The organism is Neisseria zalophi (genome assembly GCF_008807015.1).
Classification (GTDB): Bacteria; Pseudomonadota; Gammaproteobacteria; order Burkholderiales; family Neisseriaceae; genus Neisseria; species Neisseria zalophi.
Map to the genome: position 1 here is coordinate 921,961 of NZ_CP031700.1, position 461,373 is coordinate 1,383,333.

General features: G+C 44.0%; 393 protein-coding genes, 7 tRNA genes, 1 other RNA gene, 14 pseudogenes and 1 riboswitch (2 of these 416 cut by a window edge). Of the genes and pseudogenes, 253 read left to right on the forward strand and 162 right to left on the reverse strand.

The features are described from left to right. Together D0T92_RS04255 and D0T92_RS04260 are read left to right on the forward strand one after the other, a co-directional pair. Nucleotides 1-115: the end of a c-type cytochrome gene (locus D0T92_RS04255; RefSeq protein WP_151050534.1), read on the forward strand. Its footprint begins 341 nt before the window's first position; 115 of the gene's 456 nt are visible here — the last part of the coding sequence; its start codon lies beyond the left edge, outside the window; its stop codon occupies nt 113-115. A gap of 234 nt (nt 116-349) precedes the next feature. Next, nucleotides 350-2,128 carry a monovalent cation:proton antiporter-2 (CPA2) family protein gene (locus D0T92_RS04260; RefSeq protein WP_151050536.1) on the forward strand — a complete coding sequence of 593 codons (1,779 nt, stop codon included), beginning with the start codon at nt 350-352 and terminating at the stop codon, nt 2,126-2,128. A gap of 92 nt (nt 2,129-2,220) precedes the next feature. Here D0T92_RS04260 and glnE read toward each other — a convergent pair whose 3' ends face one another. Continuing rightward, nucleotides 2,221-4,914 (reverse strand): bifunctional [glutamate--ammonia ligase]-adenylyl-L-tyrosine phosphorylase/[glutamate--ammonia-ligase] adenylyltransferase, encoded by a 2,694-nt coding sequence (glnE, locus tag D0T92_RS04265; protein WP_151050538.1) that lies wholly within the window; start codon nt 4,912-4,914, stop codon nt 2,221-2,223. 119 nt (nt 4,915-5,033) lie between these two features. Further along, a complete protein-coding gene (locus D0T92_RS04270) occupies nt 5,034-5,576 on the reverse strand; it encodes an isochorismatase family protein (protein WP_404821668.1) in 543 nt (180 codons plus the stop codon). A 550-nt stretch (nt 5,577-6,126) separates the two neighbouring features. On the opposite strand from D0T92_RS04270, the gene pgaA reads away from it, so the two are divergent. The 5 genes from pgaA to acnB all read left to right on the forward strand — a co-directional run bounded on the left by pgaA (nt 6,127) and on the right by acnB (nt 15,163). Then, nucleotides 6,127-8,535 carry a poly-beta-1,6 N-acetyl-D-glucosamine export porin PgaA gene (gene pgaA / locus D0T92_RS04275; protein ID WP_151050540.1) on the forward strand — a complete coding sequence of 803 codons (2,409 nt, stop codon included), beginning with the start codon at nt 6,127-6,129 and terminating at the stop codon, nt 8,533-8,535. Between the two features lie 101 nt (nt 8,536-8,636). Further along, nucleotides 8,637-10,559, forward strand: coding sequence for a poly-beta-1,6-N-acetyl-D-glucosamine N-deacetylase PgaB (gene pgaB / locus D0T92_RS04280; RefSeq protein WP_151050543.1), 1,923 nt, complete (start codon nt 8,637-8,639; stop codon nt 10,557-10,559). Nucleotides 10,560-10,781: 222 nt separating this feature from the next. Further along, nucleotides 10,782-12,008, forward strand: a complete 1,227-nt coding sequence (gene pgaC / locus D0T92_RS04285) for a poly-beta-1,6-N-acetyl-D-glucosamine synthase (RefSeq protein ID WP_151050545.1) — start codon at nt 10,782-10,784, stop codon at nt 12,006-12,008. A gap of 39 nt (nt 12,009-12,047) precedes the next feature. Then, nucleotides 12,048-12,335 (forward strand): hypothetical protein, encoded by a 288-nt coding sequence (locus D0T92_RS04290; protein ID WP_151050547.1) that lies wholly within the window; start codon nt 12,048-12,050, stop codon nt 12,333-12,335. Nucleotides 12,336-12,577: 242 nt separating this feature from the next. Next, nucleotides 12,578-15,163: a bifunctional aconitate hydratase 2/2-methylisocitrate dehydratase gene (gene acnB / locus D0T92_RS04295; RefSeq protein WP_151050549.1), complete on the forward strand. Its 2,586-nt coding sequence runs from the start codon at nt 12,578-12,580 to the stop codon at nt 15,161-15,163. A 189-nt stretch (nt 15,164-15,352) separates the two neighbouring features. Here the strand turns inward: acnB and D0T92_RS04300 are convergent, their stop codons facing one another. The 8 genes from D0T92_RS04300 to cysG form a co-directional block, all read right to left on the reverse strand. Next, the gene (locus tag D0T92_RS04300; protein WP_151050551.1) at nt 15,353-15,886 is read right to left on the reverse strand and encodes an alpha/beta hydrolase; all 534 of its coding nucleotides are present in this window, start codon (nt 15,884-15,886) and stop codon (nt 15,353-15,355) included. A 23-nt stretch (nt 15,887-15,909) separates the two neighbouring features. Beyond that, nucleotides 15,910-16,686, reverse strand: coding sequence for an exodeoxyribonuclease III (locus tag D0T92_RS04305; RefSeq protein WP_151050554.1), 777 nt, complete (start codon nt 16,684-16,686; stop codon nt 15,910-15,912). A 206-nt stretch (nt 16,687-16,892) separates the two neighbouring features. Continuing rightward, nucleotides 16,893-17,390, reverse strand: a complete 498-nt coding sequence (gene greB, locus D0T92_RS04310; RefSeq protein ID WP_151050556.1) for a transcription elongation factor GreB — start codon at nt 17,388-17,390, stop codon at nt 16,893-16,895. Between the two features lie 168 nt (nt 17,391-17,558). Then, entirely contained in the window at nt 17,559-19,322 is a 1,764-nt protein-coding gene (gene cysI / locus D0T92_RS04315; protein WP_151050558.1) for an assimilatory sulfite reductase (NADPH) hemoprotein subunit, read from the reverse strand. Nucleotides 19,323-19,410: 88 nt separating this feature from the next. Continuing rightward, a complete protein-coding gene (locus D0T92_RS04320) occupies nt 19,411-20,766 on the reverse strand; it encodes an APC family permease (RefSeq protein ID WP_151050560.1) in 1,356 nt (451 codons plus the stop codon). 86 nt (nt 20,767-20,852) lie between these two features. Next, a complete protein-coding gene (gene tauD, locus D0T92_RS04325) occupies nt 20,853-21,716 on the reverse strand; it encodes a taurine dioxygenase (protein ID WP_151050562.1) in 864 nt (287 codons plus the stop codon). 127 nt (nt 21,717-21,843) lie between these two features. Beyond that, nucleotides 21,844-23,628: an assimilatory sulfite reductase (NADPH) flavoprotein subunit gene (locus D0T92_RS04330; RefSeq protein WP_151050564.1), complete on the reverse strand. Its 1,785-nt coding sequence runs from the start codon at nt 23,626-23,628 to the stop codon at nt 21,844-21,846. A gap of 75 nt (nt 23,629-23,703) precedes the next feature. After that, nucleotides 23,704-25,128 carry a siroheme synthase CysG gene (cysG, locus tag D0T92_RS04335; RefSeq protein ID WP_151050566.1) on the reverse strand — a complete coding sequence of 475 codons (1,425 nt, stop codon included), beginning with the start codon at nt 25,126-25,128 and terminating at the stop codon, nt 23,704-23,706. A gap of 278 nt (nt 25,129-25,406) precedes the next feature. On the opposite strand from cysG, the gene prmB reads away from it, so the two are divergent. After that, complete coding sequence (prmB, locus tag D0T92_RS04340; protein WP_151050568.1) at nt 25,407-26,321, forward strand: 50S ribosomal protein L3 N(5)-glutamine methyltransferase; 915 nt, start codon at nt 25,407-25,409, stop codon at nt 26,319-26,321. Between the two features lie 96 nt (nt 26,322-26,417). Here prmB and D0T92_RS04345 read toward each other — a convergent pair whose 3' ends face one another. Then, complete coding sequence (locus D0T92_RS04345) at nt 26,418-27,053, reverse strand: NUDIX hydrolase (RefSeq protein ID WP_225315142.1); 636 nt, start codon at nt 27,051-27,053, stop codon at nt 26,418-26,420. Between the two features lie 185 nt (nt 27,054-27,238). On the opposite strand from D0T92_RS04345, the gene D0T92_RS04350 reads away from it, so the two are divergent. The 20 genes and pseudogenes from D0T92_RS04350 to D0T92_RS04445 all read left to right on the forward strand — a co-directional run bounded on the left by D0T92_RS04350 (nt 27,239) and on the right by D0T92_RS04445 (nt 50,863). Then, nucleotides 27,239-29,098: a tetratricopeptide repeat protein gene (locus D0T92_RS04350; protein WP_151050570.1), complete on the forward strand. Its 1,860-nt coding sequence runs from the start codon at nt 27,239-27,241 to the stop codon at nt 29,096-29,098. A gap of 96 nt (nt 29,099-29,194) precedes the next feature. After that, a complete protein-coding gene (gene lolB, locus D0T92_RS04355) occupies nt 29,195-29,788 on the forward strand; it encodes a lipoprotein insertase outer membrane protein LolB (protein WP_151050572.1) in 594 nt (197 codons plus the stop codon). Nucleotides 29,789-29,801: 13 nt separating this feature from the next. Next, on the forward strand, nt 29,802-30,656 hold the full coding sequence (gene ispE / locus D0T92_RS04360) for a 4-(cytidine 5'-diphospho)-2-C-methyl-D-erythritol kinase (RefSeq protein WP_151050574.1): 855 nt from the start codon (nt 29,802-29,804) through the stop codon (nt 30,654-30,656). Between the two features lie 15 nt (nt 30,657-30,671). After that, nucleotides 30,672-30,747 (forward strand) — tRNA-Gln (locus D0T92_RS04365). Between the two features lie 9 nt (nt 30,748-30,756). Further along, nucleotides 30,757-30,832: transfer RNA gene (locus D0T92_RS04370), tRNA-Gln, on the forward strand. 325 nt (nt 30,833-31,157) lie between these two features. Further along, nucleotides 31,158-32,144, forward strand: coding sequence for a ribose-phosphate pyrophosphokinase (locus D0T92_RS04375; RefSeq protein ID WP_151052971.1), 987 nt, complete (start codon nt 31,158-31,160; stop codon nt 32,142-32,144). Nucleotides 32,145-32,211: 67 nt separating this feature from the next. Next, entirely contained in the window at nt 32,212-32,784 is a 573-nt protein-coding gene (locus D0T92_RS04380) for a 50S ribosomal protein L25/general stress protein Ctc (protein ID WP_151050576.1), read from the forward strand. 509 nt (nt 32,785-33,293) lie between these two features. Beyond that, complete coding sequence (locus tag D0T92_RS04385) at nt 33,294-34,499, forward strand: TolC family protein (RefSeq protein ID WP_225315161.1); 1,206 nt, start codon at nt 33,294-33,296, stop codon at nt 34,497-34,499. 42 nt (nt 34,500-34,541) lie between these two features. Next, nucleotides 34,542-36,692, forward strand: a complete 2,151-nt coding sequence (locus D0T92_RS04390) for a type I secretion system permease/ATPase (RefSeq protein ID WP_151050580.1) — start codon at nt 34,542-34,544, stop codon at nt 36,690-36,692. A gap of 101 nt (nt 36,693-36,793) precedes the next feature. Beyond that, nucleotides 36,794-38,023 (forward strand): HlyD family type I secretion periplasmic adaptor subunit, encoded by a 1,230-nt coding sequence (locus D0T92_RS04395; protein ID WP_151050582.1) that lies wholly within the window; start codon nt 36,794-36,796, stop codon nt 38,021-38,023. Between the two features lie 214 nt (nt 38,024-38,237). Next, nucleotides 38,238-39,923, forward strand: a complete 1,686-nt coding sequence (locus D0T92_RS04400) for a glutamine--tRNA ligase/YqeY domain fusion protein (protein ID WP_151050584.1) — start codon at nt 38,238-38,240, stop codon at nt 39,921-39,923. Between the two features lie 164 nt (nt 39,924-40,087). Further along, nucleotides 40,088-40,291: pseudogene (locus tag D0T92_RS04405) on the forward strand (IS5/IS1182 family transposase); the annotation flags it as partial. A 443-nt stretch (nt 40,292-40,734) separates the two neighbouring features. Further along, complete coding sequence (locus tag D0T92_RS04410) at nt 40,735-41,499, forward strand: (S)-acetoin forming diacetyl reductase (RefSeq protein ID WP_151050586.1); 765 nt, start codon at nt 40,735-40,737, stop codon at nt 41,497-41,499. A 632-nt stretch (nt 41,500-42,131) separates the two neighbouring features. Then, the gene (gene rho / locus D0T92_RS04415) at nt 42,132-43,391 is read left to right on the forward strand and encodes a transcription termination factor Rho (protein ID WP_151050588.1); all 1,260 of its coding nucleotides are present in this window, start codon (nt 42,132-42,134) and stop codon (nt 43,389-43,391) included. 135 nt (nt 43,392-43,526) lie between these two features. Next, nucleotides 43,527-44,876, forward strand: a complete 1,350-nt coding sequence (locus tag D0T92_RS04420) for a deoxyguanosinetriphosphate triphosphohydrolase (RefSeq protein ID WP_151052972.1) — start codon at nt 43,527-43,529, stop codon at nt 44,874-44,876. Nucleotides 44,877-45,288: 412 nt separating this feature from the next. Then, nucleotides 45,289-46,746: an aldehyde dehydrogenase family protein gene (locus tag D0T92_RS04425; protein ID WP_151050590.1), complete on the forward strand. Its 1,458-nt coding sequence runs from the start codon at nt 45,289-45,291 to the stop codon at nt 46,744-46,746. Between the two features lie 256 nt (nt 46,747-47,002). Next, the gene (locus D0T92_RS04430; protein ID WP_151050592.1) at nt 47,003-48,337 is read left to right on the forward strand and encodes a hemolysin family protein; all 1,335 of its coding nucleotides are present in this window, start codon (nt 47,003-47,005) and stop codon (nt 48,335-48,337) included. Nucleotides 48,338-48,668: 331 nt separating this feature from the next. Then, nucleotides 48,669-49,772 carry a phosphoserine transaminase gene (gene serC / locus D0T92_RS04435; RefSeq protein WP_151050594.1) on the forward strand — a complete coding sequence of 368 codons (1,104 nt, stop codon included), beginning with the start codon at nt 48,669-48,671 and terminating at the stop codon, nt 49,770-49,772. An 84-nt stretch (nt 49,773-49,856) separates the two neighbouring features. Beyond that, nucleotides 49,857-50,567, forward strand: a complete 711-nt coding sequence (locus tag D0T92_RS04440) for an AzlC family ABC transporter permease (RefSeq protein ID WP_151050596.1) — start codon at nt 49,857-49,859, stop codon at nt 50,565-50,567. Beyond that, nucleotides 50,564-50,863 (forward strand): AzlD family protein, encoded by a 300-nt coding sequence (locus tag D0T92_RS04445; protein WP_151050598.1) that lies wholly within the window; start codon nt 50,564-50,566, stop codon nt 50,861-50,863. The genes D0T92_RS04440 and D0T92_RS04445 overlap by 4 nt, the downstream gene beginning before the upstream one ends. A 60-nt stretch (nt 50,864-50,923) precedes the next feature. Here the strand turns inward: D0T92_RS04445 and D0T92_RS04450 are convergent, their stop codons facing one another. Beyond that, entirely contained in the window at nt 50,924-51,412 is a 489-nt protein-coding gene (locus D0T92_RS04450) for a DUF456 domain-containing protein (RefSeq protein ID WP_151050600.1), read from the reverse strand. A 277-nt stretch (nt 51,413-51,689) separates the two neighbouring features. On the opposite strand from D0T92_RS04450, the gene rep reads away from it, so the two are divergent. Further along, entirely contained in the window at nt 51,690-53,702 is a 2,013-nt protein-coding gene (rep, locus tag D0T92_RS04455) for a DNA helicase Rep (RefSeq protein ID WP_151050602.1), read from the forward strand. A gap of 66 nt (nt 53,703-53,768) precedes the next feature. On the opposite strand, the gene recA is transcribed toward rep, so the two are convergent. After that, on the reverse strand, nt 53,769-54,815 hold the full coding sequence (gene recA, locus D0T92_RS04460; RefSeq protein ID WP_151050604.1) for a recombinase RecA: 1,047 nt from the start codon (nt 54,813-54,815) through the stop codon (nt 53,769-53,771). Between the two features lie 381 nt (nt 54,816-55,196). Between recA and D0T92_RS04465 the strand changes: the two genes are divergently transcribed. Continuing rightward, nucleotides 55,197-55,808 (forward strand): TetR/AcrR family transcriptional regulator, encoded by a 612-nt coding sequence (locus D0T92_RS04465; protein WP_151050606.1) that lies wholly within the window; start codon nt 55,197-55,199, stop codon nt 55,806-55,808. A 301-nt stretch (nt 55,809-56,109) separates the two neighbouring features. Then, nucleotides 56,110-57,771 (forward strand): alpha-keto acid decarboxylase family protein, encoded by a 1,662-nt coding sequence (locus D0T92_RS04470; protein ID WP_151050608.1) that lies wholly within the window; start codon nt 56,110-56,112, stop codon nt 57,769-57,771. Between the two features lie 224 nt (nt 57,772-57,995). On the opposite strand, the gene D0T92_RS04475 is transcribed toward D0T92_RS04470, so the two are convergent. The 11 genes from D0T92_RS04475 to hemL form a co-directional block, all read right to left on the reverse strand. Continuing rightward, nucleotides 57,996-60,032, reverse strand: coding sequence for an OPT family oligopeptide transporter (locus D0T92_RS04475; RefSeq protein ID WP_151050610.1), 2,037 nt, complete (start codon nt 60,030-60,032; stop codon nt 57,996-57,998). A gap of 862 nt (nt 60,033-60,894) precedes the next feature. Then, nucleotides 60,895-61,578 (reverse strand): pseudouridine synthase, encoded by a 684-nt coding sequence (locus D0T92_RS04480; protein ID WP_151050612.1) that lies wholly within the window; start codon nt 61,576-61,578, stop codon nt 60,895-60,897. Nucleotides 61,579-61,793: 215 nt separating this feature from the next. Then, complete coding sequence (rpsO, locus tag D0T92_RS04485; protein ID WP_151050614.1) at nt 61,794-62,063, reverse strand: 30S ribosomal protein S15; 270 nt, start codon at nt 62,061-62,063, stop codon at nt 61,794-61,796. A 248-nt stretch (nt 62,064-62,311) separates the two neighbouring features. Continuing rightward, nucleotides 62,312-63,553, reverse strand: a complete 1,242-nt coding sequence (locus D0T92_RS04490; RefSeq protein ID WP_151050616.1) for an aromatic amino acid transporter — start codon at nt 63,551-63,553, stop codon at nt 62,312-62,314. A 311-nt stretch (nt 63,554-63,864) separates the two neighbouring features. After that, nucleotides 63,865-64,251 (reverse strand): hypothetical protein, encoded by a 387-nt coding sequence (locus tag D0T92_RS04495; protein ID WP_151050618.1) that lies wholly within the window; start codon nt 64,249-64,251, stop codon nt 63,865-63,867. 207 nt (nt 64,252-64,458) lie between these two features. Next, nucleotides 64,459-65,334, reverse strand: a complete 876-nt coding sequence (locus D0T92_RS04500; protein WP_151050621.1) for a DUF1853 family protein — start codon at nt 65,332-65,334, stop codon at nt 64,459-64,461. A 78-nt stretch (nt 65,335-65,412) separates the two neighbouring features. After that, complete coding sequence (locus D0T92_RS04505) at nt 65,413-65,991, reverse strand: PH domain-containing protein (RefSeq protein ID WP_225315143.1); 579 nt, start codon at nt 65,989-65,991, stop codon at nt 65,413-65,415. Nucleotides 65,992-66,134: 143 nt separating this feature from the next. After that, nucleotides 66,135-67,268: a M14 family metallopeptidase gene (locus D0T92_RS04510; RefSeq protein WP_151050623.1), complete on the reverse strand. Its 1,134-nt coding sequence runs from the start codon at nt 67,266-67,268 to the stop codon at nt 66,135-66,137. Nucleotides 67,269-67,423: 155 nt separating this feature from the next. After that, nucleotides 67,424-68,476, reverse strand: a complete 1,053-nt coding sequence (locus tag D0T92_RS04515) for an NADP(H)-dependent aldo-keto reductase (protein WP_151050625.1) — start codon at nt 68,474-68,476, stop codon at nt 67,424-67,426. A gap of 33 nt (nt 68,477-68,509) precedes the next feature. Then, nucleotides 68,510-69,046, reverse strand: a complete 537-nt coding sequence (locus tag D0T92_RS04520) for a glutathione peroxidase (protein WP_151050627.1) — start codon at nt 69,044-69,046, stop codon at nt 68,510-68,512. A gap of 159 nt (nt 69,047-69,205) precedes the next feature. Next, nucleotides 69,206-70,489: a glutamate-1-semialdehyde 2,1-aminomutase gene (gene hemL / locus D0T92_RS04525; RefSeq protein WP_151050629.1), complete on the reverse strand. Its 1,284-nt coding sequence runs from the start codon at nt 70,487-70,489 to the stop codon at nt 69,206-69,208. Nucleotides 70,490-70,723: 234 nt separating this feature from the next. Between hemL and D0T92_RS04530 the strand changes: the two genes are divergently transcribed. Both D0T92_RS04530 and D0T92_RS04535 read left to right on the forward strand, forming a co-directional pair. Further along, nucleotides 70,724-71,551: a mechanosensitive ion channel family protein gene (locus D0T92_RS04530; RefSeq protein ID WP_151050631.1), complete on the forward strand. Its 828-nt coding sequence runs from the start codon at nt 70,724-70,726 to the stop codon at nt 71,549-71,551. Nucleotides 71,552-71,562: 11 nt separating this feature from the next. Beyond that, nucleotides 71,563-72,072, forward strand: coding sequence for a protein disulfide oxidoreductase (locus tag D0T92_RS04535; RefSeq protein WP_151050633.1), 510 nt, complete (start codon nt 71,563-71,565; stop codon nt 72,070-72,072). Between the two features lie 176 nt (nt 72,073-72,248). On the opposite strand, the gene D0T92_RS04540 is transcribed toward D0T92_RS04535, so the two are convergent. The 3 genes from D0T92_RS04540 to D0T92_RS04550 form a co-directional block, all read right to left on the reverse strand. Further along, the gene (locus tag D0T92_RS04540) at nt 72,249-73,256 is read right to left on the reverse strand and encodes an IS5 family transposase (protein ID WP_151049983.1); all 1,008 of its coding nucleotides are present in this window, start codon (nt 73,254-73,256) and stop codon (nt 72,249-72,251) included. A 297-nt stretch (nt 73,257-73,553) separates the two neighbouring features. Then, nucleotides 73,554-77,024, reverse strand: a complete 3,471-nt coding sequence (locus tag D0T92_RS04545; protein WP_151050635.1) for a DEAD/DEAH box helicase — start codon at nt 77,022-77,024, stop codon at nt 73,554-73,556. Between the two features lie 96 nt (nt 77,025-77,120). Continuing rightward, nucleotides 77,121-77,465, reverse strand: a complete 345-nt coding sequence (locus D0T92_RS04550; RefSeq protein ID WP_151050637.1) for a hypothetical protein — start codon at nt 77,463-77,465, stop codon at nt 77,121-77,123. Between the two features lie 319 nt (nt 77,466-77,784). Here D0T92_RS04550 and D0T92_RS04555 point away from each other — a divergent pair, with 319 nt between their 5' ends. Continuing rightward, nucleotides 77,785-78,132, forward strand: coding sequence for a helix-turn-helix domain-containing protein (locus tag D0T92_RS04555; RefSeq protein WP_151049971.1), 348 nt, complete (start codon nt 77,785-77,787; stop codon nt 78,130-78,132). Nucleotides 78,133-78,158: 26 nt separating this feature from the next. Beyond that, nucleotides 78,159-78,932 (forward strand): IS3 family transposase, encoded by a 774-nt coding sequence (locus D0T92_RS04560; RefSeq protein ID WP_263641705.1) that lies wholly within the window; start codon nt 78,159-78,161, stop codon nt 78,930-78,932. A gap of 84 nt (nt 78,933-79,016) precedes the next feature. On the opposite strand, the gene D0T92_RS04565 is transcribed toward D0T92_RS04560, so the two are convergent. Together D0T92_RS04565 and D0T92_RS04570 are read right to left on the reverse strand one after the other, a co-directional pair. After that, on the reverse strand, nt 79,017-79,442 hold the full coding sequence (locus tag D0T92_RS04565) for a hypothetical protein (protein ID WP_151050641.1): 426 nt from the start codon (nt 79,440-79,442) through the stop codon (nt 79,017-79,019). Beyond that, nucleotides 79,426-80,742 carry a homoserine dehydrogenase gene (locus D0T92_RS04570; RefSeq protein ID WP_151050643.1) on the reverse strand — a complete coding sequence of 439 codons (1,317 nt, stop codon included), beginning with the start codon at nt 80,740-80,742 and terminating at the stop codon, nt 79,426-79,428. Before D0T92_RS04570 ends, D0T92_RS04565 begins: the two co-directional genes overlap by 17 nt. Nucleotides 80,743-80,880: 138 nt before the next feature. Here D0T92_RS04570 and D0T92_RS04575 point away from each other — a divergent pair, with 138 nt between their 5' ends. From D0T92_RS04575 to D0T92_RS04590, 4 genes are all read left to right on the forward strand, one after another. After that, the gene (locus tag D0T92_RS04575; RefSeq protein WP_151050645.1) at nt 80,881-81,252 is read left to right on the forward strand and encodes an Mth938-like domain-containing protein; all 372 of its coding nucleotides are present in this window, start codon (nt 80,881-80,883) and stop codon (nt 81,250-81,252) included. 191 nt (nt 81,253-81,443) lie between these two features. Then, the gene (locus tag D0T92_RS04580; protein WP_151050647.1) at nt 81,444-82,694 is read left to right on the forward strand and encodes a lipoprotein-releasing ABC transporter permease subunit; all 1,251 of its coding nucleotides are present in this window, start codon (nt 81,444-81,446) and stop codon (nt 82,692-82,694) included. Next, nucleotides 82,687-83,382, forward strand: coding sequence for a lipoprotein-releasing ABC transporter ATP-binding protein LolD (lolD, locus tag D0T92_RS04585; protein ID WP_151050650.1), 696 nt, complete (start codon nt 82,687-82,689; stop codon nt 83,380-83,382). Before D0T92_RS04580 ends, lolD begins: the two co-directional genes overlap by 8 nt. Nucleotides 83,383-83,498: 116 nt before the next feature. Further along, nucleotides 83,499-84,104, forward strand: coding sequence for a CDP-alcohol phosphatidyltransferase family protein (locus tag D0T92_RS04590; protein ID WP_151052974.1), 606 nt, complete (start codon nt 83,499-83,501; stop codon nt 84,102-84,104). Nucleotides 84,105-84,153: 49 nt separating this feature from the next. On the opposite strand, the gene D0T92_RS04595 is transcribed toward D0T92_RS04590, so the two are convergent. After that, nucleotides 84,154-84,816 carry a hypothetical protein gene (locus D0T92_RS04595; RefSeq protein ID WP_151050652.1) on the reverse strand — a complete coding sequence of 221 codons (663 nt, stop codon included), beginning with the start codon at nt 84,814-84,816 and terminating at the stop codon, nt 84,154-84,156. A 193-nt stretch (nt 84,817-85,009) separates the two neighbouring features. Between D0T92_RS04595 and D0T92_RS04600 the strand changes: the two genes are divergently transcribed. The 8 genes from D0T92_RS04600 (at nt 85,010) to D0T92_RS04635 (ending at nt 92,160) form a co-directional block, all read left to right on the forward strand. Then, nucleotides 85,010-85,702, forward strand: coding sequence for a lysophospholipid acyltransferase family protein (locus D0T92_RS04600; RefSeq protein ID WP_151050654.1), 693 nt, complete (start codon nt 85,010-85,012; stop codon nt 85,700-85,702). Further along, nucleotides 85,699-86,664, forward strand: coding sequence for a phosphatidate cytidylyltransferase (locus tag D0T92_RS04605; protein ID WP_225315144.1), 966 nt, complete (start codon nt 85,699-85,701; stop codon nt 86,662-86,664). The genes D0T92_RS04600 and D0T92_RS04605 overlap by 4 nt, the downstream gene beginning before the upstream one ends. Before the next feature lie 257 nt (nt 86,665-86,921). Beyond that, nucleotides 86,922-87,323, forward strand: coding sequence for a D-ribose pyranase (gene rbsD, locus D0T92_RS04610; protein ID WP_151050656.1), 402 nt, complete (start codon nt 86,922-86,924; stop codon nt 87,321-87,323). Continuing rightward, complete coding sequence (locus D0T92_RS04615) at nt 87,320-88,816, forward strand: sugar ABC transporter ATP-binding protein (RefSeq protein WP_318527729.1); 1,497 nt, start codon at nt 87,320-87,322, stop codon at nt 88,814-88,816. Before rbsD ends, D0T92_RS04615 begins: the two co-directional genes overlap by 4 nt. Further along, on the forward strand, nt 88,813-89,751 hold the full coding sequence (locus D0T92_RS04620) for an ABC transporter permease (RefSeq protein WP_151050658.1): 939 nt from the start codon (nt 88,813-88,815) through the stop codon (nt 89,749-89,751). The genes D0T92_RS04615 and D0T92_RS04620 overlap by 4 nt, the downstream gene beginning before the upstream one ends. Nucleotides 89,752-89,783: 32 nt before the next feature. Beyond that, complete coding sequence (gene rbsB, locus D0T92_RS04625; RefSeq protein ID WP_151050660.1) at nt 89,784-90,701, forward strand: ribose ABC transporter substrate-binding protein RbsB; 918 nt, start codon at nt 89,784-89,786, stop codon at nt 90,699-90,701. Nucleotides 90,702-90,872: 171 nt separating this feature from the next. After that, entirely contained in the window at nt 90,873-91,478 is a 606-nt protein-coding gene (gene recR, locus D0T92_RS04630; RefSeq protein ID WP_151050662.1) for a recombination mediator RecR, read from the forward strand. A 199-nt stretch (nt 91,479-91,677) separates the two neighbouring features. Next, nucleotides 91,678-92,160 (forward strand): GNAT family N-acetyltransferase, encoded by a 483-nt coding sequence (locus tag D0T92_RS04635; RefSeq protein WP_151050664.1) that lies wholly within the window; start codon nt 91,678-91,680, stop codon nt 92,158-92,160. A 110-nt stretch (nt 92,161-92,270) separates the two neighbouring features. On the opposite strand, the gene D0T92_RS04640 is transcribed toward D0T92_RS04635, so the two are convergent. From D0T92_RS04640 to D0T92_RS04655, 4 genes are read right to left on the reverse strand one after another with little or no spacing between them, the layout of a single operon-like run. After that, nucleotides 92,271-93,329, reverse strand: a complete 1,059-nt coding sequence (locus D0T92_RS04640) for a Csu type fimbrial protein (protein WP_191963670.1) — start codon at nt 93,327-93,329, stop codon at nt 92,271-92,273. 8 nt (nt 93,330-93,337) lie between these two features. Next, nucleotides 93,338-95,944, reverse strand: a complete 2,607-nt coding sequence (locus tag D0T92_RS04645; RefSeq protein ID WP_151050668.1) for a fimbria/pilus outer membrane usher protein — start codon at nt 95,942-95,944, stop codon at nt 93,338-93,340. Then, a complete protein-coding gene (locus D0T92_RS04650) occupies nt 95,931-96,656 on the reverse strand; it encodes a fimbrial biogenesis chaperone (protein ID WP_151050670.1) in 726 nt (241 codons plus the stop codon). Before D0T92_RS04650 ends, D0T92_RS04645 begins: the two co-directional genes overlap by 14 nt. A gap of 27 nt (nt 96,657-96,683) precedes the next feature. Next, nucleotides 96,684-97,265, reverse strand: a complete 582-nt coding sequence (locus tag D0T92_RS04655; protein WP_151050672.1) for a Csu type fimbrial protein — start codon at nt 97,263-97,265, stop codon at nt 96,684-96,686. A 538-nt stretch (nt 97,266-97,803) separates the two neighbouring features. Here D0T92_RS04655 and D0T92_RS04660 point away from each other — a divergent pair. Continuing rightward, entirely contained in the window at nt 97,804-99,519 is a 1,716-nt protein-coding gene (locus D0T92_RS04660; protein ID WP_151050674.1) for a proline--tRNA ligase, read from the forward strand. A 177-nt stretch (nt 99,520-99,696) separates the two neighbouring features. On the opposite strand, the gene prpF is transcribed toward D0T92_RS04660, so the two are convergent. Continuing rightward, complete coding sequence (gene prpF, locus D0T92_RS04665) at nt 99,697-100,875, reverse strand: 2-methylaconitate cis-trans isomerase PrpF (protein ID WP_151050676.1); 1,179 nt, start codon at nt 100,873-100,875, stop codon at nt 99,697-99,699. A 238-nt stretch (nt 100,876-101,113) separates the two neighbouring features. Between prpF and D0T92_RS04670 the strand changes: the two genes are divergently transcribed. Then, the gene (locus D0T92_RS04670) at nt 101,114-101,674 is read left to right on the forward strand and encodes a hypothetical protein (protein ID WP_151050678.1); all 561 of its coding nucleotides are present in this window, start codon (nt 101,114-101,116) and stop codon (nt 101,672-101,674) included. 104 nt (nt 101,675-101,778) lie between these two features. On the opposite strand, the gene drt2 is transcribed toward D0T92_RS04670, so the two are convergent. The 4 genes from drt2 to D0T92_RS04690 all read right to left on the reverse strand — a co-directional run bounded on the left by drt2 (nt 101,779) and on the right by D0T92_RS04690 (nt 107,037). Then, nucleotides 101,779-103,101, reverse strand: coding sequence for an antiviral reverse transcriptase Drt2 (drt2, locus tag D0T92_RS04675; protein WP_151050680.1), 1,323 nt, complete (start codon nt 103,099-103,101; stop codon nt 101,779-101,781). A 915-nt stretch (nt 103,102-104,016) separates the two neighbouring features. Beyond that, nucleotides 104,017-104,649, reverse strand: coding sequence for a glutathione S-transferase family protein (locus tag D0T92_RS04680; RefSeq protein WP_151050682.1), 633 nt, complete (start codon nt 104,647-104,649; stop codon nt 104,017-104,019). 65 nt (nt 104,650-104,714) lie between these two features. Continuing rightward, nucleotides 104,715-105,764, reverse strand: a complete 1,050-nt coding sequence (locus D0T92_RS04685; RefSeq protein ID WP_151050684.1) for an NADP-dependent oxidoreductase — start codon at nt 105,762-105,764, stop codon at nt 104,715-104,717. A gap of 58 nt (nt 105,765-105,822) precedes the next feature. Further along, on the reverse strand, nt 105,823-107,037 hold the full coding sequence (locus D0T92_RS04690; protein WP_151050686.1) for an iron-containing alcohol dehydrogenase: 1,215 nt from the start codon (nt 107,035-107,037) through the stop codon (nt 105,823-105,825). A gap of 323 nt (nt 107,038-107,360) precedes the next feature. Between D0T92_RS04690 and D0T92_RS04695 the strand changes: the two genes are divergently transcribed. Then, nucleotides 107,361-108,218 (forward strand): AraC family transcriptional regulator, encoded by an 858-nt coding sequence (locus tag D0T92_RS04695; RefSeq protein ID WP_225315145.1) that lies wholly within the window; start codon nt 107,361-107,363, stop codon nt 108,216-108,218. Between the two features lie 40 nt (nt 108,219-108,258). Here D0T92_RS04695 and D0T92_RS04700 read toward each other — a convergent pair whose 3' ends face one another. The 3 genes from D0T92_RS04700 to D0T92_RS04710 form a co-directional block, all read right to left on the reverse strand. Then, nucleotides 108,259-110,124: a tetratricopeptide repeat protein gene (locus D0T92_RS04700; protein ID WP_151050688.1), complete on the reverse strand. Its 1,866-nt coding sequence runs from the start codon at nt 110,122-110,124 to the stop codon at nt 108,259-108,261. Further along, on the reverse strand, nt 110,117-110,422 hold the full coding sequence (locus D0T92_RS04705; RefSeq protein WP_151050690.1) for a hypothetical protein: 306 nt from the start codon (nt 110,420-110,422) through the stop codon (nt 110,117-110,119). The genes D0T92_RS04700 and D0T92_RS04705 overlap by 8 nt, the downstream gene beginning before the upstream one ends. Nucleotides 110,423-110,627: 205 nt before the next feature. Then, nucleotides 110,628-113,402 (reverse strand): DUF3418 domain-containing protein, encoded by a 2,775-nt coding sequence (locus D0T92_RS04710; RefSeq protein WP_151052978.1) that lies wholly within the window; start codon nt 113,400-113,402, stop codon nt 110,628-110,630. A gap of 222 nt (nt 113,403-113,624) precedes the next feature. Here D0T92_RS04710 and D0T92_RS04715 point away from each other — a divergent pair, with 222 nt between their 5' ends. The 3 genes from D0T92_RS04715 to D0T92_RS04725 are packed head-to-tail and all read left to right on the forward strand — an operon-like array spanning nt 113,625 to nt 117,321. Beyond that, nucleotides 113,625-114,917: an ATP-binding protein gene (locus D0T92_RS04715; RefSeq protein WP_151050692.1), complete on the forward strand. Its 1,293-nt coding sequence runs from the start codon at nt 113,625-113,627 to the stop codon at nt 114,915-114,917. 9 nt (nt 114,918-114,926) lie between these two features. Further along, complete coding sequence (locus D0T92_RS04720) at nt 114,927-116,459, forward strand: AAA family ATPase (RefSeq protein WP_151050694.1); 1,533 nt, start codon at nt 114,927-114,929, stop codon at nt 116,457-116,459. A gap of 7 nt (nt 116,460-116,466) precedes the next feature. Next, entirely contained in the window at nt 116,467-117,321 is an 855-nt protein-coding gene (locus D0T92_RS04725; RefSeq protein ID WP_151050696.1) for an HNH endonuclease, read from the forward strand. An 85-nt stretch (nt 117,322-117,406) separates the two neighbouring features. On the opposite strand, the gene hrpA is transcribed toward D0T92_RS04725, so the two are convergent. Continuing rightward, nucleotides 117,407-118,807: an ATP-dependent RNA helicase HrpA gene (gene hrpA / locus D0T92_RS04730; RefSeq protein WP_151052979.1), complete on the reverse strand. Its 1,401-nt coding sequence runs from the start codon at nt 118,805-118,807 to the stop codon at nt 117,407-117,409. Between the two features lie 53 nt (nt 118,808-118,860). Beyond that, on the reverse strand, nt 118,861-119,316 hold the full coding sequence (locus D0T92_RS04735) for an acyl-CoA thioesterase (protein ID WP_151050705.1): 456 nt from the start codon (nt 119,314-119,316) through the stop codon (nt 118,861-118,863). A gap of 99 nt (nt 119,317-119,415) precedes the next feature. Here D0T92_RS04735 and D0T92_RS11355 point away from each other — a divergent pair, with 99 nt between their 5' ends. The 5 genes from D0T92_RS11355 (at nt 119,416) to D0T92_RS04755 (ending at nt 123,486) form a co-directional block, all read left to right on the forward strand. Further along, nucleotides 119,416-119,556, forward strand: a complete 141-nt coding sequence (locus D0T92_RS11355; protein ID WP_191963671.1) for a hypothetical protein — start codon at nt 119,416-119,418, stop codon at nt 119,554-119,556. A gap of 91 nt (nt 119,557-119,647) precedes the next feature. Continuing rightward, nucleotides 119,648-120,712, forward strand: coding sequence for a class II fructose-bisphosphate aldolase (gene fba, locus D0T92_RS04740; protein ID WP_151050707.1), 1,065 nt, complete (start codon nt 119,648-119,650; stop codon nt 120,710-120,712). 136 nt (nt 120,713-120,848) lie between these two features. Then, nucleotides 120,849-121,568: an S-methyl-5'-thioinosine phosphorylase gene (locus D0T92_RS04745; RefSeq protein WP_151050709.1), complete on the forward strand. Its 720-nt coding sequence runs from the start codon at nt 120,849-120,851 to the stop codon at nt 121,566-121,568. Between the two features lie 37 nt (nt 121,569-121,605). Further along, entirely contained in the window at nt 121,606-122,187 is a 582-nt protein-coding gene (gene mog / locus D0T92_RS04750; RefSeq protein ID WP_151052980.1) for a molybdopterin adenylyltransferase, read from the forward strand. Nucleotides 122,188-122,436: 249 nt separating this feature from the next. Beyond that, a complete protein-coding gene (locus D0T92_RS04755) occupies nt 122,437-123,486 on the forward strand; it encodes a pseudouridine synthase (protein WP_151050711.1) in 1,050 nt (349 codons plus the stop codon). A gap of 67 nt (nt 123,487-123,553) precedes the next feature. On the opposite strand, the gene D0T92_RS04760 is transcribed toward D0T92_RS04755, so the two are convergent. The 8 genes from D0T92_RS04760 to D0T92_RS04795 form a co-directional block, all read right to left on the reverse strand. After that, on the reverse strand, nt 123,554-124,945 hold the full coding sequence (locus tag D0T92_RS04760; RefSeq protein ID WP_151050713.1) for a HAMP domain-containing sensor histidine kinase: 1,392 nt from the start codon (nt 124,943-124,945) through the stop codon (nt 123,554-123,556). Nucleotides 124,946-124,970: 25 nt separating this feature from the next. Then, complete coding sequence (misR, locus tag D0T92_RS04765) at nt 124,971-125,648, reverse strand: two-component system response regulator MisR (RefSeq protein ID WP_151050715.1); 678 nt, start codon at nt 125,646-125,648, stop codon at nt 124,971-124,973. A 189-nt stretch (nt 125,649-125,837) separates the two neighbouring features. After that, on the reverse strand, nt 125,838-127,661 hold the full coding sequence (locus D0T92_RS04770) for a PglL family O-oligosaccharyltransferase (protein WP_151050717.1): 1,824 nt from the start codon (nt 127,659-127,661) through the stop codon (nt 125,838-125,840). After that, nucleotides 127,654-128,028, reverse strand: a complete 375-nt coding sequence (locus tag D0T92_RS04775) for a DUF2069 domain-containing protein (protein ID WP_151050719.1) — start codon at nt 128,026-128,028, stop codon at nt 127,654-127,656. Before D0T92_RS04775 ends, D0T92_RS04770 begins: the two co-directional genes overlap by 8 nt. A gap of 415 nt (nt 128,029-128,443) precedes the next feature. Further along, the gene (locus D0T92_RS04780; RefSeq protein WP_151050721.1) at nt 128,444-130,657 is read right to left on the reverse strand and encodes a RelA/SpoT family protein; all 2,214 of its coding nucleotides are present in this window, start codon (nt 130,655-130,657) and stop codon (nt 128,444-128,446) included. Between the two features lie 169 nt (nt 130,658-130,826). Then, nucleotides 130,827-132,239, reverse strand: coding sequence for a TolC family protein (locus tag D0T92_RS04785; protein WP_151050723.1), 1,413 nt, complete (start codon nt 132,237-132,239; stop codon nt 130,827-130,829). Nucleotides 132,240-132,288: 49 nt separating this feature from the next. Further along, nucleotides 132,289-134,226 carry a MacB family efflux pump subunit gene (locus D0T92_RS04790; protein WP_151050725.1) on the reverse strand — a complete coding sequence of 646 codons (1,938 nt, stop codon included), beginning with the start codon at nt 134,224-134,226 and terminating at the stop codon, nt 132,289-132,291. Nucleotides 134,227-134,245: 19 nt separating this feature from the next. After that, nucleotides 134,246-135,406: an efflux RND transporter periplasmic adaptor subunit gene (locus D0T92_RS04795; RefSeq protein WP_151050727.1), complete on the reverse strand. Its 1,161-nt coding sequence runs from the start codon at nt 135,404-135,406 to the stop codon at nt 134,246-134,248. 500 nt (nt 135,407-135,906) lie between these two features. Here D0T92_RS04795 and D0T92_RS04800 point away from each other — a divergent pair, with 500 nt between their 5' ends. After that, nucleotides 135,907-136,314 carry a type IV pilin protein gene (locus tag D0T92_RS04800; RefSeq protein WP_318527730.1) on the forward strand — a complete coding sequence of 136 codons (408 nt, stop codon included), beginning with the start codon at nt 135,907-135,909 and terminating at the stop codon, nt 136,312-136,314. A 95-nt stretch (nt 136,315-136,409) separates the two neighbouring features. Continuing rightward, nucleotides 136,410-136,871, forward strand: a complete 462-nt coding sequence (locus tag D0T92_RS04805) for a type IV pilin protein (RefSeq protein ID WP_151050729.1) — start codon at nt 136,410-136,412, stop codon at nt 136,869-136,871. A 138-nt stretch (nt 136,872-137,009) separates the two neighbouring features. Here the strand turns inward: D0T92_RS04805 and grxB are convergent, their stop codons facing one another. The 3 genes from grxB to D0T92_RS04820 all read right to left on the reverse strand — a co-directional run bounded on the left by grxB (nt 137,010) and on the right by D0T92_RS04820 (nt 139,248). After that, entirely contained in the window at nt 137,010-137,657 is a 648-nt protein-coding gene (grxB, locus tag D0T92_RS04810; RefSeq protein WP_151050731.1) for a glutaredoxin 2, read from the reverse strand. 133 nt (nt 137,658-137,790) lie between these two features. Beyond that, nucleotides 137,791-138,399 carry a Maf family protein gene (locus D0T92_RS04815; RefSeq protein ID WP_151050734.1) on the reverse strand — a complete coding sequence of 203 codons (609 nt, stop codon included), beginning with the start codon at nt 138,397-138,399 and terminating at the stop codon, nt 137,791-137,793. Then, entirely contained in the window at nt 138,400-139,248 is an 849-nt protein-coding gene (locus tag D0T92_RS04820) for an SDR family NAD(P)-dependent oxidoreductase (RefSeq protein ID WP_151050736.1), read from the reverse strand. A gap of 491 nt (nt 139,249-139,739) precedes the next feature. On the opposite strand from D0T92_RS04820, the gene D0T92_RS04825 reads away from it, so the two are divergent. The 3 genes from D0T92_RS04825 (at nt 139,740) to D0T92_RS04835 (ending at nt 142,891) form a co-directional block, all read left to right on the forward strand. Then, nucleotides 139,740-141,935, forward strand: a complete 2,196-nt coding sequence (locus D0T92_RS04825; RefSeq protein WP_151050738.1) for an ATP-binding protein — start codon at nt 139,740-139,742, stop codon at nt 141,933-141,935. Nucleotides 141,936-142,029: 94 nt separating this feature from the next. Beyond that, nucleotides 142,030-142,413 carry a response regulator gene (locus D0T92_RS04830; RefSeq protein ID WP_151050740.1) on the forward strand — a complete coding sequence of 128 codons (384 nt, stop codon included), beginning with the start codon at nt 142,030-142,032 and terminating at the stop codon, nt 142,411-142,413. Then, nucleotides 142,400-142,891, forward strand: coding sequence for a chemotaxis protein CheX (locus tag D0T92_RS04835; protein ID WP_151050742.1), 492 nt, complete (start codon nt 142,400-142,402; stop codon nt 142,889-142,891). Before D0T92_RS04830 ends, D0T92_RS04835 begins: the two co-directional genes overlap by 14 nt. A 109-nt stretch (nt 142,892-143,000) precedes the next feature. Here D0T92_RS04835 and ubiM read toward each other — a convergent pair whose 3' ends face one another. From ubiM to rplU, 3 genes are all read right to left on the reverse strand, one after another. Next, nucleotides 143,001-144,185, reverse strand: a complete 1,185-nt coding sequence (ubiM, locus tag D0T92_RS04840) for a 5-demethoxyubiquinol-8 5-hydroxylase UbiM (protein WP_151050744.1) — start codon at nt 144,183-144,185, stop codon at nt 143,001-143,003. A 202-nt stretch (nt 144,186-144,387) separates the two neighbouring features. After that, on the reverse strand, nt 144,388-144,660 hold the full coding sequence (gene rpmA, locus D0T92_RS04845; RefSeq protein ID WP_151050746.1) for a 50S ribosomal protein L27: 273 nt from the start codon (nt 144,658-144,660) through the stop codon (nt 144,388-144,390). Nucleotides 144,661-144,679: 19 nt separating this feature from the next. Then, the gene (gene rplU / locus D0T92_RS04850) at nt 144,680-144,988 is read right to left on the reverse strand and encodes a 50S ribosomal protein L21 (protein WP_151050748.1); all 309 of its coding nucleotides are present in this window, start codon (nt 144,986-144,988) and stop codon (nt 144,680-144,682) included. Between the two features lie 229 nt (nt 144,989-145,217). Between rplU and D0T92_RS04855 the strand changes: the two genes are divergently transcribed. Both D0T92_RS04855 and D0T92_RS04860 read left to right on the forward strand, forming a co-directional pair. Continuing rightward, on the forward strand, nt 145,218-146,192 hold the full coding sequence (locus D0T92_RS04855) for a polyprenyl synthetase family protein (RefSeq protein ID WP_151050750.1): 975 nt from the start codon (nt 145,218-145,220) through the stop codon (nt 146,190-146,192). Nucleotides 146,193-146,216: 24 nt separating this feature from the next. Next, nucleotides 146,217-146,291, forward strand: a tRNA-Arg gene (locus D0T92_RS04860). A gap of 60 nt (nt 146,292-146,351) precedes the next feature. Here the strand turns inward: D0T92_RS04860 and D0T92_RS04865 are convergent. From D0T92_RS04865 to D0T92_RS04875, 3 genes are all read right to left on the reverse strand, one after another. Further along, nucleotides 146,352-147,032 (reverse strand): 7-cyano-7-deazaguanine/7-aminomethyl-7-deazaguanine transporter, encoded by a 681-nt coding sequence (locus D0T92_RS04865; RefSeq protein WP_151050752.1) that lies wholly within the window; start codon nt 147,030-147,032, stop codon nt 146,352-146,354. Nucleotides 147,033-147,157: 125 nt separating this feature from the next. Next, nucleotides 147,158-147,634, reverse strand: coding sequence for a preQ(1) synthase (queF, locus tag D0T92_RS04870; RefSeq protein WP_151050754.1), 477 nt, complete (start codon nt 147,632-147,634; stop codon nt 147,158-147,160). A 3-nt stretch (nt 147,635-147,637) separates the two neighbouring features. Beyond that, nucleotides 147,638-147,682: riboswitch (PreQ1 riboswitch) on the reverse strand. Nucleotides 147,683-147,777: 95 nt separating this feature from the next. Continuing rightward, the gene (locus tag D0T92_RS04875) at nt 147,778-148,194 is read right to left on the reverse strand and encodes a YfhO family protein (protein ID WP_151050756.1); all 417 of its coding nucleotides are present in this window, start codon (nt 148,192-148,194) and stop codon (nt 147,778-147,780) included. A gap of 238 nt (nt 148,195-148,432) precedes the next feature. On the opposite strand from D0T92_RS04875, the gene D0T92_RS04880 reads away from it, so the two are divergent. Continuing rightward, complete coding sequence (locus tag D0T92_RS04880; protein ID WP_151050758.1) at nt 148,433-149,170, forward strand: SDR family NAD(P)-dependent oxidoreductase; 738 nt, start codon at nt 148,433-148,435, stop codon at nt 149,168-149,170. 26 nt (nt 149,171-149,196) lie between these two features. Next, complete coding sequence (locus tag D0T92_RS04885) at nt 149,197-149,811, forward strand: Smr/MutS family protein (RefSeq protein ID WP_151050760.1); 615 nt, start codon at nt 149,197-149,199, stop codon at nt 149,809-149,811. A gap of 85 nt (nt 149,812-149,896) precedes the next feature. On the opposite strand, the gene D0T92_RS04890 is transcribed toward D0T92_RS04885, so the two are convergent. After that, nucleotides 149,897-151,693 (reverse strand): cation:proton antiporter, encoded by a 1,797-nt coding sequence (locus tag D0T92_RS04890; RefSeq protein WP_151050762.1) that lies wholly within the window; start codon nt 151,691-151,693, stop codon nt 149,897-149,899. A 456-nt stretch (nt 151,694-152,149) separates the two neighbouring features. Between D0T92_RS04890 and D0T92_RS04895 the strand changes: the two genes are divergently transcribed. After that, nucleotides 152,150-152,392: a hypothetical protein gene (locus D0T92_RS04895; protein WP_151050764.1), complete on the forward strand. Its 243-nt coding sequence runs from the start codon at nt 152,150-152,152 to the stop codon at nt 152,390-152,392. Nucleotides 152,393-152,472: 80 nt separating this feature from the next. Here D0T92_RS04895 and tgt read toward each other — a convergent pair whose 3' ends face one another. Next, nucleotides 152,473-153,591, reverse strand: a complete 1,119-nt coding sequence (tgt, locus tag D0T92_RS04900) for a tRNA guanosine(34) transglycosylase Tgt (RefSeq protein WP_151050766.1) — start codon at nt 153,589-153,591, stop codon at nt 152,473-152,475. Nucleotides 153,592-153,763: 172 nt separating this feature from the next. Between tgt and ung the strand changes: the two genes are divergently transcribed. The 3 genes from ung (at nt 153,764) to D0T92_RS04915 (ending at nt 155,859) form a co-directional block, all read left to right on the forward strand. Further along, the gene (gene ung, locus D0T92_RS04905) at nt 153,764-154,423 is read left to right on the forward strand and encodes a uracil-DNA glycosylase (RefSeq protein ID WP_151050768.1); all 660 of its coding nucleotides are present in this window, start codon (nt 153,764-153,766) and stop codon (nt 154,421-154,423) included. Between the two features lie 70 nt (nt 154,424-154,493). Then, entirely contained in the window at nt 154,494-155,453 is a 960-nt protein-coding gene (gene gshB, locus D0T92_RS04910) for a glutathione synthase (RefSeq protein ID WP_151050770.1), read from the forward strand. A gap of 4 nt (nt 155,454-155,457) precedes the next feature. Next, on the forward strand, nt 155,458-155,859 hold the full coding sequence (locus tag D0T92_RS04915) for a diacylglycerol kinase (RefSeq protein ID WP_151050772.1): 402 nt from the start codon (nt 155,458-155,460) through the stop codon (nt 155,857-155,859). A gap of 82 nt (nt 155,860-155,941) precedes the next feature. Here D0T92_RS04915 and spxB read toward each other — a convergent pair whose 3' ends face one another. Beyond that, on the reverse strand, nt 155,942-157,738 hold the full coding sequence (spxB, locus tag D0T92_RS04920) for a pyruvate oxidase (protein WP_151050774.1): 1,797 nt from the start codon (nt 157,736-157,738) through the stop codon (nt 155,942-155,944). A 411-nt stretch (nt 157,739-158,149) separates the two neighbouring features. Here spxB and D0T92_RS04925 point away from each other — a divergent pair, with 411 nt between their 5' ends. Together D0T92_RS04925 and D0T92_RS04930 are read left to right on the forward strand one after the other, a co-directional pair. After that, nucleotides 158,150-158,554 carry a diacylglycerol kinase gene (locus D0T92_RS04925; protein ID WP_151050776.1) on the forward strand — a complete coding sequence of 135 codons (405 nt, stop codon included), beginning with the start codon at nt 158,150-158,152 and terminating at the stop codon, nt 158,552-158,554. Between the two features lie 69 nt (nt 158,555-158,623). Next, on the forward strand, nt 158,624-159,055 hold the full coding sequence (locus D0T92_RS04930) for a copper chaperone PCu(A)C (RefSeq protein ID WP_151050778.1): 432 nt from the start codon (nt 158,624-158,626) through the stop codon (nt 159,053-159,055). A 76-nt stretch (nt 159,056-159,131) separates the two neighbouring features. Here D0T92_RS04930 and mpl read toward each other — a convergent pair whose 3' ends face one another. The 4 genes from mpl to D0T92_RS04950 form a co-directional block, all read right to left on the reverse strand. After that, complete coding sequence (gene mpl, locus D0T92_RS04935) at nt 159,132-160,514, reverse strand: UDP-N-acetylmuramate:L-alanyl-gamma-D-glutamyl-meso-diaminopimelate ligase (protein ID WP_151050780.1); 1,383 nt, start codon at nt 160,512-160,514, stop codon at nt 159,132-159,134. Nucleotides 160,515-160,653: 139 nt separating this feature from the next. Beyond that, nucleotides 160,654-162,006, reverse strand: coding sequence for a sodium-dependent transporter (locus D0T92_RS04940; protein ID WP_151050783.1), 1,353 nt, complete (start codon nt 162,004-162,006; stop codon nt 160,654-160,656). A 367-nt stretch (nt 162,007-162,373) separates the two neighbouring features. Further along, nucleotides 162,374-164,365 (reverse strand): ATP-dependent zinc metalloprotease FtsH, encoded by a 1,992-nt coding sequence (ftsH, locus tag D0T92_RS04945; RefSeq protein ID WP_151050785.1) that lies wholly within the window; start codon nt 164,363-164,365, stop codon nt 162,374-162,376. A gap of 61 nt (nt 164,366-164,426) precedes the next feature. Then, nucleotides 164,427-165,047, reverse strand: coding sequence for an RlmE family RNA methyltransferase (locus D0T92_RS04950; RefSeq protein WP_151050787.1), 621 nt, complete (start codon nt 165,045-165,047; stop codon nt 164,427-164,429). 110 nt (nt 165,048-165,157) lie between these two features. Here D0T92_RS04950 and yhbY point away from each other — a divergent pair, with 110 nt between their 5' ends. Continuing rightward, nucleotides 165,158-165,439 carry a ribosome assembly RNA-binding protein YhbY gene (gene yhbY, locus D0T92_RS04955; protein WP_151050789.1) on the forward strand — a complete coding sequence of 94 codons (282 nt, stop codon included), beginning with the start codon at nt 165,158-165,160 and terminating at the stop codon, nt 165,437-165,439. 72 nt (nt 165,440-165,511) lie between these two features. On the opposite strand, the gene D0T92_RS04960 is transcribed toward yhbY, so the two are convergent. After that, on the reverse strand, nt 165,512-165,955 hold the full coding sequence (locus D0T92_RS04960) for a DUF4149 domain-containing protein (RefSeq protein ID WP_151050791.1): 444 nt from the start codon (nt 165,953-165,955) through the stop codon (nt 165,512-165,514). 171 nt (nt 165,956-166,126) lie between these two features. On the opposite strand from D0T92_RS04960, the gene D0T92_RS04965 reads away from it, so the two are divergent. Next, nucleotides 166,127-167,689 carry a YdgA family protein gene (locus D0T92_RS04965; protein WP_151050793.1) on the forward strand — a complete coding sequence of 521 codons (1,563 nt, stop codon included), beginning with the start codon at nt 166,127-166,129 and terminating at the stop codon, nt 167,687-167,689. A gap of 250 nt (nt 167,690-167,939) precedes the next feature. Here the strand turns inward: D0T92_RS04965 and ypfJ are convergent, their stop codons facing one another. From ypfJ to D0T92_RS04990, 5 genes are all read right to left on the reverse strand, one after another. Beyond that, nucleotides 167,940-168,770 carry a KPN_02809 family neutral zinc metallopeptidase gene (gene ypfJ / locus D0T92_RS04970; RefSeq protein WP_151050795.1) on the reverse strand — a complete coding sequence of 277 codons (831 nt, stop codon included), beginning with the start codon at nt 168,768-168,770 and terminating at the stop codon, nt 167,940-167,942. Nucleotides 168,771-168,882: 112 nt separating this feature from the next. Continuing rightward, the gene (locus tag D0T92_RS04975) at nt 168,883-170,193 is read right to left on the reverse strand and encodes an MFS transporter (RefSeq protein WP_151050797.1); all 1,311 of its coding nucleotides are present in this window, start codon (nt 170,191-170,193) and stop codon (nt 168,883-168,885) included. Continuing rightward, entirely contained in the window at nt 170,177-170,386 is a 210-nt protein-coding gene (ccoS, locus tag D0T92_RS04980) for a cbb3-type cytochrome oxidase assembly protein CcoS (protein ID WP_151050799.1), read from the reverse strand. The genes D0T92_RS04975 and ccoS overlap by 17 nt, the downstream gene beginning before the upstream one ends. Then, nucleotides 170,386-170,703, reverse strand: coding sequence for an HLGFF motif protein (locus tag D0T92_RS04985; RefSeq protein ID WP_151050802.1), 318 nt, complete (start codon nt 170,701-170,703; stop codon nt 170,386-170,388). Before D0T92_RS04985 ends, ccoS begins: the two co-directional genes overlap by 1 nt. 67 nt (nt 170,704-170,770) lie before the next feature. Further along, nucleotides 170,771-171,274 carry a DUF1841 family protein gene (locus D0T92_RS04990; RefSeq protein WP_151050804.1) on the reverse strand — a complete coding sequence of 168 codons (504 nt, stop codon included), beginning with the start codon at nt 171,272-171,274 and terminating at the stop codon, nt 170,771-170,773. A gap of 119 nt (nt 171,275-171,393) precedes the next feature. Between D0T92_RS04990 and ssrA the strand changes: the two genes are divergently transcribed. From ssrA to D0T92_RS05000, 3 genes are all read left to right on the forward strand, one after another. Beyond that, nucleotides 171,394-171,757: a transfer-messenger RNA gene (gene ssrA, locus D0T92_RS04995) on the forward strand. Nucleotides 171,758-172,050: 293 nt separating this feature from the next. Continuing rightward, a complete protein-coding gene (locus D0T92_RS11705; RefSeq protein WP_263641697.1) occupies nt 172,051-172,182 on the forward strand; it encodes a hypothetical protein in 132 nt (43 codons plus the stop codon). Between the two features lie 21 nt (nt 172,183-172,203). Then, entirely contained in the window at nt 172,204-173,187 is a 984-nt protein-coding gene (locus tag D0T92_RS05000; RefSeq protein ID WP_151050806.1) for a glutathione S-transferase family protein, read from the forward strand. Between the two features lie 198 nt (nt 173,188-173,385). On the opposite strand, the gene aroA is transcribed toward D0T92_RS05000, so the two are convergent. After that, entirely contained in the window at nt 173,386-174,678 is a 1,293-nt protein-coding gene (gene aroA, locus D0T92_RS05005; protein ID WP_151050808.1) for a 3-phosphoshikimate 1-carboxyvinyltransferase, read from the reverse strand. Nucleotides 174,679-174,794: 116 nt separating this feature from the next. Further along, nucleotides 174,795-175,745, reverse strand: coding sequence for a tRNA 2-thiocytidine(32) synthetase TtcA (gene ttcA, locus D0T92_RS05010; RefSeq protein WP_151050810.1), 951 nt, complete (start codon nt 175,743-175,745; stop codon nt 174,795-174,797). A 175-nt stretch (nt 175,746-175,920) separates the two neighbouring features. Between ttcA and D0T92_RS05015 the strand changes: the two genes are divergently transcribed. Next, on the forward strand, nt 175,921-176,406 hold the full coding sequence (locus D0T92_RS05015; protein WP_151050812.1) for a prokaryotic membrane lipolipid attachment site family protein: 486 nt from the start codon (nt 175,921-175,923) through the stop codon (nt 176,404-176,406). A gap of 104 nt (nt 176,407-176,510) precedes the next feature. Here D0T92_RS05015 and D0T92_RS05020 read toward each other — a convergent pair whose 3' ends face one another. Further along, nucleotides 176,511-176,876, reverse strand: coding sequence for a YkvA family protein (locus tag D0T92_RS05020; protein WP_151052982.1), 366 nt, complete (start codon nt 176,874-176,876; stop codon nt 176,511-176,513). A 196-nt stretch (nt 176,877-177,072) separates the two neighbouring features. Further along, a complete protein-coding gene (locus D0T92_RS05025) occupies nt 177,073-177,495 on the reverse strand; it encodes a DciA family protein (RefSeq protein ID WP_151050814.1) in 423 nt (140 codons plus the stop codon). 192 nt (nt 177,496-177,687) lie between these two features. Between D0T92_RS05025 and secA the strand changes: the two genes are divergently transcribed. Further along, nucleotides 177,688-180,444: a preprotein translocase subunit SecA gene (gene secA / locus D0T92_RS05030; protein ID WP_151050816.1), complete on the forward strand. Its 2,757-nt coding sequence runs from the start codon at nt 177,688-177,690 to the stop codon at nt 180,442-180,444. Between the two features lie 104 nt (nt 180,445-180,548). Here secA and D0T92_RS05035 read toward each other — a convergent pair whose 3' ends face one another. The 4 genes from D0T92_RS05035 to glmM form a co-directional block, all read right to left on the reverse strand. Then, a complete protein-coding gene (locus tag D0T92_RS05035) occupies nt 180,549-180,776 on the reverse strand; it encodes a DUF2798 domain-containing protein (RefSeq protein ID WP_151050818.1) in 228 nt (75 codons plus the stop codon). 166 nt (nt 180,777-180,942) lie between these two features. Continuing rightward, nucleotides 180,943-181,911, reverse strand: a complete 969-nt coding sequence (gene speB / locus D0T92_RS05040) for an agmatinase (RefSeq protein WP_151050820.1) — start codon at nt 181,909-181,911, stop codon at nt 180,943-180,945. Nucleotides 181,912-182,139: 228 nt separating this feature from the next. Next, a complete protein-coding gene (locus tag D0T92_RS05045) occupies nt 182,140-182,805 on the reverse strand; it encodes a DedA family protein (RefSeq protein ID WP_151050822.1) in 666 nt (221 codons plus the stop codon). Nucleotides 182,806-183,035: 230 nt separating this feature from the next. After that, nucleotides 183,036-184,388 (reverse strand): phosphoglucosamine mutase, encoded by a 1,353-nt coding sequence (gene glmM, locus D0T92_RS05050; RefSeq protein ID WP_151050824.1) that lies wholly within the window; start codon nt 184,386-184,388, stop codon nt 183,036-183,038. Between the two features lie 249 nt (nt 184,389-184,637). On the opposite strand from glmM, the gene D0T92_RS05055 reads away from it, so the two are divergent. After that, nucleotides 184,638-185,072 carry a hypothetical protein gene (locus D0T92_RS05055; RefSeq protein WP_151050826.1) on the forward strand — a complete coding sequence of 145 codons (435 nt, stop codon included), beginning with the start codon at nt 184,638-184,640 and terminating at the stop codon, nt 185,070-185,072. Nucleotides 185,073-185,253: 181 nt separating this feature from the next. On the opposite strand, the gene D0T92_RS05060 is transcribed toward D0T92_RS05055, so the two are convergent. Further along, nucleotides 185,254-186,795 (reverse strand): L-lactate MFS transporter, encoded by a 1,542-nt coding sequence (locus D0T92_RS05060; RefSeq protein WP_151050828.1) that lies wholly within the window; start codon nt 186,793-186,795, stop codon nt 185,254-185,256. 408 nt (nt 186,796-187,203) lie between these two features. On the opposite strand from D0T92_RS05060, the gene nadE reads away from it, so the two are divergent. Further along, a complete protein-coding gene (gene nadE, locus D0T92_RS05065) occupies nt 187,204-188,001 on the forward strand; it encodes an NAD(+) synthase (protein WP_151050830.1) in 798 nt (265 codons plus the stop codon). A gap of 77 nt (nt 188,002-188,078) precedes the next feature. On the opposite strand, the gene D0T92_RS05070 is transcribed toward nadE, so the two are convergent. Then, nucleotides 188,079-188,615: an NUDIX hydrolase gene (locus tag D0T92_RS05070; RefSeq protein WP_151052983.1), complete on the reverse strand. Its 537-nt coding sequence runs from the start codon at nt 188,613-188,615 to the stop codon at nt 188,079-188,081. Nucleotides 188,616-188,643: 28 nt separating this feature from the next. Then, on the reverse strand, nt 188,644-189,933 hold the full coding sequence (gene bioA, locus D0T92_RS05075) for an adenosylmethionine--8-amino-7-oxononanoate transaminase (protein WP_151050833.1): 1,290 nt from the start codon (nt 189,931-189,933) through the stop codon (nt 188,644-188,646). Nucleotides 189,934-190,142: 209 nt separating this feature from the next. On the opposite strand from bioA, the gene metZ reads away from it, so the two are divergent. From metZ to D0T92_RS05135, 12 genes are all read left to right on the forward strand, one after another. Then, nucleotides 190,143-191,315, forward strand: coding sequence for an O-succinylhomoserine sulfhydrylase (gene metZ, locus D0T92_RS05080; RefSeq protein ID WP_151050835.1), 1,173 nt, complete (start codon nt 190,143-190,145; stop codon nt 191,313-191,315). 81 nt (nt 191,316-191,396) lie between these two features. After that, the gene (locus D0T92_RS05085; protein ID WP_151050837.1) at nt 191,397-191,603 is read left to right on the forward strand and encodes a DUF2788 domain-containing protein; all 207 of its coding nucleotides are present in this window, start codon (nt 191,397-191,399) and stop codon (nt 191,601-191,603) included. 69 nt (nt 191,604-191,672) lie between these two features. After that, nucleotides 191,673-192,518 (forward strand): dihydropteroate synthase, encoded by an 846-nt coding sequence (gene folP, locus D0T92_RS05090; RefSeq protein WP_151050839.1) that lies wholly within the window; start codon nt 191,673-191,675, stop codon nt 192,516-192,518. A gap of 315 nt (nt 192,519-192,833) precedes the next feature. Continuing rightward, on the forward strand, nt 192,834-194,621 hold the full coding sequence (locus tag D0T92_RS05095) for a 2-isopropylmalate synthase (RefSeq protein WP_151050841.1): 1,788 nt from the start codon (nt 192,834-192,836) through the stop codon (nt 194,619-194,621). A gap of 142 nt (nt 194,622-194,763) precedes the next feature. Next, on the forward strand, nt 194,764-195,516 hold the full coding sequence (surE, locus tag D0T92_RS05100; protein WP_151050843.1) for a 5'/3'-nucleotidase SurE: 753 nt from the start codon (nt 194,764-194,766) through the stop codon (nt 195,514-195,516). Next, nucleotides 195,516-196,175, forward strand: coding sequence for a protein-L-isoaspartate(D-aspartate) O-methyltransferase (locus D0T92_RS05105; RefSeq protein WP_151050845.1), 660 nt, complete (start codon nt 195,516-195,518; stop codon nt 196,173-196,175). Before surE ends, D0T92_RS05105 begins: the two co-directional genes overlap by 1 nt. Nucleotides 196,176-196,257: 82 nt before the next feature. Then, a complete protein-coding gene (locus D0T92_RS05110; RefSeq protein WP_151050847.1) occupies nt 196,258-197,169 on the forward strand; it encodes a peptidoglycan DD-metalloendopeptidase family protein in 912 nt (303 codons plus the stop codon). 321 nt (nt 197,170-197,490) lie between these two features. Beyond that, complete coding sequence (locus D0T92_RS05115; RefSeq protein WP_151050849.1) at nt 197,491-199,269, forward strand: Na/Pi cotransporter family protein; 1,779 nt, start codon at nt 197,491-197,493, stop codon at nt 199,267-199,269. Nucleotides 199,270-199,343: 74 nt separating this feature from the next. Then, a complete protein-coding gene (gene tilS / locus D0T92_RS05120; protein WP_225315146.1) occupies nt 199,344-200,699 on the forward strand; it encodes a tRNA lysidine(34) synthetase TilS in 1,356 nt (451 codons plus the stop codon). Between the two features lie 80 nt (nt 200,700-200,779). Then, on the forward strand, nt 200,780-201,379 hold the full coding sequence (rpoE, locus tag D0T92_RS05125) for an RNA polymerase sigma factor RpoE (protein WP_151050850.1): 600 nt from the start codon (nt 200,780-200,782) through the stop codon (nt 201,377-201,379). Nucleotides 201,380-201,383: 4 nt separating this feature from the next. Continuing rightward, a complete protein-coding gene (locus tag D0T92_RS05130) occupies nt 201,384-201,989 on the forward strand; it encodes a sigma-E factor negative regulatory protein (RefSeq protein WP_151050852.1) in 606 nt (201 codons plus the stop codon). Nucleotides 201,990-202,695: 706 nt separating this feature from the next. Beyond that, nucleotides 202,696-204,852, forward strand: coding sequence for a TonB-dependent receptor (locus D0T92_RS05135; RefSeq protein WP_151050854.1), 2,157 nt, complete (start codon nt 202,696-202,698; stop codon nt 204,850-204,852). Here the strand turns inward: D0T92_RS05135 and D0T92_RS05140 are convergent. Beyond that, entirely contained in the window at nt 204,849-205,046 is a 198-nt protein-coding gene (locus D0T92_RS05140; protein ID WP_151050856.1) for a hypothetical protein, read from the reverse strand. The two genes, D0T92_RS05135 and D0T92_RS05140, sit on opposite strands and share 4 nt — an antisense overlap. 1 nt (nt 205,047) lies before the next feature. Between D0T92_RS05140 and D0T92_RS05145 the strand changes: the two genes are divergently transcribed. Beyond that, nucleotides 205,048-205,728 carry a Fe2+-dependent dioxygenase gene (locus D0T92_RS05145; RefSeq protein WP_151050858.1) on the forward strand — a complete coding sequence of 227 codons (681 nt, stop codon included), beginning with the start codon at nt 205,048-205,050 and terminating at the stop codon, nt 205,726-205,728. Between the two features lie 227 nt (nt 205,729-205,955). Here the strand turns inward: D0T92_RS05145 and hemB are convergent, their stop codons facing one another. The 4 genes from hemB to tsaE form a co-directional block, all read right to left on the reverse strand. Next, nucleotides 205,956-206,969, reverse strand: coding sequence for a porphobilinogen synthase (hemB, locus tag D0T92_RS05150; protein ID WP_151050860.1), 1,014 nt, complete (start codon nt 206,967-206,969; stop codon nt 205,956-205,958). A gap of 188 nt (nt 206,970-207,157) precedes the next feature. Next, nucleotides 207,158-208,093: a TraB/GumN family protein gene (locus D0T92_RS05155; RefSeq protein ID WP_191963672.1), complete on the reverse strand. Its 936-nt coding sequence runs from the start codon at nt 208,091-208,093 to the stop codon at nt 207,158-207,160. A 70-nt stretch (nt 208,094-208,163) separates the two neighbouring features. Further along, on the reverse strand, nt 208,164-209,453 hold the full coding sequence (locus D0T92_RS05160) for an N-acetylmuramoyl-L-alanine amidase (protein WP_151050864.1): 1,290 nt from the start codon (nt 209,451-209,453) through the stop codon (nt 208,164-208,166). Further along, nucleotides 209,441-209,911: a tRNA (adenosine(37)-N6)-threonylcarbamoyltransferase complex ATPase subunit type 1 TsaE gene (tsaE, locus tag D0T92_RS05165; RefSeq protein ID WP_151050866.1), complete on the reverse strand. Its 471-nt coding sequence runs from the start codon at nt 209,909-209,911 to the stop codon at nt 209,441-209,443. Before tsaE ends, D0T92_RS05160 begins: the two co-directional genes overlap by 13 nt. A 235-nt stretch (nt 209,912-210,146) precedes the next feature. Here tsaE and murI point away from each other — a divergent pair, with 235 nt between their 5' ends. The 4 genes from murI to D0T92_RS05185 all read left to right on the forward strand — a co-directional run bounded on the left by murI (nt 210,147) and on the right by D0T92_RS05185 (nt 213,938). Next, nucleotides 210,147-210,956: a glutamate racemase gene (gene murI, locus D0T92_RS05170; protein WP_151052985.1), complete on the forward strand. Its 810-nt coding sequence runs from the start codon at nt 210,147-210,149 to the stop codon at nt 210,954-210,956. A 459-nt stretch (nt 210,957-211,415) separates the two neighbouring features. Continuing rightward, complete coding sequence (locus D0T92_RS05175) at nt 211,416-213,488, forward strand: carbon starvation CstA family protein (protein ID WP_151050868.1); 2,073 nt, start codon at nt 211,416-211,418, stop codon at nt 213,486-213,488. A 13-nt stretch (nt 213,489-213,501) separates the two neighbouring features. Beyond that, nucleotides 213,502-213,684 carry a YbdD/YjiX family protein gene (locus D0T92_RS05180; RefSeq protein WP_151052986.1) on the forward strand — a complete coding sequence of 61 codons (183 nt, stop codon included), beginning with the start codon at nt 213,502-213,504 and terminating at the stop codon, nt 213,682-213,684. Between the two features lie 178 nt (nt 213,685-213,862). After that, nucleotides 213,863-213,938 (forward strand) — tRNA-Asn (locus tag D0T92_RS05185). A 263-nt stretch (nt 213,939-214,201) separates the two neighbouring features. On the opposite strand, the gene D0T92_RS05190 is transcribed toward D0T92_RS05185, so the two are convergent. Next, the gene (locus D0T92_RS05190) at nt 214,202-214,882 is read right to left on the reverse strand and encodes a Fe2+-dependent dioxygenase (RefSeq protein WP_151050858.1); all 681 of its coding nucleotides are present in this window, start codon (nt 214,880-214,882) and stop codon (nt 214,202-214,204) included. A gap of 1 nt (nt 214,883) precedes the next feature. Here D0T92_RS05190 and D0T92_RS05195 point away from each other — a divergent pair, with 1 nt between their 5' ends. Beyond that, nucleotides 214,884-215,081 (forward strand): hypothetical protein, encoded by a 198-nt coding sequence (locus tag D0T92_RS05195; RefSeq protein WP_151050856.1) that lies wholly within the window; start codon nt 214,884-214,886, stop codon nt 215,079-215,081. On the opposite strand, the gene D0T92_RS05200 is transcribed toward D0T92_RS05195, so the two are convergent. After that, the gene (locus D0T92_RS05200; protein ID WP_151050870.1) at nt 215,078-217,249 is read right to left on the reverse strand and encodes a TonB-dependent receptor; all 2,172 of its coding nucleotides are present in this window, start codon (nt 217,247-217,249) and stop codon (nt 215,078-215,080) included. The two genes, D0T92_RS05195 and D0T92_RS05200, sit on opposite strands and share 4 nt — an antisense overlap. A gap of 522 nt (nt 217,250-217,771) precedes the next feature. Here D0T92_RS05200 and D0T92_RS05205 point away from each other — a divergent pair. Then, nucleotides 217,772-218,662, forward strand: a complete 891-nt coding sequence (locus D0T92_RS05205) for a pirin family protein (protein ID WP_151050872.1) — start codon at nt 217,772-217,774, stop codon at nt 218,660-218,662. Between the two features lie 188 nt (nt 218,663-218,850). Here the strand turns inward: D0T92_RS05205 and D0T92_RS05210 are convergent, their stop codons facing one another. Then, nucleotides 218,851-219,810 (reverse strand): PhoH family protein, encoded by a 960-nt coding sequence (locus tag D0T92_RS05210; protein WP_151050874.1) that lies wholly within the window; start codon nt 219,808-219,810, stop codon nt 218,851-218,853. Between D0T92_RS05210 and D0T92_RS11515 the strand changes: the two genes are divergently transcribed. The 13 genes and pseudogenes from D0T92_RS11515 to hisB all read left to right on the forward strand — a co-directional run bounded on the left by D0T92_RS11515 (nt 219,802) and on the right by hisB (nt 230,732). Then, nucleotides 219,802-220,182 carry a hypothetical protein gene (locus tag D0T92_RS11515; RefSeq protein ID WP_225315147.1) on the forward strand — a complete coding sequence of 127 codons (381 nt, stop codon included), beginning with the start codon at nt 219,802-219,804 and terminating at the stop codon, nt 220,180-220,182. The two genes, D0T92_RS05210 and D0T92_RS11515, sit on opposite strands and share 9 nt — an antisense overlap. After that, the gene (locus D0T92_RS05215) at nt 220,163-220,687 is read left to right on the forward strand and encodes a S24 family peptidase (protein ID WP_225315148.1); all 525 of its coding nucleotides are present in this window, start codon (nt 220,163-220,165) and stop codon (nt 220,685-220,687) included. The genes D0T92_RS11515 and D0T92_RS05215 overlap by 20 nt, the downstream gene beginning before the upstream one ends. 101 nt (nt 220,688-220,788) lie before the next feature. Further along, nucleotides 220,789-220,974, forward strand: a complete 186-nt coding sequence (locus D0T92_RS05220) for a hypothetical protein (RefSeq protein ID WP_151050876.1) — start codon at nt 220,789-220,791, stop codon at nt 220,972-220,974. 85 nt (nt 220,975-221,059) lie between these two features. Continuing rightward, nucleotides 221,060-222,004, forward strand: a complete 945-nt coding sequence (locus D0T92_RS05225; RefSeq protein WP_191963673.1) for a hypothetical protein — start codon at nt 221,060-221,062, stop codon at nt 222,002-222,004. Between the two features lie 81 nt (nt 222,005-222,085). Beyond that, a pseudogene (locus D0T92_RS11830) lies at nt 222,086-222,275 on the forward strand (glycosyl hydrolase 108 family protein); the annotation flags it as partial. Between the two features lie 86 nt (nt 222,276-222,361). Then, entirely contained in the window at nt 222,362-223,369 is a 1,008-nt protein-coding gene (locus tag D0T92_RS05230) for an IS5 family transposase (RefSeq protein ID WP_151049983.1), read from the forward strand. A 124-nt stretch (nt 223,370-223,493) separates the two neighbouring features. After that, nucleotides 223,494-223,742 (forward strand): annotated as a pseudogene (locus tag D0T92_RS05235) (putative peptidoglycan-binding domain-containing protein); the annotation flags it as partial. A gap of 766 nt (nt 223,743-224,508) precedes the next feature. Next, complete coding sequence (locus tag D0T92_RS05240) at nt 224,509-225,570, forward strand: ChuX/HutX family heme-like substrate-binding protein (RefSeq protein ID WP_151050882.1); 1,062 nt, start codon at nt 224,509-224,511, stop codon at nt 225,568-225,570. Nucleotides 225,571-225,590: 20 nt separating this feature from the next. Next, nucleotides 225,591-226,382: a heme/hemin ABC transporter substrate-binding protein gene (locus D0T92_RS05245; RefSeq protein ID WP_151050885.1), complete on the forward strand. Its 792-nt coding sequence runs from the start codon at nt 225,591-225,593 to the stop codon at nt 226,380-226,382. A 71-nt stretch (nt 226,383-226,453) separates the two neighbouring features. Beyond that, the gene (locus tag D0T92_RS05250) at nt 226,454-227,398 is read left to right on the forward strand and encodes a FecCD family ABC transporter permease (RefSeq protein WP_151050887.1); all 945 of its coding nucleotides are present in this window, start codon (nt 226,454-226,456) and stop codon (nt 227,396-227,398) included. A gap of 55 nt (nt 227,399-227,453) precedes the next feature. Then, complete coding sequence (locus tag D0T92_RS05255; RefSeq protein ID WP_151050889.1) at nt 227,454-228,200, forward strand: ABC transporter ATP-binding protein; 747 nt, start codon at nt 227,454-227,456, stop codon at nt 228,198-228,200. Between the two features lie 443 nt (nt 228,201-228,643). Continuing rightward, nucleotides 228,644-229,729, forward strand: a complete 1,086-nt coding sequence (gene hisC, locus D0T92_RS05260; protein ID WP_151050891.1) for a histidinol-phosphate transaminase — start codon at nt 228,644-228,646, stop codon at nt 229,727-229,729. 79 nt (nt 229,730-229,808) lie between these two features. After that, the gene (gene hisB, locus D0T92_RS05265) at nt 229,809-230,732 is read left to right on the forward strand and encodes an imidazoleglycerol-phosphate dehydratase HisB (protein WP_151050893.1); all 924 of its coding nucleotides are present in this window, start codon (nt 229,809-229,811) and stop codon (nt 230,730-230,732) included. Nucleotides 230,733-230,966: 234 nt separating this feature from the next. Here the strand turns inward: hisB and D0T92_RS05270 are convergent. Continuing rightward, a pseudogene (locus tag D0T92_RS05270) lies at nt 230,967-231,369 on the reverse strand (transposase); the annotation flags it as partial. A 357-nt stretch (nt 231,370-231,726) separates the two neighbouring features. On the opposite strand from D0T92_RS05270, the gene D0T92_RS05280 reads away from it, so the two are divergent. Further along, complete coding sequence (locus tag D0T92_RS05280; protein ID WP_151050895.1) at nt 231,727-232,095, forward strand: Imm8 family immunity protein; 369 nt, start codon at nt 231,727-231,729, stop codon at nt 232,093-232,095. Nucleotides 232,096-232,246: 151 nt separating this feature from the next. Here the strand turns inward: D0T92_RS05280 and D0T92_RS11525 are convergent, their stop codons facing one another. Beyond that, a complete protein-coding gene (locus D0T92_RS11525; RefSeq protein ID WP_225315149.1) occupies nt 232,247-232,417 on the reverse strand; it encodes a hypothetical protein in 171 nt (56 codons plus the stop codon). Between the two features lie 108 nt (nt 232,418-232,525). Here D0T92_RS11525 and D0T92_RS11530 point away from each other — a divergent pair, with 108 nt between their 5' ends. The 6 genes from D0T92_RS11530 to D0T92_RS05315 all read left to right on the forward strand — a co-directional run bounded on the left by D0T92_RS11530 (nt 232,526) and on the right by D0T92_RS05315 (nt 235,745). Then, nucleotides 232,526-232,666, forward strand: a complete 141-nt coding sequence (locus tag D0T92_RS11530; RefSeq protein WP_225315164.1) for a colicin E3/pyocin S6 family cytotoxin — start codon at nt 232,526-232,528, stop codon at nt 232,664-232,666. After that, nucleotides 232,632-232,880, forward strand: a complete 249-nt coding sequence (locus D0T92_RS05290; protein WP_151050897.1) for a DUF7683 domain-containing protein — start codon at nt 232,632-232,634, stop codon at nt 232,878-232,880. The genes D0T92_RS11530 and D0T92_RS05290 overlap by 35 nt, the downstream gene beginning before the upstream one ends. Before the next feature lie 36 nt (nt 232,881-232,916). Then, nucleotides 232,917-233,156, forward strand: coding sequence for a hypothetical protein (locus D0T92_RS05295; protein ID WP_151050899.1), 240 nt, complete (start codon nt 232,917-232,919; stop codon nt 233,154-233,156). 64 nt (nt 233,157-233,220) lie between these two features. Further along, nucleotides 233,221-233,442 carry a hypothetical protein gene (locus tag D0T92_RS05300; protein ID WP_151050901.1) on the forward strand — a complete coding sequence of 74 codons (222 nt, stop codon included), beginning with the start codon at nt 233,221-233,223 and terminating at the stop codon, nt 233,440-233,442. Between the two features lie 170 nt (nt 233,443-233,612). Beyond that, on the forward strand, nt 233,613-233,867 hold the full coding sequence (locus D0T92_RS05305; RefSeq protein WP_151050903.1) for a hypothetical protein: 255 nt from the start codon (nt 233,613-233,615) through the stop codon (nt 233,865-233,867). A 1,362-nt stretch (nt 233,868-235,229) separates the two neighbouring features. Further along, nucleotides 235,230-235,745 carry a hypothetical protein gene (locus tag D0T92_RS05315; protein ID WP_151050905.1) on the forward strand — a complete coding sequence of 172 codons (516 nt, stop codon included), beginning with the start codon at nt 235,230-235,232 and terminating at the stop codon, nt 235,743-235,745. Nucleotides 235,746-235,911: 166 nt separating this feature from the next. On the opposite strand, the gene D0T92_RS05320 is transcribed toward D0T92_RS05315, so the two are convergent. Next, nucleotides 235,912-237,036 carry an aminotransferase class V-fold PLP-dependent enzyme gene (locus tag D0T92_RS05320; protein WP_151050907.1) on the reverse strand — a complete coding sequence of 375 codons (1,125 nt, stop codon included), beginning with the start codon at nt 237,034-237,036 and terminating at the stop codon, nt 235,912-235,914. 213 nt (nt 237,037-237,249) lie between these two features. Continuing rightward, nucleotides 237,250-238,470 (reverse strand): D-alanyl-D-alanine carboxypeptidase family protein, encoded by a 1,221-nt coding sequence (locus D0T92_RS05325; protein WP_151050909.1) that lies wholly within the window; start codon nt 238,468-238,470, stop codon nt 237,250-237,252. 358 nt (nt 238,471-238,828) lie between these two features. On the opposite strand from D0T92_RS05325, the gene ilvA reads away from it, so the two are divergent. Next, nucleotides 238,829-240,352, forward strand: coding sequence for a threonine ammonia-lyase, biosynthetic (gene ilvA / locus D0T92_RS05335; protein ID WP_151050913.1), 1,524 nt, complete (start codon nt 238,829-238,831; stop codon nt 240,350-240,352). A gap of 24 nt (nt 240,353-240,376) precedes the next feature. Here the strand turns inward: ilvA and radC are convergent, their stop codons facing one another. After that, nucleotides 240,377-241,060, reverse strand: a complete 684-nt coding sequence (gene radC / locus D0T92_RS05340; RefSeq protein ID WP_151050915.1) for a RadC family protein — start codon at nt 241,058-241,060, stop codon at nt 240,377-240,379. Nucleotides 241,061-241,327: 267 nt separating this feature from the next. Here radC and D0T92_RS05345 point away from each other — a divergent pair, with 267 nt between their 5' ends. After that, nucleotides 241,328-242,218 carry an NAD(+) kinase gene (locus D0T92_RS05345; protein ID WP_151050917.1) on the forward strand — a complete coding sequence of 297 codons (891 nt, stop codon included), beginning with the start codon at nt 241,328-241,330 and terminating at the stop codon, nt 242,216-242,218. A gap of 136 nt (nt 242,219-242,354) precedes the next feature. On the opposite strand, the gene D0T92_RS05350 is transcribed toward D0T92_RS05345, so the two are convergent. After that, a complete protein-coding gene (locus D0T92_RS05350) occupies nt 242,355-243,188 on the reverse strand; it encodes an HlyC/CorC family transporter (RefSeq protein WP_151050919.1) in 834 nt (277 codons plus the stop codon). Between the two features lie 8 nt (nt 243,189-243,196). Then, complete coding sequence (gene ybeY, locus D0T92_RS05355; RefSeq protein WP_151052990.1) at nt 243,197-243,706, reverse strand: rRNA maturation RNase YbeY; 510 nt, start codon at nt 243,704-243,706, stop codon at nt 243,197-243,199. 101 nt (nt 243,707-243,807) lie between these two features. Between ybeY and hemC the strand changes: the two genes are divergently transcribed. The 3 genes from hemC to D0T92_RS05370 all read left to right on the forward strand — a co-directional run bounded on the left by hemC (nt 243,808) and on the right by D0T92_RS05370 (nt 246,585). After that, complete coding sequence (gene hemC / locus D0T92_RS05360; protein WP_151050921.1) at nt 243,808-244,758, forward strand: hydroxymethylbilane synthase; 951 nt, start codon at nt 243,808-243,810, stop codon at nt 244,756-244,758. 122 nt (nt 244,759-244,880) lie between these two features. Continuing rightward, nucleotides 244,881-245,840: a cation diffusion facilitator family transporter gene (locus tag D0T92_RS05365; RefSeq protein WP_151050923.1), complete on the forward strand. Its 960-nt coding sequence runs from the start codon at nt 244,881-244,883 to the stop codon at nt 245,838-245,840. Between the two features lie 97 nt (nt 245,841-245,937). Next, entirely contained in the window at nt 245,938-246,585 is a 648-nt protein-coding gene (locus D0T92_RS05370) for an HAD family hydrolase (RefSeq protein WP_151050925.1), read from the forward strand. Between the two features lie 74 nt (nt 246,586-246,659). On the opposite strand, the gene D0T92_RS05375 is transcribed toward D0T92_RS05370, so the two are convergent. The 3 genes from D0T92_RS05375 to rlmB form a co-directional block, all read right to left on the reverse strand. After that, complete coding sequence (locus tag D0T92_RS05375) at nt 246,660-247,628, reverse strand: SPFH domain-containing protein (protein ID WP_151050927.1); 969 nt, start codon at nt 247,626-247,628, stop codon at nt 246,660-246,662. 9 nt (nt 247,629-247,637) lie between these two features. Next, entirely contained in the window at nt 247,638-248,060 is a 423-nt protein-coding gene (locus D0T92_RS05380) for an NfeD family protein (RefSeq protein WP_151050929.1), read from the reverse strand. 132 nt (nt 248,061-248,192) lie between these two features. After that, nucleotides 248,193-248,942, reverse strand: a complete 750-nt coding sequence (gene rlmB, locus D0T92_RS05385) for a 23S rRNA (guanosine(2251)-2'-O)-methyltransferase RlmB (protein ID WP_151050931.1) — start codon at nt 248,940-248,942, stop codon at nt 248,193-248,195. Between the two features lie 184 nt (nt 248,943-249,126). On the opposite strand from rlmB, the gene D0T92_RS05390 reads away from it, so the two are divergent. Further along, entirely contained in the window at nt 249,127-250,371 is a 1,245-nt protein-coding gene (locus D0T92_RS05390; RefSeq protein WP_151052991.1) for a multifunctional CCA addition/repair protein, read from the forward strand. A gap of 77 nt (nt 250,372-250,448) precedes the next feature. Here D0T92_RS05390 and D0T92_RS05395 read toward each other — a convergent pair whose 3' ends face one another. From D0T92_RS05395 to D0T92_RS05410, 4 genes are all read right to left on the reverse strand, one after another. Beyond that, the gene (locus D0T92_RS05395) at nt 250,449-253,538 is read right to left on the reverse strand and encodes a type I restriction endonuclease subunit R (protein WP_151050933.1); all 3,090 of its coding nucleotides are present in this window, start codon (nt 253,536-253,538) and stop codon (nt 250,449-250,451) included. Nucleotides 253,539-253,591: 53 nt separating this feature from the next. Next, nucleotides 253,592-254,734 carry a restriction endonuclease subunit S gene (locus D0T92_RS05400; RefSeq protein ID WP_191963675.1) on the reverse strand — a complete coding sequence of 381 codons (1,143 nt, stop codon included), beginning with the start codon at nt 254,732-254,734 and terminating at the stop codon, nt 253,592-253,594. Next, the gene (locus D0T92_RS05405) at nt 254,731-256,272 is read right to left on the reverse strand and encodes a type I restriction-modification system subunit M (RefSeq protein WP_151050935.1); all 1,542 of its coding nucleotides are present in this window, start codon (nt 256,270-256,272) and stop codon (nt 254,731-254,733) included. The genes D0T92_RS05400 and D0T92_RS05405 overlap by 4 nt, the downstream gene beginning before the upstream one ends. Before the next feature lie 417 nt (nt 256,273-256,689). Further along, on the reverse strand, nt 256,690-257,472 hold the full coding sequence (locus D0T92_RS05410; protein WP_151050937.1) for a TrmH family RNA methyltransferase: 783 nt from the start codon (nt 257,470-257,472) through the stop codon (nt 256,690-256,692). A gap of 168 nt (nt 257,473-257,640) precedes the next feature. Between D0T92_RS05410 and leuB the strand changes: the two genes are divergently transcribed. From leuB to D0T92_RS05425, 3 genes are all read left to right on the forward strand, one after another. Next, entirely contained in the window at nt 257,641-258,711 is a 1,071-nt protein-coding gene (leuB, locus tag D0T92_RS05415) for a 3-isopropylmalate dehydrogenase (RefSeq protein ID WP_151050939.1), read from the forward strand. 111 nt (nt 258,712-258,822) lie between these two features. Beyond that, nucleotides 258,823-259,161 (forward strand): carboxymuconolactone decarboxylase family protein, encoded by a 339-nt coding sequence (locus tag D0T92_RS05420; RefSeq protein WP_151050941.1) that lies wholly within the window; start codon nt 258,823-258,825, stop codon nt 259,159-259,161. Nucleotides 259,162-259,379: 218 nt separating this feature from the next. Then, nucleotides 259,380-259,946 (forward strand): peptidylprolyl isomerase, encoded by a 567-nt coding sequence (locus D0T92_RS05425; protein ID WP_151050943.1) that lies wholly within the window; start codon nt 259,380-259,382, stop codon nt 259,944-259,946. A 74-nt stretch (nt 259,947-260,020) separates the two neighbouring features. On the opposite strand, the gene D0T92_RS05430 is transcribed toward D0T92_RS05425, so the two are convergent. Next, nucleotides 260,021-260,272 (reverse strand): NGO1151 family protein, encoded by a 252-nt coding sequence (locus D0T92_RS05430; protein ID WP_151050945.1) that lies wholly within the window; start codon nt 260,270-260,272, stop codon nt 260,021-260,023. 183 nt (nt 260,273-260,455) lie between these two features. Between D0T92_RS05430 and D0T92_RS05435 the strand changes: the two genes are divergently transcribed. From D0T92_RS05435 to D0T92_RS05445, 4 genes are all read left to right on the forward strand, one after another. Then, nucleotides 260,456-261,250, forward strand: coding sequence for a hypothetical protein (locus D0T92_RS05435; protein ID WP_151050947.1), 795 nt, complete (start codon nt 260,456-260,458; stop codon nt 261,248-261,250). A 78-nt stretch (nt 261,251-261,328) separates the two neighbouring features. Continuing rightward, on the forward strand, nt 261,329-261,490 hold the full coding sequence (locus tag D0T92_RS11360; protein ID WP_191963676.1) for a hypothetical protein: 162 nt from the start codon (nt 261,329-261,331) through the stop codon (nt 261,488-261,490). Beyond that, nucleotides 261,483-261,953: a DUF3465 domain-containing protein gene (locus D0T92_RS05440; protein ID WP_151050949.1), complete on the forward strand. Its 471-nt coding sequence runs from the start codon at nt 261,483-261,485 to the stop codon at nt 261,951-261,953. The genes D0T92_RS11360 and D0T92_RS05440 overlap by 8 nt, the downstream gene beginning before the upstream one ends. A gap of 143 nt (nt 261,954-262,096) precedes the next feature. After that, on the forward strand, nt 262,097-262,321 hold the full coding sequence (locus D0T92_RS05445; RefSeq protein ID WP_151050951.1) for a YdcH family protein: 225 nt from the start codon (nt 262,097-262,099) through the stop codon (nt 262,319-262,321). A 118-nt stretch (nt 262,322-262,439) separates the two neighbouring features. Here D0T92_RS05445 and D0T92_RS05450 read toward each other — a convergent pair. Next, a pseudogene (locus tag D0T92_RS05450) lies at nt 262,440-262,939 on the reverse strand (transposase). Nucleotides 262,940-262,978: 39 nt separating this feature from the next. Between D0T92_RS05450 and D0T92_RS05455 the strand changes: the two are divergent. Continuing rightward, a complete protein-coding gene (locus D0T92_RS05455; protein WP_151049983.1) occupies nt 262,979-263,986 on the forward strand; it encodes an IS5 family transposase in 1,008 nt (335 codons plus the stop codon). A gap of 278 nt (nt 263,987-264,264) precedes the next feature. Here the strand turns inward: D0T92_RS05455 and D0T92_RS05460 are convergent, their stop codons facing one another. Both D0T92_RS05460 and D0T92_RS05465 read right to left on the reverse strand, forming a co-directional pair. Next, nucleotides 264,265-264,918 carry a response regulator gene (locus tag D0T92_RS05460; RefSeq protein ID WP_151050953.1) on the reverse strand — a complete coding sequence of 218 codons (654 nt, stop codon included), beginning with the start codon at nt 264,916-264,918 and terminating at the stop codon, nt 264,265-264,267. Then, complete coding sequence (locus D0T92_RS05465) at nt 264,915-266,741, reverse strand: type IV pili methyl-accepting chemotaxis transducer N-terminal domain-containing protein (protein ID WP_151050955.1); 1,827 nt, start codon at nt 266,739-266,741, stop codon at nt 264,915-264,917. Before D0T92_RS05465 ends, D0T92_RS05460 begins: the two co-directional genes overlap by 4 nt. A gap of 488 nt (nt 266,742-267,229) precedes the next feature. Here D0T92_RS05465 and queC point away from each other — a divergent pair, with 488 nt between their 5' ends. The 13 genes from queC (at nt 267,230) to azu (ending at nt 279,150) form a co-directional block, all read left to right on the forward strand. Then, a complete protein-coding gene (gene queC, locus D0T92_RS05470) occupies nt 267,230-267,895 on the forward strand; it encodes a 7-cyano-7-deazaguanine synthase QueC (protein WP_151050958.1) in 666 nt (221 codons plus the stop codon). A gap of 170 nt (nt 267,896-268,065) precedes the next feature. Further along, nucleotides 268,066-268,491, forward strand: coding sequence for a 6-carboxytetrahydropterin synthase QueD (queD, locus tag D0T92_RS05475; RefSeq protein WP_151050960.1), 426 nt, complete (start codon nt 268,066-268,068; stop codon nt 268,489-268,491). Nucleotides 268,492-268,623: 132 nt separating this feature from the next. Then, nucleotides 268,624-269,784: a cell division protein ZapE gene (gene zapE / locus D0T92_RS05480; protein ID WP_151052993.1), complete on the forward strand. Its 1,161-nt coding sequence runs from the start codon at nt 268,624-268,626 to the stop codon at nt 269,782-269,784. A 75-nt stretch (nt 269,785-269,859) separates the two neighbouring features. After that, entirely contained in the window at nt 269,860-270,285 is a 426-nt protein-coding gene (ndk, locus tag D0T92_RS05485) for a nucleoside-diphosphate kinase (protein WP_151050962.1), read from the forward strand. Between the two features lie 127 nt (nt 270,286-270,412). Beyond that, nucleotides 270,413-271,513, forward strand: coding sequence for a 23S rRNA (adenine(2503)-C(2))-methyltransferase RlmN (gene rlmN, locus D0T92_RS05490; RefSeq protein ID WP_151050964.1), 1,101 nt, complete (start codon nt 270,413-270,415; stop codon nt 271,511-271,513). Next, entirely contained in the window at nt 271,510-272,277 is a 768-nt protein-coding gene (gene pilW / locus D0T92_RS05495) for a type IV pilus biogenesis/stability protein PilW (RefSeq protein WP_225315150.1), read from the forward strand. Before rlmN ends, pilW begins: the two co-directional genes overlap by 4 nt. After that, the gene (locus D0T92_RS05500; RefSeq protein WP_151050966.1) at nt 272,277-273,170 is read left to right on the forward strand and encodes a helix-turn-helix domain-containing protein; all 894 of its coding nucleotides are present in this window, start codon (nt 272,277-272,279) and stop codon (nt 273,168-273,170) included. The genes pilW and D0T92_RS05500 overlap by 1 nt, the downstream gene beginning before the upstream one ends. Beyond that, nucleotides 273,170-274,441, forward strand: a complete 1,272-nt coding sequence (ispG, locus tag D0T92_RS05505; RefSeq protein ID WP_151050968.1) for a flavodoxin-dependent (E)-4-hydroxy-3-methylbut-2-enyl-diphosphate synthase — start codon at nt 273,170-273,172, stop codon at nt 274,439-274,441. The genes D0T92_RS05500 and ispG overlap by 1 nt, the downstream gene beginning before the upstream one ends. An 87-nt stretch (nt 274,442-274,528) precedes the next feature. Beyond that, a complete protein-coding gene (locus tag D0T92_RS05510; RefSeq protein ID WP_151050970.1) occupies nt 274,529-274,930 on the forward strand; it encodes a hypothetical protein in 402 nt (133 codons plus the stop codon). A gap of 34 nt (nt 274,931-274,964) precedes the next feature. Further along, nucleotides 274,965-276,260, forward strand: coding sequence for a histidine--tRNA ligase (gene hisS / locus D0T92_RS05515; RefSeq protein WP_151050972.1), 1,296 nt, complete (start codon nt 274,965-274,967; stop codon nt 276,258-276,260). Next, nucleotides 276,261-276,887: a YfgM family protein gene (locus D0T92_RS05520; protein ID WP_151050973.1), complete on the forward strand. Its 627-nt coding sequence runs from the start codon at nt 276,261-276,263 to the stop codon at nt 276,885-276,887. It begins immediately after the preceding gene. 103 nt (nt 276,888-276,990) lie between these two features. Then, on the forward strand, nt 276,991-278,448 hold the full coding sequence (der, locus tag D0T92_RS05525) for a ribosome biogenesis GTPase Der (RefSeq protein ID WP_151050976.1): 1,458 nt from the start codon (nt 276,991-276,993) through the stop codon (nt 278,446-278,448). Nucleotides 278,449-278,598: 150 nt separating this feature from the next. Continuing rightward, complete coding sequence (gene azu, locus D0T92_RS05530) at nt 278,599-279,150, forward strand: azurin (protein ID WP_151050978.1); 552 nt, start codon at nt 278,599-278,601, stop codon at nt 279,148-279,150. A 123-nt stretch (nt 279,151-279,273) separates the two neighbouring features. On the opposite strand, the gene D0T92_RS05535 is transcribed toward azu, so the two are convergent. The 3 genes from D0T92_RS05535 to ppsR all read right to left on the reverse strand — a co-directional run bounded on the left by D0T92_RS05535 (nt 279,274) and on the right by ppsR (nt 283,605). After that, on the reverse strand, nt 279,274-281,550 hold the full coding sequence (locus D0T92_RS05535) for an NADP-dependent malic enzyme (RefSeq protein ID WP_151050980.1): 2,277 nt from the start codon (nt 281,548-281,550) through the stop codon (nt 279,274-279,276). Between the two features lie 294 nt (nt 281,551-281,844). Continuing rightward, entirely contained in the window at nt 281,845-282,642 is a 798-nt protein-coding gene (locus tag D0T92_RS05540) for a basic amino acid ABC transporter substrate-binding protein (protein ID WP_151050983.1), read from the reverse strand. Nucleotides 282,643-282,786: 144 nt separating this feature from the next. Beyond that, nucleotides 282,787-283,605, reverse strand: coding sequence for a posphoenolpyruvate synthetase regulatory kinase/phosphorylase PpsR (gene ppsR / locus D0T92_RS05545; RefSeq protein WP_151050985.1), 819 nt, complete (start codon nt 283,603-283,605; stop codon nt 282,787-282,789). Between the two features lie 584 nt (nt 283,606-284,189). On the opposite strand from ppsR, the gene ppsA reads away from it, so the two are divergent. Then, nucleotides 284,190-286,577: a phosphoenolpyruvate synthase gene (gene ppsA, locus D0T92_RS05550; protein ID WP_151050987.1), complete on the forward strand. Its 2,388-nt coding sequence runs from the start codon at nt 284,190-284,192 to the stop codon at nt 286,575-286,577. Between the two features lie 200 nt (nt 286,578-286,777). Here ppsA and D0T92_RS05555 read toward each other — a convergent pair whose 3' ends face one another. From D0T92_RS05555 to D0T92_RS05570, 4 genes are all read right to left on the reverse strand, one after another. Continuing rightward, a complete protein-coding gene (locus D0T92_RS05555) occupies nt 286,778-287,407 on the reverse strand; it encodes a TPM domain-containing protein (RefSeq protein ID WP_225315165.1) in 630 nt (209 codons plus the stop codon). Further along, the gene (locus tag D0T92_RS05560) at nt 287,295-288,173 is read right to left on the reverse strand and encodes a TPM domain-containing protein (RefSeq protein ID WP_191963678.1); all 879 of its coding nucleotides are present in this window, start codon (nt 288,171-288,173) and stop codon (nt 287,295-287,297) included. The genes D0T92_RS05555 and D0T92_RS05560 overlap by 113 nt, the downstream gene beginning before the upstream one ends. Before the next feature lie 100 nt (nt 288,174-288,273). Next, a complete protein-coding gene (locus D0T92_RS05565) occupies nt 288,274-288,597 on the reverse strand; it encodes a YnfA family protein (protein ID WP_151050991.1) in 324 nt (107 codons plus the stop codon). Between the two features lie 82 nt (nt 288,598-288,679). After that, nucleotides 288,680-289,270, reverse strand: a complete 591-nt coding sequence (locus D0T92_RS05570; RefSeq protein ID WP_151050993.1) for a LemA family protein — start codon at nt 289,268-289,270, stop codon at nt 288,680-288,682. A 326-nt stretch (nt 289,271-289,596) separates the two neighbouring features. Between D0T92_RS05570 and rfbD the strand changes: the two genes are divergently transcribed. The 5 genes from rfbD to leuD all read left to right on the forward strand — a co-directional run bounded on the left by rfbD (nt 289,597) and on the right by leuD (nt 293,589). After that, a complete protein-coding gene (gene rfbD / locus D0T92_RS05575) occupies nt 289,597-290,466 on the forward strand; it encodes a dTDP-4-dehydrorhamnose reductase (RefSeq protein WP_151050995.1) in 870 nt (289 codons plus the stop codon). A 436-nt stretch (nt 290,467-290,902) separates the two neighbouring features. Then, entirely contained in the window at nt 290,903-292,309 is a 1,407-nt protein-coding gene (gene leuC / locus D0T92_RS05580) for a 3-isopropylmalate dehydratase large subunit (protein WP_151050997.1), read from the forward strand. Between the two features lie 130 nt (nt 292,310-292,439). Beyond that, nucleotides 292,440-292,577: an entericidin A/B family lipoprotein gene (locus D0T92_RS05585; RefSeq protein WP_151050999.1), complete on the forward strand. Its 138-nt coding sequence runs from the start codon at nt 292,440-292,442 to the stop codon at nt 292,575-292,577. A gap of 61 nt (nt 292,578-292,638) precedes the next feature. Further along, nucleotides 292,639-292,776, forward strand: coding sequence for an entericidin A/B family lipoprotein (locus D0T92_RS05590; RefSeq protein ID WP_151051001.1), 138 nt, complete (start codon nt 292,639-292,641; stop codon nt 292,774-292,776). A 171-nt stretch (nt 292,777-292,947) separates the two neighbouring features. Continuing rightward, nucleotides 292,948-293,589 carry a 3-isopropylmalate dehydratase small subunit gene (gene leuD, locus D0T92_RS05595; protein WP_151051003.1) on the forward strand — a complete coding sequence of 214 codons (642 nt, stop codon included), beginning with the start codon at nt 292,948-292,950 and terminating at the stop codon, nt 293,587-293,589. 90 nt (nt 293,590-293,679) lie between these two features. Here the strand turns inward: leuD and D0T92_RS05600 are convergent, their stop codons facing one another. Further along, nucleotides 293,680-294,660, reverse strand: coding sequence for a tRNA dihydrouridine synthase (locus D0T92_RS05600; protein WP_151051005.1), 981 nt, complete (start codon nt 294,658-294,660; stop codon nt 293,680-293,682). Nucleotides 294,661-294,976: 316 nt separating this feature from the next. On the opposite strand from D0T92_RS05600, the gene D0T92_RS05605 reads away from it, so the two are divergent. The 6 genes from D0T92_RS05605 (at nt 294,977) to D0T92_RS05630 (ending at nt 303,632) form a co-directional block, all read left to right on the forward strand. Continuing rightward, on the forward strand, nt 294,977-296,338 hold the full coding sequence (locus D0T92_RS05605) for a cytochrome ubiquinol oxidase subunit I (protein WP_151051007.1): 1,362 nt from the start codon (nt 294,977-294,979) through the stop codon (nt 296,336-296,338). After that, nucleotides 296,339-297,334 carry a cytochrome d ubiquinol oxidase subunit II gene (locus D0T92_RS05610; protein ID WP_151051009.1) on the forward strand — a complete coding sequence of 332 codons (996 nt, stop codon included), beginning with the start codon at nt 296,339-296,341 and terminating at the stop codon, nt 297,332-297,334. It begins immediately after the preceding gene. A gap of 356 nt (nt 297,335-297,690) precedes the next feature. After that, nucleotides 297,691-299,772: a calcium-binding protein gene (locus D0T92_RS05615; RefSeq protein ID WP_151051011.1), complete on the forward strand. Its 2,082-nt coding sequence runs from the start codon at nt 297,691-297,693 to the stop codon at nt 299,770-299,772. A gap of 489 nt (nt 299,773-300,261) precedes the next feature. Then, nucleotides 300,262-302,001, forward strand: coding sequence for an arylsulfatase (locus tag D0T92_RS05620; protein ID WP_151051013.1), 1,740 nt, complete (start codon nt 300,262-300,264; stop codon nt 301,999-302,001). Nucleotides 302,002-302,077: 76 nt separating this feature from the next. Next, nucleotides 302,078-302,494 carry a hypothetical protein gene (locus D0T92_RS05625; RefSeq protein ID WP_151051015.1) on the forward strand — a complete coding sequence of 139 codons (417 nt, stop codon included), beginning with the start codon at nt 302,078-302,080 and terminating at the stop codon, nt 302,492-302,494. Nucleotides 302,495-302,597: 103 nt separating this feature from the next. Continuing rightward, a complete protein-coding gene (locus D0T92_RS05630; protein WP_151051017.1) occupies nt 302,598-303,632 on the forward strand; it encodes a formylglycine-generating enzyme family protein in 1,035 nt (344 codons plus the stop codon). Nucleotides 303,633-303,739: 107 nt separating this feature from the next. Here the strand turns inward: D0T92_RS05630 and D0T92_RS05635 are convergent, their stop codons facing one another. Continuing rightward, nucleotides 303,740-304,216: an SgcJ/EcaC family oxidoreductase gene (locus D0T92_RS05635; RefSeq protein ID WP_151051019.1), complete on the reverse strand. Its 477-nt coding sequence runs from the start codon at nt 304,214-304,216 to the stop codon at nt 303,740-303,742. Between the two features lie 408 nt (nt 304,217-304,624). Between D0T92_RS05635 and D0T92_RS05640 the strand changes: the two genes are divergently transcribed. Beyond that, nucleotides 304,625-304,972: a helix-turn-helix domain-containing protein gene (locus D0T92_RS05640; protein ID WP_151049971.1), complete on the forward strand. Its 348-nt coding sequence runs from the start codon at nt 304,625-304,627 to the stop codon at nt 304,970-304,972. Nucleotides 304,973-304,998: 26 nt separating this feature from the next. Continuing rightward, nucleotides 304,999-305,772: an IS3 family transposase gene (locus D0T92_RS05645; protein ID WP_263641707.1), complete on the forward strand. Its 774-nt coding sequence runs from the start codon at nt 304,999-305,001 to the stop codon at nt 305,770-305,772. Nucleotides 305,773-305,851: 79 nt separating this feature from the next. Here the strand turns inward: D0T92_RS05645 and D0T92_RS05650 are convergent, their stop codons facing one another. Next, nucleotides 305,852-308,089 (reverse strand): nitric-oxide reductase large subunit, encoded by a 2,238-nt coding sequence (locus D0T92_RS05650; protein WP_151051023.1) that lies wholly within the window; start codon nt 308,087-308,089, stop codon nt 305,852-305,854. Between the two features lie 397 nt (nt 308,090-308,486). Between D0T92_RS05650 and nirK the strand changes: the two genes are divergently transcribed. After that, nucleotides 308,487-309,980, forward strand: coding sequence for a copper-containing nitrite reductase (gene nirK / locus D0T92_RS05655; protein ID WP_151051026.1), 1,494 nt, complete (start codon nt 308,487-308,489; stop codon nt 309,978-309,980). Between the two features lie 87 nt (nt 309,981-310,067). Continuing rightward, nucleotides 310,068-310,823: a formylglycine-generating enzyme family protein gene (locus D0T92_RS05660; protein ID WP_151051028.1), complete on the forward strand. Its 756-nt coding sequence runs from the start codon at nt 310,068-310,070 to the stop codon at nt 310,821-310,823. 199 nt (nt 310,824-311,022) lie between these two features. Here the strand turns inward: D0T92_RS05660 and dapB are convergent, their stop codons facing one another. Continuing rightward, nucleotides 311,023-311,844, reverse strand: coding sequence for a 4-hydroxy-tetrahydrodipicolinate reductase (gene dapB, locus D0T92_RS05665; protein ID WP_151051030.1), 822 nt, complete (start codon nt 311,842-311,844; stop codon nt 311,023-311,025). Nucleotides 311,845-311,867: 23 nt separating this feature from the next. Then, nucleotides 311,868-312,257 (reverse strand): outer membrane protein assembly factor BamE, encoded by a 390-nt coding sequence (locus tag D0T92_RS05670; protein WP_151051032.1) that lies wholly within the window; start codon nt 312,255-312,257, stop codon nt 311,868-311,870. Between the two features lie 180 nt (nt 312,258-312,437). Between D0T92_RS05670 and fur the strand changes: the two are divergent. Together fur and aat are read left to right on the forward strand one after the other, a co-directional pair. Then, nucleotides 312,438-312,945: pseudogene (fur, locus tag D0T92_RS05675) on the forward strand (ferric iron uptake transcriptional regulator). Nucleotides 312,946-313,031: 86 nt separating this feature from the next. Then, a complete protein-coding gene (gene aat, locus D0T92_RS05680) occupies nt 313,032-313,778 on the forward strand; it encodes a leucyl/phenylalanyl-tRNA--protein transferase (RefSeq protein ID WP_151051037.1) in 747 nt (248 codons plus the stop codon). An 82-nt stretch (nt 313,779-313,860) separates the two neighbouring features. Here aat and D0T92_RS05685 read toward each other — a convergent pair whose 3' ends face one another. From D0T92_RS05685 to mnmA, 3 genes are all read right to left on the reverse strand, one after another. After that, nucleotides 313,861-315,507: a CTP synthase gene (locus D0T92_RS05685; protein ID WP_151051039.1), complete on the reverse strand. Its 1,647-nt coding sequence runs from the start codon at nt 315,505-315,507 to the stop codon at nt 313,861-313,863. Between the two features lie 98 nt (nt 315,508-315,605). Further along, nucleotides 315,606-317,276, reverse strand: a complete 1,671-nt coding sequence (locus D0T92_RS05690; protein WP_151051041.1) for an AMP-binding protein — start codon at nt 317,274-317,276, stop codon at nt 315,606-315,608. A gap of 115 nt (nt 317,277-317,391) precedes the next feature. Beyond that, the gene (gene mnmA / locus D0T92_RS05695; RefSeq protein WP_151051043.1) at nt 317,392-318,492 is read right to left on the reverse strand and encodes a tRNA 2-thiouridine(34) synthase MnmA; all 1,101 of its coding nucleotides are present in this window, start codon (nt 318,490-318,492) and stop codon (nt 317,392-317,394) included. 267 nt (nt 318,493-318,759) lie between these two features. Between mnmA and panD the strand changes: the two genes are divergently transcribed. Together panD and kdsA are read left to right on the forward strand one after the other, a co-directional pair. Next, on the forward strand, nt 318,760-319,143 hold the full coding sequence (gene panD / locus D0T92_RS05700; RefSeq protein WP_151051045.1) for an aspartate 1-decarboxylase: 384 nt from the start codon (nt 318,760-318,762) through the stop codon (nt 319,141-319,143). Between the two features lie 92 nt (nt 319,144-319,235). Further along, complete coding sequence (gene kdsA / locus D0T92_RS05705) at nt 319,236-320,078, forward strand: 3-deoxy-8-phosphooctulonate synthase (protein WP_151051047.1); 843 nt, start codon at nt 319,236-319,238, stop codon at nt 320,076-320,078. Between the two features lie 149 nt (nt 320,079-320,227). On the opposite strand, the gene recB is transcribed toward kdsA, so the two are convergent. The 4 genes from recB to D0T92_RS05725 all read right to left on the reverse strand — a co-directional run bounded on the left by recB (nt 320,228) and on the right by D0T92_RS05725 (nt 328,336). Further along, nucleotides 320,228-323,863 (reverse strand): exodeoxyribonuclease V subunit beta, encoded by a 3,636-nt coding sequence (gene recB / locus D0T92_RS05710; protein ID WP_151051049.1) that lies wholly within the window; start codon nt 323,861-323,863, stop codon nt 320,228-320,230. A 210-nt stretch (nt 323,864-324,073) separates the two neighbouring features. Continuing rightward, complete coding sequence (locus tag D0T92_RS05715) at nt 324,074-324,676, reverse strand: biliverdin-producing heme oxygenase (protein WP_151051051.1); 603 nt, start codon at nt 324,674-324,676, stop codon at nt 324,074-324,076. Nucleotides 324,677-324,760: 84 nt separating this feature from the next. Beyond that, nucleotides 324,761-327,241: a TonB-dependent hemoglobin/transferrin/lactoferrin family receptor gene (locus D0T92_RS05720; RefSeq protein WP_151051053.1), complete on the reverse strand. Its 2,481-nt coding sequence runs from the start codon at nt 327,239-327,241 to the stop codon at nt 324,761-324,763. An 81-nt stretch (nt 327,242-327,322) separates the two neighbouring features. Continuing rightward, on the reverse strand, nt 327,323-328,336 hold the full coding sequence (locus D0T92_RS05725) for a Slam-dependent surface lipoprotein (protein WP_151051055.1): 1,014 nt from the start codon (nt 328,334-328,336) through the stop codon (nt 327,323-327,325). Nucleotides 328,337-328,651: 315 nt separating this feature from the next. Here D0T92_RS05725 and D0T92_RS05730 point away from each other — a divergent pair, with 315 nt between their 5' ends. From D0T92_RS05730 to D0T92_RS05745, 4 genes are all read left to right on the forward strand, one after another. Then, nucleotides 328,652-330,199 (forward strand): surface lipoprotein assembly modifier, encoded by a 1,548-nt coding sequence (locus tag D0T92_RS05730; RefSeq protein WP_151051056.1) that lies wholly within the window; start codon nt 328,652-328,654, stop codon nt 330,197-330,199. Between the two features lie 389 nt (nt 330,200-330,588). Next, nucleotides 330,589-331,491 (forward strand): Dyp-type peroxidase, encoded by a 903-nt coding sequence (locus D0T92_RS05735; protein WP_151051058.1) that lies wholly within the window; start codon nt 330,589-330,591, stop codon nt 331,489-331,491. Nucleotides 331,492-331,694: 203 nt separating this feature from the next. Continuing rightward, nucleotides 331,695-332,321, forward strand: a complete 627-nt coding sequence (gene purN, locus D0T92_RS05740; protein ID WP_151051060.1) for a phosphoribosylglycinamide formyltransferase — start codon at nt 331,695-331,697, stop codon at nt 332,319-332,321. A 21-nt stretch (nt 332,322-332,342) separates the two neighbouring features. Beyond that, nucleotides 332,343-333,005, forward strand: a complete 663-nt coding sequence (locus D0T92_RS05745) for a DUF3108 domain-containing protein (RefSeq protein ID WP_151051062.1) — start codon at nt 332,343-332,345, stop codon at nt 333,003-333,005. A gap of 82 nt (nt 333,006-333,087) precedes the next feature. Here D0T92_RS05745 and D0T92_RS05750 read toward each other — a convergent pair whose 3' ends face one another. After that, nucleotides 333,088-333,642, reverse strand: a complete 555-nt coding sequence (locus D0T92_RS05750) for a hypothetical protein (protein ID WP_151051065.1) — start codon at nt 333,640-333,642, stop codon at nt 333,088-333,090. Nucleotides 333,643-333,914: 272 nt separating this feature from the next. Further along, a complete protein-coding gene (gene clpX / locus D0T92_RS05755) occupies nt 333,915-335,207 on the reverse strand; it encodes an ATP-dependent Clp protease ATP-binding subunit ClpX (protein WP_151051067.1) in 1,293 nt (430 codons plus the stop codon). Nucleotides 335,208-335,600: 393 nt separating this feature from the next. Here clpX and D0T92_RS05760 point away from each other — a divergent pair, with 393 nt between their 5' ends. Together D0T92_RS05760 and D0T92_RS05765 are read left to right on the forward strand one after the other, a co-directional pair. Beyond that, entirely contained in the window at nt 335,601-336,539 is a 939-nt protein-coding gene (locus D0T92_RS05760) for a serine hydrolase (protein ID WP_404821644.1), read from the forward strand. A 305-nt stretch (nt 336,540-336,844) separates the two neighbouring features. Continuing rightward, nucleotides 336,845-338,026, forward strand: a complete 1,182-nt coding sequence (locus tag D0T92_RS05765; RefSeq protein ID WP_151051069.1) for an NAD(P)H-dependent flavin oxidoreductase — start codon at nt 336,845-336,847, stop codon at nt 338,024-338,026. A gap of 83 nt (nt 338,027-338,109) precedes the next feature. Here the strand turns inward: D0T92_RS05765 and D0T92_RS05770 are convergent, their stop codons facing one another. The 8 genes from D0T92_RS05770 to D0T92_RS05805 all read right to left on the reverse strand — a co-directional run bounded on the left by D0T92_RS05770 (nt 338,110) and on the right by D0T92_RS05805 (nt 348,317). Further along, a complete protein-coding gene (locus tag D0T92_RS05770; protein WP_151051071.1) occupies nt 338,110-339,492 on the reverse strand; it encodes a NarK family nitrate/nitrite MFS transporter in 1,383 nt (460 codons plus the stop codon). A gap of 72 nt (nt 339,493-339,564) precedes the next feature. Next, nucleotides 339,565-340,824 (reverse strand): MFS transporter, encoded by a 1,260-nt coding sequence (locus tag D0T92_RS05775; RefSeq protein ID WP_151051073.1) that lies wholly within the window; start codon nt 340,822-340,824, stop codon nt 339,565-339,567. Nucleotides 340,825-341,206: 382 nt separating this feature from the next. Next, a complete protein-coding gene (locus tag D0T92_RS05780; protein WP_191963606.1) occupies nt 341,207-343,045 on the reverse strand; it encodes an AIPR family protein in 1,839 nt (612 codons plus the stop codon). 16 nt (nt 343,046-343,061) lie between these two features. Continuing rightward, a complete protein-coding gene (gene uvrA, locus D0T92_RS05785; RefSeq protein WP_151051078.1) occupies nt 343,062-345,908 on the reverse strand; it encodes an excinuclease ABC subunit UvrA in 2,847 nt (948 codons plus the stop codon). A gap of 230 nt (nt 345,909-346,138) precedes the next feature. Next, on the reverse strand, nt 346,139-347,170 hold the full coding sequence (gene ruvB, locus D0T92_RS05790) for a Holliday junction branch migration DNA helicase RuvB (protein ID WP_151051080.1): 1,032 nt from the start codon (nt 347,168-347,170) through the stop codon (nt 346,139-346,141). Beyond that, nucleotides 347,154-347,375, reverse strand: coding sequence for a hypothetical protein (locus tag D0T92_RS05795; RefSeq protein ID WP_151051083.1), 222 nt, complete (start codon nt 347,373-347,375; stop codon nt 347,154-347,156). Before D0T92_RS05795 ends, ruvB begins: the two co-directional genes overlap by 17 nt. After that, complete coding sequence (locus tag D0T92_RS05800; RefSeq protein ID WP_151051085.1) at nt 347,294-347,608, reverse strand: hypothetical protein; 315 nt, start codon at nt 347,606-347,608, stop codon at nt 347,294-347,296. The genes D0T92_RS05795 and D0T92_RS05800 overlap by 82 nt, the downstream gene beginning before the upstream one ends. Nucleotides 347,609-347,687: 79 nt before the next feature. Further along, on the reverse strand, nt 347,688-348,317 hold the full coding sequence (locus tag D0T92_RS05805; protein WP_151051087.1) for a hypothetical protein: 630 nt from the start codon (nt 348,315-348,317) through the stop codon (nt 347,688-347,690). A gap of 255 nt (nt 348,318-348,572) precedes the next feature. On the opposite strand from D0T92_RS05805, the gene D0T92_RS05810 reads away from it, so the two are divergent. Beyond that, nucleotides 348,573-349,532 (forward strand): bile acid:sodium symporter family protein, encoded by a 960-nt coding sequence (locus tag D0T92_RS05810; RefSeq protein WP_151051089.1) that lies wholly within the window; start codon nt 348,573-348,575, stop codon nt 349,530-349,532. Between the two features lie 176 nt (nt 349,533-349,708). Here the strand turns inward: D0T92_RS05810 and D0T92_RS05815 are convergent, their stop codons facing one another. After that, entirely contained in the window at nt 349,709-350,146 is a 438-nt protein-coding gene (locus D0T92_RS05815) for a Spy/CpxP family protein refolding chaperone (protein WP_225315079.1), read from the reverse strand. Nucleotides 350,147-350,340: 194 nt separating this feature from the next. On the opposite strand from D0T92_RS05815, the gene rpe reads away from it, so the two are divergent. After that, nucleotides 350,341-351,027: a ribulose-phosphate 3-epimerase gene (gene rpe / locus D0T92_RS05820; RefSeq protein WP_151051091.1), complete on the forward strand. Its 687-nt coding sequence runs from the start codon at nt 350,341-350,343 to the stop codon at nt 351,025-351,027. Between the two features lie 105 nt (nt 351,028-351,132). Here the strand turns inward: rpe and D0T92_RS05825 are convergent, their stop codons facing one another. Then, a complete protein-coding gene (locus tag D0T92_RS05825; RefSeq protein WP_151051095.1) occupies nt 351,133-353,307 on the reverse strand; it encodes a malate synthase G in 2,175 nt (724 codons plus the stop codon). A gap of 322 nt (nt 353,308-353,629) precedes the next feature. Between D0T92_RS05825 and dnaQ the strand changes: the two genes are divergently transcribed. Next, a complete protein-coding gene (dnaQ, locus tag D0T92_RS05830) occupies nt 353,630-354,349 on the forward strand; it encodes a DNA polymerase III subunit epsilon (protein ID WP_151051097.1) in 720 nt (239 codons plus the stop codon). Next, a complete protein-coding gene (ispD, locus tag D0T92_RS05835; RefSeq protein ID WP_151051099.1) occupies nt 354,346-355,023 on the forward strand; it encodes a 2-C-methyl-D-erythritol 4-phosphate cytidylyltransferase in 678 nt (225 codons plus the stop codon). The genes dnaQ and ispD overlap by 4 nt, the downstream gene beginning before the upstream one ends. 66 nt (nt 355,024-355,089) lie before the next feature. On the opposite strand, the gene D0T92_RS05840 is transcribed toward ispD, so the two are convergent. Together D0T92_RS05840 and D0T92_RS05845 are read right to left on the reverse strand one after the other, a co-directional pair. Then, entirely contained in the window at nt 355,090-356,166 is a 1,077-nt protein-coding gene (locus D0T92_RS05840) for an ATP-binding protein (protein ID WP_151051101.1), read from the reverse strand. Between the two features lie 338 nt (nt 356,167-356,504). After that, nucleotides 356,505-356,589: transfer RNA gene (locus tag D0T92_RS05845), tRNA-Leu, on the reverse strand. Nucleotides 356,590-356,747: 158 nt separating this feature from the next. Here D0T92_RS05845 and D0T92_RS05850 point away from each other — a divergent pair. From D0T92_RS05850 to D0T92_RS05870, 5 genes are all read left to right on the forward strand, one after another. Further along, a complete protein-coding gene (locus D0T92_RS05850) occupies nt 356,748-357,440 on the forward strand; it encodes a hypothetical protein (protein ID WP_151051103.1) in 693 nt (230 codons plus the stop codon). Continuing rightward, nucleotides 357,433-358,020, forward strand: a complete 588-nt coding sequence (ribA, locus tag D0T92_RS05855; protein ID WP_151051105.1) for a GTP cyclohydrolase II — start codon at nt 357,433-357,435, stop codon at nt 358,018-358,020. The genes D0T92_RS05850 and ribA overlap by 8 nt, the downstream gene beginning before the upstream one ends. Before the next feature lie 133 nt (nt 358,021-358,153). Next, nucleotides 358,154-358,229: transfer RNA gene (locus tag D0T92_RS05860), tRNA-Val, on the forward strand. A 12-nt stretch (nt 358,230-358,241) separates the two neighbouring features. After that, a tRNA-Asp gene (locus D0T92_RS05865) sits at nt 358,242-358,318 on the forward strand. Between the two features lie 348 nt (nt 358,319-358,666). After that, a complete protein-coding gene (locus D0T92_RS05870) occupies nt 358,667-359,998 on the forward strand; it encodes a transferrin-binding protein-like solute binding protein (RefSeq protein WP_191963607.1) in 1,332 nt (443 codons plus the stop codon). Between the two features lie 263 nt (nt 359,999-360,261). Here the strand turns inward: D0T92_RS05870 and D0T92_RS05875 are convergent, their stop codons facing one another. Next, the gene (locus D0T92_RS05875; protein ID WP_151051109.1) at nt 360,262-361,326 is read right to left on the reverse strand and encodes a 2,3-butanediol dehydrogenase; all 1,065 of its coding nucleotides are present in this window, start codon (nt 361,324-361,326) and stop codon (nt 360,262-360,264) included. A gap of 480 nt (nt 361,327-361,806) precedes the next feature. Here D0T92_RS05875 and ptsN point away from each other — a divergent pair, with 480 nt between their 5' ends. The 5 genes from ptsN to scpB all read left to right on the forward strand — a co-directional run bounded on the left by ptsN (nt 361,807) and on the right by scpB (nt 365,852). After that, complete coding sequence (gene ptsN, locus D0T92_RS05880; RefSeq protein WP_151052998.1) at nt 361,807-362,256, forward strand: PTS IIA-like nitrogen regulatory protein PtsN; 450 nt, start codon at nt 361,807-361,809, stop codon at nt 362,254-362,256. Between the two features lie 2 nt (nt 362,257-362,258). Then, nucleotides 362,259-363,221, forward strand: coding sequence for an HPr(Ser) kinase/phosphatase (gene hprK, locus D0T92_RS05885; protein WP_151051111.1), 963 nt, complete (start codon nt 362,259-362,261; stop codon nt 363,219-363,221). After that, a complete protein-coding gene (rapZ, locus tag D0T92_RS05890) occupies nt 363,202-364,047 on the forward strand; it encodes an RNase adapter RapZ (protein WP_151051113.1) in 846 nt (281 codons plus the stop codon). Before hprK ends, rapZ begins: the two co-directional genes overlap by 20 nt. A 205-nt stretch (nt 364,048-364,252) precedes the next feature. Then, a complete protein-coding gene (ylqF, locus tag D0T92_RS05895; RefSeq protein ID WP_151051115.1) occupies nt 364,253-365,200 on the forward strand; it encodes a ribosome biogenesis GTPase YlqF in 948 nt (315 codons plus the stop codon). A gap of 34 nt (nt 365,201-365,234) precedes the next feature. Then, the gene (gene scpB / locus D0T92_RS05900) at nt 365,235-365,852 is read left to right on the forward strand and encodes an SMC-Scp complex subunit ScpB (RefSeq protein ID WP_151051117.1); all 618 of its coding nucleotides are present in this window, start codon (nt 365,235-365,237) and stop codon (nt 365,850-365,852) included. 39 nt (nt 365,853-365,891) lie between these two features. Here scpB and D0T92_RS05905 read toward each other — a convergent pair whose 3' ends face one another. Beyond that, a complete protein-coding gene (locus D0T92_RS05905) occupies nt 365,892-366,575 on the reverse strand; it encodes an energy-coupling factor ABC transporter permease (protein ID WP_151051119.1) in 684 nt (227 codons plus the stop codon). Nucleotides 366,576-366,772: 197 nt separating this feature from the next. Here D0T92_RS05905 and gloB point away from each other — a divergent pair, with 197 nt between their 5' ends. The 5 genes from gloB (at nt 366,773) to D0T92_RS05930 (ending at nt 371,349) form a co-directional block, all read left to right on the forward strand. Then, the gene (gene gloB / locus D0T92_RS05910) at nt 366,773-367,522 is read left to right on the forward strand and encodes a hydroxyacylglutathione hydrolase (protein ID WP_151052999.1); all 750 of its coding nucleotides are present in this window, start codon (nt 366,773-366,775) and stop codon (nt 367,520-367,522) included. 151 nt (nt 367,523-367,673) lie between these two features. Beyond that, nucleotides 367,674-368,435: a CDP-diacylglycerol--serine O-phosphatidyltransferase gene (gene pssA, locus D0T92_RS05915; RefSeq protein WP_151051121.1), complete on the forward strand. Its 762-nt coding sequence runs from the start codon at nt 367,674-367,676 to the stop codon at nt 368,433-368,435. Nucleotides 368,436-368,496: 61 nt separating this feature from the next. Then, on the forward strand, nt 368,497-369,321 hold the full coding sequence (locus D0T92_RS05920; RefSeq protein ID WP_151051123.1) for a sulfite exporter TauE/SafE family protein: 825 nt from the start codon (nt 368,497-368,499) through the stop codon (nt 369,319-369,321). Between the two features lie 343 nt (nt 369,322-369,664). Further along, complete coding sequence (thiD, locus tag D0T92_RS05925) at nt 369,665-370,486, forward strand: bifunctional hydroxymethylpyrimidine kinase/phosphomethylpyrimidine kinase (protein WP_151051125.1); 822 nt, start codon at nt 369,665-369,667, stop codon at nt 370,484-370,486. A gap of 605 nt (nt 370,487-371,091) precedes the next feature. After that, a complete protein-coding gene (locus tag D0T92_RS05930) occupies nt 371,092-371,349 on the forward strand; it encodes a hypothetical protein (RefSeq protein ID WP_151051127.1) in 258 nt (85 codons plus the stop codon). A gap of 106 nt (nt 371,350-371,455) precedes the next feature. On the opposite strand, the gene cutA is transcribed toward D0T92_RS05930, so the two are convergent. Genes cutA through hda form a run of 3 tightly spaced genes read right to left on the reverse strand, consistent with a single transcriptional unit; the run spans nt 371,456 to nt 373,129 of the window. Continuing rightward, nucleotides 371,456-371,779: a divalent-cation tolerance protein CutA gene (gene cutA, locus D0T92_RS05935; protein ID WP_151051129.1), complete on the reverse strand. Its 324-nt coding sequence runs from the start codon at nt 371,777-371,779 to the stop codon at nt 371,456-371,458. Nucleotides 371,780-371,795: 16 nt separating this feature from the next. Beyond that, the gene (locus tag D0T92_RS05940; RefSeq protein WP_151051131.1) at nt 371,796-372,464 is read right to left on the reverse strand and encodes a histidinol-phosphatase; all 669 of its coding nucleotides are present in this window, start codon (nt 372,462-372,464) and stop codon (nt 371,796-371,798) included. After that, complete coding sequence (hda, locus tag D0T92_RS05945) at nt 372,461-373,129, reverse strand: DnaA regulatory inactivator Hda (RefSeq protein ID WP_151051133.1); 669 nt, start codon at nt 373,127-373,129, stop codon at nt 372,461-372,463. Before hda ends, D0T92_RS05940 begins: the two co-directional genes overlap by 4 nt. A 233-nt stretch (nt 373,130-373,362) precedes the next feature. Between hda and D0T92_RS05950 the strand changes: the two genes are divergently transcribed. After that, nucleotides 373,363-374,019 (forward strand): DedA family protein, encoded by a 657-nt coding sequence (locus D0T92_RS05950; RefSeq protein WP_151051135.1) that lies wholly within the window; start codon nt 373,363-373,365, stop codon nt 374,017-374,019. Between the two features lie 69 nt (nt 374,020-374,088). Here D0T92_RS05950 and D0T92_RS05955 read toward each other — a convergent pair whose 3' ends face one another. Next, complete coding sequence (locus tag D0T92_RS05955) at nt 374,089-375,138, reverse strand: histone deacetylase family protein (protein ID WP_151051137.1); 1,050 nt, start codon at nt 375,136-375,138, stop codon at nt 374,089-374,091. A gap of 184 nt (nt 375,139-375,322) precedes the next feature. Here D0T92_RS05955 and yajC point away from each other — a divergent pair, with 184 nt between their 5' ends. The 3 genes from yajC (at nt 375,323) to secF (ending at nt 378,484) form a co-directional block, all read left to right on the forward strand. After that, nucleotides 375,323-375,619, forward strand: a complete 297-nt coding sequence (gene yajC, locus D0T92_RS05960; RefSeq protein ID WP_151051139.1) for a preprotein translocase subunit YajC — start codon at nt 375,323-375,325, stop codon at nt 375,617-375,619. 73 nt (nt 375,620-375,692) lie between these two features. Further along, nucleotides 375,693-377,543 carry a protein translocase subunit SecD gene (secD, locus tag D0T92_RS05965; RefSeq protein WP_151051141.1) on the forward strand — a complete coding sequence of 617 codons (1,851 nt, stop codon included), beginning with the start codon at nt 375,693-375,695 and terminating at the stop codon, nt 377,541-377,543. A gap of 5 nt (nt 377,544-377,548) precedes the next feature. Next, entirely contained in the window at nt 377,549-378,484 is a 936-nt protein-coding gene (secF, locus tag D0T92_RS05970; RefSeq protein ID WP_151051143.1) for a protein translocase subunit SecF, read from the forward strand. Between the two features lie 93 nt (nt 378,485-378,577). On the opposite strand, the gene ubiB is transcribed toward secF, so the two are convergent. From ubiB to smc, 3 genes are all read right to left on the reverse strand, one after another. After that, a complete protein-coding gene (gene ubiB / locus D0T92_RS05975; protein WP_151051145.1) occupies nt 378,578-380,089 on the reverse strand; it encodes a ubiquinone biosynthesis regulatory protein kinase UbiB in 1,512 nt (503 codons plus the stop codon). A 280-nt stretch (nt 380,090-380,369) separates the two neighbouring features. Next, the gene (locus tag D0T92_RS05980) at nt 380,370-380,906 is read right to left on the reverse strand and encodes a DUF2059 domain-containing protein (RefSeq protein ID WP_151051147.1); all 537 of its coding nucleotides are present in this window, start codon (nt 380,904-380,906) and stop codon (nt 380,370-380,372) included. A gap of 136 nt (nt 380,907-381,042) precedes the next feature. Further along, nucleotides 381,043-384,537 (reverse strand): chromosome segregation protein SMC, encoded by a 3,495-nt coding sequence (smc, locus tag D0T92_RS05985; RefSeq protein ID WP_151051149.1) that lies wholly within the window; start codon nt 384,535-384,537, stop codon nt 381,043-381,045. 450 nt (nt 384,538-384,987) lie between these two features. Here smc and D0T92_RS05990 point away from each other — a divergent pair, with 450 nt between their 5' ends. The 6 genes from D0T92_RS05990 to D0T92_RS06015 all read left to right on the forward strand — a co-directional run bounded on the left by D0T92_RS05990 (nt 384,988) and on the right by D0T92_RS06015 (nt 397,645). Next, the gene (locus D0T92_RS05990; protein ID WP_151051150.1) at nt 384,988-385,884 is read left to right on the forward strand and encodes an OmpA family protein; all 897 of its coding nucleotides are present in this window, start codon (nt 384,988-384,990) and stop codon (nt 385,882-385,884) included. A gap of 29 nt (nt 385,885-385,913) precedes the next feature. Then, nucleotides 385,914-393,287, forward strand: a complete 7,374-nt coding sequence (locus tag D0T92_RS11545; protein WP_225315080.1) for an Ig-like domain-containing protein — start codon at nt 385,914-385,916, stop codon at nt 393,285-393,287. A gap of 181 nt (nt 393,288-393,468) precedes the next feature. Then, on the forward strand, nt 393,469-393,621 hold the full coding sequence (locus D0T92_RS11365; RefSeq protein ID WP_191963608.1) for a hypothetical protein: 153 nt from the start codon (nt 393,469-393,471) through the stop codon (nt 393,619-393,621). A 133-nt stretch (nt 393,622-393,754) separates the two neighbouring features. Continuing rightward, nucleotides 393,755-395,431 (forward strand): energy-dependent translational throttle protein EttA, encoded by a 1,677-nt coding sequence (gene ettA, locus D0T92_RS06005; RefSeq protein WP_151051152.1) that lies wholly within the window; start codon nt 393,755-393,757, stop codon nt 395,429-395,431. Between the two features lie 257 nt (nt 395,432-395,688). Beyond that, the gene (gene tmk, locus D0T92_RS06010; protein ID WP_151051154.1) at nt 395,689-396,315 is read left to right on the forward strand and encodes a dTMP kinase; all 627 of its coding nucleotides are present in this window, start codon (nt 395,689-395,691) and stop codon (nt 396,313-396,315) included. 61 nt (nt 396,316-396,376) lie between these two features. After that, nucleotides 396,377-397,645, forward strand: a complete 1,269-nt coding sequence (locus D0T92_RS06015) for a DUF2254 domain-containing protein (protein ID WP_225315081.1) — start codon at nt 396,377-396,379, stop codon at nt 397,643-397,645. Between the two features lie 61 nt (nt 397,646-397,706). On the opposite strand, the gene D0T92_RS06020 is transcribed toward D0T92_RS06015, so the two are convergent. After that, nucleotides 397,707-399,203: a SulP family inorganic anion transporter gene (locus tag D0T92_RS06020; protein WP_151051157.1), complete on the reverse strand. Its 1,497-nt coding sequence runs from the start codon at nt 399,201-399,203 to the stop codon at nt 397,707-397,709. Between the two features lie 582 nt (nt 399,204-399,785). Here D0T92_RS06020 and D0T92_RS11550 point away from each other — a divergent pair. Beyond that, nucleotides 399,786-399,968: pseudogene (locus D0T92_RS11550) on the forward strand (IS3 family transposase). A gap of 134 nt (nt 399,969-400,102) precedes the next feature. Here D0T92_RS11550 and D0T92_RS06035 read toward each other — a convergent pair. From D0T92_RS06035 to D0T92_RS06065, 8 genes and pseudogenes are all read right to left on the reverse strand, one after another. After that, the gene (locus tag D0T92_RS06035) at nt 400,103-400,327 is read right to left on the reverse strand and encodes a hypothetical protein (RefSeq protein ID WP_151051161.1); all 225 of its coding nucleotides are present in this window, start codon (nt 400,325-400,327) and stop codon (nt 400,103-400,105) included. 402 nt (nt 400,328-400,729) lie between these two features. Next, nucleotides 400,730-401,539, reverse strand: a pseudogene (locus tag D0T92_RS06040) (RHS repeat-associated core domain-containing protein); the annotation flags it as partial. A gap of 39 nt (nt 401,540-401,578) precedes the next feature. Next, a complete protein-coding gene (locus D0T92_RS06045) occupies nt 401,579-401,971 on the reverse strand; it encodes a hypothetical protein (protein ID WP_151051164.1) in 393 nt (130 codons plus the stop codon). A gap of 16 nt (nt 401,972-401,987) precedes the next feature. Then, nucleotides 401,988-402,152, reverse strand: a complete 165-nt coding sequence (locus tag D0T92_RS11370; RefSeq protein WP_191963610.1) for a hypothetical protein — start codon at nt 402,150-402,152, stop codon at nt 401,988-401,990. 249 nt (nt 402,153-402,401) lie between these two features. Then, on the reverse strand, nt 402,402-402,677 hold the full coding sequence (locus D0T92_RS06050; protein WP_151051167.1) for a hypothetical protein: 276 nt from the start codon (nt 402,675-402,677) through the stop codon (nt 402,402-402,404). 401 nt (nt 402,678-403,078) lie between these two features. After that, nucleotides 403,079-403,810, reverse strand: a pseudogene (locus D0T92_RS06055) (RHS repeat-associated core domain-containing protein); the annotation flags it as partial. Nucleotides 403,811-403,884: 74 nt separating this feature from the next. Beyond that, entirely contained in the window at nt 403,885-404,376 is a 492-nt protein-coding gene (locus D0T92_RS06060; RefSeq protein WP_151051169.1) for a hypothetical protein, read from the reverse strand. Next, nucleotides 404,370-408,593 carry an RHS repeat-associated core domain-containing protein gene (locus D0T92_RS06065; RefSeq protein WP_151051171.1) on the reverse strand — a complete coding sequence of 1,408 codons (4,224 nt, stop codon included), beginning with the start codon at nt 408,591-408,593 and terminating at the stop codon, nt 404,370-404,372. Before D0T92_RS06065 ends, D0T92_RS06060 begins: the two co-directional genes overlap by 7 nt. 279 nt (nt 408,594-408,872) lie before the next feature. Here D0T92_RS06065 and tagF point away from each other — a divergent pair, with 279 nt between their 5' ends. The 49 genes and pseudogenes from tagF to D0T92_RS06305 all read left to right on the forward strand — a co-directional run. Further along, nucleotides 408,873-409,460 (forward strand): type VI secretion system-associated protein TagF, encoded by a 588-nt coding sequence (gene tagF / locus D0T92_RS06070; protein WP_151051173.1) that lies wholly within the window; start codon nt 408,873-408,875, stop codon nt 409,458-409,460. Between the two features lie 8 nt (nt 409,461-409,468). Then, on the forward strand, nt 409,469-410,536 hold the full coding sequence (tssA, locus tag D0T92_RS06075; protein WP_151051175.1) for a type VI secretion system protein TssA: 1,068 nt from the start codon (nt 409,469-409,471) through the stop codon (nt 410,534-410,536). Between the two features lie 60 nt (nt 410,537-410,596). Further along, nucleotides 410,597-411,115, forward strand: a complete 519-nt coding sequence (gene tssB / locus D0T92_RS06080; protein WP_151051177.1) for a type VI secretion system contractile sheath small subunit — start codon at nt 410,597-410,599, stop codon at nt 411,113-411,115. A 41-nt stretch (nt 411,116-411,156) separates the two neighbouring features. Next, a complete protein-coding gene (gene tssC / locus D0T92_RS06085; protein WP_151051179.1) occupies nt 411,157-412,653 on the forward strand; it encodes a type VI secretion system contractile sheath large subunit in 1,497 nt (498 codons plus the stop codon). A gap of 75 nt (nt 412,654-412,728) precedes the next feature. Beyond that, on the forward strand, nt 412,729-413,211 hold the full coding sequence (locus D0T92_RS06090) for an Hcp family type VI secretion system effector (RefSeq protein ID WP_151051181.1): 483 nt from the start codon (nt 412,729-412,731) through the stop codon (nt 413,209-413,211). Nucleotides 413,212-413,342: 131 nt separating this feature from the next. Continuing rightward, entirely contained in the window at nt 413,343-414,158 is an 816-nt protein-coding gene (locus D0T92_RS06095; protein ID WP_151051183.1) for a type VI secretion system accessory protein TagJ, read from the forward strand. A 28-nt stretch (nt 414,159-414,186) separates the two neighbouring features. Next, a complete protein-coding gene (tssE, locus tag D0T92_RS06100; RefSeq protein WP_151051185.1) occupies nt 414,187-414,699 on the forward strand; it encodes a type VI secretion system baseplate subunit TssE in 513 nt (170 codons plus the stop codon). After that, nucleotides 414,692-416,665 (forward strand): type VI secretion system baseplate subunit TssF, encoded by a 1,974-nt coding sequence (tssF, locus tag D0T92_RS06105; protein WP_151051187.1) that lies wholly within the window; start codon nt 414,692-414,694, stop codon nt 416,663-416,665. Before tssE ends, tssF begins: the two co-directional genes overlap by 8 nt. Further along, nucleotides 416,662-417,699 carry a type VI secretion system baseplate subunit TssG gene (gene tssG / locus D0T92_RS06110; protein WP_151051189.1) on the forward strand — a complete coding sequence of 346 codons (1,038 nt, stop codon included), beginning with the start codon at nt 416,662-416,664 and terminating at the stop codon, nt 417,697-417,699. The genes tssF and tssG overlap by 4 nt, the downstream gene beginning before the upstream one ends. An 85-nt stretch (nt 417,700-417,784) precedes the next feature. Further along, nucleotides 417,785-420,421, forward strand: a complete 2,637-nt coding sequence (gene tssH / locus D0T92_RS06115) for a type VI secretion system ATPase TssH (RefSeq protein WP_151051191.1) — start codon at nt 417,785-417,787, stop codon at nt 420,419-420,421. Nucleotides 420,422-420,559: 138 nt separating this feature from the next. Beyond that, nucleotides 420,560-421,186 carry a type VI secretion system lipoprotein TssJ gene (gene tssJ / locus D0T92_RS06120; protein ID WP_151051193.1) on the forward strand — a complete coding sequence of 209 codons (627 nt, stop codon included), beginning with the start codon at nt 420,560-420,562 and terminating at the stop codon, nt 421,184-421,186. Between the two features lie 32 nt (nt 421,187-421,218). After that, nucleotides 421,219-422,562 (forward strand): type VI secretion system baseplate subunit TssK, encoded by a 1,344-nt coding sequence (gene tssK / locus D0T92_RS06125; protein WP_151051195.1) that lies wholly within the window; start codon nt 421,219-421,221, stop codon nt 422,560-422,562. A 23-nt stretch (nt 422,563-422,585) separates the two neighbouring features. After that, nucleotides 422,586-423,839, forward strand: coding sequence for a type VI secretion system protein TssL, long form (gene tssL, locus D0T92_RS06130; RefSeq protein WP_151051197.1), 1,254 nt, complete (start codon nt 422,586-422,588; stop codon nt 423,837-423,839). A 52-nt stretch (nt 423,840-423,891) separates the two neighbouring features. Beyond that, complete coding sequence (gene tssM, locus D0T92_RS06135) at nt 423,892-427,449, forward strand: type VI secretion system membrane subunit TssM (RefSeq protein ID WP_151051199.1); 3,558 nt, start codon at nt 423,892-423,894, stop codon at nt 427,447-427,449. Nucleotides 427,450-427,548: 99 nt separating this feature from the next. Next, complete coding sequence (locus D0T92_RS06140) at nt 427,549-429,822, forward strand: type VI secretion system Vgr family protein (RefSeq protein ID WP_151051201.1); 2,274 nt, start codon at nt 427,549-427,551, stop codon at nt 429,820-429,822. 18 nt (nt 429,823-429,840) lie between these two features. Further along, the gene (locus D0T92_RS06145) at nt 429,841-431,007 is read left to right on the forward strand and encodes a DUF2169 family type VI secretion system accessory protein (RefSeq protein WP_151051203.1); all 1,167 of its coding nucleotides are present in this window, start codon (nt 429,841-429,843) and stop codon (nt 431,005-431,007) included. Nucleotides 431,008-431,058: 51 nt separating this feature from the next. Further along, nucleotides 431,059-435,351: an RHS repeat-associated core domain-containing protein gene (locus tag D0T92_RS06150; RefSeq protein WP_151051205.1), complete on the forward strand. Its 4,293-nt coding sequence runs from the start codon at nt 431,059-431,061 to the stop codon at nt 435,349-435,351. Between the two features lie 4 nt (nt 435,352-435,355). Continuing rightward, on the forward strand, nt 435,356-435,583 hold the full coding sequence (locus tag D0T92_RS11560; RefSeq protein WP_225315082.1) for a hypothetical protein: 228 nt from the start codon (nt 435,356-435,358) through the stop codon (nt 435,581-435,583). Between the two features lie 410 nt (nt 435,584-435,993). Beyond that, complete coding sequence (locus D0T92_RS06160; RefSeq protein WP_151051206.1) at nt 435,994-440,145, forward strand: DUF6531 domain-containing protein; 4,152 nt, start codon at nt 435,994-435,996, stop codon at nt 440,143-440,145. Nucleotides 440,146-440,161: 16 nt separating this feature from the next. Beyond that, nucleotides 440,162-440,602 (forward strand): SMI1/KNR4 family protein, encoded by a 441-nt coding sequence (locus D0T92_RS06165; protein ID WP_151051208.1) that lies wholly within the window; start codon nt 440,162-440,164, stop codon nt 440,600-440,602. 180 nt (nt 440,603-440,782) lie between these two features. Further along, a complete protein-coding gene (locus D0T92_RS06170) occupies nt 440,783-441,646 on the forward strand; it encodes an RHS repeat domain-containing protein (protein WP_263641672.1) in 864 nt (287 codons plus the stop codon). Nucleotides 441,647-441,666: 20 nt separating this feature from the next. Continuing rightward, the gene (locus D0T92_RS06175) at nt 441,667-441,990 is read left to right on the forward strand and encodes a hypothetical protein (protein WP_151051212.1); all 324 of its coding nucleotides are present in this window, start codon (nt 441,667-441,669) and stop codon (nt 441,988-441,990) included. A gap of 58 nt (nt 441,991-442,048) precedes the next feature. Further along, a complete protein-coding gene (locus tag D0T92_RS06180; RefSeq protein WP_225315083.1) occupies nt 442,049-443,428 on the forward strand; it encodes an RHS repeat domain-containing protein in 1,380 nt (459 codons plus the stop codon). A gap of 703 nt (nt 443,429-444,131) precedes the next feature. Next, nucleotides 444,132-445,250, forward strand: coding sequence for an RHS repeat domain-containing protein (locus D0T92_RS06185; protein ID WP_151051214.1), 1,119 nt, complete (start codon nt 444,132-444,134; stop codon nt 445,248-445,250). Nucleotides 445,251-445,316: 66 nt separating this feature from the next. Then, nucleotides 445,317-445,490, forward strand: a complete 174-nt coding sequence (locus D0T92_RS11835; protein ID WP_151053003.1) for a hypothetical protein — start codon at nt 445,317-445,319, stop codon at nt 445,488-445,490. Between the two features lie 22 nt (nt 445,491-445,512). Then, entirely contained in the window at nt 445,513-446,007 is a 495-nt protein-coding gene (locus D0T92_RS06195) for a tetratricopeptide repeat protein (protein WP_151053004.1), read from the forward strand. Between the two features lie 167 nt (nt 446,008-446,174). Beyond that, complete coding sequence (locus D0T92_RS06200; protein ID WP_225315084.1) at nt 446,175-446,636, forward strand: hypothetical protein; 462 nt, start codon at nt 446,175-446,177, stop codon at nt 446,634-446,636. A 43-nt stretch (nt 446,637-446,679) separates the two neighbouring features. Next, nucleotides 446,680-447,687 carry an IS5 family transposase gene (locus D0T92_RS06205; RefSeq protein WP_151049983.1) on the forward strand — a complete coding sequence of 336 codons (1,008 nt, stop codon included), beginning with the start codon at nt 446,680-446,682 and terminating at the stop codon, nt 447,685-447,687. 126 nt (nt 447,688-447,813) lie between these two features. Beyond that, nucleotides 447,814-448,245 (forward strand): annotated as a pseudogene (locus D0T92_RS06210) (RHS repeat-associated core domain-containing protein); the annotation flags it as partial. Nucleotides 448,246-448,698: 453 nt separating this feature from the next. Further along, a complete protein-coding gene (locus D0T92_RS06215) occupies nt 448,699-449,112 on the forward strand; it encodes a hypothetical protein (protein ID WP_151051216.1) in 414 nt (137 codons plus the stop codon). A gap of 264 nt (nt 449,113-449,376) precedes the next feature. Then, nucleotides 449,377-449,955 carry an RHS repeat-associated core domain-containing protein gene (locus D0T92_RS11840; RefSeq protein ID WP_404821645.1) on the forward strand — a complete coding sequence of 193 codons (579 nt, stop codon included), beginning with the start codon at nt 449,377-449,379 and terminating at the stop codon, nt 449,953-449,955. 63 nt (nt 449,956-450,018) lie between these two features. Then, nucleotides 450,019-451,026: an IS5 family transposase gene (locus tag D0T92_RS06225; RefSeq protein ID WP_151051218.1), complete on the forward strand. Its 1,008-nt coding sequence runs from the start codon at nt 450,019-450,021 to the stop codon at nt 451,024-451,026. A 78-nt stretch (nt 451,027-451,104) separates the two neighbouring features. Further along, nucleotides 451,105-452,490 carry an RHS repeat domain-containing protein gene (locus D0T92_RS06230; protein WP_318527719.1) on the forward strand — a complete coding sequence of 462 codons (1,386 nt, stop codon included), beginning with the start codon at nt 451,105-451,107 and terminating at the stop codon, nt 452,488-452,490. Nucleotides 452,491-452,494: 4 nt separating this feature from the next. After that, nucleotides 452,495-452,812, forward strand: a complete 318-nt coding sequence (locus D0T92_RS06235) for a hypothetical protein (protein ID WP_151051222.1) — start codon at nt 452,495-452,497, stop codon at nt 452,810-452,812. A gap of 327 nt (nt 452,813-453,139) precedes the next feature. Further along, nucleotides 453,140-453,475 (forward strand): hypothetical protein, encoded by a 336-nt coding sequence (locus tag D0T92_RS06240; RefSeq protein ID WP_151051224.1) that lies wholly within the window; start codon nt 453,140-453,142, stop codon nt 453,473-453,475. Between the two features lie 148 nt (nt 453,476-453,623). Beyond that, nucleotides 453,624-453,818 (forward strand): DUF4926 domain-containing protein, encoded by a 195-nt coding sequence (locus D0T92_RS06245; RefSeq protein WP_151051226.1) that lies wholly within the window; start codon nt 453,624-453,626, stop codon nt 453,816-453,818. 72 nt (nt 453,819-453,890) lie between these two features. Beyond that, nucleotides 453,891-454,025, forward strand: a pseudogene (locus tag D0T92_RS11715) (DUF6531 domain-containing protein); the annotation flags it as partial. A gap of 265 nt (nt 454,026-454,290) precedes the next feature. Next, a complete protein-coding gene (locus D0T92_RS06255; RefSeq protein WP_151051228.1) occupies nt 454,291-454,761 on the forward strand; it encodes a hypothetical protein in 471 nt (156 codons plus the stop codon). Nucleotides 454,762-454,870: 109 nt separating this feature from the next. After that, nucleotides 454,871-455,932: pseudogene (locus tag D0T92_RS06260) on the forward strand (RHS repeat-associated core domain-containing protein); the annotation flags it as partial. 120 nt (nt 455,933-456,052) lie between these two features. Continuing rightward, nucleotides 456,053-456,280 (forward strand): annotated as a pseudogene (locus D0T92_RS11845) (papain fold toxin domain-containing protein); the annotation flags it as partial. 12 nt (nt 456,281-456,292) lie between these two features. Next, nucleotides 456,293-456,598 carry a hypothetical protein gene (locus D0T92_RS06265; protein WP_151051232.1) on the forward strand — a complete coding sequence of 102 codons (306 nt, stop codon included), beginning with the start codon at nt 456,293-456,295 and terminating at the stop codon, nt 456,596-456,598. Nucleotides 456,599-456,661: 63 nt separating this feature from the next. After that, complete coding sequence (locus D0T92_RS06270) at nt 456,662-456,844, forward strand: hypothetical protein (protein WP_151051234.1); 183 nt, start codon at nt 456,662-456,664, stop codon at nt 456,842-456,844. A gap of 95 nt (nt 456,845-456,939) precedes the next feature. Next, the gene (locus D0T92_RS06275) at nt 456,940-457,257 is read left to right on the forward strand and encodes an SEL1-like repeat protein (protein WP_151051236.1); all 318 of its coding nucleotides are present in this window, start codon (nt 456,940-456,942) and stop codon (nt 457,255-457,257) included. Between the two features lie 322 nt (nt 457,258-457,579). After that, the gene (locus tag D0T92_RS06280; RefSeq protein WP_151051238.1) at nt 457,580-457,861 is read left to right on the forward strand and encodes a DUF7710 domain-containing protein; all 282 of its coding nucleotides are present in this window, start codon (nt 457,580-457,582) and stop codon (nt 457,859-457,861) included. 216 nt (nt 457,862-458,077) lie between these two features. Then, nucleotides 458,078-458,311: a hypothetical protein gene (locus D0T92_RS06285; RefSeq protein WP_151051240.1), complete on the forward strand. Its 234-nt coding sequence runs from the start codon at nt 458,078-458,080 to the stop codon at nt 458,309-458,311. Between the two features lie 208 nt (nt 458,312-458,519). After that, nucleotides 458,520-459,836: pseudogene (locus tag D0T92_RS06290) on the forward strand (RHS repeat-associated core domain-containing protein); the annotation flags it as partial. 14 nt (nt 459,837-459,850) lie between these two features. Next, nucleotides 459,851-460,669: a hypothetical protein gene (locus tag D0T92_RS06295; protein ID WP_151051242.1), complete on the forward strand. Its 819-nt coding sequence runs from the start codon at nt 459,851-459,853 to the stop codon at nt 460,667-460,669. Nucleotides 460,670-460,814: 145 nt separating this feature from the next. After that, on the forward strand, nt 460,815-461,177 hold the full coding sequence (locus D0T92_RS06300) for an RHS repeat domain-containing protein (RefSeq protein WP_151051244.1): 363 nt from the start codon (nt 460,815-460,817) through the stop codon (nt 461,175-461,177). Nucleotides 461,178-461,227: 50 nt separating this feature from the next. Then, a protein-coding gene (locus tag D0T92_RS06305) for a hypothetical protein (RefSeq protein ID WP_151051246.1) crosses the window boundary here: on the forward strand, nt 461,228-461,373 show its 5' portion. Its footprint extends 37 nt past the window's final position; only the first 146 of its 183 coding nucleotides appear in the window; it begins with the start codon at nt 461,228-461,230; its stop codon lies beyond the right edge, outside the window.

The following is a 461,373-nucleotide window of genomic DNA, read 5'->3' on the forward strand; positions in this document are numbered from 1 at the left end:
AGTGGCTGAGCTCAATAATAAAGCTCAAGCTGGTAATCTTGAAGAAATTAAAGTGGCTTATGGTGAGGTAGGAGCGAGTTGTAAAGCTTGCCATGATAGTTTCCGCCGCCCTTAAATGGGATTACAGGGCAGGTATGGTTGTTGATGGATTAACAGGCCGTCTGAACGCATTCAGACGGCCTGTTTGGATAAAGACGGGAAGATGCCGGAAGCTTATCTTGTATGGTTTGGTGTACAAAACTAATTGATTATGCTGCTTGGGCCGCAATCCAGTATGCGGATCAGGCATTCTTTTTTTCTTTGTGATATTTTTTATTGTTACGTCTTACATTTCAAAGGAGTATCGGATATGGCGGCAGAAGGTTCGGATCAGTTGTTGCAAGTGGTCACCCTGCTTGGCGCGGCAGTGGTGGCTGTGCCACTGTTCAAACGTTTGGGGCTGGGTTCGGTGCTGGGCTATTTGGCTGCCGGTTTGGTGATTGGTCCGTTTGGATTGAAATTTTTTAATGATCCCGAATCGGTGATTCACATTGCCGAATTGGGCGTGGTGATGTTTTTGTTTGTTATCGGTTTGGAAATGAAGCCCTCGCATCTGTGGAACCTGCGCCGTCAGATTTTCGGATTGGGCAGTATGCAGGTGGTGCTGGCGGCTTCTATGCTCACGTTTGTGGGCATTACCGTATTGGGTATGCCTTGGCAAGTAGCATTTGTGAGCGCTTCGGGTTTTGTGTTGACTTCTACCGCCGTGGTGATGCAGTTGCTTTCAGAGCGGCACGAGTCGGCCTCGCCGGAAGGGCAGCGCATTGTTTCTATTCTTTTGTTTCAAGATTTATTGATTGTGCCTTTGCTGGCAGCTGTCGCTTTTCTGGCGCCAACGGAAGCCGTCGAACTGGCAGATCAAACGCCTATTTGGATGAAGATTGGCAAATCGGCACTTTCTTTGGGTATTTTGGTGGCGGCCGGATTGTGGTTGCTCAATCCCTTATTCCGGATATTGGCTAAATCCAAAGCGCGTGAAGTGATGACGGCAGCGGCGTTGTTGGTGGTGCTGGGGGCGGCTTTTTTGATGGAAATTGGCGGTTTATCCATGGCGATGGGGGCGTTTATCGCCGGCGTATTGCTTTCCGAATCCAGTTTCCGCCATCAGCTTGAAGCCGATATCGAACCGTTTCGCGGCTTATTATTGGGGTTGTTTTTCCTCGGTGTGGGGATGAGCTTGAACTTGGAAGTGGTTTGGCACAATGCACTAATGGTTATTTCCAGTGTGTTGGCGCTGATGGCGGGTAATGCTTCTATGATTTATTTGGTGGCGCGTTTAACCAAAAGCAAACACCGTGATGCTTTAAACCGTGCCATGATGATGGCGCAGGGCGGTGAGTTTGCTTTTGTGATTTACTCTGCTGCCGCATCACAAGGTGTGATGAGTGCTGCAACGCATGCGAATATGACTGCTATTGTTGTATTGTCTATGGCATTAACGCCGTTGGTATTGATTTTGGGGCAGCGTTTTCTTAAAAACAGCAGCCCAACGGATATGCAGGGTGTGGATGAGGTGCAAGATGAAGAATTACGCGGCAATGTATTGATTATCGGTTTCGGTCGGGTCGGGCAGATTGCCAGCCAGGCACCGATTGCCTACGGTGCTGAAATTTCAATTATCGATATGGATCCTGATGTAATACGCCGTTCTGAACAATACGGCTTTAAAGTTTATTATGGTGACGGTGCTCGTGAAGACGTATTGCATGCCGCAGGCGCACAAAATGCCGATTGTATTTTGATTTGTATTGATAAAATAGAAACCACAACCCGGATTGTTGAAAACGTACGCCGTCTATGCCCTAATGTGAAGACTATTGTCCGCGCTTATGACCGCGAACATGCGTTGGCATTGTTGAAAGCGGAAGCTGATTACTTTATCCGCGAAACATTCGATGCTGCTATCAATATGGGCGAGGCTGCCGTAAAAATTTTGGGTGCAGACGATAGCGAGGTTGAAGAAATCAGTGCCCGTGTCCGCCATTTGGATAGTGAGCGTTTTGCCTTGGAAGCTGCGGGTGATGACTTTGCCGGGCAGGCGTTGTTGCTGGGGAATCAAACTAAAGGTATTGATGTAGAGGGGCAATAAACTCCCTAATATTGCTTGTTATTATGATTAAGGCCGTCTGAAAGCGTTCAGACGGCCATTTTATTTAATGGAATAAAACCTTATTAAAGTTTTCAGACGGCCTCGAAGCGGACTTCTTCGCCGAATACCTGATGCCAAAGTTTTCTAACGCTGTCGTAGTAAGCGAGGACTTCTTCGGTTTCTTCGACTTTCTCGGCGTCGCGCAGTTTGGTGTTGTGCTGTTGTTGGCGGTAGAAGCGGTAGGCGGCGCGGGATTGTTCGGCCAGTTGTTTGTCGATCAGCCCGACATCGGCGGCGATGCTGAGTAGGGCGATATTGCCGTAGTTGTCGAGCAGTTGCGGGTATTGGTGGGCGTGGGCGAGGATAAGGTATTGAACGATAAATTCGACATCGACCACGCCGCCGCGTGCGTATTTGACATCACTGTCTTCGGGCGGATGGGTGGCAAACATTTTTTCGCGCATCTCGGTGATTTCGTGTGCGAGGGCGGTTTGGTTACGGTTGCGGGTGAGAATTTCGCTGCGTAGCTTGTCGAAGGCGGCACCGATTGCGGGGCTGCCGCAGATAAAACGGGCGCGGGTGAGGGATTGGTGTTCCCATGTCCATGCGTTTTCGCGTTGGTATTTTTCAAAGGCGGCAAAGCTGTGGGTGAGAAAGCCGCTGTCGCCGTTGGGACGCAGACGTAGATCGACTTCGTAGAGCTGGCCGGCGTTGGTGGCGGCGGAAAGCCAATTGGTAAGGCGGCGGGCGAAGCTGGCGTAAATTTCGGGAGCGGCGGGGTTGGGATCATCGTAGATATAGACTAAATCAAGGTCGGAGGTGTAGCCCAGTTCTTTGCCGCCGAGTTTGCCATAGCCGATGATGCCGATATTGGGGATGTCGGTATGGGTTTTTGGGGTGTCGGCCCATACGGCAGGTATGGCGGCGGTGAGGATGGTGTCGGCCAGCGCGGAAAGTTCGTCGGAAAGGGCTTCGACTGTCCAAAGCCCGGCCAAGTCTTGTACGGCAAGGCGGAAGATTTGAGCGTGTTGGAAATGGCGCAAAATGTCCATTTGTGCTTCGGTGTCGCCTGCATTGCGCTTGAGGCCGTCTGAAAGCTCGGCGGCCAGTTTCGGCCAGTCGTTGCCGGTTTCCATGAGTTGTGCGCTGAGCAGTTCGTCGAGCAGGGCGGGGTGGCGCACCAGATATTCGGATATCCATGAGCTTTGTCCCATAATGCCGGCAAAGATATCGAGTGCCTGCGGATGCTCGTAGAGGAAGGCGAGGTAGGATGAACGGCGGCTGATGCTTTCTAGGAAACCGAGTAGGCGTTGCAGGGTAACGGTCGGGTTGGGCTGGGTGGCCGCTGCTTGGGCGAGCAGGGGGATAACGGCATCGAAGCAGAGTTGTGCCTGTGCGGAAAGGTGGCGGTATTTGCTGCTTTGCTGAAGCTGGTTGAGCTGGCGCGAAATCAGGGAAGCGTTAAAACCGTGTTCGGCCAGCCGGTTGAAGCGGGCTTCTTCGTCGGTGTTTTGCTGCCAAATACATTGCCAGCCGTTGCTTTGTGAGGTGTTTTGTTCTTCGGGTTCGGATAGGATTTCGTTAAAGACGGCGTTGACTTGGTTGCGGTGTCGGTTGAGGCCGTCTGAAAAGGCTTGGTAGTCGGCAAAGCCCATGCTTTCGGCCAGTAATTGTTGTTGTTCGGGCTGTTCGGGCAGGGTTTGGGTTTGTTGGTCGTCCCAGTATTGCAGGCGGTGTTCGACGTCGCGTAGGAAACGGTAGGCGGTCAGTAGGGTTTCTACGGTGTTGTGGTCGAGGATTTCGAGCGTGTCGAGAACGCGCAGGGTTTCTTGTGTGCCTTTGAGTTGTAGGGCATGGATTTGACCGCCGCGTATCAGTTGGAAAATCTGGGCGATAAATTCGACTTCACGAATGCCGCCGGCACCGAGTTTGATATTGTCGGCCATGCCTTTGCGGTTGACTTCGCTGCGTATCTGGCGGTGTAGCCGGCGCATGCCTTCATAGGCGTTGAAATCGAGGTATTTTCTGAACACGAAAGGGCGTACTAATGCAGCAATGCTGTTGGGGTAGGGGGTAACGACACGGCCTTTGCACCATGCGTAGCGTTCCCATTCCCGTCCTTGTTGGATGAGGTATTGTTCCAGCGCGGTTTCGCTTAATGCCAGTGCGCCGCTGTCGCCGTCGGGGCGTAAGCGCATATCGACGCGGAAGACTTGGCCGTCGGCGGTGATGTCGTTGAGCAGGGTAATCAGCTTTTGGCCGACTTTGGTGAAAAATTCCTGATTGCTGCGTTCGCGCCTGCCGTTGGTGTCGCCGGATTCTGGGTAGATAAAAATCAGGTCGATGTCGGAAGATACGTTTAATTCGTAGCCGCCGGCTTTGCCCATGGCAACCACGCTTAAAAATTGCGGCTCGCCGCTGTTGCGGCCGATTGGGGTGCCGTACATATCTTGATAATAGGCATGGGCGAAGCGTAGGGCGGTATTGATGGCAAAGTCGGCCAATAGGGTGATGGTGCGGGTCACTTCGGCCAAGTCACTGATGCGGTTGATGTCGCGTACGATAATTTGTGCAACGACATAGCGGCGCAGCAGGCGCAATTGGCGGGCGAGTTCTTCTTCGTTTTCATCGGTTTGGATGGCGGCCCAGTCGGCAAAGTTTTCAAAATCCGTTTCGGATAATGCTTTTTCGAGCATCGGGTTCAGTATTTCGGGCTTGAGATTGCCGTTGTCGAGGTGGCGGGCGAGAAAAAGAGAATGGCGGCGGGCGTTTTCAATCGGGTTCATAAGGCATAGGCGTGAAAAGATTCAGACGGCCTATCATAACAATGTTTGCGGCCGTCTGAAAATGAAAGTGGGTGGATACGGCATATTTATCGCGGGCTGCCTGCCTGTGATTTGCCGTTTTATTGAATCAGTTTGGATACGGTTTTGAATACGGGATGTTTAGCGTTACCCAGAAGCTGGAACAGCAGGCTTTCAACATTGGATACCACGACACCGGCGGCCTGCATTTGCTCTAAGGCATTGGCTTTGTTGGCCGGTGCGCGTGATGTGGTGCATTCAAACGGTATATAAACGTTCAGGCCGGCAGAGCGCATATCCAATGCGGTTTGCAGCATACAAACATGGGCTTCGGCACCAATCAGAATCACATTTTCGGCATGGTGTTTTTCCAATGCTTCTTTGATTTCGGGCAGGAAAGCGGAAAACAGGGTTTTTTCAAATATCGGTACACCGTCGAGCAGCAGGCGGATGGCGGGAACGGTATGTCCCAAGCCTTTCGGATATTGTTCCGTAGCCAGCAGCGGGATACCGATGGCCTGTAAACCTTGCAGCAATATCCTGCTGCGTTCGACCATAGTTTCGGCATCGGCCAATACGGGGTTCAGGCGTTCTTGGATATCGATCACGATACAGACGGTGTTGTCTTGATGAAGAGACATCATTTTTTCTCCTTGTTTATTGCTAGAGTATTTCGGTCATTTGTTTTCAGATGGCTAATTACCTTATCCGAATTATTTTTAATGACAAATGATTATTATGCTGATATAAAAATAATATTTCATTGGCATAAATATTATTTTTATATCTTAAAATGGAGTATTGCCAATCTTGATTAACTGCGAATAGCTATTGTCCGCTTAAGCAGTAGTGTGGACAAGTGATATTGTTAATATTTTGATTGAAACTATTTTTTATAATTATATTGTGAAAAATGAATATATATATGAGTAATTTATTTTAGTGCAATTATACCAAAATTAGTCATGATTCCGCCAAGTCAGTAATTCGACCGTTTGAGTGTTACTCAAGCAATCTTTATTTAAATTGATATAAGCTTTCTAATAATTAATCCCCAGTCAATTTATTTGTTTTGGGTATTTTCGTGTGATTGAAATATTCTATTTTTAATCTTTTTAATATAACTGCCTGTATGATAAAAGCATATTCCGTGCAGATTATTAAAATATAAACGTTTTAGAAGCCCCTTATATTATGAGCCGAATTTATCCAATATCATTTTGTGTGGCCGCTGTTTTAGCGTCCGTGCCTTATGCTGTTTCACAAGATATCCAAGCCGAACGTGAGCGTTGGGCTTTACATGCGCGTAATGGAGCCCCTCAATTGGCTGAAGCCACCGCGCAGATGGAAAAACTGTATGCACAAAGCGGTGATGCGAAAGTTAGGGCTGATTTAATTGCTTTATTGTTGCGCCAGAATAAATCGGCCGAAGCATTGGCAGTTTGCCCGACATGCACCGTAACGGATTATACGCCGGACGAATTGGAAAACCTTGGTAAGGCTGCACGAAATGTCCGCCAACCCCGTTTTGCTTATGATTTATACCGAGAGCTTCAAGTAAAAATGCCTGAAGGTAAGGTTGGCTATTTGGGTGCTGCATTGGCAGCAACCGATGCAGCTGAGTATGCAGCGGCTAAAAATCAAATTGAAGTTTATAAAAAACATTTCGGCACGGATGCGGATATACGGCAGGTTGAAAGTTATCTGAATCAATTTATTTTGCCGCTTTCGGCACAGTTGGTACAACAGCAGAAACAAGTTGAAGCCGAGCCTGATAACCGTGACAACGTGTTGGCGTTATACCGTACAGCATCGCGGCTGCAACTCTTCCCACTCCAAAAGCGGCTGATGGAGCGTTATCCGGATTATTTTAATGGCCAAGATAAATTATGGCTGGAGGCTACAGAAGCCACTGTTTTACTGCGTACATCCCGTGAGACTACTAATTCCCGACAAATACGGGAAGCTTATCAACGGTTAAGTGCTGTTGTCGAAAAAACTAAGGAGGGCACAGGGCTGCATACCCAAGCTTTGCGTGACCGTATGGCAGCAGCCATTGTGATGGGCAAAGTAAAACAGGCTTTGGCCGATTACCGTGTTTTAGAGAAACAAGGAACGCAACCGCCTTATGTTCAGGAACAGTATGCCCGCGCTTTATTGATGTCAGGAAGCCCTAATAAAGCAGGGCGGGTATTGGAAGCAGAAAGAAAACGGCAGGAAGGTACGAAAAACGGCAAAGTTAACCCGGAGTTGATTGAGCTGTTAGTCCGTAAGAATTCCGATTTAATGTATTTCGATGAGGCAAGAAAAAATGTCAATCTATGGAATGCAAATAAATATATTCCTGATTTTACACATAATGTTCAAATTGAAAACCCGTATTATGACACCGTGTATTTTTGGAAGGCGCGTCTGAAAGCGTGGGAAGGTGATGTTAAAGGTGCCCAAGCATTGATGGACACTTGGCTTGATGAACATCCCGCCGATCCGTGGGCCATGATATTGCAAGGTGAATTGATGCAGGCGAGCCATCAAGAAGAAAAGGCTGTGGCCTATTTTGATCGGGCACGCGATTATTTGCCTGAACGTGAGCAACAATTTATAGATGCCAAATCTGCTAGAGCTTATATGGCTGCAGGCAATTGGTCTGCTGTTAATGATTTGGCTTCGGGCTTATCGCGTGAGGAAATCGGCCACAATGAGTTTTGGCGTTTATATGATTCGGAACGTGCGGCTCAGCTCAGTATTTCCGGCACGGGAATGAAAGCGACTTCCCCTGAAGACGGTACGGAGTGGAGTGAGACAACGCAATTACACAGCCCGTATAGCCGCGAAGGGCATCGTGCTTATGTGATTCAACAGCGCACCCATGTACCTAATCATGGCGACCAATTGGAAAGCGGCCGTGTCGGTGCCGGTGTAGAAGTGAATCTATATCCGTTTATGGTTCAAGCAGAGGCAGGTCGGGGAACCCAGCTCAATGATAAGGGATACGGTTCTTTAGGTGTGGACTATCGTGTGAATGATGCTTTGAGCCTGAATGCCCGTGCAGCTGTTAATAGTGAAAATACGCCGGTAAAAGCCTTGAAACAGGATGTGCATGCAGATGAATATACGTTGGGTGCAAGGTATAAACATTCACCTAAAACAACAGTGGGTGCAAGTGTCGGCATATTGAAATTTGATGATGGCAATACCCGTAAGAGTGCCGGCGTTTGGCTGAATCATGACATTTTCCAATATAACCGTTGGAAACTTGATGGTTCTTTGTCTGCCGGCTATGGCAGTAATAAAGATATTCCCCAAGCATTTTATTACAACCCTGAAAAAAATAAGAGTGTTGATGGTGTTTTGGCGTTGACTTATACGATTCCTATGGATAACCAAATTATCTTCCGGCAAACCTTGAGTGGCGGTGCAGGGCGTTACAGTCAAACGGGACGGAAAACCGAAAACACTTGGCAGCTTAAATACGGACACGGCTGGAGTTTCGGCCGCCGTGCAACATTAGGTTATGAGTTCGGCCGTCGTCAGGCTGTATACGATGGTGCGCCCGAATATCAAAACTTTGGCAGTTTAAACCTTAAGCTGAAATTATATTGATAACCGGATAATCAAAAGTTTTCAGACGGCCTATATGGTTGTCAGGCCGTCTGAAAACCAATCCATAATGTCAACTGATTAAATATAGAAAAGCAAACAAAATGAAATATACCAATCTGCTTGTCGGCATACTCTTCGCTTGTGGTCTGCAAACTGTTTATGCTGCCGATGTACGCTATGGTGTGATGTGTTATCACGATGTGATTGATGGCGAGTCAGCTGCTAAAGATGTGAATTTATCAAGTAATGTGGCAGATATGCGGGGCGAACTGAAACGCCAATATTTCCCGCAAACGATTACTGTTGAACGGCTGGTAGCACATTTTAACTGGCTGCGCGACAACGGCTACACACCAGTGAGTTTCAAGCAAATTGAAGATGCGCGTGCAGGTAAAGCTGAGTTGCCGCCAAAGCCTGTGTTGCTGACTTTCGATGACGGATATATCAGTTTTTATACCAAAATTTATCCCCTATTGAAAGCTTATAACTATCCTGCCGTTTTTGCTTTAGTAACTTCTTGGTTGGAACAGCCGGAAGGCAGCATGATCGTTTATGGTAAGAAAAAGTTACCGCGCTCGGCTTTTATTACTTGGGCACAAATGCGCGAAATGATGCAAAGCGGCTTGATTGAAGTAGCTTCGCATACACACGATTTGCATCACAGTGTTATCGGCAACCCTTATGGTTCGCAGTTTGCCGCTATGTTCCCCGCTTATGAAAACGGCCGCTATGAAACAAAAGCCGAATATGAAAAACGCATCCGTGATGATTTACAAAAGTCAGTAGATATCATTGCCAAGCGTACCGGTGTGCGTCCGAATGTATTGGTGTGGCCTTATGGACAGTTTAGCCAAGAAGCTCAAGCTATTGCCCGTAGTGTGGGGCTGACGAATGACTTTACTTTGTTTGATAACAAGCTGAATACGGTTGAGCAGCAAAGTATCGGCAGGGCTTTGATTGATAATGAAACCGGCTATGCCTTAATGAGAGATTATTTGGATCAAGCCATATATATGCCACCACACCAGCGGGCTATCTCTATCGATTTGGACTCACTTTATGACACTGATCCGAAAAAGCTTGAAAGTAAGTTTGATAAGTTGATCGAGCATGTCTACAAAATGGGTGTGACCACTGTTTATTTGCAAGCCTTCTCCGATGAAAATGGTGACGGACTGGTTGATTCTGCTTATTTCCCCAATCGGCACTTAAAAATGAAGGCTGATTTATTCAGCCGTGTTGCATGGCAGATGATGACGCGCTCCAATGTGAAAGTATATGCACAGATGCCAATGGCTGCATTTGATTTGGGTGATGGTTATGAATACGTAACTAATAACGGCCAAACAACTGCCCAGAAAAAATTATACCTATCACCTTTCGGTACCAAAAATCGTCAGGCTGTTATTGATATTTATGAAGATTTGGCATTCTCCAGCCGGTTTAACGGGTTGGTTTTCAATGAAGATGGCCTGATGGCTGCTGATGAAAGAAATATTGCGGCCATAAGCTCTATGCCTGATAGCGCTTCTGAAGCACAACCAGACAATAACTTAATCGGTTATTCAAATCTACTGAAAGATGCAGCACTGAAATACAGTTATAACGGTGTCGAGGAATTGAAGACTGTCCGAAATCTATATGCAGGTGAAACAAATACATTCTTGAAACAAAGATTTGCCAAATACCTGCCATTGTTTACTAAAAATTATAACTATACCGCCATTATGGCCATGCCTTATACGGCCAATGGGCCTACCCTCAGCCGTCAGGCTGCTGCCGATTGGCTGAAAGGACTGGTTACAGATGTTAAAAACAGTGGTGTGCCGTTGGATAAAACCGTGTTTGAACTTCAATCTATAGATTGGCATACCAAGCGACCAATTGATACTAAAGAAATGGTTACTTGGGTTGAATTGTTGAAAAAAGAAGGGGTAAGAAATCTGGCCTATTATCCGGATGACTATCTTAATGATAAGCCCTTGATGGAAAATATCAGACCAGTTATTTCAGTGAAGCAATAATTTGTAGCGTTTCAGATAGACTTTCATATCATTTGTTTTTGGCAATAAAGGCTGTCTGAAAGAGTATATTGCCTGAGTTCCGATTAAGCCCATTGTAGGGTTGGGCGCAATCGGAAGCTTATGGCTGAAATAATAGTATCTGACTTTATAAAACGGAAGATTAAAGAAAATGATAATTCCGAATACTCCCGATACAAACAACACCAATAAAGGCCTTACTAAATGGACTGGTATGAATATTTAGCTGTTTTCGTAATGTTATACCCGGGCATTATGGCCGTGTATTGGACGTTGTCCGGCCTATTTTATTTTCTCTTTTGGGAAAATCGTACGGAAGAACCGGAATATGTATTTCAAGAAGCTGCCCCGATGGTCAGTGTACTGATTCCTTGTTACAACGAAGCAGATAACCTTGATGTTTCTATTCCACATTTGCTGAATTTGACTTATCCAAACTATGAGTTGATTTTTATTAACGACGGAAGTACCGACGATACTTTAGAAATTATTCGTCGTTGGGCATTGGAAGCTGAAAAAATCGTTGTAATCGACCAGCCGAACAATGGTAAGGCTGTTGCTATGAATACGGGTGCGCGCCATGCGCAAGGTGAATATATCGTCGGTATCGACGGTGATGCCATTTTAGATTATAGCGCCATCGAATATATGATTCAGAATCTGGAGAATAACCCCGGTTTGGGTGCGGTAACGGGTAATCCGCGTGTCCGCAACCGCAGTACGGTTTTGGGCAAACTTCAAGTAGCGGAATTTAGCTCTATTATCGGGTTGATTAAACGTTCGCAAAGTGTGGTCGGTACCTTGTTTACCGTATCCGGCGTAATTATGTGTATCCGCAAAGATGTGCTTAATGAAATTGGCGGTTGGAGCGACAACATGATTACTGATGATATTGATGTTAGTTGGAAAACCCAGATAGCGGGCTACAACATTGCTTACGAACCACGCGCCTTGTGTTGGGTGCTGATGCCGGAAACCATCCGCGGCTTATACCGCCAGCGGCTCCGTTGGGCGCAGGGTGGGGCAGAAGTCATTATGAAATATTTGAAACAGATATGGAGGTTACAAAATATCCGACTGTGGCCGCTTTATATTGAATATTTTTTAACGCTATTTTGGGCTTATACCTTATTTATTATTACTTTGTTTGGTATTTGCGGGTGGATATTCGGTTATCAGCACGACTTTACCCCGTTTAAAGTAGCCAGCTTGATTACATTCATGATGTTTATTTTGCAGTTTTCAGTAAGCATATTTATCGATAGCCGCTATGAACGGGATTTGTTCCGCTATTTCATCAGTTGTATTTGGTATCCATACGCATTTTGGTTGATGAACAGCATTACATTGATTCACGGTTTCCCGAAAGCTCTATTACGTGATAAGCATCGTAAAGCTACCTGGGTGAGCCCTGATAGGGGTGTGCAATAAAAGTTGTTGCTAATTGAAATAATAAGAAAGGAGAATCTTATGACGGAACGGATGCAAGATCTACGCGAATTAATGGTGATCCACAAAGCGCGCAATCCGAATCGGGTTATTAGTACCCAAAGCATGTTGATTTTTATTATTACATGGTCTTTGTGGCTGTTGACGGCATATCTGATTATCCGTGAACACCAAACATTATTGTATAACCCTGTTGTTGGTGATTGGACATTGGAAGAATTGTCCAAAGCAGCAGCTGTTGTTGTGTTAGGACAATTGAACATATTGTTGCTATGGTCGATTTTCACAGCAGGTAAGTCACGGGATTGATAAAGATTTTTATTACTTAGCATCAGGCCGTCTGAAAGATATTTTTCAGACGGCCTTCTTTATATAAAAAGTTTCAAAGAAGTTCCTATTTATACAATTTTGGTTTATTATCTATAGACTACGGTATACAACATATTATGCCATTGTTGCGGATATATCGAAATGACTGTCTGTATCAATGCCGTATTACTTGTGTTATATGCCACCCCTGAGAAGAAAAATCACTAAAAAGGAACCACGAGATGTTAGAAGCTTATCGCAAAGCTGCCGCAGAGCGCGAAGCTCTGGGCATTCCCGCCCTCCCACTCACCGCGCAACAGACTGCTGAATTAGTCGAACTGTTGAAAAATCCGCCGGAAGGCGAAGGTGAGTTTTTAGTCGAACTGATTGCCCACCGCGTACCACCCGGTGTGGACGATGCTTCCAAAGTGAAAGCGTCTTTTCTTGCCGCCGTTGCGGAAGGTAGCGCCAGCACTCCGTTGATTACACCTGAATATGCAACCGAATTATTAGGCACGATGCTTGGCGGTTACAATATCCACCCACTGATCGAATTACTTGACAATGAAAAATTGGCCCCCATTGCTGCTGAAGCACTGAAACATACATTATTAATGTTTGATGCATTTCATGATGTTCAGGAAAAAGCTGAAAAAGGCAATGAATATGCCAAAGCTGTTATGGAATCTTGGGCCAATGCCGAATGGTTCACAGCACGCGAAAAAGTACCTGAAAAAATTACTGTAACCGTTTTCAAAGTTGACGGTGAAACCAATACTGATGACCTGTCTCCTGCACCTGATGCATGGTCACGCCCCGATATTCCGTTGCATGCTTTGGCTATGCTGAAAAACCCGCGCGACGGTATTACACCCGATAAGTCTGGTGAAATCGGCCCTATTAAATTGTTGGAAGAATTGAAAGCCAAAGGCCATCCGGTTGCCTATGTCGGTGATGTGGTTGGTACCGGTTCTTCACGTAAATCCGCTACCAACTCAGTGATTTGGCATACCGGCTTGGATATTCCTTATGTGCCGAACAAACGCTATGGCGGTATCTGCTTGGGCGGTAAAATCGCACCGATTTTCTTCAATACTCAAGAAGACTCAGGTGCATTGCCGATTGAAGTAGACGTATCAGCATTGAAAATGGGTGATGTTGTCGACATTCTGCCTTATGAAGGCAAAATCGTAAAAGACGGCGAAACCGTAGCCGAATTCGAATTGAAATCAGAAGTATTGCTGGACGAGGTTCAAGCCGGCGGTCGTATTAATTTGATTATCGGTCGTGGTTTGACTGCCAAAGCCCGCGAAGCTTTAGGCTTGCCTGCTTCTACCGAATTCCGTCTGCCGCAAGCGCCTGCTGAAAGTAATGCCGGTTTCTCTTTGGCACAAAAAATGGTTGGCCGTGCTTGTGGTCTGCCTGAAGGTAAGGGTGTTCGTCCGGGTACTTATTGCGAACCGCGTATGACCACTGTCGGCTCACAAGATACTACTGGCCCGATGACCCGCGACGAGTTGAAAGATTTGGCTTGTTTGGGCTTCTCCGCCGATTTGGTGATGCAGTCTTTCTGTCACACCGCTGCCTATCCGAAACCTATCGACGTGAAAACCCATAAAGAGCTGCCTGAGTTTATCTCTACCCGCGGTGGTGTATCTCTGAACCCCGGTGACGGTGTGATTCACTCATGGTTAAACCGTTTGCTGCTACCTGATACCGTAGGTACCGGCGGTGACTCGCATACCCGTTTCCCATTGGGCATTTCATTCCCGGCCGGTTCAGGTCTGGTGGCTTTTGCTGCTGCAACCGGTGTGATGCCGTTGGATATGCCTGAGTCTGTATTGGTACGTTTTAGTGGCAAATTACAACCGGGTGTGACCTTGCGTGACTTGGTAAATGCCATTCCGTTGTATGCGATTAAAGACGGCTTGCTGACTGTAGCTAAAGCCGGTAAGAAAAATATCTTCTCCGGCCGTATCTTGGAAATCGAAGGCTTGCCTGATTTGAAAGTAGAACAAGCATTTGAATTGTCTGATGCTTCTGCCGAACGCTCTGCTGCCGGTTGTACCGTGAAGCTGAACAAAGAGCCAATCATCGAATACATGAAATCTAACGTTGTATTGATGAAAAACATGATTGCCAACGGCTATAAAGATCCGCGCACTTTAGAGCGCCGTATCAAAGCTATGGAAGCATGGTTGGCTGATCCGCAGTTGCTGGAAGCCGATAAAGATGCAGAATATGCTGCGGTTATCGAAATCAATATGGACGACATCAAAGAGCCGATCGTGGCTTGCCCGAACGACCCTGATGATGTGAAATTCATGTCTGAAGTATCCGGTACGAAAATCGATGAAGTATTTATCGGTTCTTGTATGACCAATATCGGCCACTTCCGTGCTGCTTCCAAATTATTGGAAGGTAAGAATGATATTCCGGTACGTTTATGGGTTGCTCCGCCGACCAAGATGGATGCTCAAGAATTGACCAACGAGGGTCATTATGGCGTATTGGGCCGTGCCGGTGCACGTATGGAAATGCCGGGTTGTTCGCTGTGTATGGGTAACCAAGCACAAGTACGTGAAGGTGCGACTGTAATGTCCACTTCAACCCGTAACTTCCCGAACCGTTTGGGTAAAAACTCCAATGTGTTCTTGGGTTCTGCCGAGCTGGCGGCGATTTGTTCGAAATTGGGTAAAATCCCAACACTTGAAGAATATCAAGCCAATATCGGTATTATCAACGAGCAAGGTGATGAAATTTACCGTTATATGAACTTTAATGAAATCGACACTTATAACGAAGTGGCCGAAAAAGTAAACGTATAATGGCAGAAATTCAGACGGCCTTTGAATGGATTTAAAGCAGCCGTCTGAAAAAAAGAAACCGGATAGTCAGGCTATCCGGTTTTTTATATTTAAGAAAATAGAATAGGCATATTTTTAAAGTTTGATTCGGCTGTTTTTGATTATTGATTTCTGGATATCAAGATTGCGATAAATAAAGCCCTGTTAGATTTAGGCTAACAACATTTCCTGCAGCAGTTTCGCCCCCCATTGCCAACCATTTAAACCTTGATTCAGACGGCCTTCCTGTGGAGCTATCAATAGCCGTGCACTCCATAATGCGGCATGTTGCTGTGCCCATTCTTCAGAGCAAACAGTATCTTGGTTGCCGATAACCAGTGCGGTCGGGCAGTGGCAGCGTACCCTCATTAGCGTATGTTGCTCGTCATCAGGAAAAACAGCCGGATTGGGTGATACCAACATCATGGTGCAGATACGTTTTTGTGTATGAACCCCGGCCAGATAGAGCCATGCCAGCCAGCCTGATACGCCCGAACCATGTGCGACCACGGCGATATTTTTACTGTATATCGTGGCAAAGACTGCCTGAATAGTAGTTTGCCATTCTTGAATATTTTGATAGCGGGATACTTCAGCCATCCGGGTAGTTGGATAGCTGACGGCCCAACGGTCTATCCACATTTTGGGTTCGTCGGCATCGCGTACCAACAGTAAGGTTAAATCTTCGAGGTCTTGGCTGTGCATAATCAATTAAGTTTTTGTTATCTTTAAGTAGAGTAGTTGTATTCCACCACCAGCGGTGCATGGTCGGAAAACTTTTCATCTTTATAAACATAAGCCTGAGTGGCTTTGGCGGCCAGTTCGGGTGTAACCATGTGATAATCGATGCGCCACCCTACATCTTTGGCATATGCTTGGCCGCGGTTGCTCCACCAAGTATAGCCCGGTACGTCGGGATAAAGAGTACGCCACATATCGACCCAACCTAAGTCGGAGATCACTTTGCCGATCCACTCGCGCTCTTCGGGCAGAAAGCCGGAATTCTTCTGATTGCCTTTCCAGTTTTTCAAATCAATATTTTGGTGGGCGATATTCCAGTCGCCGCAAACCACAATATCGCGTCCGCCTGCTTTCATTTCGGCCAACATCGGATAAAACGCATCAAGAAAACGGTATTTCAATTCTTGTCGTTCCGGTGCGCTGGTGCCTGAAGGCAGGTATAACGAAATGACGCTCAGATTGCCAAAATCGGCACGGACAAAACGGCCTTCGCGGTCAAATTCTTCAATACCCATACCGGTTTGAACATGATCGGGACGTTGTTTGCTGTATATAGCCACACCGCTGTAACCGCGTTTTTCGGCACAATGCCACACGCCATGCATACCGTGCGGGTTTTTCATATCATCGGATAAATCGGCTTCTTGTGCTTTTAATTCTTGAACGCACACAATATCCGCCCCCGAAGCAGCGATATATTCGTGAAAACCTTTTCGGTAGGCGGAACGAATGCCGTTGACATTGGCTGAAATGATTTTAAGCATGGTATGAAAATATCCGGATAAAAGCAGCATTGTACCTGAAATATTTTTCGGACAACTGAGTCTAAAGCAAAATCTACGGCTGTTTTGTGTATGGCATGGGTGGGAACACGGTTATGGCTACGGAAGATTGAGGCCGTCTGAAAAACTTTCAGACGGCCTCGGCCTATAACAATATTTGCTTGATAAACGATATTGCTTGATTCAATTTAATCAATACGGATATATTCAACCGACAATATTTCAATAATTTCTTTGCCTTCCGGCCCTGCCAATACGACTTCGTCGCCTTCGTGGGCTTTCAGCAGGCTGCGTGCGAGCGGGGAAATCCATGAAATTTTATTCTTGCCCGTATCGATTTCATCAATACCGACAATTTTTACCGTTTGTTCGCTGCCGTCGCCGCGTAACAGGCCAACGGTGGCGCCGAAGAAAACCTGATCGGTGGCTTCCCGTGTTTCGGGGTCAACCACTTGCGCGGCTTCCAGCCGTTTGGTGAGGAAGCGGATACGGCGGTCGATTTCGCGCATGCGGCGTTTGCCGTAGAGGTAATCGCCGTTTTCGCTGCGGTCGCCGTTGCTGGCTGCCCAGTTGACGATTTGTACGATTTCAGGACGCTCTTTATTCACGAGCTGATACAGTTCGTCTTTTAACGCTTGCCAGCCGGTGGGGGTGATATAGTTTTTGGGCGTATCGTCGTTACTCATAGCTGAGGCCGTCTGAAAAATCATAAAGCGTTATTTTAGTCTATCAATACGTTTTTAGGCGTGTTTTTTTATGGCGAACTTTATTATTAAAGAGTGTTTTTACACAATAATGCTGCCGTTGTTGTAGTCAACGGCAGCATGTAGGTTTGTGGCGCAACGATTAGATTTTTAAGCAGGCAGAGATTCTTCTGTCGCCCAGAAATCCACCGGTGCATTCACAACGGGTTTGATAATGCCCGTGCGTACGGCAAAGTCGCCGAATCCTTCGTCTTTCAGACGGCCTGCCGCCCAGGCAGCCAGCCAACCGTCGATAATTTCCAGAATTTCCGGCTCGGTAATATTTTCTTTAAACAGACGCGGGATGCGTGTGCCTTCGCGATTACCGCCGACGTGCAGGTTATAGCGGCCGGGCGCTTTGCCGACCATACCGATTTCGGCAAGCATGGCGCGGCCGCAGCCGTTGGGGCAGCCGGTAACGCGTAATACAATATGCTCTTCAGACAAACCGTGATGGGCAAACAATTCATCGATTTTGTCGATAAATTTCGGCAGAAAACGCTCGGCTTCGGCCATAGCCAACGGGCAGGTTGGCAGTGAAACGCAGGCCATGCTGTGTTCGCGTTGCGGCGTGGTGGAATCGTTTATCAGTTTGTGTTCGCGGGCAATGCGTTCGATGGTTTCTTTATCTTCTTCGGATACGTTGGCCACAATCAGATTTTGATTGGCGGTCAGACGGAAATCACCCTTATGGATTTTGGCGATTTCGCGCACACCGCTTTTCAGGGGGCGATCCGGATAGTCGAGCAGGCGGCCGTTTTCGATAAATAAGGTCAAATGCCATTTTTTATCTTCACCCTGTACCCAACCGATACGGTCGCCGCGTGATGTGAATTCATAAGGTCGAATCGGTTGGAATTTGGCTTCCATCCGTTTTTCCACTTCGGCAATAAAGTTGTCGATACCTTTGTTTTGCAGCGTATAGCGGGTTTTGGCGTTTTTACGGTTGCTGCGGTTGCCCCAGTCGCGCTGTACCGATACGACGGCGGCGGCGCAGTCCAGTGTTTTTTCTAATGGGATAAAACCGAATTCTTGTGCGGTATTGGGGTAGGTTTGGTGGTTGCCGTGTTCCATAGAAAGACCGCCGCCGACCAATACATTAAAGCCGATCAGGTTGCCGTTTTCACCGATGGCGACAAAGTTCAAATCGTTGGCGTGTAAATCAACATCGTTATGCGGCGGAATGACAACGGTGGTTTTGAATTTACGTGGCAGATAGTTTTTGCCGAGCACCGGCTCGGTTTGGTCGCCGCTTTTCACGCCGTCTTTAAGCGGTGTGGGCGGCATGGTTTCGGTGGATTCCACTTTTTCGCCGTCCAGCCAGATTTCGGCATAGGCACGGGTTTTGGGCAGCAGGTGTTCGCTGATTTTTTTCGCCCATTCATAGGCTTGGCGGTGCAATTTGCTTTCTACCGGATTGGATGTGCACAATACATTGCGGTTAACGTCGCCGGCGGTTGCGATGGAATCCAAGCCGAGGTGGTGCAGCCATTGGTGCATGGGTTTGATGTCGCTTTTCAATACGCCGTGGTATTGGAAGGTTTGGCGGTTGGTCAGCCGGATACTGCCGTAAAGTGTGTGCTCGTCGGCAAATTGGTCGATACCGAGCCATTGTTTGGGCTGGATAATACCGCCGGGCAAGCGGCAGCGCAGCATCACGTTTTTATTCGGCTCCAGTTTTTGTTCGAGGCGCTCGGCACGGATATCGCGGTCGTCTTGCTCATACATGCCGTGAAAGCGGATAAGCTGAAAGTTGTCGCCTTTGAAGCCGCCGGTGAGCTGTTCTTGTAAGTCTTCTTTGATGGTGCCTTTCAAATAATCGCTTTGCCCTTTTAGGCGTTCGTTATCGGAAAGTTTTGGGGTTTTATCATTCATTATGGTGTTCCTTTAATGGTAGTCGGCAACAACAGATAAGGATGCCGGTATATATGGTTGTTGGTATGGGCAAGGTGTGTGGTTTGGGTTAGCAAGATATCCGGCGGCATCGTAAGGCAAGGTATGCGAAACATAAACCGAGTATGGTAATGATGATGCCGATGCCACTTATCGATAAGTGGTCGAGTGCGTCGGGCATCAACAGCAAAACAATAAAGACGATACTGGTAATCACGGCCAAATAAGCGGAAATAGGATGTTGGGCATTTTTCCTTAAACGAACCAAATCGGCAAAGGCGACATAAAAGAAGCCGATAGCAATACCGAAAGAGGCGGTATTCACCATATCCGATAGGTGGTTTCTACCCAGCCACGGGGCAAACAAACACAAAATTAAAATCAGCAAACCGGTTCGTTTTTGAGAAAAACGACGGTCGGGGGCGGTCAACCATGTGGGCAACGCACCTAAATCATGCATGGATTCGAACAACTTGCCGGTGGCCAACATAAAGCCGTTGATACCACTGAGAATCGAGCACACCATCGCTGTTGCCAAAATAGCCATGCCCCATGTGCCCGCTATATGGCGGATGCCTTCGCCGGTTGCCCATGGCGAATGGGCAATGGCTGCATAATCGAAATTCAGATTCAAGGCGGTTAGATAATTAATGGCCAAATAAAAAAAGCAGCCGGCAGCGATGGAAAATAAAATAATAAATTTAGTCTGCGTTTTTGAACGGCTGATTACTTTGGAAAGCTGGGGGGTGGTTTCAAAACCGATATAGGCCCAAGGCATCACGGCAAGCACGGCCAACCATGAACCGTTTTCGGAAACCGCATGGTTGGTTTCGGCGGAAACGGAGGGCAGGATATGGTTCGGTGTGGCATATAAAGAGGCGGCCAATAATGCAAACAGCGACAAGACCATCAGCAGGGCGATATACAGCTGGGTTCTTGCTCCGGCCCGAAGGCCTTTATAGTTAGTGTAGGAAAACAGGCAGACAACCGCCATACAAACGGCGGCTTCGCTGGCATAAACATCCCAACCCGAAATCGTATAAAGGTAGCCGATTTGCCATGACGCGGGTAGAAAGTAGCGCATCAGTAAGGTGATGGCGGAAATATTCAGGGCAATGATGGCGATATAGCCTGCCAATATACACCAGCTATATATGAGGGCGTGTGTGCGGTTGAGGTGTGTGGCGATCCAGCCGATACTGCCCAAACGGCGGTCGGATTCCATTGATGAAAGGTTGATATAAGGCTTGGCGATAAGAACAATCAAGAACGTACCAATAAGAATCGCAGCCGATGAACCGTATAATTTTGCGTTTAGAAACAAATCGCCGGGCATGACATAAGCACCCCAGCCGATAATGGCGCCGAGGCTGATGGCGATGGCTTCATAAAAAGAGATATTTTGTTGCTTGGTAGGTTGGGCCATAATTATCCTCTTGGCCGTCTGAAACTATTTATTATTTATATTGAAAGCCGAAGCCTGTTCAGACGGCATGCTATTTCTCTATGGTATCAAGCTGCTAAAGCCGTTTCTTTAAAATACGGCTCGCCGCCGTTTACGGTGGCGCGGTGCATAATGCGGTGTGCGTCGCCATAATCGAATAAGGCTTTATGTTGGGTGCAGCGGTTGTCCCAAATGGCAACGTCACCCTCCTGCCATTGCCAGCGCAGATGGAATTCGGGTTTGATGGCATGTTGTGTCAGGAAATTCAGCAGGTCGCGGCCTTCCTCTTCGGGCAAACCGTTAATGCGTGAGGTAAAGCCTTCGCTGACAAACAAAGCCTGCTTGCCGGTTTCGGGATGGGTTCTGACTACGGGATGGGTTACCGGCGGGTTTTTGGCGATAACCGCTTCCAGTTTTTGTTTTTCTTCTTCACTCCGCGCAAAACGTTCGGCAGGGAAAGATAAGCGGATATCGTGTTCGGCCGTGAGTGTTTTCAGTTTTTCCTGCAACTCCGGCTCCAGCGCATCGAATGCCGCCGTTCCGCTGGCCCATAAGGTATCGCCGCCGTGTTCGGGTATTTTGACGGCTTTTAATACGCAGCCCATCGGCGGGGTTTTGCTGAAAGTAACATCGGTATGCCATAGTTCGTTGTCGCGTAGGTCCAAAAGATGGCTGTCTAATACGATAATTTCCGGAACATCAGACAGGTGCGGGAAAACCGGATGAATATGCAGGCTGCCGAATTGCCGTGCCAAAGCCGTTTGTGCAGTAGGCTGAAGTTGTTGGTTACGGAAGAAGATTACTTGGTAATCCAATAATGCCTGTTTGATGGCGGCACGGGTGTCTTCATCAATCCGGTTTAAGTCGATATCTTGAATAATGGCGCCGATAGTAGGTTTTATCGGGGTGATGTTTAATAGCGATTTCGTCATTATTGTACTTTCATCATATTGGTTTATAGATGGGTTTAATCATAAATTATTGATAAATTAAAAAGAAATAATTTATGATTCATTGCTTATTGCTATCGGTTATAACCATTCGGCAAGGGTGTGCGTATTAATATACATCGCGACGGTAGCGTTTTTCTTGTCTGAGGTTGTCGAGATACTCTTCTGCATCTTCCTCATTAAAGCCGCCCTCGCGGCTGATAACCTCTAATAATGCGGCTTCCACATCTTTCGCCATGCGTGCGGCATCACCGCAAACATAGAGGTAGGCGCCGTCTTGCAGCCACTGCCATACATCGGCGGCGTTTTCCCTGATTTTGTCTTGCACATAGATTTTTTCTTTCTGATCGCGCGACCATGCAAAGCTGTATTTGTGCAGATAGCCGTCTTTCGCCAAGGTTTGCCATTCGGTTTGGTAAAGGAAATCTTCGGAAAAATGCGGATTACCGAAAATCAGCCAGTTTTTACCTTCAGCCTCGGTGGCGGCGCGTTGCTGCATAAAGGCACGGAAAGGGGCGATGCCTGTTCCGGCGCCAATCATAATAATCGGGGTGTTCGGGTTTTCAGGCAGTCTGAATGAAGGGTTGTGCTCGATAAACACACGTACCGAGCCATCTTCTTCCAAACGCTCGGTCAGATAGCCGGATGCGCCGCCGGTATAGGTTTTGTCGTTATAGTTATAGCGAAGTGTGCCGACGGTAAGATGAACTTCTTCGCCGGCTTCCTCCGGTGCTGAGGCAATGGAATACAAACGCGGTGAAATAGGGCGTAATAAGCCGCTTAATTCGGTGGCCGTGAGTTTGGCCGGATATTTTTCTACCAATCCGGCAATCGGGTTGGTGGCAATAAAGCCGTGTAAGTCTGCGGCTACGGCAGCGGAAAGCTCACCGTTACCGGCCAGTTCGGCATAGCCTTTGGTGAATTGCGGTGTGTTTTGTGTGATTTCCAAATCGTGAATCAGGGCATCACGGATGGTTTTGGTTTGGGTGTTGAGTTCGATGGTTTCCGAACCGTCAAGTTGTACGGCAGCCAAAATACTGTCGACCAAGGCCGTATCATTATCAAACCATATGCCCAAAGTATCGCCTGCGCGGTATTGCAAGCCGGAGCCGGTTAAATCCAATTCGATATGGCGGACATCTTTATCTGAATAGCGGCCGGTAATTTTTTGGCGAACCAATAATGGGGCGGGGAAAGGGTTTTCTTTATGGAATAAGCTTGGGGTGTGTATCTCGTTTGATGCATCAATGGCAACACTATTGTTGGCGGTTGCGCTGCCGGCTTGTTCTTCGACAATCGGTACGATTTTTTCCAGCCAGGCGGCGGCGGTTGCTTGGAAGTCCAAATCACAATCCGTACGCTCGGCTAGGCGTGTGCCGCCTAATTCGGCTAAGCGAGCATCAAAGATATTGCCGGCCGCACAAAATTGCGGATAACTGGAATCGCCCAAGCCGAGCACGGCAAACTTGAGGCCGTTTAAATTCGGGGCTTTTTTGCCGGTTAGGAATTTGTGCAGGCTAACGGCTTCTTCGGGCGGTTCGCCTTCGCCTTGTGTGGAGGTAACCAATAAGAGCAATTTTTCATCGGCCAATTGTTTGGTTTTGTAGTCACCTGCGTGAATATGCGATACCGATAAACCGGCGGCTTTTAAGCGTGCGGTTAAGTCGTCGGCGATTTGGCGGGCATTGCCTGTTTGGGAGGCAGATAAAACGGTGATTTTTAAGGCTTCGGCAGTGGGTGCGGCAGCCGTGGCTGGTGTTTGGGTTGCGGTATTTACGGCAGCAGGCAAGGCAGTGCCGTCTGATTTTGCCCAACACCAACCTGAAAGCCAAGCCAGTTGTTGCGGGGTTAGGTTTTGTAGGGCTTGCATCAATTCCGTAGGAATGGCATTCATGGCGTTTCCTTGTATTTTTATATTGAATTAAAGTTTTAGAATATCGAGGGATAATGCGCCTGTTGTTATTATTTTTCAGGCGGCCAAAATAGTGGCGTTAGAACGACTTGCCGGTTGTTCCGCCTGCGCGGTGCCAAACCAAGCCAACTCTTGTCGGAGTGCGGCGGTTTCCCCGATAACCATCAAAGCAGGGCTTTCGGCTTGGGCGGCAAGCTCGGGTAAATCTTTCAGACGGCCTGAGTAAACTTTTTGCTCGGGTAGGGTGCCTTTGCTGATAACGGCAGCCGGAGTGTCGCCGCTGCGACCGTTTGCCATCAGTCCGGCGGCCAGTTCGGCAGCTTTGATGGTGCCCATATACACCACTAAAGTTTGATTGCCTTGCGCTAATGTCGACCAAGACAATGTTTTGCCGTCGACACGGCAGTGTCCCGTGATGAACATGGCGGTTTGTGCGTGGTCGCGGTGGGTGAGCGGAATACCGGCATAAGCGGTTGCGCCTAAGGCCGCAGTAATGCCCGGTACGACTTCAAAGGTGATACCGGCGGCTTTCAAGGTTTCCAATTCTTCGCCGCCACGTCCGAATACGAACGGATCGCCGCCTTTTAAGCGCACCACACGTTTACCTTGCCGAGCCAGTTCGACCAGCATACGGTTGGTTTCTTCTTGGCGAACGTGATGATTGCCCGCCCGTTTGCCGACAAAAATCTTTTCGGCATCGCGTCGAACCAATTCCAATACTTGTTCGGATACCAGTGCGTCATACAACACCACATCGGCAGCTTGGATTTTTTGCAAGCCTTTGAGTGTCAACAATCCGGCATCACCCGGCCCAGCGCCGACCAAAGTGACTTCGCCCTGATTGGGTTGGGGGGCACTGAGTTGCTCTGCTAGAAAAGCATCCGCTTCGTCTGGCTGATGGGTGGCGGTTAGATGTTGGAAAGTCGGGGCGGCGAATAGGCGTTCCCAAAAGCGGCGGCGTTGGCTGATAGAAGGTAGGGCTTCTTTAACCCGTTGCCGCCATCTTGCTGCGGTTTGTGCCATTTGGCCGAGATTTTGCGGCAGCAGGGCTTCGAGTTTTTCTCGGAGCAGTCTGGCCAACACGGGGGCGGTGCCGCCGCTGGAAATGGCGAGCTGTATCGGGCTGCGGTCGATAATGGCCGGAAAGATAAAATTGCAATGGGCTTGGTCGTCTACCGTATTGCACAACCGTTGTTTGGCTTCGGCAGCATCGAAAACGCGGCGGTTGAGTGCGGCATCGTCGGTAGCGGCAATCACGAGATAAACGTTATCTAATTGGCTTTCGCTGAAATCCCGCCCCAGCCATTGCACGTTGCCTGATGTGTGTTGTGTTTGGAGTGTTGTGCTCAGTTGTTTGGCAACGATGCTGACTCGGGCACCGGCTTTCAGCAGCATATCGACTTTGCGTTGGGCGACAGTGCCGCCGCCGACGACCAATACGGGGCGGTTTTTCAGACTGGTAAAAATCGGTAGGTAGTCCATGTGTGCTTTCTTATTTTTTGAGATGGTTTTTATTAAGTGTTTGGGGGCAGATATTAAGTAAAGAAATAAAATTCTGGAAATAATGTTTTTTTTTATAGATAGAATTAAAAGATATAAGGCCGTCTGAAAGGCGGTGCCCCGCTTGTTTGAGGATGTATGGTTTTGGGTATTGTTTCGCTGAGTATTAACGGGGAAATGGCTGTTGATTGAAACTTTGTAGAATCATTAAGTTGTTTGGCGATATAATCGCGTTTTTCTAAATAGAACAGAGATTTTTTATGTTTGCCGAAGCAGCCAAACAGTTTTCGACAGTGCGCGATTTATTGCGTTTTGCCGTCAGCCGATTTAATGAAGCGGGTTTGTATTTCGGGCATGGTAGCGATAATGCCCATGATGAAGCGGCTTATTTGATTTTGCACACCCTGCATTTGCCTTTGGATATATTAGATCCGTATTTGGATGCGGTATTGCTGCAAAGTGAAAAAGAACAGGTGCTGGCGTTGATTGAGCAACGGGTGAAAACCCGTGTTCCTGTCGCTTATCTGACCCATCAGGCATGGCAGGGTGATTTTGATTTTTATGTGGATGAACGGGTGATTGTGCCGCGTTCGTTTATTTACGAACTGTTGGGCGAGCGTTTGCAACCGTGGATAGAGCATGAAGAATTAGTTCACCGTGCACTTGATTTGTGTACCGGCAGCGGTTGTTTGGCGGTTCAGATGGCCTATCATTATCCGGCTGCCGAAATTGATGCGGTGGATTTGAGTCTGGATGCATTGGAAGTGGCGGCTATTAATGTTGAAGATTATGATTTAAAAGACAGAATTAACCTGATTCATACGGATTTATTTGAGGGTTTGGAAGATACATACGATTTAATCGTATCCAATCCGCCTTATGTGGATGAAGAATCGGTTGAGGCATTGCCGCCGGAATATCTGCATGAACCTGAATTGGCATTGGGCAGCGGTTCGGACGGTTTGGACGCGACCCGTGAAATTCTTTTACAAGCAGCAAAATTCCTGAACCCGAAAGGTGTGCTATTGGTTGAAATCGGGCATAACCGCGATGTGTTGGAAGCCGCTTATCCCGAACTGCCGTTTACTTGGATGGAAACCAGCGGTGGCGACGGTTTTGTATTCCTTTTGACCCGCGAGCAGTTATTGGGGCAAAACGATCAGGGCGAATGGTAGATGGGAGTATTGAATACAAAGCATTAAGCCGTCTGAAAAGTTTCAGACGGCCTATGGTTTGTTTCGATAATTTAAAATCGGCTATAAAGTATTTGTTTAAGCGGTTTGGCGGTATTGGCTGTAACGGTCTGCCAAATCGTAAAGAATCATGGCGGTCAGCCCCCAGATATCGTAATTTAAATAGGGCAGTGCCGGAGTATTGATGTGTGTGCCGCTATATTGAAGTTTGCGTTTGGCGTAGGCGGATTTATCGAGTGCCAATGTGAGGGGTAGGTAAAAAATTTCTTCTACTTCATCGCTGTTCGGCGTGGTTTGCGGGCTGGTCGTACAGAGGGCGGGTATCGGCGAAACGGCATAACCGGACGGGGTGTAATAAGCCGGAAAGGGTGCAAACGTTTCCCAGTATTGTGTTTGAATGCCGGTTTCTTCCCATGTTTCGCGCAGTGCGGTATCGGTGATGCTGTTATCTTCTTGATCACGGCTGCCGCCGGCTAGAGCAATCTGCCCAGCATGGTTTGAAAGGGCTGCGGAACGTTTGGTTAACAGAACCTGCCATTGTTGTTCGCGGAAAACCACAGCCAACAAAACGGCCGCTTCGCGCATCGGTATGTTGTTAAGTAATGTATTCCTACGGCGGCCGGTTTCGGCCGGATAGTGCGCGGCTTGTGTAAAAAAATGAGTTAATTCGTTATAAGTCATTATGCTGGTGTTGCCAATGGTTTCAGACGGCATGTATGTTTAAATTTTTTGTCTGGTGGTTGTTTATCATTATGATAGTCGCAATATCAACAAAGCCGGCAGCTTGTGATAAAGTATCACTCATGTTTATCAATAAAAGTATCGCACATCTTTATATCGGAATACAGGCCGTCTGAAAAATGGCCTGTTTATCCACATACAACATTGAAGGAAGTATTATGTTTTTTGGAAATATCCGAATCCGTTCTTCTGTTGCAGCGGTATTGGTGTTGTTTGCAGCTCATGCTCATGCATTGGGTGAAGCAGCAAAACATCCGCAACAGTATGTGAGGTCAGTCACTCCTGTGACAGCAGGTTCTAACCTGGATCGCTCGAATGAACAGCTTTCGGAGTATGAACGCCGTATTGGCATTGTCGATAGGGCTAATGGATTATTCACGCTTTTGGGCGGGGAAATGGCGCTTCAAAAGGGAGAAACGGGCACGGCGTTGGCGACTTATATCGTGATGCTCGACCGTACCAAAGATGCAGCCGTTGCAGAGCGTGCTATGGAGATGGCGATATCATTGCGTGCTTATCGGCAGGCAGAACAGATTTTTCAAAAATGGCGGGAAATCGAACCCGAGCCGGGCGAAGCGCAAAGACGTATGGCATGGATGCGCAATTTAGTTACCGGTCAAAACGATTCAACAGGCCGCGAATTGAAAGATATCTTGGATCATGCCGGTGAAGAAAGGGTGCGACGTATATTTTTAATGTTGGCGCAGTTGAGTCTGCAACAATCAGATTTAGCGCAAAAAGCCGGTAAAGATATTCATAAGGCAGCACAAAAATACAAATCTATGCCGGAAGCAGCCATTGCCGATGTGATTTTTAGTGCGCAAAGGGATAGGGAGCGGGATGCAGTAGCTGCTTTGCAGAGATTGTCTAAATTAGATACCCGAATTCTACCGCCCACTGAAGTTACTTTGCGCTTAGTTGCCCGCCACAACCCGAAAATTTTAAGCCGGTTTTTCGATGAAACCGATACGGTTAAACTTTCCCCTGTATGGCAGGAGCTGGAAATCAGCAGCTTGCTTGCACAAGGTCAGCCGGATAAAGCCTACCAACGTTTGCAAACCTTATTAAATGAAAACCCTAATGCAGATTTATATATTCAGGCTGCCATTTTATCCGTTACTCGGCAGGAAGATATTTCTGTTGTCGGTAATTATTTAGAGAAAGCCTATCGGGTCGGAACCAGTGAGCAGAAAAGCCGTGCTGCCGTTATTGGTGCGATGCGTTATGCAGAAGCCAAAAAATTCAAAGAAGCCAAAGCATGGGTGGAAAAAATTATTTCACCTGAATATGCTTTCGATAAAATTGTTTTGAATGCATCTATAGAGGCAGAGCGGGGTAACGGCCGCAATGCTTTGGATGAGGTGCGACGTGCTCGCCAACTCCCTGATAAAGAAGGTCGTTTCTTTAATATGGGTGATATCCAAAGAGTATATTTGTTTGCGTTGAGCAAACATGGTAATCCAAAGGAAGTATTGGAGGAATTAAATTCATTAGCCACGACGGTCGAACAGCAGCCTAATGGTCGGGAATATTTGCCTGATATCCTTTATCAACGTGCCATGCTATATGCTGATCAGCTCAAAAGTCCGGAAAAAGCGATAGTGGATTTACGCCGCTATTTGGCGCTGAGCCCCAATAGTGCTGCAGGTTTGAATGCTTTGGGTTATACGATGTTGTCTTTGCCTAATTACAATATCAATGAGGCGTTCAGATTGATTCAGGCGGCTTATCAGCAAGAGCCGGAATCTGCTGCTATCAACGACAGTCTGGGTTGGGTGTATTATCTGAAAGGTGATGCGGAAGCCGCTTTGCCTTATTTGGAATATGCGTTTGAACAGTATCCTGATGCTGAAGTTTCTGCCCACTTGGGTGAAGTATTATGGAAATTAGGACAAAAAGATAAAGCTCGGAAAGTATGGCAGGAGGGCTTAACTAAAGAAGGTGATACTGCGTTGCTTAAGAAAACGTTGCAGCGTTTAGGGGTAACATTACCTAAAACAACGGTAAGAAAAAAATAAACTCATTAAAGGCCGTCTGAAAACCATCGATAAGGTTTGATTTTTCAGGCGGCCTTTTCAATAATTATTTTCAAATAAAATAGGTGTGATTAAATTATGAAACAAAAAAAATCCACATTGATTTTATATGCTGTCTCCGCAGTGATATTGGCAGCATGTGCACAACCACAAATGACAGCTAAAGAAAGTTGGCGAGCTCAAAGCGATATTGCAGATTTTACTGCCGACGGTCGTTTGGCAGTTAAAGCTGACGGCAAAGGTTCTTATGCTAATTTTGATTGGAGCTATCAAAATCCGGTACAAACCATTAGCATTAATACACCACTGGGTAGCACGTTAGGCCAGCTTTGTCAGGATAGTTTGGGTGTGCTGGCTGTAGACAGAGACGGTAAGATATATCAGGCGGATACACCACAAGCATTAAGTAGACAGCTGTTAGGGTTTGAGTTGCCAGTTCAATATCTGCATGTTTGGGCGAACGGACAATGGGTAAAAAATGCCCCATACCAATTATTAGATGATGGACGGCTGCAACAATTTGAGTGGACAGTTTCCCGTTTGTTAAACGAAGACGGCAGCCCGCGTATTTTATTATTAGAAAGCCCCAAACTAACCTTGCGTCTGGTGTTTGATCAAATGCGGCAGTTGAAAGTTGCCAACCCATCTCAACAATGTGCAGCACGGGGGTGAGGATATTTAATCTATGAAAATCGTTGTGCCTGAAAATGTTCCTGCTTATCCCGCACCGGCCAAACTAAATTTAGATTTGAGAATTACCGGTCGGCGTTCAGACGGCTATCATAATTTGGAAAGTATTTTTTGTCTGATTGATTTACAGGATACTGTTTATTTAGCTTTACGAAATGACAGTAAAATAATATTGCATACTCCGGTAGCGGGTGTATTGGCAGAAGATGATTTAACTTATCGCGCTGCTGCTGTTCTACAACCTTATGCGAATATCGAATTTGCCGGTGTTGATATATGGTTGGAAAAACGGATACCGATGGGTGGTGGTTTAGGTGGTGGCAGTTCTGATGCAGCAACGGTTTTAATGGTATTGAACCGGCTATGGAAATGCGAATTATCATTCAGTGATTTAATGGGCTTAGGTCTTAAGCTTGGTGCGGACGTACCGTTTTTTATCTTTGGAAAAAATGCGTTTGCAAGAGGAGTTGGAGAACAATTACAAGCAATTAGTTTACCTAAACAATGGTTTGTTGTAGCAAGGCCACCGGTAGAGGTGAGTACTGCCGTTATTTTTTCACATGAAGGCTTGACACGTGATTCCGAACCCAGCATAATGCCGTCTTTCGAATCATTGCAGCCGTTTAGAAATGATATGCAGGCGGTGGTATTTCAGAAATACCCCGAAGTTTTAAAAGTATATAAACAGCTCGAGCCATTCGGTAAACCTTTAATGACAGGCTCAGGTTCTTGTTTATTTATATCTTTTGAAAATAAAAAAGATGCATTGGCTGCGTATCATCAGATTTCGAATATTTGTGAAGCATATTGTGTAGAAAGTCTTATTCGACATCCATTGCTTCAAAAATAAAAGTTTAAGATGTGTTGGGGAGTCGTCAAGTGGTTAAGACACTGGATTTTGATTCCAGCATGCGAAGGTTCGAATCCTTCCTCCCCAGCCAACTCCTTATTGGGGAGTCGTCAAGTGGTTAAGACACTGGATTTTGATTCCAGCATGCGAAGGTTCGAATCCTTCCTCCCCAGCCATATAAAAAGCGTGTAAGGTTTCTTACACGCTTTTTATTATTGTTGGCGGTTTAAAGCGTTGAGGCCGTCTGAAAAAATAGTTGTCCTTAATGAATTTAACGCAATAGTTTTATCCGGCTTTAATGATCTTAAAGCCTTGTATATTTTTGATTTGGTTATTTGTTATTGTTAGGTTTTATTGTAATTACGTTAACATAAATATACGTTGGGCTTTAAATACAGCCTAATGATGGGTATAATGGCGCGTTCCGGCAGAGTTGCCAAAAAAGCATAAGGAAGCATTATGTTTTCCGAGCACAACCCCAACATTGATCCAGGTGATAATATGGCTGCGTATGACAGTTTGATGGTTTTTACCGGTAATGCCAATCCTGATTTGGCTGAAAAAGTAGTCAAGCATTTAGATATTTCTTTAGGCAATGCCTCTGTAAGCAAGTTTTCAGATGGAGAGGTCGCCATAGAGCTTTTGGAAAATGTACGCGGGCGTGATGTGTTTATTTTGCAACCGACTTGCGCGCCGACAAATGATAATTTGATGGAAATTCTCACGATGGCTGACGCACTCAAGCGTGCATCAGCAGGTCGTATTACTGCGGCAATTCCATATTTTGGATATGCCCGTCAGGATCGCCGCCCACGTTCGGTGCGGGTTCCGATTTCTGCTAAATTGGTTGCTAATATGTTGTATTCGGCAGGTATCGACCGCGTTTTAACTGTTGATTTGCATGCCGACCAAATTCAAGGTTTTTTTGACATCCCTGTTGATAATATTTATGCAACACCGATTTTAATTAACGATATTCAGCGCCAGCGCCATGAAAATCTAACTGTAGTCAGCCCCGATATCGGTGGTGTGGTGCGTGCTCGTGCAGTTGCTAAAATGCTAAATTCAGATTTAGCTATTATCGATAAGCGCCGGCCTAAGGCCAATGTTGCAGAAGTGATGAATATTATTGGTGATATTCAAGATCGTACTTGTCTTATTGTTGATGATATGATCGATACGGCTAATACTTTGTGCAAAGCTGCATCAGCTTTGAAAGAGCGGGGTGCTTCACGCGTTTTGGCTTATGCCACTCATCCGGTATTTTCCGGTGAGGCTGTTTCACGTATTGCTTCTTCTGATATTGATCAGATTGTGGTTACCGATACAATACCACTATCTGAAGCTGCTCAGAATTGTGAACGTATCCGTCAGGTTACTATTGCAGGATTGTTGGCTGAAACTGTACGTCGTATCAGCAATGAAGAATCTGTCTCATATCTTTTCAATGAAGATGTGTTGACAACAGGCAGTGTTTTTCTGCCTTAATACCATGCTGTCTTGAGCTGGTCGCGGCAAAGACAGCGCTTTTTCTTTATATTTGGAGTATTTTATTATGTCATACGAAATTCAAGCTACTTCCCGTGATGCACAGGGCACTGGTGCGAGCCGCCGCCTGCGTCGGGAAGGACAAATTCCGGCAGTATTGTATGGTGAAGGCCAAGAGCCCACTACAATTGCTGTTGATCACAAAACCATGTATTACGCATTGGAAAAAGAATCTTTCCACACTGCATTGATTAAACTGACTTTAAATGGCAAAACACAAGATGTGATTGTACGCGATTTTCAAATGCATCCATACCGCCAACAAGTTCAGCATATTGATTTTCAAGTAGTTGATGCCAATAAACCATTGCGCATTAAAGTGCCTCTTCATATTGTTAATGCAGAGACTTCACAAGCTGTTAAATTACAAGGCGGTCGAGTTTCTTTGTTGAATACAACAGTTGAGGTTGTTGCATTGCCTAAAGATATTCCTGCAGCTTTGCAGTTGGATTGTGGTAATGTTGTAGCCGGCGATATTTTGCATTTGTCTGATATCAAATTCCCAGAAGGTGTGCAAAGTGTTGCTTTGAAACGTCAATCAGATTTGGCCGTTGCTACTGTTACCGGCAAAAAACGTTAATGTTTAAATGTATTTAAAAAACTAAACCGCATCTTATTTGGGTGCGGTTTAGTTTTTTTCAAAATATTATTTAATGATGAAATAAGTTAAAAAAATATAAATATAATGAAAATGGTTTTTACTTGATATTTTTTAAGTAATTGTTTAAAATAAAAAAATATCTATTTGGCAAGTAAATTAAGTATTTTTGTGTGAAAATATTTGTGATTTTAAATTTAGCTTAGAGATGCATTATATTGAGTACTGTGGTTATTATTTTTATGGTAATCAATGCTCTATTCTTTTGGTTTCTTATATCTACCTTTTGTCACTGAATTGTACTGAGATATTATAGATAATGTTATGCTGCTAGAATTAGTAAGGAAATTTAAAATTAAAACTTATATAATTAATAAGCTGCTGCAAATACATAATATATTCATAAACATTACGATTAAACTGTGAAAATGAACAATAGTTTCCCTAATTCTTTTTTGAGCAACCGATTGAAAATATATTCGATCGGTTTGATGTTGTTTTCTTTAAATATACATCCTGTTCATGCTCAAAGTCTAAAAGAAATTCTGAGGCAGTCTTTGGTTAATGATCCTGTTTTAAGGGAAGCAAAAGCAACGGAAAATGCTGCTAAAAGTACAACTAAAGCGACACGTGCCGGACATTACCCTGTTTTAGCGTTAACGGGTACACAGTTTCTTTCTCAAAGTCATAAGTATGACAGTAATGATAGAGATAATGGTTTTGGGGTTCGAGGAAGTTTAAATGTTTATTCTTGGGGCGGCATTAATGCGGCTATTAGAAGGGATAAAAATAAAGAAATATATTATGGTCACAAATATTTTGAAACGCAAGAGCAGTTGGGCGGTGATATTGGTAAGCTGTATTTAACTGCGTTACGTGCGAAAGAATCCATAGAAGTTAGTCGGGAAAGTTTTGAAAGACATAATAACCTATTGAAAGACTTAACTGTTATTGTTAAATATGATGGCGGTCGCCGCTCAGAGCTAATTGAGGCGCGATCCCGTCAATTACAAGTTGCAACTGCTATGGCACAGTTTCAAAGAACAATGGAACTGGCGCTCAGCCGCTTATCAAAATATACAGGTAAGCCTGTATCCCCCAAAGATTTAGAAGACCCTTTCCCCTCTGATTCATCTATATCATTAATTGAAAAGTATAAATTACAAAACAAAGGGCTAAATCCTTCTTATTTAGCACAAAAAGCGGAAAGAGAAAGTGTTAAAGCTGAGCTTGATGTAACAAAAGCGGCAAGGTTACCTGCTATTAATTTGGAGGGTGTTGCAACCAAGGATACTAAAGAGCTTTATTTAAATCTTTCCTGGAATGTATTAGATATGGCTTCGCGGCATAATGTGGAAAAAAATGCCCAAGCTTTAATTGCAGCTGATTCTAAATCCGAACAGATTTTGCGTGAGGTCGAAGAGAAAGCACGTACAGCTGAAATAGATATGGCTCGTAGTAAACAACGTATAGAGATTACGGCTCAACATATTGCAGCACAAAAAGAAGTCGTTAAAAACTATGAGCTACAATTCAAAATAGCCAGACGTACATTAACCGATGTATTAGGTTCATACAATGAATTGGCGGGAATAGAGCAAGAAAATATTAATGCTCGTAATGACTTTAGAGATGCTGCTTTGGAATATTTAGTTTCACAATCGCAAATTGCCAATTGGGCAGGTGTGAATCATTAAGAACAAAAAAATCAATAAATTACTTTACTTGAAAACATTATTATGAAATCTATTATAGAACACATTGCGTTAGCAACCCGCCTACTTGGCGTGCCTGTTTCTGAGGCGGCGCTTTCTGCTGAAGTTGTACGGGATAAAAAGCTAAACGTTAATTTTCATTCACTATCCGAAGTTTTGAAAAGCCATGGTTTTGAAAATACGCTTTCGAAACGTAGCTTGCAGGATATTCCTTCATTAGCTGTTCCTGTTGTGGTGATATTGCATAATGAAGAAGCTGCTGTAGTGACTAAAATAGAAGGCAGTGGTTTAGAGAGAAAATATCATGTACGTCAAGCTGATGGCCTGTCTCAAGTATTGGATCATGAACAATTAATGATTTTGTACTTGGGTTATTGTTGGTTTATTAAACCGAAAATGGTTTCAGATATGCGTTCAGAGTTGCCTGAATACCATTTGCCGAAATCATGGTTTTGGAAAGTTATCTGGCGTTTTAGAAGTTATTATTATCAAGTTATCTTAGCTACCTTTATTATCAACTTCTTGGCATTGGTTAGTTCATTATATGTCATGAATGTTTATGACAGAGTTATCCCTAATCAGGCTTATGAAACTTTGTGGGTGTTGAGTATCGGCGTGATATTAGCCATTTCTTTTGAATTTGCTGCTAAATTGATTCGTGGTCATTTAACTGATATTGCAGGTAAAAAAGCCGATTTGATTATTAGCTCTGCCTTGTTTCGTCGTGTGATGGCATTGCGTTTGGCTGATCGTCCTGCATCTGCCGGTTCGTATGCTAATAATTTACGTGAATTCGAATCGGTGCGCGAGTTTATGACGAGCGCAAGTTTATTAACGTTGGTTGATTTACCTTTCCTATTATTATTTATTACCGTTATTGCTATTGTTGGTGGAAAGTTGGCATTGGTTCCATTAACGATTATTCCCATTGTCGCCATCGTCGGATTATTGGTTCAACGCCCTTTATCACGGCATATTAATGAGTCAATGAAAGAGTCTTCCCAACGTTCCGGTTTGGCAGTAGAGGCGATTGAAGGGATTGAAACGTTAAAAACCAATAATGCGACTTCTTGGGCACAACAACGTTGGGATGAATATACTGCTAAAACTTCTGCATCTTCTATTAAAGTGAAAGATACCAGTAACTTTATGGTGAATTTCGCAACAGGTATGCAACAGCTTAATACGGTATTTTTGGTTTTGTTGGGCACTTATTTAATTCATGCAGACAATCCTGCAGAACGTATTACTATGGGTGCGCTGATTGCATCGGTCATTCTATCAGGTAGGGCATTAGCACCGTTGGCTCAGATAGCTGGGTTGGCAACGCGCTTTCAACAAGCCAAATTGGCTTTGGAAGGTGTCAATAATATTGTGGAACGACCCATCGAAAGAAGCCCTGAACGTCAATATATTACGTTAGATCATGTTCAAGGCAATATTACCTTTGAAAATGTATCTTTCAAATATCAAGAAGAGGGTAATGCTGCTGTTACCGATTTACGTTTGAATATTCGACCCGGGGAAAAAATAGGTATTTTAGGACGTATCGGCAGTGGTAAAAGCACCATGTTGAAACTGGCTAGCGGTTTATATGATACCGCCAAAGGCAGCGTGATGTTGGATGGCGTCGATATGAGACAGATTGATCCGAATTTCCTGCGTAATCAAGTTGTATTGTTAAGCCAGTCACCACGTTTATTTTTGGGAACGCTGCGTGAAAATATGGATTTGGCGCGTACTGATGGTTATTCTACCGATCAGGATTTATTGGTAGCCTTAAGACGTTTCGGGCTTGACCGTATTATCCGCAGCCATCCGCGTGGTTTGGATATGCCCTTAGGGGAAGATGGTTTGGGATTGTCCGGCGGACAAAAACAGATTATCGCATTGGCTCGTATGACCTTAAGAGATCCGAAAGTTGTCTTGTTGGATGAGCCGACTACAGGGTTAGATCAGGCAACTGAACGTATGGCATTAAATTCTGTAGCAGAATGGGCGAAAGACCGCACCATGGTTGTTGTTACTCACCGTCCGCAAGTACTTCAGATTGTTAATCGGATTATTGTTATGGATAACGGCAAAGTTGTGATGGATGGCCCACGTGATTTGGTATTGCAAAAATTAATGCAGAGTGAGAAAAAAGACAGCCCTCAGCTTGAGACTGCCGCATAAAGTAGTATAAAACCAATAAAGGCGTATTTATTAGCCGTATAACATGATAAAGCCGAGCTGTTTCAGACGGCCTATAACAAACCGTAAAGGTAATTATCATTATGAGTAGCGAAAACAATATCAAGTCTAAAGATTTGGCATTAGTCAATGATTTGAATGCCGCTTTACAAAAAGAAAAGCATAGTGGGCAGTTTTGGGTCATTATTTTGTTTTTTATATTTTTGGTTGTCTTTGTGATTTGGGCGTATAACAGCCCGATTGAAGAAGTGACCCGTGGACAGGGTAATGTGATTCCTAGTAGCAGAGAGCAGGTTGTACAAAGTCTTGATCCTGGTATCATTACCGAAATGTTGGTAAAAGAAGGGGATGTGGTTGAAAAAGATCAGGTTTTATTAAGACTGGATGATACAAGAAGCTCGGCAATTTTGCGTGAAAGTGAAGCAAAAGTACAAAACCTTGAAGCAATGATTGCCCGTTTGAAAGCTGAAGCATTAGGCGCCCCGTTAAATTTCCCTGATGGGATCAGTGATGAATTAAGGCAACGGGAACGTGCTGCTTTTGTTGCTCGCCGCCGCTCTGTAACGGATGCTATCCATAATTTAAGCGTTAGCAAGGCAACATTGGATAAAGAAATCAGTATTACTGCACCGATGGTGGCTCAAGGTGTGGTTTCAGAAGTAGAGTTGTTACGTATGCAACGTGAGTCAAGTGATTTGGCATTGCAAATTTCCGAACGGAAAAATCGTTATATGGCAGATGCCAATAACGAGTTAGTGCAGGCTGAATCGGAGCTTGCTCAAGCCAAAGAGAATATGGCGATGCGTGCCGACCCTGTTGAGCGTTCACAAATTCGAGCACCGATGCGTGGTATTGTGAAAAATATTCAAATCAATACGGTTGGTGGTGTTGTGAATGTCGGTCAAGATATTCTGCAAATAGTACCGTTGGATGATAAATTATTGGTTGAGGCTTATATCCGTCCTCAAGATGTAGCATTTATGCGCCCGGGATTGCCTGCCGTCGTAAAGGTGAGTGCTTATGATTATTCGATTTATGGTGGTTTGGATGGTAAGGTTACATTAATTAGCCCTGATACAGTGAGTAATACTAATCAGGCAAGGGCAAATGATTTGAAATTGGATCCTAATCAGGTTTATTACCGGATTTTGGTTCAAACGGATTCCAACAGTTTAAAAGACCGTAATGGACAAGAAATGCCGATTATTCCAGGTATGGTAGCAACAGTAGATGTGAAAACTGGAGAAAAAACTGTTTTCCAATATCTCATCAAACCGATTACCCGTATGAAACAAGCATTGAGAGAGCGTTAAATGAAGGAATGAAAAATATCCCAGTCTTACTGGGATATTTTTTTAATTTAGCCATTTGGTGTCGTGAAAAAATATAAAATAATCACAATATATAAAGGCCGTCTGAAAAGCACTTAGAAATAATGTACAATACCTCCTTTATCTAATTCTTTTTCAGACGGCCTTAATATAATTAAAAGGCCGTCTGAAAACCATTGAAATAAGCTTATATATTATGATGAATAAAGACCAATTTGCAGACCACCACTTTATCCGAAATATTATTGAGGAAGATTTGGAAAGTGGTAAAACACATGCTATTCAAACCCGTTTCCCTCCTGAACCCAATGGTTATTTGCATATCGGCCATGCTAAATCTATTTGCTTGAATTTCGGATTGGCCTATGTGTATGACGGTTTATGTAATTTGCGGTTTGATGATACGAATCCTGAAAAAGAAAACCAAGAATACGTTGATGCCATTAAAGAAGATGTTCAATGGCTGGGCTTCCAGTGGGCGGGCGAACCGAGATATGCTTCCGACTACTTTGATCAATTGTTTGATTATGCCGTTGGTTTGATTCGTGACGGTAAAGCTTATGTAGATGATTTAACGCCGGAAGAAATGCGTGCATATCGTGGTACATTGACCGAACCCGGTAAAAACAGCCCGTATCGTGACCGCAGTGTCGAAGAAAATCTCGATTTGTTTATGCGCATGAAAAACGGTGAGTTTCCGGATGGCAGCAAAACTTTGCGCTTAAAAATTGATATGGCTGCCGGTAATGTTAATCTTCGCGACCCTGTGATTTATCGGATTCGCCGGGCACATCATCATAATACCGGTGATAAGTGGTGTATCTATCCGATGTATGATTATACCCATGCTATTTCGGATGCGATTGAACACGTTACTCATTCGTTGTGTACGCTTGAGTTTGAAGCGCATCGTCCGCTTTATGACTGGGTGTTAGATAATATTCCTATCGATAATCATCCGCATCAATATGAATTTTCCCGTTTGGAATTGCTGTATTCGATTACATCCAAACGGAAACTCAATCAGTTGGTTTCAGACGGCCATGTTAAAGGCTGGGATGATCCGCGTATGCCGACTATTTCCGGTATGCGTCGTCGCGGTTATACACCGGAAGGCTTGCGCTTATTTGCCAAACGAGTGGGGATTTCCAAATCAGAAAATGTGGTGGATATGAGCGTGCTTGAGGGTGCTATTCGTGAAGAATTGGAAGACTCTTCGCCACGAATGATGGCGGTTTTGAATCCGATTAAAGTCACATTGACTAATTTTGAAGCAGGTAAAACCCAAAGCCGTAGTGCACCTTATCATCCGCATCATGAAGAAATGGGTGAGAGGGAAGTACCAATTTCTTCCACCATTTATATTGAAGCCGACGATTTTAGTGAAAATCCGCCTAAAGGTTGGCAACGGTTGACGCCTGGCGGCGAAGTTCGTTTGCGTTACAGCTATGTCATTAAATGTGATGAAGTGGTAAAAGATGACAGCGGTAAAGTGATTGAACTCAAATGTAGCATTGATCATGATACTTTGGGTAAAAAACCGGAAGGTCGTAAAGTGAAAGGTGTGATTCATTGGCTTTCGGCCGAGCATGCGGTTACGGCTACCGTTCGTTTATATGATCGTTTATTTACCGAACCGAGACCCGATGCGATTCGTGGCGAAGATGGCGAATACCGACCGTTTACCGATTTTCTGAATCCTGATTCGGTGCAAGAGGTGACTGCTTATGTCGAGCCCGTCGCGGCTACGCTGGCTCCGGAAAGCCGTTGGCAATTCGAACGGTTGGGTTATTTTGTGACCGATCGTTTTGACCACAGTAAAGAACAACTGGTGTTTAACCGTACGGTGAGCTTAAAAGATACCTGGCAAAAAACATCTTGAGCCCAAGTCAAGCTAGTTTGGTTATTAGGTTATGGCATTGAGTTGAAAAGCACTAATAAAAGTATTGCCTCTATGTGAATGTTATTATAGGCAGAGACCTTTGCAAAAAAAAACTAAACATCCCATCCCTTAAATTCTTTACCAAGATATTTAAGGGATTTCTTATGAGTGCTTTCTTTCAGCAAACCGCACAAGCCATGATTGCCAAACATATCGACCGCTTTCCTTTATTAAAGCTTGGGCAGGGGATTGATTGGCAGCCGGTAAAATAGTACCTAAACCGCCAGACAACCTGTTATATTCGAGACCGCCGCCGCGGTCGTCCCGCCTATCCTTTATTGGCTATGTTTAAAGCCTTTTTACTCGGCTAATGGCATAGTCTTTCGCTTCCGAACTCGAGTACATTCTTATCCCGAAAATATAGCAGATTGACTGAATTGAAGGTCGATACAAAGGTACACTATAGCAAGGTATTACTTTGGATTACGGTTTTCCAAATCAAAATAGTTAAAGAGTTAATAATGGGAGAATATTTTGCTCCATTATTTCAGAAAAATAGATAGAGAGAGAGGTTGAGTCTCAGACTTAATCATTATTTCAAAGAGAAGGGATTTTATTTTTATATATTAAAATCATGAGTTTGATTTTGATTTGTAAATGAATAATCATCTAATAAAATTACTTATAAATTAACCTGTTTTTATTTGAATTAACCCATTTTTATTTTAATAATCTATTAATATTTATTTGAATAGCCTATTAAAAAGTGCTACACTTAAAATGAACAAACAAGGACAAAAGAGGTGTTCATATGGTTAAAGTAGCTATTGTAACTGGCGCTGGCCAAGGAATTGGCCTTGCTATCGCAAAACGACTGCATAAAGATGGTTTTAAAATTGGTATTATTGATTATGATAAAAAAACAGCTGACGCAGCTGCTAAGAATTTTCCTGAAAATGATGCCTTTGTCGCTATAGCAGACGTTTCAAAGAGAGATCAATTATTTGAAGCATTTGATAAAATTGTATCGAATTTTGGTGATCTACATGTTGTTGTCAACAATGCCGGTATAGCACCGACAACACCACTAGATACAATTACAGAAGAAGTGTTTCAAAAAACTTTTGCAATCAATGTTGGTGGTGTTATTTGGGGAAGTCAAGCTGCTTATAAATACTTTAAAAAATTTAATCATGGCGGCAAAATTATCAATGCTTCTTCTCAAGCAGGTTGCGTGGGTAATCCCAACTTAACTGTTTATGGTGGCACCAAGTTTGCTATTCGCGGTATCACTCAAACACTTGCTCGTGACCTAGCTCCTGAGGGTATTACTGTAACAGCGTATGCGCCTGGTATTGTTAAAACACCAATGATGTTTGATATTGCTCATCAAGTTGGAAAAAATGCAGGTAAAGACGACGAATGGGGCATGGAGTCATTTGCTAAAGATATTACTTTAAAACGACTCTCAGAACCTGAAGATGTTGCTAATGCCGTTTCATTTTTAGCTGGAGAAGATTCTAATTATATTACTGGTCAAACAATTGTTGTTGATGGTGGTATGGTCTTCCATTAAATTCTGAGAATAATAAAAACGCTGTGCTTTGTCACAGCGTTTTTATTATTCTCAAATATTTCAAGCATAAAATATGCTATTGAAATTTAATGTCTAAATAATTTCAAGATGGTTTTTAACAAGGAATAAAAATTTGAGGCTGACGTAGATTGGCAAAAAAGTTAGATTCAATTAGATTCAAAAAGTAAAAACGGCATTATGAATCAATTCTATCGTAATCGTCCGCTTCGGGCTGGATCTGAAAGCAATATGAACCTGTTGAAGACAACTAAATGCTTAATTATTAGGCATCTAATAAGAAATAAAGAGGATATTACAATCAAAAAACAGCAGAAATCCTGTGTTTGGAATTCGGCTGTTTGGTAAAAGACTGTTTCGCAAAGGTCTCAGGCCGTCTGAAAAAATTTAAAAAATTTCAGACGGCCTTAATCTTAATAAAAATAGTTTATTAAGTATTGATTGTTAGCATACAAATTCATTTGACACACTACAAGCAATTACCTACAATTCAAACCTGACAAGCATTTTGTCGTTCTTTATCCCGTCACTCTTGTTCCCGAAATTTCTAACATCATTATTTTTTCGGCATAATTGTCGGCATCAGATTTATCTATTCAACTAAATTATTCATTATGCACGTTTCCGAATTACAAACCCAACATATATCCAAACTTCTGGAAATGGCCGAACAGAACGGTATTGAAAATGGTAACCGTCTGCGCAAACAAGATCTTGTTTTTGCCATTGTCCGTCAACTGATGAAACAGGGGCAGTCTTTCACCTGTTCCGGTACTTTGGAAATCCTACCCGACGGTTTCGGATTTCTACGCAGCTCAGATACTTCTTATTTGGCAGGGCCGGATGATATTTATGTTTCGCCAAGTCAAATCCGCCGTTTTAATCTGCATACAGGCGATACGATTGAAGGCAGCGTGCGTGTTCCCAAAGACAACGAACGTTATTTTGCCCTTGTCCGCCTTGATACGATTAATGGTGACAACCCCGAAGTTTGCAAACATAAAATTCTTTTTGAAAATCTCACTCCACTTTTCCCAACAAAGCAACTCAAGCTCGAACGCGATATTAAAGCAGAAGAAAATTTAACCAGTCGCGCTATTGATTTGGTTTCGCCTATCGGTCGCGGTCAGCGTGCTTTATTGGTTGCCCCTCCGAAAACCGGTAAAACCGTAATGCTGCAAAATATTGCCCATGCGATTACAGCAAATTATCCCGAAGTTGAATTGATTGTTCTGCTGATTGATGAGCGCCCTGAGGAAGTTACCGAAATGGCACGCAGCGTGCGTGGTGAAGTGGTGTCTTCTACGTTTGACGAACCGGCTTCGCGCCATGTTCAGGTGGCCGAAATGGTTTTGGAAAAAGCCAAACGCATGGTAGAGCATAAGAAAGACGTGGTGATTTTGCTTGATTCGATTACCCGTTTGGCTCGTGCTTATAATACGGTTGTCCCGGCATCCGGAAAAATCTTGACCGGTGGTGTCGATGCCAATGCATTGCATCGTCCGAAGCGGTTTTTCGGTGCGGCACGAAATGTGGAAGAGGGTGGCTCTCTAACCATTATTGCAACGGCATTAGTAGAAACCGGCAGCCGTATGGACGATGTGATTTATGAAGAGTTTAAAGGTACGGGTAATATGGAATTGCATCTCGACCGCCGTATGGCTGAAAAACGCATGTTCCCGGCCATTAATATCAATAAATCGGGTACCCGTCGCGAAGAATTATTGGTACCGAATGACCAATTGCAACGTATGTGGCTGTTGCGGAAATTCCTGCACCCCATGGATGAAATCGAAGCAACCGAGTTTTTAATCGGTAAGCTGAAAGATTCCAAAAACAACAATGATTTTTTTGAGTTAATGCGTGGCAAGTAAACCATAAGGCCGTCTGAAACATTTCAGACGGCCTTATTATTCAATATGATTGTCATCCCGATAAAATAACAAAATTCAATAGAATATTTTGTATTCGTTATGAAATTATAGAAGGCCGGATAAACAATGAGTGTGATGAATTGGCAGCAATTGCTTTCTACCCGTCGGTTCCGTTTGAAAGATGGAGAAATCGTTCCGACTATTACGCCGTCAACCCAAGAGGGTGCCGATGCGTTACGCACGGATTTTCATATTGATTATGATAGGGTTGTGTTTTCCGGCGCATTTCGCCGCTTGGGGCGCAAAACACAAGTTCATCCGTTTGCCGAGCACGACCATACCCATAACCGCTTAACGCATAGTGTTGAAGTGGCCAGTGTCGGGCGTAGTTTGGGAAACCGTGTCGGTGTTATGCTTCAGGCCGGTGGCTTTTTACCGCAAGGCAATACCCCGAGCGATATCGGTGCGGTGGTGCAGGTGGCTTGTTTGGCACATGACTTAGGCAATCCGCCTTTCGGTCATACCGGTGAAGATGCGTTGCGCGATTGGTTTCGCAATCCGGCAAACAGTCATTATTTAAATACCTTATCAACGGCCGAGCGCAATGATATTCAGACCTATGAAGGAAATGCACATAGTTTGCGGATTTTGGCCAGCTTGGAAATGTATCGCAATAAAGGCGGCATGCGTTTAACGGCAGCAACGATTGGTGCTTTATTGAAATATCCGTGGACAACACTTGACCCTGCCGGCGTGAAAAAATTTAATATTTATCAGACCGAATTGCCTTTTATCCGTAGAGTGGCGGAAGAGTTAGGATTACTAGAGCAGGGTGGTGATCGTTGGGCACGGCATCCTTTGTCTTATTTAATGGAAGCCGCAGATGATATTTGTTATGCCTTGCTGGATTTGGAAGACGCGGTAGAAATCGGGCTGTTGGGTGACGCGGAAGTGGAAAGCATTTTATCGGAATTAACGTTCACCGAAACCGCAGGTGCATGGCAGGCACAAAGCAGCCGCCAACGTTGCGCTATGTTGCGCGGTATGGCTATCGGACGTGCGATTGACGATGTGGCACAAACGTTTATGACACATCAACAAGATTTACTTGGCGGCACGTTTAAAGGAAAAGATTTATTGGCCTTGTGTAGCCCTGAGGTTCAAAATACGCTTGAAAAAGCCAAAGAATTGGCACGTACGCGTATTTTCCGTCATCAAAGCAAATTGATTACTGAGATTGCGGCTTTCCCATGCTTGGGTTCGGTATTGGATTTATTGGTTCCGGCAGTGTATGCTTTGATTGTGGAAGGCCAAGTGAGTACTCGGCAATCTTTGGCTTTGGAATTATTGAAACAAGATGATCCGGTCACACTTGAAAATTCACTCTATCAGGCATATATGAAAATTCTAGACTTTGTCGGCGGTATGACGGATAACGCAGCGGCTAAGATGGCGCGAGAAGTTTCCGGTATCGGAATGGTTTAGTTGATTTAGAATAAATATTATCACCTTGAGTATATTTTTAATGTGATTTACCTAAATACAGATATATTGAGTGATATAGCTATTATTTATATAAGTGTAGTGAACAATAATAAATAAAAAAGTTAACGTAGATTTAAAGATAAATAACGCATTATTGTTATGAAAAATTATTTTTTTACCTATATTTTTTTAGCAAAATATTGTAATTCACCATTATTTGTATAGAAAATATACTGAGTTTATTAAATGCACCTTTCTTTATTTTAAGGAAGGAATATCACCATAGCGGATAAAATTTAATTTTATGAAAATTTAGAAATATGATTTCTTAGTTTTTTAATCATTTTGATTTTTTTAAATTTATTTGGCCGTTTATGGTAAATTTGAAGTAAGTTAAATAGGAAGAGAAAAAATGGCATCAAAAAATCATACACAACATTGGATAAATGGCGAATGGGTTAATACCGGCAGCAACCGGGAAACCATTAACCCTTCTACCGGTGAAGTCATTGGCACCTACGTTAAGGGTGGCAAAGAAGAAGCGGAACAGGCTATCAAAGCCGCTCAAGAAGCATTTGCTAATACGGATTGGAGAACCAATCGTGAATTGCGTCATAAAGTTCTGTTGGAAATGGCAGAGGCTTTTGAAGCGCGCAAAGAAGATTTGGCTACTATGATTGCCACTGAAAACGGTAAATTATTTGCTGAAGCCAGCTTTGAAGCAGAATTTGTCAAACCCGGTTTGCACTTCGCCGCCGCTACGGTTTATACAGACTATGGTCGTGCCGCAGAATGGGGTGCTGGTAAATATTCTATGTTGGTGAAAGAGCCTGTTGGTGTGGTGGGTATCAGCACACCTTGGAATTCACCGCTTGCTTTGTTAATCCGTTCTTTGGCACCTGCTTTGGCTGTTGGTTGTACAACTGTATTGAAAATGCCGGATCAAACTGCATTAACCAACGGTTTGATCGCTGAAGTTTTAGCCAGCGTAAAATCATTGCCCAAAGGTGTGATTAATATGGTGACCGGCGGCCATGAAGTATTGGAGCCTCTGATTTCCAATCCAGCCGTTCCCGTTATCAGCTTTACCGGCAGCACCAGCACCGGACGCGCTTTGCAAGTGGAAGGTGCGAAATACCTCAAGCGCTTAAGCTTGGAGCTTGGCGGTAAAACACCGTTAATCGTGTTTGATGATGCCGATTTGGATGCCCTGATTCCTAAAGCAGTTAAAGCACTGACTGTATTCTCAGGACAATTCTGTATGACCGGTAGCCGTATTTTGGTACAAAAAGGTATTGCCGACGAAGTACGCAAACGCCTGTCTGAAGCATTGTCTCAAGTGAAAGTCGGCCCGGCAATGGATCCGCAATACGATATGGGTGCCTTGATTGACATGAAAAATGTTCAACGTGTGAACGGCATGGTGGAAGATGCGATTGCCAAAGGTGCGAAAGCATTGGTTCGCGGCGGTCCTTACACTGAAGGTGAATTGGCTAAAGGTGCGTTCTACCGTCCTACTTTGTTGGAAGTGAATGACAGTCAAGCCGATATCGTTCAATTAGAAGTTTTCGGCCCCGTGTTGACTTTGGAAGTATTCGAAACAGAGCGTGAAGCCGTTGAGAAAGCCAATGCAACCGAATACGGCTTGGCAGCAAGTATTTGGACCAGAGACGTTGACCGTCCTTTACGCGTTGGTCGTGAAATCGAAGCCGGTACCGTTTGGATTAACGACTGGGTTGTTATGCGTGACGAATTTGAAGAAGGTGGTTACAAACAAAGTGGTGTCGGCCGTCTGCGCGGTATGACCAGCGTTAGCGAATTCGTAGAAGTGAAACACATTGTGTTACAACCGGGTACTATTGATAAATAAATCGGTAATATTTGTTAGAAAAAACCGCCGGATTACGGCGGTTTTTTGTGTTATTAGGATAAGCAGTCAAATAAAAAAGATTGGTTGATGATATCTACTTATTGGGTTTTAATAAATTTTAATGTGTTTAATGTGTTAAGTTCATATTCAAGCAATAAACAAATCATTTTATGGTGATTATTATTTTATAAAGCTTAGAACGAGTAGCGGATTAAATGCTACAATTCCAACTATCTAAAACAAATTATTATTTTTTATGAGTATTCTCGAAGCCGGTTTTGTTTTATTCTTATTGATTCTAATGAGTGGGTTTGTTTCCGCCGCCGAGTTAGCACTTGCATCTTCGCGCAAAATCAAATTACAGGTGATGGGTAAAGAAGGGGATGTGCGTGCATTGGAAGTGTTGGCGATGCAGGAGCAGCCGGGCAGCTTTATTACGATTGTTCAAATCGGCCTGAATGCGGTTGCGGTTTTGGGCGGTATTATCGGTGAAGCGGCTATCCGTCCTTTTTTCAGTCAATTATTCAGCCGTTACGGCATATCTTCAGGGTGGGAATCTGCGGCATCTTTATTGTCTTTTTTATTGGTTACGGCGGTGTTTATTTTATTCGCTGATCTGATGCCCAAGCGCTTCGCCATGATTAACCCCGAACGCGTGGCAGTGCGCGTGGTGCGTCCGGTGATGTTGTTGATTTTTATTTTGAAGCCGTTGGTATTTTTATTCGACGGTATGGCTAATCTGCTATTCCGGTCATTGAGAATTTCAACGGTACGCACGGATCAACTGACTTCAGAAGATATTTATGCGGTAGTGGATGCTGGCGCGCAGGCGGGGGTATTAAAGCAGCAGGAACATTATCTGATTGAAAATATTTTCGATATGCAAACGCGCACGGTAACTTCAACCATGAACACGCGCGAACATATTGTTTATGTCGATAAAGACGATAATATGGACAGCGTGTTGGCCAAAATGGATGAAATGCCGCACGCCAAAATTCTGGTGTGCGACGGCGAATTGGAAAAAGTGCTTGGTTATATCGAATCGCATACGTTTCTAACGCTTTATCTGAAAGAAAAAAATATCCGCCCGATTGATCGTAGGGTATTGCGCAAAGCCTTGTTTATTCCCGACACCTTGTCTTTATACGAAGTATTGGAAACATTTAAAAATGCCGGTGAAGATTTTGCGGTGATTATTAATGAATACGCTTTGGTAGTGGGTGTGGTGACGTTGAAAGACGTGATGAATATTGTGATGGGCGAATTGGTGGCGACAGAAGAAGAACCGCAGATTATCCGGCGTGATGAAACTTCTTGGCTGATAGACGGTGCCACGCCTATGGAAGATGTGATGCGGGCATTGGATATTCCTATATTTCCAGATGCGGAAAATTATGAAACCTTAAGCGGTTTTATGATGTATTCGTTGCGGAAGATTCCAAAGAAAACCGATTTTGTGATTTTCGATAAATATAAATTTGAAATTATCGATACGGAGAATTTTAAAATCGATCAGTTGTTGGTATCGGTTAATCAAGATGCACCGGAATCTGACAATAGCAATCTATCCGTTAAAGAAGCGGGATAGTACTTGGAATCTTATAAAACAGGCTGTCTGAAAAGCTTTCAGACGGCCTGTTTTATTATTATCGATATATCTTGTGTTAATCTATTTATTTAGTGGATAAATATAAAAATAAATATATTTTTAGTGATATAAACTGTTTAATATCTTTAAAATATATATTTTTAATAAAATTCACTAAATAAAAAAATTGAGTTTTCAGTACAAAATACCGTTTACCATCTTGCGGAAAGCCCTTTCAGCGTCTAGAATCCAGCGTCAACCGTATATTTTCCGTGATATTGCCGGAGTATGCCGGCTTGCAACCCAATCAGAAGAAAAAGGCACAACCAATATGTTACCCCCGATTTATAACTTTTCCGCCGGCCCGGCCATTTTGCCGGATTCCGTATTGAGCACGGCTCAAAATGAAATGTTTGACTACAACGGCACGGGTTTCTCGGTGATGACCATGAGTCACCGTTCCGAAGTGTTTATGAGCATTTTGTATCATGCCGAACAAGACTTGCGCCAATTGTTAAATATTCCCGATAACTATAAGGTATTGTTTTTACAAGGTGGTGCCAGCGCGCAATTTAATATGGTGGTGATGAATTTTGCGAATGGTTTTAAGCGTGTGGATTCTGTGGTAACGGGCAATTGGTCTGCTATCGCCCATTCTCAAATGGGTAAATTGTCCGATGCGGAAATTCACCTGGCGGCCGATGGTGGGAAGATGTTTAACTACACCAACCTGCCGCCGGTGAACTCTTGGGATATTGATAAAAATTCTGCGTTCGTACATTTTGTGATTAACGAAACCGTACACGGTGTGCAGTATCGGGAAGTGCCCAAACTGGGCGACGATATGCCGCCGCTGGTTTGCGATATGTCGAGCGAAATTTTGTCGCGCCCGATTAATGTTTCTGATTTCGGTGTGATTTATGCCGGTGCTCAGAAAAATATCGGCCCGTCTGGAGCGACGATTGTAATTATTCGCGAAGATTTATTAGACAGATGTTCCGACCGCATTCCCGATGTATGGAACTACAAATCTCATATTCAAAAACAAGGTATGTATAACACGCCGGCTACTTATCCGATTTATATTTCCGGCTTGGTGTTCCGCTGGTTGCAGTCGCAAGGCGGGGTGGCGCATATGGAAACCATCAATACGCTGAAAGCCAAAACATTATATGAAGCAATTGATAACAGCGGCGGTTTCTATATCAATAATGTTCATCCGGGTGCGCGTTCTAAAATGAATGTGATTTTTACCACCGGCGACAAACGTTTGGATGAATTGTTTGCACAAGAATCGACTACCCGCGGTTTGCAGTTGCTGCGCGGTTATAAAACCATGGGCGGTATGCGTGCCAGCATTTACAATGCCATGACCTTGCAAGGCGTGGAAGCTTTGATTGCGTTTATGGAAGAATTCCAACGCCGCTACGGTTAAGCGGTTTAAGGGTGTATAGGCCGTCTGAAAATATTTCAGACGGCCTTATTATCATGTTGTTCTTTATTTTTCCGAGTATTGATTATGAATGTTTCCGATTCCCCTGTGGCGGAGTTTAAGCGCGGTATAAAAGAATGCCTGCCTGTTACCATCGGATTATTGCCGTTTGCTTTAATTTTGGGCGTACAGGGCAGTCAGCAGGGAATAAGCTGGCTGGAAATGATGCTGATGACGGGATTGAATTTTGCCGGCGGATCGGAATTTGCCGCCGTCGGTTTGTGGGCGGATCCGTTGCCGGTGCTGTTGATTATTGCGGTAACGCTCATGATTAATACCCGCCATATTCTGATGGGGGCGGCCTTAACGCCTTATTTAAAAGGACTGCCGCTGAAGAAAGTTTTGCCGGCCTTGTTTTTTATGACCGATGAAAGCTGGGCGTTGAGTTTGGCCGATATCAATAAGCGTAAAAAATCGGGGGAGCAGCCGTTTAGTTTGGCTTATTACATAGGCGTGAGCCTAACGGTTTATTTTGTCTGGTTTCCGTTTGCCGGCATTGGTGCGGCGGTGGGGCCGCAATTCGGCGATGTGGCGGCATGGGGCTTCGGCATGGCGTTTCCGGCGGTGTTTTTGGTGTTGCTGCGCAGTTTGTGGAAAGGTTTTTCTGCTGCCTTGCCGTGGCTGGTGAGTTTTCTTACCGCGATTGTGGTGTATGTGAATATAGACGGGGCTTGGTATGTGCCCGCAGGTGCACTGGCGGGGCTGTTGGCAACCTATATTCAGGTGGGTAAATCATGATTTCATGGGCTTCGCTGCTCACGATTTTGGGCATGATGGCGGTGACCTACTTCACCCGTTTAATCGGCTTTTTTGCCTTGCGCAACCGAACCTTAAGCAAGCGTGCGGCAGCGGTTGCTGATGCGGCGCCGGGTTGTGTATTGATTGCCGTGATTGCACCGTATTTTGTGTCCGACAAACCGAGTGAGTTGATTGCGCTGGCGTTAACAGTTTTTGCTGCCAGCCGCTGGGGGATGCTGCCGACGGTATTGGTCGGTGTGGTTTCGGCGGGTGTGTTGGGGCACTTAATGAAATAAAGTATGTTATAGCCAAAGGCCGTCTGAAAATTTTTCAGACGGCCTTTGGCTATATTGATATTAAAACAGGCTGATAATACCCAATACGATAAGTGTCATCAAAATAGTGAGTGCACAGCCAACCTTAGCGATAACGCCGATAATAAAGCCGATAAACGTACCAATGCTGACTTTGCCCGCCGACCATAAATCTTTGCGCGCCCAAAATTCACCAATGCCTGCACCAAGCAAGGGGCCTAATAACAGGCCGGGCAGTGAAAAAAATGCCCCGATAATACCGCCGATGAGCGCACCCCAGATGGCTGTTTTGCTGGCACCGGTAAATTTGGCCCCCAGCATCCCCGCCACATAATCGGTTGCTGTGCCTAGTATGGTGACGACGGCGAGAAAAATCAGCGTATTGGTGCCGATAATATGATAGCCGTCCGCATAGGCCAGCAGCCATGCCCCGCCAAACATCAAACCCAAGCCGGGAATGGCGGGATAAATTGTACCAAGCAGGCCGACGATGAGGGCAATCAGGCCGAGTGCAACCAGAATAGCAGTCATTTAATATCCTTTGGAAATAGTAGGCCGTCTGAATGCCGATTGTTTTCAGACGGCCTTAACAGTATGGGGAAACCGCAGCATATATCCGTTTATGAATACGGTATAGCACGCCGCAAAGCCCGTATTTTAACCCGAAGCCTTGCGCTTAAGTAGCGCCGCTGTGCAAAAATAAATAAAGCCAATCGGGAAAACCTATGCTCAGCGTTTGCTATGGCAGTGGGGCAGAGTGCAAAATGTTATAATCAAGTCCGCATTTTTTCAGACGGCCTTATTCTTCATGAAACTCAATCCGCAACAACAGCAAGCCGTGCAATATCTCGGCGGTCCTTTGCTGGTTTTAGCCGGTGCCGGCAGCGGCAAAACCGGTGTGATTACGCAGAAAATCAAATATTTGATTACCAGCGTCGGCTATCCTGCCCATCAAATCGCCGCCATCACTTTTACCAATAAAGCCGCCAAAGAAATGCAGGAGCGGGTGGGGAAAATGTTGCCGAAAAACCAGACCCGCGGCTTGACTATCTGTACCTTTCACTCGCTCGGTATGCGGATTTTGCGTGAAGAAGCGGCCAATATCGGCTACAAAAAAAACTTTTCCATTCTCGATAGCACCGATAGCGCCAAAATTATCAGCGAGCTGTTGGGCAGTGCGGGCAAAGAAGCCGTTTATAAAGCCCGCCATCAGATTTCTTTGTGGAAAAACGATTTGCAAACCCCCGAAGAAGCTTTTCAGACGGCCGAAAATGAATGGGAAAGCCAAACAGCCAAACTATATGCCGGTTATCAGGCGACTTTGGAAAGTTATCAGGCGGTGGATTTCGACGATTTAATCCGCCTGCCGGCCGTTTTATTGCAGCAAAACAGCGATATCCGCCATAAGTGGCAGTTGCGGCTGCGCTATCTGTTGGTGGATGAGTGCCAAGATACCAATGCCTGCCAATATACGTTGATGAAGCTGTTAACCGGGGCAGAGGGCATGTTTACCGCCGTGGGCGACGACGACCAATCTATTTACGCTTGGCGCGGTGCCGATATTGAAAACCTGCGCCGTATGCAGGAAGACTATCCGCAAATGAAGGTGATTAAGTTGGAGCAGAATTATCGTTCCACGGCGCGGATTTTAAAAGTGGCCAATAAGGTGATTGAAAACAACCCCAAATTGTTTAAAAAAACCTTGTGGTCGCAATTCGGCATGGGCGAGCACGTTAAAGTAGTGGCGTGTCAGCATGAGCAGCATGAAGCCGAATGGGTGGTCAGTCAGATTGTGAAACAAAAGCTGGTAGGCGGCGATAAAACCAAATATGCCGATTTTGCCGTGCTTTACCGTGGCAATCATCAGGCGCGGATTTTTGAAGAAGTGCTACGCAGTGCGCGCATTCCCTACCAGCTTTCAGGCGGCCAGAGTTTTTTCGATAAGGCGGAAATCAAAGACGTTTTGGCCTATATCCGTTTATTGGCCAATCCTAACGACGACCCTGCTTTTTTACGCGCAGTAACCACACCCAAGCGCGGTATCGGCGAGGTGACGCTGGGTAAACTGAACGCCTATGCTCATGATCACGAATGCAGCCTCTATGAAGCAGCTTTAAAACCGGAAGCCTTATCGACACTCAACACGCAAAACCGCGAACATTTGCAGCAGTTTATGGCATTGATGGAGCAATACCGCGCCCGTGCCGAACGTGATGAGGCTGGTGTATTGGTGAACGATTTGCTTAGCGATATTGCCTATGAAGCCCATTTGCTCAACAGCGAAGAGGGCAAGGCAGGCGAAATCAAATGGCGCAATGTAACCGACTTAACCGACTGGTTGGCGCGCAAAGGCAGTCAAGACGATAAAAATATTATTGAAATCGCCCAAACCATTGCCTTGATGACCTTATTGGAAGGAAAAAACGAAGACGAAGTAGATGCGGTGAAACTCTCTACACTACATGCTTCCAAAGGGCTGGAATATCCTTATGTGTTTTTAGTCGGTTGCGAAGAAGGGATGTTGCCGCATGCCGACAGTATCGAAGAATCCAATGTAGAGGAAGAGCGGCGTTTGATGTATGTCGGCATTACCCGCGCCAAACGTCAATTAACGCTGACCCACTGTGTGAAAAGAAAACGGCAGGGCACTTGGCAGTTTCCCGATCCCAGCCGCTTTATCGACGAAATGCCGCAAGACGATTTGAAGATTTTAGGTAGAAAAGGCGGCGAACCGATTGTGAGCAAAGAAGAGGGTAAAAGCAATCTGGCCGGTTTGAGGGCAATGTTGGCTTCAAAAGCGAAAAGCAGCCAAACGCCGTAATAGGCATATAAACAGAGGCCGTCTGAAAAGTTTTCAGACGGCCTCTGTTTATATATGGAAAATCTTTTATTCTTCAGGCTGTTCGCCGTCGGTATCGTCTAGCGTACCTTCGGTGATTTGAACATTGATGCCTGCTTTGGCACGGATTTTCGCATCGATTTCATTGGCAATTTCGGGGTTTTCTTTCAGCCATACGCGCACATTGTCTTTGCCTTGGCCGATTTTGGCGCCATTATAGCTATACCAAGCACCTGATTTTTCAACGATATCGAATTTAACGCCTAAATCAATCAGTTCGCCTTCCCAGCTCACACCTTCACCGTAGAGGATATCAAATTCGGCTTGGCGGAACGGTGGCGCCACTTTGTTTTTAATCACTTTGACTTTGGTTTCATTACCTAAAACATCATCGCCTTTTTTAATCGCACCGGTGCGGCGGATATCCAAGCGGACGGAAGCATAGAATTTCAAGGCATTACCGCCGGTTGTGGTTTCGGGGCTGCCGAACATCACGCCGATTTTCATACGGATTTGGTTAATGAAAATCACCAGTGTGTTGGTTTTTTTGATATGGCCGGTGAGTTTGCGCAAGGCTTGGCTCATCAGGCGCGCTTGCAGGCCGACATGGCTATCACCCATTTCGCCTTCGATTTCGGCTTTCGGCACCAGTGCAGCCACGGAATCGACCACAACCATATCCACGCCGCCGGAACGAACCAACATATCGCAAATTTCCAGTGCTTGCTCACCGGTATCGGGTTGGGAAACCAGTAAATCTTCTACTTTCACGCCCAATTTACGGGCATAAATAGGATCGAAGGCATTTTCGGCATCGATAAAGGCACAAGTACCGCCGTTTTTCTGGCATTGGGCAACGGCTTCCAAACATAAAGTGGTTTTACCTGAAGATTCGGGGCCGAAAATTTCAACCACGCGGCCGCGCGGTAAACCACCGACACCGAGTGCCAAATCCAAACCGAGCGAACCGGTGGAAATCACTTCTAAATTTTCATCTTTATGGCTGCCGTCCATTTTCATAATGGAGCCTTTGCCAAAGTTTTTTTCAATTTGTGCAAGTGCTGCTGCTAATGCTTTGCTTTTTTCGTCTGACATGAATGTTCCTGTGTGGAATATTAAGGGTTTAGATAAAGATTATCGCATAATTTGCCGTATTCCGAAAAAGTTTTCATCGGTTGGAAAACAGTTTGAACCTGCCTATTGGCTAGGAATATCTGATGAGGCCGTCTGAAATTTAGTGCCATTTAAAAACAGACTGACGAAGGAGGGTAGATAACGAAAGGAATATAGCTGGTTATACTTGCCGAATATGGAAGCTTATGTTGGGTTGTGTGCTAGAATATTTCAAGCATTAGCTTGTCAGTATGATTGGCTTAGATTGCGGATAGTAGCCAAATCAGTCTCATCGAAATATCGGCTCTTTTTTATAGAAAATTATCATATATAAATAAGATTGGCCGGAAGAAAGTATTAAAAATGAGTGAAGTTCAATTGCCGGAAAAAACATATTCGGATACTAAAACACATATTTTAGATGTCGGTTATCAATTAATTGCCCGCAAGGGTTTTACCGCGGTTGGTTTGAAGGAAATACTGGATACCGCAGGTATACCGAAAGGCTCTTTTTATCATTATTTCGAGTCAAAAGAAGCTTTTGGTGAGGAAATAATCGAATATTATTTGTTTAATCATCAAAAACATATTGATACTATTTCCAAAAAACAGATTACTACCCGACAAAAACTTTATGAATATTTCCAATATTGGTATGACTCTCAGAAAAATGTATCTTCGCGAGAAAAATGTTTAATTGTTAAATTGAGCGGTGAAGTAGCAGACAGTTCGGATGTGATGCGGAAGGCTTTGGCGAAAACATATCAAGTCATTATCGATTGGCTCTGTGAACAAATTAAAGCAGGCTGGGAAGATGGCTCGCTAACGCCTAAAACCGACATTTCGGCAGAAAGCCTTGCCAGTCGTTGGTACTACACTTGGTTAGGAGCAAGTTTGGTCACCAAGATTAGCCAATCAGATAATCCGCTTTCGGAAGTATGGCAGATGATGTTATCCGAACTAGGGTATGATTGAATTCTGATAGTGAAATAGTGGTGGATAAGTCAATAAACTTCACAATCAAAAATATGATATGAGGCTTGGATCTGTTTCATATCAGCAACTTTTGTATAGTGATTACAAAAAATTTCAATAGTTTTTTTCTGTATATTCGGTTCCCATTTTATTAAATTTTTGTTTTATAAATAATGATATATTTAATTTAATATGGATTAATAAATATTATAGACGACCGGTCTATTTTGGTGTAATGTTTAACCTCATTCATCAATATCTATTTCAATATGTGTCATACATCAAAATAGGAGACAGCAATATGGAAAATAAAACATACACCATTGCAGACTATTTATTCGATCGCGTAGCGGAAGCTGGGGCAACCGAGATTTTTGGTGTGCCCGGGGATTACAACCTTCCCTTTCTAGATAATATCCTTGATTCGGATAAATTACGTTGGGTGGGCAATACCAATGAGCTGAATGCGGGTTATGCTGCCGATGGTTATGCTCGCGAGCGTAGATTTGCGGCCATGGTTACCACTTTTGGTGTGGGGGAATTGTCGGCCATTAATGCTACGGCCGGTTCTTTTGCGGAGTATGCACCTGTTTTGCATATTGTCGGCGCACCCAATACAAAACTACAAGACGGAAAATATATTATTCACCATAGTTTGGGTGACGGTATGTTCAACCATTTTATGAAAATGGTAGAGCCTGTGAGCGTTGCACAAGCAAATATTACACCGGAGAATGCGGCATCGGAAATCGACCGAGTGATTCGTATGATTATGAAGAAACAACGCCCGGGTTATTTATTACTGTCTCCCGATGTAGCTAAAATGGCGATTTATCCGCCAACCACCAGACTTACCGATTTTGAAGAAGATATTACCAGTCAAGTGGCTTTGGCGGATTTCAAACAAACCCTCAGCCAATTTATCGAAGGTAAAACGACTGCCTTAATTGCAGATTTAATGGTACACCGTTTGGGTTTGCAATCTCAGTTGAAAGCGCTGGTTGCTGATACGGATATTCCTTATGCCACTTTAACGTGGGGCAAAACATTATTAAATGAAAACAATAAACGTTGGGCCGGGGTGTATGTCGGTAATGTTTCACATCCTGTGGTGAAGGATGCCGTTGAAAACAGCGAGTGTTTGATTAAATTGGGTGTTGCATTCACAGACACCACATCTGCTGGGTTTTCTCAACGTATTGATAAAGAAAAAGCCGTCGATATTCAAGAAGAACGGGTAACGTTGGCCGGCAAAACTTTTGCTCCGATTGCGATGAAAGACGCATTAAAAGCATTACATGAAGTGCTGGTTTCAGGTATTAATATTGTTCCCAAACCGCTTATTGGAGAAGTTAGCGAATATCAGCAAGAGGGCGGAGAGGATGCTGCGCTATTACAACAAGATATATGGCATATTATTGCTGAAAATTTAGATAGTAACAGTGTAATTTTTGCCGAACAGGGCACGTCTTATTTCGGTATTACCGATGTTCGTTTAAAAGAAGGTACAACATTTTATGGGCAACCATTGTGGGGTTCTATCGGTTACACTCTGCCGGCAAGTTTAGGAGCAGGTATTGCTTCGCCACATAAACGTGCAGTACTGTTAATCGGTGACGGTTCGGCATTATTAACCGTACAAGATTTGGCCGTTATGATTCGTGAAAAACTGAATCCGATTATTATTTTAATTAATAATGATGGTTATACTGTTGAAAGAGTAATTCATGGCGAAACGGCTTTATATAACGACATTCCTAAATGTGATTGGCAGGTAATGCCGAGGGCGTTTGGTGCGAATGAAGATAACAGTTTAATAGTGAAAGTGAATACTCCTGCAACACTGAAATCGGCATTAACTGCGGCAAGGGAAGCCGAAGATAAAATGGTCTTTATCGAAGTGATGATGGATACACTGGATGTGCCACCTTTGTTGGCAGAGGTTGCAAAAATATTGAAATAATATAAATTTGATTGCTTGAAAGAGCAATCAAGGGTTCTTCCCCGTATAAGGCTTACCAAATTGGTAAGCCTTTTTATATATTTTTAGATGGTTAAGCCATTTATTTTTTTATAAAAAATAAAGTTTGTGCTAAATAGTAAGGGGATTCAACATGACTTGAAATCCCCTGTTCGGTATAAACTTATCTACTGTTTAAGGTAGTCCGATATTCTGCTGTTATACAGTTAACGTATAGAAGCCAATACCCGTTTCGCCACAATCAGCATGCCGACAATAAATACCGCCAAGCCTAACCATGAAGCGGTGGTATGCCAGTTTTCCAAATTGAGTGCCAGTGGCGCATCAGAACCGCCGCTGGTAACGGAGGCGGCAATAATAAACGCCATAATCACACCAATCAGGCTCTCGCCGACAATCAAACCGGCAGCAAGCAGCGTACCTGTGCGGTCGGCTTGTTTCAGACGGCGTTCGGTATCCGAAGGGTAGCGTTTGCGTACGATAGATTTTAAAACAGCCGCTAAAACCGCTCCAATAATAATCGGCATATTAATGGAAGGAGGCAGATAGATACCCATACCCACTGCCAAAACAGGCAGGCTGAATTTGGATGCCGAACTTTTCTTCAACAGCCAATCTACAATAATCAATGCAATGCCGATAGCCACACCAGTGAAGATATAAGTCCATTGCAGATTATGTGCAAAAATACCTTGTGCGATTGTGGTCATCAGTGTGGCTTGCGGTGCGGCCAGTGCTTGAGCGGCATCCATACCTTCGCGTGGCATAGCACCGGTGAAACCATAAGCCTGATAAAGAATTTCCAATACAGGTGCAATCACAACGGCACCGACCACACAACCGATAATCAGTGCAACCTGTTGCCGCCACGGTGTTGCATGAACCAAATAACCGGTTTTCAAATCTTGCAGGTTGTCATTGGAAATAGACGCTACCGAAATAACGGCAGAACCGCAGAATAGCGCCAATGCCAGCATAAACTGGCGGCTGCCTTCATCGGCAAACAAGCCGGAAGATTCGCCAATTAGCAGTAATACAATGGAAATGGTTAGAATAGACACAATGCCGATACCTGAAATCGGGCTGGAGGAAGAACCCACTAAACCGGCCATATAACCGCAGGCAGCAGCCACCAAAAAGCCGATAATGGAAGTTAGTAAAGTACAGACAATTACCAACAACCAAGCCAATCCAGAGGAAATGCCGGCATTTTCAATAAAATGATAAAACGAAAACGCCAAAATCAGCATCATACCCAAAACCCACAGAATCATGGATTTGGGTGAAAGGTCTTGTTCGACACGGTGTTCGGAAGCTTCAGCTTTGCCGCTAAACGTTTGGAAAGAGAGGCGCATCCCTTCCATCATCGGTTTAAAGAGCAAAATAAGCGTCCATACAGCGGCGATACCAATGGTACCTGCACCGATAAAGCGTACTTTCGTTTGCCAAAGATCCATGGCATAGGCCACCATTTCCATATCGGCCGGTTGGGGCGCAGTAGCGGAAAAGTAGGGTACTGCTACACCCCATGCAATAAAAATACCGATCAAAATAGCAATACCGCCTGTTAATCCGACCAGATAGCCCGCACCGAGTAGAGCCAGTGAAAAGCCCATCGGTAATTGGAAGATGGCATTGCCGGATTTAAACCAATAACTCGCACTATCGGCGATCACGCGTAAACCGTTACTGAAAAAACTCATTAAGCCGGCGAGAATACCGCCTGCGGCAATTTCTTTAATACCGCTTTCATGATTACCAATGGTTTCATCATCATGCTCGCCGCTACCGACTTTTAAAATTTCTGCCGCAGCCACCCCTTCCGGGTAGGGCAAATCACTTTTCACCACCATCGCATAGCGTAGGGGGATAGTAAAAATCACCCCTAGAATACCGCCGGCCATGCACAGCAGCGTTGTTTGCCAAAACGGGAATCCGCTCCAATAGCCCGCCATTAATAAACCGGGTAAAACAAAAATAATGGTAGAAAGCGTACCCGCCGCAGAAGCTTGGGTTTGCACCATATTGTTTTCCAGAATATTGCTGTCTTTGGCAAATTTCAAAACTGCCATGGAAATCACGGCAGCAGGAATGGAAGAGGCAAAAGTCAGACCGACTTTTAAACCGAGATAAACATTGGATGCCGTGAAAATAACGGTAATCAACGCACCCAAAATCATACCGCGTAAGGTTAATTCACGGTATCCGGCATAAGGATCATGATGTTTTGATGTTATCGACATATTTTTCTCCGTTTGGCAAAATTGAATATTATTGTGTGAAACGAAGGATATCAAGATGATTTTAAGTTGAATAAGCAGTTTTATTTTTTGATGGAGGTCATTATTAACTATTTATATAGAATATTTTCTGATATATTTGCTATCTTGCTGGTTGTTTATATCGAAATGAAAATAGTGTTTTTATTTTATAGGTCTTGATTGAAGTGCTTTGTATAAATATTTTTTAAAGAAAATTAATGATTTTGAATAACTGGTAGATTGATGTATTGGCTATACATCGGTCTTGTTCAGTTGATTATTTGTTATTTTGTAAATAATTTTATTTTAATTAAAAGGCCGTCTGAAAAATACAATGGATGAGAAGCTCTAATTGTATTTATAAGTAAATTTTATTTGACATTGTCATTTTATCTATTATTACTTTTATAGATATTACTATCAGTTTTTTATAAGATTAATGTGAAAAAAGTTTATAAGGCTGTATTAAAGATAATAAAAATGAAGACAATATTAGCTTGTTTGTAATAACAAATATAAGTATGACGATAAAATATATAAAACTTATGATAATATTTTATTATAAATAATAAATATGTTTAATATATATTGAATAATTAATTTTTTATAAACAAAAAAAACCATCTACACTAAGGGGAAAAGTATAGATGGCCAAACACATTACGGGGAAAACGTCTTACTCACTTACTTACTCCTTTCGGAGCAAGTGTTACTCAGACACAAGAATTATATATTAGTTCATAAGTTTTTGTATTAATTTTTGTAAACATAATAATTTTTTTTATATTTTATTGTTTTAAAAAATAAAAATAATACATTTTGATTTATTTTTTCTGTATTATCTTTACATATCTATAAACTTCCAACCACCTTCCGGAATATTTTCTATATGCCATTCACCAAAATGGCTGCGATGTAGGTATTCCACACGGTTTCCGGCTGCGGCAATCATACGTTTTACTTGATGATATTTTCCTTCGGTTATCGTCAGTATCAGTATGTGTGGTGATTCTAGTACAGCATCGGCAGCGGCAATGGTTTCGTTTTCATCATGGAGCAACACCCCTTGTTTTAATTGGTTGCATAAGGTTTCATCGGCTGGGTGTTTTAAGGTTACCCGATAGACTTTGGGGACTTTGTGTTTGGGAGAGGTTTGCTTATGGTTAAAGCGGCCGTCGTTGGTAATCAGCAGAACACCGGTTGTATCGGCATCCAAACGGCCGACTGCCTGCATATCGATATTGCGCATATTGGCGGGAAACAAACTGAATATGCTGGGGTAGTGTTGAGGCTTGTGCGAAGTTTCATAGCCTGTGGGTTTATTGAGCAGGATATAAAAATAGGGCAGCGGGATAACGGTAAACGATTTGCCGTCTACTTCAAGCGTTTTGACCTCATCGGGGCTGATTGTATCGCGTGCTTGGGCGCGTACTTCGCCATTAATGGCGATACAGCCGTTTTCAATGAGCCATAGGCATTCTTTGCGGCTGCCTAATCCTTGCGCTTGTAGGTATTTAAAGAGTTGCATAATGGAGATATGGTTTTCAGACGGCCTTTAAGCCATCATACGGTGATGGAAAGCTGATGATTGTACCGTATTGTCGAGTATTATCGGGAATCGTATTAAAGAAGCATGGCAATCATTATATTGATAGTGGGTGAGACAGGGTTGCGTGTTGGCAAGCCAAACAAAAACGCTGCTTTATATAAAGCAGCGTTTTAAAGCAACTTAAAACAGCAAGATTATTTACGCAGACCCAAGCGGGTAATCAGATTGCGATAAGTATCAGGCTGAGTGCGGCGCAAGTAGGCCAGCAAACGGCGGCGTTGGCTCACCATTTTCAACAAGCCGCGACGGCTGTGGTGATCTTTAGGGTTGGCTTTGAAGTGGGGGGTCAAATCGTTGATGCGGAAAGTCAACAAAGCAACTTGTACTTCAGAAGAGCCGGTATCGCCTTCTTTGCGTTGGAAATCTTTAACGATTTCGGCTTTTTGTTCTACGCTTAATGCCATAATGGATAACTCCGAAAAAATAAAGAACCTTGCGGTTCGGACAAGTTTGCCAAGCCTTAACCTGTACAAACTCCTGAAATCCGTTGGTAACGGAATGGGCGATTATGCCATAAACGGCCGCCGTTTGCACGATTTTTGCCGTGCTTGCCGGTGTTGTTGTGGTATAGCCGCTGATTCTATTGTAAGATTTTGAATAGCTGTTAGATTTTCTAACTTCCTAAGGCCGTCTGAAAGATTTCAGACGGCTTTCAACCTTTAAATACCGGCACGATTTCGAGTTGGCTGAATATTTGTGCGGCAATATTAATCATGCCGAACGCAAACACCCATACGATTAACCACAGGCCACCATAAACGCGGTAGCCCTCGTTGTCCGGAAATTTTTTGCGTGCTTTAAACAGCAGCATGGCCGGAATCAATGCCGTCCAAACCGTAGCCGCCAGTCCGACATAGCCGATAACGGTTACGAATCCTGTGGGGAAAAGCAGGCAGCAGATTAAAGGCGGTAGAAAAGTGAGCGCGGCGGTTTTTGTGCGCCCTGCCGTGCTGTCGTCCCATTTGAAGAGATCGGCCAGATAATCGAATAAGCCTAAAGTAACCCCTAAAAACGAAGTGGCAATCGCCATATAGGCAAAGAACGACAAAACGGTATTCATGCTGCCGGTAGGCACATATTTAGATAGCGTATCAATCAACACCGATACCTGTCCGCCTGCTTCAATTACAGGGGCGAAGCTGCTGCGCGGCAGGTTGCCCTGAATAGCCAATTGCCACACGATATAAATAGTTAGGGCAATCAGTGTGCCGAGTTGCAGAGCGCGGGCGACTTTTCGGGCATTGCCGTTAAAATATTTCAACAGGCTGGAAACATTGCCGTGAAAGCCGAATGAAGCAAGGCAGACGGGTAGGGCGGATGCGGTATAAATCCAGTATTGCGTACCGGCTTGGGCTTGGCTGTCGAATAAAACGGGCAGTTTCACTTCGGATAATAATCCGCCGGTTGCCCAGAAAAAAGCAATGACCATGCCGCCGATTAAAATACTGGTGAGCCGGTCGACCAGATAAGTTGATGCCCAAACGCAGAACGCCAGCACGGTAAAAAAGATTAACTGCCCCGCAGGCAGTCCGACTTGGCCGTTCAGCAGGTTGCCCAAGCCTTGTGCCGTTAAATCGCCGCCGACAAAAATATAAGCATAAGTGAGCAGATAGAGCACGAAAGCGACGGCAATGCCATTGATAATATTCCAGCTTTTGCCGAGTAAGTCTTTCACCATCGTGTCGAAACTGGCACCGTGCGGATAATGGGTATTCACCTCCAGTAGCATCAAACCGCTGGATAACATAGAAAACCAAGTATAGAGGAGTACAACCAGCGAGCCGGTAAACCATATGCCTGAAGTGGCGGTAGGATTGGCAAACATACCGGCACCGATAACGGTTCCGGCGATAATCAATGCGCCACCGATAAGTGACGGATTTTGGGCAGACATATATTTCCTTTATCCTAACAGCTAGTGTTTGTTTTTGTTTTGCCGCGAAATAATTAAAAGCAGTTTGAACTGTAAGAAAAACGGGCAGATAGAAAAGTGTGTATTATGCCTGAATGATTGTTTGAAATGCAGAGGAAATTGATGATTGTCTGATAAAAAATATGAATATCATCATAGTAAATAATGACATGTATTGTTAAAAATGGGTTACATGGGCGTTTTGAATATTAAGGCATATTGTAATGATGCGGTGATATGATAATTTTTAAGGTAGATAAACATTCAGACGGCCTTGAGGCCGTCTGAAAAATTTACCAACAGTAGTAGCAGTAGCGTCTATGGAAGGGATAATAAAAGTCGTCCCAATCGTGGTAATAGCGCATACGCTCAAGCCGTTGTTGGGCAATATGGTTTTGCCATGCTAATTTGTAACAGGCTTGGAAGAGCGGATCGGATATTTTATCGACATAGCGTGCACGAAATTCTTTTTGCTCTTTTTCGCTTCGTGGCCGGTTGCTAAATTGTTCGCGCATCAGGTTTGCAGCGTCTCTGTCGCATTGGGCGGCAAGAGAAACTTGCAAGTCTTGCTCATATCGTATGCGGGCAGCTTCACGGGCGGCTTTTTGTTCGGGCGTAATGGCACAGGCGGCAAGTGATAAGGCGGCAGATAAAATAACGGTTGTTTGAATGATATTCATCTTGCACTCCTTGTTGATAAAGGTTATCGATCTCTATTGGTTAATGTACGCCTTTTTATAACGAATTGCACGGCTGCCTACTTTAAAATTTATGTAAAGAGTGTTATGAAATATAAATTTTATAGACAGTTGATAACCATCACGAATTCGGCCGGTGTGCGATAGAAAATTTTCCTGCATGGATACTGTTTTCAGACGGCCTGAGCTTTATGATACATCGGTATCCGTCTTCATAATGCGTTGGCTCTCATGCCAGTAGCCGTCCGGCCGTTGTGTCAATACTGCAACGATACCGCTTTTTACCGCACAGATTTCGGCCTGCCCGACAGTATCCTGACTGCGTACTCTGGCCGGCGCGAGCAGGTTCATACGTGGGAAAACATAATATCGGTGCTCGTGGCCGTCTGAAAATATATCGTCTGTCCAGTGTTCCACATACTGGCCGTGCCAGCCGTAGGCGTTTAACGGTTCGGTTGGTACGGGTTGTGCTTTGGCGGAAAAGCCGACGCCGCGTACAATCGAAGCGGTTTTCATTTTTTGCGGATCTACACGCAGGCCGGATAAGATTTTTCTGCCGGATTCGCTATTGAGCAAACCCAATTGGTGTTTTAGCTTGGCTGCTTTTTGTAGCAGGCTGTCGTTCGGATTGAGTCCTACCATTTCAGACGGCCTGCCGGAAAGGCAGCCGTAATATTTGCAGGTAAGTTCGAGATGATAAGGTTCGCCATTGAATAAGGCGATAAAGTCGGCCTCGCCTTCGGTTTGCCCTTCGGCATTTTTTAAAACAACATTGTGGCCGAGTAATTCGGTGTGCGGTGCGTTTTCTAGCCAAAATGCCAATAAATGTTCCGCATAAAATCCCAAACGTCCGGCAAACGGTTGTTTGTTGTTCACCGATTGTTGCAGTTGTTCGGGATAGTCGTTTAAATCCAGCAGATAGCGAAAGCCCGTTTCCCCCAATAAAGCGCGTACCGATAATTCGAAACCGCTGTGCCATAGCGGCGGGGCGGTCAGAATAGCGGCCAAATCGCGTACATAAGGATCGGTCAGCCGCCACCATAAGGCATCAAGGGCGTAATTCATAGTTGTTTTATTTCTTTGATAGTAAGTCATTCTTTATAGCATCATGCCGCATCTTAGATGCGGCATGATGATTCTATACTATGCTTTATAGCGTGTGTTATAACCGGGGTTTTCTGCTGGGCGGAATTCATTGGGGAAGGTACGGTCGCTACTGATATCTACAGCCATATCTTTAATTCTCTTATACAAATCATATGGATTTTCTACACCCATTAACTTATATCCGGATACCGATATTGTGCCGCGTTGCATCATGTTTTCCAAAAAGCCGACATTAACCGAAAGATCTTTAACTTCCGGCCATTCTATACTTTTTATATCGTTGCCTACTAAGCCTGAAGTGAGATAAATACGTCGGTCGGTTAGTGCGTAAATTACTCTATACCAGTTAAAAAAACGGTAAATAAGTGAGAATATTGCATACCACACCGGAGCAAGATGAATCAGCATAAATAGGTTGATAGGGAAAATGGGGTCTTGATGAATGGCAGTACCAAAGCTGTTAAAAGCACGAAAAAACTGCCAATCAAAAAGACCCCATAATATGGCAAAAACGTAGAACAAAGGTCTTGTACCGATGGTATAGAGCAAATGGCTGGGTTTCCCTTGCCAAATAATGGTTTCCCTACTATCCAATAAAGCATTTAATGGCGTCATTACTGTCTCCATTACGATTAAAGTCGTTATAAACTTTTGTATGGATGGTAATTGAGTTATACACAAATACCATTGTTGCACTACAAGGATGGATTATACCGTTTCTCTTTAATATCTTTTTTTAAGATTATTTGGCTGTACCGTTAGGCGCGTAAATCGGGCAATACGTTTAAGATGGCCGATAAAATGGATTCGCCCAAACGCAAAGAACGTTGGCCGTTCCAGCCGAAGTCACTATCGGGCAGGTTGTCGTTGTCTTTAAACGGCATTTCCAACGTATAGGCCAAACAGCGGAAATGTTCGCCGACCCAAGCGGTGGCCATGCTCAGATTGGCTTCGCCGGGTTTGTCTTTATCGTAGCCGTGAACATCTTGAAAATCGGGGCTGGCGGCGAGAAAAGCGGTTTTGAATTGTGTTTCTAACGCGGCCATACGTTCGTTATAAGAGGGTACACCTTCGGTGCCGGCGGCAAACACAAAAGGAATGGCTTCGTCGCCGTGGATATCGAGAAATAAATCCACGCCGGTTTCCTGCATTTTTTCACGCACATAATATACTTCGGGGCTGCGTTCTACTGTCGGTTCCAGCCATTCGCGGTTGAGGTTGGCGCCGGCGGCATTGGTGCGCAGATTGCCTAATACCGCGCCGTCGGGATTCATATTGGGGACGATATAAAAGGTTGCGCCGTCTAATAATGCGCGGGCGGTCGGGTCTTGCGGGTCGAGCAGGCGGCCGAGCAAGCCTTCGATAAACCATTCGGCCATGGTTTCGCCGGGGTGTTGGCGGGCGATAATCCAAACTTTAAGGTCACTGGCCACTTGATTGCCGATGGTCAGCAGATTGATGTCGCGGCCTTGAACGGTGCTGCCCAAGTCGTCAATCTGGCATAAACCGCTGCCTTGGGCGTCGCCGAGCAGGTTTAAATGTTGTTCGTGGGAATAGGGTTCGAAATAGGCATAATAAACACTATTGGCCAATGGGGTGTGATCAATGGTGAACACGCCGTTTTCATAACGGGATGGCACACGGAACCAGTTTTGACGATCGTAAGAAGCAACGGCCTGATAATCTTCCCAACCGGCGGGGTAGGCCGATGAAGCGGCGTTTTCAAAATGCATCACACAATTTTGATAGGCGGCGCCCTGTAAACGGAAATAAAACCATTGGGCAAAATCGGAGGCATTGTCGGGGCGGAGTTTCAGGCGGATATTGGCCGGATTGCTTAAATCGGTAACGATAACGGAACCGGCATCAAATTGGGTCGTGATTTTCATGATGTATTGTCCTATTCAGACTTTGAGTAAGCACCTTTTAATATTGTAAACGGTTTGGCTGCATGTGTCTTTACCGGCGGGTCATTCGGCTATATAAAATAAGGCCGTCTGAAAGCAGGTAAGGCTTTTCAGACGGCCGGAATATTAACAGTGGTCGCTTAAGGGCAGGGATTCATAATTTCTTCATGTACCGCATTAATGGCGGCAACCACTTCGTCTTTTAATACCAAATCGGCGGAAGCAATATTTTCACGCAACTGTTCCATTGTGGTCGCGCCGATAATATTGCTGGCTACAAAAGAACGGTTGCTCACAAAAGCAAGCGACATTTGGGCTAGGCTTAATCCGTATCGTTCGGCAATTTCGGCATAACGATCGACAGCGGTAAACGCCAGCGGCTTGTTATAACGTTGGAAACGTTTGTATAAGGTGAGGCGGGCTTTTTCGGGCATGGCGCCGTTGCGGTATTTACCGGTGAGCATACCGAATGCCAGCGGCGAATAAGCCAATAGCGGCACCTGTTCGCGTAGGGAAATCTCACTCATACCGGTTTCGTAGCTGCGGTTGAGTAGGTTATAAGGGTTTTGTATGGTCGCCACTCTCGGCAATTCGTTATTGCGTTCATATTCGTTTAAATAGCGCATCGTACCCCACGGGGTTTCGTTCGACAGCCCGAACGCTCTGATTTTTCCTTGTCGAACCAATAGCGATAAAGCATCCAACACTTCGTCAAACGGCGTAAATTGCTCGGTATCGGGCAGTGCGGAAACACCGGATTTACCGAAAAAATTAACTTGGCGTTCCGGCCAGTGAAGCTGATACAAATCCAGATAATCGGTGTTCAAACGCTTCAGGCTCGCTTCGCATGCTTCGATAATCTGCGCGCGTGAAAAATCATTGCCGTTTCTAATATAGCTGGGCGCATTATTCGAACGCATCGGCCCCGCGATTTTACTGGCCAACACAAAATCATCGCGCTTGCCGCGCCGTTTGATCCAATTGCCGATATATTGCTCGGTGCGGGTATAGGTTTCCTTGCTCGGCGGCACCGGATACATTTCGGCCGTGTCGATAAAATTCACACCGTTGGCCAATGCATAGTCTAATTGCTCGTGCGCTTCGGCTTCCGTATTCTGTTCGCCCCAAGTCATCGTGCCCAAGCATATTTTCGTTACCTGAATACCGGTTCTGCCCAGTTCGCGTTTTTCCATTTTATTCCTTTCCCAATCGTATCCGTTTACCATTCAAAGCAATTCGCGGATAGCCTTTTCAATAGCAAGCGGTGCAATCGACGGCGCAAAACGTGCCGTCACCAACCCCTCGCGGTTAACCAAAAACTTGGTGAAATTCCATTGAATATCACCGTGTGCCCGTTTGCTGCCCAAAGAGGCCAGCTTTAACAGCCCGTCCGTTATCAGGCGGCCGCCTTCGTCTTTCGGCTGTTGCGTTTTCAAATAAACATAAAGCGGATGGGCATCGGCACCGTTGACGTCGATTTTTTCAAACGTTGTAAATTGTGTGCCGAAACGGGTTTCGCATATTTGCGCGATTTCACTGCCGCTTTCCGGCGCCTGCCCACGGAATTGGTTGCACGGAAAATCCAAGATTTCAAAACCTTCGGCGGCATAGCGGCTGTATAAAGTTTGTAATTCCCGATATTGCGGTGTGAAACCGCAGTGCGTAGCCGTATTCACAATCAATACGACCTTGCCCGCATAATCCGACAACGGAATATCCGCACCTTGTGTATTTTTAACCGTAAAGCCGTAAATATTGTTCATTAACCATTCCTTTTTAGGCATCGCAAACGTTGCCATTGTAGCGCAAATTAATTTAGGCGATATGGTAAGCGGCCAGCTGATATTTGTATTAAAGGCCGTCTGAAGTTTATCTTTCAGACGGCCTTTAATCATATCAACACATGCTTGCTGATAATGAATTTAAGCTGCCATATTTTGGAAAACTTGCCGTGCGGTAGCGATGGTTTCGTCGATCAGTTCGGGTGTGTGGGCGGCAGACATAAAGCAGGCTTCGTAGGCGGAGGGGCCGAAAGCAACGCCGCGTTCGAGCATGCCGTGGAAGAAGCGTTTGAAGTTTTCGGTGTCGGAACGGGTCATATCGGCATAGCTTTGCGGTTTGCTGTCGGCAAAATATAGGCCGAACATGCCGCCGACCGAATCGGCGCTGAAGGTAACGCCGGCTTCTTGGGCAGCTGCTTGGAAGCCGTTTGTCAGCCTTTGGGTGTGTTCGGTGAGTTGTTCGTAAAAACCTTTACGGCGGATGATTTCGAGGGTTTTTAATCCGGCGGCGACGGCCACGGGGTTGCCGGAAAGGGTGCCGGCCTGATAAACGCCGCCGAGCGGGGAAATGCAGGCCATAATGTCTTTGCGCCCGCCGAAAGCGGCTAAGGGCATGCCGCCGCCGATAACTTTACCCATTGTGGTGAGGTCGGGGCGGATGCCGTGTAGGGATTGTGCGCCGCCGAGGGCAACGCGGAATCCGGTCATCACTTCGTCGTAAATCAATACTGCGCCGTGTTGTTCGGTGAGGCTGCGTAAGGCGCGGATAAATGCTTCGGAAGGTTTTACCAGATTCATATTGCCGGCAAAAGGCTCGACAATCACGCAGGCGATTTCGCTGCCGATTCGGACGAAAGTTTCTTCAAGTTGGTCGACATGGTTGTATTCCAAAACCAGCGTGTGTTTGGTGAAATCTTCGGGCACGCCGGCGGAGCTGGGGTTGCCGAATGTGAGCAGGCCGCTGCCGGCTTTGACCAACAGGCTGTCGGAATGGCCGTGATAGCAGCCTTCGAATTTAATGATTTTGTCGCGCTTGGTAAAGCCGCGTGCTAAGCGGATGGCGCTCATGGTGGCTTCGGTGCCGGAGCTGACTAGGCGCAGTTGTTCGACGCTGGGCACGATTTCGGCAATGGTTTCGGCAATAATGATTTCGCCTTCGGTAGGCGCACCGAACGACAGCCCGCCCAAAGCGGCTTCGCGCACGGCTTCGACCACTTCGGGGTGGGCATGGCCGACAATGGCGGGGCCCCATGAGCCGACGTAGTCGATATAGCGGGTGTCGTTTTCATCCCACACATACGCGCCTTGGGCTTTTTTGATAAAACGTGGCACGCCGCCGACGCTGCCGAATGCGCGTACGGGCGAGTTAACCCCGCCGGGAATGATGTTTTTGGCTCGGTTGAATAATGTTTCGTTGCGGTTCATGGCAGGGAACTCCTTGATTGGATAAACAGCGGCGGTGTGTGCCGTCGGCAAAGATAAAGGGGTATTTTAACAGCTTTATCGGTTGCCGTTCCAAAGCCGGGCAATATGGTATATATTGCCGTTTTTTATGCGGCCGGGTTGCCGTTGCCGCCGGAATGGGGAAGCGTACGGGTATGTGTTTTCAGACGGCCTCTTTGCGCTTTTGGATGATAAAAATCAAATCGATTATAGATTATGGATACAGAGCAAGTAATTGAACAAACGGTAAATCATGTACCTTATGGCGTGATGACGGCAGGGGTGCAGAGTATGGTCGCGGCTTTTTGGGCGCGGGTGCCTTATATGATGACGGCGCTGGTTGTGTTTATTATTTTTTGGTTTATTTCGCGCTTGTTTAAATTGGCGGTACGCAAACTGTTGGCCAACCGCTTGGCTAAACGCATGAACCTATTGCTGGTATTGCAACGCATCGGCGCATCCTTGATTGTATTTGCCGGTTTCTTGGCTGCCATGATGATTGCACTGCCTGATTTTACGCCGACCAAGCTGATTAGTACCTTAGGCATCGGATCGGTGGCTATCGGCTTCGCTTTTAAAGATATTTTTCAAAATATGTTGTCGGGCATTCTGCTATTGTTGAGCGAGCCTTTTCAAATCGGCGACCGTATTGTTTCGGGTGATTTTGAGGGAACAGTGGAAAATATCGAAATCCGTGCCACCACACTGCGTACGAGCAACGGGCGGCGGATTGTGATTCCAAATTCACAATTGTTTACTTCGCCGGTAACCGTGAACACCAGCGGCCGCCGATATCGCCAAAGCACCACGTTAACCCTACCGGCAGGGCGCGACCCCGAACAGGTGAAACAAGATATTTTGAAAGTTTTGGCGGAAGGCTGCCAAAATATTGAAGACCCCGAAGTAGTGATGACCGCACTTTCCGATACGGCGGCGACTTTAGAGCTGTATTGGTGGTCGCACGGCTATGGTGATGATCATCATATTGCCGACCAAGTATTATCGTGTGTCCGGCCGTTGCTGATGCCGACTGCCGAAGTATGAGCGGCTTGTCGATGCGTATTAAACTTATTTATTGGCTGAAACAAGCGGTTCAGACGGCCTTAATCATTGCGGCGGTTTCGTTGGCTGTCGATTGGTGGCGTAAACCTATTCAACCGCTTGGTTTTGCCGAACAGCAGTTTCAAACTGTCGGGCAACAGGCAGTTTCTTTAGCGGAATTGAGCCACAACCGTACCATTGTGGTTTATTTTTGGGGCAGCTGGTGCGGTATTTGTAAATATACTTCGCCTGTTATCCAAGAATTGCACGCAGCAGGCGTGCCCGTATTGGGGGTTGCCCTGAAGTCGGGTGCGGAACAAGACGTACGCGCCTATATGGACGAACAGCATTTATATTTCGCAACTTTAAACGACCCGCAGGGCGATATTTCCAACCGTTGGCAGGTTGCGGTAACGCCGACGATTGTTATGGTGAAAAATGGGCAGGCTGTACACACCACAACCGGATTGAGCAGTTATTGGGGCTTACGCGGCCGACTTTGGCTGGCGGACTGGTTTGCTTAAAGAATGGGCAGATAGTTGTAGCTATTCAGTATCTTTAAAATAAAAAGGCTGAGACCTTTGCGAAATAGTCCTTCACCCGACAGCCGAACTCCAAACACAGGATTTCGGCTGTTTTTGACCGCAATATCCCCTTTATTACTCCTCAGATGCCTAATTAATAGGCATCCGGCTGCCTTTTAGGCAGCAATAGGCGCACGTAGCCTGTTGGCCGCCTTCAACAGGTTCAAACATATCGCTTTCAGATGACTTTGCGCCGCTACTTTCTCCAGCCCGAAGTAGGCTGCCCGGGCATAGCGGAATTTACGGTGCAGCGTACCGAAACTCTGTTCCACTACATAACGGGTTTTCGATAAATATTTGTTGCGGCGGGTTTGCGCTTCCGTCAGCGGACGGTTGCGATGGGATTTACTCATAATGCCGTCTTTCAGTTTATATTCTTCCAGATACTTTCTGTTTTCCGCACTGTCATAACCTTTATCCGCATAGACCGTTGTCTCTTTGGCAATGCCTGCCAATAAAGGCAACAGATGTTTGCACTCATGGGCATTGCCCGCTGTAATATGCAGCTTCTCAATGTAACCTTCCGCATCGGTACGGGTGTGCTGCTTATAGCCTAATTGATGATGACCGTTCTTCTTCACCCAACGGGCATCTTTATCTTTGCTCGGTGTGGTTTGACCGGTTATCTCTCCTTCGCTATCAACCTCTATGGACTGACGTTGTTTACTGCCGGCCGTCTGAATAATCGTCGCATCAATAACGGCAGCCTGTGCCTTCTCTACCTTTAAGCCTTTCTCAGTCAGTTGGCGGTTAATCAAATCCAACAGTTCGGCCAAGGTATTATCTTGTGCTAACCAGTTGCGGTAACGGCAAAGGGTACTGTGATCGGGAATATTCATCTCGTCAAAATGACAAAACAGGTTGAAATCAATACGGGTAATGAGACTGTGTTCGAGTTCGGGGTCGGAAAGGCTATGCCATTGGCCGAGTAAAACGGCTTTAAACATAGCCAATAAGGGATAGGCGGGACGGCCGCGGTGATCTCTGATATAACGGGTTTTCTGACGATTCAGATACTGCTCTACCGGCTGCCAATCAATTACCTGTTCGAGCTTTAATAAAGGAAAGCGGTCAATGTGTTTGGCAATCATGGCTTGGGCGGTTTGCTGAAAGAACGTACTCATGAGAAATCCCTTAAATATCTTTGGTGAAGAATTTAAGGGATTTTTAGGGTTTTTGCAAAGGTCTCAGGCTGTCTGAAACCTTTCAGACAGCCTTTGGTTAGTGCGAGTTATATATCCGCTCGTGTCTATCTGTTCGACAATGCCATCTTTTACTGCACATATCAAAGCCACGCAATCGCGGCTATATTGTACCGATAGCGCAATGCTAAATGGCAGGCGGATATGTAATCCGCACCTACTAACAGTAGGTTAGATTCTCGAATCCGACATTAACACATTCTGACTCGTAAAAAACGCTTAATGATTGGGAAGATATCGATCTAATACGGCAAAAACACCTGCAGATTTCCAAAGATGTCTATTGCCAATAACATAAAGAGACTCTTTGGCACGGGTGATGGCCACGTTGACAAGATTCGGCTTTCCTCCGGCCCAAGCGCGGGCACCATTTTGTGAGGTCATTTGGGCACCGAGTACGAAAAATACAATTTTTGCTTCGCGTCCCTGCACTGTATGCACTGTTCCTACATGTTCCCGAACCCAAGCATCCGGTTTGTCTACCCAATCATTTAGGACATGGCTTTTTAAGATTTCCTGTCGCAAGTTATCTTGCACGATGACAAAAGGCGTTACGATATATAAATCGGCATCCATGCCGCCACGCCGCAATTGGTATAGTTTGTCAATGAGTACATCCGCCTCATCTGCACACCATTTATCCGGGCCCGGATTGCCTTGTACATTGATCCAAGCAGAAGGGCCGAGAATAGTATTTACCGGAGAAGGTTTTTTGGCTTGTACCATTAGGTTTGAATAAGCAATCTCATTTGAAATTTCAAACATTGGACTGTTACAGCGTCGGTGTACAAGCAGGGGAGCGCCTACATCTCTATAACCGCTACCGATAGGAAAGCGCGCGTAATACATGCTGGCCATATCGGCTAGGGTTTGTACCGAGGCTTCAGGCGGGTTGTATTTAATTGGATCAACACCAAAGAAAGTACATATTTTTTCGGTCAAACTATTTGGTAAGGTTACGACGGGCTCGATTTGGAGTGGATCGCCAACAATGACCGCACGTTTTGTACGCAGCATGGCGCCTACGGCAGCCTGTGGAGCAGCCTGACCTGCCTCGTCTACCAATAACCATCCGAGCGACTCCAGAGGGAGACGGGAAAACATTCTATTGACTGAAGCAAAGGTTGTGGAAACTATAGGTATTACAAGAAAAAATGAGGCCCATAGATCAGTGATTAATGCATCTTTTTGTGCCGTTCCAAGCGATCGGGTACCGAATGATTCAATGAAAATGGATAAATTCTGACGCAGCGGATCGGCTGCGGCATCAATAAAAGCGCGATGCAAGTGAATAGCGGCTTCAAACAAATCGTCTCTGAGTTTGTTGGCAGTCTGATTAAACCACACACTGGCTTTTTGAATGTCTTCATGTGTATTGGTGAAAAAGGCGTTATCCAATACCGGAACTTCAAAATCTTCACGTATTTTCTTTGTCTGAGTGCCCAAATGATTCTTTTCTTCTTTTAATTTTTCAATCTCTTTTGCAGACTCATTGCTTAAAGATTGTTGTTTTATGAGCTTGTTGTGAAGCGTATTAACCTGTTCTCGGCAAGTATCATGAATTTTATCGGATGCACGCACTTCTTCTTCCAGCTCGTTAATCTCGGCTGACCATTCTCGAAAACGACGTGTCTGAAGCAGACGCGCAAAAAATCCTGGGCGTGCGGAAAGATGTGTTTCTTTGAGGTTTTGTTTTTGCGTTTTATCGGCTTCTGCCATTTTAAGTTGTTGCTGAGCTTCTGATAACGCTGATTGAAATGAGGCTATCTTATCAATTAATTCTGATTGCGTTGATTCGATATCCTTTATTTTAGCAGCGATAGCAAGCAAACGTTGCAGTTGGGTATGCAGTTTTTGCAGTATTTTTTGGCTATCCTGAGACACTTTCAGTGCTTGTTTAAAATGTGTGCAGGCTTCTTTCCAACGCGCGCCAGCTTCTTTAGGGTTTGCAGGCGGGCATTCATGGTTCACAATATCTCGATAACGTTTTATTGATGTGCCATCATCTTGAAATTCTAAGGCTATCTGAGGAATGCCACAGGCATGATTTAAATAGGTTGATAAACCATTTTCATCATCTCGCCAGAATTTTTGCGAAAATATATAGCGGTTGCTGGCGTTTCCCAGCACGGCAGAGATGGTTCCCCAAGTATCACATTCCAAAAGGTTATCAGAAATCGTTTTAAAATAACGCAATTCAGGCGCATCGCTGGCAATCGCCCCAATAACAGGGAGTTCGGCACTAACATTTTCCACCGCCTTATTGTTGGAAGATGTAACGACCATCTCAAAACCTTTCAACTTCTCATCAAGCTTATGGAGCGTGATTTTTGCTCCGTTTCTTTGCAAAGTTTGAGATGTGGGGGAGAAGGCATCTGCCGGATTGGTGTAGGTGGACATCACTTCTGCGCGCTCGATAATCCTTGCAGCCACAACATCTCGTAACAATGTTGTTTTACCGGTACCGGGTGGGCCGTTAACTCCCAGTATCCCTGTTTCCATTAATGCAGGTGTTGCTGCGTTTACGGCAGCCTGTTGCAATAGAGCGAGAGGAAAGCGACCGTTACCCGGCCATTTGCCTAATGGTGTTTGAGATGGCTGAAGCAGTTGCTGTAATTTTAAAGTGTCTTGAAGAAGATTGATTTTATGTGTGGGCTTTTCTATCCCTAAATAATGGCGCAAGGCATGCGGCAGCGTACCATTTTTAATATGGTTTCGTGCAATAGAGAGATCATCCAGAAAAAATGAGTTAAGCAAGCTCGGCTCAGGTGATGTTTTACTGTAGAAATGCTCATAGCGCCGCAATGCAAAATAGGGTTGCTTCAATTCCAATACATCAAGATTCATCTTATTAACTAAAAAGTTGAAAAGTTGGGAAATATGCTCCTTAGTGAGAGGTAATACATTTTCTTGAGCATCGCGTTGAAATAGAAGTTTTTGGAATGCGCTTTTCAGATTCTTTTCATGATCAGGCCATTCTGCTAGCGCTTGTAGATCGCCTTGAAGTGCAATCGGCACACCCCAAGCAAAGCTGGAAATGGCAAAACTATTGTCTTCTGTAAGCGGGCACCCTTCTTTGTCAAGAAGGATACTGGCAATGGGGCAATATCCCTGCATACTCGGTTGATCGGGGCGCTTGTCGGCGTAGACTTTGAGCAAGCTTTCTACAGCCGGGCCTAAGGCAACCGAGCCAAGAATGAGTTCATAATAAAGCCTTTTTTTGGGTAGGGATTTTTCACTTTTTTGCCATGGAAGGTCGGATTTTTCAAATCGCGCAATACGAGAATGATTGCCTGCCACTAAATCTGTTTCTCTGCGGTAACTTTGCGGGGAAAGTACTTCAAGGGCAGTCCAAGTGCGCAGAATATTTTGAGGATCATTGGTAATAGGTATTTGAGGATTTATATCTAATTCTGGTGCTATTTCTTTAGCAATAGTACTGTAGTTTTTAGTGTCTAAATCCTCATTTTTTTCTTGAGATTGATCTATGACCTGAGGTGCGCGGGTGGTGTTAGTAATTTCTGTGAGCTTAACAGCTTCTATTTTAAAAAGAAGTGAGTTAGCACGTTTTGTATGACGATGTTGTAGTTCATGTTCCAAAAGAGACAAAGTATTTGGGTTGTTATTAGATGTTGCAAACAGTGCCTCAAGTTCATCGATTGATTTTTTAAAATAAGGTCTTTTTGTCATTGTATTTTTACTGGTTAATTTTTTATATCATATAAACATTTAAAATAATATCTATTCAAGATATATGAGGTATAAATAATATTATGCGTTTGCTTGCTATTGTTCTTCTTTTTTAAAGGTTACACCGATATTGGTACCACCATCGCCGCTTTGACGTAAACTCACCTGGTAGGTGTGTGTTTGACCGCAAGCTTGTACCTGCCATGATTCCAATGCTTGAACCAGCCCTCGTACCTCTTTTAAATCTAACACTTGGGCATTAACCGACTGAATGCTGTTACAAGAATAAACCCCTCTTTCAAACTGTTTGATATTATTCATTACATCGTTGCGTAATGTGCGGCTGCCATAGGCTGTACTATTGCCCTGATATATCCTGCCTCCTAAACCTGCACAAGCACCTAACAAAAACACTAAACCTAGCATAGATAAGTAACGCATATTTCACTCCTATTACAAATGATACGACCCAAAATATTACCTTTTCGATTAATGGGCAAGCTTATATATTCATCAGTATTAATCGACGGATATATAGTAACATTTAAATGTAAGCGATTGTATAAATAGTAAAAAAATTAAATTGTCATAAGCATATGAAAATTTTAATGCTCTAGAATCTGAACTGTTTTAGTTAATATGAGCGAGGCTCTTCGGAAGTAGTTGCATCACTATGTTTTATATAAAAAGGCCGTCTGAAACCTTGAACTGCACCCCAAAAGTTGGACACTCCTCCAACCCATTAAGGTGCAGTTTTCTTATGAGCAAATATACATTAGACTTTAAATACCAAGCCGTGCAATATTATCAGCGCGTACGCAGCCAACAGCGTACTGCCGATCACTTTAATATTTCCCGTACCCATTTACGCCGTTGGATAGCCGCATACAACCAAGGCGGCATCCGCGCACTTGAGCATCCGCAGGCCATTATGATCATCAAACGCAAAAACCCCTTTATCGTCGATAAACCCGACCACGAAAAAACACAGGCGGAACTAATCGAAGAGTTGCGCTATATGCGGGCGGAGAACGACTATCTAAAGGAATTAAAAGCCCTCAGGCAGAAAGAAGCGGTCGCCAAAAAAGCGAAGCCGTCCAAGCACTGAGGGCAAAACATCCGCTTAAATACCTGCTGCACAGTGCTGCACTGCCCAAAAGCAGCTTTTATTACCACCACGGCCGTCCCGACCCGGACGAACAGGACAAAGCCGCCGTTGCCGAAGTTTATGCCCGCCATCAAGGGCGTTACGGATACAGGCGGATTGCCGCCACTTTGTCATGGAATAAGAAAAAGGTTATCCGTTTGATGAAACTGTTGCAATTGAAAGCCAAAGTGCGTCCGAAAAAAGCCTACCGCCATCCGGCAATGGGCGAACCGTCGGATAATATTCTGAACCGCCGCTTTGAGGCGCAAAAGCCCAATGAGAAATGGCTGACGGATGCCACCGAATTCAAGTGCAGCAATGGCAAACTGTATCTGTCACCGATATTGGATGTATTTAACCGCGAAATCGTCGCTTATGCGATGAGCCGCCGCCCGAACAGCGAGATGGTGGAAAGAATGCTGAATGATGCGGTCTGCAAACTGACAAAGGCAGATAAAGTGCTGCTGCATTCCGATCAAGGTGTGCTGTACCGTACGGAAGCCTACCGCCGCACGTTGGCAGAACACGGCATAGTGAAAAGTATGTCGCGTAAAGGCAATTGTTGGGACAATGCACCGATGGAAAGCTTCTTTGCGATACTGAAGACGGAATGCTTTTATCAGGAAGGCAAAGTTTCGACAACAGAGCTGATGCAGACAATAGATGACTATATACGATACTACAATCATGACAGATGTAGTTTGAAATTGAAAAAGCTGAGTCCTGTGGCATACAGAACCCAGCTCGAAAAGGCAGCCTGAAAAGGCTTTTATGTTTGTCCAAGATTTGGGGGTCAGATCAACCTTTCAGACGGCCTTTTGCTTGATTATACATAAAGCTGGTTTTTAGGGTTTTAACGAAGCGATACACTGTTTGTCGCGTGCTTCGAAGGCTTCCGCGCCGCCGAGTAGGTTGAGTTGCTCCTGTGGACCGAGCGAGCTGAGTGATTGGATTTGCTCTTCGCTTAGTTTTTCCAATGGCTCATCCCACATACAAATGCAGTAGTCTTGAATCACTTGGTCTGATTTATCCGCCAAGCCGGCTGTTTGTAAATCGTTTTGCCATTTTTCAGAAAATGGTACGTTTTTAATGCACGAATCCACGATTGCCTGCTTGGCTTTTGGTTTGGAAAGCGCCCAATTAGACAATAAACCGAACACGGCCAGCAAGCCTAAAACCACAAATCCCCAAATGCGGACAGTGCGGATTTTAGCGCGGGCTTTTTTCCGTTGTGCCTGCGGCGTGTCTTCGGGCTTATCCGTTTTGTCCATTCAGACTCTCCATGCGTATCATCACAATAGGGGATTTTACTTCTTTGAGTGCCTGGATGGCATTCATGGCGGTTTTGACGTTTTTCTCAATGGTGCTATGGGTGAGGATAACGATTTCTGCCAAAGTGCCATCGATAACGCCTTTTTGAATTAGGGCTTCGATGGAAACGCCTTCTTGAGCTAAAAGGTTGGCAATCCTGCCCAATACACCCGGTTCGTCTTGTGCCTGTACGCGCAGATAATAGCTACTGGTGATGTCGTCCATCGGCAGCATGGGTTGGGCTTTAACTTGGCTGGGTTGGAATGCCAGGTGCGGTACACGGTTGCCGGTGCCGGCGGTAATCAGGCGACCGATATCGATAATGTCAGCCACTACGGCACTGGCGGTCGGTAGGGCGCCTGCGCCGGCACCATAATAAAGCGTTTCGCCTACCATATCGGCATCGACGCGCACGGCATTCATGACACCGTTTACATTAGCCAATAGGCGGCATTCGGGAATCAGGGTCGGGTGAACGCGCAATTCGATGCCTTTATCGGTTTTGCGGGTGATGCCGAGCAGTTTCACGCGGTAGCCGAGTTCTTCGGCATATTTGATATCGCGGCTTTCAAGTTTGCTGATGCCTTCGAGATAGCAGGATTCAAAGCTTACGGGGGTGCCGAATGCCAATGCGCTCATAATGGTGATTTTATGTCCGGCATCATGGCCTTCGATATCGAAAGTCGGATCGGCTTCGGCATAGCCCAACTCTTGGGCTTTTTGCAAAACGTCGGCAAAATTGCTGCCTTTTTCGCGCATTTCGGTCAGAATGAAATTGCTGGTGCCGTTGATAATGCCGGCAATAGAGCGGATATTGTTGGCGGCCAAGCCTTCGCGTAGGGCTTTAATAATCGGAATGCCGCCGGCAACGGCCGCTTCAAATTGAACCATCACGTTTTTTTGTTCGGCCAAAGGGAAGATTTCGTTGCCGTATTCGGCCAATAGTTTTTTGTTGGCGGTAACCACATGTTTGCCGTGTTCGATGGCTTTGATTACGGCTTCTTTGGCAACGCCGGTGCCGCCAAACAATTCGACCACCACATCCACATCATCACGCGCTACCAATGCAAACGGATCTTGTACGAAAACCGCATCGGGGCAGATTTGGCGGGCTTTTTCTTCACTTCTATGGCAAACGGCGGCAATGTGTATATCCCGCCCGAGACGGCGGCTGATTTCTTGTGCATTATCCTGTAAAACGCGGGCGGTACCGCTGCCTACGGTGCCCAACCCTAAGATTCCGATATTCACGGGCTTCATTCTGTCTCCTTAAGCCGTTGTATGTTAGTATTCTGCAAGCACTGTTATTCGGTGCAAAGGCTGTTATCCTACCTGAATTCGGCTGCTTCTGCATCTGAATTTCAGACGGCCTGTATCGATAAAAAAAGAGGAATATTTATGCTGATTGAAGAAACCCCGTCGGGCGGGCAAAATGAGATTAACGGCTACACTCCCGGCCAAATCGAAATCAATAGTCGGGCTTATACCGAAGCCGTTGTTTTAAAAGATACTGGTATCGAAAAACCGACTCAGGCAGAGCCTGCGGCGTTATCGGCGCAAGATTTTATTGAGGCCGTATCCGAAGGGGTGCCGCCCGAAGTGATTTTGGTGGGCACGGGTGAAAAGCAGGTATTTCTGCATCCGAAAATAGCGGCTGCTTTGGCTGCAAAAGGCATCGGCTTGGAATGTATGTCTACCGCCGCCGCCTGCCGTACGTTTATGATTTTGCAAAGCGAAGGCCGTCGCGTTTGGGCTTGGCTGTGGCCTTAACCGGCGGTCGCATATTGCTATTTTAAAACTTTAAACGCCGCTGCTTTTTTCATAACGCCGCCTGTTCTTGCCGACAGGCGGTTATGTTTATTGAATTTCTTAACAAAGCAATGGTATACCTTAAAGCGGTTTAGCTTGAAATACGGTACAATGCGCGTTTATTTTGATTGAATATAAGGGTGCTTCCGCACATGGCTTCATTAGAAACTTGGATCGGCCTGCGCTATCTGCGGGCAAAAAAACGCAACGGATTCATGTCGTTTATTACCGTCATCTCGATTTTGGGCATTGCATTAGGCGTTTGGGCGCTGATTGTGGTGCTGTCGGTGATGAACGGGTTTCAAAAAGAAATCCGCGGCCAGCTGCTCAATGTGGCGCCGCATGCCGAAATCGGTTATTACACGGCTGAAAACGGCGAAACATGGCAAGATTTACGCGCCATGGTTCAAGGCAAAAAAGGCGTGTTGGCTACCGCACCTTATGTGGCCGATCAGGCTTTGTTGGCCAATTCCGGTGAAGTGCGCGGCGTTCAGATTCGCGGTGTGTTGCCCGAAGAAGAAAAAAATGTGGTCGATTATGGCAACGATATGCCGCAGGGCAGCTTCGATGATTTAAAACCGGGTGAGTTCGATATTATTCTCGGTGAAGGCTTGGCCGAAGTTTTAGGTGCGGAAGTAGGCGGTAAAGTTACCGTGATTACGCCTGAGGGCAATGTGACCCCCGCCGGCGTGGTACCGCGTTTGAAACAGTTTAATGTGGTCGGGGTGGTGAAAACAGGGGTTTACGAAGTCGACAACAGCTTGGCGATGATTCACATGCAAGATGCCCAAGTGCTGTACCGTTTGGGCGGCAATGTCGGCGGTTTGCGTATCAAGCTGGCCGATCCGCAAAATGCGCCCGACTTTATCCGCAACCTGATACCGCTCGCCGATCAGGATAACATCTGGGCGCGCGACTGGACCTTTTCTAACCGCAGTTATTTTGAAGCGGTGGAACTGGAAAAACGCATGATGTTTATTATCTTAACGCTCATTATTGCCGTAGCGGCGTTTAATCTGGTGTCTTCTTTGGTGATGGCGGTAACCGAGAAACAGGCCGATATTGCTATTTTGCGTACTTTGGGGCTATCACCGGGCGGGGTGATGAAAATCTTTATGGTTCAGGGGGCGTTTGCCGGATTTATGGGTACTTTGGTCGGCGTGGTAACCGGGGTGTTTACCGGCGTGAATATCGGCCATTGGATTGCGTTTTTCGAGCGCCTTTCCGGTACGCACCTGATTAATTCCCAAGTTTATTTTATTGATTATGTGCCCAGCGATGTAAATGCCGGCGATGTGGCGGTGATTGCCTGCATCTCGCTGGCATTGGCCTTTATCGCAACGCTGTATCCGAGCTGGCGGGCATCGAAAACCCAACCTGCGGAGGCATTGCGTTATGAATAATCAGATTATTTTGAAATGCGATAACCTTTATCGCAGTTATCAAGACGGCGCCTTAAACGTTCAGGTGCTCAACGGCTTGAATTTGGAGGTGGCCGCAGGGCAGAGCGTGAGTATTATCGGTGCTTCGGGCAGCGGTAAATCCACTTTGCTGCATATTTTGGGCGGCTTGGATATGCCGACTTCAGGCAGTGTGAACCTGATGGGACACAATCTGGGCGAAATGAATCAGAAGCAATTGGGCGAATTGCGCAACCGCTATCTGGGTTTTGTTTACCAGTTTCATCATTTATTGCCTGAGTTTTCGGCATTGGAAAATGTGATGATGCCGTTGTTAATCGGTAAAAAACCGAAAGCGGAAGCGGAAGAACGTGCCACGGCGATGTTGGATAAAGTCGGCCTGAAAGCGCGTATGCTGCACCGGCCGAGCGAGCTTTCCGGCGGCGAACGCCAGCGTGCGGCTATTGCCCGTGCATTGGTGACCCAACCCAAATGCCTGCTGGCCGACGAACCGACGGGTAATCTAGATCGTAAAAACGCCCAAAACGTACTCGATATGATGCTGGATTTGAAAAACGAATTGGGCACCAGTTTGATTGTGGTGACGCATGATGACGAACTGGCCTACCGCTTCGACCGTGTACTGACGATGCATGACGGTTGTTTGTCGTTGTCGGATAAAGATAAGTAAGTTAAAAAGCCGCAAGGTTTAAAAGGCCGTCTGAAAATGTTTTCAGACGGCCTTTACAAATGGGTTTGGCTATATGCGGTATAATCCGAATCGTTATTTTTTCAGACGGCCTAATGATGAGCATCTACGCACTCAAACCTAAATTTCAAAATCTGCTGCGCCCGCTGGTACGCAAGTTACATAATCGCGGGGTAACCGCCAATCAGGTAACGCTTGCCGCCTGCGGTATTTCTATTTTTATCGGTGTGTTATTGGCCGGATTTGCCGATGTTCCCGCTTTATTCTGGCTATTGCCGATATGGTTGTTTGTACGCATGGCGCTGAATGCGGCTGACGGTATGTTGGCGCGCGAATTCGGTCATCAGTCGAAACTCGGCGGCTATTTGAATGAAATCACCGATGTGGTTGCCGATGCGGCTTTGTATCTGCCGTTTGCTTTTGTACTGCCTTTTAACAGCTTTCAAATCGCTTTGTTTATCTGGTTGGCAGCGATAAGTGAGTTTTGTGGGGTGTTGGGGCAGGTACACGGTCAGAACGGGCGGCGCTATGACGGCCCGGCTGGTAAAAGCGACCGTGCCTTTTTATTCGGCGCTTTGGGTTTGTGGTATGCGCTGGCAGGTGTGTTGCCGGGTTGGACGGTATGGGTGATGTGGTTGTTGGTGGCGGTATTGATCTATACCTGTGTGCGTCGCGTACGTAACGGTTTGAAAACGGCCGTCTGAAAGCTTATGGCTGTTCAGACGGCCTATAAAGTTGTGATGTGAAAAAATATTATGCGATATCAGTCGCATCAAGATCTAAGGTGGCTGCGTATTTTTGCAAGACGGCTGCTAAAAGTGCGCCGTCGGTCAAACTTAAATCACTGCGTTTTATGGTGTGTTCGTGTCGCGGTGTTTTCAGAGTAAAGCGTTGCCGTCTAATTTTTACGCATAATTCGGCATAGGGCAGGCGGCTGATTTTGCCGTCGGTTTGAATCACCGTGCAGCCTTTTTCATCAAGCATTATGCCAATATAGCGTTTTTGATCGGTAAAGCTGATGTGTAGCGGAAATTCGCTTTTTTCGTATGCCTGAAAATAAACGGCATAGCCGAATTGGGGTTGTTGCCTGTCGTCGAGGGTCAGATATTTTTTTACGCGGGAAATTAAATAGCTCTCGCCGCCGTAGGCTAATGTCCGGCCTATTGGGTATTGCGTTAGAAAATGTTTGTCTTGATGGTTGTTTTGCTGGGTAAAGATGTTCAGGCTGTGGCGAGTATCGGCAAAAACCTGCGGGGCGAGCGGATGGCTGCTGCTATGAAAAGACAATTGGTAAGTGGGTTGGTTTGCCCGCTGTGTGTTACGGTAAACCACGATACCCAAATATATCAGCAGGAGCGCGGCAGGAATCACCGCCGCTATGCTCAAAAATTGGAGATTGTTTAAAATACTGCCCATATAGATTGTGTTACCATTTTTAAAAAATGCTATTTTAATGATTAAAATGTCATAAAACAATCGTAAAGGAATATTTTCTTGTTGATTTTAAAGAGTAATTTTAATTAAGATAACTATACCTAATGTAATATTTAAAAATTATTTGTTTTAATGTGGGTGCCGATAGTTGGATATTCGGCAAGGAGGGAGAAAAATGGAGTGGATAAAGCAGCGGTTGGCATGGCTGACCGATCAAGCACTTTGTCTGTTTGTTTCGTTTTTAACGGGCGTGCGTCCGAAAGCGGCCAAAAGTTTGGGCTTTACGCCGGAGCGTAAAGTTTATTATGCCAACCATGGCAGCCATGGTGATTTCGTATTGGTATGGATTTCCCTGCCCAAACGCTGGCGTGCCTGTGTGCGGCCGGTGGCCGGGTCCGATTATTGGCTCACCAACCGCTTAAAACGTTTCATTATTCAAAGAGTATTCAATGCGTTGCTGATTCCGCGCAACAGTGGTAATCCGCAAGCGATTACCGAGCAGATGACCGAAGCATTGCAAAACGGTGATTCACTGATTATTTTCCCTGAAGGTACCCGCAATACGGACGACCAAGTGACACTGCTGTCTTTCAAGAGCGGTATTTATCATCTGGCGAGGGAAAATCCTGATGTTGGTTTTGTACCGATGTGGATTGATAATATCAACCGCGTACTGCCGAAAGGTACTTTTCTGCCGGTGCCGCTGTTGTGCGATGTGAATATCGGCGAGGTGGTGTATTTACAGAAAAACGAAGATAAAGACGCTTTTCTAAAGCGCAGCCGCAATGCTTTGTTGGCATTGGCACCGCCTGAAAAACAACAACAAGCTGCTGAAAATAGTGAGCATGATGGGGAGGCTTTATTATGAATCCGGTTGTTTCTAATGCACCCGATATGCCGCTTCAGGCCGGCTGGGTGTTTGTGGCTATTTTTAGCGTGTTGATTGTGGCCGGCGTAATCGGGCAGTGGTTGGAATATAAAAAAGGCAGTGATAATACAACCGTTGCCAATCTTAATGCCCGTGTTTATGCTTGGTGGGTGATGACGCTGGTGTTGCTGCTGGCGTTTTGGTTTGGCAAAACGGGCACGATAATTTTATTTCTCCTGATTTCTTTTGCTGCCTTGCGCGAGTTTCTCACGTTGGTTTATAAATACCGCAGCGATTACAGCGTGATGTTGGTGTGTTTCTATATTCTCTTGCCGGTTCAGTATTATTTTGTGTTCACCGAATGGTATGGCATGTTTTCCATCTTTATTCCGGTGTATGGCTTTTTAATCCTGCCGATTATCGGCAGCTTGAGTGGCAGAGCCGAGCATTTTCTCGAGCGGGCGGCCAAAACCCAATGGGCGGCGATGGTGTCTGTTTTCTGCCTGTCGCATGTGCCCGCTTTACTGACATTGAATTTAGACGGTTTCCCGCAAGAGCAGAATATTTTATTGCTGATTTTTATGATCGGCGTGGTTCAGGCCAGCGATGTTTTACAATATATCTGGGGCAAAACCTTAGGCAAACGCAAGATTATGCCATCTTTATCGCCTAGTAAAACCGTAGCTGGAACGGTAGGCGGCATTGCTTCGGCTGTTTTGGTTGCCGTGCTGATGGCACCGCTAACGCCGTTTTCGGCTTGGCAGGCCGGTTTGATCGGTTTGATTATCTGCCTGATGGGCTTCTTCGGTGGTTTGGTGATGTCGGCCATTAAGCGTGATTATGGTGTGAAAGATTGGGGCAATATGATTCAGGGACATGGTGGTATGCTTGACCGTGTCGATTCGATTTGTTTTGCCGCTCCGGTGTTTTTCCATATCGTGCGCTACTTTTGGCATGGTTAAGCCATATTTTTTGATGCAATGATATTTAGGCCGTCTGAAAATGTTTCAGACGGCCTGTCTCTATATTTATATATTATTTTTTAAAGGATTTGCCTGTTTTTTTAGCGGCTGTTTGATAGCGGTTAAATTCTTTTATCGTTAAACCTTGTAATGAATACCCTACATTTGGCACAATCTGCTTTACCGTTGCTGCAATGTTTTATTCGGCGGTATGAAGGCAAGGCTTTTTAGTATGAAACAGATGTAAAGGATAGGGTATGAAGAAGACGGGCGTATTAAATGCGGAATTGTCCAAACTGATTGCTTCGCTGGGGCATGGCGATATGTTGGTGATTGGTGATGCAGGGTTGCCGGTGCCGCCGCAAGTGCCATGTATTGATTTGGCCGTATCGCTCGGCGTGCCGACTTTACAACAGGTTTTAGAAGCGGTTTTGGATGAAGTGTGTTTGGAAAAAATCACGCTGGCGGAAGAAACCGAAACCCATAGTCAGGCATTATGGCGCTTTACCGATGATTATGCCCGTATGAACAGCCTGTCGCTGAATAAAATTTCACATGAGCAGCTCAAGCAGTTGTCGCAAGATGCCCGTGCGGTAGTACGCACCGGTGATAACACGCCTTATACCAATATTATTCTTCATTCCGGAGTACCGTTTTGACTACCGAACCCCGCTTATTGGTGGAAATGCGGCAAATCAATAAAGCATTCGGCCCTGTTCAAGTGCTGAGTGGAGTCGATTTTGATTTGCGTGCCGGCGAAGTGCATGCCTTGATGGGTGAGAACGGCGCCGGAAAATCCACATTAATGAAAATCCTTACCGGTATCTATCAGGCCGACAGCGGCAGCGTGCGGATAGAAGGGCGCGAAGAGATTATTAAAACGCCGGTAGATGCACAAAAACTCGGTATTGCCATTATTCATCAGGAATTAAACCTGCTGCCGGAAATGACGGTGGCGGAAAATTTCTTTTTAGGCCGTGAGATTGTCCGCTACGGTATTTTGCAAAAGCAGGAAATGAAGCGGATAGTCGCCGACCAATTGGCCGCATTACAGGCCAATTTCGGACCGGATACTTTAGTGAAATCGCTTTCGGTCGGCCAACAGCAATTGGTGGAAATTGCGCGTGCGCTTTCCGTTCATGCCAAAATCATTATTATGGACGAGCCGACCGCTGCCTTAACCGAGCCTGAAATCCAACAATTGTTTGCGATTGTGCGCCAGTTGGCGGAGCAGGGCGTGGGCTTGGTTTATGTGTCGCACCGGATGGAAGAAATTTTCCAAATCTGCCAACGCATCACCGTATTGCGCGACGGCGTATCCGTCGGCACCAAAGATATTGCCGATACGCATTTTGACGATGTAGTGAGCATGATGGTGGGAAGGGCGTTGGACGAGCGCTTCCCCGAACGGGACCGCCGTATCGGCGAAGTGAAGCTTCAGGTGTCCGGTCTTTCAGACGGCCATACTGTTCGCGATATCAGTTTTGATATACGTGCCGGTGAAATTCTGGCGTTTGCCGGATTGATTGGTTCGGGACGTACCGAAATTGCCAATGCCTTGTTTGGGCTTTCGCCGATAACGGCGGGAACGGTTGCGATTAACGGCCAACCGGTGCGGATTAAACGGCCTGCCGATGCCATCGGCCACCGCATGGCTTATGTAACCGAAGACCGCAAAGCCAAAGGGCTGATTTTAGATATGAGCGTGCGCGAAAACGGCACATTGGTTTATCTGCCGACCCGCAACGGTATGATTGATCATGCTGCCGAGCAAAAACACATTCGTGAAGCCATTGAAAAATTAAATATCAAAGTGGCCGATTCTGAAGAGGCGGTTCGGCGGCTTTCCGGTGGTAATCAGCAAAAAGTCGTGTTGGCAAAATGGCTGGTCGAATTACCCGAAGTGCTGATTTTGGACGAACCCACGCGCGGGGTCGATGTTGGTGGTAAAGCGGAAATTTATCGGATTATCAACGAATTGAGCCGACAAGGTGTTGCCATTATGATGATTTCTTCTGAATTGCCGGAAGTACTCGGTGTGTCCGATAGGATTGCCGTGATGAATGAGGGCCGTCTGAACGGCATTTTGAATACCAAAGAAGCTGACCAAGAAAAAATTATGGCATTGGCAGCCGGAGGAAGTGCAGTATGAAACCATTGGCAATCGGCGCAACCATGAAAAAAATGGGGCCGTTATTGGGGTTGATTGTTTTATCGGCCGTTTTAAGTGTGGCGACCCCCAACTTTTTAACATCCAGTAATTTATTCAGCGTGTTGCGGCAGGTAACTTATAGCGGATTGCTGGCGTTCGGCATGACTTTTGTGATTTTAATCGGCGGCATTGATTTATCGGTGGGCGCGATTTTGGCTTTGGTGGGGATTATTACCGCCAGCCTGATTCAGAGCGGCATGGATCCTATCTTGGCTTCGTTTGCCGGCGTATTGCTCGGTGCGCTTTGCGGTGCGGCAAACGGTTTATTGGTGTCTATCGGCCGTATCGCCCCGTTTATCGCCACGTTGGCAACCATGATTCTGTTTCGCGGCATGGCGCAGGAATATTCGCAATCCCGACCGATTACCATTAATGTAGACGGCTTTTTTAACGAAATAGGTTCGGGCTATTTGTTTGGCACGGTGCCGACACCGGTGGTGTTGATGTTGGTGGTTTATGCGGTATTATGGTTTGTATTAAGAAAAACCCGCTTCGGCCGCTACGTTTATGCTTTGGGCGGCAGCGAAGAGGTGGCGCGGATTTCCGGTTTGAAAGTGAAAAGCCTGAAATTATGGGTCTATACCTTATCCGGCCTGCTTTCCGGTATGGCGGCTTTGGTGGTGACCAGCCGTCTTTCTTCGGCCAGCCCCAATGCGGGGGTAATGTATGAATTGGATGCGATTGCCGCCGTTGTGTTGGGCGGCACAAGCCTTTCCGGCGGGCGCGGCTGGTTGTTCGGCACTTTGGTCGGCGTGGTGTTGCTCGGTGTATTGGGCAACGGCCTGAACCTGCTTAATGTGTCGGCCAATTATCAATTGATTATCAAGGGTGCGGTGATTCTGTTTGCCGTGCTGTTAGACCGCAAAAATACTTAAGTTTTAACCCAACCGTTTCTATGGAGAACATAATGAAATTTTTACGTAAAGCTTCCGGTTTGCTGATTGCCGGTCTTATCTTGTCTGCCTGCGGCCAGCAACAGGCAGAAAACCAAACGCCGGCAGCTGCCAACGGCGATACCGTAGGGTTGGCGATTTCCACGCAAAACAATCCGTTTTTTGTCACCTTAAAAGACGGTGCGCAGGCAGAGGCTGATAAGTTGGGTTTGAAACTGGTTGTGGTGGATGCCAATGACGATTCCGGCAAGCAGGCCGCCGGTGTAGACGATTTATTACAACAAAATATCAAAGTGTTGCTGATTAATCCGACCGATTCCGAAGCGGTTGCGGCATCGGTGAAACGTGCCAATGAGGCGGGTGTGCCGGTGATTTCTATCGACCGTTCCGTACAAGGTGCGGAAGTGGTTTCCCATGTGGCTTCGGATAACGTAGCCGGCGGTAAAATGGCGGCCGAATTTATCGTATCGAAACTGCCTTCCGGCGGTGAGATGGTTGAATTGGAAGGGATTCCCGGTTCTTCGGCCGCACGTGAACGCGGCGAAGGTTTCCATCAGGTGATGGATGCGCAGCAAAACATTAAAATCGTTGCCAAGCAGCCGGCCGATTTCGACCGTACCAAAGGCCTGACGGTAATGGAAAATATTTTGCAAAGCCATCCGAATGTCAAAGCCGTTTTTGCCCATAATGATGAGATGGCATTGGGTGCAGTAAAAGCATTGGAAGCGGCGCAGAAAAACGATGTGATTGTGGTCGGCTTTGATGCGACGGACGATGCCCAAGCGGCAGTGAAAGCGGGCAAAATGGCGGCGACAATTGCTCAAAAACCGGCTGAAATCGGCCAAATCGGTGTGGATACCGCGCAAAAAGTGATTGCCGGTGAAACCGTTGAATCTTCTATTCCGGTTGAATTGGAATTGATACAGCAATAATTTTGCTAATGGCGGGCTGTCGGATAGATGGCCGCCCTTATAAAAACCATGTTCGGGCTGTTTGGCTTGAGCGCGGTTTTTTTGCAGGTGTTGCGTGCATCAAGCCAATGTTTTTGATATGGGCTATAATTCCGCTTTCTATTGAATTATTCCTTTAGGCCGTCTGAAACCATGTCTAAAAATCCGGATGCGTTTACCCGTTTGATTAATGCTTTGAAAATTCTGCCCAATGTCGGGCCGAAGTCGGCACAGCGTATGGCTTACCAGCTTTTGCAGCATAATCGGGACGGCGCGCAGGAATTATCCGAAGCGTTACAACACGCCTTAAAACAAGTGCACCATTGCGCCCGCTGCAATACCTTTTGCGAAGGCACTTTATGCGATATTTGCGCCGACAGCAGCCGTGATCCGCGCCGCCTGATGATTGTGCACATGCCGGCCGATGTGTCGGGTATGGAAGCGGCCAATTGCCACGACGGCTTGTATTTTGTGTTGATGGGGCAGGTGAATCCGGTGCAGGGCATGGATTTGAGCCATATTGCCTTGGATAAACTGGTGGCGCGTTTGCAAGACAGCGAAGTGGAAGAAATCATTATTGCCACCAATTTTACCGCCGAAGGCGATGCTACGGCTTATGTGTTGGCCGAATTATTTAAAAATCTGCCTTATAAAGTCAGCCGTTTGGCGCGCGGCATTCCGTTGGGCGGCGAATTGGAATATGTGGATGCCGGCACATTGGCGCAAGCGGTATATGAACGGCGCATGTTAAAAGAATAAAAACAGCATCTTGGCCGATTAAAATGGCTATGACAATATCAATCCGCTTGCCTTAAAAAATGCGCGTTTGTTTACAGGCACTTTTCAGTTTGTGCTAAATAACGTATCTTATAAACTATAGCGATATCGCTAAATATCTGCTTGCCGTTTTTTTCAGACGGCCTCCCATATTCCAAAACCCTACCGAAGACTATGCACTATGAGCCTGATTACCGTACTCCGCCCGGCTGTACCGCAAGATTGCGAGCATATTTATAATGCCCATCGATATTCGGTGCAATATACCTGTACCCGCAGCTATAACCAACAGATATTGGAAGCATGGAGCAAACTGCTTAATCCGTCGGGCTATCTTGATACCATGACAGACCCCGGTAAGGCTTTATGGGTGGCGGAATATCGCGGTCATATTCAGGGCTTTTTCCAGTTGGATTTGAAAGACGGCCAGTTAGATGCGCTTTATGTACACCCTTTTGTACACAATCACGGCTTAGGTACGGCATTGCTGCAACGGGCGGAAGAATTGGCACTGAACGCAGGGCTGAGTTTGGTAAAACTTTATGCCTCGCTCAATTCGGTAACATTTTACCAACTCAACGGCTATGAATCGCTCGGCAGTGCCGAATTACCCTTAAACCGTGATGTGACGGTGGAATGCGAATTAATGAGGAAATACCTTTGATAGGATATAAATTTTTTAATCTCTAAGCGATTAATAAAACAAGGGCGGATATATATCCGCCCTTGTTTTGTTCGGGTGATGAAATATTCAGACGGCCATTTGTAAAACGGTTAATAATCCACCTTAACCGTGACCGTATCGCGATAATCACCGGCACGGTAGTCGGTAGAAGGAACGGTAGCATAAATCTTATGTTCGGTTGCCGAGCCGTGGCCATTACCGCTAATGGTATTGCTAGAAGCACCAAGTGCAATATTCCCCCAAATCTTACCGTTCATGCCGCTGCCTGAACGGAGTTGGTAGGGGACTTTATCGGGATTGCCGGCGCGGGTTGATGCCATTTCACCGCTGCCATTTGTATTTTTATTAGACGGTTCCAATTTAACGTTGTAGGGCACACCTTGGGTACAGGTAACATTAACCGCAGTCTGCCCTTGAAGATTGGTAGCAGAAGAATTAACCGTGCCGAAAGCAATATCTTGCGGCTTGTTGATAATGCAGTTTTTTTCTACTTCTGCTAAGACGTTGAAAGTAAAGCGGATAGGTTGTAGGTTGGTAGTGCAGTCTTTGGGTGTATCGCTATTGGTTGTCTCGTATACCAACGCGGTAGAACCTTCGGAAAACAAATTATTATATATGCCAGGGTGCACTTTTGATAAAGGCTCAGTTAATTTAGCATATACGGTAACTTCAGTTTCTTTGGTTTGATATCTTGGTACGGAGACAATTGTATTGATTGTATTTTTGATAGCATAGTTGGGCGAACCCCAAATATTGTTGTAATTAGGATCGGTATATAGGTTGAAAGCTAAGCGGTTATTGTTAGTATTACACGAACCGTTTTCGCACAGGAAACGCGGATTAATTTGTGATTTTTGTTGTACGGCACTGCCACTGTCAATCGCCAAACAAACGTTGGCTTTAGTTGTGCCAAATTCAAACCAGCTATCGCTGGTACAACTAACTGTTATAGTGCTTGAAATTACTGCTGATTGATTGGGGTCTATAACATTCACTTTACCAAAATTGATATCGGACATTGAAGCTTTGCATGCTAGAGCCCATGTTTCTTGTGCTGAGAATAAGCTTAATGCACATGCTAAAGACATAATGATATGACGTTGCGAAAAAGTTTTACGCAAATGTTGGCGTATTTTTTGTTTGTTCATTTGTTGCTTTATTGTCTGATACATAAGATTTCACCTAAATCGGGCAGGCTGCCGAGATGGCTTTTTGCCTGATAGTCAATATTAAAACGGCATATTCCACCTTCTTCCGGCAGCGATACTTCGAAAGTATTGTTGCCGGATATCAAATGTTCGATGAAGGTTTGGCCGTCGAAACCTACCACGGCAACAGGGGTGCCGTCCGTATGAAAAACGGTGCTGTTGGCGGGCAACACACTGCCGTTTTCATCTTTTAAAATCATAGATGCGGCCTGCATCCGGTTGAGCTTGAAGTCTACCGCCATACCGGAACGTTCCGACGGAACCGCTTCGATACGGGCGCGTTCGGTTTGGATATCTTGCGGTAAATCGGTAATGTCGATACTCAGCATATTTTTTTGGTAGGCCGATAAACTAGGCACCAGCAATAAACCGTTGCGGTTGGTTTTGCCGATATAGTTATTTGAAAGCGATACCGGTATATTCGCCATGCCTGCCGTGCTGACAACGGCAAAACTGTCGTAAATGTTGCGGGTGGGGAACAGTCCGCCCCGCATCCAGACCAAGCCGCCGCGCCAACCGGCATCCCAGTGGGTGGATTGAGGTGTATGGTAAAGGCCGGCACGGGCATCGCCGTATTGGGTTTCATGGCGGATAAAACCATTCAGACGGCCTCTATTGCTGCCATTGGTATTATTTTGTTGTTCCCAACCGATATTCCATGAAGTACTGCCGACCCCGCTGCCTGATTTATTTAAAGCCACGCGGTAGCTGTTGCCGTGATCGCTCTCTTTGCGTGCGTTGATGGAAGCTGAGTAACCTTTATCGAAGCTCAGTGAAATACCGCCGTAAACACTGTGATGGTTTCTGTTTTCACCGGAATATTTGGAAGCGCTCATAAAAATACTGGCACGGCGGCCGATATTGCGGCTCCAACTGAATGTGCCGGTTTTATCGATTTGATCGTGGTCGGATTTGAGGCGCAGATAGGAAAGATTAAACGATCCTAAAGATTCATTGTGCCAGCCGACGGATACGGAAGCGGTGTGTCTTTTCAGCGGTTTGGGGCGGTATTCCGAGGGGGCGAGCAATGCGTTGAATCCGGTAAAAGCATCGTCGGTGCTGCTCCAGCCGGAACCAAACGTCCAATTGCCGTATTGGGTGCTGAAGAAAATACTGCTTTGTTTGCCTTTGTGTTGCTTGAAAAAGCTTTGTGCATGGCTGAGATTCAGTTGCCCTAATGAGCCCAATACCGTGTTGGCTTCGAGCCCGAAACGGCGGTAGCCGCCACCGCCTTCGGCATGAAGTTGGGTAGTAACAAAATTAGTGAGGCCGTAGCGTAATGTGCCGCTGCCGACAAGTTGTTTATCATAATCAAAAGACTTCAGGCCATAGTTTTTGCGCAGATAGCCGGCTTCTAGCGACCATTCGTTCAAACCTTTGGCCAACATGCCGCTGCCGCCGTATAAGGGCATATCCACCACAACGGTGCGCCCCAGTATATCGGTAGCGACAACTTGGGCGTTTCCCCGGCCGCTGATAGAGGGCGGCAGGGTAATTTCATATTCTCCGGCAGCTACATCTTGTCTGTATTGTCTGACACCGTTTAAATATAAATCGACCGTGCCGGGCAGTGTGCTTTCTCCGACATAAGCGCGTAACGGCGTTGTATTGCGCCAAGGTTGTGTTCTGTAGGAGTGTTCCAGTTTGAAACCGCCGATACGGGCGCTGCCGGAAATGCCTGTTTGGCCGGTGGTTAGGTCGCCCGCAGTCATAATCAAACCCCGTTCCGGCCACACGCTACGCCAAAAAGTATCCAAACGGACATTACGGTTTTGGGTGTTGGTGCGTTCCGCTGAAAAGCGGGTACGGCTCCAGATTTGTTGATGGCTTAAATAGCCGGCAGGTGTGGTAAAACGTGCTTCGGCCAATATACCTTGAGTTGTGCCGCCGTTGCTGTTGCGGGTGATATTGGCATCATAATTAAGAATGCCGGCAAAGCCGGGCTTGGCAATATCATAAGCCCGTTCTGGTTTTTGGCCGATAACGGTGGTGGGCAGGTTTAGCCAGTCAAGCGGTGCGGTTAGGGCAAGGGTTTGTTGGGCGGCATTATATTTAACATCCAACCCTGTAAGCGTATTTAATTCTGCCCATGTTTCTATATCATGGGATTGGGTATCGGATGCGGCCGTGTTGCTTTTCGGTATGGTTTGGGTGGGTTCGGATGCGGCAGATGTTGCTGCCTCTTCAGTTTGGCCTTGGGTTTCAGACGGTGCTGCCGATAGAACAGGCTCGTTTGCTGTGGTGGTTTCGGTATTGCTGTTTAGGCTTTTTTTACGCGTAACTGCTTGTTGTAAAACAGTTTCAGGAATGTTTATGCCTAATGCGTATAATGTGTCGGTTTGTACAAAAATCCGTCCGTTATCCGACATAAAAGGAAACAGGCCGTCTGAAACACGACCGTTTACCGATACTTGTGGATAGACGGGTAGCCACTCTTCAGAGTATGCAGCTGTTTGCGGCAGATTTTGTTGTGTGGCGAATGCCGATGTACAGAAACACAACAAAATGCCGTAAACAGTTTGCTTTAAAGGAAAGGCAGCATTAAGGGGCTGCAAACCGAACCTCCGGTCGGGTAGGGCGGCCGTTAACGGTAACGGATAATTGACCTTGGCGCAGAGCGGCGGGTGATATATCTAAGGTGTATTGTCCGGTTTTACCCGGCAATATATAGCCTGCCAGCCCGGCAACCAGATTTTTATCGGTATTGTCGGCCGCACGGTTGAAAACAATATGGCTGAGTTGGGCATGGGCGGCACCGATATTTTTGGCTTTCAGAATAACTTTGCCGCCGGATGCCTCAGCCTCCCATTGAAGCTGTGTGTTTGGGTCTTCAGATTGGTTTAAAAACAATGGTACGGAATAACGCAATACAAACTGCAAACCTTTTTGAGGCTGTTTATCCGGTGCGGGCAGCTCATCAACTACCAAACGGTAGGCTTCTTCTGCCGCTTTCGCCGGTTGTGCACGGATAACCCTGAATTGCTGTACGCCGCCTGCGGCCAACTTCACCATAGGCGGACTGGCAATCACATCACGGGTAGGCGTGAGCACGTCTTGACCGTTTTCGTCTTGAGTCCAACGGTAAACACGCACTTGCGCGGTTAAAGGTGCACTGTCCGTATTGGTTAGGGTGAAAATACCCGCCCGCTGTTTGGCGGGCAGGGAAAGCCCGGTCGGGCTGATTTGCAGCCCGGCGGCATGGCTACCGAATGCGAAAGCACTTAGCGCGATGCCGGTGAGAACGGGTTTGAGTTTAGACCATTGCATATTTTTGCTTGTATTAAGTATTTTTTATTAATATTTAACCGTTACGGTTACTTTATCCGCATAACGGCCGACAGGTTTGTCAAACTGATCGCCTGCTACACGACCATAAACGATATGATTAACCGCTGTTTTGAAACCTTGTCCTTGAGCGGATAACATATTGGTAGGTTGATTCCCCCAAGCCTGATTTCTTTCGGTATTTTGAAATAATTTATAGGCGATTTTTTCAGAGTTTGTCGTAGGCGTTATTGAAACCATTTTCCCGCCTCCTGATGTGTCATCTTCAGTTTCAGGGGTCAGTGCGATGTTATATGGCAAACCTTGGCTACATTTAACTTGAATTGCTGAAGTGCTGTTGCCTTTACTTTGTTTGTCTACATTGTTTGTGTGATTAGATGGATATTCTCCAAAATCAATGTCTGCGCCTGCCGACGGTGCGGTTGCTTCTTGAGTTGGTTTACTGCCTGTGCTTGTGACAACTTCACAAACCGGAGTGATTCGAATCGTGACATAGAAATCTGCTGTTTTTTCTTCAGCCGCAACATTACCAGAAGCCAGTAAAGCAGCCATTGTAGAAGTGAGTACAAAAATGTTTTTTACCGTTTTCATGTGTTAAGTCCTTTTATGGTGCTTTTGATATCTTTGGGATATAAAAGCTTGTTTTATTAATATAAACAAAAAAGAAAATAATCTTGAAGCCGTCTGAAACCGATATTCCCCAATAGTGCGGATTCAGTATATTTATTAAGCATATAAACTTAGAAATAATAACTATCAAGATATTGTTATTATCTTATTGTTTGCATTAAAAAGCAATTCTTAACCAAAATTAAATATGTAAAGATATTTGTAAGCAAAAAAAAGATATTTCGAGGATTTGAAATTTTATTTTTATAAGTATTTCTTATTGAAATTTTTTTTATAGAAATTATTTTTTGTAACATTAAATATTAATGGCAGCATAGATTTTATAATGTCTAAAAAAACAACATTAGGCCGTCTGAAAATTTCAGACGGCCTGATAAGTAATCGGTTTTGGAATATGCGGATGAATTGTGTTTGGCAATAAAAATCCGCTGTAAATCCCCCGCCGCATAGACACTTTGCGGTACAATCCCTCTTTTATTTTTCTATCTGTAAAGCCAAAATGAAAGCCAGCCAATTTTTTATTTCCACCTTAAAAGAAGCACCTGCCGAAGCCACGCTTGCCAGCCATAAACTGATGTTGCGTGCCGGCCTGATTAAAGCCAACGCATCGGGTTTATACACATGGATGCCGATGGGTTTGCGCGTATTGCGTAAAGTTGAAAATATTGTGCGCGAAGAAATGAACCGCGCCGGTGCGGTGGAATTGCTAATGCCCGTGGTGCAACCTGCCGAGCTGTGGCAGGAAAGCGGCCGTTGGGAGTTTTACGGTAAAGAGCTGCTGCGCCTGAAAGACCGCCACGACCGCGATTTCTGTATGGGGCCGACTTGCGAAGAAGTGATTACCGATATTGTGCGCAAGGAAATCACCAGCTACAAACAACTGCCGAAAAATTTCTACCATATTCAAACCAAATTCCGCGACGAAGTGCGCCCGCGTTTCGGCGTGATGCGTGCCCGTGAATTTGTGATGAAAGATGCTTATTCATTCCATACCGATTATGAATCTTTGGTGAAAGACGGCTATCAGCCGATGTATGACGCCTATTGCCGCGTGTTCAACCGCTTGGGCTTAAACTACCGCCCGGTTGCGGCCGATACCGGCAGTATCGGCGGCACCGGTTCGCATGAATTCCAAGTGTTGGCCGAAAGCGGTGAGGACGTGATTGCATACAGCGACGAATCGGATTTTGCCGCTAATGTTGAATTGGCACCGACGCTGCCGCTTCAAGGCGACCGTGCTGCCGCAGCCGAAACACTCACCAAAGTGAACACTCCGAACACCAAAACCATTGCCGATTTGGCCGCCTTTTTAAATATTCCTGCCGAAAAAACACTGAAATCCATTGTGGTGGCGGGTGAAGAAGAGGGTGATTTGGTTCTGTTGCTATTGCGCGGCGATCATGAGTTTAACGATATCAAAGCCGAAAAACTCGAAGGCGTAAAATCACCGCTAACGATGGCATCGCCCGAAGCCATTCGCAATGCGTTCGGCGCCAACGGCGGCTCACTCGGCCCGGTTGGCTTTAAAGGCAGAGTTTATGCCGATTATGCCGTTGAAAAAGCAGCGGATTGGGTAACCGGTGCCAATGAAGACGACTATCACTATACCGGCTTTAATTTCGGGCGCGATGCGGCCGAGCCGGTGTTTGTCGATTTACGCAATGTGGTTGAGGGCGACCCCAGCCCCGATGGCAAAGGCCGTCTGAAACTGGCGCGCGGTATCGAAGTCGGCCATGTGTTCCAATTACGCGATAAATATTCGCAAGCCATGAATGCCACGGTTTTAGACAATAACGGCAAATCGCAAGTAATGGAAATGGGCTGCTACGGCATCGGCATCACCCGCATTGTGGCCGCCGCCATCGAGCAAAACAATGACGAGCGCGGCATTATTTGGACGCAAGCTATGGCGCCGTTTGCTGTGGTGATTGTGCCGATGAACTATAAAAAATCCGAAGCGGTAAAAGCAGCGGCTGATAAGATTTATGCCGAACTTTCCGAACAAGGTATTGATGTGTTGCTAGACGACCGCGACGAACGCGCCGGTGTATTGCTCAACGACAGCGAATTATTGGGCATTCCACACCGTATCGTTATCGGCGACCGCGCCTTAAAAGAGGGCAATGTAGAATATGCCGACCGCCGTGAAAATCAAGCGCAAGCCGTAGCTTTGAATGAAATTATCCGCAAAATCAGCGCAGTATTGAAAGCTTAAATATTAGTTGATTGAATGATTGCAAAGGCCGTCTGAAACATTATCTTTCAGACGGCCTTTTTTGTAGGGTTATTTATCCGGCACTCCAACCATACAAAAAATAGGGCATGGGGCGGGCAATGCCGGATAGGCTATAAAAGCAAGGGTATGAACCTTCATATTGCTCACTTAAGCAGTTTAAAAACTGTCGCCCGGTATGCGGACATAACCTTCCATAATCACGCGCGCGCTGCGGCTCATAATGGCTTTGGTGGCCGTCCATTTGCCGTTTTGCTGTTCGGCGGCTGCGCCGACGCGTAATGTGCCGGAAGGGTGGCCGAAGCGTATTTCGCTGCGTTCGCCGCCGCCTGCGGCCAGATTCACTAACGTGCCGGGAATGGCGGCAGCGGTGGCAATGGCGACGGAAGCGGTGCCCATCATGGCATGATGCAGTTTGCCCATGCTCATGGCGCGTACTAAAACATCAATATCGGCCGCGCGCACGGCTTTGCCGCTTGAGGCGGTATAGTCTTTCGGCTCGGCAACCCAAGCGATTTTGGGGGTGTGTTGGCGGGTGGCCGCTTCGGCAGGGTCGCTGATTAAGCCCATTTTTAATGCGCCGTAAGTGCGGATGGTTTCCAGCTTTTCCAAAGCGGCGGCATCATTATTGATATCATCCTGCAATTCCGTGCCGGTATAGCCGATATCGGCGGCGCGGACAAAAATGGTGGGAATGCCCGAATTAATCATAGTGGCTTTCAGACGGCCTATACCCGGCACATCCAATTCATCCACAATCTGCCCGGTGGGGAACATATCGCCCTCGCCGTCGGCCGGATCCAAAAACTCAATTTTGATTTCGGCAGCGGGAAAGGTGACGCCGTCCAGCTCGAAATCTCCCGTTTCCTGAACTTGGCCGTTGGTGATGGGAATATGGGCGATAATGGTTTTGCTGATGTTTTTCTGCCAGATACGCACCGTACAAACGCCGTTTTCAGGAATTTTGGCCGTATCGACCAAACCGTTTTCAATCGCAAACGCGCCAACGGCGGCGGTAAGGTTGCCGCAATTGCCGCTCCAATCGACAAACGGCTTATCAATAGACACTTGGCCGAACAGATAATCGACATCATGATCCGGCCGCGTGCTTTTATCTAAGATAACCGCCTTGCTGGTGGAAGAGCTGGCATTGCCCAAACCGTCGATCTGCTTGCCATAAGGATCGGGGCTGCCCAATACGCGCAATAAAATTTTATCGCGCGCCTCGCCCGGCTGTTGCGCCGCTTCGGGCAAGTCGCCCAGTTTGAAGAAAACACCTTTAGACGTACCACCACGGTAATACACCGCAGCGATTTTAATTTGCGGGGAGTAGTTCATGGAAAGTTTCTCCTTTGTATTTTGTTTTTAATAGGGTATGAAAAATATGCTTGTTATTATAAGGTATCCGACCATATATACCATACCGTTAGGCCGTCTGAAACAGATTCCGGTGTAATTTCTCTTTCAGACGGCCTCAGCCAGATAAAATGATTTATCTATCTGCAAAGCCGTATAAGCAGCCGTTTTTAGGCTACAATGCGCATTCTATCTTCACTCTATATAGAACGACCTGATTATGCTGTATCAACTTTTGCGGGATATGTTGGATTTACTGCGCCTGCGCTATAAAGCCCCGACCGAATACCGTTACACCCTAATTGTTTATATCGCCGTATTGCTGCTGCTCGGCTTTGTTAACGCCGCCTCTATGGCGCCCATCTTCGGAAAAAGCAGCGCCGCCGTTGTTTTTGCCGTTTTACTGACCGTATTAAAATACCTGATACTCACCCGCGCGATGGGCGGTGTACTGCATTATTACGGTGCCCCTCAAATCTCATGGCGGGGTTTTATATTAGCTACGGAAGCCCTCACCGCACCGCTGCTGATTCTGTTTTATATCCCCGCACTGGCAACATTCGGCCTATTTTGGCAGATATGGGTATTCTGGGTACAAGTGATCGGCCTGATAAAACTCAGCGGCAGAACCGGCTGGCAGACGTTGCTCGGTTATATTGTTTATTTTATCGCGACAATATTGATTGGCGGATTGCTAATGGGCGCATTTGTCGGCACAGGATTGTTTGACTTGGATACTATTTCTCAGCAGGCGCAAACGATTTTGGAAGCTAATCCTTGATTTAGTATTGGGATAATGGCAAAGGCCGTCTGAAAGGGTTTCAGACGGCCTTGTAGTATTTAATATGCATCGCTTAAAAAATTGTAATGATATGTTTTATAGATTTATTCTGATTCAATTTTGGATTGAAGTTTTTTCCATAATGGTTTTAATTGCTTTCTAATTTGTGGTGAGTTCATAGTTTTAGCAGCTTTTTTTCCATAAGAAATAAAATTTCTCTTTCCAAAATGGGAATAGGTTGTGTATAACTTTTTCTTAAATAATTCTTTATTATCTTGATTATTTTTTTGACGGATTCTATTATATTTCCTTTGAGTCTGCTTTGCTAAACTTACCCCTCTTTTCATTTTTCTTGAGTATTTTGTAAATGCAGCTGGGCGAATAGTAATAGATTCATTATGAAGAATAAAGCCTAAATATTGTAACCTTTTCTCGTTGATGATTTTTTGCTTATTAAGATCATACTCAAAAGATATAATTTCTGTTTTTTTGGAATTGATTTTCAAATTTAGATTATCAATTTCTTTCTCAATAAATTCTTTTTCTTTCTCAATAAATTCTTTGATATTATGTATTTCTGATGTTGGTACTATACATAAAATATCATCACAATATCTTAAATATAAACCTTGTAATTCCATGATTTTTTTATTTAATTTGATATCAAAATCAATCATATAAATATTAGATAGTAATGCACTGATTGGAGAGCCTTGAGGAATTCCTTTATTTTTATTTGAAATAAATAATTTATTTTCAAATAAAGTGCGATTTTTATTTCGCAATTCCCGAAATTCTTTTGGTGAGCAAATTTTCTTTCTATTGTTGCTTCGAGGTGTATGAAGAGAAATGTTGAATTCTTCATATATTTTATCTCTAGAGATAGTAGTATATTGAGTAATTGCTTTGAATACAGAAAAATGATCATCGGGTAATCTTTCCTTACCTAACACTTTACACCATTTTTCCTTTAATATTTTATGATCTAAGTTACCAAAAAAATTAGATATATCAAGAGCAATAGCAGTACAATTCTTCACTTCTTTAATATATTTAAATGCTTGAAAAGCAAAATCGATATTATTTTTCCCTAATTTTCTGAAAGCTAATACAGAATTATTGATGCTTTTAAACTCATTCTTTAGTAATTCTTCGTATTTTTCATTCAGTAAATATGCATAGTAGCTAAATATGTGGCTATCTTTATGAGAGGCATAGGATATTTCTCTTGGTTTAGGATCACGAGTTAATTTTCCATCTTCGTCTTTTTTTAATTTTGGAATTGATAACTTATGTGAAATAAATGGATAAAAACTATTTGTTATAACATTTCGAGGAGATGAAACAAGCTTATACGCTTGTTCTTCATTCATAGGGGAATCGAAATGTAGATACCCACGTTTTTTAAACCAAGGATAGTCATTCATATTTTCTATTATGTTTGAAATTAGATTAGCAAAACTAAGAGGCGGGATTGCGGTGATCCTAACTGTTTTCAGTTTAGCCTCTTAGTATAGCCGACACTCTCTTTTTTGAGAAAGAAGCGCCATTTTACATATCACCGTGTTAATACGGCTTTATGCGGACCGCTACATACTAGAGATGATTTATTATCAGTCAACCAGAGAGGTCACTATGACAAATTATGCCATTCGTTTCCTGTTGATAGTCGTGTCATTGCTTTACGCGGGTCTAGAGGCCTGCGTAGAACTTGACAGTTTACTGAATTCCTTATTCCCAAAATCAGAATAAGCATGTAAATTATATCATTAATTAGAGGGATATTTTCATATTAAAATTAATTTATGCTTCATTTTTATTTTTCTAACTATTCAAAACAATACCGATAGAACATACTTTACGAATTTAACCATTCAAACATCAGAAAACAACAAAGGCCGTCTGAAAACTTTTCAGACGGCCTTTGTTGTTTGTATTTTCAATAAGGCTTTGTTGAAGTAGATACTATATTAATCATAGTGCAAGTTTAGGAAATTACTTGTAAACACGGAATATTGGCCTTGAATAAATATGTGTTTGGTTTTAACGTTGAGGGGCGATACGGCGGGCAATGCTTTGCCGGCTGAGTTGGGCATTTAGGGATAATCTGCTTCATATTTCTTTAAATATTCAAAGAAATATCATTATTGGACGTCATCTTTCCTTTGATGAGTTTACAACTTACCAATGGGTATCGGTGCAAACCAAGCAGCGTCCTTACCCTTTATAAGAGCAGGTTCAACTAGGTTGGATGGCATTAACCCGATATTCATAAGCAGGGCGGCTAAAGATATTTTTAGCCGCCCTTTTGTTTATTCAAAACGGTATATTAAGCCGTACCGTTATTGCTTCGATGTATCCAGTTTGGCTTCGATTTGCATAGCGCGTTGATAGCTTTCGAGCTGGGATAAATGCTGAACATATTGTTTGATATGGGGATAGTCTTCCAATTGCCCTTTGCTTTCCAGAATAACCAGATCGAAACTGAGCATAAAATCAGCTCCGCTGAGGCGGTCGCCGACAATATAGCGTTTGCCTGCCAGCGAATCGTTGAGATAGCTGAGCAGTTTTTGCTTTTCGCCGCCGATATATTGGCTGAGGAAAGGATTATCGCCCACGCCTGCGGCATGGGTAAACAATTCCAATAGCAGCGGCAGCATCAATGAGCTTTCGGAAAATGCGATCCATTGCAGATAATAGCCGTATTCGGGGCTATCTATGGCAGGGCGCAGGCGGTCGGGGGCGAAGCGTTCGATAAGCAGCTGGGTAATGGCTTCGGATTCGGCAAATACCTTGCCGTCGATTTCAATCACCGGAGATTTGCCAAGAGGGTGAACGGCTTTTAGGCGGTCGGGGGCAAGGTGGGTTTCGGCGTTGCGCTGATAAGGAACGGCTTCATAGGGCACGCCCAATTCTTCTAAAAGCCATAAGATTCTGAGTGAACGCGATTGATTTAAATGATGTAAACGAATCATGATGTTTCCTTTTCGATATTTATTCGGGCATATTAATGCTGAATTTTTTAGTAATGGTTGAGCGGTTAATCTATATCCGCTACTTTAACCACTGTTTTGCCGAAGTTTTGGCCGTAAAGCATATCAACAAAGCCTTGCGGGGCGTGTTCCAAACCGTTGATGATGTGTTCTTTGGTTTTGATTTTGCCCTCTGCCAGCCAGTTGCCCATGGTTTCTAAAAACGGTGTGAAATGTTGGGGATAGGCTTCAAAAATAATAAAACCTTTCACCGTTAGCTGTTTAACGAGAATCAGCCCCATTAATGCGCTTAGGCGGTCTTTGCCGTCGGGCAGTTCGGTTCGGTTGTATTGTGAGGCCAAGCCGCAAACGGGAATGCGGGCGTGGGTGTTTAGCAGCGGCATCACGGCATCGAATACTTTGCCGCCAACGTTTTCATAATAAATATCAATACCTTTCGGGCAGGCTTTGGCCAGCTGCCGGGCAAAATCATCGGCATAATGGTCGAGGCATTGATCAAAGCCCAATTCTTCAACGGCAAAGCGGCATTTCTCGGCGCCGCCGGCCACACCGATAACATTCAAGCCTTTCAGTTTGCCGATTTGGCCGACGGTTGCGCCCACCGGGCCGGTCGCCGCTGCCACAACCAAAGTTTCCCCCGCTTGCGGTTTGCCGATATCAGTAAGCCCCATATAGGCGGTGAAGCCCGGCATACCCAATACGCCCAAGGCATAGGAAAGATGCGGCATATCTTTGGGCAGTTTATACACGCCCTCGCCATTGCTGAGGCTGTAATCCTGCCAGCCTGATTGGGCGACCACAATATCGCCTGCCTGAAAACTCTCAATATTCGAGCGGACAACTTGCGAAACCGTGCCGCCTATCATCACATCGCCGATATTCAAAGGCGGGGCATAGCTCGGCGCATCACTCATACGGCCGCGCATATAGGGGTCGAGCGATAAATAAAGGGTTCGCAACAACATTTGCCCTTGATTGGGCTGGGGGATATCAGTGCTGGCCCATTCGAAATTGCTATCCGTCGGCTTGCCGTGCGGACGGCTGGCGAGCCTGATTTGGCGGTTTTGCTGATTGTTTTGGGTGAGGTTGAAAGTCATGGCTTCCTCCTTTTAAGAATGCGGATGTTCGGATGGTGAACGGCTTGGGCGGCTAGGCTTAGCTGGCGCGGTCGGCGGCACGTTCCAATATACGTTGGGATACGGTCAAATCGTTTTGCTTATGTTCGCCCAATGCAACCATGCCGTGTTCTTCTAATTGTTTTAAAACAGCGGATATAGCCGATTCGTCTAGCCCTGCGTCTGCCAAACGGATAGGCAGGCCCAATGATTTAAAGAAGTTTTCCGTTTCAACAATGGCCGCTTCAATGATTTCGTCTTCGCTCATATTGCCCTGAGGGTTGGTTATCGCCCAAACATTGCGGGCATATTGCAATAATTTTTCTTTTTTGCTGTCTTTCAATTCACGCATGAGCGAGGGCAATACAATGGTGAGGGTGCGGGCATGGTCGATGCCGTAAAGTGAGGTGAGCTCGTGGCCGATCATATGCGTGGTCCAATCTTGCGGCACGCCCGCACCAATCAGGCCGTTTAATGCCATGGTGGCCGTCCACATAATATTCTTGCGTATTTCAATATTGTCTGGCTGCTGTTTCACCGCAGGGCCTTCTTCGATTAAGATTTTCAGCAGGCTTTCCGAAAAAGCATCTTGCACTTTGGCATTCACGGGATAGGTGAGATATTGTTCCATCACGTGAACATAAGCATCGGCAATGCCGTTCATCACCTGTTGTTCCGGCAGGGTGAGGGTTTTGGCCGGGTCTAAAATAGAAAATTTCGGATAAGCCAACGGGCTGCGGAAAGGCAGCTTCGCGTGGCGTTCGCTATAATTCACCACGCCGCCCGGATTCATTTCCGAACCGGTGGCCGGAATGGTTAGCACTGCGCCCAAATCAACCGCATGATCCACTTTCACGGCATAGCTGGTTAACGCCGCCCAAGCCCGATCGCGCGATACCGTACCGTCGGCTTCCGTTAACGAAGACACCAACGCCACAAATTTACTGCCGTCAATCACCGAACCGCCGCCCACGGCCAAAATAAAATTAATGCGCTCCCGATTCACCATATCGGCGGCTTTTAATAAGGTGGTAAATTCGGGATTGGGCTCGATGCCGCCGAATTCAAAAACCGTACGCGCGCCATTGGCCGTTAAAGCCGCTTTCACTTCGTCTAAGGTGCCGGTGCGTTTGGCCGAGCCGCCGCCATAAGTAATCAATACCCGCGCTTTTTCAGGCACCAATTCCGACAGCTTTTTAATCTGCCCTTCGCCAAAAATAATCCGCACCGGATTGTAGTATTCAAAATTATTCATAAAAAAACTCCTTATTAAAAACAACCGTGATTGCCTACTTTTTTCTGCTCGGACGAAATTGCCGGAAAACAGCGCAACAACCAATAACGCTTTTGAAGAATTTATTATAGGCCTTTCATTGCCAAAGCATTAGAACAAACCTATTTTTCTCTTGCCTATTTCTACACAATTCAACTGCACCTTAATTGCAAACCGCAGATAGCTAAACCATAAGTCTTAATCCGATTAGGCCGTCTGAAAACCCGATTCCGGCTAATGGCATTCGGGCATAAAGCAGGGTATAGTCGGGCTTCGTTTTGTTTTATTTGGGTATGAAACCGGATATGATCAAACCAAGTATGATTGCACAATTGAAAGCGATGTTGCCGAAAAATCAAACAGTTGAATCCGCGATTCCCGGCCTGTATTTTTATTGCGCCGACAGGCCGAGCGAAATACTCGGCTATATTCAAGAGCCGAGTATTTGTATTGTGTTGCAAGGCGAGCGCAAGATTTATTTAGGCTCCGACTGCCAATATTTTAATGGCAGCCATTTAATGTTTTGCCCCGTTAACCTGCCCCTGCGCATGCATATCGAACAGGCCACGGCCGAGCAGCCCGTGATTGTTATGTCTATGAAATTGGAAATAGAGATGATTCGGGATATGTTGGCCAAAATCCCCCCGAAACCAAAAGAAAACCATGCCCACAAAGGTATTCAGTGGACATTAGACGATCAATTGCTGGCCGTATTCGAACGGCTGATTGATTTATTAAACCGGCCCGAAGACATTACCGTTTTATCAAACCTCATTAAGCAAGAAATATACTACCGCCTGCTCACCGCCGAGCAGGGCGGGAAGTTGCAACAATTGGCGGCAAACAGCAGCCATACCCGACAGATAGCCCAGGCAACCGAATGGCTAAAAAACCATCTCGACCAGCCCATTATGGTGGAAGACCTAGCCAAAACCTGCGGCATGAGTGTTTCGATGTTTTATCAGCAGTTTAAAGAAATCACCCGACTCAGCCCCCTGCAATACCACAAACACCTACGCCTCACCGAAGCCCGCAAACTCAATAAAGCCGGCAATATATCCATTGCCCAAATCGCCATGCAGGTGGGCTATGAAAGCCCGAGCCAGTTTAGCAGGGAATATAAACGGCAGTTTGGGGTGGCGCCTAGTGGGGATAGGGGGTGAATTCATTTGGTTGGTTTAAAGGCCGTCTGAAAGGGTGGGTTCAGATAGCTTTTTTAGTATTTATACTTTTTGTTAATAAGTTAATAGCTTGTTTATGTTTCTTTATAAATTGATTATCTATTTCTATATTTTGTTGTTTTGATAGCTTAAGAAATAGATCTATATTTTTAATTAAAAAGAATAATGTTTCTAAAGGATAAGTAGATGATTTTTGCGTTAAGATTATCTGAATGTCTAAAGCTCTTTCATAAAAATCTTTAGCTTTCAGGTATCCATTATCAGTTTTAGATCTATATAGATTTCCTAAGTTAGTTAGTGTTAAGGTAATAAGATCTTGAATTCCAATGTTATTTTCTTTAGAGATGTTTTTGTTAATTTCTTCAAGAATCTCTAAAGATTTTTTGTAAAGATTTTCTGCATCAACTATTTTATTTAGTGCGGACTTAAAAGTCCCATAATTTTGGAGTATTAATCCAAAGTGTTGCTTATCTACATTAGGGTTTAATATATTTAAATATTGATAGGATGAAATTGCTTTTTTATAATATTTTTCTATTTGTTGTATGTCGCCTTTAGTTCTATCTTTTTCCCATATATCATTGAGAAATGTTGCATAGCTAGCATATATTTCCATCTCTAATTTCTTGTGTATGCTTCCATCTCTTTTGATTAAAGTATTTAAATTTTCTAAGGATTCTTGATAATATTTTTGAGCTTCTTTACTATCTGATTCTTTTTTGATGTTTGAGCACAATAAATTTCCTAAGATATTAAGGGTAGAAATTAAATGAATTAGTATTTTTGAATCTTCTTTTACAAATATTTTTTGTATTTTTAATGATTTTAGAAGAAAATATTTAGATTCTTCAAATTGACCTATATTTTTAAGCATAAGTCCTAAATCAGAGTAAACACTTGCTCTTAAAATATTGTCTGGCATATGGATTTCATCCATTTTTATTAAGCATTTATCATATAAAGATTTTGCCTCACTATGCCGATAGCACAGATCTAACAAGTTTGCAAAGCTTACTAATAATTGAATATATATGTAAATGTGTTTTTTCGTTTTATTTTCAATTTGGTTAAATGCCTCTATTGCTCTACGGTAATAATGTTCTGCGTCATTCCATCTATGAGCATATTTGTTAAGTAAAATTGCAAAACCTCCTAAGCAGAGTGTTAAGTACATTAGATTGTCTTTTTGATTTTCTGAAACTAATATTTCACACTTTTTTAGAGTGTTGGTATAAATTTCTTCTGCTTTTTGAAGGTCATTGTTGTGTGATAAAAACTGAGCATATTCAATTGAAGATGCTGGGGTGCTATCTACTTCCATTGCTCGTTCAAACAATTTTTTCGCATTGTTGATTCTTTCATCGCCTTTTGAATAATCAATTGCATTAAGATGGGCTGATAATACCCATTCTTTAGCTTTCTTTTTTGATAATTCATTATGTTTTGCGGTTTCTTGCTGTAATTTAGTACGTTGTTCTAGTAAATTATTATGTTCTTGTAAGCTTTCTTCTGTATCTAATATTGTTCTTGCTTTTGAATATTCACCATTTTGAAAAGCCTCATATGCCTTTTTTAGCCGTTCATTGTCTATTTTAATTTGACGAAATTTTTCAGCAAGCTGGGTAACTTCATTTTGAAACTGCTGTATTTCATCCAAGCAAGCATGATACTCTTGCTCACGTTTTGCCGATTCCTTTCTAAAATCATCATCTTCAGGATATTTTTCAATATTTTTTCGACAAGTATTTATTTGTTCTTGAATCTTTTTTCTTTTATTTTCTAAATCTTTCCATTCAATTGATTTATAGAAATTATTTTGAGTTGTATTTCCAATGGATACATATCCGCCGCTATTGATGTCACCCGTTTGAATAGATGTATTACGCATTATTAATATTTCCTATAGATACATTACCTCCTGCATTAATATTTCCTGTTTGAATATTGGTGGTAATGTTTGTGTTAGATAATAGATTTTCTAATTGGCTTTTTATTTGGGGGGTATCTTGAAATAGGTTTATTAATTCTTCTGTAAATTTATTTTTGTCATTATTCTCTTTATGTACCTCTAGCTTGTCCCAAACATTTCCTAATAGGTTTTTAATTCCATCATATGCAGCACTTCCGGCTACACCAGTTGCCAAAGGGTTATTCCAAATATAATCAATTAAAATGGGTAGATCCATTATATATTCTCCTAATTTATTTATTGTAAACAACTAAATTAATATAAGAATGATAATAAAATTTTCAAGAATGTTGGGATGGGTTTATCAAAATAATTACTATTAAATTTATATCAATTAGCGGTAGTATAAAAGCCGTCTGAAAGAAAAGTTTTTCAGATGGCTTTAAATATTATTTATAATAAATATCAGTATTTGATTATATTTATTTAAACTTATCCCACTCCTTCAACAACCTTTTAACCGAAACCGGATAAGGCGTCTTCAATTCTTGCGCAAATAGCGACACGCGCAATTCTTCTATCTGCCATCTAAACCCTTTCAGGCCGTCTGAAAGGGGTTGGTTGTGTTTGAGCAGGCTGTCTGTTTTTTCCCGCCACATTTGCTCTAATTCCTGAATATCGGCTTCGCGCGCGGCATCGCGGGCGGGGTTGGCGCTGTATTTTTCCATGCGTAGGGTCATGGCTTTGAGGTAAACGGGCAGGCGCGGCCATTGTGCCCATGGGGTGCGGCTGGCGAAACCGGCGGACAGCAGTGCCTGCACGCGTTCGCGCAGCAGCGGGGTGAGGGGGTGTTTGCCCAATTTGCCGTTGAGTTCGGCATAAGCGGCGGCGGTGTCTTGCAAATAGCGGCTCATGGCTTCTTTTACGGCGGGCAGGCGGCTGCGGGCGCGTTTGATTTGTTCTTTAAAGGCTTTTTCGCTGCGCGGCGGTTCGTCTTCGCCGATAAAGGCGCGGTCGCAGATGGCGGCGGTGAGGTCGTCGCGCAGGGTGTCGGCGGGAATGTGTTTGAGCAGCATGGCGGCTTGGGTGAAGCCGGGTATGCCTTTATTGAGGTCTTTCATGTGCTCTTTAAGCTGGCGTTGCATGAGTGCGATTACACCTTGTCGGTGGGCTTGTTCGGCGGCTTCGGGGGTGTCGAACAGGCGCAGGGCGATGTGGCCGTCTTTTTCTTTTTGCAGGCCGAGATAGCCGGTGAGCTGCTGTTTGCCGCGTGCGAATTTGATGGATTCGGGCAGGGTGCCGATGTCCCATGTGGTGACATTATCACGCTCGAATTCTTGGGTGTTGTCGCGAAAGGTGACGGCGGCGGCTTGGCCGAGTTCGTGTTGGAGTTTGGCGAGGTCGCGGCCGGTAGCGAGCTCTTGGCCGCCGTCGTCGATAATGCGCAGGTTGAAATAGTTGTGCGGGGGCAGGGGGGTGTTGGCCCATTGTTCGAGGTCGATTTGTTCGAGCAGGCGCATGTCGCCGGCGGTTTTGGCGATGAATTGCGCCAGTTGGGGCATTATCGGCGCTTGTTGGTCGGGATGGCTTTCTAAAAAGCGGGTAATAAAATCGGGCACGGGCACGCAGATGCGGCGGATTTGTTTGGGCAGGGCTTTAATCAGCAGTTGCAGTTTTTCGCGCAACATGCCGGGCACCAGCCATTCGAGCGCGGGGGCGTGCAGGCGGTTGAGCACGGTGAGCGGCAGGGTGAGGGTAACGCCGTCGAGGGGGTGGTTCGGCTCGAAGCGGTAGCTGAGTTTGAATTTGCCGTCTTCGGTTTTCCAGAATTTGGGAAACTGCTCTTCGGTGATGTGCGCGGCGGCGTGTTGCATCAGGTCTTCTTTGCTGAGGAAGAGCAGGCGCGGGTTTTCTTGCTCGGCGGTTTTCAGCCATGCTTCAAAGGTGCGGATATCGGCAAAGGGCAATTCTTTCAGACGGCCTTGTGAGGTTTGTTGTTTATTGAGGCCGTCTGAAACGGTTTCGGCGTTTGCGGCTTTTTTTTCAGACGGCCTGTAAAACTGCGGCAGCCTTTGGTTGTAAAACTCGTATAAGGCTTCTTCATCAACCAATACATCTTGCTTGCGCGATTTGTGTTCGAGCTCGCTGATTTCTTTAATCAGCTTTTTATTGTGCTGGAAAAAGGCAGCCTGAATATGGCTTTCTTGGGCAACCAATGCGCCACGGATAAACAGTTCGCGCGCTTCTTCGGGGGCAACCCTGCCATAGGCCACGGGGCGGCGGGGGATAACGGTGAGGCCGTAGAAGGTAACGCGTTCGCTGGCCACGACTTCGCCGCGTTTTTGCGACCAATGGGGCTCGAAATAATGATAGCGCACCAGATGCGGGGCTTCGGCTTCTATCCATTCGGGGTCGATTTGGGCGACATCGCGGGCATAGAGGCGGGTGGTTTCGGTGAGCTCGGCAGCCATCACCCATTTGGGTTTGCTTTTAAACAGCGCGGAAGCGGGAAATAAATGGAAATGGCTGCCGCGGGCGCCGATATAGTCGTGCCCTTCGGGGGATTTGAGGCCGACATTGGCAATCAGGCCGGTGAGTAGGGCGCGGTGGATTTGCTCATAGCCGGCTTCTTTGGCGGCGCGGATTTGGGCGCGGTGCTGCTTTTTATCAAGCTGCTTTTGCTTGAGTTTGGCCGATAAATCTTGATCGGCGGTGTTTTCAGACGGGGCAAGCTGGGCTTGCTGCGGAGGCCGTCTGAAAGCGTTTTCTTTGCTGACCAATCCCATTTCCACGGCAATATCGGCCAGTTGTTTGTGCAATTCGCGCCATTCGCGCATGCGCAGGTGGGAAAGAAAATATTGGTGGCACCATTGCACCAACTGGCGGTTGCTCAAGCCCTTGTCGCGCTCGCGCTGGAAGCTGTCCCAAATATTCAGATAGGCGGCAAAGTCGGATTGTTTGTCGGTAAAGCGTTCATGGGCTTTTTGGGCCGCTTCGCGCGCTTCCAAAGGCCGCTCGCGCGGGTCTTGGATGGAAAGGGCGGATACGATAATGAGTATTTCCGCCATACAGTCGTGCTTTTGTGCCGCCAGCAGGATGCGTGCAACTTTCGGGTCGATGGGTAGGCGCGCCATCTGTTCGCCGAGTTTGGTTAGGCGGTAACGCGGTTTATTAGGCATAGACGTTTTCAGGCCGTCTGAAAAGTTTTCAGACGGCCTATTTGTATTTTCCGGTTGATTATTTTTGATGTTTTGCATGATGGCTTTTAATGAGGAAGGAACGCCACGCGCACCGTTGGTTTTTAGAGGTATTGTCTTATATTTTTGGATTTTACCGAAATATTTTATCGCATACAAAAGCAGCCTGAAAGCAGGGTTTCTTGTTTTCCTTTGAAAAAATGTATATGAATAACTATTTTTCGTTTGAAAAAATGTTTAATCCGGCTAAAATAACAAGTAAATTCTTGTGAGGCTCTTCTTATGCAACGCAATATTATCCAATCCCTAGATAAATGGAAAAACCAGCATAAGCGTAAACCATTGATTATTCAAGGGGCTAGGCAAGTCGGCAAAACGTGGGCAATGAGGCACTTCGGTGAGCAGCGTTTCGCCCAAGTTGCCTATATTAATTTTGACAACAACCCACGAATGAAAACATTGTTTGCAGGCGATTACGACATCAACCGACTGATACTCGGCTTAAAAATTGAAAGCGGAGTGGATATCCAGGCAGAAAATACCCTATTGATTTTTGATGAAGTTCAAGAAGTGCCGCAAGCTTTGTCATCACTCAAATATTTTTATGAAAATGCGCCGCAGTTTTATATCGTGGCGGCAGGCTCGCTGCTGGGCGTGTCGATGCATCATCAGGTTTCGTTTCCCGTAGGCAAGGTGGATTTTCTGCCGATGTATCCGATGGATTTTCAGGAATTTCTAACCGCACTGGGCAAACAGGATTTGAGGCAGCTACTCGAAACGCAGGATTGGGCGTTGATAGCCGCCATGAAAACAACCTACATCGATTTATTGCGCCAATATTATTTTATCGGCGGAATGCCTGAAGCGGTGCAAACGTTTATTGATACGCAAAATTTTGATGCGGTTCGCCAAGTGCAGCGCAATTTGTTGTTGGCCTACGAACAAGATTTTTCCAAGCATATTAAAGACGGACAAACCATACAAAAAGTGCGGTCGATTTGGTCGTCCGTTCCCGAGCAGCTTGCGAAAGAAAACAAAAAATTTATCTACTCGCAACTGCAAAAAGGCGCCCGAAGCAAAGATTATGAAATTGCCCTGCAATGGCTCAAAGACAGCGGTTTGGTGTATTGCGTGCCGCGTATTAAAAAACCGCATCTGCCACTTTCCGCATATCAGGACAACGCTTTTAAACTGTATGGCTTAGATGTTGGCCTGCTTGCTGCGCAAAGCCATTTAGACGCCGGCGTTTTGCTGGAAGGCAGCCGTATATTCACCGAATTTAAAGGCGCATTAACTGAGCAATATGTTTTGCAGCAATTGGTTGCCACGCAGGAAAACCCCGTGTTTTATTGGGCTGCCGAACGCGGCACGGCAGAAGTGGATTTTGTGTTGCAACGCAGGCAGTCGGTTATTCCGATTGAAGTGAAAGCGGAAGAAAACCTGAAAGCCAAAAGTTTAAAAGTGTATGTGGAACAGTTTCAGCCTGAAAAGGCAGTTCGCTTTTCAATGGCGGATTATCGGGAACAGGATTGGTTGGTGAATGTTCCGTTGTATGGGGTTGATTCATCAATTTAAGGAATGGATATGCAATTTATATTATTGGATAGGGGAGAAAAATTACCTATTGATGCTAAAAATTTAGTATGCTTGGCAATTGATCGCTGGAATGATTATTCTTTTGTAACAATGTTTTATATGACCGTATTTGATGAAGAAGGTCAAGAGAGTCATATAGGGAATATTAAAATAGGCTTTGAGAAGCAAACAATTGATATATCTACTTATCAAAAAATACAAGAAATTTTCAGTGGAAAAATATTTGATAGATTACCAGAAACATTTTTTTCTCTTGGTCAAGATGTTGATTTTTATATTGAGATATGGAAATTACCTAATCATATCAAAAGATTTATCTTAGAAAATTTAAATGATGTTGTTTATAAACCTGAGCTTGTAAATAAATTTAATAACGAACCTGTATTTGAAACTTCTCTAATGAGAGATCTAAGAGAACAAACAATAAAAGATCAATTTAGCCGCATTTTAGAAGATAAATCTCCATTAAGTGAGTTTCACTTTTATTTTATTCGTACCGAACAAGAAGAAAATATGGGCAAAATAAATCTTGAATTTAATGTTGTTCCAAATTCTATGCCAAGTTCAAATATACATGCCATTATTGGTAGAAATGGTGTTGGTAAAACAACATTATTAAATGGAATGATTAAATCATTTATAGATAAATCTGATGATAAAGAAGGGGCGTTCTATCAAAAGCATTTTGGTTTTTCTAAAGGGGTTAAAAAAATTAGTGACGATTATTTTAGTTATCTAATTGCTGTATCTTTTAGCATATTTGACCCATTTATTCCTAACCAAGAAAATCTCCAATATTATTGGTATATTGGTTTGAAGGAATCAAATGAAAAACTAAAAGAGCCACAAGCATATTTTAAAGATGATTTTTGGCAATCATTTAGTAAATGTAAAAGCTTTTCAGCCAAAAAAGAACGCTGGCTTAATGCAATTAGAGCTCTAGAATCTGATAATAATTTTGCTGAAATGCAATTAAGTAACTTGATGAATAATGATTTTAATGAAGAGAAAATTTTAAAATCTATCAAGCGCATGAGTTCTGGGCATGCTTCTGTTTTATTAATCATTACACAATTAGTTGCAAGAGTTGAAGAAAAAACACTCGTTTTACTTGATGAGCCTGAAATCCATCTACATCCTCCTCTTCTATCGGCTTTCATTCGGGCCTTGTCAGAATTACTGGATAACAGAAATGGAATTGCAATTATTGCGACACACTCTCCTGTTGTTTTACAAGAAATACCTAAATCATGCGTATGGAAAATTGAGCGGACAGGAAGACGAACAGATCCTTTTAGACCAAAGATTGAAACTTTTGGGGAAAATGTGGGGGTTCTGACACGAGAAGTATTTGGTTTGGAAGTAATGAAATCGGGATTTCATAGGATATTAACCAAAAAAGTAGAAGAAGGAGGTAGCTATGATGAGATTGTTTCTGAGTTTCAGGAACAACTGGGTTCTGAAGCAAAAATTCTCCTACGAACATTAATTAAATTACGAGATAATCAAAATAATGGATAGATTATAAATGATTCGATTGACTTTACCAGAAAACATACAGGATCATGAAAAAATCATTGATTTATGTTGTGAAAAAAATATTCGATATAAGTCAGATATATTGACTAATAAAAATTTTTTACTGGCAGCGGGAAATTGTTACAACGATCTTTCTGCTACCAATGATTTGTACCTGCTAAATGATAAATTGCCTGAAGGAGAAAATATAAATGGAAATTTAAAAAATGAATATATGGTTCAGCTATATAATTATTGCTTACGAGATTGTAGGTGTGGGAATATATATGACACAATTATTAACCTAGCAAAATCTCCAGAAATACAGTGCCCTTTTTGTGGCGGCATTAGTATTCCATCTCAATTAGACCATTTTTTACCTAAAGTAAGATATGGGCATTTTGCTGTCTTCCCTTATAACTTAATTCCAATATGCAAGGATTGTAATACCGAGTATAAGAAAGAATTCCTTCCAACGACAAAAGGTAAGCAGTTAATCCATCCTTATTTGGATGATAATTGCTTTTTCAATCAGCAATGGTTATATGCTAAATATATTAATAGCACTATAGAATATAGCGTTGAACCTCCTAATGATTGGTCAAATGATAAAAAAGAAAAAGTACTTTTTCATTTTGAAATATTTAAGCTTAAAGAAAGATTTGCTCAAAATGCAGTAGGCACTTTATCGGATTTGTTAGTTCAAATAGAAAATTCTAAACTTTATGGTATGGATATGGATATTTTTGAAAAAAGCATTTTAGATTCTGTTATTCAAAAGGAAAGTAGAATAAATCATTGGAAAAGAGTTTTGTATTCAGCAGTCAAAAGTGAACTTCAAAATATTTGGCAGGAATCTAGTTAGGGAATTAGGTAATTAAATGCCGTCTGAAAAATAAGTTTCAGACGGCATTTTATTTTCCAGACAAACATTTCAGGCCGTCTGAAAACTACCTAAAATTCTCTTCCACTGCCCCGAGCTCAAGCAACACCTGAAAGCCGTCGTTGATATAGCGTTGGTCGGGCGCTTCTAAAAAAGGGAAGGCGGCGACGTCGCCGAGTTTTAAGGCAGCCATGCGCAGGATGACGGCGGCTAGATTGCTGCGGATGATTTCGGGGTCGGTAAATTCGGGGCGGCTTTCAAAGTCTTCTTCGGAATAGAGGCGGATGGCTACGCCGGCGGATACGCGGCCGCAACGGCCGGAGCGCTGGCGTGCGGCGGCTTGGGAAATTTTTTCTACATGAAGCTGCTCGACTTTGGCGCGGGCTGAATAGCGTTTTACCCTTGCCAAGCCGGTATCGATTACGTATTTGATGCCGGGCACGGTAAGCGAGGTTTCGGCGACGTTGGTGGCCAAAACAATGCGGCGGTTGTTGCCGCTCGGGTGAAAAATTTTATGCTGTTCGGCCGCCGATAAGCGGGCGAACAGGGGCAGGATTTCGTCGTTGCGGCGCAGGGGCGATTTGCGCAGGGCTTCGGCAGCTTCGCGGATTTCGCGCTCGCCGGGTAGGAATACCAGAATATCGCCTTTGCCCAAGCGCACCAGTTCGTCGGCGGCATCGACTATGGCATCGGCGATTTCGATTTCCGCTTCGTCTTCATCTTGCGAATGCAGAGGGCGGTAAACAATGTCGACCGGAAAGGTGCGCCCGCTCACTTCCAATACGGGGGCGTTGTTGAAATGGCGGGAAAAGCGTTCGGCATCAATGGTGGCCGAGGTGATGATCACTTTTAAATCGGGGCGGCGCGGCAGTAGCTGCTTGAGGTAGCCGAGCAGAAAATCAATATTGAGGCTGCGTTCGTGCGCTTCGTCGATAATAATGGTGTCGTAGGCGGTGAGGTAGCGGTCGGTTTGGGTTTCGGCAAGCAGAATGCCGTCGGTCATCAGTTTGATATAGGCATCGCGCGATGTGTTGTCGTTGAAGCGCACTTTATAGCCGACGGTTTGGCCGATGGGGCTGCCGAGTTCTTCGGCAATCCGCTCGGCAACCGAGCGCGCCGCCAGCCGCCGCGGTTGGGTGTGGCCGATGAGCCCGGCGGTGCCGCGCCCGAGTTCCAAGCAGATTTTCGGCAGCTGGGTGGTTTTGCCCGAGCCGGTTTCGCCGCAGATAATGGTGACCTGATTGGCGGCGATGGCGGCTTTGATGTCGTCTAAACGTTCGTGTACGGGCAGGGTGCCGTCGTATTGCGGTGTGGGCAGCGCGGCTTGGCGTTTCAGAAAAATGTCGTGTGATTTTTGGTATTTTTTCTCAACGGAGGCCATACCGCCGAAACGCTTGGGATTTTTAAAGGCGTTGCGTAGAAAATGGCGGTCTTTAGAGAGGGTTTGCGATAAATCGGGTTGGGGCATGGCGGCGGTAATTTTTAGGGAAAACAAAGGGTGTCATTATAACTGATAACCACTTATAAAAGCGGGCCGTCTGAAAGCAGTTCGGCTTGATTTAATATGTCGGCCAGTCGGGTTGGCAGGCGGGTGATTTTTTGGGCGGTGTAGTCGAAGCAGACCATGCCGGTTTGTATTTTGGCAATGCTTTTGCCGTCGTTTTGGCGGCGGATGTGGTAGCGCAATTCAAAACCGCTGCGGCCGATGTCGCCGCAACCCATTTCGATTTCTAGGATATCGCCGTAATGCGCCTGCGCCAGATATTGCACGGCGGCATCGCCCATAATCAGGCCGGCGCCGCCGGCGTCTAATTCGGTGAAACCGTGTGCCGCCAGCCAGCGCATACGGCTTTCATGGCATAAGCCCAGCACGGCATCGTTGGCAAGGTGGTTGCCGTAATTGATATCGCCAACGCGCACGCGGATTTGGGTGCGGAGTAAAACGGCGGCGGGTAGGGGCACTTGGATTCTGGCCATAATCAGGCTTTCTTTAATAAGGGGGTGGGTTATTGTAGCGGATTTTGTGTTTCCGGTTTTATTGAATCGGCTGCTTAAGAGGCCGTCTGAAAAAAATAAGTGTTTGAAATAAGGGTGTTATGGTGCGGTGTTGTTTCGGTTGGTTGGGCGGTGGGCGGCGGTGGTTTTCAGACGGCCTCTTGGGCAGGCTGGGGGATGTTTGTCATCTATATGGAACAACACGGCTTTGCGAATGTCTGATTTCTGTTGCTGCATGTAGTTTTGGCGGCGAAACTGCTATAATTCATGCTTAACGTTTATTTCTTTTTTATCAATTCGGAGGATTCACCTTATGGCTCTCGTTTCCATGCGCCAATTGCTCGACCATGCTGCCGAAAACAGCTACGGCCTGCCTGCTTTTAATGTAAACAATCTTGAACAGATGCGGGCGATTATGGAAGCCGCCGATCAGGTGAATGCGCCTGTGATTGTTCAGGCCAGTGCGGGTGCGCGTAAATATGCGGGCGCACCTTTTTTACGCCATTTGATTTTGGCAGCCGTTGAAGAGTTTCCCCATATTCCGGTGGTGATGCACCAAGACCACGGCGCGTCGCCCGATGTGTGCCAGCGTTCTATCCAGCTCGGTTTCAGCTCGGTGATGATGGACGGTTCGTTATTGGCCGACGGTAAAACCCCTTCTACTTATGAATACAATGTAGAAGTGACCCGTAAAGTGGTTGAGTTTTCCCATGCTTGCGGCGTGTCGGTAGAGGGTGAAATCGGCGTTTTGGGCAATTTGGAAACCGGTGAAGCCGGTGAGGAAGACGGCGTCGGCGCGGTCGGCAAACTTTCTCATGACCAAATGTTAACCAGCGTGGAAGATGCTACCCGCTTTGTGCGCGATACCGGTGTGGACGCATTGGCTATTGCGATTGGTACCAGCCACGGTGCGTATAAATTTACCCGTCCGCCTACAGGCGATGTATTGCGTATCGACCGCATTAAAGAAATTCACGAAGCCCTGCCGAATACCCATATTGTGATGCACGGCTCCAGCTCGGTGCCGCAAGAATGGTTGAAAGTGATTAACGAACACGGCGGTGCGATTGGCGAAACTTATGGCGTACCGGTTGAGGAAATCGTAGAGGGTATTAAACACGGTGTGCGCAAGGTGAATATCGATACCGACTTACGTTTGGCTTCCACCGGCGCCATCCGCCGCTTTATGGCGGAAAATCCGGCCGAGTTCGACCCGCGCAAATATCTGGCTAAAACCGTAGAAGCCATGAAACAAATCTGTATCGACCGCTATTTGGCTTTCGGTTGCGAAGGCCAAGCCGGCAAAATTAAACCGGTTTCGCTGGAAGTGATGGCGAATAAATACGCTAAAGGCGAATTGGCGCAAATTGTGAAATAAAATCGGATTAAGCCTAAAAAACACCCGCTTATTCAAGCCGGGTGTTTTTTATCGCCTGCAATAATTGCCGCAAGCCATACACATCTTAGAACGAATACCTTACAATAGCCCCGTTTTAACCTAATGAAAGCAGCCCATGATTGCCGTTATCGGTGGCAGCGGCCTAACCCGTTTGCCGGAACTACACATCACTCAGCGCCGTATTGTGCGCACCCCGTACGGATTAACCAGCAGCCCGTTATTGTTTGGCAAACTGGGCAGCCGGGATATTGTTTTCCTTGCCCGCCACGGGCTGAATCATTCATTGGCGCCGCATGAAATCAACTATCGCGCCAATATTTGGGCTTTGGATTCTGTTGGCGCGGAAAATATTGTGGCCGTGTCTTCCGTTGCCGCGTTGAGCGAATCTTTCGAGCCGGGCGCTTTGGTGATGCCCGATGATTTGATTGACTACACATTTAACCGTGCCAGCACATTTTTTGAAGGCAAATCGCAAGAAGTGGTGCATACCGATTTTTCTTATCCTTATGATAGTGAATTGCGAAATGCATTATTGGAACATGCGGCTTCACACGGCACGCCGATATATAACCAAGCGGTTTACGGCTGTATTCAAGGGCCGCGCCTACCGACCCGCGCCGAAGCGCGCCGCTACCGCCAAGACGGTGTGGACATTATCGGTATGACCGGTATGCCCGAAGCAGTATTGGCACGGGAATTATCACTGCCTTATGCACATATTTGCGGTGTGACCGGTATGGCTTGTGTGGCGACAGGTAATGGTAATGCGGATAGCTGTAGTTTGGATGCGCTCGGTGCGATTGAGAAAATCCGCCGTCTGTTGGTGGATTTATAGGCCGTCTGAAAAAGGCCGTCTGAAAGTGGGGGATAAAATGAATGCAAACTTGGAAACCGTAACCATCGGCCTGCTTTCGGCCAGCGACCGTGCCAGTAGCGGCGTATATCGTGATGAGGGAATTCCCGCTTTGAAAACATGGCTGGCGTCGGCTGTTTGCAATCCGATTCGTTTTGTTGAGGCACTGGTGCCGGATGAGCGCGATACCATCGAAGCGGCGCTATGCAAAATGGCCGATAGAGATGGCTGCCATCTTGTTTTTACTACAGGGGGTACCGGCCCGGCTGTCCGCGATATTACTCCGGAAGCAACCTTAGCCGTAGTCGATAAGGAAATGCCCGGTTTTGGCGAGCAAATGCGTCAAATCAGCCTTTATTATGTGCCGACGGCAATTCTTTCGCGGCAAACGGCGGGTATTCGGGGCAAATGCCTGATTGTCAACCTGCCCGGCCGCCCGAAAGCGATAGCCGAAACACTCGGCGGTGTGCGTGACGAGGGCGGCAATATGAAGGTGCACGGGCTGTTTAGCGCGATTCCGTATTGTATTGATTTAATCGGCGGCGCGTTTATCGAAACAGATGAGGCAGTTTGCAAAGCATTTCGCCCGAAAAGTTCATAAGCTGTTATGATAGGGAATAATATTACCCGATAGACCTGCGATTAGGGTTTATCTTGTTTTTCATTAATGGATTCCTGCCGCAAGATTGGCAACAAGCCGGATACATGGGTTTATAGAAATGATGAATATATGAGGCCGTCTGAAATGTTTCAGACGGCCTGTCATCGCTAATAAACGTTGTATTCGGTTTGGTAAACATGAGCCGCAGAAGAACCGTTGCCTGTTGGGGCGGCGTGTTAGGAGAGTTTGATGAGTAGTAAAAAAAATACCGGTAGTAAACGCGAATGGCGTGACGGCGGCAGCGCGAAAAAGGTTACCCGTCGTAAACCTGAAACCCGTTTTTCAGACGGCCTTAAACATTCGGATGGCCGTAAAGGTAAGGCGGAAAAAAGCGACCGTAAAGCGGCGGCTGCCGCAACAAGCGCGGCGCCTAAAACTCAGGCAACCCGTGCGAAAAAATTGGTTGTGCGCAGCCCCAATCAGAAAATTGTCGAGCGTGCCCGCGATTTAAAAGAAAAGCGCTCCGATTTAGACAGCTTCGAGCCCGTGCGCCTGCAAAAAGCCTTGGCCGCTTCCGGTGTCGGTTCGCGGCGTGAAATGGAAGAATGGATTGCACAAGGCTTGGTTACGGTGAACGGTAAAAAAGCGCAGCTTGGCGATAAAGTTTCCCCCGATGATCATGTGTTGGTAAAAGGCAATGTGATTAAGTTGAAATGGCCCGACCGCCTGCCGCGCATTATTTTGTATTATAAGCAGGAAGGTGAAATCGTATCGCGTGATGATCCGCAGGGGCGAGTGAGTATTTTCGACCGCTTGCCGCAGGCGGCCAGCAGCCGTTGGGTGGCTATCGGCCGTTTGGATATCAATACCAGCGGCTTGCTGATTCTGACTACTTCGGGCGAATTGGTAAACCGTTTTGCCCATCCCAGCTTTGAAGTCGAGCGCGAATACGCCGTGCGCGTGTTGGGCGGCCTGACCACCGAACAGATGAAAATGCTCACCGAAGAAGGTGTCATGCTGGAAGACGGTTTAGCCAAAGTAGAGCGCATCTACGAGCAAGGCGGGGAAGGGGCGAACAAGTGGTATAACGTGGTGATTAAAGAAGGCCGTAACCGCGAAGTGCGGCGCATTTTTGAAAGCCAAGGTTTAACCGTGAGCCGGCTAGTGCGCGTCGGGTTTGGCCCGATTGGATTGCCGAATCGTTTAAAACGCGGGCAGTTTTATGAATTGAACCCTGCCGAGGTTGCCAATATTATGAAGTGGGCGGATATGCCGCTGCCGGGAAGCCGCCGCCGTTAAGCGTGTCTATCTCAAAACAAGACCGTCTGAAATGTTTCAGACGGTCTTGTTTTTAATCGGCACAAACTTATTTTGATTCGGCTAATTTTTTCTGTTTCGGCAGAATAAAGCGAATCCGCAAACCGTTGGGCTTCACGTTTTCGGCAATAATTTTGCCTGAATGTTGGTTGATAATATGCTTGGTAATTGCCAAGCCTAAGCCTGTGCCGGGTTTGTGGGCGCTGCTGTCGGCACGGTAGAAAGCGGTGAAAATATGCGGCAGCTGCATTTCATCCACGCCGGAGCCGTTGTCGGTAACATCAATTAGCCAGTTTTTGGCATCTTGATACAGTTTTACTGTAATGGTGCTGCCTTCGGGGCTGTATGCCATGGCATTGCGGATGACATTATCGAATGCACGATATAGAAAGCCTTCGTTGGCGGGCAAAGAGGCGGTGTCGGCCACTTTTTCGATTTGCAGCAATAACTTCTGATGATTTTGCAGAGCAACAGCTTGGCTGTCTTCCACAAGTTGGGTAAAAAACGGCACCAGAGCCAGATTATCTTTTTCCAACGGCACATTAGAGGTTTCCAAACGCGACAGCGTGAGCAACTCACCGACCAATGTATCCATCCGGGTCAGTTCGCCTTCAAGGCGTTTGAGATATTGCTCTTGTTTGTGCGGCTGTGCCTGTATCAGGCCGACAATGGCCTGCATCCGTGCCAGCGGCGAGCGCATCTCATGGGATACGTGGTGCAGAAGGTGACGTTCTTTGGAAACCAGCTGTTGCAGTTGCGCAGCCATTTTGTCGAACTGGGCGGCCAGATGGGAAAGCTCGTCATCACGATCATTCATTTGCTGAACAATACGGGTTTCCAAATCGCCTGAAGCCAAACGGTTCATACCGGATCCGAGAATTTTAATGGGCTTGGTAATATTGTTGGTCAGAATATAAGCCAACAGCAGGCCGACTAAAATAATGAAAGAAAGAATAATAAATTCGTGCCAGATAGGTGCCAGTTCCAAGCCGGGAATAAACAGCGGGCTGGGTAGGCGTTGAATCTGTTGGCTGTCCCAATTGCGGATAAAGAACAGATATTCTTCACCCCAACGGTCGAATTCGATATGAGCTAAGTGCGAATCGGGATTTTCTAAAGCAAATTCACGAGCGGTATGTATGGTTTGCTCATCAATCGGACGTTCGAGAATATCTTGAACCAAGTCGCCGGAAATCACAAATACGTTTTCGGAGACGGGGTTGTCCCGCCATTCGTTGAGAATCTCACGCGCCCCTTGTTCGCCGCGCACTTTAAATGCAGAAATGGCGCTGCCCATTAGGGTGGTTTCAATGGTGCGGCGTTGCTGGAATTGATTTTCAGCAATAGTATTTTGCACCAGCCAGAAAGAAAAACTCGCCACAAAGATGGCACAGATAATCACTGCGCAAAATGTGGCGAATATACGTTGAAACAGTTTCATTTAGCTGTTTTATCTTTATAAGAAATCAGTTTTTAACAAACAGGTAGCCCAAGCCGCGCACGGTTTGGATCAGCGAAGCATCACCGAGTTTGTGGCGGATACTTGAAATATGCACGTCAATGCTGCGGTCGAACTTAGCCAGTTTGCGGTCGAGCGCTTCTACCGATAAGGTTTCTTTGCTCACTACCTGACCGGCATGGCGCATCAGCACTTCAAGCAGGTTGAATTCGGTGCTGGTCAGCTCAAGCGGAACATCTTTAATGGCTGCTTGGCGTTTGGCCGGATAAAGCACCACATCGCTAACGGAAATGCTGTTGGGGCTGGCACTTTGCTCGCCTGATTGTTGTGCGCGGCGCAAGATGGCGTTGATACGTGCCAATAGCTCGCGTGGTGTGCAGGGCTTTGGTACATAATCGTCGGCACCCATTTCCAAGCCGATAATACGGTCGATATCATCGCCTTTGGCGGTTAGCATGATGATGGGCACCTTGCTTTGGTTGCGGACGTTTTTCAATACGTCCAAGCCGTTCATTTTCGGCATCATGGAGTCCAATACGACCACATCGTATTGGCCGGAAAGAATTTCCTGAACACCGGCTTCACCGTCGGGTACGCTGTTGACGTTTAAACCTTCGGCCGTTAGGTATTCGGTTAATAATTCGGTTAACAAAGCATCATCATCTACCAATAATACGCGACTCATGGTTTGTCCTTTACCTTTTCTGGTTATGGCTGCTTAATAAAAAAATATGCAGCCGAAATGATTGTTAATCTTAACATGCAAATCAGCTTTCTTGATAGCATGTACTTCTATGCTTTTGCGCTTTTTTGCAATGCATCGGGCGGCCTTTACATTTCAGACGGCCTGTTTACTGTTGTAATCGGCGGTATTTTATTCTTCACATGTTTTGGCTTCAGGATATTGCCGACGAAAGGTTGTGCAATCGGCAGCAATTTGTGTTTCCAATGGCTTCAATACCGCGTTGCTGCGGATTTTGTCGGCATAATGGGGCATCATATAAGGATAATAACGGTAGGTATGATGCAGCCATTGTTCGGCCTGTTGCGTTTCTCCTGATCGGTAGCGGTACAAACCGACCTGATAAGTGCTGGAATAGGGGCGGTACATCAAGGCTTGTTGCGCCGCTTCTGCCGCCCATGAATAAATAGCGCTGTCGGCGGGGTTCACCTTTCTGGTTAACGACAGCTGCGCATAATAGCGAAGCATCGGTTCGTTTGCGGCAATTTCTCTCAAGCCGTTTATTTTGTCTGCCGCTTGTGCGGCCGTTTCATTTTTTAAACGGCGGTCGAATGCGGTTAAATCGGTATAGGCAAAGCCAAGCCGCACAATCGCCGCCAGTATCAATACGGCCAATACCGAGCCACCGATATTGTATCGGCGTGCAACGGCATGGGTATCGGCCACATCATTTTCTTGCGCCGGTGAAAGGCTGGCCATAACTGCAAACGGCACCAAAAAGTAGATATACCAAAGCGGATATTCGAGCATGCTATGACAAAGCGATACTGCCATTAAAGATAATAGTAGCAGTGATGCCATATTGGCAGGCCGTCTGAACATACGCTTGATAACGGCCAAAAAGCCCAATACCACCACTAAGGTGCCGACCAAACCCATTTCAGACAATAATTGCAATATTAAATTATGCGAATGTGTAAACAGAACATTCAATAGATTATTGCTGAAGCCGTCTGCCTGACCGTCTATTAAGAAGCCTTGCTGTGCATAGCTGCCCCAACCGTGTCCCCAAACAGGTGCGGATAAGAATATTGTCCATGCCTTATGCCATTCGATATCGCGGGCGGAGCCGCCGAAGCTGCCGCCTTCCACCCGTGCTAACGCCGTGTCGTATTGCACTCCGGATAACCAATCCAGCAAATAGCTCATGCCGAATTGAACCGCCACCGTACACATAAGGGCAAAAGCGATAATCACAACAATACGGTTGGCGGCACGTCCGGCATATAAACGCCATAACGGCAGCAGCAAACCCACACCGACCACATAAGTGAAAATTGTGCGCGAGTTCACCAACCCTAAAGCAAATGTCAGTGCTAGTACCCAAATTAATCCCAACCAACCCGGCATTCGGCGTTGCGACCACAAATAAGAAGCCGCCAACACACCCCACATCAGATAATGCCCTAAATGATTACGCTGGCCGAGCTGGCCGTTGACTTCACGCAAACCGCGGTAGGCAATAATGCCGCGGAACATGCTATCCGACGCCCAACCTGTAAACTGCATGAGGGCGACGGCGGCCTGTATCAGTGCGCCGATAGCCAATGCCCAAGCGAATACCGAGACCACGCGCTCTTGTCCGACATCCGCTATCCAACCGCGGCATGCCCATGCGGTCAGTGCAAGAGTAATAAAAGCCGATACGGCCATATCGCTCATGCCCGGATAAACCAGATTCATCACCCTTGCCTGAAGCCACCAAAATGCGGCCAATACCAAAAAATAGACCGAAGCGGCAGGCAGCTTCACATTCAGACGTCCTGTTAGGGCAGTGAGCAACAGCAACACCGCCGCACCCGATAAAGAAGCGGCCTCCAAATAAAAGCTGGACAGCGGGCCGACCCGGTAAAGCGAGAGAAAAGGCCCCGCACCTATCCATAGAAAACAAAGCCATAGCGGCCATAAGCACCATGCCCATACCGTTTCACGGCCGTCTGAAAAGCGGCTATACATGTTCGGCCGCCTTTCTTTGTCGGCGTACATACATCAGGCAGGCGCTAAAAAAAACAAGCGAGCAAATCAAAGCAAATGCAGCACAAGCTTTGCTGACGGTAGAAGCATCAAACAACCTGACCACTGCTTCGGCAAAATAAGGTAAAACCAACAGGCTGCTGTATTGAAAAGTATAAATCCGGCCTTTTAATATTCCGCTTAACGGCAGGCATAAAGGCAGAGCCTTCAATGCTAACCACGAACCGCCCGGGCGCAGGGGCGCAAGCCATAGTTCCCATGCCAGACTGATGGCGATGAGTGCACACAGGCTGATAACGGCTGCCCGATAAGCTGTGTTGGTTTCGGTATTGTTTGGGTGTGTATTCATAATTTATGTGTGAAGTTTTATAGGCCGTCTGAATAAAATATATTAAAAAAAATAAGCCATTTGACCGATGCGGTTTATTTGTCAGGTCGGTTTGCGTTATAGCTCGTTTATTGCTGCCACACCTTTTCAGACGGCTTGAAAAGAAAATAGTTTACTCATTGTTATTATCTTTATGCACACGTGAGAAATATTTTAGATGAAAGCATTGTTTTATTCGTTAAGCATTTTTCGCTATGTATGGGCGAATGGTTTAAAAACAATAAAAAAATAGGTTCGATACAATACTGCCTGATTATTTGATTTTTTTGAAATTGTTTTTAAGGTTATTTAATAGTATGGCTGTTTTTAAGAAGTGGGCAAAATGATGAATAAGGCCGTCTGAATGCTTTCAGACGGCCTATTGGCAGATTTAGAGTTAAAGGCGGGTAACACTCAATACGCCGTTAATTTCCATAATATTGGCCAATACGCGCGGCAGATCATCCACCTGCCTCACTTCCAGCGTAAAACGCAAACTGGCTTCCAAATTGCGGCTTTGTGTTTGTACCGCGGTTACATTGAGTTTGTGGCGGGCAAAGGCATCGGAAATGTCGCGTAACAAACCGTTGCGGTCTTGAGCGCGGACTTCTACATCCACCGCAAAAACTTGCCCCTCTTGTGCTTGCGCCCAAGTGGCGCTCAATACCTTATCGGGAGATTGTTCGGCCAAGTGTTGGAATGACGGGCAGTTGCTGCGGTGTATCGAAATACCGCGCCCGCGGGTGACAAAGCCGACAATATTATCGGGCGGCGCCGGTTTGCAGCATTTGGCTAAGGTTGTCAGCAAGCCGTCTTCGCCGTCTACCAATACGCCGTTTTTACCGCCTTTTTTGATTTTCGATTGTTTGATAATGGTGGTTTCATCTACCGGCACAGGCGGTGGTTCGACCAATTTTCCGCAGGCTTTTTGAATGGCACGCGGTGAGATTTCACCCTGACCGACGGCGGTGTATAAATCTTCGATTTTTTTAAAGCCGAGTTTTTCGGATAAGTCTTGCAAATTAGGCTTCGGCACAACTTTTGTCAGTTGTTTTTCAAGCTGGGTACGACCATTTTCACGCACGGAATCGGCATTTTGCTGGCGGATAAACGCTCGGATTTTGCTGATGGCTTTGCTGGATTTTACCCAGCCCTCATAGAGCCAGTTCACCGACGGCGAGCCTTCTTTGGCAGTAATGATTTCCACCCGTTGGCCGTTTTCGAGTTGGGTAGACAGCGGCACAATTTGTCCGTCTACTTTCGCACCGCGGCAGCGGTCGCCGATGCTGCTGTGCAATGCATAGGCAAAGTCGATGGGGGTCGAGCCGGTGGGCAGTGATAAAACCTTACCGTGCGGTGTGAGCACATAAATCGTATCGTTGAACAATTCGGTACGGAATGCGCCGGCCAAGTCTTCACTATCGTGGTCGGCCATGTTTTCACGCCACTCGAGTAGTTGGCGCAGCCATGCGATTTTTTGTTCGTAGGCACTGTCGCCCTTGCCGCCTTCTTTATAGCGCCAGTGTGCCGCTACCCCGAATTCATTGAATTGGTGCATATCGAAGGTGCGGATTTGCACTTCCACACCTTTGTCTTGCGGCCCGATGACTACGGTATGCAGGCTTTTATAGCCGTTGCCTTTGGGTTGGGCGATATAGTCGTCAAACTCGCCGGGTACAGGTTGCCAAAGGCTGTGGACGATGCCCAATGTGGTATAGCACTCGGCAACGGTATCAACGAGAATACGCACGGCACGGATATCGTAAAGCCCTTCAAAGCCAATTTTTTTCTTCACCATTTTTTTATAAATGGAATAGATATGTTTGGGGCGGCCGGCTACGTCGTAATGAATATGGTATTTATCCAATTCGGTACGTAAATTACCGAGAAAGTTCTTGATATATTCGAGCCGTTCGGTACGCTTTTCATCTAATAGTGTGGCGATTTCTTTGTATTTCTCAGGGTTTTGATGACGAAAACCCAAGTCTTCGAGTTGCCATTTAAGCTGCCAAACCCCCAAACGGTTGGCCAACGGGGCGAAAATATCGAGTGTTTCTTTTGCTAGGGCGCGTTTTTCTTCGCTATCGGGCAGGGTGCCGATAAATTGCATGGTGCGGGTACGCAGTGCCAGTTTAATCAGCACTACACGGATATCGCTTACCATCGCCAACAGCATTTTGCGCATGGTTTCGGCTTGTTGCGCCCGCTCTTCGGGTGTTGCCAAGCTGTCAACGCGGGCAAAATGAGTCAGCTTTTGTACTTCGTCGATGCCTTTAACGAGATTGCATACCGACGCACCGCATTTTTCGGTCACCGTTTCCTGCCATTCAGGATAAAAAGATGGAATTTGGGTGAGTATGGTGGCGGCGACGGCGTCCGGCAGCAAATCCATTTCGGCAACCATTTGTGCGGCGCCGAGAAAATGGCTCATCAAAGGTTCGCCGTCTACGGTGAGGCCGTCAACGGGATAATATTCTTGAACCAGTTTGCGTGCGTTAAGCAATAGCTGTGCATCTTTGTCGCCGAGTTTGGCAACATAGCCGTTGAACCATTGGTGATAGTCGTCAAGATTCGGTGCAATGCTGCTGGGGGCTTGTGCGATATTGGTCATGGCGTTTCCCGAGACAACGAATGTGGAACAGTTATTGTAGCGTTAAATTTCTTTTAAACCAATCAGGTGTAGATAAGGCCGTCTGAAAATTTTTCAGACGGCCTGGCGATGATAATCAACTGTTTGTTTTATTTGGTTTTCAATAGAATGGTGTTTTGGGGGGAGACACTTATTTTGCCATCGTATTGCTCACACTATTGCTGCTGCTGTAACGGCCGGCCATGGCTTTATAGATCATGTTTTCGTATTGCAGGCTTTCATAGCGCTGGTTTAATAGATTGCGGGCGGCGCCGTATTCATCGTTTAATGCTTCCAGCCAGACTCTTAATTCGTTTTTACCGTTTTCATAGCGTATTTGATAATAGCGGCTGTTTTTTTGCCGTAGGGCATATTGTTGTTGGCTGTCGGCATAGGTTTGCAGGGCATTGCGGTATTTTTGGTAATTCGCGGCGACTTCGTTTAATGCGGAGGTCACGGCTTGTTCAAAATCTAGATTGGCCGCTTGAAAATCGGCTTCGGCATTTTTATTCGTCCATTTCAGCGTTTTCCAATCCAAAAAAGGCAGGTTGATTCTCACCGAACTGCCTAGGAACGGCACATCAAATAAGGTGCCGGCCGTGTCGGAAGCGGTGCTGAGGCTGGCACCGATGGTGATACTCGGATAATAGCTGCGTTTTTGCGCATCAACATTTTTCAAGGCCGATTGCAACCGGTATTCGGCCGCGCGCAGATCGGGGCGGTTGGCCAGTGTGGCAACGGGAACGTTTAAATCTACGCCGATGACATCATGCAGGCGGAAATCGGCGGGGTCGGCGGCGGGTGATTCGCCGGGTTTGAGGTTTAATAGATTTCTAAGCACTTCTTCGGCGGTTTCTTTTTGCGTGGCCAATTGCGTCAGACTGCTTTGTGCGGCTAAGAGCGATTGCTCGGCCTGCCGCGGGCTGGCGGCATCTACTTTGCCATAGCGGTATTTGGCCGACATAATGCGGCTGATTTCTTGATATTGCTGAATGGTTTTTTCAGTTAGGTTGATGGCTTCGTTGAGATAGGCAATATTGAAATAGGCATCGGCAATATTGTTGGCCAGGGTTAATCGGGTGGCGGCCATATCTTGGGCGGTTGCCTGATATTCCCACACTTGCGCATCGGCTCTGGCATTGAGTCTGTGCCATAAATCAAGCTCGTAGCTCAAACCGAGTTGGCTGCTGTATGAGGTATTGCTGTTGCCGGTGTCGAGATTTTTATTATTGGTGGCGCCCAAGGAAGCGTTGAAGTCGGGCACTAAGTCCGCCCCTAAAATATTGGCCTGATAAAGGGCTTTGTTAATGCGGATGGCGGCTTTCTTTAAATCGATATTGCGCTCGAATGCTTGTTGAATAAGGGCATTGAGTTGGTCGTCTTGGTAGCCTTCCCACCAATTGGGCTGGATATGGTAGCGTTGGGCGGTTTCGGTGGCGGAAATCACGTTGCCTGTTGCCGCCAGAGTCAGGTTTTGATCGGCACTATGCTGAATAGCGCAGCCGCCAAGTAGGAAAACCGCTCCTAAGGTAAAGGCCGTCTGAAAAGAGGTGTGTGGTTTCATAAAACGGTTCCGATGGTTTTCGGACAGCTTGTTTCGCCGTCCGAATGGTTTAATCGTGTGCCAACGCATCAATCGGGTTTAAACGTGAAGCGCGTCTGGCCGGCATAAAACCGAATATCACGCCGATAATGGTGGAGCAGGAAACGGCGGCAACAATCGACATGGTTGAAAATGCCATTGCAAAATCGGTTACAAAATGATTAAACAATACGCTGATGGCAAAAGAAAACAGTACGCCGGTCAGCCCGCCTATCAGGCAGATTAAAACGGCTTCGATCAGAAACTGCTGCAAGATATTTGATTGGCGGGCGCCGATGGCCATGCGTATACCGATTTCTTTGGTACGCTCGGTAACGGATACCAACATAATATTCATTACGCCGATGCCGCCGACTATCAGGGAAATCAGGGCGATACTGGAAATCAGTAAGGTCATGGTTTCGGTGGTGCTTTCTACGGTTTGCTTAATGCTATCGCTGTTTTGCATAAAGAAATCGCGGGTGCCGTGTCTGGCAGTTAGCAGTTCGGTCAGGCTGTTTTCTGCAGCTTGCGCATTGGCATTGTCTTTTAATTTAACGGTGATAGAACTTATGTATCGCTGGCCGGTTATCTGGTTAAGTACTGTTGTGTAGGGCGCCCACATCTGTAAGCTTTCGTTGTCGCCGAAAGGGCTGTCATCTTGTTCTGTTACTCCGATAATCCGCAGTGGGCGTTTACGGAAAAAAATGATTTTACCCAATGGATCGGTGCCGTCTGCAAACAGTTTATTTTCGGTATTGTAGTCAATCACCACCACTTGATTGTTTTGCTTCACGTCGTCGGCATCATAAAAACGGCCTTTGGCCAGTTTAATCCCACGGACATCGAAATATTGTTCGCCTGCACCATAAAGTTGGGCGGAAAGATTCATATTGCGGTAAGTCAGTGTGCCGCCGGAAGCGGTCATCGGTGTGGTGCTGTCAATATAACTTTGTCTACCGATGGCTGTGGCATCTTGAATGGTAAGGGTACGTATCCGCCTTGCTCTGCGGTCGCCAAAACCGCTCCCTGGGTAAATGCTGATGGTATTGGTGCCGATCGCATTGATTTCTTCGAGAATTTTTTCTTGCGAGCCTTTACCGAGTGCCACTATCGATACTACCGAGGCAATGCCGATAATGATGCCGAGCATGGTCAGCAGCGAGCGCATTTTGTGCGCCATAATGGCTTGTACCGACATCCGAAAAGATTCTAAAAATTGATCTTTAAAAAACAGCCATGAAGTTTTTTCTGCAATACTGTTTACATTACCGCTTGGAATATCAGTGTTTTTGCTGGTGTCGTTAATAATTTTGCCGTCGCTGATTTCGATAATACGGTTGGCACGGGCGGCAATTTTAGGGTCATGGGTAACCAAAATTACGGTATGACCTTGTTCGTGTAGGTTATGAATGATTTCCATCACGTTTTCGCCCGATTCGGTATCTAAAGCACCGGTCGGTTCGTCGGCAAGAATAATTTCACCACCGTTCATCAGGGCGCGGGCAATGCTTACACGTTGCTGTTGGCCGCCTGAAAGTTCGCTGGGTTTATTATTTTCTTTTCCCTTTAAACCCAAATCGCTCAAAATGTTGTCTGCGCGCCGGCTGCGTTCGGCAGGCCCTGTTCCTGCATAAACGGAAGGCAGGGCTACATTATCACGGGCACTCATCGCACCAAGTAGGTTGTACTTTTGGAAAATAAAGCCAAACCGTTTACGGCGTAAAGCGGCCAATTCGTCGGCAGACATTTGTGCAGTTTCGATGCCGTCTATGGTGTACGAACCCGAGCTGGCTGTATCCAAACACCCTAAAATATTCATCAGCGTGGATTTTCCCGAACCGGATTGGCCGATAATGGCAACAAAATCCCCTTTTTCGATAGAAAGGCTGACGTCTTTCAATACGTGAACACGGTTGTTGCCTTCACCGAAATAACGATTGATATTCTTACATTCGATTAAACTCATAACCCGCTCCGTTACCCTGCTAGAACCGGGGGCGGTTGTTATTAGGGGCAGAAGGATCCGACTCTGAAAGAATCACTTGTTCTCCTTCTTTCAGACCCTCTGTTATTTCGATATTGGTGCCGTCACTCAAACCGGTTTTGACAATACGTTCTTGGGGTTGGTTTTTATCGTCGAGAATACGCACAATTTTTTTACCTTCTCTGGTTTTAACGGCTAGATTCGGGATGCTTAATACGTTTTTAACGTCGTTGATAATAATGCTGTTTTCCGTGGTCATGCCAATGTGTAACATATTGTCTTCATTGGGGACCAACGAGCGGGCATAGTAATAAACGGCGGTATCGGTTGTGTCGGTTTTGGCTGAATAAGCACCTTGTGAAAGAATTGTCAGACCCGGATCAATCGAATCGATAACGGCTTCACGTGGTGTTTCTTCGGTATCACCCAATATAGAAAATATCAGTTTTTGGCCGGCCTGTACTTTATTGGCGTCGCCTTCGGCAATCTGCATTTTATTCAGCATTTTGCTTAGATCTGCAACTTGTACGATAGTGGGTGTGGTTTGATTGGCGTTAACTGTTTGCCCTTCTTCTACAGGTACAGATACCACCGTACCGTTGATGGGGGAAACAATACGTGTGTAGCCAACATCTGCTTCAGCGGTATTGATGGAAATGCGGGTTTGTTTAATTAGGGATTGTAGCTCTGCCACCGAAGCACGGGCAGCAGCACGAGCATCTTCGGCATCTTCCAATTCTGCTTTGGAAGTTGCCTGCTCAGCCCATAATGCTTGTTCGCGCCGATATTTCCGTTCGGCTGTATTGCGTCTGATTTCGGCCGAGCGCAATTGTGCTTGATAGGTTTCTAATCTGGCTCTGAATGTATTTAAAGAGTTTAATTGGGTGGTGGCATCAATTTCAGCGATCAAATCACCTTTAGTTATCTGTTGCCCTAATTTGACATGAAGTTTTTTGATCTGGCCGGAAGCCTGCGCACCGACATCGACCAATTGGGCAGCCGATATTTCACCAGTGGCGCTGACTGTTTTACGGATATCCATACGGCTAACCGTTTGTGTCAGATAATTAATTTTTTGTTCAGGCTTGAAGTATAACCAAGCCGCTACCCCTACAATTAATATAGCTGCCGATATGGCAATCCATTTTTTTGCTTTTGCCATTGTTTTCCACTTACTTTAAAAATTTTAATCGTTTATTTGATAATACTGAGAAAAAGGATACCTGAGATACCCGATGAAATCGAAAGGAGCAGTTTACTGTAAAAGTAATTGTGCTCCAAGTGGAATGAAGAGTATTGTTTTATTTAATATATTGTTATTTAACAGATTTTATAAAAATATTTTACTCATTAAACATTATTTCTTCACAAAACTTTCCACCGGCTTTGATTTTTATGAAATAAATTACAACAGTTTTATCAGAAAACTATTCCGTTTATCATATTTATGATGCCAAATATCTTTTTATATAATATGTAGCACATGAAACAATTATACTTCTAAGTTGAATAAGTATAGTTGGAAAAGTTGATAATCAGGCAGTAAATAAAAAATAATATGATTGTCTGAATAGCTGCTTTATTTTAAATCCGGCACTTTAAAAATATTGTCTGATAAAGACACATTCGGCTAACACGCTTACTTTCTTTTAACGAACGAATATGATGAAACAACAACAAAAAGGTTTTACATTGGTTGAGCTGATGATTGTGGTTTTAACATTGGCACTTTTGGCAACTATTGCCTATCCTTCCTATCAAACCTATATCCGCCGAACGCGCTTGGAAAACGTGCGTGCAAGTTTATTGTTAAATGCTCAGAAAATGGAGCGGTATTATAGCCAGCAACATCATTTTCCGAGCACGATTGCCGCTGCCGATTTGGAGCAGAATACCTATTTTGACATTAGCTATGAAGCAGTAAGTGGCGATAATTTCAGACTAATTGCCAAGCCGAATAAAAGTAATAATCCCAATGAAAATCGTTATATGCAGATTAATGGCGATGGGATTGTCAGCGTTTGCGAACAGTCAGCAGGTACAGATGAAAATTGTTATGTGTATAAATAAAGACACATAGCAAGATTTATTGATAACTTAATTTACAATTTCTTGAAAAATAAACATACTCTTTCTATTCATTATGGATAATAGAAGGAGAAAGTATGTTGAAACAATATAAAGGCTTTACGCTGCTTGAGTTAATGATAACTTTGGCAGTATTTGCTATCTTGGCGGTTGTTGCAATTGAGGGTTATCAAACTTATATCCGCCATGCACGCTTGTCACAAGTACACGCGGCTTTATTGCAAAATGCGAATTTTATGGAGCGCTTCTATCAGCAAAACCGAAGTTTTAAACAAACATCAACAACTTGGCCGATATTGCCTGAGCGCAGTACCGGCCATTTTTGTATCCTTCCGCAGGGCAATGCCAGAGGTGCGCACGATGATCAATTTACTTTGAAAGCGGTAGCATTCGATAAAAACAATGAGCCGAGAAGTTTAAAAATTGATGAATCTTTGATCGTCACGATTTGCGAGAAAACTTCGAGTAGTTGTAATGATAAAAGGGATTTTTTTAGAGGGGGTAGTAGGGTAGATAAAAAATGTACGGTTTTCCAATAAGGGAAAACAATATTTTTTGTTATGAATTTTTAATTTTAAAAAGTTTTTTGTGCTTTGGTATAAAGTATGTGATCAATGTTTTCAGACGGCCTCAAGTATTGAAATGTATTCATTAGGGCCGTCTGAAAAGCAATTGGATTAAATGGCTTTATCGGTAAATAAAGGAACATTGGTCATTTTGCTGATGCGGTCAATATAGGCTTGGGTCTTGGTAGGGAATGTCAGCCCGCGCACAATGGTCAGAATACATAATATTGGAAATATAAGAATATCTTCCATGCTGAATGTGCCATTTAATCCTTCTGGGGAAACGATCCATTTTTCCAGTTCGGCTAGATCAGCATTGATTTTTTGCATATATTCATCAGTGTTATCAAGGTTTTCTTGAAAACTACCGATATTTTTTTCTTTCTTGCGAACAAAATAATCAATAGCAGATTGTGTCGCAAATTCAGGCATATCAACCAGTACATCACGAGGATGAACAAGTCGGGTTACATATTTACTTACATTATCAAACCATGTTTGTATTTCAGGCCGGATATCTTCGTTCAGACGGCCTTTGCCTGCTTGTTCGTCTAGGTATCGGACAATATCTAGGCTTTCACCCATATAGCTTCCGTCATCTTTTTGCAAAATAGGAACTTGTTTGGCACCTATCATGCTGATAGGGGTGGCTTCGTCATCGTTTTGCAGAATAATATTTTCTATATTCATATGATGAAAGCCGGCAACCATGCGGGCGCGTATGCAAAACGGGCAATGATCGTAAATATAAAGTTTCATTGTCTAAGTCCTCCTTATAAAAATTATAAATTGCTGCAGTTTGATATACAGCTGGGCACATTAAAGATAGGTGGCTTTAGAGTCGCACTGTCACTGTTCTGCTGAGTCTCTATCTTTATATTTTATTTGGGGGTTATGTGGGCCGTCTGAAAGGGGGTATCTCTATATTTAGTGTCTTTAATAAAGAGATGGTTTCAAAAACCGGCAGCCCCATCACGCCGGTAAAACTGCCTTTTAAGTTTTCAACGAAGATACCGCCTGTACCTTGGATACCGTAGGCACCTGCCTTATCCATCGGCTCGCCGCTGGCAATATAGGCGGAAATTTCCGCATCATTTAATATTTTGAAATCCACATCACTTTGTTGCACAAGATGATAGGTACGACCTTGCCAATAAATACATACGGCGGTCAGCACCTGATGGGTCGTGCCTGAAAGTTGGCTTAGGATTTCAAAAGCATGATCGGCGGATTCGGGTTTGCCCAGAATATGGTTGCGGAGGGCGACAACCGTATCTGCGCTGAGCAAAGGATATTCGGGTTCGTTTGAATATTCCGTTTGCCAACGCCTAACCGCATCTGCATTTTTTTCGTAAGCCATGCGCAATACATAATCTGCTGCTGTTTCGTTTGGCAAAGGGCTTTCGTCAATACCGGCAGGCAGTTTTAAGACGGTATAGCCTAAGTTTTCTAAGATTTCCCGTCTTCTCGGGCTGCCGGATGCCAAATAAATCTTGTGCATTTATTTTTTACCCTGTCCCTTAACCGCTCCGCGCTGCATACGGTCAAGCAGCCAAATCGGCAGCAGGCGGCGTAAATACCAAAATAAAACCGTGGGGAAAGTAACCAAATAGCGTGGCTTGGGTTTGTCGGCTGTTAATGCTTTCACACAAATTGCCGCACAATCATGAGACGACATGGTAAAGGGTGCGGCAGCACCTTCCATCTTCAAACGGTTCAACTGGCGCTGGTAGCTGTCTGCATGAACACTAGCCGACATATCAATATATTGAAGAAATTTTTTCAACGCATTCGGGCGGAAACGGGTAGCAATCGGCCCGGGTTCGACCAAGCTGACAAAAATACCGCTGCCGTAGGTTTCATGCCTTAAAGTGTCGCACATGCCTTCTAAGGCAAATTTAGTACTGTTGTAAGCACCCCGCCAAGGCATGGCGGAAAATCCCAAAATACTGCTGTTGACTAAAATACGCCCGCTTTGCTGTTTACGGAATACTTTCATTGCCAAACGGATACATTCCCATGCACCGAATACATTGGTTGCAAATTGTTCGCGTAATGCTTCGTTTGGAATATCTTCTACCGCGCCGACTTGACCATAACCGGCATTGCAAAACAAAGCATCTAAAGATCCGCCGGTTTGTGCCAAGATGCTTTCAAAGGCCGTCTGAATATTACCGATATCGGTGACATCCAAGCGGAGCGCATCGGATAGTCCCTCACGTTGTAAACGGTCAACATCTTCCTGATTACGGCAGGATGCAAAGACACGCCAACCGGCCTGATGTAATTGTTTGGCGGTGTCATACCCGATTCCGCTCGAGCACCCTGTAATTAAAATGGTTTTTTTCATTGTTTAAGCATACCTGATAAATGGATGGAAGTACCATTAATTTCATCATCTTGAGATAGTTGGTCTATGAATTCAATATATTTTTAACCTTTTTCTATTATTGCATAATAGTCAGTAAAACACCCGTAAGCTCAACTTTAAGCTGTATAAGTCAATGGCTGATTATTATATTTATTATGTAGTTTGAATGGTCTGCTAAATATTTTCTTCCAGATTATTTTTTATTTGTTAAATAATTTTAATTTGTGTTAGTTTTGCAACATGCTATATAAATAGTTAAGTATTTATAAATAGAAAGAAAATATATAAACAGCATGTTTGAATAATATGTTGCTTAATACACATATTCAGTAAATTAATGTAATTGGGAAATTTATTTGGTATATTATTTCTTTATTGAAAGTTTTTTGGGAAAACATACCTAAAGAAGCATTTTTAAAGCTTCTGATAATTAAAAATATTTAACATACTTTATTAAAAAGGGGCTGTTTATGGGTAATGCCACATGTAATGTTGCTCAACCGTCATGTGAACAGAGTTTCTCGCTTAGAAAACGATACCGTAATGTAACAATTTCCATAGCTATATTCTTGGCTTTAGTTTCCGGGTTGATGTATTACAGTTACAGTATCTCGGTCAAAATTCAAAGAAATCAAGTCCAAATTGATGCAGCTGGCACGCTGAGCGATACTTTCTACGATATTTTGACAGCCACCCAAGCATTGCAAATTTCAAGTTTGGAGCAGAATGCGGCAAAAATGGCATCGGCAACTAACCCTGCTGAAATGCAGCTTGAAGATGCTCATTATGTCACTCGGCAAATAGAAAAACAAAAATGGTTGGAAGAACGCCATAAAACGGCGGAAAGTTTGCTTCACATCTTAGATAAAGGTGGTGCATATGATGTGGTGGAAGGTGTCGAACACATCATGCCTTTAGAAATTGAAGAAACCAGACGTTCCTTGGATGTTGTTGAGCGTATTTGGGGGCAGTACCAATCATTATTGAGCAAGGCAACTGCTTATCCGGCTGGTTCAGGCGCTAATGCCGACTTTGCGAAAGAAGTATCGGAGTTCGCAGCACAAAATCAAGAAGAAATTTATGATCAGATTGATGAGATTATTGTCGTTCTGAATGAAAATATTATCGAATATGCGACCTTACAAAGAAATATTCAGATAGCAGGTATCACTTTATCTCTATTGTATTTTTTATTTTTTATAGGGTTCTTCATGCGGCGGCTGACAAAATCCGACCGAGAAGCGGCTATGGTTCGCCGTGAGAATCTAGAAATTTTACAAACTGTAAACAGTGGTTTGTTTTTATTAGATAAAAATTTAAATATTGGTTCACAATATTCTCAGGAATTAGAGCATCTGTGGGGTAAAAAAAACTTTGGTGGACAAAATATGCTCAGTGTTTTGTCTGACATGGTGAGCAATCCCGATGATTTGGAAGTTGCCGGTAGTTTTGTGCGTCAGCTGTACAATCCGAGAACTAAGGAAAAATTAATCGGTAGTTTGAACCCATTAAACCGTACCCCTATGCTCGTGACCAATCAGAAAGGGGTAAAGGAAACCCGTTATTTAGACTTTAAATTTAATAGGGTATATCACGATAATGAGATTGCCCGTGTATTGGTTAGCGTAACAGATGAAACTAATTCGGTATTATTGGCCGATAAAATTACCAAAGAACGTAAGCAAAATGATTTACAGATGGAAATGTTGTCTTTCATTTTAAATGCGGATGCCAAATTGCTGACTGACTTTATTGATACAGCTAAAAAGCGTAATAACAGCATTAACGAGGTTTTAAAGCGACCGGTAAAAGTTCAAACAGATTTCTTTGATAAATTACGTATGATTTTTAGAGAAGTGCATGGTTTGAAAGGGGATGCCAGTTCTTTAAGTTTACATGGGTTTGTGACTATTGCGGAAAGACTAGAAGAGAATCTTAAAGATTTACAGCAAAGAAACACTTTAAACGGAGAGGATTTCCTCATGTTGACTGTGTCGCTGGAAGAATTGTTCAACCTCACTCAAACCATTGAAGATTTACATAACCGGATTAATAAAGCTACCGAAAATGGGGGACGTTCGTCACTTGCCGCACGTCATATTAAAAAGTCCGATCCAATGAAAACACAGCTCAATAAGTATGTACAGGAACTGGCTGAACGAAATGGTAAAAAAGTAGATTTTAATTGTGAAGGTATGGACAACCCACGTATCAGTATGATGGTAAGAAGTCAATTTAAGGAGTTGGCGGTACAGTTGTTAAGAAATGCTGTTGTGCACGGTATTGAAGTGCCTCAGGTTCGCAAACAAAAGCATAAATTGGAGTCGGGTCATATACGTTTGGTTTTAGAAGAAACAGAAAATACTTTCCGTCTTGATATACAAGATGACGGTAGCGGCATTGATACCGAGCTAATCCGTGCGGCCTTGGTGAAACAAGATATGTATTCTGAGGAAGAGGCTGCCAAGTTGGATAAACAGGCATTGATTCAAAAAATCTTTATGCCCGGATTTTCTACTATGGCTGATAAAAATGAAGATGCGGGGCGAGGTGTCGGTATGGATCTGGTAAACGATAGAATCAAAAAGTTGAAGGGTAAAATATCTATTTCTACTCGGGTAGGTGCTTATACATGTATTACCTTAAGCATACCGAATAAATTTTAATATTCTATTGGGGCGATAAAAGCCATATATGATATTTTTTACTATATCGGATATGGCTTTAAGAATTAATCACAACACATTATAAAAAGGGAAAATGATGATTACTATTATGGTAGTGGATGATTCTAATGTTATCCGAAACCGTATTACACGCAGCTCTGAAAGCAAGGGGTTTGAGGTGGTGGCTACGGCAGCCAACGGGGTGGATGCCGTACAGTTGTATGAAATATTGAAGCCGGATTTAGTCACGATGGATCTGACGATGCCGAAAATGGACGGTTTGGCTTGTATCCGTAATATTATCAACTTAGATGAAAATGCCAATATTCTGGTGATTTCCGCATTGGCAGATAAGGCCACAGGTATTAAGGCGTTGGAATATGGTGCACGCGGGTTTATTTATAAACCTTTTACCGATGAGGATTTATTTGAAGCGTTTCGTGAAATGGCGGCAGAGGTTGTAAATGAAAGAAGATAAAATACAAGTTTTTTTAGAAGGCGTACGCAAATATTTTACCCAAGTGGCAGGGGAAGAAGTATTTATCGGAACCCCTTATTTGGTGGAAAACAAGATGCCTGCCGCACAGCATTATTCAGGTGTGATTGCAGTATCTGGATGTACCAGAGGTATTGTATATTTTACTTGCCCTCAACAAATGGCAAGACGTTTACTGGTGTTAATGGGTGAAACAGACACTTCGGAAGAAAATATTATGGATTTGATTGGTGAGGTTGCCAACACAATTGCCGGTAATGCACGAAGTCAATTTGGTGAAAAATTCGAAATTTCTGTACCTGTTGTGATAAGGGGAGCTCCAGATGAAATTATGTTGCCTCGGGAGGGACGGTCTTTTGTGATTCCTTTGGAATGGGAAAAACTACAGGCAGCAATTATTGTTGCTTTATATAAGGCAACGGGTTGTGTGCAGGCAGTAAGCAAACCTGTTGCACAATAAATCAAGTAGAGGTATGTTTTTTTATTTTGTTATAGTGACTCGGTATCTGATCAACATATATAAAGGCTGTCTGAATCATTCAGACGGCCTTTATTCTTTGCTTATTTGTTTAACCGGTAAGCTGACGGGTAATCAGTTTTTTCAACGGCGGCAGGTTATTGCTGACACGTAATACCAAGCCACGGAGCAGTTTTGCCGGTGGCGCTTCGTTGGTAAAGAGCTTCAGCAGCATATTGGTGCCGTAATAAAGTGATCGGGCATGTAGCGCATGTTTACTGTCATATTGGGAAAGTAAATCTCGTGAGGCAATATCTTTGCCTTGTTTGACTGCTTCGGAAACTAAGCCTGCCAGAATATCTGCGCTAGCAAGTCCTAAATTGAAACCATGTGCTGTTACAGGGTGCATGCCGACAGCAGCATCACCAATTAAGGCACTACGTACGCCGTAAAAACGCTCGGCTAGCACACCGACTAAGGGATAGGCATGACGGGTGCTGACCAGCTCCATATCACCTAAACGATTACCCAATTGCTGTTGCACTGTAGCAGCCAATTCTTGATCAGACAGATTCTGTATGGAGGAAACCCGGTCGCTATCAACAGTGATAACGGTATTGGTGAGATTTTCTTCTAAAGGTAGCAGGGCGATGGTGCGTCCATAGTGGAAGCATTCATAGGCAGTATGCTGGTTGGAAAGTGTGTGTTTCATCCGGCATAAAAACATGGTTCGGCCGTAGTCGTGCATATCGGAGGCAATGCCGAGTTGCCGACGGGTTTGTGAAAAACGGCTGTCGGCTGCGACGAGTAGTTTGGCGGTTAGCGTACGGCCGCTTTCTAGTGTTACCTGTGCTTCTTCGGTATCGGTTTTCACATGTTTAACGCCTTCGCCGCAGATAAATGTAATATTTTCGGCTTCCGCTACGGCTTCATAGCTGGCTTTGCGTATATTGTGGTTTGAAATCAAATAGCCTAAGCAGTCGGCAGGCTCTCCACGTGCATAAGCAGGTTGCGGAAAGTGTAATTGGTAATCGGATCGTCCGTTTAGCACTTTGGCATCACGTAAAGGATAGATTTCATGTTCGGGAATGCGTTGCCAAATGCCCAACCGTTGCATAATTTCTTTGGAAAGGTGAGTGAGGGCGATTTCACGACCATCATAAGGCGGGTTTTGCAGGACTTCCAACGGGCTTTTTTCAATAAGGGTGATATTCAAACCGCTGTCGGCAAGTGCTCCGGCAAGACTTAATCCTGAAGGGCCGGCACCAATAATGATAATGTCGCTGTCAGGTGTCATGACAACTCCTTTAATGACAAATTAGAGAAAATAAAACAGCCATAAGGATAACCGAAATATCGTTATAGTGTGTGGGTTTTTAACATGCTTTTAATATCGGTCAATGAAGGTTTCAGACGGCCTAATATTAAAAAAAACCGCATATCAAAGCAGTTGCTTTTAATATGCGGTTTTTGTATGTCGATAAACTGTTGCAAACAGATTATTCGTCAGCGCCTGTAAAAGGGCGGATGCTTACTGTTTTACGGTTTAAAGCACCTTTGGTTTTGAATTCTACATAACCGTCTACTTTTGCAAACAGGGTATGATCTTTACCCATGCCTACATTATCGCCGGCGTGGAATTTGGTACCACGTTGACGAACGATAATAGAACCTGCCGGAATCAATTCGTTACCGAATGCTTTTACACCCAAGCGTTTGGCTTCTGAATCGCGGCCGTTTTTAGAGCTACCACCAGCTTTTTTGGTTGCCATTTGAATTACTCCTAATTAATTAAGCGATTGCCACGATTTCAATTTGGGTGAAATTTTGGCGGTGACCTTGACGTTTTTGGTAGTGTTTACGGCGGCGCATTTTGAAAATGCGTACTTTTTCGCCGCGCCCGTGGGCGACCACTTTGGCTGTTACTTTTGCGCCCTCAACAAGAGGGGTGCCTACTTTTACAGATTCACCGTCAGCAATCATCAAAACTTCGTTTAGTTCGATTTGGCTGTCGAGTTCGGCTGGTATCTGTTCTACTTTCAATTTTTGGCCAACGGTAACTTTATATTGTTTACCGCCGGTTTTTATGACCGCGTACATACTCAACTCCATTAAATTTTTAGGGTTATTTCCGCGCACCATGCGCGAAACGATGAATTTTAATTTTATTGTTTTGTTTTGTCAAAGTTTTTATGTGTAATAACATCATGCTGTTTGAAATACGCTTTAGAGCAGTGCAGTTGTCGGCTATTAACTGCTATAATCGCCTGTCGTTGTTCAAATTCATTCTTTTTCCGTTTTTTTGTTTTTTATACGAAAACCAAACGTCATGCTCGAAAATCTGCCTTATTTCCAACGCCATCTTAATGACGACCTTGCACGGGTCAATGTAGTGATTAATCGTGCGGTACAGTCTGAAGTGGCTTTGATTTCGCAAATCGGTACTTACATCATCAGCGCGGGCGGTAAGCGGTTGCGCCCGATTATCACGATTTTAGCCGGCAAGGCTTTGGATTATGATGATGATAAGCTTTATTCGCTTGCCGCGATGGTGGAGTTTATCCATACTTCCACGCTTTTGCATGATGATGTGGTCGATGAGAGCGAATTGCGCCGAGGCCGTAAAACTGCCAATAATTTATTCGGTAATGCGGCGGCCGTATTAGTTGGCGACTTTCTATATACCCGAGCGTTCCAATTAATGGTGGGTTCGGGCAGCATGAAGATTTTGGAAGTGATGGCCGATGCGACCAATATTATTGCCGAAGGTGAGGTGATGCAGCTGATGAATATCGGCAATACCGATATCACCGAGGCAGAATATGTGCGTGTGATTCAATATAAAACGGCCAAATTATTTGAAGCTGCCGCTCAAGTGGGGGCAATTTTGGCCGGTGCTTCGCCCGAGCAGGAACAGGCATTGAAAGATTACGGCATGTATGTCGGCACGGCTTTCCAAATTATTGATGATGTGTTGGATTATTCCGGCCATGCCGATGAAATCGGTAAAAATGTGGGCGATGACTTGGCAGAGGGTAAACCTACTTTACCGCTGATTTATCTGATGAGGCAGGGCAGCCAAGAAGTGGCGGATGATGTACGTACGGCATTACAAAATGCGGATAGAAGCTATTTTGATAAAATTTATCAATATGTGATGAACTCGGATGCGCTGTCTTATTCGGTTTCGGAAGCGGCAAAAGCCGTAGAAAAAGCGGTGGCGTGTTTGGATAAACTGCCGGATAACGAGGTAACGCAGGCGATGCGTTCTTTGGCTGAAGAGTCGTTGGCACGTGTGTCTTAAGGTTTCAATATCAGATATAGATTTCCCGCTGTAGTTCAACGGATAGAACGTATGCCTCCTAAGCGTAAAATACAGGTTCGATTCCTGTCGGCGGGGCCAATATAAGAAAGGCCGTCTGAAATATTTCAGACGGCTTTGTTTATATTGGTGTGAGGGGAATTACGATTCGTAAACCGCGGTTTGTTGATTGGGTGTGCCCTGATTTAAAGCGGTTAGTTTTTTGGTTAGGATATTCAATAGAATGCCGTAGGCAGGCAGGAAGAAAAGGGTACAGATAATCAGTTTGAACAGATAGTCTACCAAAGCGATTTCAGGCCAGTTTGCCGCCATAAAGGCATCACTGCTGGCATAAAAAGCAATACCGAAAAAGATTAGCGTATCTAGAGCATTGCCTAGGATAGTGGAAGCGGTAGGGGCAATCCACCAAGATTTAAGCTTGCGTAATCGGTTAAATACAAGAATATCCAGCAGTTGGCCGAACACATATGCGGCAAAGCTGGCCAAAGCGATGCGACCGGTGAAAGTGTTAAATGACGAGAGTGAAGCCCAGCCAGTCCAGTGGCCTTCGTGAAATAAAACCGATAATACATAAGACAACAACAGTGCGGGAAACATCACGCGGAAAATAATACGGCGGGCAGGGGTTTGGCCAAAAATACGCACGGTTAAATCGGTGGCCAGAAAAATAAACGGAAAGGTAAAAGCACCCCAAGTGGTATGAAAGCCGAAAATTTCAAAGGGGAACTGAACCAGATAGTTGCTGGATGCAATAATCAGAATATGGAAAAAAGACAGTCGGATTAAGGCTTTTTTCAATTGTGCATCGGTAAAGTGGAACACGAGTTATCTTTCATTCAATAATTGTCGGATATATATTTCAGACGGCCTGAGTACCGGATATAGTCAATATTGCCTATATTTTATAGGTGGCCTGATTACACTGCTTTGTTTGGTTTTGATATGCCTTAGGAACGCATCTCGTGCGCAAATAGGCGGGTTTTGGCGAGTTGTTCGTATTCCGAATCCGGTTTGCCATAGTTGGCGAAAGGATGGATGGCAATACCGCCGCGTGGGGTGAATTCACCGAAAACCTCGATATATTTAGGCTGCATCAGTTTAATGAGGTCTTTCATAATAATATTGACACAGTCTTCATGGAAATCGCCATGATTGCGGAAACTGAATAGATACAGTTTCAGCGATTTGCTTTCTACCATTTTAATATGGGGGATATAGCGGATATAAATGGTTGCAAAATCCGGTTGTCCGGTAATGGGGCATAGACTGGTGAATTCGGGGCAGGTGAAGGTAACGAAATAATCGTTATCGGGGTGTTTGTTGTCGAATGCTTCTAAAATTTCGGGAGCATATTCGGTTTGATAGACAACGTTTTGATTGCCGAGCAAGGTGATATCTTGCAGCTCTTGGGTGCTTCTGGTCATTGATTTTCCTTAGTTTTTTTATGTGGGAGGTTTTCGAACCACAGTGTTAGCGCGCTATTGTAATACAAACCCGACAGCTTTGCATGAAGAGGTTTGGTTTGAATAAAGCCGTCTAAATATTTCAGACGGCCTATTAAGTAAGATTAAGCGGTAATTTGTTGTTTTTTATATTTATTGTGTAGTTTCCATTTGACGGCATAACCTAAAATCACCGGAATGATGGCGATAATCCATTTGAAAGTCCATGTTGCATACCAAGGTTTGGCAATTACGATCGTGTTGGAAACATTGCCATTGGAAACCAAAATATCGCGAACAGCCACCCAATCGAGATAAGGCCACCAACAGGCAACGAGCAGTCCGAAGAAAAACGGCCAAATAGCACGGCTGAGATGGCGTTGCCATAAAATAAAACAAACGGCTGCGCAAATAAGTGTTAAGGCGCTAATCAGTAATTTGGTTTGGGTCGGTGCGCCGAAATAATCGGTTATCAGATAGGTTAGAACCACCCAGAGCGCAGCAAGTATGGCGACAATTAATTCTTCGGGGCGTTTAAACATTCGGAAATTCCTTTTAAAACATAACTGATGATGTTGATGTATCGTCTCGGGGCCGTCTGAAAGTAGGCGGCAAATAGGTTTTTAATATACCGCAAAATAAAGAAACTGGATACGGGCTAAGTTATTTGGTCGGCAAACAGGTGGTTTAATAAATGTGAAAAACGGTATTAATTTGAGATAGCCGCGCGTGTTTGCGATAAAATCAATACATATTTTTAAGCACAAAAAAGAGAGGTATATGATGAATAAAAAAGTCATTATCAGCGGATACAGCAGCGGTTTAGGCTTTGCTTTGGCCGAGTATTATTTGAAACAAGGTTATGCAGTTTTGGGCTTGGCCAGAAGGCAGGCAGAGCCTCAGCCGTCTGAAAATCTGAAGCAATACCGTATTGATTTGAGTGATGGCGATGCGGTAGCCAAATTGCTTTCAGACGGCCTTTTAAAAGATTTTGTGGCAGATGCCAAAGAAATCATCTTGATTAATAATGCCGGCACAACCATGCCAAATGCGGTGGCCGGCAAACAGAATCCGGCGGAAATCGCAACGGCGGTATCGCTGAATATTGCCACGCCGTTTTTATTGTCGAACCATTTGATTTCTATTAAGCCGTCTGAAACCTTATTGAAAATTATCCATATCAGCAGTGGTGCCGGTCGTGAAAACTATGCAGGTTGGAGCGTATATGGTGGTACAAAAGCTGCTTTAGATCATCACGCCCGTTGTATCGTGGCTGAGCAGCATCCGGGTGTGGCGATTGCCAGTATCGCACCGGGTGTGGTGGATACACCAATGCAGGATTTACTCCGTGCTGCCAAAGCTGAGGACTTCCCGATGTTGCAAAACCTTAGAGCTTTGGAAGAGAAAGGCCTGTTGAGCAGCCCGAGTGAAACCGCTGCCCGTATTGCTAAAATTATTGATGATAAAGATTTTGGCAAGATAACCATTGATGATGTCCGCCGCTTTGATAATGCTTAAAGGCCTGAACCGGATAAGGTAGTAAGATGAGCGATAATTTTCAAAACACTCTTAAAGCTTTAGGTAAGCAGGCCAAGCAAGAAAGGTTGGCAGCCGAGGAAGCAGCAGCACGTAAAAAACAAACTGCCGAACCGGATTTCGCCAAAGAAATGGCCGGTGTGGTGCCTTTAAAACAGGATAACCGTTATATACCACCACGTGATAATACGCCGCTTAAACCGCGCCGGCAGCAGGAAGAAGCGTTAGGCGAGGGAAATTATTTTTATGTCGGCGATTCTATTTTGGATGAGCCGCCTTCTTCGTTTAGCAAAAACGGACAGGGTAAAAACGATATCCGCCGTTTGCAAAGCGGGCATTGGCCGGTGGTTGCCGATGTGGATTTACATGGTTATACGCAGGAGCAGGCGCAGCAGGTCCTGAATGAGTTTATTGTATTTACCCGCAAGCGCGGGGTGTGCGGTGAAATCATACACGGCAGCGGCTTAGGTTCGTCCGGCTATAAACCGGTGTTGAAAACATTGGTACGCCGTTGGTTAATGGAGCATCCTGATGTCTTGGCTTATGCCGAACCGCGTGCCGGTAATGACGGTGCGGTACGGATTTTGTTGAAGCGGAATAAGTATAGCGGTGAAGATGAATAGCTTATAGCGCATAATTAGAAAAAGCCGTCTGAATAATGCTTCAGACGGCTTTTTTATAAGATTGCTAAAATTACGATAGGGGTGGTTAAGCTTTCGCCATTTCAGTCTCTTCGTTGTCGGTTACTAAAGCAACCAGTTTATACCCAGTTTGGCTTTTTGAATTAAAGTCTGTGGTAATCACGCGCATTACACCGTTTTTATCAATAACCAGCAAAGGAATCGCATTTTTATTGTCTTGTTGATATTGGGTGTAATTATAGGTGGCAGTAATGTTGGTTGTTTTTGTACGCGCATTTTTAGACACCATACTGGCCAGTTTGCTGTATGTCATGTCTTTACCAAACAGATAGTTGGAGGAAAAGCTCTGTTGGCTGCGGTGGCGCTCCGGCCGAGATTTTTCATCAGGAAGCTGTAAACGGTAAACATTACGTTCGCCAAATTCGTGGCGGTAGTGCATTTCGCATAAAGTATTTAATTCACGGTCGGTACTCATGGCAAACATATGGCCGATGCCGATTAAGTCCATATGCAGTTCGGCGTGTTCCGATACCGGATTGCCATAATAAGTGCGCAAACCGATCATGCGTGCTTTGGATATATTGGTATAGCTGGCATCGGCAACCAATACTTCAAAACCTTGTTCTTTAATGGCTTTGGCAACCGTCAATGCAGCTTGGTTGGCACCGACAATCAATACGCCGTTATTACCCGGTTCGCGGACTTGTAAAATGGTACCAACCAATTTCGCACCCAAGCCCTGAATCAATACCGTGCCGATAATAATCAGAAATACCAACGGTACTAAAAGCTCGACACCTTGTAGGTTTTGATCTTCCAAGCGGATGGCAAACAAAGAAGAAATGGCAGCAGCAACAATACCGCGCGGGCCAATCCAGCTGATCATCAGTTTTTCATTGGTGGTGAGGGATGTGCCTTTGGCAGAGACCCAAACAGCCAACGGCCGCGCCACAAACATCACGATCAACAGCAATACAATGCCGCTGAAGCCGACGGTTGCCAATGCGGCCAAATCCATGCGGGCAGCCAGAATAATAAACAGCATGGAAATAAGCAAAACCGTGAGCGATTCGTTGAATTCCAAAATATGGTCGCGTGGGAAACCTTTCCAGTTGGCCAATGCAACGCCGAGCACGGTAACCGTCAGTAAGCCCGACTCATGTTCCAAATGGTTTGAGAATGAGAATAGAAATAAAACATAAGCGAGGGTAAAGACATTGCGCAGATATTCCGGAATCCAATACCGTTTAATCAGAAACGCTAAAACTGCTGCACCAACCATACCGATCACAAAGGCCAACAGCACAATTTCACCAAATAATAATAAAGAACTGTTATGGCCGCCTGAAATAATATATTCATACACCAACACCACTGCAATGGCACCGATGGGATCGATAATAATCCCTTCCCATTTCAAGATGTTGCTGATGTTTTTTTTCGGACGCACACTGCGTAATAAAGGCGTAATCACCGTCGGTCCGGTGACACAAACCAGCGAACCGAATAAAAGTGCGACTTGCGGATCAATATCAAACAGCAGGTAGGCTGTCAGTGAGATAACGATAATGGTAATGAAGGCACCGATGGTAACCAGATTTTGTACCATACGGCCGTGTTGCTTGACTTCATGAAATTCAAGTGTGAGCGACCCTTCAAACAGAATCACGGCCACGCCGAGTGAAATAAAGGGGAAGAGTAATTCACCCAGTACCGCATCAGGTTGGAAATAGCCTAAAACAGGGCCGATGATAATGCCGATTAAGAGTAAGAATAAAATCGACGGCTGTTTCAGATACCAAGCCAACCATTGTGCACCGATACCTAAAGCCAATACACCGGATAGTAAAAGTGCCGTGTCCATAAACGCACTACTCCGAAAAAAAGATGACATTGTGCCATATCTGCCCGATATTTAAACCATTTTTTATAAAAAAACGTGTGATTGGGCAGAGATAACAGATTGAAAATGTTTTTTTACAACTTGCCAGTATTTTGAATAAAAATACGGAAACGGCAGGCTGCAAAAGAAACAAACGGATATTTTCTCAGATAATCGGTATTGAATTTGTCAATTTTATAAAATGATTTCGGCATTTTATAATTTAAAAATAATTTTTGTTAAAATAAATTTTATTTTTAATATAAATATTAGCATACCCTTGCGTTTCTTGAGAAACTTATCAGGTGGCAGATACTCTTATTACACAATGTGGCTATGTCTGCATCTATCGGTTTGAGGCCGAAACGGCTGCGGTTCTTAATACGGCAGCCATTGAGAAAATGTAAGAAATCCAATTGAGAGAAAGGATACTATTTTATGAAGAAATTATTAATCACTGCCGCTTTTTCAGGTTTGATGTTGAGTGCTTGTTCCAGCAATACGGAAACAACGCCCGAAGTGGCTCCTATGACTGTTGATCAAGCGCTTCAAGAATGTCAGGCCAGCGTGGGTGATAACCAAGACCGTGCTGTTTTTGATGCCTGCATGAGAGACAAAGGTTTTGACCGTGCAGCACCTGCAGCAGATGCGGCAACCGATGCTTCTGCTCCCGCCATGTAATGATTGACGGCATGTAGCATACAGATAGAAAACGGCAGCCTTAAGTGGCTGCCGTTTTCTATTATGTCGGTGCTTATGGTTTAAGCATCTGCTTTTCGGGCACGGTTTTCATGAAATTCTGCCTGCCAATCGCTGAATCTGCCTTGTTCGATGGCTTCGCGCATTTCGGCCATAATGGTTTGGTAAAAATGCAGATTGTGAATAGTGTTGAGTTGTGCACCGAGAATTTCACCGGCTTTGTGCAGATGGTGGAGATAAGCGCGGCTGAAATTTTGACAAGTATAGCAGGTACAGCTTTCATCTAGCGGACGGTTGTCGAGTTTGTGTTTGGCATTTTTGATTTTAATATCGCCGAAACGGGTAAACAGCCAGCCGTTGCGGGCGTTGCGGGTCGGCATCACGCAGTCGAACATATCAATGCCGTGTGCCACACCGTATACCAAATCTTCAGGCGTACCGACGCCCATTAAATAATGCGGCTTATGGGCGGGCAGCATGGGGCCGACGGCGCGCATCATACGGTACATTTCCGGCTTTGGTTCGCCAACCGACAAGCCGCCGATGGCCAAGCCGGGGAAATCGAATTCTTCCAAGCCTTTTAAAGACTCTTCGCGCAAGTCTTCAAACATGGCACCTTGTACAATGCCGAATAAGGCATTAGGGTTTTTTAAATCTTCAAAGGCTTTTTTCGAACGATCCGCCCAGCGCAGGCTCATTTGTAGGGATTTTTGTGCCTGTTTGTGGTCGGCTTCGCCCGGCGTGCATTCGTCTAACTGCATGGCAATGTCGGAATTGAGCACGGTTTGGATTTTCATGGAAATTTCAGGCGAAAGAAACAGCTTGTCGCCATTTATCGGGCTTCTGAAAGTACAGCCTTCTTCCGTGAGTTTGCGCATTTCTGCCAAAGAAAAAACTTGGAAGCCGCCCGAATCGGTGAGAATCGGTTTGTTCCAACCGATAAAATCGTGCAGGCCGCCGAATTGTTCGATGACTTCAAGCCCGGGGCGTAGCCACAAATGGTAGGTATTGCCCAAAATAATCTGTGCTTGAATGTCGTGCAGGTTTTGCGGTGTCATGGCTTTCACCGAGCCATAAGTGCCGACCGGCATAAAAACCGGGGTTTCGATGGTGCCGTGATTCAATTCCAGCGTGCCGCGGCGTGCGTGTCCGTCGGTTTTGTGTAGGGTAAATTTGAGCATAGTGGTGGTGCGGGATAAAAGAAACGTATGATTATAACAAATAAAGCAAGCGGTTTTTACTGTTTGACCGTATCCGCCTATGCGATATTAGGGAAGCCGTCTGAAACTTTTCAGACGGCCTTTTTTATCTCTTATATAATGCGGATCATGAAAACCCAACGGAGTGCGGTTTATGCATACTTGGCATGAGGCCATCGGCTCGGAAAAAGAGCAGCCTTATTTTCAACATATTTTAAAAAGCGTGCGCGCGGAGCGTGAAACCGGACAGATTATTTATCCGCCGGCCGCCGATGTGTTTAATGCTTTTAAGGCCACCGAATTTGATCAGGTGAAAGTGGTGATTTTAGGGCAGGATCCTTATCACGGCGCAGGGCAGGCGCATGGTTTGGCTTTTTCGGTTCGCCCCGATATTGTGATTCCGCGTTCGCTGGTGAATATCTATAAAGAATTGGCCGACGATATTGCCGGTTTCCAAATCCCTCATCATGGTTATCTGCAATCTTGGGCGGATCAGGGGGTATTGCTGTTGAATACCGTGCTGACTGTTCGTGCCGGACAGGCGCATTCTCATGCGGCTTTGGGTTGGGAGCAGTTTACCGACCGTGTGATTGCCCAATTGAATAACCACCGCGAACATATTGTATTTCTGTTATGGGGCAGTCATGCCCAGAAAAAAGGTGCGTTTATCGATCGCAACCGTCATTTGGTGCTTGCTGCACCGCATCCTTCACCCTTATCCGCCCATCGCGGATTTTTTGGGTGTAAGCATTTTTCACGCACGAATCAGTATCTGCAAGAACACGGCATTATGCCAATCAATTGGCAGGTTTAAAGGCCGTCTGAAACTTTCAGACGGCCTGAAGACGGCGTATGATAATGACGTTTGATAATAAGGAAAACTTATGAATATTTTGTTTATTGCCGACCCGATGGCAACTTTTAAAACCTATAAAGATACCACTTATGTGATGATGCGCGAAATGGCCAAACGGGGCTGGCGTTTGTCGCATACCTTGAGCAGCAGCTTATCGGTGAAAGACGGCGATGTGGTGGCACAAGCATCGGCTTTTGTATTCAACGGGGTGAAAAGTGATGACGATAAACAATGGTTTCAAACCGAATCGGCGGTTCAGACGGCCTTAAAAGACTACGATGCCGTGATTATGCGTACTGATCCGCCTTTCGATATGCAATATCTGTATGCTACCCAATTGCTGACTTTAGCCGAAGCGCAAGGTGCGAAAGTGTTTAACAGCGGTCAGGCCATGCGCGATTTTAATGAAAAACTGGCGATTTTAAACTTCAGCCGGTTTACTGCACCTACTTTGGTTTCTACCCATTCGGCAGATGTGCGTGCTTTTTTAAAAACGCATGGCGATATTATTGTGAAGCCGCTCGACGGTATGGGCGGCATGGGTATTTTCCGCCTAACCGAATCTGATCCGAATATCGGCAGTATATTGGAAACCCTGATGAAGTTGGATACGCGCACGATTATGGCGCAAAAATATATTCCCGAAATCGTTCACGGTGATAAACGGATTTTGGTGATTGGCGGCGAAGTGGTGCCGTTTGCATTAGCCCGCATTCCGCAAAAAGGCGAAACAAGGGGAAATCTGGCGGCCGGCGGACGGGGTGTGGCGCAGGAATTGTCTGCCCGCGACCGCGAAATTGCCGAATCGCTTGCACCGGAATTAAAACGACGCGGTATTTTATTGGCGGGTTTGGATGTGATTGGCGATTATCTGACTGAGGTGAATGTGACCAGCCCGACCGGTTTCCAAGAAATCATGAAACAGAAAGATTATGATGTTGCGGCGGTGTTTGCCGATACCGTAGCTGAATGGTCTGAGGCCGTCTGAAAAGATGCCGTCTGAAAAGATAAAGGATAAACCGCAAAGCTATGCCGCAACGATGAAAGGCGGGCAGGGTGTCCACCGAATCATCAAAGCCTTGGGTTATTCTGCCGACGGTATCCGTTCAGCTTGTGCAGAGCAGGGGTTCCGTCAGCTTTTATGGATACATGCGGTATTGCTTATCGGCATAGTGGTATTAGATTTCACTTTGCCGGTGCGTATGATTTTATTGTTGGCATCACTGCTTTCCATTGTGGTGGAATTGATTAATACCGGATTGGAAGCGGCGGTTGACCATACTTCGGAAGAAATGCATGTATTGGCCAAAAAAGCCAAAGATGTCGGCTCGGCAGCACAATACCTTACTTTAGCCGGGGTGATTGTATTGTGGATTATGGCTTTAGTGGGATAAGCAACCATACTTGAATGATTGGTATCAGATAAAAACCGGCAGTGCAATCACACTGCCGGTTTTTTGTGGGGATTCGCTTTGATTAGAAGTTTTCGACACCGTGGCGGTCGAGAATTTCGCCGAACGGTTCAAGTGCTTCTGCTTGGAAGTGTTTGATAAACTCATCAAAATCTCCAATCACGGCAGGATGACCGGAACGACGGTGCGGGAATTGCTCAACCGGCAATAAGCGTTCGTTGGAAATTTTGATATCCACAAGTACCGGCTTGCCCTCACGGGTTACCTGCTGGGCTTTTTGCAAGGTCGGCTCTAATTCGCTTTCGGTGCGCACGGTAAATCCGGTGACTTGAAAGCCTTCCGCCACTTTAGCAAAATCAACGTCTTGTAGTTTTACGCCCGAATGCGGCTGATGGGTATCATCTTGTTCCGCCTCAATATAGCCGAGGGATTGATTGGTAAACACAAGATTCATCACCGGCAATTTGTGCTCGGCTTGGGTAATCAAATCCTGTACCACCATCGCCAGCCCGCCGTCGCCGGATAAGCTCCAAACTTCACGATCCGGATATTCCAATGCAGCGGCAATGGAAGCGGGCATACCGAAGCCCATAGTGGCATACAGCGGCGAAGTAACCTGACGGCGTCCGCCGCCTAAATCCAACAGGCGGGCCACGGCGATATTCACATTGCCGACATCAACGCCGAAAATGGCATCTTTCGCAGCGATGGCATTAATCGCTTTATAAATCCGCTCGAAGCCGACCGGATTGGCGGTGCTGGCTGCGCGTTTATCTAGCCATGCGTTCCATTGTTCTTTATCTTCTACTGCTGCCGCATACCAAGCATCGTGGTTGACGCCTTTATTATTGTAACCTGCGCCGTCTTCACCATAGCGTTTTTTCGCTGCGGCAATAAGCTGGCGCAAGAAAGTCGGAGCGTCGGCGATAATGCCCAATTTGGTTTGGTGTCTCGCCCCGATAACCGATGGCCTTAGGTTAACATCGACAAACGTCGCTTCCGGTGAGAACATCGGAAACTCAAAATTGGTACCGACAAACAATACAAAATCCGCCGCGCGCGCAACATCCACACCCGGTTTGGTGGCAACGCGTCCGGTCGAGAGCATATAAAATTCTTCATCGCCCTCTAAAATCCCTTTGGCCAGATAAGTGGCGGGCATGGGCAATTTCAATAATTTCGCCAGCTCGCGCAATTCGTCTGCCGCGCCTTTGGCGCCTTGTCCGAAATAGACAATCGGACGTTTGGCTTTTTCAAGCAGATTGAGCACTTGTTCGACATCTTCTTCTTTTGCCGGCAACTGCCATTGCGGCGTACCGTATTTTTGTGCGGAAGAAACATAATTATCGTCGATTTCAGTCCAACCGAAATCTTTCGGAATCACCACCACGGCAGGGCCTTTTTTCTCATACGCCTTACGAATGGCGGTATCGACAACTTGCGGCAATTGCTCCGCCGTCATCACCGTGCGGTTATAAACCGCCGCATCGGCAAACATCGGGTTTTCCGGCATTTCCTGAAAATAATCGGTATTCATGCGTGAGCTGGGCACCTGACCGACCAGCACCAACACCGGAATATTGTCAGTAGCCGCATCATAAATCGGGTTGAGCAAATGCGCTGCACCCGGGCCGGCCGAGCCGAACATCACGGAAATTTTGCCGGTGAGTTTTGCCTCGGCAACAGCAGCCAAACCGCCGACTTCTTCATGGCGAACGCCGATATATTGAATTTTATCGCGCCAGTTATAAATCGCATTCATTGTCGAATCGAAAGAACCGCCAGGTAAACCGTAAATCCGTTTGATTCCCCATTCGTGTAAGACTTTCATCATGGCATCAGAGCCGCTGATTTTATTCATTATGACCTCCTGATTTGTGTTATGGTAAAAACTGATTTGGCTGGGTAAAAGTTATAATTTACTCTTGCTACATGCAGCAAACAAGGTATAGGCAGTAGCCGATTTTTACAGTGCCTTTTTGTAGATAAATTGATTGTTTATATATAAACAATTGTTTTTATTGGTTAGTAGAGATTATTTAGATAGAAGTAAATTCAAATTATGTTTAAATCTTTTACGCATAATTTATAAGAAAATTTACAATTTTCTGTCTGTCATTTTCTATCGTTATTTCCATTTTTAAAGCGAAGACCGGTGTTTAACAGGCCGAATAAATTATCATATAATTTAATCGCTAATTGTAAGGTGATGGATGAAGGTCGTAATGAAATATGTGGCTTAACGGCGGAAATGGTTTTGATAGGATAAATTATGTCGGATAAACAATACGCGCAAAAAGTAAAAGGGAAAAGCGGCTTCGGCCGCCTCCGGAAGGCCGTCGGTTATTCGAAAGACGGGTTACGTGCCGCATACCGACATGAACGTGCATTCCGCCAGCTTATTTGGTTAAATGTGGTTTTGTTGACGGTGGCAGTGATATTGGATTTTGGCCCGGCAACCCGCATGATGTTGATTATTGCCTCGTTTTTATCGCTGATTGTCGAGTTATTCAATACCGCTATTGAAGCAGCAGTTGATCATACTTCTACCGCGCATCATGAGCTGGCCAAGCGTGCGAAAGATGCCGGCTCGGCTGCGCAAATGCTGGCGCTGGTCTTGTTGGCGGTTTTGTGGTTTATGGCACTTTGGCGGGAGTACGGCTTGAATATTTGGTAGTCGGTCGATTGGCCGATATGGTTTTTCTATATTTAAATTGAAAATAAATCAATTAGGAGCATAAAGAATATGAAAAAATGGTTAGGTGCATGTGTATTGGCCGGTTTTTGCCAAGTGGCCGCAGCGGCCGGTATGGATATCGATGATGCTTGGGCGCGTGCAACGGTTGCCGGCATGAGTATGGGTGGTGCGTTTATGGAAATTACCAATGAAACCGGTAGCGATGATGTTTTGGTAGGTGCTTCCAGCCCGGTGGCTGAAAAGGTCGAATTGCACACGCATATTAATGATAACGGTGTGATGCGGATGCGTGAGGTTCAAGGCGGCGTCGCTCTGCCTAGAAATAAAGAAGTCGAACTGAAGCCGGGTAGCTACCATATTATGTTTATGGGCTTGAAAGCCCCGTTGAAAGCAGGCGAGACATTCCCGTTAACATTAAGATTTAAAAAAGCCCAACCGCAAACGGTTCAAGTTGAGGTTAAAGCGGCAGCCAGCCGATAATATTGTTATGCATAATGCTCATAGATAAAAAACGGTTCGGATAAAATTATCCGAACCGTTTTTATATGGATGGTGATTACACAGCCAGTGCGGCCAATAGCTTATCGTGTATGCCGCCGAAGCCGCCATTACTCATTACTAAAATATGGTCGCCGCTACGTGCTTTGGCAACGATAGCTGCAACAAAGGCATCAAAGTCTTTATTGGTATGGAGTTTGCCGTCTAAAGGGGACAGGGCGGCGGCAACATCCCAATCCACGCCGCCTGTGTAGCAGAACACATAATCGGCATCTTGCAGGCTTTCCGGTAGGGCGGCTTTCATGGTGCCGAGTTTCATGGTATTGGAACGTGGCTCCAAAACGGCAAGAATCCGTCCGTTAGTGCCGATTTTCTGACGCAGCCCGGCAACGGTTGTAGCAATGGCGGTAGGATGGTGGGCAAAGTCATCATATACGGTAATATTATTCACCGTGCCTTTGGTTTCCATACGGCGTTTGACATTTTTAAATTCGCCCAATGCTTCGCAGGCCGTCTGAATATCTACGCCCACATGACGGGCTGCGGCAATCACGGCTAAGGCGTTCATGCGGTTGTGTTCGCCGATAATATCCCAAGCGACATGGCCGACTTTTTGGCCGGAAAGCACAACATCAAAAGAGCCGTCGCTGGCCACTTGGCCTGTTTGCCAACCGCTTTCTATGCCGAATTTTTCTACCGGTGTCCAACAGCCTTTTTCTAAAGTATCGTTTAGATTTTGTTCGCTGCCGTTGGAAACAATCAGGCCGTCTGAAGGAATGGTGCGGACAAGATGGTGGAATTGGGTTTGAATGGCAGCCAAATCGGCAAAAATATCGGCATGATCAAACTCAAGGTTATTTAAGATGGCGGTACGTGGTCGATAATGAACAAATTTCGAACGTTTGTCGAAAAAGGCGGTATCGTATTCGTCGGCTTCAATCACGAAAAAAGGTGATTGGCCGGCAGGATCTTGGCGGGGGGCTTGCGGCAAACGCGCGGATACGCTGAAGTTTTGCGGTACGCCGCCAATGAGAAAGCCGGGCGCCAAACCAGCAAATTCCAACACCCATGCCAACATGGAAGCCGTTGTGGTTTTGCCATGTGTTCCGGCCACGGCGAGCACCCAGCGGCTTTGTAATACATTTTCCGACAGCCATTGCGGGCCGGAAATATAGGGAAGGCCGCGGTTTAAAATGGCTTCGATTACATCCATACCCCGTTTGGCCACATTACCGATAACGTAAACATCCGCAGGAAACGCGTCTAATTGGGCAGCATCGAAGCCTTCATGCACGTCAATACCTAAAGCTTCAAGCTGTGTACTCATCGGCGGATACATTTTGGCATCGCAACCCGTTACTTTAAATCCGGCTTCTTTTGCAATCGCGGCCAAACCGCCCATGAAAGTGCCGCCGATACCGATAATGTGGATATGTTTCATAATAAATTCTGAGTCAAAAATGGCTATTATATAGCGAATAACCGATAACGGATAATTTACCTAATTAACAGGCCGTCTGAAATATTATCAGACGGCCTGCTTGTCTATGCCATATAGTGGTTAATAGTCTATGCTTTAATTAGCCGATAAGTTGCTGCACAAATACAATAATCACACCGACAGGGGCAATCACACGGTAAATAAACTGCCAGATCTTAAAAGCACCGCCCAAACGCAGCTCATCGCGAATACTGTCTTGCTTCATAAACCAGCCCATAAAGACCACAATGGCAAAGCCGCTTAAGGGTAGAGTGAATTTGCTGGTAAAGACATCTAACAAGTCAAAAATATTCAAATCCATAATCTTAACGTCGCTCCATACATTGAATGACAATGCGGAAGCTACCCCCAACAGCCAAACCACGATACCGGCAACCAATGTACTACCGACACGGTTCATGCGTGTACGTTCTTCAAGAAATTCAACAGACGATTCCAATAGGGAAATAGATGATGTTAATGCAGCAAAGCTTAATAGAAGGAAGAAAATCAAACCTAAAACCGTACCGCCGCTCATATTACCAAATGCAATTGGTAGGGTAACAAAAACAAGGCCGGGACCTGCTTCGGTATCCAAACCGTTGGCAAATACAATTGGGAAAATTGCCAAGCCTGCCAAGACGGCAATCGCCGTATCCAAAATCACCACAATAGCAGCAGAGCGCAACAGATTGACTTCTTTACCAAGATAAGAACCGTAGGCCAACATAATACCCATACCCAAAGATAGGGTGAAGAAAGCGTGGCCTAGCGCAGACAGTAAAACATCGGCATTAATTGCACCCCAATCGGGTTTGAACAAGAAGCTGAGTGCTTCGCCAAAATGGCCGGTATTCGCACCATATATAACCAAAACACCTAAAAATGCGGCCAGTAGCGGCATCATGATTTTAGAACCTCTTTCCAAACCACCTGTAACGCCTGCCGCTACAATAAAAATTGTTACAGCCATAAAAATAGTATGCCATATCAGTAAGCCGGTGGGGTTGGCGAGCATAGATGTGAAAACAGCTCCGGTTTGCTCACCCGTCATACCGGAAAACAAGCCTGAACCTGCTTTAACAATGTAGTTCATCGACCAACCGCCGATAACACTATAAAAAGACAAAATCAGATAGCCGCCCAAAGTGCCGGAAGCACCGATAATCGCCCATGCTTTGCTACGGCCTTCTTGTTGAGCAACTGTTTTCATGGCATCAATCGGGTTACGCTGCCCGCGCCGGCCGATTAGCCATTCGGCCGATAAAATCGGCAAGCCGATTAAAACGATACAGGCCAAATAGGTAAACATAAAAGCAGAACCCCCGCTTTTACCCAACATATAAGGGAATTTCCAAATATTACCCAAGCCGACGGCGGAACCTACCGCCGCTAAAATAAAGCCCAAACGGGAACCCCACTGGGCATGCGTATGTTTATGATTGCTAGTCATTTTTTTGTATCCTGTTTTTCTGATTTGAAACAGCTTCGGTTGAATATCGCAAAGATGATGCCGACAAAACCGGAGGTTGTTGTTACGCATCATGCCAGTAGGTGGAAAAATTTACAAGTATCAATCTTTAATAACGCCAATTAACATTTATGATATTGGAAATAGAAAGTAATGGAAATACGGAGGATATTCTGCTAGAAACAGATAATACGTTTAAGTGTTATTGGCTTAGTGGCTAGTTAATGAAGAACAATATATGTTTGTTTTTCTTTTAAAATAAAGGCCGTCTGAATATTGTTCAGACGGCCTTTATTGAGAAACCGAGACAGAATAATTGAAGATTTATGCAGCCCCGGTGGCAAGCGACTTATTGGGTTTGGCTATCAGATGGAATATCGTTATTTCGTTGGATACTGCCCGAAGCCGGTAATTCATGTGTAGGCTCGATAATATTATCCGTATTTTTTTCTTCATCTTCCGAAGAAGTCGGTTGGGACGGAGTATTATCTTCCGGACGGATATTATGGCTGTAATCTTTAGGCGGGCTGGGTTGCTTGCCGGCCATAATTTCCAAAACTTGATCACGGTCGATGGTTTCCCATTCCATCAGTGCTTTACACATGGTTTCCATTTTATCGCGATTTTCATCCAGAATTTTATAAGCAACGGCATATTGCTCATCTAAAATTCTGCGTACTTCTGCATCCACTTCCTGCTGGGTTTTTTCGGAAATGTGTTGCGAGCGGGTTACGGAGCGGCCTAAGAAGACTTCGCCTTCGTTTTCCGCATAGACCATAGCGCCCATTTTATCGCTCATGCCGAAGCGGGTCACCATTTCACGGGCAATTTGTGTTGCGCGTTCAAAGTCGTTGGAGGCGCCGGTAGATACACGGCCGACAAAAATATCTTCGGCAATACGTCCACCATATAAAATCGAAATTTGGCTCAGCATTTGATCTTTATACATACTGATTCTGTCGCGTTCCGGCAGCTGCCAAGTCAAACCTAATGCGCGTCCACGCGGCATAATGGTAACCTTATGAACAGGATCGGTGAAATCCAAGCTCTCGGCCACAATGGCATGGCCTGACTCATGGTATGCGGTTGCACGTTTTTCATCTTCGTGCATTACCATGGAACGGCGTTCGGGACCCATATAGATTTTATCTTTGGCATCTTCAAAATCGCTTTGGTCGACTTTGATTTTATTGCGGCGGCCGGCAAATAGAGCGGCTTCGTTTACCAAGTTGGCCAAGTCGGCACCGGAAAAGCCTGGTGTACCGCGTGCCAGGGAAACCAAATCTACCGATTCATCTAACGGCACTTTTTTGGCGTGTACTTTTAAAATCTGCTCACGGCCGCGGATGTCCGGCAGTGGTACGACCACTTGGCGGTCGAAACGTCCGGGGCGTTGTAAAGCAGGATCAAGTACGTCTGGGCGGTTGGTTGCGGCAATCACAATCACGGTTTGATTGCTTTCAAAACCGTCCATTTCCACCAAAAGTTGGTTTAATGTTTGTTCGCGTTCGTCATTACCGCCACCCAAGCCGGCACCGCGTTGGCGGCCGACAGCGTCAATCTCGTCGATAAAGATAATACAGGGGGCATTTTTCTTGGCCTGTTCGAACATATCGCGAACACGGCTTGCACCTACGCCGACAAACATTTCAACGAAGTCCGAACCGGAAATACTGAAAAACGGCACTTGTGCTTCGCCGGCAATGGCCTTAGCGAGCAAAGTTTTACCGGTACCCGGGCTACCTGCCAGCAGGATGCCGCGCGGCACACGTCCGCCCAAGCTTTGATAGCGGTTAGGGGCTTTCAGATAGTCGACAATTTCCTGAACTTCTTCTTTGGCTTCGTCGCAACCAGCTACGTCGGCAAAGGTTACTTTGTTTGTATCCTTATCCAGAAGCTTGGCGCGGCTCTTGCCGAAAGAGAAAGCGCCGCCTTTCCCGCCGCCGCCGGCCTGCATACGCATAAAGTAAAACCATGCGCCTATCAGCAAGATAACGGGCAACAGGCTGAAGAAAACGCTAGCCAGCATGCTGGGTTTCTCTTCAGGAATGACTTTAACGCGTACTTTATGATCCAACAACGTCGGAACAAGGTTGTCGTCTAACGGTGCGTTAGTGAAAAATTGACTTTTATCGGTGCGCTCGCCTTTAATCAGGTAGCCTGCCAAACCGGAACCTTCAATGTTCACATTGGCGACTTCACCTTTATTGACTTGCTCGATAAATTGCGAATATTCGATTTGTTGGTTGCTTTCTTGTTTGTCACTAATGGCATTGAATGCTGCCATCAGGGCGACACCAAGTACCAGCCAAACCAAAACGTTTTTAAAAATATTCCCCACAGAAACAGGCTCCATAAAAGGGTAAAAGACAAATAAATTGTAAATCAGGCGGTATGTGTTGTCAGCGTTTATTTTTGCCCAATAAATAAATCTCACTGGAACGATTGCGAGAGGCTTGCGGTTTTCGGGTTTGCACGGATGTAAAAATTTCGCGCATGGCCGCCATATATTCTTGATAACCGCTGCCCTGAAAAACTTTGACTAGAAAATTCCCGCCTTGTTTCAAATGGTTGGCGGCAAAATCCAAAGCCAGTTCGCATAAATAAAAACTGCGCGCCTGATCGGTTACGGCGTTTCCTGACATATTGGGTGCCATATCGCAAATTACAAGATCCAGCGGCCGGTTATCTAATAATGATTCGAATTCGGCCAAGACGCTGTCTTCGCGAAAATCACCCTGAATAAACGACACACCTTCAACGGGTTCCATTGGCAAGATATCTAATGCAAATACATGGCCGCTCGAACCGACTAATTGTGCGGCGGCTTGAGACCAGCTTCCCGGGGCGCTGCCTAGGTCGGCTAAAACTGTACCGGAGTTAATGAGTTTGTCTTTTTCATTGATTTCTAAAAGCTTATAGGCTGCGCGGGCGCGATAACCGTCTTTTTGGGCTTTATGCACATAATGATCGTTGACATGCTCGTTTAACCAAGCTTTAGAAGATTTTGAACGGACAGACATGAAATAACCACACAAATAAAAAATAGGATTGTACGTGATTTTTCCCCGTAAGGTGGTTGTTTCGCGTAGAATACGCTGCTTAATCTATTTATAGTTTTATGTGTAAGAAAATGACCGATAAATTAACTACTCAAGAAATTGCCGCGCTCAAAGCGCGCGCGCATCATTTACATCCTGTTGTTATGGTAGGGCAGCAAGGCCTAACCGATGCCGTTATTCAGGAAACAGATACCGCGTTGACAGCTCATGAATTGATTAAAGTAAAAGTTGCCGGAGACGACCGTGCCGAACGTGTTGCCATCAGTGATGCTTTATGCGAAGCGGTCGGGGCGCAGTTGGTACAACATATCGGTAAGCTTTTGGTATTGTGGCGCCCTAATAAGGAAGTTTGATAGATACTTGCTTTAAAAATCATAGGCCGTCTGAAAATATTTCAGACGGCCTATTGTTATACATAAAATTGATTAACGCTCTTCTAATGCAGTTAGGCGGAATACCAGGATTAAGGCAAGCAGACTGCATGCCATATAAATAATGCTGGAAGTGCCATGCCATAGACCAAATGAACCGCCTACCAATGATAGCAGCCAATTTGATGTATTGGTTTTATACGCTTCGATAACAGGGGTGACCAAAAATTGATTGGCAATAATCAAAAGCAACAAGAGCATAATGGCTTTACCGCTGAATGAACGGCCATAATTGTGTCGAGTGTTTTTCCTATTGGCGATATAGGCCAGTAGCCAAACCACAATGCCGATATAAGATGTGATATTAAATGAAATTCCGGCGATATTGCCGGCTTGCATTTTATCTAAATGTTGGAATAACAGGGGAGCAAACAAATAGCCCGCAGACAATTGCAACCCCAACCATGCGCCAATCAATACTGCAATCCATTTTTTCATGGGTGATTCCCTTTATTTTTATTCACTTAAAATTAAATTTTTTGAAAGATAGCATGCAATAATCTTTTCAGGCAAGCGGCACTAACGGGTGTCGTTATTGTTGCTGTATGGCAAAGACAAAAAAGTTAAATAATGTTATGCTTCAAACTTTATATTTATTGTGTGAAAGCAATGAAAAAGCTCCTCATTTCTTTACTTGTCATCATTGTGTTGGTGTTTGCGGGTATGCCTTATTATCTTGGCCTGAAGGCCGAAGAAAGTCTGAATGCCCAACAGCAGATGCTTTCACAATCCGGTGTTTTAACAGTTGAATCCTATCAATATGAACGCGGTTGGTTTGGTGCTACGGAAACCATGGTGGTTCGTTTGAATCCGACATTGTTTCATAACACCCAAAAATATCTGCCGGATAATATCAAAACATTATTAAAAGAGCCGGTAACCATTGTTAACCATATTAAGCACGGCCCGTTTGCTTCAGGTATTTCCCCCGTTCGTGCTTATGTGGAGACCGAATTTCGATATCACCCCGATACTGAAAAAGTATTAACCCGATTTTTTGGTAAACAACAGCCGGTGCGGATGAACAATACTGTGTATTTGAACGGCAGCGGCAAGCTGGATATGACTGTTCCTGCTTTTGATTACGAAGAATTGTCGGGTATCAAGCTGAATTGGCAAGGTTTAACCGGAACGGTGGATTATCAAGCTGATTTTGCATCTTATATTCAAGATTATCTAATACCTGCCATCAATATTAAGTTGGCCGATAAAGGCGATATTGCAATGGAAAACCTGCATGTTCGGGCAGATACGGCTGACAGCAGCAACCAACTTGCCTTGGGCAGCAGCAGTTTGACACTGGATAAATTTTCTATGCAGTGGCAGGAAGGCTTTGACTACAATGTTAAAGCGAATGAGTTGGTGAATTTGGTTACCGATTTGCAAATCGGTGCCTTTATCAACCCGACCGGCACGGTGCCGCCTTCTAAAGTCGAAGTGGAAAAACTGAGCTTTAATACCGACACGCAAGAAGTGGAAGGGTGGGTCAACAGCAAGGGGCGTTTCCAATTCCAAACCTTAGTTTATGGCGAAGACCGCTACGGCCCGCTGGATATTAATGTTGCTGCCGAGCATCTTGATGCCCAAGGATTGTTGGCTATTAAAAATAAAATGGCCGAACTGGCAACTCAGGAAATGACTGAAGAGCAAGTTCAAAACGAAGTATTAAAAACGGTGAAAAACGAAGCGGCCGGTTTGTTTACCAAAAACCCTGTTCTCAAAGTGGAAACTTTCCATTTCACCATGCCGCAGGGCGATGTGGATGTAAAAGGCGAAGTTCGTTTTAACGGGCTGACTCAGGCGGATATGGACGATATCACTGCATTGGTGAAAAAAATCGATGCCGAATTTGATATGAAAGTACCGCAAAAACTATTGGAAGATTTGGCTGTGAATCAGGCCAGCAGTCTGTTTAGTGTGAATCCGGAAGACTTGGCGGCAGGGCGCGCCAGTATGGATGATATTAACGAAACACTGCAATTGATGGTTGAAAGCACCATCAGATCCATGGCAGGTGAACAGTATCTGAGTTTAGATCAAGGCAATATCCAAACCAAAATCGAATTGGAACAAGGGCAGTTAAAACTGAACGGCAAGGTTTTTAAAACCGAGCCAGAGCCTGAGTTTACCGATGCGGATATGGTGCCGGAAGTTGCTGCTTCGGCGCCATAGAAATGGGATTGTGAAGCATAAACCATGATTTCAGACGGCCTACGATATAGAGAGGCCGTCTGAAATATTTGAAAAGTGAGTGAATGATTATCTTAGCGGATATGTAAGCCATCAAACAGGTTGTGCTGTATTCCGAACTACTTTGAATGAATAAGCATAAGGCCGTCTGAAATATTATTTTTCAGACGGCCTTATGCTTATATTGGTTATATTTGGAATATCTTCTTATATATAAAAAGTAAAAAAACAATCAATTGGCGGCAAAAGTATTGCACTGGTTTACATCGCCGCTGTTCAAGCCGCGCCTGAACCATGTCATCCTTTGTTCGGAAGAGCCGTGGGTGAAACTATCGGGCACAACATAGCCTTGGGCTTGTTGTTGCAAATGGTCGTCGCCCACGGCTTCGGCAGCGCGAACGGCTTCTTCAATATCGCCGGTTTCCAAGATATTTTGATTGACGGCATAGTGTGCCCAAATACCGGCAAAGCAGTCTGCCTGTAATTCCAGTTTAACGGAAAGCGCATTGGCTTGCGTTTGGTTGACTTCTCTTTGTGCCTGATGCACTTGCGGCAAAATACCGAGTAGGTTTTGAACATGATGGCCGACTTCATGCGCGATAACGTAAGCAAAAGCAGCATCGCCTGAAGCGCCGAGTTTTTGGCGCATATCTTCATAGAATGATAAATCCAAATAAACCTTACGGTCGGCCGGGCAGTAAAAAGGCCCCATTGCCGCTTGGCCGGTGCCGCAGGCGGTTTGGGTGCCGGCGGTGTAGAGCGTCAGCGTTGCCGGCGTGTATTGGCTGCCGTGTTGGGCGAAATAATTGCCCCAAACGGTTTCGGTATCGGCCAAAACCACTCTGGAGAGCTCGTTAAGTTGTGCTTCCAATTGGCTGTCTATCGGCGTCTGTTGAGCAGGCGATACGGTTGGCGCGCCGGTAATGCCGGATAAATCGACCCCGTAATATGCGCCTACCAATACAATAATAATGCCGAGAATGCCGGTACTTTTTCCGCCTATACGGCTTTTGCCGCGGCGGTCTTCCACATTGGTGCTTTGTCGTCTTCCTTGCCAACGCATGGCGGGTTCCTTTGGGTATTTGCGATATGATAGCCGCTATTATACCGCCGGCTACATAATTGGGCATATTCAGAGATAGGCCGTCTGAAAACGTTCAGACGGCATGTTCGGTTTATTTTATACCGATATATATTTTTAAGTCTTGTAGAAAGCGCGGATCCAGTTTGAGCAGATAGGCAATCAGAATAAGGTTGCCTAGCGCCACGACCAAATAGAGTAGGGTGATACTGTCAAACAGCCATAATAAAGCAGCGCTGATAAGTGCGGCGGAAACCATAAACAAACCGTTCACAATATTATTAGCAGCAATGGCATGGGCGCGAAACGCTTCATGGCTGGCTGTTTGCAACCATGTATATAAAGGCACGGAGAAAAAGCCGCCGAAGAAGCCGATGGCAATCATGGTCAGCATAACCGGATAGGTGGTGCTTTGGGTAAGAAACCAACCGATACCTTGCAGTTGCTCGAAAAAGCGACCGTGTGTCAGCCATACCAACAATAAGCCCGATACTGTGAGGCCGAATGCGCCGACGGCAACCAAACCCAAATGTAGGCGGTGATGGCTGATTTTGGCGCAGATAACCGAACCTGTGGCAATGCCGATGGAAAACAGCGCGAGCATGAGGTTAAAAACATTATCGTCACCGCCGAGGTGGATTTGGGTAAAGGTAGGCAGTTGGGTGGTGTAAACCGAGCCGATAAACCAAAACCATGAAATACCGATAATGGCCGCATAAAGTTCGCGCTGGGCAAAGGTTTCCTTTAATAACAATCGGGTGCTGCGAACAATATTCGGGTCTAGTCGGGTGTTGGGGTTTTTAGCGGGAACGGGCGGCATAAACAGGCTGGTAGCCGTTCCGGCAGCCGCGACGGCCAATACTAAGATGCCGACAATATAAGGGGGAATACCGGCAACGACCGTGCCGAGTATCTGGCCGAATAAAATGGCGATAAACGTACCCGATTCAATCAGGCTGTTGCCCATAATCAGTTCTTTATCATTGAGATAGTCGGGCAGAATGGCATATTTCAACGGGCCGAATAAGGTGGATTGCGTGCCCATACAAAATAGGCAAAATAGCAATAAAGGCGCAGATTGGATATAAAAACCGACCGCCGCCACCGCCATCACCACGATTTCCAATACTTTGATAACGCTTGCCAGTTTGGCCTTATCGAATTTGGTACTCAATTGCCCTGAAAGGGCGGAAAAAAGGAAATAGGGCAGAATAAACAGCAACGCGCCTAAGTTGAGCATCTGGCTGGCAGGAATCGTATTATTTTGACCCAAACCATAAAAACTGATCATCACAAACAGCGCGGTTTTAAACAGATTGTCGTTAAACGCGCCGAGAAACTGGGTGCCGAAAAGCGGCATAAAACGGCGGCGGGTGGCAAAGTTCAGATTATCTTTTACGCTCATCTTGCGGCTTTTCCGGGTCGGTGGTTGTGTTGTTGTCGTTGGTGTTTTCGGTGGAATCATCATCCATAATAATGCGGTGCGCCGGGCCTTCCAAGTCATCAAATTGCCCGTTTTTGCCTGACCACCAAAAAAAATAAGCAATCAGAAAGGCCAAAATAATGCTGATCGGTATCAGGATAAATACACTTTCCATTATATGATTCCCGTTAAATCGGTTAAAACCAAAGTTTGGCCGTTAACCGTTAAATATTCGTTACGCAAGCGGCCGATAACGGCATTATCGTCTGATAAGATCACATAATCTTTTTCAATCTGCCAATATAAAGGCGTATCGCTATCTTGAAGCGGTGCCAATGCGTTGACGGCGGCTTTGTCTTGCGGCGTTGTTTCACTTTGCAGCTTCACCGCAAACCGTCCGCTTTGCGGTTGTGCTTCGGATTCATCATCGGGCAGCATAATAAAAAAGCCCAAATGTTCGCCTTGTTGCGTATGGATACTGAAATAATGCATGGTTTCAGACGGCCTTTAAAGTAGATAAGCAAGCGGAGTGAATATTCAATCGGTTTTGATAGCGTTATTATTCCCGCCCGCTGATTTTATCGGAAACTTCCACTTCATGCGGATTAATACGGGCATTGTCTTCCTGTCCCAAACCGACCAATTTGCGCAAACGGGTCATATAAGCATTCACATCCAAGCCGCGCCCGAAACGTTGCGCTTCCCAAACCGTTTCCGCCAACGCATCGGCCATATCATGCTCGGCTTTCACCCAATCACCACTGTATTTCCCGCACAAATTTTCATGAACGGCACGGATGCCGGGCGGTTGGTCGATAGCCACTTGCTCTTGGATGGAAAGGTGTAGCGACATATGTAGAAACGGGTTGCTTTCCCCTTCTTCGGGCGTCCAGTTTTTATCCAGATAGTTTTCGATGTGTTCTAAATAGTGGTGGTATTCAGGATGCGCTTCAATAATGCGCAAAGCTTTTTGTTGCAGGGCGTCCAATTGCAACGGCAGCATACGTTGTTGCCAGACACCGGCAAAAAAGCGGCGCACGTCGTGGGTATTGACGTCATACATAGTTTTCAAATCCCGATATGGTTTCAGACGGCCATTATAACCGATAAGGCCGTCTGAAAACGTTTTAAGCAGATATGGTAATTTATAAATAACCTGCGTATAATCGAATATTCCTATCTGGGGGCGATCTTGGTTTCGACGGGGGTTGCGAAGCAGATGCGGGCATACCGGGGTCTCAGATTCCCGTAAAACACTGAAACAAAATAGTCGCAAACGACGAAACTTACGCTTTAGCCGCTTAAGGCTAGCCGTTGCAGCAGTTGGCCGATGGGCTGCGTAGGGTCAAACCTACAGCAACGTCATTTTACATTGGCTGGTTTTCTGTCGGGTTACTTGGCAGGAAATAAGATTTAAGGTAACTGGTTTCCAAACAGCCCGTCTGCCGGCGGAATGGGAATAAGATTTTAAGTAGGCAAGACTAAGTATGTAGAACGCTTTGTAGAGGGCTTTCGGACGGGGGTTCAATTCCCCCCGCCTCCACCAGTATCACAAATAATGCAATCGTCAGGTTGCATTATTTTTTTTATCGGTTGGAAATAATTTAATGTCAGTTGATTGACTTTAAATGTATGATTGTTTGTTTAATGAAATAGTAATGGTAAAGTAGAACACTCATTACTGTTTTAGGCAATTAGACCAAATTGATTCTGACTAATTGTTTTAAAATAGAAATCTGACATTTTGTTGTGCAATTGTTAAAATGCCGTTCTCATTCTTTTAAATAAAGCTTGAAATGCGCTGTTAAAAATACTGTTAAATAGATATTAAATGGCTCTTTGGTTCAAGATGATTGTTTCCATTTTATAGATGCGGGGCTGAGACTTGGCAAAATGTTTATGGATATTGATGTAGAAACCGCAGAAACCGCCCACGCTATCGATGTGGTATGGTGCGAAAGATTAGAATAACTTAATGTAAGGAAATTAAATATGGGATTGTTGGTTGATGGTAAATGGCATACCGATTGGTATGATACTGAATCTACCGGCGGAAAATTCGTCCGCAGTAAAGCTGCTTTTCGTAATTGGGTCACTGCCGATGGCTCTGCCGGCCCCAGTGGTAAAGATGGCTTTAAAGCCGAACCGGATCGCTATCATTTGTATGTTTCTTTAGCGTGCCCTTGGGCACACCGTACCTTAATATTCAGACATCTCAAAGGTTTGGAAGAGATGATTCCGATTTCTGTTGTCAATGCTTTTATGCTTGATGATGGCTGGACTTTTGAAGAGGGTGACGGGGTGATTCCCGATATGGTGAACCATAAAAACAAACTTCATGAGATTTATACTCAGGCCATGCCGGATTATTCAGGCCGTGTAACGGTGCCGGTATTGTGGGATAAAAAAACCAATACCATCGTTAGCAACGAATCATCAGAAATTATTCGCATGTTTAATAGCGCGTTTGACGGTATTGGTGCGAAACCGGGAGATTATTATCCGGTTGAATTGCGTGAAGAGATTGATTCACTCAACGAATGGATTTATGACACTGTAAATAACGGCGTATATAAAGCAGGGTTTGCTACAACACAATCTGCTTATAACGAAGCGGTTGGCGCTTTATTTGAATCATTAGACAGGCTGGAAGGCATTTTGAGCAAACAACGTTATTTAACCGGTGATCGCTTAACCGAAGCCGATTGGCGTTTGTTTACCACTCTGCTCCGCTTCGATGCGGTTTATTACGGGCATTTTAAATGCAATATCAGGCAAATAGAAGATTATCCGGCATTATCAAATTATGTTCGCGATTTATATCAATATCAGGATGTTGCTAAAACCGTGGATATTCCTTATACCAAAGCACACTATTATGGTTCGCATACCAGCATCAACCCGACAAGGATTATTCCGGTAGGCCCGGTGCAAGACTTTAGCAAACCACATGATCGCGACCGTTTTCCTAGATAAATCGGTTTAATTTATCAACCTTATCAGGTGGGCCGTACGAACGGGACATCCTGCCGAAGTGATTAACCGTGACAGCATATCGGCGCTGTATGGTATTAATGTTACGGTATTGGATTACAATGGCAGGCCGGTTATTGTCGATACTAGATAATTGAAATGGATACATTATCGGGGCTTTGCTACCAGGCAAAGCCCTTTTTATTTTTGCAGCGATGCAAAAACATCAAAATAAGTCGGGAATGTTTTATAGGTACATTTGGGGTCGTTAATAATCACCGGTACACCCAATAATGACACCAATGAAAAACACATAGCCATACGGTGGTCGTCGTAGGTGTCGATTTCGGCACCAGGGGTTAGTGATGCCGGTGGTGTGATATGGATGGCTTCGGGTTCTTCGACCACGGTGGCGCCGACTTTACGCAGCTCGTTTGCCATAGCGGCAATGCGGTCGGTTTCTTTGACGCGCCAGCTACCGATATTGCGCAATGTACAAGTGCCGCCGCTTGCCAAGGCAACAATGGCCAAGGTCATAGCGGCATCGGGAATATGGTTGGCATCTAAATCAAACGGCAAAACCGCTTGGTTTGCGGCGCGGGAAACTTCGATAAAGTTTCCCCCCCACACAACGGTCGCCCCGATTTTCTCCAATTCGCGGGCAAAAGCCACATCGCCTTGAATACTGTCGGCACCGATACCGGTCACACGGATGGGCTCACCGGACAGCAAGCCGGCGGCTAAGAAATAAGAGGCGCTTGAAGCATCACCTTCCACATACAACCGATCTGGGGCATGGTATTGCGATCCGGCCGGAATTTTAAAAACACGGTAATCTTCGTTAACAACCGCTACACCGAATTGTGCCATCAATTTCAACGTAATGTCGATATAGGGTTTGGATATCAATTCGCCAATCACACGAATTTCAAACGCTTGTTTGGTGAGGGGCAGAGCCATCAGCAGGGCGGTGAGAAATTGGCTGGAAACATTGCCCTTAATCGGAATCACCCGTTCGCCGTTGTCTGTACGTTTGCTAATGTGTAGCGGCGGATAATGTTCATTGCCGAAATATTGGATATCGGCACCGGCTATCCGTAAGGCATCTACTAAGTCACCGATGGGGCGCTCGTGCATACGCGGTACGCCGTGAAGACGATAATCTCCGCCTAAAATAGCCAGTGCGGCGGTGAGTGGACGGAATGCCGTACCCGCATTGCCGAGAAAGAGATCTGCTTCACGGTTGGGAAATTGTCCGCCGCTGCCGTGTACTTTCAGACGGCCGTCTGAAAAAAACTCTAGTTGAATTCCCAGTTTTTCTAATGCTTCAAGCATTCGTTCGGTATCGTCGGATTGCAGCAAAGAGTGAATTTCGCACACATTGTCGGATAAAGCCGCCAATAAGAGTGTACGGTTGCTGATACTTTTAGAGCCGGGTAAGGCGATAGAGGAAGGCTTGAGCGTAACGGCAGGTAGGCGGATGAATTCGGTCATGGTTATCTTTTAATCAATAAAATATCAATATGGTATCGATATTGCTGAATATGATGTTTCAGACGGCCTCAGCTTTTATATTGGGCTGATTGGTATTTTTTTAGTAAGCCGGCGTGTTATGCGGTTTTGGGTTTGCTGGCTAGAATATTAATCACCTTTTTAGGGGTGGGCGGGGATAGTGTGATTTCACTATCATTTTCGGATAGGCCGTCTGAAAAACGGGCGGGTACGGTTTCCGAATCAAAAGCGGTATCGCCACCGTGTTTTAAGGTTTGGCCGCGTACTAAGCCGGTAAAGTCAAATAGTTCGGTGTCGGCAAGATGTGAGGGTACAACGTTTTGTAACGCTGAAAACATTGATTCAATACGGCCTGGGAAGCGTTTGTCCCAATCTTGTAGCATTTCCTTAATTACCTGACGTTGCAGGTTGGGCTGTGAACCACAAAGGTTGCAGGGAATAATGGGAAACTGTTTCAATTCGGCATAGCGTTCCAAGTCTTTTTCTTTCACATAAGCCAAAGGCCGGATCACAATATGTTCGCCATTGTCGGAAACCAGTTTGGGCGGCATGGCTTTGAGTTTGCCACCATAAAACATATTGAGGAACATGGTTTGCAGAATATCGTCGCGATGGTGGCCGAGTGCGATTTTAGTGCAGCCTAATTCTTTCGCCACACGGTATAGCACGCCACGGCGCAGGCGGCTGCATAGCGAGCAGGTGGTTTTGCCTTCTTCTATTACACGCTTAACAATAGAATAAGTATCTTCTTCTACAATACGGTAGGGCACGCCGATACTTTCGAGGTATTCGGGCAGGATGTGTTCGGGGAAACCGGGTTGTTTCTGATCAAGGTTAACGGCAACCAATTCGAAATCAATAGGCGCGCTGGCTTGTAATTGACGCAAGATGTCGAGCAGGGCGTAGCTGTCTTTGCCACCTGAAAGGCAAACCATAATTTTATCGCCGTTTTCAATCATATTGAAATCGTTGATGGCATCGCCGACTGCATGGCGCAATCGTTTGTTTAATTTATTGTTTTCTAATTGTTGTTTGCTTTTTTTAGACATGGTGTGCGTAACTGAAAAAGAGGCGGGAAAGAAAAAAGATTGTACCTGAAAATCGGCTTATTCGGTAATGGTTGCCTGCAAATGCCGTGTTTATAAGTTATTTATTTAAAAAATATGAAAAATTATGGTGCAATTCATTGTTGGATTATCTGTTAAATCTGATTATAATGGAAATATGAAAAAACATATTCCCCTCTTATTATTATCGGTTGCATTGGCAGGTTGTGAAACAATTTATCTTCCTTCTTTGAAAGAAGTACCGCTGAAACCTACTAATGTTAAGAATGAACCTGCGAAAGCGCCTTATAAACTGGCGGCTAGCCATTGGACGGATGTTTCTAAAATTCGTGAAGAGGCTACGCGGCTGAGTTATCAGGTTAGTGGCGGACAGATTACCAAAGTTCAAGCTGCGCAATACCTTAATCGCTTCCGTATCCGCCAGGTCGGTCGCAATCAGGTAGACGACAGTATGTATGAGGTTTATCTGCGTTCTGCTGTGGATAGCCAACGTGGTGCGATTACAACCGAACAGTCTAAACTGTATATCCAAAATGCTTTACGCGGCTGGCATCAGCGTTGGCCGAATATGAGCAATAAACCGTCTAATCCCGCGTTTACCAACTTCCTGATGGAAGTCATGGGTATGGATCCTTTAAAATAATTGATTAAAATTTAAAGATTAAGTTTGAGATAAATAAAGGCCGTCTGAAAATAGATTCAGACGGCCTTTATTTATCTGGTTTGTTTTATAAAACAATAAATGGGTTAGCCGAAAATTTTATCCACGGCAATCCGTGCTTTTTCACGTATTTCATCGGTCAGGTGGCTTTTCATTTGTGCATAGACCAAGGTAATCACGGCAATATCATCGCTAAAGCCTAATGGGCCGAGTAAGTCCGGAATGCTGTCGATAGGGCTGAAAAAATAAATCAATGCACCCAAAATAATCATTTTGGAACGTTTGGGTGTGGCCGGATCTTTAAATAAAAAATACAAAGCATAGAGTTGTTTCACAACCGGTTTGCCCAATTTGCCGGAGAAACGTATGATTTTTTTCAGAAAACCCGGTTCGTCCAGATTTCTTTGGCGAAATTTAGGGATAAATTCTTCAGGAGAAGTTTTATTCTTCATCATTTTCAGCTAATCCTTTCTGTTTATCAGATGTGTGGTTTTCTATTGCCGTCAATAAAATTTATTTTGTCTCTGTATGACAACTCTTTATAAAATAATGATGATTTTTCAAAATGCAAGTTTCAAAAAGGGGAGGAGATATGCAAAAAAATGTTATGGAATCAAATATGGTATTGATAATCTGATAACTACTCAATTATTTTTTATCGTGTTTTTCCGCTAGTTTCTGCAAAGCTTCGGCTAATTTGGGGTGGTGTTGTAGTTGCTCAGCTGAATGACGAAAGCTTTGCACTGCTGTTTTGCTCAGTTTTAAATGATTCTCACGGGGCGGTAACGGGCGGGTGGGAATGGTTTTAATGCGCACGCTAACGATATCCGGATGCAGATTTTGTAGTTTCGGCAGCAGACTCGGGGTAATCATACGCAAACGGGAGGCGGCCATATTGTTGTTTGCCAATAAAACCAACGTTCCTTCTTCTATACAGGCCGTCTGAAAGTGTTCGCGCAGATTGGCCGGCAAAACCTGCTTGATTTGCCGGTCTAATTTTTGCCATTGTTGTGACTGTTGCAATAATGTCAGTAGCCCTCCGTTGCGCCAGGCTAATTTTTCCAAATTCATATTATTGTCAATGCTAGTGTTGTTTTCATAAGTAAAGAAAGGCGTAATCAGTTGAAATCCGATAAAACTGCCGCTATTTCAAACGGCATTGTAACCCTGATAAGCGGCTTGTGTTAAAATTCACATTATTTTATACCGACTCTATCGAATCTATTACGGAGTGTGTGGAAACACTTCGTCACAGGAAATTTCATGCTTACTAATTTAGCTAAAAAAGTTTTTGGCAGCCGTAATGACCGCCTACTGAAACAATATCGGAAAACCGTATCAAAAATCAATGACCTGGAACCTAAAATAAAAGCTTTGAGCGATGATGAGCTTAAAGCCAAAACACCGGAATTCAAGCAACGTATTGCCAACGGCGAAAGCTTGGATAGCATCCTTCCAGAAGCGTTTGCTGTTTGTCGTGAAGCCAGCCGTCGGGTGTTGGGTATGCGTCATTTTGATGTACAACTTATCGGCGGTATGGTGTTACACAACGGTAAAATTGCCGAAATGCGTACCGGCGAGGGTAAAACACTGGTTGCCACACTTCCCGTTTATTTGAATGCGTTAACAGGACGTGGCGTACACGTTGTGACCGTGAACGATTATTTGGCTTCGCGTGACGCGGGTATTATGGAGCCGCTGTATAACTTTCTTGGGCTGACGGTGGGTGTGATTGTCAGCGATATGCAGCCGTTTTTCCGACAAACTGCCTATAATTCAGATATTACATACGGTACCAATAACGAATTCGGTTTCGATTATCTGCGTGACAATATGGTGACCGACCAATACGATAAAGTACAACGTGATTTGGCATTCGCCGTTGTGGACGAAGTGGATTCAATTCTGATTGATGAAGCGCGCACGCCGTTGATTATTTCCGGACAAGCCGATGATAATGTTCAGCTTTATCAAGTTATTGATCAGGTTCCGGGGAAATTGCACCGCCAAGAAACAGAAGAGGGTGAAGGCGATTACTGGGTAGATGAAAAAGCCCATCAGGTTATTTTGAGTGAAGCGGGCCACGAACATGCCGAGCAGGTTTTAACCGACATGGGTTTGCTGCAAGAGGGTGATTCGCTTTACTCTGCCGGTAATATTATGCTGATGCACCATTTAATGGCAGCATTACGTGCCCACACCTTATTCCATAAAGATCAACATTATGTGATTCAAGATGGTGAAATTGTGATTGTCGACGAATTTACTGGCCGCTTGATGGCCGGTCGTCGTTGGTCAGAAGGTTTACACCAAGCAGTTGAAGCGAAAGAGGGCGTGGAAATCAAACGTGAAAACCAAACTTTGGCTTCAATTACGTTCCAAAACTATTTCCGTTTATACGACAAATTATCCGGTATGACCGGTACGGCCGATACTGAAGCATTTGAGTTCCAAAGTATTTATGGCCTTGAAACTGTGATTATCCCAACCAACCGTCCGATGCAGCGGAAAGACTACAACGATCAGATTTTCCGTACCGCCGAAGAAAAATACGAGGCGGTAGTAAACGATATTCAAGCTTGCTTTGATAAAGGCCAACCCGTATTGGTTGGTACAACCAGCATTGAAAATTCTGAGTTGGTATCCCGACTATTGACCGAAGCCGGTTTGCCGCACAATGTTTTGAATGCGAAAGAGCATGAGCGTGAAGCCTTGATTGTGGCACAAGCCGGTAAAACCAGTATGATTACTGTGGCTACCAATATGGCCGGACGGGGTACGGATATTGTGTTGGGCGGTAATGTTAAGCACTTAAGCGATGCCATTATGGCAGATGAAACCTTAAGCGATGAAGAAAAACAAGCGCGTATTTCATCGCTGGAAAATAACTGGGAGACCGAGCACCGACGTGTTTTAGAAGCGGGCGGTTTACATATTATCGGTACAGAACGGCACGAAAGCCGCCGTATCGACAACCAACTGCGTGGCCGTGCCGGTCGTCAGGGTGATCCGGGTTCCAGCCGTTTCTATCTTTCGTTTGAAGATCCATTGTTGCGTTTATTTGCTTTAGACCGTGCCGCTGCCATTTTGAACCGCTTAGCCCCTGAGCGCGGGGTAGCGATTGAGCACAGCCTGCTGACCCGACAAATTGAAGGAGCGCAGCGCAAAGTGGAGGGGCGCAACTTTGATATGCGTAAACAGGTTTTGGAATACGATGATGTGGCAAATGATCAACGTAAAGTCATTTATCATTATCGTAATGAAATTCTCACCAATAAAGATGTCGGCGATTTGGCTCAAAGTATTCGTGATGAAGTCGTGGCAGATTTGGTAAATATTTATATGCCGCCGGATACCATGGAAGAAGAGTGGGATATTCCGTCTCTTGAGGCGCAATTGGCTGGAGAATTTAGAATTCAGGCCGATATCCAAGGATGGTTAAAGCAAGACAATACTTTGGATAATCAGGATGTTAAGGAGCGCTTGGTTCAGCAGGTAGAGAAAGAGTATGCAGCTAAAGTTGAATTGGTCGGTAAGCAAAATATGAGTGGTTTTGAGCGCAATGTCTTGTTGCAGGTGATTGACAGCAATTGGCGTGAACATCTTGCTGCGATGGACTATTTGCGTCAGGGTATTCATTTGCGTAGTTATGCTCAAAAAAACCCCAAGCAGGAATACAAACGTGAAGCATTTATTATGTTTGAAAACCTGTGGGCAGGCATCAAACAAAGTGCTGCTTCTTTGATGACCAGTGTTGAGGTTGAGCAGTCTGACAATATTGTTGCCGAAAGCGAGCCGCAGGAACCGGCTATGATGCAAACGATTCATTCCGGTGCGCCGACTATGGAAGATGTATTGGGTGAGTCACGCCAAGAGTTGGCAACCGAAGCGTTTGACCCTACCGGCAATGATTTCAGCCCTGAGGCATTGGCGGCACAAGGATTGAATGTGCATCGAAATGATCCTTGCCCTTGTGGAAGCGGTAAAAAATACAAACATTGTCATGGTAAGTTAAATTAATTGGATAACCGCAAAAAAGCCTGCTTCAACTAAAGCAGGCTTTTTATTATTCAAGAAAAGGCCGTCTGAAAAATAGATGGTAGAAGGCAAGTATCCTTTAAATTTTAGCTTTCAACAGTTAAATTGACTAATTTTAAAACCAATGGCTTGATAGCCAATAGGCTGAAAAAGGCAATTGGCCAAGCCACAATATAAGCGTGGAAAAGCCGGTAAGGAAAATTTGTTAATCCATTGTTTAATATAATTAATATGCTGCTGACGATAAATACCATAATTGCAGAGGTATAAAATGAAAAAGCGATGCCTGTGTATTTTTTAGAAAGTTTTTTCATGGGTATTTTTTGTATACTAAAATTTGAATATTGAAAGAGGAGTAGTTTCTAAACTTATGATGTACGGTGTCTATAATTGGTTATCAATAAGGGATATTTTTATCAAGAAACAAGGCATCGGTTGCTAGAATCAAACAGCTGATGCCTTTTATTGAGCTAGAATAGTTTAAAGATTACCGGCTACTTTTTTATTCCTCATTAGGCAAAGCATATCAGCAGCCACGTGGGCGGCAGCAATAGCTGTGATTTCGGCATTGTCATAAGCCGGAGAAACTTCCACAACATCCATACCGACAATATTTAAATCACCCAAACTGCGGATAATGCCCAAGGCGGTATGGGAGTTTAAGCCGCCGGGAACGGGGGTGCCGGTGCCGGGGGCAAAGGCGGGATCCAAGCAGTCGATATCGAAAGTGATATAGACAGGGTTGTCGCCGATAATATCGTAAATACGTTTTACCGTTGCCTCTATGCCATTTTCGTTTACCCACGGTGCAAACAGCATATTCATGCCCATGAAATCGCTATTCCATGTGCGGATGCCGACTTGTGCCGAAGTTTCAGGTTGAATCAAGCCCTCTTTAATGGCTTTATAGAACATGGTGCCGTGATTGAGCGATTCGGGCGCATCATCCGGCCATGTATCGCAATGGGCATCGAAATGCAGCAGGCTCAAAGGTTTGCCGTATTTTTCGGCATGGGCTTGCAACAGGGGATAGGTAATAAAATGGTCACCGCCGAATGTGAGCATTTTGGCAGAACTATTGTTGATAATGTCGCGGGCGTGTTGCACGATGGTTTCGCGGATTGTCCACGGTTGGTGCGCATCAAACCAACAGTCACCGTAGTCGATAACGGCCAAGTCGTCGAAAGGATCAAAGCCCCAAGGGAATAGGTTTAACTCGGCAAGCTGTACGCTGGCGGCGCGGATGGCGGCGGGGCCCAAACGTGCGCCGGGGCGGAAAGTGGTCGCTAAATCCAACGGTACGCCTGACACAACCACGTCAACGCCGTTTAAATCACGGGTGTAGCGTCGGCGCATAAAGGATAATGCACCGGCGTAAGTATTTTCTATGGTAGAGCCTTGTAGGGATGTGCGTCGGAATGCGCCATCGCCGTAGATATGTTCAGTCATATTGGTGTCCCTGATTATTTTTTCAGACGGCCTTATTGATTCAGATATACGGCCGTCTGAAAAATAGAGCCTGTGATGTGATTTTAGATTATCAATAATTTTATATGGGGATAAAATTATATTTATAAAGCAATATATTACTTAGATTGTTGTAATACTCGGTTTTGTTTTGCGAAGAGAGATAAATTATCTTCGACCAATCCGAGGTTGGCCGAAAGCTATCAGGTTTTATTTGGGCGGGATTTTAGATTCTTTCCGTTTGCGGCGTATGATGCGGATATTTTCACGATAAAAGTTCAGACGGCGGCGTTTTTTCCACCAAAAATACAATAACACCAGAAGACCAATACCGATAACCACAAATAAACCGTATTGGAATTGGTGGATTTTTTGCATAAGCCATTCCCGGTTTTCTGCACCGTAGGAGCCGAGATAGACCCATATTGGTACGGAAATTAAGGCGGCCAAGCCATCCATCATAATAAAACGCAATACGGAAACTTTTCCACTGATACCGGCACTAATAAAAATAGGGGTACGTAAACCGGGTAGAAAGCGGGCGACAAATAATACTCGGTTTCCGTATTTATCAAATTTTTCCTGTACTTGGGCATAACGCTTCGGTGTCATCACGCGGGCGATAAAACGTACTTTTAAAATTTTATGGCCATACCAACGGCCGGCCATAAACATTAAGCCGTCGCCTGCCAATACACCGAGTAAGCCGACTAAAACCATCAGATGGACATTGGTATATCCTAATCCGGATATGACACCGCCTGCTGCGAGGGTAATATCTTCGGGGATGGGTATGCCCAGCCCGCAAGCGAGTAGTACAGAAAATACCGCTGCATAACCGTATTGAATGAAAAAAGCTTCTAAAATCGCAAGCATATAGCTTGTGTTCCTTATTGGTTTGATTATATGGAATATAGTAGGGTTCTATCCGAATCAGGCCGTCTGAATCATATTGATATACTGACTTAACATTTCCCTTGAGTTCTTCATTATTTATAAAATAAATTTTCAGACGGCTCTATTAGTAGTTTGCTGATAACAGGCCGTCTGAAATAGGGTGGATACCAATTATATACTTTGATGATATCTTGCCTTATTTTTATTTTTTACGCCTTGTCGGCAGAAGCAGCGCTTTGGATGGCTTTGGCAATACGTTCAGCGCCTTTTTTCGCCCATTCGGCATCAGCGGCTTCCACCATAACACGCACTACGGGCTCGGTGCCGGAAGCGCGCAAGACTACGCGACCTTTGCCTTCCAATTCTTTTTCAACTTCTGCTAAAACCGTTTTGGAAGCACTTTCCCAGTCCAAACCTTTACGTATGCGCACATTGATCATGGTTTGCGGAAAAGCTCGCCAGTCGGCACATACAGTCGGCAGGTCTTGTTTAAGGATGCGTAAAGCCGCCAAGACTTGCAGCGCGGAAATAATACCGTCGCCGGTATTGTGTTTATCCATACACAAAATATGGCCGCTGGCTTCACCACCGATTAACCAGCCGCGTTGTTGAAGCTGTTCGAGCACATAACGGTCACCGACTTTGGCACGGCAGAACGCAATATTTTGCTCTTTGAGCGCCAATTCCATTCCCATATTGGTCATAACAGTGCCGACCACACCGCCGATTTCTATGCCTTCGGCGGCACGGGCTTTGGCAATCACATAAATCAGGCGGTCGCCGTCGTAAACCTTGCCGTTTTTATCCACCATCATCAGGCGGTCGCCGTCGCCGTCGAGCGCGATGCCGTAGTCGGCTTCATTTTGCAAAACCGCCGCTTGCAGGGCTTTTGGGTGGGTTGCACCGCATTTTTCATTAATATTATAGCCGTTCGGTTCGTCGCCGATGGTTACGACTTTAGCACCCAATTCATGGAAAACTTTCGGTGCCACATGATAACCCGCACCATTGGCGGTATCGACAACCAGTGTTAACCCGCGCAGATCAAGATTGGCAGGGAAGGTTGATTTGCAAAATTCGATATAACGGTCGTCGGCACCACTGATACGGCGGGCACGGCCGAGTTTGTCGGAGGGCAGGGTTTTTAACTCTTCATCGAGCTTGGCTTCTATTTCCAATTCGATTTCGTCGCTGAGTTTCACGCCGCCTTCGGCAAAAAATTTGATACCGTTATCCGAATAAACATTATGTGAAGCCGAAATCATGACGCCGGCCGACAAACGTAGGGCTCGGGTCAGGTAGGCAACGCCCGGTGTCGGCAGGGGGCCGGTTTGAATCACATTTACGCCGGCAGCGGTAAAGCCCGCTACCAAGGCAGCTTCAAGCATATAACCTGAAATGCGGGTGTCTTTGCCGATTAATACCGTCGGCTTGTGTTCGCTGTCATGCTGAACCAATACTTGGCCTGCCGCATAACCGAGTTTCAATACAAAATCAGGGGTAATCGGAAAAGTACCCACTTCACCGCGCACACCGTCGGTACCAAAATATTTTTTTGCCATAAATACACTCCGTTTCTCACTTGAAACAGTATTGTAAAGCAGCGCCGCGCCGCTATCCAGCGGTTTACAAGGTTTTTCGGTTGTGGTTTTTTAGCCTGCTAATTATACGGCATAAACCGCTTGAATGGGATATTTATAGTCGCTAAAAAACAAAGGGAATATAATATGACAATTGGTCGGTAATGCCGGCTCTTGCCAATATATATTGATGCAATAAGACATGGTTTTTAAGGTAGATTAACAATCAAAATGAATTTCGATTTAAAAGATGATGCCGTTTATCAACGGGAGCTGCAATATGCTTTACTGTATCGTAAAAAAAGCTTTTTGGGACGTGCTTCTTTTGTGAGTATTTATGTTTTATTTATCATTATATGGTCATTAGACAGATGGTATAGCGTATGGATTATCAATTACAGTAAAGTAAGATCAGGCCTATTTGTATTATTATTTATCGTGGCATTCTTTTGTCCTATCCATATTTTAATCTTTGGCCGTTGCCCTAAATGCAGAAAAGTCCAGCCTGGTGGTTATCGAGGAGCAGAGGTGGGCGGTGAAGGGGTTGGCCTGTCTCGTGGCAATGGCTTTACACCTTTTAGGAAACGCTGTTATTTCTGCGGAACATATTTATCAGTGAAGCAGTTGGAAAAAGATAAATTAAAGCAGCAGACTAACGCCGAGTAATATATGATTATTTAAGGCCGTCTGAAAGCCGTCTGTTTGTTTGGAATGGTTTTCAGGCGGCTTTTTTATAACCATAATCAATCGACAATGGCAACACAATAAGCGCTTACTGGGTCGGGTGCTGTCCATAAAAAGGGGATTTCAGACGGCCTGAAATCCCCTTGTATAAACTTTTGTTGGTTTATCGGAATAAATCCACCACTTTCACAAATACCATAATCACACCGTAGGCCAACGGAATAGCTACGACCGCCCAACGCCACCATACGCTGATACCGCCGTGTGACACTTCTTCGGCCGCCAGATAAGCATCGGAAAGCGTGGTTTCATCTTTGGGGTTATGACTTTGTGCTGCATCGTGGATACTTTTATCGTGATGTTTTTCATGTACGGATTTCACCAGCATATTACATACCAAGCCGGCGATTAATAATGCCGCCATAATATACATGGTGATGCTGTACGCCTGTGCCGCTGGTACGCCGCTGTTGATCTGCCCTTGACGGATATAATTCACCAATACCGGCCCTAAAACCGCAGCGGTCGACCAAGCCAACAGCAGGCGGCCGTGAATCGCGCCGACTTGGAATGTGCCGAACAAGTCGCGTAAGTAGGCCGGAATGGTGGCGAAACCGCCGCCATACATCGACATAATCACACAGAATCCAATCACAAACAGCGCTTTATTGCCGCTTTCGCCGATGGTGGGAATGGCAAAATACAAAATCGCACCGAGTACAAAAAACAGCATATAAGTGGTTTTGCGGCCGATTTTGTCGGAAATGCTCGACCAGAAAAACCGCCCGCCCATATTAAACAGACTGAGCAGACCGACGAATCCTGCGGCGGCGGCAGCGCCGACAGCCGCATCTGCGCCGACTGATGTGGTAGAAAACAACTCCTGAATCATCACCGATGCCTGCCCGAGTACGCCGATACCGGCGGTCACGTTCAAACACAAGATGCCGAATAACAGCCAAAATTGCGGTGTTTTCATCGCCTGTTTCACATTCACATGATTTTGGCTGACTAATTTTTTGCTTTTAACAGGGGCGACAAATCCGGCCGGTTTCCAATTCGGGGCGGGGATTTTGATGGTGAACACACCAAACATCATAAAAATAAAATAAAAAATGCCCAATACCACAAACGTAGCGGCAACGCCGGTAGATGAGGTACTGGAAAAAGCATTCATTAACGTTACTGATAACGGCGAAGCCAACATAGCGCCGCCGCCGAACCCCATAATTGCCAATCCCGTCGCCATACCGGGTTTGTCGGGAAACCATTTCATCAATGTCGATACCGGCCCGATATAGCCTAAACCCAAGCCCACGCCGCCTAAAACACCGTTGCCCAGATAGAGCAGCCATAAGTTATGCAGCGATACGCCAAGTGCCGACACCAAAAAACCCAAACCAAAACAACATGCCGCCACAAACATGGCTTTACGCGGGCCGACACGTTCCATCCAAGTGCCGAATAAAGCCGCCGACGCACCCAATACGGCCAAGGCGATGCTGAATATCCAGCCGACGGTGGTCAGTTGCCAATCGTCCGGCGCAGATTCGGTGATGCCGATGATTTTGGTGAGCGGGGCGTTAAATACGGAATAAGCGTAAATTTGTCCGATAGAAAGGTGGACGGCCAGAGCGGCAGGTGGAACAAGCCAACGGTTGAATCCCGGTTCGGCTATGGTTTTAGATTTATCTAAAAAAGACATGAACTTCCTTTAAGTATAAAAGCAGGAGGTGCGCACTGGTAAACACATTTTCTCTACTTGCGTTGCCGGTGTGTACAGGACTTCTGTGCCGGCATTCAAGGTAATGGTTGGTAGTGCGCACGACTGTAAAAAAAAGATATAAAACGTACCCGTCTGAAACTTATTAGATTCTAACCGTGTCGAATTTTGTGCAGTAGATGCAACATTTTTTCATGTATTCCAGCCATAAACAAGGCCGTCTGAAAACTTTACTTTCAGGTGGCCTTAAATCAAGTTATATTGCATTTTTAGAAATTATTTATTTATCGTAAAAATCAATGCCGGATAAACTTTAGAAAATGTAAATTGCCGGCCTGATATTTCGAATAACAAACCTTTATTATTTAAAAATACAGCAAAGGACACACCATGCAAGCACACGCCGTTATCGACCATATTACCGGTTGGCTGAAAGATTATCATGCCACAGCCCATTCTAAAGGTTTTGTTGTCGGTGTGTCGGGTGGGGTTGATTCTGCTGTGGTTTCTATTTTGGCCGCCCGTACAGGATTGCCGACTCTTTTGTTGGAAATGCCTATCCGCCAGAAAGAAGACCAACGCGAGCGGGCGCTGGCGCATATTGAAGACCTGAAGCAGCGTTTTCCTAATGTAAAAGCCATCAGTGTGGATTTAACGCCGTCGTTTAATACCTTTGCCGAAACGGTTGAGGTCGACGAAAGCGAATATCCGGCCAAACAGCTTGCCTTAGCCAACGCCCGTTCACGCCTGCGTATGATGACGCTTTATTATTACGGGCAACTCAACGGCTTTTTGGTTACCGGTACCGGCAATAAGGTTGAGGATTTCGGGGTCGGCTTTTTTACCAAATATGGCGACGGCGGTGTGGACATCAGCCCGATTGGCGATTTATTGAAAACACAGGTATATGAATTGGCGGCCGAATTGGAAGTGATTGAGTCTATTCAAAAAGCCCAGCCGACCGACGGCTTGTGGGATACCGACCGCACCGACGAACAACAAATGGGTGCGACTTATCCGGAATTGGAATGGGCGATGAGCGTACACGGCTGGAACCGCCCTGAAGATTTTGAAGGCCGCCAGCGTGAAGTATTGGAAATTTATACACGCCTTAATCAGGCTATGCAGCATAAGATTAATCCAATCCCTGTTTGTGAAATTCCGCTTAAATTATTGAACGGGTCGTAATCGCCTTTTAAATTACAAGCAGAGGCCGTCTGAAACTTTCAGACGGCCTTTGTGTTATTAATTCCATTGCAGAGGGATTAACTGTTCAGTAGCCAATATTGCAAGCCGATAAGGGTTTTGGCATCTTGGATTTCATTGTTTTTTAATGCGGCTTTCACTTCGTCGCGGGTCAGTAGCACAGTTTCGGTAAACTCGTCTTCATCATTTTCCAAAATACTGCCTTCTTTCACCCCTTCGGCCTGATAAAGATACATCAACTCGTCGCAGAAACCGGGGGCGGTGTAGAAGGTGTGGAGCAGTTTAACGCGCTCGGCATTGTAATGCGTTTCTTCTGCCAGTTCGCGCAGGGCGCATTCGGCAGGGTCTTCGCCGTCCACATCCAGTTTGCCGGCGGGCAATTCGAGCAGAGCTTGGTCGCAGGCGTAGCGCCATTGCCGTACCAAAACGATTTCGTCTTTATCGGTTACGGCCAATACGCAGGCGGCTCCGGGATGGCGGATAACAATCCGTGTACCTTCGTTGCCGTTGGGCAGGCGGACGGCATCGCGGGCAATGGTAACAAAAGTGCCTTGAAAAATCGGCTCGGAGCTTAATTGCGTTTCTTTTAAATCCATCATTTTTCCTTTATCCGTTCAATATGATTTAGAGAAATAAGTCGTTATGGCCGACCGCTTCACCAATGGTGTCGGTCAGCCGTGTTAATTCAGCCGGCGTGCTAATAAACGGCGGCATCAGATAAATCAATTTGCCGAAAGGCCGAATCCATACGCCGTGTTCGACAAAAAAGCGCTGTATGGCGGCCATATCGACAGGGCGTCGGGCTTCGACTACGCCGATGGCACCGATAAAGCGGATGTCGGCCACATTTTCCTGTTGCCGCAATGGGGTAAGGGCCGTCTGAAAATGTTGTTCGATAGCGGCAACTTGTTGCGGCCATTCGTTGCGCTGCAAAATCTGCATATTGGCTTCGGCAACGGCGCAGGCAAGCGGGTTGCCCATAAAAGTGGGGCCGTGCATAAAAACCCCTGCTTTGCCGCTGCAAACGGTTTCGGCTATATGGCGGGAAGTGGCTGTTGCCGAAAGTGTCATCATACCGCCGGTTAAGGCTTTGCCGATACACATAATATCGGGCTGAATACCGGCATGTTCGCAGGCAAACAGTTTGCCGGTGCGGCCGAAGCCGGTGGCGATTTCATCGAGAATCAACAGGATGCCGTATTCGTCGCACAACGAACGCACCTGTTTTAAATATTCGGGATGATAAATGCGCATCCCGCCCGCACCTTGCACCACCGGCTCTAAAATCACGGCGGCAATCTCGGTATGGTGTTGTGCCAAGGCCGTCTGAAAAGGCAGGATGTCTTCGGCCTGCCATTCGCCGTCAAAGCGGCTTTGCGGCGGGGAAACAAAAATATGTTCGGGCAGAAAATGGCGGTATAAGCTGTGCATCGAGTTAACCGGATCGCATACGCTCATCGCACCGAAAGTGTCGCCATGATAACCGCGCGCTATGGTGAGGAATTTGCTGCGCGGTTTGCCGCGTGCATGCCAGTATTGCAAGGCCATTTTCAATGAAACTTCTACCGCCACCGAGCCTGAATCCGCGAGAAAAATGCAGTCGAGGTTGTCGGGCAACATGGTTTTCAGGTTTTGGCACAAACGAATGGCCGGTTCGTGAGTGATGCCGCCGAACATCACATGCGGCATGGTATCCAACTGCCGTTTGGCCGCCGCCACTAATTCGGGATGGTTGTAGCCGTGTTGGGCGCACCACCAAGACGACATACCGTCTATCAAACGGCGGCCGTCTGAAAGTTCGAGGTAGACCCCTTCGGTGCGGGCAACGGGGTAAACAGGTAAGGGGGTGCTTATCGATGTATAAGGATGCCAGATATGGCGGCGGTCGAAATCTAAAGCATGGGAATCAAGCATAATAATGAAAAGGCCGTCTGAAAGTATTCGGATGATTATATAGCAAAGCAGCCGGTATTTTTGAAAATGGGTGAGGGCGATATCGGTTTGCAATCACTTAAGAAGGTTGAAAGCCAAGATAAATAGGCGCAAAATGTTGACAATTTTTGGGCCGTACTTTTTTCAGACGGCCTTTGTTGTTGACAGTATTTGAGTGTAGAGAAGGAATCATGAGCGATAATAAACTTCATCCGGAAACACTGGCTATTCGCGGTGCAAAAAGCCAAACCGAATATCGGGAACACAATCAGGCAGTATTTTTAACCAGCAGTTTTATGTTTGACGATGCTGCACAAGGTGCGGCTTTGTTTGCCAAAGAAATCGAGGGCTTTACCTATTCACGCACGGCCAATCCGACCGTAGCAGCTTTCGAACAGCGCATAGCCTGTTTGGAGGGCGCTGAAAAAGGGGTGGCCGTTGCCACCGGTATGGCGGCGATTCAGGCCGCATTGCTTACCTTTTTGAAAGCAGGCGACCATTTGGTGGCAGGGCAGAGTTTGTTTGGCACGACGGCAGGATTTATCAACGGCATCGTATCGAAATTCGGTATTGAAATTACCTTGGTGCCGCAAACCGATTTGGCGGCATGGAAAGCGGCGGTAAAAGAAAACACCAAAATGCTGTTTGTCGAAACGCCGTCGAACCCGTTGAGCGAGATTGCCGATATTCAGGCGTTGGCCGATATTGCGCACAGTGTGGGCGCATTGTTGGCGGTGGATAATAGTTTTTGTTCGCCGGCGATACAGCAGCCGCTGAAGTTCGGGGCGGATTTGGCGGTCGAATCGGCTACGAAAGCGATTGACGGCCAAGGCCGCGTATTGGGCGGTGTGGTATGCGGTCGCGCCGATTTAATCAAAGAGATAGCGATGTATGTCAATTCTTCCGGGCTGGCGTTGTCGCCGTTTAGCGCATGGGTATTGCTCAGCGGCGTGGAAACTTTGTTTGTGCGCATGGAACGGCAGTCGGCCAATGCTTTGCAGGTGGCACAGTGGCTGCGCGGCCATGAGCGGGTAAAAGCGGTTTACTATGCGGGGTTTGACGACCATCCGCAAGCCGATTTGGTGCGCAAACAGCAGGTATCGGGTGGTATTGTGATCGGCTTTGAAGTAGCGGGCGGCAAAGAAGCGGCATGGAAAGTGATTGATACGCTGAAGCTGTTTTCGAAAACGGCCAACTTGGGCGATGTGCGCTCGACCATTACCCACCCTTGGACAACCACGCACGGTAGAATGACCCCCGAAGCTAAAGAAGCGGTCGGTATTGAGGCAGGGTTGCTGCGTTTGTCGATCGGTTTGGAAAACGTACAAGATTTGATTGCCGATTTGCAACAGGCGCTGGCTTAAGTTTCAGATGATTTCAGACGGCCTGATAGTCAATACATATTATCAAGGCCGTCTGAACGACACACTATTGAGGATAAGAAAATGGATGAAGCGGTTTTCTCTGAGTGGGCATTGAAAATCCTGTTAACAGGGTTGGTGATTTTTCTCGGCTTTATCGTATGGGATCTCGGTAAAAAATCGAAAGCTGGAAAATTCGGTATGTTTGTATTGTTTTTGGTATTGGGGCTGGGCGTGTTCGGCTTTATATTCAAAAATATATTGATAGAATTTTTTGTTTTGCAAAAATAACGGCAACAAAAAGGCCGTCTGAAAAGCCCGTATTGCTTTCAGACGGCCTGATATTTTTAAGGATGGGTAATGGTAGCGACATATTGGCAGGCAGGTCGTTTTCAAGTGGATTTGACCGAGCCGAAAGTCATGGGAATTGTGAATGTGACGCCGGATTCGTTTTCAGACGGCGGTGTGTATTCCAAAGATGTTCAGACGGCCTTGAAACATGCCGAGCAGTTGGTTCGCGAGGGTGCCGATATACTTGATATCGGCGGCGAATCGACCCGGCCGGGTGCGGCGGAAGTCTCACCTGAAAACGAATGGGCGCGGGTGTCGCCGATATTGAAAGAGGTGGCAACGTGGAATATCCCCGTGAGCTTGGATACGCGCCGTACGGTGGTGATGCGGCAGGCGTTGGAACAAGGCGGTGTGGATATTGTTAATGATGTTTCGGCGTTGAGTGATGAGGGTGCGGTGGCATTGTTGGCCGAACAGCCCGATATCGGCATCTGCCTGATGCACATGCTGGGCATGCCGGCGACCATGCAGGAAAACCCGCAATATCAGGATGTGGTTAAAGAAGTGGCCGACTATTTGAGTGAGCGTACCGCCGTGTGCGAAGTGGCGGGTATTGAGCGCCGCCGTATTGTGTTGGATCCCGGTTTCGGTTTCGGTAAAAACCTGCAACATAATATTGCCCTGATGCGGCATTTGGATTTGTTGCTGAAACAAACAGATATGCCGTTGTTAATAGGTATTTCCCGCAAACGTATGATTGGCGAATTAAGTGGTGAAGCTAATGCTGCAGATAGGGTATACGGCAGCGTGGCCGGTGCGATTGCGGCAGTGGCACGCGGCGGGCAGATTGTCCGCGTGCATGATGTGAAAGCTACGGTCGATGCCTTGAGGGTGTGGCAGGTGTTGGGCGTTTGATTCGGATAAAATGATAGGAGGCCGTCTGAAAACCTATTTATCGGTTTATAAAATAGATAAATAGGTTTTCAGACGGCCTTGTTATTGAATACATTATTTTCTTTAATTTTCAATCGGATGGTTTGATTTTATTCCGTTTCTCTTTGGCCTTTATCGGCTATTCTCATGATTTATTTTAGACAAAATGTATATATTTTTACTTTATAAATAACCTATATTCAATTTTTTTAATAATTTATTGCCATTTTGTCTGATTTGAGTATAATTGGCAGCATCTTTACCACTGCTTTAATAAAAATTAGACAAAGGTTTGACATGCAATTAGACATTGATCGTTTGATCGCCTATTTCGGCGGTGTGAACGCCTTAGCCGAAGCCCTTAAAGAACACGACCCCGAAAATGCCGCCAGTACGGCAGCGATTTATAAGTGGCGTACCCGTGGTTCTCTGCCGTTGGCGCAGTTGCAAAAACTAACTGCGTTGGCCGAATCACAAGGCCGTCCGTTGGATTTAAATGCTTTTCTACAACAACAAAATACCCTGGAGAAACAAACCATGCCCCAAAATAACCGCGTTATTATTTTCGATACCACCCTGCGTGATGGCGAGCAGTCGCCCGGTGCTGCTATGACCAAAGAAGAAAAAATCCGTGTTGCCCGCCAGTTGGAAAAATTGGGCGTGGATGTGATTGAAGCGGGCTTTGCCGCGGCCAGCCCGGGTGATTTTGAAGCTGTGAATGAAATTGCAAAAACACTGACCCGCGCCACCGTTTGCTCATTGGCGCGCGCTATTGAGCGTGATATCCGTGCGGCCGGTGAAGCAGTGAAACCGGCTAAAAACCGCCGTATCCACACCTTTATCGCCACCAGCCCTATTCACATGGAACACAAGCTGAAAATGAAGCCCAAACAGGTGATTGAAGCGGCGGTTAAGGCAGTAAAAATCGCGAAAGAATATACCGATGATGTCGAATTCTCCTGCGAAGATGCGTTGCGTTCTGAAATTGATTTTCTAGCGGAAGTGTGTGGCGCCGTTATTGCAGCAGGTGCCACTACGATTAATATTCCCGATACCGTCGGCTATTCGATTCCGCACCGTACCGAAGCCTTTTTCAGTGAATTGATTGCTAAAACACCGGGCGGAGACAAAGTGGTTTGGTCGGCACACTGCCATAACGACTTGGGCTTGGCTGTTGCCAATTCGTTGGCTGCCTTGCGCGGCGGTGCGCGACAGGTGGAGTGTACCGTAAACGGTCTGGGGGAGCGTGCCGGTAATGCCTCGATTGAAGAAATCGTGATGGCTTTGAAAGTACGCCATGATGTATTCGGTTTCGAAACCGGTATCGACCCTACCCAAATTGTGTCGGCATCCAAATTGGTTTCCACCATTACCGGTTATCCGGTGCAGCCGAACAAGGCCATTGTCGGCGCCAATGCGTTTGCCCATGAATCAGGTATTCACCAAGACGGCGTATTGAAACACCGTGAAACTTATGAAATTATGTCGGCCGAGTCTGTCGGCTGGGCGGCTAACCGTCTAACTTTGGGCAAACTTTCCGGCCGCAATGCCTTTAAAACCAAACTGGCCGATCTCGGCATTGATTTAGGCAGCGAAGAAGCGCTGAATGCCGCTTTTGCTCGCTTTAAAGAGTTAGCAGACAAAAAGCGTGAAATTTTCGATGAAGATCTGCATGCTTTGGTATCGGATGAAATGGTTCATTTGTCGCACGACCATTACAAATTTGTTTCCCAAAAAATTACCACCGAAACCGGCGAACAGCCGGCTGCCGAAGTGGTGTTTACCGCCAACGGTTCGGAACATCGGGCTATTGCAACCGGTTCCGGCCCTGTTGATGCTATTTTCAAAGCAATTGAAAGCGTGGCGAAAAGCGGTGCGGTTTTGCAGCTTTATTCGGTGAATGCGGTTACGGAAGGAACCGAAAGCCAAGGTGAAACTTCAGTACGCTTGGCACGCGGCAGCCGTATTGTAAACGGGCAGGGGGCGGATACCGATGTATTGGCCGCAACCGCTAAGGCTTATTTGTCGGCTTTGAGTAAATTGGAGTTTGGCGGTGAAAGAATGAAAGCCCAAGGCGATATATAATTGCGATTAATTTCACTGTAATAGCGGTTTATGTTGGCACAGGCCGTCTGAAAATTGTTCAGACGGCCTGAATATCTTGATTGGCAAAATAGACACTTCAGGCCGCTATCGGTAAAATCCATGCCATCTGAAAAGGGAAAGCATGAATATTCTGATTTGTAACGACGATGGTTATCTGGCACCCGGCATTGCCGTGTTGGCGCGGGTGGCCGGTGAATTTGCCAATGTGCGGGTTGTCGCCCCCGAGCGCGACCGTAGCGGCGTCAGCAATTCGCTGACCTTAGACCGCCCGCTGCAATTGAAAGAAGCCGACAACGGTTTTTACTATGTAAACGGTACGCCCACAGACTGTATTCATCTGGCTTTGCATGCTTTACCTGATTTTAAACCCGATTTAGTGCTTTCAGGGATTAACAACGGCGCCAATATGGGCGATGATACGCTCTATTCGGGTACGGTTGCGGCCGCAACGGAAGCCTATCTGCTCGGTATTCCCGCCATTGCGTTTTCGCTCAACGATTTTAGCGGGCGTTATTGGGAAACGGCCGAAAAAGCAGCGTGGATGCTGTTGGCGCATCTGTTGAAAAATCCTCCGAATCATCCTGTTTTGTGGAATATCAATATTCCTGCCGTTGCCCCTGAAGATATTCAGGGCTGCCGGATTACCCGTTTGGGTCGCCGCCATCATGTTCAAAGTATCGTGCCCGCCCGTAATCCGCGTGGCGAGTCGGTATATTGGATAGGCCCGGTCGGCGATATTTCCGACCGTGAAGGCGGTACCGATTTTGCCGAAAGCGAAGCGGGGTATATTACGGTAACACCGTTGCAGATTGATTTGACCGATTATGGCAATATGGCTCATGTGGCCGGATTTTGGCAGGAGGTCGCGCCGTAATGCATGGGAATTGGACAGGCTTTGAAAACCGCCGCCGCCGTATGATTGAGCGCTTGGCACGGATGGGTATCGGAGATTATGTTTTACAGGCGATGAGCCGTGTGCCGCGCCATCTTTTTGTCGAAGAAGCGCTCCAATCCCGTGCCTATGATGAAATGTCGCTGCCGCTCGGATTGGGGCAGACCATATCCCAACCCTATACCGTTGCGAAAATGACGGAACTATTATTGGGTAATGCCCCACAAAATATGCGGCGGGTACTGGAAATCGGTACGGGTTGCGGTTATCAGACCGCTGTTTTGTTGGCACTCGAATTGCCGGAAATTTATTCGGTAGAACGTTTGCGCCCGCTGCACGAACGTGCCAAACACCATCTGCGCTCGGCAGGCTTATTGGCCAAAGCGCGCACAGTATGCGGCGACGGCTATTTGGGTTTGCCGGAAGTGGCACCTTTCGATGGCATTTTGGTAACGGCGGCGCCGGCAGAAATACCGATTGCACTCTTGCAACAGCTCGCTATCGGCGGCAGAATGGTGTTGCCGCTGGATGAAGGCGGCATACAATATTTGTGGTTGATTGAAAAAACACCACAGGGGTATCGCGAAACCTGCGTACAGGAAGCCAACTTCGTACCGTTGGTCAGCGGTATGGATACTTAAATTCCTAAAGACTTGAGAATGCGATATATTTTGATTATGATATATCGCGATTGAAACTTCAAACCAAACAGAAGGTAATAATATGTTGAAAAACACCGCATTCCGCACCAGCTCGGCTGCACTTGTTTTCATGCTGGGCGCATGCTCATGGTTACAGCAGCCTGCCGCACCCGTTGTGGCGGGAACCGCCGGTTCGTCTGCTCCGACAACCGCGCCGACAAGCCAAACCAATCCTTACGGTGCTGCACCTTACGAACCGAATGCGGCCGGTAACGCCGCTTCATCAAACGTTTACACCCCGCCCGCCTCTGCTTCAACCTCTTCTTCGGGCGGTGCTTATATTCCGTCTAATGCACCGGTGGATATCAATGCGGAAACCCATACGGTTGTGCGCGGTGATACGGTTTACAATATTGCCAAACGCTACAATATCCAACAAGACGATCTGCGCCAATGGAATAATTTAGCCGATAACACCATCGGTGTCGGTCAAGTTCTGCGTGTGAAGCCGACGGGCTATACCGCTCCGGCAGCGACGGCATCTAATAATACGTCTGCGCCCACTCCGGCTCCGACAGCCAGCGGCCCCGCTACTACGCCGACCGTATCCACCGGCAGCGTGCGTACCGTTTCAGGGATTGCTTGGCAGCGTCCGACTGCGGGTAATATTATTTCTTCGTTCGGCGGTAGCAATAAAGGCGTAGATATCGGCGGTACTGCCGGTCAGGCTGTGGTTGCAGCGGCGAACGGTAAAGTAGTTTATGCCGGATCAGGCTTACGCGGCTATGGTAACTTAGTGATTGTTCAGCATAACGACACGTTCCTGACTGCTTACGGACACAACCAAAATATATTGGTGAAACAAGGTCAAACCGTTAAACGCGGCCAAACCATTGCCCGTATGGGTAGTAGTGATGCCGACCGCACTAAATTGCATTTCGAAGTGCGTGAAAAAGGTAAACCGGTTAATCCGACCCGATTTGTTGCATTCTAATAACTATTCGGTTATTTAAATGTAAATCAGGCCGTCTGAATATTTTTTCAGGCGGCCTGATTTATAGCTACCAATCAGAATAAGTAATATAAAACTCAACAGTAGTTTTTTTGTATTGGTAGATATGGATTTGTATATAGTGTATGTTCTATTCAGGCAGTTTCAGACGGCCTGCAATACAATATAATAAAAAATCGTACACTTACTTTTTAACGTTGTGGATGAGTATAGAACCGTTGCCAATCATGATTGTTTGGATTGTTCATGAAGTGTTTGCGGAAAAGATAAGAAAAACATAAGAAGGTTGTTTTCGGGGCGGATATGAATAAAAACATGATAAAACCCATTCTGATGATCGGTATCGCCGCTGTATTGGGATATAGTTTCTGGTATAGCGGATCATGGTTGAAGCTGTGTTACGGTTTGGCATTATTTCTATTCGGTATGCAATGTATCGAAGAAGGTTTGCGTAATGCTGCCGGCGGTACGCTGGAACGGATGATGGCCAAAAGCACATCAACTCCTGCAAAAGGGTTGTTTTTCGGCTTGGGGGCAACGTTTATTTTGCAATCCAGTACGCTGGTGTCATTGTTAACCATTGCTTTTTTAAGTACCGGACTGATTACCCTTGCCGGTGGTATTGCGGTTATTTTAGGTACCAATCTGGGTGCAACCAGCGGTATTTGGTTGTTGGCTCTGGCCGGGCAGAGTATCAGCCTGAGCCCGATTGCCGTGCCTATGCTGGTGTTTGGCATTTTGGTGGGCTTTACCGGCAGTAAAACCAAAGCAATTGGTAGGGTTTTGGTTGGTATTGCTTTGATTTTTATCGGTATCGATGCAATTAAAGACGGTTTTCAAGCTTTGGGCGGGCAGTTTGATTTTACATCCGTTCATGCGGGTGGGGTCACCGAAATAGCGATTTTCGCTATTATCGGTTTATTACTGACAATTGTTTTGCAATCTTCTCATGCTACATTGATTTTAACCTTGGCGGCATTGTCCGCCGGACAGATTACCGTGCTACAAGGCTTTGCTATTGCGGTTGGCTCGAATGTGGGCAGTAGTATATCGACTGCTTTTGTGGGCATGTTGGGGAGTGACCGAGGTGGTAAGCGTTTGGCATTGGCGCATTTATTGTTTAATGTGGTGACTGCGGCACTGTCTTTTTTATTTTGGCTACCGCTTACCAAGTTGGTAACATGGCTGGCATCGGTGACCGGTATGGGTAGTTTGTTGCAGTTGGCATTATTCCATACATTATTCAACGGTTTGGGATTATTGGTATTCTGGCGGTTGCAAGATCGCCTTGCGGTTTCGTTATTGAAATGGCTGCCGGAAAAAGCTGAAGCAGGACAGTTGTTGCCCGAAGGCCATAAACCGGTACGGTCGCTTTACCTGAGTAATAATATGTTGCGTGCGGGTGATACGGCGCTGAGGGCGGTGTTTAAAGAAGTTGGTCACTTGAATGCAGTGAGTTTGGAAGTGATTTGCCACACTCTATTTATTCCTGTCGATGAACTGTATCAAACTCAAGAAGATGATAAAGAGCTGCCGCCGCCGGCATTACCTTTGCAATTGGATGCCCAAGCCTATTATGAAAGTCAGCTAAAGCCGCTATACAGTGATATCCTAGATTTCACGAGTAAAATCGATATTGATGGCGAAGTACTACAGAAAAAATTGGCTACTGCCCACATGGCGGCTTTTCAAATGATTGAGATTGTGAAAGAAAGCAAACACCTGCAAAAAAATATGCAGCTTTATTTGGCAAAACCGGATTCTCCCATGTTTCAAGATTATATGCGTTTGCGCCGCCATCTTTTTAAAACCTTGTTGTTGTTCCGTAAAATGACCGTATCGGGTTTGACGGAAGAGGAAAGAAACCAACAAAGCGAAGCGTTTGCCAATCATGTTGATTCATTAGAAACTTTTCGTGGGCGTGCATTGGTGAAGTTGCGTAGTAAACAAATCAGCGGATGGGAGGCTTCTTCGCTGATGAATGATATTAATTATGCCCGTCGGATTGGTTGGGGTTTGCAGGAAATTGTCCATACGGAAGGCTTGGAGTTTTCAGTAGAACAACAGCCCGAAGCAGCCTAAAAAGAATAGGGCGGATGCAGAGGCCGTCTGAAAAGTGTTTCAGACGGCCTTTCTTATGAGTATGTTTTAACGATATGAAAAATAAAATGAATAAAGGCACGTCATCGGAATACCTGCCGGACGATATTCGTCGGAATTGGCCGGATTGGGTTGCGGGTGCACGGATTGAGATAGGGTTGAGCGGCGGCTTGGATTCGGTGGTTTTGCTGCACCTGCTGGCTGCTTTGCGGGGAGAGTTTGATTTTACTTTGCAAGCAGTGCATGTGCATCACGGTTTAAATGAAAAAGCAGATGAATGGGTGTTTTTTTGTACGGCGTTATGCAGCCGTTTGTCGGTGCCGTTGCGGGTAGAATATGTGGATATTGATCGGCAGAGTCAATTGGGTATTGAGGCAGCTGCCCGTAAAGCGCGTTATCGGATATTTTCAGACGGCCTTTGCGATATCGTAGCCTTAGCACATCATCAGGATGATCAGGTGGAAACATTTATGTTGGCTGCGTTGCGTGGTGGCGGTTTGAGGGCATTGGCTGCTATGCCTGAAACACGGCCGTTAACACCTAAAATCACCATTTGGCGGCCTTTGCTGCATTATTCGCGCGAACAGTTGGAAGGTTATGCCAATAAGCACGGATTGGATTATATGGAAGATTCAAGCAATCAAGATTCCGCATTTTTACGCAATTGGTTGCGTCATCAAGGATTGCCGGTATGGCGGAAACGTTTGCCGCATCTGGATAAACATATTATCGGTAGTGTGCGGGCGTTGCAGGATGAGCTGGCTTTATTAGACGAAGTTGTACAGCAAGATTTTGAGATGATTTGTGAAGGTGGTTTTTTTGACCTGACACGTTGGAAGCACTTGAGTGTACCGCGGCGGCGGCAGCAACTTTTGCATTATAGTAAACTAAATGGCTTGGGTGTGCCGACGCCGGCAGGATTGGCCGATTTTACTAGAGTGTTGGAAACCAAGCGATCGGTATCGGCAGAATGGCCGTTGCCGAAGGGTAAAATTTATGCTTATCGAGACCGTTTGTTTGCATTGGAAAATGGTTGGGATAAAGCTTGTTTGTGGTTGGATAAAAGCGAAAACCAAAGTGGTCAACTGAAAAATCTTTTAAAAAAAAATAATTTTACCCTTGAGCGGTATTCGTTAGGTATAAGTGAAGAAGTGTTAAATAATGAGTGTATTATTCGAGCGGTAAGTACCGAAGATGTTATTGAAACGGCCGTTGGTCATAAAAATGTTTGGAAAGTTTTACAAGAACACAAGGTTCCGACTTTTATGAGAAAACATTGGCCGGTGGTTATCAACACCCAAAACCAGTGTATAGCTATTGCCAATATTATGGTAAGCGTTCATTATGCCAGTTTAAATGGATTTATTCCGTATTTTGATAAATTTAATCGGTTTGTTTTGGAACCAAAGTAAGGGTGAAGTGTCAGACTACTATCTGCACGCTTTACCTTTTCTGTGTTTGTAATCTGGTTAATGAGAAATAAAGGTTGATTATGAATGATCGTAAGATCGATCAGGCACTGGTAGAGCGGGCGCAAAAAGGTGAACACAGAGCATTCGAACTCTTGGTATCCAAGTATCAGCGCCGTTTGATTAGGCTGCTGTCCCGGTTTATTAAAGATGAGCATGAAGTTAATGATGTCGCACAAGAAGCTTTGATAAAAGCCTATCGCGCATTACCAAACTTTCGAGGAGAAAGTGCATTTTATACTTGGCTTTATCGAATCGGTATTAATACTGCGAAGAATTTTTTAGCAACATCCGGCAAACGGCCTTTTGTAAGTGCAGATGTTGCCAATGATGAAGGGGATATTCTCGATTTAGCAGATCAGCTTGCGGATGATCATACGCCGGAAGCAGAAATGATGAATCGGGAAATACTAGAAACGGTGGAGGCTGCTATAGCCAAACTACCGGAAGACTTACGGAAAGCCATTTCTCTTAGGGAAATAGAAGGCTTGTCTTACGAGGAAATTGCTCAGATTATGGACTGTCCTATCGGTACCGTACGCTCGCGAATTTTTAGAGCACGCGAGGTAATCGCCAAAGATTTACGGCCGTTGTTGGATACGTCTGAAAACCAAAGGTGGTAATAAAATGAACCAAAACAAAGACTTTGAATTTGTCTCTGCCGCCATGGACGATGATGATTTATCAGACGAAATGCTTGATAAATTGTTGTCCGACAGTGAAGCACAGAAAAAATGGCATGAATATCATGTTATCCGAGACTATATGCGATATGCGAAATCAGTTTCTGATGCCGGTGTGAACACAAACGACATGGCAACTGAAAAAAATATAGTGGTTAACGATATTGATAATGACAAATCACAACACATACACAAACCTGAAATCATCGAAAATAAAGCAGCTGCAAATCAGGCATTTTACGGATTTGCTGTTGCAGCCAGTGTTTTGGCAGTAGCTGTCGGATTGTGGCAATTCTGGCCGCATAGCCATACTGGTGGGGCCTCGTCAGTTGTACAAAAAAATATGCCTGCAGATAATGTCGAGGAGGGTATTGTGCCTGTGGGTAGCCAAACCGACTCGGTTCAAACAGATCCGGTGGCTAATGCTGAAGCGCAAGGTGCAGTTGTTCCAAATGCGGCACGTGAAAATCAAACCAATACTATAGAGAAACATTCTGCTGTCAGAGTGGAAAAAATACTTGGGCAGAATGCATCAGATAATGTTCAGTAGTCTGTTATAGATAGCAGTTGTTTGCTTTGATAGTTGAATAAGCATCAATAGTAAACAAATAAATTGGTTTGGTAACTAAATAATTGGCAGAACCCTTTGTAAAAAATCCCTTAAATTCTTTATTTAAGATATTTAAGGGATTTTTTTATGCCTATTTTTTAGTAAACAGTACAGCTATTTAAAATATCCATCATTTTCTCTTATTTATTAAAATGGAAGTGGATTGTTGATTGGCTTATTGATTAGAGTGAGTGTCTAATAAAAGTTTTAATTATTAAACACCTTCCTTGTTTATTGGGAATTACCCGTTGTTTATTGAAATCATCAAAATTCTTACATACTTTCAAAAAAATTTTCATTAACTTATTTATATTAAACTAGCGTTGAATATAAATTTATCTAGCCAATAAATTATTCAAAATATATAGATGGTATCCAAAATTATAGAGTGCCGATGTAATGTAAAGAAATAATTAAAATAATCATTTGGTTGAAAAAATATTTTTTATGGTAGTCATTGACTACTTTTTTTATCTTTCTTAAAATGATAAAGATTTTCATTTTTATTTAAGTTTTATTATGATAATAATAATTCAAATAATAACAATGATAATCATAATTATTAAATTAATTTTCTATTGATTTTTTATTCTATATGTTGTTGTCAATGTATTTTTTACCCCTTACACATCAGGAGCTTATCTCTATGAAGAAGAAAAATAATGCAATATTGACCAGCACTCGAAAAAGCTCTATGGCTTTAGGTGTCGGCTTGCTGGCAGCTGCCATGAATCCAGCCTTAGCAGCAGACTCTACAACAGAACTTGATACGGTTGATGTACGCAGCAACAGACCCATCCGCAGCGGTTATAAAGCACCGGATACTACTATCGGCAAACGCTTGCAAGATATACAAAATATTCCGCAAAGTGCAACAGTTATCAATCGTCAGGTCATGAAAGACCAGGCAACTTCCGATCTGAAAGATGCATTAAAAAATGCAGGTATTACCTTCCAAGCGGGTGAGGGCGGTCAAAAAGAAGTACCGATTATCCGCGGCTTTTATGCCGGCGGTGATGTGTACGAAGACGGTATCCGCGGTTCTTCTACCGAATTCAATAGTGATACATTCAACACTGACCATATCGAAGTACTCAAAGGCAGTGCCGGTATCTTATTCGGTCGTGGTGCTGCAGGAGGTGTAATTAATCAAGCAAGCAAAATGCCTTATTTAGGTACAGGTGGTGATATTGCTGTCGGCTTTGGTAACCGCAAATATAAACGTATTACAGGTGACTTCAATCATGCGTTTAATGACAACGTAGCCGTTCGTTTGAATGTGATGGGTGAAGATAAAGACTCTTTCCGTAAACCTGCCGATGCTAAAAAATTCGGTATTGCGCCTGCTATTTCTATCGGTTTAGGTGGCAATACCCAGCTTGATTTAAGCTATAAATACACTAAAGATGACAACTTCCCTGATTTAGGTGTCACTTACCGAAGCACTGGGCCGACAACTGCCGTCGCCGATGATCGTTACTTTGATAAAAATATTGGTTATCCCGGTATTGATTTCGAGAAAAGCCGTAACCACGTGGCGACAGCTAAATTAACACACAAATTTAGCGAGAATGCCAATATCGACAATACGTTGCGCTACAATAAAACAAAATATGATTATTTAGCATTGGCTCCGCGTTTGAATGCTGATGGAAGCGAAGTACGCCGTAATTTCGGGGACTACAAAAATGTTAGATATGATGCCGACACATGGAGCAACCTGACGAATTTTAACTATAAATTTGATACGGGTGGCATTAAACATGACTTGTTAACCACTCTTGAATTGGTTCAAGAAAAACGTGATAGTTACAGACCCAGCACTACTTTTTCTATCAATGGTACCCCCGCATCACGTAATGACGGCCTACCTTATAATATCGCCACAGGCACTTTTGCACCGGGTAATGTGACTTATGTACGTGATCCGTTATCTGCAACTGTCGTCAAAACCAATACCGTTGGTGTTGGCTTAAACGATATTATCGAGCTAACGCCGACTGTGAAAGCCATTGCCGGTGTACGCTATAACCATATCAAAACGAAAAGTCAGACACCTAATGCTGCGCAAGTTTCCCGTTCAGACGGCCTATGGACTTATACCGGCAGTTTGATCTGGGATTACCAACCCGGTCATAATGTTTACGCTACTTATGCCACATCTGCCACACCGGTTACTTTCCGTGTCACAGGTGCCGCTGCCACTTTAGATGCATCCCAACTGGTTGCCGCTCCGGAAAAAACCCGTACAGTGGAAGTTGGTACCAAAAACTCTTTCTTTGATGATACGCTGACTGTAAATGCAGCGCTGTTCCATACCCGTAAAACCCAACAATATGTTCGTAATGATGGCTTTATTGATGAAGTGAAAGTCTATGGCTTGGATACTGAAGTGGCCGGCCGTATTACCGACCGCCTCAATTTGATCGGTAATGTTGTACTGAGCAACGGTAAAATGAAGGCAAATGATCCATCAACATCCCAATTGAACGGTCATTTCCCAGAAGCAGCCGCTAAAGTAACCGCCAATGCATGGGCAAACTATCGTGTAACCAATGAGATCAATGCTGGTTTGGGTGTACGCTATGTTGGCAAACGTTACACTTATGGGTCGAATTTATTGCAAAAACTGCCTGCTTATACTGTGGTTGATGCGATGGCCAGCTACGAAAACCGAAATTACCGCGCACAGTTAAATGTCAATAATCTGTTTGATAAAAAATACTTCTCATCAGGTTTGCGTCCGCATGTATTCACCGGTGACCGCCGCACTATCTTGGCTACATTCGGTTATAAATTCTAAGCATCAGGTATAACCTTATGAAAACCGGTTCGGCATAAGTTTGGCGGTATCGAACCGGTTTGTTTCATCAGGAATAGGCCGTCTGAAAACAACCGGATAACGGCAACTTTTTCAGACGGCCTAAAATAAACAAAACACTCTTTCAAGCGAAATCTTTTAAACAATTGGCAACCCAAACCAGTAAGGAATACCATTATGTTGCTGCATATTGAAAACGTATTGACTGCCGAAGAATTGGCATACGCACAAAACCTGTTGGCAGATGCTCCGTGGAGCGATGGCAAAATCACCGCCGGCAAACAATCCGGACAGGTGAAGAACAACCTGCAACTGCCTCAAACCAGTGAGATTGGAATGGCTATGGCCGAACTGGTGAAAAGCGCTGTATTACGCAATGCCGAATTTTTTGCTGCAGCACTGCCCCATACGGTTTTCCCGCCCTTAGTGAATTGTTACCGTGAAGGCCAAAATTTTGGCAACCATATTGATAATGCTATCCGCCAAGACCCTTATACCCAACGATGGGTTCGGACCGATGTTTCCAGCACTCTGTTTCTCAATGATCCCGATGAATACGATGGCGGAGAGTTGGTGATTGAAGACAATTACGGCAGCCACAGCGTCAAACTGGCTGCCGGCGATATGATTGTTTATCCTGCCACCAGCCTGCACTATGTCACTCCGGTAACACGGGGGCAACGCGTTGCCAGCTTTTTTTGGACACAATCTATGATTGCCAGTGATGAAAAACGCACGATGTTGTTCGATATGGATCGCGCCATTACTTCGATACGTGCCCAATACGGCGAAACCGATGAATCAGTATTATTGACCGGGGTGTATCACAACCTGCTCAGACAATGGGCTGATATGTAACAAAATAGCTAACTATTTAAAAACCGATACGATTGGCTGAGATCTTTGTAAAATTTGCTTAAATTTCCTATCAAGATATTTAGGACATTTCTCATGAATATCTTTCAGTCATCCGTATTAATCATGATTACCAAACATAATTTGCTATGTTAAAAGTAGATTTACAAAAATAATTAGGCCGTCTGAAAGGTTTCGGACGGCCTAATTATTTTGCTGATTGTATGATGCTAGAACCGACCGGATGCGTGCAATTGTTTGGCGGCTTCAATGGCATAATAGGTCAGGATACCATCGGCACCGGCTCGCTTAAATGCCAGCAGGCTTTCTAAAATCACTTTATTGCCGTCTAACCAGCCGTTTTGAATGGCTGCTTGGAGCATGGCGTATTCACCCGATACCTGATAAGCGTAGGTCGGTACGCCGAATTCGTCTTTTACACGTCGGATAACATCCAGATAGGGTAATCCCGGCTTCACCATCACCATATCCGCGCCTTCCTGAATATCCATCGCCACTTCTTGAAGTGCTTCGTTGGTATTGGCCGGATCCATTTGATAGTTATATTTGTCGGCTTTGCCTAAATTGGCGGCACTGCCGACGGCATCGCGAAACGGGCCGTAAAATGCGGAAGCATATTTGGCGGAGTAGGCCATAATTCGGGTATGGATGTGGCCATTATTTTCTAAAGCTTGGCGGATGGCACCGATGCGGCCGTCCATCATATCGGAAGGGGCGATGACCTGTGCGCCTGCTTCGGCATGGCATAGCGCTTGTTTGACCAGCACTTCCACGGTTTCATCATTTAATACATAACCGTCGGCATCGGTTAATCCGTCTTGGCCGTGAATGGTGTAGGGGTCGAGCGCGACATCGGTCATAATCCCCAATTTGGGAAAGGTTTCCCGCAGTTTTCTAACCACATTCGGTATCAGCCCATCCGGATTGTAGGCTTCTTCTGCCTTTTCGGTTTTGTTTTGTGTGATAACGGGGAAAAGTGCCAACATGGGAATACCGAGTTTTAAGGCTTCTTCGGCCGTGTTTAGAAGTTTGTCCAGACTTTGCCGTTTGACACCGGGCATAGAGTGAACGGCCTCTTCGGCATTGCTGCCTTCCAAAACAAAAACCGGATAAATCAGGTCGTTGGTGGTGAGGGTATGCTCGCGCATCAGCCGGCGTGAAAAATCGTCTTTACGCATACGGCGCATACGGGAATGGGGCATGGAACGATGGGGGAATTTCATGATAAGCACCTGTTTGGTTTTAAACTTTTATCATTATACGTTTTTTATCTTTGGGATATAAGTGGGCAGGGGTGTGGCAGATAAGATGAGCCGGTATGGCGGCCGTCTGAAATAGCGGCATAACCGTTATCGGTTTTTTCAGACGGCCTGAAGTTTATCTTCAAATCATTTCGCTTGGGAAAAACGGCTTATTGTGTTGCTGAAATCAGAATCGGTTCGACCTGGTAGCCGCGCAGGCGCAATTGTTGAATCAGGCCTTGTTCGCCGAATAAGTGGCCTGAACCGACGGCAACCAAAGAGGGGGCTGCGGGTAATAAATCATCCAGTTTTTTCAACCATTGCTGATTTCGCTCGTTTAATAATTGTTCATGGAGGAAATATTTCCAAACGGCGTAATCTTGCGGTGGGAGAAATTTCAATAGTTCTTGGTCGTCGTTGATTTTCATCCATATTTTTGTGGCTTGTTGCTGCTCATATAAGCTGACCAGCATTTCTTGTTCTTTATCGGCATGGTTTTGATGGGTGATCATCATATCCAAACTGCGCATGAGAACATCATCCGGAATATTGCTCAGATAATAGATAGGTTCCATGCGTTCGAGGGAAAGAATGGTTTTGTTACGTTCTTTCGCTTGCTGAATCAGTAAGTTGTCTATGCCGTAATGAAAAGAATAGCCTTTGGGTGAATACAGGGTTTGTAGGGTAATCCAAAGCATCCAGGGGCGGATGTGGCTGTCGCCGTTGATGTGAAACGGCGGTTCGTTTTGCCGTGTCATCTCGGCGATGGCGTCCATTCTCTTTTTACCTAGTGTTTCATTAAGGGTTTGTTGGCTGTATGCCAATAATTGAAGCCGTTGGGCATCATCGCTATATTGGGGTTGTAATAAATCGTCGGGGTTGGATTCGATAATGAGTTGCCGGCTTTTTTTCAAAGCTTCGAGATAGGGCGGCGGCAGTGTGCTGTTGATTTTGCCGATATGCAGTGTACCGAGCAGATAGGTATCCGGCTGCCCTTGTTTGGTGGCTTTCCAAAGAAATGTTTCGGCGTCCGGTTTGTCTTGTGCAATTCCGACGGCACTGAAAACAATGAAAAGAATAAAGGTAAAGAGTGTTCTAAATATCATTATGTATCTGCCATCAGACTTAAAAAGCCCTGAGTACATCAGGGCTGGTTGGATTGAGGCCGTCTGAAAGTTATCTGCGTGCCAATACGGCATTGTTGAGATAGCTTTTCACACCGTTGGCAATGGCTTGCGCACTTTTTTGTCGGAAAGACGAACTGGCCAGTAGACGTGCTTCGGTCGGATTGGAAAGAAATGCGGTTTCAACCAAAATAGAAGGAATATCGGGAGCACGTAATACGGCAAAATTGGCTTGGTCGACATGGCCTTTATGGAGTTTGTTTAATTTGCCTAATTCCGATAATACATTTTTCCCAAGCGACATACTGTCTTTAATAGTAACAGTTTGGGTCATATCCAAAATAGCATTATCAATACTGCGGTTACCTACTTTTTTTACACCGCCGACCAAATCGGCATTATTTTGTGTTTGTGCCAGAAATTTTGCCGCAGAGCTGGTGGCGCCACGGGTACTGAGGGCATAAACACCGGTTCCGCGCGCACTTGGGCTGGTAAAAGAATCGGCATGAATGGAAACAAATACATCAGCTTTCAATTGTCGTGCTTTGGCAACGCGTACACCTAATGGAATAAATACATCTTCATTGCGGGTCATATAGGTTTTATAACCAAGCGCTTCCAAACGTTTCTTCGTTTCGCGTGCAATGGAAAGTACCACATCTTTTTCACGAAGACCGCCTTTGCTGATAGCCCCGGGATCTTCACCGCCATGTCCGGGATCCAATACAATAATTGGGCGGCGATTACGGTGATTGGGCGTACTTGGCGGCGGTGTATTGACAATGGCCGGATTGCGGTTGCGAACCGGCGGTGTCGAACCGGTACCGTCGTTTTGGATTTTTCCTTGTGAATAATCGTTGAGCAGAGCCATGAGTGGATCATTAGCTTCTGCTGCCAGTGCGGAAGCGGCTGACGGGTACAAATCAACAACTAAACGGTTGCGGAAATTAGCAATCGGGGCAAGAGCAAATACCTGTGGATTGGCAGCTTGTTTTAAATCAATAACTACCCGTACAGTAGTAGCTGTATTCTGTCCGACCCGGATATTTCTGATATAAGGATCGTTGCTGCGTACTTTAGAAGACATGCTCTGAAGCACATTGTTGAGTGATGCGCCTTCAATATCAATCACCAAACGTGATGGGTTGTCTAAAGTGAAATGATTGTATTTCAAAGCCTTCGAGGATTCTAAAGTAATACGGGTATAAGCGCTGGCCGGCCAAATACGCACGGCAACAAACTGGGGCGGTGCCGCTTTGGCAAACGCCGCTATCGGGGTTAAAGTAAACAATAAGCCTGCGGAGGCTTGGCGGACAATTTGGCGACGTGTTAATTTAACCATATTTCTAAACTTTTCTGGCCTTGTTCGGTATGTGCAAAGATTGTGCATTGGCGGCCTGTGCCTTCATTAGATAATGTAATGGTAAGGTCGGCAGATGGAACAAAAGTTCCACCTTGTTGCGGCCACTCAATCAACGAAATACTGTTAGCGGTAAACATATCATCCAAGCCGGCATCTTCCCATTCCTCAGGTGTGGTGAAACGGTAGAGGTCAAAATGATTTAGGGATACAGCATTTGGCAAAGGATAGGTTTCGACTATGTTGTAAGTAGGGCTTTTCACCGCGCCATCATAACCCATACCGCGTAGCAAGCCGCGGACAAAAGTCGTTTTGCCTGCGCCTAAGTTACCTTGCAGATAAACGACTAAAGGCGGTTTAATACTTTTGCTCCAGTCAGCCCCCAATTGTAGGGTAGCATTTTCATCAGGCAGTAATCGGGTAATCGGTGCGGTTTGCATGGTTTATACGCGCTTGGTTCGGATATGTTAAGTCCGTATTATGCTGGAATTCAAGAGGCTTGGAAACCTTATTGCTTGAGAAATCAGGTTAAAATAATCGGATTTTGGCTTTTACACTATATGATAATGCATTCGTTTGTGTTGAAACAGTGTACAATTATCAGTTCTATTAAAGAATAATATTAGGCCGTCTGAAAGGTTTTCAGACGGCCTGAACAGTTAATTAAAATATATGATGAAAGATAATAAACAACGCCCTATCGGGGTTTTCGATTCAGGTATCGGCGGCCTGACCAATGTACGTGCATTAATGGAACGTTTGCCGATGGAAAATATTGTGTATTTCGGCGATACCGCCAGGGTACCTTATGGTGTGAAATCCCGTGCAACCATTGAAACATTTACGGCACAAATTGTTGAATTTCTGCTTCAGCATGAAGTAAAAGCCTTGGTTGTAGCGTGTAATACGATTGCGGCTGTGGCCGTGAATAAGGTTCGTGCTATGGCGGGCAATATGCCGGTATTAGATGTGATTACCGCAGGTGCCGAAGCGGCATGGCAAACCACCCGTAATGGCCGTATCGGTATTATGGCCACCAGTACAACGGTGAACAGTAATGCTTATGCGCGTGCGATACACAGCCGTAATCCGGCTGCAAGAGTACAGTCTCAGGCTTGCCCGTTGTTGGTGCCTCTGGTTGAAGAGGGTTGGCTGGATCATGAAGTGACCCGTTTAACTGCACGTGAATATTTACGTCCGTTGCTGGCTGAAGATATTGATACGTTGGTGTTAGGATGTACTCATTACCCACTATTGAAGCCTTTGCTTAAAGAGGAAGCACCGGGTATTTCATTGGTGGATTCCGCTATCACCACCGCGGAGGCAACTGCTCAATCCCTTATGGCAGCCGGGTTGCTGAATACCGATAATCCGTCGGCAGATTACCGCTTTTATGTGAGCGATATTCCTTTGCGTTTCCGAACCATTGGCGAGCGTTTTTTAGGGCGTAGTATGGATCAGATTGAAATGGTTTCATTGGGGTGAAAAAACAGATAAATTAAATATTTGATTAATATAATATTGTTTGATAGGCCGTCTGAGGAATTTCAGACGGCTTTTTTGTTAAAAATATTTGATTTTTTTATCATTTTTTATTCTGGCAGTGTTGCTTTTCCAATATAATATTAATGAGTTTTTACCAATAATTTTTTATGTTTCACAAAGGTATTTGACTTTTCTCAATGCTATTTGAATTTAAGGTGCTTGGCAGATACTCTTGCAGGCATAACTGTGCTAATCTTCAACATGATTGCTTATGTCGCATCATATATAATTTACATAGGTATTTTGGTATGTAATCTTTATATTTTGCTTTCATACTGTCAGGTTGTTTTAAATTTAAATATCTACTGTTTAGAAAAATTAAATGTCTTTTACTTGCTTATACTCTCAGGAGTAACTTAATCAGTCTTTTTCTATTTTTAATAATCTTACGAGGTCTCTATGAAACAGTTAAAAACGTTTCTGATATGGGGCATTGTGGTATTGGTTGGATTAGCATCATTTACCACGCTTGCCATGAGCCGCGGTGAACAGATAAGTGCAGTATGGATGGTTGTTGCCGCCGTTGCTGTTTACTGTATCGCTTACCGCTTTTATAGCTTGTATATTGCCAAACAGGTTATGGAGTTGGATCCCAATCGTCTGACACCGGCTGAGCGCCATAACGACGGCTTGGACTATGTACCGACCAGCAAAGGTGTTTTGTTTGGTCACCATTTCGCTGCAATTGCAGGTGCCGGCCCGTTGGTCGGCCCAGTATTGGCTGCACAAATGGGTTATCTGCCCGGCACGCTATGGATTATTTTCGGTGTGGTATTTGCCGGTGCCGTTCAAGATATGATGGTTTTGTTTGTTTCCATGCGCCGTGACGGTAAATCACTTGGCGATATTGTGAAACAAGAGCTCGGTACAACCGCCGGTTTGATTGCCTCTATCGGTATTTTGATGATTATGGTCATCATTATGGCTGTATTGGCGCTGATTGTGGTTAAAGCTTTGGTACACAGCCCATGGGGTACGTTCACCATTGCCGCCACAATGCCTATTGCCTTGTTTATGGGTATCTATACGCGCTATATCCGTCCGGGCAAAATCGGCGAGATTTCCATTGTCGGCTTTATCTTATTGATGTTGGCGGTTATCTATGGCGAAGATGTTGCTCATAGTTCCTTCGGCCATTTCTTTGACTTAGACGGTGTTCAATTGACATGGGCCATTATGATTTACGGCTTTGTGGCTTCTGTTTTGCCCGTATGGTTATTGCTTACACCGCGCGACTATCTGTCTACCTTCTTAAAAATTGGTACTATTATGGCGTTGGCAATCGGTATTTTGATTGTGAGCCCGTCTTTGCAAATGCCTGCCGTAACCAAATTTATTGATGGTACCGGCCCGGTTTTCTCCGGTGCATTATTCCCGTTCTTATTTATTACCATTGCCTGTGGTGCAGTTTCAGGTTTCCATGCGCTGATTTCTTCCGGTACGACGCCAAAAATGTTGGAAAACGAAACCCATGTACGCATGATCGGTTATGGCGGTATGTTGATGGAAAGCTTTGTGGCTATTATGGCTTTGGCTGCTGCTACTTCGCTTGAACCAGGTGTTTATTTTGCTATGAACAGCCCTGCTGCTTTAATTGGTACAGATGCCACACAAGCTGCGCAAGTGATTACCAACCAACTTGGTTTCCCCGTAACTGCCGATACATTGCTGCATACGGCCAAAGAGGTGGGCGAGAATACTATTCTTTCTAGAGCAGGTGGTGCGCCAACTTTAGCTGTCGGTATGGCACATATTATGAGCCAATTGATTCCGGGTGAAGCCATGATGGCATTCTGGTATCACTTCGCGCTCTTATTTGAAGCATTGTTTATTCTGACTGCCGTTGATGCGGGTACCCGTGTTTCCCGTTTTATGATTCAAGATCTAGGCGGTATTTTCTATAAGCCTTTCAGCAATACAGATTCTATACCTGCTAACTTGATTGCAACTTTCTTAGCGGTAGCGTTCTGGGGTTATTTCCTGTATACCGGTGTAACAGACCCTCTTGGCGGCATTAACTCTCTGTGGCCATTATTCGGTATCGCCAACCAAATGTTGGCGGGAGTCGCATTAATTATGTGTTCGGTTGTATTAGTGAAGATGAAGCGCGAACGGTATATATGGGTTCCTTTGGTTCCTGCTGTTCTAGTATTGTTTGTCACTTGTTATGCAGGGTTGCAAAAATTATTCCATGATGATCCAAGAATCAGCTTCTTGGCACATGCTGCCAAATTCAATGATGCGGCAAATCGAGGTGAAGTTTTAGCACCTGCTAAAGATCTGGAGCAAATGGGTCGTATTGCATTCAATGACTATGTGAACTCCAGCTTAACTGTACTCTTCCTTTCTGTAGTTGTGATCGTAGCAATATATGGCTTGAAAATGGCACTAAGTGCGCGTAAAGTAGGTTGGCCTACAGCTAAAGAAGTACCGCCTGTTTACCGCAACGAGGTTCAACAAAATGAGTCGTAATAGATTAAGCCGCATGAAGGATATTTGGAAAACCGTACGATTGACTACCAGTTTGATGGTCGGGGTGCCCGATTATGATAACTATGTAGCACGCCAACGTAAAAATAATCCTAATGCACCTGTAATGACTAAATTACAATTTCAGGATTATTGCAGTAAACGGCGCTGCGGTTCTTCTGGTGGACGTTGCTGTTAATATCCTGCGGTCAGAAGCTGCCTGCTTTCAAACAGGCAGCTTTTTTTGTAAGCTCGAAAACTTACAAATAAAAAATTAAAATAAATATAATTTAAATTCAATATACTATAAATTATCTAAAAAATATTATCACAAAAGCGTTGACACAAATTATTCTGCAGCTATAATAGCGACTTCTTCCCCGATAGCTCAGTCGGTAGAGCGACGGACTGTTAATCCGCAGGTCCCTGGTTCGAGCCCAGGTCGGGGAGCCAAATTCTAAAGCCTAAACAACTGTTTAGGCTTTTTTCTTTATGGAAAACAATCAAATAATGTATACGATTTTGTCGTTTCAAATCATTGAATGATTTGATGGATGGCTTTTTTATTTATGCATAAATTATAATTTATTTATTGTTGTAGATTAAGAAAATAAAACCCCTTGCTTTTATTATGAATAAGCAGGGGGTTTATCGATTAGGTGTTACTTAGGCGATATTCAATTTGTTAATATTTTCATCTGGATGGCTGTATGTCATTACATATCAGCCCATTGTCTGAGCAGGTTGTGATACACCCCGGTCAATAATACTGATTCATCGGTTTCGCCGTATTGGGCACGTATCGAAGTAATGGCGCGATCCATATCGAACAACATCGTGCGTTTTTCATCACTGGCAATCATAGATTGTGTCCAAAAAAAGCTGGCAACGCGTTGCCCCCGTGTTACCGGAGTGACATAGTGCAGGCTGGTGGCAGGATAAACAATCATATCGCCGGCAGCCAGTTTGACGCTGTGGCTGCCGTAATTGTCTTCAATCACCAACTCTCCGCCATCGTATTCATCGGGATCATTGAGAAACAGAGTGCTGGAAACATCGGTCCGAACCCATCGTTGGGTATAAGGGTCTTGGCGGATAGCATTATCAATATGGTTGCCAAAATTTTGGCCTTCACGGTAACAATTCACTAAGGGCGGGAAAACCGTATGGGGCAGTGCTGCAGCAAAAAATTCGGCATTGCGTAATACAGCGCTTTTCACCAGTTCGGCCATAGCCATTCCAATCTCACTGGTTTGAGGCAGTTGCAGGTTGTTCTTCACCTGTCCGGATTGTTTGCCGGCGGTGATTTTGCCATCGCTCCACGGAGCATCTGCCAACAGGTTTTGTGCGTATGCCAATTCTTCGGCAGTCAATACGTTTTCAATATGCAGCAACATAATGGTATTCCTTACTGGTTTGGGTTGCCAATTGTTTAAAAGATTTCGCTTGAAAGAGTGTTTTGTTTATTTTAGGCCGTCTGAAAAAGTTGCCGTTATCCGGTTGTTTTCAGACGGCCTATTCCTGATGAAACAAACCGGTTCGATACCGCCAAACTTATGCCGAACCGGTTTTCATAAGGTTATACCTGATGCTTAGAATTTATAACCGAATGTAGCCAAGATGGTGCGGCGATCACCCGGGATAGCCTGACGGCGGTGGCCTGTTGTGAAATGTTTTTTATCAAACAGATTATTGACATTTAACTGTGCACGGTAATTTCGGTTTTCGTAGCTGGCCATCGCATCAACTACGGTATAAGCAGGTAGTTTTTGTACAATACCACCGTTTGCAGAAGGTGAATGGGTATAACGGTTACCGATATGGCGTATACCTAAGCCGGTATTAATGTCGTCGGTTATACGATAATTTGCCCATGCATTGGCGGTGAATTTGGCGGCTGTTTCAGGGAAATGGCCGTCTAACTGCACAGTTGCGGGGTCTGATGCTTTCATTTTACCGTTACTGATTACGACATTACCGATCAAGTTGAGGCGGTCGGTAATACGGCCGGCCACTTCAGTATCCAAACCATAAACTTTTGCTTCATCAATGAAGCCGGCATCACGGTAATATTGCTGTGTTTTACGGGTGTGGAATAGGGCGGCGTTCACAGTCAGTGTATCGTTGAAGAATGCATTTTTGGTACCAACCTCTACTGTACGGGTTTTTTCCGGAGCAGCAACCAATTGTGAAGCATCTATAGCAGCGGGTTGGCCCGTTACACGGTAAGTAACCGGTGTGGCGGCGGTGGCATAAGTGGCATAAACATTATGGCCGGGTTTGTAGTCCCAGATTAAACTACCGGTGTAAGTCCACAGGCCGTCTGAACGGGAAGTGATTTTGCCGCTAGGAATAGGTTTATGTTCGGTTTTAATATGGTTGTAGCGTACACCGGCAATGGCTTTCACCGTTGGGGTCAATTCTATAATATCGTTCAGGCCGATACCGATAGTGCGGGTTTCTAAATCAGAAGACCGTTGCGGGTTACGTGTAAAGCCAACATTACCTTGCGCAAAGGTACCTGTAGCTACGTTGTATGGTAAACCTTCGTTACCTGTTACTTGATTGCCATTTAAATAGAAAGTGGTATTGGCGCTATAGTTTTTACGTTTTTCTTGTGTTAACTCTAAGCTTGCCAATAAGTCATGTTTAATATTACCTGTATCAAATTTATAGTTGAAATCTGTTAAGTTACTCCATGCGTCTGAATCATAACGAGAGTGCTTATAATCTCTAAAGCGGCGGCGTACTTGCGTTTCATTGCTATTCCAGCGTGGTGCCATCACCAAATAATCATATTTTGTTTTAGCATAGTGTAAGGTGTTGCTGATATTAGCATTGTCATTGAATTTATGACTTAGTTTGGCTGTTGCTGAATGGTTGCGGCGTTTTTCATAATCAACATTTGGGTGACCGAAGTTTTTATCAATTAGGCGCTCATCGGCTTCAGCTGTTCTATCTCCGGTACGGCGATATGGAATCCCTAAGTCGGGGAAGCCGTCTACTTTTTCATATTTATAATTGAAATCAAATTGGGTATCTTCACTTAAACCGATAGAAATGGCAGGCGCAATGCCGAATTTTTTAGTATCGGCGGGTTTTCGGAAAGAGTCTTTATCTTCACCCATCACATTCAAACGAACGGCAACATTGTCATTAAACGCATGATTGAAGTCACCTGTAATACGTTTATATTTGCGGTTGCCAAAGCCGACAGCAATATCACCACCAGTACCTAAATAAGGCATTTTGCTGACTTGATTAATTACACCGCCTGAAGCACCGCGGCCAAATAATACAGCAGCACTACCTTTGAGTACTTCAATATGATCGGTATTGAAAGTGTCATTATTAAATTCAGTAGAAGAACCGCGTATACCGTCTTCGTATACATCGCCACCGGCATGAAAGCCACGGATAATCGGTACTTCTGTTTGTCCGCCTTCGCCTGCTTGGAAGGTAATACCTGCATTTTTTAATGCATCTTTCAGATCGGAAGTTGCCTGGTCTTTCATGACCTGACGATTGATAACTGTTGCACTTTGCGGAATATTTTGTATATCTTGCAAGCGTTTGCCGATAGTAGTATCCGGTGCTTTATAACCGCTGCGGATGGGTCTGTTGCTGCGTACATCAACCGTATCAAGTTCTGTTGTAGAGTCTGCTGCTAAGGCTGGATTCATGGCAGCTGCCAGCAAGCCGACACCTAAAGCCATAGAGCCTTTGCGGGTACTGGTTAGTATTACATTGGTTTTTTTCTTCATAGAGGTAAACTCCTGATGCATAGAGGAAAGTAATAGTGACAACAACATACAAAGTGAAAAATCAATAGATGATTGATTTTTATTTTAATATTTTCATTATTATTGTAATGATTATACTTGTTGATAATAAAGCATTAAATACAAATGAAAATCTTTATCATCTTATGTAAAGTAAAAATTATAGTCAATATTTTATGTATGGTATTTTTTTAAGTTATTGATTAGTTTATTATTTGTGAATAAGTAAAAATGCTATATGCAATAATTTTTACTTTGGTAGATGTATCTATTTATTTTTAATAAAGATTTTTTATTGAAGTATATTGAAACTTACTTGTCTTTTTTAAATAAATGTTATTTTTAATATTTATATCAGTATCTTATCGTTAATTTTTGTGATTTTGCTTTCTCAGCCTCTTGTTTAATAAGATTCCGGATATATGTTATACGCAATACTAGAGAGCCATTTAAAGAGGCTTATAATTAATCAGTAATGAATACATACCATTTTAGGAGATAATTATGACAAATGTAGTGAAAAATGATGTGGTTGTGAATCAATCCCGTCAAATTGAATTCTTATATGCCGGTGTAGAAACTCAAGATGGTGCAGGTGTAAAACTCACCCGTGTATTAACCCATCAATTACAAAAACGTTTAGACCCGTATTTGATGTTGGACAACTTCAAAAGCGATAACCCTGACGATTATATTGCCGGTTTCCCCAGCCATCCGCACCGTGGATTTGAAACCATCACTTATATGATAACCGGACGTATGCGTCATAAAGACAGTGCCGGTCATGAAGGTTTATTGGAAAATGGCGGTGTTCAATGGATGACCGCGGCAAGAGGTGTTATTCACTCAGAACTGCCGGAACAAGAAGATGGCGAAATGGACGGTTTCCAACTTTGGTTAAATCTGCCCGCCAAAGATAAAATGAAAGATCCTTGGTACAGAGATTTCCAAAGTGCGGATCTGCCTAAATTCGAAACTGAAAATGGTACTAAAGTGACTGTAATTGCCGGTGAGTCAAATGGTGTCCAAGGTGCGGTAACGCGCGAAACGACAGAACCTAACTATTTGGATATTCATTTGCCGGCAGGTGCAACGTTTAAACATAACATTCCGGCAAACCACAATGGCTTTCTCTTTATATATGAAGGCAGTGCGACTGTTGCAGGTCAAAATTTACCGATCAAACATATGGCCGTCTTAAAAAATGATGATAATGCCGATGGTATCGTTATCGAGGCGGATAAAAATCAGGCGACTAAATTGATTCTTGTTACTGGTCGTCCGTTAAACGAACCTATTGTTCAATACGGCCCGTTTGTGATGAACAAAGAGCAAGAAATTGTTCAAGCAATGCGAGACTATCAAAGTGGTCAGTTTGGTGAAACTGCCGCTTAATCGGATAACACACTGATATAAATTTATCCCTTTGAATTCGATTGGATTCAAAGGGATAAATTAAAAAAAGAGAGTAAAACGCATCGGCGTGTTTTACTCTCTTTTATTGTTGAATATACGATAAATTCTTATCAATAAAATTTTACGCAAGCAGTCAGCCTGCTTTGAAAACAGATAGGTTAGGAATGTTATGCTTCCGCTTCATCCGCCGCATCGTAAGCTTCGACAATTTTTTGTACCAACGGATGTCGCACAACGTCTTCACTGGTGAAGGTGTGGAAATACAAGCCTTCGATTCCGGCCAGTTTTTCTTTGGCATCTTTTAAACCGGATTTGATATTGCGCGGTAAGTCGATTTGACTGATATCACCGGTAATCACGGCTTTGGCACCGAATCCGATACGGGTTAGGAACATTTTCATTTGTTCGGGCGTGGTGTTTTGTGCTTCGTCGAGAATCACATAAGCGCCGTTGAGTGTACGGCCGCGCATATAGGCAAGCGGGGCGATTTCGATTAGGCCTTTTTCAAGCAGTTTGCCGACACGGTCGAAGCCCATTAAATCATAAAGTGCGTCGTAAAGCGGGCGCAGGTAGGGATCGACTTTTTGCGCCAAGTCTCCCGGCAGAAAGCCGAGTTTTTCACCGGCTTCAACGGCGGGGCGGACGAGGATAATACGTTCGATTTGGTGTTTTTCCATCGCATCGACGGCGGCGGCAACGGCCAGATAGGTTTTGCCCGTACCGGCAGGCCCTAAACCGAACACAATATCATGGTTGAGCAGGGCACGGATATAGCCGTTTTGACGGGGCGTCCGCCCGCCGATACTGCCGCGTTTGGTACGCAAATAATATTGTTGATCGTGGTGTTTTTCCTGATATTGTTCGTCGGCGGTTTTGGCTTCGACGGCGGCAAGCCGGATATCGTTGTCTTCCAAGTCGCGTTTTTCGGCAAGTCCGGCCAGTGAAACGAGGGCACGGCGGCCTGCATGTGCCAGTTCGCCTAAAAAAGTAAAGTTGGAAAAGCGTCGGCTGATTTCAATATCCAGCGCTTGGGCAAGGGTGTTGAGGTTGTGGTCGAGTGCGCCGCATAAGCGTTGCAATACGGTATTGTCGATATCGTCGAATTGAAGGTGAACGGTGTGGGTCATGCGGTTTTTATATTTCTCATAAAATTAAAAATAGATATAGGTTATAAGGTTAAAATGCCGAAAAATCAAGGCCGTCTGAAAAATTTCCTAATGGCCTATGATAATCTGCGTTTAAATTTAAACCTAACCCAATGGCTACTATCCAATACTTTACATCTCTATATTTGCGTCCATGTGTGTATTTTATATGACAGACTATACATAATTAATAGGTTTTTTGAGCAAATGAGCATTTCCGAAAGAGTAAATTTAGTTCTAAAAAATATAAATTTGAAAATAAAAGAATTTTCAGATAGATCAGGTGTTGCTTATAGAGGCTTTCAAAACTATTTGAGTGGTGAAAGGGAACCTAATGCAGAAAGTTTTAGTTAAATTAAGCACTCAAGTAGGTATAAATTTAAACTGGCTGCTTACAGGCGATAGAAATATGTATTTCGTAGATGATAGAGAATCGGGTGAATATGCTTATATTCCTGTGTATGATGTGGAAGTATCAGCAGGTCATGGCTCCACCGCTTACGGAGTATCTGAGCCGGAAAGCCGTTTGGCCTTCAGAAAAGATTGGTTAACCTCAAGAGGGTTAAAGTCTTTATTTCTACATGCGGTTATCGCCCGTGACGATAGTATGGAACCTACCATCGGCAATAAAGATACGTTATTGGTAGATACTGCTCGTAGTGCCCCCCGTGACGGCCATATCTATGTGATACGTTTCGGTGATACCTTATGGGTTAAAAGAGTTCAGCAGCAACCTGATAACAGCTTATTATTAATTTCAGATAACCACACTTATCCTCCGATGCAACTACGTTTAGAAGACCATCCTGATATAGAAATAATAGGCAGAGTGGTTAATGTCTCAAAAGAGCTAAATTAAAAAATACCCGATAGTAATGTCGGGTATTTTTTCAGTTGAATATGTGATAATTTGTGATATATTTTTATCTTTTACTAAACATTTAAAATAAAGGGGAGCGTATGAAAAAAAATTCATTACTCATTGCCGCTATCATCTTATCGGCCTGCACACCCAATACTTCATCTACACAGGCAGATAATGCTTCAGAAGCAACCTATACAAATTCATCTCAAGCAGTTTTGGATAAATACAAACAGCATTATCAAGTTTCGGCGTCTATAAAGACAATAACAGAAAGCAGCTAATTGAGGCATTGAAATAAACAGCATACTCAGGCCGTCTGAAAGATTCAGACGATTTAATTAATAATTAAAGATAGAAAGGGAAATAATGATTACTAAAAGTTTCTCTGTTGTTGATGAGAAAGAATATTCCGTTTTTTCTGTTAAACACGAATTTCGCTACACCTTTGATGAACCTGTATTAGTGGCAGATTTAATTACTTCGCTAAAAGCCTATGAGACACTAACGAGTAGCTATCTTCCTGCTATTTTGAATAACTTACTTGAAGTCAAAATCCAGAAAATCCAAGTAGCGGTCTCTGAAATAGAAAGAGGCTCTTTTCTTGAAAAACTGATTTTCAATTTATTTTTTAAAGATGAAGCTGCTTTTAATGAATTCTGTCTTAAAATACGAAAATTCCTAGGGACTGAAAACCAAGATGGAAACATTAATATGTCTAGAATTATTATGCTTGCAATGGGTACACTTTTAGGGGTAGGCGCAGGTTACCTTTTATTCCAAAGCCCACAGGAGAAACAGCAAGCTGTGACTAACAATATCATTACTGTAATCAATGCAGATGATTCTATTAGGTTGGATGGTGAGCATTTGGTTCAAGTTGTAAAAGAAGTAACCGGCGGCAGCAAACAAAAAACTGCAGATAATGTGGCGAAGGTATATGCACCAGCAAATAAAAATAATGGCAACGTTATTCTTGGTGCAGACGATACCCGAATTGAGCCGGTTGCTCAAGAAACTGTGGTAACTTTGCCTAAGGAAGTTGATTTAAGAAATACACCGCTTACGGAAGATTACGATGATATAGATGTTCAAATTCGTGCTACTGACCGTGATAAAAATACAGGATGGTATGCAGTCATAGACCAAATCGTTCCATCACGTGTACGCTTAGAATTACCTGATGATATTGATTTAAATATGCTAGCGAATAATGCAACTATTAGAGCAAATGTAACTATTGAATACGACTTAAAGAAAAATGGATCTCGTAAACCTAAAAAAGTAATTTTAACATCATTTCCAAGCAATTAATTTTTTAAACCCGTTTAAAAGTCCAAAAGCATAAACTGCTTCAAAATCCCTGTAACGACATCAGTTACAGGGATTTTTCGTATGGATAGGTTTAACCAATTTATCAATCGGGTACTGTCGCATGAGGACGGTTATGTTAACAATCCCAAAGACCCTGGCGGAGAGACTAATTGGAGCATCACCAAACGTACGGCCTTGGCTAATGGTTATACAGGCTCTATGCGCAGTATGACCCGTAATCCAAGCTATCAATATCTACCGCAAGGCATTTGGGGGTGTTATCACGCCGACCGAGACCTTTGCAAAAACCCTAAAAATCCCTTAAATTCTTCACCAAAGATATTTAAGGGATTTCTCATGAGTACGTTCTTTCAGCAAACCGCCCAAGCCATGATTGCCAAACACATTGACCGCTTTCCTTTATTAAAGCTCGAACAGGTAATTGATTGGCAGCCGGTAGAGCAGTATCTGAATCGTCAGAAAACCCGTTATATCAGAGATCACCGCGGCCGTCCCGCCTATCCCTTATTGGCTATGTTTAAAGCCGTTTTACTCGGCCAATGGCATAGCCTTTCCGACCCCGAACTCGAACACAGTCTCATTACCCGTATTGATTTCAACCTGTTTTGTCATTTTGACGAGATGAATATTCCCGATCACAGTACCCTTTGCCGTTACCGCAACTGGCTGGCACAAGACAATACCTTGGCCGAACTGTTGGATTTGATTAACCGCCAACTGACTGAGAAAGGCTTAAAGGTAGAGAAGGCACAGGCTGCCGTTATTGATGCGACGATTATTCAGACGGCCGGCAGTAAACAACGTCAGTCCATAGAGGTTGATAGCGAAGGAGAGATAACCGGTCAAACCACACCGAGCAAAGATAAAGATGCCCGTTGGGTGAAGAAGAACGGTCATCATCAATTAGGCTATAAGCAGCACACCCGTACCGATGCGGAAGGTTACATTGAGAAGCTGCATATTACAGCGGGCAATGCCCATGAGTGCAAACATCTGTTGCCTTTATTGGCAGGCATTGCCAAAGAGACAACGGTCTATGCGGATAAAGGTTATGACAGTGCGGAAAACAGAAAGTATCTGGAAGAATATAAACTGAAAGACGGCATTATGAGTAAATCCCATCGCAACCGTCCGCTGACGGAAGCGCAAACCCGCCGCAACAAATATTTATCGAAAACCCGTTATGTAGTGGAACAGAGTTTCGGTACGCTGCACCGTAAATTCCGCTATGCCCGGGCAGCCTACTTCGGGCTGGAGAAAGTAGCGGCGCAAAGTCATCTGAAAGCGATATGTTTGAACCTGTTGAAGGCGGCCAACAGGCTACGTGCGCCTATTGCTGCCTAAAAGGCAGCCGGATGCCTATTAATTAGGCATCTGAGGAGTAATAAAGGGGATATTGCGGTCAAAAACAGCCGAAATCCTGTGTTTGGAGTTCGGCTGTCGGGTGAAGGACTATTTCGCAAAGGTCTCCGACCAAATGTTCGGTGCGGTGGTCTATCAATTTTTTGATACCTGCATCAATCACGGCTCCGGCAATGCCGCCCGTATGCTGCAGCGTGCAGTAGGCGTAGCAGACGACGGCATTATCGGCAATCTCAGTCTGGCGGCCATTAAGGCGATGCCAGAAAACGACGTATTACTGCGGTTTAACGTCCAGCGGTTAATTTTTTACACCCAATTGAGCACGTTTTCCACTTTCGGGCGGCTGGTCGCGTAAAACCTTATCCACACATTAGTAGATAATGGGGGCTAAAAAATGAAAAAAGGTATTAATTACACTGACCTTAGATGTATTATTACCAATCCATGGGTGGTTTCTAAGTAATCATGGAAAAGCACATACTATTTGGAAATGTCTCTTGGGAAGGGGGCAAAAAAGGTCATTTTGGTAGGTTTATTTCTATCCATAAGCGGAGATGACTAATATCAGCCGAGTGCTAAGTCGGCATTATTAGATATCGCTATTAAATCCCTTGGCAGATAATTATGACGACAAAGAAACAGGCTAACCCCTCCCCGTTTATTTTGCTGTACTGTGTACATTAAGTTTCTAAATTTACCATCTCATATTATTCAGCCAAATCTAACTTTGCCCCATTTATCGAACTTCTTCCTATACATTTATCTCATATGGTTTTCATAATCGGAAAGGTTGTTGATATGTTGGTTAACAGTGTATAAATGTACATGACAAATAATTTAGGAAAATTTTTATGTAATCCTGCCATATAGGATGGGATTTTGTGCTATAAATACCTACTGTTAAATACAAATCATTATCAAAGGCTGTTTGTTCTATTTTAAAGTTTCAGAATAGTGATGATAATGAGGCAATGATTTTTTATAGCAGTTGGTTTGATATCGGCAAAGATAAAGATAATGTGTTTCAGACGGCCTGTTCGATCATGTTTAATACTATATAGTGGTTGTGCAGTATAAAAGGCCGTCTGAAAATATAGATGAGAAAAGAAAAGGAAAAAATAATGGCAAATCTTTGGCAACAATACCAAGAGAATAAGGCAAATAAACAAGGTATGTATTTCCCGCGTGAGGCTGCGGCTGATTTAGGTGTGAGCGAGGGCGAATTAATGGCCGATGCCCCTAAAACGGTTTATTTGGGCGGCAAGTCCAATGTGCGTGGTATTGTGTTGAAATTGCATACGTTGGGGCAGATACAGAGTATTGTCCGCAACAGTGTTTGCGTGCATGAAAAGCAGGGTTTATATGAAAATGTGAGCATATCTGAAAGTTCGGGTATTGCAGTAAACCCGGGGGGTATCGATCTGCGTATTTTCGCCGGCCGTTGGCATCATGTGTTGGCGGTGGAAAGTGTGGGCGAACATGGCAAAGTAAGCCGTTCGATTCAATTTTATGATGAGTTCGGCACGGCGCTTCAAAAGGTTTTCTTAATTGAAGAAAATAAGGATGCCGAGTGGCATGCTTTTATCGAAGCGTTTAAAACGGCTGATAAACCGGTATTCCAAAAGGGTGAATTGCCTGAGGTATCCGTGCCCAGATTAGCTGAGGGGCATGAAAAAGCTTTTCAGGAGCGTTGGAACGAACTAAAAGATGTACATCATTTTAACGGTATTCTGGAAACATTCGGTATCGACCGTCAGGAATCTTATCGTCATGCCCCGTCCGGCGGAGCCAAGCAGGTCGGCGTGGAAGTTTGGCAGGCCGCACTGGAGGCAGCGCGGGATAAAGGCATGGAAATTATGATTTTTTCGGGCAACCGCGGTATCGTACAGATTCAAACCGGCAAAGTGCATAATATTGTCCGTGCCCGTGGTTATTTGAATGTGCTCGACGGTAAAGAAGAAGGCTTCAGTATGCATTTGAAAGATGATGAAATCGTTGAAAGCTGGATTGTGCGCCGTCCGACACGCGATGGCTTTATTACTTGTATCGAGGGCTTCGACAGCCGCCGTAAAACCGTCATTCAGCTATTTGGCAAGCGCAAAGAAGGTGAAGAGGAACAAGCGGTATGGCGTGAAATAACCGATACGTTATGGCAGAGGCCGTCTGAAACCGATTCAAATTAAAAGTTAAAGGATATAAAGAGATGAAAAAAACCATATTTGCCGCTGCCGTTTTGTGCGCGGCGCTTCAAACTGCCTATGCGCAACGCATTGTGGTGATGTCGCCGGATGTGACCGATATTGTGGTGGCTTTGGGCGGTACCAATGAGATTGTCGGCCGTGATCAAACGACTCAAAATCCGGCGGTAAAAAATAAGCCGGTTATCGGTATTTACCGCCAATTGAATGTAGAACCGATTATTGCGGCCAAACCGGATTTGGCTATTGGCTCGTGGATGGTTCAGCCTACGAGTGTTTTCGACCGTTTGAAAGGCGCCGGTATCAATGCGGTTAATGTGGCGCCCAAAGACGACTTGGCTTCTTATCCGCAAGCTATTCGTACCGTAGGCCGGTTAATGAATAAAACGGCGCAAGCCAACGCGTTAGCCGGTAAATGGCAGGCTCAGATGAAGCAACAGCCGAAAAACGGCAAACGTTATTTATTTAGTTATGACGGCCGTATTGTTGCAGGCAAAAATACCGCAGCCGATGAAATTATTAAAAGTGCGGGTGGTATTAATGCGGCATCCAATCTCGACGGTATGAAACCGTTAACACGCGAAGCGTGGATTGCAGCTAAGCCGGATGTGATTATTATCGCCGACCATAATATGAAGATGGTCGGCAGTGCCAAACAGTTTGCCGCCCGTCCTGAAATAGCAGGAAGCAATGCGGCTAAAAACGGCAAAATCTATTTCTGGAAAGCCAACGATATGTTCCGTTATGGTTTGGATACGCCGGAAATCGTACGCAAATTAAACGCTTTGGCAAAATAATACGGCCATCCGAATCGGAGGCCGTCTGAAATTATTTCAGACGGCCTTATTGAATTCGGTGGGGATAAATAATGAAAGCTCGAACACTTATTCTTTTATTGATGGTTTCCGTTGCGGTTGTCTGGTTTTGTGCCGGTATCGGCTTCGGCGATTGGCAGATGCCGCATGAAATGGATGAAACCATCCGTGCCATCCGTTTGCCGCGGGTGATATCTGCTTTATTGGTCGGGGCGGCTTTGGCGGCGGCGGGTGCGGCGTTGCAGGCATTATTTGAAAACCCTTTGGCTGATCCCAGTCTGATCGGTACTTCGGGCGGTGCGGCTTTGGGCGTGATTGCGGTATTGGCATTAGGCGGCGGTGCTATTGGTGTACCATTGGCGGCTTTTTTGGGGGCTTTGGCGGTTTGCTTATTGATTTTGGGGGTACACCGCTTTATCGGCGGCGGCACATTGGGCTTGTTGGTTTTAGGTTTTGTGTTGAGTGCTTTTTCCGCCGCCATTGTGAGCCTGATTTTGTTTTTGTCGGATGATATGGTGTTGCGTAGTGCGACGGTATGGCTCTCCGGCAGTTTGTCTGAGGCAGGGTTTACTTCGCAATGGTATGCTTTTGCCGTGATGTTGGCCGGCTTGCTGTTATTGGTATTGGTGGGTAAAAAACTGGATATTTTGATGCTGGGCGAAGAAACAGCGGTGAGTATGGGCATTTCGGTAAACAGCGTACGCGTGCAAACGGTGGTGGGTGCGGCTTTGTTAACCGGTGCGGCGGTCTCGCTATCGGGCATTATCGGCTTTCTCGGCATGATGATTCCGAACGTGGTTGCTCAGGCAGTCGGCGGGCGGCGCAGTAAGCTGATTTTGCTTTCGGGCTGGCTCGGTGCGGTCTTCTTGTTGGTAGTGGATAGTGCGGCCAGATGGTTTGCCTATCCGGTTGATCTACCGGTGGGTATTGTGATTGCTCTATTGGGCGGTCCGTTTTTTATGTGGCTGTTTTTAAAGCCGTTGCGCAACCGTGTATAAGGTCTGTTGAATAAAAAAATCAGGCAATGCCTGTTTTAATTATGAGGAAATGACTATGCAGACTGCTTTCAGTATCCGTAACCTGCTTGTCGAAACCAAAAATAAAACCCTGTTGGCTATTGATAAGTTGGATATTCCGGCCGGTTGCCATACTGCTGTTATCGGCCCGAATGGTGCGGGTAAATCTACTTTATTGAAGGCATTAATCGGCTTGGCGGGCAAAGGTGAAATCACTTTATTCGATCATGCCGTACCGCCCCAATTAAAGCAGGGTAAAGTGGCGTGGGTAGGGCAGCATGGTCAATATCAAATGCCGCTGACTTTGGAAGAATATGTACGGCTGGGTGTTCAAAATGGCGCGGCATGGCCGTTTCAGACGGCCTCGAAATCTTCGGAAGATATCACTGAATTATTAGCCTATTTTGATTTACAGGATTTGGCCGGCAAACGGATTCAAACGCTTTCTGGCGGTGAACGGCAGCGTGCCAATATTGTTCGCGCGTTATTGCAGAAAGCGCCTGTCGTACTACTAGACGAGCCGTGTAACCATCTCGATATCCGTCATCAGCATGGTTTAATGCATTATTTGAATACTCGGCAGAATGAGTTTAGTGCAGTTATGGTTTTGCATGATTTAAACCTTGCCGCCCGTTATGCCCAATATGTCGTACTGTTGGATAAAGGCGGCATCGTTGCTGCCGGTACGCCGGAGGAAGTGATGCAGCCGGAGCGCTTGGAAGCGGTATATCATTGGCAGATACGCCGTATTGATGATGGTGATACGGTGTATTTTGGCACTTGAGTTATTGAGGCCGTCTGAAAAATTGTGTATGGCTATATTCTTAAATATTAAATATAGCAGTTTGATACGGGGCAGATGATATTCTGTCCCGTTTGTTTACTGGTATTCGCTAACTGAAAAACTTTAATAGCAATAAATTTTTAGATTAAATGTGGTGTTTTCTACAATAAATTTAATGATGCATATTGATTTTTTATTTATCGATTATTTATTTTTATTATTTTTCACTATTTTTAGCATAAAGAACATAATAAATATAAAGTGATGCTTTTGTTTTATATAGGTTTAGTAAAAAAATGTGAATTATTTAAGATAATCTATAATAAATATAGCAATAGAAGTAATTTTTTCTATATAATAACGAAATTACTTTTCGGGTATGTTTATTTTAGGTGCCTGTATAAGTATTTTATAAAGATAATTATGGAAAGAATAATGCAGATATGACAATATTATCTGACTTTATACGTGCCGATATTCAAGCATTAACGGCGTATCAGGTTGCCGAATTGCCGGAAGGCTTTATGAAATTGGATGCAATGGAAAGCCCTTATCATCCGTTTTCAGGTGACGAGACACTTAAAAAAAAATGGTTGGAATTATTGTCTCAAGCGCCTATCCACCTTTATCCCAATCCGGCTACTAGCGGATTGCAAGAAGCGCTTCGGCAGGCCTTTAATATTCCGGATGCTGCTCAAATTGCATTGGGCAACGGTTCTGATGAATTAATTCAGTTGCTTACCATGTTGGTTGCCAAGCCTGATGCAACGGTTTTGGCGGTGGAGCCGAGTTTTGTGATGTATAAACATAATGCCGCATTGTATGGCATGAATTATGTCGGTGTTCCGTTGAATGATGATTTCACCTTGAATTTACCCGCAGTTTTGGCAGCAATTGAAAAGCATAATCCGGCTTTGATCTTTATTGCGTATCCGAATAACCCGACAGGTGTGTGTTTTCAGCGTGAAGAAGTGGAACAAATTATCCGTGCTGCCAAGGGTATTGTGGTGGTCGATGAGGCATATGGTGCCTTTAGTCGTGATAGTTTTCTTTCTCAGGCGGGGAGTATTGAAAATTTAATTGTGATGCGAACTATCAGCAAAATCGGCTTTGCCGGTTTGCGTATCGGATATGCTTCTGGCGCTGCTACGGTGATTAATGAGTTAGCAAAAATTACGCCGCCTTACAATATGAATCAATTAAGTCTGGCAACAGCTAAGTTTGCATTGCAGCATGCTGAAAAAATTGCGGAGACTATTGAAAAACTAAAAAAAGAGCGGGAAAGGTTGTTTGCGGCATTATCTGCCATAGGCCGTCTGAACGTTTTTCCCAGCGATGCTAATTTTCTTACGGTAAGAGTACCTAATGCCGCGTTGCTGTATGAAACCTTAAAACAAAATAAAATTTTGATTAAAAAACTGCACGGCGTACATCCGCTTTTGGATGAATGTGTGCGTATTACCGTAGGCTCACCTGAGGAAAATAATGCCGTAATCAATGTTTTTAATAAACTATATGACGAAAGATAAAAGTTAATTTCAAATTATAGTTTGAAAAATAACATTGCTGATTTTTTATTAATTTAATGAAACATATTTGGAAACAGTTATGAACAAAACACAACTTCATTTGCAAAATTTATTATTGCTGATTAAAGAAGCCGGCTCTATGGCCGAATTAGCCCGCCGTTGCGGTTATGATAATTCGGCATCGCTATCGCAAATCAAACGTCGCTTGGAAATACAAAGTGATGATGAAAACGGACGGGGGATTAGAGCCTCATTATTGGCAAAACTTGAAAGCGGTATGGGTAAACGTAAAGGCTGGATGAATCGCGAACATGATTTGGAAGCCGAACAGCGTAAAAAAGAAGCGGCCGCATCTGCCGCCATACCGCAGCATACCAATAAGCCTGTATTGGATTTCCAATCTGCCGAAGGGCGTGTGGCAATGGTTAGCCGCAATACAAGCGAAACACAAATTTCGGTTGCCATTAATTTGGATGGAACAGGACAGAGTCATTTTGATACCGGTGTACCATTTTTAGAACATATGATGGATCAGATTGCACGTCATAGTTTGATTGATATTGATATTACATGCAAAGGTGATGTGCATATTGATGATCACCATACAGTAGAAGACATTGGTATTACTTTGGGGCAGGCGTTGAAGCAGGCTTTGGGTGATAAAGCCGGAATCCGCCGTTATGGTCATGCTTATGTGCCGCTGGATGAGGCTTTGAGCCGCGTGGTGATTGATTTATCCGGTCGTCCGGGTTTGTCTTATAACGTGGAATATACCCGTGCAATAATCGGTAGATTTGATGTGGATCTGTTTGGTGAGTTTTTTGCCGGTTTGGTCAATCACAGTATGATGACCTTGCATATTGATAACTTGCAGGGTAAGAATGCCCATCATCAGGCTGAAACTATATTTAAAGCATTTGGCCGTGCTTTGCGTATGGCCGTTGAGTTTGATGATCGTATGGCTGGGCGTATGCCTTCAACGAAAGGTACGTTATCTGCTTAATAATTGATTGACTTTAATTATTTTAATAACGGCTTAATATGATAAAAATAAGGCTGTCTGATTTTTCAGACGGCCTAAGGTCTTTTTAATAAAATAAATTATTAAAAATTTATGCTCAATAAAATTTTCAAAATAAAATTTTTTCCGATTTTATCTACTTTTCATTTAAATTTAGAAAATTTTTAGTTAGTTGAAATATTTCAACGTATTTTTATGCGTCAAATTTCGTGAATAATATATTTTGCAAAAATCTCCGGCTGTATAAACAATGCTGTCAAGCTTAACCTGTTTTTGAATAATAGGTAGTAGAGTAATCGTTTGGGTATTCGCAACGGCTACGGTATAAACCTTGCCATTTCGCTTTAACAGCCCGAATACCAGTACTTTCCGGCTGCACCGCGACCGTGTTTACCTTTTCTGTGGCCGCTAAATAGCTTTCATCAGCTTTGATTTCACCATCGAACTTTTCCAAATGCAGACTGTTTTGATAAATCAGCAAACGTAGTCGGTAAAAATAATAAACGGCAGTATTTCTATAAATGCTTGCTAATTGTGCTGCTATTTTAGCTATTACGCCTGCAACAAACAGCTCGATTAGCTTGTGTTGTTTATACTGATTTAAATGGCTTTTCTTTATAAGGGTTATTTTATATGTTTTTGAATAATTCTAGTTATCTAGGAAAGTATAAATATTTTCCTTGAGAGATCTGATAAGAATTGGGTGTCAATAGAAGCCAATCGCAATCAATTTGTAGCCCATGGAGGGATTAATAATTTAGATGAAATGTTACATCATGCTTTGAGATGGATTAAAAATAAAAGATTGCCTTAGATGACTAGTAAACCATAGCTTGTATTGAATACTTATGCAAGAGATAGGGTTATATACCCGCCCGCAGCCAATTTTGAATGGAGAAATGTAAATAAAGAGCCATAGCAAGGAAATAGACATTTAGATATTATTCCATAATTTAATTTTTAGAAAAGGTGAGAGATGAAAGCTATTTTAAAAGATATTTATAGTTATGATATTGATGAAAAATTAGAAGATTACACCCCTTTAATAGCAGATAATTTTGGATTTAATATTCGATTAATAGTAGGAGAAAAAGACTTGGGCGGTGAAGAAAGTATAGATATTTTTCTTTGTACACCACTTTGGTTGCAAGATAATTACTCTAAATCTGATATTATCATTGGTAGGTCGTATATTATTGTTTTTGAGTTTAATTATAAAAGGATTCTTAGTAGGTTAAAGAATATTATAGAAAATATTACTGGAGATGACTGGGAAGAAATAGGAATAAAACTTAGCCAATTAGGGTTGTGGGAATTTGAAGATTATCAAGATTGCAGTCAATGATTGGCTCAAGTAAAAAGTAAGCTGTAGCCTACATAAAATATCTATTCAAATCGTAGAGTGCGTACCTTTGGGGGGGTGCACGCTTTTCTTTATCATCACCGACATCAAAAGCGACAAACTGACCGTAAAATCGAACGGATACAGGGTAAACTCACCAGCCGCTACGGGTTAGACTGCCGTAAAACGTAGCTAAGGCTACGATAAAATTGGTAATCTGATTCACAGCAGCGACCAAAGATGTGGTGTAACAAAATTTGAATACGACACACTCTGCAAAATCACCAAAGCTGACAAAGAAATTTTTGCCTTCGACCCCGCCCACAATAACCTTTCAGACAACCTTAAAGATAAGATTGCCGACAATCGTTTAAAAACCTATAACGGCATCAGCTATTATTATGATGATTTAGATAACCTGATTCACCGTGAACTGGCTGACGGCGAAAAATATAATAAAAAAGGAAAGCACTTAGGGGCTTTTGATCCAATAACTGGGAATCAAATAAAGGGCCTATTAAAACTAGGAGAGTTCAACCATGAAAAAATCCATAAGATTTATATCAAAATATGAAAAGAATGGAGAGTTATTTATTGGGGTTTTAAATTTTAAAAACCAACCTTCTCTTGGTTTTTTACAAAAAATTTTTAATGAAACCGGCCTAATGTATTATGAGTATTGGATAACAGAAGAAATAGCAGAAAAAATAAAAGGATGTGTGGATGGGGAGTTAGAAATAAATAATTATGCTTATTTCTTATCTTGTGAGGCCGATATATTAAATTAAGTAGAAGAAATTTCTTAAAAATAAAGGTTTTGGGATATGAAAAAATTTGTAGCTTATGGAAATGAAGTTGGTAAGCCAGTTGATTTAAAGCTAGATGAAGTAAAAATCTTGGCAAATCCAGAAACTTTTTTAGAAATTGGATTGTTTATGATAAAAACAGCCTATGCAATGCAAGATTATGGTTTAGAACATAAACATTTACAAGATGAAATTAATGATTTTAGCCATAAACGTCATGTTGATTTAATCTTATTAAATAAAAAAATAGTTAAATAAAAGTAAAACCAAAAAAGCAAAAAAATAGAATTAGCTCATTAACTAACTAGTAGGAATTTTAAATATGAACATTCTAGAAAAACAAAAAAATGATGAAATTGAAGATACTTTTTGTTATGAGCTTTTTGAAAATTCATTTTTCAATCTTAAACTATGCCAAGATTTATTATTCGAATTACCCAATATTCCTAAAACACAACAATCATTAGAGATAATAAAATGGATTATATCTAGTGTAGATATGTGTTTTTCTAGCCATCATGATAAAATGATTTATATAAAATAACAAACTATACAAAAAAATTGAAAATGATTGGAAAGAATATAAATTAATTTTAGCTAGTTATATTAGCTAACCATTTAATTTTAAATCCAGATATTTATTTTTTGCTTTGACCAAATTTGGCATATTGTCTAAAACCAAGTATATCAAAATAACTAAGGTGGAAAGGGTAAATGCTAGAACTTTTTTATAATGAAAAAAATATTTTTATAAATACAGATGATGAAAATATTAATAAGATGATTGAGGTTATTCAAAAGAAAACCGGTATATATATTGATCCTTATTCGGATACCAAATTATACCCATCACATCAAAAGTTGATTATTGTATTTTTGGAAAACTATCCGAATCAATATTTAAACTTAGTTAATTTTTTTCAAAAAGCAATCGAATTAGATGAAATTGTTTATTGTATAGGATATTAGTGTCTAGACAGTAAGTTTTAGCTTAAATAAAGTGCTTATTTAAAGCATATGGTCTGTGCGATCACATGACCACTCGTCTCTTTCTTCCAATCCCGCTCACAATGTCCTTTCAGACGGCCTGTATACCTATATCTATACCGATAGCACAAATCTGCAGTTGGACAAAATAAAGAAGGGAAAAGCTACCAATATATTAATTATTTCCACTGCGACCAAATTGGTACCCCGTGAAAGATGACTGATAGAGATGGGAATTTATTGTGGTTTAGAAAATATAAAGGTTTGGGAAAGTTAGACCAAGAGAGCAGTATTGTGACCAAGAAACAGGCTTGCATTATAACTTCTTTAGGTATTACGAGTCGGATTATGGTCGGTTTGTGAATTAGGATCCGATTGGGTTATGGGGAAGTCTGAATTTATATCAGTTTGTGCCAAATACACAAAAGTAGATAGACTCTTTAGAGCTTTATGCTTATTTGTTTCTTGCCGCTATAGAGGTTGGTAAGATTATACAAGGTTTTTTTAATTGCAGGATCTGTAGTAGGTGCAGGGTATGTTAGTAGTAAAGTAATAGAAGCTACTCAGTTTAAATCACGCTCTGAATCAACTACCGGTGCGACTGCTTCATCGGCAAGCGATATCTGTATTGGAAAATGTGAGTAAGAGAAAGAACGAAAAAGACGTTGTAAAAAGTGGGAGCAGGGAGGACCTCGGCAAGCATTTAATATAGTTAATATTAAAGGGGGCAAAAGGAATTAGAGGAAGTCCCATTGATCACTAGAACTGGAAGAGAAAGTCCTTTTTTGGAAATATTACCTAAGGGAAAATTAAATTCTTTTTTTGAATACGACTATATTTTATTTAAATAAAATTAACTGCAAAAAATATATTGAACAATAATGAATTTGATAATTTGTTTTTTTGTATAACATATCCGGGATTATAATTATTTGAATTATATGGATTTTATATACCAAATTTATGTATTTCCAAATCAAAATATAAAGAGTCTTTTGAGCAAAAAAATTATTAAATTTAGATGATGTACCGTGGCTCAATGAATCTTTAACTGAGTTAGGCTATAAAAATACTTTTAAAATAGTTTATTCGAAATTTGATGACGACTTTGGTTGTGAAATAGTTAGGATATTTTTATTAGATAAGTAAATATATTTAAAAAATATTGTTTGTAAGAAACTTTAGATGTTCTTAATATATATTTCCTATTTTAACTAATAAATATTCTTTATGATAAAATAATATAATTAAGTTAATGCTATATTGGATAAGATGATTCTTTATTTTATCATTGATAGAATAGTATCCTTTATAGGTTGAGTGGAAATATATAGGATATTGATCATGTTATTTAAACCTGATTTAGAACAATGTAAATTAAATCAACATCGGATTCTAAAATTATGGGAAATAGATGATGAAATGAAAAAAGCACTAGATAGTACTATTGATGTTTTTCTTATACCTGAATCTATTGAAATATATAATCATTTTTCGTCTAAAAAAGATGAATCTTATCTGTCAAAAGATAAATTTTATGATGAGTTTATAGAACTTATGAGAAAGTATTATCGTAAAGATGAAGTTTTTTATATTCTTTATTGTGGTAATACATCAGCGTTAAATAAATTTGGATTTTCAGAACAATCATACCCTATTTTTTCGGTAACCTATAAAAATTTAATAGATTATTGGTCGAGTTTAATAAAAAAGAAAGATTTTTTCACTTTAATCATATCTGATATTAGCTTTAATACAGTAATAGATATTTCTGATATAGATAATCATGCAGAAAATCCAGATCACACAAATGATTATACGGTATTTTTAAAAACAAATAACAAATTGTCATCTATATAAAATGTTTATTCAAAGTGTAGAGTGTGTGCCCTTTTAGGCACACACATTCTTTATTGTAATCAATACGAAAGCGACAAACTGCACCGCGAAATCGAACAGACACAGGGTAAACCTACCAGCTGCTACAAACTTAGCCTGTTTTAATAAGATAATGGCTTAGATTGACTTATACCTTATCTAAAGCATCGGCAAATGATGAGACGGCCTGATTGATATTTTGCAGCTTATCTAAGCCGAATAGGCCGATGCGGAAGGTTTGGAAGTCGCTGCGTTCGCCGCATTGTAGCGGTACGCCGGAAGCGATTTGTACACCTTTATCCAGAAAGGCCTTGCCGCTTTGAATATCGGCACGGGTAGTATAGGAAACCACGACGCCGGGCGCTTCAAAACCTTTTGCAGCCACACTCGGGTAGCCTTTTTCAGCCAACAGTGAACGGATTTTATTGCCCAAATCGGTTTGGGCAGCTTTGAGTTTGTCGAACCCGATGGCTTCGGCTTCTTTCATCACATCATGCAGTTTTAGCAAGGCGTCGGTCGGCGGGGTGGCATGATAGGCATGGCCGCCGTTTTCAAAGGCTTCCATAATTTGCAGCCATTTTTTTAAATCAAGATCGAAACTATCTGATTCAGTGCTTTGTACTTTCTGATAGGCTGTTTCGTTCAACATCACCAAGCCACAGCAGGGCGAGCCGCTCCAGCCTTTTTGCGGCGCAGAAATCAGAATATCAATGCCGAGCTGTTCCATATCCAGCCAGATACAGCCGGAGGCGATACAGTCAATCACTAATAAACCGCCTACTTTATGCACGGCATCGGCCAGTTTACGGATATAGCTTTCGGGCAACATAATGCCGGAAGCGGTTTCAACGTGCGGAGCGAATACGAGGGCAGGGCGGTAGGCGGCGATTTCAGCGCATACTTCGTCTATCGGCGCAGGGGCAAACGGTGCTTGGGCGGCATCTTCCTGGCGGGCGGTTAAGACTTTTGTGTCGGCGGCAATCCGGCCTTTTTCCAAAATTTGCGACCAGCGGAAACTGAAAAAGCCGTTGCGGATAATCAGGCATTTTTCATCACGGGCCAATTGGCGGGCTACGGCTTCCATGCCCGAAGTGCCGCTGCCGGGAATCATGGCGGTATGGGGGGCGTTGTAAACTTTTTTCAGCGTGGCGGAAATATAGCGTAAGGCCGTCTGAAATTTTTGCGACATGTGGTTGAGAGCGCGGTCGGTATAGACGACGGAATATTCGAGTAAACCGTTTTCATCAACTTCGGGGCGGGGTAAAACAGTCATAGATTTCTCCTTGTAGAGTGACGGCCGTAATATAATTTAAGTTTGTTTAAGCGGTACGGCGTATTTTAATGTGAACGGTGCTTATTTTAAGATTGTTTGCCGATAAAGCAAAGTGTCTGCTTTTGGGTTGTTATATCTGCGTAATAAAAGCCGTCTGAAATATTTCAGACGGCTTTTATATATAGCATAAAGCACGTTGTGTATCAAAAACGGTTATTCATCGGCAAATAAGTTTTTAAACCATAAAACGATGCTGTCGTAAACGCGGCCAAACCAGCCGGCTTCTTCCACTTCGTTCAGGGCAACCACTTCTTTTTCCGCCAACACGGTACTGCCGTTCATGATTTTGAGTTTACCCAAAACCTGACCCTTTTCAATCGGCGCCAATACGGGTTGGACGGTTTCGAGTATCGGCTTGATATTTTGGCCTTCGCCGTGCGGAATGGTGACATAGGCGGCATTGAGGAAACCGACGTTCACCGCATTGCTGCTGCCTTTATAAACCTTTACTTGGGAAATGGTTTGATTGGCATCGTATAATTTGGGAGTGTCATACGATTGCAGTGCCCAGTTTAATAATTTGCTGCTTTCCGAAGCACGGGCTTCGGTGCTTTCGGTACCGACTACGACAGATAAAACACGGCGGCCGTTGCGTTTGCTGGAGGCGACCAAATTATAGCCGGCGCTGCTGGTGTGGCCGGTTTTCAGGCCGTCTACGCTGGAATCGCGATAGAGCAGCAGATTGCGGTTGGGTTGTTCGATGTTATTGTATTTAAACGATTTCATAGAGTAAATCGGATAATACTTGGGGAAATCTTGAATAATGGCACCGGCTAAAATTGCCAAATCATTTACGCTGGTTAAATGGCCTTCGCCGGGTAAACCGGTACTGTTGAGGTAAAAAGTTTGGGTGAGCCCTAAGCGTTTGGCTTCGGCATTCATCATATTGGCAAAGCCTTCCTCGCTTCCACCCATGGCTTCGGCCAAGGTGATAGCGGCATCATTGCCGGATTGTACGATTAAGCCTTTAATCAAATCGCTGACGCTGGCGGGCACTTTCGGATCAAGAAACATGCGTGAACCTTCCGCACGCCAGCCTTTATCCGATACGGTCAGCATTTGATTCGGTTTTAAAGTACCGTTGTCGAGTGCTTTGAAAGCTAGATAGGCTGTCATCAGTTTGGTGAGTGATGCCGGCTCGATTTGTTCGTTCAAGCCTTTTTCTGCAAGAATCTGACCGCTTTGCAAATCCTTAATAATATAGGCTGTGGCCGCAATATCGGGAACGGGAACGGCAGGCGTGTCCGGTGTTAATGCAGCAGCAGGGGTGGCAGCCGGTGCGGTGACTACCGCAGAAGCAGCTTGTTCAGGTGCAGCAAGCGCGCTGCTTGAAATAAAAGCGGCCGCTATCAGGCCGAGTAAAGTTTTCTTCATGTGCATATTTTATCTTTGTGAATAGATGAATAGATTGTAAAAAGTATAACAGCTTTGTTTTTCAGACGGCCTATTTGGTATTTAATATCCTGTTGCTGATAGGCGGTGGTGCTTAATATTTTGAGCAGGCATTATACCTATTAATGTGTTCATTTGCTAAGATTTTTCTTGCTTTCAGACGGCCTGAGGGGTATGGTTTTGCCTTTATCCTTGTTGCTTTGCGCTACATCGCGATCGCGCTTTATCCGGCTTTGGAAGCAGGTAAAATTCGGCTTTCCAAGGCTTTACCGACCGGGCGCAAGAATGCTACAAGGCTTTTTTTGATTGTTATCTTTCTGTTTCCAATAAAAATTAACTTATGAATACGCCATCTTATTCCGACTACCTTATCCGCATCCTAACCGCTTCCGTTTATGACGTTGCCGTAGAAACCCCTTTGGAAAAAGCACGCAGCTTATCGCAGCGCGCCAATAATAATATTTTACTGAAGCGCGAAGATTTACAACCCGTATTTTCATTCAAAATACGCGGCGCCTACAACAAAATGATCAAGCTGCCCAAAGATGCGCTGGCACGCGGTATTATTACCGCCAGTGCGGGCAATCATGCACAGGGTGTGGCTTTATCCGCTCAGCGTTTGGGCTGTCGTGCCGTGATTGTGATGCCGGAAACTACGCCGCAGATCAAAATTGATGCAGTGAAAAACCGTGGTGGCGAAGTGGTGCTCAAAGGTGTATCTTTTAACGATGCTTATGATCATGCGGTCGAACTGGTAGAAAAAGAGGGTTTGACTTATATCGCCCCATTTGATGACCCCGATGTGATTGCCGGACAAGGCACCATCGGTATGGAAATTTTGCGTCAGACTTCCGATGATATTAATGCCATTTTCGTGCCGATTGGCGGCGGCGGCTTGGCAGCGGGTGTGGCTGCGTTTATCAAACAAATCCGCCCCGAAATTAAAATTATCGGTGTGCAAACCAATGATTCCTGCGCTATGAAAGTTTCCATTGCCAAAGGTGAACGGGTTGCTTTAAAAGACGTGGGGCTATTTTCAGACGGCACTGCTGTTAAATTGGTAGGTGAGGAAACCTTCCGCATTTGCCGCGATTTGCTCGACGATATTATTACGGTGGATACCGATGCCATTTGTAGCGCGATTAAAGATATTTTCGACGACACCCGCTCGATTATGGAACCGGCAGGCGCCTTGGCATTGGCCGGCTTGAAAGCCTACATTAACCGCACCAAAGCCGAAGGCGAAAATCTGGTGGCGATTACCAGCGGTGCCAATATTAACTTCCACCGCCTGCGCCATGTATCCGAACGCAGCGAATTGGGCGAGGGCAACGAAGGGATTTTCGCCGTATCCATTCCCGAAAAACCGGGCAGCTTCCGCCAGTTTGTGAACATTATCGGCAACCGCAATATTACCGAATTCAACTACCGCTACGGCGACGACAAAACCGCGCATATTTTTGTCGGTATCCAGACGGCCGGCGTGCAGGACTTGACCAAAATCAGTGAAGAGCTGAATGCGGCAGGATTACCCAGCACGGATCTGACCCATAACGAAATCGCAAAAATCCATACCCGCTATATGGTGGGCGGGCGTACGCATAAAGTGGCTGATGAGCGGGTGGTCAGTTTTGAATTCCCCGAACGCCCGGGTGCGTTGGCACGCTTTTTGAACCATATGCAAACCGATTGGAACATTACCTTATTCCATTACCGCAATCACGGCGCGGATTATGGTCGGGTATTGGTCGGTGTGGATGTACCGCCGCAAGACAATGATGCGTTTACTGCTTTCTTAGACGGTTTGGGCTACGTTTATGAAGAAGAAACCCATAATGTGGCCTATAAACTGTTTTTAAGCTAATGGTTTCACCGTAGGGTAAAGGCTTCAGACGGGCATCATCAGGCCGCGTTGTTGAAATGAAGTCACCTGCCTTGCGGTGACGATAAAATGATCCAATAAAGTAATATCAACCAGATTAAGCGCTTGCGAGAGTTTACGGGTAAATGCAATATCCGCTTGGGAAGGTTCGGGTGAGCCGCCCGGATGATTGTGGGCGAGAATAATACTGCTGGCGTATTCGTCAAGCGCCAGCTTCACGATTTCGCGCGTATAAACGGTATTTTCTGAAACCGTTCCGCGCGCCAACTCATGTAGGGCGATTAATTGGTTTTGGCGGTTGAGCAGGAGGGCAAAACTGACTTCAACCCGTTCGTGCGCCAGATGAAGCCTGAGAAAATCAGCCACATCCTCCGGGTGATTCATTAATACCGATTCCTGCAATTCTTCACGCAACAGGCGCCGTCCGATTTCGCGCACCACGGCAAATTGGGTATAACTGGCTTGCCCCATGCCCTTATAAGCCGAAAGCTGTTTTTCTTCCGCACTCATTAATTTGCCCAAGCTGCCGAATTCACCCAATAGATAGCGTGCCAAATCCACCGCACTCATTCCCCTTGTGCCAACCCTTAGCAAAATAGCCAATAATTCGGCATCGCTTAATGCACCCGCACCCCTAGCCATTAATTTTTCACGCGGGCGTTCGCCTTCCGGCCATTGTTTGATGCTCATGATTCAAATATTTTTCTGATTTATATAAAATAATCATATCATTTATAATAAACTAAGAAAATGATGATATATGATTTATTAGTCATAAAATAGGAAACAGCTGTTTTTCAGACGGCCTTGACGATAAACAGACAGGACTGGTGTATAAAACTATATGATATTAAAAAACAAATGGATGCTAAGGAAGTTTTGGGTAAATCTCTTTCGGCAACAGTATAAAAAAAGCTATAATCAATCATTCTTATTTAGCGTGCCCAATATTGCGACATGAACAGCCAGTTTAAACACATCGGAATCGTACCCCGACCGGAAACGCCGCACATTCAGGAAACCATCCATACTTTGGTGACTTTTCTAAAAGAAAAGCAGCTTGATATTTATCTTGACGAATCTGCAGTTAAAGACGGTTCGGCTTGCGACGAAGATATCGAAGTATGCCATATCAGTGATAAAAGCAATATGGGCAAGCAATGCGATTTGGTGATTGTGCTGGGTGGGGACGGTACCTTTCTTTCCGTTGCCCGTATTATCGCGCCTTTCCGTGTGCCGATTATCGGTGTTAACCAAGGCCATTTGGGCTTTTTAACGCAGGTTCAGCGTGAAAAAATGGTGGTAACCCTAAACGGTATGCTTACCGGAAAATATTTGCCGGAAGAGCGGATTTTGTTGGAAACTTCATTAATACGTAACGGTGAGGTGGCAACCACTTCTTTTGCATTAAATGATGTTGTGGTTTCGCGCGGCGGTGCGGGGCAGATGATTGAATTTGAGGTTTTTATCGATAGGGAATTTGTGTATACGCAGCGATCAGACGGCTTGATTGTTTCCACACCGACAGGTTCTACCGCGTATGCTCTGGCAGCCGGCGGGCCGATTATGCAGGCCAGTCTGCGTGCGTTTACATTGGTGCCGATTTGCCCGCAATCAATGACAAACAGACCGATTGCGATTGCCGACACTTGTGAAATTGAAATTCTTATCACTAAAAGTGGCGATGCCCGAGTACATTTCGATGGTCAGTCTTTTGTTGATGTACAAAATTTCGACCGCATTAAAATCCACCGCTACCGCCATCCGCTCAGGGTTTTACACCCGACCGACTATCAGTATTACAAAACCCTGCGCCAGAAACTACATTGGGGCGAGCAGTTGGTTTAAGTATGATTCTGCTGCCGGGTTGTGATGGCAAACGACCAATCGGGGTAGAGTCGAAACAAAACAAAAACCGAATGATTCAAATTTTAAGTATTTGAATCATTCGGTTTGACTATTTTAATTGGCTGTCGGTCGCGGGTTACTCTTTATCTTTAACCCGGATAGCCATTAGGGTGTGCAGGCGGCGGCTGTCGGCGCGGGCAACGGTAAATTGCAACGGCCCGATAACCACTTTCTCACCGCGAACGGGCAGGTGGCCGATTTCCTGAATCACCAAGCCGCCGATGGTATCGACTTCGTCGTCGCTGTAATCGGTACCGAAATATTCGTTGATGTCTTCGATTTCGGTAACGGCATGGATACGGTAGCGTTCGGCAGATACGGGGGCGATATTGTCGCCTTCTTCTTCGTCGAACTCGTCTTCGATGTCGCCGAGAATCTGTTCGATAATATCTTCAAAGGTGACCAAGCCGGACACGCCGCCATATTCATCCACGACAACCGCCATGTGATTGCGCTGTTCGCGGAACTCTTTTAAAAGCGTGTTGAGTGATTTGCCTTCGGGCACGAAAACTGCGGGGCGGATAATGCTTTGCAGATTGAAATGATCGGGATTGAGGGCATACTTGAGCAAGTCTTTAGTGTGCAGGATGCCTAAAACATGGTCTTTATCTTCGCCGATAACGGGAAAGCGCGAACGGGGCGTTTCGATCACATAGGAAATAATGCGCTCCATACTTTCTTCGGCTTTGACTACGTCCATCTGGCTGCGCGTTATCATGGCGTCGCGCACTTCGAGTTCGGCAAAATCCAATACTTTTTCAAGTCGCAGCAGGGTGTCGCTGTCGAATACTTCTTGTTCGTGCGCCTGTCTCAGTACGTTGAGTACTTCTTCGGCAGATTCGGGAGCGTCGCCGGAGATGCGGGCGACCAAACGTTCAAAAAATGAGGGTTTCGACTGGCTGTCGTCCATTTTCGTATTTAATCCTGTAAATAGGGGTTGGTATATCCTAACTGATTCAGCAGGCGGATTTCAAGTGTTTCCATGATTTCGGCGTCGTCTGTTTCAATGTGGTCGTAGCCCATCAAATGCAGGATGCCGTGTATGGTTAGGTGGGCAAAGTGTTGTATCGGTGTCTTGTTTTGTTCGTGGGCTTCTTTGAGCACAACCGGCGGGCAGATAATTAAATCGCCGTAGAGGCAGTTTGAAAAGCTGCCGGGCATCATATCGCCTTCGTTTAGGGCAAAACTCAATACATTGGTGGCATAGTCTTTACCGCGGTAGTCGGCGTTATAGGCGCGGGCGTCTTCTTCATCAAGCAGGATAATGCTGATATCGGCGCGGCGGTAGTCGTTTTTCAAAGCATGCCAGACCCAACGGTAGAAATCGTGTTCCGTCGGTAGGCCGTTTAAGCTGCTTTGATTGTCGAAATGTAGATGAAAACGTTGTTTTTGTAGTTTGAGAAAAGGAAATTTTTTAGCGCGTTTCATAAATTCAGGTAGGAAAGTGTTCAGGCTGAAATATAGCATAAGGCCGTCTGAAAAACATGATAGACTTGTGTTGTTTTGACAACGTTTTTCAATATATTTCTATGACTCCTACAAAACTTGTAATCGCCAGCCGTGAAAGCGCGTTGGCCATGTGGCAGGCCGAACATATTCAAGGCCGTCTGAAACAGCTTTATCCCGATTGCGAAGTCAGCATTTTGGGGATGACTACGCGCGGTGACCAGATTCTCGATAAAACGCTGTCAAAAATTGGCGGCAAGGGTTTGTTTATTAAAGAGTTGGAGCAGGCATTGCAAGACGGCCGCGCCGATTTGGCGGTACACTCGATTAAAGATGTGCCGATGGTATTGCCGGAGGGTTTTGCTTTGGCGGCTATTTGTGAGCGCGCCAATCCTTTTGATGCGTTTGTTTCTTCAAACTACGGGCGCTTGGAAGAGCTGCCGGAAGGTGCGGTAGTCGGCACGGCAAGTTTGCGCCGCGAAGCGCAGATAAGGGCGCGTTATCCGCATTTGAATGTGAAGCCGTTGCGCGGCAATTTGCAAACCCGTTTGGCCAAGCTGGATAAGGGCGAATACGATGCCGTTATTCTGGCGGCTGCCGGTTTGCAACGTTTGGGTTTGGACGACCGTATCCGTATGATATTGCCGCCGACCGACAGCCTGCCATCTGCCGGGCAGGGCGCGCTGGGGATTGAAATCGCCGCCCACCGTTATGATTTATTGGAAGCCTTAAACCCGCTCAATCACGCGCTGACCAATGCCTGTGTGACCGCAGAGCGTGCGCTGGCGCGGGCGTTGGACGGCAGTTGCCAGATACCGTTGGCGGCGTATTGTACCGAAGAAAACGGTTTATTAACCTTGCGCGGCTTGGTCGGCCACCCCGACGGTTCGGTGATTTTGCAGGCCGAAGCCGAAGCACCGGTAGCTTATGCCGATGCTTTGGGCCGTGCCGTTGCCAAAAAATTGGCGGACGATGGCGCGGAAGATCTGATTCGCGCGGTATTGGCCGAACAGGATACGGCGGAACGTTCTTAACCGATTAAGGAAGGTATATGTTTTATCCGCATTACCCAACCGCTTGAGTTCGAGGCCGTCTGAAACACTATTGCCGTATATTTTTCAGACGGCCTTATTAATGATAGTAAGGAAGCACGTTTATGGCACACGATCATTCACATCACGCCCATGCTCATACCGCCAATAAACGGGTATTGGCGGTATCGTTTGCCGTGATTGCTGCGTTTATGTTGGTCGAGGCCATCGGCGGTTGGCTGACGCACTCGCTGGCGTTGTTGTCGGATGCGGGGCATATGTTTAGCGATGCTTTTTCGCTTGGCGTGGCTTTGTTGGCGTTTAAACTCGGCGAAAAAGCCACCACCCTGCAAAAAACATTCGGCTACAAACGCTTTGAAATCCTAACGGCGGCATTTAACGGCATTTCGCTGATGGTGATTGCGGCCTTGATTTTTTATGAAGCGGCCGACCGTTTCCGCCATCCGCCGGAAATCGCCACTACCGGCATGTTGGTGATTAGTTTGGTCGGGCTGTTGGTGAATGTTTTTGTGGCATGGTATATGCTGCGCGGCAGCGATACCGACGGCAATATCAATATGCGCGGGGCGTATCTGCATGTGTTGAGTGATTTATTCGGGTCGCTCGGTGCCGTTGCTGCGGCTATTTTGATGATGGCGTTCGGCTGGCAGTGGGCGGATCCGTTGGCGAGTATCCTCGTGGCAGCTTTGGTGGGGCGCAGCGGTTGGCAGGTATTCAAGAAAACCCTGAATATTCTGATGGAGGGTGCGCCGGAAAATATCGATACCGGCGAATTGCTGGCGATTATCCAAAAAACCGACGGCGTATTATCGGTGCATGATTTGCATGTGTGGACGATTACCAGCAATGTGCATGTATTGTCATGCCATATTGTAGTGGACGGCCGTTTGAGCGTAGCCGAGGCCGAGCAGATTGTGTACCGCATCGAACATACTTTGGCACACGAAAATATCCGCCATACCACCATACAAACCGAAAGCAGCAAACACCCGCATGAAGACAGCGTGTTGTGTTCGATTAGTGAGCCAAGTGCCGAAAGCCACGACCATCAACACCATCACTAAATCTGTTAGAATTCAGGCCGTCTGAAAACCATTCAGACGGCCTAATCCGTTGATAGTGCAGACAACCCTTGAGGCTGTTTGATAAGAAGGAAAATTTATGACCGAAGCCGTATTATTCGATTTGGACGGCACCCTTGCCGATACCGCGCTAGACTTGGGCGGTGCACTCAACACCTTGTTGCGCCGTCACGGCCTGCCTGAAAAAAGTATGGACGAAATCCGCCCCGTTGCCAGCCATGGTGCCAGCGGCCTGATTTTGTTGGGGGCAGGCATCACCAAAGAGCATCCCGAACATGCCGATTGGCGGCGGGAATATCTGGACGAATATGAGCGTTGTTTCGATAAAGAAACCGTATTATTCAAGGGTATTAATCCATTGATTAGCGAGTTGGCGGCACGCGGCATCAAGTGGGGGATTATTACCAATAAGCCGAAAACGTTTACCGACCGGTTGGTGCCCAAGCTGGGACTCGTTCATCCGCCCGCCGTGGTGGTGAGCGGCGATACATGCAGCCGACCCAAACCGAGCACCGAGCCGATGTTTTATGCCTGCGAACAAATCGGCGTAGTGCCTGAAAAATGTATTTATGTCGGCGATGCCGAGCGGGATATGGAAGCCGGAAAAAATGCCGGTATGAAAACCGTGTTGGTGGATTGGGGCTATATTGCGCCGACCGATAAAACCGAAGAATGGCTATATGACCGGCGTATTGCTACGCCTGCGGCATTATTGGAATATGTGTAGCACAAAGGTTTGTTTTTAATGATAAAAGGCCGTCTGAAAAGATTTCAGACGGCCTTTTATATAAGCAATATCGCTTATTGGGCAGGTTTGTTGTTGCCTTCTACGATTTTCAATCCGGCAGAAACCAAGCTGCCGATATCGGCGACATTGGCCGGCATAATCAAGGTATTGCTTTCTTTCGCCAGTTTGCTGAAGGCTTCTACATATTGCTCGGCGATTTTTAGGTTCACGGCCTGATTGCCACCGGGGTTTTGCAGGGCTTCGGCAATTTTGCGGATGGCGTCGGCATTGGCTTCGGCCACCAGACGCAGGGCTTCGGCTTCACCTTGGGCATGGTTGATGCGGGCGATTTTTTCACCGTTGGACGCATTGATAGCCGCTTGCGCTTCACCTTCGGATTGTTGGATTTCCGCTTCACGTTGACCGCTGGCCAAGTTGATTTGTTCGATTTTGCGGCCTTCCGATTCGGCAATACGGGCACGTTTTTCACGTTCGGCGGTAATTTGCGCCTGCATAGAACGCAGAATTTCTTGCGGCGGAATCAAGTCTTTGATTTCGTAGCGCAATACTTTTACACCCCACGATATGGCGGCTTCATCCAAAGCCGATACGACAATACTGTTGATTTCATCGCGCTCTTCAAAGGTTTTATCCAATTCCATACGGCCGATAACCGAACGCAAAGTGGTTTGCGCCAGTTGGGTGATGGCCATAATGTAGTTGCTCGAACCATAAGAAGCCAGTTTGGGATCGGTTACTTGGAAATAAATAATGCCGTCCACCGTTAATTGGGTGTTGTCACGGGTGATACACACCTGACTGGGCACATCAAGCGGGATTTCTTTTAGGGTATGTTTATAGGCGATACGGTCGATAAACGGAATCAGAATATTCAAACCGGGGTTCAATACCTTATAAAAACGCCCCAAACGCTCGACAACATAGGCTTCCTGTTGTGGCACAACGGTAAACGATTTGAAGCCGAATACCACCACGACAATTAAAATCAACAAGGGAAAATTTAATAAAAAGCCAAGATCCATAATGATTCCTTAATGTAGTTGGATAAGAAGGGTATTGCCGTTTTTCCCGACAATAACGGCAGTTTGCGAAACCGGTGCATCGGAAGAAGCGGCATTTTGCGCCTGAGCCTGCCAGAGTGTGCCGCGGTAATGCACTTCATAGTTTGCACCGTGCAGGTGGCGGGTAATCTTTACCGTTTGACCGATGTCCAAATCATTGCGGGCGGATTCTTCGTTATCGGAATGGCGGCGGCGTTTAATCCAACCGTGTGTCCACCAAATACCGACGGCGGAAAGTATTGCAGCCACCAAGATGCTGATGCTGAGACTGTTAAATAAAAGTGCGGCAATACCGGCACCGAATAGGGCGGCACTGACCACTAACAGATAAATGGTACCGATGAATAATTCGAGAATTAAAATCAGTGCGGCAGCAATAAACCATAGCATCATTGTCTTTCCCTTTTATGTTTTATTTTGGATATAAGCATAACGAAGGTTCCAAAAAATTCAACCGGTTTGCCTGAAACGGTTAATAGGCCGTCTGAACGCATGGCAAACTTATTATTAGACGGTCTTAAAGCCTTATTGTTCAGTGGCTAACACGCGGCGGCGGCGTGTTTCGCTCAAAACCATACCGGCGGTAACCGATACGTTCATGCTTTCCACCGTGCCAAACATTGGCACTGAAACCAGCAAATCGCAATGTTCGCGGGTAAGGCGGCGCATACCTTCGCCCTCATTGCCCATTACCCACGCCACGCTTTCGGGCAGGTCGCAGTGGTATAGGTCGCTGCTGCCTTCCATATCGGTGCCGACCACCCAAATGCCGTATTCTTTCAACTCGCGCAGGGTACGGGCAAGGTTGGTGACGGTAATATAGGGCACGGTTTCCGCCGCGCCGCAGGCTACTTTGCTAACGGTGGCGTTCAGCCCCGCACTTTTGTCTTTCGGCGCGATAACGGCGTGTACGCCCATTGCGTCGGCGGTACGCAGGCAGGCACCGAGGTTGTGCGGGTCGGTAATGCCGTCTAATACCAATAATAGGGCCGGTTCGCTTAGGTTTTCCAAAACGTCTTCCAGATGCACATGGTTTTTAGAAGCGTCGATAAAGCCGACCACGCCCTGATGGCGTGCCCCTTTGCTGATGGTGTTTAATCTATCCGCCGCTGCGAAATGAACGCGCACTTTTTCGGTAGCCGCTTTTTCGAGCACGTCGCGGGTGCGGGCATCGTTGCGGCCTTCTTGGATATAAAGCTCGGTAATGCTTTTCGGGTTTTGCCACAAGCGGGCGTTTACAGCGTGAAAGCCGTATATAAGTCTTTGGTTTGCCATGTTTTTACTTTGTATTAATATTTAAGGCGACATTATACAGGGTTTATCCGGAGGCCGTCTGAAAAAGCATGGCGATTCGGATTGCTATACAATGTGCATCGTATATTGGGCATAATGGTTAGAACGGCTTTATGCCCGTGAATAAGCATCGGGTTTATTTTGAAACGTTTGATGGAAAGCTATGATGAAAACTTATCTGGTCGGCGGCGCCGTGCGCGACCGTTTATTGAATCTGCCGGTTACCGATCGCGATTGGGTGGTGGTGGGGGCGGATGCGGCAGAAATGATGGCGGCGGGTTTTCGGCCGGTCGGCAAGGATTTTCCGGTTTTTCTGCATCCGCAAAGTCAGGAAGAATATGCTTTGGCGCGCACCGAACGCAAAACGGCCAAAGGCTATGCCGGCTTTGATTTTTATGCCGAAAAAGACGTCACCTTAGAGCAGGATTTAATGCGCCGCGATTTAACCATCAATGCGATGGCGCAGGATTCAGACGGCCTGATTATCGACCCTTTCGGCGGACAGCACGATTTACAGCATAAGGTGTTGCGCCACGTTTCCCCCGCCTTTGCCGAAGATCCGGTACGGATTTTGCGCACTGCCCGTTTTGCCGCCCGCTATGATTTTGAAGTGGCCCCCGAAACCATGATATTGATGCGGCAGATGGTGGAAAACGGCGAAGTCGATGCGTTGGTGGCGGAACGGGTGTGGCAGGAATTGGCGAAAGGGTTGATGGAGCCGAAGCCGGTTCGTATGTTTGAAGTGTTGCGTGCGTGCGGCGCTTTAAAGGTATTGCTGCCGGAGGTGGATGCCTTGTTCGGCGTGCCGCAACGTGCCGACTATCACCCCGAAATCGATTGCGGTATCCACACCATGATGGTGTTGCAATATGCGGCAGACAGCGGTTTGACCCTGCCCGAACGCTATGCCGCGCTGTTGCACGATTTGGGCAAGGCGTTGACCCCGGCCGATATTCTGCCGCGCCATCACGGCCACGATATGGCAGGAGTAGAACCCGTCCGCACGGTAAACGCGCGTTGGAAAGTGCCGAAAGCCTGCGCTGAGTTGGCGGAATTGGTGTGCCGTTGGCATATTATTTTTCATAGCGTGGGCGAATTAAAGCCGGCGACGGTGTTGAAAACATTAAAAAAAGTAGATGCTTTCCGCCGTCCGCAGCGTTTTGAAGCGGCTTTGAATGTGTGTGTCGCCGATACGCGCGGCCGCTTGCATCGTGAAAATGCCCCGTATCCGCAACGTGCCCACTGGCTCGAACTGCTGCATGCGGCTAATAATATCGACACGGCAGCGATTGCCGCGGCTTATGCGGAAACGCCGCAGAAAATCGCCGAAGCCATTGATAAGGCGCGTTTGGCGGAAATTAATCCGGTTCAGACGGCCTATAAAGCACAATATGCGGGCAAAGGGCATTAATGTGGTTTGTGTTTGTTTGAGTATGGATAAGGCCGTCTGAAAGGTTTCAGACGGCCAACAGGCTACGTGCATCTGTGTTATGAAATATCGCCGCCTACACCTTTAAATTTTTCAACCAGTGCGGAAACTTTTTCAAAAACGCTTTGTTTTTTCGTATGGTATGCCGGATTGAGCGGGCTCATTTTCGGCAGCATATCATTCAGCGCGGTGCCGTGTTCGCTGGCATATTCACGTTTTAACGAAGCGGAAATATAACGTTTGGCGGCATCAATATTGAGTGCTTCTTCATCAATCAATGCTTGAACTTCGTGTTGTTGTACATCGCGGGCAAAAGCATAAAAAGATTCAATAATGCCTGCTTTATCGACAATCTTATCCAGATCGGTTCGATTGATAAAATCAACAATCATGCTTTCTTTCGCCGCGTTGCCACTGGCGCGGATAGTGCGGCGGATTTCTTCTGCCAATGCCGATTTATTCTTGGTTTTCTGATTGTGTTCCCAAATCAATTCTAAAATATAATCCAGATTGATTTCTTGCGATTTGAGCAAGTCCACATCAAAATCTACATCATTCCAATCAAGCTCGGTTTGTTCGGGGTTTTCACTTTCTTTCTTACGGCGTAGCCAATCGCGGATATCGCGGTAGGTAGAAAGATAATCTTGGATAGTCCGTTCACTAGGTATTTCAACTGCGGGAATCGCTGCAATATCGGCATCATTCAAATAGAATTTATCTTTAAATTCGGCTACTGCATCGGCATCGGTTTGATCAATCTGTTGCCATGTTTGCAAAACAGTAAATTCATCATAGTTTTGCAAGATATTTTCTACTTTAAGATATTTGCCAAACAATTTGGCAAAATCTTTTTTGTCTTTTTCCGTGTCAATAGCATCGGGAGTAGGGAAGCGTTCTTGCAATTCTTTCACAATATCCGCATAGCCCGGATGTTCTTTACCGTTGGTATCGGTATAGCCGTTCATATATTCCTGATAGCTTCTTTCCAGCACCACATTGGCAGTATTTTGATTGCCAAATAGGGTAATGGCATCAATGGTGTCTTGCTCCAAATCGCGGAAGGTAACAATATTGCCGAAGCTTTTTGTTGAATCATAAATGCGGTTGGTACGTGAATAAGCTTGTATGAGACCGTGATAGCGCAGGTTTTTATCGACAAATAAAGTGTTTAATGTTGGCGCATCGAAGCCGGTGAGGAACATGCCGACCACAATCAGCAGATCCACTTTCCGATATTTAACTTTCGAAGATAAATCGCGGTAATAATTTTCAAATGATTTGCTGTCTACGCTGAAATTGGTTTTAAACAGAGCGTTATAATCTTGAATCGCCGCATTGAGAAACTCTTTGGCACTGGCGTCCATTGCTGTCGGGTCGGTATTTTCATCGGGAATATCGCCGACGGCACTTTGCTCTTCATTGGCGGCAAATGAGAAAATAGTGGCGATTTTCAGTGGGTTGGGGCTGTCTGCTTGAAGCTTTTTAAAAGATTCATAATAGAGTTTGGCCGCATCAACGCTGCTCACGGCAAACATAGCATTAAAGCCTTGGTTGCCATTGCGGCGGTGTGTTTTCTTATTAAAATTATCTAAAATATATTGCGAAATTTCTTCAATACGTTTGGGGTGCAATAAAGCCTGTTTCGTTTCCAAAGCAGAAAGTTTATGCTCGTCTTTCTCGCTTTCCATCTGCTGAAAGTTTGGCCGAACATTGTTGTAGTCCACTTTAAATTTCAATACTTTTTCATCGCGAATAGCATCGGTGATCACATAAGTATGTAGCAGCTCGCCGAATACATCTTGCGTAGTTTTATTGCCTAAAGCATTGTCTTTGAGAATCGGCGTGCCGGTGAAGCCAAACTGATAATAGCGTTTGAATTTTTGCTTGATATTTTTTTGCGCTTCGCCAAATTGCGAACGGTGGCATTCATCAAAAATAAACACAACCTGCTTATTATAAATCGGTAGGTCTTCTTCACTTTTTATCAGATTGTTTAGTTTTTGAATCGTGGTAACAATGATTCTATTGTCTTGTTTTTCAATATTGCGCTTCAGCCCGGCGGTGTTGGTCGAGCCGTTTACACTGTCGGGTGAAAAGCGTTGATATTCTTTCATGGTTTGATAGTCAAGGTCTTTGCGGTCAACCACAAAAAATACTTTATCAATAAAATCCAATTCCGTGGCCAGCCGTGCTGTTTTAAAACTGGTTAAGGTTTTGCCCGATCCTGTGGTATGCCAAATATAGCCGCCGCTTTCGACATTCCGCCAATTTTTTGCCTGATAAGCACTTTTGATTTTCCAGAGAATGCGCTCGGTGGCTGCAATTTGATAAGGGCGCATAATTAGCAGGGTATCGTTTGAGTCAAACACCGAATAATGAAGCAATACGCTCAACAACGATTTTTTTTCAAAAAACGTTGCCGTAAAGTCTTTTAAATCTTTAATCAGCGAATTATCTTTTTTCGCCCAATTCATGGTGAAATCAAAGCTGTTTTTATTGCGCTGGGTGGTATTGGCAAAATAGCGCGTATCGGTGCCGTTGGAAATCACAAACATCTGCACATATTGAAACAGCGAATGTTTATCGTTTAAGCTCTCTTTGCTATAACGGTGTACCTGATTAAACGCCTCGCGAATAGACACCCCGCGCTTTTTCAATTCGACATGCACCAAAGGCAGGCCGTTGATTAAAATGGTGACATCATAGCGGTTGGCATGGCTGCCTTTTTGCTCAAACTGATTAATCACCTGCACATGGTTGCGGGTGATATTTTTCTTATCTAAGAGCGCGATATTTTTAATATGGCCATCATCAAATATAAAGTCATAAATATGGTTATCGTGGATTTTACGGGTTCGCTCAATCAGGTTTTCAGACGGCCTATGGAGGTATTCTTCTAAAAAACGCTGCCATTCATTATCGCTGAAAGTAATATGGTTGAGTTTTTGCACCTGTTCGCGCAGATTGGCCAATAGTTTTTCCGTGCTATTTAAATCTTTGCGGTATTCATAGCCTTGGTTTTGCAAATCGCTAATCAGCTCTTGCTCCAATTGGCTTTCGGTTTGATAAGACCCGCTTTGTTCGATTTTGGTATATTTATCTAGAATAATAAAATGATTGGTTTCGGCGATAGGTTGGGTTTCGGTCATAGCGTTTTCTTTCTCTAAATCTTGAATATTGTATCGGGCAATGTTTAGACGGCCTATTGTGGGTGTGGAAAATCAAGCAATAAATTGCGGTAGTATTCATATTGCTTTTGACGCAATTCGATTTCACGCGGCAAGCCCTCGCTAATGGAGTGGGCGAGGGTGTCGAATTTGTCGAGAATGGCGACAATACGGGCTTGTTCTTCAAGTGGTGGAATGGGGATTTTTATTTTTCTTAAATTATTATTATAAAGACGTTTAATAGTTCCACCTTCAGCAATATTCCAGTTAACAACTTGATAAATATAGTATAAAAATTTATTTAATATTTCATCTTCATTGTTTCCAATCCATACAATATTACTATCTTGAAAATATGCATCTTCTCCATCAAATATTACAGTTCTGCCTATAGTGCCACTTGCGGAAATTAAAACTTCTCCGAGTTTAGGATAACTATATTTATTTTTATACTCATCAAATAATTCTTTTGATATATAAGCATCTGGTTTTTTTCCAAAAGTACCTATTTTATAGAATGGTATATCTCCAGAGTTTGAAGTTTGATGCTTTAAGATTCGTTTGCACATACGAATTTCACCAATTTCTCCTAATTCTTTCCATTTAACTTCTTGATTTGTAAAATTAAGTAATTTGTTGCGATAATAATGGTATTGCTTTTTCCGCATGGTAAGCTCGGCTGTAAGCTCGGCTGTAAGGGAGGTTAGTGTGTCTAAAATTTGTACGATTTTAGTTTGGACTGATAAAGGGGGAATAGGAATAGGAATTTGTAACATTTTTGCTTTTGTTAATTTTGCTCTAGTTCCACCTGTTAAATAGGGAATAAAATTAATATTTCGTAAATAGTGATATAAAAAACGATTTTGTAATATGGGTTTGCTGCGAATAACGTGCACATGATTATTAGCCCAAAATTTTCCTGTTGCCCATTGAATGGAATAGTTTTCAAGGCTGGATGATCCATCTTCTGCAATTAATATAAATTCTCCATCATGTGTATGCCCTTCTACATAATCTTGAATATTATTAGCACCGTAGTAAGGTATTTTGCCATTGACTCGAAAAGATGCTTTAACTGGTTTTCTTGCATTATTGGCAATATCAGCTATCTCTTCTAAAATTTTCCATTTTACTTCAGCCCCCTGAAGCAATTTCTCCATTATCCGATTAGTATTCATTGCTCTATCTCCGTAATAATGGCATCAATTTCGCTGCGTAAACGGGTAATATTGGCAACAGTGCTTTGAATCTCGGCATTTAATTCGGCAATATTGATCACTTCGCTCGTGTCTTCCGCTTCCACATAAGCACTTACCGACAAATTGTAGTCATTATCGGCCACGGTATCGTAATTAACCGATTGGGCAAAATGGGGAACGTCGGCTTTATCGGCAAACACCTGCATGATTTTTTCAATGTGCTCTTCGGTGAGCACATTATTATTGGTTTCTTTTTTAAATAAACCGCCGGCATCAATAAATTGAATATCGGTATTGGTTTTGTGCTTAGACAAAACCACAATATTCACGGCAATGCTGGTGCCGAAGAAGAGATTGGGCGCGAGTGCAATCACGGTTTCAATATAATTATTGTCTATCAGATATTGGCGGATTTTTTGCTCTGCGCCGCCACGGTAAAAAATACCGGGAAAGGCAACAATAGCGGCGCGGCCTTTGGCGGAAAGGTAGCTGAGCGAATGCATAATAAAGGCAAAATCGGCTTTGGATTTCGGCGCCAATACGCCGGCCGGGGCAAAGCGGTCGTCATTAATCAGGGTCGGGTTGTCGCTGCCTATCCATTTGAGCGAATAGGGTGGGTTGGAAACGATGGCATCAAAGGGCTTTTGTTCCTGAAATTGAGGGGTTAGGAGCGTATCGCCTAAAGCAATTTCAAATTTATCGTAATTGATATTGTGTAGAAACATATTCATACGGGCGAGGTTGTAGGTGGTATGGTTGATTTCCTGCCCGTAAAAACCTTCTTCTATCAGATGTTCGTCAAATTGTTTTTTGGCTTGCAATAATAATGAGCCGGAGCCGGCGGCGGGGTCGTAGATTTTATTGATTTTTTGCTGCCCGTGTGTGGCTAGGCGGGCAATGAGTTTGGAAACGTTTTGTGGGGTGAAAAATTCGCCACCGGATTTGCCGGCATTGGCGGCATAATTGGAAATCAGAAATTCATAGGCATCGCCGAATAAATCAATCTGATTGTTTTGGAAGTCACCAAAGTTGAGGTCTGCCACGCCTTTTAATACTTTGCTCAAACGTTGGTTTTTATCTTTAACGGAATTGCCCAAGCGGTTGCTGGTGGTGTCGAAATCGCCAAACAGCCCTTTAATATCGCGCTCGGAAGGGTAGCCATTAGCGGAGTTTTCAATATCGTTAAAAATATTTTTTAAATCGGTGTTTAAATTTTCGTTTGCTTCTGCGTTGGCAACGATATTTTGAAACAGTTGGCTGGGGTAAATAAAATAGCCTTTGGTTTTGATAGCGTCTGCTTTGATTTCGGGGGTAATCACATCATCTGGCAGGGCGGCATAATTGACACTGTCATCACCGGCTTCGATATAGTGGGTGAAGTTTTCGCTGATAAAGCGGTAAAACAAAGTGCCGAGAACGTATTGTTTGAAGTCCCAGCCGTCTACCGAGCCGCGAACATCATTGGCGATTTGCCAGATGCGGCGTTGTAGTTCGGCGCGTTGTTGTTGGCTTGTCATATCGGATAAATCCTTCAAATAAAAATCGGTTGGGCGGAAAGCGGTGGTGTGGTTGTTTTTAGTGGGTCGCTTTCCGGCGGTTTATAGTGAATGTGAATTGCTTTTCACAAATTCACTTATTTTATCGTTATTATTAAGTTTCGGTATGGTTTTTCAATAAATATCGTTTGATATTTTAAGAGACCGAGACCTTTGCGAAAATCCCTTAAATTCTCTATCAAGATATTTAAGGGGGATTTCTCATGAATACTTTCTTTCAGCAAACCGTACAAGCCATGATTGCCAAATACATTGACCGCTTTCCTTTTCTAAAGCCGGAGCAGCCGCTTGAATAGTATCAGAACCACCGGAAAACCCGTTGTATCCGAAACCGCTGAGGTTGTTGCCACGCCTATCCCTTATTGTGATGGGATTGGTTTAGGGCAGGCGCTGGCGCAGTTGTTCGAATAGGCAGACGGTTGCCGCCATTGCCACATTCAAGGATTCGGTTTGCCCGGCCATCGGGATTCTGACGCAACCGTCGACTTTATCGAGAATATCGGGGCGGATGCCGCTGCCTTCGTTGCCGAACACCCATGCGGCCGGTTCGGTTAGCGTCATGTCATAGAGGTGGTGTTCGTTGTGTTGCGAAAGGGCGGTTGCCCAAATCGGGTTTTGATAGCTTGGGCACCATGCGGATAAATCGACTCGTTCGCAGATGGTCAGCAGAAAATGCGCTCCCATGCCGGCGCGTAATACTTTCGGCGACCATGCGTCGGCACAATCGTTGCTCAATATCAATTGCTTTATTCCTGCCGCTGCGGTGCTACGCATCACCGTGCCGACATTGCCGGGATCTTGTACGCGGTCGAGCACCACGCAATCGCCGTGTTCTGGCAATGGCGGGGCGGTAGGAATATCAATTAAAGTGAGGATTTCTTCGGCATCGGTTAGGCCGCTGATTTTGGCCAATATCCCCGAAGCAACGGGAATTTGTTGGTTTTCAGACAGCTTGGCGAGTAAGGCGCTGATTTCGGGTGTCTGCCGTTTGTGTTCGGGTATATAAACCCGAATAGGCATGCCGCCTGCTTGCAGATAGGCTTGCAGAAGATGCACGCCTTCTAAGACGGTTTGCTTGTGCAAGCGGCGTGCTTTGGCTTGCGAAAGCAGCTTCGATAAGTGTTTGAGTTGCTCGTTTTTGGCAGAGGTAATCGTTTCCATAGGCGGCATTATAATGTTTTCAGACGGCCTTGTATCCGCCTGAATAAACAGGCCGTCTGAAAAAAATAGTGAGCGGTTGTGATTGCGCGATATTTATATTAACCGTATAGGGGAAAAAAGGTACAATCGAAACCGTTTTAGTCTGTTTTGTCTACAAGGAACTCATCAATGTCTAAAAAAATCGTGATTCTGCCCGGCGACGGTATCGGCCCGGAAATTACCGCACAAGCTGTTCGTGTATTGGATAAATTGATTTCAGACGGCCTGGATGCTGAATATTTGTATGCCCCGCTCGGTGGTGCCGCTTATGACGAATACGGCCATCCTTATCCCGAATATACCCAAAAACTCTGCCGCCAAGCCGATGCGGTGTTGCTCGGTGCCGTCGGCGGCCCGCAATATGACGAACTCGACCGCCCGTTGCGCCCCGAACGCGGTTTATTGGCTATCCGCAAGGATTTGAATTTGTTTGCCAATCTGCGCCCGGCTGTTCTTTATCCCGAATTGGCCAATGCTTCGACGCTTAAACCCGAAGTGGTGGCAGGCTTGAATATTTTGATTGTCCGCGAGCTGACCGGTGATATTTATTTCGGCGAACCGCGCGGTATCCGCACTTTGGAAAACGGCGAGCGCGAAGGCTTCAATACCATGAGATACAATGAAAGCGAAATCCGCCGTATTGCCAAAGTATCGTTTGAAGCGGCGCAAAAGCGTAATAAAAAATTGTGTTCGGTCGATAAAGCCAATGTGCTGGAAACCACCGAGCTATGGAAAGAAATCTTTACCGAAATGAGCAAAGATTATCCCGATGTCGAACTCAGCCATATGTATGTGGATAATGCCGCCATGCAGCTGGTGCGTGCGCCCAAGCAGTTTGATGTGATCGCTACCGGCAATATCTTCGGCGATATACTCAGCGATCAGGCCTCTATGCTCACCGGCTCAATCGGCATGTTGCCGTCTGCTTCTCTGAATGAAACCGGCAAAGGTTTATACGAACCGTCGCACGGCTCCGCCCCTGATATTGCCGGACAAAACAAAGCCAATCCGTTGGCGACGATTTTGTCGTTAGCGATGTTGTTGCGCTACAGTCTCAATGATGAAGCACGCGCCAGCCGTGTTGAAAAAGCGGTAGAAAAGGTGTTGGCACAAGGTTATCGTACTGCAGATATCTTTGAAGAAGGCAGCAAATTAGTTTCCTGTATGGAAATGGGTGATGCTGTGTTGGATGCGATATAGTATAAAATATGTTAAAATCATAAAGATTATTGGTTTTAATCAATAGATTCTGCTTTTCGTTATATAATGCAGGATCTTACTTATTGATAAAACGGATAAAAGGACAATATCATGTTTAAAGATTGGCCCGAACATACCGCCTTGTTGAAAAAGTCTTTCGCCAAATTGGGTAAAGAACACCCGAAAATGATTCAAGCTTATGTTTCATTGGAGCAGGCGGAAGCAGCGGAAGCGTTAGACGAAAAAACCAGAGAGCTGATTGCCATTGCCGTAGCGATTACCACCCGTTGCGAAAGCTGTATCAGTATTCATGCTGAAAGAGCGATTAAAGCGGGGGCAACCGATGGTGAAATCGCCGGTGCATTGGCTACCGCAATTTCTTTGAACGCCGGTGCCGCCTATACTTACGCTCTGCGTGCAATGGAAGCTGTTGAAACACAACGTAAATAACAGCAAACCGTTAGGTTTTGGTGATTCGGTATGGTAATATCGGATACTGTAAAATAGGCCGTCTGAATAATATTGTTTATTTTTCAGACGGCCTTATATGCTGGTTAGCCGTTGAAGATTATAAGTATTCAAAAACATATTAATCTTGATGCTAATAACCATAAGGCATCGTAATATGCCTTTCCCCAACATTAAAGGTAATCATTAATTAAAAAATTATGAAACATATCAATAAAATAATATTCACAGGTATAGCACTTGCCGCTGCTTTTCACACACATGCAGAAACCCGTGCTGTGATCGACACCAATATGGGTAAAATCGAGTTGTCGCTGGATGAAAAAAAAGCCCCTAAAACCGTGGCCAATTTTGCCAACTATGCCCATAAAGGCTTTTATAACGGCACTATTTTCCACCGCGTTATCGATGGCTTTATGATTCAGGGTGGTGGTTTTACCGCGGATATGAAAGAAAAATCAACCGATAAAGCCATTGTGAACGAAGCAGACAATGGTTTGAAAAATACCGTCGGTACCATTGCCATGGCCAGAAGAGCCGGTCCGCATTCGGCAACCAGCCAGTTTTTTATCAATGTGGCAGATAATCATTTCTTGAATTTTAAAAATAAAACCATACAGGGCTATGGCTATACCGTATTCGGTAAAGTGGTTTCCGGTATGGATGTGGTGAATAAAATCGCTAAAGTCGGCACCACGAATTATTCTTTTTACCAAAATGTTCCGGTAGAGCCGGTAGTAATACGGAGTGTTACCGTTGTCGAGTAAAATATCTGTAAAAAACAGAGTATAAAAAACGCCCTTAAAGGGCGTTTTTTACTGTGAATACGGGAAAAGACTGCTTAACGTTCTTTTTCACGGAAAAAAGCATAAGTCACATCGTGAAACAAATCTACGTGCGGACTGTCTTCATAAGTCAGTTCGGCCAATGCATCTTCAAATGCCAATTGCACCGATTCGACCACGTCTTGCGCGATATCGGCGGGCAGTGCGCGAATCATGCCTTTTAAGGCGGTAGCCAATACATGATTTTGCATTCGGACGGCCTCATAGGCTTCTTCAAGGTATTCTAGTCGCTGTTCCATACCGTTCATGATTTTCCCTTTCATAATCTGATAAAATGCAGCATTATACCGCATACTTTTTAAGAAGCCCGCAGCCTTTACCGGTGCTTCTTTGTGGTTTTTGTGTGCTTGCTAATTATTTTAGGCACACGCTGAAAAAAGACAATCCGAAACGGCGGGAGTAGGCCGTATTATCATAGAGAGAAAATAATAATGAAACACCAACGTCATACCAATTCCGATAACAGTAAAGACGAGTTCGATTGGGAACGCGGCTTAGAGCAATTACGCGAACAGCGCAATGCAGGCCATAATAAACCGGCTAAGGTTTCGGCAACCGCTTCGACACCGAAACCGGAGGCTAAAACTTCATCATTATCCGAAGAAGTCCAACTCAATCATACCGCTGCCGAAAAATTGCTGCGCGAATATTTGCAACAGTGGCAGAAAGAACATAATGATCCGTTGGCAGACACCATGACGGCGGAAACAGATGCAACCGTATTATTGCAGGAAGATTGGTTGGCTGCTCAAACAGCGTTGCAAAGTGCGCGTATTGACGACAGTAAAATACAAAGTACCCGCACGGTATGGTTGAATCCGAAGCGGCAAAATGTGGCATTTGAAAATCCGATACCCGAACAGCCGAAGCAGAGTAGTGAAGAAAACGGCGAACAAGAAAACCAGCTTGAAGAAGCGGTACAACCGGAAGAATGGCTGCCGGTAACCGTGAAAGTTATCAATCCTCAGGCTGATCCGCGTAAACCCGTGTTGTTTCTTTCCGAACAGGAATTGCTCGAACACCTAACCCGCCGTCTGCGCCCACATTTAACCGATGCCGTTGCCGGAATGGTGCGCGTAGCTATCCAAAAACAGGCGGCTACACTGACTTATCAGCTTCAGCAAACATTACACGAACAAACCCCCGCGTTGGTGGATGAAATATTAGAATATAACCTTAAAGCTGTGATGTCTGATATCAAATACAGTTTAAAATACAAGCGTTAAATGTATGATTAGGGCCGTCTGAAATATTGAAATTTCTAGGGCGGTTTTTATATGGCATATATAATGGAGATTTATGATATGAATAAACGTTCTTGGATTGTCATCGTTATCGCTCTGATTGCCGGTGGCTATAAAATATGGAATAAGTACCAACGCCATGTGGAAAAGAGTGATTATCAAGCTAAAATAGAGCAAAGTATAGAGACAGTCAAAGATATTAAGTTTAAATCAAATGAATAAACGTGCTTGGATCGGTATCGCCATTGCTCTGATTGCCGGTGGCTATAAAATATGGAATAAGTCACAACCCTATATAAACAAAAGCGATCATAGCGTTGAAATACAGCAACCCGGTATAATACCAAGTTCGGCAGAAGACATTCTTCAGGCAGCGTTTGAACGGCAACAAAGCGATATTCAAATCGAAGGCAGCGGCCAAGTGACTAAAACGTTGCCTGATGATAATAAAGGCTCGAGGCACCAGCGTTTTATTTTAAAGCTGGCTAGCGGTCAAACTTTATTGGTGGCACACAATATCGATTTAGCTCCTAAGATTAAAGGACTGAAAAAAGGCGATACCGTGTCGTTTTACGGCGAATACGAATGGTCGAAACAGGGTGGTGTGATCCATTGGACGCATCACGATCCGCAAGGAAGGCATGCCGACGGATGGCTTAAACATAAGGGCATAGTTTATCAATAATTTCGCCAGTATAGGAAAGCAACACAGGCCGTCTGAAAGCTGAAAAAACTGGATAAATCTGCCTAATTTGTTATAGAATGCATCCGACTCAGGTAAGCAGATAATTGCTTAATTTTTAATTTGTATTGTAAGAGGAAAACGAAATGTTCCCAGAATACCGTGATTTAATTTCTAAATTAAAACAAGAAGATACGCACTTTGCCCGTTTGTTTGAAGAACACAATCAGTTGGATGACAAAATCACCGGTTTGACCAACAATCCTGTTACTGAAGGTTTAGATGAAATTGAAGAATTAAAAAAACAAAAATTGCATTTAAAAGATCAATTATATGATATTTTGGTGAAAGCCGATAAAGAAGCCAAATAATTGCTTTAATGTCGGAAAATGATATGGAAAGGCCGTCTGAAATTTATTCAGACGGCCTTTTTGTTAGCTTTGTTTAGAATCGGTGATGAAAGTATTTGGGGATGCTCTGGTAACTAGATCAATTGTCTCTTACCAATTGTTTTAAAAGGACAATTAAAACTTTATTTTACTGTCGTTAAATGCTATTCGTACTCCTTCAAATACAGCTAAAATTGGCTTTAGGAATGCCATTGAACTTACGTAAATGACGTTTCGCCTGATTCCAAAAGTTCTCAATACCGTTTATATGGTTCTGCTTATCAGTAAAATGCGTACTGTGATTGATACAAAAATGGTTAAATTCGCTGACATCCAGTACATCATAGTTTTTGTAGCAATCCGTATAAACAATACTGTCAGGCTTAACCTGCTCTCGAATAAATCGAATATTTCCAAATGCGGGCTATTTTGATAAATCAGCTAACGTAGTCGGTAAAAATAATAAACGGCAGTATTTCTATGAATAACTGTTAATTGTGCTGCTGTTCTGGTTGTTACCCGTGCAACAAACAGCTCGATTAACTTGTGTTGTTTATACTGATTTAAACGGCTTGAGACCTTTGCAAAAACCCTAAAAATCCCTTAAATTCTTCACCAAAGATATTTAAGGGATTTCTCATGAGTACGTTCTTTCAGCAAACCGCCCAAGCCATGATTGCCAAACACATTGACCGCTTTCCTTTATTAAAGCTCGAACAGGTAATTGATTGGCAGCCGGTAGAGCAGTATCTGAATCGTCAGAAAACCCGTTATATCAGAGATCACCGCGGCCGTCCCGCCTATCCCTTATTGGCTATGTTTAAAGCCGTTTTACTCGGCCAATGGCATAGCCTTTCCGACCCCGAACTCGAACACAGTCTCATTACCCGTATTGATTTCAACCTGTTTTGTCATTTTGACGAGATGAATATTCCCGATCACAGTACCCTTTGCCGTTACCGCAACTGGCTGGCACAAGACAATACCTTGGCCGAACTGTTGGATTTGATTAACCGCCAACTGACTGAGAAAGGCTTAAAGGTAGAGAAGGCACAGGCTGCCGTTATTGATGCGACGATTATTCAGACGGCCGGCAGTAAACAACGTCAGTCCATAGAGGTTGATAGCGAAGGAGAGATAACCGGTCAAACCACACCGAGCAAAGATAAAGATGCCCGTTGGGTGAAGAAGAACGGTCATCATCAATTAGGCTATAAGCAGCACACCCGTACCGATGCGGAAGGTTACATTGAGAAGCTGCATATTACAGCGGGCAATGCCCATGAGTGCAAACATCTGTTGCCTTTATTGGCAGGCATTGCCAAAGAGACAACGGTCTATGCGGATAAAGGTTATGACAGTGCGGAAAACAGAAAGTATCTGGAAGAATATAAACTGAAAGACGGCATTATGAGTAAATCCCATCGCAACCGTCCGCTGACGGAAGCGCAAACCCGCCGCAACAAATATTTATCGAAAACCCGTTATGTAGTGGAACAGAGTTTCGGTACGCTGCACCGTAAATTCCGCTATGCCCGGGCAGCCTACTTCGGGCTGGAGAAAGTAGCGGCGCAAAGTCATCTGAAAGCGATATGTTTGAACCTGTTGAAGGCGGCCAACAGGCTACGTGCGCCTATTGCTGCCTAAAAGGCAGCCGGATGCCTATTAATTAGGCATCTGAGGAGTAATAAAGGGGATATTGCGGTCAAAAACAGCCGAAATCCTGTGTTTGGAGTTCGGCTGTCGGGTGAAGGACTATTTCGCAAAGGTCTCAACTTTTCTTTATAAAAGTTATTTTATATGTTTTGAATAACTCTAGTTATCTAGGATAGCTTCAATATATTAATCTAATTCGGTAATATGAATTCTAAGATAATAATTAGATTTTTAATAAATTAATTATAAAATATTGATAATATAGAATTTTATGGCAAAGGGATGTTGTGTTGTACTGCATAAACTGCAGCTTGAACCCGGCTGGTTAATTCTAATTTACGTAAAATACTTTGTACATGTACTTTAATGGTAGATTCGGCCAAATCAAGTTTTCGGGCAATAATTTTATTACTGTGACCTGCTGCTAAATGACCGAGAATTTCCATTTCACGAGGGGTTAGCGTGTCTAATGTATTGGTTACAGGTGGTTTGTTGGGGCGGATTAATGATTGAACTAAGCGAGCTGTCATTTCAGGAGAAAAAACATTATCACCATTGGCAGCTTTTTTAATAGCATCTATTAAAAATTCAGCATTAATGTTTTTTAATAGGAAACCGCGTGCACCTAAACGCATACATTCGGTTAAATCTTCTCCGTCTTCAGACACTGTTAACATAATAACAATTTGTTCGGGATTGCTACTAAAAATCTGTTCTAATGCTTCACGGCCATCCATGGTTGGCATATCCAGATCTAGAAGTACGACATCAGGATGTAATTGTTCAACCAGCTTTACTCCACTTAAGCCGTCTGCGGCTTCACCAATCACTTTAAATTCGTCTTGACGTGCCAGTAGGGCTTTGATGCCACTTCTGAACAAGGTGTGGTCATCTATTAATACGATACTGATTTTATCATTCATATTAAAATTCTTTCTTGTTTGGGAAGGATCAGTGATATCCTACTATATTGATTTGGTTGAGAATCTAATTTTAATTGTGCATGAATACGCCGTGCACGTTCCCGCATAATTTGAAGCCCGACATGATTTCCGGATAATGTTTCCAGTGAAACAGTATCAAATCCCTTGCCATTATCGGTTATTATCATAGTAAAGTCGTTTTGATTATTGAAAGTCAGATCGACTTCTGTCGCTTGTGCATGTTTGCGGATATTAGATAAACTTTCTTGCAAAATAAAAATAAATTGTAATTGTTGTTCACTGCTCAAGTGAGGACCATCTCCTTGCCACTCTACTCGAACTCTGGCATGTGTTTGTTGTTCGAAACGCTCAACTAAAGTATGTACGGCATCTGCAAATTCTTTCCGGCTGATTTTTGTACGGAAATTAAGCAGTAATTCTCGAACATCTTCATAACATTCTTGTACACCACTTTTAATAAATTGAAGGTTTTCCGATATCTGTTCTTGATTTTGTGTTGTTAGTGCACTTTCCAGCATCTGAACTTGTAGGTTTAAAAAAGTAAGTGTTTGGGCAATGCTGTCATGTAAACCTTGTGCAATAAAATTACGTTCTTGTAAAACAGCCAATTGTCGACTTTCATCAGCCAGACGAATATTAGTCAGTACCAACCCTAATAAGTTGCACAAAGCCCCTATTAACCCTGTGGTATTGGTTGTGAACGTATACTCTTGATTGAAATATAGCGTCATTATGCCTAAATCCTGCTGGTTATATCGGATCTTGAACACTTCTAAATATTGGAATCCGGACTTTTCGCAGTCGGTAAAGGATTGTTTCGGTATTTTAGCTTCGTTATTAAAGTAAATCGGTTGCCAGCTGTTTTGTTTTACACTTTGACCACAGAAACAGTCTTCTAGCTTTTGGCAGGCTTCGGCATTTTGCAGATTTTCGGGCAAGCCGCAGTGCGCGATTAAATCTATGCGGCGGCGTTTGTTGTCGATAAGACGTATGCTGCCGGCTTGTGCCGGTATCAGTCGCATAATTCTTTTTAGAAATATATTGCCAGCTTCTGCGGTTGTTTGTGTTTGGTTGAGTAAGCGTGAAAAGGAATAAAGTGTTTTTAGCGTATAATTTTTTTCAGCTAAATCATGGGTTTTTTTAATGACTTCATCTTCAAGATTGGTATAAAGTTGTTGTAGGCGGCTACTCATTTGGTTAAAGCCGCGATCAAGTTGGGCAAATTCTGTTAATTGATTGATTGGAACCTGTACACCCAAGTTTCCGTCATGAATATGATAAACACCCTCTTGTAGTTCGTCTAAAGGGCGAATAATCCACAAATACAATAAAACCACCATGACACTGGCACCAATAAGTACCATGGCGATCAAACCGCTTTGAAAAAGACGTAACCAGTATGTGTAGCGGGTATTAACGGTTTCTATTGCTAAAACCAAATTATCAATGGATGTAACAAAATTTTGTAAGTACTTTTCATCAAAAGCTGTTTTTTGTTGAAGCGATATTTGTAGTGCCGGTTTGATTTGTTGCTGCCATTGAGATTTTAGTTTGGCCATCTGGTGCATTACTTCAGGAGTGCCAGGGAGAAACAACGGCCTCGCAGGATCCCCTGCTTCTAAGTTATTTAATGTGGTGTCGAATTCTTGGATTTTATGTGCTATTTCTTCTTCAGGGGGATGGTTGCTTAATAATAGTCCTAGCCGGTAGCTTTGCATCCGCAAGCTACCGGCATCATTGATGGCTGCACCACCGCCTTCTAACCGCCACGACAATAATAGGGTAAAAATAATAGAGGCCATTGCTATCGTTACCCATAATATAGTGAGAAATTTTAGTCGTGATGATAAGCTTTTAGGAAATAATTTAGGCAATAGAAATGCTCCGTATACAAAACAAGAAATAAAGCAAAATGGTTATCCCAATTTGTTACTATGAAACATTTTAATTGAATATGGAATAAATAAAGTGAATTATCTGACTAATACTTTGTAAGTATAGATTTGATTTCATAATGATTTATAAATTTTAAAAAGTATAGGAAATATTGAGTTAAAAATATTGGGCCGTCTGAAATATTCAGATGACTTTTTATTTTAATGGTTAACTAAATTAAGAGATGGAAGGTAAGGCAAATTTATTTCTGAGTGGTTCTTAAAATACGCATATCAAAATCAAAAGCATTTCAATCGGAAACTTATTATGTGTAGAAAATAAGTTATAATCCGCGTTTTATCTTTAATCCACCGCGGTTCGAAATCCTCCCGCGATACCAAAACTAGGAACGTAAATGTTATCTCAAAAAGCATTGGTCATTTTTTCGGGTGGCCAAGATTCTACCACTTGCCTGCTTCAGGCGATTCATGCTTATGGGCGTGAAAACGTTCAAGCCATTACATTCGAATACGGACAGCGTCATGCTATCGAATTAGAGCGGGCGCGTTGGATTGCAGCAGATCTGGGTGTGCCGCAAACGGTATTGAATTTAAATCTGATTCAACAAATTACACACAATGCGTTAATGGACGATACAACCGATATTCAGACGGCCACAGACGGTATGCCGAATACTTTTGTAGACGGGCGTAATGCATTATTTCTACTCTATGCGGCTATTTATGCCAGAAGCCAGAATATTAAAAATATAATTATCGGCGTTTGTGAAACCGATTTTTCAGGCTACCCCGATTGTCGGGATATCTTTGTTAAATCAATGAACGTTACTTTGAATTTGGCGATGAACGATTCATTTCAAATTCATACGCCTTTAATGTATCTGACCAAAGCGCAAACATGGGCGCTTGCCGATGAGATGGGCTATTTAGATTATATCCGTGAAAAAACCCATACTTGTTACTATGGTGTTGAAGGTGGTTGTGGCGAATGCCCGAGCTGTATATTGCGGGAGCGTGGATTGGCTGAATATTTGGCAAGCAAAAACCATGTTTCTGTCTAATGATGTTTTATCGGGCAATAAGCTGTTTTATGATATAAGTCATTGGAATTTATGCTTAAAATATTCAGACGGCCTTTGAAGTATAAGTAAGTAGTATGAAAATATATTGCTTTTACCACATAGATTGGCCTCAAACCAATTGGAAACACTTCCACACTACTAAGAAAAATATGAAAATTACCAAAATATTCACATTTGATTCATCCCATATGCTTGACGGGCATGACGGAAAATGTAAAAACTTGCACGGACATACTTATAAACTCGAAGTTACGGTTTCAGACGGCCTGATAAGCGGAGGCGCTAAAGACGGTATGGTGATGGATTTTTCTGATTTAAAAACTATCGTTAAACAAGAGATTATCGAGCCTTTTGACCATGCGTTTATTTATCATGGTGGTAATGAGCGTGAAAGTAAAATTGCCGCATTATTGGAAAGTTGGCAAATGAAAACCATGAGGCTGGATATCCGTACGACAGCGGAAAATATGGTGGTGTATATGTATAGCCGTCTGAAAGCCGCCGGATTACCGGTGTCCGGTATTAAATTATGGGAAACACCCACATCATGCGCTGAGTTTGAAACATCGTTATAGTATATGTTTGTCATTTTTATAAATCTATATCTGTTTGATTTATGTGTACAGTATGATTGGCGGGTGTTTCGATTTGGTTCTTAAATTGATTAACGATATAATGGCAACCTTATTTTTACTCAAATGGTTATGATGAATAATAAAGAAAACCGGTTTGTTCCACCTGACTTCAGCAACCATAGTCCGCTGACTTGGTATCAGGCCGCTGCGGAGCAGCCGGCATTTATCCGCGACGCAGCACAAGCCAAAGCCATTGAATATCTTGATCGGCTTTGGACCGAGCTGATGATGTTCAAGCGTAAACGTAACCGTTTTTTAGGCCGTAGTTTGCGTTCCCCCCAGTTGCCGAAAGGCTTATATTTCTATGGCGGTGTCGGAAGGGGTAAAAGCTTTTTGATGGATGTGTTTTACGGCTGCCTGCCTTACCGACGCAAACGTCGTGTCCATTTCCATGCGTTTATGGCAGAAGTGCATCAACGCATGAAAGCCTTAAAAAGCGAACCGAATCCTTTAAAAGCAGTGGCTGCTGAAATTGCACAAGAAACACGGGTTTTGTGTTTTGATGAGTTTCATGTGAGCGATATTGCCGATGCTATGATTTTAGGGCGTTTATTGGAAAATCTGTTTGATGCCGGCGTGGTTTTGGTAGCAACTTCCAACTATGCACCTTCCGAACTGTATCCGCAGGGTCAAAACCGTAGCAGTTTTCTACCAACCATTGCTTTAATCGAAGAAAAGCTTACAGTCTTAAATGTAGACGGTGGTGAAGATTATCGGTTAAGAACCTTAAATCATGCCGAAGTTTTTTATGTGCCGAACGATGAAGCCAATGAACAAAAACTAGCCGCATTGTTTGCCCGTGTTGCACATGAGAAGAAACGTAATCCGCAACCGATCACCATTAACGGGCGTGAAATCTTGTGTAATGCCTATGATGACAAGGCTATTTGGTTTGATTTCCGTGCTTTATGTTTCGGGCCGCGTTCGCAGGCAGATTATCTTTATTTGGCCGAGCATTATCAGATGGTTTTCGTGTCGGGTATTGAGAAATTAAGCGAAGCCGAGCGAGCGGAAGCCCGTCGGTTAACTTGGTTGATAGACGTGCTTTATGATTATCGTGTAAAGCTTTGTGCGACCAGTCAGGTGCCTGCCGAAGATATTTATTTGGAAGGTGATTTTGCCAATGAATTTGTGCGTACCGTCAGCCGTATGGTGGAAATGCAGTCGGAAGAATATTTGGCACAGCCACATCTTACATTGGGTGCGGACAGTAAAAAAAATAATAGTATTTAACAAAATATTCAGGGTTTTTGTTAGAATGTATATCCCTGATTTTATAAATCAATAAAAAATTAAAGGAAACTATTTATGGCTATCGAACGCACTATTTCTATTATCAAACCCGACGCAGTTGCGAAAAATGTTATCGGTCAGATCTACACCCGTTTTGAAAATAACGGATTACGTATTATTGCTGCTAAAATGAAACATTTGACCAAGGCAGAAGCGGAGGGTTTTTATGCCGTGCATAAAGAGCGTCCTTTCTTTGCCGATTTGGTTTCTTTTATGACCAGCGGTCCGGTTATGATTCAAGTGTTGGAAGGTGAGAATGCTGTAGCCAAAAACCGTGAATTAATGGGCGCGACCAACCCGAAAGAAGCTGCTGCCGGTACGATTCGTGCAGACTTTGCCGATTCTATTGATGCCAATGCCGTGCATGGTTCCGACAGTTTGGAAAATGCAGAAAAAGAAATTGCTTTCTTCTTTGATAACAGCGAGATTTGTGCCCGCTAATAATCATACAGTATTGTTCTTCGGGCTGTCTGAACGTTCAGACGGCCTGAAGGTTTTTAAATGGCAGCTTTTCTTTAAAAGCTGAATAAATATATAAAGCTTTCATTTAAAAGCTTTCCGAGAGAACATGAAAACGAATCTACTAAATTTTGATTTAAACGGTTTAACCGAACATTTTGCACAAATGGGCGAAAAACCTTTCCGTGCCAAACAAGTGATGCGGTGGATGCATCAATCGGGTGCAGCTGGTTTTGATGAGATGACCGACCTAGCCAAATCCTTGCGCGCAAAGTTAAATGATCAAGCTGTGGTCGCCGTGCCGGATTTATTGGTTTCGCAAGAGTCTTCGGACGGTACGCGCAAATGGTTATTGGATGTCGGCACAGGCAATGGTGTGGAAACCGTGTTTATCCCTGAATCCGAACGGGGTACGCTGTGTATTTCTTCACAAGTGGGCTGTGCACTGGAATGCACGTTTTGCTCAACCGGCAGACAAGGGTTTAACCGCAACCTGACTGCGGCGGAAATTATCGGTCAGCTTTGGTGGGCCAACAAAGCTATGGGTGTGACGCCTAAAAACGAGCGGGTAATTTCCAATGTAGTGATGATGGGGATGGGTGAGCCGTTAGCCAACTTTGATAATGTGGTTACCGCATTAAGTATTATGTTGGATGATCACGGCTACGGGCTGTCGCGCCGTCGTGTTACCGTATCTACTTCCGGTATGGTTCCTCAAATGGATAGGTTAAAAGAAGTAATGCCGGTGGCATTGGCTGTATCGCTACATGCTTCAAACGATGCTGTGCGTGATCAAATTGTGCCGTTAAACAAAAAATATCCGTTAAAAGAATTGATGGCGGCCTGCCGTCGTTATTTGGAAAAAGCACCGCGGGACTTCGTTACCTTTGAATATGTAATGCTTGATGGTGTTAATGATAAACTACAACATGCGCGGGAATTGGTAGAGTTGGTGCGTGATGTACCATGTAAGTTTAATTTGATTCCTTTTAACCCGTTCCCGAATTCTGGTTATAACCGTTCCCGTAATGAAAATATCCGTATATTTCGTGATGTTTTACAACAGGCGGGCTTTGTCGTAACCGTTCGTAAAACCCGTGGTGATGATATTGATGCTGCTTGCGGTCAACTGGCCGGGCAGGTTAAAGATAAAACACGCAGGCAGCAGAAATGGCAGCAAATTGTCTTGGAACAAAGGGGGAGTCTGTGAAATTGAAAACATTAGGTTTGGTATTGTCTTCAGTATTGGTATTAAGTGCATGTGCCGGCACGGGAGGGGCTCGTCCAAGTGCGCATGATAAAGCTGATCAGATTGCCAATATTAAAACGCAATTGGCTTTGGAGTATATGAAAGCCAAAGATTACCGTCAGGCTGTTAACAGTATTGATGAAGCATTGGCCGCAAATTCAAAAAATGAAAATGCCTGGCTAATTCGTGCGCAAATTTATCAATATCTTAAAGTTAATGATAAAGCACAGGAAAGTTTCCAAAGGGCATTGGCTATACAGCCTGATAGTGCGGAAATTAATAATAACTATGGCTGGTTTTTATGTAGTATTCAAAACAGGCCAAATGAATCTATTCAATATTTTGACAAAGCACTTTCTGATCCCACATATCCGTCGCCCTATATTGCTAATCTAAATAAAGGGATATGTAGTGCGAAGATGGGACAGTATTCGCTATCCGAAGCATACTTCGAACGTGCATTGGCTGCACAGCCGCAGTTTTTCCCGGCATTAAAAGAAATGGCACGAACAAAAATGCTGGCTGGTAATCTAAGTGATGCCGATTATTACTTCAGACAGTATCAAAGTAAAATCGATTTGTTGAGTGCCGATGATTTATTGCTGGGGTGGCAGCTTTATAATGCTTTAGGAGATACACAGGCTGCTTATGAATATGAAGCCCAGTTGCGCGCTAATTATCCTTATTCCGAAGAATTGCAAACAATTACAACAGGACGCCTGTAATGACTGACAATCAACAAACAGAACAACACACACTGAATAATGCTGCAATAGAATTGGGAGAAAAATTACGGAAGGCACGGGAGCAGAAAAACTATTCTATCGGTGAAGTGGCCGAGCGTTTGAAGCTTTCAGCACGCCAAATAGAAAGTTTGGAAAGCGGCAATTATGAAGATATGCCGGAATTGGTTTTTGTGCGTGGTTTTTTACGCACCTATGGTCGGTTCTTGGGCATAGACGATGAAGAAATGTCTTCCTATCTGGATAGAATTATCCCGCAAAACCGCAGTAATGTTTATGCTGTTGAGCGAAATGGCGGTCAATCATTTAATTATCAGCAAACCGAAGTTAAAAAATCATTCCCGAAATGGATTTTTGGTGTGTTGGTGTTGGTATTGATTGGCGGCGGCGTGTATGTTTGGCAAAGCAAATCTAATTTAGAGTATGCCAAGCAAAATGATTCGACACCTTCTGCCCAGTTAGAAAATGCATCAAATACAGATTTAGAGGCAGACAATATTTCTGTTGTGGCGATGAGTAGCGATGCTGTAGCATCTGCTATTCTTAATCCCGGCTCTACCCAAGATACGTCAAATACTGCTTCAGCAACAGCTCAGGCGGCTTCTACACCTGCCGAAGGTTCTGTACCGATTGCCGGTGAATTGGTTGTTAAAGTGCGTTATCGTTCCAAACTGGTTATTAGAGACAAAGATGAACAGTTGGTGATCAATGAGATTGTTCCTGCCGGTAGTGAGCATCGTTTCCAAGGCGGAGCTCCTTATAATGTTTGGATTGGCTATGCATTAGGAGCGACCGTTAATTATGGTGGGCAGGAAGTTTCCGTTCGAAATAATATGGTGGGTAAAACCACTTCATCATTTATTGTAGGTCAGTAATGAGTCATTCTACTCTAAAGCGTCGGCAAACTCATCAAGTACAGGTCGGCCATGTGATGGTCGGATCTGAATCACCTGTTGTGGTTCAATCTATGACCAATACCGATACAGCCGATGCAGTGGGAACAGCAGAGCAAATTAAGGCATTGAGTGATGCCGGTTCGGAAATTGTACGGATTACAGTCAACAGCCCCGAAGCAGCTTCTAAAGTTTCGGAAATCAGAAGCCGCTTAGATGATATGGGGTGCTTGACACCGCTTGTAGGCGATTTCCATTTTAATGGTGAAAAACTATTAAAAGAGTTTCCTGATTGTGCCAAAGCATTGGCAAAATATCGTATTAACCCGGGCAATGTCGGTAAAGGTGTTAAGGGGGATGAAAAATTCGCCTATATGATCCAAACGGCGGCAGAACATGATAAAGCAGTCCGTATCGGCGTGAATTGGGGTTCTTTGGATCAAAGTCTTGCCAAGCGTATGATGGATGCTAATTTGACTTCTGCCAATCCTAAAGCGCCTGAAGAAGTGATGAAGGAAGCGTTGATAGTTTCAGCTCTGGAATCAGCACAAAAAGCAGTGGATTTAGGGCTGCCGGAAAACAAAATTATTTTGTCTTGTAAGGTTAGTGCCGTACAGGATTTGATTCAAGTTTATCGTGATTTAGGCAGCCGTTGTCAATATCCGCTACATTTAGGGCTGACTGAGGCCGGTATGGGCAGTAAAGGTATTGTAGCTTCTACGGCTGCATTGTCTGTTTTATTGCAAGAAGGTATCGGCGATACCATCCGTATTTCACTGACACCCGAACCGGGAAGTCCGAGAACTCAGGAAGTGGTGGTTGCTCAGGAAATTTTGCAAACCATGGGGCTGCGTTCTTTTACGCCCTTGGTGACCGCATGTCCGGGCTGTGGTCGTACAACGAGTACAGTTTTTCAAGAGTTAGCCCGAGATATTCAACATTATTTGCGCGATAAGATGGTTGTATGGCGTACGCAATATCCAGGTGTGGAGTCTTTAAATGTGGCCGTTATGGGCTGTGTGGTGAACGGGCCGGGTGAAAGTAAGCTGGCTGATATCGGAATCAGCCTACCGGGCACGGGCGAAACACCAGTCGCCCCGGTTTATGTAGACGGTGAGCGCAAAGTTACCCTGAAAGGGGATAATATGGCGAGTGAATTTTTAGCTATTGTACAAGAGTATGTCGAGGCTAATTATGGCGCGGGCGGTAAAAAACGTAATGAAGCCAAAGTTATTCCAATTAGGTCTGCTTAACTTACTTTTATCTATTGAAGTGTTTCAGATGGCATAATGTCTATATAATAAGAAAAAATATTTTAAAGATATAAGAAAAGGCAGAATATGGCTTCTGATTTACGTGAATTACTACTGCGTCTTTATTTGATCAATAATGCGCAGGTGGAACATAAAGTCTTTATTTATACCTATTTGGGGGTTAGTGATATTGCAGCTAACCCGTTTCAATTTGTCAGTGCGGATTTGCTGGAGCATGTTAAAAAAAGCGTGATTTTGCAAAATCTGCCTTCGGGCGAAATGATTCAGGCTTTTATTTCACCGGTCGGAGACTTCGGCCGTAAATCTGATTGGGCAGTTGAAAATATTATGCTGTATGGTAATAAAAACGGTATTTTAATATCGATTGATCTGAATAAAGAAAGTATCAGCCAATCGGATAAATACAAACAATTTACCGGATTAACCACCAGCATGTTAAGACAGTTTATTAACGGTGGTTTGGTATAAACAGGCCGTCTGAAAAAATTAAAGCACAATATATATGGGAACAAAAATCCAAGCTGTTAAGGGCATGAATGATTTGCTGCCGGTAGAGCAAAAAGATTTCAAATTAACTGCATCTTTTTGGCAGGCATTTGAAGATACGGTCAGCCGTTGGGCGGGTCGATTTGGCTATCAGCAAATTCGTACGCCGATTGTTGAGCAAACCGGATTATTCGTGCGTTCCATCGGTGAAGAAACCGATGTGGTCGGCAAAGAAATGTACACCTTTGCCGATTCCAACGATAAGTTGAGTTTAAGTTTGCGTCCTGAAGGGACTGCATCTTGCTTGAGGGCGGTTGTCGAACATAATCTGCTTTACAACAATCCACAAAAATTGTGGTATATGGGGCCGATGTTTCGCCGCGAACGACCGCAAAAAGGCCGTTATCGCCAATTCCATCAAGTCGGTATCGAAGCATTGGGATTCGAAGGGCCGGATATTGATGCCGAAATTATTGCCATGTCGGCAGACTTGTGGAAAGAATTGGGCATTCGTGATTATTTGACGCTCGAAATCAATAGCTTGGGTAATCGTGAAGAGCGTGCGGCACACCGTGCTGCTTTGGTGGCTTATCTTAGCCGTTATGAAGATAAATTAGATGAAGACAGCAAACGCCGCCTTTATACCAACCCACTGCGTGTGTTAGACAGTAAAAACCCGGATTTGCAGGAAATTTGCAATGCCGCGCCGCACTTAACCGATTATTTGGGTGAATCATCGCGTGCGCATTATCAGCAGTTCAAAGCCATGTTGGATGGCTTGAATATTGATTATATTGAGAATCCGCGCTTGGTTCGTGGGCTGGACTATTATAATCAAACGGTATTCGAGTGGACGACAGATAAACTCGGTGCTCAGGCTACAGTTTGCGGCGGTGGCCGGTATGACGGACTCATTGAAGAGCTAGGCGGAAAACCTGCGCCATCAATCGGTTTTGCTATGGGCGTAGAGCGCTTGCTGTTGTTGGTGCGTGAGTACGGTAAATTGGCTTTTCAGACGGCTCCTGATATTTATGCCGTTCATCAGGGAGAGGGTGCTGTTTTGCAAGTGATGAAGTATGCGCAAGCACTTCGTTCAGACGGATGGCGGGTGTTACAACATTCGGGCTATCAAAGTTTGAAAACACAAATGAAAAAAGCCGATGCCAGTGGGGCGCGTTTTGCGTTAATCGTTGCGCAAAGCGAGCTTTCAGACGGCACGGTTACATTAAAAGATATGTCGGGGCGGCATGCTCAGGTAACTGTTGATGCCGCTTTATTAAGTGATACTTTAGAACAATGGAAGAATAATTAAATGGCTGCACATATTGAAGAACAAGAAGAACTTGAGAACTTCAAATATTTTTGGAATAAATGGGGGCGTTGGCTGTTTGGTATATTGCTATTGGCCGCGTTAGGGTATCTTGGCTACGTTTTCTATCAATCGCAACAGAATAAGCAAAATCAGGAAGCTGCCGGTGTACTGATTCAAATGGTAGAGAAAGAACAACAATCAAAAAATGCCAATACCAATGCCGATTTGCAAAATTTACAGCAAAACTATCCCGATAGTATTGCGGCGGCTCAAGCGACATTAATGGCTGCTACTAAAGAATTTGATAACGGTAAATATGATATAGCGGCAGGCCATCTGAATTGGGTGTTGAAAAATCAAAAGTCTCCTCCTGTTCAGGCATTGGCAGTACAACGTTTGGCCGTCGTGAAATTGCAGCAAAATCAATTTGATGAAGCGTTAGCGGTTTTAGAAACCACAGTCGATAAGGCATTTGAACCTTTATTGCTAGAAACTAAAGGTGATGTTTATGCCGCACAAGGTAAAAATAAAGAGGCTGTGCAAGCTTATGAACAGGCTTTGGCACAGCTGCCAAAAGATGCTTTCAATCGAGAAACCATACAATTTAAAGCCGACCAATTGCAATAAGGCCGTCTGAATTAAGTGTAAATACAGGCTTGCGGAAAAATCTTCTGCAAGCCCGTTGTATTTTAAGCGTACAATGCAGTAATTATATGAATAGAGTTATATTATGAAACCCACCATTGCCCTCGTCGGCCGCCCTAATGTCGGTAAATCTACTTTGTTTAACCGGTTAACACGTACTAAAGATGCTTTAGTTGCAGATTTACCGGGTCTAACGCGTGACCGTCATTACGGACAAGGTAAGGTCGGCAGCAAGCCTTATTTGGTTGTAGATACAGGCGGTTTTGAGCCTGTTGTTGATAGTGGTATTCTCCATGAGATGGCCAAGCATACCCTGCAGGCTATTGATGAGGCAGATGCCGTTGTATTTTTGGTAGATGGCCGTAACGGGCTGACACCACAAGATAAAATTATTGCCGACAGACTTCGCCAAAGTCCGCGGCCGGTTTATTTGGCTGTTAATAAAGGGGAGGGTGGTAACCGTGCCGTATTAGCAGCGGAGTTTTATGAATTGGCTTTGGGGGAACCCCATGTGATTTCAGGTGCGCATGGTGATGGTGTGTATTATCTGATTGAAGAAATCTTAGAAAACTTCCCTAATGCAGAAGAAGAGGCGGAACAACCCAAACATCCGGTTTTTTCCGTTATTGGGCGACCGAATGTGGGTAAATCCACTCTGGTTAATGCTATTCTTGGAGAAGAACGTGTAATTGCCTTTGATATGGCAGGAACCACCCGAGACAGTATTCACATTGATTTTGAGCGTGATGGCAAGCCATTTACGATTATCGATACCGCAGGCGTGCGCCGTCGCGGTAAAGTGGAGGAAGCGGTAGAAAAGTTTTCGGTGATTAAGGCCATGCAGGCAGTTGAAGCATCTAATGTGGCTGTTTTAGTATTAGATGCACAGCAAGATATTGCCGATCAAGATGCCACTATTGCAGGTTTTGCGCTTGAAGCCGGTCGTGCTTTGGTGATTGCTGTGAATAAATGGGATGGTATTAGCGAAGAAAGACGTGAGCAAGTAAAACGTGATATTGCCCGTAAGTTATATTTTCTTGATTTTGCCAAGTTCCATTATATTTCTGCATTAAAAGAAAAAGGCATTGATGGGCTATTTGACAGTATTCAGGCTGCTTATGATGCGGCAATGATTAAAATGCCTACACCGAAAATTACCCGGGTTTTGCAGTCTGCGATAGAGCGTCAGGCTCCACCACGTTCCGGATTGGTTAGGCCTAAAATGCGTTATGCCCATCAAGGTGGCATGAATCCGCCGGTGATTGTGATACATGGCAATTCGTTGGGTGCGATTTCAGACAGCTATACCCGATATCTGACACAAACATTCCGTAAAGCATTTCATCTTCAAGGTACACCGCTACGCATCCAATACAATGTTTCGGAAAATCCTTATGAGAAATCAATCGATAAACCGACTAAAAAACCGTTACGTCGAGTAGCATTAAGTAACCGCATTGAAAAGCGGGAAGGAAGAAAAGAAGAAAAGAGCCGTTTTAAAAAGAAAGCCAAAGTCAGTGTTAAAAAAATGCACAATAAATAGCTATAAATTTAATAGTGATTAAAAATAGTAAAGATTGACATAGTACAAATTTTTTATCTAAAAAATACCTAATAGTGTATAGTGGTTGTAAAATATTTTATGACTAAAATATTTAGTTAAATTTTGAACAACCTGTATCCAGGAGTATATATGAAAACTTATTTAGCCTTACTTTCTGCTGCTGTTTTAAGCTTGGCGGCTTGTTCTCAGGAATCCCCAGCGCCTTCAGAGCAACCTGCGGAAACTGCTGTGGAAGCATCTGCTAATGTAGTAGAAGCGGAGGCAGTGCCTGCATCTGCGGATACTAAAGATGCAGTGTGCGATATGGTTGTTGAGGCTGATGATGCTATGAAGTTTAATACCAATGAAATCAACATTAGTAAAGCATGTAAAGAGTACACGATTACTTTAAAACATGTCGGTAAAATACCTAAGGCAGCCATGGGGCACAATCTTGTGATTGCAAAAACAGAAGACGTTGATGGTATTGTTAAAGATGGCGCTGCTGCACAAGTTGATAATGGTTATTTAAAGGTAGGTGATGAGCGCATTATTGCTGCAACTCAATTAATCGGTGGCGGTGAAGAGGCGACAGTTACTGTTGATACCAGTAAATTAGCAGAGGGCGATAAATACGAATTTTTCTGCTCATTTCCTGGTCATATCGGCTTAATGCGCGGTACGGTTAACTTGGTAGATTAATATCCAAAGAATTAAGCTTAAAATATGATTATTGATTAGTAATAACTTTAAATCGCTTATTAAAAAACGGATACATTGTTCAAATGTATCCGTTTTTTATTTCTGTCGCCGCTGATTACTTAATTAACGTTGGGCATCTACCGCAGTTAAAGCAATCATGTTAACGATACGACGTACTGTAGAAATCGGTGTCACAATATGCACCGGTTTGTTCATGCCCATAAGAATAGGGCCTACAGTGATACCATTGGTTGCGTTAACACGTAGTAGGTTATAGCTGATATTCGCTGCTTCTACATTAGGCATTACCAATAAGTTAGCCGATCCTGTAAGTGTGGTTTCCGGATAAATGCTTTTACGCATCGCTTCATCCATAGCCACATCGGCCTGCATTTCACCATCAATTTCCAGTGTCGGATCTAGCTCACGAATCATTTCTAATGCTTTTTGCATTTTTAAAGCATCTTTGTCAGTGCGAGAACCATAGGTTGAGTTGGAGATTAAGGCTGCTTTGGGTTTGATACCGAAGCGCTTAATTTCTTTAGCGCACATTAAAGTACCAGTAGCCAATTGTTGGGCATCAGGATCCTCATTAATATAGGTATCAGCGATAAAGAAGTTACCTTTGTTGGAAATTAAAGCATTCATAGCAAAAGCATGATTTTCGGGATTGTTATAACCGATAACTTCTTCAAAAATATTGAAGTGGTCATAGAACCGTCCCATGGTGCCGCAAAGCATACCGTCTGCGTGGCCAAGTCGAACCATCAATGCACCAATCAGTGTGCTATTGGCGCGAAGACGTCGGCGTGCCATTTCTTCGGTAACGCCTTTGCGTTTGCGTAATTGATAATATTCTTTCCAACTGGCCTCGAAATGCGGGTTGTTGTCGATATCGATTAATTCAAAATCTTTACCTTGCTGGATCGTCAGACCTTGTGCTTGTAGTCGCTCTTCAATAATTTTACGTTGGCCTACTAAAATGGGAAAAGCCAGTTTTTGGCTGACTACTTGTTGTGCGGCATGCAATATACGCTCGTCCTCACCTTCAGTTAATACGATACGTTTGATTTGTTTGCGTGCTTGATTGAAAACAGGGCGCATAAATAGGCTGGTTTTATAAACAAACTGATTCAGTTTTTCTATATAAGCGGCCATATCTGTAATTGGGCGTGTTGCTACACCTGAATCCATAGCGGCCTGAGCAACGGCAGCTGCAATTTGAGCAATCAGACGAGGATCGAAAGGTTTCGGAATCAAGTATTCGGGGCCGAAAGTTAGTTCAGCATCTCCATAGGCTCCCGCTACTTCGGCACTTGATTCTGCCATGGCTAAATCGGCAATAGCGCGAACGCAGGCCAGTTTCATTTCTTCATTAATGGTGGTGGCACCTACGTCTAAAGCACCACGGAAGATAAATGGGAAACATAATACATTATTGATTTGATTGGGGAAGTCTGATCGGCCTGTTCCGATAATCACATCAGAACGAGCTTCTTTTGCTTCAGGCGGCCAGATTTCGGGAGCAGGATTGGCCAAAGCAAAAACGATAGGTGATTTATTCATGGTTTTGAGCATTTCTGTGCTCAAAACATTGGGACCAGACAAGCCTAAGAAAATATCTTTACCGTTAACTGCATCACCTAGAGTACGTTGTCCATTATCTTGAATGGCATAACGTACTTTAGATTCGTCCATACGTTCGCGGTCTTCCCTTGTAGCATAAATAACGCCTTTTGAGTCGCAAACAGTCATATTTTCGCGTTTCATGCCCAATGCAACCAGCAAATCAAGGCAGGAGATAGCAGCTGCACCAGCACCGGAACATACTAATGTGACGTCTTCGATATTTTTACCAGTAATGCGTAAGGCATTCAGAGTGGCGGCCGCGGTAATAATAGCTGTGCCGTGTTGGTCGTCATGGAAGACGGGAATATTGCAGCGTTCGCGTAGTTTTTTCTCAATATAAAAGCACTCCGGTGCTTTAATGTCTTCGAGGTTGATACCGCCGAAGCTAGGTTCGAGGGAGGCGATGATATCAACGAGTTTGTCTGGATCGGTTTCATTAATTTCAATATCGAATACATCAATGCCGGCAAATTTTTTGAATAAAACCCCTTTACCTTCCATGACGGGCTTACTGGCCAATGGTCCAATGTTGCCTAAGCCTAATACGGCAGTACCGTTTGAAATAACAGCAACCAAGTTACCACGAGCAGTGTATTTGTATGCCGCAAGTGGGTCGTTGTAGATTTCCATACATGGTGCAGCTACGCCGGGCGAATAAGCCAATGATAAATCGTATTGTGTTGCAAGAGGTTTGGTGGGAGCAACTTGAATTTTACCCGGAGTCGGGTATTCGTGAAAATTAAGAGCAGCTTCTTTGATTAACTCATCCATAGTGTCATCCTGACTGTTGACGTTTAGGCCGTCTGAAAGTATATGATAAAACCGTGTTTCAGACGGCCTGTTCTAAGAAATCGGAAGCCATATGTTATCACGTGTAATAAGTGGTGCATACAGATATAGCTGATGGGGTGGTGCAATTATGATAAATCAACCTCATATATCATTTATATTAATGTGGCAGGCAGTGTTAAACATAGATTTAATATATTTTAATAGATTGATTTTGAAATGATTAAAAGAGAAAAGCCCGATAAAAATATCGGGCTTTTGACATAGAGAGTAGTTTTATTGCTTAGCAAAATATTGGTCGGAAATCTGGTCGTATTCACCGTTTTCACGTACTTTTTTCAAGGCTTCGTTGAGCATATTTAAAGTCTCTGTATCATCTTTTCTAACAGCCATGCCGTAATGCTCTACTTCAAAATCAGGAACAGCAACCATGGTAAAGCCTTTATCGTTATTATTTTTAATATAATTTCCGACAACGGCACTGTCAGATACTACGGCATCCAAGCCGCCATTTTCAAGTTCTTTGATAACAAGCGGAAGGCTTTTGAAGCGTGCAATTTTAGGGCTGTCATTACCCAGAATTTTAGAGGCGGCAAAGTCGCCGGTTTGTCCGGTTACTACCCCCACTTTTTCAGCTTGTTTTAGATCTTCCACCGATTTGATGCTTTTACCTTTTTGCACGAGGATAACTTGTGAAATTTCAAAATACGGATCGGAAAAATCCATTGTTTGTTTGCGTTCGTCAGTAATGGTAACTGCAGAAAGCAAGATGTCAGCATCACCGTTGGTTAGGGCGGGGAAAATACTGTCCCATGGTTGATGCTTGTATTCCACTTTAAAATTACCGGCTTTAGCCATGGCATTTAATAAATCAATATCGAAACCGTTGATTTTATTATCGGCATCCATAGATTCAAAAGGGGCAAATTCGGCATTGGTGGCAACGCGGTAAACTTTTTCTGAGGCAGCCCCATTAGAAGCAGCTTCTTTGTTGTCTGTATTTTGACCGCCGCAAGCGCTCAATGCTAATACGGAGCAGGCTACTGCTGCTGACATCCATTTTTTGATATTCATTGAATACGTTCCTGATTAAGTTTTAAAAACATTTAAGTATGAATTAACAAAAATACACTTGTTTTATCCGTTCGGTCAAGGAGGCCGTCTGAAAAATATGGGGTGAGCCTGTTTCAGACGGCCTGTTTATCCATATATTGAAATTTAGAATCGCCGTTTTAAATGGCATGCCTGCATAATATTAACGGCCAATTCCTCTACTGATTTGTCGGTAGTGTTGGTAAACGGTATACCATGTGCGCGAAACATTGTCTGGGCATCGGAAACTTCGCGACGACAAGTGGCTAATTGTGAATAATTTGAATTTGGACGACGTTCCTGACGAATTGCCTGCAAACGTTCGGGCATAATGGTTAGGCCGAATAATTTATGTTTATACGCTTTAACCATACGCGGCAAATCTGTGCTTTCCAAATCTTCCGGAGTGAGTGGATAGTTTGCAGCTCGGATACCGTATTGCAAGGCGAGATAAAGGCAGGTCGGTGTTTTACCTGAACGGGATACACCCATCAGAATCACATCGGCATCTTTAAGGTCTTTACCGCTGATGCCGTCATCGTGATTGAGCGTGAAATTAACCGCTTCCATTCGTGCATCATAACGTTCAGTGTCGCCGATGCCGTGGGTACGGCCTACAGCATGTCGTGCAGTCAGGCCGAGTTCCCGTTCGATTTTGCCGAGAAACGCATCAAAAAAGCTCAAATGCAGCCCTTGGCAGTTTTTAATAATATCGCGGATTTCATCATTGATGATACTGGTGAAAACCAAAGGGCGTAGTCCACTATCTGCGGCTGCCGCATTAATAATCTGTACCATTGCGCGGGCTTTTTCCGGTGTGTCGACAAAAGGGTAGGTGGCACGTTTGAAATGAACCCCTTCGAATTGATCGAGCAAAGCTTCACCCATGCTTTCGGAGGTAATACCAGTGCGGTCGGAGATAAAAAAAGCGGAACGGCGTGCCATAGTGATTCCTTAGGTAGATTATATGTTAGATAGATTATATGATTGCTAATAGACAGACTTTAAAAAAATCCCCGATATAATACAAGACTGTTTTAGCCGAGTCATCTTTGCTATAGGTTGAGATATTTTTTATGTATTAAGTAATACATTTGAATTTAAGTAATATTTGCAACCATTTTTTAAATTGGCTGTCTACGGTTAAATTTATAATTTTACTAGCTAGAAAGCTTGAACAATAACAAAATATGTTCTGCTACATAGTATTACAATAAATATTATATTATTCAATATGCAATTTTATTTTAAAGTTAAGAGATTAAGTGATATTTAATTTCAATTAATTGAGTATTGTATATTGGTTGAAAAAGTTTGCTGCATTACAAACTCTATATTTAACAATGGCTAATAAAAAATATAGAAAATCTTGTTATATTGCTTCATCGGACTACATATTGCCTATACCGCAATTTTCAGACGGCTTCATACATTTACTGGCAATAAAAATACATGACACTGCCGAATTGAATGGTTAGAATAGCCGCCGAGATTTATTCTTTTTTTAACTTGTTTAATGGATTGAGAACATGGCTGCAAATTACGTGATTTGGTTTGAAAACTTACGCATGACTGATGTCGACAGCGTAGGCGGTAAAAATGCTTCTTTAGGTGAGATGATTAGTCAGCTTACCGAAAAAGGCGTGCGAGTACCGGGTGGTTTTGCAACAACTGCTGATGCCTATCGTGCTTTTTTGGCGCATAACGGCTTGAACGAACGTATTTCCGCAGCACTGGCTGCTCTGGATGTGGAAGATGTGACCGAACTGGCTCGCGTCGGTAAAGAAATCCGTCAATGGATTTTAGACACTCCGTTCCCCGAGCAACTGGATGCAGATATTAAAACGGCATGGGATAAAATGGTTGCCGATGCCGGAACCGATCAGATTCCCGTAGCCGTGCGCTCATCCGCTACCGCAGAAGATTTGCCTGATGCCTCTTTTGCCGGTCAGCAAGAAACTTTCCTGAATATCAATGGCTTGGACAATGTAAAAGAAGCAATGAAACATGTTTTTGCTTCTCTTTATAATGACCGTGCTATTTCTTATCGTGTGCATAAAGGCTTTGCGCACGATATCGTCGCTTTATCTGCCGGTGTTCAACGCATGGTGCGTTCTGACAGCGGTGCTTCCGGCGTAATGTTCTCAATCGATACCGAATCTGGTTTTGAAGATGTGGTATTCGTTACTGCTTCTTATGGTTTGGGTGAAACCGTAGTACAAGGCGCGGTAAACCCTGATGAGTTTTATGTACACAAACCGACTTTGAAAGCAGGTAAACCCGCTATTTTGCGTAAAACGATGGGTTCCAAACTCATTAAAATGTTGTTTACCGATCAGGCTCAGGCCGGTAAATCTGTAAAAGTGGTGGATGTGCCGGAGGAAGATCGCAAGGTATTCTCTATTTCTGATGAAGAAATTACCGAATTGGCACGTTATGCCCTGACTATTGAAGAACACTACGGCTGTCCGATGGATATTGAATGGGGTCGTGACGGCTTGGATGGAAAACTTTATATTCTTCAAGCCCGCCCGGAAACGGTGAAGTCTCAAGAAGATAAAACCCGCAGCCTGCGCCGTTACACTATTCGCGGCGATAAAAAAGTATTGTGCGAAGGCCGTGCTATCGGTCAGAAAGTCGGTCAAGGTAAAGTGCGTTTGGTGACAGATGCTTCTCAAATGGATACCGTTCAAGCGGGTGACGTATTGGTAACCGATATGACCGACCCGGATTGGGAACCGGTTATGAAACGTGCCGCAGCCATTGTGACCAACCGTGGCGGCCGTACTTGCCATGCCGCAATTATTGCCCGTGAATTGGGTATTCCGGCTGTTGTCGGTTGTGGTGATGCCACTTCCGTACTTTCAGAAGGTCAAGAAGTTACCGTATCTTGCGCGGAAGGTGATACCGGTTTGATTTATGAAGGCTTGCTGGATGTCGAAGTGACCGATGTGGCTTTGGATAACATGCCTAAATCGCCGGTTAAAATTATGATGAACGTGGGTAATCCTGAGTTGGCGTTCAGCTTCTCTAGTCTGCCGAACGAAGGTATCGGTTTGGCTCGTATGGAATTCATTATTAACCGTCAAATCGGTATTCACCCGAAAGCTTTGCTTGAATTCGATCAATTGGATGCGGATTTGAAAGCGGAAATTTCCGATCGTATCGCCGGTTATGCTTCTCCGGTTTCATTCTACGTCGATAAAATTGCCGAAGGCGTGGCAACACTGGCCGCATCGGTTTATCCGCGTAAAGTGATTGTGCGCATGTCCGACTTCAAATCAAACGAATATGCCAACCTAATCGGCGGTAATGTATACGAACCGCATGAAGAAAACCCGATGTTGGGCTTCCGTGGTGCGGCACGTTATGTTTCTGAAGACTTCAAAGACTGCTTTGCACTGGAGTGTCAGGCTTTGAAACGCGTTCGCGATGAAATGGGTTTGACCAATGTGGAAATCATGATTCCGTTTGTTCGTACGCTTTCTGAAGCCGAAGCAGTGGTTAAAGCATTGAAAGAAAACGGTTTGGAACGCGGTAAAAACGGTTTGCGTTTGATTATGATGTGCGAATTACCGAGTAATGCGTTGCTGGCCGAGCAATTCTTGCAATACTTCGACGGATTCTCTATCGGTTCGAACGATATGACCCAATTGACTTTGGGTGTCGACCGCGACAGCGGCGGCCCGATTGCCGGTACTTTCGACGAGCGGAATCCTGCGGTTAAAGTGATGTTGCATCTGGCTATTTCTGCTTGCCGCAAACACAATAAATATGTCGGTATCTGCGGACAAGGCCCGTCTGACCACCCTGATTTTGCTAAATGGTTGGTAGAAGAGGGTATTGAAACCGTATCGTTGAATCCGGATACCGTGATTGAAACTTGGCTGTATTTGGCAAAAGAATTGAACCAATAAATTTAGCCGTCTGAAAGTTTGAAATAAGAAACGCCACATTGTATATGTGGCGTTTTATTATTTCAGACGGCCTTAAATATATATCGACTGAATACGGTATGGTTTATTTAAAGGAACAATCATTGGTTTAATCAAAATAAGCACGGCAAATTATCCGTGCTTATTTTGATGGCGATAACCGCACAATAGCTGAGAGGCACTCAGCTCAATATCACTTCATCCGATAGTTCGTTTTCCGACTGGCCATTGCCGGTATTCGGCAGATAAGTGGTTAAGATTTGATTGACTTCCTTTAAACCGCTTTCCAAGCCGGAAACAAATGCACCTTGCTTAAACGATTCGCGCATTACTTGGCAGGTGTGTTGCCAGTTTTCAGGGCTGACTTTAGCTGCAATGCCACGGTCGGCGACAATCTCAACCACTCGGTCGGCAAAAGAAATATAGATAAGTACGCCGCTGTTCATTTCGGTATCCCATACGCCTAACTCACCAAACCACTGCCAGGCACGGGTGCGCGGTTCCAAGCCTTGAATAACGGCATTGCTCGGATAGCGCGATTCGATGACAAAACGTATCTGCCCTTGATGATTTTGTTCGGACAGGCTGATATCACGGCTGATACGTTGCAGATCGCTTGTCGGGAAATAACGCTCCACTCGGAGTTTAGGGTGTAGCCAGTGTTGCCATAAACGTTTGAATTTATTTTGTTCCATATTCTTACCATCCTCCCGATGCACCGCCGCCGCCAAAACTACCGCCGCCGCCACTAAAACCACCGCCGCCGCCGAATCCGCCGCCGCCACCAAATCCGCCTCCGCCGCGCCAACCACCTGAGCCACCGCCACCACCGGAAATAAATGTATTACTGCCGATAATGAGGGAGAGGATAACGGCAATAAAAGCGGAAATTAGTGCTGTGATAAGACCGAAACCCAAGAGGAGGGAAAGTAAGAACAGAACGCCGCCGGAAGCGATACTGCCTAGTATACGGCCGAAGATGGCTTTAAAAAAATTACCGAAAAATAATATGGCAAACAGTAATAATATCGAGTTATTGCCACCGCTGCTTTTATGAGTGTCTGATGTATTGAATTCGGGCAATTCTTCGCCGGCAATCAGTTTTTCCAGTTGCACGACAACGGCGGTAATGCCTTCGTCTGTTTTGCCTTCACGCAAATAAGGGCGTAATACATCTTCGAGAATTCTTTTCGCATACACATCGGGAATCGCACCTTCCAAACCTCGGCCGACGGCCAGATGGGTTTTGCGTTCGTCACGCACAAGCAGTAGCAATACGCCGTCGCTGATGTCTTTTCGGCCTGGCTGCCATGTTTGCATAACACGGGTTGCATAATCGAACGTGGTCTCCGGTTCAATAGTCGGAACCGTCAATATCATAATTTGGCTGCCTTTTTCACGGCTGTATTGCAAGAGATGTGTATTCAACTCCTGCCGTGCTTGGGGCGTCATCATATTGGCCGTATCCATCACCGGAGCGGTAAGTGCCGGTACGGGGGCCAAATCGGCGGCAAACAGATTGAAACACGCCAGCATCATGGCAAAAAAGATGCCTAAACGTTGTAGAGCAGATTGCATGGGTTTCCTTATTTCTATTTCAAGGCGAATCAGTATTCAGACGGCCTTTTAAATAATAAAGTAGTGGGTGCGGATATTTTGTGGTTGTTGGCAGCAGGATTTAATGCCGTGCACCAATCATAATAACAGCCATGCCGCTCAAACATAAACCGATGCCTATCCAATCGGTGAGTTGCGGTTTGATGCCTTCAACAGCCCATAGCCACAATAGCGCGGTACCGATATAGACACCGCCGTATGCCGCATAAACCCGCCCGCTGGCAGTAGGGTGTAGTGTTAGCAGCCAAACGAATACCGTCAGGCTTAATATGGCGGGCAGTAGCAACCACGGCGAACCGTTTTGCCTAAGCCAGAGATAGGGCAGATAGCAGCCGGTAATTTCGGCCAAAGCGGTTGCGGTAAACAATAGTAAGGTTTTGAGCATAAATATTTGTTTAAAAAAATATTTTTTCAGACGGCCTTGTCATCTATATGGTTATCATGATGCTAAGGCCGTCTGAAACAGATTAAAACTCTACTTTAGGTGCATTGGAAATGGCGCCTTCATTTTCTACCGTAAATTGTGGGCGGGCATTCATGCCGAAAATTTTCGCGGTAATATTTTGCGGAAACTGGCGTAAGGTCGTGTTATAGGTTTGCACGGCTTTAATATAGTTATTGCGTGCCAAGGCAACACGGTTTTCCGTACCTTCCAATTGTGCCTGCAAATCGCGGAAATTTTGGTCGGCTTTTAATTGAGGATAGTTTTCCGAAACTACCAGCAAACGGGAAAGGGCGCTGCTTAATTCGCCTTGCGCTTGTGCATATTGCTTCATTTTTTCTTCGTTGGTCGCATCTTCGGTTGTCATTTGGATGCTGCCTACTTTACTGCGTGCTTCAGTGACTTCGGTAAGCACTTGCTCTTCGTGGGATGCGTAGCCTTTCACCGTATTCACCAGATTGGGAATTAGATCGGCACGGCGTTGATATTGGTTGAGCACTTCCGACCAGGCCGCATTGGCTGCTTCGTCTTGCGTCTGCATGGTGTTATAGCCGCAGCCGCTTAAAGCAAAAAGAGAAGTGAATACGGCCAAAAAGGCCAGCCATTTTTTCAACATATAGATTACTCCGTTTAAAAATCGGTTAAGGGTTCGGCAAAGGCCGTCTGAAAAGATTATAGTATAACCAAAATCATATATGGTTTAGCGAATTCATGATAAACAGAGCTATATTTTGTTTCATTTATTTTAATTATTACAATTTATTACATTTTATTTTTTCAAAACCATGAAACTCGCCAACATTTTATTTGCGATAAGGCAAAATTCAAGGCGTTTCAGCTTTGTTTTATCATGGTATGATAACTGCTAAAATAAAGGCTGATATTGGTTAGCCTGAAGTTGTTGTGCCAATTCATAAAAGAACTTGTAAGGAATGATTGAAAATGAGAATTTTGCTTACCGGCTCCAAAGGTCAGCTTGGCCGCTGTTTTAAAGACCGTCTGCCTGAAGATTGGGAGCTTATCGCCGCCGATTCAGCCACACTTAATATTACCGATGCAGCAGCTGTTATGAATATGGCAAAGAATTTCCAACCCGATGTGATTGTGAATACGGCTGCTTATACCGATGTGGATAAAGCGGAAAAAGAGCAAGATGCGGCATTCGCAGTGAACAGTACCGCCGTATATAATTTAGGGGTTGCGGCAAGTGCGGTGAAAGCCCGTTTTGTACATATTTCTACTGATTATGTATTTGATGGTAAGGGTAAGGCTCCTTATACCGAAATTTCACCGGTGAATCCGAGTAGTGTTTATGGTAAGTCGAAATTGGCAGGTGAATTGCTAGCGCTAGCAGCCAATCCTGACTGCCTGATTATTCGTACATCGTGGGTGTTTAGTGAGTATGGCAATAATTTTGTGAAAAAAATCTTAGCCGCTGCGGCCACTAAAAAAGAGTTATCGGTTGTTGAAGATCAATATGGCTGCCCGACTTATGCCGGTGATTTGGCACAAACGATTATTGCATTATTAGAACAACCTACTTTCACACGCGGTTTATACCATTATTGCGGTGAGAAACCGGTAAGTTGGTATGAGTTTGCCAAAGAGATTATTCAAGAGGCAACTGCTTACCAACCGGCTTTGAATGAAATAGAGGTTAAAGCTATGAATAGCAGTGAATTGCCCGCTGGGGCGCCGCGTCCGTCATACAGTGTATTGGATTGCAGCAAGATTTTAATGGATTGCAGTGTTGATAAATCAGATTGGCAAAAGAGTTTGAAGGAAGTCATTCAAAAATTGAATACACAGTAAGTTACTATAGCCAATTGATCATTTAAACATTTTGATTATTGTATTTGAAGGCCGTCTGAAATATTTCAGACGGCCTAGTATTTTATATAGTTGCTTGATAAAAAGATAATAAATCAATAAATCTGTTTCTATCTTACTAAATGAAAACGGAGGCTGTTAGCTTTGATTGTTAGTGTTTTCATCAGCCTTTAATATAGTGAAATTGCCACCATCTATTTATAACACAACAAAATATTTGCAAATTTAAAAATAGACAATTTGTATAATTTTTTTTAGAATTTAAACTGATTTTCTAAAAAATATAAAAAAATTGGACAAAAAGGGTTGCGTAGGCCGTCTGAAAAGCCTATATTACAGTCTGCCCCAGCCATAAAATAGATGGTAAGGGTTGCCAAACTACCTGATAAACAATCTGATTTCATAAAAGAATAAAACCATGAGTGCACAAACCCTATACGACAAACTTTGGAACAGCCATATTGTCCGCGAAGAAGAAGACGGTACCGTTTTGCTTTATATCGACCGCCATCTGGTTCACGAAGTGACCAGCCCGCAAGCTTTTGAAGGCTTGAAAATGGCCGGACGCAAACTATGGCGTATCGACAGCGTGGTATCGACCGCCGATCATAACACCCCCACCGATCATTGGGATCAGGGTATCCAAGACCCTATCTCTAAATTACAGGTAGATACCTTAGACAGCAATATCAAAGAATTCGGCGCCTTGGCTTATTTCCCTTTCCAAGATAAAGGGCAGGGTATTGTGCATGTGATGGGGCCGGAGCAGGGCGCAACACTGCCGGGGATGACGGTGGTTTGCGGTGACTCGCATACTTCCACGCACGGCGCATTTGGTGCGCTGGCGCATGGTATCGGTACTTCCGAGGTTGAACATACTATGGCAACCCAGTGTATTACCGCCAAAAAGTCTAAATCCATGCTGATAAAAGTTAATGGCAAACTGAAACCGGGCGTAACCGCTAAAGATGTGGCTTTGTATATTATCGGTCAGATCGGCACTGCCGGCGGTACGGGTTATGCGATTGAGTTTGGTGGCGAGGCTATCCGCTCGCTGAGTATGGAAGGCCGGATGACTTTGTGTAATATGGCGATTGAAGCCGGAGCCCGCAGTGGATTGGTGGCGGTTGACCAAACCACCATTGATTATGTATATGGCAAACCACTGGCGCCGAAGGGCGAAGATTGGGATAAAGCCGTTGCCTATTGGCGCACGCTGGTGTCTGATGAAGGCGCTCAGTTTGATAAAGTTATTGAATTCGAGGCGGAAAATATCGAACCACAAATCACTTGGGGCACTTCTCCCGAAATGGTACTTGACGTAAGCGGTAAAGTGCCGAATCCGGCTGAAGAGCAAGACCCGGTAAAACGCAAAGGTATGGAACGTGCCTTGGAGTATATGGGGCTGGATGCCGGTACCCCGTTGAATAAAATCCCTGTGGATGTCGTATTTATCGGTTCGTGCACCAACAGCCGCATTGAGGATTTAAGAGAAGCCGCAGCAGTCGCTAAAGGCCGTCTGAAAGCAGAAAATGTCAAACGTGTGTTGGTGGTGCCCGGTTCCGGTTTGGTGAAAGAACAAGCCGAAAAGGAAGGCTTGGACAAAATCTTTACTGAAGCGGGTTTTGAGTGGCGCGAACCGGGCTGTTCAATGTGTTTGGCGATGAATGCCGACCGCTTGACACCTAAAGAGCGTTGCGCTTCTACATCAAACCGTAACTTCGAAGGCAGGCAGGGCAATGGCGGGCGTACCCATCTGGTAAGCCCTGCGATGGCGGCAGCGGCAGCGGTTGCAGGCCATTTTACCGATGTCCGTAGTTTGTAAAAATATGTGTGCCGTCTGAAAAATATTTAAGTGGTTCGTTTTGTTAAATTGTTTTTTTTGAGAAATTTTGGCATGATGGAGAAGTGCAGTAATATAAAACTGTACTTTCGAATAACAAGGAGTATTTTAAATGAAAAAAATGGCATTAATTGCACTGACTGCGGTGACTTTACTGGCTGCCTGCAATACAGTTTCAGGTGTGGGTAAAGATGTAAAAGCAGCAGGTAGTGCGGTTAGTAGTGGCGCTGAATCGGCAAAACCGTATTAATTTACTGTTGCATCCGATTTCAATTTTTATGACTGTTCATTTAATATAAGGAATTAAACCGATGAAAAAATTTGTATTAATCGCTTTAACTGCAATGACTATGTTATCTGCCTGCAATACTATTTCTGGTATGGGCAAAGATGTGAAAGCAGCCGGCGGCGCCGTGTCTAATACTGCCGAAGACGTGAAATCATATTAATTAAGCGTCTGAAAAAATGCCCCGCTTGTCGGGGCATTTATAAATAAATTGCCGGATTTTTTCAGACGGCCTAGTGTGGCTTAAGAATATGTTTATATATTTTGTAGCGCTCATTATCAAAGGGTAAACCAAGTATTTATCCGAAAATTTTAAAAATCGAAAGTACAGAACATGAAAGCATTTACAACCATTACCGCATTGGTGGCACCGCTTGACCGCGCCAATGTCGATACTGATGCCATTATTCCGAAACAGTTTTTAAAATCCATTAAACGCAGCGGCTTCGGCCCGAATTGCTTTGACGAATGGCGTTATTTGGATCATGGCGAACCGGGCATGGATAACAGCAAGCGCCCGCTAAATCCCGAATTTCCATTGAATTTCCCACGATATCAGGGCGCACAGGTTTTATTGACCCGTAAAAATTTCGGTTGCGGTTCTTCGCGCGAACATGCGCCTTGGGCATTAGACGACTACGGTTTCCGTGCGGTGATTGCGCCGAGCTTTGCCGATATCTTTTTTAATAATTGTTATAAAAACGGGTTGCTGCCGATTGTGTTGGCAGAAGAAGAAGTGGATTTGTTGTTTCAAGAAGTAGAGGCCACCGAAGGCTATCGTTTGTCTATCGACTTGGAAAAGCAAACCGTTACCACGCCGAGCGGTCGTTCTTTTCACTTCGATATTACCGAGCACCGCAAGCACTGCCTGCTCAACGGTTTAGACGAAATCGGTTTAACCTTGCAGCATAAAGATGAAATTAAAGCGTTTGAAAACAAACGTAAACAGAGCCAGCCTTGGTTGTTTCATTCATAAAAGTGAAATAGGATAACTAAGCTGAAGATATTAAGAGGCCGTCTGAAAATTTTTTTCAGACGGCCTCTTTTATAATGTACGAAGTTGTATTTATGCCAAACATACCAACTCTTGTTGCTGACGCTCAAAAGCCTGCAATACCGGTCGAACATCATCTGCTTCTTTTAAAGTACGAACAGATTCGAATAATTCGCCAGCCTGCGGATATACTTTTTTCATCATACCCAACCATTGTTTCAAACGGGCAACGGGGTATTTATTATTGGCTTCTTTGGCCAGGCAGAGATCAAAAAACAAATTAATCCAGCCGGCAATTTCGGCAAAATTTGCTTCGCTAACCGCTTGGTTTTGTTCGAACTGTTTAATCTGTCTGGCTAAGTCCGGCCGCATCACGGCACCACGTCCCAGCATCACACTCTCACAACCGCTGACATTTTTAATATCGATATAATCCTGCAAGGTAAAAACATCGCCGTTGGCGGTAACCGGAATCGTAACTGCTTCACGGATACGGCGTAGCCATTCCCAATGCGCAGGTGGTTCATAGCCTTCTACTTTGGTACGGGCATGAACGGTGAGCGCACATGCGCCACCATCCGCAATGGCGGCGGCACATTCTAAGGCAAGGGTTTTGTCTTCATAGCCCAAGCGCATTTTGCCGGTCAGTGGGATTTCGGCCGGCAGATTTTGGCGGAGAGTTCGGACAATATGGTAAATCAGTTCGGGCTCTTTCAAAAGAACGGCGCCACCTTTGTGTTTGTTGACTGTGGGGGCGGGGCAGCCGAAATTGAGATCGATCTTATCGGCACCGAAACGGATGGCTTCGAGGGCATTCACCGCCATATTGTCGGCATCGCTGCCTAAAAGCTGAACGGTACAGGGAATGCCGGCAAAGGTTCGGTTGCCGTTGGCGATTTCGGGTACATACTTCAGCCATGTTTGGCGGGAATGTACGGTATGGGTGATGCGTACAAATTCGCTGACGCATTCATCGAATCCGCCGATTCGGGTGAGCAAATCACGCATCACATCGTCTACCAAGCCCTGCATCGGCGCTAAAATGAGTTGCATATTATAGAAAGAGGCCGTCTGAAAAGAAGCGTATTTTATCGTTATTGCAGACTGATGCCGATTTATTTTTTAGATACCCGCACTTTTCAGATAAAAAAATAGTCAGATAACAAAACCTAAGTGATTTATTTATTATCATTTTATTCAATTTCTTAAATAAGTTTGAATAAAAATTTTTGAATATTTTAAAATTTTTATAAGGTGCATAAAGTCCTTATTTTTTTGTAAAAAGCGTATTGACAGCTTATTTTTTCAGATGTTTAATAACTAATACAATTTTAATTTTGAACTAATACAATAAAGAGGGCATGATTAAATGGATGCTTTAATGCTGAGCCGTATTCAGTTTGCGGTTAATATTAGCTTTCATATTCTGTTTCCCGTTATCAGCATTGCTTTATCATGGTTTGTCGTGTATTTCCGTTATAAAACCGGAAAAACAAATCATGAGGGTTGGTTGGCGGCTTATCGTTTTTGGACCAAAATTTTTGCGGTAACTTTTGCCATGGGCGTGGTGTCGGGTGTAACCATGAGTTTTCAATTTGGTACCAACTGGCCGGGCTTTATGGAAAGAGCCGGTAATGTAGCAGGGCCGCTTCTGGGCTATGAAGTGCTTACGGCATTTTTTTTAGAAGCCGGGTTTCTCGGCATTATGCTGTTCGGACGGGAACGTGTCAGCCAGCGTGTGCATATGGCTGCTTCTGTGATTGTGGCGATTGGCACGTCGATTTCGGCGTTTTGGATTTTGGCTTTGGATTCGTGGATGCAGACACCGCAGGGGCATTGGGTCGATTCTGAAGGCGTTATTCATGTAGCCAATTGGTTGCAAATCATCTTTAACCCTTCTTTCCCGTATCGTTTTGTCCATATGCTGCTGGCGTCGGCTTTAACGGTTTCGTTTTTGCTTGCCGGCCTTTCTGCTTGGCAAATTCTGAAAAATACCGCCCATTCGGCTACATCAAATGTGATGAAAAGTGGATTAACAGTTGCGGTGATTGCGATTGTTTTGCAAATTTTTGTCGGCGATGCACACGGCCTAAATACGAAAGAATACCAGCCGGCTAAGTTGGCAGCCATCGAAGCGGTTTGGCATACTGAAAAAAATGTACCGCTGACTTTATTCGGTTGGCCGAACGAGAAAACACAAACTACGGATTACGGTGTGGAAGTGCCTTATTTGGGTTCGCTGATTTTGACCCATAGCTTAGACGGTGAAATTCAAGGCTTGAGCGAATTTGAGCATAAACCGCCTGTTGCGCCGGTATTTTTTGCATTTCGTATTATGGTCGGCATAGGTGTATTGATGTTGTTGGTAAGTTGGTTCGGTTGGTATCGGTTGCGTAAAAGCCGTTGGCAGCCGCAACGCTTACCGCGCTGGTTGCTCTATACTTTTGCAGGTATGACTTTTTCCGGTTGGGTGGCGACTTTAGCCGGTTGGTATGTAACCGAAATCGGCCGCCAACCATTTTTGGTATACGGTATTTTGCCGACGGCGGAAGCGGTTACTAAAGTGGTACCTTCCGGTGATGTCGGGCTAACATTGGTGATGTATTTGGTTCTTTATGCGGTGATGTTGCTTTCTTATTTAATGGTATTGAAATATATGGCGGAACATCCCGAACATGAAATCCATACAGGCCGTCTGAATACGGCAGACTTGAATGCGGAGGAACAATAAATGGATTGGAATTACTGGCTGCCTTTGGTCTTCCTCGGCCTACTCGGTTTTGTGATGACGGTTTATGTTGTGCTGGATGGATTTGATTTGGGCGTGGGTATGTTGATGCCGCGTGCTGCTGCTGATGAGCAAAATGTGATGGTCGGTTCTATCGGGCCGTTTTGGGATGCCAATGAAACTTGGTTGGTATTGGGGGCAGGGGTGTTGTTTATTGCCTTCCCCAAAGCCAATACGATTGTATTGGGGAATCTGTATCTGCCTGCAACTTTTATGTTGTTTGCACTGATTGTACGCGGTGCGGCATTTGATTTTCGTGTTAAGGCTGATGATAACCATAAGCCCTTGTGGAATATCGGCTTTATGCTGGGTTCGGCAGCAATGGCACTGACTCAGGGCTGGATGTTGGGGCGCTATGTGACTGCATTCGGCACAAGCATTACCGATTATTTGTTTGCGCTCGGTATTATGGCAACCGTTCCGGCTGTTTATGTGTTGCTGGCAGCCTGTTGGTTGATTGCCAAAACCGAAGGTTCTTTACAGAAAAAAGCACGCCATTGGGCTAATCAGGCTTGGTGGCCGGTTGTCGGCTGTTTATTGTTGATTTCTTTGGCAACACCTTATATCAGCAACAATATTTTTCAACGTTGGTTCACTTGGCCTAATCTGCTTTGGTTGGCACCGATTCCTTTGTTCAGTGTTTTCTGTTTATTGCGTGCAAAATTATTGTTGCATAATGAAGAGATTTTAGACCGTCGTTTTTGGCAGCCGTTTGTGTTGGTGATTACTGCTTTGGTTTTGTGTGCGATTGGTCTTGGTATTAGTGTTTTCCCTTATGCTGTAATTGGTAAATTGACAGTTTGGGAAGCGGCAGCCAGCACACCGACTTTGGTGGTAACGCTTATCGGCGTGTGTATTACCGTGCCGTTTATTATCGGATACAGTATTTTTGCCTATTGGGCATTTAGAGGTAAAGCAAGTCATCTAACTTACGGTTGATGTTTGATTGGCGATAGGCTGGTTGAATGATTGTTTCAGATGGTTTTGAGTAGCATAAAAAGTCGGATTCTGATGGTTAAGAATCCGGCTTTTTAGTATAGTAAAGGTAGGTTTTAAGCAGATATTTAGGGCTGCCTGTTTTTTATCATTATTTGATCAATTTATTATACTGACTAAATTTATAGGTTATTAAATATTTAATAAAGACAGTTTAAAATTACTTAGATTTTATTTTCAGTCTATTGTATATTAACAGTATTAATTATTTCTTATAAAAATACGAGTATACAAAAAAGGGTTAATGTCTTATCTCATTATTATTTTCTTTATATGTAATTTTTAATGAGGAATCAATAATGGATACTAAGCAACAAAACGGGTTGGCGCGTGAAAATGTTCATTCTGGTGCTTCTGTGTTGGGTAACAGTATTACCGTTGAACCTAAGATTATTGATGGTGGTAGTGGAAATAATGATTTTTACAATACCGCCCATTCATCAGACCGTGTTGTTGAACGTGAAAACGGCAGTATCAATACGGTGATTGCAGCTACAAGCTCTACACTTTCGCAAAATGTATTAACCGATAGTGGAAATGGAAATAATACAAGCAATGATTCAAATAATACCCTAATCGGAAATGACGACCGTAATCGCTTGTTTGGAAAGGGAGGAGACGATACGCTTTATGGCAATGGCGGTAATGACTTTTTAGACGGTGGTAGTGGTAAAGATACAATGTTTGGCGGCAGGGGTAATGATATTTTTATTGTCGATAATGTAGATGATAAGGTAATTGAGTTCAAAAATCAGGGTGTAGATACGGTTTTGAGCAGTATTGATTATACATTGCCACAATATGTTGAAAATCTAACTTTAACAGGAAACCAAGCCTTAAAAGGTGAGGGCAATGATGATGATAATAGATTGATTGGTAATGGTAATAATAACCAGCTCATGGGATGGAAAGGCAACGATATCATTTATGGGCTGGGTGGTCATGATACGATCTATGGTGGAGATGGAGCAGACCGGCTTTTCGGTGGCGTAGGCAATGATACTTTGATTGGCGGCAAAGATATTCATCCGCTTAAAAATATTTATGGCGATCCTTATTGGGGCGATGTTAATGATAGCGATGACTATTTAGACGGCGGTGTTGGGAATGATGTTTTGATGGGTGGTAAAGGCGATGATACGTATTTTTTTGCTAAAGGATACGGCCACGATACTATTATTGACTACCGCATTCCGGGCATAGAAACCTTATCTGATCCTGAAGGAAATAATACTGTCCGCTTTGGTTCGGGTATACGCCCCGAAGATTTAGATATTAGTGTAGATGTTTTATCCGGCGGGTTGATTAGCGATACTTGGAAAGTCAATATTAAGGGTACGGATGATATGTTGTTTATACGTAATCAGAGTGCCGATATAAACCCTGCTATTATGAATTTTGAATTTGATTCCAAAACACTGCAAGCATGGACGTTGGCAGAGTCTGTGGGCATCCGTGGCAATATTCGAGACATTACTATTGATAAAGATCAGGCATATCGTATGAATATTGATGATTTTTCTATCGGTAGTGATAATAGTGCGCCTGAATTTATTTATAAAATTGAAAAAATAACGGGTGGACGTTTAGCATATATGTCGGTGGATGGGCAGGTAAATGAATGGGTGGAGTCGGATACTTTCAGTTATTTTGATGGTGGAAATCTGATTTTTGTACCCGATAATAATGCAGCGGATGCGGCTATACAATTTAGGTTTGTGGCTTCAGATTCCGTATCAAAAAATGATGATGCTTACCATACTATTCATTTTACATTAAAAGACCTTCCTGATAGTGGTGAAAAAATATTGTTTGGTGATGCAGGCGATAACTCTATTATCGGGGGCAATAGTAACGATAAGCTTTATGGTTTGGATGGCAACGATATCTTAGACGGTAAAGCAGGCAACGATGTGCTATATGGCGGGGCTGGTGATGATACTTACCTGTTTGGCCAAGGCTACGGCACAGATACTATTATTGATACGGAAGGCAGTAATAGCGTACGATTTGCGAAAGGCATTTCTTGGGCAGATCTAACACTTTCTGATAATTATCAGGGTGGAACGCTGACCGGTGGTTCTGCTTGGCAGATTGGTTTCAAAGATACTCAGGATTCTTTAATTATTGAAAATCAAAGTGACAGTAAAAATACGTCGATAACTTCTTTTATTTTTGATAATGAAATTCTGACACACAATATGTTGCTAGAGAAAATCAATAGCGGCATTACTGAGAATACGCTTAACTATGCAGATAATGCCGAGCCGGTACAAACGGCAGTTCAGACACCGGTAGAGGGCAGTTACAGCTATACTGACGATTCATCAAGCATGGCAATGCCCAGAGCAGATGATTATTCGGCTGCCCCACTTATTTAAAAAGTCATTTTAGGCTTGATGAATTATGATTATTTTTAGTTTTTTTATATAGTTTAAGCTGAAATGTTTGCCCCCTAAATATCTTTTAGATATCTAGGGGGCTTTTGCAATGAGGGGGTAATTAGTTTGTGTTAGATTGTATGATAGCTATCAAATTATATTTTCAGATGATCCTAAATCAAAGAGCCAGAAAAAGTTAGTATATACAACCACTTTATATATGGATTCATTTTATGATTGTTTATATGGATATAAAATTTTAAATAAAATATATATGATTTCAAATTATTTATTTAAAACAAAATATTATTAATTTTTTATAAAATATCAATATTGATTTTTATAGGCATATTTTGTATAGAAAATATTCATTAATCCTAAAAAAATGAAGGTGATAGCATCAAAACAGGAGTTTGTATATTTGATTAAACAGGCTACAATAAAAACAGCTGTTTCATAACAGTCAGACCTATAAAGGAGAACTTGATAATGAAAATAAAGAAAATAATATGGGCTTTGTTTGTGCCCGCTATGCTTTCGGCGTGTTCGACGACTGATACTCAAAAGCGGGCAGAGTCTCCGAATATATTGGTTATTGTGGCCGATGATTTAGGCTTTTCCGATACCCAACCATTCGGTAGTGAAATCCCAACTCCCAATATTAACCAATTGGCCGAAGACGGTGCCGTATTGAGTAATTTCTATACCGGCCCGACCTGTTCGGTTACCCGATCTATGCTATTGACCGGCAACGACAACCATCAGGCAGGCTTGGGAACGATGTCGGTTTATACGCAGCCCGAGCAAAAAGGCAAAGTCGGTTATGAGGGCTATTTGAACAGCCATGTGATGACTATTGCCGAAGTATTGAAAGATAAAGGTTATGCTTCGTTTGTCACCGGTAAATGGCATTTGGGCGCAAACGAAAACAGTAATCCGAAAGCGCGTGGTTTCGACCGTTCGTTTACCCTGATGCCGGGTGGCGCGGGGCATTTTGATGGTAGCCACTTATTGCCGGGGAAATATCGCAGCTTCTTCTTTGAAGATGGTAAAGAAACCAAATGGCCGGCAAATTCCGCTTTTTCCAGCGATTTTTATACCGATACCTTCATTTCTTATTTAAAAAACGACCGTAAAAAAGGCCAGCCTTTCTTTGGCTATCTTGCATTTACTGCACCGCACTGGCCGTTACAGGCGCCGGACGAATATTTGGAAAAATACCGCGGTCATTATCAAGACGGTTATGAACCCGTACGCAAGCAGCGTTTGGCGCGCATGATTGAAAAAGGCATTATGCCTGCCGGCACAGAACCGAATAATCCGTTGGTAGGCGTATTTGACGGTTGGGATAAGCTGACGCCGCAGCAAAAACAAGAACAAACCAAAGCCATGCAGATTTATGCGGCAATGATTGATAATCTCGATCACAATATCGGCAAAGTGATTCAATACTTGAAAGACACCGGTGAATTAGACAATACCCTGATTCTGTTTATGTCGGATAACGGTGCCGAAGCTTCTACCCCCGAATCTTTAGGTACCACCGAAGACAAAAACGGTATTCGCGAATGGGTAGATGCCGAGCATGATAACAGCTTGGAAAATATGGGTAGAAAAGGTTCGTATGTCACCTTAGGGCCGCAATGGGCACAGGTTGCTTCCACACCGTTGCCTTATTTCAAAAGCTTGTTGTCCGAAGGCGGTATTCATACACCGGCGATTATCCGCTACCCTTCTAAAATCAAAGCAGGTCAGATTCAACGTGACATGATACACGTGATTGATTTTATGCCGACCGTGTTGGAACTGACAGGCACCCAACGTCCTACCTCTTATAAAGGTACGCCGCTGCTGCCGCTGGAAGGCCGCTCTATCCTGCCTTTGTTTAACGGTCAAAAACTACCTGAACGTTCGATTGGCTGGGAATTTAATACCCGCCGCGCACTCTATCAAGGCGATTGGGCTGCATTGCATCAAACCCCGCCATACGGAACAGGATCATGGGAGTTGTATAACCATAAAACCGACCCTGCTCACCGCAATAACCTTGCCGCCCGCTATCCGCAACAGACACAGGCATTAGCGGCAGAATGGGATCGTTATGCCCGCCGTGTCGGCGTGGTTGAAGCCCCGGTGCGATACCGTTACGGCCAAATGAGCTGCTTCTATACACAATGTATTCAGTCTGAAGCATTGAAAAAGCTTACTGAGCGAGCAGCCAATAAGTAAAGGGATCAAAGGCCGTCTGAACGGTTTTCAGACGGCCTCAATAAGGATATTAATCAAAGGAGCAATAGCACAAGAAATGAGCAACAAAATGAAGCTGAAAAAAATTATTATGGTATTGTCTATACCCGTTATGCTTTCCGCCTGTTCGGCTATTGATAGCCAAGATAGCTCTAAAGGCAACCGATTGAAACCGCTTGAAGGCCGTTCATTTTCGCCTGTATTTGCAGATAGTAAACGTACTTTCGACAGGGCACCCAACAGCCGCTATTCACTTAATCAAGGTAATTGGGCAAGGGAGCAGCAAACCCATCCGCAGAGAATAAGTTCATGGGGACGACATACTGATCCGTCACGTCGCAACAATCTTGAAGACCGTGTCAATATTTTTGAAGCGCCGAAACGCTATAAATACGACCAAATGAATTGTTTTCACAGCGACTGTATTCAGCCTGAGTTCCTAAAAAAACTCCATAGGCAAGTTTCAGGTAATTAGTAATAAATCATAATAAAGACGGCTTGAATGATTTCAGACGGCCTATCAATTGCTATTTCGGTGATTACATATCCTTTCATCATATCTACAAAGGAAACCGCCAATGAAAGCGAATCAGCGATTCCATTATCTTCTTTACCTAACAGGGGCAGGTTTTGCCTTAGCCGCCTGCTCTCCCGAACAACAGCTTTCCAATGGCCGTGCCACAGCTCCGGCGGCCGCATCGGCGATTAACGCAGTATCTGCCACGCTGGGGAGTGAAAAGGCCTGCCATAGTTATTCTGGGCTGCCTGCAAATTGGCAAAAAGACCCTTATGCCGGCATGATCAAAATCAAAGGCGGTAGCTTCGATATTGGTAGTGAAGACGCTTATCCCGAAGAGTTTGCCCTAAAAAGCCGCCGCCGTACCGTAGGTGATTTTTGGATAGATCAAACCGAAGTTACCAATGCCCAGTTCCAAAGCTTTGTTGATGCGACCGGCTATATTACCGAAGCCGAACAACAAGGTGAGGGGGCGGTTTTTATTGCCCCTGATGCTCCGGTGCGCGAGCTTGCTTGGTGGCATTTGGTGAAAGGTGCTGATTGGAAACATCCTTGGGGGCCGGACGATAAACGCACCATCCAATCCAACGAGCCGGTACGCATGGTGACGCTCAAAGATGCCGAAGCGTATGCCGCATGGGCAGGCCGCGAACTACCTACCGAAGAACAATGGGAATATGCCGCAAAAGGCTTTAGCAAAGAGCGCGACGTGATTGCCGACCGCGAGCACATCAACGCCAATACATGGCACGGCGAATTTCCTTATGAAAACACCAACCAAGACGGTTATATTGATGCTGCCCCTGTCGGCTGTTATCCGGCCAACGGCTTCGGCCTGTTTGATACCATCGGCAATGTTTGGGAATACACCCAAACCCCGTTTACCGGCAACCACGACGACCATATGGGCATGGCGCAAGTTGCCCGCAGCAACCATAATGAACACTCGTTTAACCACTACACCATAAAAGGCGGATCATTCCTTTGTGCTGAAAACTATTGCATGCGCTATCGCGCATCTGCCCGCCAGCCACAAGAAAAAGATTTAGGTATCAGCCATGTCGGTTTCCGTACGGTGAAAAACATTACGCAGTGATAAGGGAATAATGTAGTGGATATGGTTGTAGTAAAATAATAAAAGGCCGTCTGAAAATTTTTCAGACGGCCTTTAAGATTGAAATACATACTTTCCATTAAATAGGCTTATTTTTCAGGCATGAGTGAAGAATGGTGTGAAGAGATAAGCCATTGTTGTCCATCCCATGTGTAGGTGAATGTGTAGCGGCCGGCGTCTTCAGAACCGTTGGCATATTTAAAAGTATATAAACCGTTATCAATTGCCGTATTGCAGCCAAGCTGAATGTGGCTCATATTAATCGTTCCCACCGGCTTTTTCTCTAGAAAGTGAACAAAATAATCTTCTTTCTCCGCTACAGTCAGGCGCGGTTTATTAGAAAGCGTCGGCAATAATATAGAGCCCGGGGCATAATTAGATACGACCTGTTTCGGATCACCGGTTTGCAGGGCATTGTTCCAGCGGTTAAATAAAGAAGCAATTTCCTGCTTATTGGTTACTTTACAGGCATTCGCAGCCATAGTTTGCGAACCTTGCTCAGCTGTACTTGCGCAAGCAGTTAAAAGCGTAGATAAAACCAACATAGACAATAAATTAAGTTTCATATTATTTCTCCTTATTAAGTTTTTATAGGGCCTGCAACAAGTAAAATGAAAAAAGTAATTAATAAAATAATATCATTATATAAATAGAAAAATAAAAAAACTTATTCATTATTGTTTTGAATCAATTTAAACGTTTTATTCGTTATAAAATTATAATATTCATTATATAATTATAAATTTCAATAGCTTATTTAATGTAAATTAATTTGATAAAAGTTTATTTAATGTTAATGAAAATTGAATTTTCAATTATTTCTTATTTAATTTACATTAAATAATTTAATGAAAAATAGATAATATTATGCTTTATCGTATATTCAATGTATGTAAATAAGGAGGCCGTCTGAAACTTTGAACTGCACCCCAAAAGTTGGACACTCCTCCAACCCATTAAGGTGCAGTTTTCTTATGAGCAAATATACATTAGACTTTAAATACCAAGCCGTGCAATATTATCAGCGCGTACGCAGCCAACAGCGTACTGCCGATCACTTTAATATTTCCCGTACCCATTTACGCCGTTGGATAGCCGCATACAACCAAGGCGGCATCCGCGCACTTGAGCATCCGCAGGCCATTATGATCATCAAACGCAAAAACCCCTTTATCGTCGATAAACCCGACCACGAAAAAACACAGGCGGAACTAATCGAAGAGTTGCGCTATATGCGGGCGGAGAACGACTATCTAAAGGAATTAAAAGCCCTCAGGCAGAAAGAAGCGGTCGCCAAAAAAGCGAAGCCGTCCAAGCACTGAGGGCAAAACATCCGCTTAAATACCTGCTGCACAGTGCTGCACTGCCCAAAAGCAGCTTTTATTACCACCACGGCCGTCCCGACCCGGACGAACAGGACAAAGCCGCCGTTGCCGAAGTTTATGCCCGCCATCAAGGGCGTTACGGATACAGGCGGATTGCCGCCACTTTGTCATGGAATAAGAAAAAGGTTATCCGTTTGATGAAACTGTTGCAATTGAAAGCCAAAGTGCGTCCGAAAAAAGCCTACCGCCATCCGGCAATGGGCGAACCGTCGGATAATATTCTGAACCGCCGCTTTGAGGCGCAAAAGCCCAATGAGAAATGGCTGACGGATGCCACCGAATTCAAGTGCAGCAATGGCAAACTGTATCTGTCACCGATATTGGATGTATTTAACCGCGAAATCGTCGCTTATGCGATGAGCCGCCGCCCGAACAGCGAGATGGTGGAAAGAATGCTGAATGATGCGGTCTGCAAACTGACAAAGGCAGATAAAGTGCTGCTGCATTCCGATCAAGGTGTGCTGTACCGTACGGAAGCCTACCGCCGCACGTTGGCAGAACACGGCATAGTGAAAAGTATATCGCGTAAAGGCAATTGTTGGGACAATGCACCGATGGAAAGCTTCTTTGCGATACTGAAGACGGAATGCTTTTATCAGGAAGGCAAAGTTTCGACAACAGAGCTGATGCAGACAATAGATGACTATATACGGTACTACAATCATGACAGATGTAGTTTGAAATTGAAAAAGCTGAGTCCTGTGGCATACAGAACCCAGCTCGAAAAGGCAGCCTGAAAAGGCTTTTATGTTTGTCCAAGATTTGGGGGTCAGATCAAATTTTCAGACGGCCTGTTTGTTTCATACCAAACCGAGATCAACGATTACGGCTAAATACGGTTTTGGCTGCCTGCCATGAGATACAGCATGCGCCGCCGATAAAGATTAAGTCGGCAAGTGTGCGTACCCAGCGCAGGGTATCGAGCAGCTCTTGTTGCATAAAGCCTTCGCTACGGGCATACCACAATCCTTCGGTGATGCTGGCGTGGGCTTGGAAAACGCCGATAGGCAGCAGGCTGGTGGCAATCATCAGCGCTAAGCCGGCGTTCAACATCCAGAATCCCCAAGTCATAATACTGTCGTTAAACGGTGTATCGGGTTTGAGATAGCGGGTAACCAGCAACACAAAACCCAGTGCCAAGAAACCATAAACCCCGAATAAAGCCGCATGGGCATGCACTGCTGTTGTGTTCAGCCCTTGGAGGTAATAGAGGGAAATCGGCGGGTTAATCAGGAAGCCGAACACACCGGCGCCGACCATATTCCAAAAAGCGACTGCCACAAAACACATCAGCGGCCAGCGCAGGCGTTTCGCCCATGGTGAGGCATGTTGGAAAGACCAATGTTCATAAGCTTCACGACCCAATAAAATCAGCGGTACCACTTCTAAAGCGGAGAATGAGGCGCCGACAGCCATCACCGGTGTGGTGGTGCCTGAAAAATAGAGGTGGTGGAATGTACCGGGTACGCCGCCAACCATAAACAAACTGGCCGACACCAAAGAAGCAACGGTTGCCGAACGTTGGGAAACCAAACCCATATTATAGAAAATAAACGCGAGGGCAGCGGTGGCGAATACCTCGAAGAAGCCTTCCACCCAAAGGTGTACTACCCACCAGCGCCAGTATTCCATAATGGTAAGGCTGGTGTGTTCGCCGTAAAACAGGCCCGGCGCATAAAACAAACCGACACCGACCATTGAGGCCACAAAAATCGCCAGCATGTTTTTATCGGTTTTTTGTTTAAAGGCTTGAACGGTGCAACGCAGCATTAAAAACAGCCACAATAGCAAACCGACCATTAGCAGCAGCTGCCAGAAACGGCCTAAATCCAGATATTCATAACCCTGATGACCGAACCAGAAGTTCAGATTAGATGGGATGGCGTGGCTTAATGCCAAAAAGTTACCGCCATAAGAACCCAATACCACGATAAACAGGGCGATATATAGGAAATTCACCCCAGCACGCTGATATTTCGGATCTTGGCCGCCGTTGATAATCGGAGCCAAAAACAGGCCGGCTGTTAAGAAACCGGTGGCAATCCAGAAAATTGCGGATTGGATATGCCATGTGCGCACTAAGGCATAAGGAAGCCATTGTGAAATATCAATGCCGTAGAATTGTTGTCCTTCAACGGTATAGTGTGCAGTCAAACCGCCGAGCAAAACCTGTGCCACAAATAGGGCGACGGTTAGGAAAACATATTTGCCCAATGCTTTTTGAGAGGGTGTTAACACGATTTTAGACAACGGGTCTTGTTGCGGAATGACCGGTTCGGGTTCGTTTTTTTTCAAGAAAGAGAAACCCCAAACCAATAAACCGACACCTAATAGCAGGAACACGATACTGGCCAGCGACCACATATAGTTTTCGGTCGTCGGTACATTATTAACCAAAGGCTCGTGCGGCCAGTTGTTGGTATAGGTCGCATCATGATCCGGCCGGTTGGTCGAAGCTGCCCATGCCGTCCAGAAGAAGAAGCGGGTCAGTTGCCGACGGGCGTTTTCATCCGGCAGCGTATTGTTTTTCATGGCGAATGCTTCGCGGGTCGGAATCATGGAAGCATCATTACCATAGAGTGTAATGTAGTAGGGTGCAACCTGCTCGATTGCCTGAATACGCGTATCGGATAAAACAACTTTATCATCGGATTGAAGGCGGCTGTTGTTGCGATATTCCTCTGCCGCACGCGCTTGTAAGGCTGATTTTGTGGCAGTGTCCAAATCGGCATAAGGTTTGCCGAATTCTTTTTGCGCCGTAATATCCAGCCAGGCTTCAAGTTCACGGTGCAGCCAGTCTGCCGTCCAGTCGGGTGCCTGATACGCGCCGTGCCCTAAAATAGAGCCCAACTCCATGCCGCCGGTGCTTTGCCATGCCGATTGGCCGGCCAGAATGTCATCTTTGGTGATAAGTGTTTCGCCTGATGCGGATACATAAGCTTGTGGAACCGGTGGTATTTTCCGGTAAACCTCGACACCTAAGTAGCCGAGTATGGAGAAAGTAATAGTCAGTACCGCAATCAGCGAGTACCAGAGCTTTTTATACTGTCCCATTTTTGTGCTCCTGTGTTTGTGTTTATTAAGTGGTTTAAAAATTCATAATATATGAATGTTATAAATTTTATCATGGTTAATTTAAAAAGGGTATGCTTAAAAAAATAGCTATTTTGATATATTTATCGGCTATTGTGATTACTACTTTTGGATAGGTGATAATATTTTTAATTTAAAAACAAGTAATTAAATTATTTTTGAATATAAAATTAAATCATCTTAAATCGGTTTTTGTATTATGTTGTTTTATCATGATGCTTCTAAATATTCATATATTATGAATTAATTGATTTGGGTCAAGATTTATAGTTGGTAGGTGGTTCATAATTCTTAAAAAACAGTAAAAGCGTGTTTATATACTTTTACTAAGAATGAAAACAACACAAGGAACCTAACCATGAAACACCATGTTTTAGCTGCTTTGATAGCTTCTGCTTTTGCACTTACCGCTTGTGATCAGAAATTTGAAGCAAAGCCGGAAGATACCGCTACTTCGGCGGCTTCCGAACAGCAGGCAGATGATTCGGTTGCACAAGGAGAGTTGCCGGTGATTGATGCGGTGATGACGCAGGCACCAAATGTACCGCCTCCTATTGATCGTGATTATCCTGCTAAAGTAATTGTTAAAATGGAAGTCATTGAAAAAGTAATGAAAATGGCTGATGGTGTGGATTATAAATATTGGACCTTCGGCGGTGATGTACCCGGTAAATTTATCCGTGTGCGTCAGGGGGATCAGGTAGAAGTGCAGTTTTCCAACCACCCTGATTCAACCGTACCGCATAATGTCGACTTTCATGGTGTCACCGGGCCGGGTGGTGGTGCGGAAGGTTCGTTTACTGCTCCGGGACACACTTCAACATTCAGCTTCAAAGCCTTACAGCCCGGCTTATATATTTATCACTGTGCAACCGCGCCTGTAGGCATGCATATTGCCAACGGTATGTATGGTTTGATTTTGGTCGAGCCGAAAGAGGGATTGCCTAAAGTTGATAAAGAGTTTTATGTGGTTCAGGGCGATTTTTATACCAAAGGTAAATACGGCGAAACCGGCCTACAACCGTTTGATATGGAAAAAGCCATTAAAGAAGAGCCTGAATATGTGGTCTTTAATGGTCATGTCGGTGCTATTGCCGGAGATAATGCACTAAAAGCCAATGTTGGTGAAACAGTTCGTATTTTTGTCGGTAACGGTGGGCCTAATTTAGTATCTTCATTCCATGTGATTGGTGAGATTTTTGATACGGTTCGGGTAGAAGGCGGTGATTTGGTCAATAAAAACATCCAAACTACGTTGGTACCTGCCGGCGGCGCTGCGATTGTGGAATTCAAACTTGACGTACCCGGTAGCTTTACATTAGTCGACCACTCTATCTTCCGTGCCTTTAATAAAGGTGCTTTAGGACAGTTGAAGGTAGAAGGGCCGGCAAATAAAGAAATTTATTCGGGAAAATTAAGTGATTCTGTCTATCAACCCGAAGGTGGTGCCATTCAAACTGTTCCGCTCACAGCCAGTGAAGCGGCACGGGTCGCAGCAGGTCCTGCTAAAGCAGAAAATAAAGATGATCAGATTAAACTTGGTCAAGCAATCTATAACGCTAACTGTATGGCTTGTCATGGTGCTGAGGGTAAAGGTGTGGCCGGTGCATTCCCGCCGCTGGCAGGTTCGGACTATTTAAATGCCGATCCTAAACGTGGTATTCACGCTATTTTACGTGGTGTCAGCGGTAAGGTGACCGTTAATGGTCAGGAGTACAACAGCGTAATGCCTGCAGTTGCCCTAAATGACGAAGATGCTGCCAATGTGCTTACCTATGTGTTAAACAGCTTCGGCAACAATGGCGGACAAATTCATGCGTCAGATGTTGCTAAAGAGCGGCAAAGTAAATAAACCGTATGTCGGGCTGTCTGAAGTATTGATTGATTCGGACAGCCTACCGGGTTTATCTGGATAAGAAGACAAACTACGGGAATAAAAATGAATACTGCTAAACTCAAACTATTATGGACTGTTTTGATGATGGTTGCCGGAACTGCGGCAGCGGATATGGTTACGATTAAGGGTGGCAGCTACCGTCCGCTGTATCTGAAAAAAGATACGCCGTTAATTAGTGTCAAACCTTTTCAGATGGATACGTTGCCCGTTACTAATGCCGAGTTTGCCGCTTTTGTACAAAAATATCCGCAATGGCAGCGTGGTAATGTAAGCAGTAAACAGACGGAAAAAGGCTATCTGCGTCATTGGGTAAAAAATAAAACAGGCTACAAACCAAAAGCTGTTGACCTGAAAAAACCGGTAACCAATGTTTCATGGTTTGCCGCCAATGCCTATTGCAGTGCGCAGGGTAAACGATTACCGACTATCGACCAATGGGAGTTTGTCGGGCAAGCATCGGCAACGCGTATAAACGGTACCACCGAAAAAAACTATAACCGTACTATTCTCGATTGGTATGCAGAGGGTAACCGCCAGGGTTTGCGGGATGTCGGTCAGGGCAAGCCGAATTATTGGGGTGTTTATGATATGCATGGTCTGATTTGGGAATGGACGGAAGATTTCAACAGCAGCCAGTTGACATCTAGTGCTGCTGAAGGCAGTAATTTGTTTTGTAGCGGTGCATCAGCTGGCTCGGCGGATCCAAGTGATTATGCGGCTTTTATGCGCTACGGTATCCGCACCAGCTTGCAAGCTAAGTTTGTGCTGAATAATTTGGGATTTCGCTGTGTACGTTAAAGTTGAATAAGCAGAACAAAATTTTTTATATTCTTTTTCTTGAAAAGCAAGGCAGTCTTTTCGGTGCGTTTTATACGCACCGTTTTTTTATATTGGGTGATGAAATACTGTATTTGAATATTAATATGGTTGTATATCAATATAAGACCGTCTGAAAGATTTTTTCAGACGGCCTTATATTTAAACGGAAGCAATAAGGTTATTTGCTTGTGCCGATTTTTAAGCCTAATACATCCTGCATATCAAACAGGCCGTTTTGATGATTGCGCAACCATACGGCAGCACGTACCGCGCCACCGGCAAAAGTCATACGGCTGCTGGCTTTATGTGTGATTTCCACCCGCTCGCCCTCGGTGGCAAATAGGGCGGTATGGTCGCCGACAATATCACCGCCGCGAACAGTGGCAAAGCCGATGGTGTTGGCATCACGGGCGCCGGTGTGCCCTTCGCGGCCATAGACTGCGCACTCTTTGAGGTCGCGCCCTAAGGCGTCGGCAATCACTTCGCCCATACGCAATGCAGTGCCGCTGGGGGCGTCGACTTTATGGCGGTGGTGGGCTTCGATAATTTCAATATCGTAGCCTTCGTTGAGTACACGGGCGACGGTGTCGAGAATGTGAAAGGTCAGATTCACGCCGACGCTGTAATTGGCTGCAAACACAATGCCGATTTGTTCGGCAGCCGTCTGGATGGCAGTTTTGCCGGCGTCGTCGAAACCGGTAGTGCCGATAATCATGCCAACCCCGGCGGCCGCACATTTTTTTAAATGGGCTAAGGTTGGCTCGGGGCGGGTGAAGTCGATAAGGATATCGCTGTTTGCCAGTACGTTGTCGATATCGTCGGTAATTTTAATACCGGTATTCAGGCCTGAAGTATAGCCTGCATCGAATCCCAAAGCAGGCGAACCGGAATGCTCGAGTGCGCCGCTTAAAACGGTATCAGGATGGCGTTCGACAGCTTCAACTAAAATCCTGCCCATACGGCCGTCTGCGCCGGCAATCGCAATTTTGAGTGCGCTCATGAAATCAGTCCTTATTCGGGCGGTTAAGGTTGCTGCTGTTGGGCGGCCGCGGCTTGTTCTGCTTCGAGTTGTTGGATGGCATATTGGATGGCATCGCCTTCTGCACGAACCAGTTGGTCGTTATTGAAATACAGGGTCAGCGTGCGTTGTTCGGAAACAATGCCGTTACGGGAGGTATTGTATGTGTAGTCCCAGCGGTCGTTATGGAACGGATCGCGTAGTAGCGGGGTGCCTAATAGCAATTGAACCTGATCGCGGCTCATGCCGGGCTGTAAGGAGGCAACGGCACGTGCATCGAGCTCATTGCCTTGAATCACTTTCAGCTTGTAAGAGGGGAAATTGGATACGCGCTCGGCAGAGCAGGCCGCCAAACCCAACAGGGCGGCCATGGCAAGACATAATGGTTTATTCACAAGTTTTACCTTTCGTTTGATAGTCGTAGCAGGCTTCAGGCATCAGTATAACAAAGAAATCGGAAGATTCTAGAAGCATGATGCATTCTTGTTGTGATGTAAGACGGCTTTATAAGCAGTGTTTATCAGGTTTTCACTGTATTTTTTATGTGAAACGTATAATTGAAAACCTTTATTATCTTGGTAGTGGGCAAAGCTGTTAAAATTGCGTATTATAACGGTAATTAGACGACAAGGGTATGAACGCATTATGGAAAATAGCTTTAGCAATATCGCCCAATTAAAAGACAACGGCTTAAAGGTAACCGGCCCGCGTTTGAAAATTTTAGATTTGTTTGAAACGTATGCAGAAGCGCATTTGAGCGCAGAGGATGTTTACCGTATTTTACTGGACGAAGGCATCGAGATCGGTGTCGCCACGATTTACCGTGTTTTGACCCAGTTCGAACAAGCCGGTATTTTGCTACGCCATCATTTTGAAACGGGTAAAGCGGTATATGAATTGAATAAAGGCGATCACCACGACCACATTGTTTGTGTGAAATGTGGCAAGGTTACCGAGTTTCATAATCGTGAAATCGAACAACTTCAAGATAAAATTGCCGAAGAAAACGGCTATCAGGTGGTTGACCACGCTTTGTATATGTATGGCGTGTGTAGCGACTGCCAACAAAAACGCAAACGTTAATCTCGTTTGATTGTAAACTTTTTTCAGACGGCCTTGATATATTGAGGCCGTCTGAATGTTTTTATAGAAATAGAAAGCCGTTAGCTATGGAAATCCCTTTTTTATATGACGATACTGCCGCTTTCCCCGATGTTTTCGAGGCCATCGAAGAGCGTGACGGTTTCGTGGCCATTGGTGGCAGCCTGAGTGCGCAGAGGTTGTTAACGGCGTATCGGCAGGGTATTTTTCCATGGTTTTCAGAGGGCGATCCGGTGTGTTGGTGGGCTTTGTCGCCGCGCACGGTGCTGTATCCCGAAAAATGCCATATCGGCCGCTCATTACAAAAAACACTGCGCAATAAGCCTTATCTGGTCACGGTGAATCAGAAATTTCCGGCTGTGATTGCCACTTGCGCCGGTGTGCGGCGGCCGGAGCAGTCCGGCACATGGATTACCGAAGAGATGCAACAAGCTTATATAGGTTTGTACGAACTCGGCCACGCCCATTCTTTTGAATGTTGGTATCCCGATGAAAACGGCGTGCTGAATCTGGCCGGCGGCTTATACGGTGTACAAATAGGGCGGGTGTTTTTCGGCGAATCGATGTTTGCGCTTCGGCCGGATGCATCAAAAATCGCTTTTGCCTGTGCCGTGCCTTATTTAGCCAAGTGTGGGATTGAAATCATAGACTGCCAGCAAAATACCGATCACTTGGCGCGCTTTGGTTCGGAGCTGATTGCATTTGAAACGTTTCAGACGGCCTTAAATGATTTAACGGATAAAGCGTTAGACGAGCCTATTGGTTCGGGATGGATTGCACAAAGTAAAATAGTGCTGGAGGAGCCGTTTGAATAAAATAATCAAAGATCTAGAAAAGTGTTTGATAATAAAAAAAGAGCAGATATTTATCTGCTCTTTTTTCTTTACCTAGCTTAAATTACCCTTGTGCTTGTTCGGCCGGTTTCTGATTAGACAGTGCCGCTTTAATATAGGCGGTAAACAAAGGGTGGCCTTTGCGCGGTGTTGAGGTAAATTCAGGGTGGAACTGGCAGGCGAAAAACCATGGATGATTTGGCAGTTCGATGGTTTCTACCAAACGCTCACGGCCTGCGGAAACGCCACCGATTACCAAACCGGCTTTTTCCAATTCGGGTACGAAGTTGTTATTGACTTCATAGCGATGACGGTGGCGCTCTTTGATTTTGGTGTCGCCATAAATCTTGGCAGCCAGCGTATCCGGTTTGAGATCAACTTCTTGTGCACCCAAACGCATGGTGCCGCCTAAATCGACATGCTCATCGCGTTTTTCTACGCTGCCGTCGGCGGTTTGCCATTCATCAATCAGACCGACAACAGGATAAGGTGTTTTCGGATCAAATTCGCTGGAATTGGCGTTGGGCATGTCGGCAATATCGCGGGCGTATTCGACCAACGCAATTTGCATACCCAAGCAAATACCCAAATATGGTACATTATTTTCGCGCGCATATTTCACGGCAGCGATTTTACCTTCTACTCCGCGCACACCAAATCCGCCGGGCACCAAAACGGCATCCATGCCTTCCAGGCAGCCGACGCCGTCTTTTTCAATCGATTCACTATCAATATAAGTGATTTGAACATCGGTTTCTGTGTGGATACCGGCATGTTTCAGGGCTTCAGTTAACGATTTGTAGGATTCGGTTAAATCGACATATTTGCCGACCATGGCGATTTTAACGGTATGTTTCGGATTTTTAATCGCATAAACGATTTTCTTCCATTCGGTTAAATCGGCTTGTTGAACGTTTAATTGCAACTGTTCGCAGATAATATTGTCGATACCCTGATTGTGGAGCATTTCGGGAATTTCATAAATGCTGTCTGCATCATAGCTGCCGACAACCGCACGCTCTTCCACATTACAGAACAGGGCGATTTTGCGTTTTTCTTCTTCGGGCAGAATACGATCCATGCGGCAGATTAAGATATCGGGTTGGATACCGATTTCGCGCAATTCTTTAACCGAGTGTTGGGTCGGCTTGGTTTTGATTTCGCCGGCTGCGGCAATATAAGGCACATAGCTTAAATGCACATATAAGGTATTGTGGCGGCCGAGCTGGCTGCGCATCTGGCGGATGGCTTCTAAAAAGGGCAGTGATTCGATATCGCCGACAGTGCCGCCGATTTCGACGATGGCAACATCATAGCCTGCCGCACCTTCGTGTATTTTGCGTTTGATTTCGTCGGTGATATGCGGAATCACCTGTACGGTGCCGCCGAGATAGTCGCCGCGGCGCTCTTTGGCGATTACTTGCTCATATACCTGCCCGGTACTGAAACTGTTGCGGCGCGACATGATGGAATTGATAAAACGCTCGTAGTGGCCTAAATCCAAATCGGTTTCGGCACCGTCTTCTGTTACGAAAACTTCACCGTGCTGAAACGGGCTCATAGTGCCGGGGTCGACGTTGATATAGGGGTCGAGTTTCAGCATAGTCACGTTTAAACCGCGTGATTCGAGAATGGTGGCAATAGAAGCGGCGGCGATACCTTTACCTAGTGAAGATACGACGCCGCCGGTTACGAATATAAATTTTGTCATGGTATTTACCGCTCGTTTTGAATCTATAATTTTACCCTGAATCGGGCATATCGGCAACTTAAAGGCCGTCTGAAAATGTTTCAGACGGCCTTTGTGGTTTAAGCTTTATTGGCGCTTTCACGCAATTCGCGGCGTAGGATTTTGCCAACATTGGATTTCGGCAGCTCGTCGCGGAATTCGATGTCTTTCGGCACTTTATAGGCCGTTAGCTCGGTGCGGCAGAAGGCAATCAGCTCTTCTTTGGTGAGGGAAGGGTCTTTTTTCACCACAAACAGTTTCAATGCTTCACCGGTTTTTTCGCTGGCCACACCGATACAGGCCACTTCGAGCACTTTATCATGATGGGCGACCACTTCTTCGATTTCGTTGGGGTAAACGTTGAAGCCTGATACTACAATCAAATCTTTTTTACGGTCGACCAGTTTGAACCAGCCTTTTTCATCGACAACGGCAATATCGCCGGTTTCGAGGAATCCGCGTGCATCAATGGCTTTGGCCGTTTCTTCGGGGCGGTTCCAATAGCCTTTCATGACTTGCGGGCCGCGCACCCACATTTCACCCGGTTGTCCGAGCGGCACTTCGTTGCCGTCGGCATCGCGTAATTCGATTTCAGTGGAGGAAATCGGTAGGCCGATGCTGCCGGTATAAGCTGAAATACCTAGAGGATTACAGCAAACGCCGGGGCTGGCTTCGGTGAGACCGTAGGCTTCGACAATCGGAGTGCCGGTGATGTTTTTCCATTTTTCTGCGACCGGTTTTTGCGTCGCCATACCGCCGGAAAGGGTGAGTTTTAAAGTGGAAAAGTCTATTTCGCTTAATTCGGGTCGGTTAATCATGGCGTTAAACAGTGTGTTTACGCCGATAAATACGCTGACTTTTTCTTTTTTCAACTCGCTGATAAAGCCTTTCATATCGCGCGGATTGGTAATCAGCAGGATTTTGGCACCGGCTTGGGTGAAAATCATTAAATTAATCGTTAAGGCCAAAATATGGTAAAGCGGCAGGGCGGCGGTAACGACTTCTTGGCCGTCGACCAGTAGGTTTTTAATCCATTCGGCGGCCTGCTGCATATTGGCGCAGATATTGCCGTGACTGAGAATGGCGCCTTTGGCCACACCGGTGGTGCCACCGGTGTATTGAAGGAATGCGGTGTCGTCACGGGTAAGTTCAACCGGTGTAAAGGAGTGTGCTGCACCTTGTTTTAAGGCCGTCTGAAAAGAAATGGCATGATCAATACGGTATTCGGGCACCATTTTTTTAACTTTGCGTAATACAAAGTTCATCAACTTGCCTTTTAAGCCGAACATGTCGCCGACGGTGGCAATAACCACGTTTTTAATTTGTGTGCGCGGCAGCACCAGCTCTAAGGTGTTGGCAAAATTTTCCAATACGATAATGGTGGTTGCGCCGCTGTCGTTGAGCTGGTGTTCCAATTCGCGCGGGGTATAAAGCGGATTGGTATTCACCACCACCATGCCGGCTTGCAACGCACCAAATAGGGCAATCGGGTATTGCAACAGGTTGGGCATCATAATGGCGACCCGTTCGCCGCGGGGTAGTTTTAAGGTGTTTTGCAGAAAAGAGGCAAAATCGTTAACCAGTTTGGCGGTTTCGGCATAGGTCAGGGTTTTACCCATATTTTGAAAAGCCGGCCTGTTGGCAAACTTACGCGCGCTTTTTTGGAAAACATCGACAATTGATTGGTTGAGGGTCACATCGATTTCATGTGCGACACCCTGCTCATAACTTTGAAACCAGATTTTTTCCATAAAGTGAGTTTCCTTGTTGTTATGGCCGTCTGAAAAATGGAATGGGTTTCAGACGGCTTGAATACATTATTTGTTGTTTGACGGATATTGGTTTTGCGTTATCCGGTATAAGGTTTTATTCGGTCACAATCACCGGTTTGTCGGTGGCGGTAATGATGCCGCCGCCCAAGCAGATATCGCCGTCGTACAATACGGCGGACTGTCCGGGTGTAACCGCCCATTGGGGTTCGTCAAAAAGTAATTCGGCGCTTTCTTCATCGATATAGCGCAATTCGCACGGTGCATCGGCCATGCGGTAGCGGGTTTTGCAGGTATAGCGGCCGGGTTGCGGGCGTTCGGGCAAGGTCCAGCTTAAGTCGTTCATGGTCAGGCTGCGGGTATAGAGCAGGGGGTGGTCGTGCCCTTGAACGACAATCAGTTGGTTGGCAGGCAGGTTTTTTCCGGCCACAAACCACGGTTCGCCCGCACCACCGATGCCCAAGCCTTTGCGTTGGCCGATGGTGTAAAACATCAGGCCGAGATGTTCGCCGACTTTTTTGCCTTCCGGCGTGATCATGTCGCCGCTGTCGGTGGGCAGGTATTGTTGTAGAAATTCGCGGAAAGGGCGCTCGCCGATAAAGCAGATGCCGGTGCTGTCTTTTTTAGCGGCGGTTGGCAGCTCGGCTTGTGCGGCCAAGCGGCGCACTTCGGGTTTTTCCAAATCGCCGAGCGGGAAAATAGCGCGCTCAAGCTGGTGGGGTTTTAGGCGGTAGAGAAAATAGCTTTGATCTTTATTGTTATCCAAGCCTTTTAGCAGGTAGTGCACGCCGTTGCGGATTTCTTTGCGGGCGTAGTGGCCGGTGGCGATAACGTCCGCACCTTCTCGGATGGCATAGTCGAGAAAGCATTTGAATTTGATTTCGGCATTGCACAAAACGTCGGGATTGGGTGTGCGTCCGGCTGAATATTCTTTTAAGAAGTAGGCAAAAACATTGTCTTTATATTCGGCGGCAAAATTGACGATATCAATATCGATATCGAGAATATCGGCCACGGAAATGGCATCAAACGAGTCTTGTTTGATGCTGCAATATTCGTCGTTGTCGTCGTCTTCCCAATTTTGCATGAAAACGCCGCGCACTTGGTAGCCTTGTTGTTTCAGGAGGTATGCGGTAACGGAGGAATCGACACCGCCGGAGAGCCCGACGATGATATTGTGTGGTTCGGATGTGTGCATGGATTCGGAGCGTGCCTGAGATAGAAATATCACAAAACACGATTATTGTGTGTTTACCAAAATTTTCAATTATCTGATTTTACCATTTTTAGTATGTATTGCGTCAAACAGGGGTGTATTGTATCGAATGTTGTTTGATAAACGTTTTTTCAGACGGCCTGAAAGATTGCGTTAATTTGTGTACAATAACCGGTTTGCCCGATATCTTTCGATTTTTGCGGTTTCGGGCGGTAGTAATCGTTTATCTATATAGGAAAGAAAAACTTCATGTTTCGTACTATGCTTGGTGGCAAGATACACCGTGCCACTGTAACCGAAGCCGATCTGAATTATGTCGGCAGTATTACTATCGATCAAGATTTGCTCGATGCGGCAGGTATCTACCTGAATGAGAAAGTTCAAGTGGTGAATAATAATAACGGCCAACGCTTTGAAACGTATACCATTCCGGGAGAGCGTGGCAGCGGTGTGGTTTGTTTGAACGGTGCGGCGGCACGTTTGGCACAGCCGGGTGATATTGTGATTATTATGTCGTATTTGATGATGAATAATGAAGAAGCGGTCAAACATGAGCCGAAAGTGGTATTGGTGAACGAAAATAATCAAATCCGTGATATTATTCACTATGAACCGCCGCATACCGTTTTATAAATATTTTCGGATTGGTTTATTGCCATTCTAGCCCAGCAGGCCGTCTGAAAACTGTTCAGACGGCCTGCTGCCATAAAGGAGTTTTATTTATTATGAATATTAATATCAATCAAATCAGTGTGAGCAACGATGCCCCGTTTACTCTATTCGGCGGCATTAATGTATTGGAAGATTTGGATTCGACACTGAAAGCCTGCGAACATTATGTCAAAGTAACCGAAAAACTCGGTATTCCGTATGTGTTTAAAGCTTCTTTTGATAAAGCCAACCGCTCATCTATTCACTCCTACCGCGGTGTGGGTTTGGAAGAGGGGCTGAAAATTTTCACCGCCGTAAAAAAAGAATTTAACGTGCCGGTGATTACCGATGTGCACGAGCCTTATCAATGTGCGCCGGTGGCGGAGGTGTGCGATGTCATCCAATTGCCCGCATTTTTGGCGCGTCAAACCGATTTGGTGGTGGCGATGGCGGCAACGGGCAATGTGATTAATGTGAAAAAACCACAGTTTCTCAGCCCGCAGCAAATGAAAAATATTGTTGAAAAATTCAAAGAAGCCGGTAACGACCAAGTGATTTTATGCGAACGCGGCGCGCAGTTCGGTTATGATAATCTGGTGGTGGATATGCTCGGTTTTGGCGTGATGAAAAAAACATGCGGCAATCTGCCGGTGATTTTCGATGTGACCCATTCATTGCAACAGCGCGAAGCCGGTGCCGCCGCATCGGGTGGCCGTCGCAGCCAAGTATTGGATTTGGCCTTAGCCGGTATGGCGACACGCTTGGCCGGATTGTTTTTGGAGTCACACGAAAATCCTGATCAGGCCAGATGCGACGGGCCAAGCGCGCTGCCGTTGGCGAAGCTGGAAGATTTTCTGATTCGGGTGAAAGCGGTGGATGAAACCGTTAAATCGTTTGCACCGCTAACGATTGATTAATATTCAAGCAAACAAAGGTGAGGCCGTCTGAATAGTTTTCAGACGGCCTTCATTCTATCTATTGAAGTTGCCGTGTGTAATCAGCGCCTATATTGATTTTGAGGGATGAGGCGATTATTTGTAGGGGCGGATTGAAATATCCGCCCGTATCACGACGACGGCACCCATGCCGACAGCCAATCGCTATCGATATCCCAAGACCAAATGCCATTGCCGCTGCCGTCTAATCCGCGCAAAAACAGATAGCGCACGGAAATGCGGGGCAGGGGTTGGCCGCGGGATTGGAAATGGCGGGCGACGGCAATGGCGTAAATGAGTGCCTGTAAATAATAATGGTGGTGGGCAACGGCTTCGTCCATCGCTTCGGGGGTGTAGTCGGCGGCGTTGTAACCCAAATGGTTGGATTTATAGTCGATAACGGTAACGAGGCCGTCTGAATCTTGGCAGGTCATATCGATAAAGCCGTTTAAGAAGCCTTTCACATCTTGAAAATCGAGCAGTTGCGAAGCTTGGATACAGGCTGCCGATAAGCCGGTTCGGGCATCGGCAAACCATGCCTGCAAGGGCTTGAGGGGGAAATCGTTTAAATATAATGTAAAGCCCATTTCGGCCAAACGGCGCTCGGGCGGTATGACGGCCAAGCTATTTTGACTGCCGTTACCTAACGGGGTGAGGCGGGTATGGTCGAGCATATTTTCCACGGCGGGCAGCCATATTGGGTCAAAGCCGTAGCGGTCGAGTACATGGGAAACCGCTTCTTGTTGCTCGGCGGCGGGCGCGGCGAAATCAAAGTTTTCTAATATTTCATGCAAACAGATGCCGGCTTCGGCGCCGCGTGGAAAATGATAGATATCGTTGCCGTCGGCCGGCTCGGCCGTCTGAAAGTCGGGTAAATCCGCCATACCGCTTTCGGCGGCGTCAATGGCCGGTTGCAACTCTTCGCGGGCGTCGTCGTTGTGGCTGAGGGTGTGGCGGCTCAGGCCGGTAAAGCTGGTGTGGCGGATGAGTTCGAACGAACGCGGCGGAATGGCGAGTGCCTGATAATGGCCGTCTGAAATATTGCCGTTCGTATAAACGGCTGCTTGGGGCGGTGTTTCGAGAAAAGCAAAGCTTGCGGCTTGCGGCGATGTTTCCAGAAAACGCTGCCAGTTGGTTTTGAGCTCGGCCATTTCGGCGGCGGCTTTGCCGGTTTTTTTGGCTTTGGCATAAATTTCTTCGGCCTGACTGCGGTTGGTGTCGGAGCTTCCGGCCAGCAGATAGGCGAAGGTGTTAAAACGGGTGTCGTTGCAATAGCCGGCATAGATAACCAGTTGCTCTTCGGCGCGGGTGAGCGCTACATAAAGCAGGCGTAGGCTTTCGCTGAGGTTTTCATCGGCAATCTTGTCGTTGTCGGCATCGCTGCGCTGGTGTTGGGCCAATAATTCGCTATCCCCGTTGCAGTGAAGAATTTGCCAGCTGTCGTTGTATCTGGCGGGGGCATCCCACACAAACGGGCAATAAACCAACGGATATTGCAAACCTTTGGCTGCGTGCATGGTTACGATTTTGACGAGGTTTTCATCGCTTTCCAATCTGAGTAGGTTGCTGTCGCCCGCTGCACCGCCTTCGTGTGCCGTCTGAATTTCTGTGAGCAGCCATTGGTGTAGGGCGGCAGGGCTGCGGCTTTGTTCGTCTTCTTCCGCCAGCCTTTCGATGATTTGATGGTAGTTGGTGAGGCTGCGTTCGTTGTGTTGTGCCAATAGGTGCGTTTCAATGCTGTGTTGTGCGGAAAAATACTGCATGGCGGCATAAACGCCGGATTGTTGCCAAATATCGGCGGCGGTTTGTGCGGAGGCTATCCATGCCAATAAGGCGGCTTCGTCATGGTTGAGGGTATACAGTTCGGTAGCGGTTTGACGGAACAATACGCCGCTGAGAACAAATCTTAAAGGCTCGGTACGCTGCGGTTGCAGCCAGAAACCGATAAGGGCGGCTATGGCTTCGGCTTCGGGCGAAGCAAAAACCGATTCGCGGTGGAGCAAAACGCTTTGGATGCGGCGCTTTTTCAGTGCGGCGGCAATCATACTGCCTTCGTTGTGGGTGCGTACCAATACGGCAATCTGCCCGGATTGAATCGGTACGGCGTCGCTGTTGCTGTTTTTCCGATAGGTCAGGCGGTTGGCTGCCGCTTCGTTGAGGGCGTGTGCGATTTCGTCGGCGCAATAGGCAGCGGCGCGTTGGCGCAACATATTTTTATTGGCGGAATCGTCATCGGTCTGATTAATCCAGCGTATCTTTATCGGTGCTTCGGTATCGTTCAGACGGCCTGCCTCACGGTTGGCTTTGACATCGGTATAGCCGATGCCGTTTAACACGAAAGGTTGGTTTTTTTGTTGGAATATGGCGCCGATACCGTGAATTAAATCGGCATGGCTGCGGAAGTTGGTGTCAAGGGTATAGTGGGCGTCGGCATCGCGGGCGGCTTGCAGATAGGCATAAATATCGGCACCGCGAAAGCTGTAAATCGCCTGTTTGGGGTCGCCGACCAAAAACAGGGGATTGCCCTGCCGGATAAACAGGCGGCTGAAAATTTCGTATTGCAGCGGGTCGGTGTCTTGGAATTCGTCGATGAGTGCGGTTTTCCAATTGGCGGCAACGGCTTGCGCCAATTGCTCGCGTTTCGGGTTTTGGGTGAGGGCGTGGTGAACATCCAATAATAAATCGTCGAAGCTGCGTTCGCGGCGGTTTTGTTTGTCTTCGCTTAATGCTTTGCGCACATATTCAAGCAAATCCAAATGAAGTGCGGTGAGCGCGTCTTGCTCGCTTTGTTCGTATTTTTGAATGGCTTCGCCTAAAAGCGCCAGATGGTTTAAGCTTTGGTATGCTTCATCGTTAACCGCTTTGCCCTTTTTGGTTTTTTCGGTTAAGGCCTGAGTGGCAAGCATGGGTAGCTTTTCATGATAGGACGGTATCGTATCGCCGGCGTCGGCTTTTTGCAGGTTGGCAAACAGTTTTTCAAATGTATTTTTGCGGTAGCTGTTGCCGTTTAAAGCAGGGTGTATGCGCCAAAAGGTTTCGGCATATTCTGCCAGCTTGGGTCGGGTGGCTTGCCAAATGGTTTGCAGTGCCTGATATTCGCTAGCCAAATTGATTTCAGGCCGTCTGAATTTGAGATAGGGGCGGCCGATAAAGGTTCGGATATGGTTTAAAGCGGTTTGCGGCGTTTCATGGTGTTTGAATACCAAAGGCGCGAATAAGGGGCTATCGGCAACTTCCTGCCGCCAAAAATCTTGCGCGGCAATCAGCATACGTTCGTGGGTTTCTTCGGAAAGTGTTAAATCAAAAGGCACTTGGCAGAGAAAGGCATAATCGCGCAGCAGCCTTTGGCAGAAACCGTGTATGGTATAGATAGCGGCATTATCAAACCTGCCGATGGCGGCTTTTAGGCGCACAATCAGCCGTTGCCGGCTTTCTTGTGCCAACGCTTTTTGCAGTAGTTCAAGCAGAAACACATCGCCGTCATGATGCTTGGCACAATACTCACGCAGGCCGTCTGAACCGCTTGCATTATCTGTTTTTTCCAATGCCAATAAAACATTATCCAAACGCGCCCGCAAACGGTTTTTCAATTCGGCGGTCGCCGCTTTGGTAAAGGTAACGACCAATACGCTTTCTACCGACATTTTTTCCAGCACAATCAGGCGGGTGAATAATGCGGCAATACCGTAGGTTTTACCGGTACCGGCAGAGGCTTCCACAAGATTGGTGCCCTGAATGGGCACATTGAGAGGATGGAAAGGTTGCATGGTTTGAGAGGCCGTCTGAAAAAGGTTTGCAGGAAAACAGTCTGATACAGTAGCTTACTGCCGTTATCAAACTAAGTGATTTTATCCGAGTATGCGATTATAAGCCATTTCAGACGGCCTAATATGTGATTGAATAGATATAGAACCGCCTAAACAAAAGGCCGTCTGAAAAAGATTCAGACGGCCTTGATAATTTGGCTTTAACTTTATTTAAGCAGCAGGTGCCTCCGCGCCTTCGGGCAAACCGAAGATTTCGCGCAAGATGACTTTATAAAAAGCAAAAGCTTCTTTAGCGCCTTCGATGGCTTCGTCTTGAGCGGCTTTATCCAAACCGAGTTGGTTTAAATAGCCGACAAACTCGCGCCAGTGTTGGCCGCGGCCGTCAGGATGGGGTGCCAGATGGCGGGCGCCGTTTTCTTCGTTAAAGTTTAATTTTTTAGCATCTTTAAACAAAAATGCCGCGCCTAAATTCGAACCTTCGGCGCAATAGAGCCAGCCGATCGCTTTGTTGCCGGTGGGGTGGGGTAATTCACCAGAGAATTGATAAGGCTCGCTGCCTAAATCTTTCAAATCTTGAACAACGGCATCATGGCGAGCCATATAAGCCAATTGAGGGATGGCTTTGTTTAAGGCTTCGTCTTTATAAATGCTGTCGACGATTTTATGAAATACAGATTGCAATTTTAAAAATTTAGTATAGTTTTCATTGTTTGAAAACGGCTCGACCGACATCACCAAATTATCAACGCTGTCGTGCGTGGTACGGTTTTCTTCTTTCAGACGTTGGGCAAATGTTTTTGTTTCTTCAGTCATTTTATTTTCCTTTTTAATACTTGCCGGCTTGAAATTTTGGCTTCAAAATTTCAAGCCGGCATATTTTTTAAGGCCGTTATCTAATCAGAATTTGGCCTCAATTGTCAAGCCGTAGCTACGTCCCGGTGCGGCAAAACGTTGGATACCCATATGAGAGCAGGAAGCATGCTGCGGCACACCACTATTATCATTACAGTTATCTACACGGTTAACAGTACCGAATTCGCGGATGCTGCGTAAGCTGTCCCATGTGTAGTATTTTTTATCAAATAGATTGAAAATACCACCGCGGATGGTAACGTTTTTACCAATCATGTAATGACCTAACAAGTCAACTAGGAAGTAGTTTTTACTGTGTTTGGTATACGGCCACGGATTACTTTGGTCATCATTGTTGTGAATGGTATCTTTGGTTTTTTTACGTGCAGTGTAGCTTAAGTTGGTTCTCAAGCTCCAACGGTCTTCGGGTTGCACATAACCGAATCCGACCACTGCGCCGAACGGTGCCAAAGCATTGATCGGGGTTTTTCTACCATCTTCTTGTTTGGCTTTGCCTTTCAAATAGCTGGCCGTCCAATTCATAATGAAACCTCTCGGTAAACCGACGCTGTCGAGATTCCAATCACCTGATAATTCCACCCCGTTGATAGTGGCTTCATCACGGTTTACGTTTTGCCAAGTGGGGGCGCTGTATCCACGTGGTTGCCATTGTTGGGTGTTTTGATTCCAGAATTCAGTGCTGCGTTGGCCGAGATAAGCGAAGTCGATAAAGTCCTTATAGCGGGTATGGAAACCAGACAGTAAGAAATTACCCCAATTACCTCTGTTGCTAATGCCCAGTTCATAGTTGTGGGCTTTTTCCGCTTTTAATTTAGGATTTGCCAAAACAGTCATATCCGGATGCGGGAATGTAAACCACATTTCATCGGTTGTTGGTGCGCGGAAACCGGTAGAGTATTTGCTTAATAAAGTCCAACCAGGTGCAAAACGCCAATCGAAGCTTAAAGCATAGCTGGTGGCACCGAATTTCGCTTTGGCATCATCCAAGCCTTTTTGGCGCATGGCATTGATAAAGTCTTCATTAGGTAAGGTTTTATTGTTTACCCAGTCATGACGGATGCCGGCACCAATGCGGAAATTATTGAAGTTGAAGCTGTTGTTCCAGAAAACATGTTTTTTCTTGCTTTCCGCTTCTAATAAAAACTCTTGGGTAGAACGGTTACTTTTTTCAAAAGTAGGGTCAAAAACATTCACAAATACGGTGTAATGATCGTTTGTATTGGTATTTTTATTAATACCGCCCCCGTAGCTCATACTCCAACCAACGTTGCCCAAGTCAAGGCTCTTACTCGCTTTAGCCAAGAATTGTTTGGTGTCTTGGTTAATACGACGGAAGGTTTGATACAACTCGGAGTTTACGCCTCTCGCAGCAATATTAGTAGGCACATCCCATGAGAAGGTACTCATTTGGATTTTTTGTTTGTCGTAGCTCAGTGTGAGTTTATCCCATGGGCCGGAAAGCAATTGGTTTTCATAAGCGATACCGGTACGTTTCAGATAAGTAATATCGTTACGTTTACGATAATCGGTACCAATGTTACCTTGCCAGTCAGCAGCCCATAGGTTGGAAAGTTCATTGGTATGTCTGTCTACCCGATTATCTTCATAAGTACCATACAGATAGTTGTAGTCGTTAAAGTGATAACCTAATTTGAATAAGGTACTTTTTGATTGGTAACTTTGTGGGTCAGGTTGGCTGCGGAATTTACCGTATGAACCATAGTTGCTTGAGTTGTTAGTGAGTGGATTATAGACATCATCTTTTTCAAATCGCGCAGTATACTCTTTGCCGTTATTGTTGCTTTTGGTTTCATGGCCGTGGCGTCGAGTGTAAACAAAACGGGCATCAAAGCCTTTAAAATATGCAGCCAAATCCGTGCTACCCATATATTCGCCGTTGCGCCCGGTATAGCCGCCTTTTACGCCGACATATAAAGGTTTATCAGCATTAACTACATCGCGGGGTGATTTGGTTGTGTAATCTACCGCACCGCCCAAAGCGCCACTGCCGGAAGTGATGGAGTCGGCACCTTTGCGGATGCTGACTGCTGATATATTTTCTAATTCTGCCGCATTTCTATTGGCATTGAAGTTACCATAAGCACCGAATAACTCTTGGAAAGCTTCGGAAGAGCGGCTTTCTGCTTGAGCCAAACCGTCAACATTAATGGCCACACGGTCTTTATCCACGCCGCGGATGGCAAAGCCGTTGGTGCTGCCTCTACCACCTTCTACAATGGATACCGCCGGATCATAACGCACCAAATCGCGTACATCTTGAACCAAGTTTTCATCTAATTCTTCACGTTTGGTTTTTGTTTCGCCTAGCTTGGAGGGTGCTCTTCTTGCTCTTACCTTAACGGCATCTAAGTTTACCTGTTCATCTGCTTCCTGTGCGGCAGTTGTTTCCGCTGTAGAGGTTTCTGCAGTTTCGTCTGCTGCATATGCCGGAAAAGCACTGATAATGAGAAATGAAATTAAGCCTAATCTGAATGGAGCTTTCATTTAATTCTTATTCCTTTGTTTATCGATTTAATAGTTTTCAAACGTATGTATTAAGGCCGTCTGAAAGATTGATTATGGGTGTTAGTTATCTAAAGGTTTTAAATCCGTACCTTGATAATTGGCATCAATAGCTCTTCGTCTTCCACCAAATGCGGTATCCAAATCTTTATTACCATCGAATTTCACGATGCCGCCGATAGAACGACCAGCATATTCGTCAATTTTTCCAGTCCAATAGGATACTGAGTGGGCTCCATAAAATGCACCGTCAACAGCACCGGTTGCATTGCCGGAACGTGCGGTTCCACTAAAGCGGTTGCCCTGAACATTGACATCCTGCATTACTACTGAATCACCGAAATTTTTATTGCCTAAAATTTCGCCGCCCAGTTTGCCGGTGTTGAAGTTAACAGTGATTTTTGAGACATCAGTGGGAGAATAAGTAGAGCTGACAACTTGATCACCTTTGGTACGGATACCCCAAACATGGTAAGTGGCTTTGCCTTTGAGGCCGCCGATTTCGGCTGCAGAACCGCCCTGCATATAGGCCGGATCAGCTACTTTGCCGCCCGCAAATAAATGGCTTTCACCGGTGGGGGAAATCCAAGCGCCAAAGTAAAGGTCTTCTTTGAAATCAATTCCTGGTGTTTGATTGCTGGCAGCCGTGCAACATGCAAAAAATTTACCACCATCTCTAGTAGATTGCATTTCGTGTATGGTTCGCATACTTTTATCCGGAGTAGCATAGTCAGGAACCATTGGGGTATTAAAGTTGTTGAATTGGTAATACTTGCCATCAGGTGTTTTATAGACATAAACATTATTGGTGACGTCATAAACTGCATCGCTCCATGATGATTTTTCTTGTGTCGTCACCGCGTATTTTTCAACCGCACCGCCATTGTTGGTAACACTCACAAAGCTCTTGTTGTCGTCGTGTTTTTTAACATTTTTGGCAGTAATGTCTAAAGATTCTAAAACAGGTCGCTCTGCCAAGACTTTAGGTGGTTCTACTTTGCCGCCGCCTGCACAGGCTGCCAATAAAAAAGGCAGTGCCAGAGCCGGATAAAGAGGTTTGAAAGATATATTCGTCATAAGATGCTCCAAATCAAGAAAGAAATATGTACAGCTTAAATAAAAGATAAAAAAATATTAAATATTTATATATAAATGATTTATATGGTATTTATGATTATATTTAATGTGAATGTTAATAAATGTAAGTGGATTGGTTGTGCCTTATTGAATAGTTTTTAGCGAAATCATTAATTTACTTAAAAATAACCTCTTTCAAAATCATAACATTTGTCATCAATGATATTTGTTCTTTTTATCATTTATGAACTATACTCTTAAAATTAAGGTTTTTACAAATATTTTTTATTATTTTTTTACAAGTAAGCCATATATATGTTTAAAAAGTTAACATTAACCCCTATTTTGTTGAGTTCGGTATCTTTTTTGGCATACGGAGCAGATTATCCTGAAGGGATAACACCGAATGAAATCAAGCAGGAGCTACCTGCTGTTCGGGCGCAACAGCAGCCGTGGATCGAACAATTAACCAAACCGCTTGAAAAGCCTGTTGAAACAAATACAAACCAACAGAATAAGATTAATGCAGTAACGAATGAGGATTTGCTGAAAAATCCTGAATTACTTCGCCGATTAATGATAGAGGCATTGAATAGCAACAACCCGCATTTGCTTTCGTCATTAACGATTGCTTACAGGCAATATCCGCACGCTGATCCGGTTTTATTGGCACGTGCGGAAGGGATGTTGGCGCGTTATGAGGGGGATTATAGAAAAGCCGTTAAAATTTATTCGGAATTACACGAAAGCCAGCCGGAAAATACGCGGATTTCATTGGATACGGCGGCTATTTTGCAGGCAGATAAACAATGGAATGAGGCTGATAGCTTATTTGCCGAAGTGGAAAGTGTGCCTAATCTGCCAATGGAAGTGCGCGATAATATCCGGCTTTACCGTGAACAAAATAAAGCTGAAAACCGTTGGAAAGTGGATGCCGGCGGGAGTATTACCCAAGATAAAAATATTAATGATGCGGCGCCGCGCTATTGTTTGCCGTTGGGCTGTATCGAACAGCAGCCTGAAGATGCGGTTGGTCTGAATTATTTTGTTTCCGTTGATAAGAATGCGCCGATAAAGGGTAATCATAATCTGTTGTTTCGTGGCTATATGAATGGGGTAAGTTATTATTTTGATAAAAAATCAGAATATGATAATGCATTTGGCCGGGCTTATTTGGGTTGGCAATATCAAAATGCACGCAGTAGTTTGAACATTTTGCCTTTTTATCAGTGGCAACTTGCTGGCACAAATGAATTTGCTGATAAACCTACAAAAAATCATACATTTGGTTTGAATATGCTGGCACATGCTACCGGCGTTCAGACGGCCTTCTCTCATCAGATTACGCCACGCTTGCAATCTTATGCTTCTGCTGAAATTTATCAGCAGAATTATCGGGAAGATAGCCGAGCATTGCGTAATGATGGCAGGTATTACAGCTTGTTTGGCTCATTGGCCTACCGTCTTACGCCGCAGCATACGGTATTTGGCGGGGTGGGTGTCGGTGTGTTTAAACCTAAAAATAATATAGTCGGTAACCGTGTTAATAATGCGGGCAATACCCGCCACAGTTTTAATGTTGGTTGGCTTGCCAATTGGCAAAAATTGGGCGGATTAAATAGCCGTTTGCAAGTTTCCCGTACGAATAGGCGTTATCGCGGGCAGGCATTGAATACTGATTTTGAATGGGAACGTCAGTTTAATAAAGAAACCACTTATATTTTTTCACTATCCCATCCCAAAATTTCAATCGGTACATTTACGCCGAAACTGACATGGGAACGGCGCCGTACCAGCAGTACACACAAATGGGCGGAACGTAAGCAGAATAGGTTGTTTGTGGAAATTGAAAAGAACTTTTAATATTGTTTGTGAAAGTAGAATTTTCTTAACAATAAATTTTACATAAATCACCTAAATTGTTTACAGCAAAGATAAAAAAACCAAATGAACAATTTGGTTTTTTTAATGTATTTCTCAAGTTTGAATGCGTTAAAATAATTTAATATTTAGATTTTATGTTGAATCAATTTTTAATAATATTCATGCCAATAAAGTTTTTGTTGTATATCAATTAAACGTTAATAATTTAATTGATTTCATATTAATATATTTATATAGGGAAGTATGAAGCAGTTTGTTTGTTTAGTATTTGATAATGAAGAAAATACCTTAAATTATTTAAAATAAAATTGTGCATCCGTTATAATTATCAAAATACTTCGATAATTTTAAAATTAAAAGGAACACTTATGAAACCACAAACAGCTATTGAACCGGATAGTATTAAGGCTGCTATTTTTATCGAAGCCGATATTCGCAACGGTCAAACAGATCAGATTCAGACGGCCTGTCGCGAGAGTCTTGATGCATTGGAAAAATTACAACAAAAGTATCCTGATGCACTACTTGGTTTAACGATTGCTTTTGGCAGCAGCTTTTGGAAAAGCTTGAATCACCCTGAAGAGGGTAGTGAAATCAAGCCTTTTAAACCGTTAGGTAACGGACTGGCACCGGCTACCCAACATGATTTGATGTTTCATATCCAATCATTGCGCCCCGATGTGAATTTTTCATTAGGTATGGCGGTATTGGCGGCATTTGGCGACAGCATTCAGGTTCATGATGAAACGCACGGCTTCCGCTGGGTTGAAGATCGTGGGCTGGATGGCTTTGTAGATGGCACTGAAAATCCGAAAGGTGATGATATATTGGCGGTCGCTACCATTGCGCAAGATAAGCCTGATGCAGGCGGCAGTTATGTATTGTTGCAAAAATACCGTCATGATTTAAACAAATGGAGTAAAGTTTCGCTTGCCGATCAGGAAGCTGCCGTCGGTCGTAGTAAAGAAGACAATGAGGAGTTCAGCAAAGAGGTGCGCCTGCCTGATTCTCATTTGGGGCGAGTAAACATTAAAGAAAACGGTGTCGGTTTGGATATTGTCCGCCGCAGTCTGCCGTATGGTACGGTGTCGGGAGAACATGGTTTGATGTTTATTGCTTATTGCGGCACGCTTTATAATATTGAAACCCAGCTTTTGAGTATGTTTGGCGAGAGAGATGGTAAAACCGATTTGTTGTTGAAACATCTTTCTAGTGCGGTTTCTGGTGCTTATTATTACGCACCATCGGTTGAGCGATTACAAAACCTTTAATGCCTCTGCTATATTAAAACAAGCCGTCTGAAAGCTTTCAGACGGCTTGTTTTAATATTTGATACAATAGCAGCGAATAAATTTTATAAAACTATATATATTGCTATCGGAACAATACGGCGGTTTTATAGGCTGTATCCGATGGCTTTATATTGATGTATACGTATATAACTACTGATTTTTGCGATTAGGCCGTCTGAATTATGAAAAATATCGTTATCCTGATATCCGGCAGGGGCAGCAATATGCAGGCTATTGTAGAAGCCGCTATTCCCAACATCCGCATTGCTGCCGTGTTGAGCAACAATGAAAATGCTGCCGGTTTGGCATGGGCTGCGGAACGCAGTATCGCTACCGATAGTCTTAATCATAAGCGCTTTAGCAGCCGCCTTGAGTTTGATCAGGCGATGATGGAAAAAATCGATGCCTATCAACCTGATTTGGTGGTGCTGGCTGGATTTATGCGTATTTTGACCCCCGAGTTTTGCCGCCATTATGAGGGACGTTTAATCAATATCCATCCTTCACTATTGCCGGCTTTTACCGGATTGCATACACACGAGCGGGCTATTGAAGCCGGTTGCCGTATTGCAGGGTGCACCATCCATTTTGTGACCCCCGAATTGGATTGCGGCCCTGTGATTGCACAAGGCGCCGTGCCTGTATTTGATGATGATACGGCCGATACATTGGCTGCCCGCGTTTTAAAAGTGGAACATCAATTGTTTCCGCAGGCGGTAGCCGATTTTGCGGCAGGCCGTCTGAAAATAATCGGAAACCGTGTTGTCCGCTCACCTTCGGCCAAGTTGGAATCACAACTCTTGGCCTGATTTCCGAGAAAGGAATCTTATATGAAAACCATTCGTTTTTCTTTGTTGGCACTTGCTTTAAGTGCGCCAACTTTTGCAGCAGAGCTGCCTCAGTCGGCAGAGCTCCGTTACTCAGGTAATTGGGGTGTTCCTGCTGTGATGACGTTTAACCGTAGTGGTAATAATTATAAAATCACTTCGAATATTAAAGTGCCGTTATACAGTATTCGCTTTGAGTCGGGCGGGACTATTTCAGGAAACCGTTTGATTCCTTCTTATTATAAAGATGTTCGCGGTGGCAAAACTTATGCTGAAGCCCGTTTTGGTGGCGGGAAAGTGACTTATGGCAAGGCAGGTGAGCAAAATACCGAAGCAATGACCGGTACGACCATGGATTTATTTACGCTGGCCTGGCAGCTTGCCGCCAATGATGCCAAACTACCTGCCGGCCTGCGTATAACCAATGGTAAAAAGATTTATAGAATCAGTGGTTTGAATAGTGCGGGTAACGGCCAATATAAAATTGGTAGTGGCTCTACGCCGATTAATAAATATTTTCTTAAACGTGGTGACAGCACAATTAATTATGCATTTGCCCCTGAATTGCATAATATTCCGGCTCAAATTACTTATTCGGATGATGGGAAAACTTATAATTTGCAGCTGACGAGTGTGAAAATTAATGGCAAGGAAGTAAAGCCTTAAGCTGAAATAACTGTTGTGATACAGAAAAAACGGACTTACATAAAGTAAGTCCGTTTTTTATTCTATTGGTATGCTGATTGTTTTATTTCTTAGCGTTAGCTTTGGCTAATTTTGCTGTAGTAGCTTTATCCAGCATACACATGCGGGTTACGATTTGGGAAACCTGCATTTGTTTGCCGTTTACGGTTTGCATGACTTCTTGAGTCAGCATATTGCCGTTTACTTTATCAACATTAGCGGCATTGGCTTTATCGGCTGCCCAAGTCACATTTTCACCTGTGAAAACATTCATGTCGTTATTATCGATAACGCGGAATAAGCCCGGAGAAGTTTTATTTTGGTATTTAACTTGAGCAACGACAACTTCACCATCTTTAAAGCCATACATAACAGTCAGTGGGTTTTGGCCGTTAGTACCACATTTGTAGGCAACTTCTTTTGTGCCGTCAATAGAATCAACTTGTACGGTTCGGGGTGCTGTTTGTTGGGCTTGTTGGGCAGGCTGGGTTGTTTGTTGTGGTGCGGGCGTGGCGGCTGCTTGTGTAGAAGGGCTGCTGTCTGATCCCATCATACCGCATGCACTTAAAATACCGGCCATAGCAAGTGCCGGAACGATGGTTTTAAAATTCATTTTCATAAGTTACTCCGTTTTAAGTGATTCAATTGCAAAATGCAAGAATGGTTTATTGGTCAACCTTAACAGATAAAAAGTTCCCTGTCCGTATCAATAGGCGGGGAAAGCATGCGTTGGCATCTATTGTTTTAGTCAATAATATTTTATCTTATTGATTTGCCTTTTTTTATTCAATATGAAAAAACAATTCAAATCAGGTAAAAATAAAATAAGGCCGTCTGAAAAGCAGGTTGTTTGTTTTCAGACGGCCTAGTGATAGTGTAGGTCAAAAATACTTATGCGGCAGGTTTTTTATTGCCGATGGCCGTTTGGAGCAGGTATTCGCTGCCATCAGCCAGCAATAGTTTCGGCTGTTCGCCTTTTTCAATCACATTTTCATTGATAACCACTTTTTTCACTTCTTTTAAACCCGGCAGCATATACATGGTTTCAAGCAGACTGCGTTCGACAATCGAACGTAAGCCGCGTGCACCGGTTTTACGCTCCATAGCTTGCTTGGCAATGCTGTGCAAGGCAGAAGGCAATACTTCCAATTCCACACCTTCCATGGCAAACAAAGCTTGATATTGTTTAATCAAGGCATTTTTAGGCTCGGTGAGAATATTGATTAATGCTTCTTCGTCTAATTCTGCCAGCGTAGCAATCACGGGCAGCCGGCCGATAAGCTCGGGAATCAGGCCGAATTTAATCAAATCTTCCGGTTCGACCGTTTCAAATAAAGCGCTAATATCGGCATTTTCATCTTTACTGCTGACAACGGCGCCAAAGCCGATACCGCCTTTTTCAGTACGTTGGCGGATCACTTTTTCTAAACCCGCAAAAGCACCGCCGCAGATAAACAGGATATTGGTAGTGTCGACATTAATAAATTCTTGATTCGGATGTTTGCGCCCGCCTTGAGGGGGAACGGAAGCCACAGTTCCTTCTACCAGCTTTAGCAAGGCTTGTTGAACGCCTTCGCCGGATACGTCACGGGTAATCGAAGGGTTGTCGCTTTTACGGGATATTTTGTCGATTTCATCTATATAGACGATACCGCGCTGTGCTTTTTCAACGTCGAAATCACATTTACCCAATAGTTTGGTAATAATCTGTTCGACATCTTCACCCACATAACCGGCTTCGGTGAGGGTAGTGGCATCGGCCATGACAAACGGCACGTCTAGTTTACGTGCTAATGATTGTGCCAAAAGCGTTTTACCTGAACCGGTGGGGCCGATTAATAAAATATTACTTTTAGAAAGCTCTACGCTGCCGCTGCTTTTCGGATGGCGTAAACGCTTATAGTGGTTATATACGGCAACGGCTAAGGCTTTTTTCGCTTGTTCTTGACCGATAACGTGATCGTTAAGGTTGGCAACAATCTCGGCGGGTGTCGGCAGTTTTTCGAGGGTGCCGTTTTCATTTTCTTCAGTGGCAAAGTCGGCATCATCATGTTGGCTGTTGAGCATAATGCCGCAAGTTTCGACACACTCGTTGCAGATAAAAGCATGTTCGCCTTCAATCAGATTTTGTACTTCGTGCTCGGGCTTGCCGCAAAACGAGCAGAAACGTTTTTCGTCAGACATATTTATATTTTCTTTTTGAGTCATTTATCAATTTAAAGCGGGTTTAAACCCGCGCAACCTTTTAGTATAATGAGTATCGGCCTGTTTATCAAACCAACGTGTTTCGTTTGCAGATAACAGGCTTTTTTCAGACGGCCTTATTTTGCACAAAATAACCGCTATTGTGCGGTATAAGATGCAAACTAATGAAAAATATACGCTAATTTACTTTACAAGCGGATACTGTTTAATGAATAATCATAGAAGTTTCGTTTGCAGCGTAACGTCATAAACACAGAGGGTAATATCCGGCGGTGTCCGGCGGGCAACTTTTAATATTTTAAAGCTTTGTACCTATTCTGTATTTTTTCATTTTTTTTTAACACTTGCGGACAATAAACAGAAAGATACTTTATGATGAATTTTAGTAAAAAAATTGCAGCAGCTTGTTTGAGCCTCGGATTGATGACTTTTTCGATTCCTGCTTCAGCCGATGATTTAGACGTGCTCGGTCAGTTTTTGGAACAAAATTTTCCGGTAGAAGGTGATCCTTTGGGCGCATTTGCTACGATGAATGCGGATAACCAATTGGAAGCTCAAGCGGCTTATGCGGGGCCTTTATTGGCATCTCAATCTGCTTTGATCATCAACAATAAAACCGGCGAAGTGTTGTTTCAAAAAAATTCTAATCGGGTGATGCCGATTGCTTCCATTTCCAAATTAATGTCTGCCATGGTTTTGTTGGATGCCCATCAAGATATGAATGAAAACATTACCATTACCGAAGCAGAAATCGACCGCTTGAAAGGTACCAGCAGCCGATTGAGCATTGGAACAACCTTAACACGTGGTGAGTTGTTGCATCTCAGTTTGATGAGCAGTGAAAACCGTGCTACCCATGCGTTGGGAAGAAGCTATCCCGGCGGTATGTCGGCTTTTGTAGCAGCGATGAACCGTAAAGCACAAAGCTTAGGCATGACAAACAGCCGCTTCTATGAGCCGACCGGTTTGGATTTCCGCAATGTATCCACTGCAAACGATTTGGGTAAAATGGTTCAGGCAGCCAGCAAATATCCTGAAATCCGCCGTAATAGCACTTCGAATTACGGCTCTGTTTATACCAATAGAGGTCGTCAGCGTTATAAAAACAGTAATGCATTGGTTCGTGAGGGCAATTGGAATATCGAGCTTCAAAAAACAGGTTATATCCGTGAATCAGGCCGTTCTATGGTTGTGAAAGCAAATGTACAAAATCAGCCTGTAACTATCGTTTTGCTGAATTCACCCTCTTCATTGAGCAGGGTTAATGATGCCCGTAAGATCGAATCTTGGATGTTGCAAACACGATCTTAATCATAAGCGCATTGAGTACATAATAGCTATTTTGAAAGGCCGTCTGAAATTTTTCAGACGGCCTTTTATAAAAAATATCTGATTAACTTTTTGTTTTTTATATATTTTTAAAAATTTACCAGTATTATCAATAAAATTAACTATAGTTTTACTCTAATTTTTTTAAAACTTAGAGTATAATAACTAAACTATAAAGCACACATGTGGCTTTCAACTGCATCCGATTTAAAAAAGGTATTGGTTTTTAAAAGCATTTTTTAGTGATGTGGGTAGAAGCCAGGTATCTACAAGAGAAGGAAATTTTAATGCAATACAACTTTAACCCGTTAGTCATCCGTGGCAAATCTTTAATTCCGATTGTGCAAGGCGGTATGGGTGTCGGTGTTTCTGCTTCCAAACTTTCCAGTGCGGTAGCGCGTGAAAACGGTATCGGTACTATTGCCAGCGTGGATTTACGCCATCTGCACGATGATTTGCTTGCCGAATCTAAAGTGAACCCGACCGAAGAAAAATATTGCAAACTCAATCATATTGCTTTGGATCGTGAGATTCAGGCAGCCAGAGCCAATACCGAAGGCAAAGGCATGATTGCGGTGAATGTGATGAAAGCGGTAAAAGACCATCAGGCTTTGGTTCGTCAGGCGTGTGAGTCGGGTGCCGATGCTATTGTGATGGGTGCGGGCTTGCCGTTGGATTTGCCGGAAATGACCGAAGGCTATCATAAAGATGTTGCATTGCTGCCGATTTTATCGGAATCGCGCGGTATTAATATTGTTTTAAAACGTTGGATGAAAAAAGGCATTCTCCCTGATGCAATTGTCATTGAGCACCCTGCCCATGCGGCGGGACACTTGGGCGCGATGACGGTTGACGGTGTGAATGATGAAAAATTCGAATTCAAACGCGTGATTGAAGAAACCTTTGAAGTGTTTAAGAAGCTGGGTTTGGAAAGTGAAAAAATCCCGTTGGTTTTAGCCGGCGGTATGGCGAATTTTGACAAAATCACCACGGCTCTGAAAACTTGGGGTGCTTCCGCAGTACAAATCGGTACCGCGTTTGCCGTAACGGAAGAGGGCGATGCCCATTTGAATTTCAAGAAAACCTTGGCCGGTGCGCCCACAGAGCAAGTGGTCGAGTTTATGTCGGTAGCCGGATTGCCGGCGCGTGGTGTCCGCACTAAGTTTTTGGATAACTACATTAAACGCGAAGCCAAATTACAGGCTAATGCCAAAGCGGATCCGCGTCGTTGTACGCAAGGTATTAACTGCCTTTCCGTGTGCGGTTTGAGAGATGGTTTGGAAAAAGTCGGTCAATTCTGTATTGACATCCAACTGGCAGCCGCATGGCGTGGTGAGGTGGATAAAGGCTTATTTTTCCGTGGTAAAGATCCGTTGCCGTTCGGCCATTCTATTCGCACAGTACATGAAACCATACAATATTTATTGCATGGCCATGTGGCAGAAAATCTGCAATTGCAGGCAGGATAAAAGTTAACTGATAAGTAATTAAAAAACAGGCCGTCTGAAAATTATTTTCAGACGGCCTGTTTTTTAAGCTTGACGTGATTTACTTAGCATTTGGCTTCCGCATTTTTACGGGCGTAATACCACCAGTTTAACAGCACGCAAATCGCATAGAAGATAATAAAGCTGATTAGAGCAGCGTTAACTCCGCCGGTAAGCTCAATTGAAGTACCGTAGCTTTTCGGAATAAAGAACCCACCGTAAGCAGCAAAAGCGGCAGTAAAACCGATAACGGCTGCCCCCTCTTTGGTTGCATCCAAGCGTGCTTGCTCCAAGCTGACTTTACCTTCTTCGGCAAATTTTTGGTGCATATTGAGGAAAATAACCGGAACCTGCATAAAGGTTGAACCGTTGCCGATACCGGTGAGGGCGAATAAGGCCAAAAAGCAAACGAAGAAGCCCCAAAAGCTGCCTTGGCTATTTTCACTAGGTAAGAAGAAGATAACCCCGGCCACGGCAATAATCATACCGATAAAAACGATTTGAGTAATCAAGGCGCCGCTTTTGATTTTATCGGAAATCCAACCGCCAAACGGGCGTGCCACTGCGCCGACAAAGGGGCCGAAAAACGCATATTTTACCGGATCAATGCCGACAAACTGGCTTTTAATCAACAGCGGGAAACCGGCGGCAAAACCGATAAACGAACCGAAAGTGCCCAAATAAAGAATACACATAATCCAATTGTGTTTACGGCTGAAAATAATAGCCTGATCTTTAAAACTGGCTTTGGCACTGGCCAAGTCGTTCATACCGAACCATGCGGCAAGGGTAGAAAGAATAATAAACGGCACCCAAATAAAGCCCGCATTTTGCAGCCACATTTGTTTGGTTACCCCGTCTTTCGCCCATGTTTGCGGCTCGCCGCCAAGGGCACCGAATACACCGGCCGTAATCACCAACGGCACGATAAATTGCACAACGGATACGCCCAGATTGCCCAAGCCCGCATTTAAGCCCAATGCCGTGCCTTTTTCGGCTTTGGGATAGAAAAAGCTGATATTAGCCATGCTGGAAGAGAAGTTACCGCCGCCAAAGCCGCACAATAGCGCCAATATCATCATGGTGATGTAGCTGGTATTGGGGTTTTGTACGGCGAAGCCCAAGCCGATAGCTGGAAGCAGCAGGCTGGCGGTAGATAGCGCCGTCCATTTGCGGCCACCGAAAATCGGTACCATAAACGAATAGAAAATCCGTAAGGTCGCACCGGATAAGGCGGGTAGTGCGGCGAGCCAGAATAATTGGTTGGGCGTGTATTTAAAACCGATATTGGGCAGGTTAACTACCGCCACACTCCATACCTGCCAGATGGCAAAAGCCAGTAAGAGTGCCGGAATGGATATCCATAAATTGCGGGTTGCTACTTTTTTACCGGTTTGCTGCCAGAATGTTTTATCTTCCGGCTGCCAGTTTTCAATCAGATAGGCCATGGTTTGTACTCCGTAAAATAGTAGTTTTTAAATGATATAAAACAAATATCAAGTTTTCAGACGGCCTGTTTATCAGGATTGATCAGCCGCTTTTTGTATGGTTATGTTGCTGTTTTGTTTGGCTTTGAAAGAAAAATGCATCCAAATAAGTGAAACGCATACGGTGCCGTATAGCAGCATAAAGGCAGTGGAGCGGATACCTGTCCAGTCTTCCAGTGCACCAAACATAATCGGCAATAAGAAGCCGCCCAGACCGCCGGCCAAACCAACAATGCCGGAAACAGCACCGATATTGGTAGGGTAGTCGTCGGCCACAAATTTAAATACCGAAGCCTTGCCGACTGCCGTGGCGATACCTACGATAAACATCAGAATAGTAAAGAAAACCACATTGAGGCCGATGTGCATATTCAGCACGCCGGTTTTGGTTTGAATGGCTAAATTGGTTTGCGGATAAGAGAGCAGGAAGAAGCACACCCAGCATACCCACATTACCGCCCAAGTGACTTTATAAGCACCGAATTTGTCAGAAAGATAACCGCCAAACGCCCGTAATACACCGCCCGGCAGCGAATAGCAGGCAGCCAGAAAAGCAGCCATCTGCAAACTCATGCCGTATTCGCCGACATAATATTTGGTCATCCATAAAGCCAAAGCAACATAGCCGCCGAATACGACCGAATAATATTGGCTATAACGCAATACGCCCGGATCGGCCAGCAAAGCCAGTTGCTCGCGTAATTTCACATTGGATGGTACTAAGTGTTTGGGATCGCTATAACTGGTAAACCAAAAGATTAATGCGGTGGCCAACATAATGGCAGAATAAACCGTCGGCACGATTTCCCATGTCGCATAAGTAGTAATCAACCATGCGGCTAAAAATTTATTGATCGCAGAACCGGCATTACCGGCACCGAATACCCCCATCGCCAAGCCTTGTTGCTCTTTCGGAAACCAACGCGCCACATAAGGCGTACCGACCGAGAAAGAGCCGCCGGCCAAACCCATCAATAAACCAATAGCGAGGAAATGCCAATAATGGGTGGCATAACCCATCAGAAAAATAGCCGGAACCGTGATAAGCATCAGCGCAAACATCACAATACGACCGCCGTATTTATCGGTCAGAATGCCGAGCGGCACACGTACCAACGCGCCGGATAAAACCGGCAGCGCAACCAGAATACCGTATTGGGTTTGGTTAAAGCCCATTTCCTGTTGAACTTTAATGCCGACCACTGCCAGCATCATCCAAACCATAAAACAGACGGTAAAAGAGAGTGTGCTGGCAAACAGCACCGAGTAGCGTTTGTAGGTTTCGGAGGCCATTTGAATGCCCTTTCTTTTTATATGATATTGATAGAAAAAAATATTAGGTAGAAAATTGCCGATTATCGAAAAAACCTAAAACAGCGGGCTTTAAGCTTTTTTATTTACAACTATGGTGTATACGGATAAGTCAGCGATATACCGTTAACTTATCTGTTTGTGCAGCGCCGCGCATTCGCTTAAAGCATGCTTTGGCAAAAGCATTGGCATAAGGGGAAGTAAGCCGAAAAGGGTGGGGAATAGTTCTTTATGGTTAATCAAGCCATAAGCCGGATAGAACAAAGGCCGTCTGAAAGAAAGTTTTCAGACGGCCTTGATATATTTATAAAGATGGATTCAAGCAATGCGTGCGTACATACCGCACATACCCTACGCATGAGGTTTAGGGTTTTATACAGGCTACGGCTTGCTTTTTACTAGTAAAATAATTTTTAATATCTGAATTCAAAGTCTTGCCTTTATAATACCCGTCAAAATTATAATATAACTCAGCCTTTTGGTCTTCTTTAATTGTTAGTGGATAGAAATAAAAAGAATTTGTACTTAGTGATGATATTTTTTGCTCAAAATTTAACCATTCATTTAAAATACTGAGAGTGTCTTCTGTATAGCTTTCTAAAGAATTATTATCTAAATATTTTTTAATAATAATTGCAGAAATAATGGCATATTTACCATATCTTAGGCCAAATCCATAATTAGCTTGATCAGTACCATGCTGTTTTTCTATTTGGTTTAAATATTGATAACATAAATAAGCATAATAATATTTATAAATATTATCTTCTGAGGCTGTCAAATTTTGAGAAAAATTCTTTTCCTCAAAAATCTTTTTATCACTATTTCTTCTAGCTTGGGCAGCATTCCCATTACAAGCCATTGCTAGTCTTAATAAATGCTCACGGCTAATTATTTGTTTTCTATTTATATATTTTTCTTTCAATCCATCTGAATACTCTCCTTTTTTTCTTTCATAATATATACCAAATTTATCGAAAAACTCTTTTTGTATATACAATTGTACTTGTTCATTTGATCTTCTATCTGCTTCAGATACTTGGCTTTGTTGATTTGTAGCTCTTGAAATTGACTCAATAAGTTTAATTTTTCGATCTTGGTCTGCATTGTTATCTTTACCGAAAGTAATTATTTTTAGTAAAACCTCTTTATTTTTAAAAATATCTTTTGGTTGTTTATCTAATAACATTTCTTCATATATTCTACTTAATGTGAATGCAGTTTGTCCCCCATTAATAATTTGAGGGCTTGTTATACAAATTTGAGCCTTATCTTGTTGACCTATTTTTTCATTAAATGAAGTTTCATCAGAAAGCATTGTAAGACCATTATTATATAATGCAAATTCATTGGTTTCTTTATATATTATAGTGTTATATATTTCTTTATTTACATCATTTGATTGTAGTTCAAGGTAACATCTAGGATTATATTTTAAAATTGAATTTTTATATTTATATAAAATTTTACCAATTTCTTCAGTTGGTACAAATACAACTGTAATATCACAGTTTTCGTATTCTGTTTTAACAGAATAGTTAATTTTTGCACTAGAAGAAGTTGTATTTGCTAGATTTAAATATATAGATAGTTCACTTTGGTTATAAAATGTACCTGTAACAACTGGAAATAATAATTCTGTATATGTTTTATTGAAATCAAATACAGTTGCAGGAAACCCTCCTGTTATTCTTCTAATTTGATTATTGGAAAATCTTGTTATATTGGCTAAAACTATAATTTCATATGAATATCTCCCAATATTATCAATATTTTTAATATCCCTTATTAATTGTTGAATTTTACCATTGTATTTGTTTTTATTTTCATCTTCTTCAAATCCTTCTGTAATCCTATCAACATCCATTGATAGCAATTCATTTAAACTAATCTCTTTAGTTTCATAATTTGTAGCATTGATTCTAAATTTTGATTGGATAAAATAAATTTTCTTATTTTCTATATCTATATAATAAGCATCTATACCTCCATCATAAGGTCCATCAGTTATATAATATTCTCTCTCTTCAAAATCTAAAATTCCAAAAATTACTTTTAAATATAGATGAATAATAGCTCTTGATCTTGCTTGATTTCTACCTTCAATATCATTGCTATTGGGATAGTAACGTTTATATTTTTCAGGGGATTCCAAACAAATTCTATCTAGAATATTGATTAATGTTTCGTATTTTTTATTCATAAAATATCTCCTTTGTTTAAATATCATTTAATTCAATATATTTAATAATCTCTTTCAAATACTTCCCCGTATAACTTCCCTCAACCTTAACCACTTCCTCCGGCGCCCCTTGCGCAATAATCCTACCGCCTCCATCGCCGCCTTCGGGCCCTAAATCAACAATATAATCAGCAGTCTTAATTACGTCAAGATTGTGCTCAATAATCACAATCGAGTTGCCTTTGCCTTTCAGACGGCCTATTACATCGAGCAATAAGGCAATATCGGCGAAGTGTAGGCCGGTGGTGGGTTCGTCTAGGATATAGAGGGTGCGGCCGGTGTCGCGTTTGGAGAGTTCGAGGGCGAGTTTGACGCGTTGGGCTTCGCCGCCGGATAGGGTGGTGGCGGATTGGCCGAGGCGGATATAGCCTAAGCCGACGTCCATCAGGGTTTGCAGTTTGCGCGATACGGTGGGCACGGCATCGAAAAATTCGCGGGCTTCGGCAACGGTCATATCGAGTACTTGGCTGATGTTTTTGCCTTTGTATTGCACTTCGAGGGTTTCGCGGTTGTAGCGTTTGCCGTGGCAGACTTCGCAGGGCACATAAACATCGGGCAGGAAGTGCATTTCTACTTTAATCACGCCGTCGCCCTGGCAGGCTTCGCAGCGGCCGCCTTTTACGTTGAACGAGAAGCGGCCGACGTTGTAGCCGCGTTCGCGCGATAGGGGAACGCCGGCGAATAGTTCGCGGATGGGGGTGAACAGGCCGGTGTAGGTGGCGGGATTGGAGCGCGGGGTGCGGCCGATAGGGGATTGGTCGACATTAATCACTTTATCAAGGTGTTCGAGGCCGGTGATGTCGTCGTAGGGTGCGGGGTCTTCGTGGGCGCGGTTGAGTTCGCGGGCGGTGATTTTGGCCAGCGTGTCGTTAATCAGGGTGGATTTACCGCTGCCGGATACGCCGGTGATGCAGGTAATCAGCCCCAGCGGCAGTTCTAGGGTAACGTTTTTCAGATTGTTGCCGCGTGCACCCTTGAGCACAAGCATGCGATCGGGGTTAACGGGGGTTCTTTCAGACGGCACGGCGATGCTTTTTTTGCCGCTGAGGTATTGGCCGGTAATGGATTCGCTGCATTGGGCGACTTTGTCGGGAGTGTCGGCAATCAATACCCGCCCGCCGTGTTCGCCCGCGCCGGGGCCCATATCGACTACAAAATCGGCTTCGCGGATGGCGTCTTCGTCGTGTTCGACCACTATCACGCTGTTGCCTAAGTCGCGCAGGCGTTTGAGGGTGCCGAGTAGGCGGTCGTTGTCGCGTTGGTGCAGACCGATAGAGGGTTCGTCGAGCACATACATCACGCCGGTGAGGCCGCTGCCGATTTGGCTGGCGAGGCGGATACGCTGGGCTTCGCCGCCGGATAGGGTTTCGGCGCTGCGGGAAAGGTTGAGGTAGTCGAGGCCGACATTAATCAGAAAGCCTAGGCGTTCGGTGATTTCTTTGAGGATTTTTTCGGCAATCTGCTGTTTGTTGCCTTCTAATTTTAATGTTTCGAAAAAGCGGTGGGTTTGGGTGAGCGGCCATGCGGAAAGCTCGTGTAGCGGTTGTTGGCCGACATAAACATAACGGGCTTCTTTGCGCAGGCGTGCGCCGCCGCAACTGGGGCAGGCTTGGTGGCTTTGGTATTCGGCCAGTTGTTCGCGCACGGTGGCGGAATCGGTTTCGCGGTAGCGGCGTTCCAAATTGGGAATAATGCCCTCAAAGGCATGGCTGCGGTTAAAAGAGGTACCTTTTTCGGAAAGATAGGCGAAGTCGATTACTTCTTTGCCCGAGCCATGTAAAACGATCTTGCGGATTTTTTCGGGCAGCTCTTCAAATGGGGTGTTGACATCAAATTGATAATGGCGTGCCAGCGATTGAATCATTTGAAAATAAAACTGGTTGCGTTTATCCCAGCCTTTAATGGCACCCGCGGCTAAAGATAATTCGGGATGGGCGACTACGCGCTCGGGGTCGAAAAAGTTCATGCTGCCCAAGCCGTCGCAAGTGGGGCAGGCGCCGACGGGGTTGTTAAACGAAAATAGGCGCGGTTCGAGTTCGGGCAAGCTGTATGAGCAGACGGGGCAGGCAAAGCGGGCGGAAAACCAATGCTCTTTGCCGCTGTCCATTTCCATCGCCAAGGCGCGTTCGCCGCCATGTCGCAGGGCAGTTTCAAAGCTTTCGGCCAAGCGTTGTTTGATGTCGGCTTTCACTTTTACGCGGTCGATAACCACATCAATATTGTGTTTGATGTTTTTTTCGAGTTTGGGCACTTCGTCCAGCTGGTAAACTTCGCCGTCTACGCGCACGCGGGCAAAGCCTTGCGCTTGCAGGTCGGCAAAAAAATCGACAAATTCGCCTTTGCGCTCGCGCACGGACGGCGCCAATATCATCACGCGGGTATCTTCAGGCAATGCCAATACATGATCAACCATTTGCGACACGGTTTGGCTGGCTAAGGGCAGGTTGTGGTCGGGGCAGTAGGGCGTGCCGACGCGGGCATAAAGCAGGCGCAGATAGTCGTGGATTTCGGTAACGGTGCCGACGGTGGATCGGGGGTTGTGGCTGGTGGATTTCTGTTCGATGGAAATGGCGGGCGACAGCCCTTCAATCAGATCGACATCGGGCTTGTCCATCATTTGCAAAAACTGGCGCGCATAGGCAGAAAGGCTTTCCACATAACGGCGCTGGCCTTCGGCATAGAGGGTGTCGAACGCCAGCGAAGATTTGCCACTGCCCGATAATCCGGTAATCACCACCAATTGATGGCGGGGAATATCGAGATCAATGTTTTTGAGATTGTGGGTGCGGGCGCCGCGGACGCGGATGGTATCGTTATTGCTCATATCGGAAGGCCGTCTGAAATAGAATGGAACCGTGTATTATAACATTTTACGGGTTGAAAAGTACCGTATCCGGCCGGTAGGGAATACTTGGGGCTGAAAGGTTTGCTAATAGGGGTTTCGGGAAACGGTTTACGTTATGCCATTGGGCTGACAGGGTATTTTTTCAGACGGCCTGATAATAGGGTTTACCGGATAGGCTAAGGGCGGATGATTATCCGCCCTTTTGAATGTTATTTATCGGGGTTTAAGCCGAAGTGCAGATAGCTGCGCTCGGTTGCGGTGCGCCCGCGCGGGGTGCGCTGTAAAAAACCTTGTTGGATAAGGTAGGGTTCGATAACGTCTTCGATAGTGTCGGTGGATTCGCCAATGGCGGCGGCGATGTTTTCCAAGCCGACCGGGCCGCCGCTGAATTTGAATAATACGGCTTCTAAAAATTTTCTATCCATCACATCCAAACCGACCGAATCGACATCCAACATGCTGAGGGCGGCATCGGCGGTTTCGGCATTAATCACGCCTTGGTTTTTCACTTCGGCATAATCACGTACACGGCGCAACAGGCGGTTGGCAATACGCGGGGTGCCACGGCTGCGGCGGGCGATTTCCAATGCGCCTTCTTCGCCCATATCCAGTTGCAGCAATTGTGCGGAACGGCTGACGATAGTCGCCAAATCATGAGTTTCGTAAAATTCCAAACGCGACACAATGCCGAAGCGGTCGCGCAGCGGGTTGGTGAGCATACCGGCGCGGGTGGTGGCGCCGACCAGTGTAAACGGCGGCAGGTCGATTTTAACGGAACGGGCGGCGGGGCCTTCGCCAATCATAATATCCAGTTGGTAGTCTTCAAGGGCGGGATAGAGAATTTCTTCAACGACGGGGCTGAGACGGTGGATTTCGTCGATAAACAAGACGTCGTGCGGTTCGAGATTGGTGAGCAGGGCGGCTAAATCGCCGGCGCGTTCGAGTACGGGGCCGCTGGTTTGGCGCAGGTTGACGCCCAATTCTTTGGCGATAATGTGTGCCAATGTGGTTTTGCCTAAGCCGGGCGGGCCGAACAGCAGGGTGTGGTCAAGCGCTTCGCCGCGTTTGCGGGCGGCTTCGATAAAGATGGCAAGTTGTTCTTTGGCTTTGGGCTGGCCGATATAGTCGCCGAGTGTTTTCGGGCGCAGGGCGCGTTCAAGCAGCTCTTCCTGTGTGGAAATGCTTTGGGCGGTAATAATGCGCTGCGGTTGGGCGGCGGAGAGGTTATCGGTTTGCAACATGGTTTAACAGCTCGTCGGAAAGTTTGGCCGTCTGAAACGGTGTTCGGGCGGCTTTGGGGATACTGTGTTTATATAATTGATAGCTTGTGCCGTCAACCGATAAAGTATCCGGTTGCCATGCCTTTAGCGGTTGGTGCGTTCTGCCTGCCGCCACATAATATAGTCGCGCAGGGGCGGTGCTGGCGGGTTGATGCAGTGCGGGCAAACGCCGGTAATGTCTTCGTCGTCGTCTTCGATATGCAGGGCGTTGGGGTCGAAGCGTGCTTGTTGTGCGACAGCTTGCGCCAAGGCTTGTGCTTGGACGACATCGAATTCGAATTGGGCTAGGATTTCGTTGAGCAGATTGTTTTCGGCATCGCTGAAACGGCTGCTATGCTCTGCAATCAGGCGGATGTAATCGCCATTGCTTATTTTTTGGTTTAGTAATTCTTGATTCATATAATGAAGCCGTCTGAAACGTGGTGTGTGGTGTGTTCGTGATTGCGATTATAACGCTTTTCAGACGGCCTGAAACAGATTAACTTTCCTGTTTCGGTTCGGGCTGCCCAATGGCTGATATGACGATATTAAAGTTATTTGCAATAGAGACACGATATAAAACATCGTCTCTATATAAATCTTTCTGTATTTCGGCGGTAATATTTTTATTCGATTCATCTAGTGCATTAAAAAAAGTTTGTAGCAATGCCTTGCCAGTTTCATATTCCTCGAAATCGGTTGTGCCGTTAATAGATAAAACCGTTTGTATGGCTGAAAAAATATTGTTTATATTGGCAGCTTTACTTTCCGGTGTTTGCCTGCCGATTTCCGGTTTTACCAATTCAAACCCGATAGCGACAACGGTAACTTGATTGTTTTTATTGGTTCGGATTTGTATGGTGGCAAAATCTCGTTCTATGTTTTCTATTGCCCCGCAATGATTATCGGATAGTGTAGATTTTTGAAGATCGACAGTGCGGCCGTATGATAGCAATGCGGTAGTAATATTTTTCTTTAACTCGGTAGTTGATATGCCTAAGGGTTTGGGGCAAGAAAGTGTTTTTACTTCTTTTTGTGTTGGGTCGGGAGTAGAAGTTGCTTGTTGCTTTGGACTGCAGGCAGTTAAAAGTGTGATGAATAGTAATGCCAATAGCTTAAATTTGTTCACTATATTTCCCTTTTATATTTTATTGGCATAATAGCATGATGGATGTTTAAAACCGTAGATTAAGTTGGATTGGTAGCTATTTTAAAGAGAAAATGTTGTATTTTATGAGCTGTTTGAGCCGTCTGAAACGGTTTTATTTTTATATGGTATGAAACTTTTGATTTTGGTATATATGATATGGCAGAAAATATTCTGCTTCGGTATAGATGGATAATGGTTTCAGCCTATTTTTATTTAATATTCGGATAATTTGGAATGGAAATTTTAACGAAACTCAGCCGTTTTTTCGGTCAAACTTTTGCTTTATGGGCGGCTTTGTTTGCTGCCGTCGCTTTTTTTGCCCCCACTGCTTTTCAATGGGTATTACCGCATATTTCGTTGTTGCTTGGTGTGATTATGTTCGGCATGGGGCTGACGCTGGCACCGGGGGATTTTAAAATTTTGGGGCGGCATCCGAAAGCGGTGCTGATCGGGGTGGTTGCCCAATTTGTGATTATGCCGATAACGGCTTATTTGTTGGCGGTGGCATTTTCACTGCCGGCTGAGATTGCGGTTGGCGTAATTTTGGTGGGAGCGTGTCCGGGCGGCACGTCTTCTAATGTGATTACTTATTTGGCTCGCGGCAATGTGGCGCTTTCTGTGGCGGTAACATCGGTATCGACATTATTGGCTCCTATATTAACGCCGGTGGTGTTTTATTTATTGGCGCATCAATGGTTGGAAATTTCGGCGGGTGCGATGTTTGTGTCTATTTTAAAAATTGTGTTGCTGCCGATTGTGTTGGGTGTGGTGGCGCATACGCTATTGAGAAAGCAAACCGAAGCGGTTGCGGATATTCTGCCGTTGGTGTCGGTGGTGGCGATTGTATTGATTGTTGCTGCGGTTGTCGGGGCGAGTAAAGCGAAAATTGTGGAAAGCGGGCTGATGATTTTCGGGGTGGTGATTTTGCACAATATTATCGGCTATTTATTGGGCTTCTTTACGGCTAAGTTATTCAAGCTGCCTTATGATGCGCAAAAAACGCTGTCGATTGAAGTGGGCATGCAAAATTCGGGCTTGGCAGTAGCATTGGCTTCGGCTTATTTCACGCCTTTAGCTGCCGTACCGGGTGCGGTGTTCAGTGTTTGGCACAATATTTCCGGTTCGCTATTGGCTTCTTATTGGGCGGCTAAAACGGATAAAGTGGAAAATATGAAAGAAACGCATGGTGCTTAGATAGAGTATTTTATTTTTACAGATTGAATAATGAACGATATTGCTTGATATTGGTCTTTATTAGAATTAGAAGGCCGTCTGAACATTTCGGTGTTTCAGACGGCTTTCTGACAATAAAATAATAATATCTAATTATGAATGTGTTGGAGTTGATGGATTATTATTATATTTTTAATTTATTTTAAGCAGGCATTAAGCCAATATTGCTGTTGTGCAGGATTCAGCATTTTATAGAAGCGGTGTTGGATAGATAGTTCGTCAACAGCAAAATCCATGCTGGCCAGATAACGTTTTTCAACATAATCGCGGGTGTCTTCTTTGTTGAAGCGCTCGTCAGATAAGATACGGATAATATCGCGGCGGCGGTTTTTATTAATACGGTCGTCTCGGCGCATGGATTTATCGAGTGCTTTTTTATATTCTTTGCGTATGGAGCTTAGCTCGCTTCTTTGTTTGCGGGTTAAGTTTAAAGGGCGAATATCGCAATTGGGGTAAAAATCGTCTAGACGCGCGGTCATCGGAGCCGCATAAACAGAAGCCGCACCCAAGCAGAATATACAGCTACCGACCGTGATGGTTTGCACCATACGGTTGAATGTTATTGTGATAAGCATATTGTTTTCCCAAGTTTCAATATTTGCAAAATATAACGGATATGTATGTGAAACGCGGTATAATCGTAGTTAACTTTCGTTAATGACAATGAAGTTTTATTTAAAAAGCGATTTTATATCATGGTATTGTAGTAGATATATTGTGAAGTTTATTTGCTGCATTATTATTTAAATACTTCAGAAAAGGATAAATTGTGCAACAATTTCGCATCGCTCCCAGTATATTGTCTGCCGATTTTGCCCGTTTGGGTGAGGAAGTAACCAATGTTATTCAGGCGGGTGCCGATCTGATTCACTTTGATGTGATGGATAATCATTATGTGCCGAATTTAACTTTCGGCCCGATGATTTGTGCGGCTTTGAAGCCTTATGCTACGGTGCCGATGGATGTGCATTTGATGGTGGAGCCGGTGGATGATTTGATTGTTTCGTTTGCCAAAGCCGGAGCGGATATTATTACTTTTCACCCCGAAGCAACCCGCCATGTCGACCGCAGTTTGAGCTTGGTGCGCGATTCGGGCTGTAAAGCGGGATTGGTGCTAAATCCGGCAACACCTGTTTATTTGTTGGAACATGTGTTGGATAAATTGGATACGATATTGTTAATGACGGTTAATCCGGGTTTCGGCGGTCAAAGTTTTATTCCGCAGTCTTTGGTAAAAATCCGGCAGGTGCGTGATTTATTGGATATGTATGCGGCTGAAAGCGGTCGTCGGATTTCGTTGAAAGTAGACGGCGGTATTAAAGTAGATAATATTGCCGAAGTGGCTCGCGCGGGCGCGGATACGTTTGTGGCAGGCTCTGCTATTTTCGGCAAACCGGATTATCGGGCGGTGATTGATGCTATGCGTCAAGAATTGGCTGCTTCTTCGAAAGAGTAATGGTTTGGTATTGAATTGAACTATTTTAATTGATTCAAAATCTTAATGAATATTTAGGCCGTCTGAAAAGTTTTCAGACGGCCTGAGTTTTATGGATAAAGCTTTTTAGCCTTTAGCTACCCTGCGCCAGTGATGCAGCAATGGTTCGGTGTAGCCGTTGGGCTGTTCGGTGCCTTTAAATACCAAATCGCAAGCGGCTTGGAAGGCGGGGGAGGTGTCGAAGCGTCCGGTCATGGGCACATACGCCGCATCGCCTTCGTTTTGTTTGTCGACAATGCCGGCCATGCGTTCGAGAGTTTCGCGCACTTGGGCTTCGCTTACAACGCTATGCAATAACCAGTTGGCAATATGTTGGCTGGAAATCCGCAGTGTGGCACGGTCTTCCATCAGGCCGACGTTGTGGATGTCGGGCACTTTGGAACAGCCGACGCCTTGTTCAACCCAGCGAACCACATAGCCGAGAATGCCTTGGCAGTTGTTATCCAATTCTTCCTGAATCTCTGCGGCAGACCAATTGCGATTGGGCGAGAACGGGATGGTCAGCAAATCATCGGTGTAGTCGACAGCGGTTTGCTCAAGCAGTTTTTTCTGTACGTCGAAAACGTTCACTTGATGATAATGCAGGGCATGCAGCGTTGCAGCGGTCGGCGAGGGCACCCAAGCGGTGGTGGCGCCGGATTTCGGATGGTTGATTTTTTGCTTCAACATTTCTGCCATTAAATCCGGCATGGCCCACATGCCTTTGCCGATTTGGGCTTTACCGGGTAGGCCGCATTGCAGGCCGGTTTGTACGTTGTTGGATTCGTATGCCTGAATCCATTTGCTGGATTTCATATCGCCTTTGCGGATAAACGCGCCGCCCTGCATGGAAGTATGCATTTCATCACCGGTACGGTCGAGGAAGCCGGTATTAATAAATACCGTGCGCTCGGCGGCGGCATGAATACAGGCGGCCAAGTTGGCGGAGGTGCGGCGCTCTTCATCCATAATGCCCATTTTCAGGGTGTTGCGGGGCAGTTTGCATAGGTCTTCAAAAGCGGCAAACAGTTCGTTGGCAAAGGCAACTTCTTCGGGGCCGTGCATTTTGGGCTTCACAATATAAACGGAACCGGAACGGCTGTTTTTATTGTCGCGGCGGTCGAGGTCGAAGGGTGCCATTAATGCGGTCATCACGCCGTCGAGAATACCTTCAGGGATTTCGTTGCCGTTTGAATCAAGCACTGCGGGGGTGGTCATCAAATGGCCGACATTGCGGATAAACAGCAGCGAACGGCCGGGCAGTTTGAATGTGCCTTTGCCGTCGGGGCGGGTATATTCGCGGTCGGGATTCAGTTTGCGGGTAAAGGTTTTGCCGCCTTTTTCGACTTCTTCGGTGAGCGTGCCTGCCATCAGGCCGAGCCAGTTGGCATAAACCAGTGCTTTGTCTTCACCGTCGACAGCGGCTACGGAATCTTCGCAGTCCATAATGGTGCTGAGTGCGGCTTCTAAAATAATATCTTTAATACCGGCCGGATCTTGGCTGCCGATAGGGCTGTTTTTATCGATTAAGATATCCAAATGCAGGCCGTTGTGTAGGAACAGCAACGATGTTGGCGCTTCGGCAGAACCATTGTAGCCGACGAATAATTCGGGCGAGGCCAAGCCGCTTTCGCTGCCGTCTTTCAGTTTGGCTTTCAGACGGCCTTCTACTATCTGATAGGCGATAACATCGCGGTGACTGCCGTTGGTGAGCGGAATGCTGTTGTCGAGAAAGTCGCGCGCGAATGCGATAACGGCATCGCCGCGTTTGGGGTTGTAAGCTTTGCCGGGTGCTAAGTCGCCGCTTTGATCGACGGCATCAGTGCCGTAAAGGGCATCATATAGGCTGCCCCAACGTGCATTGGCGGCATTGAGGGCATAACGGGCATTATTAATCGGCACCACCAATTGCGGGCCGGCTTGTTCGGCAACTTCGCGGTCGACGTTTTGGGTGGATATTTTGAAGTCGGCGGGTGCGTCAACCAAATAGCCCAGCTCTTTTAAAAATGCCTGATAGGCGGCTTCGTCTTTTACCGGGCCGGGGTTTTGTTCGTGCCATTGGTCTATTTTTAATTGGATTCGGTCGCGTTTGTCGAGTAATTCGCGGTTGCGGGGGGCGAATGTTTGCACCAATTCGGTAAAGCCTTGCCAAAATTCGGCAGATTGAACTTTCGGGTGTTTGGGCAATACTTGGGTTTCGATGAATTGGTAGAGATGGTTGTCCACCTGCAAGCCGGCGGCACGGGTGTAATCATATGCCATGTTGATTTCTCCTAAAGCTGTTTTTTTCTCATAAATGCTTTGCTGTATAGACTTGGACAAAGCCAGAGTGAAAATACCATTAATTTGGGGAATAATCCATAGCTTAAGTGCGTCTTTTTTATTAGTGCCTGTATGAAAAAAGGTTTTAATCTTCAATCGGTTTCATGCGACTACATTTTTATTGGTGCAAATTTTAAGAATAAATTGGCCGTTCGGGCGATAAGTTTGCTTTATTGGTATCCGCCACGCCGATTTTGCCTTAATGCTTTTAAAGCGCCTTGGCATTTAGTATGATGCGGCATACTTTTGATGATTGTTTATTATGAATACCCGCCAGATTATTCTCGATACCGAAACCACAGGGCTTTATCCCAATAGCGGCGACCGTTTGGTCGAATTTGCCGGTTTGGAAATGATTAACCGCAAGTTTACCGAAAACTCGCTACACCTTTATGTTCATCCCGAACGCGATATGCCCGCGGAAGCGGCTGCCGTACACGGCATTACCATTGAACAGCTGGAAGAAAAAAACGCACCGGTTTTTGCCAAAGTCGGCCAAGAAATTGCCGACTATCTGCGTGGCGCCGAATTGATTATTCATAATGCCAAGTTCGACGTCGGTTTTCTCGATATGGAATTCCGCCGTATGGGTTTGCCGCCCATAGACGAATTGGGTTGCACCATTACCGACACCTTGGCGATGGCAAGGGAAATGTTTCCGGGGCAGAAGGTTAGCTTGGATGCTTTGTGTAACCGCTTCGATGTGGATCGCAGCAAACGCGTTTATCACGGGGCTTTAATCGACTGCGAATTATTAGGCGAAGTTTATCTTGCCATGACGCGCGGCCAGTTTGATTTAATGGCCGATAGTGGCAGTGAAGAAGCCGAGCAGGTTCATGCGGTTGCCGAGATAAAACGTCCGGCACGTTTGAAAGTGATTCAGGCCGATGAAACCGAATTATCTGCCCATGAAGCTTATTTGGATGCTTTGGATAAAGCCGTTGGCGGTGCATGTTTGTGGCGCGGGGAAGCGGGAGCATGAAACGCAATATCGCTTTGATTCCGGCAGCGGGTGTCGGCGCACGTTTTGGGGCGGGTAAACCAAAACAATATGTTGAAATCAATGGGAAAACCGTGTTGCAGCACACCGTCGATATTTTTACCGCACATCGTGATATTGATTTGACTGCCGTGGTATTGGCGCCGGAAGACCGTTTTTTTCAGACGGCCTCGGAGAAAGTGGTTTTATTGCATTGCGGTGGTACTACACGGGCACAAACCGTGCGTAACGGTATAGACGCTTTATTGGCGCAAGGTTTGGCTCAAGCTGAAGACAATATTTTGGTTCACGATGCCGCACGCTGTTGTTTGCCGTCGGATGCACTGGATAGGTTGCTGAAAGCGGCGGGAAATCGCTCGGAAGGCGGTATTTTGGCGATACCCGTTGCCGATACCTTAAAACAGGCGCAGGCTGATAAACACATTCAAGCCACTGTACCGCGTGCCGGTTTATGGCAGGCACAAACGCCGCAGCTTTTTCAGACGGCCTTATTAAAACGGGCATTGGCAGAAGCCGATTTAAATGCGGTGACCGATGAAGCTTCGGCGGTTGAAATGCTCGGTATTCAGCCGCTATTGGTTGAAGGGGATAGCCGTAATCTGAAGCTGACTTTGCCGCAAGACGAATATATTGTGCGGTTGTTATTGGCGCGCTAATCTTATATTAATATGTTATTAAGAAGTATCTTGATTTTTTAATATTTCAATATTTTTCAGACGGCCTTATTCGATATTTTCCATAATCCAAGTTTTAAATAAGGGGCTGTTGATAATCAGCCTGCCGCCTGCGTCTCTGCTTATCCAGTCATGTCTTTCCATCCGCCTGATTGCGCCCTGCGTGCTGCTGGTGCTGATTGTCGCTACGCCAAGCATAGCGGCGTATTTGCGTCGGTTTTCGCTGCTGTACGGGCTGGTGTAGGGATTGGTTGCAATGTCTCTGATAATCGCCCGTTCAAGCGGTTTCATTTGTTGCCATAAACTCATTTCGTTATGGCTTGCCCTCAATTCTTCTATCCTGCCGGCCGCCGCCGCCGCCAAGCTTGCCGACGGGTTTAATATCATGTCTTGAATGATCGCACGCATATACATGGGCGTATGGTATAGGCGTTCGAATAATGCGTATAAGGCTGTTTTATCTATATTGTTTCCTGTTCTGTTTTGATAAATGTCTGCCAGAAAATCGGTAAAGTCTTTTCCCAGCAGTGGAAAATCCAAAGCATGGGCAAAATGGAAAAACGGTGCTTTATTATCGTTAAACATGGCACGCAGGCCGTTGGTGCTGCTGCCTGTAAAAATGGTTTTGATTTTGTTTTGGTTGACATCCAGCCCTGTTCTGAATGATCTGATTAAGCCGTCTGTATCGGGCAGGCGTGCCAGTTCTTGAATTTCATCCAGTAATAACAGACTGGGTTGGTTGTCTGCGGCTATGAGGTTGAGTAAGTCGGATAATCGGGGGATTTCGGGTTTGTCCGACTCGCGCTCCAAGCCCACGCTCATGATTTCAATTTTGCTGATACTGCTTAAAAAGGTTTTGGTTTTGTTGCCTGTTTGAATATTTTGGGCAAATTGATACAAGGCCGTCTGAAAATCAGTGGCGGGGTTGGTGCTGTCCATGAATGAAAAGTAGAACACATTAAAGCCGTTTTGTTCGGCTAACGGCAATACATCCTGCAATAAAAACTGTGTTTTACCCATACGGCGCGGTGCGAATAAAGTGAAGGCATGGGTAATGCCGTCTTTCAGGCTGTTTATCAGCTTAGAGGCATACTCTCTGCGATGGAAAAATAAAGGGTCTTTCATAATCAGCTGCCTTCAGGTATATGATTTTATATAATATTATACACTTAATGTATAATTATACAAACAATGTATAAAAGTGGATAATGAAGAATAAAAGCCAAGAAATAGTATGATTTTAAATGGTTTTCAGACGGCTTTGTATACCGGTTTGTTTGTTATTATATTGGTGGCTTGGTTTGCAGCTTGTATAAGTTTATCTACTAATAAATCCAACGAATACCAATATTTTATGTTGATTGGATAGTGTTTCCGTAGATAATCTTTAGGCAGATTAATGTAGAAATTTAGGTTTGGGCAGACATAAAAAAACAGCCTTAGAAGGCTGTTTTTTTATGATTTGGTGCGGAAGGAGAGACTCGAACTCTCACACCTTGCGGCGCTGGAACCTAAATCCAGTGCGTCTACCAATTTCGCCACTTCCGCAGAATTTAAAATTTGAAGAAGCGCATTATACCGTAAGTTGTATAAGATGCAATATTGTTTACTTGAAAAATAACATAAAAGACCTATTTAAACCCCGTTGAGGCCGTCTGAATGTTTCAGGCGGCCTCAACGGGGTTTAAAAATAAAGAGAGGAAGCCATGTCTATTTTACTGATTAAAGATTATCTGCAAACCCAAGGAATGCGGTTGCCCGAAGAAGAGGTTAGAATAGCACATTTGGCCGCCCAAACGGTGATGAATGCAGGGCAGGCTGCCATAGAGCATCAAGTGTTGTGGTATGAAAACCATGATATGGCATTGTCTGATCATATTGAGCCGGATTCGGAAAATGAAAAATGGTTAAAACAGGTTTTTATGGCGCTGGATTCCGTATTCAGCCGTGCCGAACCCACTCCGCAAAGTGCGGCGGTTTATTTGCTGATGCCGTCTGAAAAAGAAGGGCGGCCCTCTTTAGTGTCTTTGACTGCACAAGGGCAGGCGCTTGAATCCAAACTGGATGTAACCGAAGAAAACAGTGATTCTTCTTTAGCGGTACGCACTGCCCAAACCGGTTGGTCGAATATTGCCGCCGATATACCTTATTGGCTCAAACAGGAAGCATTGCACGGCGATCATAATCTTCGTTGCAACAGCCAGCTCACTTTACCTGTTGCTACCGAAAACGGCACGGTATTGGGCATTGTGCATGTCGAGTATGCTGAAAAAGACGTATTAGACGATAGTGTGCAAACCGATTGGGTGGCTTTGGCCTTAGCCTTAATTGATCCTTTGAAAGCTTTATTGAAATTAGATTCGCAAGAAAATATACAAGAAGATATAAAAAATGACTAAACCACTCAAATTTGTCGCCTCTTGCCGGTTGCCTACCGAATGGGGTGTATTTACCATGCACGGCTTTGAAGAAGAGAGCGGGCAGGAACATATTGCGTTAACGATGGGGGATATTAACGACGGGCAGGCAGTTTTAGCGCGCGTTCATTCGGAATGTCTTACCGGTGATGCGTTATTTTCTCAAAAATGCGATTGCGGTCCGCAGCTTCAGGCGGCAATGCAGGCCGTGCAAAAAGAGGGGCGCGGCGTGATTGTTTATCTACGTCAAGAAGGGCGCGGTATCGGTTTGATTAATAAGATTCGCGCCTATCATTTGCAAGATAACGGCTTGGATACGGTTGAAGCCAATCTGGCTTTAGGGTTGCCTGTGGATGCCCGTGACTTTACTTTGGCCAAGCATATCCTTGACCATTTAGGCGTGAAAGAAGTGAAATTGCTGACCAATAATCCTGAAAAAATAGAGTCGTTAACCAATGCGGGTATTAATGTGGTTCAACGTATGCCGTTGCAGGTCGGGAAGAATGTGGAAAATCAGCAGTATTTGAGCACAAAGGCGGAAAAACTCGGCCATCTATTTTAAGCATACATAGTGATAAAAAATTAATTTTTTTAAATTTCATATATTTGTTAAAAAAATAGTTTGTGGTGTATAAAAAAGCTTGCATAGCATGGGGAATTTTGGTTTAATCACGTTCTCGTGTTGACAGCGATACGGGTGATTAGCTCAGTTGGTAGAGCGTCTGCCTTACAAGCAGAATGTCGGCGGTTCGACTCCGTCATCACCCACCAAGTTTTCTGTGCGGAGTGGTAGTTCAGTTGGTTAGAATACCGGCCTGTCACGCCGGGGGTCGCGGGTTCGAGCCCCGTCCACTCCGCCAACCTTATTAAAAAAGCATCAATTTTCAGATTGATGCTTTTTTATTTGCTTAATATTTATCAGGCCGTCTGAAACGTTTTCAGACGGCCTGATGTATTTCTATATACAGCTTATACACTTAGTTTTTAATTAGTGATAAATCAATTAAGTTATTCGGTATTGCTTTAACCTAAATCCATTATTTCTGTTGCAAAACGAGTATATTTCTTGAAAAAATATAACTATATTTGTTAATGATGATTGTATTTTAATGTGCATATATTTACAATTGGATGCTAATTGTAAATTAAATGTTACTTTAGGCCGCCAGCCTAAGTTTGGATTACTCACTTGTCAACAAAGGGATATTATGAAAAATATGTCTGCTAAAAATATTGTATTAACTGTAATTTGTTCCGCCGTATTGGCTGCTTGTGGCGGTGGAAGCGGCGGAGGCAGCATCGGTTTAAATAGTGATTTGGTTAATAACGCGATTGCTTCTAGAAAAGTGATTAATGAAATTGAAGCACTTCCTACTGCCGAAAACTTGGCACCTGAGCATATCGCGGCATTACAAAAAGCTTTGAATGATTATCAGCAATTATCTGAGGTACAAAAAGGTAGTGTTCCAAAAGAAAGCATAGATAAATTAAATGGCTTGATAGTGGCTGCACAAGCCTTTAATAATAGCAACAAAAATGATAATAGTAATGATAATAGTATTGGTGGTGTTGATGATATTGTAGATAATAGTCCTTTACCTGCTTTAAACGAGCCATCTCCTGCGCCGACAGCATTTTTAAGCGAGGCGATTAATGGCACTGCGCAACAATTCAACCCTAATATGCAATTGCGTAAGGTCAATAATGAACTGTTGAGCAATCAATCCGTTTTGATTAAAGAAATTGCTGTAAAAGATTCAGGGGAGCCTACGGATCTTTCTAAGCAAGATGCTATTGGTTTGTTGGGATTGACTTTTAGAGATGATTTTGAAAACCCTAATAACTCCCAAAATGATATTGATCGGATTAGTAAAATTAACTCACAAGAAACTATTTCTACTGGAAAAGAGGGCTCAGCTAATATTGATGTAAACCGTGAAGTAGCATACCGACAAGATAAAGATAAAAAGGTTTTAGACCGTAAATGGGATGGTGTTTATGCGGTACGTACTAAAAATGGTATAACCATTGTTTTACGAGATCCATCTGCTATCGGTTGGAAGTATCAAACTTTTGCCCATTATTCTGATGAGGCTAATAATATCCTTGATGCGTATCAAACCATCGGTATTGAAACTCCGTCAGGAGCAATGCCCGCAAGTGGTACGGCGACTTATTCCGGTCTGACAACTGCTTATTTGGCGAATGGTGATAATCGTCGTCAATTAACTGCAGATGTGAAGGCGGTTGCTGATTTTGCGAAGAAAAGCCTGCGTTTTGAAACCAGTCAATCACAATTCCATGAGTTAAAAGATAATGTTCGTGTAACGACTGATGCCAAAGATTTCAATATGAAAGGGTTGGCTGCTTGGCAAGCCAATAGTAATACTTTTAAAGGTAGTGCTAATACGGCTAATGGTATGAGCGGTGAATTGAATGGCAAGTTCTTTGGTGCTTCGGCTGCTGAAATCGGCGGTACTTACGGTTTATCCGGTAATAACCAACAACTGATTGGTGGCTATGGTGCTAAACGCCAATAATATATATTTTAAATAAATAAGTTTAAAATTTAATTGTTTAAAATAAAATGGTAAATAAGCCTGCTGATTTTTCTTTCTTTGAGAATGATTAGCAGGTTTTTATTTATCTCTGAAAATCGCTGAAATAAAAAGTGATGAAAGTTATTCGCCTGACTTTATCGTTTTTATCATTCAAAACATATAGAAAAGGCTGTCTGAAATATTTCAGACAGCCTTGTTTTATCAGGGTGTATCACTATTGTGTTTTCGATATACCAATCATTTTATAAATTCGGGTTTACAATAATTTTTACTGCTGATTCGTTGTTGTGAATCAAAGTTTCAAACCCTTTGGATACCAGCTCATCCAGTTTGATACGTTGGGTAATAAACGGCTCAAGGTTAATGAGGCCGTCTTCAACCAGTTTAATCGTATCACGATGGTTATTGACATAACCGATGGTGCCACGCATATCCAGTTCTTTCATTACCATGCCGTGTACGTTTACCGTAGCTGGATGACTCCATATAGAAACGATAACGATCACACCGGCCGGTTTGGTAAGCTCGACCAAAGAATCCAATACCTTATTCACACTGGTACATTCAAAAGCTACGTCAACACCGCGATCTTCGGTAATTTTCATGATTTCTGCTGCTAAATCCACTTCAGTCGGGTCTAAAATATAATCGGCAACGCCGCTTTCTTTGGCTTTTTCTTTACGCTTGGCACTTAATTCGGTAAGGATAACGGTAATGCCTTTGGCTTTAAGTACGGCAGATAACAGCAATCCGATTGGACCGCCACCGCCGACCAAAGCGATATCCCCTTCTTTGGCACCACTACGTACGAAAGCATGATAACCAACGGCCAACGGTTCGATTAAGGCTGCCTGATCCAGTGGAATTTTATCCGAGATAGGGTGTACCCAACGGCGTTTAACTGCAATTTTTTCAGATAAACCGCCTCCGCGGCCGCCTAATCCGATAAAGTTCATATTTTTGGAAAGATGATAATTGTCGCCGGGTCCGGTGGGAACATCGTCGGCAACAATATAGGGCTCAACAACTACGTGTTGGCCGACTTCAATATCATCTACCCCTTCACCAACGGCATAAACCACGCCTGAAAACTCATGCCCCATAGTGACGGGGGCGGATTCGCCCGAAATAGGATGGGGATGACCGCAGGGCGGAATGAAAATAGGCCCCTCCATAAATTCATGAAGGTCGGTGCCACAGATACCGCACCAAGCGACTTTAATACCGACAGTCCCGGGTTCTACGGTTGGTTCCGGAATGTCTTCAATTCTGATATCACCTTTGTCATAAAAACGTGCTGCTTTCATATTAACCTCCCGGTATTTTGGTTTGAGGAGTGGGTACAGATAGCTTTCTTTAAAACCATTAAAATTTTGTTTATATAAATTAGACAGTAATATATCGATATTGTTTAAATTTATTACGGTCAAAATTGAGTATCTGATAACACTGAAATTTTGATAGGTAGCTTAATTTTATTAAAATAGTAGTAAAATATTTATCTATTTATATTTTATATAAAATAATATTTTTTATTAAAATGATAAGTGATATTTTATTGTTATTAATATGTAAAAAATATTTAAATTGAATGCCGATGTTTTTAAGTATTTATGCGGATTTGATTTTGGTTTTTTAGTAGCAGATTCAATTATTTTTTGTTTGTATAAAAGCAGTCACTAAAGGTACTGGATATAAAGTGTAAAGCCTAAAGCAAAAATTTGAGATTTAACCCAACAGTGGGTACAATCGCTTCCTGTTTTGCTTTAAAAATTGAAGAGAATGATATGAGTCTGATTAGCGAAATCTTGCCCTTATCCCATATTGTGCTGGATTTGGATGTCAGCAGTAAAAAACGTGTTTTCGAACAAGCCGGCCTTTTGTTAGAAAATGAGGCTTCGTTGGCACGTGCCGATGTATTTGATTGTTTGTTTTCCCGTGAAAAATTGGGCACGACCGGACTGGGGCAGGGGGTTGCGATTCCGCATGGCCGCCATGCTTCGGTTAAAAAGGCGGTGGGTGCATTTTTCCGTACCCAAGAGCCTGTGCCTTTCGATGCACCCGACGGTAAACCTGTTTCGCTGATTTTTGTGTTGTTGGTGCCGGAAAATGCCACTAACGAACATTTGGAAGTATTATCTAAGTTGGCAGGTAGATTTTCTCAAAAAGCCGTACGCGATGCTTTAATGGCAGCCTCTTCTGCAGAAGAAGTACAACGGCTGTTAAGTGAAGAATAACCATGCCCAGTGTTTCAGTACGCCGTCTTTATCAGGATAACCAGCGTAAATTGCAGCTGGGTTGGGCAGCCGGTACCGCCGGTGCTGATAACCGTATTGATGTAAAGGCCGACAAACCCATTTTGGCGTTGGTCGGCCATTTGAATTTCATCCATCCCAATCAAGTGCAGGTATTGGGCGTGGCTGAGGTGGAGTATCTCCAGCGTATGGAGGCAGGGGAAACTGCCGTTGGGTTTGATGCGCTTTTTGACTTACCTATGGCGTTGGCGATTGTAGCCAATGATTTACCGGTACCCCCTGTTTTACGCGACTATTGCCATACCAATAATGTTCCACTATTGGTTTCAAAACGGGAAAGCCCGTATCTGATGGATGTATTGCGGATTTATCTGCAAAGAGTATTGGCTGTTTCTACGGTAAAACACGGTGTGTTTCTCGATGTGTTTGAAATCGGTGTGTTAATTACCGGTGAGTCTGGCTTGGGTAAAAGCGAATTGGCCTTGGAATTGATTTCACGCGGACACAGTTTGATTGCCGATGATGCGGTAGAGCTATACCGCACCGGGCCGGAAACTTTAGATGGCCGCTGCCCGCCGATGTTACGTGATTTCCTTGAAGTGCGGGGATTAGGCGTGCTCAATATCCGCCATATTTTTGGTGAAACCTCTATCAGGCCGAAAAAAATATTACAATTGATTATTAATTTGGTTCCGGCGGATGATGAATATATGAAACGGCTTGATCGGTTGAGTATCCGCACCGAAACCGAATCTATTTTAGATGTGAATGTGCGTTCGGTAACGCTACCTGTGGCGATTGGTCGCAACTTGGCGGTATTGGTAGAGGCGGCCGTGCGTAATTATATTTTGCAGCTACGCGGAAAAGACAGCACCAAAGAGTTTTTAGAGCGCCACCAAACTATGTTGAAAGAAGACGAAAGCAATCATGAAAATAGTGTTGATTAGCGGGCTTTCTGGCTCGGGAAAGTCTGTTGCGCTCAAACTTTTGGAAGACTTGGGTTATTATTGTGTCGATAATCTGCCTATCAGCCTGCTGCCCAGATTAGTGCAATATCACAATGAAAATAGTGGTAATAAGCAGTTGGGCATCAGTATTGATATCCGTTCCCGCATTGATATTAAAGAGGCGCAACATGAGCTTCAACTGTTGCGTGATCAAGGCCATAACGTCGAAATCCTTTTTTTGGAGGCAGAGGAAAGTGTTTTGATACGTCGTTTTTCCGAAACACGTCGCAGCCATCCGCTTTCAGGCCAAACTTTTACACTTTTGGAAAGTTTACAAAAAGAAATCGAATGGCTGTTTCCTTTGAGAGAATTGGCCTATTGTATCGATACATCTAAAATGAATGCCCAGCAGCTGCGTTATACCGTACAAAAATGGCTGAAACTCGAGCGTAAGGGCTTGTTGGTGATTTTGGAGTCGTTTGGCTTTAAATACGGTGTGCCGACCAATGTAGATTTTTTATTTGATATGCGTAGCCTGCCCAATCCATATTACGATACCGAATTACGCCCTTACTGCGGCATGGATAAACCTATTCAAGATTATTTGGGGGCACAGCCGGAAGTTGGGGAAATGATTGATGATATTAGCGGTTTTATGAACCGTTGGCTGCCGCGAATGCAGGTAGAGGGCAAAAGTTATGTAACCATTGGGATAGGTTGTACCGGCGGGCAGCACCGTTCGGTTTATGTTGTCGAGACTTTGGCGGAACGTTTAAAAGGGCAATACGAATTACTGGTTCGTCACCGCCAGCTGACACGGATTTGACAGTGTGTTTTCAGACGGCCTGTTGCCGTATAAATTAAGGAGGCCGTCTGAAAAAAATGAAGAAATTAAAGCTAAATACAATATGTTATAATCCCAACAATACGACAGGCAGCCGTTATCGGCTGCCTGATTCGTTACTTTATTATGAGTGCTGCCGTTGTTTTCAGACGGCCTTCTATCTTTTGAAATTTTAAAGGGAATAAATATGGCCATACAATGGTTTCCCGGCCACATGAATAAGGCAAAAAAAGCCATTGCCGAGCGTATTAAAAGTATTGATATGGTGGTAGAAATGTTGGATGCCCGATTGCCGGCATCCAGTGAAAACCCGCTGCTGGCACAGCTTTCCCGGGGCAAGCCGAAATTGAAGATTCTCAATAAACAAGACCTTGCCGATTCGGAGCGAACAGCGGTTTGGCTGGCATACTATAACAATCTGCCGGATACGCAGGCCATTGCGCTGGATTCTTCCGAAACGGCGGCCACGGCAAAAATTACCCGCGCCTGCCGTGCCATGATGCCGAATCGCGGCGGGATTGATAAACCGTTGCGCGTTTTGATTTGCGGTATTCCGAATGTCGGTAAATCGACATTGATTAACGGCATGACCGGGAAAAAATCGGCTAAAACCGGTAATGAACCGGGGATTACCAAAGCCGAGCAGCGTTTGTTTTTGGCGGACGACTTCTGGCTCTATGATACGCCGGGTATGTTGTGGCCGAAAATTATTGTGGAAGAGGGCGGTTATAATTTGGCAGCCAGCGGTGCCGTCGGCAGGAATGCGTTGGATGAGGAAGAAGTAGCATTGGAATTGCTGGATTATTTGCGCCGCCATTATCTTCCTTTATTGCAAGCCCGTTATCAGGCCGATAAAGATGCTTCCAGCCATTGGAACGATAATGAATGGCTGGAATGGGTGGCCAAAAAACGCGGAACTATTTTAAGCGGCGGGCGTATTAATTATCAGAAAGCCGCTGAAAATGTGTTAACCGATTTTCGTGACGGCCAAATCGGTAGGATTACACTGGAAACACCGAATCAATGGGAAGCGTGGCTTAAAAAAGCCCGCCAGAAAGAAGCCGAGTTAAAAGCGCTGCGCGAAGCGCGTAAAGCTGAAAGAAAAGGGCATAGGCCGTCTGAAAATGAAAAATAGGCCGTCTGAAACCTTATTGCACACGATTTAAATCATGACTGAAAAAATCCTACCTGATGCACTGATTGAAGCCGCACTGTTAACGCAAACCGAACCGTTGAGTGAGAAAACCATGCGTGAATTGTGTGTGCCACCTTTGTCACAAGATAAGCTGATTGATGTGTTGGCCACTTTGAAAACCCGCTGGCAAAATCGAGCCTTGCAATTAGTGCATACCCATGAAGGTTGGCGTTTTCAAATTGCGCAAGCGGCATTTGAACGGCTTGGCAGTCTGCAAGAGCAGCGTGCGCCGCGTTATTCGCGGGCGGTAATGGAAACCTTGGCGATTATTGCGTATCAGCAGCCGGTTACGCGCGGTGATATTGAAGGCATTCGCGGGGTGGCGGTATCACAAAATGTGATGCAGACCCTGCAAGACAGGGGCTGGATTGAAGTTATCGGCCATCGCGATTCGATAGGCCGCCCGGCATTATGGGCGACTACTTCGGTATTTTTAAGTGATTTGCAGTTGGAAAGTTTGGAATCACTGCCGCCGTTAACGGAATTGGGCGAACTGGTTTTACCCGAGATTGCGGCGGAACGTGTCAGCCAAGATGAAACTACGGAAGTACAAGTTGAAGAGGTTGAGCCTCAAGAAAATTCTTTGTCATAACAAATATTCGTTTCAGACGGCCTTAATGGTTTTTGGGGGTTATTTCCAGATTTGGTTATGGCTTTGCAAATAACGCGAATCTTCAAAAGTCACCAGCCATTGCGGTTTCAAGGCGACAAAAATAGCGGTGAAAATACCGTTTAAAAAGGCTTCGCCCCATGAGAGCAGAAAGAAAACCGGAAAAGCGGATGTCCACAATACTTCATGGGTGAAAGCATCAACCGTTTCCAATAATAAAACCATACATAAGCCGGTGAGCAGCATACCTGCCGCGGCAGCAAGAAAACCGTTTAAAAAGATATAAATAAACAGGTTGGCGGGTAGGCGGGCTGCGATACGGCGGAATAAGATATTGATGGCAACGGCGGGCAGCAATAGAAAAAGTGCATTCAGCCCTAATGACATCAGATTGCCCGTGCCGTTAAAGCCGATATAGGGAATCAGCAGTAGCGTGCCCAACCATAAAGCGGCCGGTGCGCCCAGCATCAACACCACCAAATTAATGCCGATTAAGTGATAGCTCATGCCCGCCAGTTGGCCGCCACCTATTCCGGCATTGAGATACCATAATGCCGTTAGGCTGAACGCCGATACCACAACAGCGATGGGATTATGCGCTGCTGTTGTAAAGGCGGATTTCGCGGTAAACGCCAATATGCCTATCCACAATAATAAAGCCGCGATAAGCAAGATGGGATTGAACCACTCGGCTAAAAAATTCATTAATATCCGATAAATTGATTTCAGACGGCCTGATTATATCGTAAAGCCATTCCGATAACGATAAGGGTTGATGACCGTATGATGATGCCGGTATTCATTGCGAACGTAAATGCTTAAATTGGCTCTATCTTGAATATAATAAGCTTATAAAAACCGACGGTATTCAGCCCGTCTGAAAAGGAATAAACATGCCAAATATCCGTATCACCCCCGTAGGCGCTTTTAGCGATAACTATATATGGGTTGTCATATATGAGAATCAGGCTGTCTGTATCGACCCCGGTGAAGCCGCGCCCGTATTGCATTTTCTCAAAGAACACGGTTTAACCTTAACGCAAATTTGGGTAACCCATCACCATCGCGACCACACGGGTGGTATTGCCGAACTTAAACAGGTTTTTCCGGAATGCAAAGTTTATGGCAACCGCGATATTAAAGAGGCGGATGAATATGTTCGCGACGGCAGTATTTTAACTTTCGGCGGTTATGATGCCGAAGTATGGGAAACCCCCGGCCATACCGATACCCATATCGGCTACCTGCTCAAACTTTCAGACGGCCTGCATGTTTTTTGCGGCGATACCTTATTTTCCGCCGGTTGCGGCCGTGTATTCACCGGTACGGCAGAGCAGATGTTTACCTCTCTACAACGCTATAACAGTCTGCCGCCGGAAACCCTGTTTTATCCCGCGCACGAATATACGGCATCCAATCTACGTTTTGCCACCCGTGTCGAGCCGGGCAATAGCGATATTGCCGCCGCCCTTGCCGAAGCCGAAAATACGCCGACCCTGCCCGTTACCTTGGCGCATGAAAGAAAAGTCAACCCTTTCTTAAGAACCGACAAAGCGGCTATTGTTTCGAATGTAGCGGATTGGTGCGGACAGCCCTTAAACAGCGAGCTGGAAGTATTTGCCGCGATGAGGGAAATGAAAAATAACAGTTGAATACAAATATTCGGCTGCAAGGCTATCTGTATAAAATGACGATAATATCCGGATTGGGAATAATATAAGAACGGATTTACGGCATGGCGCCGGCTTGCGTTATAATCGGCCCCAGATTGATTCAATTTTTGAAACGGCTTACGGAATAATAATGACTATTCAGCAAAATCCACCCCCCCGATTCAGAGACTCTTTTGCTCAAAACAGCATTTACCTGCTGCCCAATTCGTTTACGTTGGCCGCTTTGTTTTCGGCATTTTTTGCCATCACGCAGGCCATGCACGGGAATTATGAAACGGCAGCCATTGCTGTTTTTATTTCGATGCTGCTAGATGGCATGGACGGCCGGATTGCCCGTTGGACCAATAGTCAGAGTGCTTTCGGCGAACAGCTTGACAGCCTTGCCGATATGGTCAGCTTCGGGGTTGCTCCGGCTTTGATTGCCTATAAATGGCAATTGTGGCAGTTTGGTAAATTCGGTTATTCGGTGGCTTTTATTTATTGCGCCTGCGCCGCTTTGCGTTTGGCCTTGTTTAATACTTTAATCGGCAAAGTTGATAAACGTTGGTTTATCGGTATTCCCAGTCCGACGGCAGCCGCTTTGATTGTCGGTATGATTTGGGTGAATCACAGCTATGGGGAAATTCCTTTTGCCTCTTGGATCTGCTTGATTATTACTTTGTTTGCAGGGCTTTCGATGGTGGTTCAGATTCCATTCTGGAGTTTTAAAGAAGTCAATGTGCGCCAAAAAGTACCGTTTTATACCATGATTATGTTTATGTTGGTTTTAGCAGTCGTAACTTTGGAGCCTTCATTGGCATTATTTTTATTTTTCTTGGCATACAGTCTCTCGGGCTATGTGATGTATCTATGGAAATGCTTGAAAAAACGCCGGAATACACAGGCCGTCTGAAAATGATGGCAGATAAATACAACTAGCCGATTCGTGTTACGGCACCTAAAGAAGAATACTTATGTTAGATATTCAATTGATTATCGTCATGCTTGCGGTAGGTAGTTTTGCCGGTTTTATCGCAGGGTTGCTCGGCATCGGCGGCGGTATGATTGTTGTGCCGGTGATGCTGTGGGTTTTGCAGTTCCAAGGTTTGGATCAGATGGCTCATGCTCAGCATTTGGCCGTGGGTACTTCATTTGCCGTTATGGTCTTTACCACTTTTTCGAGTTTGATGGCGCAAAAACGTAAAGGTTTTGTTGATTGGCAAGTGGTCATCCATATGGCGCCCGGCATGATTGTGGGTGCTTTGGTCGGTTCGTCTGTGGCTAAATATATTCCGAATAAAAGTTTACAGATTTTCTTTATTGTTTTTGCTGTTTTTATGGCTGTGAAAACCTTATTGGATATGAAACCGAAATCAAAGCCACAGCCACAATCATCAAGAGGCTTACCGGGAAAGGTTGGTTTAAGCGGAACAGGTATTTTGTTTGGTGTGATATCGAGTTTGGTCGGTATTGCGGGTGGTTCTTTATCGGTACCGTTTTTAATGTATTGTAATGTACCGGTTCATAAAGCAGTCGGTACTTCAGCCGGGTTGGCATGGCCGATAGCGCTGTCTGGTGCCTTGGGGTATCTTTACTCCGGCTGGAATGTCAGTGGATTGCCGGCAGGGACTTTGGGTTTTTGGTATCTTCCAGCCGTAGCTATTTTGAGCGCTGCAACAGTTATTTTCGCACCTATTGGTGTAAAAGCTGCCCATAAACTGCCACCAGCCAAACTTAAATTGGCATTTGCCATATTGCTATTGGCGATTGCTTTAAGAATGCTGCTTAAAATTATTTAATCATAAAATTATTGCTGTCCTGGTTCAATCATAGCCATGCTGGTTTGATTGTGTTTGGCGGTGTCTTATTATTCAGACGGCCTTTGGCTAATGTTGAATGGCTGACTGAATCTTGATTTTTTCAAATACAGGGTTGCTTTAAAGTTATTGATATTCAGGGAAGTTTTTTGAATAGCAATATTCATTTGAAATGTTATGTATTGTATTTGAAACCAAAATAAAAAAATAATATCTATATTTCGTAAACCAACACGATTATGAACATTATTCGGCTCGGTTGAGTCGGCTTTTTTAAGCTATATATTGACTATAAAAAGATATATTTTCATTGATGAGGAAAACTATGCCCAGCAAACCGATAACTCGAGCGCTCACCATTGCCGGTTCGGATTCCGGTGGTGGTGCCGGCATTCAAGCCGATTTGAAAACATTTGGTGCACTTGGTGCATACGGTGCTAGTGTAATTACTGCTGTTACCGCTCAAAATACGCAGGGCGTGCAGGCCGTGCATACGGTTCCGCCTGAAATTATAGCGGCACAATGCGAGTCGGTATTTTCGGATATCCGTATTGATGCAGTTAAAATCGGTATGTTGCCCAATGTCGAAACCATAAAAACCGTTGCTGCCGCATTGCGTAAATACAATAATGGTTTTTTGGTTTTAGACCCTGTCTTGGTGGCAACATCAGGTGATAGCTTAGCCTTGGAGGATACCGTTGCCGTAATGTGTGAAGAGCTTTTGCCCTTAGCCGATGTGATTACTCCTAATCTTGATGAATTGGCAAAGTTGACAGGCAATGCACTGGCAAAAAATGAAGAGGAAATGCTGTCTCAAGGTAGACAGTTAATGGAAAAAGGTGCAGAAGCAGTTCTCTTGAAAGGCGGTCACTGGGTAGATAGCAAAGAGGCCAGTGATTGGTTATTGGCAGATGACCAGGATCCGCAATGCTTCCGCAGCAGTCGTGTTGACACCATAAATACACATGGAACGGGCTGTACACTTGCCGCCGCTATTGCTGCTTTACGCCCGCAACGCACCAGCTTGAATACAGCAGTGGCTGCCGCTAAAACATATTTACATGGGGCAATAGAGGCGGGCGCAGGTTGGCGGGTCGGTAAAGGCTCGGGGCCGTTGGCACATTTTTGGCGGCACTACCGAGATTAATTAGATTATATGAAATTATTGCATTCTACCTGCTTTATATAAGAATAAAAAATTCATACAATAATAAACATTCTTTATCAAAATAAGGCTTGTAATAAATGTCTAATGCCATTATATTGCTTTAATCCGATATTAATGACAACAATAATGAAAGGAGACGATAATGCAACATCGCAGACGTCAAACTATTTTTCAGGCAGCGAAACGGGCATTTAACGCCCCAAAACCTGATGATAGTAATCATGCAAATGGCAAAGGTGCCTAATGCTTAAAGCTATTTAATTGCTTTTTTTATGTTTGGAAATTTAAGCCGTCTGGATTCAGACGGCTTTTTTGCGTCTTTAAAGTTATAACAAGCTTCGTGGCTTTATAACTGATATTAGCTATTGATTGACGAGCCGTCTGAAATCTTTCAGACGGCCTTTTATATTGTCATTTTAATAGTGGTTTAAGATTTCTTATTAGGAAATGAATGTTAAATAAAATCGGTATTTATCAAATTCCAGTCGTTCCATACAATACGCACATCAACAAAGCAGACAGTAGTTTAAAACTTTTTCCTAACTATCAACCTAAATTAAAAATACATCATAAGGACAATTATCATGAAAAAAACAATGCTTACTTTCGCCGCTTTAGCTACTTTAGCCACTTCTTTTGCTTCTGCCCGTGGTGCTCATTTGCCGGCTTACAATCATGCCAATAATTCAGGTGAAATTACTGGATTGCAAGCTGTTCAATATGACGGTATGAAACGAGCAGGTAAAAATGATGATAGCATTAAATTCAGTTTTCCCGGTAGCAGCGAGGTTGCCGTAGATGATGGTTATCAATTTTTAGGCCGTACCGAAAGACGTAACTAAGAAATTTAAAGATTTACATATAAGATGATAAATAGACCGTCTGAAAGGTTTCAGACGGTCTGTTTTCTATGGGATAAAAAGAAGGTGTTTTAGAGACTGATTGGATTTACAAACCTAATTGGGTTTTCATCCAACGCAGATAGGGAATAAAGCCTCTGCTTATAGGTTGCATAATGATTTGCGGGCAGTCATAGCTATGGTTTTGCACAATTATTTTTTCAATAGCTTTATAGTGGCAGCGTGCGGTTTTAATAACGATACGGATTTCTTCATCGCGACACAAGCTGCCTTCCCATATATATTGGCTGAAAATAGATTCATATTGCACACATGCGGCCAGTTGCTGTGCCAGTAATAAACCGCCGATACGCTCTGCTTCTTCGCGGGTCGGTGTGGTTGTGGTAACGATAACGGGTTTGAATTGCGGCATTTCAGACGGCCTTGTGTTATTTAAAGTTTAATACGGGCCAGCCTTTTTCTTCGGCTTCCCGTTGCAAGGTTTCATCGGGGTTGACGGCAACGGGGTCGCTAACGATACGCAGCAAAGGCAAATCGTTTTTAGAATCGCTGTAAAAATAAATTTTGCCATAGCTTTCTTGCGTTTCACCGCGTGCTGCCAGCCATTCGTTTAGGCGGGTGATTTTGCCTTCTTTCAGACTGGGGGTGCCGATGTAGTTGCCGGTGTAGTTGCCGTCGGCATCGGTTTCCAGTTGCGTGCCGATAATGTTTTTAATGCCGAACAAATGACAAATCGGGGTGATGATAAATTCGTTGGTAGAAGAAATGACCAATAGTTCGTCGCCGGCATTGCGGTGGCTTTGTACCAACATTTTTGCCATCGGGGAAATATGTGGGCTGATGAATTTTTCGGTAAATTCTTGGTGCATGGCGGCCAGCTCTCTACGGTTGAAGCGGCTTAAAGGCTCAAGGTGGAATTTGAGAAACTCATCGATATCCAAGCAGCCGTTTTGATAATCGCGGTAAAATTTATCATTTTGTTTGCGGGTATATTCAATATCAACCACGCCTTTTTCCATTAGGTATTGCGGCCATGAATGATCGGAATCGGTATTGATGAGGGTGTTGTCTAAATCGAAGATAGCAAGGTTTTTCATTCTGTTTCCTGTTGTTTCAGCAATTCGCGCAAAAGGGGCAGGGTAATGCGTTTGCCCATAGATACAGCGTAATGATCGAGGCGGTCGAGCATTTTTATGAGGCTGTTTATATCGCGCCGCCAATGGTTGAGCAGATAGCGGAAGATTTCCGGTGTGATAACTAACTGGCGTGCGGCAGCCATGCTGACTAATGCATCTATTTTTTCTTCGTCGCTCAAAGGTTTGACATCATAAATCAGACAGTAGCCCACCCGTGTGCGTAAATCTTCCCGAATGGCAAGTTGTTGCGGCGGCACATCGGCACTCAGTAATAAAAAGCCGTGATTGCTGTTTCGGAAACGGTTGAATAAGGCGAATAAGAGGGCTTGGTCGTTATCACTGAGTTTGTCGATTTGATCGACGGCCACATATTCGGCATCGAGAATTTGTTCGGAAAGCGGTGTTTGCGGTGCATCGATATATACGGCTTTTTTACCGGCCGCTACGGCTTGTGCCACCCATGCTTTTAATAAATGGCTTTTACCCGATCCTTCATACCCCCAAACGTAAAGAAATTGCCCGTGTTGCTGTTGCAAAACGTGCAAAAGTTCGGCATTGGCCGTGCCTAAGAATTTATCAAACGAAGGATAATCCTGAGTGGCAAAATCAAAAATAAGCTGGTTCACGGAATTAGGCTGTTTTAATGTCTTTCAGACGGCACATTGTACGTTGTTTCGGCAAAGCGTATCAAGCCGCACCGCCGGCTGTTTGTTTGGTAGAATGCAGGCTTTTACTTAAAATAACGGCCTAATAAAATACAAGGGAAACCAATCGGGTCTTAAAACATTCAAACTCACGCTATCATGCCGTTTATATCTTTTCAGACGGCCTTTGCCCACTTATACGGAAGCTTACGCTAATGGAATTTTTTTCTGCCATTATTGATTTTATCTTGCATATTGATCAGCATCTTACCGAACTTTCTTCTCAATACGGTGTATGGATTTATGCTATTTTGTTTCTAATTATTTTTTGTGAAACCGGTTTGGTGGTAACGCCTTTTTTACCGGGTGATTCCTTGTTGTTTGCGTCCGGTGGTATTGCCGCTATCGGTGAAATGAATATTCATGTGATGGTTTTATTGCTGATCTTGGCTGCGGTTGTTGGTGATGCGGTTAACTTTTTAATTGGTAAATATTTTGGTGCCAAACTTTTTGCCAATCCGGATTCTAAAATTTTTAAACGCCGCTATTTGGATAAAACCCATCAGTTTTATGAAAAATACGGTGGCAAAACCATTATTATCGCCCGCTTTGTGCCGATTGTGCGTACGTTTGCGCCTTTTGTAGCCGGTATGGCCAATATGCACTATGGTCGGTTTATCCGCTTTAATATTATTGGTGCGGTATTGTGGGTGGTGTTGTTTTCTTATGCCGGTTATTTTTTCGCCAATATTCCGGTGGTGAAAAATAATCTTGGTTTGGTGCTCGGTGCCATTATTGTGATTTCGGTATTGCCCGGCGTTATTGAGGTTATCCGTGCCAAACGTGCGGGCAAGCGTGAATCGGGTAACTAACTTAATTATTAAATGTGAGGAGGCCGTCTGAAAACTTTTCAGACGGCTTTCTTTATACATCAATCTTATTTAATTGCTTTTAGTTGCTTGATCTTCTAAAAGCCGTTCATATTGAAGCGCATATTCGGGTTGCCCCAATCCGGCTAAGACATGCAGATGTGCTGCTGCCGATTTGGCAAGGCTGTCTAAAGTGTAGCCGCCTTCCAAAACGGATACAATCCGACCTTTGCAACTTGATGCTGTTTGAATAATTTTATCGGTCAGCCAAGCATAATCGGCTTCGTTCAAATTCATACGGCCGGTTTCATCGTGTTCATGGCCGTCAAAACCCGCAGAAAGTAAAATCAATTCGGGTTTAAATGCTTTGAGTTTGGGCAGCCAATGCGTACGGATGGCTTCACGGAAAACGCTACTGCCGGTTTGTGACAGAAACGGAATATTGACGCAATAGGCATCATCGCCATCGCAGCATTGAGGTGGAAATGGGTATAAATCTTGCTGGTAGCAGTTTAAAAACAATACCCGTGGGTCGTCTTTAAAAATTTCTGCCGTACCGTCGCCATAATGGACATCGAAATCAATTACGGCAACCCGTTGTAGACGAAAACGTGAAATGGCGTGCATTGCGCCTACTGCCACATTGTTCAGCAGACAAAAACCACCGGCCTTGTCGCTTTGCGCATGATGACCGGGCGGGCGGACGGCGCAAAAAGCATGAAAAGCGTCTTTTTTCATGACCATATCCACAGCCTTGACCACCGCTCCGGCGGCATAACGGGCGGAAAGTAATGATTGGTTGCCCATAACCGTATCGTCGTCTAAACGGTAGATTTTACCTTTGCGCGGTTGTACGGATTCAAGGAAATGGAGATATTTACGGGGGTGTACCAAAGCCAATCTGCTATCTTCTATTTCAGGAGCTTTAATTTTTTGCAAGGTTTTCCAGATACCTTGTTTTTTTAACTCTTTTTCAATGGCTGGAATCCGTTGCGGCGATTCGGGATGTGAAATATCTATTGAGCTTTCTGTAAAAATAGGGTGGCTTATCCAGATGGGTTTGGCCTGTTTGCCGATAAAGTGGCGTAATCTCGAACGCATATACCGTATTATTCTGTTCATAAACGTTTTTCCGCAAATCATTGTTTTACAATATATAGATAGTATTTTTCAGACGGCCTTGTTATAAATATGGCACATGGTGGGCGGAAACTGCTTGGAAAAATCTGCACCGCCCTTTAGAATAGCTTATTTCCGACGGCAATCCAAACAGTTTGCCCCGATCATTATATAAGGAATGGACAATATGATTGATTTTGCTTATGCCGCCGATGCCGCAGCCCAACCCAATATATTCGTAAAATTTGCCCCGTTGGTGCTGATTCTGGTGGTGTTTTATTTTTTAATTATGCGACCCCAGCAAAAAAAATTCAAAGCCCATCAAGCGATGATTGCTGAGTTGAAACGTGGCGATAAAGTGTTGTTGTCATCAGGCTTCAAAGGTACGATTAATAAAGTAGGCGAGCAGTTTTTTACTGTGGAAATCGCCCGCAATGTAGAAGTTGAAGTCGAACGCAACGCTATTGCCAGCAAAGTTGAATAATTATTTCTACCCTTAAGAGCCGCTGCATCTCTGCCGCGGCTGTTTGTCTTTATACAGTAAGTGAAGGTTTACCATGAACCGCTATCCGCTTTGGAAATACCTGCTGATTGCTTTCACCATTATTTTAGGCATTATTTATACATTGCCTAATTTATTTGGTGAAACACCTGCCGTACAGGTATCCACCAACCGACAATCCATTGTTATCAACGATCAAACCCAGGCCCGTGTGGCCGAAGCCCTTCAGACGGCTAAGATTCCGACTGACGGTATGTTTATTGTCGATAATTCTTTAAAAATCCGTTTCAAAGATACCGAAACGCAATTAAAAGCCCGTGATGTGGTAGAAAACGCCTTAGGTGAAGGCTATATTACCGCACTTAACCTTTTGGCCGACAGTCCGACATGGATGGCTAAAATCAATGCCAATCCGATGTTTTTGGGCTTGGACTTGCGTGGCGGGGTACATTTCACCATGCAGGTGGATATGGAAGCGGCAATTCAGAAAACATTCGAGCGTTATTCAGGCGATATCCGCCGCGAGCTACGTCGCCAGAAAATCCGTAGCGGAACTATCCGCCGTACGCAAAACAGCTTGACCGTCCCGTTCCGTGAAGCGGCAGACTTGGAAAAAGCATTACCCAAACTACGTGACTTTTTCCCCGAGGCAACGTTAACGCCGCAGGGTAATAATTTGGTGCTGACGCTTTCCCAGCAATTGCTTGACCAAGTACGCAGCGATGCATTGAAACAAAACATCACCACCTTGCATAACCGTGTCAACGAATTGGGCGTGGCCGAACCGGTTATTCAACAGTCAGGTTCCGAGCGCATTGTGGTGCAATTACCCGGTGTGCAGGATACCGCTAAGGCCAAAGACATTATCGGCCGTACTGCGACTTTGGAAGTGCGTATGGTATCCGATGATGTTTCACTGATTCAGGCGGCCTTAGTCGGTAACGTACCGGATGGTTATGACCTGCTTTATACTGCAGGTGAGATGCCGCAGCCGACTTTGGTCAACAAACAAGTCGAGCTGACAGGTGACAATATCAATGATGCCCAGCCCGGTTTTGACGAACAGGGTGCGCCCTCTGTCAATATTAATTTGGACAGTACCGGTGGTAGCATCTTTGCCGATCTGACATCGCAAAATGTCGGCAAACGTATGGCAATGGTATTAATCGACCAAGGTAAAGCGGAAGTGGTGACCGCACCGGTTATCCGTTCGGCCATTACCGGCGGTCGCGTACAGATTTCAGGCAGCATGTCGACCGCTGAAGCCAATGATACATCGTTATTATTGCGTGCCGGTTCACTGGCTGCTCCGATGGAAATTATTGAAGAACGGACTATCGGCCCGTCTTTAGGTAAAGAGAATATTGAAAAAGGCTTTAATTCCACTTTATGGGGTTTCGCTGTCGTTGCCTTGTTTATGGTGTTTTACTACCGTTTAATGGGCGTGTTCTCTACTATTGCCTTGAGTACCAATATCTTATTTTTATTGGCTATCTTATCGGCATTGCAAGCCACGCTGACACTGCCCGGTATTGCTGCCTTAGCCTTAACACTGGGTATGGCGATTGACTCCAACGTTTTGATTAACGAGCGTATCCGCGAAGAATTGAATGATGGTATTCCACCTCAGCAGGCTATTAATATTGGTTATCAAAATGCTTGGGCGACCATTGTCGATTCAAATATTACTTCGCTGATTGCCGGTATTGCACTGCTGATTTTTGGTTCCGGCCCTGTGCGCGGTTTTGCCGTGGTGCACTGTCTCGGTATTCTGACTTCGATGTATTCATCGGTTGTGGTTTCCCGTGCGTTGGTTAATCTTTGGTACGGCCGCCGCCGCAAATTACAACAGATTTCTATTGGTACGGTTTGGAAGCCTGCCAATAAAGCAGCCGGTCAGGAGTAAGCAATATGGAATTATTTAAAATGAAACGTGATATTCCGTTTATGAGCTACGGAAAAATCACAACGTTTATTTCACTGGTAACGTTTATTGCCGCTGTTTTCTTCTTAGTAGCCAAAGGTCTGAATTTTTCTGTCGAATTTACCGGCGGTACGGTTATGGAAGTGCAATACGAACAAAGTGCCGACATTAATGCGATGCGGGAAAAGTTGGATACGCTTCAGTTAGGAGATGTTCAAGTACAGGCATTGGGTACTAACCGGCACATTATGATACGTTTACCAAATAAAGAAGGCGTAGCCGCATCACAATTATCTAATAGCGTCATGAACTTGCTCAGACAAGATCGTTCCGACGTTTCTTTGCGGCAAGTCGAATTTATCGGGCCGCAAGTAGGCGATGAGCTCGTGACCGGCGGTATGTTGGCTTTAAGTATGGTGATTATCGGCATTATTATTTATTTGTCGGTTCGCTTTGAATGGCGTTTTGCTGTTTCGGCTATTATTGCCAATATGCACGACGTGGTGATTATTCTCGGCTTTTTCGCCTTTTTCCAATGGGAATTCTCTTTAACCGTCTTGGCCGGTATTCTGGCGGTATTGGGTTATTCGGTAAACGAATCGGTGGTGGTGTTCGACCGTATCCGTGAAAACTTCCGCAAACCGACCATGCGCAATAAAACCGTTCCGCAGATTATCGATAATGCCATTACTTCAACCATGAGCCGTACGGTGATTACCCACGGTTCGACTGAAGCGATGGTGTTATCCATGCTGGTTTTCGGTGGTGCGGCATTGCACGGCTTTTCGCTTGCATTAACTATCGGTATCGTATTCGGTATTTATTCTTCGGTATTGGTTGCCAGCCCGATGTTGCTGATGTTTGGTTTGAGTCGTGAAAATCTGGCCAAGCCTCAGAAGCAAAAAGAAGAAGCGGTTGTGTAATCCGTTTCAAGGATTCAAAGTTAATTACTAATGAGGCCGTCTGAAATTTTTTCAGACGGCCTCATTATTTGCATATTATCTATATCGAAATGATTATTTGAATAAAACAATCAAGAGTAGCGCAATGGCAATCACGGCCAGCCACAGGCTTTGCCGCTGTTGGATTTTAACCAAATGAATATAGGCGTCACGCATTTCCTGTTGTCGGTTTTCATCCACCAGCATATTGATTTTACGGGGGAGCGCAGGCAGGATTTGCGCCCAATCGGGGGCTTCATTTTTGAGGTTGTTCCAAAAAGCTTTGGGGCCGACTTGTTCGCCCATCCATTGGGTTAAAAAAGGTTTGGCTGTTGCCCATAAATCCAAATCGGGATCAAGCTGGCGGCCTAAGCCTTCAATATTCAATAATGTTTTTTGCAGTAAAACCAATTGGGGTTGGATTTCAACATTAAAGCGGCGGCTGGTTTCAAACAGGCGCATCAGCACCAAGCCGAATGAGATTTGCGATAAAGGTTTGTTGAAAATCGGTTCGCACACGGTTCGAACGGCAGCTTCCAATTCTTCAGCACGGGTTTCTTGCGGCACCCAGCCCGATTCGATATGGGCCATGGCAACGCGGTGGTAGTCACGGTTGAAAAAGGCCAAAAAGTTAATGGCTAAATAGCGTCGGTCATAATCGGTGAGGCTGCCGACAATACCGAAATCTAAAGCGATATAGCGGCCGTCGTCAGCTACTAAAATATTACCGGGGTGCATATCGGCATGAAAAAAGCCGTGTCGGAACACTTGGGTAAAAAAGATTTCCACACCGTAGCGTGCGAGTGTCGATAAGTCGATATTTTTGGCTTTTAGTGCGGCAATATCGGATACCGGCGTTCCATCCATCCACTCAATAGTCAGTACGTCGCGACTACAATAATCATAATAAACATTGGGCACAATCAGCATATCGCTGTTTTTGAAATTACGACCGAGCTGGCTGGCATTGGCGGCCTCACGCATGAGGTCTAATTCGTCGTGTAGGTATTGATTGAATTCGGCAACGACTTCACGCGGTTTGAGGCGTTTGCCGTCGGCAAACAGGCGTTCGACCCAGCCGGCGGCAAAACGCAATAAGGCCAAATCTTGTTCGATAACGGGCAATATATTGGGGCGTAAAACTTTAACGGCAACCTGTTCACCGCTATGCAGGCGCGCTTTGTGCACTTGGGCGATGGATGCGCTGGCAACCGGTTCGGCTTCGAATTCGGCATAAAGCGTTTCGATGGATTGGCCGAGGGAAGATTCAATTTGATTTCGTGCCAGTGCCGCATCAAAAGGTGGTACGCGGTCTTGCAGTTTGGCTAATTCTTTTGCGTACGGTTCGGGAATGAGGTCGGGTCGGGTGGAAAGCACTTGACCAAATTTCACAAAAATCGGCCCCAGAGATTCTAAAGCCAAGCGGAGGCGTACGGGGAGCGGGTCATTTTTGGTTTGTGATGACTGCGGTATTTTCTGTATGAGGGCTTGCAGCCATTTTTGACGGATGTGTCCGGCAAATAAATCGGTGAGTCCGTAGCGGTAAACGGTTTGGGTAATGGTGCGGGTGCGTTTAAGCCATTTCATGATGATGTCTTCAGACGGCGTATCGAAAAGGGGGATTATAAAGCATGCGGGCTTTGGGTTATAGGGTGAAATGGCCTGAAAAGATAGATTGTTTTTGTTTGGATGACATATCTTTATTTTTAGATGGCGTATTGAGGATTGCCGTAAGCTATTTTATGAGTAGGTATGCCGTCTGTTTCGAACAAATATGTAGACTATTTGATAGCCCTAAGTTTTTGCCCGATGTTTTCAGACGGCATTTAAAGTTTATTAAAAAATTCTTTTTATTTTATTTGTTTTCTTATTTACAGGTATTTTTGCCACAAATAATCTGATTGATTTCACGATTGAGTTTGGCCTGATTTTGTTTGTCATATTGTTGCAGTTTCCGCTGTATAACGGCGGGAAGTGAAGACATAACAACTTCCATGTATTGCGGCATTTTTGCATTAATAGACTGACCGATGGGGGAGTCATAAAAAGCAATCATGGCATCTACTTCTTCTTGAGTATAGATTTTACGGATACCGTCAATAGTGACGCGTCGGATGTCGGCGCGGGTTTGCGTGTTGTTGATAGAAGCTACTTGATTGAGTATGTATTGATCCAGTTTGGCCTTTACTGCTGCACGTTTGTTTGCCGGTACGCTTTGAATGGCTTCTTGATAGCGAGGGTCTGCAAGAGCAGCGGTAGGTATGGTTTGAAAAGAGGCATCTATAATTTTATCAAATTGTTGCACGTTCATTAAGTGCTCCAAGGATTTGCTAGATGGCTCTGCCGCCCATACGGATGTGGTGCTTAGAAATAGAGTCGCGGCTAAGATGAGCTTATTCTTCATAATCGTATTTCCTTTTTGTGGGTTAAGTATCGGATTTCAATTTATTTAAATAAATTGAAATTTAATTAATCCAGTCGAGTTGAATTATTGCACAAATAGGAAAGGATTTCGAACCGGTTGGTATGGATCTTTGGTTTTAAGCGGGTTCGGCCATGCTTAAAGCCTGCTGGATATCAACGGCAACAATTCGGGAAACCCCTTTTTCCTGCATGGTAACGCCGATAAGCTGTTCGGCCATTTCCATAGTTAGTCGGTTATGGGAAATATAGAGGAATTGGGTTTGTGCCGACATTTCTTTCACGAGGTTGCAGAAACGGCCGGTATTGGCATCGTCCAACGGTGCATCTACTTCGTCTAAGAGGCAGAACGGGGCGGGATTGAGGCTGAATAGGGCAAAAACCAAACTCATGGCGGTTAGGGCTTTTTCACCGCCGCTTAACAGATGGATAGTGCTGTTTTTCTTGCCGGGCGGGCGCGCCATAATGGATACGCCGGCGCTGAGTAAGTCGTCGCCGATCATATGTAGTTTGGCTTCGCCGCCGCCGAACAGGGTTGGGAAAAAGGTTTGTACTTTTTCATTCACGGCATCAAACGTTTCTTTGAAACGGGCTTTGGTTTTGCTGTCGATTTGGTCGATGGCTTCTTCGAGTAGGTCGATAGCGGCTTGCACATCTTCGCTTTGGCTGCGGTAATAATCGTCGCGCTCGCGTGCTTCTTCCAATTCTTGTAAGGCGGCAAGGTTAACGGCGCCGAGGGCTTCGATTTGTTGGGCCAGGCTGCCGATATCGTTGTTGAGCGACTTTAATCCGCCCGATTCGGCGGCAAGTGTTGCCAGTGCGTCGAGATCGGCTTCGCGTTCGGTTAGGTTTTGATGAAAGCGTTTGGCGTTTAATAAGGCTTCTTGTTGTTGTAGTAGTGCGGTTTGTGTTGCAGCTTGTAATTGCGGCAGTTTGGCCGATAGGGTTTGCTGGCGGGCGTATTGCTCGCGGCCTTCTTCTTGGGTGGCCGCCAATTGCTCTTGCATGGCGGCGTATTGTTCGTCTAGGGTGTGCACAGATTCGGTAAGGTGTTCGAGTTTGGCGTGTTGTTCGCTATTTTGTGCTTCGGTTTCATACGCAAGCGCCAGTTCGGATTGGCGTTCCTGCCAGTCGAGTGTTTGTTGTTCGAGTTGGGCTAACTGGTGTTGGAAGTTTTGTTTTTGTTGCTGCAGTTTGTGCACGGCCACTTCTACCAAGCCGTATTGGCGGTTGGTTTCGAGCAAGGCGAGCTGAGCTTGTTTCAGACGGCCTTGTTGTGCTTGGCGGTTGCCGCCGATACTTTGTTGCTGTTGTTCCAGCTCTGCGGCTGCTTCGATGAGCGTGGCAATATCGTCTCTGAGGCCGTCTGAAGTTTGTTCGAGAATGATTTGTTCTTCTTCGAGTTGTAGCAGTTCGTGCTCGATATGTTCGCGGCGGATTTGCCCTTGATTGGTGCGGGCAAGCAGTTCGGCGGCGTGGTTTTGAGCGGATTGGTATTGCTGGCTATGTTGTTTTTGTTGTTGATGTAGGTTTTTATAGTGCAGTTCGGCGGCGTTTAAGGCATTTTGTGCCTGAGTGTAGTCATGCTCGGCTACCTTGAGTTTGGGGCTTAAGGTTTCGAGTTCGGTTGTGAGTTCGTCTAAGCGTGTTTTGCGTGCGATGAGGTTTTCTTGCGCGGCTTGGGCGTATAACACAACGCTGACACGGTCGATTTGATGGCCTTCGGGGGTTAGCCAGATTTGACTGCCTTGTAAGTCGTTTTGGTGTTGAATGGCAAACTCAAGATTGGGGGCGCATAAAACGCCGTCCAACCAATGATGCAAGGCCGTCTGAAATGGTGCTTGCGCTTGAATTTGATTTAGCAATGCTTGGGCAGGCAGGGTTTTTTTCAGGCCGCCTGAGAGTTTGTCGCTTATCCATGCCGCACGTCCTTCGGGTAGCGGGGCGGGGGCGGTGAATGATTCGGGTACGGCGCGGGCGTGCAAGCGTTCGGCCAGTATCACGCCCAGTGCGTGTTGCCAGTCTGCCGGTGCTTTAATATGTTGCCATAGTTGCGGTGCATGTTTGGCGTCGGTGTGTTGCCAAAAGTCGGTTTGGGCGGTTTCGTCTTGGGCGAGCAATTGTGCCAGTGCCTGTTGCTGCGCTTGCAGGGTAATGTGTTGTTGTTGTAATTGCTGTTGTGCTTGTGAGGCCGTCTGAAAATATTCTATTTGGGTATTGAGTTGTTCTTCGGCGATTAAGATTTGCTCTTCGTAATGCTCTTGTTGGCTTTGCAATAGGGCGGCCTGTTCTTGGGCTGCCGCTGTTTCGTGTTCGTCAGGTAGGTTTAAGGCTTGGCTTTCTTGTTTCAGACGGCCTTGTCGGGTTTGCTGTTGTTGCAGGGTTTGTTGGGCATGGCTGAGTTGTTGCTGTTTTAAAGCCAGTTCGCGCTTGAGCCGGTTATGTTCGTCTTGTTGGTTTTGATAGGCGGTGTTTAAGGTGGTTTGGGCTTCTTCTAATTCGGGCAGGCGTTCTTCATGCTCGGCAACCAGCATGGCCAGTTCGGCCAGTTCGGTTTGCTTCTCTTCGATTTGAAAGTCGGTTTCTTCTTGTTGTGCACGGATTTGCTGTTGTTCTTGGTGAATACGTTGCAATTGTGCCTGTGCGGCGGCTTTGTCGCGTTCGATGCGCTGATGCAGGTTTTGTTGGTGGCGGATTTGTTCTTCCAAACGGGCGATTTGTTCGCGCAAAACACCGCGCTGGTTGCTGATGTTGTGCACGCTTTGTTGTTGGGTTTGCTCGGTAGCTTGTAGTGTATGAATCCGGTCGGTTAGGGTTTGGATTTGGGCGGCGGTTTCGTCTTGTTGTTGTTGGAAAGTTTGGTGTTGCGCGGTTGCTTTATCGGCAGCGGTTAGGGATTGCTGCCATTGCACATAATCCAACAGGTCTTGCTGTTGGGTTAGTTGGCGGCTGAGTGTTTGATAACGCTCGGCGGTTTCGGCCTGTTTTTCGAGCTTTTCGACTTGGCGTGCCAGTTCGCTTTGCAGGTCTGCCAACCTTTGCAGATGTTCGCGCGTATCTTTCAGACGGCCTTCTGTTTCTTTGCGCCTTTCTTTGTATTTGGATACACCTGCGGCTTCTTCTATATAGGCGCGAAGTTCTTCGGGGCGTGCTTCGATAATTCTGGAAATCATGCCTTGTTCGATAACGGCATAACCCCTTGCACCTACGCCTGTTCCTAAAAATAAATCGGTAATGTCCCGTCTGCGGACCACTTGATTGTTGATGTAGTAAGTCGATTCACCCTGGCGCGTGAGCTGGCGTTTGATGCTGACTTCGCCATATTGCCCCCATGCGCCCTGAAGGCTGTGATCACTGTTATCAAAAACCAGTTCTACCGAAGCCCGAGGTGCAGGCCGGCGGGTGGCTGCGCCGTTAAAAATCACATCCTGCATGCTTTCACCACGAAGCTGCTTGGCAGAAGCTTCACCTAAAACCCAACGTACCGCATCGATAACGTTTGATTTCCCGCAGCCGTTGGGGCCGATAACGGCGACCAGCTGCCCGGGCACGTGAATGGTGGTGGGGTCGGTAAAAGATTTAAAGCCGGCTAATTTGATGTGGGTAAGGCGCATGATTAAGGGTGGTTAGGAAGAAAACCGATATTTTAACGGAAATAGACTGATTAGTGTTTGATAGAAGTTATATAAAAATTATGGTTTTATCATTTTTTATTAATAATGTGTTGCAAAAAGGATAATTTCTATTGTGAATATTGTATATGTATATTTTATTGGGATTTTGTTTTTATTTAATTATTAAAATTCAAAATGTTATATTGGGTATATAAAAATTGAAAAATGAAATTCGCTATATAACAAAATACCTGTTATCCGAAAAAAAATACCGTTGGTATGCATGTGTGTTAAAGAGTTTGTAATGCGTATATCATCTTAATATTGCAATGTACTATGCCGAATGAAAATATCTTGTGTCAAGATTTGGCAATAACTGGGGATATTTGTGTTTATAACAAAAATGCGTCTGAACGCAGATGCTTCTTAAATTATCAGGAGTTTTGAGTCATGTTTCAATATCGTAAATTATTGTGGGTGTTATTACCGCTTACTGCTATGGGCTGTGTTTCGCATCCTAAAGAAAGTTGGGTGGATACTCAACAGGCTGCATACAGCACTGCTGTACCGGAAAATCGTTCGTCCGTTGTAATTTACCGTCAGGCGGGTGCGGTTGAAGGGCCGACAGTTAATATTTATGTAAACGGCCAATATTCAGGTTCTCTGCAACCCAATGCATATCGTCAAGAAACAGTTTGCGCTCAGAACCAACGTTTTTATGCAGAGTTTACTAAACGAGATGCAGGGTATCGCAACAAGCATCAATTAGGTGATTATTATAACCTTCCGGAATCAGCCGTATCTTTCTTTAAAGTAGTAGATGACGGTAATGGCAATCCTGTATTGCGTGCTGTTTCTCCTGAACAGGCAGAGCAAGAAATGCAGGGAATTCCCCGTCAAAATCATACTCTTTCCCGTGTAGTTAGCTCAGAAAAATGCGCGATTGTGTTGAAAAAATACAATTTGCAGGCGTCAGCACTATTTAAATTCGACCGGTCAGACTATGACAGCGTGCTGCCTAAAGGTAAGCAAGAATTAGCAAATATTTCTAATGAGATCAAACAAAATCCTAATTTAATTCGCGGTATTGCCGTAGTAGGTCATGCAGACCCTGCTGGAACGCCGAAATACAATCAAAAACTTTCATTTGACCGTGCTGTAACTGTGAAAAAAGTACTTGAAGATACCGGGTTGGATAAACGGTTAATTAGTGCGGAAGGTAAAGGGGAGCGTGAGCTGGTTGTGAATAATTGCCGTGCTCAATATCCGAATAATAGCAAAGCACGTATTGAATGTGATCAGCCTAACCGTCGTGTGGAAGTGATTCTACATGGTGAAAAACAATAAATTAAATTAAACATTATAAGGTGAATAAAATGTCTAGAAATATTACTTTAAATATTAATAATGCCAAGCAAACCCTTGAAACGGTTAAATTTCAGACGGCTTCAGGCGAAGTATTACGCATTCCTGCACAGGCGGATGTCAATTATCAGTTTGTAGAAGACTTAACACAATTTGCACCGGAAAACATTATGACCAAACGCGTTGGTGATGACCTCACTATCGCTTTTGAAGGAACGGATATTGAAAATCCCGATTTAATTTTGGAAGGTTATTATTCCAATGAAACCGGTGCTTCAAAAAGTAGTTTGCTGATTGGTCAACATGAAAACGGTAATGTATATCCTTACGTTCCGGAAAGTACCGAGGCTTCTGATGCCGTTACTATGTTGGCGGAAGAAGTTTTAGCAGGCCAAGCTTTAGGTGGACAGATTATCACTGCTATGTGGGCTCCTAATCCATTGTGGCTGTTGGCTTTGGCACCAATAGGTGCATTGGCGGCAGGTTCTCATAATGGTGATGATAACCGTGAACCCAGTATTACTGTTGATGCTCCCGATAATACTAATGACAACACTCCTGAAATTAAAGGTGTGGCAAGTAATGTAGCTCCAGGTAGTGTGGTTACTGTTGTGTTGACGGATAGCCAAGGTGTTAGTCAAACTGTTTCTGCTGTGGTTGGTGAATCAGGTGAGTATTCGGTTGAACCATTAAATCCATTAGCTGATGGCCAATATACGGCTACTGCAACTGTAGTTACACCTTCTAATCAATCAGCTACTGCGACCGATCCGGGTAGCATTGATACTACCGCACAAATTACTGTAGATGCCCCCGATCAAACTGCTGATAATACACCTACTATTACTGGCACTACGAAAGATGTAGAAGAAGGTCAGGTTATTACTTTGGAAATTACCGATTCGAGCGGTAAAAAACAAACTGTCAGCACTACTGTTAAAGCAGATGGTACATACAGCGTGGATGTTCCTGAAGCATTATCCGAAGGTAAATACAGCGTTACTGCAACCGTTAAAGATAAATTGGGTAATGAGGGTGTCGCAAATGATGATGGCTCTATAGACAGTACTGCACCGAGCATCAGCGTAGACGCACCAGACAACAGCAACGACAACACCCCGACCATTACCGGTAAGACCGACGCTCCGGCCGGTTCGGTAGTGACTGTGGTAGTAACCGATGCCAATGGTGCGACCCAAACCGTAACCACCACCGTTAAAGCGGACGGCAGCTACGGCGTAGACGTACCGAATGCAATCCCGGACGGCAACTATACTGCCGAAGCCAGCGTTAAAGACCCGGCCGGTAACGAAGGTAAAGCTTCGGACAAAGGTTCGGTAGACACTGCTGCTTCAATTACCGTAGAAGCACCCGATCTGACCGGCGACAACACCCCGACCATTACCGGTACCACTCAAGATGTGGAAGAAGGCCAGGTAGTAACCGTTGTGGTGACCGACAGCACCGGTGCGACCCAAACCATCACTACTACCGTTAAAGCGGACGGCAGCTACAGCGTAGACGTACCGAATCCGTTGGCCGACGGCGAATACACTGCCAAAGCCAGCGTTAGCGACAAAGCCGGTAACAGCGCGACTGCCGAAGACAATAACGGCAATGTGATTGACACCAACGGTCCGAGCATCAGCGTAGACGCACCGGACAACAGCAACGACAACACCCCGACCATTACCGGTAAGACCGACGCTCCGGCCGGTTCGGTAGTGACTGTGGTAGTAACCGATGCCAATGGTGCGACCCAAACCGTAACCACCACCGTTAAAGCGGACGGCAGCTACGGCGTAGACGTACCGAATGCAATTCCGGACGGCAACTATACTGCCGAAGCCAGCGTTAAAGATCCGGCCGGTAACGAAGGTAAAGCTTCGGACAAAGGTTCGGTAGACACTGCTGCTTCAATTACCGTAGAAGCACCCGATCTGACCGGCGACAACACCCCGACCATTACCGGTACCACTCAAGATGTGGAAGAAGGCCAGGTAGTAACCGTTGTGGTGACCGACAGCACCGGTGCGACCCAAACCATCACTACTACCGTTAAAGCGGACGGCAGCTACAGCGTAGACGTACCGAATCCGTTGGCCGACGGCGAATACACTGCCAAAGCCAGCGTTAGCGACAAAGCCGGTAACAGCGCGACTGCCGAAGACAATAACGGCAATGTGATTGACACCAACGGTCCGAGCATCAGCGTAGACGCACCGGACAACAGCAACGACAACACCCCGACCATTACCGGTAAGACCGACGCTCCGGCCGGTTCGGTAGTGACTGTGGTAGTAACCGATGCCAATGGTGCGACCCAAACCGTAACCACCACCGTTAAAGCGGACGGCAGCTACGGCGTAGACGTACCGAATGCAATTCCGGACGGCAACTATACTGCCGAAGCCAGCGTTAAAGATCCGGCCGGTAACGAAGGTAAAGCTTCGGACAAAGGTTCGGTAGACACTGCTGCTTCAATTACCGTAGAAGCACCCGATCTGACCGGCGACAACACCCCGACCATTACCGGTACCACTCAAGATGTGGAAGAAGGCCAGGTAGTAACCGTTGTGGTGACCGACAGCACCGGTGCGACCCAAACCATCACCACTACCGTTAAAGCGGACGGCAGCTACAGCGTAGACGTACCGAATCCGTTGGCCGATGGCGAATACACTGCCAAAGCCAGCGTTAGCGACAAAGCCGGTAACAGCGCGACTGCCGAAGACAATAACGGCAATGTGATTGACACCAACGGTCCGAGCATCAGCGTAGACGCACCGGACAACAGCAACGACAACACCCCGACCATTACCGGTAAGACCGACGCTCCGGCCGGTTCGGTAGTGACTGTGGTAGTAACCGATGCCAATGGTGCGACCCAAACCGTAACCACCACCGTTAAAGCGGACGGCAGCTACGGCGTAGACGTACCGAATGCAATTCCGGACGGCAACTATACTGCCGAAGCCAGCGTTAAAGATCCGGCCGGTAACGAAGGTAAAGCTTCGGACAAAGGTTCGGTAGACACTGCTGCTTCAATTACCGTAGAAGCACCCGATCTGACCGGCGACAACACCCCGACCATTACCGGTACCACTCAAGATGTGGAAGAAGGCCAGGTAGTAACCGTTGTGGTGACCGACAGCACCGGTGCGACCCAAACCATCACTACTACCGTTAAAGCGGACGGCAGCTACAGCGTAGACGTACCGAATCCGTTGGCCGACGGCGAATACACTGCCAAAGCCAGCGTTAGCGACAAAGCCGGTAACAGCGCGACTGCCGAAGACAATAACGGCAATGTGATTGACACCAACGGTCCGAGCATCAGCGTAGACGCACCGGACAACAGCAACGACAACACCCCGACCATTACCGGTAAGACCGACGCTCCGGCCGGTTCGGTAGTGACTGTGGTAGTAACCGATGCCAATGGTGCGACCCAAACCGTAACCACCACCGTTAAAGCGGACGGCAGCTACGGCGTAGACGTACCGAATGCAATTCCGGACGGCAACTATACTGCCGAAGCCAGCGTTAAAGATCCGGCCGGTAACGAAGGTAAAGCTTCGGACAAAGGTTCGGTAGACACTGCTGCTTCAATTACCGTAGAAGCACCCGATCTGACCGGCGACAACACCCCGACCATTACCGGTACCACTCAAGATGTGGAAGAAGGCCAGGTAGTAACCGTTGTGGTGACCGACAGCACCGGTGCGACCCAAACCATCACCACTACCGTTAAAGCGGACGGCAGCTACAGCGTAGACGTACCGAATCCGTTGGCCGATGGCGAATACACTGCCAAAGCCAGCGTTAGCGACAAAGCCGGTAACAGCGCGACTGCCGAAGACAATAACGGCAATGTGATTGACACCAACGGTCCGAGCATCAGCGTAGACGCACCGGACAACAGCAACGACAACACCCCGACCATTACCGGTAAGACCGACGCTCCGGCCGGTTCGGTAGTGACTGTGGTAGTAACCGATGCCAATGGTGCGACCCAAACCGTAACCACCACCGTTAAAGCGGACGGCAGCTACGGCGTAGACGTACCGAATGCAATTCCGGACGGCAACTATACTGCCGAAGCCAGCGTTAAAGATCCGGCCGGTAACGAAGGTAAAGCTTCGGACAAAGGTTCGGTAGACACTGCTGCTTCAATTACCGTAGAAGCACCCGATCTGACCGGCGACAACACCCCGACCATTACCGGTACCACTCAAGATGTGGAAGAAGGCCAGGTAGTAACCGTTGTGGTGACCGACAGCACCGGTGCGACCCAAACCATCACCACCACCGTTAAAGCAGACGGCAGCTACAGCGTAGACGTACCGAATCCGTTGGCCGACGGCGAATACACTGCCAAAGCCAGCGTTAGCGACAAAGCCGGTAACAGCGCGACTGCCGAAGACAATAACGGCAATGTAGTGGATACAACTTGCCCGACTATTACGGTAGATGCACCGGATAATACCAATGATGACACTCCGACTATTACCGGTACTACTGATGCACCGGAAGGTTCGGTAATCACTGTGGTAGTAACCGGATCAGACGGTAAACAACAAACCTTTACAACAACCGTTAAAGGTGATGGCAGCTATAGTGTTGATGTACCGAAACCATTGCCTGAAGGTGATTACACGGCGGAAGTTTCTGTGAAAGATCCTGCCGGTAACGAAGGTACGGCGCAAGATGATGGTTCGATTGATACAACTTGCCCGACTATTACGGTAGATGCACCGGATAATACCAATGATGACACTCCGACTATTACCGGTACTACTGATGCACCGGAAGGTTCGGTAATCACTGTGGTGGTAACCGGATCAGACGGTAAACAACAAACCTTTACAACAACCGTTAAAGGTGATGGCAGCTATAGTGTTGATGTACCGAAACCATTGCCTGAAGGTGATTACACGGCGGAAGTTTCTGTGAAAGATCCTGCCGGTAACGAAGGTACGGCGCAAGATGATGGTTCGATTGATACAACTTGCCCGACTATTACGGTAGATGCACCGGACAATACCAATGATGACACTCCGACTATTACCGGTACTACTGATGCACCGGAAGGTTCGGTAATCACTGTGGTAGTAACCGGATCAGACGGTAAACAACAAACCTTTACAACAACTGTTAAAGATGACGGCAGCTATAGTGTAGATGTACCGAAACCATTGCCTGAAGGTGATTACACTACAGAAGTTTCTGTAATGGATCCGGCCGGTAATAAAGGTACGGCACAAGATGACGGTTCGGTTGATACGGTGAATCCTGCAGTTAAAGCAGTGGATCAAGAGGTAACAGAAGCCAGTGCTGCTGAAGTAAGTGGTGTGATTAAGGTAAGTGATGCCGGTGGTGTTACAGCGATTACGGTAGGTGGTAAAGATGTTACTTCTGCATCTGCATCTAATCCTGTTGTGATTAAAACAGACAACGGTATATTAAGTATTAATGGTTACAATCCTTCTAAAGGTGAGGTAACTTACACTTATACTGAAAACGGACGCAGTAAAGACCATTCAGGTGGTGATAACTCTGTAGTCGATAATTTTATTGTTCGAGTGAAAGATGCCGCCGGTAATACCGGTATGGATATGCTTGATATTAAGATTACTGATACTGCACCGACTGCTGTAAACGATAGTAATCATATCGGAGAGAAAGATACAAGTATAAGTGGCAATGTTTTTGCTAATGATTATACTGGTGCAGACACACCTGTAACTGTCATATCCGGTAATCAAAATGGTCATTATGGTAAGCTGGTTTTAGGCACTGATGGTCATTACACCTATGTTTTAGATAATGACAATCCTGCTGTTAAGGCACTGAATAACGGTGAAAAACTAACTGATAGCTTTACTTATACTGTTCGTGATGCTGATGGTGATACTTCTACTGCGAAATTGAATATTACAATCGATGGTGCGGACAACGATAAGATAAAAATCGGTGATAATGGGCCTAATCCGCATATCCAAGGCGGTGGTGGTAACGATGTATTAATCGGTGATACCGGTGGTACCGAAACCATCATTACCAAAGGTGAAAACTATAATATTGCCATTTTGCTGGATACATCGAACAGTATGGCTAACTTTAGAACAGATGACGGCTATTCGTATCTACAGATGGCTAAGGCATCTTTGTTGAAGTTGTCTAAAGATTTGGCTAATCATGATGGTAAAGTAAATGTAACATTGATGACATTCAATAAGACTGCTCATCAGGTGGTTGATATTAGAGACTTAAATGAAGCCAATGTGGGTCGCCTACTGAATAGTATTGTGGCGCAAAGAGGCCATGGTGCAACCAACTACGATGATGCATTCCATGATACAGCGTCTTGGTTTAAGCATGTTACCAAGCCGGGTTACAACAATGTGACTTACTTCCTGACAGACGGTGAACCAACAACTTACGGTGCTAATGGTAGAGGACAACATGGATCGTACGTTACCCAAAGATCTGTAAATGCAGGCTTGCACAGCTTTGAAAAACTGGCAAAAGTATCAGATGTACATGCAGTTGGCTTTGCCAAAGGCGTTCAACAAAATACGTTGAAATATTTTGATACGACTTCCAGCAAACCGCTTCATTATGAAGAAGATGTGGTAACGCATATTCATGGTCGCAGACATGTTGATGTGGTTTATCACGGCCAAGCTGGTGAAGCTTCAATTATCAATAACCCGCAAGAGTTGGATGCAGCTTTACAACGCGGCTCATCAACGACAGTATTGGATAGCGTGTCTAACGATACATTGATTGGCGGTGAGGGTAACGATATCTTGTTTGGTGACACTATCAATACAGATAATCTGTCTTGGACAAATCACTCTACCGGTATGACTTTCGAAGCTGGTAAGCATAACGGTATGGGTTCGGAAGCACTGAATGAGTTTATCCGTTGGAGTGAAAACGGTGGTTCGGCTGCTACTACCGAGCAGAAAGTCGATTATATTCAGAAGCACTGGAATGAGCTTTTGGATAACCGTGCCGACGGTGGTAATGACACATTACGCGGTGGTGATGGTGACGACATTCTGTTTGGTGGTGCCGGTAATGATGTATTGGCCGGCGGCGAAGGTGATGATAAATTTGTATTCTTAGCCAATAGTAATAGCGGCCATGATCAAATTTTGGATTTCCAAGCCGGTTCGGACAAAGTGGTATTTGCAGACTTGGTAAGCCCGCAACAGCTGCAAGGTGCCGTGTGGAATGATCAAACCCATACACTCAGCTTCACCGGTGTAGGTACTGATGGCGCTACATATCAAAACAGCATTACATTCTCCGGAATGTCTTCAGGCGAAACCCTGAACAGCATTTTGGAAAACCATGTTGAGTTTCTTGGTTAATTAAATGCTTGAGAAAAGGCTCTGCTGAAAAAGCAGGGCCTTTTTATTTGGGTGTTTCAGGAAAAATAAAAAGTAACGGTACGGTGATATTAAAAATTTTGCTTGGTAAATTAGGAGTATGCTTTGTTTTATTGATATGAACAATGCGGTTTCGGTTAGAATATCAACGGTTTTATCGGGTATGATAAATATTTATGTTCAGACGGCCTTTGTCACTGATATGCCGATTTTGTGTAAAGTCATGAATGAACGTGATACAGTAAAGAAAACATTATCGGTGATAGGCAATGATTTTGATATGATTGCTTTAAGTTTAGGCCGTCTGAAAACATAATAAGACAGTCATGTTTTTCAATTAAAGTAGTTTAAAGAATAATATGCTTTTTTTATAAATTTATTTCGTATATTTTTGAGGCGCAAGGCCGTCTGAAAAGTTATTTTTAGTTTGTTAGTTAAGTAAAGAGAGAATAATGAGTCAATATGTATATTCCATGCTGCGTGTGAGTAAAGTTGTTCCACCGCAGAAAACCATTATTAAAGATATTTCATTATCGTTTTTTCCGGGTGCGAAAATCGGGTTATTGGGCTTGAACGGCGCGGGTAAATCGACCGTATTGCGCATTATGGCCGGCGTGGATAAGGAGTTTGAAGGCGAAGCGGTGCCGATGGGCGGGATTAAAATCGGTTATTTGCCGCAAGAGCCGGAGTTGGATCCTGAAAAAACCGTGCGTGAAGAAGTGGAAAGCGGCTTGGGCGAAGTAGCCGCTGCTCAAAAACGGTTGGAAGAAGTTTATGCCGCCTATGCCGACCCTGATGCCGATTTTGATGCCTTGGCTGAAGAGCAGGGGCGCTTGGAAGCGGTGATTGCTGCCGGTTCAAGCACAGCAGGCGGTGCGGAACATGAGTTGGAAATTGCTGCCGATGCACTTCGCTTGCCGGAGTGGGATGCGAAAATCGGCCAGCTTTCCGGTGGTGAAAAACGCCGCGTGGCATTGTGTAAATTATTATTGAGTAAGCCGGATATGTTGTTGTTGGACGAGCCGACCAACCACTTGGATGCGGAATCGGTGGAATGGTTGGAACAGTTTTTAGTGCGCTTCCCCGGAACCGTGGTAGCGGTAACGCATGACCGTTATTTCCTTGATAATGCGGCGGAATGGATTTTGGAATTGGATCGTGGACACGGTATTCCTTGGAAAGGCAATTATTCTTCATGGCTGGAACAAAAAGAAAAACGTTTGGAAAATGAAGCCAAGTCCGAAGCTGCCCGCATTAAAGCGATGAAACAGGAATTGGAATGGGTGCGCCAAAATGCCAAAGGCCGCCAAGCCAAATCTAAAGCCCGTTTGGCCCGTTTTGAAGAAATGAGTAATTACGAATACCAAAAACGCAATGAAACGCAGGAAATTTTTATTCCGGTGGCCGAGCGTTTGGGTAATGAAGTGATTGAGTTTACCAATGTGAGCAAATCGTTTGGCGACAAACTGTTGATAGACGATTTGAGCTTTAAAGTACCGCCCGGCGCGATTGTCGGTATTATCGGCCCTAACGGTGCCGGTAAATCGACTTTATTTAAAATGATTGCAGGGAAAGAGCAGCCGGATTCCGGTGAGGTGAAAATCGGCCAAACCGTGAAGCTGTCGTTGATTGACCAAAGTCGTGACGGCTTGCAAAACGACAAAACCGTATTCGACAATATTGCCGACGGCCGCGATATTTTGCAGGTAGGGCAGTTTGAAATTCCCGCCCGTGCTTATTTGGGTCGTTTTAACTTTAAAGGCAGCGACCAAAGTAAAATTGCCGGTAATCTATCCGGTGGTGAGCGGGGGCGTTTGCATTTGGCCAAAACCTTGCTTGCCGGCGGCAATGTTTTGCTGTTGGACGAACCATCTAATGATTTGGACGTAGAAACCTTGCGTGCCCTAGAAGATGCATTGTTGGAATTTGCCGGTAGTGTGATGGTGATTTCTCACGACCGTTGGTTCTTAGACCGTATCGCAACCCATATTTTGGCTTGTGAGGGTGATTCGAAATGGGTGTTTTTTGATGGCAACTATCAGGAATATGAAGCCGATAAGAAACGCCGTTTGGGTGAGGAAGGCGCCAAACCGAAACGGATTCGTTATAAACCGGTAACACGATAATGATATGGTCGCTTAAATAAAAAATAGTGAAACAACAGGGTATCCGGTTTGGAAATGATATCGGCCGCTTATTCCTTGTTGCGTTATGGCTATTGATTTTTTGATAATATTGTCATTATCCATACTTTTGTTTTAAGCAATAAATCAATATGCCGTCTGAAATGGTTTCAGACGGCCTTTGTCTGATAATGTATTTTTAATATTTCAGACGGCCTGTTTAGTGATTAAAGGCCGTCTGAATCATTCGGAAAGCTTTTATGCGTGCTCAATTTATTACATTAGACGGCATAGACGGTGCGGGTAAGTCCACCAATCTGGCGGTTATCAAACATTGGTTTGAAGCACATCATTTGCCGGTCTTATTTACCCGAGAACCGGGCGGAACACCGGTGGGTGAAGCATTGCGTGATATTTTATTGAATCCGGCTACAAAAGCGGGGTTACATACCGAAACATTATTAATGTTTGCTGCCCGCCGCCAGCATCTTGATGATGTGATTTTGCCGGCACTGGAAAAGGGCATTCATGTGGTTTCCGACCGTTTCACCGATGCTACGTTTGCCTATCAGGGCGGCGGGCGCGGTGTGCCGTTGGAAGCTATTTCGATATTGGAAAACTGGGTGCAGGGAGATTTTCGCCCCGATTTAACCATTTTATTGGATGTTCCGTTATCGGTTTCTATGCAACGGATTGATGCCAACCGTGAAAAAGACCGCTTCGAGCAGGAAAATGCCGACTTCTTTACGCGGGTTCGAGAAGTCTATCTCAACCGTGCCGCGGCTGCGCCGGATCGTTATGCGGTTGTCGATAGTAATCGGGAACGGAATGAAGTTCAGACCGATTTAGAAATGGTTTTAAATAAACATTTCGGAATTTCAGCTTAAAGTTTTGATGTCGATATATTTTCAGACGGCCTATGTGATTATTTTTTAGAAAGTATTCATTATGATATTGTATCGTTGGTTATTGGCGCTAAAGCAGCCGAGCAACCGTTTGTGGGTAACGCCGGCTTTGTGGGCAATAGGCGTTGTGTGCTTTATTTTTGCAACCCGTTTGGTAGGTGCATGGTGGATACCGCATGATACCTTGCCAGAGATAGAACAGGCTACTTTAGAAGGGTTGTTGGATGTGATTGCATCCAGCATGTTGGCAGTGACAACTTTTTCGCTGTCTATTATGGTTTCTGCATTCGCCTCTGCTTCCGGTGGAGCAACGCCGAGAGCCACCGAATTGGTGATGGGTGATGATAATACCCGCACGGCGATTACCAGTTTTCTATCATCCTTTATCTATGCCATTATTGCCAGAACCGCTTTAGGTATGGATTTTTACGGGCAAAACGAGCTTTTTCTTTTGTTTGTAAGCACGGTTGCCGTATTTGTTTATCTGATTGTTACCTTAATTCGTTGGGTTTATACCTTGTCGCAATTGGGTCGTATGGGCAATACGATTGATAAAATTTTATCGGCAACAAAAACATCGGTAGCTAATTATTTTGCCAACCCGCAATTAGGTACGGCTTGGCGTGGTGCTTGTAGCAATCGGGCAAAATTAGTTAAAGCCGGATATAGCGGCTACCTGACCCATATTAATATGGCATCTTTGCAGGCTAAAGCAGAAGAGGCAGATATTCATATTCATATTTTGGTTCGGCCGGGTGAATTGGTGATGGAAGATACGCCGTTAATGATGGTGGAGGGCAATGGAGACACCGATACATTAAATCAGTGTTTTATATTTGGTACTACGCGGAGTTATGCCCAAGATCCGAATTGGGGTTTTATTGTCTTAAGTGAAGTGGCGCAACGTGCCTTATCGCCGGCAGTGAATGATCCCGGTACAGCCATTAGCGTGATGACAGGCATGATGGATCTGTTGATCGCCAAACAGCCTGAACGAGATGAAGAAGCATCTAAAAAATATGATCGTTTGTCCATCAAACCTGAAGAGTGTGGCAATTGGATAACGGAAAGTTTTGGCCCGATTGCACGTGATGGTGCCAATACGGTGGAAGTAGGCTTGGTGATGCAAAAAGTGTTGGCTGGAATTTGGCGGAACTCCGGTAACGTTGCCATATCGCAAGCGGCGGCGGAAATGGCATCTATTGCCTTGCAACGCTCTTTACAGGAAATGTCGTTTGCGCATGATGCAGAAAGATTAAAAGCCAAACATTATGCTTTGTTTGGCAGTGAGTGCAGCAATAAAGATAGCTGATAACCGTTTTCAGACGGCCTAAGCCCTTTGCATAACACAAAGGGCTTATTTGTTTGATTGTTTAATGAGAACCGCCGCCCATAATTTTGGTCACTTCTTCAGGGTCGTTGTATACCCCGAATTTATCAACCACGGTGGCGGTTGCTTCATTCATACCGATAACATCCACTTCTTTGCCTTGCTGCCGCATTTTAATCACCACCTTATCCAAAGCAGAAACGGCGGTAATATCCCAAAAGTGTGCGTCGGTTAAATCAATCACTACCGAGTCAACGGCTTCTTCAAAATCAAAAGAACGGATAAATTGTTCTGCCGAAGCAAAAAATACCTGTCCGATTACACGATAGCGGCGGCTATTGGTGCCTTCTTTCCATTCGCTGCGAACCGCCATAAACCGCCCGATTTTATTGGAGAAAAACAATGTGGCCAGCAATACGCCGACAAACACCCCTAAAGCCAGATTGTGGGTAAACACCACCACGGCAACGGTCGCCAGCATCACAATATTGGTTGAAAGCGGATAAACAAACAGGTTTTTCAAAGATACCCAAGAGAATGTGCCGATAGAAACCATAATCATCACGGCGACTAAAGCCGCCATCGGGATAATTTTGATTAAGTCGTCTAGAAAAACCACCATAATAATCAGAAAAATACCGGCCAATAAGGTGGATAAACGTGTCCGCCCGCCTGATTTCACATTAATTACCGATTGGCCGATCATGGCGCAGCCCGCCATACCGCCCATCATGCCGGCGGCGATATTGGCAACACCTTGCCCTTTACATTCGCGGTTTTTATCGCTTGGCGAATCGGTCATTTCATCGACAATCGTTGCCGTCATCAGGCTTTCCAATAAACCGACTGCGGCGAGGCTGACCGAGTAGGGCAGGATAATCCACAAAGTTTCCCAATTTAAAGGAATATCCGGTATTAGGAAAACAGGCAGGGTATCGGGCAATGCGCCCATATCACCCACCGTTCGAATATTTAAGCCCAAAGCCACCGATAAAGCGGTTAATACGACAATACACACCAGCGGCGAGGGAATTACTTTGCCGACAACAGGCAGGCGCGGAAACAGGTAAATAATGGCCAACCCAGCTGCCGTCATGGCGTAAACATGCCAAGAAACATCGGTGAGTTCCGGCAGTTGCGCCATAAAAATCAAAATAGCCAGTGCATTCACAAATCCTGTGACCACCGAGCGCGAAACAAAGCGCATCAGGCTGCCCAATTTTAGATAGCCGGCGACCACTTGCAATACACCGGTGAGAACGGTCGCCGCAAAGAGATATTGCAGGCCGTGGTCTTTAACCAGTGTGACCATCAGCAGCGCCATCGCGCCGGTCGCTGCCGAAATCATGGCAGGGCGGCCGCCGGTAAAAGCGGTGACGACGGCAATACAGAAAGAGGCATATAAACCGATTTTGGGATCGACCCCGGCAATAATCGAAAAAGCAATGGCTTCGGGAATGAGCGCCAAAGCGACAACAGTTCCCGAAAGAACATCACCGCGTATATTGGAAAAAAAGTTTTTTTGGATAAAGTTAAGCATTAAATTCCTGATGATTTTTATTTATTCATTAAGGCCGTCTGAAAACAAAATCCAGTGAGTATGGCAACAGATGGCAATCAATAGGTTATAAAAATATTATGCCGACCAGACAGCCATGACTCAAAATGGTTGAGATAAAAGGAAAGGCAAAGACAAGATGATCGGTTTTGAACCGGTACTGCTAAACGGAATCTGTTGAAACCTGCAATCAGACAGTGGGCATAAACACAGGCGGTAGGGTGCGCACTGAGTTTCCCAAATGGTTTTGACTAGATCAATTCTATATCGCCCGAGTCGGTCGGTTATTGAAATACTGCCGACTACATAAATGACGACAAGCTTTCGAAAATATTGCCGGCGTTTAAATATCGTCGGCGGCGAATTGTAACGCAGGCAGGGTTAGGTTTCAAATTTTCTTGGAATATAATGGTTTGAAGAGCTAAGCGTAGTTGTTTTACTGATTAAAATGCCGTCTGAAACATGAACTGTACCTCAAAAGTTGGACACCCCTCCAACCCATTAAGGTGCAGTTTTCTTATGAGCAGTATATCGCGTAAAGGCAATTGTTGGGACAATGCACCGATGGAAAGCTTCTTTGCGATACTGAAAACGGAATGCTTTTATCAGGAAGGCAAACTTTTGACAACAGAGCTGATGCAGACAATAGATGACTATATATGATACTACAATCATGACAGATGTAGTTTGAAATTGAAAAAGCTAAGCCCTGTGGCATACAGAACCCAGCTCGAAAAGATAAACTGAAAAGGCTTTTATGTTTGTCCAATATTTGGGGGACAGTTCATTTTTTTTCAGACGGCCTTGAAGGGTGATAACGCGTGCGTGCCTGAGGGCACACACCTTACCGATGGAGTATACAGGCTATGCTTGCTACAGTTTTATTTTAAATAATCTCTCTCTGCATCAATATCTTTTAACCCTATCTTTTCTTTATTCAATCCAAATACTTCACTCTGTTCAATTAATAGAGAAATTATTTCATAAATAGCAAAATTGTAACCTTTTTGCATATCGGAGTCTGCTGCAAACATATCATTTTCATATTTATTAAAAATTTCAAATACAACATCTTTTAAAAAATTTTTATAAACATCAGAATTCATAATTACATTCCTCGTTCTCTTAAAATACCTTCTAAAATACTCTTTTATTCCCTCTGTCTGGCAATATCAGATAACCATTTTTTTGAAATTAATGATTCTTGTTGCCTAGGATTTAATTTAGTCCAATCTCCTTTGTTTAATTCTCTCATTGTTTTTTCAGGATTTCTAATTCATCTTTCGTGTTCTTTAATTTGTTTCTCCAAAGAATTTATACCTTTTTGAAGCTCTAATGAAGATCGATTAATATTATTTTTATAAAATCCTGAATGCTTTCCATCATTTTTAGCTATTTCGTATACTGGGTTTTTATCTATTATTTTTTTTGGTAGTGTTCGCACATTTACTACATTTAGATTTGGAAAAAACCTTAGATATTAGGTTTTTAATTACTTTAAAAAGACCTGCTCCTAATCCTAAAGTATCAATCCAATTTTGCCCATTAGGTGCAAACCAATAAAGATTATCTCCACCAACTAACCCAATCAGATCCTGATTCACAAACCTACCCGAATCCGGCTCATAATACCGCATCAGATTGTAAGGCAGCCCTGTCTCTGCATCATAATACTGATTCTGAAGCCTAAACGGTTGATGTACCAGCGGATAAACCCGTTCGTCTTTATTGAGTTTACCCCAAGCGGAATATTCGCCGTACCAGAGCAGATTACCGAATTGATCGGTCATTTCGCGCGGAATGCCGATTTGGTCGTTATGGAAATAAGCTAGGTATTGCTGCTTATCTTTATTATTGTAAAAAACTTGGGCTAGGGGTTCGTAGGAATCTTGGTCGGTATAGACGTAAGTATAGTTGCCTTTGTAGGTATATTCTTGCAACAGGCGGCTGCCGTCCCAAACAAAATGGGTGCGTTTCGGATGGGTGGATTGTAATGTGCCTTTGTCGGTGCGCTCTTTGCTTAAGCGTCTGCCGAACGGGTCATAGGCATAAGCCCAAGTTTGGGTTTCGCCGTTGTTCTTTTTGATTTCGGCCAGTATCAGTTGGTTTTCGGTATCGTAGCGGAAGAACTGGTTTTCACCGTTGGGCAGTTGGCGGTAAATAAGGTTGCCGAGCGGGTCGTAGGTGTATTCGGTGCCGTTGTATTCTTCGATACGGTTACCGAGGCCGATATTATCGCCTTTCAGACGGCCTTTGGTGGTTTGCTCTTTCAGACCGTCTGAAAGAATATTATTAGCGGGGTCGAAAGAGAATTTTATCTGGAAAGTCGGTTTTTTTAGATGGCTTTGTAAGAGTAGTTAAATAAAAAAGTATTTTTCTGAATGTTTATATATGCCTGTATAAAAATAAATTTTCTCATTCTCAATTTTATTTAAGTAAATTAAATCTTCTATATTTCCAATATATTGAATTGCTAAATTAGAAAGATCTAATTTAGCAAGCTTAAAGCCAACTATACAGAACCGTCTTATAAATACAGGGATATATAAAAATTTTTTATCATATAAAAAAGGTCCTCCAAATTGTAATTTGTTGGAATAAATTTTTTGATTGATTGATAAGTTGCCAACCAGAGGTGAGCCCTGATTCACTTCTATTAAGTTTATATATTCAATTTCAAATCCATCAATAAAAAAATTAGTTTGGAAGTTTGTAGGGGTATCTAATGGATTTATTTTTAATATATGCATATTAATTAAATTTTTGTTAAAGTGAATTTATCCATTTGCTATAATATTCTTTCTGTTTTTGATTTGAATTAGTTAGGTTTTTATCTTCAAAAGAAAAAATATCAACTAAGTCTTCAAATGTGGCCTGTTGGCCTAAAGTTAATTCATACGCTTTTATACCATAGCCCATCTGGCGAGCCATTGGTGAAGGATAAATATTTTCTTTATACCCTATCAATAATAGAGATATTTATTTTTTCATTTGATATTGTTAATTTGCATGGATAATTTGGACATTCAAGTATTGCAATTGACTTATATTCCATATTATCTACTTTTATAATTAATTTTTTATTCATTTATCATTTTTTATAGGGGTTTAATATACTATAATTTGGTAAAGTCCCATTTTTATTAATAGGTGTAGTTTTAGTAGAGTAATTTAATAGAATCATGTAGGATAGCCCTGTTTTAAAAGATCAATTTTATTTTGAATATTATTTATTAGTTCAGGAGACCCTGTTAAACTTATGCCTATATATGTTTCTCTCTCAACCTTAAGATTACAACCATTTATATTAAAATTTATAAAATATAAATCTTGTGAACCAGCAAGTGCCATATTTTCATCTATTTTAACAGCATTCATATCGTGAAGAATTTTTAATAACAATGACATTAACTCTTCATCGTATTCATTTCCTATAATTATAGTTTTTTCATTCATAATCCTAAATCCTTTCCGCCCGTTCTAGTTGCAGACTCAATAATATCATCCCAAGTTTTGCCTCTCGCTCTAAGCCAATCTATACTTGGCCCTAATTTATCACCATATTTTTCTATATTTCTAGTATATATTTTTTGTAACATATCTGGTGGTGTTAGATTTTTATATTTCACACCAAGCTCTCTCCGTTTAGCATGAAGTGTTCTTGCAATTGTTTCTTTATCTATTCCTTTCTTCTGTAATTCAGTTGCCAATTTTTTTAGGTTATTAACTTCTTTAACATAAGCTGCTCTTAAAGAAGAAGAACCTGCTTTACCACATTTACCACATTTTCGTAATTTAGAAGCAAATTTAGAAAAAGCACCGACTGCAACTGGTATAAGACGAGCTAAGAACCCCCACAATCCCAATGGATCAACCCATCCTTGAGCATTAGGTGCAAACCAATAAAGATTATCTCCGCCTAGCAACCCAATCGGATCCTGATTCACAAACCTACCCGAATCAGGCTCATAATACCGCATTAGGTTATAGTGCAACCCCGTTTCTTCATCACAATACTGGTTCTGAAGCCTAAACGGTTGATGTACCAGCGGATAGACACGTTCGTCTTTATTGAGTTTACCCCAAGCTGAATATTCGCCGTACCATAGCAGATTACCAAACTGGTCGGTCATTTCTCTGGGAATACCGATTTGGTCGGTGTGGAAATAGGCTAGGTATTGTTGCTCATCTTTATTATTGTAAAAGACTTGGGCTAGGGGTTCGTAGGAATCTTGGTCGGTATAGACGTAGGTGTAGTTGCCTTTGTAGTTATATTCCTGCAGCAATCTTGAGCCGTCCCAAACAAAATGGGTGCGTTTGGGATGGGTGGATTGTAACGCGCCTTTGTCGGTGCGTTCTTTACTTAAACGCCGTCCGAACGGGTCATAGGCATAAGCCCAAGTTTGGGTTTCTCCGTTGTTCTTTTTGATTTCGGCTAAGACAAGTTGGTTTTCGGTATCGTAGCGGAAGAACTGGTTTTCGCCATTGGGTAGTTGGCGGTAGATAAGGTTGCCGAGGGCATCGTAGGTGTATTCGGTGCCGTTGTATTTTTCGATACGGTTACCGAGGCCGATATTTTGCTCTTTCAGGCCGTCTGAAAGAGTGGAGTTTTTTCAGACGGCTTTGAGGGGTGATGACGTTTGTGTACCTGAAGATATACAGGTTACAACTTGCTGTTAAAGTCATCTACTAATTCCATTAATTCTTCTATATCTATTTTATTTAGATAAGTGGAATTTTGAGGATATAAATCAATTATCAATTGAGCCATCCAAAATTCATCTGTATTATTTATACTGCCTTTTTTAATTATATTTAAGTAAATTTTATAAAAGAAACTATAAAGTATATTTTTTATTTTACTTTTTTCTATTTGTTTTAAATATATACTGTAAGCTTTATTAAGTTCTTCGTTAGTTAATATGCTTTGTAGAATAAATGGTATTTCACATAATCCTTGTAATAGTCCACTTTTTAATTTAGATAGAGGTATATTTTTTTGCTTAAGTATTTGTTTGTATTTAGATAGACTAATCTCCCAGCTATCTTTTAAAGATTCTAATTTAGCTGGATAAATATCATATAATTTACTAATTATGAAGTCATAGGTTTTAATTAAATTATAGATAATTTCTTCATTATTTTTTTCTACCATAATCGTATTCTCGCGGGAGAGTTATCAATTAAGGCTCCAAATTCAGCAGTTGAAGCCCTGTTATAGTAAGGTCCATTAGGATTCCAAGCTGAAACCCCATTAATTTTATTCCTGGCTGTACCGCCGACGCTTTGAGCCCCTCCATAATGATCAATTAATTGTTGCTCTCTGCCGCGGATGGCCTGTGAATTTACAGAATATTTATCTAATACAGGCGGAGAGAAGCCTTCTGCGTTCAGATGTTTTTGTTGTAATCCTCTCCTGCGTACTAACTCATTTGGATCTCCCCTTCCATGTGTTCTACCACAATATACTTGACCTGTAATAGGGTGAGTTCTAGTATAAGTTGCATAATAGAGTGGTTTTTTATGATGTGTATCTCCAGGTATTGATAAAATAACCCCAATAATCCCTGCTTTACCCACAGATTTAGTATTCGAATTAGAAGATAATATCGGATGACTTAATGGGTTTAATACTGCTTCACCTGAGAGTCCCAAAGGGTCTATCCAAGTATTTGCATTAGGCGCAAATTGATAAAAGTTTCCTCCTCCTTTTAACCCAATCGGATCCTGATTCACAAACCGCCCACAATCCGGCTCATAGTAACGTAAAAAGTTATAGTGCAACCCCGTTTCTTCATCATAATACTGGTTCTGAAGTCTAAACGGCTGATGCGCCAGCGGATAGACACGTTCGTCTTTATTGAGTTTACCCCAAGCGGTGTATTCGCCGTACCAGAGCAGATTACCGAACTGGTCGGTCATTTCTCTGGGGATACCGATTTGGTCGTTATGGAAATAGGCTAGGTATTGCTGCTCATCTTTATTGTTAAAGAATACCTGTGCCAAAGGTTCGTAGGAATCTTGATCGGTATAGACGTAGGTGTAATTGCCTTTATAGTTATATTCTTGCAGTAATCTTGAGCCGTCCCAAACAAAATGGGTGCGCTTTGGGTGGGTGGATTGTAACGCGCCTTTGTCGGTGCGCTCTTTGCTTAAGCGTCTGCCGAACGGGTCGTAGGCGTATGCCCAGGTTTGGGTTTCGCCGTTGTTCTTTTTGATTTCGGCTAAGACAAGTTGGTTTTCGGTATCGTAGCGGAAGAACTGGTTTTCACCGTTGGGCAGTTGGCGGTAAATTAAATTACCGAGCGGGTCGTAGGTGTATTCGGTGCCGTTGTATTTTTCGATGCGGTTGCCGAGGCCGATATTATCGCCTTTCAGACGGCCTTTGGTGGTTTGTTCTTTTAGGTCGTCTGAAAGAATATTATTGGCGGGGTCGAAAGCGAAATGCTCTTTACCGGCGGTTTTGATTCTGCCGATTTTGTCATATACATAATCCAATACGCCGCTGCGCTGGTCGGCCGTCTGAATCAGGTTGCCGGCTTTGTCGTAGCGGTAGCTTCTGCGGACGGCGCCGCCGACGAGGGTATTTAGTTTGCTGTTGTTTTGCAGGGTTGGGTTGGCGGTGGCGGTCTGGTGTTTCAGACGGCCCATCGGGTCGTATTGGTAGAGGCTGGTTAATACGCCCTGGGTGCGGCTGATTTCCTGATGCAGCTTATCGCGCTCGATATCGGATACGGTTTCGCCGTCGATATTGATTTGGTGCAGATGGCCGCTGCCGTAGTAAAGATAATTAATGTTTCTGCCGTCGGGCAGGGTGGTTTGAATACGGTTGCCGAGTGGGTCGTAGGCGTAGGCGACGGTGGTGGTCTGGCCGTTGTGGACGGTGGTTTCGTTAATGAGTTGGCCGAGGATGTCGTAGCCGAGTTCGACGCTGCTGTGGGCATTGCGGGCTTTGACGAGTTCGCCGGTAAAGGGGTTGTATTCGAAGCGGGTGCGGCTATGGCCTTCGTCTTTGCCGTTGGGCTGTTTACCGTCGACGCGGCGGCTGGTTTTTTCAATCAGTTGGCCGAGGATATTGCGTTTGAAGTGGTGGATATGCCAAACGTCGGGACGGTCGTTTTGTCCGTCTGAAAGGCCGTATTCGGTTTGGGTGGTGAGTTGTCCGGCGGGGTCGTATTGATAGCCGGTGATTTTGCCGTCCCAACCGGTTTCCTGAATCAGGTTGTCGGTGCGGTCGTAGCCGAGGTGGTAACGGTCGCCGTTTTCATTGGTGAGGGCGGTGAGGCGGCGGGCTTTGTCGTAGCCGTAGCGGAAGCTGTGGCCGAGGGCGTTGGTGCGTTTGAGCGGCAGGCCGTCGGCGGCGAGTTCGTATTCGGTTTTGGCACCGAGTCCGTCGATATGGGCGGTGAGGCGGTTGATACGGTCGTATTCGAAGGTTTCATGGCTGCCGTCGGGGTAGTCGGTGCGGATGTGGTTGCCCGCTGCGTCGTAATGATGGCGGGTGGTGTGGCCGAGTGCATCGGTGGTGCTTTCGAGGTCGCCGGCTTCGGTGTAGGTGAAGCGGGTGGTTTCGCCGGAGCAGTCGGTATAGCGGATAAGCTGGCCGTCCGAATCATATTCGAGGGTTTTGGTTTTGCCTAAGGCATCGGTAATGGTGTCGGGCAGCCATTGGCTGTTGTAGCGGTAGCGGGTGGTGTTGCCGGCGGGGTCGGTAACCTGAATCAGGTTGCCGCGTTGGTCGTAGGCGTATTCGGTGATACGTCCGGCGGGGTCGTTGACGGCTACGGGCAGGTTTAGGGTGTCGTGGTAGTCGATATGGGTGATGCTGCCGTCGGGGGCGGTGATATTGATAACATTGCCGTATTCGTCGTAGCGGTAGCGGGTTTCGCGGCCGATTTCGTCGCGCCGTACGGTAATACGCCCCCAGTCGTCGCGTTCGCTGTCGCTGCGGTGGCCGTCGGCGTCGATATGGTAGATAAGTTCTTGATTGTCGTCGAAGCCGTAGATTTCTTCGCGGCCCAATGCGTCGGTTACGCGGGTGTAGCCGTCGCGGTAGTCAAACGTCCACTGTTCGCCGAGGTTGTTGTTACTGGTTAAGACTTTACCGTCTTTGGCATAACGGTCGTATCGGTATTGCGATACCAAACCGTCGGGCTGGCTGTGTTCGACCATAATATGGTTGCGATAGCCGAAGCCGCGGATGCGTTTGCCGCTACGGTCGTAAACGGCGGTGAGGTCGCCGTAGCCGTCGTATTCATAGCGCACCATTTCGCGCTGATGAAAGCCGACCGAAGTGAGGCGGTTGACATAAAGATTATCGTCGGTACTGACAAATGCATCGGGCTCGGCGGCGGCATCAAAATCTTCATCGCTGTTGTTGAGGCGGATGGATGAGAAGTTTAGCTGCAGCTGTCTGCCGGTGCTGTCGTAAATGCTGTGGGGGAGGCCGTTGTCGCCGTAGCTGAGGCGGATGTGGTGGTTATTGCGGTCGAGTTGGGCGATAAGCGGATAAACGTCATCGTCTTCATCGACGGCGGCAAACCATAAACGGGCACCGCCGTCGGGCGAAGCGATTTGGTAGAGGCCGTCTGAAAGGCGGGAAAAATAGATTTGTTCGTAAGGATCGAAGTAGGCATCTTCCAAACCGTAGGGGTCTTCTTCGGCAGTGGGGGCGGCGGGGTCTTCGTCTTCGAAGTCGGGGCCATCGTCGTCATCGTCGTCGCTAGAATAGGGGGTGGCTTCTTCTTCGTCGTCATCAATATCGGGCAGTGCGATTTCGCGCCCCTGTTCGTCGATATAGAGGAAGCCGTCGCGGGTGCGGAGCAGACGCATGGAAAAAGGCAGCGACCAACCTTGGCCGAGCCAGCCGTTGCCGAGTTGGTCGGAATAATAGCTGCGCGCCCAAATCAGCGGCAGCGGGGCATCGAGAGTGAAATCGGTTTCGGTGTCTTCGGTTAATAATTTAATACCGAGTATGGCATTAACGGGGTTACCGACGACGGCTGCCGCTGCCTTACAGGCAAGACACACGCCCTTACCGGCATTGGCATAACCGCCGTTCACCCCCATACCGCCACCACCGGAAAAGGCTTTAACGGTTTTTTGTGTGGGCGGGGTAGGCCCGGGGGTACCGGGTATCATGGTGGCGAGGGAAATAAGGGTGGAGATGGAATCGGCAGTTTCTGCGGCGGCGGAATCGGGGTCGGCAAGGGAGACGGCGGTAGAGGCAACATCGGCAACCATATCGATAATGTCAATGGGGCCGGCGGCATTGGTTAGGGGTTCGGGCGGGTTGGCAGAACCTTTAGACACCATGGCGGGGGCTGAAGGCTGGGGAACGAGTATGCCGATTGTATTGCCTATTTTTGCCATAAAATTACTCTACTAAAAATGTTATTTAAAATGTTATTTTTAAAATAATGCTTGTAAAATTTTAAAGCCAATTGTAAATTGATTCTAAAATTTTGGGAATAATATTTATTTTAGATTTTTTCTATTGAGAAATATTGAACGGCGAATTAAAATAATTTGATTATTTAAAAATAAATTGATTTCAAATTAATCAAAAGCTATGGTAATATAAAAAATATCCCATAGTAATAATTTTAATTTAATTTTGGTTATATTTACCATACTTGGGATTGCGATTCGATGTCGAGAGAAGAAGTTTATTTTTTTGGTAAATTAAGTAAATCTCGTGATTTTATTGTTTCAAATAATCTTGAGGTTGATGATAAGTTTTTTTTGGATGAATGGTTCGGTCGCTGTGTAGGGCAAAATAAATTAATTCCATTTGCCAAGAAGATATTGGCAGGATCTAAAATTTGGTTATTTGTTATTAAACATTCATCATATGAAAATAATGTTTATATTGGATTGGCCGCATTAAGTTTAGATAAAAGCGGTAGAGAGTATCCTTTTGTATTATTTTGTAAATCAGAATTTCAAAATCAATCAGCATTATTAGAAAAGGTTGAGTTTATTAGTTCAAAAATAGATTTTTTTCAAAATATCTTGAATGATGGTCAATGTGTATTAGAAGATAGCTTCTATAATATTGATGTTGAAAAAGATAAAAAAGATGAGATTGGTTTGAAATTAGTTGGCAATATAGCAAAATATTTATCTGAACGAGATGGCGATATAGATAGTTTTTGGTTGGAAAGTAATGGTGCTCACTTTATAGAGCATCAAGGATCTTTATCTTGTTCTTTATTTAACAAATTATTTGGATCGTAAATTTATTAATGAAAACTTTTGCTTTGTGGGATGAACCGATTTCTGCGGATATGCCGGCAGGGGTTGATATCGAATACGATAGCCGTTTTTTAGAGTTGCAAACAGCAGCGGAAGGAAAAGCAGAACAACAGTATGGAGATACTATTATTCCTGCTGAAGAACCTGATTGGGCTACCGTAGAAAAACTATGCAATCAATTATTGTCGGAATCTAAAGATTTGCGTGTGTTGGCATACTACACACGTGTATTAACCGTTAAATATGGATTAATAGGGTTCTGTGCAGGATGTGAATCAATTAAAAAAAATCTTGAGTTGTATTGGGATTCACTTTATCCCAAATTAGAAGATGAAGATGGTGAATATGATCCGTTTTATCGTGTTAATGCATTAAGTGCTTTTGCAACAACTGATGGTTTAGTTAAGGAAGTATTTCCATCTAAATTATTAGTTAACGGATTAACTCAGCAGCTTGTTACTGTAAAAGAAGCTGTTTCTATTTTGCAAGGTCATGATCCTCAGAATTATCCTGGTGGTAAAGACCGATTAATGCTTGATATTAGAGTAGGTTCCGATACAGGTAAACCTGAATTGGTTGCATTGAAACAAACATTGCAACACTTAAAAGATATTCAAGAAATATTTTCTCAAAAACTGCAAGATGAATATTCCCTTGATTTTGAGGTCATCCAAAAACCATTATCAATTATAGATAAAGCTATGGATTATGAGGATGGCTCGTCTAGCCAACAAGAAAATCTAACATCTGTTGATGACAGTGATAAAAATGCTGAAATATATTCAAGCGAAAAAAGCGCAGTATTTGCAGATTCTGAAGCTTGGCGTCGGTTGAATATTAAAAATAGGCCTGATGTTGATTTGGTGTTGGAAAAAATTTGTGTATATTTTGAAACTTTTGAACCTAGTCATCCGGCACCATTGTTTATACGCAGAGTACAACGGCTAATGAATATGGATTTTTACGATATTATGAAAGATATAAGTCCTGAAAGTATTAATAACTTAGAGGTTTTAATTGGTAAACCCGATGAGGAAGCGGGAACTTCTCAAGATTAAAATAATCAAATTTATATTTAATTATCAAACTTTAAATCATCATTTAACAGGATTACTAAAATGTCACGAAATAAATCATCTGGACAAAAATTTATTGCTCGTAATAGAGCGCCCAGAGTACAGATTGAATATGATGTTGAATTATATGGTTCTGAGAAAAAAATAGAACTTCCATTCGTGATGGGTGTTATGGCTGATCTGGTTGGTAAGCCGATAGAACCTCTTCCAGAGCTTGCGGAACGTAAGTTTCTGGAAATTGATGTGGATAATTTCGATGAGCGGATGAAAGCGCTTAAACCACGTGTGGCATTTAATGTAAAAAATACGCTTACTGGCGAAGGTAATCTTAATGTTGAGCTTGAGTTCGAAAGTATGGATGATTTTTCACCTGCTGCGGTTGCGAAAAAAGTTGGCCCTTTAAATGAGCTTTTAGAAGCAAGGACACAACTGTCTAATTTGTTGTCATATATGGATGGTAAAAGTGGTGCAGAAGAGCTTATTGGAAAAGTTTTGGGTGATAGTGAGCTGTTAAAAAGCCTTGCATCAGCTCCTAAAACATCATCAAAAGATGAGCAATAAGCAGTATTTTTTGGATGAAAATAATAAAGTGAGAGTAAATCATGGCTGAAAAGCAATTAGATATCCAAGGCAGTAGTGCACAAACAGTATTTGAAGCAAATGAGTTTGAACAATTATTGCAAAAAGAATTCAAACCTAAAACAGAAGAAGCTAAAAGTGCTGTAACCAATGCGGTAGCAACATTAGCACAGCAGGCTTTACAGAATGTGGTTACGATATCAGATGATACCTATCAAACAATTGAGGCAATTATTGCTGAACTAGATAGAAAATTATCTGAGCAAATTAATTTGATTTTACACCACGAAGATTTCCAAAAATTAGAAGGTGAATGGAGAGGGTTGCATCATTTGGTAACTAATACAGAAACCGATACTCTCCTTAAAATTAAAGTATTACCTATTTCTAAAAAGGAAGTTGCGCGTAATCTAAAACGTTTTAAAGGCACAGCTTGGGATCAAAGTCCATTATTCAAACGAATTTATGAAGAAGAATATGGACAGTTTGGTGGAGAGCCTTTTGGCTGTTTGGTTGGAGACTATTACTTTGATCACTCCGCTCCAGATGTTGAAATGTTAAATAGCTTAGAAAAAATTGCGGCAGCTGCGCACTGTCCTTTTATTGCGGGAGCATCGCCAAAACTTATGCAGATGGAGTCGTGGCAGGAGCTGGCTAATCCACGAGATTTAAGTAAAATTTTCCAAAATGCAGAATATGCACCATGGCGTAGTTTGCGTGATTCTGAAGATTCTCGTTATATTGGTTTGGCACTGCCTCGCTTCTTATCCCGTTTGCCCTATGGTGTGAATACAAACCCAGTTGATGAATTTGATTTTGAGGAAGAAACTGAGGGCGCTGATCATAATAAATATACTTGGGCTAATGCTGCTTATGCAATGGCCGTTAATATTAACCGATCTTTCAAATATTATGGATGGTGTACTTCTATCCGTGGTGTAGAGTCCGGTGGGATAGTTGAGAACTTACCTTGCCATACATTCCCAACGGATGATGGTGGTGTGGATATGAAATGCCCAACTGAAATCGCTATTAGCGATCGTCGTGAAGCAGAATTGGCTTCTTTGGGATTTATGCCTTTAATCCATCGTAAGAATACTGATTTGGCTGCATTTATTGGAGCTCAATCATTACATAAACCAGCAGAGTACTACGATCCTGATGCAACTGCTAATGCACGCTTATCTGCTCGGTTGCCTTATCTGTTTGCATGTTGTCGTTTTGCACATTATTTAAAATGTATTGTGCGTGATAAGGTAGGTTCCTTCCGTGAAAGAGAGGATATGGAGCGTTGGTTAAATGAGTGGATTATGAATTATGTGGATGGCGATCCTATTAACTCTACTCAAGAGACAAAAGCACGTAAACCATTAGCTGCCGCTGAAGTTGTAGTGGAAGAAGTTGAAGATAATCCGGGATATTACACATCCAAATTCTTTTTGCGTCCACATTATCAACTTGAGGGGTTGACCGTTTCTTTACGCTTAGTTTCCAAACTGCCTTCGGCTAAACAAGAGTAGTCGGGTTTGGTTTTTTATCGGGTGAGTACACCCATTATTGTAAATGGCTTATTTTCTTAACAAGGAGTGTTAAATATGGCTATTGATATGTTTATGAAGGTTGAAGGTGTAAATGGCGAATCAAAAGATGCCAATCACAAAGACTGGACAAATATTGAAAGTTTTGATTGGGGAGCCGAGCAGCCTGGCTCTATGACAAGCGGCGGTGGCGGCGGTGCCGGTAAAGTAAATTTTAATGATCTATCTGTTGTGGCTGCTATTGATAAAGCTGCACCAACTATTTTGAAAAATTGTGCGACTGGTCAACATTTAAGTAAAGTGGAAATTTCAGTATGTAAAGCCGGTGGCGAGCAAATTGAATACTCTCGAACAACTTTAGAAGATGTTTTGGTGACTGGTGTGAAATTTATTGGCGTGCAAGGTAGTGATGCATTAAAAATGCAATATTCATTCCAAGCTGCTAAAGTGAAGAACCAATATTGGGAACAAACCGATAAAGGTTCTAAAGGTGCAGAAGTTCAAATGGCATTCAACATTAAAGAAAACAAATCAGCATAACAATATTTGTTTGAATTGTGTTGGAAAGCCTGACTTGAAATATTTTCAGTCAGGCTTTTGTCTGAAAATATTAGTATATTGAATTATTGTTTTGTCATAAATTAATTATTAAATGTGGAGAGAAGTTGAATATGGATTTGAAAACTAAATTATCCGATATGATTGAGTTGGTCCGCTCTAATCCCGATAATCCACAACAACGCTTAATAGTGATTCAATATCTATGTATATGTGCTCAATGGGAACAAGCGTTAAAGCATATCAAACAATTTCAGAAACTTTTTCCCAACGTTGAAAAGTCATTGATTTTGTTTTTGATTGAAAATATTGAAGCTGAAATGCGGCGAGAATCAACCTTAACTGCTAAACAAAAACCCAAGACATTTGAGCAGCATGCAAGTAAATTAGAGGTTTTACAAAAACAACTATCGCTAGTAGCACATGCTTCAGAGAAAGAAAGTAATTTATTATTGCAAACATATACTGAGTTAGTTGATTTAGTGCCTGAAATACCAATTAGTATTACTTACTTACTTCCTAATAAATCAGTTGAAACAACATCCGGTAAGTGGGTTATTGATGGAGATGTTCGTACTTCTTTTGTTTGTGAGTTTTTTCTGAACGGGCAGTATTATTGGCAACCTTGGGATTCAATTAATAGTATTGCTTTTATAGCACCTAATTCATTGTTAGATATTATTTGGAGGCCGTCTGAAATTACGTTTAAAGATGGGAAGTCCATTCAATGTATTACTCCTGCCCGTTATGTAGTATTACAGGACTTAATAACAAAATGGTCAGATGCATTACTACAATGTTCAAAAACTGATTGGATGGGCGTTGCAGAGGATTTATTTATCGGTTTTGGACAAAAAATGTTATATACCGATAAGGAAGATTTTGGTTTATTAGATATTCGGTTAATTAAGTTTGGGTATTCAAATTAATACTTGGAATAGATGATAATAGTTTATTATGCCAAAATTTAGAAATCAATTATTACCTTCTTTGTTTGATAGATTAACTGATGAAGAGCCTCGTCGAAAAAAAGAGTTGCACCTTAATCAGGGCATAAGTATTGAACAGTATAGACAGAATGTGCTTAGAGATATTCTTCATTTATTCAATACTTGTAATTTTCAGGCAGGTAATTTGGAGGTTGATTTAACCAGTAATGTAAAGGCATCTACTTTAAATTATGGGATACCTCCACTTTCTGGTATTAATTTTTCAGATGTTAAATGGCAAGATGTTGAGCAATCTATTAAACAGGCAATTATTGATTTTGAGCCGAGACTTGATGAGAATACACTTCAGGTGGTGGCTATTACTGATCATGATGATGATACATTACATAATAAATTAATTATAGAAATAAAAGGATATTTAAAATTAAACCCATATCCTAAAGAATTTTTACTTCGCACTAGTATGGACATAGAGACAGGATCGTTTAATTTATTAGATATTGGGGATAAACGTGAATAACAAATTATTGTCTTATTATAATAAAGAGTTGATTTTTTTAAAGGAAATGGGAAAAGAGTTTGCACAGCAATATCCTAAAGTTGCTGCCAGACTAGCCTTAAATACTGCTGATATACCTGATCCATATGTTGAACGTCTTTTAGAAGGCGTTAGTTTTCTGACTGCAAGAACACAACTTAAACTTGATGCAGAATATCCTAGATTTGTTCAGCGTATTCTAGAGGTTATATACCCTGATTTTCTTAATCAAAAACCAGCAGCTGCTATTGTTAATTTGGAGCATTCAAATCAACATAATGCAGATGTAATTAATATTTTAGAGCGTGGTAAAGTATTAAGATCGTTACCTATTGATGAATATAATGCAAGCTGCCCATTTTCTGTAACGAAAAAAACAGAAATTTTACCTTTATGCCTAGAAAAGGCTAAGTATACAGATTCTTTGGGTTATTTACCAAAATCTTCTTCTATTTCACAAAGAGGCGCTCATAAAATTCAGTCTGCATTACGTTTGGATTTCTCTTTAAAAGTACCTGGTGCTTGTTCTGATATGCTACCTGAAGAGTTATCTTTATATTTAGGCTCTGAACTTTCTAAGTCCTCAGCACTTCTATTTCTTATGGCTTCGGAGTGTGTAGATGTAGTTTGCCATAGTTATGAAAATCCCAAGAATTGGTACTATTCTTTACCATATAAGCCGGAGCATAGAGGATTTAATGAAGATGAGGCTTTATCTTTTAATTTAGATAAATCAGTTAGTGCATTTAGAATAATTCAAGAATATGCCCAACTACCAGAAAAGTTTGTATTTATTTCTCAAAAAGGTATAAAACAAACTATAAAAAAGGCAGAACAAGATGGTCATCTACCATTAATTCCTGAACAATTGGAGCAAGTTGTTAATGACAAGGGAATTAATAAAAAAGTAATTGCATATCATAAGCGTTATTTTAGTATTTCTTTTCTTTTCTCTCATAAAATTCCTGAGTTGATGGATTTAGTGAATGTAAATGACTTTGCAATTAATGCTGTGCCTGTTGTGAATTTATTTAGAAAAAAAAGTGCCCGATTTCCTATAAATATTCAAGATAGAGAGCATCATATTGTGGTTGATCGTACTCAACCATTAAATTATGAAGTTTATTCGGTTGAGAAAGTTACAGGGTTTGATATTAATAACCGTGAAACTATAACTTTTTCTCCAATGTATAAAGCGCCAGATATAGGCTTATTTCCTGAGTCTAAAATAAATAATGCTTATTTTTCAGCACGAAGAGTAGATAGAACACCTTCTTCAAATACATTGAAAAATGGGTTTAGATCTTCATACCTGGGAAGTGAGGTATTTCTCTCATTGGCTGATAATGAAAATTATCTGTTTAATTCAAATATTCAACACTTATCGGTAGATATTTGGTGTACGAGTCGAGACTTACCTTTATTAATGCCTAGAGATGGAGAGTCTGATTTTTTAATGGAGGGTTCATTACCTGTTAAGTCTATTAAGCTAATTTCAAAACTAACCAGACCGGATGAAGCTATAAGTGAAGATACATCCTTATGGAAGTTTTTAAACCAGTTAAGCCTGAATTATTTTTCATTAATTCATAAAGATAAGAATGATGCACCTATTATATTAAAAGAATTATTAATGGTTTTTGTTAATAAAAAAAATGACTTATTAAAGAAGCAAATAGAGTCTATTGTATATGTTGAAACTAAGGCTATTAATAAATTAGTACGATATCATGGTACTGCAGCGCCTGTGCGAGGAATAGAAATCATATTGACTCTTGATGAAGTTTCATTGGGAGGTATGCATCCTTTCTTATTTGGATCTATTTTAAATAATTATTTTAAACGATTAGTATCAATAAATTCATTTATACAATTACAAATTCATACACTTCAACAAGGACATATTGCAACTTGGCCTACTGCAATTGGTGAAAGAGTAATTATATGAGTCAGCTAATTATAGAAACGGATTTTCAAGAAGAATCTGATAACTTTTGGGATAAAAAATTAATAAGTTTTTTAAACAAAGTTTCTTCTCAGCCTTATAAATACGATTATTTTTCTTTGTTACGCCAACTTGAATCTATAAAGTTTATATCAAACGAAAAAATTTTAGGAAAGGCTACACATCCTCAGCAAGAGAGAATTAGAGTAAAACAAGAACCATCACTGATTTTTTCGCCTAGAAATATCCAGTCAGTTACGTTATCGCCACGATATATCGAAATATCAATTAACGGTTTTGGATTGTTTGGTCCATCGGGCCCATTACCTTTATATATTACAGAATATGCTTATGAGCGTAAGCATCAATATGGAGATAACACTTGGGTTGGATTCATTAATATTTTTCAGCATCGTTTGGCAATATTATTTTATAGAGCATGGGCTAATGCACAAAGTATTAATTCATTAGATAAAAATAAAAGAGATTATTTTGGAAGATATATCTCTTGCTTTAATGGATTAGATTCTTCAATAGCCGAAAATACAGGTTTTGTACATGAGTTTTCTAAACGTTATTTTGCTGGGTTATTATTAAAACAAAGTAGATCAGCAGCAAATTTACAGCAATTACTAAATCGTTATTTTAAAGTTCCTGTTGCAATAGAAACCAATATTGGCCGTTGGGTGAATGTAGAAGAAGAGAAAACAAAAATTGGCTCTACAATAAAATATAAATTAGGAGAAGGTTTGTTATTAGGTGATAAACTTTATGATGTTCAAAGTAAATTTCGTATTATTATTGGGCCAATAACATTAGATGGATATAAATCTTTTTTTAAAAATGGATTTAATACACAAAGAATAAAAGAATGGATTTATTTATTTGTTGCCGAAGAATATGAGTTAGAGATACAGCCGATTCTTATGCAACAAGAGGTTCCTAAATTAAATTTAGGTAATACAAATCAGCTTGGCTTATCAATGTGGTTAGGTAATGTTTCTCAAGATGCTAAGGATTTAATAGTCAGCTTTTAGTTTGGATTATAATCATTTAAATTTAAAGTTTAACAATAAAATAAATTTTAATTATTGTTAAGGTTGTATGAATTAAGGAAATTTTATGTCAGATATTAGCCGCAGTGTATTATTTGGTAAATTAAATACTACTTTATATAAAACATTAGAAAATGCTTATACTTTTTGCCGGTTACGTGAAAATAGTTATGTCGAATTAATACATTGGTTACATGCTTTACTGCAAACAGAGCAAACAGATATTTTTTGTATATTTAAATATTTTAACCTTGACGAAGCTAAGGTGCGAAAAGATGTCTTGGCTGCTATTGAAAAATTACCTAGTGGGGCAACTGCTATCGTTGATTTTTCTGAACATATTCAGATAGCTGTTGAGCAATCTTGGACTTATAGTTCATTAAAATTTGGTAATGATAAAATTCGAACTGCACATCTTTTATACTCAATTTTTAAAAATAAAAATTTACAAAGTATTTTTTCTAAAATTTCTTTAGAATTTCTAAAAATTAAAGCCGAGAGCTTAGCAGATGAAATAATGGTTATTACAGCTAATTCTAAAGAAAATTTAGATGTAACTCAAAATTCATTATCTAATACATCTATTAGTAGTTCTACTAGTTCAGAAAGTGCATTGGCTAAATATGGTAGTAATTTAACTGAAAAAGCTAAAAATGGTGAGATTGATCCATTAGTCGGTAGAGATATTGAAATTAGGCAGATTATTGATATTCTTATGAGACGCCGTCAAAATAATCCTATTTTAACAGGTGAAGCGGGCGTTGGGAAAACTGCAGTTGTTGAAGCATTGGCTTTACGTTTGGCAAAAGGTGAGATACCTCCAGGGCTAGAAGGTATTCAGTTAATATTATTGGATATTGGATTATTGAAGGCGGGAGCAAGTGTAAGTGGGGAGTTTGAATCAAGATTAAGAGCTGTAATGGATGAGGTTGAGTCTAGTCCAATTCCTATTGTTTTATTTATTGATGAAATTCATACCTTAATAGGTGCTGGTGGAGCAGCAGGAACAGGAGACGCAGCCAATTTGCTTAAACCTGCTTTAGCTCGTGGTAAAGTACGTACAATTGGTGCAACCACATGGGCGGAATATAAAAAATACTTTGAAAAAGATCCGGCCTTAACAAGACGGTTTCAAGTTGTTCAAGTAAATGAACCTTCTGAAGATAAAGCCGTCTCTATGCTTAGGGCTTTAAATTCATCGTTAGAAAAACATCATAATGTAATTATTCTCGATGAAGCTATTCAAGCAGCAGTAAAATTATCCCACCGTTATATTCCAGCGCGGCAATTACCAGATAAAGCCGTTGGTTTAATTGATACAGCTTGTGCGCGTGTAGCAGTAAGTCAGCATGCTATTCCTAGTAATATTGAATATCTGCAAAAAAAATTAGAAGCATTAAAGCTGGAGGAAGTTAATTTAAATCGAGATAAAAAGCTTAATTTTCAAACAGAGGAAAGAGTTATTAAGATTCAACAAGAGTTGATTGGTGTTGAAAAACAATTAAAAAGCTTGGAAGAAAGATGGCAGATAGAAAAAGATTTGGTTGCTGAATTGTTGCTTGTTAGAGAAAAAATTATAAATGATGAATCATCTGCTGATGGAGAGAAAATTGAGCAATTATTTAATCAACAACAGCAATTAGTTGATAAGCTCAAAGAGCTTCAAGGTGTTCATCCTCTGGTTATACCTTTAGTGGATAGTCGTACCATTGCGGATGTCGTTGCTGATTGGACTGGTATACCAGTGGGTAAAATGATGAAAGATGAAGTGGAGGCTGTTTTACAACTTGCTGATACTTTAAATAAACGTATTATTGGCCAGCGCCATGGATTAGAAGCTATTGCACAGCGTGTACAAACATCACGTGCTAATTTAGATAATCCCAATAAGCCTATTGGTGTGTTTATGTTAGCAGGGCCGTCTGGGGTTGGGAAAACTGAAACAGCATTAGCTTTAGCCGATACATTATACGGTGGTGAACATAATGTAATTACTATAAATATGAGTGAATATCAAGAAGCTCATACTGTATCTACTTTGAAAGGTGCGCCTCCAGGTTATGTTGGCTATGGAGAAGGGGGGGTGTTAACTGAAGCAGTACGACGTAAGCCATACAGTGTTGTTTTGCTTGATGAAGTAGAAAAAGCACATCCTGATGTACATGAAATTTTTTTCCAAGTGTTTGATAAAGGGTGGATGGAAGATGGAGAGGGGCGCTATATTGATTTCAAAAATACTATCATAATTCTCACTACTAATATTGGTACTGATTTAATTATGGATATGTGTAATGATCCTGATATGTTGCCTACCCCTGAAGGTCTTGCAAAAGCTTTACGAACACCTATGCTGAAAGCTTTTCCTGCAGCATTACTTGGTCGTATGCAAGTTATTCCTTATTATCCTCTTTCGGATGATATGTTATCAAAAATTGTTGAGTTACAGCTTAATCGTATTGTAGAGCGTATTAAGTCTAATCATAATATTGATCTTACCTATACTGAAGAGGTATTAAAATTAATTACTTCTCGTTGTACAGAAATTGAATCTGGAGGCCGTATGATTGATGCTATTTTAACCAATACTGTTTTGCCTCAGATTAGTCGTGAGCTATTGAACTATACAACTATGGGTAAACAGATAGCATCTATCAATATAGATGTAATAAAAAATGATTTTACTTATAATTATAATTTTAGGTAATTTGAAGTTATTTGTATAATAAACAATCTTATATATTTAATTTCAAATATACTTTTAGGAATTAAATGTTTTATTTGGAATAAATTTATTAGTAATTATCAACTTTAAAGTTAACTTAATTTAGATTTAGGTAGAAATATGCAGAAAAAAGTTATGAAGTGTGTGCTGGTTTGGGTAGCTTCGTTGCTCATATTAAGTGCTTGTTCTTCTAATCATAAGCCTCCTAAAGAGTCTGATGAAAGCGGAGAAAATATTGATATTCAAATTATTGTATCACCCGATGTTAATCCTGATATTGTGGGGAGACCGTCACCAATTCAGTTAGATTTTTATCAACTCTCTTCTGATGGTGAGTTTAAAAAAGCAAATTATTTTGAATTGGTAAATGAATCTAAAGAAAAGTTAGGTGATAAGTTAATCCAGCAGAATCAATTTATGTTATATCCAGATACGGTAAAAATATTGCCACTTAAAATTGATTCGCATCTGAAATATTTAGGGGTTGTTGCAAGTTATCGTGATATTGATAATAGTAAATGGCAAATAATATTACACAAGCAAAAAAAACGATGGTATCAGTTTGGTAAAAAGTATTTTTATTTAAAAGTTGATAAAAGTGGATTATATCAACTGTCAAAATTAGAAATGCGCGAATTTTTAAAAGAATATAAAGAACGTTACCCATCTCAAGAAAAAATTAAAGAGAATGGTAAGGTTAAACAACAAAGAGATTTTAATAAAGGTATTTTTCTTGAAGAAAAGTAGAATTTAAAATAATTTTTATTGAGCTTATAAACATGGGAATTGAAGCAAAAGTAGTTTGGTCTGAAGGAATATTTATTACTCCTCAACATTTTCAACAATTTGAACGTTATCTTGAATCAAGCTTACGGCAATTTATTATGCAAAATGGCTATTTCTGGGGGTTCTCATCGTTGACTGTGGATACAAGTAGCTTAAAAGCTGGAGTAATTAGTGTGCGTGAAGCTGAAGGAGTTTTTCCTGACGGTTCTATTTTTGTCTTTTCTGAAGGTCAATTACCTAGCTTAAATTTGAAGGTTCCAGCTAATATTAAAGATGAAAAAGTATATTTAGCAGTTAATTTACCTTCTTCTGTAAATAGTGAAGTTGAATTTGGGAAAAATGAAATATCTTCAGATGTATGCAGATATAAAGCATTTGAAAAAGCTTTGTCTGATACAACCAATATTGATTTAGATAAGCGGACAATAACATTGGCAGAATTAAACCCTGTACTTATTTTAGAAAGTAATCTTACCAGTGGGCAAACGGCTTTACCTATTGCCATAATTCATTCAAGTTCTGCAGATTTTGAGGTTGTTTTAGATGAATCATATATACCTCCTTCTTTAGGGAGTCAAAAACAACAGCATCTAAAATCATATATTTCAGAAATATATGGTTTATTGATGCAAAAAAGTAATAGTTTAGCTAATGCAGTAAATGATCCTAATACAGGTGGTTCTGTTGAAGTGATGGATTTTATGATGCTGCAAACGATTAATCGTTATTTAGCATATTTAAGTCATGAAAAAGATGGAGCACGAAAAACTCATCCAGAAGAGTTATTTGTTAATTTATCGAAATTATGTGCTGATTTAATGACATTTTTACCATCCCGTAAGGTTGCCAATATACCTGTTTATGAACATAATGATTTAGCCACTTGCTTTGGGAAATTATTTTTTAATCTTCGAAAATCTCTTTCAATGGTTCTTGAGCAAAGAGCTATTCGGATTCCATTGGATATGCGTGATGAAGCTACTCATGTTGCACAAACTCCAGATCAAAGTTTATTAGATAAAGCTTCATTTATTTTAGCAATAAAAGCAGATATGCCTAGTGAGGCTCTGCGTCAAAAAATACCAAGTGTAGTTAAGATTGGTACGGTAGAAAAAGTTAAGGAACTAGTAGCTTATCATCTTCCGGGAATTAGAGTGCATGCATTGTCTGTTGCCCCAAGAGAATTACCATATCATAATGGTTATGTTTATTTTGAATTAGATAAACAGCATGAATTATGGGATGCTTTTGATATCTCTTCTGGTATGGCTTTTCATTTGGCAGGTAACTTTCCAAATTTAGATGTGGAATTTTGGGCAATTAAATCTTTAAGTTAATTAATTTAATTTGGAACTTTTTTATGAGTAACCAGAATAATACTATATATACTGTGGCAAGTGGATTTAATCCTTTGATTGAAGCTGCTAAGCCGATTTTTATGCTAGTTAATGCTATGCAACAAACTACAAGTCAGTTGTCTACGGATAGTTTGATTAATAAATTTTCTTTATTAATCAATCGCTTTGAGGAAAATGCTGAAAAAAATGGTGCAAAATATGATGCAATTCAAGCAGCAAAATATTGTTTGTGTACATTTGTTGATGAATCTGCGGTTCGTGCTGGATGGGCTGATGAGCACTGGTCTAAAAATAGCCTTCTTGTTTCCTTATATGATGAAACATGGGGAGGCGAGAGATTTTTTGAGATTATTCAAAACCTTAAAAAAGATCCAGATAAGAATATTGATTTGATTGAGTTTATGTATTTATGTCTGCAATTTGGATATAAAGGTAAATATCAGGTTTTAACAAGTGGTGAGTTAGAGGTTGATAAAATTAAAAGAGATCTACTTGATATTATTCATAATAGAAAGCCTGACCAAACAGCTAATTTATTTGAATACCATCCTGTTGTCAAAGATGTTTCTAAAAGAAAAAATAGAAGAATAATTCCTTTGTGGGTAGTAGGTGTTTTAGGTGCAGTTATTTTAGGTGCTGGGTATTTTGCTATGTTGTGGGCATTAGGTGATAATTTTGATGTCGCAAGTACTAAAGTTAATAGCCTGAAATTACCGGTTACTACTGTCAAACAAAAGGAATTAACAGTAAGGTTACGTCCCTTGCTTGAAAATGAAATTGAAAGAAAATTAGTATCTGTTGTTGATTCACAAGATAGAAGTACTGTAACTATTTTAGGTGATGGCTTATTTGAGTCAGGTTCTACAGCTATACAAGATCAATATTATCCAGTATTGGCAACAATAGGACAGGCTTTAAATAGTGTTGAAGGGCAAGTAGTAGTTACTGGTTATACTGATGATAGACCTATTCAAAGCTTAAATTTCCCATCTAATTGGCATTTATCGCAAGGTAGAGCTGATGCCGTTAAAGAAATTTTATTGAATTATGTTAACAATGGAGCAAATCGTATTCGCTCAGAGGGGCGTGGATCTACAAATCCAGTAGCCTCTAATGACTCTCCTGAAAGTAGGGCTAGGAACCGTAGGGTTGAAATTACTTTATTTACTACAGGAAAAGGTCCCAAATTGGGCAGCAGTGTTGAAGTAAATGAAGCTGATGTTGATAACACTGTGTCTCAACCACAAAATAAATAGTATAAATATCGGCAATTAATCTAAAAATTCGGATTGGTACGGAAAAACAAATATGAAAAAATTTTTTTATTTTCTAGGTTCCCGTTCTTTATGGGTAATATTAGGCCTCATAGGTTTAATTGTTTTAGTATGGTTTATCGGCCCTTTGATTTCTATTGGAGATATACGTCCGCTAGCAAGTAAAAGTGTTCGGTTGGTTGTATGTATTGCAATTATTGCTATTTGGTTTATTAAGGCCATATTCCGTCAATATCGAGAATTAAGGCGAAATGCTGCATTAATTAAGGAGATTAAAGCAGCACAAGAACCTATTTTGAAAAACTCAAGTGATACTAGCTTAATGAGTAGGCAGTTTGCCGAAATGGATAAGGTGCTAAAAAATGCTAAATTTTCTAAATCAAAAAATAGCTTATTAGCAAGATTTGAGGATGGACAGTATCTTTATCAGATGCCATGGTATGTTGTTTTAGGTGCTGCAGGATCTGGTAAAACTACAGCTTTGAAACGTTCAGGTCTTAATTTCCCTTTAGAAAGTACTTTAGGTACATCTGTAAGTGGATTGGCAGGAACACGGGATTGTGATTGGTTTTTATCTGACGAAATTGTATTTTTAGATACGGCTGGTAGATTATCATTACATGATAATCATAGTGATAAAGACTCTGAAGATTGGGAAGAATTTGTTTCTTTATTGAAGCGTTATCGACCTAAGCAACCAATAAATGGTGTCTTAGTAACCGTTGGCGTTGATGATTTGTTAGGCGGAAAAACTAATATTGTTGAGATGTCAGTAGAGTTACGCAAAAGAATACATGAAATGCATAACCAATTAGGTATTCATTTCCCCGTTTATTTAATGATAACCAAATTAGATTTATTGAATGGCTTCGATAAATTTTTCTCCAATTTAAATGAAGAACAGAGAAGTCAATATTTTGGTATCTCATTATCCAATGTTGAGGGAGTTGAAACACCTATTGCAACAGCATCTAATTCTTTGTCTCAAATAGTAGATAAATTACGCTCATCTACATTAGGTATTATTAATAATTTAGACTCTTCGGAAGATAAGGCTGCAGCTTTTGCGTTTCCTGAGGAGTTCCAGCGCCTAAATGAGGCTGTATTATCTTTATTGAAAGAGTTATCTAAATCTTCCAAATTTGAGCAGCCAATTGTATGGAGAGGTGTGTGTTTTTCAAGTGGAACACAAACTGGCCAACATTTTGACTCAATACTTGATGGATTTACTAACGATTTTCAGCTATCAAAAAAATATTCAGATTCAGAACGAACTGCCTCTAGCAATTCCGAATACAGTTATTTTTTAAATAAATTATTTTCAGATGTAATTTTGAATGAATCAGATTTAGCTGGAGAAAATAAGTCTTGGTTTTTTAGAAATCAAATGTTGTATTGGTCAGGTATAGCTATTATTGCACTTATTGTTATAGGTGGGGTAATGCTAATGTTGAATAGTTATGCCAATAATAAATCTTATTTAACTCAAGTTGGTGAGCAAGCAGACCAATTAGGGCAAAAAGTAAAAGAGTACACAGATACTGCCGATTTACTTAGAGCCGTTACATTTGCCAATCAAGTTAGGGATACAACTAAGAGTAATGATATTAAGGATCTTTCATCTCCCCCATTAACATATAGATTTGGGTTATATCAAGGGCATCATATGGAAGATGTTGGTGAATCTTCATATCAAAGAATACTCCAAGATAATGTCATGCCTTTAATAAGTTATAAACTGGATGAATTATTGAGAAAAACCAATGGTTCTGATGGTATTAATGGCTACAATGCGTTAAAAGCTTATTTAATGATGTTTAATAAAGAGCATTTTGATGCAGAGTTTATGCAAAACTGGTTAATGTCTAATTTGTCAAAAGAAGAAGCTGCAAATATGAATGATCAACAGAAAAAATCTGTTGAGCAGGCATTAAGACAAATTCTGACTAAACAAAGCATTATTTCCAGTGTGCCTTACGATGAGGAGCTAGTTGAGCGTCGTAGACAAGAGGTTGCACAAAAGGATATTGTCACAATGGTTTTTGAAGGCGCAATAAATACCATTGTTAAATCAGATGAAAAAAATATAACTGCAGTATCATTTTCCAGTATGGGGGGAGTACAAAGCCATTTACTCTTTCGAAGAAAAAGCGGTAGAGGGTTAAAAGAGCCGATTAATTTCATTTATACAAAAGAAGCATATATTACAAAAGTTTTACCTGCTATGGTCAAATCAGCAGAGCAGTTTTTTAATGAAGATAATTGGGTGTTAGAGAATTATTCTTCGCTTAGACAAGATAAAGCATCAGTTCTTTCAGATGCACAACGGTTATATTTTAATAACTATATTAAAGCATGGAATGATTATTTAGCAGATTTATCATTAGTTACACCCCAGTCATCTCGAGAGAGTATTCAGATTGCGAAGCTTCTATCTGAAAAAAATTCACCTTTGGATAGAATAATTCGAGGAATTAGTGACAACACAACATTAACTATTGGTAGTCAACTTTCTGATAAAGCGGATAGTAAAATTACAGATTGGTTAAATAAAGTGGGTTTGGCTAAATTATTAGATTCAGATGATAAAAATAATATTGAAAATGGATTATCAACATTGAAACAAGCAACACCTGTTGATGATGCATTTGCTGATTTCCATATCTTAGTTAAGACTGAACAAGAACAGCCACCGGCTATTAATCAGGTAATTGATGCTATTAATGATTTATATGTTTATTTGGTTGCAGTAAATGTTGCTGTTGAGAAAGGCGTAGATTTACCGCCGGATGAGCCATTTGTTAAATATAAAGCAGAGGTGAATAGATTGCCCTCACCATTTCGTCAAATGCTAGATAACTTTTCTGGGATTGTTGTAAATAATACTGAAAAAATAGTTGATGAGAAATTAATGTCAACTTTAGAAAATCAATTAACAACAGTTACAAATATTTGTCAACAGATGAAAGAAGAGGGTTATCCATTTGAAACAAACTCGGAAAGAAATGTTAGTTTAAAAAGTTTTGCTAATATATTGGGTCCAAATGGCTTATATAGTAATTTCACTAAGTTATCGGATCAAGCAGCAGTATTGGCGAGATCTGATAACTTGGAAGACCTTATGTCTAAAAATACAATATTTAAAGAACGTTTTAGTGCTTTAGAGGAAGTAAATTCTGTTCGTCAGGCTTATTTTAATAAAGGTCAAGAATCGGCTCAATTTGATTTTTCGGCAAAGGTTTTAATTTTAGATCCCAGTGTAGATAATGTTAGCTTTTCTTATGATGGAAAAACTTATGTATATAATCATGGTCCTGTAAATCCAATGTCTTTCACTTGGCCGTCTGAAAATGGGGATGCTTTGGCAAAAATTGAAATTACCTCTCCTGAAATTAATAGTGCCAGTATTAGTGCAAATGGAACATGGTCTATTTTTAAATTATTAGAAAAAGGAAAAATTTTACGCCAAACGGATAATGTTACAGTAGTTGAATATAATATTAAAGATAAAAATGTTGTTATTGAGCTTACTAGTTCGTCTTCTAAAAATCCTTTTGATATGAATAAATTAAGAAGTTTTCAATGTGTATGATTTTGAAGGTTGTTAAATAAGTAATTTAACTTAAAATCACTTAGGATATGCTATAAACATATATCGTGAGTAATAAGATATAAATAAGGAATTTCAAAAATGAATAGGACAGTCGTTGCTCATACTCCTTTAGGACAAGGACTTCTGTTTAAAGAGATGCATGGAACGGAGTCTATCTCAAGCCTTTTTGAATTTAATATTGTATTGGTATCTAAGGATTCAAATTTACAAGGGCGTGATATTGTCGGACAACCGATGACTTTAGAAATCGATACAGAAGCAGGCTCTCCTCGCTATCTTAATGGGTTAGTAACAGATTTTGGTTATATTGGTGAAGATGAAGACGAAGAAAGCTATCATGCTTATTCGTGTACTGTTCGTCCATTTATGTGGTATCTAACTCAAAATACCGATAGTAGGGTGTTTGTTGATAAAACCGTATTGGATATTACTAATGAGGTGTTGGGTACCTTTGGATTTCCTTATCAAATAAAATGTCAGAAAAGTTATAGAACCAGAGGCTTTTGTGTTCAATACCAAGAAAATAGTTTTAATTTTTTAAATCGGTTATTTGAGCAAGAAGGCATTTATTATTATTTTACTCACAATAATGGTTCTCATGAATTAGTCATTGTAGATGATATCGGTGTATTAGAAGAAATTGATTCTCCTAATATTCCTTATCATTCGCGACAAACCGCACCGGGAGCGCCGAGTACTGCTTATATTGATATATGGGAAGAACGCGACTCATTGAAATCCAGCCAAGTAGTAACACAAGAATATAATTATAAAAATGCTAAAGTAGAGATGAAATCACAGGATACGGTTCATGATTTCAATTCCGTTGCGATGGAACACTATGATTTTTACACTGGATTCAGTGATGTATCAGAAGCGCAAAATTATAGTCAGGTGCGGAGTGAAGATTTAAAAAGCCAAACTAAATCTATCACAGGCTCCGGAACTGCTTTAACCATTGCTCCCGGATATACATTTTCATTAAATAAACATCCACATTCATCCTCTAATACAGAATACACAATATTACAGGCAGACTATGATTTTGAAGAGGCCGGTTATACCACGGGTGACCGTATTGGTAGGTTTAGAATATCATTCCGTGTATTACCCAAATCATATCAATATCGCCCTCCTTTAAAAACGCCGAAGCCAAAAGTGTTGGGTACACAGGCAGCTACGGTAACCGGTCCTGCCGGAGAGGAAGTATATACCAATGAATATGGTGATATTAAAGTACAATTTCATTGGGATCGTTATGGAAAAATGGATGAAAACAGCTCTAACTGGGTGAGGGTTGCACAGGGATCTGCCGGAGCCGGGTTTGGTTCTATTAATACTCCTCGTATTGGAGAGGAAGTTTTAGTGGATTTTATTAATGGCGATGCAGACAGGCCGATTGTGTTAGGCCGTCTTTATAATAGTGCCATGTCGCCACCTTGGGGTTTTCCTGCTGCCGCAAAACAATCCGGTATTAAGAGTAAAAGTTTTAACTCACCATTGTCGAATTTCAATGAGCTGATGTTTAACGATACGGCAGGTTCTGAAATCGTTAATTTCCAGGCTCAGAAAGATTTAACCTCATTGGTTAAAAACAATGAAACCCGTAATGTTAATAATGACCGTACAACAACAATCGGTAATAATGAAACAGTAACTGTCGTGGGTGATAGAGCAAAAACCGTTCAAAAAAATGAAACGGCGGCTATTACACTAGACCGTACGAAAACAGTGGGTCAGAATGAAACATCCAGCATTACCAAAAATCAAAGTATTAGTGTAGGTGAAAATCAAAGTACTAGCGTAGGCCAGAATCAAAGTGTCGATGTCATTCAAAACCGTACTCGTACAGTTGGTGAAAATGAAAATGTATCGGTTGGTCAAAGCCAAGCTTTAACTATAGGTAAAGATCACAACACGATGGTTGGTCAAAACCAAGCTTTAACTGTAGGTTCCAATCGTAATAAAACCATTGTTTCCAACGAAGTGAGCAGTATAGGTGGAAATAAACAGCAAACAATTACTAAAAATGCCGTCAGCACTGTCGGTATAGGTAAAATGTCCACGATTGGTGCAGGTTATATGTTGAATGTCGGTGGTGGCTGGATGACTAACGTGGGTGCGGCTGAAATGCATAATGTCGGATTGGTCATGGGATTAAACGCAGGCATGAATGTGGGGGTAAATGCCGGCCGTCACATTACTTTATCGGCTAATTCGAAAATTACCCTGCAAGTAGGTAGCTCGATGATTGTTATGGATAAAAATAAAATTTCCATTGTAAGTAAAACCATTAAGGTTGTAGGCACAAAAAAAGTAGATATGGATGGTAAAAAAGTAGATATTAACTAATCGTTATATGGAAGTATTATGTTTGAACTACAAAACCATACATGCTTTTACGCACAGCAGTTTCAAAATGTTGATCAATTAGATCGTACATATCATGTTGTAGTAGCAAAAGTTAGCTATGACTTTGAAATTGATGCAGCCACTGGTCAGACTGAGCTTGATTTTGCTGATAATCAGTCTCCCTTGGTTTTTGCTGATACTTATTATGGAGATCCGGCACAAACTGCTACATTATTGGAAAGTGATTTTTCTTTATATAAACCTAAAACCGACGTAGTAGTTAATGCCGTTGCTTATGCGCCGGATGATTTGCCTGCCCGTCAGTTTTCTGTTGCTTTAAAAATAGGTGACTATCAAAAAACACTTGCTGTTACAGGTAGCCGCTACTGGCTGCGGGAAGCAGTAGGTTGGACTTTGAGCGAACCTACTTTAATCGAATCATTGCCTATCCGATATGAATTTGCTTTCGGGGGTAGTGGGGCAGAAAAAGATCATCAAGGCTACCAGCAAAATGCGATTGGTATGGGTTATTACACCAAATCTTTTTTGCAGCAAAACAGCAGTAAACGCATGTTTCCTGCCCATCAGATTTATGATCCTGCCCGACCCATTAAAGATCCTAATGAACAGGCTGTGCCGGAAGGGTTCGGTTTTTTCTCACGCTACTTTGCAGAACGTGCCCGTCACACAGGTACCGCAGATGAAGAATGGATAAAAAACCGAGCACCATTGTTACCAAAAGACTTTTCTATGGCTTATTGGAATGCGGCACACCCTTCATTACAGTTGCCGCATTTCAAACATAATCATATTTATGAATTTGGGTTTACAGGTATGGTGCATTCCTTTCAAGCACCAAATCGGCATTTTACGGTTTTCCTTCCTGTCGAAACATTATTTATACATATTCAAACCCCGAAAAATCAGTCGCTTTGTAAAGATATGATTTTAGATACCGTATGGGTTGATGTGGAAAAACGTCGGATAACTTGTACCTACCGCACATCATTCCCAGAGGAACTAGAAGTTTCCTCATGCCAATTACGTTTTATTGCCAGAAGTGAGCGTGGGGCATATATAGAACAGGCAAAAGCAGCAATAGATAATCAAGAAGCGTTTATTCCGTTACCTCCGTCTCTTCACATAGATTTAAAAACGCAAAAATTGAGCAAGCAAAAACAATAATATTTATTTAAATTATTAATATTCTCAAAAAGGTTAACTAGGAGCAATTATATGGCCATCAATAAAATCGCCCGCAAGAGCAGTAAATTCAAAGTGATTTTTATGGTGCCCGATTTCTGTTGGCCGCCGCCGCCCGCACCGCCTACCGTACCGCCGATTCCCTTCCCACTGTTTGCCGATTTGGGTAGTGCCAAAACCGTTGCCAAAGACGTTAAAATCAACCGCAAACCCGCTTTTGTATACAATGCCAGTAAGGCCGGTAGAACTTATGGCGACGAAATCGCTTTGCCCGGTCGTAAAGGCGTCGTTTCCCGTACCGCCACCAAACCGGCCTGGCCGATGATGCATTCTTCTTCGGTTAAAATCCGCAAGCGCTATATTATCCGCACCGGCGATATGTTCCATATGAACGGCAAGTTTAAAAAACGGTTGCCGCCCAAACCCTGTATTTCCTGTAAAGCCGCCGCAGGGGCAGGCCGCCCGGTCAACCCGATACACGGCCTCAAGTTTTTAACCGACGAAACCGATTTTGCCTTTGAGGGCATACTGCCTCTGGTCTGGAGCCGCAGCTATTATTCCGACCAAGACGGCACCGGCTGGCTGGGTGAGGGCTGGAGCATACCGGGCAGCCAACGTATGGTGCGCAGCGCAGCGGGTTTGGCCTATATCGACGATCAGGGGCGGTTGTTTCCGTTGCCGGAAGTGGAGGAAGACGACGAAGAGCCGGTATTGTTTGAGAGCGAGCAGATCTGGTTTAGTAAAAACCCCGACGGCCATTATGTGATTGCCTCTTTAGACGGTTCGGTATCATTGCGTTTCGCCCCGTTAACGGTTTCCGACGACGACCCGAACGGTGAACATTGTGCCGAACTGCCTCTGGTTGCCGTAGAAGACGCCAACGGCAACCACCAGCGTTTTATTTACCATCCCGTTAGCGGACTGCCGCAATACATTATCGACGGCAACGGGCGGGTATTTCATCTGGCCTTCGGCAATGTCGGCGACGCAGCCGACCCCAAAATGCGGCTGCTGTCGGTGTCGTTGCTCGAAGCACTGCCCGCAGCGGGCGCAGATGCCCCAAGCGGTGAGGTATGGGTGCGCTACCAATACAACCGCAGCGGCGATTTAATCCGCGTTATCGGCCGCGACGGCGGCACCAAACGCAGCTTCACCTACCGCAACAACCTGATGGTGTCGCACACCGATGCCGCCGGCCTCAGCTCTTTCTACGAATACGACCATTACACCCCCACCGGCAAAGTGCTGGTTAACCGCACCAGTTTGGGCGAAGAATGGCGTTTCACTTATCACAACGGCTATACCGAAGTCACCGACGTTCTCGGCCGTACCGAACAATACCATTACGACTATAACAACGAGCTGACCAAACGGGTCTATGCCGACGGTAGCGAAGTATTGATGGAGCGCGACCACCTCGGCCGGCTGCTCAGCCACACCGACGCGATGGGGCGCATTACCCGCTATCAATACAGCAACGAAGGCCAAATCGAAAGCATGATCCGCCCCGACGGCGCCATTCTGCATTTCGACTACGACGACAGCTACCGCCTTATCCGCCAAAGCGATGCCGAAGGAAACTACGACAGCTACAGCTACGACGAAGCCGGCAACCTCCTCACCCACACCAACCCGATGAAGCACATCACCCGCTTCGAGTATGCCGACAACGGCCTACTGCTGTCGGTCACCGATCCCAAAGGCACCACCACCGGCTATCACTACAACCGCCACAACCAGCCCGACCTCATTACCGACTGTTCCGGCTATGAAACCCGGCTGGCCTACAATCAGGAAGGGCGGCTGACCCGTATTACCGACGCCTTAGGCCAATATACCGAATATCAATACGACCCCAACCAAAACCTCACCCTCGCCGTTTATCCCGACGGCAGCAGGGAGCGCTTTCATTACGACCCCGCCGGCCGCCTCACCACCCATACCGACGGCGAAGGCCACACCACCGCATACGAATACGGCCAAGACGGGTTGCCGACCCAACGCACCAATGCCCTCGGCCACACCTTCGGCTACCACTACGATAAAGCCAGAAGACTGATCGCCCTCACCAATGAAAACGGCGCCCGCTACCGCTTTGCCTACGACGACAACGACCGCCTGATTGCCGAGAGTGGCTTCGACCACAAACTGACCGCCTATCACTACAATCAAGGCGGCGAACTCGTTCAGCAAAACGAATACGGCGACGATACCGCCACCGCCGCCAAACTCATGGCACAACTAAGCGGCCAATCCGCCCCAAGCACAGACAGAACCCCGCTTTCAGACGGCCTCAAAGACAAAACCCCGCTCAGAGTCACCGAATTCCAACGCGACATCTTAGGCCGTCTGACCCGCACCACCGCCCACGACAATCAGGGTCACACCCAAGAAACCGTTTACGGCTACGACAGCAACGGCAACCTCGTCCGCGCCGCCAACGAAAAAAGCATTACCTGTTTCGACTACAACCCCAACGGCCAACTTATCGGCCAACACCAATGGGCGGTACCGACCCGAGAAGAAAACACCCGAAACGGCCTGCCCGACACCGACTGGCGCGACCCGCAATACGATATGCTGTTTCTGCCGCAGACTAAGAGTATCCATTACCATTACGACTTCAACGGCAACTGCACCGCTACCGTACTGCCCGACGGCAGAAGCATCAACCACCTTTACTACGGCAGCGGACATTTACACCAGATTAACCTAGACGGCGACACCATAACCGATATCGAACGCGACAAACTGCACCGCGAAATCGAACGGACACAGGGTAAACTCACCAGCCGCTACGAACTCGACCCCTTAGGCCGTCTGAAAAAACAGATTGCCGAATTAAATGCCGTTACCCAACCCAAAGGCAAAAACCAAACCGCTGCCGGTCATACCGCTGTCAAACGCAGCTACGGCTACGACAAAACCGGCAATCTGACTCACAGCAGCGACCAAAGAAGCGGCGTAACACAATTCGAATACGACAAACTCGGCCGAATCACTAAAGCCGACAAAGAAACCTTTGCCTTCGACCCCGCCCACAATATCCTTTCAGACGGCCTCAAAGACAATATTGCCGACAACCGTTTAAAAACCTACAACGGCATCAGCTATTATTATGACGACTTAGGTAATCTGATTCATAGAGAGCTGGCCGACGGCGAAGTGCAGAACTATTTCTACGATTTGCACGACCAACTGGTGAAAGTGGAAATCTTTAAGCCCGAACAGGAAAAAGAGACTTGGGTTTATAGCTACGACGCACTAAGCAGAAGAACCGGCAAAGGCCGTCTGAAAAACGGCCAAGAAGTTTCAGACGGCTTAGAGGATAAAACCGACTTCACTTGGGACGGCAGCCACCTGATACAGGAAACCCGTTCAGACGGCCTGTACACTTATATCTATACCGATAAAGATTCTTACGAACCTTTGGCACAAATCCGCAATTGGACAAACGAAGAGGGGGAAAGCTACCAAGAAACCAATTATTTCCACTGCGACCAAATCGGCATTCCGCGAGAGATGACCGATAAAGACGGGAATTTATTGTGGTTTGGGAAATATAAAGGTTGGGGGAAATTAGAAGAAGAGACCAATATCACTAATGCCCATCAGCCGTTTAGGTTGCAAAACCAATATTGCGACCAAGAAACGGGGTTGCATTATAACTTCTTTAGGTATTATGAACCCGATTGCGGGCGGTTTGTGAATCAGGATCCGATTGGGTTAAGTGGGGGAGTAAATTTATACAGGTTTGCACCGAATACACAAAAGTTTATTGATCCTTTTGGTTTATGGTTTTGGTTATTAGCTGGAGTCGGTGCCGGAGGCGGTGGTGCTGCCGCTACGGGAACTGCTGTCGGAGGGGCGGCTGTTGTAAAAGGAACTTTATTTGTAGGCTCTGCCGCTGCTGTTGGATATGCTGGAAGTAAAGCAATAAGTGCCTCTAAGGCAAGAGAAAAAACAGTAGAAGATGCTTGTATAGGCCGTTGCCAAGAAGAAAAAAAAGACCCTTGTTCAAAATTTCCTACAAAAAATGCAGCTAGAGTAAGTGCCTTAAGGCTGGCCGGTATCCCGACAAGCTCAACACCCATTGCTCAAAATATAATACCCAACTGGGAACAATATATGTATAAAAACCCAAATGGTTCACGAACACCACTAATTGTGTCGCATCATCCTGCTGATGCAACACATCCTTGCCCGCATTGGCATGTAGGTACTGCTAAAATGGACAGAGGTCTTGTTCAAACAAGAAATAATGGAAATGGTACATTTTCATGGAAATACTATAAAGATAATGTAACCATACAGCATAGAAACTAATATTATGACAAACATGCAAGAAAAAATCTTTATCTTAAAACAAAAAAATTTAATCAATAAGTTAAAAGAAAATTATTTTTTAAATGATTTAATTATGGATTCTGAAAGTATTATTTTGTATCCAAATTCATCTGAAATAATTGATAGCATTTTTTTAAATCATAAAAATGTAGAGCTTAGAAAAGAAAATTCTAATCTTATAATAAAAAAAGAAATATTAGAATTTTTTTGAAGCGGATCTAAATGATATTGCTTATGTATATTTTTATGGTGGAATAAATAAATCGGCTAAATTCCCAATAGAATTATTTTTTATTTACCATTAAAATAAAAAAATATTGATAAATGGCTAGAGTTGATAAACAAACCTGATTTTTATTGCTTAAAATTTTTCAACGCTAAAATAAATAAAATAATTGACATATCTCTGCTAGACAATAATGAAAATGAAGAAGATATATTATCCGTGTTTACTGGAATAAAAGTATAACTCACTCTGTTGAAAAGAAAAGTATATTTAGAAACTCTTCTTGTGAATAAGAAGTTTTATGTTTGAAAAAATCAATTAGTTTTTTAAAACAATGTGTACCAATAGCATGCGTTTTTTATCTAAACTAGCCTTAACCTACACGGAATCCCATCATGGCCATCAATAAAATCGCCCATAAAAGCAGTAAATTCAAAGTGATTTTTATGGTGCCCGATTTCTGTTGGCCGCCGCCGCCCGCACCGCCTACCGTACCGCCGATTCCCTTCCCACTGTTTGCCGATTTGGGTAGTGCCAAAACCGTTGCCAAAGACGTTAAAATCAACCGCAAACCCGCTTTTGTATACAATGCCAGTAAGGCCGGTAGAACTTATGGCGACGAAATCGCTTTGCCCGGTCGTAAAGGCGTCGTTTCCCGTACCGCCACCAAACCGGCCTGGCCGATGATGCATTCTTCTTCGGTTAAAATCCGCAAGCGCTATATTATCCGCACCGGCGATATGTTCCATATGAACGGCAAGTTTAAAAAACGGTTGCCGCCCAAACCCTGTATTTCCTGTAAAGCCGCCGCAGGGGCAGGCCGCCCGGTCAACCCGATACACGGCCTCAAGTTTTTAACCGACGAAACCGATTTTGCCTTTGAGGGCATACTGCCTCTGGTCTGGAGCCGCAGCTATTATTCCGACCAAGACGGCACCGGCTGGCTGGGTGAGGGCTGGAGCATACCGGGCAGCCAACGTATGGTGCGCAGCGCAGCGGGTTTGGCCTATATCGACGATCAGGGGCGGTTGTTTCCGTTGCCGGAAGTGGAGGAAGACGACGAAGAGCCGGTATTGTTTGAGAGCGAGCAGATCTGGTTTAGTAAAAACCCCGACGGCCATTATGTGATTGCCTCTTTAGACGGTTCGGTATCATTGCGTTTCGCCCCGTTAACGGTTTCCGACGACGACCCGAACGGTGAACATTGTGCCGAACTGCCTCTGGTTGCCGTAGAAGACGCCAACGGCAACCACCAGCGTTTTATTTACCATCCCGTTAGCGGACTGCCGCAATACATTATCGACGGCAACGGGCGGGTATTTCATCTGGCCTTCGGCAATGTCGGCGACGCAGCCGACCCCAAAATGCGGCTGCTGTCGGTGTCGTTGCTCGAAGCACTGCCCGCAGCGGGCGCAGATGCCCCAAGCGGTGAGGTATGGGTGCGCTACCAATACAACCGCAGCGGCGATTTAATCCGCGTTATCGGCCGCGACGGCGGCACCAAACGCAGCTTCACCTACCGCAACAACCTGATGGTGTCGCACACCGATGCCGCCGGCCTCAGCTCTTTCTACGAATACGACCATTACACCCCCACCGGCAAAGTGCTGGTTAACCGCACCAGTTTGGGCGAAGAATGGCGTTTCACTTATCACAACGGCTATACCGAAGTCACCGACGTTCTCGGCCGTACCGAACAATACCATTACGACTATAACAACGAGCTGACCAAACGGGTCTATGCCGACGGTAGCGAAGTATTGATGGAGCGCGACCACCTCGGCCGGCTGCTCAGCCACACCGACGCGATGGGGCGCATTACCCGCTATCAATACAGCAACGAAGGCCAAATCGAAAGCATGATCCGCCCCGACGGCGCCATTCTGCATTTCGACTACGACGACAGCTACCGCCTTATCCGCCAAAGCGATGCCGAAGGAAACTACGACAGCTACAGCTACGACGAAGCCGGCAACCTCCTCACCCACACCAACCCGATGAAGCACATCACCCGCTTCGAGTATGCCGACAACGGCCTACTGCTGTCGGTCACCGATCCCAAAGGCACCACCACCGGCTATCACTACAACCGCCACAACCAGCCCGACCTCATTACCGACTGTTCCGGCTATGAAACCCGGCTGGCCTACAATCAGGAAGGGCGGCTGACCCGTATTACCGACGCCTTAGGCCAATATACCGAATATCAATACGACCCCAACCAAAACCTCACCCTCGCCGTTTATCCCGACGGCAGCAGGGAGCGCTTTCATTACGACCCCGCCGGCCGCCTCACCACCCATACCGACGGCGAAGGCCACACCACCGCATACGAATACGGCCAAGACGGGTTGCCGACCCAACGCACCAATGCCCTCGGCCACACCTTCGGCTACCACTACGATAAAGCCAGAAGACTGATCGCCCTCACCAATGAAAACGGCGCCCGCTACCGCTTTGCCTACGACGACAACGACCGCCTGATTGCCGAGAGTGGCTTCGACCACAAACTGACCGCCTATCACTACAATCAAGGCGGCGAACTCGTTCAGCAAAACGAATACGGCGACGATACCGCCACCGCCGCCAAACTCATGGCACAACTAAGCGGCCAATCCGCCCCAAGCACAGACAGAACCCCGCTTTCAGACGGCCTCAAAGACAAAACCCCGCTCAGAGTCACCGAATTCCAACGCGACATCTTAGGCCGTCTGACCCGCACCACCGCCCACGACAATCAGGGTCACACCCAAGAAACCGTTTACGGCTACGACAGCAACGGCAACCTCGTCCGCGCCGCCAACGAAAAAAGCATTACCTGTTTCGACTACAACCCCAACGGCCAACTTATCGGCCAACACCAATGGGCGGTACCGACCCGAGAAGAAAACACCCGAAACGGCCTGCCCGACACCGACTGGCGCGACCCGCAATACGATATGCTGTTTCTGCCGCAGACTAAGAGTATCCATTACCATTACGACTTCAACGGCAACTGCACCGCTACCGTACTGCCCGACGGCAGAAGCATCAACCACCTTTACTACGGCAGCGGACATTTACACCAGATTAACCTAGACGGCGACACCATAACCGATATCGAACGCGACAAACTGCACCGCGAAATCGAACGGACACAGGGTAAACTCACCAGCCGCTACGAACTCGACCCCTTAGGCCGTCTGAAAAAACAGATTGCCGAATTAAATGCCGTTACCCAACCCAAAGGCAAAAACCAAACCGCTGCCGGTCATACCGCTGTCAAACGCAGCTACGGCTACGATAAAACCGGCAATCTGATTCACAGCAGCGACCAAAGAAGCGGCGTAACACAATTCGAATACGACAAACTCGGCCGAATCACCCAAGCCGACAAAGAAACCTTTGCCTTCGACCCCGCCCACAATATCCTTTCAGACGGCCAAAAAGATAAGATTGCCGACAACCGCCTCAAAACCTATAACGGCATCAGCTATTATTATGACGACTTAGGCAACCTGATTCACCGCGAACTGGCCGACGGCGAAGTACAGAACTATTTCTACGATTTGCACGACCAACTGGTTAAAGTGGAAATCTTCAAAAAAGATAACAGCAAAGAGACTTGGGTTTATAGCTACGACGCACTAGGCAGAAGAACCGGCAAAGGCCGTCTGAAAAACAGCCAAGAAGTTTCAGACGGCTTGGAAGATAAAACCGACTTCACTTGGGACGGCAGCCATTTAATACAGGAAACCCGTTCAGACGGCCTGTACACCTATATCTATACCGACAAAGATGCTTACGAACCTTTAGCACAAATCCGCAATTGGACAAACGAAGAAGGGGAAAGCTACCAAGAAACCAATTATTTCCACTGCGACCAAATCGGCATTCCGCGTGAGATGACGGATTCGGAAGGCAAACTGCTTTGGTTTGGTGATTATTACGGTTGGGGTAAGTTGAAGAGTGAAAGCAATATTACCGGAGTGCATCAGCCGTTTAGGTTGCAAAACCAGTATTGCGATACCGAAACGGGCTTGCATTATAACTTCTTTAGGTATTACGAGCCGGATTGCGGGCGGTTTGTGAATCAGGATCCGATTGGGTTACTTGGGGGAAATAATCTTTATCAATTTGCTTTCAATACGCAAAATTGGTTAGATACATTAGGATTGAGCGCCGTCTGGATGACTAAGCTCATGCGTAATATGCTAAAAAGTAAAAAACCTGTTACTTATCAAGGCAGGACTGTTTATCAAGACCCGAAAGCTTTTGCTTTTACCAACTCAAATATTTGTAAAATGTGGAAAGGGCAGGCTCCACGAGGCCATAATGGCATAGAGATTCAATTACACCATATATCTGGAAAGGATCCTGGTCCTTTGCTAGAAATAAATGGCTTAATACATCGGAAGATTAGTAAACAATTACATTTTTTTATTACGGAAAGTTTCCGTAGAAATAAAGCCCAGGCTCAAGCATTTGACAGTTTTCGTGAGGCATATTGGAAAAAGCGAGCACAAGATCATATTGGAAGTTGTAATAAACCATCGTATTGTAAATAAACATTAAGGAGTTGCTATGAGTCAGTTATCAAATATAGAAAATAAGTTAGAAATTGTACTTCCTAGTTCGTATAAAAATACTATTAATAAATTTCAATTATTTATGGAAATTGAATTTAATAACTATCAAATTAATCTATTTAATGAAAAATCGTTGTTTGATGACTTAAATGGCTTTCCTCAATGGAGCTATTTAGAATACTTAGTAGAAATAAATAAAGAGAAGCAACTGATGCCTAATGTTGTAGAAAGGCATGACTTGAGTGGGTATATTGATTCTGAACGAGTAAAAAGAGGTTTGATGTTTGGTTCTTTAGCTGATGGAGCATGTGTGTATTTTGATTTGGAAGATGGTTTATCAATATGGGAGTATTGGCTAGATGACGGAAGCATCGGAAAAATAGCAGACAATTTTGATGAAATTCTCTCACAAGGAGATGTTATAGATTTTGAATAAGAAGAAAGCGTAGGTTGGGTCGAGACCCAACAAATCCATTGAGGCTGTCTGAAAAAACAAAACTTTTCAGACGGCCTCAAAGACAATATTGCCGACAACCGTTTAAAAACTTACAACGGTATCAGCTATTATTACGACGACTTAGGCAACCTGATTCACCGCGAACTGGCCGACGGCGAAGTGCAGAACTATTTCTACGATTTGCACGACCAACTGGTGAAAGTGGAAATCTTTAAGCCAGAACAGGAAAAAGAAACTTGGGTTTATAGCTACGACGCCCTAGGCCGAAGAATCGGCAAAGGCCGTCTGAAAAACGGCCAAGAAGTTTCAGACGGCTTAGAAGATAAAACCGACTTTATTTGGGACGGCAGCCACCTGATACAGGAAACCCGTTCAGACGGCCTGTACACCTATATATATACCGACAAAGATGCTTACGAACCTTTGGCACAAATCCGTAATTGGACAAACGAAGAAGGGGAAAGCTACCAAGAAAACAACTATTTCCACTGCTACCAAATCGGCATTCCGCGTGAGATGACGGATTCGGAAGGTAGACTGCTTTGGTTTGGTGATTATTACGGTTGGGGTAAGCTGAAGAGCGAGACCAATGTAACGGAAATAGTGCACCAACCGTTCAGGTTACAAAACCAGTATTGCGACCAAGAAACGGGGTTGCATTATAACTTCTTCAGGTATTACGAGCCTGAATGCGGGCGGTTTGTGAATCAGGATCCGATTAAATTAAGCGGGGGAAATAATTTTTATCAGTTTGCTGAAAATATAACTGGTTGGCTAGATCCGTTAGGGTTGGCAACACTTAAATTATCAGGAAGGATAATACGAGTACATGCAAATGATGTTGATCCATTTCCAAGTATGCCGCATGGACATATTTATGATGAAAATCTAGTGGTAGATAAAAATGGAAATCTTTATGTTGCTGGGAAATGTCATTCTAAGGCGGATAGTATTGGCCGCCTAAAGAAAAAAGAAATCCAACAATGGCAATCTTGGTTAAGAAAACAAGGCTATACAATTTAATAAGGCAATGGAGAAATATTATGAAGTCAATTATCATTGATAGATGGCCTATTCCAAACTATATAGCTTTGAGAACGCTATGGTATGAAAATTCAACGATTAGTTTAATAACTACAGAGTTATCTTGTTATGATGAAATTGTTCCATTCTTGATTTCTGAAGGTGACGAATTTGCCTTAGTTGTTTTATCTGATTTGGTTGAAAAAAAGAATTTTCCATCTAAATTCTTAGAAAAAGTTTTTTATACAGGTGATTTAGGCTGTCAGTTATCTGTTTGTTATAGTGAAAAAGTTCCTGAGTCACTAAGAGCAGAATGTTCTCGCCTAAAATTATCAAAACATTAGCAAGCTGTAGCCTGCATCAAACACTTATTAAAACATCCGTAGGGGGCGGGTTACATACTTGCCACCTACTATTCAAACTGCCGTCAAACGCCGCTACGGCTACGACAAAACCGGTAATCTGATTCACCGCAGCGACCAAAGAAGCGGCGTAACAAAGTTCGAATACGACAAACTCGGCCGAATCACCAAAGCCGACAAAGAAACCTTTGCCTTCGACCCCGCCCACAATATCCTTTCAGACGGCCAAAAAGATAAGATTGCCGACAACCGCCTCAAAACCTACAACGGCATCAGCTATTATTACGACGACTTAGGCAACCTGATTCATAGAGAACTGGCCGACGGCGAAGTACAGAACCATTTCTACGATTTGCACGACCAACTGGTGAAAGTGGAAATCTTCAAAAAAGATAGCAGCAAAGAGACTTGGGTTTATAGCTACGACGCGCTAGGCAGAAGAACCGGTAAAGGCCGTCTGAAAAACGGCCAAGAAGTTTCAGACGGTTTGGAAGATAAAACCGACTTCACTTGGGACGGCAGCCACCTGATACAGGAAACCCGTTCAGACGGCCTGTACACTTATATCTATACCGATAAAGATGCTTACGAACCTTTGGCACAAATCCGCAATTGGACAAACGAAGAGGGGGAAAGCTACCAAGAAACCAATTATTTCCACTGCGACCAAATCGGCATTCCGCGTGAGATGACCGATAAAGACGGGAATTTATTGTGGTTTGGAAAATATAAAGGTTGGGGGAAATTAGAGGAAGAGACCAATATCTCTAATACTCATCAGCCGTTTAGGTTGCAGAATCAGTATTGCGATACCGAAACGGGCTTGCATTATAACTTCTTTAGGTATTACGAGCCTGAATGCGGTCGGTTTGTGAATCAGGATCCGATTGGGTTAACAGGTGGTGAAAATTTCTATTTATTTGCTTTTAATTCTAGTTACTGGATAGATCCTTTAGGGCTTGTAAAGTGGAGGGGTACATCTAATACAATAGGTTATGGCTTTGTTACTAATACACAATTTAATTTACAATATGAATGTGTCAATGGTAAATCGGTCTCTGTAATGGTATTAACATTAGGTGGAACTTTTGGAATTGGGGCAGGAGCATTACAATCACATGTAGAATTTGATGATGGGTTATCTTATTTGGATCCGTATGCATTAAAAGGATTATATACAGATGGCTCTGGGGCAATTGCTGTTGGTAAAGGAGTAAGTGCTGGGTCAACTACTATAGGGAAAGCAGAGACAAAAGGGATAATTGGTACTACAACTGGCGCCACCGCCACAATTGGTTCTATACTGGGATTTTCAGGAGTAACAGTTGTTAAACAGTCTTGGCGTGGTTGTTCAAAATGTAATATTCCAAATATTCCAAGCGGGATGGGCATGAAAGATATATGGGGAATGCCTTATTAAGTAAGGTTATATTAAAAGGGCTTAATCATGCTTCAAATTATAAATCAATATTTTCCTATAATATTAATTACATATTTATTAATAATATCTTACATGTGTATTTATTTAAATATAATATCATATAATTTAATTGGTAAAATAAAACAGATCCCTGATTTACATCATATGATGGGGAAACCTAATGTTTTTTACTTTGTATATCAATTTCCATTTTATCTTGACTATAAATTTCTATTTTTTATCATTAAAAACCCATGTTTTTTAACACTAACTTATTTAACTACAAAAGATAATTTATTAAAAATAAAAATATATTCTAAAATTCTTTTATACATGCATAGTATTATTCCAATAAGTCTAGTATTGCTTTGTATCTATAATATAATAAAAATATTATTATGATAAATAAAAATGATGATAAACTTAATAAAATTCAATATAAATATGTTTTATACTACTATAACAAATAATTTTTAATTTTTTAATGATAAAGTAATCAAATATATGAAAAACATTTTAATATTTTTTTATTATTATCAGGTTGCGATAATTTTGTAAGTAAAAAAGCACTTTCCTCTGATTGTTTAAATAATGCTGCAGTTAGCCAATTAATGGAATGTGCAGAAAATGGAAATCTTGAGAGTCAGTACGAGTTAGCAAGCCGTAGCCTGCATAAAAATATCTATTCAAAGTGTAGGGTGTTGTGCCCTTTGGGCACGCACGCTTTTTTTGGCATTCATCAGGCCGTCTGAAAAAACACATCGCCGAATTAAATGCCGTTACCCAGCCCAAAGGCAAAAACAAAACCGCTGCGGGTCATACCGCCGTCAAACGCAGCTACGGCTACGACAAAACCGGCAACCTCATTCACAGCAGCGACCAAAGAAGCGGCGTAACACAATTCGAATACGACCAACTCGGCCGAATCACCAAAGCGGATAAAGAAACCTTCGCCTTCGACCCCGCCCACAATATCCTTTCAGATGACTTCAAAGATAAGATTGTCGACAACCGCCTCAAAACCTACAACGGCATCAGCTATTACTATGACGACTTAGGCCATCTGATTTACCGCGAACTGGCCGACGGCGAAGTGCAGAACTATTTCTATGATTTACACGACCACCAACTGGTGAAAGTGGAAATCTTTAAGTCCGAACAGGAAAAAGAGACTTGGGTTTATAGCTACGATGCGTTAGGCAGAAGAACCGGCAAAGGCCGTCTGAAAAACGGCCAAGAAGTTTCAGACGGCTTAGAAGATAAAACCGATTTTACTTGGGACGGCAGCCACCTCATACAGGAAACCCGTTCAGACGGCTTGTATATCTATATTTATACTTACAAAGATGCTTACGAACCTTTGGCACAAATCCGTAATTGGACGAATGAAGAAGGGGAGAGCTACCAAGAAACCAATTATTTCTACTGCGACCAAATCGGCATTCCGCGTGAGATGACGGATTCGGAAGGCAAACTGCTTTGGTTTGGAAAATATAAAGGTTGGGGGAAATTAGAGGAAGAGACCAATATTGCTAATGCCCATCAGCCGTTTAGGTTGCAGAATCAGTATTGCGATACTGAAACGGGGTTACATTACAACTTCTTTAGGTATTATGAGCCTGATTGCGGGCGGTTTGTGAATCAGGATCCGATTGGGTTGGATGGTGGGGAGAATTTTTATTGGGTTGCTCCAAATGCACATGTATGGATAGACCCTTTAGGCTTAGCTCGTGGTAAAGGGGAACGGGGTGCTACTGGTGGTGCTGGAGGAAAAAATTCTGCTAATCCATATAAGCATTGTAGAGAATATAACCCACCATAACGTGGTTTTGTAGAGTGTAAAGATCATCAAAGTGGTAAAAAGAAAAGAGTGGCTCGCCCTGCAGAAATGCCATATCCAGGAGATCAGCTAGAATTCTCGAAATGTGATAGTTGTTCAACGGCAGCGAAAGCTATTGCGGGAGTTGGAATAGGATATTTAATATATCGTGGTTTAAGAATGATTCCATCTTTACTTCCACCTCTATGGTGGACAATCCCTGCGAATGCTGTTACTCCTTAATTTTTGATAAGGATATTAAATTATGGTTAATGAATCAGAATATACAGATGAGTTTCTTCAAGCAAATGATGCCCTTGAAAAAGAAGATTATAAAAAGGCGTTTTATTTTTTAAAAAAAGGGGCGTTAAAGCATGATGTTAATTGTTATAATAATTTAGGAATGTTATATGATCTGGGATATGGGGTTAAAAGAAATTTTAATTCTGCATTATATTGGTATAAAAAAAGTTGGCGGTACGAAGGGAAAACAGGTGGTGTCTCCTCTAATATTGCTTCACTCTACGCAAGTGAGGGAAATGTAAAACGTGCAAAATTTTGGTGGAATAAAGCAATATTAGAGCTTGGTGACGGAGATGCTGCACTAGACTATGCAAAATTCTTAATCAAAAATAATAATAGTAAAAATAATAATAAAATAATTGAATTACTTAATTTTGTTATAAATAGTAGTTATGTAACTGAACTATCTAAAGAGGAAGCTAATGATTTGTTGGAGGATTTAAATAGCAAACCGTAGTCTGTATAGAATATTCATTCAAAGCGTAGTGTGGCGTGTTCAAATTGCACGAACATATTATTTAACTTTACAAAAAAGTGTGTCAATTCCCAGAGTTGTAGGTTAGCCTATATAAAAATATTTATTCAAAGTGTAGAGTGTTGTGCCCTTTGGGCACGCACCTTTTCTTGAAAAGAAGTAGCATAACAAAATTCGAATACGACCGACTCGGCAGAATCACCCAAGCCGACAAAGAAACCTTTGCCTTCGACCCCGCCCACAATATCCTTTCAGACGGCCTCAAAGATAAAATTGCCGACAACCGCCTCAAAACCTACAACGGCATCAGCTATTATTATGACGACTTAGGCAATCTGATTCACCGCGAACTGGCCGACGGCGAAGTGCAGAACTATTTCTACGATTTGCACGACCAACTGGTGAAAGTGGAAATCTTTAAACCCGAACAGGAAAAAGAGACTTGGGTTTATACTTATGACGCACTAGGCAGAAGAATCGGCAAAGGCCGTCTGAAAAACGGCCAAGAAATTTCAGACGGCTTAGAAGATAAAACCGACTTCACTTGGGACGGCAGCCACCTCATACAGGAAACCCGTTCAGACGGCCTGAGACCTTTGCAAAAACCCTAAAAATCCCTTAAATTCTTCACCAAAGATATTTAAGGGATTTCTCATGAGTACGTTCTTTCAGCAAACCGCCCAAGCCATGATTGCCAAACACATTGACCGCTTTCCTTTATTAAAGCTCGAACAGGTAATTGATTGGCAGCCGGTAGAGCAGTATCTGAATCGTCAGAAAACCCGTTATATCAGAGATCACCGCGGCCGTCCCGCCTATCCCTTATTGGCTATGTTTAAAGCCGTTTTACTCGGCCAATGGCATAGCCTTTCCGACCCCGAACTCGAACACAGTCTCATTACCCGTATTGATTTCAACCTGTTTTGTCATTTTGACGAGATGAATATTCCCGATCACAGTACCCTTTGCCGTTACCGCAACTGGTTAGCACAAGATAATACCTTGGCCGAACTGTTGGATTTGATTAACCGCCAACTGACTGAGAAAGGCTTAAAGGTAGAGAAGGCACAGGCTGCCGTTATTGATGCGACGATTATTCAGACGGCCGGCAGTAAACAACGTCAGTCCATAGAGGTTGATAGCGAAGGAGAGATAACCGGTCAAACCACACCGAGCAAAGATAAAGATGCCCGTTGGGTGAAGAAGAACGGTCATCATCAATTAGGCTATAAGCAGCACACCCGTACCGATGCGGAAGGTTACATTGAGAAGCTGCATATTACAGCGGGCAATGCCCATGAGTGCAAACATCTGTTGCCTTTATTGGCAGGCATTGCCAAAGAGACAACGGTCTATGCGGATAAAGGTTATGACAGTGCGGAAAACAGAAAGTATCTGGAAGAATATAAACTGAAAGACGGCATTATGAGTAAATCCCATCGCAACCGTCCGCTGACGGAAGCGCAAACCCGCCGCAACAAATATTTATCGAAAACCCGTTATGTAGTGGAACAGAGTTTCGGTACGCTGCACCGTAAATTCCGCTATGCCCGGGCAGCCTACTTCGGGCTGGAGAAAGTAGCGGCGCAAAGTCATCTGAAAGCGATATGTTTGAACCTGTTGAAGGCGGCCAACAGGCTACGTGCGCCTATTGCTGCCTAAAAGGCAGCCGGATGCCTATTAATTAGGCATCTGAGGAGTAATAAAGGGGATATTGCGGTCAAAAACAGCCGAAATCCTGTGTTTGGAGTTCGGCTGTCGGGTGAAGGACTATTTCGCAAAGGTCTCGGCCTGTACACCTATATCTATACCGACAAAGATGCTTACGAACCTTTGGCACAAATCCGCAATTGGACAAACGAAGAAGGGGAAAGCTACCAAGAAACCAATTACTTCCACTGCGGCCAAATCGGCATTCCGCGAGAGATGACGGATTCGGAAGGCAAACTGCTTTGGTTTGGTGATTATTACGGTTGGGGTAAGCTGAAGAGTGAAAGCAATATTGCCAATGTCCATCAGCCGTTTAGGTTGCAGAACCAGTATTGCGACCAAGAAACAGGGTTGCATTATAACTTTTTTAGGTATTACGAGCCTGAATGTGGGCGGTTTGTGAATCAGGATCCGATTGGGTTAGTAGGGGGAGATAACTTATATCAATTTGCGCCTAATGCCCAAAGTTGGATTGATATTTTAGGCTTAGAAAAAATAATAACAGAAGGTATTATTTATCGAATGGGAAGCGACAGTAATAGTAATTTCACACCTCGCCCAGGAAAAGATACTACTACAGGTCTATCAGCTTCTTTAGATAAACCTAATTCAAAGTGTCAAGCTATTGATACGAGGAAGTGGACTTGAAGCAGTAAATGATCATGGGAGACATGTTTCTATTCGCCCTGTAAACGATGCAAATAAATCTAAGCTAGTTGAATGGGCAAATACTCGTTCAAATGCCGTATCATCACCATCAACACTTACTCAAAAATTACAACAAGCAATCATAAACAACAATACATCCAATACATCGAGTACTAGAACATATCGGGCTTTACCTAATGGTACTCAAGCTGGAGGGAGATTTCCTGGTGGGCGAGGTGGATTAGGAACAACAAGAGACCCTATAAAAAGGGGATTTACAATAAATGACTTATTGAAATAAATAGGATATTAATTATGAAAACTTTAAACAAAGAAATTTGGAACTTAATGAATTCATATTCATTAAGATTGAAAAAAAATTTTGAAATTTATAGTGTATTGCCTTTCAGAGAGGAAGAAAAGTCATATATAAATAACATTGAGTATTGTAACCAAGGCATATCCATTATACTCAAGGAAGAGCTTTTGAATGAAAAAGATATTGATTTATTTGATATTACTCTTGAATATAAAAAACATGAAAAAAATAAAATTTATATTCACGAAATTGGCATTTTATCATCTGATGGTGTTGTATATTTAGAATTTTCAGAACTGATTGTTTTAGAAAAAGAATTCCTTCGTTTTATAAGTTTATTCTTAGATGAAGCTATTCGGCTATATGAAAAAAATGTATATTTATATTTGAAATCTTCTTTAATTAATTGAAACAGAAAATTTATATGTAGAATGCATTAACAACAGTACGTTCACAGTTTTCTACCCTTTTAAGGCCGTTCGAACCTTTGAACTGCACCCCAAAAGTTGGACACTCCTCCAGCCCATTAAGGTGCAGTTCAAAATAATGATGAAGTTTCAGAAGGCTTAGAAGATAAAACCGCCTTTACTTGGGACGGCAGCCATTTAATACAGGAAACCCGTTCAGACGGCCTGTACACCTATATCTACACCGATAAAGATGCTTACGAACCTTTGGCACAAATCCGCAATTGGCCAAACGAAGAAGGGGAAAGCTACCAAGAAACCAACTACTTCCACTGCGACCAAATCGGCATTCCGCGTGAGATGACCGATAAAGACGGGAATTTATTGTGGTTTGGTGATTACTATGGTTGGGGTAAGCTGAAAAACGAAACCAATATTACCAATGCCCATCAGCCGTTTAGGTTGCAAAACCAATATTGCGACCAAGAAACGGGGCTGCATTATAACTTTTTCAGGTATTATGAGCCTGAATGTGGTCGGTTTGTGAATCAGGATCCGATTAAACTGGAAGGGGGCAATAATTTTTATAGCTTTTCAGAGAACACACAAAACTTTATAGATGTATTAGGGCTAATAGATTTTAAATTTCATGGAAACTGGTGTGGGCCAGGATGGACTGGAGGGCGTTGGGAGTCATATGTTAAAGAAAAAGATACTAATGGATATTATAAAAAACCTAGAAATAGATTAGATGCTGCCTGTAAACAACATGATATATGTTATGCACAATGCCGTGAAACTTTTACATGTTCTGGTTTAAACAAAGAAGCATGCCAAATAGATTGAGACCTTTGCAAAAACCCTAAAAATCCCTTAAATTCTTCACCAAAGATATTTAAGGGATTTCTCATGAGTACGTTCTTTCAGCAAACCGCCCAAGCCATGATTGCCAAACACATTGACCGCTTTCCTTTATTAAAGCTCGAACAGGTAATTGATTGGCAGCCGGTAGAGCAGTATCTGAATCGTCAGAAAACCCGTTATATCAGAGATCACCGCGGCCGTCCCGCCTATCCCTTATTGGCTATGTTTAAAGCCGTTTTACTCGGCCAATGGCACAGTCTTTCCGACCCCGAACTCGAGCACAGTCTTATTACCCGTATTGATTTCAACCTGTTTTGTCATTTTGACGAGATGAATATTCCCGATCACAGTACCCTTTGCCGTTACCGCAACTGGCTGGCACAAGACAATACCTTGGCCGAACTGTTGGATTTGATTAACCGCCAACTGACTGAGAAAGGCTTAAAGGTAGAGAAGGCACAGGCTGCCGTTATTGATGCGACGATTATTCAGACGGCCGGCAGTAAACAACGTCAGTCCATAGAGGTTGATAGCGAAGGAGAGATAACCGGTCAAACCACACCGAGCAAAGATAAAGATGCCCGTTGGGTGAAGAAGAACGGTCATCATCAATTAGGCTATAAGCAGCACACCCGTACCGATGCGGAAGGTTACATTGAGAAGCTGCATATTACAGCGGCCAATGCCCATGAGTGCAAACATCTGTTGCCTTTATTGGCAGGCATTGCCAAAGAGACAACGGTCTATGCGGATAAAGGTTATGACAGTGCGGAAAACAGAAAGCATCTGGAAGAATATAAACTGAAAGACGGCATTATGAGTAAATCCCACCGCAACCGTCCGCTGACGGAAGCGCAAACCCGCCGCAACAAACATTTATCGAAAACCCGTTATGTAGTGGAACAGAGTTTCGGTACGCTGCACCGTAAATTCCGCTATGCGCGGGCAACCTACTTCGGGTTGGATAAAGTAGCGGCGCAAAGCCATCTGAAAGCGATATGTTTGAACCTGTTGAAGGCGGCCAACAGGCTACGTGCGCCTGTTGCTGCCTAAAAGGCAGCCGGATGCCTATTAATTAGGCATCTGAGGAGTAATAAAGGGGATATTGCGGTCAAAAACAGCCGAAATCCTGTGTTTGGAGTTCGGCTGTCGGGTGAAGGGCTATTTCGCAAAGGTCTCAGGCTGTCTGAAAAAAAACAAATCGCCGAATTAAATGCCGTTACCCAACCCAAAGGCAAAAACAAAACCGCTGCCGGTCATACCGCCGTCAAACGCAGCTACGGTTACGACAAAACCGGCAACCTCATTCACAGCAGCGACCAACGAAGCGGCGTAACACAATTCGAATACGATAAACTCGGCCGAATCACCCAAGCCGACAAAGAAACCTTTGCCTTCGACCCCGCCCACAATATCCTTTCAGACGGCCTCAAAGATAAGATTGCCGATAACCGTTTAAAAACCTACAACGGCATCAGCTATTACTATGACGACTTAGGCAATCTGATTCACCGCGAACTGGTCGACGGCGAAGTACAGAACTATTTCTATGATCTGCACGACCAATTGGTTAAAGTGGAAATCTTTAAGCCCGAACAGGAAAAAGAGACTTGGGTTTATACGTATGACGCCCTAGGCAGAAGAATCGGCAAAGGCCGTCTGAAAAACGGCCAAGAAGTTTCAGACGGCTTAGAAGATAAAACCGACTTTACTTGGGACGGCAGCCACCTCATACAGGAAACCCGTTCAGACGGCCTGTATACCTATATCTATACCGACAAAGATGCTTACGAACCTTTGGCACAAATCCGCAATTGGACAAACAAAGAAGGGGAAAGCTACCAAGAAACCAATTATTTCCACTGCAACCAAATCGGTATTCCGCGTGAGATGACCGATAAAAAAGACGGGAATTTATTGTGGTTTGGTGATTACTTTGGTTGGGGTAAGCTAAAGAGTGAAACCAATATTACCGGAGCGCATCAGCCGCTTAGATTGCAGAACCAGTATTGCGACCAAGAGACGGGGTTGCATTATAACTTCTTTAGGTATTACGAGCCGGAGTGTGGCAGGTTTGTGAATCAGGATCCGATTGGGTTATGGGGAGGAAGTAATTTTTATGGATTCGCACCAAATACACAAATATGGGTGGATGTTTTGGGTTGGCATGCATCAGGTTCTTGGGGAACCATGAGGTGTCAAATGAATAAAACTGGCAGTAATAAATTTAGAACTTTTACAGGATATAGTTCTGAAGCTGGAGGAAGAGGAGCGAGACATCCTTTAATAAAGAAAATGTTTAAAAAACATAAAAGAGATGCTAGAAGTGGAAAATGTGTTGAGGCTGATATACTGAATCAAATTGCTGATGAATTTAACATTAAAACGGAAGCAAAATTGAAGAAATTTTTAACTGATCATAAATGTTCAGCTATTCAAGTTACAAGGAATATAGATCAAAAGGCGTTAGCTCCATGCCCGAACTGTGCTCCTGTTGTCGGTATGTTAGGAGTATAAACAGATGAAAAAAAATCAGAAAAAAATTAAAAAACAAATAAATAATAATTTAGAAAGAGAGAATAATATTTTTTTGAATAAAATACTCTCAGAGGGTTTATTAGTAAATTACTCTGTTGTTGATGAAATTAAAATACTATTATGTTTTACTAAAAAATATGTAGTTTCCATGAGTGATAATTATAAATTTTCTACTGATATCGAGTTTTCAGAAAAATACTTAAATAAAAAAATTTCTTTAAAACAATTAAACCAACGTGAAAGTTTGGCATTGAAATATTTAGATAGCTTAACTGAGTTTGAAAAAACATACAAGAACTGACATTAATTTTTTTAAATGCTAATTTTCTTGATGGAGTTGAACAGAATCAAGATATAGGTGGTTTTCTTTATTTATTATCAAATATTCAAAAAGGTTTGTGTGAAAAGTTTTATAATTTTTTAAAAACAATTTAATCTTCTTAAATGTCTAAAATTGTGTAACATAATTATTTAGAAAGATAAAATATTAGATAAATGTTATGTAGAAAAAGGATGGAATAAAATGGAACAAAAAGTAAATGGTGTGACGGTTCACTATATGGCGAAATTTGATCCTAAGGAAAAATGAGTCATGTTACTGACTTTAAATTTAAGTGATTAATATTTTATGAATAAATTTGTTTATAAAAATAGCTCTTTAGCTTCTCAACATTGGGAGTTTTGTAATAAAGAGAAACTCCCGTTTATTACAATAAATTCTCTTGATAAATATTATAGTGAAATTTTTTATGATATAACTGATATTGCTAAAAATTTGGAAGAAATTTCAGAATCTGTGAAAGAGATTTTTTCATTTTATAATAAATTTTTCTGCATCCCCGGATACATTACAGAAAAATATAATGATCAGTATTATTACTTTAAGTTCCCTGTTCAAAAAGATCATGCTGAATTTGTTGCTAATCAATTATTTGACTATCTGAATAATCAGCTTTCGCCATAATAAACACTTAGATAATCTGTCGGTACAACCGACATTCCCTCACTTTCAGACGGTCAAAAAGGTCTCAGGTTAAATAATTGATAGTGGAAAATTGATTCCTCAATTAACAACTACATATGCTTCGTAATCAATTTTTAAAGCTGTATTCATGAAATATACTCTTTTAGAAGTAGTTCAACTACAACAAGATTTCCCTAGTTTTAATTTACGCAAGGGGGATATCGGTACAATTGTGGATATTTATTCAAATCCTGACGAAGCATATGAAGTTGAGTTTTGTGATAACGAGGGCAAAACAATTGCGTTATTAACTTTAAAGTCGGAACAATTGGCACCATTCTGAAAAATCTTTTCTGATGGCCTTAATTTGGTTCTTTAACAATATAATCTGATTTTTTGCCGACCGGTCAACCCGATACACGGCCTCAAGTTTTTAACCGACGAAACCGATTTTGCCTTTGAGGGCATACTGCCTCTGGTCTGGAGGCGCAGCTATTATTCCGACCAAGACGGCACCGGCTGGCTGGGTGAGGGCTGGAGTATACCGGGCAGCCAACGTATGGTACGCAGCGCAGCGGGTTTGGCCTATATCGACGATCAGGGGCGGTTGTTTCCGCTGCCGGAAGTGGAGGAAGATGACGAAGAGCCGGTATTGTTTGAGAGCGAGTAGATTTGGTTTAGTAAAAACCCCGACGGCCATTATGTGATTGCTTCTTTAGATGGCTCGGTATCATTGCGTTTCGCCCCGTTAATGGTTTCCGACGACGACCCGAACGGTGAAAGTTGTGCTGAACTGCCTCTGGGAGAGTATTAATATGAGTGATATATTAAGATTGCCGGAAAGACCTTTTCCTGAATCAGGTCTTTTTAGAGAAGAATATCGTTATGACGAATATACTTTAAGTGAATATCTTGATGATTTTATATATTTTGAAAGCACTGAGATTAATGATGTGTTATTTAATGAAAAACATTCTTTACCTTGGGGATTCTTTTCCCTTGAAGGGCTGAATTATTTTCTTCCCAGAATTTTATATTTAATTCAAGAAGACCTTACAGAACGTAGTGATTTGTCATTAGGGCTAGATGATTTTATTATAAATATGACTATATGTAGCAGTTTAATAGAATTAATTGAGAGTTTAAATATAATGGATCTATCTATTCTGGAAAAGATAATTGAAAATATTCTGTTTGAAGTTGATGAAGAAGTTATTAGATATAATATAGGAGAGCGCTATTTATTTTTAGATTTAGAGTTTATTGACTCTTTAAAAAAAATCTAAATCATTAAATGAGTTTCAGCCTGAGTAGGAAACTCTAGCCTGCATAGAAATATTTATTCAACGCGTAGCGTGTATACTTTTTTAGATACGCGTGCTTCTCTCTACCGCCACCGATATCGAACGCGACAAACTACACCGCGAAATCGAACGGACACAGGGTAAACTCACCAGCCGCTACGAACTCGATCCCTTAGGCCGTCTGAAAAAACAAATCGCCGAATTAAATGCCGTTACCCAACCCAAAGGCAAAAACAAAACCGCTACGGGTCATACCGCTGTCAAAAGCAGCTACGGCTATGATAAAACCGGCAATCTCATTCACAGCAGCGACCAAAGAAGCAGCACCACAAAATTCGAATACGACAAACTCGGCCGAATCACCCAAGCCGACAAAGAAACCTTTGCCTTCGACCCCGCCCACAATATCCTTTCAGACGGCCTCAAAGACAATATTGCCGACAACCGTTTAAAAACCTATAACGGCATCAGCTATTATTATGACGACTTAGGCAACCTGATTCACCGCGAACTGGCCGACGGCGAAGTGCAGAACTATTTCTATGATTTGCACGACCAACTGGTTAAAGTGGAAATCTTTAAGCCCGAACAAGAAAAAGAGACTTGGGTTTATAGCTATGACGCACTAAGCAGAAGAACCGGCAAAGGCCGTCTGAAAAATAATGATGAAGTTTCAGACGGCTTAGAAGATAAAACCGACTTCACTTGGGACGGCAGCCATTTAATACAGGAAATCCGTTCAGACGGCCTGTATACCTATATCTATACCGACAAAGATGCTTACGAACCTTTGGCACAAATTCGCAATTGGACAAACGAAGAAGGGGAAAGCTACCAAGAAACCAATTATTTCCATTGCGACCAAATCGGTATTCCGCGTGAAATGACGGATTCGGAAGGCAAACTACTTTGGTTTGGGGATTACTATGGTTGGGGTAAGCTAAAGAGTGAAACCAATATTACCGGAACGCATCAGCCGTTTAGGTTGCAGAATCAGTATTGCGATACCGAAACAGGGTTGCATTATAACTTCTCTAGGTATTACGAGCCTGAATGCGGGCGGTTTGTGAATCAGAATCCGATTGGGTTGAATGGTTCAATAAATTTATATATCTTTGCGTCTAATACCCAAAAATGGATTGATCCTTTAGGTTGGAGCTGTGATGTAAAAAAGGTAAAAGAATTAGCCAATCGCTTAAACCCCAAACTTAAGCAACGTTTTAAATGTACGGAGTTTGCAGATGCTTTACAAAAAGAAATGAAAAAAGAAGGGATTAGTGGAGAAAGGGTGAAAGTTAAAACTCATTCAAACCACGGGGCATACGGAAATATTTGGAGTGATAAGGCAAAAGCAAATATTTCAGAAAATGGTATTCACCATGCAATTAAATGTGGAGATACGGTGTTTGATAATATGAATCCTGGGGGTATGGAACATAATAAATGGGTTTCAGATCTTTTTTCTCCAGGCGGGTATAGTTTTTCATCGGTTTCTTCTTAGTAGGAATTGAATATGCAAGATAATGTTATAGAACTTATTTTAGAAATAGAAAAAAGACCAACGATGTATATTGGAGATAATAGTATTTTTTGCTTAAAAGCTTTTTTAGATGGTTGGCATTTTAGAAATCCTAAAAATGCAAATAATTCACAAATGCTTGTAGAATTCACAGGTTGGCTTCAAAAAAAATATGATATTGGAACATATAATGTTTCTTGGGATAAGATACTATTTTTTTTCTACAAAGATGAAAAGCTAGCATTGAATAAATTTTTTTTAGATTTTAATCAATTTCTCCAAGACAAAAGCAGGCCGTAGCTTGTATGCAGTATTTATTCAAAACGTGTGGTGTGTGCCCACAGGGGCGTACACACGCGTTTTTTGTTATCACCAATAGTTATCACCGAAATCGAGCGCGACAAACTGCACCGCGAAATCGAACGGACACAGGGTAAACTCACCAGCCACTACGAACTCCACCCTTTAACAAGTAAACCGGGAGTGATGAGGAGGGTTAAGCCTCAGCGTAAAAGTAGAAAAGCCACTAAATGTAAAGACTGTTAAATATGATAAATTTTAAACATATATTATTTTTAGTTTTATCTATATTTCTATTTGCATGTAATCAATATACAGATACTTATGAAAGGAATGAAGAAATGGCTAATCCTATTTCATCTGGTAGCATTTATATGCTTTCAGAAGAAGAAATCCGTGTTTTAGAGGAGAAAGCTAATTATGGAGATGCAGATGCTGCATTTAGACTATATCAATATCATATGTTTGTCTCGCTAAATCAAGAATTAGAGTACAAATGGTTAGTTATTGCCGCAAAACATGGGCATGCTGTTGCGCAAAGTAATTTGGCTGATTTATTCTTAGAAGATAATGATAAAGAACAAGCTACCTTTTGGGCTAAGAAAGCATATGATAATGGCGTTGAATTATCACATGATCTTATGGATTTAATCAAATGAAAATAGCAAAATTGTTATGGATTACATCTGCTTAAACTACTGTTAAACGTAGCTACAGCTATGACAAAACTGGCATTTTTACCCAAAGTACAGACTAGCAAGCCGTAGCCGGCATAAAAATATCTATTCAAAGTGTAGGGTGTTGTGCCCTTTGGGTACACACGCTTTTCTTGGCACTCATCAGGCCGTCTGAAAAAACAAGTAGAGCGGTGAGAATTTGTATATTTTTGTAGAAAACATGCTGACCTATTAGGGTGAAGTAAAAAATGTTAAATGGCTAAAATTCAAACAAAAATGTGGTTAAACATAAAAAAGAAATAATATGAATAATGAACTTTATGTATGGGTTTTTCAAGGAAGTAAAGCTAGTTTCCCATCTGCTATTTTTTCTTCAAAGGAAAAAGCTATATGTTGGATAAAAAAACATAAAGTTAGTGGGATGTTATCTAAGTATCCTCTTGATATATCTATATATGATTGGACTATTACAAAAGGATTTTTTAAGCCTAAAAGAGATGATCAAAAAACTCCTAAGTTTATACAAAATTTTTCAAGTGTATATATTGAAGACTCTCAATATATTGATGGGATCTGTGATGATTAAACTACTAGGACAGCCACTATAATAGATTAGTAAACTACAGGATAAAAAACCTGTTCAAGGCGTAGTTTGCCACTATTATCTATATAAAGCTAATCAAAATCCAAATAATTGCAAGTACTTTTGGAAACCATTCGGAGCAGCTGATGCTTTAGGTGGAAAACCTCCTCCTGCAGGCTCTATAAAAATCGAACCATTCGTATAGAGGATAAAATAATTATGCATTATTATGATGGAACAAAGATTCAATTGGCAGATAGGGTTAAATTAGGTAATTCTAAAGGTAAAGTGGCGGCTTTGATTGGAGAAGGATTGTATGAGAGTGAATATCTTTCAAAAGATTGGTCATATCTTAAACATGGATTACTAATATATTTTGACAAATATGGCTTAATTTATTATGTAAATATTGAACAAAATATTTCTTTCATTGAAAGAGGTTTGCCTGCGTAGGTATAGTTAGTTCCATTGAGTGTAACTATATGCATGTTTTTCATGCTGTCTGAAAAACCATCACTCTTTTTTTTCAACAGTATAACTTAGCCCATTGCCTACCGCTTCGAAGCAAGTCGTAGCCTGCATAAATATATCTATTCAAAGTGTAGGGTGTTGTGCCCTTTGGGCACGCACGCTTTTTTTTGCACTCATCAGGCTGTCTGAAAAAAAACAAATCGCCGAATTAAATGCCGTTACCCAACCCAAAGGCAAAAATAAAACCGCTGCCGGTCATACCGCCGTCAAACGCAGCTACGGTTACGACAAAACCGGCAACCTCATGCACAGCAGCGACCAACGAAGCGGCGTAACACAATTCGAATACGATAAACTCGGCCGAATCACCCAAGCCGACAAAGAAACCTTTGCCTTCGACCCCGCCCACAATATCCTTTCAGACGGCCAAAAAGATAAGATTGCCGACAACCGTTTAAAAACCTACAACGGCATCAGCTATTACTACGACGACTTAGGCAACCTGATTCACCGCGAACTGGCCGACGGCGAAGTACAGAACTATTTCTACGATCTGCACGACCAACTGGTGAAAGTGGAAATCTTCAAACCCGAACAGGAAAAAGAGACTTGGGTTTATAGCTACGACGCACTAGGCAGAAGAATCGGCAAAGGCCGTCTGAAAAACGGCCAAGAAGTTTCAGACGGCTTAGAGAATAAAACCGACTTTATTTGGGACGGCAGCCATTTAATACAGGAAACCCGTTCAGACGGCCTGTACACCTATATTTATACTTACAAAGATTCTTACGAACCTTTGGCACAAATCCGCAATTGGACAAACGAAGAGGGGGAAAGCCACCAAGAAACCAATTATTTCCACTGCGACCAAATTGGTATTCCACGTGAGATGACGGATTCGGAAGGTAAGCTGCTTTGGTTCGGCGACTACTACGGTTGGGGTAAGCTGAAAAACGAAACCAATATTGCCAATGCCCATCAACCATTTAGGTTACAAAACCAGTATTGCGATACTGAAACGGGCTTGCATTACAACTTCTTTAGGTATTACGAGCCGGATTGCGGGCGGTTTGTGAATCAGGATCCGATTGGGTTGTGGGGTGGGGATAATCTATACCAGTTTGCTAAAAATATTCAAGTGTTACTTGACACCTTAGGATTAAAACATACTGCTGTGTGGCAGTTGTTTGACAAATATGGAAAGCCTAAAACTCAACCTGAGTTAATTCAAAGTGGTTGTGATAAACCACCAGGGAGAAGATTGAGTTGGAATGAACAACTTGAAGTACATACGGAACGTAAAATTCTTGACAAGGTTTCAAATATAATTGAACCAGGTGATGTTTTAATTATTCTTGGTGAGAAAAGTCCATGTAGCCCTGGAGGTAGGGGGTGTCAAGCTGCTATGCAAGATTTTGTGAATAAAAATTCAGATGTTAAAGTAGTTTATATGACACAAGACCAAGAATGGTTATTTAAATCAAAATGCAATAAATCAGACTGTTAAATGAAGGGGCTGATATGAGATTAAGTGAATGGAAGTTATTATCTAGACCTGAACGGGAGCGTTATCTTAATGCTTTATTGATTCGATTAGGTAATAGGTTTCAAGTAGATCAATTTACAATTGGACAAGATTATCCATGTATTATCTATACTAATAAATTGAATATTAGATACAGATTAATTTTTGAACATAATTCTGGATTTGGATTAAGCACTCAATGTTTGGAAAAAGCTAAAAAAATCAATGTTCCATTGCAAATAACAGTTTCTGAATTAACACCATTTTCAATAGTAAATGTGCCTTCTTATGCTATATCTGAGACTCCTTTGCTGGAGTGCGATATAGATATGATTTTAGATAATTTTTGTGTTAATAATCCTAGTTATCCTGCTTTTTTAACTCGAGAAAAGTCAAAAGAGGTATTGGATATGATATCTGCTAGATTTTTAAGTGAATTAGAATGGGAGGCTGCTGTTAAAAACAATCAGGATGTTTTATTTCCTTTTGGAGATGAACTGCCTAAAGAGTCTGATTTAGAGTGGTGGATGTCATTTAATTTTAATAAATTTCGTCATAAAAGAATTGGTAATAATATCTGTGGATTATTTTTTGGGGAGTGGTGTGCAGACTTATTCTCAAAAAATCATAGTCAAGATAGTGAAATAGTAAATGGAGAATATGTTATTAAAGGAGGGGCTGCATATTTTTGGCCATGGCAAGATGAGGAGTGGGTATGGTGTATGTGTTCCATGAGAATGCCTTCAGGAGATTTAATAGATGGAACATCAGTCTTAAGACCCGCAATAACAATACCAACAAATTTTAGTTATTGATTTGACAGAAAAGACTTAAACTTAAAACCATTTACAGTGCTAATATTAATGGGGAGTCTTATCTATTTAGCCAAACACAGAATCAGCAAAAATTGTGGCAAGCCCGTAGCCTGCATAAACATATCTATTCAAAGTGTAGGGTGTTGTGCCCTTTGGGTACGCACGCTTTTCTTGGCGCTCATCAGGCCGTCTGAAAAAACAAATCGCCGAATTAAATGCCGTTACCCAGCCCAAAGGTAAAAGCAAAACCGCTGCGGGTTATACCGCCGTCAAACGCAGCTACGGCTACGACAAAACCGGCAACCTCATTCACAGCAGCGACCAAAGAAGCGGCGTAACAAAGTTCGAATACGACCAACTCGGCCGAATCACCAAAGCTGACAAAGAAACCTTCGCCTTCGACCCTGCCCACAATATCCTTTCAGACGGCCTGAGGCCTTTGCAGCTAATGCTAATAGCTGGATTGATATACTTGGTTTTCAAGGTAGAAGTAAGTGAAATAGAATAAGTGCAAACCTTGAAAAACTGGCAACGCTATATCAAATACAGGGGAAAACAATGTTTAAAGATATTTCAATTAATGTATCTGCAGCTGGAGGTATTGGAGCAACTGGTGGCATTGGATATGCGGGCAATAGAAAGATTGCAACCAACATTGCATTAACTAATGGTTATGGTATTCATGCTTCAGTAACTAAAAGTCA

Excerpts from the sequence above, each read along its gene's own strand:
- uvrA (WP_151051078.1), bottom strand. The coding sequence starts at position 345,908 with ATGAGCAATAACGATACCATCCGCGTCCGCGGCGCCCGCACCCACAAT.
- hisS (WP_151050972.1), top strand. The coding sequence starts at position 274,965 with ATGGGAACAAAAATCCAAGCTGTTAAGGGCATGAATGATTTGCTGCCG.
- D0T92_RS05215 (WP_225315148.1), top strand. The coding sequence starts at position 220,163 with ATGCAGAAAGTTTTAGTTAAATTAAGCACTCAAGTAGGTATAAATTTA.
- rpoE (WP_151050850.1), top strand. The coding sequence starts at position 200,780 with ATGAATGATCGTAAGATCGATCAGGCACTGGTAGAGCGGGCGCAAAAA.
- D0T92_RS04305 (WP_151050554.1), bottom strand. The coding sequence starts at position 16,686 with ATGCTTAAAATCATTTCAGCCAATGTCAACGGCATTCGTTCCGCCTAC.
- rbsB (WP_151050660.1), top strand. The coding sequence starts at position 89,784 with ATGAAATTTTTACGTAAAGCTTCCGGTTTGCTGATTGCCGGTCTTATC.
- thiD (WP_151051125.1), top strand. The coding sequence starts at position 369,665 with ATGCCCAGCAAACCGATAACTCGAGCGCTCACCATTGCCGGTTCGGAT.
- pssA (WP_151051121.1), top strand. The coding sequence starts at position 367,674 with ATGACTATTCAGCAAAATCCACCCCCCCGATTCAGAGACTCTTTTGCT.
- rep (WP_151050602.1), top strand. The coding sequence starts at position 51,690 with ATGAAACTCAATCCGCAACAACAGCAAGCCGTGCAATATCTCGGCGGT.
- D0T92_RS05990 (WP_151051150.1), top strand. The coding sequence starts at position 384,988 with ATGTTTCAATATCGTAAATTATTGTGGGTGTTATTACCGCTTACTGCT.
- hemL (WP_151050629.1), bottom strand. The coding sequence starts at position 70,489 with ATGAACCGCAACGAAACATTATTCAACCGAGCCAAAAACATCATTCCC.
- tssL (WP_151051197.1), top strand. The coding sequence starts at position 422,586 with ATGAGTAACCAGAATAATACTATATATACTGTGGCAAGTGGATTTAAT.
- D0T92_RS04500 (WP_151050621.1), bottom strand. The coding sequence starts at position 65,334 with ATGAATTACGCCCTTGATGCCTTATGGTGGCGGCTGACCGATCCTTAT.
- D0T92_RS05375 (WP_151050927.1), bottom strand. The coding sequence starts at position 247,628 with ATGGATCTTGGCTTTTTATTAAATTTTCCCTTGTTGATTTTAATTGTC.
- grxB (WP_151050731.1), bottom strand. The coding sequence starts at position 137,657 with ATGAAACTTTATATTTACGATCATTGCCCGTTTTGCATACGCGCCCGC.
- D0T92_RS05345 (WP_151050917.1), top strand. The coding sequence starts at position 241,328 with ATGAACAGCCAGTTTAAACACATCGGAATCGTACCCCGACCGGAAACG.
- rho (WP_151050588.1), top strand. The coding sequence starts at position 42,132 with ATGCACGTTTCCGAATTACAAACCCAACATATATCCAAACTTCTGGAA.
- D0T92_RS06140 (WP_151051201.1), top strand. The coding sequence starts at position 427,549 with ATGAATAGGACAGTCGTTGCTCATACTCCTTTAGGACAAGGACTTCTG.
- D0T92_RS04835 (WP_151050742.1), top strand. The coding sequence starts at position 142,400 with ATGAAAGAAGATAAAATACAAGTTTTTTTAGAAGGCGTACGCAAATAT.
- D0T92_RS05295 (WP_151050899.1), top strand. The coding sequence starts at position 232,917 with ATGAAAAAATTTGTAGCTTATGGAAATGAAGTTGGTAAGCCAGTTGAT.
- speB (WP_151050820.1), bottom strand. The coding sequence starts at position 181,911 with ATGACTGAACATATCTACGGCGATGGCGCATTCCGACGCACATCCCTA.
- cutA (WP_151051129.1), bottom strand. The coding sequence starts at position 371,779 with ATGCCGCAATTCAAACCCGTTATCGTTACCACAACCACACCGACCCGC.
- hprK (WP_151051111.1), top strand. The coding sequence starts at position 362,259 with ATGCCCAGTGTTTCAGTACGCCGTCTTTATCAGGATAACCAGCGTAAA.
- rpmA (WP_151050746.1), bottom strand. The coding sequence starts at position 144,660 with ATGGCAACCAAAAAAGCTGGTGGTAGCTCTAAAAACGGCCGCGATTCA.
- fba (WP_151050707.1), top strand. The coding sequence starts at position 119,648 with ATGGCTCTCGTTTCCATGCGCCAATTGCTCGACCATGCTGCCGAAAAC.
- queC (WP_151050958.1), top strand. The coding sequence starts at position 267,230 with ATGTTATCTCAAAAAGCATTGGTCATTTTTTCGGGTGGCCAAGATTCT.
- D0T92_RS06240 (WP_151051224.1), top strand. The coding sequence starts at position 453,140 with ATGAATAAATTTGTTTATAAAAATAGCTCTTTAGCTTCTCAACATTGG.
- D0T92_RS04680 (WP_151050682.1), bottom strand. The coding sequence starts at position 104,649 with ATGATTCGTTTACATCATTTAAATCAATCGCGTTCACTCAGAATCTTA.
- bioA (WP_151050833.1), bottom strand. The coding sequence starts at position 189,933 with ATGCTTGATTCCCATGCTTTAGATTTCGACCGCCGCCATATCTGGCAT.
- tsaE (WP_151050866.1), bottom strand. The coding sequence starts at position 209,911 with ATGCAAACCGCACCGATTACCCGATTACTGCCTGATGAAAATGCTACC.
- D0T92_RS05220 (WP_151050876.1), top strand. The coding sequence starts at position 220,789 with ATGAAAAAAAATTCATTACTCATTGCCGCTATCATCTTATCGGCCTGC.
- tssA (WP_151051175.1), top strand. The coding sequence starts at position 409,469 with ATGAAAACTTTTGCTTTGTGGGATGAACCGATTTCTGCGGATATGCCG.
- D0T92_RS05200 (WP_151050870.1), bottom strand. The coding sequence starts at position 217,249 with ATGAAGAAAAAAACCAATGTAATACTAACCAGTACCCGCAAAGGCTCT.
- D0T92_RS05280 (WP_151050895.1), top strand. The coding sequence starts at position 231,727 with ATGAAAGCTATTTTAAAAGATATTTATAGTTATGATATTGATGAAAAA.
- D0T92_RS05195 (WP_151050856.1), top strand. The coding sequence starts at position 214,884 with ATGGTATTCCTTACTGGTTTGGGTTGCCAATTGTTTAAAAGATTTCGC.
- D0T92_RS05630 (WP_151051017.1), top strand. The coding sequence starts at position 302,598 with ATGAAAGCGAATCAGCGATTCCATTATCTTCTTTACCTAACAGGGGCA.
- lolB (WP_151050572.1), top strand. The coding sequence starts at position 29,195 with ATGAAACAAAAAAAATCCACATTGATTTTATATGCTGTCTCCGCAGTG.
- D0T92_RS05725 (WP_151051055.1), bottom strand. The coding sequence starts at position 328,336 with ATGACGAATATATCTTTCAAACCTCTTTATCCGGCTCTGGCACTGCCT.
- D0T92_RS05930 (WP_151051127.1), top strand. The coding sequence starts at position 371,092 with ATGAAAAAAACAATGCTTACTTTCGCCGCTTTAGCTACTTTAGCCACT.
- D0T92_RS05465 (WP_151050955.1), bottom strand. The coding sequence starts at position 266,741 with ATGGCCTCTATTATTTTTACCCTATTATTGTCGTGGCGGTTAGAAGGC.
- D0T92_RS04975 (WP_151050797.1), bottom strand. The coding sequence starts at position 170,193 with ATGAGCGTAAAAGATAATCTGAACTTTGCCACCCGCCGCCGTTTTATG.
- D0T92_RS06255 (WP_151051228.1), top strand. The coding sequence starts at position 454,291 with ATGAGTGATATATTAAGATTGCCGGAAAGACCTTTTCCTGAATCAGGT.
- D0T92_RS05000 (WP_151050806.1), top strand. The coding sequence starts at position 172,204 with ATGGGATTGTTGGTTGATGGTAAATGGCATACCGATTGGTATGATACT.
- rplU (WP_151050748.1), bottom strand. The coding sequence starts at position 144,988 with ATGTACGCGGTCATAAAAACCGGCGGTAAACAATATAAAGTTACCGTT.
- D0T92_RS05440 (WP_151050949.1), top strand. The coding sequence starts at position 261,483 with ATGAATAAACGTGCTTGGATCGGTATCGCCATTGCTCTGATTGCCGGT.
- D0T92_RS04805 (WP_151050729.1), top strand. The coding sequence starts at position 136,410 with ATGTTGAAACAATATAAAGGCTTTACGCTGCTTGAGTTAATGATAACT.
- D0T92_RS05105 (WP_151050845.1), top strand. The coding sequence starts at position 195,516 with ATGCATGGGAATTGGACAGGCTTTGAAAACCGCCGCCGCCGTATGATT.
- yajC (WP_151051139.1), top strand. The coding sequence starts at position 375,323 with ATGATTGATTTTGCTTATGCCGCCGATGCCGCAGCCCAACCCAATATA.
- D0T92_RS05600 (WP_151051005.1), bottom strand. The coding sequence starts at position 294,660 with ATGCAACTCATTTTAGCGCCGATGCAGGGCTTGGTAGACGATGTGATG.
- D0T92_RS04770 (WP_151050717.1), bottom strand. The coding sequence starts at position 127,661 with ATGTATAGCCGCTTTTCAGACGGCCGTGAAACGGTATGGGCATGGTGC.
- hrpA (WP_151052979.1), bottom strand. The coding sequence starts at position 118,807 with ATGCCCCAACCCGATTTATCGCAAACCCTCTCTAAAGACCGCCATTTT.
- D0T92_RS05370 (WP_151050925.1), top strand. The coding sequence starts at position 245,938 with ATGACCGAAGCCGTATTATTCGATTTGGACGGCACCCTTGCCGATACC.
- D0T92_RS04515 (WP_151050625.1), bottom strand. The coding sequence starts at position 68,476 with ATGGAAAAACGCGAACTGGGCAGAACCGGTATTCAGGTAACGAAAATA.
- D0T92_RS05980 (WP_151051147.1), bottom strand. The coding sequence starts at position 380,906 with ATGAAGAATAAGCTCATCTTAGCCGCGACTCTATTTCTAAGCACCACA.
- D0T92_RS05660 (WP_151051028.1), top strand. The coding sequence starts at position 310,068 with ATGAATACTGCTAAACTCAAACTATTATGGACTGTTTTGATGATGGTT.
- D0T92_RS06060 (WP_151051169.1), bottom strand. The coding sequence starts at position 404,376 with ATGGTAGAAAAAAATAATGAAGAAATTATCTATAATTTAATTAAAACC.
- D0T92_RS04595 (WP_151050652.1), bottom strand. The coding sequence starts at position 84,816 with ATGGGCAGTATTTTAAACAATCTCCAATTTTTGAGCATAGCGGCGGTG.
- D0T92_RS04700 (WP_151050688.1), bottom strand. The coding sequence starts at position 110,124 with ATGCGTAATACATCTATTCAAACGGGTGACATCAATAGCGGCGGATAT.
- D0T92_RS05425 (WP_151050943.1), top strand. The coding sequence starts at position 259,380 with ATGAAACATATCAATAAAATAATATTCACAGGTATAGCACTTGCCGCT.
- D0T92_RS04535 (WP_151050633.1), top strand. The coding sequence starts at position 71,563 with ATGCGTATTAAACTTATTTATTGGCTGAAACAAGCGGTTCAGACGGCC.
- D0T92_RS06225 (WP_151051218.1), top strand. The coding sequence starts at position 450,019 with ATGAGTACGTTCTTTCAGCAAACCGCCCAAGCCATGATTGCCAAACAC.
- leuB (WP_151050939.1), top strand. The coding sequence starts at position 257,641 with ATGTCTAAAAAAATCGTGATTCTGCCCGGCGACGGTATCGGCCCGGAA.
- D0T92_RS05460 (WP_151050953.1), bottom strand. The coding sequence starts at position 264,918 with ATGAATGATAAAATCAGTATCGTATTAATAGATGACCACACCTTGTTC.
- nadE (WP_151050830.1), top strand. The coding sequence starts at position 187,204 with ATGCAAGCACACGCCGTTATCGACCATATTACCGGTTGGCTGAAAGAT.
- D0T92_RS04815 (WP_151050734.1), bottom strand. The coding sequence starts at position 138,399 with ATGCACAAGATTTATTTGGCATCCGGCAGCCCGAGAAGACGGGAAATC.
- D0T92_RS05635 (WP_151051019.1), bottom strand. The coding sequence starts at position 304,216 with ATGAAACTTAATTTATTGTCTATGTTGGTTTTATCTACGCTTTTAACT.
- D0T92_RS06275 (WP_151051236.1), top strand. The coding sequence starts at position 456,940 with ATGGCTAATCCTATTTCATCTGGTAGCATTTATATGCTTTCAGAAGAA.
- D0T92_RS05230 (WP_151049983.1), top strand. The coding sequence starts at position 222,362 with ATGAGTACGTTCTTTCAGCAAACCGCCCAAGCCATGATTGCCAAACAC.
- D0T92_RS04960 (WP_151050791.1), bottom strand. The coding sequence starts at position 165,955 with ATGAAAAAATGGATTGCAGTATTGATTGGCGCATGGTTGGGGTTGCAA.
- D0T92_RS04755 (WP_151050711.1), top strand. The coding sequence starts at position 122,437 with ATGAGTAGTAAAAAAAATACCGGTAGTAAACGCGAATGGCGTGACGGC.
- D0T92_RS04940 (WP_151050783.1), bottom strand. The coding sequence starts at position 162,006 with ATGACTAGCAATCATAAACATACGCATGCCCAGTGGGGTTCCCGTTTG.
- D0T92_RS06195 (WP_151053004.1), top strand. The coding sequence starts at position 445,513 with ATGGTTAATGAATCAGAATATACAGATGAGTTTCTTCAAGCAAATGAT.
- secF (WP_151051143.1), top strand. The coding sequence starts at position 377,549 with ATGGAATTATTTAAAATGAAACGTGATATTCCGTTTATGAGCTACGGA.
- D0T92_RS05395 (WP_151050933.1), bottom strand. The coding sequence starts at position 253,538 with ATGACCGAAACCCAACCTATCGCCGAAACCAATCATTTTATTATTCTA.
- hemC (WP_151050921.1), top strand. The coding sequence starts at position 243,808 with ATGACTCCTACAAAACTTGTAATCGCCAGCCGTGAAAGCGCGTTGGCC.
- D0T92_RS06020 (WP_151051157.1), bottom strand. The coding sequence starts at position 399,203 with ATGCTTAACTTTATCCAAAAAAACTTTTTTTCCAATATACGCGGTGAT.
- D0T92_RS05500 (WP_151050966.1), top strand. The coding sequence starts at position 272,277 with ATGACTGACAATCAACAAACAGAACAACACACACTGAATAATGCTGCA.
- gshB (WP_151050770.1), top strand. The coding sequence starts at position 154,494 with ATGAATATTTTGTTTATTGCCGACCCGATGGCAACTTTTAAAACCTAT.
- D0T92_RS05640 (WP_151049971.1), top strand. The coding sequence starts at position 304,625 with ATGAGCAAATATACATTAGACTTTAAATACCAAGCCGTGCAATATTAT.
- rlmB (WP_151050931.1), bottom strand. The coding sequence starts at position 248,942 with ATGGCAAACCAAAGACTTATATACGGCTTTCACGCTGTAAACGCCCGC.
- D0T92_RS04575 (WP_151050645.1), top strand. The coding sequence starts at position 80,881 with ATGCTGATTGAAGAAACCCCGTCGGGCGGGCAAAATGAGATTAACGGC.
- D0T92_RS04710 (WP_151052978.1), bottom strand. The coding sequence starts at position 113,402 with ATGCAAAACATCAAAAATAATCAACCGGAAAATACAAATAGGCCGTCT.
- leuD (WP_151051003.1), top strand. The coding sequence starts at position 292,948 with ATGAAAGCATTTACAACCATTACCGCATTGGTGGCACCGCTTGACCGC.
- D0T92_RS06095 (WP_151051183.1), top strand. The coding sequence starts at position 413,343 with ATGGATTTGAAAACTAAATTATCCGATATGATTGAGTTGGTCCGCTCT.
- D0T92_RS05810 (WP_151051089.1), top strand. The coding sequence starts at position 348,573 with ATGGAAATTTTAACGAAACTCAGCCGTTTTTTCGGTCAAACTTTTGCT.
- ybeY (WP_151052990.1), bottom strand. The coding sequence starts at position 243,706 with ATGAAACGCGCTAAAAAATTTCCTTTTCTCAAACTACAAAAACAACGT.
- D0T92_RS05605 (WP_151051007.1), top strand. The coding sequence starts at position 294,977 with ATGGATGCTTTAATGCTGAGCCGTATTCAGTTTGCGGTTAATATTAGC.
- hemB (WP_151050860.1), bottom strand. The coding sequence starts at position 206,969 with ATGAAATTCCCCCATCGTTCCATGCCCCATTCCCGTATGCGCCGTATG.
- spxB (WP_151050774.1), bottom strand. The coding sequence starts at position 157,738 with ATGAATAAAATCAGCGGCTCTGATGCCATGATGAAAGTCTTACACGAA.
- zapE (WP_151052993.1), top strand. The coding sequence starts at position 268,624 with ATGAATAATAAAGAAAACCGGTTTGTTCCACCTGACTTCAGCAACCAT.
- D0T92_RS05025 (WP_151050814.1), bottom strand. The coding sequence starts at position 177,495 with ATGAATTTGGAAAAATTAGCCTGGCGCAACGGAGGGCTACTGACATTA.
- D0T92_RS05250 (WP_151050887.1), top strand. The coding sequence starts at position 226,454 with ATGAAAGCTCGAACACTTATTCTTTTATTGATGGTTTCCGTTGCGGTT.
- D0T92_RS04820 (WP_151050736.1), bottom strand. The coding sequence starts at position 139,248 with ATGAAAAAAACCATTTTAATTACAGGGTGCTCGAGCGGAATCGGGTAT.
- D0T92_RS04690 (WP_151050686.1), bottom strand. The coding sequence starts at position 107,037 with ATGAATAATTTTGAATACTACAATCCGGTGCGGATTATTTTTGGCGAA.
- D0T92_RS04430 (WP_151050592.1), top strand. The coding sequence starts at position 47,003 with ATGAGTATTCTCGAAGCCGGTTTTGTTTTATTCTTATTGATTCTAATG.
- D0T92_RS11370 (WP_191963610.1), bottom strand. The coding sequence starts at position 402,152 with ATGGCTCGCCAGATGGGCTATGGTATAAAAGCGTATGAATTAACTTTA.
- D0T92_RS05055 (WP_151050826.1), top strand. The coding sequence starts at position 184,638 with ATGAATTTCGATTTAAAAGATGATGCCGTTTATCAACGGGAGCTGCAA.
- D0T92_RS04450 (WP_151050600.1), bottom strand. The coding sequence starts at position 51,412 with ATGACTGCTATTCTGGTTGCACTCGGCCTGATTGCCCTCATCGTCGGC.
- D0T92_RS04875 (WP_151050756.1), bottom strand. The coding sequence starts at position 148,194 with ATGTTTAAACGCCCCGAAGAATTAATTGTCGCCATACTTGCTGCGCTC.
- D0T92_RS04795 (WP_151050727.1), bottom strand. The coding sequence starts at position 135,406 with ATGGCAAAAGCAAAAAAATGGATTGCCATATCGGCAGCTATATTAATT.
- D0T92_RS05685 (WP_151051039.1), bottom strand. The coding sequence starts at position 315,507 with ATGACAAAATTTATATTCGTAACCGGCGGCGTCGTATCTTCACTAGGT.
- radC (WP_151050915.1), bottom strand. The coding sequence starts at position 241,060 with ATGAGCATCAAACAATGGCCGGAAGGCGAACGCCCGCGTGAAAAATTA.
- D0T92_RS05205 (WP_151050872.1), top strand. The coding sequence starts at position 217,772 with ATGACAAATGTAGTGAAAAATGATGTGGTTGTGAATCAATCCCGTCAA.
- D0T92_RS05760 (WP_404821644.1), top strand. The coding sequence starts at position 335,601 with ATGATGAATTTTAGTAAAAAAATTGCAGCAGCTTGTTTGAGCCTCGGA.
- D0T92_RS04420 (WP_151052972.1), top strand. The coding sequence starts at position 43,527 with ATGAATTGGCAGCAATTGCTTTCTACCCGTCGGTTCCGTTTGAAAGAT.
- D0T92_RS04600 (WP_151050654.1), top strand. The coding sequence starts at position 85,010 with ATGGAGTGGATAAAGCAGCGGTTGGCATGGCTGACCGATCAAGCACTT.
- ndk (WP_151050962.1), top strand. The coding sequence starts at position 269,860 with ATGGCTATCGAACGCACTATTTCTATTATCAAACCCGACGCAGTTGCG.
- nirK (WP_151051026.1), top strand. The coding sequence starts at position 308,487 with ATGAAACACCATGTTTTAGCTGCTTTGATAGCTTCTGCTTTTGCACTT.
- D0T92_RS05115 (WP_151050849.1), top strand. The coding sequence starts at position 197,491 with ATGAATAAAAACATGATAAAACCCATTCTGATGATCGGTATCGCCGCT.
- D0T92_RS04965 (WP_151050793.1), top strand. The coding sequence starts at position 166,127 with ATGAAAAAGCTCCTCATTTCTTTACTTGTCATCATTGTGTTGGTGTTT.
- ptsN (WP_151052998.1), top strand. The coding sequence starts at position 361,807 with ATGAGTCTGATTAGCGAAATCTTGCCCTTATCCCATATTGTGCTGGAT.
- D0T92_RS06265 (WP_151051232.1), top strand. The coding sequence starts at position 456,293 with ATGCAAGATAATGTTATAGAACTTATTTTAGAAATAGAAAAAAGACCA.
- ruvB (WP_151051080.1), bottom strand. The coding sequence starts at position 347,170 with ATGTTGCAAACCGATAACCTCTCCGCCGCCCAACCGCAGCGCATTATT.
- D0T92_RS04545 (WP_151050635.1), bottom strand. The coding sequence starts at position 77,024 with ATGACAAAAAGACCTTATTTTAAAAAATCAATCGATGAACTTGAGGCA.
- D0T92_RS05015 (WP_151050812.1), top strand. The coding sequence starts at position 175,921 with ATGAAAAAACATATTCCCCTCTTATTATTATCGGTTGCATTGGCAGGT.
- D0T92_RS06295 (WP_151051242.1), top strand. The coding sequence starts at position 459,851 with ATGAGATTAAGTGAATGGAAGTTATTATCTAGACCTGAACGGGAGCGT.
- D0T92_RS05155 (WP_191963672.1), bottom strand. The coding sequence starts at position 208,093 with ATGATATTTAGAACACTCTTTACCTTTATTCTTTTCATTGTTTTCAGT.
- D0T92_RS04380 (WP_151050576.1), top strand. The coding sequence starts at position 32,212 with ATGTCATACGAAATTCAAGCTACTTCCCGTGATGCACAGGGCACTGGT.
- D0T92_RS06175 (WP_151051212.1), top strand. The coding sequence starts at position 441,667 with ATGAAGTCAATTATCATTGATAGATGGCCTATTCCAAACTATATAGCT.
- D0T92_RS05085 (WP_151050837.1), top strand. The coding sequence starts at position 191,397 with ATGGATGAAGCGGTTTTCTCTGAGTGGGCATTGAAAATCCTGTTAACA.
- D0T92_RS05175 (WP_151050868.1), top strand. The coding sequence starts at position 211,416 with ATGAAACAGTTAAAAACGTTTCTGATATGGGGCATTGTGGTATTGGTT.
- D0T92_RS04395 (WP_151050582.1), top strand. The coding sequence starts at position 36,794 with ATGAGTAGCGAAAACAATATCAAGTCTAAAGATTTGGCATTAGTCAAT.
- drt2 (WP_151050680.1), bottom strand. The coding sequence starts at position 103,101 with ATGAATGACTATCCTTGGTTTAAAAAACGTGGGTATCTACATTTCGAT.
- rpsO (WP_151050614.1), bottom strand. The coding sequence starts at position 62,063 with ATGGCATTAAGCGTAGAACAAAAAGCCGAAATCGTTAAAGATTTCCAA.
- D0T92_RS05400 (WP_191963675.1), bottom strand. The coding sequence starts at position 254,734 with ATGAATACTAATCGGATAATGGAGAAATTGCTTCAGGGGGCTGAAGTA.
- D0T92_RS04440 (WP_151050596.1), top strand. The coding sequence starts at position 49,857 with ATGAATGTTTCCGATTCCCCTGTGGCGGAGTTTAAGCGCGGTATAAAA.
- D0T92_RS05905 (WP_151051119.1), bottom strand. The coding sequence starts at position 366,575 with ATGAATTTTTTAGCCGAGTGGTTCAATCCCATCTTGCTTATCGCGGCT.
- D0T92_RS06235 (WP_151051222.1), top strand. The coding sequence starts at position 452,495 with ATGAAAAAAAATCAGAAAAAAATTAAAAAACAAATAAATAATAATTTA.
- acnB (WP_151050549.1), top strand. The coding sequence starts at position 12,578 with ATGTTAGAAGCTTATCGCAAAGCTGCCGCAGAGCGCGAAGCTCTGGGC.
- D0T92_RS05780 (WP_191963606.1), bottom strand. The coding sequence starts at position 343,045 with ATGAATAAAAAATACGAAACATTAATCAATATTCTAGATAGAATTTGT.
- tgt (WP_151050766.1), bottom strand. The coding sequence starts at position 153,591 with ATGCTCAAATTTACCCTACACAAAACCGACGGACACGCACGCCGCGGC.
- D0T92_RS06045 (WP_151051164.1), bottom strand. The coding sequence starts at position 401,971 with ATGCATATATTAAAAATAAATCCATTAGATACCCCTACAAACTTCCAA.
- murI (WP_151052985.1), top strand. The coding sequence starts at position 210,147 with ATGAAAGATAATAAACAACGCCCTATCGGGGTTTTCGATTCAGGTATC.
- D0T92_RS04260 (WP_151050536.1), top strand. The coding sequence starts at position 350 with ATGGCGGCAGAAGGTTCGGATCAGTTGTTGCAAGTGGTCACCCTGCTT.
- tagF (WP_151051173.1), top strand. The coding sequence starts at position 408,873 with ATGTCGAGAGAAGAAGTTTATTTTTTTGGTAAATTAAGTAAATCTCGT.
- D0T92_RS04640 (WP_191963670.1), bottom strand. The coding sequence starts at position 93,329 with ATGAACAAACAAAAAATACGCCAACATTTGCGTAAAACTTTTTCGCAA.
- D0T92_RS11545 (WP_225315080.1), top strand. The coding sequence starts at position 385,914 with ATGTCTAGAAATATTACTTTAAATATTAATAATGCCAAGCAAACCCTT.
- D0T92_RS06165 (WP_151051208.1), top strand. The coding sequence starts at position 440,162 with ATGAGTCAGTTATCAAATATAGAAAATAAGTTAGAAATTGTACTTCCT.
- tssE (WP_151051185.1), top strand. The coding sequence starts at position 414,187 with ATGCCAAAATTTAGAAATCAATTATTACCTTCTTTGTTTGATAGATTA.
- dnaQ (WP_151051097.1), top strand. The coding sequence starts at position 353,630 with ATGAATACCCGCCAGATTATTCTCGATACCGAAACCACAGGGCTTTAT.
- glmM (WP_151050824.1), bottom strand. The coding sequence starts at position 184,388 with ATGGCAAAAAAATATTTTGGTACCGACGGTGTGCGCGGTGAAGTGGGT.
- D0T92_RS05455 (WP_151049983.1), top strand. The coding sequence starts at position 262,979 with ATGAGTACGTTCTTTCAGCAAACCGCCCAAGCCATGATTGCCAAACAC.
- tmk (WP_151051154.1), top strand. The coding sequence starts at position 395,689 with ATGCGTGCTCAATTTATTACATTAGACGGCATAGACGGTGCGGGTAAG.
- D0T92_RS05535 (WP_151050980.1), bottom strand. The coding sequence starts at position 281,550 with ATGGATGAGTTAATCAAAGAAGCTGCTCTTAATTTTCACGAATACCCG.
- secA (WP_151050816.1), top strand. The coding sequence starts at position 177,688 with ATGCTTACTAATTTAGCTAAAAAAGTTTTTGGCAGCCGTAATGACCGC.
- D0T92_RS05180 (WP_151052986.1), top strand. The coding sequence starts at position 213,502 with ATGAAGGATATTTGGAAAACCGTACGATTGACTACCAGTTTGATGGTC.
- D0T92_RS05245 (WP_151050885.1), top strand. The coding sequence starts at position 225,591 with ATGAAAAAAACCATATTTGCCGCTGCCGTTTTGTGCGCGGCGCTTCAA.
- serC (WP_151050594.1), top strand. The coding sequence starts at position 48,669 with ATGTTACCCCCGATTTATAACTTTTCCGCCGGCCCGGCCATTTTGCCG.
- D0T92_RS04925 (WP_151050776.1), top strand. The coding sequence starts at position 158,150 with ATGTCGGATAAACAATACGCGCAAAAAGTAAAAGGGAAAAGCGGCTTC.
- D0T92_RS05135 (WP_151050854.1), top strand. The coding sequence starts at position 202,696 with ATGAAGAAGAAAAATAATGCAATATTGACCAGCACTCGAAAAAGCTCT.
- panD (WP_151051045.1), top strand. The coding sequence starts at position 318,760 with ATGTTTCGTACTATGCTTGGTGGCAAGATACACCGTGCCACTGTAACC.
- D0T92_RS05290 (WP_151050897.1), top strand. The coding sequence starts at position 232,632 with ATGAAAAAATCCATAAGATTTATATCAAAATATGAAAAGAATGGAGAG.
- D0T92_RS04800 (WP_318527730.1), top strand. The coding sequence starts at position 135,907 with ATGATGAAACAACAACAAAAAGGTTTTACATTGGTTGAGCTGATGATT.
- D0T92_RS05070 (WP_151052983.1), bottom strand. The coding sequence starts at position 188,615 with ATGGATTTAAAAGAAACGCAATTAAGCTCCGAGCCGATTTTTCAAGGC.
- D0T92_RS06280 (WP_151051238.1), top strand. The coding sequence starts at position 457,580 with ATGAATAATGAACTTTATGTATGGGTTTTTCAAGGAAGTAAAGCTAGT.
- D0T92_RS05145 (WP_151050858.1), top strand. The coding sequence starts at position 205,048 with ATGTTGCTGCATATTGAAAACGTATTGACTGCCGAAGAATTGGCATAC.
- D0T92_RS05435 (WP_151050947.1), top strand. The coding sequence starts at position 260,456 with ATGAAACACCAACGTCATACCAATTCCGATAACAGTAAAGACGAGTTC.
- D0T92_RS06090 (WP_151051181.1), top strand. The coding sequence starts at position 412,729 with ATGGCTATTGATATGTTTATGAAGGTTGAAGGTGTAAATGGCGAATCA.
- D0T92_RS05955 (WP_151051137.1), bottom strand. The coding sequence starts at position 375,138 with ATGAACAGAATAATACGGTATATGCGTTCGAGATTACGCCACTTTATC.
- D0T92_RS04445 (WP_151050598.1), top strand. The coding sequence starts at position 50,564 with ATGATTTCATGGGCTTCGCTGCTCACGATTTTGGGCATGATGGCGGTG.
- D0T92_RS06160 (WP_151051206.1), top strand. The coding sequence starts at position 435,994 with ATGGCCATCAATAAAATCGCCCATAAAAGCAGTAAATTCAAAGTGATT.
- surE (WP_151050843.1), top strand. The coding sequence starts at position 194,764 with ATGAATATTCTGATTTGTAACGACGATGGTTATCTGGCACCCGGCATT.
- tssK (WP_151051195.1), top strand. The coding sequence starts at position 421,219 with ATGGGAATTGAAGCAAAAGTAGTTTGGTCTGAAGGAATATTTATTACT.
- D0T92_RS04635 (WP_151050664.1), top strand. The coding sequence starts at position 91,678 with ATGAGCCTGATTACCGTACTCCGCCCGGCTGTACCGCAAGATTGCGAG.
- D0T92_RS05840 (WP_151051101.1), bottom strand. The coding sequence starts at position 356,166 with ATGAAAGACCCTTTATTTTTCCATCGCAGAGAGTATGCCTCTAAGCTG.
- D0T92_RS04320 (WP_151050560.1), bottom strand. The coding sequence starts at position 20,766 with ATGGCCCAACCTACCAAGCAACAAAATATCTCTTTTTATGAAGCCATC.
- D0T92_RS05140 (WP_151050856.1), bottom strand. The coding sequence starts at position 205,046 with ATGGTATTCCTTACTGGTTTGGGTTGCCAATTGTTTAAAAGATTTCGC.
- D0T92_RS04475 (WP_151050610.1), bottom strand. The coding sequence starts at position 60,032 with ATGTCGATAACATCAAAACATCATGATCCTTATGCCGGATACCGTGAA.
- D0T92_RS06215 (WP_151051216.1), top strand. The coding sequence starts at position 448,699 with ATGAAAACTTTAAACAAAGAAATTTGGAACTTAATGAATTCATATTCA.
- aat (WP_151051037.1), top strand. The coding sequence starts at position 313,032 with ATGGAAATCCCTTTTTTATATGACGATACTGCCGCTTTCCCCGATGTT.
- D0T92_RS04375 (WP_151052971.1), top strand. The coding sequence starts at position 31,158 with ATGGCTGCGTATGACAGTTTGATGGTTTTTACCGGTAATGCCAATCCT.
- tilS (WP_225315146.1), top strand. The coding sequence starts at position 199,344 with ATGAAAAATAAAATGAATAAAGGCACGTCATCGGAATACCTGCCGGAC.
- D0T92_RS05035 (WP_151050818.1), bottom strand. The coding sequence starts at position 180,776 with ATGAAAAAACTTTCTAAAAAATACACAGGCATCGCTTTTTCATTTTAT.
- D0T92_RS04760 (WP_151050713.1), bottom strand. The coding sequence starts at position 124,945 with ATGAAACTGTTTCAACGTATATTCGCCACATTTTGCGCAGTGATTATC.
- D0T92_RS05765 (WP_151051069.1), top strand. The coding sequence starts at position 336,845 with ATGCAATACAACTTTAACCCGTTAGTCATCCGTGGCAAATCTTTAATT.
- prmB (WP_151050568.1), top strand. The coding sequence starts at position 25,407 with ATGTTTGCCGAAGCAGCCAAACAGTTTTCGACAGTGCGCGATTTATTG.
- rfbD (WP_151050995.1), top strand. The coding sequence starts at position 289,597 with ATGAGAATTTTGCTTACCGGCTCCAAAGGTCAGCTTGGCCGCTGTTTT.
- recR (WP_151050662.1), top strand. The coding sequence starts at position 90,873 with ATGTCTAAAAATCCGGATGCGTTTACCCGTTTGATTAATGCTTTGAAA.
- D0T92_RS04785 (WP_151050723.1), bottom strand. The coding sequence starts at position 132,239 with ATGAAACCACACACCTCTTTTCAGACGGCCTTTACCTTAGGAGCGGTT.
- D0T92_RS04990 (WP_151050804.1), bottom strand. The coding sequence starts at position 171,274 with ATGTATGACGTCAATACCCACGACGTGCGCCGCTTTTTTGCCGGTGTC.
- D0T92_RS05615 (WP_151051011.1), top strand. The coding sequence starts at position 297,691 with ATGGATACTAAGCAACAAAACGGGTTGGCGCGTGAAAATGTTCATTCT.
- pgaB (WP_151050543.1), top strand. The coding sequence starts at position 8,637 with ATGAAATATACCAATCTGCTTGTCGGCATACTCTTCGCTTGTGGTCTG.
- greB (WP_151050556.1), bottom strand. The coding sequence starts at position 17,390 with ATGAGTAACGACGATACGCCCAAAAACTATATCACCCCCACCGGCTGG.
- D0T92_RS04830 (WP_151050740.1), top strand. The coding sequence starts at position 142,030 with ATGATGATTACTATTATGGTAGTGGATGATTCTAATGTTATCCGAAAC.
- tssG (WP_151051189.1), top strand. The coding sequence starts at position 416,662 with ATGAGTCAGCTAATTATAGAAACGGATTTTCAAGAAGAATCTGATAAC.
- ispE (WP_151050574.1), top strand. The coding sequence starts at position 29,802 with ATGAAAATCGTTGTGCCTGAAAATGTTCCTGCTTATCCCGCACCGGCC.
- pgaC (WP_151050545.1), top strand. The coding sequence starts at position 10,782 with ATGGACTGGTATGAATATTTAGCTGTTTTCGTAATGTTATACCCGGGC.
- D0T92_RS05825 (WP_151051095.1), bottom strand. The coding sequence starts at position 353,307 with ATGGCATATGATTACACCCGTGCCGCCGGCTTGCAGGTGGACAACCAT.
- D0T92_RS04565 (WP_151050641.1), bottom strand. The coding sequence starts at position 79,442 with ATGGACAAAACGGATAAGCCCGAAGACACGCCGCAGGCACAACGGAAA.
- D0T92_RS05565 (WP_151050991.1), bottom strand. The coding sequence starts at position 288,597 with ATGCTCAAAACCTTACTATTGTTTACCGCAACCGCTTTGGCCGAAATT.
- D0T92_RS05130 (WP_151050852.1), top strand. The coding sequence starts at position 201,384 with ATGAACCAAAACAAAGACTTTGAATTTGTCTCTGCCGCCATGGACGAT.
- yhbY (WP_151050789.1), top strand. The coding sequence starts at position 165,158 with ATGACCGATAAATTAACTACTCAAGAAATTGCCGCGCTCAAAGCGCGC.
- secD (WP_151051141.1), top strand. The coding sequence starts at position 375,693 with ATGAACCGCTATCCGCTTTGGAAATACCTGCTGATTGCTTTCACCATT.
- prpF (WP_151050676.1), bottom strand. The coding sequence starts at position 100,875 with ATGAACTACTCCCCGCAAATTAAAATCGCTGCGGTGTATTACCGTGGT.
- D0T92_RS04790 (WP_151050725.1), bottom strand. The coding sequence starts at position 134,226 with ATGAGTTTAATCGAATGTAAGAATATCAATCGTTATTTCGGTGAAGGC.
- D0T92_RS11835 (WP_151053003.1), top strand. The coding sequence starts at position 445,317 with ATGCCATATCCAGGAGATCAGCTAGAATTCTCGAAATGTGATAGTTGT.
- tssH (WP_151051191.1), top strand. The coding sequence starts at position 417,785 with ATGTCAGATATTAGCCGCAGTGTATTATTTGGTAAATTAAATACTACT.
- D0T92_RS04555 (WP_151049971.1), top strand. The coding sequence starts at position 77,785 with ATGAGCAAATATACATTAGACTTTAAATACCAAGCCGTGCAATATTAT.
- D0T92_RS04695 (WP_225315145.1), top strand. The coding sequence starts at position 107,361 with ATGATCAAACCAAGTATGATTGCACAATTGAAAGCGATGTTGCCGAAA.
- D0T92_RS04715 (WP_151050692.1), top strand. The coding sequence starts at position 113,625 with ATGCAACGCAATATTATCCAATCCCTAGATAAATGGAAAAACCAGCAT.
- D0T92_RS04660 (WP_151050674.1), top strand. The coding sequence starts at position 97,804 with ATGAAAGCCAGCCAATTTTTTATTTCCACCTTAAAAGAAGCACCTGCC.
- D0T92_RS04495 (WP_151050618.1), bottom strand. The coding sequence starts at position 64,251 with ATGAATATCATTCAAACAACCGTTATTTTATCTGCCGCCTTATCACTT.
- queD (WP_151050960.1), top strand. The coding sequence starts at position 268,066 with ATGAAAATTACCAAAATATTCACATTTGATTCATCCCATATGCTTGAC.
- D0T92_RS06150 (WP_151051205.1), top strand. The coding sequence starts at position 431,059 with ATGGCCATCAATAAAATCGCCCGCAAGAGCAGTAAATTCAAAGTGATT.
- aroA (WP_151050808.1), bottom strand. The coding sequence starts at position 174,678 with ATGACCGAATTCATCCGCCTACCTGCCGTTACGCTCAAGCCTTCCTCT.
- D0T92_RS11365 (WP_191963608.1), top strand. The coding sequence starts at position 393,469 with ATGATAAATATTTATGTTCAGACGGCCTTTGTCACTGATATGCCGATT.
- ylqF (WP_151051115.1), top strand. The coding sequence starts at position 364,253 with ATGGCCATACAATGGTTTCCCGGCCACATGAATAAGGCAAAAAAAGCC.
- D0T92_RS05570 (WP_151050993.1), bottom strand. The coding sequence starts at position 289,270 with ATGTTGAAAAAATGGCTGGCCTTTTTGGCCGTATTCACTTCTCTTTTT.
- tssJ (WP_151051193.1), top strand. The coding sequence starts at position 420,560 with ATGCAGAAAAAAGTTATGAAGTGTGTGCTGGTTTGGGTAGCTTCGTTG.
- D0T92_RS05365 (WP_151050923.1), top strand. The coding sequence starts at position 244,881 with ATGGCACACGATCATTCACATCACGCCCATGCTCATACCGCCAATAAA.
- D0T92_RS05320 (WP_151050907.1), bottom strand. The coding sequence starts at position 237,036 with ATGACTGTTTTACCCCGCCCCGAAGTTGATGAAAACGGTTTACTCGAA.
- D0T92_RS05405 (WP_151050935.1), bottom strand. The coding sequence starts at position 256,272 with ATGACAAGCCAACAACAACGCGCCGAACTACAACGCCGCATCTGGCAA.
- tauD (WP_151050562.1), bottom strand. The coding sequence starts at position 21,716 with ATGACGAAATCGCTATTAAACATCACCCCGATAAAACCTACTATCGGC.
- D0T92_RS04895 (WP_151050764.1), top strand. The coding sequence starts at position 152,150 with ATGAAGAAATTATTAATCACTGCCGCTTTTTCAGGTTTGATGTTGAGT.
- D0T92_RS05445 (WP_151050951.1), top strand. The coding sequence starts at position 262,097 with ATGTTCCCAGAATACCGTGATTTAATTTCTAAATTAAAACAAGAAGAT.
- D0T92_RS11360 (WP_191963676.1), top strand. The coding sequence starts at position 261,329 with ATGAATAAACGTTCTTGGATTGTCATCGTTATCGCTCTGATTGCCGGT.
- D0T92_RS04590 (WP_151052974.1), top strand. The coding sequence starts at position 83,499 with ATGAGCATCTACGCACTCAAACCTAAATTTCAAAATCTGCTGCGCCCG.
- D0T92_RS06050 (WP_151051167.1), bottom strand. The coding sequence starts at position 402,677 with ATGAATGAAAAAACTATAATTATAGGAAATGAATACGATGAAGAGTTA.
- D0T92_RS04540 (WP_151049983.1), bottom strand. The coding sequence starts at position 73,256 with ATGAGTACGTTCTTTCAGCAAACCGCCCAAGCCATGATTGCCAAACAC.
- D0T92_RS04825 (WP_151050738.1), top strand. The coding sequence starts at position 139,740 with ATGGGTAATGCCACATGTAATGTTGCTCAACCGTCATGTGAACAGAGT.
- D0T92_RS04985 (WP_151050802.1), bottom strand. The coding sequence starts at position 170,703 with ATGCATTATTTCAGTATCCATACGCAACAAGGCGAACATTTGGGCTTT.
- D0T92_RS04735 (WP_151050705.1), bottom strand. The coding sequence starts at position 119,316 with ATGGCCAGAATCCAAGTGCCCCTACCCGCCGCCGTTTTACTCCGCACC.
- D0T92_RS05350 (WP_151050919.1), bottom strand. The coding sequence starts at position 243,188 with ATGGACGACAGCCAGTCGAAACCCTCATTTTTTGAACGTTTGGTCGCC.
- D0T92_RS04605 (WP_225315144.1), top strand. The coding sequence starts at position 85,699 with ATGAATCCGGTTGTTTCTAATGCACCCGATATGCCGCTTCAGGCCGGC.
- D0T92_RS05950 (WP_151051135.1), top strand. The coding sequence starts at position 373,363 with ATGGAATTTTTTTCTGCCATTATTGATTTTATCTTGCATATTGATCAG.
- D0T92_RS05870 (WP_191963607.1), top strand. The coding sequence starts at position 358,667 with ATGAAAAATATGTCTGCTAAAAATATTGTATTAACTGTAATTTGTTCC.
- D0T92_RS04890 (WP_151050762.1), bottom strand. The coding sequence starts at position 151,693 with ATGGACACGGCACTTTTACTATCCGGTGTATTGGCTTTAGGTATCGGT.
- ypfJ (WP_151050795.1), bottom strand. The coding sequence starts at position 168,770 with ATGCGTTGGCAAGGAAGACGACAAAGCACCAATGTGGAAGACCGCCGC.
- D0T92_RS04490 (WP_151050616.1), bottom strand. The coding sequence starts at position 63,553 with ATGTCTGCCCAAAATCCGTCACTTATCGGTGGCGCATTGATTATCGCC.
- leuC (WP_151050997.1), top strand. The coding sequence starts at position 290,903 with ATGAGTGCACAAACCCTATACGACAAACTTTGGAACAGCCATATTGTC.
- D0T92_RS04950 (WP_151050787.1), bottom strand. The coding sequence starts at position 165,047 with ATGTCTGTCCGTTCAAAATCTTCTAAAGCTTGGTTAAACGAGCATGTC.
- D0T92_RS04480 (WP_151050612.1), bottom strand. The coding sequence starts at position 61,578 with ATGCAACTCTTTAAATACCTACAAGCGCAAGGATTAGGCAGCCGCAAA.
- D0T92_RS05875 (WP_151051109.1), bottom strand. The coding sequence starts at position 361,326 with ATGAAAGCAGCACGTTTTTATGACAAAGGTGATATCAGAATTGAAGAC.
- D0T92_RS05585 (WP_151050999.1), top strand. The coding sequence starts at position 292,440 with ATGAAAAAAATGGCATTAATTGCACTGACTGCGGTGACTTTACTGGCT.
- D0T92_RS05590 (WP_151051001.1), top strand. The coding sequence starts at position 292,639 with ATGAAAAAATTTGTATTAATCGCTTTAACTGCAATGACTATGTTATCT.
- tssC (WP_151051179.1), top strand. The coding sequence starts at position 411,157 with ATGGCTGAAAAGCAATTAGATATCCAAGGCAGTAGTGCACAAACAGTA.
- azu (WP_151050978.1), top strand. The coding sequence starts at position 278,599 with ATGAAAACTTATTTAGCCTTACTTTCTGCTGCTGTTTTAAGCTTGGCG.
- ispG (WP_151050968.1), top strand. The coding sequence starts at position 273,170 with ATGAGTCATTCTACTCTAAAGCGTCGGCAAACTCATCAAGTACAGGTC.
- ribA (WP_151051105.1), top strand. The coding sequence starts at position 357,433 with ATGACTAAACCACTCAAATTTGTCGCCTCTTGCCGGTTGCCTACCGAA.
- ttcA (WP_151050810.1), bottom strand. The coding sequence starts at position 175,745 with ATGTCTAAAAAAAGCAAACAACAATTAGAAAACAATAAATTAAACAAA.
- D0T92_RS06285 (WP_151051240.1), top strand. The coding sequence starts at position 458,078 with ATGCATTATTATGATGGAACAAAGATTCAATTGGCAGATAGGGTTAAA.
- D0T92_RS05815 (WP_225315079.1), bottom strand. The coding sequence starts at position 350,146 with ATGCTTATCACAATAACATTCAACCGTATGGTGCAAACCATCACGGTC.
- ubiM (WP_151050744.1), bottom strand. The coding sequence starts at position 144,185 with ATGACACCTGACAGCGACATTATCATTATTGGTGCCGGCCCTTCAGGA.
- D0T92_RS04655 (WP_151050672.1), bottom strand. The coding sequence starts at position 97,265 with ATGAAAACGGTAAAAAACATTTTTGTACTCACTTCTACAATGGCTGCT.
- D0T92_RS04620 (WP_151050658.1), top strand. The coding sequence starts at position 88,813 with ATGAAACCATTGGCAATCGGCGCAACCATGAAAAAAATGGGGCCGTTA.
- D0T92_RS05045 (WP_151050822.1), bottom strand. The coding sequence starts at position 182,805 with ATGCTTGCGATTTTAGAAGCTTTTTTCATTCAATACGGTTATGCAGCG.
- pgaA (WP_151050540.1), top strand. The coding sequence starts at position 6,127 with ATGAGCCGAATTTATCCAATATCATTTTGTGTGGCCGCTGTTTTAGCG.
- D0T92_RS05225 (WP_191963673.1), top strand. The coding sequence starts at position 221,060 with ATGATTACTAAAAGTTTCTCTGTTGTTGATGAGAAAGAATATTCCGTT.
- ubiB (WP_151051145.1), bottom strand. The coding sequence starts at position 380,089 with ATGAAATGGCTTAAACGCACCCGCACCATTACCCAAACCGTTTACCGC.
- rapZ (WP_151051113.1), top strand. The coding sequence starts at position 363,202 with ATGAAAATAGTGTTGATTAGCGGGCTTTCTGGCTCGGGAAAGTCTGTT.
- D0T92_RS04470 (WP_151050608.1), top strand. The coding sequence starts at position 56,110 with ATGGAAAATAAAACATACACCATTGCAGACTATTTATTCGATCGCGTA.
- glnE (WP_151050538.1), bottom strand. The coding sequence starts at position 4,914 with ATGAACCCGATTGAAAACGCCCGCCGCCATTCTCTTTTTCTCGCCCGC.
- scpB (WP_151051117.1), top strand. The coding sequence starts at position 365,235 with ATGACTGAAAAAATCCTACCTGATGCACTGATTGAAGCCGCACTGTTA.
- smc (WP_151051149.1), bottom strand. The coding sequence starts at position 384,537 with ATGCGCCTTACCCACATCAAATTAGCCGGCTTTAAATCTTTTACCGAC.
- D0T92_RS04855 (WP_151050750.1), top strand. The coding sequence starts at position 145,218 with ATGCTCGAAAATCTGCCTTATTTCCAACGCCATCTTAATGACGACCTT.
- ppsR (WP_151050985.1), bottom strand. The coding sequence starts at position 283,605 with ATGGCACGCCGTTCCGCTTTTTTTATCTCCGACCGCACTGGTATTACC.
- D0T92_RS05610 (WP_151051009.1), top strand. The coding sequence starts at position 296,339 with ATGGATTGGAATTACTGGCTGCCTTTGGTCTTCCTCGGCCTACTCGGT.
- D0T92_RS04570 (WP_151050643.1), bottom strand. The coding sequence starts at position 80,742 with ATGAAGCCCGTGAATATCGGAATCTTAGGGTTGGGCACCGTAGGCAGC.
- D0T92_RS05095 (WP_151050841.1), top strand. The coding sequence starts at position 192,834 with ATGCAATTAGACATTGATCGTTTGATCGCCTATTTCGGCGGTGTGAAC.
- D0T92_RS04425 (WP_151050590.1), top strand. The coding sequence starts at position 45,289 with ATGGCATCAAAAAATCATACACAACATTGGATAAATGGCGAATGGGTT.
- D0T92_RS05850 (WP_151051103.1), top strand. The coding sequence starts at position 356,748 with ATGTCTATTTTACTGATTAAAGATTATCTGCAAACCCAAGGAATGCGG.
- D0T92_RS04290 (WP_151050547.1), top strand. The coding sequence starts at position 12,048 with ATGACGGAACGGATGCAAGATCTACGCGAATTAATGGTGATCCACAAA.
- dapB (WP_151051030.1), bottom strand. The coding sequence starts at position 311,844 with ATGAGCGCACTCAAAATTGCGATTGCCGGCGCAGACGGCCGTATGGGC.
- D0T92_RS05540 (WP_151050983.1), bottom strand. The coding sequence starts at position 282,642 with ATGAATATCAAAAAATGGATGTCAGCAGCAGTAGCCTGCTCCGTATTA.
- D0T92_RS04350 (WP_151050570.1), top strand. The coding sequence starts at position 27,239 with ATGTTTTTTGGAAATATCCGAATCCGTTCTTCTGTTGCAGCGGTATTG.
- D0T92_RS04385 (WP_225315161.1), top strand. The coding sequence starts at position 33,294 with ATGTTGTTTTCTTTAAATATACATCCTGTTCATGCTCAAAGTCTAAAA.
- clpX (WP_151051067.1), bottom strand. The coding sequence starts at position 335,207 with ATGTCTGACGAAAAACGTTTCTGCTCGTTTTGCGGCAAGCCCGAGCAC.
- D0T92_RS04550 (WP_151050637.1), bottom strand. The coding sequence starts at position 77,465 with ATGCGTTACTTATCTATGCTAGGTTTAGTGTTTTTGTTAGGTGCTTGT.
- D0T92_RS05410 (WP_151050937.1), bottom strand. The coding sequence starts at position 257,472 with ATGGAAACGATTACCTCTGCCAAAAACGAGCAACTCAAACACTTATCG.
- D0T92_RS05210 (WP_151050874.1), bottom strand. The coding sequence starts at position 219,810 with ATGACCCACACCGTTCACCTTCAATTCGACGATATCGACAATACCGTA.
- ilvA (WP_151050913.1), top strand. The coding sequence starts at position 238,829 with ATGAATACGCCATCTTATTCCGACTACCTTATCCGCATCCTAACCGCT.
- recB (WP_151051049.1), bottom strand. The coding sequence starts at position 323,863 with ATGCAACCTTTCCATCCTCTCAATGTGCCCATTCAGGGCACCAATCTT.
- D0T92_RS05160 (WP_151050864.1), bottom strand. The coding sequence starts at position 209,453 with ATGGTTAAATTAACACGTCGCCAAATTGTCCGCCAAGCCTCCGCAGGC.
- D0T92_RS05315 (WP_151050905.1), top strand. The coding sequence starts at position 235,230 with ATGTTATTTAAACCTGATTTAGAACAATGTAAATTAAATCAACATCGG.
- D0T92_RS04330 (WP_151050564.1), bottom strand. The coding sequence starts at position 23,628 with ATGAATGCCATTCCTACGGAATTGATGCAAGCCCTACAAAACCTAACC.
- rlmN (WP_151050964.1), top strand. The coding sequence starts at position 270,413 with ATGAAAACGAATCTACTAAATTTTGATTTAAACGGTTTAACCGAACAT.
- hisB (WP_151050893.1), top strand. The coding sequence starts at position 229,809 with ATGAACAAAACACAACTTCATTTGCAAAATTTATTATTGCTGATTAAA.
- cysI (WP_151050558.1), bottom strand. The coding sequence starts at position 19,322 with ATGAATGATAAAACCCCAAAACTTTCCGATAACGAACGCCTAAAAGGG.
- D0T92_RS06065 (WP_151051171.1), bottom strand. The coding sequence starts at position 408,593 with ATGGCAAAAATAGGCAATACAATCGGCATACTCGTTCCCCAGCCTTCA.
- D0T92_RS04885 (WP_151050760.1), top strand. The coding sequence starts at position 149,197 with ATGAGCGATAATTTTCAAAACACTCTTAAAGCTTTAGGTAAGCAGGCC.
- D0T92_RS05625 (WP_151051015.1), top strand. The coding sequence starts at position 302,078 with ATGAGCAACAAAATGAAGCTGAAAAAAATTATTATGGTATTGTCTATA.
- ung (WP_151050768.1), top strand. The coding sequence starts at position 153,764 with ATGCATACTTGGCATGAGGCCATCGGCTCGGAAAAAGAGCAGCCTTAT.
- D0T92_RS05380 (WP_151050929.1), bottom strand. The coding sequence starts at position 248,060 with ATGATGCTATGGTTTATTGCTGCCGCACTGATTTTAATTCTCGAATTA.
- D0T92_RS05750 (WP_151051065.1), bottom strand. The coding sequence starts at position 333,642 with ATGAAAATGAATTTTAAAACCATCGTTCCGGCACTTGCTATGGCCGGT.
- kdsA (WP_151051047.1), top strand. The coding sequence starts at position 319,236 with ATGAATATTAATATCAATCAAATCAGTGTGAGCAACGATGCCCCGTTT.
- D0T92_RS05305 (WP_151050903.1), top strand. The coding sequence starts at position 233,613 with ATGCTAGAACTTTTTTATAATGAAAAAAATATTTTTATAAATACAGAT.
- D0T92_RS05775 (WP_151051073.1), bottom strand. The coding sequence starts at position 340,824 with ATGGCCTCCGAAACCTACAAACGCTACTCGGTGCTGTTTGCCAGCACA.
- D0T92_RS04780 (WP_151050721.1), bottom strand. The coding sequence starts at position 130,657 with ATGACCAATATCGCACAAGCCCCCAGCAGCATTGCACCGAATCTTGAC.
- D0T92_RS05920 (WP_151051123.1), top strand. The coding sequence starts at position 368,497 with ATGTTAGATATTCAATTGATTATCGTCATGCTTGCGGTAGGTAGTTTT.
- ccoS (WP_151050799.1), bottom strand. The coding sequence starts at position 170,386 with ATGGAAAGTGTATTTATCCTGATACCGATCAGCATTATTTTGGCCTTT.
- D0T92_RS05715 (WP_151051051.1), bottom strand. The coding sequence starts at position 324,676 with ATGACTGAAGAAACAAAAACATTTGCCCAACGTCTGAAAGAAGAAAAC.
- rbsD (WP_151050656.1), top strand. The coding sequence starts at position 86,922 with ATGAAGAAGACGGGCGTATTAAATGCGGAATTGTCCAAACTGATTGCT.
- D0T92_RS04345 (WP_225315142.1), bottom strand. The coding sequence starts at position 27,053 with ATGCCGTCTGAAACCATTGGCAACACCAGCATAATGACTTATAACGAA.
- D0T92_RS05510 (WP_151050970.1), top strand. The coding sequence starts at position 274,529 with ATGGCTTCTGATTTACGTGAATTACTACTGCGTCTTTATTTGATCAAT.
- ispD (WP_151051099.1), top strand. The coding sequence starts at position 354,346 with ATGAAACGCAATATCGCTTTGATTCCGGCAGCGGGTGTCGGCGCACGT.
- D0T92_RS05060 (WP_151050828.1), bottom strand. The coding sequence starts at position 186,795 with ATGTCTTTTTTAGATAAATCTAAAACCATAGCCGAACCGGGATTCAAC.
- D0T92_RS04400 (WP_151050584.1), top strand. The coding sequence starts at position 38,238 with ATGATGAATAAAGACCAATTTGCAGACCACCACTTTATCCGAAATATT.
- D0T92_RS05430 (WP_151050945.1), bottom strand. The coding sequence starts at position 260,272 with ATGAACGGTATGGAACAGCGACTAGAATACCTTGAAGAAGCCTATGAG.
- D0T92_RS06015 (WP_225315081.1), top strand. The coding sequence starts at position 396,377 with ATGATATTGTATCGTTGGTTATTGGCGCTAAAGCAGCCGAGCAACCGT.
- mnmA (WP_151051043.1), bottom strand. The coding sequence starts at position 318,492 with ATGCACACATCCGAACCACACAATATCATCGTCGGGCTCTCCGGCGGT.
- D0T92_RS05690 (WP_151051041.1), bottom strand. The coding sequence starts at position 317,276 with ATGGAAAAAATCTGGTTTCAAAGTTATGAGCAGGGTGTCGCACATGAA.
- D0T92_RS04725 (WP_151050696.1), top strand. The coding sequence starts at position 116,467 with ATGATTCGATTGACTTTACCAGAAAACATACAGGATCATGAAAAAATC.
- D0T92_RS05020 (WP_151052982.1), bottom strand. The coding sequence starts at position 176,876 with ATGAAGAATAAAACTTCTCCTGAAGAATTTATCCCTAAATTTCGCCAA.
- purN (WP_151051060.1), top strand. The coding sequence starts at position 331,695 with ATGAAAAATATCGTTATCCTGATATCCGGCAGGGGCAGCAATATGCAG.
- hisC (WP_151050891.1), top strand. The coding sequence starts at position 228,644 with ATGACAATATTATCTGACTTTATACGTGCCGATATTCAAGCATTAACG.
- D0T92_RS05300 (WP_151050901.1), top strand. The coding sequence starts at position 233,221 with ATGAACATTCTAGAAAAACAAAAAAATGATGAAATTGAAGATACTTTT.
- D0T92_RS04705 (WP_151050690.1), bottom strand. The coding sequence starts at position 110,422 with ATGGATCTACCCATTTTAATTGATTATATTTGGAATAACCCTTTGGCA.
- D0T92_RS04650 (WP_151050670.1), bottom strand. The coding sequence starts at position 96,656 with ATGCAATGGTCTAAACTCAAACCCGTTCTCACCGGCATCGCGCTAAGT.
- tssM (WP_151051199.1), top strand. The coding sequence starts at position 423,892 with ATGAAAAAATTTTTTTATTTTCTAGGTTCCCGTTCTTTATGGGTAATA.
- D0T92_RS06205 (WP_151049983.1), top strand. The coding sequence starts at position 446,680 with ATGAGTACGTTCTTTCAGCAAACCGCCCAAGCCATGATTGCCAAACAC.
- D0T92_RS11560 (WP_225315082.1), top strand. The coding sequence starts at position 435,356 with ATGACAAACATGCAAGAAAAAATCTTTATCTTAAAACAAAAAAATTTA.
- D0T92_RS05240 (WP_151050882.1), top strand. The coding sequence starts at position 224,509 with ATGGCAAATCTTTGGCAACAATACCAAGAGAATAAGGCAAATAAACAA.
- D0T92_RS04505 (WP_225315143.1), bottom strand. The coding sequence starts at position 65,991 with ATGACGCCATTAAATGCTTTATTGGATAGTAGGGAAACCATTATTTGG.
- D0T92_RS04915 (WP_151050772.1), top strand. The coding sequence starts at position 155,458 with ATGCCGTCTGAAAAGATAAAGGATAAACCGCAAAGCTATGCCGCAACG.
- D0T92_RS06035 (WP_151051161.1), bottom strand. The coding sequence starts at position 400,327 with ATGAATTCTGATGTTTATAAAAATTTTTTAAAAGATGTTGTATTTGAA.
- D0T92_RS05325 (WP_151050909.1), bottom strand. The coding sequence starts at position 238,470 with ATGAAGAAAACTTTACTCGGCCTGATAGCGGCCGCTTTTATTTCAAGC.
- D0T92_RS04745 (WP_151050709.1), top strand. The coding sequence starts at position 120,849 with ATGATTGCCGTTATCGGTGGCAGCGGCCTAACCCGTTTGCCGGAACTA.
- D0T92_RS05940 (WP_151051131.1), bottom strand. The coding sequence starts at position 372,464 with ATGAAAAACCTTGCTATCTTCGATTTAGACAACACCCTCATCAATACC.
- D0T92_RS05390 (WP_151052991.1), top strand. The coding sequence starts at position 249,127 with ATGAAAACTTATCTGGTCGGCGGCGCCGTGCGCGACCGTTTATTGAAT.
- D0T92_RS04520 (WP_151050627.1), bottom strand. The coding sequence starts at position 69,046 with ATGAACAATATTTACGGCTTTACGGTTAAAAATACACAAGGTGCGGAT.
- D0T92_RS04530 (WP_151050631.1), top strand. The coding sequence starts at position 70,724 with ATGGATACAGAGCAAGTAATTGAACAAACGGTAAATCATGTACCTTAT.
- D0T92_RS05110 (WP_151050847.1), top strand. The coding sequence starts at position 196,258 with ATGTTGAAAAACACCGCATTCCGCACCAGCTCGGCTGCACTTGTTTTC.
- D0T92_RS05730 (WP_151051056.1), top strand. The coding sequence starts at position 328,652 with ATGTTTAAAAAGTTAACATTAACCCCTATTTTGTTGAGTTCGGTATCT.
- D0T92_RS05735 (WP_151051058.1), top strand. The coding sequence starts at position 330,589 with ATGAAACCACAAACAGCTATTGAACCGGATAGTATTAAGGCTGCTATT.
- D0T92_RS04390 (WP_151050580.1), top strand. The coding sequence starts at position 34,542 with ATGAAATCTATTATAGAACACATTGCGTTAGCAACCCGCCTACTTGGC.
- der (WP_151050976.1), top strand. The coding sequence starts at position 276,991 with ATGAAACCCACCATTGCCCTCGTCGGCCGCCCTAATGTCGGTAAATCT.
- ppsA (WP_151050987.1), top strand. The coding sequence starts at position 284,190 with ATGGCTGCAAATTACGTGATTTGGTTTGAAAACTTACGCATGACTGAT.
- D0T92_RS05520 (WP_151050973.1), top strand. The coding sequence starts at position 276,261 with ATGGCTGCACATATTGAAGAACAAGAAGAACTTGAGAACTTCAAATAT.
- D0T92_RS04880 (WP_151050758.1), top strand. The coding sequence starts at position 148,433 with ATGATGAATAAAAAAGTCATTATCAGCGGATACAGCAGCGGTTTAGGC.
- D0T92_RS05560 (WP_191963678.1), bottom strand. The coding sequence starts at position 288,173 with ATGCAATCTGCTCTACAACGTTTAGGCATCTTTTTTGCCATGATGCTG.
- D0T92_RS05255 (WP_151050889.1), top strand. The coding sequence starts at position 227,454 with ATGCAGACTGCTTTCAGTATCCGTAACCTGCTTGTCGAAACCAAAAAT.
- D0T92_RS05650 (WP_151051023.1), bottom strand. The coding sequence starts at position 308,089 with ATGGGACAGTATAAAAAGCTCTGGTACTCGCTGATTGCGGTACTGACT.
- queF (WP_151050754.1), bottom strand. The coding sequence starts at position 147,634 with ATGACCAGAAGCACCCAAGAGCTGCAAGATATCACCTTGCTCGGCAAT.
- D0T92_RS06245 (WP_151051226.1), top strand. The coding sequence starts at position 453,624 with ATGAAATATACTCTTTTAGAAGTAGTTCAACTACAACAAGATTTCCCT.
- lolD (WP_151050650.1), top strand. The coding sequence starts at position 82,687 with ATGAATAATCAGATTATTTTGAAATGCGATAACCTTTATCGCAGTTAT.
- mpl (WP_151050780.1), bottom strand. The coding sequence starts at position 160,514 with ATGAAACATATCCACATTATCGGTATCGGCGGCACTTTCATGGGCGGT.
- mog (WP_151052980.1), top strand. The coding sequence starts at position 121,606 with ATGAATGCAAACTTGGAAACCGTAACCATCGGCCTGCTTTCGGCCAGC.
- D0T92_RS06145 (WP_151051203.1), top strand. The coding sequence starts at position 429,841 with ATGTTTGAACTACAAAACCATACATGCTTTTACGCACAGCAGTTTCAA.
- D0T92_RS04775 (WP_151050719.1), bottom strand. The coding sequence starts at position 128,028 with ATGAATACACACCCAAACAATACCGAAACCAACACAGCTTATCGGGCA.
- D0T92_RS04930 (WP_151050778.1), top strand. The coding sequence starts at position 158,624 with ATGAAAAAATGGTTAGGTGCATGTGTATTGGCCGGTTTTTGCCAAGTG.
- cysG (WP_151050566.1), bottom strand. The coding sequence starts at position 25,128 with ATGGACTACCTACCGATTTTTACCAGTCTGAAAAACCGCCCCGTATTG.
- tssB (WP_151051177.1), top strand. The coding sequence starts at position 410,597 with ATGTCACGAAATAAATCATCTGGACAAAAATTTATTGCTCGTAATAGA.
- D0T92_RS05745 (WP_151051062.1), top strand. The coding sequence starts at position 332,343 with ATGAAAACCATTCGTTTTTCTTTGTTGGCACTTGCTTTAAGTGCGCCA.
- D0T92_RS04720 (WP_151050694.1), top strand. The coding sequence starts at position 114,927 with ATGCAATTTATATTATTGGATAGGGGAGAAAAATTACCTATTGATGCT.
- D0T92_RS05420 (WP_151050941.1), top strand. The coding sequence starts at position 258,823 with ATGTTTAAAGATTGGCCCGAACATACCGCCTTGTTGAAAAAGTCTTTC.
- folP (WP_151050839.1), top strand. The coding sequence starts at position 191,673 with ATGGTAGCGACATATTGGCAGGCAGGTCGTTTTCAAGTGGATTTGACC.
- D0T92_RS04685 (WP_151050684.1), bottom strand. The coding sequence starts at position 105,764 with ATGACTTTCAACCTCACCCAAAACAATCAGCAAAACCGCCAAATCAGG.
- metZ (WP_151050835.1), top strand. The coding sequence starts at position 190,143 with ATGAGCGATAATAAACTTCATCCGGAAACACTGGCTATTCGCGGTGCA.
- D0T92_RS04300 (WP_151050551.1), bottom strand. The coding sequence starts at position 15,886 with ATGCACAGCCAAGACCTCGAAGATTTAACCTTACTGTTGGTACGCGAT.
- D0T92_RS05620 (WP_151051013.1), top strand. The coding sequence starts at position 300,262 with ATGAAAATAAAGAAAATAATATGGGCTTTGTTTGTGCCCGCTATGCTT.
- D0T92_RS05800 (WP_151051085.1), bottom strand. The coding sequence starts at position 347,608 with ATGAATCAAGAATTACTAAACCAAAAAATAAGCAATGGCGATTACATC.
- recA (WP_151050604.1), bottom strand. The coding sequence starts at position 54,815 with ATGTCAGACGAAAAAAGCAAAGCATTAGCAGCAGCACTTGCACAAATT.
- D0T92_RS04670 (WP_151050678.1), top strand. The coding sequence starts at position 101,114 with ATGCTGTATCAACTTTTGCGGGATATGTTGGATTTACTGCGCCTGCGC.
- misR (WP_151050715.1), bottom strand. The coding sequence starts at position 125,648 with ATGAGTCGCGTATTATTGGTAGATGATGATGCTTTGTTAACCGAATTA.
- D0T92_RS05770 (WP_151051071.1), bottom strand. The coding sequence starts at position 339,492 with ATGGCCTATCTGATTGAAAACTGGCAGCCGGAAGATAAAACATTCTGG.
- D0T92_RS05720 (WP_151051053.1), bottom strand. The coding sequence starts at position 327,241 with ATGAAAGCTCCATTCAGATTAGGCTTAATTTCATTTCTCATTATCAGT.
- D0T92_RS04580 (WP_151050647.1), top strand. The coding sequence starts at position 81,444 with ATGGCTTCATTAGAAACTTGGATCGGCCTGCGCTATCTGCGGGCAAAA.
- D0T92_RS04410 (WP_151050586.1), top strand. The coding sequence starts at position 40,735 with ATGGTTAAAGTAGCTATTGTAACTGGCGCTGGCCAAGGAATTGGCCTT.
- D0T92_RS04465 (WP_151050606.1), top strand. The coding sequence starts at position 55,197 with ATGAGTGAAGTTCAATTGCCGGAAAAAACATATTCGGATACTAAAACA.
- D0T92_RS05190 (WP_151050858.1), bottom strand. The coding sequence starts at position 214,882 with ATGTTGCTGCATATTGAAAACGTATTGACTGCCGAAGAATTGGCATAC.
- D0T92_RS04270 (WP_404821668.1), bottom strand. The coding sequence starts at position 5,576 with ATGATGTCTCTTCATCAAGACAACACCGTCTGTATCGTGATCGATATC.